Origin of the sequence: Pantoea sp. JK (genome assembly GCF_026130245.1) — a bacterium.
GTDB classification, from domain to species: domain Bacteria; phylum Pseudomonadota; class Gammaproteobacteria; order Enterobacterales; family Enterobacteriaceae; genus Pantoea; species Pantoea trifolii.
Genome location: NZ_JAINFN010000001.1, coordinates 1 through 461,373, shown reverse-complemented (window position 1 = coordinate 461,373; position 461,373 = coordinate 1). Strand labels below are relative to the sequence as shown.

Genomic DNA, 461,373 nt, shown 5'->3' with positions numbered 1-461,373 from the left:
CATGCCGGGCTGCAGCATGTCTTCATACAGCGACCAGTTCAGCGCGCCGCCACGCCGTCTGACGCGACGCATATCCTGCATGCACACCGCAAAGGCATGTGCCTCAGTGCGGTTGATCTGATAATGATAGCTGACCATCACCGGCCCGCGATCGTGACGAATCTCCAGCTCGGGCAAGGGATCGCTCACCGTACTGAGGTCGAGGTTCAGATCTGGATCCTGATCCAATCGCCAGCGCAGCACCGTCAGACTCGCCAGCAGCATGCCGACGGTGGCGACAGTCAGAGATAATGGGATGCTGAATTTTGATGCCAGCTGTCCCCAGATGGCGCTGCCTAACGTCATCGAGCCAAAAAACACCGTCAAATAGACCGCCAGCGCACGGGCTTTCACCCATTTGGCGGCGCTACGTTGCGCGCCAAGATTGAGGGTGGAAAGCACGGCGATCCATGCAAAGCCGGTAAAGAACTCGAAAGCATTCAGTAGCCAGACGTGACGAATAAACGCCAGCGCCAGCATAGTGATGGCAAATATCAGGCTCGCCAGCACCATCAGCTGATCGGGATTGAAGCGTTTGCGCATACGCGGCAACAGCAGCGCCCCGCAAATCGCACCTACGCCGATGCAACCCAGCATAATGCCGTAGCCGCCGGGTCCAAGACCCAGCTCGCGCCGTGCCACCAGCGGCAGCAATGCCCAGCCGGCGCTGCCAAACACAAAGAAGGCGACAGTGCGCACCAGCACATTACGCAGCACCGGCGCGGCGTGCACATAGCGCACGCCCGCGCGTACCGCCGGGAAGAAGTGTTCCGGCGGTAAACGCTGCACGCTGGGCTGCGCTTTCCAGAGATACAACACCAGAAACACGCCAAGTACCGAAAGCGTATTCAGCAGAAACACCATCCACGGACCGGCAAACGACAGAATCAGGCCGCCCAGCGCCGGGCCAATCGCGCGACTGATGTTGATGCCGAGTGAGTTGAGCGCGATCGCCGGGCCGAGCTCTTCCTTACTGACCAAATCGGGCACGATGGCCTGGAAGGGCGGAGAGCTCATGGCGGCGCCGGTACTCAGCAGGAAGGCGGCGATCAGCAGCACCATCGGCGTCACCAGCCCCGCCCACGACAGCAGTGTCAGGCTCGCAGCGGCAATAAATACCCAGATCTGCGAGAACAGCAGGTATTTACGCCGGTCGACGATATCCGCCATCACGCCGGACGGCAGCGCAAACAGGAACATCGGTAAGCTGCTGGCGGCCTGCACCAGCGCCACCGAGAGCGGATCGGCGCTCAGTGTCAGCATGGTCCAGTTAACGCCCACGTCGTTCATCCATGAACCGACATTGGATACCACGGTGGCGATCCACAGCATGCGGAACACGCGCTGGCGCAGCGGCTGCCACGGTGAAACCGTCTGCGGAACGGGCGGGAGATCCGCCTTCGGAATGTCATGAATGTCATTAACCTGCGCCATGTGCCACCTCCGCAACGCCGCCAAACACGCGCCAGCGACCGGGTCCGGTCAGCGCCAGCGTGGTGAAGATGATTAGCAGCAGCCAGCCAAACTGACCTTCCGCTATGCTCCAGTCGGGATGGACAAACAGCATCGCCACCAGCAGCATGCCGATAATCGGCAGACAGGCGAGACGGGTAAAGACGCCGAGCAGGATAAACAGCGGGCAGACCACTTCAGCCACGATCGCCGCCAGCAGGCTGAGGTAAGCACCAAGACCAAACGGATCCTCGATACGTGTCAGTTCTTCACTGAAGTGGAACACCTTCGGCAAGCCGTGCACGTGCAGCAACAGCAGGCAGCCGGTGAGGCGCAGGAAGAACAGCCCCGCATCAATGCGAGGCGGCTGAGAGAGTGAATGTTTCATGGTTAGAAAGCGAAGCAGCTGCAGCCGAGCGCGCCCCAGAAGGCGTTCTCTTCTGAAACCGGCAGGTTGGCGCCGCGCGCAATCTCATGGGAATGCGTATGCACGCCGCACGGGCCGCTGCAGTGATGCGCTTGCGGCATCATGCCAACGCGCGTGGTGGCGGTCGGCGGCGCACTGCGATAGTGGCCAGGAACCTTGACCACCGGCGACCATTCCGGCAGTACCGGAATCAGCGGCGGCGCTTCCGAACTAAAGGATCCTGCGGCATAGACGATGTTTCCGTCGACCAGGGTCAGCACCGACTCAATGCCTTTGATCTCTTCCTCCGGCACGCTGAAGTAATCTTTGCTCAGCACCACCAGGTCGGCCAGCTGACCGACTTTAATCTGGCCTTTTTTACCTTGCTCGCTGGAGAACCAGGCGCTGCCCTGCGTCCACAGCATCAGCGCCGTATCGCGATCGAGGCGCGCGTTAACGTCGTACATCTGCATGCCGCCCACGGTGCGTCCCGATACCAGCCAGTAGAGTGCGGTCCACGGGTTGTAACTCGCCACGCGGGTGGCATCGGTTCCCAAACCCACCGGCACGCCGGTCTCCAGCATGCGCGCCACTGGCGGCGTATGGCGAGTCGCCTCAATGCCATATCGCTCAGCAAAGTATTCGCCCTGGAAGGCCATGCGATGTTGTACGGCAATGCCGCCGCCCAGCTCTTTGATGCGATCAAGGTTACGCTGCGTCACGGTTTCGGCGTGATCGAAGAACCAGTGCAGCCCGTTGAACGGAATGTCGCGGTTCACTTTTTCAAACACATCCAGCATGCGGCTGATCGATTCGTCATAGGTGGCGTGCAGGCGGAACGGCCAGCGGTGTTCCACCAGATGGCGCACCACGCGCTCCAGCTCATCTTCCATGCCGGGCGCCAGATCCGGACGCGGTTCGAGGAAATCTTCAAAATCGGCGGCGGAGAACACCAGCATTTCACCGGCACCGTTATGGCGAAAATAGTCGCTGCCCTGGCCCGGCGTCAGCATATCGGTCCACTTTTCGAAATCTTCCAGCTCGTGGCCCGGACGCTGAGTAAACAGGTTGTAGGCGATACGCAGCGTCATCTGCTTCTTCTCATGCAGCTCGGCAATGACTTCGTAATCTTCGGGATAGTTCTGGAAACCGCCGCCCGCATCAATGGCGCTGGTCAGGCCGAGGCGGTTCAGTTCGCGCATAAACTGGCGGGTGGAATTGACCTGCTGCTCCAGCGGCAGTTTTGGCCCTTTCGCCAGCGTGGCGTAAAGGATCATGGCGTTCGGGCGCGCAATCAGCATGCCAGTTGGGTTGCCATTGCTGTCACGTTGGATCTCGCCGCCCGGCGGATTGGGCGTGTCTTTGGTGTAGCCCACCACCTTCAACGCGGCGCGATTGAGCAGGGCGCGGTCATACAGATGCAGGATGAAAACCGGCGTATCGGGTGCGGCTTCATTGATCTCATCCAGCGTCGGCATGCGACGCTCAGCAAATTGAAACTCGGTCCAGCCGCCCACCACGCGCACCCACTGTGGCGATGGCGTGCGCAGCGCCTGTTCACGCAGCATGCGCAGTGCATCGGCGATGGAGGGCACACCTTCCCAGCGCAATTCGAGATTGTAATTGAGGCCGCCGCGTATCAGGTGCAGGTGGGAATCATTCAGGCCGGGAATGGCAGTATGACCCTTGAGGTCAATGACTTTGGTGCCTTCGCAGTGATGCTGCATCACGTCGGCCAGACTGCCCACTTCGAGGAATTTGCCATCGCGCATCGCCACGGCCTCGGCAATCGGGTTGCCGCGATCGACGGTATGAAACCGCCCATTGGTCAAAATGATGTCTGCTTTGCCTAACGTAACCATAAAATCTCCTGAATAAGAGGTCCTGCCCATTTCGCAGGTGAAATGCGTGGAGGGATTATGTTCAGGCGGTCTGGAAAGCGTCTAGTTATACAAAAGGATAGGTATACCTTTGTATAGGTATACCAATAGATAATAGTTCGGTTGCTCAAAGGTTCCTACACTGCGTCCAGACATTCACCTCAATGGGCATACAAAAATGACAACCAGTAAATTAGAAGTACTGACGCCGCACAACTGCCAGATCATCTTCATCGACCAGCAGCCGCAGATGGCGTTTGGCGTGCAGTCCATCGACCGTCAGGTATTGAAAAATAACGTGGTGGCGCTGGCAAAAGCGGCGAAGGTCTTCAACATTCCTACTGTGCTGACCACGGTTGAGACCGAGAGCTTCTCAGGTAACACCTTCCCGGAGCTGCTGGATGTGTTCCCAGGCCAGGACATTCTCGAGCGTACCTCAATGAACTCGTGGGATGACCAGAAAGTGCGTGATGCGCTGGCGGCCAACGGTAAAAAGAAAATTGTGGTTTCCGGTCTGTGGACCGAAGTGTGTAACAACACCTTCGCGCTGTGCGCCATGTTGGAAGGCGACTATGAAATCTACATGGTGGCTGACGCATCCGGCGGCACCACCAAAGAAGCCCACGACTACGCCATGCAGCGCATGATTCAGGCGGGCGTGATCCCGGTCACCTGGCAGCAGGTGATGCTGGAGTGGCAGCGCGACTGGGCGCACAAAGAGACCTATAACGCGGTGATGGATATCGCCAAAGAACACTCCGGCGCTTACGGCATCGGCGTGGACTATGCGTACACCATGGTGCACAAAGCGCCTTCACGTCAGAAGAGCGAGCATCGCACGCTGGCGCCGGTGCCTGCCCCCGTTCGCTAAATCGTCACGCAGGCGAGCGCTACCGGGCTCGCCTTTCTTTTGCAAGGAGGACCGGTGAGTCCTTTACTGATCTCTCTGGCTGCGGGCGTGTTTATCGGCCTGATTTACGCCTTACTCAACGTGCGATCGCCGGCACCGCCCGCCGTGGCGCTGGTGGGATTGCTGGGCATGATCGTCGGCAGTTCGCTGGGCGGAAAATTGACGCATCCCGTGGCCGCCACTATGCCAGTTGATAAAGCGCAGCACGCGATTGCCGCTGATAAGCCGCTACACTCCGCCACGCTCACGCCAAAACAGGCGGGATGAACATGCTGAAAACCTATGCGATTTCGCTCTCCGTCGGCATTTTAGTCGGCATCATTTACGCCGTTATCGACGTCAATTCCCCGGCGCCGCCAGTGATTGCGCTACTTGGCCTGTTTGGTATGCTGGTCGGCGAACAGATTATCCCGCTGTGCAAGCGCCTGATTAACCGTCAACCGGTAACGCTGGCCTGGTTTCGTCATGAGTGCGTGCCTAAAATCAGCGGCACGCCGCCGCCCAGTGACAAAACCTCCTGAGGACGCGTCGCAGGCAGTGAATAATAATTAAGGAACACAGCATGCAGCTGTCGCAGCGCATTGTCGTTGTTGATGATGAACGATCTGTTCGCAGTGGTTTATGCAATCTGCTTCAGTCGGAAGGATACGCAACGCAGGCATTTGAGTCGGCTGAAGCGCTATTGGCGGACGAGACGGCGCTGTACGGCGCGGCGCTGTTCATTATTGATGTTGAGCTCAACGGCATGTCGGGCTTTGAGTTGTTCCGTGCGCTGGTAGATCGTCTCGAGAACCCACCCGGAATCATCATCTCCGGCAACGGCGATGAGAATATGCTCTGGTATGCCATCAATCTAGGCGCGATAACCTTTATGCGAAAGCCCATTGATATCGACCTGCTGTTTGAACATATACGCCTGGCTTTTTCCTCCCAGGCGGCGCGCCAATGAGCACGCTTTTCCTGTCGTTAAACATCGCGGATGACGCGGCGCTGGTGCTGGCGGATGACATCGTTTTCACCCCGCTGGCGCAGGAAGGACAGGTTGAGTGGATCGAATGCCGCCACCTTATTTCCGGTGAGTGCTTCGTGCTGGCCACGGCAGCGGCCGAAGAGGCGGTGTTTCCGGTGACGCAACTGCTGAAAAATGAGTATGCGCTGCGCACTTTATTAGCAGAAAGCTGGGCGCTAAAACCACTGCGCCACACCTTATATCACGGGCGTTACGCGCTGATTTATCCCGCGTTCCACTATCAAACCCTCACTGATTATCTGCGCTTGCCCGCCGGAAAAATCCAGAAATTCATCAGCTGCGCCGTATCGCTGTGTGATGCGCTCAGCAAGCTGCATCAGCAAGGTTTAGTGCACGGCGACATCAAACCGGCCAATTTCTTCTTCACTGACCAGGGCGACGTGGTGCTGGGCGGCTTTGGCCTGGCGTTTATGGAAGCGGACTCACAGCAGCCGCTGCGCGCTGCGGTGACCGGCGGAACGCTGGCCTACATGTCGCCCGAACATACCTCGCGCACCGCGCACGCGGTTAGTCGGGTCAGCGATCTCTATAGCCTTGGCATTGTGCTCTACGAATTGCTCACCGGCAGGCTTCCCTACGGCAGCGCCGAAGGGGGGGCGGCCGAATGGGTGCACCATCACATTGCCTCCGAAGCGTTGCCGCCGCACCGGCTGCGCAAAGATGTGCCGCTGGTGCTCTCGTCCATTATTTTACGGCTGCTGACCAAATCGCCGGAACAGCGTTATCAAACCGTCGAGGGCGTGCTGGCCGATCTGCGACGCTGCGAATCCAACTTAATGCCTGATGGCCTGGTCGAATCCTTTGCGCTGGGCTTACAGGATGTGCCGACCTCAACGCTATCCTCCGATGTGCTGTACAGCGATCACGCTCAGGCCAGTGAGATGCTGGCGGCGTTTGATGAGGTGAGCAGCAGCGGCAAACACTGCATGGTGGCGATTAGCGGTGCGCCCGGCTCAGGAAAATCGTCGCTAATTGCTTCGGCGCTTAAAATCCTGCGGGAAAAAAATGCGCTGCTGACGGTGACCAAAGCCGATCAGCACTCGCCGATTTTGCCCTATGCGGTCTTTACCTCAGCGTTTCGTTCGTTGACGCTGCATCTGCTCGGGTTGCGCGCCGCAGAGATGGCGCGCTGGAAAACACATATCACACGTCAGCTGGGGCATTATGTCGGGCTGGCGGTCAATCTGGTGCCCGAGCTGGGCATCTTACTCAACCACAAAGCCAGCGTGCAGGCGGATGCGCGCTCGCTGGATACGCGCAATCGCCTGAATCTGGTGGCCTGCAGCCTGGTGAAAGCCTTTACGGTGCCGGGGCGGCCGCTAATCCTGTTGATTGATGACGTGCACTGGGCCGACCAGGCGACCTTGCAGCTGTTGCAGAATCTGCTGCGTTCCAGCGACGATATCCCCTTGTTGCTGGTGATTTCTCACCGCGATCACGCGTCGTTGCCCTGTCCGACGGTGGTCGCCAGCCTTGATCGGATTCGTGCCGCCGCCACGCGCATTGTGGATGTCACGCCCGAGCCGCTGTCAGTGAAAAATATCGCCAGCTGGCTGGCTGGCATTTTTCACACCCGCAGCGCAGAGACCGCCGAGCTGGCGCAGATTATTCATGAAAAAACCGCCGGGAATCCGCTCGCCACGCGGGAGTTTTACCGTCAGGCGGTGCGCGATCATCACATCACGCACGTCGCGTCGCACAAGTGGACCTACAATCCGCACGCGCTGAAAAACAGCCATTACACCGCGAACGTTGCAGCTGGCGTGCTGCAACAGCTGCAATTACTCGCGCTGCCGGTGCGCCAGCTGCTGGGTCGATTGGCCTGCATCGGCAGTCGCGGCGATTTGCCGGTATTGGCTGCCATTCTCAATACGGCGGTTAGCGCGATTCATGCCACGCTGCGACCCGCGGCCGAGGCGCGATTGATCTCGCTGAGCGATCACAGCTACGCCTTTATGCATGACAGCATGCATGAGGCCGCGCTGAAGTTGCTGTCGTCGGCAGCAAAAGATGATGTTCACTTTGCCGCCGTCCGCTATTACATGCAGGCCGTGCGCGAGAATAATGCGCATGCGCTGTTGTTCAGTGCCGCGCATCACACCATCACGCTGCAAAACCGCGCCCTTTTAATGCCTGAAGCCGCTACGTTCGGTCTGCTGTTATTAAACGCCACCCGACGCGCGAAGATTATGGGCGATTACGCTTCCGCGCTGCGCTTCTTACACACCGCCCGCGCGCTCAACGCAGAATCAGGTGTGGAGGAGGGCGGCGTAATTTTGTTTGAGCAAGCGGAATGTGAGTTTCTCAGCGGCAACTTATCGGGCGCGCTGGCGTTGAGCTCCGAGATTCTCGCCACGCCCGGCGCGGTCACCGATAAAGCCGAGGCCGCGACGCTGATTGCGGAAATCCATATGCGTCAGTCCGACAGTCAGTTGGCGCTGGAAACCGCGCTGGCCTGGCTGGCGGTGTTTGGCATTCATCTAAACCGCTATCCGGATAAAGCCGAATGCGATGCCGCCCGGCAACGGCTGAAAAAGGCTGTCGGTAAAAATCCCTACACGCGTTTCCGCTCTCTGCCGCGATTAACCTGCCATAAAACCGAAGCCGTGATGAACCTGATGGCCAGCGCCAGCACCTTCGCTGCTTTTATCAGCCCACGGCTGCAATTCATCATCCTGTGCAAACTTCTGCACCTGACAATGGAGAAGGGCATCAGCGGTGCTTCTACACTGGCGCTTGCGTGGTACGGCGTGGTGTGTGGCGATCAGTTCAACGAATACAGCCGTGGTTTTGCCAGCGCGCTGCTGGCCCGTGAACTGGTGTATAAACACGATTTTGTCAGCTATAAAGCGCGCACGCTGATGCCGCTGGATCAGGTGAGCGTCTGGACCATGCCGCTCAGTTACGCCATTGAGTGCGCGAAAGCGACCTTTGATGTGGCGGTCGATATCGGCGATCGCACCTCGGCGTGTCTGGCGCTGCGTCATCTCACCATGAACTGCCTGGCGCGTGGTGACCATCTTGATGGCGTGCATACCTCGATCATGCGCGGCATGGTGTATGTGCGCAAAGCGCAATATCGCGATGTGGAAGTGATTCTCGGCATGCAGCTGGACTACGTGATGTTCCTGCGTAAGCCCGCCGGTGAGATCTTGACCGGCGATGATTTCAGGGCACCCACGCTAAACGGAGTGCTCCCGGAACATGCCATTGAACCGCTGTATCTGATGCAGTTTTGGGCGCGGCTGTATAAAGGCATGGCGCATTTCTTTGCCGGTGAGTATGCCGCCGCCCATCGCCAGTTCATTGATGCCGCGCCGCTCACTGACGTGATTCCCGGCCATGTGCATATGCTGGATTTTCATCTGTATAGCGCGCTTTCGCTCAGCATACCGCTGCAACCCAATGAGCTTGATGCCACGCAGCGGCTGCAACTGCAGCGCCATCTTGAAAGAATCATGACCTGGTCAGCGGAGAATCCAGGCACCTTTGCCGACAAGGAAGCGCTGCTGCGCGCTGAACTGCTCAGGCTGGAGGATAACAGCGGTGCGGCGCTGGAGCAGTTTGAAAAAGCCATCGAGCTGTCGCGCAAAGGTCAGTTCCATCCTATCAACGGTCTGGCCTGCGAACTGGCCGCACGCTGCGCCAATGCACGCGGCATGGCGTTCGCCGCCGAGGGCTATATTAAAGGCGCCCTTGCCGCATGGGATCGCTGGGGCGCGGGTGCCAAGGTACGTCAGCTTGAAATGCACTATCCGCATCTGGCGGCGCAACCGTTGCAGACCGCGTTAAACACCGTGACCTTTGAGCAGAGCGCGGCGATCAGCGACCTGCAAAGCATGGTGACGGCGATGCGTGCGTTAACCGAAGAGATCAATCTTGATCGGTTGATCCATATTTTGATGATGATGCTGGTAGAACGCGCCGGGGCGCAGCACTGTATTTTGATCCGTCTTATCGACGGCAATGTGCCGGAAATTCAGGCCCGCGCGTCTTCTACGGTGGAAGGCGTCAGAGTCAAAATCGTCAATCAACTGCCGGTGGCGACCGATCTGCCGCTGTCGATTCTCTCGGCGGTGATCCGCACCGGACAGGAAATCCGTACCGGCAGGCCGGAAGTGTTCAGTCCGTTTAGTCAGGATAACTATCTGGTCGCCTCCGGCGCGGCGGTGATGTGCGTACCGATGTTCCGCCAGGCGCAAATGGTGGGCGTGCTCTACCTGGAAAACCGGCTGATGCCGGACGTCTTCACCGCTGAGCACTCACGCATTGTCTCGATGTTGGGTGCGCAGGCCGCAGTTTCTCTGGAAACGGCGCGGCTGTATGCCGAGCTGGTGGAAGAGAACATCCAGCGGCGGAAAATTGAAAAACAGCTGCGCGCCAGCCAGACATCCCTGATGCTGGGTGAAAAAATCAGTCATACCGGCACCTGGCACTGGCATCTGGGGCCGGATATTCAGCTGATATCGGATGAATACAAACGCATCATGGGGCTGCCCGCCGGGCAGTTGAATACCTCGATGGCGGAGTTTCAGCGGCGGGTACATCCAGACGATATTCAGTGCCTGAAAGCGCTGATTGAATCCAGCGTGGCGCAGGGTGTGAGCATGCAGGCCGAATTCCGCATCATCCGTGATGACGGCGAATGCCGTTATATCAAAGGTATCGGTGAGCCGGTGGAGAACTGGCCGGAGGTCGCCGAATATTTCGGAACGCTGACGGACATCACCGCGCAGCGTCAGTCTGAGGATGCCGCCAGAATCGCCCAGGCAGAGCTGGCTCGCGTGGCGCGCGCCACCACGGTAGGACAGCTCACCTCGTCGATCGCCCATGAAATCAATCAGCCGCTGATGTCGATTGTGGCTAATGCCGGCGCCAGCCTGCGCTGGTTGAAACGCGAACCGGCTCAGCTCGACAAAGCCAGCGAAAGCATTGAGGAGATCATTAACGAAGGGCAGCGTGCCGGCGAAATTATTCGCGGCCTGCAGTCACTGACGCGCAATAATGTCGCGGAGTATGGATCAGCCAGGTTGCATCTGCTGGCGCGCGATATTTTGTCTTTGTCGCGTCTGGAACTTGAGCGCCGTTTTGTGGCGCTGGAACTGGATATCAAAGCGCAGTGGGATGAGGTGTTTTGCGAGCGCGTACAGATTCAGCAGGTGCTGTTGAATCTGGTGATTAATGCCATTGAGGCGATGGCCGATAATTCCGGGGCGCGTATCTTGCGGCTCTCGTCTTCGAATCCTGACGCTAATCGTATTCGTATTGAGGTTGCCGACAACGGCACCGGTTTATCGGCAGAGGTTATCGGCAAGATCTTCGACTCTTTCTATACCACCAAAGCAGAAGGGATGGGAATGGGGCTGACCATCAGTAACGAAATCATCAAACGTCATGGTGGTGTGTTGAGCGCAGAAAATCGCCCGCAAGGTGGCAGCCTATTCAGTTTTACCCTGCCGTTGAATGCGAATAAATAGTGTATCGTATCCTCCCGCACTATTTCGCGGGAGGAGAAGGATGCCGTTACCGCTATAACCTGTGATGTTATTCGTCTTGCAATAAATGCAGTTTCTCTGCGGCTCTGACTAATTCTGAAACCGAACGCACCGCCATTTTCTCCATCACGCGGCGCTTATGCACTTTTGCCGTAATTTCACTGATGCCCATTTCAGCGGCAATCTGCTTATTTAATAAACCGCGAATAACTAATTGCATCAATTCCATTTCGCGGGGCGTTAAAGAGTGATAACGCGCGGTGAGTGCAATTCTTTCCTGTGAGAGTGCCGCGCTTTTTTCGGCCAGCGCCATAGCAGCGGATACCACTTGCATCAGGTCATCCGGCATCACCGGTTTAGTGAGAAACTCAAAGGCGCCCGCCTTCATCGCGCGGACTGTCAGGGGAATGGTGCCAAAGCCGGTGAGGAATATAGTGGGAAGGGTGTAGCCGCGTGCGTTAAGATGGTGCGAGACATCAAAGCCGTCGAGGCCCGGCATATTCATGTCGACAATTAAACAGCTCGGAGTACGGTAATGCGGCTGATTTAAAAACTCAGCGGGGGAAGTAAAGGTCGAGATCAGGTAGCCTTCTGAGCTCAGAAGATTTTGCAGCGCGCTGATGACCGCGGGATCATCGTCAACAATATAAATCGTTCTATCCATAAAAACTCATTCAGACTCTTACGAGTTCTATTCACTACATGCGCGTTAATATACCCGCAAATTAGTGCCGGAGGAATGGCGAAAAACTTATATGTCAAAGAGATGATGCACTGCGCTATTTGAACTAAAAAGGGTGAGGATGAAAAGCCATGCACTCACCCGCCATTCTTAAGATAATAACTGCGTAACCTTAAGGTTCTTCAATCCGCGATACCTTTAAGGTGGTTTGATCGCCACGCCCATACACTTTTCCGCTGACGCGAACTTTATCACTCGCTGAATAGGTTTTCTCTTTGAATGCGGCTTGCTGGGCAGTAATGATAATCGTGCCGGTATCATCACGGAATTTATAGCTATCACCTTTCAGCTTTTCAATAATATGGCCTTCGAGCGTGACATAGCCGCCCTGACGGAAATCACGAATACGTGAAATCGGTGTTTGCGCAGTGTCTTCCGAACCCTTATAACCGGCATCCTGATTTTGCTGCGGCGGTGCTGTTTCGCCGGATTTATAGCCGCCTTCCGCTGCGCTTACGCCGACGCTGAACATCATGATTACCGAAGCTAAAACAACCTGTTTCATACGCTCTCCATGGATTTTCCTGCTCACACGGTGGTAAGTCTGGCACAAATAAGCGTGGCTGCACGACAAACGCAGCACTATTTATCAGGATTAATCTTATTAATAAAAATTAATTAAACGTTTCGCTTAAATAACCTCGCTGTAAATCAAGCTCATTAATCTCTTTAAACATCATTTAAAAGCGAAGCGGAAATTTAAATGTTTTTTTGCTCTACAGTTATAGGGTCTTAACTGGAGGAGCATGTGAAATGTCAAAAGATAAAAAAGAACAAAATTTAACCCACACCGCGCCGCACAAAGGGCCAGAAACCTCTGAGCCGGGTTTAGGTGACTTAGCACCGCATGATGGTGGGCATAAACCTGCCGCCGAACCTACACCGCCGGGCAAACAGCCCACGGCGCCTGGCAGCCTCAAAGCGCCCGCCACGCAAAACGACAAGCTTGAGCAGCTCGATGCGTACCGTAAAAATGGTGAAAACGCCGACCTGACCACCAATCAGGGCACGCGCATCGCTAACGATCAGAACTCGTTGCGTGCCGGTTCACGCGGTCCCACGCTGCTTGAAGACTTCATCATGCGCGAGAAAATCACGCATTTTGACCATGAACGCATTCCTGAACGTATCGTGCATGCGCGCGGTTCGGCGGCGCACGGCTATTTCCAGCCTTATCGCTCGTTGGAAAAACTGACCAAAGCAGGCTTCCTCAGCGATGCCGAAAAAATCACACCCGTCTTCGTGCGTTTTTCCACCGTACAAGGTGGCGCAGGATCGGCTGATACGGTGCGCGATATCCGTGGATTCGCCACCAAGTTCTATACCGATGAGGGCGTATTTGATTTAGTCGGCAACAACACGCCGGTGTTTTTCATTCAGGATGCGCATAAATTCCCGGACTTTGTGCATGCGGTGAAACCCGAGCCGCACAACGAAATTCCGCAAGGGCAGAGCGCCCATGACACCTTCTGGGATTATGTCTCGCTGCAACCGGAAACGCTGCATAACGTCATCTGGGCGATGTCGGATCGCGGTATTCCGCGCAGCTATCGCACCATGGAAGGCTTTGGCATCCATACGTTCCGCCTGATTAACGCCGAGGGTAAAGCCACCTTCGTGCGTTTCCACTGGAAACCGGTGGCGGGCAAAGCCTCGCTGCTGTGGGATGAAGCACAGAAGCTGACCGGCCGCGATCCTGACTTCCATCGCCGCGATCTGTGGGAAGCGATTGAAGCGGGCGATTTCCCGGAATATGAGTTGGGTTTGCAGCTGATCCCGGAAGAGGATGAGTTCAAGTTCGATTTCGACATTCTCGATGCCACCAAACTGATTCCGGAAGAGCTGGTGCCGGTTGAGCTGGTCGGCAAAATGGTGCTCAACCGCAATCCGGACAACTTCTTCGCCGAAACCGAACAGGTCGCGTTCCATCCGGGCCACATTGTGCCAGGGCTGGACTTCAGCAACGATCCGCTGCTGCAAGGCCGTTTGTTCTCCTACACCGATACGCAAATCAGCCGCTTGGGTGGGCCGAACTTCCATGAGATTCCGATCAATCGTCCGGTTTGCCCGTACCACAACTTCCAGCGTCAGGGCATGCATCGCACGGAAATTGACACCAATCCAGCCAACTACGAACCGAACTCCATCAACAACAACTGGCCGCGTGAAGTGCCGCCAGCAGCGAAACAGGGCGGATTTGAGAGTTATCAGGAACGCATTGAAGGCAGCAAGGTGCGCGAGCGCAGCCCATCGTTTGGCGAATATTATTCGCAGCCACGGCTGTTTTGGCTGAGCCAGACGGCGGAAGAGCAGCAGCACATTATTGGCGCTTATTCGTTTGAGCTCAGTAAGGTAGCGCGTCCTTATATCCGCGAACGCGTGGTCGATCATCTGCTGCAGATTGATGTCACGCTGGCGCAGGCTGTCGCCACCAATCTCGGTCTGAAGCTAAGTGATGAACAGCTCAACACCGCGCCGCCCAAGGATGTGAATGGCTTGACGAAGGATGAAAGTCTCAGTCTTTATGCGCAACCGAGCGGCGATATTAAGGGCCGTCAGGTGGCGTTACTGCTGAGTGACGGCGTGAAAGCTGCCGACGTGCTGGCGATTCTGCAGGCGCTAAAAGCGCAGGGCGTGCATGCTAAAATCCTGGCGGCGCATATGGGGCAAGTGCTGGCGGACGACGGCTCGGTGCTGCCGGTTGATGCCACCTTTACCGGTCTTCCTTCGCTGACCTTTGATGCGGTGATTGTGCCGGATGGCAATATTGATGCGTTGCTGCTGAGCGGCGATGCGCGCTATTTCCTGCTGGAAGCGTATAAGCATCTCAAAGCCATTGGTCTGAGCGGTGATGCGCGCCGATTCAAAGCGCAGTTCAACGTGCAGGATAATGAAACCGAAGAAGGGCTGGTGGAAGCGGTGAAAGCCGAAGGCAGCTTTATGGCGGATTTCCTCGCGTTGATGGCATCCCATCGCGTCTGGTCGCGCAGTAAAAAAGCGCTGACCGTCGCGGCATAAAACCTTCAGGGCGGCGCTTTCTGCTCCGTCCTGCTCTCTCTGCCTCTCAAATAAAAAAAGCCCGCATTTCGCGGGCTGGTCGATGTGACTACCGAATGATCTCGTTGTAAACGCGTGCCGTAGTGCAGCCACTGTGTGTGGTGGAGCTATACTACAGTAATATCTCGTTACTGGTCATATGAGTTATCGATGGTCCGAAATATATCCGCCTTATCACGTACTGCACCCATTACATGCTTAACTCTGTTGTAGCTTGAAAACAGAGGACAACATGCCGTTAAAAAGAAAAATGGATCCTAAGGCGACATCTGACGCGGGTTTGCAGCAAAGTATTGTGCTGTCCGGTCTCTTTTTGATTATCACCGTCGTGGGGATGAGCATCTGGACGCTGCGCGAAGACTGGCTCGGCACCGTGCGACAAACGCAGCAAACGGCGATGAACCTGGCGCTGTCGCAGTCGCGTCAGGCGGAAGATACCTTTTTGCAGACGGAGCTGTCGCTGCGGCAGATGCAGCGTGATCTCCAGCTGCAGCTGGCCACACATACTCAGGGCGCCGATCTGAGTAACACCATGCGCGAGCTGCAACGTCGTCTGCCACAACTGCATGGACTCTTCTATTACGATGCCGAGGGCAAGTGGATCGCGACCTCTGCTGAACGCGTGCCCAACAATATTAATAACTCCGATCGTGAATATTTCACCTTTCAGCGCAGCAACCATCGTAACAGCGTGCATATTAGCCCGGTGATCACCAGTCGTAGCACCGGCGATTTGGTGATCCCCGTTTCCCTGCGCGTCAGTGATGCCAGCGGGGGATTTAAGGGCGTGTTGCTGGCCACCATCAAGGTGGATTTTTTCCGCCGCTTCTACAGCTACTATGAGATCGGTGCACGCGATGTGCTGGTGCTAATGCTGGCCGATAGCACCGTGCTCTATGCGCGTCCGATGCCAGACAGTTACATCGGTATGAATCTCTCAGCCAGCCCGCTGTTTCAGGAGATGCTGGCTAAGATGGATCGCGGCAGCGGGCAGTGGCGATCGGTGCTGGATGGGCAACCGCGTATCTTTGGTTTTGCCCGTTCCGATCGTTATCCGATTATTGTTGCAGCAGGTTACAACAGCGACGATCTGTTTCACGTGTGGGTCAACGGTCGGGCGCAGGATATTCTGCTCAGCATTATTCTGCTGCTGACCATCATCTTACTCGGCACTTTCCAGCTGCGTCAGGCGCGTCGCGTGTTGCGCTACCAGCAGGAGCTGACGCTGCTGCGTGACGAACTGCACAACGCCAACCTGACGCTGAACAAACTCGCGCATGTTGATGGCTTAACCGGGCTGGCGAATCGCCGGGAATTTGATCGTTTCCTGCGTGAAGCGTTAACCCATGCGGCGGCCAGCGGCAAACCGCTCTCGCTTATCATGATGGATATTGATTTCTTCAAACACTACAACGACACCTATGGCCACATTGCCGGGGATAAATGCCTGAAAGTGGTTGGCGAGGTGCTGTCGTCTGTCACTGGAAGACGTTCAGACATGGCCGCGCGCTATGGCGGCGAGGAGTTTGCACTGATATTACCGGATACCTCATTTGGTGAAGGGATGACCATTGCCAATCGCGTGGTTGAAGCGGTGAGGGTGATGCAGCTTCCCCATGTTGCTTCGCCCGTTGGCCATGTCACGCTCAGTGCCGGCTGCGCCACCACCGTTACGGCGACGGCGGTGAGCGCCGTGAAACTGCTGGAATACGCCGATCATGCTTTATATCAGGCAAAGCGTGAAGGGCGTGATGGGGCGAAAGGCATAAATATCGCCTCGCTGCCAGAAGAGCAGAAATAACCGTGGGTTTATTCCACGGCAGGCAGCTGGTATTTGATATATTGACGCAGCGCTTCATGCATCTGGCTATTCCTTTCGTCCTCTAAGCCGCGCTCTTCATATTCTTTCGCCAGCTGAATAATCACCTCATCATATTTCCCTTTGAAGGTGATGTTATTTACTGCCACCTGCTTAATCATTAACTCGCGCAAGGCAGCGACTTCAATCTGCAGCTGGTTTACCGTTTCTTCCAGCTCGTTTACGCGTTCTTCATTCGACATAGGTTCTCCAGATGTTATTAAGCAGTGGCTGCGTCAGGGCCTGAATATCGCATTGGCATGCGTGTAATTCAAGCGTGAAGCGCTTACTTCGCCACCGGTAGATCCTCTCAGGGCTTGAGTCTGTGGTACGCTGGGAAAAAGAAAGATTTAGATCTATTTCCTGTCGGGAAACATGTGGTTTAGAAAAACCTGTTTTCATTAACGGTCAGGGCTGACTGGCGTATCACCTTCGAATTCACCGACGGCGATGCCTATATTCTCAACCTGGAGGACTACCACTGATGGCAATGTTCAATCCCCCGCATCCGGGCGGTCTGATCACCGAATACATCGAAGATAACAATGTTGGCTTGCGCGTACTGGCGAAAGAGCTTGGTGTTTCTGCTTCAGCGCTGAGCAAAGTCGCCAGCGGGAAAGCATCGGTCAGCCCTGAAATGGCGGTGCGGCTCGAGGCGGGGCTGGGTATTGCGGCGCGCCTGTGGCTATCAATGCAGGCTGCATGCGACCTGCATAAGGCACGAGAAACCACTGACGTTTCCGGTGTAAATCTGCACCCGGGTATGAATGCCGCTTCTGAGGTGAACAGGGCGGCAAAGTAACGCACCCACGCCAGATACCTGCAAAAAACCGCGCTGACTGCCGTAATGCCGCTCAGTTAAGCATTAATTTGCCTATGCATGCAGGTGCGCATGAATGCGCACCCTACGGAAAACACGCCAATGCTTTGTAGGGTCGCCATTTATGGTGACCGAAAGAAGCTTAACTGACGAGCATTACGCTGACTGGCGCGTTTTTTTGATCTGCTGAAACATCTTTTCGCCGAACCCGGTTCTCCAGATGCTATTAAGCTGTGGTTGTGTCAGGGCCTGAATATCGCATTGGCATAATTCAAGCGTGAAGCGGTTACTTCGCTACCGGCAGATCCGCCAGCCGGGTGGTGTACGCCGGTGACAGCATCTCGCGCTTCATCGACCAAGGTTTCTGAATCCCCTGGCCAGCAAACCATAGCGCGCCGCGCTGGTGGGCATTCATCTTATCGATCAGGGCCATCAGTTGGTCACTATTATGACGCGGCTGATATTCCGCAAACAGATCAAGCTGCGCCACGCCATCGCTAAAGAAATCGCCCAACATCACGCCGCCTTTCATATAACGCTTACCGGGAACCCAGATACGATCTAAACAATTAAGCGTGGCCTGAATAATATCGCGACTGTCAGCGGTGGGCGTAATCAAGGTTTGACTGGCCGCATTGGCGTAATAAGGATGATGCGCATCGTGCGGGCTGGTGCGAATAAACGTCCCGATATGACGGCAATATTGCCGCTCGCTGCGCAGCTTCTCTGCGGCGCGCGCGGCGTAATTGGCGATGGCTTCGCGCATATCCTGATATTCGGTAATACGATCGCCAAACGAGCGCGAGCAGAGAATATTTTGTCGGTTGGGAATCACCTCCTCAAACGCCAGACAAGACTCGCCACATAATTCACGTACCGTGCGCTCCAGCACCACGCCGAAGTGTTTCCGGATCAGCGCGGTTGGGGTTTCCGCTAATTCCAGCGCGGTGTTGATCCCCATCAGGTTGAGCTTTTTCGATAAGCGCCGGCCCACGCCCCACACCTCTTCAACCTTGACGAGTTTCATCAACTCGCGCTGACGGTGGGGCAAAGAGAGATCCATCACGTTCTCGGCTTTGGTCCAGCGTTTGGCCGCCCAGTTGGCGAGTTTGGCGAGGGTTTTGGTCGGTGCAATGCCGACACCCACGCGCAGATGGGTGTCCTGATAAATGCGGTCGCGGATATCGCAGCCTAACTGTTCAAACGTCATGCAGGCATTGATGCCGGTAACATCAACGAAGGCTTCGTCGATGGAATACTCATCCACACGCGTGGATATCAGCGCCAGCGTCTCCATCACGCGGCGCGACATATCGCCATATAACGCATAGTTAGACGAGAACACCACCACTTTGTGACGCATCAGCTCTTCGCGATGTTTGAAGTAGGGCGCGCCCATCTTGATGCCCAGCGCCTTGGCTTCTCTGCTCAGGGAAATAATGCAGCCGTCGTTATTCGACAGCACCACAATCGGTTTGCCACGCAGATCCGGGCGAAACACCGTTTCACAGCTGGCGTAAAACGAGTTCACATCCACCAGGGCAAACATCAGCGGCCTATGGTTTTAATCACGTGTTTAACGATGCCGAAGACTTCGAACTCATCGGCGTCAGGAATGGCGATAATCGCATGGGTTACGTTCATCGGTTTGAGATGCAGGTAAGGCTGCAGCATCAGCTGTTTCACGGTGAACTCGCCGGAAAGTGACGCCACCACAATGTCACCGTGTTTGGGTTTCAGCGAGCTGTCCACCACCAGCATGTCGCCCTCATTGATCCCGATGTCGATCATCGAGTCACCGCTGACTCTGATGAAGTAGGTTGAACTGGGGTGATCGACTAAAAAGTCGTTGAGGTCGATGCGTTGTTCAACGTAGTCCTGAGCTGGGGACGGAAAGCCGCAGGGCACGCGGCTGATGAACAAGGGTAAGGCGAGAATGGCGCGGATTTCCGCGGGCTGATAAAACTGCATGGCTGCGATCTCAAATCATTACTGTATGTGTATACAGTAATGTCGATTGGGCAGTTTGATCAAGCCAGAACCGGCAATGATTTGCAAAACAGTTGGCAACAAAGGATATTTATTTTGTGCCGAATGGCGTGCCGCTGCGCTTAAATCATCATTCCCATGATCTGCAGAGTGCTCTGCTGCGAGGCGGTAACAAACGGAATGTCTTTGATGTGCTGCATGCCAAAGGCTTCATAGAATTTACGTGCACGCACATTATCGCCTAACACTTCCAGCCACAGATAGCCTTCACGCTTGTCGCGCGCTTCATTGATGATGCTCTCGAACATCCAGCGGCCGTAATTTTTGCCGGTTTCTTCCGGATTGAGGTACAGCTTATTCAGCAGCGCGCCGCTCATGCCGGAATCCGGTACCGGCGTGTTCCAGGTGACTTTGGCAAAGCCAATCGGCTTGTCGGTCTCGGCGATCAGCCAGCTCTCGTTGGGGGCCGCGAGGCTGCTATTCAGCTCCGCCAGGCCATATTCCTTGTCGATAAAGGCATCCAGCTCTTCTGCGGAAACCCACATATGTTTAAAATGCGCGCTGTAGGTCATGCGCCCCAGCAGGTGCAGCAGCTCTGCATCCTCTGCCTTGGCTTTGCGTATGGTGAACTCCATGCCAGATTTCCTTGCTTCAATCTTGTTATTAATTCACATCGTCGGTGCGAGCAGAGGCCACCGAAGGGCAGTTACCATAACGTGTTAGTAACAAAAACCCAAGATAACCAGAGCTTTCTGTTAACAAGGTATCACGCTGATGATCTATAGTGAGTAGTGAGAACTAAGCGTAAGCCCATATTCTCAGGAGGTAGAAGATGTCAGATTCGCAACCTAAAATTATCGGCGAAGCCGCCTATGCGTTACTGCTACGTCGTGAGGATGTCAGCGTCTCATCGCTGCTGACAGAGCTCGCGCGCATGGTGAGAAAAGAGCAAAACACGCAACAGCAGCAGCGCATTGCCCAGGCTCAGCAATGGTTGCTCACGCACCGTCAACCGGCGGGCAGCGACAACCGCGTCCATTCCGCGTTGCGCGGGTTGAGTCGTCAGGAAGGCAGCGTCAGAATGCCTTCGGCCGATACCGACGACAGTTGACCAGCCCAATAAGCTCACGCGTCGATGACTTTCGGCGCTGAGCGCACGGATTTGGAAATAAAAGCTTTCCAATTATCCTAATTCACCTTTATTAGCACTTTTTGCAACAAATCCCGCCTGCTAACTTGAGTAAGCTCCTTGTACAGCTTTTTGCTACCTGTACAACTTTACTTAGGTCAAATGATCTAACTTTTTTAATTATTGGGGTCAATTATGCGTCAGAACGGATACACGCCGAGTTCAGTCGAGGCCATTGCCAACTACTTCAGCAAAGCGTCGCTGCCATCGCAGCAAGAAACATTGGGTCAGATCGTGGTTGAAATCTTACGCGAAGGCCGTAATCTCAACCGCAAATCGCTCTGTACCAAGCTGCTGCGCAGACTGGAACTGGCCGCCAACGCCGAAGAAGAGCATCACTATCATCAGCTGATTGGCTTATTATTTGAACGCGAAAGCTGAGAGCCTGTCAGATTTCAAACTTGTACAAGTATTAGAATTTTACTCTGAATACGCTCCCACACTGGTTTCGCCCCGCTCCGGGGCGAAACGGCGATCAGAGATTCGTTATGAATGATTCGTTATGAATAGAAGTGAACAGCAGAAAATAATCGATGAAATTATTGGCGAAGCCGCGCTGGCGTTGCTGCAGCGCCCGGGGCCCGTCAATACTCAGGCGCTGATGGATCAGCTGACGCTGATGAAACAGCAGAGCACCGATGACGAACAGCGTGCAGCGATCACTGCCGCCATCACCGATGTGCGCAACAGCATTTCGGCGGGGAAAAAATTGCGCGAAGAGCAGCCGCAACGAGACAACGTTCTTCAGCTGTTTGGTCATAACCAGCAGTCTGGCAACAATCGTAAACATTGACCGATTGGCTCGCATTGAGGACATAGCAATGCGGGAATATACGCAATCACGGGACTGGAATCATGTCGGAAAATCACAACCTCTATGCTGCACTGCCTGACACCGAGTTGGCAGAGCATTTTCGCAATGCAGACAGTACGCTAAAAAACGAAGCTGCCGTATTGGATAGGGTTATCCGCCACGTGCTGGCCACGGAAGGACGAGTCAGTAATAAATCGATTATTCTTTGTCTGATTATGGCGCTGGAAACCGCTGAAAGTGATGCTGAAGCCGATGTGCTGCGCAAAACGCTGGAAATTGTGGTGGGCTATACACCTGACGACGCCTGATATTCTTCTCTGTCCCCCATGCGGGGACAGTGTCATTACTCCTTTCGTGACAGAGCCAACCGGCGTTTTGCTTTACCAATGTTAATTCTGTGCAACCAAGTGCGAAACTGTTTTAACTGAATATGTGATGCAATCTCAGTAGAAAGCGTGCAAATATAAAGTTGACTCTGGGTATGGTTATTGGTGCCGATGGCGTAAATTTCGCTTTTATTATCACGCTGTTGTAATTCAATTCCTGTGAAGTGTAAATCTCCCCACAGCTGCAGAATGGCCTCGAACTTTTTAAAGTCCATCATGATTACCTTATTATTTTGACTTATTATGGAGAGTTGCTGGCTCGGTACAACATAAACAATTAAGCCAGCATCTTTGATTATTAAATTATGGATAGTCGCGTTTAGGCGCAGACCTCCTCATCCATTTGCGTTTATTACCGCTTTGCTTATCCATGGCTAATGCGCTGGCGCTAGCCGGATCAAACAGCGACAAACTTTCTATTTGATGCACCATAATTACTTTGCGAAACTCAAGGGCATTTTTCGGCGACGAAGAGAAATCAATGTCGTGATTGTGGTACCACAAACTGTAATTATGCTCGATCGCCAGGTTGAGCGTGCGTGAATCGCGATAGCCACTTAGCATCGGGATCAACACAATATTGGCGGTATTCGGATACTCAAACGTTGCTGCATGAATCATACCGATATAAATACGGCGCGATTTCAGCGTAACCCACGCCAGTTCGCCTTCTTCCATGCACTGCAGCAATAACTGTTCAATGCCGTTGGAACGTGAAAGCCGCTGATACAGCTCTTTGCGCCCGCCGGCGTTAAGCCGGGCGCTCACCGCCCAATTGGAGCGATACATGCAGAAGAGGATGGCAAAGGCCAGCATCAATACCACCGGCGCCTGAATGCCTAAAAAACTCCACGTCATGAAGTCGACATTCCAGTGGACATTTTCTGCCGAAGTCAGGGCAAAGGCATTGTTCACACCAGATGCGGCCAGCAGAATCAGCCAGATAATGGCGGTCGCCAACACGCCTTGCAGTACAAATATGCAGCCATACAGTGCAATAAGAAAATAGACATCCCAGCCAAAAGAGCGCTTAATTTTCAAACGGCTCGACATGTCGCGGCTAGTATACCAATAACCGCATACCATCATTACCATAAATATCGCCGTGCCCATCTAAATATCCTTTAATGTGCTGACATGATGGGCAAAATCGCGCTGTACTTCAGGACTCAATGGATTAACCGAAGCGTTGCCGTCTTCATCAATAATAATTCTGTCACCTTCCTCAATCGATTCCTGAATGTCCTGGCGCGTCATGACTTGCACTAATGATTCGGGACTACCAAAAAGAGAGGTTAAAAAGCCAAACATAGCAGGATCCTTTATATTTCATATCAACATGAACTATGGCACATCCTGCAAAGAGAACGCCTCATATCCGAATATTAAGCAAAATTCCAGATTAATCTGCCGATAGAGTTAGCGTAATTGGCGATAAACAGGGAATAACCGATGCGGCTAATAAATGGCAATGCTGTTCATTCAGCATTGCCTGATTGACATTAATCAGAACAGTTCACGATAAAGTGATCTAATCATCTCGACGCTGCACTCACGCGGATTTCCCGGCGTACACACATCAGCGAAGGCGGCGGCGGCGAGCGCATCCACATCCTGCTCCTGCATGCCGATATCACGCAGTCTGAGCGGAATACCGATATCGTGGTTCAGGGTGATCACCGCATCAATCGCCAGCGCACGTGCGTCGGCTAATGAACAGGCATAGGCACCTTCCATGCCGAGTGCATGCGCGATAGCGCGGTATTTCTCGCCGGTATGTTCGGCATTGAACGCCATGATGTGCGGCAGCAGTACCGCATTGGCGATGCCGTGCGGCGTGCCGTAAAACGCGCCCAGCGGGTGCGCCATACCGTGCACCAGACCGAGTCCGACATTCGAGAAGCCCATCCCGGCGATGTACTGACCCAGCGCCATATCGGCAACGCCCGCAGGCACGCCTTTGACCGAGTCACGCAGCGAGCGGCCAATAATTTCAATCGCCTTGAGATGGAACATATCGGTGAGCTCCCACGCACCGCGCGTGATGTTGCCTTCAATGGCGTGCGTCAGCGCATCCACGCCGGTGGCCGCTTTCAGGCTGGCGGGCATGCTGGCCATCATGTCGGGATCGATGATGGCAATCGCCGGAATATCGTGCGGGTCGTAGCAGACGAACTTGCGCTTCTTCTCTTCATCGGTGATGACGTAATTGATGGTGACTTCCGCTGCGGTGCCTGAGGTAGTCGGCACCGCAATGATCGGCACGGAAGGATTACGCGTGGCGGCACCGCCTTCCAGCATGCGCACATCGCTGAACTCGGGGTTGGCAATCATCATGCCGATGGCTTTGCAGGTATCCTGCGGCGAGCCGCCGCCCACCGCGATCAGATAATCGGCACCCGAACGGCGAAAAGCATCGACGCCCGCATGCACCACATCAACGGTGGGATTAGGAATCACGTCATCATAGATCTCGAAACTGAGGTCGTGCTGCGCCAGCAGATCGGTTATGCGGGTGGCGACCGAAAACTTGATCAAATCTTTGTCGGTGACCACCAACGCTTTAGTAAAACCGCGCTTGTGAATCTCATCGACAATCGAATTAATCGCGCCCGCACCGAAATAAGCGGTCTCATTGAGGATCATTCTGTTAATCATATTAATTACCTTCACGTAGATGCCAGATTTAATTTTTTTCGATTAAATTCATCAAGATAAGAAGATTTAACCGTATCCAGATTTACGGGGTAATTAAGAGGGAGATATTGCGTTACCTCAATAAAAACGCGGTTTCCACTTAATGAAAAACCCGACAGAAATTACGAGCCTAAACGCAAGGTCTCGGCACGCTTCGCGGTGTCGTAGACATATTGCAGCATCGGTTCCAGATCGGTGTCGGGCCCGGAGCTGATGATCTTGGCGCGCAGCCACTCAATCTCGCTGGTGATATCCGGCGGGAAAATGGTGTTGTTCTGCGCATTACGCAGCCATTTCAGCAGGAAGTTATTCTTGCCGCGTATACCGCCAGACTTCTTGGTTTTGGCGTTAATTTTCAGGGCGACCAGAATGCAGTAATAGAAGTGAACGCGTTGGCTATAGCTTTGCGGGATCATCGTCGATCACCTGCCGTGACAAGTGAAAAATGTGATGTCGATCGGTTTTCCATCATCCGGATTCCTGCCTGAATGGGTCTAACAGCCGTGATCAATGCCGATCAGGGCGCAATTTCCGCGCTGTAGCCGCACGGTAAACGCACCATATGATAATCCGCGCGGCGGATGCAAGTCGGCATAATCCGGGAATTGAGGCGGGAGAAGGGCGTAATACTGCCAGAAATAAGCGAAGCGGTTGAAAAATCCGTGAGGCGATTCTTTTGCGGCATAACCCTTAAAACTGCCACTTATCCTATAGCGAAGCCGCATGAATCTGGCAATATCGTGATCTGCGTCTATACTTAAAGTTGACGATGTTCGCAGTCAGACTGGCGAGTGAGTTCAAATGATGTTTGTTTGTGGAGAGTTATCTATCGAAATTCCGTGTTATCTGCAAAACCTCCTCGCGCACACTTCTGCGGTTGTAACCGCCTCGATCGCCCAGCCAGTCTCCGAACATCCTGTGATGGTAAATTCCACAAGACAGGAGAAGAGTCGTGACCCCCGCGGTTAATCAGAACAGCACCTTGCCGTCGTTAAGTGGCGGACTTTATGCCTTCTTTTTTGATGTCGACGGCACGCTGGCAGCGATTCAGTCGCAGCCCGAGTCGGTCTCCATTCCCGCCTCGGTACGCCAGCTCCTGCAACAAATTTCCAATCTCAGCCACGGCGCAGTCGCGTTGGTTTCCGGACGTCCAATTGCGCAACTTGATGCCTTAGTGGCGCCGCTCGAAACGCCAGCCGCTGGCGTGCACGGTGCAGAACGCCGCGATGCGGCGGGACGTGTACATCGCCACAGCTTGCCGGGCGATGTGGCGCAAACGCTGCAAACCGAACTGCAGCAGACGCTGGATCAATGGCCGAATACGCTATTAGAAGTGAAAGGCATGGCGTTTGCGCTGCACTATCGCAATGCGCCGCAGTATGAAAACGCCATCATGCAGCTGGCCGAAGACGCGGCCGCACGCTTTCCCGAGCTGACGCTGCAGCCAGGCAAATGCGTGGTGGAACTGAAGCCGCAAGGCATCGATAAAGGTGCCGCCGTGCGTGAATTTATGCAGGAAGCGCCCTTTGCCGGACGCATTCCGGTATTTGTGGGAGACGACCTGACAGACGAAAAAGGATTCCTCGCGGTCAACGCCATGCAGGGCATTTCTGTCAAAGTCGGTGAAGGGGCCAGCCATGCACGCTATCGCCTCGACAGCGTTGAGGCCGTATGGCACTGGCTTGAACAACTATTATTACAACTAGAACATGACAATGTGGGTAAGGAGTTTAGGTTATGAGTCGTTTAGTCGTCGTATCTAACCGTATCGCGATTCCCGATGGTAGCAAGGCCAGCGCAGGCGGGCTTGCTGTCGGTATTTTGGATGCTCTGCGAGATACCGGAGGATTATGGTTTGGCTGGAACGGAGAGATCAGCGAATTCTCGGGTGAAGAGGAAGATGAAGAACTTTCGCAGATCGAAAAAGACGGCATTACCTATGCCTCACTGCCGCTGAATCAAAACGATTACGATCAATATTATCTCCAGTTCTCCAATACCGTGATTTGGCCGGCTTTCCACTATCGTCTCGATCTGGTGCAGTATCAGCGCGAAGCCTGGGATGGTTATTGCCGCGTCAACACCTTGCTGGCACAGCGCCTTAAACCGCTGCTCAAGCCTGACGATATTCTGTGGATCCACGATTACCATCTGCTGCCGTTTGCCGCCGAGCTGCGCAAACAGGGCATTAATAATCGCATCGGATTCTTTCTGCATATCCCGTTCCCAACGCCTGAGATCTTCAACGCGTTGCCGCCGCATCAGGAACTGCTGGAGATGCTGTGCGACTACGACCTGCTGGGTTTCCAGACAGAATCCGACCGCGTTGCCTTCCTTGATAGCCTGAGCCAGCTAACGCAGCTGCAGAATAAAGGAGAGAAGAAGCATCGCGCCTTCGGTAACACCTTTATGACCGAGGTCTATCCGATTGGTATTGAGCCGGACACCATTAAAGAGATGGCGGAAGGGCCGTTGCCACCGAAAATGGCGGCGATGAAACGTGATTTGGGCGATCTGCAGAACATCATCGCCTGCGAGCGTCTGGATTACTCTAAAGGATTGCCGGAGCGTTTCCTCGCCTTTGAAGCCTTGCTGGCGAACTTCCCACAGCATCGCGGCAATGTTCGCTACTCGCAAATTGCGCCCACCTCGCGCGGCGACGTGCAGGCTTATCAGGACATCCGTCATCAACTGGAAACGGAAGCAGGGCGCATCAACGGTAAATACGGCACGTTAGGCTGGACGCCGCTCTATTACCTCAATCAGCACTTTGATCGCCGCCTGTTAATGAAGATCTTCCGTCTCACCAACGTCGGCTTGATTACACCGCTGCGTGACGGCATGAATCTGGTGGCGAAAGAGTATGTGGCGGCGCAGGACCCGGATAACCCTGGCGTGTTGGTATTGTCACGCTTTGCTGGTGCGGCCAATGAGCTGACCTCGGCGCTGATCGTCAATCCGTACGATCGTGATGAGGTGGCAGCAGCGCTGGACCGCGCGTTGACCATGCCGCGTACCGAACGTATTTCGCGTTATAACGACATGATGGCGGTGTTGCGCAAACAGGATATTTCGCACTGGCGCGAAAGCTTCCTGAAAGATTTAAATACGTTGCCGGTACGCAGTGACGATCACGGCACGGCAAATAAAGTCGCTACCTTTCCGAAATTAGCGTAACACGCACCCAACAAGTAGGGTCGCCATTAATGGCGACCTTGTTTCCAAGAACTCCCAGCCATCAATGACAACCTCCTCGCCAAAAAACGACCTGCCATTACGCCACCGATCACAACTTCATTTCTGCTTCACTGCACAGCGTTTTCACGCGCCACTCTAACTTCACGAAATCGATTTCATTTCTTTAAGCGCTAATGCGCTGACTCATCAGCAAAAAGCGCACATTTTGGTTAAAAAGAACGCAATCGAAAGGTAAAAAAAGCTTTTTTTCGTCTCAACCCTAAAGATCTCAGGTGGTACGCCGATAGTAAACGCGTAGCAAACCGAAAAAATGCCGATTCATTCATTTCTCTAATGTAACGCTCTGTTACATCCCCTGCCGCACGCTAAACACTCCCTACAATTCATTGACGGTTCCCAGGCGCTCTACGCCCAGTCTTCACGCTTCGCTAGCGTCTCGCTTTACGCCACAGGGGCAATATTCCCTGTAAGTGATTAATTTAGAAGCGAATAGTTTCGCGATAATTCAGAGTATTATGCTGCATATAATTCTTTATATGGCGCGTTATAGCACCCTAATTGCAACGAGGCAGATATCTGATCGCGTTGTAATGACAATCTTCCGCAGAGCCTAAAATCCGCCTTACTTCAGCAAATTATTAAAGAAATAATCAGAAATCGCGCAAAAAAAAGACAACAGAAAAGCGATGCTGAAGGGTTGGCGAAAAAATTTGCCTTAAAAGTGTGACGCAGATCACACTTTATCTAAAATTTCGCGCCACTCACGTTGTATGTCGAAATCAGACGATATAGATTTGCCTTGTTTTCAGATTAGTCTTAAAAAACTGTAAGCAGACGTCACGGAAGATGGTTACTACTCAAGCAAAGAATGGCCTGGAGTTTTGATTACTACTGATCAGTGTCCTGACGGGAAGTGAAACAGTTAGGTACGCGTTGGCTCAAGCCTGATTATTTTTTGCCATCTTTAGATTTACCAACCAGCAGCCCGAACCATAGAACAATTTAATTCTGTGGCCGTATATGTGTCGCGTCTATCAGGATGGAAAAAATGGGTACATCAGAATTACTAAAACATATATATGACATCAATTTGTCATATTTGCTTCTTGCTCAGCGTTTAATTAACCAGGAAAAAGCTTCAGCAATGTTTCGTTTAGGCATCGATGAATCGATGGCTGATGCATTGTCGCAATTAACCTTACCTGAAATGGTAAAATTAGCGGAAACCAATCAACTGGTTTGCCAGTTCCGTTTTACCGATCACAACCATATTAATCGTCTGACTCAAGAGTCACGCGTGGATGACTTGCAGCAAATCCACACCGGTATTTTATTATCCAGCCGCCTGCTGCGGAATGCGTCTAAAGATGACGTCTCCGCGAAGAAGAGGGCCGTTTAATGACCGAAAAAAGTATTGTTCAGGAAGCGCGCGATATTCAGCTGGCAATGGAGCTGATTACGTTGGGCGCACGACTGCAAATGCTGGAGAGTGAAACGCAGCTGAGCCGTGGTCGCCTGATTAAACTGTATAAAGAACTGCGTGGTGCTCCACCACCGAAAGGCATGCTGCCATTCTCTACTGATTGGTTCATGACCTGGGAACAAAACATCCACTCTTCTATGTTCTGTAACGCCTGGCAGTTCCTGCTGAAAACTGGGTTGAACAGCGGCGTTGAAGCGGTAATCAAAGCTTATCGCTTGTATCTTGAGCAGTGTCCGCAATCGGACGAGGGCCCGCTGTTGGCGCTAACGCGTGCATGGACCCTGGTGCGATTCGTTGAAAGCGGCATGCTGGAACTGTCTGACTGTAAGTGCTGTGGTGGAAGCTTTATTAACCACGCGCACCAGCCCGTCGGCAGCTTTGTCTGCAGCCTGTGCCAGCCGCCATCACGTGCCGTAAAAAGACGTAAACTTTCTGCAGATTCTGCCGATACCTTTCCACAACTGCTGGATGAACAGGTTAAACGCGCCGTTTAAGTTTGTTCGCATCGTGGAAAACATCCAGCAGCGGTTAATACCGCTGCTTTTTTTTTGCCTGCGATAAACGAATAACACCTGCGGCTCTCTGGCTTAACTTCCATCAACACGTTACGGACGTAAGGATTTTTTGTGCTGATAATTCTGGGTTATATCGTGGTCGTCGGCTCCGTGTTGGGCGGCTACGCGATGGTCGGCGGACATTTAGGCGCGCTCTATCAACCGGCGGAGCTGATCATTATCGGCGGTGCCGGTATTGGTGCTTTTTTAGTCGGCAATAATGGCAAATCGATTAAGAAAACATTAAAAGCGCTGCCATTGTTAATGCGCGGCTCGAAATATAACAAAGCCGTGTACATGGATTTAATGGCGCTGCTGTATCGCCTGATGGCGAAATCGCGTCAGCAAGGCATGTTGTCATTAGAACGCGACATTGAAGATCCCAGCCAGAGTGAAATTTTCGCTAACTATCCGCGTATTTTGTCCGATAAACAGTTAGTCGATTTTATTACCGATTATTTGCGTTTAATGGTCAGCGGAAATATGAACGCCTTCGAAATCGAAGCGTTGATGGATGAAGAGATCGAGACCTACGAACACGAGTGCGAAGTACCCGCGCAAAGTATATCGGCGGTGGGTGATGGCTTACCGGCTTTCGGTATTGTCGCGGCGGTAATGGGCGTGGTGCACGCACTGGCATCAGCCGACCGTCCGGCGGCCGAACTGGGTGCGTTAGTGGCCCACGCGATGGTCGGTACCTTCCTCGGCATTTTGCTGGCTTACGGCTTTATTTCTCCGCTGGCGTCGGTGCTGCGTCAGAAATGTGCCGAAACCACCAAGATGATGCAGTGCGTGAAGGTGACGTTGCTCTCTAGCCTCAATGGTTACGCGCCGCAAATCGCCGTGGAATTTGGTCGTAAAACGCTGTACTCCGCCGAGCGTCCCTCGTTCTCAGAGTTGGAAGAGCACGTGCGTAACGCCAAGAACCCGGCGAAACAAACTTCGGATGAGAATTCATGAAAGCAGGCAATCGCCCCATTGTGCTGGTTAAAAAGCGCAAACATAAAGGTCACCATGGGAGCCACGGTTCGTGGAAGATTGCCTATGCCGACTTTATGACGGCGATGATGGCGTTCTTTATGGTGATGTGGTTGCTCTCCATCTCCAGCCCCAAAGAGTTGGTCCAAATTGCGGAATACTTCAAAACGCCGTTGAAAGTGGCGTTAAGCGGCGGTCAGCGCAGCAGCGACAGCGAAAGCCCGATCCCCGGCGGCGGCGACGATCCGACGCAGCAGAAGGGTGAAGTGAAGAAGATTGTCGATATGGATGCGCAGAAGAAGAAGCTGGAGGAGATCCGCCTGAATCGCCTGCGGGAAAAGCTCGACCAGCTGATTGAAGCCGATCCGCGTCTGAAAGCGCTGCGTCCGCATCTGATCATCAACATGGTCGAAGAGGGACTGCGCATTCAGATTATCGATAGCCAGAACCGCCCGATGTTTAAAACCGGCAGCGCGGACGTGGAGCCTTACATGCGCGACATCCTGCGCACCATCGCGCCGGTACTGAATGATATCCCGAACAAAATCAGCCTCGCGGGTCACACCGATGATTTCCAGTATGCCAACGGCGACCGTGGCTACAGCAACTGGGAACTGTCGGCGGATCGTGCCAATGCCTCACGGCGCGAGCTGGTGCTTGGTGGCCTCGACGGCGCCAAAATGCTGCGTGTGGTCGGTATGGCCGACACCATGAAGCTGAAAAACCGTGGTGCTAATGATGCAGTCAACCGCCGCATTAGCCTACTGGTGTTGAATCACGACACCGAAGCGGCGATTGAAAAAGAGAATGCCGAGAGCGATGCCGTTCAGGTGAGCGACCCGGCGCAAATTATTCCCGACATTACCGCACCCGCTGTACCGGCTGCGTCGACTGCCCCAACAGGTTCTACTGCGACACCGGCTGCGCCGGTTGCTGCAACGGCCCCTGCGGCAGCGGCGACGCCCGCGGCGAGCGCGGTGACACCAGACCAACCCTCACAGCCGAGGTGATCCCGTGAGCATGGACATCAGCGATTTTTACCAGACGTTTTTCGATGAAGCCGATGAGCTGTTAGCGGATATGGAGCAACACCTGTTGGGACTTGATCCCCAGGAGCCCGATTCCGAGCAGTTGAATGCCATCTTCCGCGCCGCCCACTCCATCAAGGGCGGAGCCGGTACGTTTGGCTTTACGGTTTTACAGGAAACCACCCACATCCTGGAAAACATTCTGGATGGTGCGCGCCGCGGCGAGATGCAGCTCAGCACCGATATCATCAACCTGTTTTTGGAAACCAAAGATATTATGCAAGAACAGCTCGATGCCTATAAAACGGCGCAGGAGCCGAATGCAGAAAGCTTTAAATACATCTGCGAAGCGCTGCGTCAGCTGGCACTGGAAGCGAAAGGCATTGCGCCTGAAGCGCCCAAAGTCGCCGAAGTGGTTGAAATTGCTGCACCGGCAGCCGCCGCAGGTCTGCGCCTGCAACTGGTTGACCTGAAAGAGAAAGAGCCGGAGCTGATGCTGGAAGAGCTCGGCAATCTGGGTACCGTCAGCAACGTGGTGAAAGGCGCCAATTCGCTGGAAGTTACCATTGATGGCGTCGGCAAAGATGACATCGTCGCGGTGCTCTGTTTTGTGCTGGATGAAGCACAGATCCACTTCCCGACAGGCGCAGCGGCCGTTACTGAAGCGCCGGTAGCGGAAGTGGCTGCCGAAGCGGTGCAAACCGCCACCGTGACCGATATTACGCCAGCGGTGAAACGTGAACCTAAGCGTGCCGCCGCACCGGCCAAAGGCAGCGAATCCAGCAGTATCCGCGTGGCCGTGGAGAAAGTGGATCAGCTGATTAACCTGGTTGGCGAGCTGGTGATCACCCAATCGATGCTGGCGCAACGCTCAGGCGCGCTGGATCCGGTGGCGCACGGCGACCTGCTGAACAGCATGGGTCAGCTGGAGCGTAATGCCCGCGATCTGCAGGAATCGGTGATGTCGATTCGTATGATGCCGATGGAGTATGTCTTCAGCCGCTTCCCGCGCCTGGTGCGCGATCTGGCCAGCAAGCTGGGCAAAGAAGTGGAACTGACGCTGCTCGGCAGCTCGACCGAACTGGATAAGAGCCTGATTGAACGCATCATCGATCCGTTAACGCATCTGGTGCGTAACAGCCTCGATCACGGCATCGAAACCCCGGAAAAACGTCTGGCCGCGAATAAAACTGCCGTCGGCAACCTGACGCTCTCTGCGGAACATCAGGGCGGCAACATCTGCATCGAAGTGATCGATGACGGTGCCGGTCTGAACCGCGAACGTATTCTGGCCAAAGCGTTGTCGTCTGGTCTGCCGGTCAGCGACAGCATGAGCGACGAAGAAGTCGGCATGCTGATTTTCGCGCCGGGCTTCTCCACCGCTGAGCAGGTCACCGACGTGTCGGGCCGTGGCGTGGGCATGGACGTGGTGAAACGTAATATTCAGGAGATGGGCGGTCACGTTGAAATCTCCTCGAAGCAGGGCAAAGGCACCACCATTCGCATCCTGCTGCCGCTGACGCTGGCGATCCTTGACGGCATGTCAGTGCGCGTGGCTAACGAAGTGTTCATTCTGCCGCTCAACGCGGTGATGGAATCGCTGCAGCCAACCGCCGAAGAGCTGAAACCGCTGGCCGGTGGCGAGCGCGTGCTGGAAGTGCGTGGCGAATATCTGCCGCTGGTAGAGCTGTGGAATGTGTTTGAGGTGCAGAACGCCAAAACCGACGCCACGCAAGGCATTGTGGTGATTCTGCAAAGCGCAGGCCGTCGCTATGCGCTGCTGGTTGATCAGCTGATTGGTCAGCATCAGGTGGTAGTGAAAAACCTTGAAAGCAACTATCGCAAAGTGCCGGGCATCTCTGCCGCCACCATTTTGGGCGATGGCAGCGTGGCGCTGATTGTGGATGTCTCAGCACTGCAATCGTTGAACCGTGAAAAGCGTGTGGCCGGTGCCGCAGCGTAATAGATAACGAAAGGGTAAAAAAATGACTGACATGGCAACCGTGACCAAAATCGCTGGCGAAACCGTGGGCCAGGAATTCTTAGTTTTCACACTGGGTGACGAAGAGTACGGCATCGACATTCTGAAAGTGCAGGAGATTCGTGGTTACGATCAGGTAACCCGCATCGCAAACACGCCGGAATTCATTAAAGGCGTGACCAACCTGCGCGGCGTGATCGTGCCGATCATCGACCTGCGCGTGAAATTCTCGCAGCCGGATGTGGTGTACAACGAGAACACCGTAGTGATCGTGCTGAATCTTGAGCATCGCGTGGTGGGCATCGTGGTCGATGGTGTTTCTGACGTGCTGTCGCTGACGCAAGAGCAGATTCGCCCTTCACCAGAGTTTGCCGTCACCATGTCTACCGAGTACCTGACCGGTCTGGGTGCGTTGGGTGAACGTATGCTGATTCTGGTCGACATCGAAAAGCTGCTGAGCAGCGAAGAGATGGCGCTGGTGGATAACCTGCGTACCGCATAATCCCCGCAACGGGCCGCGCTGCTGCGGCCCGTTATCATCACGAGCGTGAATTAATTCCTTACAAATCAATAACAAAGCCGCGAAAAACCTCTGCAATATCCCTCAATATTCTCCGCCTTTGGTCGATAACCGATCTGTACCATTTTTTCTTCATTTTCCAGGGCAAACTATGTTTACGAGAATCCGCGTGGTCACCAGCTTATTGCTGGTGTTGTTGGTGTTTGGCTTTTTACAGCTGGCATCCGGCTCACTGTTTTTCAAAGCGTTAAGCGATGACAAAAACAGTTTTAACGTTTCACAACTGGCGAGCAAAAACACTGCCGCCATCAACGATGCCTACATGAGCCTCAATCAGAGCCGTGTGGTGTTAACCCGCATTCAGCTGCGTATCGCAACCAGCAAACTCACCGGCAGCGAAGCGGATATCGCTGGTTTATATGACGACAGCAAAGCCTTCCAGAAAGAGGCCGCCGATAACTATCAGCTATTTAAAGCCACGCCGGACACGCCGGGACAGGATGCCGCGCTGAATAAACGTGTGGATGAAACCTATACCGCCTATGCCAGTGCGCTGGGCCAGTTGCAGGATGCGCTGGTAGCAAAAGATCTCGATCAGGCAGCCAAAGCGCCGGTTGCGCCGAGCCAAAACGCCTTCCTGAAAGAGTATCGCCAGTGGCGTGCCGATCAGGATCGCCTGACCGCTGCGGGCGCCGAAGCGAACAGCTCTGCCTACGATCACATGATTTGGCTGTTAGGCGCGGTGCTGGCGATTGTGGTGGCGGTGATTGTGCTGTGCTGGTTCGGCATGCGCAAAATCCTCATCAAGCCGCTTAATGACAACATTCAGCATATTCAGCACATTGCGCAGGGCGATTTGACGCAGAGCATCGCGGTCGAAGGGCGTAACGAAATGAGCCAGCTGGCGGAAAGCCTGCATGAGATGCAACAGTCGCTGGTGCGCACGGTGAGTGATGTGCGTGACTGTTCGGATGCCATCTTTACCGGGGCGAGCGAAATCTCTGCGGGCAACAACGACCTCTCGGCACGTACCGAAGAGCAGGCGGCTTCACTGGAGCAGACCGCCGCCAGCATGGAACAGCTAACCGCCACCGTGAAGCAGAACGCCGAAAACGCGCGTCAGGCGTCGCAGCTGGCGCTGAGCGCCTCTGAAACCGCGCAGAAGGGCGGCGACGTGGTGCAAGGCGTGGTGCGCACCATGAGCGACATCGCTGGCAGCTCGAAGAAGATCGCCGACATCACCAGTGTGATCGATGGCATCGCTTTCCAGACCAATATCCTGGCGCTCAACGCGGCGGTAGAAGCGGCGCGTGCCGGTGAGCAGGGCCGAGGCTTTGCGGTGGTCGCCGGTGAAGTGCGTAACCTGGCGCAGCGCAGCGCGCAGGCGGCGAAAGAGATCAAAGGGCTGATTGAAGATTCCGTCCAACGTGTGAACAGCGGATCTGAACTGGTTGGCACCGCCGGTGAAACCATGAGTGATATCGTTAATGCGGTGACGCGCGTCACTGACATCATGGGCGAAATTGCCTCGGCATCGGATGAGCAGAGCCGTGGTATCGATCAGGTTGGTCAGGCGGTAACGGAGATGGATCGCGTGACGCAGCAGAACGCCTCGCTGGTGGAAGAGTCAGCGGCGGCAGCGGCCTCGCTGGAAGAGCAGGCCAGCCGCCTGAGCCAGTCAGTGGCGGTATTCCGCGTACCGCGCGCGGCGCAAGCGCAGCAGCAGGCCAGAGCCGGCATGCGTCATCCGCAGATCGCACCACCGACGCTGGGCACACCGCGTAAAGCGGTGACCGCTGCAGCGGGGGAGGGTAACTGGGAGACGTTTTAAGTTTCGGAGTGGTCGGTCCCTCACCCTAACCCTCTCCCACACGTGGGAGAGGGAACTGTCCGAGCCAGCATGTGGCAGCGTCTCCCTCTCCCGCCTGCGGGAGAGGGCCGGGGTGAGGGACAACCCGCACAATACCCAATGCGCCCTCATCGCTCACCCGATAAAAGGCGCATTTTTTTTACTGTTAATTTCTTTAGTTATAAAACACTGCAATCCTGCTCAAATGCAGAATTTTAATTCGTAAAGTAGCTTAAGCACCCTGAAATATTCAGATTACCGGTCGATAACTGGGGAAGCTGAAACGCATCCCTGGAGAACCCATGTTAAAACGAATCAATGTTGTGACCAGCCTCATCGCCGTATTGCTGGTGTTTGGCGCTTTACAATTACTGTCGGGTGGCCTGTTCTGGTCCGCCTTACAAAAAGATAAAGAGGCGTTTGCGGTAGCGCAGATCTCTTCCAACAACGTCGGCGCAATGTCCGATGCCTGGATTGAACTGAACCAAACCCGCACAGTGCTCAACCGCGCCATGTTGCGTATGCAGGGCACCATGGCCGCGCAGGCGAATGGCGGCCAGCTGGCGGCGTTAATTGCGCAAACGGAAAAGCAGCTCAATGTCGCTGCCGGCCACTATCAACGCTACTACGACTTACCGGCCACGCCGGGCTTGCCGGACGCGCTGCGCGATAAGCTGGAAGCAAACTACGCCGCTTTCAACGATGGGTTGAAAGCGATGCTGGAACGCCTGAAAGCCAACGATCTGCAAGGCATGTTTGCGCAGAACATCGAAGCAAAACAGGTGGCGATGAAAGCCACTTACGAAGAGTGGCGCACTGAGCAAAGCAAATTAGCGGCAGAAGGCGTGGCGCAAAACCAGCGCGCCTTCCACACCATGATGTGGTTGCTGGCGTCCGTAGCGCTGGTGGTGATTGCGGTGATCGTCGGCTGCTGGTTCGGCCTGCGTAGCGTGCTGATTCAGCCGCTGCATCAGCTGCTGGCGCATATTCGTCATATCGCCGCGGGCGATCTCACGCAACATATCGTGGTGGAAGGGCGCAATGAAATGAGCCAGCTGGCCGGTAGCCTGCACGAGATGCAGCAGTCACTGGTTAGCACCGTGGGCAATGTGCGTGACGGTTCTGATGCGATTTTCACCGGCGCCAGCGAAATCGCCGCCGGGAATAACGACCTTTCGGCGCGTACCGAAGAGCAGGCCGCCTCGCTGGAGCAGACGGCGGCCAGCATGGAGCAGCTCACCGCGACGGTGAAACAGAACGCCGAGAATGCGCGTCAGGCGTCGCAGCTGGCACTCAGCGCGTCCGATACCGCACGCAAAGGTGGCGAGGTGGTCGATGGCGTGGTGCGTACCATGCAGGATATCGCCGGCAGTTCGAAGAAGATCGCCGATATTATCAGCGTGATTGATGGCATCGCTTTCCAGACCAACATCCTGGCGCTGAACGCGGCGGTAGAAGCGGCGCGCGCCGGAGAACAGGGCCGTGGTTTTGCCGTGGTGGCAGGTGAAGTGCGTAACCTGGCACAGCGCAGTGCGCAGGCGGCGAAAGAGATCAAAGGCTTGATCGAAGACTCGGTGAACCGCGTCAACAACGGTTCGCAGCTGGTTGGCACTGCCGGAGAGACCATGAATGATATCGTCGGCGCCGTCACGCGCGTCACCGATATTATGGGCGAAATCGCCTCGGCATCGGATGAGCAGAGCCGGGGTATCGATCAGGTAGGACAAGCGGTAACCGAGATGGACCGCGTCACCCAGCAGAACGCTTCGCTGGTGGAAGAGTCCGCCGCCGCTGCTGCGTCACTGGAAGAGCAGGCGAGCCGCCTGAGTCAGGCGGTATCGGTGTTCCGCATTGCGCGCGCCGCCCAGGCAGTTAAAACAGCGCCTGTCCGACACACCATTAGCGCGCCGCGCAAAGCGGCTGCCGCGCCGGTGAGTGACGGTAATTGGGAGACGTTTTAAGTTTTGAGTCGTTTGTCCCTCACCCTAACCCTCTCCCACAAGTGGGAGAGGGAACTGTCCGAGCCTGCATATGGCAGCGTCTCCCTCTCCCGCCTGCGGGAGAGGGCCGGGGTGAGGGACAGCTAGCACTAGCCAAGCTGGTCCAACCCCTGCGAACACACATAAAGATCCCTCTTTAAGCGCCGATAACAGAGGCGTTCCGCCAACCAATGAGGTGTTTATGTTTAGTCGTATTCGTGTTGTATCCGGCCTACTGTGCGTGCTGGCGCTGTTTGCCTTACTGCAGCTGTTCTCCGGTGGAGTGTTCTACTCCACGGTCAAAGCCGATAAAGAAAATTTTGCCTATAACCAGCGTCTTAGCACGCTGCAGCGGGCAATGGGCACCTCATGGGTATCGCTGGTTCAGGCGCGTAACACGCTGAACCGTGCGGGGATCCGTTACCTGCTGGACAGTCAGCAGGCTGGCTCAGGCGCAACCGTGAAAGATCTGGTGGCGCTGGCGAGTGAGGAGTTGAAGAACGCCGATCAGGGTTTTGCCGAATTTAACGCCAACCTGTCTGAAAAGGGCAAAAAGGCCGAGAACGTGCTGACGCTGCAGGCCAACTACAACGCCTATCGGGGTGCATTGGGTGAGTTGATCGATTTCCTCGGTAGCGGAAATTTCAAAGGATTTGTTGATCAGCCGACGCAGGGATTCCAGGACAAATTTGCCAAAGATTATAACGCGTGGCTGAGCTACAACATTGTGCTCGCCAATCAGGGCATTGAAGCTAATGACGCGGCGTATACCCAATCCATCATGCTGGTGGTCGGCACGCTGCTGGTGACCTTGCTGGTGATTGCGCTGGTGTGGAGCGGCATGCGTGCGGTGCTGATCCGTCCGCTGAAGCAGAGCATCGAGCACATTCGTCACATTGCGCGTGGCGATTTGACGCAGCAGGTCGACATCACGGTGCGCAACGAGATGGGCGAGTTGCTCACCTCGGTGCAAGAGATGCAGCAAGAGTTGGCGCGGACGGTGCGTACCGTGCGTGACGGTTCCGATGCCATCTACACCGGTGCCAGCGAAATCGCCATGGGCAACAACGATCTCTCCTCGCGTACCGAGCAGCAAGCGGCTTCGCTGGAAGAGACCGCTGCCAGCATGGAGCAGTTGACCGCCACTGTGAAGCAGAACGCCGAAAACGCCCGTCAGGCTTCGCAGCTGGCGCTCACCGCCTCGGAAACCGCGCAGCAGGGCGGCAAAGTGGTGGATGGCGTGGTCACTACCATGAAAGAGATTACTGGCAGTTCGAAGAAAATCGCTGACATCATCAGCGTGATCGATGGCATCGCCTTCCAGACCAATATCCTCGCACTGAACGCCGCGGTAGAAGCGGCGCGCGCCGGTGAGCAAGGACGTGGATTTGCTGTGGTAGCGGGCGAGGTGCGCAGTCTGGCACAGCGCAGCGCACAAGCGGCGAAAGAGATTAAAGGATTGATCGAAGATTCGGTTAGCCGCGTCAACACCGGTTCTGTGCTGGTGGAGAGCGCCGGGGAAACCATGACCAACATCGTGAATGCGGTTACGCGCGTCACCGACATCATGGGCGAAATCGCCTCGGCGTCGGACGAGCAGAGCCGTGGTATCGATCAGGTCGGTCTGGCGGTGAACGAGATGGATCGCGTGACGCAGCAGAACGCCGCGCTGGTCGAAGAGTCTGCAACTGCGGCAGCGGCGCTGGAAGATCAGGCCAGCAGACTGAAACAGTCGGTTGCGGTGTTCAATATCGGTAAAGAATTTGTCGTTCAGGCCGTTAACGTATCTACAGCGGCAAAAAATTTGCGTTCCGGCACGCCAAAAGCACTGGCACCGGCAGGCGCACGTAGCACTGACGATAACTGGGAAACCTTTTAATCCTTGTGGCCGCCGCAAGGCGGCCCATAAGAATGGCGCGACTGGCAGCACAGTAGCAACCGCAGTATCACAATTTAAACAGTTTGTTGCCGGGTGACCTGAAATGAAGAAATCGACGTTATTGGATCAAAGTGAAGCGACCACGCTGCTCTCGCAAATGGTGCAGCGCTTACCGCTCTCAGATACGCATTTTCGTCGCATTAGCCAGCTGATCTATCAGCGCGCGGGCATTGTGCTGGCCGACCATAAACGCGAGATGGTTTATAACCGTTTGGTGCGTCGTCTGCGCATGCTGAATATTGATGACTTTGGCCGCTATCTGGCGCTGCTGGAGCAGGACCAAAACAGTGCGGAGTGGCAGGCGTTTATTAACGCGCTGACCACCAACCTGACCTCTTTCTTCCGCGAGGCGCATCACTTCCCGATCCTCGCGGATCACGCGCGTAAGCGCACGGGCAATTACAGCGTCTGGAGCACCGCCGCCTCAACCGGCGAAGAGCCGTACTCCATCGCCATGACGCTGGCGGAAACGCTGGGCACCGGGCCGGGGAAATTCCAGGTCCATGCCAGCGATATTGATACGCAGGTGTTAGAGAAAGCCGTGGCGGGCGTGTATCGCCACGAAGAGCTACGCACGCTATCGCAGTCACAGCTGCAGCGCTTTTTCCTGCGCGGCACCGGTCCACACGAAGGCATGGTGCGCGTGCGTTCTGACCTCGCCAACATGGTGAACTATACGCAACTGAATTTACTGGCACACGACTGGGCGTTGCCGGGTCCGTTCGACGCAATTTTCTGTCGCAACGTGATGATCTATTTCGATAAAGAGACGCAGGAACAGATTCTGCGCCGTTTCGTGCCCCTGCTGAAACCCGGCGGTCTGCTGTTTGCCGGGCATTCCGAGAACTTTAGTCAGATCAGCAAAGAGTTCTGGCTGCGTGGACAGACAGTCTATGGACTGAGCAAGGAAAGACGATGAGCAAAATCACCGTGATGTGCGTGGATGACTCTGCGCTAATGCGACAGTTGATGACCGAGATCATCAACAGCCATCCCGATATGGAGATGGTCGCGAGTGCGCCAGATCCGCTGGTGGCGCGGGATTTAATCAAACAGTACAACCCGCAGGTATTGACGCTGGATGTCGAGATGCCGCGCATGGATGGCCTCGATTTCCTCGAGAAGCTGATGCGCCTGCGCCCGATGCCGGTGGTGATGGTTTCTTCGCTGACCGGTAAAGGCTCCGAAGTAACGTTGCGCGCGCTGGAGTTGGGTGCGGTGGATTTCGTCACCAAGCCGCAGCTCGGCATCCGCGAAGGTATGTTGGCGTATAGCCAGATGATTGCCGATAAGATCCGCGCCGCCGCGCGCGCCAAGTTGCATGTGCGTGCCTCCACGCCGATGCCGGTGACGCTGAAAGCGGGCCCGCTGCTGAGCAGTGAAAAGCTGATCGCCATCGGCTCTTCCACCGGCGGCACCGAGGCGATTCGCCATGTGCTGCAGCCGCTGCCGGCGACCAGCCCGGCGCTGCTGATTACCCAGCATATGCCGCCTGGCTTTACCCGCTCGTTTGCCGAGCGTCTGAACAAGCTGTGCCAGATCACCGTGAAAGAGGCGGAAGACGGCGAGCGTATTTTGCCGGGCCACGCCTATATTGCGCCGGGCGCCATGCACATGGAGCTGGGACGTAGCGGGGCCAACTATGTGGTGAAACTGAATGACGGTCCGCCAGTGAACCGACACAAGCCATCGGTGGATGTGCTGTTCCGTTCGGTGGCGGTGCACGCAGGACGAAATGCGGTGGGTGTAATTCTGACCGGGATGGGTAACGACGGCGCGGCCGGGATGCTGGAAATGCATCGCGCGGGCGCCTGGACCATCGCGCAGGATGAAGCCAGCTGCGTGGTATTTGGTATGCCGCGCGAAGCAATTGCGATGGGCGGCACCAGTGAAGTGGTCGATTTAGGCCACATCAGTCAGCACATGCTGGCGAAAATTAGCGCCGGACAGGCATTGCGAATTTAACGAGCCCGTCCTGCTGGACGAGACAACACGGGAGTAGATATGGCTGATAAAAATATGCGCTTTTTGGTGGTGGATGACTTCAATACGATGCGTCGTATCGTCCGTAACCTGCTGAAAGAGCTTGGATTCAACAACGTCGAAGAAGCAGAAGACGGCGTCGATGCCCTGACCAAACTGCGTGCCGGTGGCTTTGATTTCGTGGTTTCCGACTGGAACATGCCGAACATGGACGGTCTGGAGCTGCTGCAAACCATTCGTGCTGACGCCACGCTGAACAAACTGCCGGTGCTGATGGTGACCGCGGAAGCGAAGAAAGAGAACATCATCGCGGCCGCGCAGGCGGGTGCTAGCGGCTACGTGGTGAAACCGTTCACGGCGGCCACGCTGGAAGAGAAGTTAGGCAAAATATTCGAAAAACTGGGTATGTAAGGAGATGTGATGAGCGACCTTCCGAAATCAACCGAAGAAGCCTCGGCACACGACATTATTACCCGCATCGGCTCACTGACGCGCATGTTGCGTGACAGTCTGCGTGAGCTGGGGTTAGACCAGGCGATTGCTGAAGCGGCGGAAGCCATTCCTGACGCGCGCGATCGTCTGGATTATGTTGTGCAAATGACGGCGCAAGCGGCAGAACGTGCGTTGAACTGCGTTGATGCAGCGCAGCCACACCAGGACCAAATGGAAGCCGGCGCTAACCAGCTGAAAGGCCGTTGGGATGCGTGGTTTGAAAATCCGATTGAACTGACTGATGCGCGCGAGTTGGTTTCGGATACGCGCCAGTTCCTGACTGACGTTCCGGGACACACGTCGTACACCAATAAGCAGTTGCTCGAAATCATGATGGCGCAGGATTTCCAGGACCTTACCGGTCAGGTGATCAAACGCATGATGGATGTGATCCAGGAGATCGAGCGTCAGCTGTTGATGGTGCTGCTGGAAAATATGCCAGAAGCCAACGCCGCGGCGCGTAAAGAGGGCAACAGCCTGCTGAACGGTCCGCAGATCCACTCCAATGCACCTGGCGTGGTGGCGAACCAGGATCAGGTTGATGACCTGCTGGATAGCTTAGGGTTTTAAAGACGTTTGCCCTCACCCTAACCCTCTCCCACACGTGGGAGAGGGAACCGATCGAGCCTGCATATGGCAGCGTCTCCCTCGCCCGCTTGCGGGAGAGGGCCGGGGTGAGGGACAGCGCGTACCGTACCTACACCGCGCGCTTCTGCGCCAACGCCAATTGCGCCACCAACACTTCCACGCCTAACGCCTCAAACGCCGCAACCTGCGCCGGAGAAATGCCGCTGTCGGTAATCAGATAGTGAATATGGCTCCAGTCGCACGGCAGCGCGAACATCGACACCTTATCGATCTTGCTGGAATCCGCCACCACATACACGGTGTTGGCTGAGTTGATCATCGCCATTTTCACCTTGATATCGGTCTCACTGGGAAAGCTCAAACCCAGACGCGGCGAGATACAGGCCGTGGCAAGAAACAACTTTTCCGCCAGCACGTTTTCGAAAAACGAAGCGGCTTTCTCGCCCGAAGTCGAAAGCGTCGGGAACTTGAACGTCCCGCCGGTCAGCAAAATATTAATGCCCGGCTCGCCGCCCAGCTTCAGCGCGATATTCACCGCCGTGGTAATCACCGATAACCGACGAATATGGCTAATCGCCTCGGCAATCGCCGTGGTGGTGGTACCGGAATCGAAAATCACCGTGTCGCCATTCTCTACATGCTGCGCGGCAAGACGGCCAATCGCCTGTTTTTCTTCAAGATGCGTCTGACGCTCCAGCAGCATCGCGCCGGTATTCTGCTTGCCGGTCATCAAGGTGGCACCGCCGTGATAACGCTGCACGTGGCCCTCTTGCTGCAACATGCGCAGGTCGGTGCGAATGGTGGCTTCGGTCAGGCCGAAGGTGTCGGTCAGCGCTTTAACCGTGACTGTGCCGTCTTCGCGGATCATCTCCAGAATCTTCTCACGGCGCTGCTGCATATCAGCCAGCTGCTCAGTTTTGCTTTTCAATCGAAATGCTCCCTCTTTCCAATCACGGTCTGGTTTCGCCAATAAGGAAACCCGAGCTGATTTTACTCTGCGTTTTGGGCATTTGCGAGGCAGCTTCCAGAATCATTGATTTTCGAATGAAAATCATCATCTGCTATGCGATTGATTTCGCACAAAGCCACTAGCAGCGCTCTCCATGTCATAAATTCAATCATTTACGTAAAGGCAATAAAATCATGGGGATAATTTTTCTTGCTGCGATTTGTATGAAATTTGATCTCCTCCACAAACCGTTATTAAACGATAGCTTATATTTTTGTTCGAAAATGATATTTACTAAAACGATAACCCGGCCAGCCGTAAGCAGAGCCGCCGTACACCATTATGGAGAGAGACGATGAGTGGGGAATATGACGTTAACCTGCGCTACGGCGTGAACATTGAGCAGGATTTAACCGGCAAAGTGGCAGTGGTCACCGGCGGGCTGGGCGGGATTGCGATGGCCAGTAACGCCATGCTGCTGGAGAAGGGCGCACGGCTGGCGCTGCTCTATCCGCCCTTCGAAAGCGACAAAGTGGCGGGCGTGCAGGATCAGTTTGCTGCCGATCGTGTGCTGCTGGTGTGCTGCGACGTGACCGATCCCGCTTCGGTTGAAGCGGCATTTGATAACGTCGAACAGCATTACGGCAAGATTGATATCCTGGTGAACTGCGCGGGCTACGTGATGTTGCAACCGGTGTTAGAAACCGATTTTGCCGAGTGGCAGAAGCAGATCGACGTCAATCTTACCGGACCTTTCCTCTGCTCACAGGCGGCCGGTAAACGCATGGTGCGCGCCGGTAACGGCGGCAAAATCATCAATATCGCCTCGCAGGCCGCTTCTATCGCGATCGATAACCACGTTGCCTATACCTCGGCCAAAGCCGGTCTGCTCGGCATGACCAAAGTGATGGCTAAAGAGTTCGCTCCCTATCGCATAAACGTTAATACCTTATCGCCCACCGTGGTGCTGACGCCGATGGGTGAAAAAGCCTGGCGCGGCGAGAAGGGCGAGCAGATGAAAAAGCTGATCCCACTCGGACGCTTTGCCTATACCGACGAAATCGCCGCCGCGGTGCTGTTCTTCGCCAGCAACGGCAGCGACATGATCACCGGCGCAGATTTAATGATCGACGGTGGCTTTACCATCTGGTAAGCCGCGCCAACACCAGAACGGCTGACCTGCGTGACCCAATATAACAATGAGAGAACCTCACCATGAAAAAACGTACCCTGCTGTTAACTGCCATTGCCAGTTGCCTGATCTCCCAAGCCAGTTTCGCTGCCGATAAAGGCACCATCATGATTCTGGTGAACTCGCTGGATAACCCGTATTACGCCTCCGAAGCCAAAGGTGCCAACCTCAAAGCGCAGCAGCTGGGCTATAAAACCAGCGTGCTGTCGCATGGCGAAGATGTGAAAAAACAAAGTGAACTGATTGATGCCGCCATCGGCAAAAAGGTGCAGGGCATTGTGCTGGATAACGCTGACTCCACCGCCAGCGTGGCCGCCATCAAAAAAGCCAAAGATGCCGGCATTCCGGTGGTGCTGATCAACCGTGAAATCCCGGTAGACGACGTGGCGCTGGCGCAAATCACCCACAACAACTTCCAGGCCGGATCTGACGTGGCCAACGTGTTTGTTGAGAAGATGGGGGAGAAGGGCAGCTACGCGGAACTCACCTGTAACCTCGCCGACAACAACTGCGTGACGCGTTCTAAATCCTTCCATCAGGTGCTCGACCAATATTCCGACATGAAAAGCGTGGCGCGTCAGGATGCCAAAGGCACGCTGATTGACGGCAAACGCATCATGGACAGCATTCTGCAGGCGCATCCGGATGTGAAAGGGGTGATCTGCGGTAACGGCCCCGTGGCGCTGGGTGCGATTGCGGCTCTGAAAGCGGCGGGCCGTAACGATGTCATCGTGGTTGGCATTGACGGCAGTAATGATGAACGTGACGCGGTGGAAAAAGGCGACCTAAAAGCCACGGTGATGCTGCAGGCGCAAGCCATCGCCGCGCAGGGCGTGACCGACCTCGACAACTTTATTCAGAAAGGCACCAAGCCTGAGAAGCAGCGCGTGATGTTCCGCGGCATTCTCATCACGCCAGACAACGCTAAAGGCGTGCAGGACTTTAACTTCAAGTCGTAATCAATGCGGTGCGCCCGTCTAACGGGCGCCCAGGAGAATGTGATGCACAGACGACTCTGGTTACTGCTTCCTGTCGTGATCCTTAGCGGTTGCCGCATTGTGTCGCAGCAGGAGCTGGCCGACCTGAAAAATCCTCCCAATGCCAAAATGGGCAATATTGCTCAAACATGGCAACAGAAGCTGGTGCCGCAGATTCAACATGATGCGAAGCCGGTGGCTGAGTTGTTGAATGCGCTGAAGTCCGCCAAAGATTTTGATAGCGCCTGCAAAACCTACGGCTATCGCAGTCAGGAAGAGAACCCGTGTGTCTTCAGTGTCAACGTGAGCGGCGAAGTCACCGCCGTCAACACCACGTCGCGCAATGGCCGGATGACGGTGAAGGATGTGTCCGGTGACAACATCACGGTGCAGATCGGCCCAATTTTTCCCGGTACGGTGTTACGCGATGCCTATAAAGGTGCCAGCTATCAGGACTTTAACGATCAGGTAGTGTTCGGCGATTACAGCCGCGCGATCAATCAGCAGGCGGCGAACATGATGAGTGCTTTCAAGCCCAAAGTGGGTGACAAAGTGCAGCTTGCTGGCGTGTTTAGCAGCTTCGATACGCCGGAGCAGGTGCCGAATGTGACACCTGCGGCGATTACACGTCAGTAAGGAGCGGATATGCAACAGCCTCAACATGACGTGATTATTGAAACCCGCAACGTGTCGCGCATCTATCCCGGCGTCACCGCGCTGGATCAGGTCAATTACCGCGTCTATCGCAACAAAGTGAACGTGCTGATTGGCGAAAACGGCGCGGGCAAATCCACCATGATGAAAATGCTGGCTGGCGTGGAGATCCCCTCATCGGGCGAGATTCTGCTGGACGGCGCAGCCGTGTCGCTGAGTTCCACACATCAGGCGGAAAAACTGGGCATCAGCATTATCTTTCAGGAGCTGAACCTGTTTCCCAACATGAACGTGATGGACAACATCTTCATGGCCAATGAGTTTTTCCAGCGCGGTGTGATTAACGAGAAGTACCAATATTCACTGGCCAAAGCGCTGCTGGAACGGCTGGAACTGGATGTCGATCCTTACGCGCCACTGGCTGAACTGGGTATCGGCCATCAGCAGCTGGTGGAAATCGCCCGCGCGCTGTCAAAGGACACGCGCGTGTTGATCATGGATGAACCGACCAGCGCGCTCAGCCAGTCAGAAGTGAAAGTGCTGTTCAACGTCATCGACCAGCTTAAACGGCGTGGCGTCACCATTATCTATATCTCACATCGACTGGAAGAGCTGATGGAAATTGGCGATCACATCACCATCTTCCGCGACGGACGCTTTATCAGCGAACGCGAAGTCCGCGACGCCTCGATTCCGTGGATCATCGAGCAGATGGTGGGCGACAAGAAGAAACACTTCGATTACCAACCGGCGACGCAGGGCGAAACGGTACTCAGCGTCAACGGGCTGACCGCGCTGCATCAAAACGGCGGCTACAAGCTCAATGATGTCTCTTTCACGCTGCGCAAAGGCGAAGTGATTGGTATCTACGGCCTGCTGGGCGCGGGACGCACCGAGTTGTTCAAGGGGCTGATTGGCATGATGCACTGTCAGTCGGGCAGTGTCAGTCTGAACGGCGAAGCGCTGGAGAAGCGCAGCTTCCAGCAGCGACTGAAAAAAGGTATCGCGCTGGTGCCGGAAGATCGTCAAACCGAAGGCGTGGTGCAGCTGATGTCGATCACCGCCAACATGACGCTCAGCGATCTCAGTCTGCGCGGCTTCCGCCGCTGCTGGCGCATGCTCAATCCGCACAAAGAAAAGCACCGCGTCGATGAAATGATTGGCCATCTTGCCATCAAAGTCAGCGATGCCGAATTGCCGATCACCTCCCTAAGCGGTGGCAATCAGCAAAAAGTGGTGCTGGGCAAAGCCCTGATGACCGGGCCGCAGGTGGTGCTGCTGGATGAGCCGACGCGCGGCATCGATGTGGGCGCCAAAACCGACGTCTATCACCTGATTGGCAACCTGGCGCAACAGGGATTGGCAGTGATGTTCTCCTCGTCCGAGCTGGATGAAGTGATGGCGCTGGCTGACCGCATTCTGGTGATGGCGGATGGTCGTATTACCGCCGATTTACCGCGCGCGGCGGCCACGCGCGAAGCCCTGATTAGCGCCTCAACGCCGCATGATTGAGCCTGCTGGAGAGTAAAACGATGAATCAAAAATACCTAATCTACATGTACCTGCTTAAGGCGCGCACCTTTATTGCCTTATTAATCGTAGTGAGTTTCTTCAGCTTTATGGTGCCTAACTTCCTGACCACCTCCAACCTGCTGATCATGACGCAGCATGTGGCGATCACCGGCTTGCTGGCGATCGGCATGACGCTGGTGATTTTGACCGGCGGCATCGATCTCTCCGTGGGCGCGGTGGCGGGCATATGCGGCATGGTGGCGGGTGCGCTGCTCACCAACGGCGTTCCGCTGTGGGGCGGTAACGTGCTGTTCTTCAACGTGCCCGAGGTGATTCTGGTGGTGGCGCTGTTCGGCGTGGCGCTGGGATTGATTAATGGTGCGGTGGTCACGCGACTCGGCGTCGCGCCCTTTATCTGTACGCTCGGCATGATGTATGTGGCACGCGGCGCGGCGCTGCTGTTCAACGATGGCAGCACCTACGCCAACCTCGTCGGCACGCCAGCGCTCGGCAATACCGGCTTCGCCTTGCTGGGTTCCGGTTCGGTGCTGGGCGTGTATATCCCTATATGGATGATGCTCGGCTTCCTGCTGCTGGGTTTGTATCTGACACGTAAAACGCCGCTCGGTCGATACATCTACGCCACCGGCGGCAACGAATCGGCGGCGCGCCTGGCGGGTGTGCCGATTATCAAAGTCAAAGTGTTTGTCTATGCCTTTTCCGGTTTGTGCGCCGCGCTGGTCGGTTTGATTGTGGCGTCGCAGCTGCAAACCGCGCACCCGATGACCGGCAACATGTTTGAGATGGACGCCATCGGTGCCACGGTGCTGGGCGGCACGGCGCTGGCGGGCGGACGCGGTCGCGTTTCAGGCTCGATTATCGGCGCTTTTGTCATCGTATTCCTCGCCGATGGCATGGTGATGATGGGCGTCAGCGATTTCTGGCAAATGGTGATTAAAGGCTTAGTGATTGTCACTGCGGTGGTGATCGACCAGTTCCAGCAAAAATTACAAAGTAAGGTGGTGCTGCTGCGCAGACATGAAAAAAAGCAGCAATCGGCCGCCCTGCATGAAGCGACACATGGATAACAGGAGGCAATATGACACGCGATTTTAGTGGCAAAACAGTGGTGATTACCGGCGCATGCCGCGGCATTGGCGCGGGCATTGCCGCGCGCTTTGCCGGCGACGGCGCGCGATTGGTGATGGTGTCGAACTCGGAACGGGTTTTCAGCACTGCGCAGGCCATCGAGCAGCAGTTTGGTAGTGAGATTCTGGCGCTGCAGGCTGATGTGACCGACGAAACAGAGGTTCAGCAACTCTATCAACAGGCGGCTGAACGCTTTGGCAGCATTGATGTGTCGATTCAAAATGCAGGCGTCATCACCATCGATCGCTTCGACTCGATGCCGAAAAGCGACTTCGAGAAGATCCTTGCGGTGAACACCACCGGCGTGTGGTTGTGCTGTCGCGAAGCGGCGAAATATATGGTCAAGCAGGGCAGCGGCAGCCTGATCAACACTTCGTCCGGCCAGGGACGTCAGGGCTTCATTTATACTCCGCACTATGCGGCCAGCAAGATGGGCGTGATCGGGATTACCCAGAGCCTGGCGCTGGAGCTGGCGCCGTGGCATATCACGGTGAATGCCTTCTGTCCTGGCATTATTGAGAGTGATATGTGGGACTACAACGATCGTGTGTGGGGCGAGATCCTCAGCAGCGATAAAAAGCAGTATGGTAAAGGCGAATTAATGGCGGAGTGGGTAGAAAATATCCCGCTTAAGCGCGCGGGACAGCCGGAAGATGTCGCCGGGTTGGTGGCTTTCCTCGCTTCTGACGATGCACGCTATATCACCGGGCAGACCATCAATGTGGATGGCGGTTTAATCTTCTCCTGATAGCTCTCCGTAGCGGCGCCATTTATGGCGACCTAACTTCCAGGTGCCCATTAATGGGCACCCTACAAAACAATTGCCGCATTCTTAGGGGCGCCATTTATGGCGACCTGGCTTCCAGGTGCCCATGAATGGGCACCCTACAAATCCGAAAGTACGTATCATTGTCTTAATCGAAACCAGACATTTCCGGCACTTGCATCAGAATATGCTAGGGTAGACTTATGCACTTTTGTGAGCCACCTCAAATTCTGAACTGGGTCGAACCCTATTTTTAGCTATGTTATCTACTTTGTTATCACTCAAAAGCGTGCGATATCTCTCTGGTTTTTCATTACTTGCTGCATCCGCGCCTGCGCTGGCGTTGATTTCTGACACTAAACTCGCCGATGCGCCGTTTAGCGATCCCACACGTTTCCAGAAAATGGCCGATCAATTGCCCGCGTTGGGCTATCAGGACGAAACCGAAGCGTTTAACAAAAAGCTGGCGACCATTGCCAAAAGCATTGGCGAAGCCAGCCAGAACAGCACCGACGACAATTCCTTAAGCCAACAGGCCGGTCTGTGGGCCTTTAATCATTTCCGCGATGAAGTGGGAAATCGACTGGTCAATGAAGGTCAATCATTGCTGTCGCCGTATGGCAACGCGCAGATCGACTTTAACGTGGACATCGATGGCAACTTTAACGGCAGCGGTGCTTCGCTGCTGACACCGTGGGCGGATAACTATCGCTACCTGACCTTCAGTCAGGTGGGTTTGCATCAAACCGATGATGGGCTGGTGGGCAATGTGGGTCTTGGTCAGCGCTGGATGGCGGGCAAATGGCAGCTGGGCTATAACGGCTTTGTTGACCGCATGTTCAGCAGCGGCCTACAGCGCGCTTCGCTGGGTACCGAAGCGTGGGGGGATTATCTGCGCTTCTCCGCCAACTACTACACGCCGCTCTCAGGCTGGCAGGATCGCAATCCCTTCCAGCAGCAGCGAATGGCACGCGGCTACGATTTCACCACCCAGGGCTATTTGCCGCAGTATCGCCAGCTCGGTGCATCGGTGAGCTGGCAGCAATATCTTGGCGATAACGTCGATCTGTTTAGCTCCGGCAATCGCTACCACAATCCGTCGGCATTGACCTTTGGTGTTACTTATACGCCAGTGCCGCTGGTGACCTTATCCGCCAGCCACAAAACCAGCGACAGCGGTGAGAGCCAGGATCAGCTCGGTTTGCGTCTCAACTACCGCTTTGGCGTGGCGCTCAGCCAGCAACTGAGTCCGGATAATGTCGCGGCGGCGCACTCGTTGCGCGGCAGTCGTTACGATAACGTGACGCGCAGCTATACGCCGGTGCTGGAATATCGCCAGCGTAAAACGCTGTCGGTATTTCTCGCCACGCCGCCGTGGCAGCTGAATGGCGGAGAAAGTTTGCCGCTGAAATTGCAGATCCGCAGCACCAACCCAATCACTAAAGTGATGTGGCAGGGCGATACGCAGGCGCTAAGCCTGACGCCGGGTGCTAATCCCAACGATCCGCAGGGCTGGAGCGTAATAATGCCCGCGTGGGATAGCTCGCCTGGCGCGCATAACAGTTATCGCTTGTCGGTGGTGTTAGAAGACAGCAAACAGAATCGCGTCACCTCGAATGAGATTGTCCTGCAATTGCAGCCGCCGTTCTCACTGGATCAGGGCGATGATAATCGCTTTGATTTGATGGCGCCGTAATTGCCACTCGCCAATAGAAAAAGGGCAGCTTTCGCTGCCCTTTGCGCATATTCAGCCGACACTAGCCGAATAGCAATGAGGGTAAAGCAACTTAGAACTGGTAAACCAGACCCACAGCGGTGACATCATCAGAAGCGATGCCCAACGCATTATCGTCTTTCAACAGGTTGATCTTGTATTCAGCATACACAGACATGTTTTTGTTGAAGTAGTAAGTACCACCCACAGCAACGTATTTGGTGAGATCGACATCACCAATATTTTCAATCTCTTTGCCTTTCGATGAAACGTAACCGATTGAAGGACGCAGGCCGTTCAGGAATTGATACTGCGCCACAGCTTCAAAGTTAATCGCTTTGTTAGCAAAGCCACCATTGATTGGGGTTGCGTTCAGCGTTTCGCCGTACATGGTTGCCAGATAAATCTGGTTCGCATCGTATTTCAGGCCAGTAGTCCAGTGCTGTGCTTTCTCGCCATCGCCACGTAAGGCCTGGTTCTGCGTATTGGTGCGATCCAGGCTGGCGTAAGCGCCAACCAGGCTCAGACCGAAATCGAAGTCATAGGAAGTGGAGAGTGCGAAGCCATCACCGTTTGAACGGCGAACCGCAATGTCTGCATTGTTACGATCGTTTTTACCTTCGTACTGAGCGGCAACGTTCCAGCCTTTCACCAGACCGAAGAAATCTTTGTTGCGCCAGGTCAGCACACCACCTGAGCGGCTGGACAGGAACCCATCAGAGTAACCTTGATCGCCACCGAAGAAGGGGAGCATATCGGTGTAACCCAGCACATCATAAATCAGACCGTAGTTACGACCGTAATCGATAGAGCCAAACTGACCAAACTTCAAACCAGCAAAGCCCAGACGGGTTCTGTTACCGTTGTTGGCATCGCTGCTGCCTTCAGAGTTGGTCAGGCTGTACTGATACTGCCATTGGCCATAGCCGGTCAGCTGGTCATTGATCTTGGTTTCGCCTTTAAAACCCAGACGGGTATAAGACGAGGTGTCGCCATTTGACGCATCGTTATCAGAGAACAGATGCGAGACGTTAATTTTGCCGGTCAGATCCAGTTTGTTGCCATCTTTGTTATAGATTTCGGCGGCCTGAGCCGAAGAAAGTCCCAGCAGTAAAGGCATCACTGCTGCCAGTAAGGAGCGCTTCATCATTTAATTTTTACCCTGTGATATTTTTTAATTTTGTCCCCTTGTTCGGGGTGAAAAGAAAATGACACAAAAGGTTCAAGATCGACAGTGCAATATCTGTAACTAAATATTTCTCGTTAACTTTTTGTGTGATTTTTACTCTTAAATTCCATTATGTGGAATTTTGTATTGGTTAAACTTATCCATAAGACAACAGGCAGGATGATGATTTAAATATTTATTTATATGATTTTATTAGTTAATTTTAAATTTAAAGATGCGTAAATAAAGTAAGTAGCTCGTTCATGAAATAGCACAAGCCTATGCATTATTGTTCAATAGCAAATATCTGAATCCAACTAATCATTAGCAGAGTAATTATCGGTTTCATGGCTTTGTGTCCTTTTATTTCTGTTCTGATAATAACCTTGGTCACAAATGTTATTTAGCCTTTCGCTTAACAATGAACTGGCGAAATAATATTCAATCCAGCGAGGCAAATGTTAAAACCTAATTAATTACCCAGATGCTAAATTTGCACCGCGCTAACACTTTCCTGCACCAATCAGGCACATTGCGCCCCAAAAAAGTGCGTTTATCGCATTAATTTGGCGAAATATTTCCTGCCCGATCACAAAAGCAATATTTCATTTTGCCAATGCATAAATCCGCTAAATAAATTGCTGCTATTCAGCCAACATCAGACTGATATTCACTTTTTATGCAATTAATGTGAATAGCATTACTTCCTAAGTTATTGATATTTCGTAGTGGCAAGACGTTTATGCATTTTTGTGGCTGGCTGGCACGCTATCTGCAAGATACAGTAGAGCTGCCACTTAACATTTTTAACAATTTCAAAACAAAGGCTTCACCGGGTGTGAAGCAGGAGAAAGGGCTATGTCACAGCAGGTTTCGCGTCAAAATTTTGATCAATGGATGATACCAGTTTATGCACCCGCGGCTTTTGTTCCGGTTCGTGCCGAAGGTTCTACGCTGTGGGATCAGCAAGGCAAAGAGTATATCGATTTCGCCGGTGGCATTGCCGTTAACGCCCTGGGTCATGCGCATCCCGCGTTGCAGCAGGCGCTGACCGAACAGGCGAGCAAACTGTGGCATACCGGTAACGGCTACACCAATGAACCGATCCTGCGTCTCGCCAAACAATTGATTGATGCCACCTTTGCTGACCGCGTGTTCTTCTGTAACTCCGGCGCCGAAGCGAATGAAGCCGCGTTGAAGCTGGCGCGTAAAACCGCGCACGACCGTTTCGGCGCTGAGAAGAATGGCATCGTTGCCTTTAATAACGCCTTCCACGGTCGCACGCTGTTTACCGTGACAGCGGGCGGACAACCGGCTTATTCCCGTGATTTTGCGCCGCTGCCGCCAGCGGTTGAGCATGCTAATTTCAACGATTTGGCCTCGGCGGCCGCGCTGATCAATGACCAAACCTGCGCGGTGATCGTCGAGCCGATTCAGGGGGAAGGCGGCGTGCTGCCAGCCGATCCGTCTTTCTTGCGCGGGCTGCGCGAACTCTGCGATAAGCATCATGCGGTGCTGATTTTTGATGAAGTACAGAGCGGCGTGGGGCGTACCGGTTCGCTGTACGCCTATATGCACTACGGCGTGACGCCGGATGTGTTAACCACCGCCAAAGCGCTCGGTGGCGGCTTCCCGATTGGTGCCATGCTGACGCGTGAAGATTTAGCGCAGGTAATGGGCGTCGGCACGCACGGCACCACGTACGGCGGCAACCCGCTGGCGGGCGCCGTCGCGGGCAAAGTGATGGAGTTGATCAACCAGCCAGCCTTTATGGCGGGCGTAACCGAGCGTCATCAATGGTTTGTTACTGCGTTGCAGGAACTTAACCAGCGTCTGCCGGTGTTTAAAGAAGTGCGCGGATTGGGACTGCTGATTGGCGCGGTGCTGAACGACGATTTCGCCGGTAAAGCCAAACAGTTCAACCTCACTGCGGCCGAAGAGGGCGTGATGGTGCTGATTGCCGGTGCCAACGTGGTGCGTTTTGCGCCAGCGCTGAACATCAGCGAGCGTGAAGTAAAAGAAGGCCTGGCGCGCTTCGAACGTGCCTGTGAACGCGTGCTCAAAGGAGCCACATCATGATGGTGATTCGCCCCGTCGAACGTGACGATCTTTCGCAGTTGTTGTCGCTGGCGGGCAAAACCGGGGGCGGCTTAACCTCGCTGCCTGCGGATAGCGATACGCTCAAAGCCCGTATTGAGCGTTCGCTGCTCACCTGGCAAGGTGCGCTGCCGCCTGCCGAACAAGGCTATGTGTTTGTGCTGGCCGACAGCGAAGACAATCGCGCCGTCGGCATTTGCGCCATCGAAGCGGCGGTAGGTTTGCAGGATCCCTGGTACAACTTCCGCGTCGGCACGCAGGTGCACGCCTCGAAAGAGCTGAATGTGTATGCCAGCCTGCCGACGCTGTCGCTGAGCAACGATCACACCGGCAGCAGCGAGCTGTGCACGCTGTTCCTCGATCCCGATTACCGCGATGGCAAAAACGGCCATCTGCTGTCGAAATCGCGTTTTCTGTTTATGGCTAACTTCCGCGACCGCTTTATGAAACACGTGGTGGCGGAGATGCGTGGCGTCAGCGATGAGAATGGCCACTCGCCCTTCTGGGACAGTGTCGGCAGCCGCTTCTTCTCGATGGAGTTCAGCAAAGCCGATTTCCTCAGCGGCACAGGCCAGAAAGCCTTTATCGCCGAGCTGATGCCCAAACATCCGCTCTACATTCATTATCTGTCTGAAGCGGCGCAAAAAGTAATTGGCGAAGTCCATCCGAAAACCGCGCCGGCGCGTGCGGTGCTGGAGGCGGAAGGCTTCCGCTATCTCAACTATGTCGACATCTTCGACGGCGGCCCGACGCTGGAGTGCGAAATCGATCGCATCCGTGCCATTCGCAAGAGTCGCCAGTTAACCGCAGAGAGCGGTGCCGCCGATGAAAGCTGGCCGCTGTGTCTGGTGGCAAACGCCGATTACCAGCATTTCCGCGTGGCGCTGCTGCCGGTGGATATGGCATCCGGCACGGTGAAACTAACTGAAAGCCAGCGCGCGGCGCTGCACTGCAACATTGGCGATCAACTGCGTGTGGTCACGCTGTGTCGCGAGGAGAAAAAAGCATGACGCATTTTATACAAGGTCAATGGGTGACCGGCGGCGCTGATGCCCTGAGCAAACAGAATCCGGTAACCGGCGAAACGCTGTGGCAGGGCAAAGCGGCATCGGCAGCACAAGCGGCTACGGCCTGCGAAGCGGCGCGCGCGGCGTTCCCGCAGTGGGCGAAAAAACCGTTTGCGGAACGTCAGGCGCTGGTGGAAGGTTTTGCCCGTCTGCTCGAAAGCCATAAAACTGCGCTGGCGGAAACCATCGCCCAGGAAACCGGCAAGCCGCGCTGGGAAACGCTGACCGAAGTGCAGGCGATGATCAACAAAATCGTCATTTCGATTAAGGCCTATCACAGCCGCACCGGCGAACAGGCCGACGGCGAGAGCTCGTTGCGCCATCGTCCGCACGGCGTGCTGGCGGTATTTGGTCCCTATAATTTTCCCGGTCATCTGCCGAACGGCCATATCGTGCCGGCTCTGCTGGCGGGGAACTGCGTGGTGTTTAAGCCAAGCGAGCTGACGCCGCTGACGGCAGAAAAAACCGTACAGCTGTGGGAACAAGCCGGTTTACCGGCGGGCGTGATGGCGCTGCTACAGGGCGGGCGTGAAACCGGCCAGGCGCTGGCCAATGCAGCGCAAATTGATGGCCTGCTGTTTACCGGTAGCGCCGCCACCGGCTATCACCTGCATCGTCAGTTCGCCGGGCAGCCAGAAAAAATGCTGGCGCTGGAGATGGGCGGCAACAATGCGCTGATTGTCGAAGATCCCTCTGATCTCGATGGTGCGGTACATATCGCTATTCAGTCGGCCTTTATTACCGCCGGACAGCGCTGCACCTGTGCGCGTCGTCTGCTGGTGAAGCGGGGCGCGGCGGGCGATGCCTTCCTGCAGCGTTTGGTTGAGGTCAGCGCGCGCTTGCAGCCTGGCGCGTGGAATGCCGAGCCGCAGCCGTTTATGGGCAGCGTGATTTCACCCGCCGCCGCCGGACATATTTTTGCCGCCTGGCAGCAGCAGGTGGAAAAGGGCGGAAAAGTGTTGCTCGGCATGCACTGGCCGGATCGCGACAGCGCCATCATCACGCCGGGCATCATTGATGTGACCGAAGTGAAAGAGTTAGCGGATGAAGAGGTGTTTGGTCCGCTGCTGCAGGTGATTCGCTACGACAGCTTCGAGCAGGCAATTGCCATCGCCAATAACACCCGCTACGGCTTGTCATGCGGCCTAATTTCGCCGCAGCGCGCGCAGTTTGATCAGCTGCTGCTGGAGGCGCGCGCCGGGATTGTTAACTGGAACAAACCGCTGACCGGTGCGGCCAGCACCGCACCCTTTGGTGGCATTGGCGCCTCGGGGAATCATCGTGCCAGCGCATGGTACGCCGCTGATTATTGCGCGTGGCCAATGGCGTCGCTGGAGAGCCCAAGCCTGGCGCTGCCGGGCAGCTTATCGCCGGGCCTCGATTTCTCCGCGCAGGGAGCGAAATAATGAAAGCGTTTGAAGCCAACTTTGATGGGCTGGTCGGCCTGACACATCACTACGCGGGATTGTCGTTTGGTAACGAAGCCTCGACGCGCAATCAGCTGCAACCTTCGAACCCGCGTCTGGCGGCGAAACAGGGCTTGCTGAAGATGAAAGCGCTGGCGGATATGGGCTACGTGCAGGGCGTGATCCCGCCGCACGAACGTCCTAATCTGCCGCTGCTGCGCCAACTTGGTTTTAACGGCAGCGATGAGCAAGTGCTGGCGCAGGCGGCGAAGCACGCGCCGCAGCTGCTGTCGGCGGCCAGCTCCGCTTCAGCCATGTGGGTGGCCAATGCCGCCACGGTGTCGCCGTCGGCGGATAGCGCCGATGGACGCGTGCATTTCACCGTCGCCAATCTGAATAACAAATTCCACCGCGCCATTGAGGCGCCGGAAACTGCCGATCTGCTGCGTGCAATTTTTCGTAACCCGCAGCACTTCAGCGTGCATGATGCGCTGCCGCAGGTGGCGCAATTTGGTGATGAGGGTGCAGCCAATCACAATCGCTTCGGCAGTGATTATGGCGATGCGGGCGTGCAGCTGTTTATTTATGGCCGCGATGGGCAGCAGCAGGGCGCAACACCGGCACGTTATCCGGCGCGCCAAACCCGTGAAGCCAGCGAAGCGGTGGCGCGTTTGCATCAGCTCGATGCGCAGCGCACGCTGTTTGCCCAGCAAAATCCGGCGGTGATCGATCAGGGCGTGTTTCATAACGATGTGATTGCGGTGAGCAATCAGCAGGTGCTGTTCTGCCATCAGGATGCCTTTGTTAATCAACCGCAATTGCTCAACGACCTCGCCGCGCGCGTTAGCGGTTTCCAGCCGATTGAAGTGCCGCGCGATAAAGTGTCGGTGACCGATGCGGTCAATACCTATCTGTTTAACAGCCAGCTATTGCAGCGTGCCGATGGCGGAATGCTGCTGGTGCTGCCCGAAGAGTCGCGCCAGCATGCGGGCGTGTGGCGTTATCTCAGCGAGCTGGTGGAGAGCGGCGGGCCAATTCGTGAACTGAAAGTGTTCGATCTGCGTGAAAGCATGTTTAACGGCGGCGGCCCGGCCTGTTTACGTCTGCGCGTAGTGTTAACCGAAACCGAGCGTCAGGCGCTGAATCCGGCGGTGCTGATGAACGATCGTCTGTTTGCCACGCTCAACGATTGGGTGGATCGCCACTACCGCGATCGCTTAACCCAGGCCGATTTAGCCGACCCGCAACTGCTGCGTGAAGGGCGCACCGCGCTGGATGAGCTGACGAAGCTGCTAGACTTAGGCAGTGTCTACGCGTTTCAGCGTTAACGCCGGGGTGAGAGGTTCGCCCCACGTCGTTAAAAAGGAGTGAACATGCAGGATTTTTTACAGCAGACCTTGTCTGGTGAGCCGCCACAGCAAAGAGAGGGCAGCAACGATCATCTGAGTTGGCAATGGCATAACGAGGGACTTCTGTCCCTCACGCCGCACACGCCCACGCAGCAGGCGCTGGTGCTCTCTGCGGGCATTCACGGCAATGAAACCGCGCCGGTTGAGATTCTCAATCTGTTGCTGACGCCATTATTAAAGGGCGAGAAACCGCTGGCGGTGCGTTTACTGGTGATTTTAGGTAATCCCGCCGCGTTGCGCAGCGGCAAACGCTACCAGCAATACGATATCAACCGCCTGTTTGGTGGCCGCTGGCAGCAGGTGGCCGATGTACCGGAAGCGCAGCGTGTGTTGCAGCTCGAGCAGGAGCTCGAGAGTTTCTGGCGTGCCTGTCTCGATCACGAAGTGCGCTGGCACCTTGATCTGCATACCGCGATTCGCGGCTCGTATCATGCGCGTTTTGGCGTGATGCCGCTGAATCCTAATCCGTGGCCCGAACAGTTTATGCACTGGCTGGCGGCGGCAGAAATGGAGGCGCTGGTGTTCCACCGTTCACCGGGCGGCACCTTCACCCATTACAGCTGTGAGCACCATAATGCGGCGAGCTGCACGCTGGAGCTCGGCAAGGCGTTGCCGTTTGGTGAGAACGATCTGAGTCAGTTTAGCGGCGTGCAGCGGGCGCTGGCGGCGTTGCTGTATGGCGAGACCTTGCCGGAGGTGCGCGAGCAGCCGCGCCATTATCGCGTGGCGCAGCAGCTGACCCGTCACGGTGATAAGTTTGTGTTGCACATGGGGCCAGAGACACTGAACTTCACCGCGTTCCCGCAGGGCACGCTGCTGGCGGAAGAGGGCGATCGGCGCTACTACGTACAGCAGGCGCGCGAATATGTGCTGTTCCCCAATCCGAATGTCGCGCCGGGATTGCGCGCCGGGCTGATGTTGGTGGAGGAGAATGAACAGACGCAGGCGCTGGCGTTGTAATTTTCCCTCACCCTAACCCTCTCCCGCAGGCGGGAGAGGGAATCGATCGAGCTAATATGTTGCAGCGTTTCCCTCTCCCTGTGGGAGAGGGCCAGGGTGAGGGCATCAAAGTGCAGAGGCGTTAAAACCGCCGACATTTCCCTTCCTGAAAACCGACAATACCGTTACACTCCTCCTTAATTCCTGCGTTTTTCCCTTGATTGTCATAAACTTTTTCAATTCCTCACGCATTTCTTCTCTTTCTCTCCATGATTGCCTGATCTCTGTCTTTTATGCTTTCAGGGCTTTACTCAGCCTCTGAGTAGTTGACGTTCAGCGTCGTATGCTTGTTTCCGAAGACGCGACACCGGCTGTCGTCATTAAACTGATAAGTAAGGACAATATTATGCGTAAATTAACTTCTGTGTTCCTGGCTACCGCAATGGCTCTTGGTGCTGCAAATATCGTCCATGCAGCGGCAGACAACCTGACTCCGCCGCCAGCAGGCAGCGAAAAACCGATGCACAAGCCGCCGATGCGACATCACGGTATGGAGATGATGTTTAAAGGTCTGAACCTGACCGATGCGCAGAAAGCGCAGATCAAAACTATCCTGCGTGATGGCCACAAAGAGATGAAGCGCCCGTCGCTGGAAGAGCGTCGTGCTGACCATGCCATCATCGCTTCCGATACCTTCGATCGTGCGAAAGCCGAAGCGCAGGCTGAGAAGATGACCGCGAACGCAAAAGATCGTGCGCTGCAGATGATGGAAACCCAGAACAAGATCTACAACGTGCTGACACCAGAGCAGAAGAAACAGTACAACGCGAACTTTGAGAAGCGCTTAACCGAGAAAGGCCCGCACGATGGCAAAATGACGCCACCGCCGGCTGATGCTGAATAAGTTCTTTCGCTAACTGAATAGAGACCGCCGGGGTTGTCCATCGCATCTGATGCTTTGGGCAACCTCGGCGGTTTTGTTTTTAAAGTTCGATCAGCGGGAACACGCCAGAAAGCAGCGGACGACAGAGGATTTTATAACCGTCATGATCGAAACCGTGCGAGGCGCGCTGCAGCTGGCGTGCTTCGGCTTCACTGTTTACCGATCCCAGCCAGAACCAGTGATCGATCACATGGATTTGGGTGAGGTCTGTGCCCGTTTCCACCATGCCAACCGGGCCTTGCCACGGCCAGCACTGAATGCGCATTTGCTCTAACGCCGCATGTAAGCGCTGCTGATGCTCAGCAACCGATTCGTTACCGCAGCAGGCACCGGCGCAGCGTTTCAGGGCGGAGCGAAAACAGCCGCGTCCCGGGCGCAACGATTCCAGCCCCAGCAAGCCGTGACACAAACGCTGCTCATCGGCGATGGCTTTTAGCTTCTCCAGCGCGGCAAAGCGACTGCGAAACAGGCCATAGAGATTGGGCGAGCGCGAGAAGTCGAGATCCTTTGCATATACCACCTGCGGCGCACCGTCACCCAGCTGCAGCGAACAGAGCTGGCGATTCTTACGCAGGCGCTTATTAAATAGCGGCTGTTGCGTTTTGATCATCTGCGCTTCCAGCAGTTGTGCGCCGACGTCGCCAGCCGTGGGAATCCAGGTGAGGCGTCGCGCCTGACGCAGCATTTTGGCTTCATCCGGCGTGCGGAAATGCGCCATCACCCGACTGCGCAGGTTGACGCTTTTGCCGATATACAACGGCAGATTTTCGCTTTCACCGTGAAAGGTATAGACGCCCGGCTGGTTGGGTAAACCTTCCAGCCACTGACGTAAATGTTCGGGGTATTGATAGATTGCTGCCGCATCGAAATCGAGGCGGTGGCTGGCTGCACGTCTGACCAAAGCACACTCCATTTACTGGTTGTCTATCCAGTGTATCAAACTGCGCTTTTTCTCGCCACTTTAGGTTCTGATTTGCATTGGTCGCCATGAATGGCGACCCTACGGTGATTTGGCGGGGGCGCATTTATGCGCACTTGCGTAACTTACGGTTTCCAGAAATCGTCGAACACGGTGATCGGCGGACGACGTTTGTGCTCGGTTTTCAGATACCAGCCTTCAATGGTTTTTGCCGCGGCGGCATCGATGGTTTTGCCTTCCAGGTAGGCATCGATTTGCTGATAAGTCACGCCGAGCGCCACTTCATCCTGCAAGCCGGGACGATCATCTTCCAAATCGGCGGTGGGATGTTTGAGATAAAGGTGCTCCGGGCAGCCCAGCGTTTTCAGCAGCTGTTTGCCCTGGCCTTTGTGCAGACGGAAGATCGGGTTGATGTCGCTGCCGCCGTCACCGTACTTGGTGAAGAAACCGGTGATCGCTTCTGCCGCATGGTCAGTACCGACCACCACGCCTTTGGTCATGCCGGCAATGCTGTACTGCGCTTTCATGCGCTCACGCGCTTTTTCATTGCCGCGCACGAAATCCGACACCGTGATACCTGCGTCTTTCAACGCACGTTCGCTGGCCAGAATCGCTTCTTTAATGTTCACCACCAGCGTGCGGTCCGGCTGGATAAACGCCAGCGCATCCTGACAATCCTGCTCATCGGCCTGCACGCCATACGGCAAACGCACGGCGATAAAGGTGTAATCGTTATCGCCGCTCTCTTCACGCAGTTCGCGAATCGCGGTTTGCGACAAGATGCCGGTTAGCGTCGAATCCTGGCCGCCGCTGATGCCGAGCACCAGCGTTTTCAAAAAGGGATGGGCTTTCAGGTAAGACTTCAGAAAATCAACGCTGACGCGGATCTCCTGCTGCGGGTCGATAACGGGCTTTACACCAAGGGCTTCAATGATTTCCTGTTGCAGTGACATGAACCTCTCCTCAAGTCAGTAGCCTGACGGCACAATGCGAATCATCTGCTAAAGCTAACGCCTCTCCCCACAAACAACAAGCCGCACGTCTTGTTGTCCAGGTTATTTGCTGGCAAATCAGGCGTTTTTTGCCTTCTGCACCAGCAGATTGAACGACACAATCGCCAGCATAAAGCAGCCAAAGATGGTGCCGGTCATGCTCGCCACCGATGTGCCGCCCAGGCCGGTGATCGGCACGCTGATGGCACCAAAGGTGAACATGCACACGCCAATCACCGCCGAGGCGCTGCCCGCACGCTGGCCCTGGCTTTGCATCGCCAGCGAAGAAGCGGTGGTAGCAATCACGCCGTTACTGGCAATGGTGAAGAACAGTGCGACCAGCAGAATCGGCAGCGCGGCGCCTGTCAGTCCCGCCAGCAGCAAACAGCTCGAGGCGACAAATGCCAGCGTCAGGCCGCCTTTTAACACGCGGTATTCACCCCACAGCGGGCAAAGCCGCGCACTGGTTTGTGATGCAATAATCAGGCCGAGGCCGTTAGCAGCGAAGCAGAAGCTGAAGGCTTGCGGTGTCAGGCCGTACAGCTGCTGTAGTACAAACGGCGACGCGCCGATGTAGGCAAACATGCCGGACATCATAAAACCTTGCGTCAGGCAGAAGCCCATAAACTGACGATGGGTGACGACCTGGCCGAGCGCCGCCCAGGTAGAAAAGATCGAGCCCTGACTGCGGTGCTCAGGCGGTAAGGTTTCGTGCAATTTCCAGCGGGCGAGAAAGATCAACACGATGGCGATGCAGCCGAGCACCACGAAAATGCCGCGCCAGTTGAGCACCGTCATCAAGGCTCCGCCCAGCACCGGCGCACCAATTGGCGCTAACCCGTTGACCAGCATCAGCAGGGCAAAGAAACGCGTCAGTTCATGACCGCTGTACATATCACGGGCAATCGCACGCGACAGCACCGCGCCGCCTGCGCCCGCCAATCCTTCAAACAAACGTGCCACCAACAGCGAGTTGATATCTTTTGCCAGCGCACAGCCAATCGAGGCAATAAACAGCAGCACCAGCGATAACAGCAGCGGACGCAGGCGACCAAATTTGTCGCTCATTGGCCCAAACAGCAACTGACCGGCACCCAAACCGAGCAAGCCGGCGGTAAGGCTCAGCTGCGCCGTGGCGGTTTCGGTGTGCAGATCGCGCGCCAGTTCCGGCAGCGCCGGCAGGTAAAGATCGATACAAAGTGGCCCGAGCGCCGCGAGCAGGCCCAGCGTGATGGCATAAACCAGCCGATGAGAAGGTGCAGGTGTCATTAATCCTCTGTCTTTATTCATTGCTATAGGTATTTTTTCGCGGGTGATTATACGAACCGTAGCGCATCAACACAGCATTTTTACCAAATCCTAACGCTTCGGAATTTAGCTAAATTTATCCCATAAAGTTGATAAATCTGGATTTATGTTCCAGGCTAATTTCACACGGACAAAAAAACGAGGAACAACAACATGAATAAAGTGATGGGATGTATCGCTGCCGCTATGACGCTGGCAGCCCTGTCTGGTTGTACGACTTATGACAAAGCTGAAAGCTACGTAACCAAGCCTGTGGTGAAGGATGTGAAGAAAGGGATGACGCGCGATCAGGTTCGCCAGATTGCCGGTCCAGCTTCTACTGAAATCACCATGGTTCACGCCCGCGGTACTTGCCAGACCTACGTGATTGGCGAGCGCGACGGCAAACCGCAGACCTATTTCGTTAGCTATAACGATACCGGTCGCGTCATGAACTACGGTTTCCAGAGCTGTAAAGACTACGATACCGATCCGCAAGCGGCTCAGTAATCGCAGCAGAATAAGAAACGGCCCGTCATTGACGGGCCGTTTTTCGTTGTGGCGCTTATAAACCGTAGGGACGCGGCACTTCGATATACTCACCACCGATCTCGCGCTGGTAGTAATGGCCTTCCTGTACGTAATAGCGCTTGCCGTTGAAATCCAGCACGCGCATTCCGCCGCCCGGCGGGGCTTCAGGGGGCTGCACCACGACATAGGTGTCGCCCTGGTGCTGATAGTAGTTGCCGTTCAGCATGTAATAGGTCAGGCCGCCCAGCAACACGGCGGTTGCCGCTTCCGGTAAGAAATGCAGCGGGCCGGGACCGCCCCAATGTGGACCTCTACCCCAATGCGGATCTGGACCAGGGCCCCAACCGCCGGGATGGGCAAAACTGATGGCTGGTGTTAATAAGGTTAACGCCAGCACCGAGGCGATAACTGTTTTCATCGGTGATTCTCCTGCTGTGATTAACTGCAGAATTGGCCTTCCTGAGCGAAAACTCAAGCGAAAAGCGGCTGATTTTTCCTCTGTTTACCATGCTTAACGTTTTCCTGACGCTAGCGCCATGATTGGGGGGGATTGGGGAGGAAAGAACATAAAAAAACGGCAGACCTTGCGGTCTGCCGTTGTTGGAACGCATCACATTTAGCGGTGTGCCAGTTCGGCGTGCTCGTCGCTCTCCAGCACTTTTTTGTCGGTCAATCCGAGCCAGCGGCTGGTGAGTGAACCGGCGGTCATTGAACCATTGACGTTGAGCGCGGTACGGCCCATATCGATCAGCGGTTCGATGGAGATCAGCAGCGCGACCAACGTCACCGGCAGGCCCATCGCAGGCAGCACAATCAGTGCGGCGAAGGTAGCACCGCCGCCGACGCCGGCCACACCGGCAGAACTCAGCGTTACGATACCTACCAGCGTCGCAATCCACATTGGGTCAAACGGGTTGATACCCACGGTTGGCGCAACCATCACTGCCAGCATGGTGGGATAGAGACCCGCACAACCGTTCTGACCGATGGTGGCACCGAACGACGCCGAGAAGCTGGCGATCGATTCCGGCACGCCAAGGCGACGCGTCTGCGTTTCCACGTTCAGGGGAATACTGGCGGCGCTGGAGCGGCTGGTGAAGGCAAAGGTGATCACCGGCCACACTTTACGGAAGAAGCGCATTGGGTTGATGCCGTTAATCGACAGCAGCAGCGCGTGCACGGCAAACATGATTGCCAGACCGAGATAAGAGGCCACCACGAAGCCACCCAGCTTGATGATGTCCTGCAGGTTGGAACCGGCCACCACTTTGGTCATCAGCGCCAGTACGCCGTACGGCGTCAGCTTCATGATCAAACGCACCAGCTTCATCACCCAGGATTGCAGGGTATCGATCGCCACCAGTACGCGCTCGCCTTTGACCTTGTCATCTTTCAGCAGTTGCAGCGCCGCTACACCGAGGAAGGCGGCGAAAATCACTACGCTGATGATCGAGGTTGGATTGGCGCCAGCCAGATCGGCAAACGGGTTTTTCGGAATGAAGGAGAGCAGCAATTGCGGCGTGCTGAGGTCAGCCACTTTGCCTACGTAGTTGCTCTGAATTGCGCTCAGACGCGCGGTTTCCTGCGCACCCTGCACCAGACCTTCCGCGCTCAGGCCAAACAGGCCAGTCACTAGCACGCCGACCAGCGCGGAGATTGCGGTGGTAAACAGCAGCACGCCAATGGTCAGCACGCTAATTTTACCCAGCGATGAGGCATTGTGCAGACGTGCGACCGCGCTCAGAATCGAGGCGAACACCAGCGGCATCACGATCATCTGCAACAATTGCACGTAGCCGTTACCGACGATATTGAACCAGCCAATCGACGCTTTCACGGTTGGGCTGTTTTCGCCATAGATGGTTTGCAGAGCCAGACCAAAGGCCACACCGAAAACCAAACCGGTCAGCACGCGTTTGGACAGGCTCCAGCTTTGGTTGCCAATCCGATTCAGCAGAATCAGTAGTGCGATAAACGCCACGATATTAATAATGAGGGGAAAATCCATGCTCAACTCCAGAGTGTGACGCGCCATCCTGGGATGGCACGAAAAACAGTAAGTCCCGGTTAGGGAATATTTGGAATGTTATCAGTTCAGCGTGGGGCGGGCTTATACCCAAAAAGAATTCTTTATAACTTTAACGCTTGATTCGACTGCTTATTGACCGTTTTGACCATTAACCAACCGACCTACGCCATTTTGTAGCGTATTGAACAGTTGCTCCGGCCAGCCGTTGGCACCAAAAGAGGGCATGCCGGGCGGGAACCACAACGCATAACCGACCAGCGCCAGGCAAAGTGCTCGCTCCAGCTGGTTACCTTTTTGACTATTCAGGATGGGCAAACGGAAGCGCCAGCGGCAAGGCCACAATAAAGGCACGCCAGCGGGCGTTAGCATATCGGCGACAATATGGCTGAGATAGCCGAGCGTCATACCTTGCAGCACATCGGCGGGCAGAAACCAGTCGGCGGGCACATTGAGCTGAAATAGCCACAAGCTCACCGCTACCGCCAGCAAACTGTGGGTAAAACCGCGATGACCAAAGGCGCGGGCGATGGGATGTGATAGCCACTTTAATCGCTGGCCTAACACGGATTTAGGGTGATCGATATCGGGCAGCAGGCAGGTTAACAGCGCAGCAGGCACTAAATGCCACCAATCGGCGCTGGCCAGGACTGGCGTCAGCTCCGCGCGCTTGGCAAAAATGGCGCTGGCAATGGCAAAAATGATATGGCCTTCGGCCGTCATGATGAAACCTGGCTGCATAAAACTGTCGATGCATCCAGTATAGGGATTTATCCAGTGAATGAGAATGGTGACGCTGTAACTAAGCGTTAATATTTATCACTTTCCCGCGTCACAATGACGCGGGAAAAGAACGGGTTAGCCTAGCGCGCTAACCATCCGCCGTCGACGGCCAACGTATAACCTTGCACATAGTCGGAGGCGCTGGAGGCGAGGAACACAATTGGGCCCATCATGTCGTCCGGGACGCCCCAACGACCCGATGGAATGCGGCCCAGAATTTCTTCGTTGCGAGACTCATCGCTGCGCAGCTGTTCAGTGTTATTGGTGGCCATGTAGCCTGGCGCAATGGCATTAACGTTGATGCCGTGCTTGGCCCATTCGTTGGCCATCAGACGGGTTAACCCCATCACCGCGCTTTTTGATGCGGTATAAGAAGGCACGCGAATGCCGCCCTGGAACGACAGCATCGAGGCGATATTGATGATTTTGCCACCGTTGCCTTGCGCGATAAACTGACGCGCGACCTGCTGCGACAGGAAGAACAGGCTTTTGCTGTTGATGTTCATTACATCATCCCAATCCTGTTCACTGAAGTTGAGTGCATCCTCGCGGCGAATGATGCCGGCGTTATTAACCAGAATGTCGATGTGACCGGCCTGCGCCACCGCCTGTTCAACAATGTGCGGCACAACGGACGGTTTGGTCAGATCGGCCTGAATCGACCAAAAACGGCGGCCTAACGCCTCAACTTTGGCCTGCGTGTCATCCGGCCCGGCGCGATTGACACCAATTATGTCACATCCTGCCTGCGCCAGACCCAGCGCCATACCTTGTCCCAAACCGGTATTGCAGCCGGTGACCAGTGCGACTTTGCCTGCAAGATTAAATGCGTTGAGTATCATGATCCGCTCCTTGTTAGCGCAGCGCGCTGATGGCGACGTGGTCCATGTCATCGAATACCTGGTTTTCGCCCACCATGCCCCAGATAAAGGTATAGCGTTGCGTTCCCACGCCCGCGTGAATCGACCAGCTCGGTGAAATTACCGCCTGCTCGTTATGAACTAAGAGATGACGCGTCTCCTGCGGCTGGCCCATCATGTGGAACACGGCGCTGTCGTCGGCCATATCGAAGTAGAAGTAGACCTCCATGCGACGCTCATGAGTGTGACACGGCATGGTGTTCCACAGGTTGCCGTCATCAAGGCGGGTTAATCCCATGGTTAACTGGCAGGTTGGCAACACGTCGGGCACGATGAATTTATTGATGGTGCGGCGATTCGAGGTGGCGGCATCGCCTAACGTGGCTTTCACTGCCTCGGCGAGGGTGATTTTTTTGTCCGGATAATGAGTGTGTGCCGGCGCGCTGTTGTAGTAAAACTTCGCCGGATGATTAGCATCGCTGCTGCGGAAAATCACGCTCTGCGCGCCTTGTCCGACATATAACGCTTCCTGATTCCCAATCTCCCAGGTATTGCCATCCACTTCAATCAGTCCCGGCCCACCGATGTTGATTACGCCGAGCTCGCGGCGCTCGAGGAAGTAACTAACGCCCAGCTGTTTACCCACTTCGTGGCCGATGGTCACGGATTTCTGCACCGGCATTACGCCGCCGATGATGATGCGATCGATATGGCTATAAGTGAGGGTGTAATTGTCGGCGTCGAAAATCTTGTCGATCAGAAACTCACGGCGCAGGCCGTCAGTGTCCAGTGTTTTGGCATGTTCGCTATGAATGCTTTGACGAATGTCCATCTCAGGCCTCTTAAGAGTCAAAGGAAGTGGTCCCGATGCGGGTCTTTGGGCATCTTAAGTAGGATGGGATGTGAATTCAATAAAAATGAAACGATGTTTTATTTATTTGTGTGTGCGATCAAATTGCACAAAAAAGCCCGCGATAAGCGGGCTGCGGTTAACCGTGCAGATGCTCGGATTTGAGCTGGGTTAAATCATTAATAATCACATTGGCTAACGCCCAACGCGCATCATCACGATGATTGGCCGCTGGCACCACAATCGAGCGCATGCGTGCGGCTTTGGTGGCAATCATGCCGTTGAAGGAATCTTCCAGCGTCACGCAGTTAAGCGGATCGATGCCCAGTTTGGCGGCAGCGTCGAGATAGACCTGCGGGTGCGGTTTGCTGTACGGCAGCGCTTCCGCAGACTCCAGCACATCAAAGTATTTGCGCAGGTCAAACATCTCCAGCACGCGCTCCAGCATATGCAGCGGCGAGGCGGAGGCGAGGCCGATTTTCAAACCTTGCTGCTGGCACAGCTGCAGCGCCTGCTCCACGCCAGGCAGCATTGGACGCGTCTCTTCAACCAGCGCCAGCGCGCGGGCAATGATGCGTTGGGTGACTTCCTGCTGATCAGGGCCGTTCCACGGCAGCGCTTCAAACCACATGCGCACGGTTTGATCGATACGCAGACCCAGCGTATCGGGTAACTCGTGACGCCGGGTGATATCAACGCCAAGGCTGGCGAAGATATCCAATTCCGCCTGATCCCACAGCGGTTCTGAGTCGATCAACAATCCGTCCATATCAAAGATGGCGGCCAATACAGGACGACGATATGACATACAACTGCTCCCCTTGAAATTTGGCTTACCTTAGCACGAGTACCGGAGAAAGCCGACTTGCGGCAGGCCACGCATTTTTCAGGAAAAATTGCAGTAGTGCAGGTAGACTTAGGCAAAACTATTATCGGTTCAGGGAGACACCATGACTTACCAACAGGCTGGCCGCATCGCCATCCTTAAGCGAGTGGCTGGCTGGGTGATTTTTATACCAGCATTGTTATCCACCCTTATTTCGCTGCTGGGCTTTATGTTTAAGCACAGTGAAAAGCAGCCAGGCATCGATGCCGTGATGCTCGATTTTGTCCATGTTATGGTCGACATGGTGAAGTTCAATACGCCATTCCTCAATGTATTTTGGCAGAACTCGCCGGTGCCGGAGTTTAATGGCGGCGCGAATATCGGCTTTTGGCTGATCTACATCCTGATTTTTGTTGGGATTGCGCTGCAGGCTTCGGGTGCACGGATGTGGCGTCAGTCGCGCCATATTAAAGAGGGCATTGAAGATCAGTTGATCATGGAACAGGCTAAAGGCAGTGAAGGGCGTACGCGAGCGCAGCTGGAAGAGAAAATCCATATGCCACGTCACACCATTTTCTTGCAGATTTTTCCGCTCTACATCCTGCCGATCATTATCGCTATCGCTGGCTACTTTGTACTGAAGCTGCTCGGCATGCTGTAACGCGTCAGGCCGGTCTGGCCTGACGTTCTCCCAACACGTCTTCATCTAACAACTGGCCGATGGCGAACTGCGCTTCGCCGGTCCAGTTGCCGCCGAACACATTGGCGCGATTGAGCAGGTAATAGAGCTGATAAACCGGCTGACGCTGCGAAAATCCGTCTTCCAGTGGCCAAACCGCGTGATAGCCATCATAAATCTGGCGCGGTAAATCGGCGTAGTAGCTCAGCATCGCCAGATCGCATTCGCGGTCGCCCCAATAGCAGGCGGGATCGAACAGCCACGGACCGGTTGCGCTGCCAGCGCAGTTGGCGGGCCACAAATCGCCGTGTAACAAAGAGGGTTGCGGATGGTGGTTGGCAAGTGTGTGTTGCACGCAATCGACAATCAGCTCGGTATCGCCATAGTGCACGCCTTTTTCCGCAGCCAGTTGCAGCTGCCAGCCGATGCGCTGCTCAGCAAAGAATACCGACCAGCGGCGTAACCAACTATTCGGCTGCGGTGAAGTGGTGATGTTGTTATCGAAATCGAGACCAAATTGCGTCTGCTCGCTCCATTGGTGCAGATGGGCTAACTGCTGGCCGAGTTGGAAGGCACTCTGATCGGTAAAAGGTTGAGGTGGAATATATTCCAGCAGCAGGAAGCTGGTATCACGATCGTTACCGACGCCATACACCTTCGGTACGCGAACGGTTTGCGTGCGCGCCAGCAGGTCGAGTTGATCGGCTTCCCAGCTAAACAAGGTGAGCATGTCGCGGGTGTTACATTTGACGAACACATCTAACTCGCCATAGCGGATACGCCAGGCGGGATGGACATCGCCACCGGGAAGTTCCTGACGGTCGGTGATTTCAGCCTCACCGGCGTGCTCGCTTAACAGACGACTAATGGCTGACCACATCGGGTAATCCTCTTTGTTCGCTGCGTGAATTCGATTGTAACGCGCAAAACCTGAGCAAACCTGGCGTCGATGCCGTTTTTTGCACTGCGTCAGGGGTGTTCTTTCAAAAATGCCTCTAGCGTGATGACGGTGACTTCAGGTTTTTGGCCGAGCGCGATTTGCGCGTATCCCGCGGCCTGCTCCGCCACTTCATGCTCCTCTAACGCGCTGACAATGCCAAAGCTATTGGTGCCCAACTCATGCGGATGACCTTCATCATCACTTAAGGTGGTGCTATATCCGCCATTGATCATGGCGCTATTCACTGACTGCAAGTCGCCAAGTCCATTTTCCTGATACTTTAACGTGACAATGTAACGTTTGACATCATGGTCACTCATTATTCACCTCATTGTTATCGAACAGATTTCAGCGTAGACCAGCGGGCAAGATAGAGCGAATTTTAGGCGATTTATCAGCAGAAATGGCGGGTAAAGCTCTGTCAAAAAAGTTCAGAAAATTCTTCTGGTTTTTGAGCTGCTATTTAAGTAATTGCCCCCTATAATGCGCAGCGAAAATGGGAAAAGTCCCATTAAAAGAGCGGTCCAGCGGCTTTCCAGGTTTTTTTTGCGGGTACATAATTTTTTACAAAACTTACGGTAAATTGCATTGATTGACCGGAGAAACGCTTCAGACTCTTCGTTTTTTAAACTGTCGTACGGGTTACTTTTAATGAAAGCCTTTAACAAGCTGTCCGCTGTTTTATTGCTCTCTGCTGGAGCATTTTGTCACCAGGCATTTGCAGATAACGCCGTTTTCACCTCCATGGATGACCCTTCAACGGCGAAACAACCGTTTGAAGGCAGTGCGTCAGCGGGTTACCTGGCTCAAACCGGTAACACCACCAGTTCTTCGCTGAGTGCGGCTACCAATATGACGTGGTACCAAACCAACACCGCACTGAGCCTGTGGGGTAACGCCTCTAACAACTCCTCTAACGATGAGCGTTCATCTGAGACCTACAACATCGGTGGCCGTAGCCGTTATAACCTCAACAGCGCCGATTACCTGTTTGGTCAGGCGAGCTGGTTGAGCGACCGCTTCAATGGTTATGACTCACGCGACGTACTGACCGCCGGTTACGGTCGTCAGATCCTTAATGGTCCGGTTCACTCGCTGCGTGCTGAATTCGGTCCGGGTGTGCGTTACGACGATTTCCATGAAGGCGGCCATGAAACCAAAGCATTAGGTTATGGTGCAGTGAGCTACCAATGGCAGCTGACAGATACCACCAAATTTATCCAGGGTGTTTCTGTGCTGAGCAGCTTCGGTGAAGACACCACGTTGAACTCAGAAACCGCGCTGCAGGTGGCCATCAATGCTCACTTCGCGTTGAAACTAGGCTACAACGTGACCTGGAACAACAATCCCCCAGAATCTGCACCGGATCGTACCGATACCAAAACCACGATCCAGCTCTCATACTCAATGTAAGCGAGACGGATGTGAATCACCGCTGCCAGGCCTGCGCCTCGCAGCGGTTTTTTTTATTTCTCTTTGGCTTAGCGAATCTCCGCACGGGTTTTGATCGGCGGCGAAAGCTGCTATCATCATCGCCGCTTTACATTCCTGGCGTCATTCCGACAACGTGGGTCTGACATCACGCCGGGTTACACACTACAAAACTCATTTTGCATGTAGGCTTTCGTGTGGCTTACCACTGCAATTAAGGATGTGAAATGCCAGTAATTACTCTTCCTGATGGCAGCCAGCGCAGCTTTGACCGTCCGGTCAGCGTGATGGATATTGCGTTGGATATTGGACCGGGTTTGGCGAAAGCCTGTATCGCGGGCCGCGTGAATGGCGAGTTGGTTGATGCGGTTGATCCGATCACCGAGGATGCTCAGGTCGCGATTATTACCGCTAAAGACGACGCTGGTTTAGAAATCATTCGTCACTCTTGCGCACACCTGTTAGGGCATGCGATCAAGCAGCTGTGGCCAAACACCAAAATGGCTATCGGCCCGGTGATTGATAACGGTTTCTACTATGACGTCGACCTGGAACATACCTTAACCCAGGAAGATCTTGAGCTGCTGGAAAAGCGTATGCACCAGCTGGCTGAAAGCAACTACGATGTGGTGAAGAAAAAGGTGAGCTGGCAGGAAGCACGTGACGTGTTTGCTGAGCGTGGCGAAAGCTACAAAACCACCATTCTTGACGAGAACATCAGCCACGACGATCGTCCTGGCCTGTATCACCATGAAGAATACATCGACATGTGCCGCGGTCCGCACGTGCCGAATATGCGTTTCTGCCATCACTTCAAACTGCAGAAAATCTCCGGGGCTTACTGGCGCGGCAACAGCGACAACAAAATGCTGCAGCGTATTTACGGTACGGCCTGGGCGGATAAAAAGCAGCTGGCTGCTTATTTGCAGCGTCTGGAAGAAGCGGCGAAGCGCGATCACCGTAAGATCGGTAAGCAGCTTGATCTCTACCACATGCAGGAAGAAGCTCCGGGCATGGTGTTCTGGCATAATGACGGCTGGACCATCTTCCGCGAGCTGGAAGTGTTTGTGCGTACCAAGCTAAAAGAGTACGACTACCAGGAAGTGAAAGGTCCGTTCATGATGGACCGCGTGCTGTGGGAAAAAACCGGGCACTGGGAGAACTATAAAGAAGCAATGTTCACCACCTCTTCAGAGAACCGTGAATATTGCATCAAGCCGATGAACTGCCCAGGGCACGTTCAGATCTTTAATCAGGGTCTGAAATCCTACCGCGACCTGCCGCTGCGTATGGCGGAGTTTGGTAGCTGCCATCGTAACGAGCCATCAGGTGCCTTGCACGGTCTGATGCGCGTACGCGGCTTTACCCAGGATGATGCTCACGTCTTCTGTACCGAAGATCAGGTACGTGATGAAGTGAACAGCTGTATCCGCATGGTCTACGACATGTACAGCACCTTCGGTTTTGAAAAAATCGTGGTGAAATTGTCGACCCGTCCGGAAAAACGTATCGGTACCGACGAAATGTGGGATCGTGCGGAAGTGGATTTGGCAGAAGCGCTGAAAGAGAATGACATTCCATTCGAATATCAGCCGGGAGAAGGTGCCTTTTACGGCCCTAAAATTGAGTTTACCCTGTACGATTGCCTCGACCGCGCCTGGCAGTGTGGTACCGTTCAGCTAGACTTCTCCCTGCCGAAACGTCTGGACGCGACTTTTGTCGGTGAAAACAACGATCGTCAGACACCGGTGATGATTCACCGCGCAATTCTCGGTTCAATGGAGCGCTTTATCGGCATCCTGACCGAAGAGTTCGCTGGATTCTTCCCGAGTTGGCTGGCACCAGTGCAAGCTGTGTTGATGAATATCACCGACAGTCAGTCAGAATACGTCAGCGAATTGACAAAGAAACTGCAGAATGCAGGTATTCGTGTCAAAGCGGACTTGAGAAACGAGAAGATAGGCTTTAAAATCCGCGAGCACACATTACGTCGCGTCCCTTATATGCTGGTTTGCGGTGACAAAGAGGTGGAAGCAGGCAAAGTTGCCGTGCGCACCCGCCGTGGTAAAGACCTTGGGAGCATGGACGTAGATGTGTTTGTTGAGAAGCTGCAACAAGAGATTCGCAGCCGACATCTTCACCAATTAGAGGAAACAGGTTATTAAAGGCGGAAAACGAGTACAACCAACACGTCCGAACCGTATCAACGGCGAAATCCGTGCTACCGAAGTGCGCTTATCTGGCGTAGACGGCGAGCAACTTGGCATTGTCACCCTGCGTGAAGCCATTGAGAAAGCTGAAGAAGCCGGCGTAGATTTAGTTGAAATCAGCCCGAACGCCGAACCGCCGGTTTGCCGTATCATGGATTACGGCAAGTTCCTTTATGAAAAAAGCAAGTCTTCTAAGGAACAGAAGAAGAAGCAGAAAGTTATCCAGGTTAAGGAAATCAAATTCCGTCCTGGTACCGATGATGGCGACTATCAGGTCAAACTACGCAACCTGATTCGCTTTCTGGAAGAGGGCGATAAAGCCAAAATCACGCTGCGTTTCCGCGGTCGTGAGATGGCGCACCAGCAGATCGGTATGGAAGTGCTTAACCGCGTCCGTAAAGATCTGTGTGAAGACATGGATCTGGCGATTGTCGAATCCTTTCCTTCGAAGATCGAAGGTCGTCAGATGATCATGGTGCTCGCTCCTAAGAAGAAACAGTAGGCCTTCAAGTAATGAAGCCGCGCATCGCTTGCGTTGTGCGGATTTTTATTCGCCTGTCTGATTCATTTTATTAACAATGCGAAGTGGATATTTGTAAAAATGCCAAAGATTAAAACTGTACGTGGCGCCGCTAAGCGCTTCAAGAAGACCGCTTCTGGCGGCTTCAAGCGTAAGCACGCGAACCTGCGTCATATTCTGACTAAAAAGTCTACTAAGCGTAAACGTCACCTGCGTCCGAAAGGCATGGTGTCTAAAGGCGATCTGGGTCTGGTTATTGCCTGCCTGCCGTACGCATAAGTAAGTTTTTTATAAATTTGCCCGAAAACTTTGCGTACTGGCCATTGGCTTGCAAGGAATAGGGCGTCACAGAATATGATATAGGAGAGCTCACATGGCTCGCGTTAAACGTGGTGTAATTGCTCGCGCACGTCACAAGAAAATCTTAAAACAAGCTAAAGGCTACTATGGTGCACGTTCACGTGTATACCGCGTTGCCTTCCAGGCTGTTATCAAAGCTGGTCAGTATGCTTACCGTGACCGTCGTCAACGTAAGCGTCAGTTCCGTCAACTGTGGATCGCGCGTATCAACGCTGCGGCTCGTCAGAACGGTATCTCTTACAGCCGTTTCATCAATGGCCTGAAAAAAGCCTCTATTGAAATCGACCGTAAGATTCTGGCTGACATCGCTGTATTCGACAAAGTGACATTTACTGCACTTGTTGAAAAAGCAAAATCAGCTCTGGCGTAAGTCAGTTGAAAAAGGGAGCTTGCTCCCTTTTTTATTACCCGCAACTCACGCAAAAGATTGACATTTTGGCCGCTGCGCATTTCAATAGTGCGGTTTCTAAATATGACAAGGTAACGCAAGCATGAATGCTGCTATTTTCCGTTTCTTTTTTTACTTTAGCGCCTGAACATCAGGGGCTTTTGCGCATAAGAAAAGAAACGAAAAATCGCGCTAAAAGCCTCCCTCGTGGAGGCTTTTTTGTTTCTGGCGACACTTAATCGGATCAGCTGATCCCAACGAGAACTGACCAGCCCGGCTGGAAGAAGAGGAAATCATGTCCCAACTCGCAGACCTGGTGGCTCGTGCCACGGCCGCCATCGACGAGGCGGCGGATATCGCTGCTCTGGACGCCGTGCGCGTCGAATTTCTGGGTAAGAAAGGGCATCTGACGCTGCAAATGACCACCCTGCGTGAACTGCCAGCAGAAGAGCGCCCGGCAGCGGGTGCGGTCATCAACGATGCTAAACAGCAAGTGCAGGATCGCCTTACCGCGCGCAAAGATACGCTGGAAAACGCCGAGCTGAATGCGCGTCTGGCTGCGGAAACCATCGACGTGTCGCTGCCTGGCCGCCGCGTTGAGAATGGCGGCTTGCATCCGGTGACCCGCACGATCGACCGTATCGAAACCTTCTTCGGCGAACTGGGTTTCGCGGTAGTGACAGGTCCGGAAATTGAAGACGATTACCACAACTTTGATGCGCTAAACATTCCGGGCCATCACCCGGCACGTGCCGATCACGATACCTTCTGGTTCGATGCCACGCGTCTGCTGCGCACCCAAACCTCAGGCGTGCAGATTCGCACTATGAAAAACCAGCAGCCGCCGATCCGCATCATCGCGCCAGGCCGTGTTTATCGTAACGACTACGATCAGACGCACACGCCGATGTTCCATCAGATGGAAGGTTTAATTGTCGATAAGGACATCAGCTTTACCAATCTGAAAGGCACGCTGCACGATTTCCTGAACAACTTCTTCGAAGAGAATCTGCAAATTCGCTTCCGTCCTTCTTACTTCCCGTTCACCGAACCGTCCGCAGAAGTGGATGTGATGGGTAAAAACGGCAAGTGGCTGGAAGTGCTGGGTTGCGGCATGGTGCACCCGAACGTGTTGCGCAATGTTGGCATCGATCCGGAAATTTATTCGGGCTTTGCGTTTGGCATGGGCATGGAGCGTCTCACCATGCTGCGCTACGGTGTGACCGATCTGCGCGCCTTCTTCGAAAATGATTTACGTTTCCTCAAACAATTTAAATAAGGGCAGGTTATCCAATGAAATTCAGTGAACTCTGGTTACGCGAATGGGTAAATCCAGCCCTTGACAGCGCTGCGCTGTCTGAGCAAATCACCATGGCCGGCCTTGAAGTGGACGGCGTAGATCCGGTTGCCGGCGCTTTCAACGGTGTTGTGGTGGGTGAAGTGGTTGAGTGCGGCCAGCATCCGAACGCCGACAAGCTGCGCGTCACCAAAATCAACGTCGGTGGCGATCGTCTGTTGGATATCGTCTGCGGCGCGCCAAACTGCCGTCAGGGCCTGAAAGTCGCAGTGGCGACCGTTGGCGCTGTGCTGCCGGGCGATTTCAAAATCAAAGCGGCAAAACTGCGTGGCGAACCCTCTGAAGGCATGCTGTGCTCCTTCTCTGAGCTGGGTATTTCCGACGATCACAGTGGCATTATCGAGCTGCCAGCCGATGCGCCCATTGGTACCAACATCCGCAGCTATCTGCAGCTGGATGACAACACCATTGAAATCAGCGTCACGCCAAACCGCGCCGATTGCCTGGGCATCATCGGGGTTGCGCGTGATGTAGCGGTACTGAACGGTTTGCCGCTGACGGCGCCTGCCATTGAGCCGGTAAAAGCCACCATCACCGACACTTTCCCGATTCGCGTCGATGCCACCGCCGCGTGCCCGCGCTATCTGGGCCGCGTGGTGAAAGGTATTAACGTCAAAGCCGCTACACCATTGTGGATGCGAGAAAAGCTGCGTCGCTGCGGTATTCGTTCAATCGATCCGGTGGTGGATATCACCAACTTTGTGCTGCTGGAGCTTGGCCAGCCGATGCACGCCTTTGATCTCGACCGCATCAACGGCGGCATCGTGGTGCGTATGGCAGAAGAGGGCGAAGCCCTGACGCTGCTGGATGGTACCGAAGCCAAACTCAGCAGCGACACGCTGGTGATTGCCGATCACCACAAAGCGCTGGCGATGGGCGGCATCTTTGGTGGCGAGCATTCAGGTGTGAATGAAGAGACGCAGAACGTGCTGTTCGAATGCGCCTACTTTGATCCGCTGGCGATTACCGGCCGCGCACGCCGTCAAGGCTTGCATACTGACGCATCACATCGTTATGAGCGTGGCGTCGATCCGGCGCTGCAGCACAAAGCGATTGAACGCGCGACGCAACTGCTGCTCGACATCTGTGGCGGCGAAGCGGGCCCGGTCATCGATCAAACTGACGCGAGCGCGCTGCCGCCACGCGCCACCATCACGCTGCGCCGTGAAAAGCTTGATCGCCTGATTGGTCACGTGATTGCTGACGATCAGGTTACTGACATCCTGACGCGTCTCGGTTGTGAAGTGACGGTCGGTGCAGGCGAGTGGCAAGCCGTGGCGCCAAGCTGGCGTTTCGATATGGCCATCGAAGAAGATCTGGTCGAAGAAGTGGCGCGCGTTTACGGCTACAACAACATTCCTGATGTGCCGGTGAAAGCCAGCCTGATCATGACGCAACATCGTGAAGCCGACCTGTCGCTGAAGCGTGCGAAAAATCTGCTGGTGGATAAGGGCTATCAGGAAGCGATTACGTACAGCTTCGTCGATCCAAAAATGCAGCAGTTGCTGCATCCGGGCGAAGAGGCGCTGATTTTGCCAAGCCCGATCTCCAGCGATATGTCGGCCATGCGCCTGTCGCTCTGGACCGGTTTACTGGGTGCGGTGGTGTACAACCAAAACCGTCAGCAGGGCCGCGTACGCCTGTTTGAGAGCGGTTTGCGCTTTGTTCCTGATACACAGGCCGATCTGGGTATCCGTCAGGATCTTATGCTGGCCGGCGTTTTAAGCGGTAATCGCTATGAAGAGCATTGGGATCTGGCGCGTCAGACGGTTGACTTCTATGATTTGAAAGGCGATTTAGAATCGCTGCTGGATTTGACCGGTAAACTTGATGAGATCTCCTTCCGTGCGGAAGCCAATCCGGCGCTGCATCCAGGACAAAGCGCCGCAATTTATTTACGCGGCGAACGAATCGGATTTATCGGGGTGGTTCATCCAGAGCTGGAACGTAAGCTGGATCTTAACGGGCGCACCTTAGTGTTTGAACTGCTTTGGAATAAGGTCGCAGACCGCGTCCTGCCTGATGCGCGCGAGATTTCCCGCTTCCCGGCAAACCGTCGTGATATCGCCGTTGTGGTGGCTGAAAACGTGCCTGCAGCAGATATCATTGCGGAGTGTAAGAAAGTTGGCGTAAATCAGGTAGTTGGCGTAAACTTGTTTGACGTGTACCGTGGTAAGGGCGTGAACGAGGGTGAAAAGAGCCTTGCGATTAGCCTGATTTTGCAGGATACCAGCCGGACACTCGAAGAAGAGGAGATTGCCGCGACCGTTGCCAAATGCGTTGCGGCATTAAAAGAGCGATTCCAGGCAACCTTGAGGGATTGAACCTATGGCGCTTACAAAAGCTGAAATGTCAGAGTACCTGTTTGAAAAACTCGGGTTGAGCAAACGCGATGCCAAAGAGTTGGTAGAACTTTTTTTTGAAGAGGTTCGCCGCGCGTTGGAAAACGGAGAACAGGTAAAACTGTCCGGATTTGGTAATTTTGATCTGCGTGACAAAAACCAGCGTCCGGGCCGTAACCCGAAGACGGGGGAAGATATTCCTATCACCGCGCGCCGAGTGGTGACATTCCGTCCGGGACAGAAGTTGAAAAGTCGCGTCGAGAACGCGACACCCAAGGATGCTGACTAATTTCAGTACGACAAAAAGGCCGCTTAGCGGCCTTTTTTTTGCCTTAAATTTGGTCGTTCTACACGATTTATCCACGCTGTAAGGATTTCGTAAGCATCCGGAAAATAAGGCGAAAATCGGTCCTCACCGATAGTGACGGCATCAACACTTTTGTTATAACAGCGCCATCACATAGCAAATGGTTTGAATAATGAAAAAGACAGCATTTTTATTAAGCATCCTGTTAGGCATGCCGCTGCTGGCTAGCGCCAATGTTTCCGTCAACATCAACACGCCGGGCGTTTCGGTGCATATCGGCGATCAGGATAAGCGTGGCTACTATTGGGATGGTTACGACTGGCGTGCGCCAACGTGGTGGAAACAGCACCATAACCAGCGCATTGGCACCAAAGGTCCGCACGGTTACTGGAACGGTAACGGCTGGCAGGCGCAGCATCCGGGCAATGGGCCGCATCGGGATGACAAACGTCAGCCACAGCGACAGCCGCAACCGCAGCATCACGACCAGCATGATAATCAGCAGAAGCGTGATAATCACGGTCAGCCGCTTCCCCCGCATCAGTAATGCTTCTCCAGCGGCGCCTCCACAGCGCCGCTTTCTTTTTGCTGTAATCCCACTACAATCAAATCTCTGTTTTCTCAGCCAATCTTATCTATGACTCTGCTGGATCAGCTTGCTTCTCAGGCAAACCGCCGCAGCCAGCGCTGGCTCATCACACTCAGTGCGCTGCTGTTGCTGCTCATTGGGCTTAGCCTGTCGGCCGGTGACAGCTGGATCTCCCCAACACAATGGTTTTCGGCGCAAGGCGATCTGTTCGTCTGGCAGCTGCGCATGCCGCGTACGCTGGCGGTGTTGCTGGTGGGTGCGGCGCTGGCAGTGTGCGGCGTGGTGATGCAGGCGCTGTTTAATAATCCGCTGGCGGAACCCGGCTTATTGGGTGTGTCGAATGGGGCAGGAATTGGTCTGGTATTGGGCGTGATGCTTGGCAACGGTTCGTTATGGAGCTTAGCGCTGGCGGCAATGGCCGGTGCGCTACTGATCACCCTGATTCTGCTGCACTTCGCCCACAAACAACTGTCGGTAAGCCGCTTACTGTTGACCGGCGTGGCGCTCGGCATTATCTGTAGCGCCATCATGACGTGGGCGGTGTACTTTAGCACCAGCCTCGATCTGCGCCAGCTGATGTACTGGATGATGGGCGGTTTTAGTGGCATCGACTGGCGCTATGGCTGGATGATGCTGGCGCTGCTGCCGGTTACGCTGCTGCTGATCGCCACCGCGCGCACGCTGAATTTGCTGGTGCTGGGCGAAACCTCGGCGCGTCAGCTCGGATTACCGCTGCTGCTGTGGCGCAACCTGCTGGTGCTGGCGATGGGCTGGCTGGTGGGCGTGAGCGTGGCGATGGCGGGGGCAATCGGCTTTGTCGGTCTGGTTATCCCGCATTTGTTGCGTCTCAGCGGTTTCAGCGATCATCGTTATTTGTTGCCTGCGGCGGCTTTAGCCGGTGCCGCAGTGCTGCTGGGCGCGGATATTATTGCGCGGCTGGTATTAACCTCCGCCGAACTGCCGATTGGCGTGGTAACCGCCACGCTCGGCGCGCCGCTGTTTATCGTGTTATTAGTGAAGTCTTCGCGCTAGCTTTGGCTGGCAACGTGTTATCAACAACAGGAATCGACTATGAGCATTTATCAAACAGAACTGGTGACGCTGGACGGTGAAAAAACCTCGCTGGCCGCCTTTGAAGGCAAGGTGCTGCTGGTGGTGAACGTGGCATCAAAATGCGGCCTGACGGCGCAGTACGAGCAGTTAGAATCGCTGCAGAAAGCCTGGCAGGATAAGAACTTCAGCGTGCTGGGCTTCCCGTGCAATCAGTTCCTCGAGCAAGAGCCGGGCAGCAACGAAGAGATCAAAACCTTCTGCAGCACCACCTACGGCGTGACTTTCCCGATGTTCGATAAAACTGACGTCAACGGCGAGCATCGTCATCCGCTCTATGCGCAGCTGACGGCGGCGCAGCCAGTGGCGCAACGCCCGGAAGGCAGCGGTTTCCTTGAGCGCATGGAGAGCAAAGGCCGCGCGCCGAAAGCGCCAGGCGATATCCTGTGGAACTTCGAGAAGTTCCTCATTAATAAGCAGGGCAAAGTGATTGCGCGCTTCTCACCGGATATGACGCCGGACGATCCCATCATCCTGAAAAGTGTAGAGCAGGCGCTGGCCGAGTAAATGCTATTGCAGTGTCAGGGAGTCAGCGTCGCAGGGCGGCTGGCTCCCGTTGAACTTAGCGTTAACGCCGGTGAGTTAGTACATCTGGTGGGGCCGAACGGTGCGGGCAAAAGTACCTTGCTCAACGTGCTGTCCGGTTTGTTGCCGAGTCAGGGCCGCATTGTGCTGGATGGCGCGCCGCTGTCCACGTTAAACGGTGCGGCATTGGCTCAGTTGCGCGGCTGGCTGCCGCAGCAGCAGATGGCGCCGGGACCAATGCCGGTGTGGCATTACTTACGCATGCATATCTCCGCCCAAACGGCAGAAACGGACCGCGTTTTACTGGATATGTTCGCGCAGTTAGCTCTGCAGGATAAGCTGACGCGCAGCCTGACGCAGCTTTCTGGCGGTGAATGGCAACGTGTGCGGCTGGCTGCCGTGGTGTTACAGGTACATCCGGCGATCAATCCTCGCGGCAAACTGCTGCTGCTGGATGAGCCGATGAGCGCTCTCGACGTGGCGCAACAGCGCGTAGTTGATAAGTTGCTGGCCGAACTGTGCCGTAGCGGCCAGGCAATTGTTGCCAGCGGGCACGACCTCAATCACAGCCTGCGTCACGCCGATCGCGTGTGGCTAATGCATCAAGGCTCGGTGGTACGTCAGGGCCGCGCCCGCGAGGTGCTGACCGCTGCGCAATTAGCGCCGCTTTACCAAACCCCGTTTGAACAAATCGATACTGCACAAGGCCCGCTACTGTTTATTCCCTGACAGAGGATTGCGTGCCGTGGCGCTTTGCCGCTAAAGTGTCAGCCGGACGAGGGAGAGAGGAAAAGGCTGATGCGGCTGACAATTTTGATTTTGGCACTGTTGCTGGCGGGCTGTAGCCACCATGCGCCGCCGCCTAATGGTCGCCTGTCTGATTCCATCACCGTGATTGCCCAACTTAACGATCAGCTGAGCCGCTGGCGCGGAACGCCGTATCGCTACGGCGGGTTAAGCCGCGGTGGCGTGGACTGTTCCGGCTTCGTCTACCTGACCTTCCGCGATAAATTTGAGATGCAATTGCCGCGCTCGACCATTGACCAAACCGACATTGGTACGCGCATCGACAAAGGCGATCTGCTGCCTGGCGATCTGGTGTTCTTCAAAACCGGCAGTGGAGAAAACGGTTTACACGTGGGTATTTACGATACCGACAACACCTTTATTCACGCCTCGACCAGCCAGGGTGTGATCCGCTCTTCGCTGGATAACGTTTACTGGCGCAAAGTATTTTGGCAGGCGCGTCGCATCTAAATAGTGCTTATATCGCTTAATAAAGACGCGGAAAAAGAAAGGTTATCTCACCCTGAATTAATTCCGAATCGTGCCGATATTTAACTATCATTTAGAATGGCACTTTACCCGCCATCGATTTAATACTATTAATAAAGCTAAATTTATTTAATTGGTATGGATATTAACCCCGGCTTATTTGGCTTAAGTATTATTTGCGGCTTAAATCGGCGTAATAAGACCTAAAACGGCACCTCTTCAAACGTTTGGTCCTATTGCCTGGTGGTATTCGTTGATATACGATGCGCCAATTGCCATTGCTTCTGGCTTGAAAAATGAAAGTCCATTTGTCTGCCGACTATCAGTCGGAAACCTGGTTTTATCCAGTTTACTCTCTGGCGGGCCAGCTGACTGCGGTCGAGCTGGTGACGCAATTTGTCCACGACAGCGCACCTATTACGCTGCCGCAGGATTTGCTATTGCCACAATTGGACGATGCGCAGCAATTACGTTTGCTGCAAAGCCAGCTTTCATTGCTGGAAAAGTACCGCGACTTTTTTGAGGTTAATCAAATTACCGCGTTGGTACGTATCGATGATTCCATGGCCAATACACTTTTGGCCAGCGAATTTCTGTTAAGGAAATTCCGACAAATTCCTTTTATTGCTTTGGATATCAGCGAAACGTTTCCGCAATTATCTTTGGGTAAATCCCATCCATTGCTCGCCGCATTGCAAAGTGAATTTCGTTTATCGCTTTCACAATTTGGTGCAGGAAAAGCACCGGCAACGGCGGTATACGATAATCTGTTTAGCGTGTTAAAACTGGATAAAGCCTTTATTCAGAACCTGGCAAAACGCGCCTCGTTTACGCCTTTTATTCAGACGGTTATCAATAATTTTTCTGATTTTGCGGAGCAGATCATTATTTGTGGTATTGACGATAACCAAATGATGGAAAAGATGAGCACGTTGAGTGGTGCGCAGCTGCAGGGCAGCCTGTTCCCGGTGGTTAAAGCTGAACGTCTTAGCGATCTCATCTATTCCGATCTGAATTTACACACGCCTTCGCAGCAGTAATCCTTTCGCCTGTCTTCCGCGCCGCGTCGGCGTTACAATCCTGGTTATCTTAAAACTCAATGCGGGTGCCTTCGTTAAGCGCACCTTCCGGAGTGTCGATGCAATTTACCAATAGCTGGCAGCAAGAATTAGCCGGATTCTACACCGCGCTGGACCCAAAGCCATTGGCAGGTGGACGGCTGTTTTATCACAATGCGCCGCTGGCACAAGAGATGGGTTTAGACGATGCACTGTTCGCCGGCAACGGGCATGGCGTGTGGTCAGGGCGCGAACTGTTGCCCGGCATGTCGCCGCTGGCGCAGGTGTATAGCGGCCACCAGTTTGGCGTCTGGGCGGGACAACTGGGCGATGGGCGCGGCATTCTGCTGGGTGAACAGCAGCTGACGAATGGGCGTAAGCTCGACTGGCACTTAAAAGGCGCCGGTTTGACCCCGTATTCGCGCATGGGCGACGGTCGCGCGGTGATCCGCTCCAGCGTACGCGAATTCCTCGCGTCCGAAGCGCTGCATCATCTTGGCATTCCCACCACGCGCGCGCTGGCGCTCGCCATCGGCGATGAACCGGTGCTGCGCGAAACCCAGGAACGCGGTGCGATGCTGATGCGCATTGCCGACAGCCATCTGCGTTTCGGCCATTTTGAGCATTTCTATTACGGCGGTGAACAAGACAAAGTGCGCCAGCTGGCGGATTACGCTATTCGCCATCACTGGCCGCAGCTAAAAGAGGAAGCGGACCGTTATCTGCTGTGGTTCACCGATATCGTCAAACGCACCGCCAGCCTGATCGCCCATTGGCAAAGCGTGGGCTTTGCGCACGGCGTGATGAACACCGATAACATGTCGATTCTGGGCTTAACGCTGGATTACGGTCCGTACGGTTTCCTCGACGACTATCAGCCGGATTACATCTGCAATCACAGTGATTATCAGGGCCGCTACGCCTTTGAAAATCAGCCGATGATTGGGCTGTGGAACCTTAATCGCCTGGCGCATGCCTTGTCAGGTCTGATGACCACCGAGCAGCTTAAACAGGCGCTCGGCCACTATGAAAACGAGCTGATGCGCGTCTGGGGCGAGAAAATGCGTGCCAAACTCGGCTTGCTGACGGCGGATGCCAATGACAACACGCTTCTGACCGGCTTGCTTGCGATGATGACGGCGGAACGCAGTGATTACACGCTGACCTTCCGCATGCTAAGCGACACGCAGCAAGATGAAAGCCGTTCGCCGTTGCGGGATGAGTTTATCGATCGTGACGCTTTTGATCGCTGGTACAGCGATTATCGCCAGCGGCTGTTGCAAGACCACGCCAGCGATGCGCAGCGTCAGGCGGTGATGAAGGCGGCCAATCCGGCGCTAGTATTGCGCAACTATCTGGCGCAGCAGGTGATTGAAGAGGTAGAAAACGGCGAGACCACGGCGTTAGCTAAACTGCATAGCGCGTTACAGCAGCCGTTTAGCGATGCGGCCGTCAGCGCCGAGTTGCGCCAACGGCCACCAGAGTGGGGCAAAACGCTGGAAGTGAGTTGTTCCAGCTAAGCGTCAGTTAAAAACGGCTGTCGACAGCGGCAGCCAGTTTTGCCAGCACCTCGGCGCTGTCTTCCCAGCCGAGGCAGGGATCGGTGATCGACTGGCCGTAGGTTAGCGCTTCACCGCTCACCACTTTCTGATTCCCTTCCTGCAGGAAACTCTCGATCATCACACCCGCGACCGCGCGCGATCCGGCACGAATTTGCGCCGTCACGTCATCGGCAACATCACGCTGACGACCGTGCTGCTTCAGGCAGTTGCCGTGGCTGAAGTCGATTACCAGCTGCTCCGGCAGATTGAAGTCGCGCAGATTGGCCGCCGCTGCCGCCACATCTTCGGCGTGATAGTTGGGCTGACGACCGCCGCGCAGGATCATGTGACCATGCGGATTGCCGCTGGTTTGATAAATGGTCATCTGACCGTTTTTATCCGGTGACAGGAACATGTGGCTGGCGCGCGCGGCGCGAATCGCATCAACCACAATCTGCACGTTGCCGTCGGTGCCGTTCTTGAAACCGACCGGGCAGGAGAGCGCCGATGCCATCTCACGGTGAATCTGGCTTTCGGTGGTACGCGCGCCAATCGCGCCCCAGCTGATCAGGTCGGCAATAAACTGGCCGATCACCATATCGAGAAATTCGGTGGCGGTTGGCATGCCGAGCGCGTTGATATCCAGCAGCAGTTTGCGCGCGATGGCGATGCCGCGATTGACATCGTAGCTGCCATCCAGATCCGGATCGGAGATCAGGCCTTTCCAGCCAATCACGGTGCGCGGTTTTTCAAAATAGGCGCGCATCACGATTTCCAGACGATCTTTATGGCGCTCACGTAGCACGTTCAGACGTTCAGCATACTCAATTGCCGCTTTAGGATCGTGCAGCGAACAAGGGCCAATAATCACTAAAAGTCGCGGATCTTCGCCGGTCAGGATGCGCGCGATGCGTTGACGGGAAGCGGTGACGTTGGCGGCAATCTCTGCCGAAATAGGGTGTTCATGCGCGAGCGCAGCCGGCGTTAACAGGCTACCGATGCACGCGGTGCGCAGTTCATCAGTCTTGTTCATTGGGGTTCTCAAAAATTTGTTCTTCGCAGCGGTGAAATACCGGGAAGTGATGGTGGTCACAATAAACTAATAGCCTGCGAATTCAACCTGCTAAAAACAAAGGTCTTCAAATTAGACGGAAGCGTGGCTTTACGATTCAAATACAGGTCAGGAATGTAGTAACGAGGTCGCCATAAATGGCGACCCTACGAATGTGTTGTGCGGTTTTTGTAGGGGCGCCATTTATGGCGACCGGCAGCAATACCTAATACATGTTGCGGTTCAGGCCCATGATGTCGAGGATTTTGGTGGCGATCTCCTCCACCGAATAATTGGTGCTGTTGAGATAACGAATCTGATTGGTGCGGAACAGCGCTTCCACTTCGCCCACCTCGAGACGGCATTGGCGCAGCGAGGCGTAACGGGTATTTTCCGCGCGTTCCTGGCGAATCGCCGCCAGACGTTCAGGATCGATGGTCAACCCAAACAGCTTATGCTGATGTGCACGCAGCGCCGGCGGCAGTTTCAGGTTATCCATATCATCGGCAATAAACGGATAGTTAGCGGCGCGCACGCCAAACTGCATCGCTAAATACAAGCTGGTGGGCGTTTTCCCGCAGCGAGACACGCCGAGCAGAATTACCTGCGCATCTTCTAAACCGCGCAAAGAAATGCCGTCATCATGCGCGAGGGTATAATCGATGGCCGCGATACGCGCGTCATATTTGCCGAGGTTACTGGCGGTTAAACCGTGTGTCCGGTGCGCAACCGGCATTGATGCCACGCCCAGCTCGCTTTGCAGCGGTGCCACCAGCGCCTGCACGATGTCCTGACAAAAGCCTTCACTCTCGAGAATAATTTCGCGTACATCGGGCGTAACAATAGAGAAGAACACCAGCGGGCGCACGCCGCTCTGCTGATAGAGCGCGTTAATTTGCGCTTTAACCGCTTGAGCGCGTTGCACATTCTCAACAAACGGCAGCGTCACGCTGTGGGCCATCACCGGGAACTGAGATAACACCGCATGGCCCAGTACTTCGGCGGTTATGGCGGTGCCATCAGAAATGTAAAATACGCTGCGTTCAGTGTTCATCGTGCAAATATCCTCTTGCGTATCAATGTCTAAATTATTGATGACAATATTTCATTTTAATTAATAGTAAAATGAAATATCCATATTGTCCGCTATTGTGCTCACAAAGATAAATCAGCGAATAATCAATATTAGATGAAATGCTGTTTTGAAAAGCGTTATTTTCGCGCATTTTCCTTTTCGCGCATGAAATAAAGTGTGAAGCCGTTGCGCAACGAAAATCAATCGCTAACCCTCTGAAAAAGGGAAAAATATCGTTGCAGCAATCAATTGGCGTGAAATAGCCCGGTTGCGCAACTCAATTAATTCTAAGTACTAATCCGATTTTGCCTTTCTTTTCCTGCTTTAACGATTCAACACTTAGTCTTTATTTATCGGTTGTGCCAGGCTGTTTTGGCGAATAGCAAAATGTTCCATGTGTATTCACATCATTTAAAAGGATAATCTCAATGTCCAATCAAGACCAACAGTCGCTAGTGCTCTGGTACAACCAGCTTGGCATGCATGATGTTGATCGGGTGGGAGGCAAGAATGCTTCCCTGGGAGAAATGATTACGAATTTGTCGTCGCTGGGTGTTTCCGTGCCAAACGGTTATGCGACCACATCTTATGCGTTTAATCTGTTCCTCGATCAAAGCGGACTGAACCAGCGTATTTATGATTTGCTGGATAAAACGGATGTTGATGATGTTGCTGAGCTCGCGCAAGCGGGTAAACAGATTCGTCAATGGGTGGTCGATACGCCATTCCAGCCTGAGCTGGAAGCGGCGATTCGTAGCGCCTACGAACAACTCTCTGCTGATGATGCCGACGCCTCCTTTGCGGTGCGATCGTCAGCCACCGCCGAGGATATGCCCGATGCCTCGTTTGCCGGCCAGCAGGAGACTTTCCTTAACGTGCAGGGCTATGACGCGGTGATCATCGCGGTGAAGCACGTGTATGCCTCTTTATTTAACGATCGCGCTATCTCTTACCGTGTGCATCAGGGCTACGACCATCGCGGCGTAGCGCTCTCGGCCGGTATTCAGCGCATGGTGCGATCGGATCTCGCCTCATCAGGCGTAATGTTTACCATTGATACCGAATCAGGCTTCGATCAGGTGGTGTTTATCACCTCAGCCTTTGGTTTGGGCGAAATGGTGGTGCAGGGCGCGGTTAACCCTGACGAGTTCTACGTGCACAAACCGACATTGGCAGCCAACCGTCCGGCAATTGTGCGCCGCACCATGGGCTCGAAAAAGTTGCGCATGGTATATGCCGATTCGCAGGAGCATGGCGAGCAGGTGCGCATTGAAGATGTCGAGCAGGAACAGCGCGATCGCTTCAGCTTAACTGATGATGAAGTGCAGGCGCTGGCGCGCCAGGCGGTGCTGATTGAGCAGCATTACAAACGCCCAATGGACATTGAGTGGGCGAAAGATGGGCACACCGGCAAACTGTTCATCGTGCAGGCGCGTCCGGAAACGGTGCGCTCCAACGGTCAGGTGATGGAACGTTACACGCTGCAGGGTAAAGGCAAAGTGGTGGTCGAGGGCCGCGCCATTGGTCATCGCATCGGTGCCGGTGAAGTTAAAGTGATTCACGACATCAGCGAGATGCACCGCATTGAAAAAGGCGATGTGCTGGTGACCGACATGACCGATCCCGATTGGGAACCGATCATGAAGAAAGCCTCGGCCATCGTCACCAATCGCGGCGGTCGCACTTGCCACGCGGCGATCATCGCGCGTGAACTGGGCATTCCGGCGGTGGTGGGCTGTGGCGATGCCACCGAACACCTGAAAGATGGCCACAAAGTCACGGTTTCCTGTGCCGAAGGCGATACCGGTTATGTCTATAACGAACTGCTGGACTTCGAAGTCACCAGCTCGCAGGTCGATACCATGCCGGAACTGCCGCTGAAGATTATGATGAACATCGGTAACCCGGATCGTGCCTTTGATTTCGCCTGCTTGCCGAATGAAGGTGTTGGCCTGGCGCGTCTGGAATTCATCATTAACCGCATGATTGGCGTGCATCCGAAAGCGCTGCTGGAGTTTGATCAGCAGACGCCAGAACTGCAGCAGCAGATTCGTCAGATGATGAAAGGCTTTGATGATCCGATTGAGTTTTACATCGGCCGTCTGACCGAAGGGATTGCGACCTTGGGTGCGGCGTTTGCGCCGAAACGCGTGATTGTTCGTCTCTCGGATTTCAAAACCAACGAATACGCCAACCTGGTCGGCGGCGAGCGTTACGAGCCGGAAGAAGAGAACCCGATGCTCGGTTTCCGTGGCGCCGGTCGTTACGTTGCTGACAACTTCCGCGATTGCTTCAAGCTGGAGTGCGAAGCGGTGAAGCGCGTGCGTAACGAAATGGGACTGACCAACGTTGAGATCATGATTCCGTTCGTGCGTACCGTCGATCAAGCTGAAGCGGTGGTCGCCGAGCTGGCGAAAAACGGTCTGAAGCGCGGCGAGAACGGCCTGAAAGTGATCATGATGTGTGAGATCCCGTCCAACGCCTTGCTGGCTGAACAGTTCCTCGAGCACTTCGATGGCTTCTCCATCGGCTCAAATGACATGACGCAGCTGGCGCTGGGCCTTGATCGCGACTCTGGCGTGGTGTCCGCGCTGTTTGATGAGCGTAACGATGCGGTGAAAGCACTGTTGTCGATGTCGATCAAAGCAGCGAAAAAGCAGGGCAAATACGTCGGGATTTGTGGTCAGGGCCCGTCGGATCATCAGGACTTTGCGGCATGGTTAATGGAGCAGGGCATTGATAGCCTGTCGCTGAATCCGGATACCGTGGTTGAAACCTGGTTAGGTTTGGCAGAGCTCAACGCTGCGAAACATTAACCAAGTGGCAATTTGATGCTTCAAATGAGAATTTGACGTGTCTTTAAGGTAATTATCAAGGCCAGCGCTGCTGGCCTTGTTGTTTTGCCTGAAAAAAAGCCAAAAAAAAGCCCATCACAGGGGATGGGCAAAGACTACACACAGCAATTCTTTACTTTACTCAGGGGAATAAGGTTGTTTAAAAATCAGTAGCTTGATTCCAAACATAGGAAACATGTTATTGATCAGGCCCGCTGGCGTCTTTAAGAATCCTCTTATTAGTTTAAAGCTGATAACCTTTCGTGGTGATTTTCTTAGTGATCGACCGCTGTTTCAGCTGCAAAAATAATCATTCCGTAAGCAAATCCCACCTAAAGCGCCTAAAACTGCGTTTTTTCTTAAAAATCGCTTATGAAAAAAAATAATTATCAGTAAGGAATGCAAGGTGACGACGTTGTGGCATTAGGCGGGTTAAAGTAAGGCCAGTGTAAAACGGAGAGTTTGGGTATCGTTTTTGGATGGGCATTAAGGTGTATCAGGTCGCCATAAATGGCGACCCTACGAATAACTTAATGTTCTTCTTCGTGATCGGCCAATGCTTCGATGGCGGTTTGCATATCGTCATCCGGTTCAGGTGCTTCATGCATCCACACCGAAACCAGACGATAAGAGACCGCCAATACCACCGGACCGATAAACAGTCCGATCATACCGAAGGCAATCAATCCGCCAATTACGCCAGAGAGGATCAGGATCATCGGTAAATCGGCGCCCATGCGAATCAATACCGGACGCAACACGCTGTCCAACGTACCGACCACGCAGCTCCATACCAGCAGCACCGTGCCCCATGTGGTATCGCCGCTCCAGTAGAGCCAGATAATCGCTGGCACTAACACCACCAGCGGTCCGAGCTGCACCAGACAAGTGAGGATCATCAGCACGGTTAACAGCGTGGCGTAAGGAATGCCGGAAATGGCTAAACCGATGCCGCCGAGTACGCCCTGCACCAGCGCGGTGACCACCACGCCCAGCGCCACGGCGCGAATCGCCTGACCAGCCAGCAGCACTGCGGCATCACCACGGCGTCCGCTCATGCGATAAGCAAAATGACGAATCCCGTGGCCCACCTGCTCACCGCGCCAGTAGAGCAACACGCTGAACAGCAGCATCACGATGAGGTGCATCATAAAGCGGCCAAAGTGTCCGGCCTGCGCCACGAAGAAACCCGTTGTACGACCAATATAAGGCTGCACCTGATTAAGCATCGCCGCGCCGCCGCCATCCACCAATTTGTGGTAGCTGGAATAGAGTTTTCTGCCGACATAGGGAATCTGTCGCAACCAATCAAAGTCAGGCATCACCAGATGGCGCTGCGTTGCCCAGGCAATCACCGGCGCGCTGTTATCAATCAGGCTGCTGACCAGCAGGGCGATAGGAATAATAAACAGCAGTAATAGCAAAATGGTCATGGCGATGACCGCCAGCGAGCGGCGTCCCCATAACATCTGTTGCAGACGAATCATCAACGGCCAGGTGGCGATCACCACCATGCTGGCCCAGGCGAAGCCGAGAATAAAGGGCTGCACCACCCACAGACTGGCGATGATCATGATCAGAATGAACATCAGTGAAAACAGCATTTGCGGTAAATCCATACCGCGTTGCAGGTCTTTCATCACAACGGTTAACCTCGATTGAATCCTTCAGAGTGGGGCTGAACAGCCCTGATTAATGATGATCTATTTCCTGAAAATTAAACAGGAAAAGCAGCGACGGCGGCGCGCTTTCCTGAAAAAACAGCAGCCAGCAGAAAAGTATGATAAAACCAATGGCTGAAAAAAAATTACGACGCAAACGTTTACAACATCTCGGTCACTCAATAATGATCCCACAGATTTCTCAGGCACCGGGCCTCGTTCAACTGGTGCTGACATTCCTGCAGTCCTTAAAAGAGCAAGGCTTTACCGGCGATACCGCCACCAGCTATGCCGATCGCCTCTCGCTTTCCACCGACAACAGTATTTATCAGCTGCTGCCTGATGCGGCGCTGTTTCCGCGCTCGACGGCGGATGTGGCCTTGATTGCGCGCCTCGCCGGTGAAACTCGCTTTACCAGCCTGGTGTTTACGCCACGCGGTGGCGGCACCGGCACCAACGGGCAGTCGCTCAATCAGGGCATCGTGGTGGATATGTCGCGCTACATGAACCGCATCCTGGAAATCAATACCGAGCAAGGTTGGGTGCGTGTCGAAGCGGGCGTGGTGAAAGATCAGCTCAATGCGTGGCTCAAGCCGTATGGCTTCTTCTTCTCGCCGGAGCTCTCCACCAGCAACCGCGCCACGCTTGGCGGCATGATCAACACTGATGCATCGGGCCAGGGATCGCTGGTGTATGGCAAAACCTCCGATCACGTTGAAGGACTGCGTGCGGTGCTGCTTGGCGGTGATATCCTCGATACGCGCGCCATGCCGACTGCCCTGGCGGAACAGCTGGCGAACACGCCAACGGCGGAAGGGCGCATTTATCAGCAGGTGTTAAGCCGCTGTCGTGAACAGCGCGATCTGATTCTGGAGAAATTTCCCAAACTCAATCGCTTCCTGACCGGCTACGACCTGCGTCATGTGTTCAGTGATGATTTACAGACCTTCGATCTGACGCGTTTGCTGTGCGGCGCGGAAGGCACATTGGCCTTTATTACTGAAGCGCGCCTCGACATCACGCCCATCCCGAAAGTGCGCCGTCTGGTGAACATCAAATACGACTCCTTCGACTCGGCCCTGCGTAATGCCCCTTTTATGGTGGAAGCCAAAGCGCTGTCGGTAGAAACCGTTGACTCGAAAGTATTGAACCTGGCGCGTGAAGATATCGTCTGGCATTCGGTGAATGAATTAATTACCGATGTGCCAGACAAAGAGATGCTCGGCCTCAACATCGTGGAGTTTGCCGGTGATGATGGCGAACTGATTGAGCAGCAAATCAGCACGCTGTGCCAGCGTTTAGATGAGCTGATGCAGCAGCAGATGGGCGGCGTGATCGGCTATCAATTGTGTGACGATTTAGGCGGCATTGAGCGCATCTATAATATGCGCAAAAAAGCGGTTGGCCTGTTGGGGAACGCCAAAGGGCGCGCCAAGCCGATTCCGTTTGTCGAAGATACCGCCGTGCCGCCAGAGCAGCTGGCGGATTACATCGTCGATTTTCGCGCATTGCTTGACAGCCACGGCCTGAGTTACGGCATGTTTGGTCACGTGGATGCCGGCGTGCTGCATGTGCGTCCGGCGCTGGATATGTGCGATCCGCAGCAGGAGCTGCTGATGAAGCAGATCTCCGATGAAGTGGTGGCGCTGACCGCACGCTACGGCGGGTTATTGTGGGGCGAACACGGCAAAGGTTTCCGCGCGCAATACAGCCCGGAATTCTTTGGTGAGACGCTGTTCAACGAATTGCGCCGTATCAAAGCCGCCTTCGATCCTGATAACCGCATGAATCCCGGCAAGATCTGTACGCCGCTGGGCAGTGATGAACCGATGATGCAGGTTGATGCGGTGAAACGCGGCACCTATGATCGACAGATTCCGGTCACGGTGCGCAACGAGTGGCGTGGCGCGATGGAGTGTAATGGTAACGGCTTGTGCTTCAACTTTGATGCGCGTAGCCCGATGTGCCCGTCGATGAAAATCACCCGCAACCGCATTCACTCACCGAAAGGGCGCGCCACACTCACGCGTGAATGGTTGCGCTTGCTCTCCGAGCAGGGCGTGGATCCCGTTCAGCTGGAGCAGGCGCTGCCCAAACAGGGCGCCAGCTTGCGTACGTTGATTCAGCGCACGCGCAATACCTGGCATGCGAATCAGGGCGAATATGACTTCTCGCACGAAGTGAAAGAGGCGATGTCGGGCTGTCTGGCGTGTAAAGCCTGTTCGACGCAGTGCCCGATCAAGATCGATGTGCCGAACTTCCGTTCACGCTTCCTGCAGCTTTATCACACGCGCTATCTGCGTCCGATGAGCGATCATCTGGTGGCTAGCGTGGAGAGTTACGCGCCGTTGATGGCCAAAGCGCCCAAGGTGTTCAACTTCTTCCTCAAACAGCCGTGGATGCGCGAACTGAGCAAAACGCATATCGGCATGGTGGATTTGCCACTGCTGTCATCGCCAAGCCTCAAGCAGCAGTTAGGCGGTCATCCAGCGATGAACCTGACGCTGGAGCAGTTAGAAGCACTGGATGCGGGGCAACGCGAAAACTGCGTGCTGGTGGTACAAGATCCTTTCACCAGCTATTACGAGGCGCAGCTGGTGACCGATTTCATCAAGCTGATTGAGAAACTCGGTTATCGTCCGGTGCTACTGCCATTCTCACCGAACGGCAAGGCGCAGCATGTGAAAGGCTTCCTGCAACGCTTTGCACGCACCGCCAGCAAAACCGCTGATTTTCTCAACCGCGTAGCGAAACTGGGCATGCCGATGGTTGGCGTCGATCCAGCGACCGTGCTCTGCTATCGCGACGAATACAATCAGGTGCTGGGCGAGCAGCGCGGCGAGTTTAGCGTGCAGCTGGTGCACGAGTGGCTGCAAACCGCCTTGTCTCCTCGTGCGGAACAAACCGCCAGCGGCGAAGCCTGGTATTTGTTTGCGCACTGCACCGAAGTGACCGCGCTGCCCTCCACGCCGAATCAGTGGCAGAGCATTTTTGCACGCTTTGGCGCGAAGCTGGAAAACGTCAACGTCGGTTGTTGCGGCATGGCGGGAACCTATGGCCACGAAAGCGCAAACCTGGAGAATTCACTGGGGATTTATGAGCTTTCCTGGCATCCGCAACTGCAAAAGCTGCCGCGTCAACGCTGTCTCGCAACCGGCTTTTCCTGTCGTAGTCAGGTAAAACGCGCAGAAGGCAATGGCATGCGTCATCCACTGCAAGCGTTACTGGAAATGATGTAAACAAATTGTAGGAGTCGTCACAAAGCTGGATTAGAATATCCAGCCTGCGTGGCGAACAAAATCACTCTGCAGGCGGGTAGCTTGATCCCACTCGCCGCTCAGCGCCAGTTGATGACACAAACGTGTTAATGACAGGCGCGCCAGTTGATAGGCCTGAATCCGAAACAAACGGTCACGATCGGCATTGCCCATCTCCTGCACTAAGCGGTGATGGAGCTTGCCCATGGCATGCAGAAAGCTGTGATCGTCGCCGTTGAGTTCGCAGATTTCTGCCATATCGAGGCAGGTGTCGTTGAAGCGACGCAGTTGGTCTAGAGTGCAATCGGTGCGGTTGAGCTTTGCCTGAGCCATGTAGAAGTCAACGGTGATATCGCGCACCGAAAACTTATATTCGTCGATTTTATGTTGTAACCAGGCTGAGACGGTAAGCGTCATATCGCCACCTTTTTAGGTTAATGATAATCATTATCATATTAAACCGCGTCAGGAATGCAATTCCCGCTGTGAAATTTTATTGATTTCTTCTGCCTGTTACTAAAATCGGCAATAACAATTTCTTTACATTGTAGAAAGGCGTAACCTATCAATCAGGATTAAATCGTAAAATTGATTTTAAAAAATTTGCGGCAATTTAACGGGTTACGCTGGTCAGGCACGCACAGGAATGCCGCCGTCAATCTGCTTTGAAGCGACTATGCTTAATAAAGCAGCAGTGAAAAATAGCACGAGATGATTATCCCTGCAAAACAAGAGGTTGAAGTGATATCTGATATCACTACCATAGGGGGATAGCCTGAAAAGGCCCAGACATACGAGGTAGCACAATGTCATCAGTAAATGCCGACTCCTTTTCACCCGAAGATTTCGTCTGGAAAGGGCTCACGCTGACCGAATCGGCAGCGAAACAGATTCTTAACCTGGTAGAACAAGACCCTGAAGTCAAGGGCTTGAAACTGGGTGTGAAAACGTCCGGCTGTGCCGGCTTTGGGTACGTCATGGATCTGGTAAAGGATCCTGCCGATGACGACCTGCAGTTTGAGCAATTCGGCGCAAAACTGTTTGTGCCACTTCAGGCGATGCCGTTTGTTGACGGTACCGAGCTGGATTATGTCCGCGAAGGTCTTAACCAGATTTTTAAATTCAACAACCCTAAAGCTCAACACGCCTGCGGGTGCGGTGAAAGCTTTGGCGTCGAGTAAGTAAAACATGTCACGACACACCGAAGCATCTGATGATGTACAAATGTGGGAAGGCAAGCTCAATTATAAAGAGGGCTTCTTTACCCAGTTACAAACCGAAGAATTTGCCCACGGCATCAATGAAGATGTGGTGCGTGCGATTTCGGCTAAACGTAACGAACCTGAATGGATGCTTGAATTCCGTCTCAAGGCGTTCCGCGCCTGGGAGCAAATGGAAGAGCCGCACTGGCTGAAAGCGCACTACGAAAAACTGGATTATCAGGATTACAGCTACTACTCTGCGCCGTCCTGCGGCAACTGCGATGACAGCTGTGCTTCTGAACCTGGCGCCACCCAAACCTCCGGCAGCGTCGCGTCCAGCGACTACCTGACGAAGGAAGTGGAAGACGCGTTCAACCAGTTAGGCGTTCCAGTGCGTGAAGGGCGTGAAGTGGCGGTGGATGCGATTTTCGACTCCGTCTCCGTTTCGACCACCTATCGCGGCAAGCTGGCGGAGCAGGGCATTATCTTCTGCTCGTTCGGCGAAGCGATTCACGATCACCCAGAGCTGGTGCAGAAGTATCTCGGGACTGTCGTGCCGCCAAACGATAACTTCTTTGCCGCGCTGAACTCGGCTGTGGCCTCTGACGGTACCTTCGTGTACATCCCGAAAGGCGTACGTTGCCCGATGGAGCTGTCGACCTATTTCCGCATCAACGCGGCAAAAACCGGTCAGTTTGAGCGCACCATCTTGATCGCCGATGAAGACAGCTACGTCAGCTACATCGAAGGTTGCTCTGCGCCGGTGCGTGACACCTATCAGCTGCACGCCGCAGTGGTAGAAGTGATCATCCATAAAAACGCTGAAGTGAAATACTCCACCGTGCAGAACTGGTTCCCAGGCGGTGAAGGCGAGGGCGGTATCCTCAACTTCGTCACCAAGCGTGCCCTGTGCGAAGGCGATCACAGCAAGATGTCCTGGACGCAGTCTGAGACCGGTTCAGCGATTACCTGGAAATATCCAAGTTGCATCCTGCGCGGTGATTACTCGATTGGTGAGTTCTACTCAGTCGCGCTGACTGCGGGACGCCAGCAGGCGGATACCGGTACCAAGATGATTCACATTGGTAAAAACACCAAGTCGACCATCATCTCGAAAGGTATCTCTGCCGGTAAGAGCCAGAACACCTATCGCGGCCTGGTGAAAATCATGCCAACCGCGACCAACGCGCGTAACTTCACCCAGTGTGACTCGATGCTGATTGGTGCCGAGTGCGGTGCGCACACCTTCCCGTATGTGGAAACGCGCAACAACACCGCCCATCTGGAGCACGAAGCCACTACCTCGCGCATCGGTGAAGATCAGATGTTCTACTGCCTGCAGCGTGGCATCAGCGAAGAAGATGCGATCTCAATGATCGTTAACGGCTTCTGCAAAGACGTTTTCTCCGAGCTGCCACTGGAATTCGCCGTGGAAGCGCAAAAATTGTTAGCTATCAGCCTTGAGCACAGTGTGGGCTGATGCCCGTTGCCGGAAGCAATGTGAAGGAAAGAGTATGTTAAGCATTAAAGATTTGCAGGTTAGCGTTGAAGACAAAGAGATTTTGCGCGGTCTGAACCTTGAAGTAAAACCGGGCGAAGTCCACGCCATCATGGGACCGAACGGTTCAGGTAAAAGTACCCTGTCTGCAACGCTGGCTGGTCGTGAAGATTACGAAGTCACTGGCGGTTCTGTCACCTTCAAGGGCAAAGACCTGCTGGAACTTGAGCCAGAAGAGCGTGCCGGTGAAGGCATCTTCATGGCGTTCCAGTATCCGGTTGAAATCCCGGGCGTCAGCAACCAGTTCTTCCTGCAGACCTCGGTCAACGCGGTACGTAAATACCGTGAGCAGGAGCCGCTGGACCGTTTCGACTTCCAAGACTTTATCGAAGATAAAATCCAGCTGCTGAAGATGCCAGAAGATTTGCTGACCCGTTCAGTAAACGTCGGCTTCTCCGGCGGTGAGAAGAAGCGTAACGACATCCTGCAGATGGCGGCCCTGGAACCTGAGCTGTGCATCCTTGATGAAACCGACTCCGGTCTGGATATCGATGCGCTGAAAATCGTAGCTGAAGGCGTTAACAGCCTGCGCGACGGTAAGCGTTCATTCATCATCGTGACGCACTACCAGCGCATCCTGGATTACATCAAGCCGGATCATGTACACGTGCTGTATCAGGGCAAGATCGTTAAATCTGGCGACTTCTCGCTGGTGAAACAGTTGGAGGAGCAAGGCTATGGCTGGCTTACCGACCAAGAGTGATAACGCCCTGCAGCAGTGGCATCACCTGTTTGAATCGCGCGGTGACGTACGTTCTTTACAGGCGCAGCAGCACTGGCAGCAACTGATGCGTGTCGGCTTGCCGACGCGTAAGCATGAAAACTGGAAATACACGCCGCTTGATGGCCTGCTGGCGCAGCAATTTGTGCTGCCACAGCCGCAGGACGTGAGCGCGGAGCAAGTTGAAGCACTTGCGCTGCCGGTTGATGCGGTGCGTCTGGTATTTGTTGATGGTCGCTTTCAGGCCGAATTGAGCAGCCGTGATACCGGCCTGTTTGAAATTCAGCATGCGCAGGCTTCTGAGCGTCGTCCGCTGCCGGCACCGATTCAGCCGGAAGTGTTCCTGCATCTGACCGAAAGTCTGGCGGAAGAAGCTACGACTATTCGTCTGGCGCGTGGCAAATCAGCGGCTAAACCGCTCTATCTGCTGCACATCACCAGCGGTCAGGACGCGGGCACCAACACTGTGCACCATCGCCACCATCTGCAGCTGGAAGCTAGCGCAGAAGCGGAAGTGATTGAGCACTACGTTACGCTGAATGACGTGGCGCACTTTACCGGCGCGCGTTTCACGTTCGACGTGGCCGACAATGCCAAACTGCAGCACATCAAACTGTCATTTGAGAGTGAGAAGGCTTACCACTTCGCGCACAATGACGTGGTGATGGGCCGTGATGCGAATGTGGCCACCACCAGCTTCCTGCTGGGTGCGGGCTTATCGCGTCACAACACCAGCGCGCAGCTGAATGGCGAAAATACCAATCTGGCGATCAACAGCTTGTCGTTGCCGGTGAATCAGGAAGTGTGCGATACCCGCAGCTATCTGGAGCACAACAAAGGCTACTGCACCAGCCGTCAGATGCACAAAGTCATCGCGCGCGATAAAGGTCGTGCGGTGTTCAATGGCATGATCAAAGTGGCACAGCACGCGCTGAAAACCGATGGACAGATGACCAACAACAACCTGTTGCTGGGCCGTCTGGCTGAAGTGGACACCAAGCCGCAGCTGGAAATCTATGCGGATGACGTGAAGTGCAGTCACGGTGCGACCATTGGTCGTATTGATGAAGAGCAGATGTTCTATCTGCGCTCGCGCGGCATCGATGAGACTGCCGCACAGCGTATGATCATCCATGCATTTGCCGCTGAACTCACCGAAACGCTGGAGAATCCGGTACTGCGCCAGGTGGTGCTGCAGCGCATTGCCGCGCGTATTCCGGGAGTTGAGTCATGAGTTTCGATCTCGAACGCATCAGAGCGGAATTTCCGATTCTGAAACGTGAGGTCAACGGACATCCGCTGGCCTACCTTGATAGCGCGGCCAGCGCACAGCGCCCGCTCGCGGTCATCAATGCGGAAAGTTATTTCTACCAGCACGGCTATGCGGCCGTGCACCGCGGTATCCATTCGTTGAGCGCGCAGGCGACCACCGATATGGAAAACGTGCGTCATCAGGCAGCGCGTTTTCTTAATGCCGCTTCGCCTGAAGAGATTATCTTCGTCAAAGGCACCACCGAAGCCATCAATCTGGTGGCTAACAGTTGGGGCGGCAGCCAGCTGCAGCCGGGCGACAACATCATCATCACCGAGATGGAGCATCACGCTAACATCGTACCGTGGCAGATGGTGGCGCAGCGTACCGGCGCAGAAATTCGCGTACTGCCGCTGAATGCGCAGGGCGAACTGGCGCTGGAGCAGCTGAGCGGCTTGATTGATAGTCGCACCCGTTTGCTGGCGGTGACCCACGTTTCAAACGTGCTCGGCACCGTCAATCCGGTGAAAGCCATCGTGGCGCAAGCGAAAGCCGCTGGCGTGATTACGCTGGTGGATGGCGCGCAAGCGGTGATGCATCACGCGGTGGATGTGCAGGATATCGGCTGCGACTTCTACGCCTTCTCCGGCCATAAAATTTATGGTCCGACCGGTATTGGTGTGCTTTACGCGCGTAAAGCGTTGCAGGAGATCATGCCACCGTGGGAAGGCGGCGGTTCGATGATTTCTGAAGTGGTGCTGCCAACTGGCACCACCTTTAACAGTACGCCATGGCGTTTCGAAGCGGGCACGCCGAATACCGGCGGCATCATTGGATTAGGTGCGGCGTTAACGTGGATCAGCGAATTGGGCCTGGATGTGATTCATCAGCGCGAATCGATGCTGATGCGTTATGCGCTGGATAAACTGGCTTCGGTGCCGGATCTGGTGATTTACGGTCCGGAAAGTCGCAGCGGCGTGGTGGCCTTTAATCTCGGCAAGCATCACGCGTTTGATGTCGGCAGTTTCCTTGATCAATACGGTATTGCGATCCGCACCGGCCATCACTGCGCAATGCCCTTGATGCGTCATTATGCGGTGCCGGCGATGTGTCGTGCCTCCTTCGCGCTGTATAACACCGAAGAAGAAGCCGATCGCCTGGCCGCAGGTTTGACCCGTATTCATCGTCTGCTGGGCGGTTGAGCAGATTTCAGGAGTGATTCATGGCGAATTTGCCAGATAAAGAGAGACTGGTTCGTAACTTTAATCGTTGCGCTAACTGGGAAGAGAAGTACCTCTACATCATTGAACTCGGTGGGAAATTACCAGAATCCTCCGAAAGCTTACAACAGCCAGAACACGTGATTTCAGGCTGCCAGAGCCAGGTGTGGATACGCATGACCCCGCAGGCCGATGGCACCATCGCCTTCGAAGGTGACAGTGATGCCGCCATCGTTAAAGGGTTGATTGCAGTGGTATTTAGCCTGTATCAGGGGCTTAAGGCGCCAGAGATTCTCGATCTCGATGTGCGCCACTGGTTCGGCGAATTAGCGCTGACCTCACATCTCACTCCCTCGCGTTCGCAGGGGCTGGAAGCCATGATCCGCGCGATCCGGCATAACGCTCAGACCCTCAGCTAAGTTACACTCTTCAGACCCCGGCTTGACCGGGGTCTGTTCTATCCGACAAAGAGAAAATTGCATGAAACCAGCCTTACGTTTAGCCGGTGCATTGCTGTTGTCCTGTTGCGGACTCTCTGCACCTGCATTTGCTACGGAATATCCCCTACCAGCCGATAACAGCCGTTTAATTGGCGAGAATACCCTGACCACTGTGCCAGATGACAAACGGCCGCTGGAGAGCATTGCCGCGCGTTATAAGATAGGTATGCTCGGCATGCTGGAAGCCAATCCCGGCGTTGACCCCTGGCTGCCAAAGGCTGGCACACAATTAACCGTGCCGCTGCAGATGCTGCTGCCTGATGCGCCACGCGAAGGTATCGTGATTAACCTCGCGGAGTTGCGGCTCTACTACTATCCGAAAGGTGAAGATCGTGTGGTGGTCTATCCGATTGGTATCGGTCAACTGGGCGCCATGACGCCAACCATGGTCACCAGCATCAGCCAGAAAATCCCTAATCCTACCTGGACGCCAACCACCAATATCCGCAAGCGCTATGCCAAAGAGGGCATCACCTTGCCGGGCGTGGTGCCCGCTGGGCCAGATAACCCGATGGGGCTGTTTGCGATGCGTCTGGCGCGCGGAACCGGTCAGTATCTGATTCACGGCACTAATGCTGACTTTGGTATTGGTATGCGTGTGAGTTCTGGCTGTATTCGCCTGCGACCGGATGATATTGAAGCGCTTTTCAACAGCGTGCCAAAAGGAACGCGCGTGCAGGTGATCAATCAGCCCATCAAATATGCGATTGAGCCCGACGGTAAGCGCTACGTTGAAGTGCATCAGCCGTTATCGCGCAACGATAAGGATGATCCACAAACCATGCCGATTGCGCAGTCTGCGCAGCTGAAAGCTTTCTCTAAGAATGAGAAGAGTGATACCGCGTTGATTAAGGAAGCGATAGCCCGACGTTCAGGCATGCCGGTGTTAGTGAGCAGTGGTGAGCCAGTAATGGATGAGAGCGCAGCACCGACGACGGAGCAGAGTGCTGAAGCAATAGCGCAGCCCTGAATTCGGACCAGAGAAACGCAGAATCAGGACAAAAAAAATGGTGCCACATGGGCACCATTTTTCAACCAGTACTCTTACTTACGGTAAGAGTGAGCCTGGTTGTCCAGACGCTGGTTAGCGCGAGCTGCGTCATCTTTAGCAGCCTGAACGTCAGAACGGATTGCGTTCACGTCGTTGCTCAGCTGATCAACTTTAGCGTTCAGAGTCTGAACGTCTGAAGACAGTTGGTCGATTTTAGCGTTGCTTGAGCAACCAGCCAGCATAGTTGAAGCCAGGATTACAGCGCCCAGTACCAGTTTAGTGCGATTCATTCTTTATACCCTCTAGATTGAGTTAATCTCCATGTAGCGTTACAAGTATTACACAAAGCTTTTTGAGTTGAGAATAAATTTTTGATGAGAACATGCTTAATTTTGATCGTTCGCTCAAAGAAACAGCATTTCACAGAAGAAGATGAAAATAATTAGCTAAAACAGAGAGATTTAATCGGACTAACCTTAATCATACGAGATTTTGAATAGTTAATTTCGATTGGAAATTTCTGGTTTTTGTATTACATCAGCAATAAAAAAAGCGCCTGTAAAAGGCGCTTTTTAATAAAAATTCAGTTGCTAATCAGATTACATGTACAGAAGCGGTGTTTGTCGTTCCGCTTGGTACTAATGCGCCTGAAACCATGACCACAACATCGCCTTTCTGCGCATATCCGCTTTCCAGTGCCATTTCTTTACCAATGCGATAGAAATCATCAGTTGAGGCAATTTCTGTCACCAGATGGGTTTCGATACCTTTGCTCAGAATCAGCTGACGCGCAGTGGTTTCGTTGGTGGTGAGCGCCAGAATGGTGGCATCCGGGAAATACTTACGGATGGCTTTGGCTGATTTACCGCCTTCGGTGGCTACAACAATCAGTGGTGCTTCCAGCTTCTCTGCAGTCTCAACCGCACCGCGGCATACCGCTTCGGTGATGCGCAGCTTGCGTGAGTCTTGCAGCGAATCGATGCGGGATTTCATCACGCGATCGGTACGCTCACAGATGGTCGCCATAATGGTGACCGATTCCAGCGGATAGCGACCTTTCGCGCTCTCACCAGATAACATTACTGCATCGGTACCATCGAGGATGGCGTTAGCCACGTCGCCGGCTTCTGCGCGGGTAGGGCGCGGGTTTTTGATCATTGAATCCAGCATCTGCGTCGCGGTGATCACCACTTTGCGTGCTTTATTACATTTCTTGATCATCATCTTCTGCGCGAAGATCACTTCTTCAACCGGGATTTCAACGCCGAGGTCGCCACGCGCAACCATGATGCCGTCTGACGCTTCAAGGATCTCGTCGAAGTTGTTCAGGCCTTCCTGGTTCTCGATTTTCGAGATGATCTGAATGTGTTCGCCGCCGTGTGCTTTCAGGTGCTCACGGATTTCCAGCACGTCAGAACGCTTACGGATAAACGACGCGGCGACGAAATCAACGTTCTGCTCGCAACCAAAGATCAGGTCGCGCTTATCTTTTTCCGCCAGTGCAGGCAGCTGAATGGAGACACCTGGCAGGTTGACGCCTTTGTTTTCACCCAGATCGCCGTTGTTCAGGACATGACAGATCACTGAGTTCTCAGTGACTTCAGTCACCTGCATACCGATCAAGCCATCGTCGACCAGTACGGTGTTACCAATTTTCAGGTCTTCAGTGAAACCGGCGTAGGTCACTGCAACACGTTCGCTGTTACCAATCACCGTCTGATCGGTAGTGAAGGTGAAGGTCTGGCCCGCTTTCAACGATACATCGTTACCGCCTTCCAGTTTCATGGTACGAATTTCCGGACCTTTGGTGTCCAGCAGAATAGCGGCCTGACGACCGGTTTTTTCCATAACGGCACGCATGTTGGTGATGCGTTGGCCGTGTTCAGCATAATCCCCGTGCGAGAAGTTCAGGCGCATCACGTTCATGCCCGCTTCCAGCAAATGGGTCAGCATCTCTTCAGATTCGGTTTTTGGACCGATAGTACAAACGATTTTGGTCTTTTTCATGTCAGGTTTTCTATAAGTTGTGATGGATGATAAAGGTCGGGATTCGATGCACATGGCACCGAAGTGAGAATATTTATGGTGTTGGAACGGATTTCACAGAAATAAGAATAGGAGACGAAAGCAAAGCGTGCAGAGAAGTTATGCAGTACGCGAGGGAACTGAGTGATCAGTGTTGCGCAAATCATTGGAGTTGTTTGCATAGGCACGTTAGCGCTGAAACCTTTCAGGTGGAACAACGCGGCATAGTATAGTCGCTAAGTATGCGAAAACCAATATAAAAGCGGCGTGATAAAGACGATGCAGATCAAGAAAAAGGTGTTGCGCAAGGAGATAAAACCAGAGTGGTGCGCTCTAATGGACTCGAACCATCGACCCCCACCATGTCAAGGTGGTGCTCTAACCAACTGAGCTAAGAGCGCATTCAGGAAATTCACTAATTGGTGCGTCCGAGTGGACTCGAACCACCGACCCCCACCATGTCAAGGTGGTGCTCTAACCAACTGAGCTACGGACGCACTTGGTGCGCTCTAATGGACTCGAACCATCGACCCCCACCATGTCAAGGTGGTGCTCTAACCAACTGAGCTAAGAGCGCAACACGCTGTCAGGGCGACAGCGGGGACGAATATTAACGGCAGGCTGTGATGCTGGCAAGGGGAAAAAGTGTTTTTCCCCTACGACTGACCAGCAACTGTGCTATGCGTCGTTTTTTTCGCCGTTACCAGCCACTTAGCGCGCGGCACGCGCCAAAATCACCTGCGCAGGCAGGCGCTGTAAACGACGGATGCGCCAAATCATCATCACTGCTGCGGAGGTCAGACCGATAATAAAGCCACACCAGAAACCGGCGGGGCCAAGTTTCGGCAAAACCCAATCCGTCATCGCCAATACATAACCCACCGGCAAACCCAGCACCCAATAGGCGATAAAAGTAATGAAGAAGATCGAGCGCGTGTCTTTATAACCGCGCAAGATACCGCTGCCGATCACCTGAATCGAATCTGAGAACTGATAGATCGCCGCCAGCAACATCAGCTGTGCCGCAAGGGTAATGACTTCTGGATTTGCCGTGTACAAGCCGGCGATATCGTGACGGAAAATCACGGTAAACAGCGCGGTGATGGCCGCCATGCTGATGCCGACCCCTTGCCCGGTCCACGCAGCAACGCGCGCCTGTTCGGCGGAACCTTGACCGAGTCGATAGCCAACGCGAATGGTAGTAGCGACGCCGAGCGACAGCGGCAACACGAACATCAGCGAACTGAAGTTGAGCGCAATCTGGTGCCCGGCCACTTTGACGATGCCGAGTGGTGATACTAAAAGCGCCACCACGGCAAACAGCGTCACCTCAAAGAACAGCGCCAATGCCACCGGCAAACCCAGCGTGAACAGGCGTGACAAAATCGCACGTGACGGTGCAGACCAGCGCGTTTTCATACGGATGTCGCGCATGCTTGCCATGCGTTTCACCCAGAAGCGCATCACCAGGAACATCACCCAATAGACCGATGCCGTTGCCACGCCGCAGCCGACGCCGCCTAAGGCCGGCATACCAAAATGGCCGTAAATGAACACATAGTTGAGCGGAATGTTCACCATCAGGCCGAGGAAGCCGAGCAGCATCGCCGGTTTGGTTTTCGACAAACCTTCGCATTGGTTGCGCATCACCTGGAACAGTAGGTAACCCGGTGCGCCCCACAGCAACGCATGCAGGTATCCTTCGGCTTTGGCGGCCAATTCAGGATCGATGTCATGCATGGTGTTAATCAGATAACCGGCATTCCACAGCACCACCATAATCAGTAGCGCAACACCGATTGCCATCCAATATCCCTGGCGCACTTGTTCCGCGATACGTTCGCGTCGTCCTGAACCGTTGAGTTGCGCAACGGTAGGCGTCAAAGCCAGTAGAAGACCATGACCAAACAGAATGGCGGGAAGCCAGATAGAGGTGCCGACAGCAACGGCGGCCATATCCGTGGCGCTTACCGCACCGGCCATAACAGTATCTACAAATCCCATCGCCGTCTGGGCCACCTGAGCAAGGATGACCGGGATCGCGAGGGCCAGCAATTGACGCGCTTCTGTAAAATACTTCTGCACGTTACACCTGCTTAATTAAAGAAGAGAGTGGGGCGAAATCCCCAAAGAATGCGCGGCATAGTGTAGCGGCAGCGCTGGCTTCCGCCAAACGTTGATCGCATTTTGTTTAGCAATTTGTGTAAAGTTTGGACTCCGCCAAATTAAGCTGCCGCCGACAAGCTGTGATAAACTGACGCAAACTTTGCAGAGGCTGAGATGATGTTTACTGGAATTGTGCAAGGCACGGCAGAAATTGTCGGCATTGAAGAGAAAGATCTGTTTCGTACCCATATTGTGCGCTTACCGGAGGATCTGTTACCGGGCCTGGCGCTGGGCGCATCGGTGGCACACAATGGCTGCTGCCTGACGGTGACCGAGATTAACGGCGATTTGGTCAGCTTCGATCTGATTAAAGAAACATTGCGCATTACCAACCTGGGTGAATTAAATGTGGGTGATGTGGTGAATATTGAGCGTGCCGCGAAGTTCAGTGATGAAATTGGCGGCCATTTAATGTCTGGCCATATTATGACCACGGCGGAAATCTGCAAAATCATCCAGTCTGAAAACAACCGCGAAATCTGGTTTAAATTACAGGACGCCACCCAGATCAAATATATTCTGCACAAAGGTTTCGTGGGTATCGATGGTATTAGTTTGACCGTTGGCGACGTAACCAAAAGCAAATTCTGTGTGCATTTGATCCCGGAAACGCTGGAGCGCACCACTTTAGGCGCGAAGAAGTTCGGTCAAAAAGTCAATATTGAGATTGATCCGCATACGCAGGCCATTGTGGAAACGGTTGAGCGCGTATTAGCGCAGCGTGAAGCCGCTGCACTGGCGCAGATTGCTAGCGCAGAATAATACCGTTGAAAAAGGCGCCATGCGGCGCCTTGATTCATTTGAAAGCTGATTAACGCGCTACGCGTAAACCGCCATCCTTGCCACGACTGAATACTACCTGCCACAGCTGAATATCACGGGCACGAAACGCACCGGCGCAGGCGTTGAGATAATAGTCGAACATCCGTTTAAAACGTTCGCCATATTTCTCAGCCAGCTGCGGCCACGCCGCCTGAAAACGTTCATACCACGCCATTAACGTCGTATCGTAATCTGCGCCAAAGTTGTGCCAATCTTCCATGACGAAATGCGGCTCACTGGCATCAGCGATTTGACGTACCGACGGCAAACAACCGTTCGGGAAGATATATTTATCAATCCACGGATCGACATTCATATCTGTAGTGAGGGCACCAATGGTGTGCAGCAAAAATATGCCGTCTGGTTTGAGGTTGCGGTCAGCAACATCAAAATAAGTGGCATAGTTTTTCGGCCCGACATGTTCAAACATACCCACAGAAACGATGCGATCATATTGATTATTCAGGTCGCGATAGTCCTGCAGTAATATAGTGACATCCAGTCCTTCACAGCGTTGTTGCGCGAGTTTTTGTTGCTCAGCCGAAATAGTCACGCCATGCACCGTGACGCCATAATGGCGTGCGGCATATTCTGCTAATCCGCCCCAGCCACAACCGATATCCAGCAGCGTCATGCCCGGTTCAAGTTGCAACTTGCGGCAAATCATATCCAGTTTGGCTTGCTGCGCGTTTTCCAGGGTATCAGCATCTTTCCAGTAGCCGCAGGAATATTGCATGTAAGGATCAAGCATCAGTGAGAAGAGATCATTACCAAGGTCGTAATGCTCTTTACCCACAATCCAGGCGCGTTTTTTTGATTGCAAATTAGTGAGACGCGCGGCGGCGATGCGCAACGTATCTTTAAAATGCCGAGGTAATTGTTTATCCAGATGGTGTTTTAAAACGCGATGGAAGAACATATCGAGCTGTTCGCACTCCCACCAACCATCCATGTAACTTTCACCTAATCCGAGCGATCCTTCCTCGAGAACGCGTTTAAAAAAATCTGGATGCTTTACCTGAATATCCCAGGGACGAGTGCCATTAACTGCAATATCAGCCCGCTCTAGCAGTTCATTGACGATCCGATACCAATGGTTTTCTTCAAGGCTCACTTCTTCTATAACAGATGAACTCATAGCTTCTCCATCACCTTCCGATCTGAACCTGAGAAAAAGAATAGCCAATTTCCCAAGACCTGTGAGAGAACTCACGGAAAATCCGTGCGCCAGAAATCCGACGTTGTACGACGTAGTACAGAGGTATGAATTTGAGCAGAAAAGTGGGTCGCCGCACCGGATAATGTGCAGACGCCATCCCGCGACAGGGTCGCTAAAGGTATTACATTTATATTATTGATTTAATACAGAATTACTGACCCACAGAGTATATGCTCACGTGGGTCAATATTCAACGGGTTATCGTTAGTTTGCTAACGAAAAGCGCTGGCTTAGAGATTATCTTCGCAGGGACGGGAAGTGTGGGCAATATCACTTTGTGCGTTTACCGTTCGCTGGCAGACAAAGCCCACCCACGCCAGTACCACAGTAGCGACCATCACTAACGTGGTGTTGAACAGCGCCTGTTCAAGGCCGGCGGAGACCAGCAGGCTGGCTACAAAGCACAATCCTAACTGGAATAAGTTCTGTAATCCTGCGGCTTTACCGGTGGCGTGCGGGAAGGGCGCTAATGCGCTGGCAACCACAATTGGATAGATCGCGCCATTGGCCAGCGCCATGCCGCAGAAAGGCATCAACAGCACAAACAGCGGCGCTGATGGCATCAGGGCGATGACAAACAAACTCAGGATGCTCAGGCTATACAGCACCAGCAACCACGGCAGCAGTTGCGCGCCCTGATAGCGATTTAACAGCGTGCGGCAGCCAAAGCCACCAATCAGAAACGCAATGGTCTGCGGAATATAGCTCAGGCCAATATCACCCGGCGTCAGGCCAGCAGCGGCGAGAATGAAAGGTGAGCCTGTCAGCCAGGCGAAAAAGCTCGCCGAACAGGCCGAGTAGATCAAGACGTTACCGCTGTAAACGCGAGTACCCAGCAAGGTCAACCAGCCGGGTTGTTTACCTGACGCCACTTTCTCGCGCTTAGGCGAGGTTAACTGCAGCGTACCGATCAGTAGCACCACGGCAACCAGCGTTAGTGTGATAAAGATGCTGCGCCAGTGGAAGTGGCCGATAAGCCAGGCGCCGAGCAGCGGTGCCAGCGCCGGAGACAGCGCAACCAGCGGCATAATCGTGGCAAACACTTTATTGGCTTTGGCTTTTGGATAGTGATCCACCACCAGCGCCTGCCAGCTCACGGCAGCCGCACAAACGCCAATCGCCTGCACAAAACGCAGCGCCAGCATCAGGCGCACATCGGTCACCCAAAGCATCCCCAGACAACCAAGGGCGAAGATGGCTAACCCCGCCAGCAAAATCGGTTTACGCCCGTAACGATCCGACAGCGGCCCCCAAAAAACCTGGGCACAGGCGAAACCGCCGAGAAACAGACTCAGGCTGGCGCTGATGGTGCCAGGTGCGCTAGCGAAATCACGCTGCATATCGCCAAAGGCGGGTAAATACATATCCGTGGCAAGAAAGCCGAGCATGCTGAGCACGGCGAGATAAGGCATAAATGCTTTAGACGACAACATGTTGATTCTCTTTTGGGCAGGTTGAACGCCGGGGAGTGTAAAAGGATGCAACACGCTTTGTGAAACGCTAATATTTGCATAGTGCTGTTAAATTTTTTGAAGGCAAAATTATGTGGTCAGAATATGCGCTTGAAGTGGTGGATGCGGTGGCGCGCACCGGCAGTTTTAGCGCGGCCGCGCAGGAGCTGCATCGCGTGCCTTCTGCCGTCAGCTATACCGTGCGCCAGCTGGAAACCTGGCTGGCGGTGCCGCTGTTTGAGCGTCAGCACCGCGAAGTGGTGATGACACCCGCGGGGGAGCATTTTGTACGTGAAGGACGATCTGTTATCAAAAAAATGCTGGCAACCCGTCGACAGTGTCAGCAACTGGCGAATGGCTGGCGCGGGGAGCTAAGTATCGCGGTTGACTGCATTGTTAAACCGCAGCGCACGCGGCAGTTAGTGAAGGATTTCTATCGCCATTTTCCCGATATGGAGCTGATTATCAGCTACGAAGTGTTCAACGGCGTATGGGATGCGTTGGCTGATGGCCGGGTTGATGTGGCGATTGGCGCGACCCAGGCGATCCCGGTGGGTGGACGTTTTGCCTTTCAGGATATGGGCGCGCTGAACTGGCGCTGTGTGGTGAGTCCCGACCATCCGCTGGTCAACAGCACGGAACTGGATGATGAAACATTGCGAGCGTGGCCATCGCTGGTGCTGGAAGATACCTCGCGTGCGTTGCCGCGCCGTATGACATGGACGCTGGATAATCAGCGACGTCTGGTGGTGCCGGAGTGGGAAACCGGGATAGATTGTTTGCTGGCAGGATTGTGCGTTGGAATGGTGCCGGGCCATCTGGCGCGTCCGCTGCTGGACAGCCATAAACTGGTGGAACTGGCACTGCCGCAGGCCTTTCCGGACAGTCCGTGCTGCGTCAGCTGGTCAGAACAGCGCGCGTCACCGGCGCTGGAGTGGTTACTGGCTTATCTCGGGGATGCTGAAACGCTGAACCATGAATGGCTCAGCGAAGTGTCGGCTTAGCGACGATAGTCGCGGAACGGACCGTACGCCACCGAACGGCGTTCAATCAGCGTTGGCTGGACTTCGATTGTTTGCGGATCTTCGCGCTTGCTGGTGATGCGATCCAGCAGCATTTCCAGCGCTTTTTCACCCAGTTCGGCTTTCGGCTGGTGCACGGTGGTCAGCGCTGGGGTGAAATAGCGCGCGTTGCGCACGTTATCGTAGCCAATGACTGAGATATCCTGCGGCACGCGCAAGCCCATCTCATCAGCGGCGCAAATCGCGCCCATCGCCATGATATCGCCACCGCAGAACACCGCGGTTGGACGCTGTTTCTGATTTAAAATCTGCTGCATCGCCTGATAGCCCGATTCAGGTTCAAAGTCGCCCTGAACCACCCATTCCGGACGCACCGTGATGCCCGCTTCGTTCATTGCCTGCAGGAAGCCAGCATGACGTCCGCCGCCGGTGTTGCGCTCCATCTGGCCTGGAATGGCACCGATATCGCGATGGCCGCGTTCGATCAGATAACGCCCGGCGAGATAACCGCCCTGAAACGCATTGTCCTGCACGGTATCGGTGAAATCACCGCGTGACGCGCCCCAATCCATCACCACCATGGGGATATTGCGGTTCTCTTCCAGCATCTGCAGCAAATCGTTTGGATATTCCGAACACATCACCAGCAATCCATCGACGCGCTTTTGCGCCATCATCGACAGGTAAGCGCGCTGCTTTTGCAGATCGTTGTGCGCATTGCCGAGAATCAGCGTATAGCCGCGTTCGAAACACCGGTTCTCCACCGCTTCGATAATTTCAGCGAAGTAGGGCGCTTCGCTGGAGGTCGCCAGCAGACCCAAGGTTTTGGTGTGATTGACTTTGAGACTACGCGCCACGGCACTCGGCGAGTAGTGTAATTCTTTGATCGCTTCCCATACGGCGTTACGCGTCTCTTCCGCAACGAAACGCGTTTTGTTGATGACATGCGAAACCGTGGTGGTTGAGACACCCGCGCGTTTTGCGACATCTTTAATTGTTGCCATGAAAATGGTACTCCTGGGCTTATCGCAACTTACTGATAAGTATATTGTTAAACGTTTGCGTCTGCTAATGCTTTTACAGCCCAAAAAAGCGGGCAAAACGGTGTGTTTTAGCAGGCGAAATCACTTCATCACGCTGTTGATACAGCATGCGCAAAATCTGTTGCGCAACGAAAGGCGGCGATTCTAGCAAGCTGATGCGTATAACACGAGATTTTTGCCCATTGCTGTGCGAAAATCGCTTTAACCCTAATAATTGTGTGACTAAGGAGTTGTGATGAATACCGACCTGAAACTGGCGCTAATGACCACTGTTGGCGCACTGTTGATGATTATCGCCTTCAGCTTTACCGCGATCATGCATTAACAAAAAAGCCGGAGCTGAGAACAGCATCCGGCTTTTTTATGATTGTTGCGCAACAACTAGCGAATAGTTTTTGGCGTCATCATGCGACGCGCGCCCACATAGTGTTTCTGCCAGTAATCCTCACCCAATGCGCTGATCTGAATATCTTTGCCGGTACGCGGCGACTGAATGAATTTCCCGTTGCCGAGATACACGCCCACATGATCGGCAGTGCCGCGATTATTGATGCGGAAGAACACCAAATCGCCTTTCTCGAGCATTTCACGTTTAATCGGTGCCGCATCGCGCAGGTGATACATCTCATTAGCGGTGCGTGGCAGTTTGAATTTCACCAGATCTTTATAGGCGTACCACACTAAGCCGCTGCAGTCGAAACCGGTATGTGGCGAAGCACCGCCCCATTGATAGGGTTTGCCGAGTTGGCCCATCAATTTGGTCATCGCCGTTTCACGCGCCTTTTGATAACGCTGGCGGTGCGCCTTACTCATTTTGATGCCGGTCAGCGCTAACGCTTCATCATCGACGGCGATCTCAGGTGTTTTCTTCGCTAAACGTTGATGACCGTATTTCTTAGCAGAAAGTTTCAGCGGGGATTTTTTGCTGGTGGTCTTGTGCAGCGCGGTTTCTGTTTTGGTCTGTTTTTTGAGTTTGAATTTTTGAACAGCAGTCAGGCGCGATTTTTTGGTGGTGGTTTTCACCGGGCGTCGTTTGCGGCGCTCGTCTTCACGTGCGCTCTTTTTATCTGCTTTAAGCGAACTGGCATTAACGGGCGCATGCGGAGATGCAGCAGCCACATTAAAAAACAGTTGGGCGAAAGCCAGTATGAAAAGCGTAATTAGTAGACGCATAATCCGGTTACAGGTTAAGCAGGCTGAATGAAAGCAGACTGCGGCAAAGTGAGAGAAATCTGATCAAGTGACCAGCGCCGAGGCAATTCTAATCCACTTTTTTTCCAAAAGGTAAGGCCTTTTTCCATTAATATGTTACCAGATTGATTCTGTAGCAAAAATGTGCGATTTCAGCTGGTTAACGCAGCGAAACTATTGCTAATTATTAATTTATTAATGCCAATTAATGATATGAAAATGTTATTTGTCATGCGTTAACTTAACAAACATGGCGATTCGCCAGTGCAAACGCAAAATCCCGTTTTCAGTCCGGGAGCGAAATCGCTACAATAAACAAACACGAAGTAGAAGATTAAGGAAGGCAATAATGAGTACTGTTGAAAAAATTCAGCGTCAGATCGCAGAAAACCCGATTCTGCTGTACATGAAAGGTTCTCCGAAGCTGCCAAGCTGCGGTTTCTCGGCGCAAGCCGTGCAGGCGCTTTCTGCCTGTGGCGAGCGTTTCGCATACGTGGACATTCTGCAGAACCCGGATATTCGCGCTGAAATGCCAAAATACGCTAACTGGCCAACTTTCCCGCAGCTGTGGGTCGATGGCGAACTGGTCGGCGGCTGCGACATCATCGTTGAGATGTTCCAGCGCGGCGAACTTCAGCCACTGCTGAAAGAGACCGCTGAGAAGTATAAAGAAGCGGAATAATGCAGAAGGCCGACAAATGTCGGCCTTTTCTTTGCTTACTCGGCAGACGCCTCGTCTGCAGATTCTTCACTGAAAGCCAGCGGCCAGCCGCCCAGGCGTTTCCAGCGGTTCACCAACTCACAAAATAGCGTCGCGGTTTGCTCGGTGTCATACAGCGCCGAATGCGCTTGTGTGCTATCAAACTCCATTCCCGCCGCTTTGCAGGCTTTCGCCAACACGGTTTGCCCCAGCACTAAACCACTTAACGCTGCGGTATCAAAGGTGGCAAAAGGGTGGAACGGATTGCGCTTCAGGCTGGCGCGCTCTGCGGCCGCCATCACGAAGTTGAGATCGAAAGTGGCATTGTGCGCCACGATAATCGCGCGATTGCAGCCGCTATCTTTGGTGCCTTTGCGCACCATTTTAAAAATCGCATGCAGAGCTTCGTATTCACTAACCGCACCGCGCAGCGGATTGGTGGGATCGATGCCGGTAAACGCCAGCGCAGCAGGATTCAGAATGGCGCCTTCAAACGGTTCCACATGGAAGTGCAGCGTTTCATCGCGGTGCAACCAGCCGTCTTCATCCATTTTCAGCGTTGTGGCTGCAATTTCCAGCAGTGCATCGGTTTGTGCATTGAAACCTGCGGTTTCAACGTCGATCACAACAGGATAAAAACCGCGGAAGCGTTGGTGGAGAGCGTTTAAAGCGTTCGATTCAGACATCAGGATCTCATGGCAATAAATAGGGCAGCGCGCATTATGGCAAAAATCGCAGGAGGGTGCAGCAGGAGAGGGAAATCAGCCTGCAATTAGCAGGCTGACCAGCAACCTTAGTTGCCTAAGCCGTGACCGGCATGTTTATTTTCAATCAGTTCGATCTTGTATCCGTCTGGATCTTCAACAAAGGCAATAATGGTAGAACCGCCTTTTACCGGGCCCGCTTCACGCGTTACGTTGCCGCCCGCGCTGCGAATGCGTTCGCAGGTGTCAGCCACGTTGTCCACGCCCAGCGCGATATGGCCGTAAGCGTTGCCGAGATCGTATTTATCCACGCCCCAGTTGTAAGTCAGCTCAATCACCGCGCCTTCGCTCTCTTCGGTGTAGCCAACGAATGCCAGCGTGTATTTGTACTCGGTGTTTTCGCTCTGACGCAGCACGCGCATGCCGAGCACGCGGGTGTAGAAATCGATAGAACGTTGCAAATCGCCAACGCGTAACATGGTGTGAAGTAAACGCATAACATCCTCTTTTTTAAAACGTCATCAGTGAATGACAAGACAACTAAGTATACACACTGATGAAACATCGCTGCCGCCTATCCGAGGCGGCAGCCATTTTCTTACAGGGTGGGATAATCGGTGTAACCTTCCGCGCCGCCGCCGTAGAAGCTTTCAGGGCGCTGCGGATTGAGTGGCGCATCTTGCTGCAAACGAGCAACCAGATCCGGGTTAGCGATAAAGTCGCGGCCAAACGCCACTGCGTCAATCAGGCCGCGCGCAATCAGATCATCCGCTTTCTCAACGGTGTAGGCACCGGCACCGATGATCACGCCTGGGAACAGCGCACGCACTTTCTCACGAAATGCATCGCTGTATGGCTGTCCGCCCGCCCAGTCCGGCTCAGAAAGGTGCAGATAGGCGATGCCGCGCTTGCCCAACTCGGCGATGTACCACAACGCTGCTTTCTCTTCTTCCGGGCCATTTTCCAGATTCTGGAAGGCACCGATTGGCGAAACGCGGATACCGATACGATCGGCAGACCAGTTAGCAATCGCCGCATCCACCACTTCCAGCGCGAAACGGCCACGTTTCTCAATCGAACCGCCGTACTCATCGCTACGCTGATTTGAGCCGGGTGCGAGGAACTGATGCATCAGATAACCGTGTGCTGAATGCAGTTCCAACAGGTCGAAGTCGGCTTCGCGCGCATTGGCAGCGGCCTGACCAAAATCTTTGACGATTTGCTGAATTTCAGCCACTGACAGCTCGCGCGGTACTGAAGTGTCTTCACGATAGACCGAACCATCCGCAGCACGCAGGGAAGTGCGCGTACCCGCCGCCAGCGCGGTCGGTGCGACCGGTGCTTTGCCTTCTGGCTGCACGCTGTTATGAGAGATGCGGCCGGTGTGCCACAGCTGCACGGCGCTGTGACCGTTAGCGGCATGAATGCCTTCGTTAATCAGTTTCCACGCGGCAATTTGCTGCTGCGTGTGCAGACCCGGCGCACCGGCATAGCCTTTCGCCTGGAAAGAGATCTGGGTGGCTTCGGTAATAATCAAACCGGCACTGGCGCGCTGCTGATAATATTCTGCCATCAGCGGCGTCGGGATATCGCCTGGCTCAATGCTGCGCAGGCGCGTCAACGGGGCCATAAAAATGCGGTTCGGTACGGTAATCGCGCCCACTTTGAGTGGGGAGAACAGCTGCTTACTCGCCATATTGATTGCTCCAGGAAGACCGGTCGTCTAGTAACGACGATTTTTAAAAATCAGTGACTTATCAGCCACTGTTCGATGGTGTCGAGCGCCAGACTAATCGGACCCGGCTCTCGGGAAATCTTGCTCTGCAAACTGGCTCCGAGCCACAACAAGTAGCAGCGCTGCGCCAGCTGCTGCGGCGTTTGACCAAATGGCAGCGGCTGCTCAGCGGCGACCTCAGTCAAACAGCGCGTGTAGGCAGCGATGATGGCATTGGCACCCTGTTGCAGGGCATCGCGCATGGGTTCGGAGAGATCGCACACTTCGGCTGACAATTTCACGCCAAGGCAGCCAACAATATGACCTTGCTCGATAAACAGCCTTTCGCCGTAGCGGAAATGCGCTAACAGGCGTTCGCTCGGCGGTAAACCGGGCAGATTCAGCTGCTGATCAATCTGTTGCTGGAAGTGGGCGAAGTAGCGCTCAATCAGCGCCACGCCAAAGGCCTCTTTCGAACCGAAATAGTGGTAGAACGAGCCTTTAGTGACTTCCGCCAGCGCCAGCATCTCGATCAAACCCATGCCGGTAAAGCCGCGCTGTAAACAAACCTGCTCGCCAATAGCAAGCAGGTGTTCACGGGTATCGTTGCGTTGCAGAGTCTTGTTCATGGGTCGCAGGTTATTAGACCAGTCAGTCTAGCGCAACCCTCAGGCGTTGGTTTGGCACGATCTGTTCATATCCAATTGCGATTGATACTGCTGCGTCTGGATGTTGAACATGCCTAAAAGCGTATGGAAAAGATTATCTTGCGACACCTGTGCGTCGGCGGCTTGCTGGCGCAAACAGGCCTCATTGATGTGATTCGCCGCCGCGTATTCCGGAGACATCCACATCAGCAGAGGAATGTGTGTTTGCTGTGAGGGCGCAAACATATAAGGCGCACCGTGCAGATACATCCCGCGCTCGCCAAGCGATTCGCCGTGATCGGAGAGATAAACCAGCGCCACATTGAAGCGATCGCTCAGGCCTTTGAGCTTATTGATGGTGCGGCTCAGCATGGCGTCGGTATATAGCAGCGAGTTATCGTAGGTATTTACCAGTGCCTGATGATCGCAATCCTGAATCTGTTTGCTATCGCAGGTGGGCGTAAAACGGCGGAACTCAGCCGGATAACGCTGATAATAGGCAGGACCGTGGCTGCCCATTTGATGCAGTACAATAATGCCATCGTTATGCAGGCTATCAACATAGTTATCAAGACGATGCAGCAACACATCATCCTGGCAAAACCCATCGTGACAATATTGCGGCAGTTTCCACTGCGTCATATCGGTGTGCGGCACGCGGTCACAGGCACCTTTGCAGCCACCATCGTTTTCGCGCCACAGCACGCTCACGCCGGCATGCGCCAGGATATCGAGCACGCCTTCCTGATGATGCGCCAGATTCGCGTCGTAATGCACGCGCGGCATATTGGAGAACATGCAGGGCACCGAAATGGCGGTTTCTGTGCCACAGGAACTGGCGTTGGGATAGTAAATCACCTGCTGTTTTTTCAGTTGCGGATTTGTGTCACGCGCGTAACCACCCAGCGAAAAATTCTCGGCGCGCGCCGTTTCACCCACCACTAACACCACCAGCGTTTTCTTGGTTGCTGCGGAGATTAATGGGCCTTTGTGGGCATCCTCGCCAATTTTTACCAGTTCCTGACTACCTTGCAGATAGCGTTGATCGACATAGTGGCCAGTACCGCTAACCACGTTGGCCGGAGTAATCATCTTGATCAGGTTTTTATTATTGCGAATCAGCGAGGCGTAATCTTTGTAAAACAGCGCCGCCATCAGCAAGATGAGTAATATTGCGCCCAGTGCGCCCGTCAGGCGTTGCAGCAGATTCCACCACCAGCGCGTGCCGTTATTGATGCGCACGCCGCAAATCAGCACCACCGGCACCATTCCCATCAACAGCATCCAGAGTAGATAGCGACTGCTGATCAGCGCACCGGCTTCCTGCGGGTCGGATTCAAAGACGTTTTGAATCATATTGGTGTCGATCACCGTGCCAAAACTGTGCATGAAGTAATTGGCGGCGGCGCTGACTAATACCAGCGCAATCAGCAACGGCTTGCGTAGATAAGGCCAGGCAGCTAGCGAGAAGAGAAAATAGAAAGCCGAGGCGAGCACCAGCGGAATACTGGCGGCGAACAGATAATCGTGGAAGTGATCGTAAGGGATCATTTCCCAGGCGCGCAGCAAGAACAGGGCATTCATGACTAATGCGAAAAACAGGGCGGCAATAAGGTTAAATCCGTTGGTGCCGCACTGAAAGGTGATCGGGAATCTCATGAAAACTCAACGGTAAGAGGTAATGTTACAATCGTATGAAGACAAGATGAGGAAAACCTTAACGAAGATTAAACGTAAGCAATCCAAATCCTTTAAATGCTGGCTTTTTGGTAAACAGGCGTAACGAAATGCCGCGATGGCTTGATTATGCGCAATGCCCGTATACTCTTTGCTCAATGTCATTAAGCTGTTATCAATGTGATTTGAGATGTTAATTGCGGAGTGCATGTGGCCGAGCAACTAGAGTTCTTCCCCGTTCCCAGCCCGTGTCGCGGCATTTGCCAGAGCGACGCGCGTGGCTATTGTCGTGGCTGTTTACGCAGCCGGGAAGAGCGCTTTAACTGGATGAAATTCAGCGATGCGCAAAAGCGCGATGTGCTGCGCTTGTGCCGGCAACGCTTTTTGCGCCTGCAGCGCCAGCAAAAAGTCGATGAAGATCATGATCCACAACAACCGGAACTGTTTTAAGAAAACGACGATCTGCCTTTTCGTTATACTCCCGTTTTCGTTATCTGGAATCGTGTTTAGGGAGTTTAACCATGTTACAACCGCAGGCTATTGCACCGCAGGGACCGTCCTTTTCACCGCTGATTGTCGGTTACTGGCGTTTAATGGAGTGGGGCATGACGCCGCAGCAAGTGGTGCAGTTTATTGAGCACCATTTAGCGCTGGGCATTACCACTGTCGATCACGCCGACATCTACGGCGATTACCAATGTGAAGCCGCCTTTGGTGCAGCACTGCGCCTGGCGCCAGGTTTGCGTGAGAAGCTGCAAATCGTCACTAAATGCGGCATTGCGACGCGCGCTAAACCTGAACACCGTATTGGTCATTACATCACTGAAGCCAGCCACATTCTGCACAGCGCCGAGAATTCGCTGCGCCATTTCAATACCGATTACCTCGATTTACTGCTGATTCATCGTCCGGATCCGTTGATGGACGCGGATGAAATTGCCGAAGCCTTTACGGCGTTGCATCAGAGCGGCAAAGTGCGCCATTTTGGCGTCTCCAACTTCACCGCGTCTCAGTTCACGCTGCTGCAATCGCGTTTGCCATTCAGTCTGGTCACTAATCAACTGGAAATCTCCCCGCTGGAGCAAACGTCGCTGCTGGATGGCTCGCTTGATCAGTGCCAGCAAAACCGCATCCGCCCAATGGCCTGGTCCTGCCTCGGCGGCGGTCGCGTGTTTAACGATCCGCACTATCAGCCGTTGCGCGATGAGCTGGAGCAGGTGAAGCAGGAGGCTGGTGCCAGCAATATTGAGCAAGTGGTGTATGCATGGGTGATGAAGCTGCCAAGCCGTCCGCTGCCAATTATTGGATCAGGCAAAATTGAACGGGTGAAAGAAGCGGTTGGCGCATGCCAGTTAACCCTCGATCGCCAGCAATGGTTCCGCATCCGCAAAGCCGCCATCGGTTACGATGTGCCCTAAAGCGTAAAGCTGCGTCAAATTACGGCAGCCTGGATGAAAGCAGTCCAGGCTTACAGAGAATCTAACCGTAAGGAGACGTTATGAAGAAAATCCTCATTGTTATGCTGGCTCTGGCCTGCGCCGCAGGCGCGCAGGCGGCGTCAGAAGAAGTCACGCTGCATGAAACCACCGCGCAAGGCATCGGGGCGGCAATTGGCAAAGTCACTATCAGCGAAACGCCGTACGGTGTGCAATTTACGCCAGCGTTAAGCGGCCTTAAACCGGGCATTCATGGTTTCCACGTGCATGCTAAAGGCAGCTGTGAACCGGGCGAATCGGACGGTAAAACGGTGGCGGCCGGTGCGGCGGGCGGACATCTCGATCCGCAAAAAACCGGCAAGCATCTTGGTCCGTACGCCGATGGTCACCTTGGCGACTTACCCGCGCTGTTTGTAACCGAAGATGGCAAGGCGAATTATCCGGTGGTTGCGCCACGCATCAAATCCCTGAGTGAAATCAAAGGTAAAGCCTTGATGGTGCATGTGGGCGGCGATAATCATGCCGACCATCCGCAACCGCTCGGCGGCGGGGGGGCGCGTTTTGCCTGCGGCGTAATTTAAACTCCTGGGCGGCAGCTGCTTGTCGCCCTGATTTCCTTCCTTTGAAAAAAATTGACCCATTTTCTGGCTACTCTCAGCGGTTTTTCCGTCCTATGATATTGATTCAGGTATAAAACCTTCAGGGGTGGGAATGAAAGCGCGTGGGATGATGTTGTTATGTTTATTGCTGGTGGGATGCGATCAACCCAACGATACACAATTAAGGTTGGATGCGAGTCGGCAGCTTCAGTGGACAATTGATACCAATCCTCTACGTGCAGATTGTGAAAATATCGCCCGTGGTCGTGAATGGTTAACGCAACGCACTCTTAAGCAGCTGGAAACCAGGGGATGCCAAAATGTGCTTCGCAGTGCAAGTGAAACAAATTTCATCACTACTGCGATCTATCGTCATTCCATGACGATCGTTTGCGGGAGCATTCGCGGTAAAAGTTTTACAGGTACCGAATTAAATCGCCGCTTTGTTTACTCTTCAGAAGAGAAGGCGCTGGTGATTGAACCGATGTCCGATCAAGACAAAACCCGCTTCGAAGGACAGAAATCGCTGCAGCAGTTGCAGGATGATTTTAATCGCCAGACCACGCAATATTGTCAGTAATCAATCTGGCACCGCCTGCGCCAACTGGGCGAGTGAGCAGCGCAGGCGCCACAAAATACCCGCCAGCGTATTGGCTTCGCTCTCCGCTTGCTGCTGCAGCTGGTTAATCATAGTTTCCAGCTCATCGAGCGTGGCCTGCAACGCGGTGTGATGCACGCCGCGCAGGCTCATAATCCGTTGTAGATCCTGCAGGCTGCTGTCGCGCATTTGCCCTAGCGTAGCCGACGTTGGCTGCCATTCGCGCAGCTGCCAGACAATGTGGGAACAGTTGAGTAGCACCACGCCCCAGCGCAGCAGCCACACGCGCGCCTGCTCGTCACGACTGTTACTGAGCTGACTAATATGATGATAAATCTGCGATTCAAAGTGGCTTTCGCTCAGGCGCGGATGACGGCGTAGCTGATCAAGAAACGCATGGCGCAGGGCGCGAATATGCCGACGACTGCGGCGCGCATCGGAACTGGGACGCAGCACCTGAAACGCCAGCCACGCCAGCAGTACGCCGCACACCTTGGCGATATTGTCATTGAGGAAGCTTTGATAATCCCAGTCCGGCGGATTGGTGACGGCGATAAAGGATCCCATGAATACAATGAATTGCCCCCACATTCCCGCGCGTTTCTTCTGCTGCAGTTTGAACAACTGCAAGGTGAGTAACAGCGGGAAAAGCACCAGCAAAAACTGCCACAGCGCACTGATTTGCACCATCAAGCCAAACTGCAGCACAAAACTAAACAGCGACAGCCACAGCAAGGTTTTGAGTAACAGCGAGACGCTGCCGCTGGGCGAAGGCGCGGAAGAGTACAACACGCACGCGATGGCGGTGAGCGTCAGGGCGGCGGCACCGGAATCCCATTGCGTGGTGATCCAAAAGGCGCAGCCCAGCATGATGACGCTAAAAGTACGCAGTGCGCTCCAGCCGGCTTCTGCACTGTCGCTTTCGCGCGCCAGCGATGGCGCATACGGCGGTTGAAAACGGGTATCGGCATCGGCGCGTTCAATCAGGCGAATCCAGCGATTGACGTTGAGATAGACCCAGCAAAAATAGCGCAGTCGCTGGACAAAGGCGCGTTGCCGGTAATCACCGGTTGCTGATGGCGTGATGCCGCGCAAAATCAGCGCCAGACGGTATTTGTCGCAGTGCGGCTGCGCCAATTCGTGCAGCAGTTTTGCCATGGCATCGTAAAGTTCAGGCGGCGCATCGGGCCAGTTCAGCAACATGCGGCGCAGACTGGAGAGCACGCTGGTCAGACGCAGCTGCTGGTGCAGCACATAGTTCAGCACGTTGTTCTGGCGGCGGAAGCGATAGTGGCTCCAAAACGCCTGAATGCGCAGCAGGTTCATGGTGAGAATCTGGCTAATGACATTTTCATGGGCGGTGCGCACGTTATCGGTGCTGCCTTGCTGCAGTAATAACACCGCATGATCCAGCAAACGCGCGTGCATCTGACGCAGTGAACTCATCAGCGCGTTGCCATCCGAGGTGCTGGGCAGAATCATCATCATCAATCCGGCGCAAAGAATGCCGGAGATCACTTCGCACACGCGCGCCTGGGCGATATCCCACAGCTGAGTGACATCGGTGATGTTGACGCTGCTAAAGGCAATGATGGCGGCGGTATATCCCGCCAGCGAAAACGCGTAGGCCACATTGTTTTGGTAGTGATTGGCGATCCAGGTGCAGAACGCCAGCCAACCGGCCATGAAAAAGGCAAACAGCCAGGGCTCGTTTAGCGTGTGTCCGGCAATCAGCAGCGCGGCGCTGGCACCGAGCAAACTGCCAACGATGCGCCCCAGACTTTTACTGATGGCACCGCCGACGGTGGGAAAACTCACTACCGCCGCCGAGGTCATGGCCCAGTAGGGTTCGTCGAGTTGCAGCGCATAAGCAATGGTCAAGGCGAGACACATCGCAATGCCATTACGCAGCGCGTAGCGCCATTCGCCCCAGCTTGCTTTTATCCACGGCAGATTTTGCCAGGCCAGCCACTGAAAATTCATCACAGCCTCAGTGCGCGATCGAGATGGTGCAGGTGGTGCCCGCCACTAGCGGCACGCCTTCCGGCAACGCATCCAAGCGAATGCGCACAGGCACGCGCTGCGCCAGACGCACCCAGGGCACGTTAGGCTTGATATCCGGCACCAAACCGCCATCGCTGGCGACGCTTTGATCGTAAATGGCGCGTCCGATACTCTCCACTTTGCCCTGCAAACGCGCACCGTTGCTGTACAACACAATCTGCGCCGCAGCGCCGGGTTGAATATGGCGCAGCTTGGTCTCTTCGAAATAGCCCATCACGTAGTAAGAGTGGCTGTCGACCAGCGCAAACAGCGGCGTACCGGCGCTGGCATAGTTGCCGGTGCGTAGCGTCAGGTTGCTGATCCAGCCATCGGTGGGCGCGGTAAGGGTGGTTTGATCGAGGTTCCAGCGCGCCTGATCGAGGCTGGCCTGCGCCGCTTTCGCCGTTGATGCAGCGGCATTGGCGGTTAAGCGCGCGGCGTCCATATCTTCCGCTGAAATGACGTTGCGCGGCAGGCTGGCGCGGCGATTGGCTTCATGCTGCGCTTTCGCCAGGTCGGCCTGCGCTTTGGCTAGCTGCGCTTCGGCGTTGGCCTGCGCAATTTGCCACGGCACCGGATCAAGCTTGAGCAGCACGTCACCTTTATGCACGAACTGATTGTCACGCACCTCCAGAGCGATGATGCGCCCGGACACCTCAGGCGTGATATCCACCAGCTCGGCGCGCACTTTGCCATCCCGCGTCCACGGCGATTGCATGTAGTAATTCCACATCCACCATCCGGCAAGCAGGGCCAGCGCAAAGATCACTACAGTTGAAAAATACTTAAAAGGGTTGAATTTCATAGTGATTTATCCGAGGCTCAGTAACCACAATGCGCCAGCGACGCACAATACAAACAGGGAAAGGTCCATTAAGGTGGGATGCCAGACATCGCCGGAGTAGATCCAGCCGCGTATCAGCGGGTGAATCAACAACCAGAAAAAGAATCCGAGTAACACCGCTTTAAACAGCGGCGGGAAAAACAGGGACGCACCGAACACCAGGTCGGTAAGCGGGGCGCTGGGGGAAAAAGCGGTAAGGGACACGTGTCATCATCCTTTTTGACCGGGAATCATCTTAATAGAGCGTAGACGGCAAGCGTGTATGCAGGCCTGGTATTTGTAATTTGCCAGGTAAACTCGCAGAATAGTGTAAAATCTGGCTTAATAGCTAGCAAGCTAATTATAAGGAGATGCAATGGATACGCCCTTGGGAACCGATCTGTCTCGCCTGGTGCGCATTTGGCGCGCGTTAATCGATCAGCGTTTAAAACCGCTTGAGTTGACACAAACACACTGGGTGACGCTGCACAATATTCATCAACTCCCGCCAGAGCAGTCTCAGATTCAGCTGGCAAAAGCCATTGGCATTGAGCAGCCTTCACTGGTGCGCACGCTGGATCAGCTGGAAGAGAAGGGATTAATCACCCGCGCGACCTGCGCCAACGATCGCCGTGCCAAGCGCATCAAGCTGACCAAACAGGCTGAGCCGATCATCGAGCAGGTTGAGAATGTGATTGATGCCACGCGCGATGACATTCTTTCCGGCATCAGCCTGGAAGAGATTAATCAGATGGTGACGCTGATTGCGCGGCTGGAAAGAAATATTCTCGAGTTTCACAACCGCGAGAAATAAAAAAACCGACGCCAGGCGTCGGTTTTTTTTATCTACTCGCTTAACGTGGCGAAACGGTAACCTGGCTGCCGTTTGACGCCATCACGACGCGCTGGCCAACCGAGTAACGGGTGGCAGCTTGTTTCTGCACCACCATGATGGTGTTGCCATCATCCTTGCGGATTTCCAGCTCGACACCGTCAGATTTGTTAACCGCACCCTGCACGCCCTGACCGGCTACGCCACCGAGTACCGCACCGCCTGCGGTTGCCAGACTGCGACCGCTGCCGCCGCCAATGGTGTTACCGAGGAAACCACCCAGCACTGCACCACCAATTGCGCCAATCACGTTGTTTTCATCGCCGCCCTGGATTTTCACCGGACGAACCGAAACCAGCGTGCCGTAGGAAACACTTTGTACTTGTTTAGCTTCACTGGCGCTGTAAACGTCACCGGAAAGGGTGCTGTCGTTGGCACAACCTGCCAGAGTTAAGCCGGTCAACGCCACGGCTACAAAACGCTTAATCATCAGAACGCTCCTTAATGCAAATAAACGCCATATTTCTCATCCTGTACTGCACAGAGTATAAGACAGAAAACTGGCAAATGACTCTAAGTCCGTATAATACGCTGCTGGGGCGAAGCATAGACCGTCTCCCATCAACAAAAATTCAATTACCTGCAGAAAATATTTCTGAGCTGGAACAGACTGCGCAGTGACGCTGAAAAGCGGAATTTTATCATAGAATTAGTCCCGGTAATTTGCCAGGCTTAAGCCAGATGATGTTAAGGGAGTGAACCGCTATGAAATCAGGACGCTATATTGGCGTGATGTCCGGCACCAGCCTTGATGGCGTGGACGTGGTACTGGCGGCCATTGATGGGCAAATGGTGGCGCAGCAGGCCAGCTATTGTCATCCCATTCCGCAGGAATTACGCCAGCAGGTGTTGGCCATTTGTCAGGGACAATCCTTGACGCTATCGCAGCTCGGGCAGCTGGACACGCGGCTTGGCAAACTGTTCGCCGAGGCGGTATTGACCTTGATGCACCAGCAGTCGCTGGAAGCCAGCGACATTATGGCGATTGGCTGCCACGGACAAACGGTGTGGCATGAACCGCAAAGTGATGCGCCCAATACGCTGCAAATTGGCGATAACAACCAGATCGCAGCGGCCACCGGCGTGACGGTGATCGGTGATTTTCGTCGCCGCGATATGGCGCTCGGCGGGCAGGGCGCACCGCTGGTGCCGGCCTTCCATCAGGCGCTGTTAATGGACAGCGTCGAGCGCCGCATGGTGCTGAATATCGGCGGCATCGCCAATCTGTCGCTACTAATTCCCGGCCAGCCGGTACGCGGTTTTGATACCGGGCCGGGCAATATGCTGATTGATGCGTGGATTTGGCGCAATAAAGGTTTGCCGTACGATAAAGATGCCGTCTGGGCGCGCAGCGGTCAGGTGGTTCCGGCGCTGCTGGAGTTAATGCTAGGCGATCCGTGGTTTGCGCTGCCGCCGCCAAAAAGCACCGGACGGGAATATTTCAATCTCAGCTGGATTGAGCAGCAGTTGCAGCGTTTCCCAGCGCTGGCGCCACAAGATGTGCAGGCCACGTTGAATGAGCTGACGGCGTTGACCATCGCCCAGCAGGTGCAGCTCAACGACGGTTGCGATCGTCTGTTGGTGTGCGGCGGAGGCAGCCGTAATCCGCTGCTGATGGCGCGTCTCGCCACGCATCTGTCGGGTACCGAAGTGGGTACCACCGACGAAGCGGGCATCAGCGGTGATGATATGGAAGCGCTGGCCTTTGCCTGGCTGGCGTTTCGCACATTAAATGGCTTACCGGGCAACCTGCCAGCGGTAACCGGCGCGCGGGAGATGAGTGTATTGGGCGCGATTTTTCCGGCCAATCCCCGACCTATTCGTTAAGAGGTGAAGATGAAAAAAACAATTATGGTGCTGAGTAGCGTGGCGATCTTGAGTGGCTGCGGCATGATGCATAAACAGCAAGAGACTCCACAACAGCTGCGCTATCAGTGCGGCACCTTGCCGCTGACGGTCACCCAGGATAATGCGAAGCAGCAGGTGAGTTTTATTCTGGATGGCAAGCCGCTAACGCTGACACAAACGGTCTCGGCCTCTGGCGCGCGCTACAGCGACGGTACTTACGTCTTCTGGTCAAAAGGCAATGGCGCTTTTGTTGAACGTAATAACAAAATCGTGATTAATGATTGTGAATTGCAGAACGCGGATACCTCCGCTCAGTAAACGTCAGAGAAAGAGAAACAGCATGAGCGACAGTGACAGCTTGCAAAATATTGCCCATCTGCGTCGTGAATACACCCGCGGCGGGCTGCGACGTAAAGATCTGCCCGATAATCCCCTGGCGCTGTTTGAGCAGTGGCTGCAGCAAGCCTGCACCGCGCAGTTGCCGGATCCAACGGCGATGACGGTGGCCACCGTTGACAGCAGCGGCCAGCCTTATCAGCGCATCGTGCTGCTCAAGCACTACGACGAGCAAGGCATGGTGTTCTATACCAACCTTGGCAGCCGCAAGGCGCTGCAGCTGGCAGAGAATCCGCGTATTTCGCTACACTTCCCGTGGCATTTCCTGGAGCGTCAGGTGATGGTGCTGGGCGAGGTGGAAAAACTGTCGCCCCTTGAGGTGCTGAAGTACTTCAGCAGTCGCCCGCGTGATAGCCAGATTGGTGCGTGGGTGTCGAAGCAGTCGAGCCGCATTTCTGCGCGCGGCGTGCTGGAAGGCAAGTTTCTCGAGCTTAAGCAGAAATTCCAGCAGGGTGACGTGCCGCTGCCGAGTTTCTGGGGCGGTTACCGCGTCAAATTCCACACCGTGGAGTTCTGGCAGGGCGGCGAACATCGCCTGCACGATCGCTTCCTCTACCAGCGTAATGATAATGGCTGGTCGATTGACCGTTTAGCCCCGTAAAACTGCGTTTTATCCCCTTTCAACGCTGGCGCAGTTGGCGTCAGCGCTTTATGCTATAGCCCTCTTTTTTTTCGTCTCCGCACGTCGGCGGAAAGCTGTGTACCAGCCTAGGTGCAGTCTGATCAATTTGGAGTCAGTGATGACCAGCAGTAACCTGATACAACAATTGCAAGAAAGGGGCTTAGTCGCCCAGGTAACGGATGAAGAAGCGTTAGCAGAGCGACTGGCGCAAGGGCCAATTGCACTCTATTGCGGCTTCGATCCTACCGCTGATAGCTTGCATTTGGGCCATCTGGTGCCGCTGCTCTGCCTGAAACGTTTTCAGGATGCCGGACACAAGCCGGTTGCGCTGGTGGGTGGTGCCACCGGTCTGATTGGCGATCCCAGCTTTAAAGCAGCAGAACGTAAACTTAACACCGCTGAAACCGTTGGCGAGTGGGTCGATAAGATCCGCAACCAGGTCGCACCTTTCCTTAGCTTCGATTGCGGCGACAACAGCGCAATTGCCGCGAACAACTACGACTGGTTTGGCGGCATGAATGTGCTGACCTTCCTGCGCGACATCGGTAAGCACTTCTCCGTCAATCAGATGATCAACCGCGAAGCGGTGAAGCAGCGTTTGAACCGCGAAGATCAGGGCATCTCCTACACCGAGTTCTCTTACAACCTGCTGCAGGGTTATGACTTTGCAGAGCTGAACAAGCGTCACGATGTGGTGCTGCAGATTGGCGGTTCCGATCAGTGGGGCAACATTACCTCCGGTATCGATCTGACGCGTCGCCTGCATCAGCAGCAGGCGTGGGGATTGACCGTACCGCTGATCACCAAATCTGACGGCACCAAATTCGGTAAAACCGAAGGTGGCGCGGTGTGGCTGGATGCGAAGAAAACCAGTCCGTACAAGTTCTACCAGTTCTGGATCAACACGGCGGATGCAGACGTATATCGTTTCCTGAAGTTCTTCACCTTCATGAGCATTGAAGAGATCAATGCGCTGGAAGAAGAAGACAAAAACAGCGGCAAAGCGCCACGCGCGCAGTACGTGCTGGCTGAGCAGGTGACACGTCTGGTGCACGGCGAAAGCGGCTTAACGGCGGCAAAACGCATCACCGAGAGCCTGTTCTCCGGCAGCCTCAGCGCGATGACCGAAGCCGACTTCGAGCAGCTGGCGCAGGACGGCATGCCCACCATCACGCTGACGGCAGAAGACGACTTGCAGCAGGCGCTGGTGGCGGCTGAGCTGGTGCCATCACGCGGCCAGGCGCGCACCATGATCGGTTCTAACGCGGTCTCGCTGAATGGCGAAAAACAGTCAGATGCGGAGTATCGTTTCAGCGACAGCGATAAACTGTTTGGACGTTTCACGTTGTTGCGTCGCGGTAAAAAACATTACTGCCTGATTAACTGGCAGTAAGCGTTCAGGGCCGGCTTCCGGCCCTTTTTTATGGCAAGACAGCAGTACAGGGCAAAATGAAAAATATTCTCGCAATTCAATCTCACGTTGTTTACGGACACGCCGGTAACAGCGCTGCCGAATTCCCGATGCGCCGCATGGGCGCAAACGTTTGGCCGCTGAATACCGTGCAATTTTCTAATCACACCCAATATGGTCACTGGACCGGCACCGTGATGCCCGCCACACATTTGACCGACATCGTTAAAGGCATTGCGGCGGTGGACCGCCTGAAGACCTGTGATGCGGTATTAAGTGGCTATTTGGGATCGGCGGAGCAGGGCGAACAGATTCTGGAGATCGTGCGCCTGGTGAAAGAAGCCAACCCGAACGCATGGTTCTTCTGCGATCCGGTGATGGGCCATCCGGAAAAAGGCTGCATCGTGGCGCCGGGCGTGGCGGAGTTTCACTGCAAAATGGCGTTGCCCGCCAGCGACATCATCGCGCCAAACCTGCTGGAGCTGGAGATGCTTAGCGGGCATGAAGTGGCCAACGTGGAGCAAGCGGTGGTGGCGGCACGAGAACTGATTAGCAAAGGCCCGAAAGTGGTGCTGGTAAAACATCTGGCGCGTGCCGGACGCCGCAGCGACCGCTTTGAGATGTTGCTGGTGACCGCCGATGAGTGCTGGCACATCAGCCGTCCGCTGGTGGACTTTGGCGTGCGTCAGCCGGTTGGCGTGGGCGATCTCACCAGCGGCCTGCTGCTGGTCGATCTGCTGCACGGTAAGTCGTTAAAGGATGCGCTGGAGCACATCACGGCGGCGGTGTATGAAGTGATGCTGAAAACTCACGAAATGGGCGAGTACGAATTGCAGTTGGTGGCCGCGCAGGATGCAATTGCCAAACCGACGCAGCATTTCGCGGCAGAAAAGCTGTAAATTCCTTTTTAGGTGCGCATGAATGCGCACCTGCAATCCAGGTCGCCATGAATGGCGACCCTACGACAGTATTAAACCAAACCCTCCGCCTTCAACGCCGCCTGCACCGCTGGACGTTCCGCAACCCGGCTAAACCATTCTTCCAGCGCATCCAGTCCCGCTAAATCCAGCTTGATGGCTTTAGCCCAGCGCGTCACTACGAACAGATACACATCGGCAACGGTAAAGCGTAATCCCAGCAGCCACTGCTTATCCTGCAACGCCTCATTCACCTGCTGATATTTCTTCTCCAGCTGCGCACGCGCAATGGCTTTGTACTCTTCTGGCGTATCAGGACGGAACAGCGGGCTAAAACCCTTGTGCAGTTCGCTGCTGACATAACTTAACCACTCCAGCGTGTGGTAGCGCGTCAGGCTACCGGTCGGGGCCAGCAGGTTGCGATCCGGCTTGAGATCCGCCAGATACTGCACAATCGCCACGCCTTCTGTCAGGATGCTGCCATCATCAAACTGCAGCGCCGGCACTTGTCCTTTCGGGTTAATCTGCCAGTAATCTTCTCCTTGCTCGGTCACTTTCTTCTGCAGGTCCACGTTCACCTGGGTAAAGTCCAGTCCGCATTCCAGCGCGACAATATGCGGTGATAGCGAACAGGCACCGGGCTTACAATAGAGTTTCATCATGGCTTCTCCTTGAGTGTTGTGGTGATCGAAGCAGCATAAGTCTGCCAGGGATTTTTGCCAGTGACAGCGATCAGGAATTGCGGTCACCGTTCAGGTTTATTCAGCAAAGCATGGCAGTAATGGCAGCTTTTCGAGCGCAAAATCCCAAAATTGCCGCACTTTAGGCGTCATATTCTTCACGCGCTGGGTGACTAACTGCACCGGCAACGGGGCCGGCTCCCATTCAGGCAGTAAACGCAGCAATTTTCCGCTGTGGATATCGTCAAGAACCTGATACGACAGCAGCCGTCCAATGCCGTGTGCGCTGCGCAACGCTTCCAGCTGGCTCTCCACATCATTAACCCGCAGACGCGGCGTGATGCGCACGCGCAGATCCTGGACGAAGCGCCACTCGCGCGTATGGCGCAGGCTCGTCACTAACGCATGTTGAGTCAGTTCAGTGGGATGAAGAGGCGTGCCAGCCTGTTGCAAATAGTCGGGGCTGGCAACCAGCGTTGAACGCACCGTGCCAACCTGACGCGCCACCATCGAAGAGTCCTGCAGTTCGCCAATGCGCAGCGCGATATCAAGACCGTTTTCGATCAGGTCCTGATAGGTGTCGCTGAGCACCACTTCAATCTGCATCTCCGCATGCTGTTGCAGAAAGGCATTCACTAAGGGCATGACGTGGCGACGACCAAACTGCACCGGTGCGGTTAAACGCAGCAAGCCATGCAGGCCGCTGTGGTGAGCGCTGTCGATGGCGCGCTGATAATCGCTCAACACCCGTTGCACCTGCTCAAACAGCTGCCAGCCGGCTTCGGTGGGTGCCAGCTGGCGGGTGGTGCGTTCAATCAGAGTGGTGGCGAGACGGGCTTCGAGGGTATTAAGAGTGCGAGTGATCACCGGTGGCGATCGCTGTAACAAACGCGCGGCGCCAGCCAAACTGCCTTGCTGGATAACCGCGACAAACACCTCAAGCTCATCAAACCTGTCCATGCTTCTTCCACGCTGATTAACAGTGAGCCGATATCATGAAGTTAAGTGAGCGAAAAGCGAAGTGTGAGCAGCAGAAATCGTTAAAGGAAATGTGAATAGCGGGCAGAAAAAAGCCGGGACAAGCCCGGCTATCTGATTACTGATTGGCGTTAGCGCGTTTCAGTTCAGTTTGACTGTCATCCTGCGTCATGCGGTTCAGCAGTGGCGCGGTAATCAACATCAGCAGGGCAATCACGCCGGTAGCAATACCAATCTGCTGGAACACATGGCTGTAAACTGCCAGCGAAGTATGCGGATCGGTCACATCACTCGGTACTGCCATCAGGTTGGCGACTTTACCCGCAATCATTGCTGCACCGGCGGTGGTCAGGAACCAGGAACCCATGATGAAGCCCATCAGGCGCTGTGGAACCAGCTGTGCCACCATCGCCAGGCCCAGGCCGGAAATCATCAGCTCACCGATGCTCTGCAGCGCATAGCTGAGGATCAGCCAGTTCACCGAGACGATACCGGCTTCGTTGGCAAATTTGGCACCAAACGGCAGCACCAGGAAGGCCGCTGAACACAGCACCATACCGAAGGCGAATTTGTGTGGCATCGGCATTTTATCGCCGAGCTTGTTATACACTGCCGCCAGAATCGGGCTTGCCAGCATAATCCAGAACGGATTCAGCGCCTGGAACTGCTCTGGCTCAAAGGTGATGCCGAGAATCGCATGCTCAACGTTGCGGATAGCGAAGAAGTTGAGTGAGGTTGGCATCTGCATATAGAGCACGAAGAACACAATCGCTTCTACCATCAGCAGGAAGGCCACGATCATCTTACGGCGTGCCGCACCTTTCAACGCGAAAGCTTCTTTGGCGAAGATCACCACGATACCCGCGGCGATGACGCCCAGCGTCATACGCGCGATGCTCTGGTGATGCAGCAGCCAGGCCGCCAGCGCAATCAGCGCTACCACGCCAACCAGCGTCATCAGCAGTTTACCCATCTGCAGCGGGGCAAAATCCGGCTTGGAGCCGTAGTTTTTCACCACGCGCTGGAAGAACAGGAAGTTCAGCAGCGTAATGACCAGACCGACAACCGACAGCGAGAACGCCGCGCCCCAGCCATATTTCGCAGCCAGCCACGGCGTCAGCATCATCGAGAACAGCGAACCGATGTTGATCGACATGTAGAACATGGTGAAGGCACCATCGAGGCGCGCGTCATCTTTCTCATAGCAGGTCGACAGCAGGGAAGACGGGTTGGCTTTAAACAAGCCGCTACCCACCGCGATGGTCGCCATACCGATGTACACCATTGAGGTGTCATGGCCAGAGAAGGCAATCAGTGCATAACCCAGCGCCAGCACCATCACGCCGAGCACGATAACGCGTTTGGTACCCAGCACTTTATCGCCGAGCCAGCCGCCGATGGCGACTAAACCATATACCAGCGCGCTAAACGAGGTGAACAGCGTAATGGAGTCCGCTTCGGACATGCCCAGCTGTTTAACCAGGTAAACCGCCATGATGGCTTGCAGACCGTAGTAACCAAAACGTTCCCACAGTTCGATGGAGAAGATCAGATAAAACGCTTTCGGTTGCTTGAAAGCGTTGAGGCTTGGCGCCCCGTCAGTGTGTTTGTTTGCAGTTGACACGTATACCTCAGTTTTAACATAGCCTGTTTTGCGACAGGAATTAAGTCTGCGTCGGGCTGGGTAATCCCGCGCAACATTGTTATTAGAAAGGAAAAACGGCGACTAATTTGGCTGAATCAGTCCATCAGGGCAAGCATTTTCTGCACGCTGAAATACTTGCAATAGGTAGGGTTAATGCCGTTATACAAAGTTGTAAATCAGTGTTAAATCTCGCTGTGTGGCATTATACCAGGATAAACAGGTGAAATGCAGATCTGGAAGATCATTTTCATGATATAAACTGCTCAGAGAGACATTATTAGAATATAACGCTGAAGTTCATAATTTATACAGAGATTATTATTCTTATTGGGCACTATATAAGCACAACAGCTTGATTGGTGAGCGTAATAAGCAGTCAAAAGATTCCAGATCGCTAATTAGTTGATCCTGCGCACAAAACCGTGAATTAATTAGCGTGGTAAAAGAAGAAATCTTTTGCGGAACTGACATCTGGCGAATATTAGCGCGATTGGGTGCATTATTTGCCAGATAAACAGGCCGCCATAAGCGCAATGCGTGGAAACGAAAGACGCAACAATCGGCATTTGAGGCGTTTAGACAGCGCATTAACTTTGCTGTAACCTCCTTTTTTCCCTCAAAGGACGTAGTCATGATGAAGTCGATTCGTGTTGCCCTGATTGGCGATTACCGTGCTGATGCCGTTGCGCATCAAGCCATTCCTCCCGCCGTACAACTCGCTGCAAAAACCCTTTCCCTTGATGTTAGCGCCGACTGGATTGCCACCTCCGAGCTCGATCAGCACAACCTCAATGATTACCAGGCGATTTGGCTGGTACCGGGCAGTCCTTATCTCAATGACGCGGGCGTGTTTGCCACGCTTCGCTGGGCGCGGGAAAGCGGTAAGCCATTATTGGGTTCGTGTGGCGGATTCCAGTACGCCATCGTGGAGTACGCGCGCAATGTGCTGGGCTGGGAAGATGCGGCGCATGCGGAAACCGATGCCAGCGGTCGTTGGGTGATTGCGCCGCTGGCCTGTTCACTGGTGGAACAGCGCGGAAGCGTCACCTTCCAGCCGGGTTCACGTATTGCAAAGGCTTACGGCGCATTGCAGAGCGATGAGGGTTACCACTGCAACTTTGGCGTCAACCCTGAGTTCAGCGAAGCGCTGGCGACACAGAATCTGCAGATCACTTCCTGGGATTTGGACGGCGACGTGCGCGGCATTGAATTGACCGATCACCCGTTCTTTGTCGCCACCTTGTTCCAGTCCGAACGTGCAGCGTTACAAAACCGGCTTTCGCCGCTGGTGGTCGCGTGGCTGCAAGCCGCCGCAGGTTAAATACATAGGGTCGCCATTCATGGCGACCTCTATCAGCTGATCTGCAACAACGGCTTGCGCTCCCGCCCCGATTGGTGATAGCACTGAATCGCCTCCCGCCAGTGCGCCAGCGGGAAAATTTCTACCTCGCCACATTCACTGGCACGTAACAGCGGCCAGAGCTCACTGAACAACCGTTGCCAATCCTGATGGGCTAAATCCTCCAGCGTATGCCGGACGTGAAACCAGTGCAGCGCCGGACGTGGCGCATTAACCCGCACCGGCTTGCCGCTCAGCACGCCATAAGCAATGAATTCAGCGTCGACAGACAAAGCTTGCCAAATCAACTGGCCGATTTCGCCGCCCACCGCATCAAACACCCGATCGCACTGCTGGGCGGCAGCAGCAATCTCGGCCCGCTGCGTTTCAGCCAGCGCAACGATTCCCAATTGCTGCAAGCGTGCGCCATGCTGCGGCGCTCGATGAATCACAGTGATGCTGCTTGCGCCCATCTGTCGCGCCCACTGCGCAAGTAACAGAGCACAAGCGGAACCGCCTGCGGTGATCAACACGCGCTTACCGGCTGGCGACCACTGCTTGAGCATCAGCAACGCCGCCAGTGGATTGATATAGGCGCGTGCCGCCAGCGTGGTGCTGATATCGGGCGGAACCGGCACCGCACTCAGCGGATCGCAATCGACATAACGCTGCCAGGTGCCGACGCCGCGCAGCGGCAGCACGCGCTGGCCAAGCAAATGGCGAAACGCCGGCGGAGCAGCCACCACCGTGCCGACGCCTTCATAGCCAGCGATGAGCGGCGGCGAGACGCGATGGCGATAAGCGCCGGTAATCGGAATCAGGTCGGAAGCATTGATGGGAGCAAACTGCATCGCCACGCGCAGCAGGCCAGCCGCGCAGGGCGCTAAAGCAGAGGATTCGAGCGTAAGTACGCTGGCAGGATCGCCAAACTGCCGATAAGCGAGGGCGAGATTGCTTATCAGCAGCGATTCAGAGTTCGGTTTTGGCGTCGAATTCACACAGATCTTCGATCAGACAGGATCCGCAACGCGGTTTGCGCGCCACGCAGGTATAACGACCGTGCAGAATCAGCCAGTGATGGCAGTCGACTTTAAACGCCGCCGGCACCACTTTCAGCAGTTTGTCTTCCACTTCTTCCACGTTCTTACCCGGCGCGAAGCGGGTGCGATTGCTAACACGAAAAATATGCGTATCGACAGCAATCGTCGGCCAGCCAAAAGCGGTATTAAGCACCACGTTGGCGGTTTTGCGCCCGACGCCCGGCAGCGCTTCCAGCGCGGCACGATCTTCCGGCACTTCGCCGCCGTGCTGTTCCAGCAGAATGCGGCAGGTCTTGATGACATTCTCCGCCTTGCTGTTAAACAGGCCGATGGTTTTGATGTACTCCTTCACGCCATCCACGCCGAGCGCCAGAATGGTTGCTGGCGTATTCGCCACCGGATAGAGCTTCGCGGTGGCTTTGTTGACGCTAACGTCGGTGGCTTGCGCGGAGAGTAACACCGCAATCAACAGCTCAAACGGCGAGCTGAAGTTCAGTTCTGTGGTGGGATGCGGATTCTCATCACGCAGGCGCGTCAGGATTTGCGCGCGTTTCTCTTTATTCACACCGCTTTCCCGGTTGCGCCTTGCGGCTCGGCTTCAGGCGCCGCAGCACGTGTGGCCGCACGCTGTTTCATCTTCTGATCGATCAGGTATTTCGCCGCCAGCAGCATGCCGAGGCCGATAAAGGCGCCCGGTGGCAGCATCGCCAGCAGCATTGGGGAATCAAAATGCACCACTTCAATACGCAGCGCTTTAGCCCACGGTCCCAGCAACTGATCCGCACCGTTGAACAGCGTACCGCTGCCAATCAGTTCACGAATCGAACCCAGCGTCACCATCGCGCAGGTTGCGCCCATGCCGATGGCAAAACCATCCAGCGCGGAGAGCGGAATGCTGCTCTTCGAGGCGACCGCTTCGGCGCGACCCACCACGATGCAATTGGTGACGATCAGCGGGATAAAGATGCCTAGCGACTGATACAAACCGTATGCGTAGGCGTTGATCAGCATCTGCACGCAGCTCACCACCGAGGCGATGATCATCACGTAAATCGGGATACGGATTTCAGCCGGCACCCAACGACGTGAAGCAGAAATTGCGCTGTTGGTGATGGTCAACACCAGCGTGGTCGCCAGGCCTAAGCCGAGGGCATTGGTGGCGGTTGAAGTGACCGCCAGCAGCGGACACAGGCCGAGCAGCTGCACCAGCGCGGAGTTATTTTTCCACAGGCCGCCGACCAGTAAATTCTTGGCTTCACTCATTTGCATCTCCACATTCAGGCAGCGAAGATAACTTCGCTGGCAGTGTTTCAATCAGCAGCGCGGTGCGCTTAGTGGCGTTGACCACCGCACGTGGCGTAATGGTAGCGCCGGTAAATTGGTCGAATTCACCGCCGTCTTTTTTCACCGCAAAATTTTTATCATCAGCGCCGTGGATCACTTTGCCATTAAAGCTGTTGATCCAGTCTGAAATACGCAGTTCGATTTTATCGCCAAGGCCCGGCGTTTCATGATGTTCAACCACGCGCACGCCCAGCACTTTTCCGTGGAAATCGGCCCCGACCAACATCTGAATCGCTCCAGAATAGCCGTCTGGCGCGGTGGTCTCAAGCGCTGCCGCCACGGGCTGATCGCCTTTACGCGCTAAATAGAGATGATGCGGTTTACCATTGCCCAGCGCCACCGCATCGGTCACCAGATAACACTCTTGCTGGATGTGATTGTCGTACAGATCGGTTGGCACCACCTGATCTAACAGATTTTTCTGTTGCAGCGCGGTCTGATGCTCCACCGTCGGTTTGGTGACATAGTTAACCACCGCCGTCACACCAGTGGTGATCACTGCAAACGCCGCCAGCGTCACCGCATTTTTACGAATAGCTTCGATCATCTTCAGTCCTTGCGATGGCCGTAAACGCGCGGCTGGGTGTAGTAATCAATCAGCGGCACACAAATATTGGCCAGCAATACCGCGAAGGCGACGCCGTCCGGATAGCCACCAAAGCTGCGAATCAGCCACACCAGCAAACCAATCAGCGCGCCATAAATCAGGCGTCCGCGGTTGGTGGTGGATGCCGTTACCGGATCGGTGGCAATAAAAAACGCGCCAAGCATGGTGGCACCCGAGAACAGGTGAATCAGCGGTGAGTTAAGCGACTCCGGCGAGAACAGCCAGCCCAGCGTGGCGCAGAACGCCAGCGAGACGAGGAAACTGACCGGAATGTGCCAGCGGATGGCATTTTTCGCCAGCAGCAGCGCGCCGCCCAGCAGATAACCGAGGTTAATCCACTGCCAGCCGAGACCGGCTAACACGCCGCTGTAAATCGGCTGCGCCAATAACTGATCGGCGCTGTGTCCGGCACGCAGACCGGTTTTAAAGGTATCGAGCGGCGTCGCCTGGCTGACGCCATCAACGCCGAGTTGCAGCTGTTGCATGGTTTCACCGGCCAGCGTGTGGTGGGTGAAGATCATGCTGAGCGAATCCAGCAGGCCAGGTTTGATCGCCTGCAAACTATCGGGCGGCAGCCAGCTGGTCATCTGCACCGGGAAGGAGATCAGCAGCACCACGTAACCCACCATCGCCGGGTTAAACGGGTTTTGCCCCAAACCGCCGTACAGCTGTTTGGCGATGACGATGGCAAAAATCGTACCCAATACCACCAACCACCACGGCGCGAGCGGCGGCAGGCTGATGCCGAGCAGCAACGCGGTGAGCAGGGCAGAATTATCGGATAAGGTCGGCACCACCGGCGTTTTGCGCAAGCGCAGAATCGCCCCTTCGGTGGCCCACGCGGTGGCGGTTGCCAGCAAAACCTGAATTAAAAAACCTACGCCAAAGAAATACCATTGTGCGGCCATGCCCGGCAGCGCGGCAAACACCACCAGCAGCATAATATTTCCGGTGCTGCGGCGGTTGTGGGTATAGGGAGAACTTGCAATACGAAAAGCCATTTAATCCTCAGTCGTCGAAGGCTGCTGCTGCGCTTTACGCGCTTTGGCACGGGCGACCGCAGCGGCAATTGCCGCTTTGCGTGGGTCGGCGGAGTCAGGAGAGGCAGCAGCCTCCACTTCAGGAGATGTGGCTTCAGCCTGCTGCGCAGCCGCCGCAGCGGCTTTTTTCGCTTTGGCGCGCGCTATTGCCGCTTCAACGGCGGCTTTGCGCGGATCGACTTCAGCAGCAGGTGCGTCAGCGGGCGGTTCGGCAGGTGCCGGTTCAGCAGGTTGTGCGGCAGCGGCGGCTTTTTTGGCTTTCGCGCGCGCAATCGCTGCTTCAACGGCGGCTTTGCGTGGATCGACTTCAGCAGCAGGTGCTTCAGCGGGCGGCTCGGCAGGTGCCGGTTCAGCGGCAGCGGCGGCTTTCTTCGCTTTCGCACGGGCAATCGCCGCTTCAACGGCAGCTTTGCGCGGATCGACTTCAGCCACCGGTTCAGCGGCAGGCGCTATCTCAGCCGCAGGTGCGCCCGCTTTCTTCGCCTTCGCACGCGCAATTGCCGCTTCCACCGCCGCTTTGCGCGGATCGCCAGACTGACGACTCAGCGCCTGCGTTTCAGCTTGCTTCTCGGCCTGCTGCGCTAAGGCTTGCGCGTGACGCGCTTCGCGTTCCGCAGCATCCTGCTCCGGCGTTTTTTCCTGACGCGCTTTCACACGTGCCACGGCAGCATCCCGTTCACCCTGATCGCTGCGCGCCACGCGCTGTTTGGCGTTTTCATGACGCGCTTCACGCGCCTGTTTTTCGCGCTCCAGGCGTGCCAGACGCGCTTCAAAACGCGCTTTCGCTTCGGCGGTGCGTTTCGCTTCGAGGTCGATGGCGCGCAGTTCCGCTTTCTCCTGACGATAATATTGCACCAGCGGAATGTTACTTGGGCAGACGTAAGCGCAGGCACCGCACTCAATGCAGTCATCAATATTGTGGGCGCGCGCTTTTTCGTGATCGCCGCCCTGGCTGTACCAGAACAACTGCTGCGGCAGCAGCTTGGCCGGACAGGCATCGGCGCAGGCGCTGCAGCGGATACAGGATTGTTCTTCCTGATCGTTGCCCATTTCGCTGGCGGACGGCGCCAGAATGCAGTTAGAGATTTTCACCAGCGGTACGTTCAGCGACGGCAGGGTAAAGCCCATCAGCGGACCGCCCATGATCACCATCTGGCGCGATCCCGGCGTAAAACCGGCATGCTGCAGCAGATGGCTCACCGGCGTACCGAGACGTCCCCAGACGTTGCGCGGACGCGCCAGCGCTTCGCCGGTCAGCGTGACCACGCGTTCGGTGATCGGTTCGCCGTCAACAATAGCGCGTTTTACCGCCCACGCGGTGCCGACGTTCTGCATCAGCACGCCGATATCGGTGGAGCGTCCGCCGTGTGGCACTTCGAGGCCGGTAAGAATCTGCGTCAGCTGCTTCGCGCCGCCAGAGGGATACTTGGTGGGGATGACGCGAATCTGCAATTCACGATCGCCACCCAATGCCTGTTTCAGCGCAGCAATGGCTTCCGGTTTGTTATCTTCAACGCCGATCAGCACGCGTTCCGCCTGCAACACCCACGCCAGAATACGGCAGCCTTCCAGCACTTCGGCGGCACAATCCTGCATTAAGCGGTCATCGGCGGTGATGTAAGGCTCGCACTCGGCGGCGTTGATGATCAGGGTTTTGACGCCGCGCAGGCCGCCGCGCAGTTTGGTGGCGGTCGGGAAGCCCGCGCCGCCTAAACCGGCAATACCCGCATTGTGAATGCGCTTGACGGCCTCTTCACGCGACAGGGCGCGGTAATCGGGCTGCGGATCGAGCGTGGTCCAGCGATCTTCGCCGTCGGCACGCAGGAAAATGCACAGCTCGGAGAGGCCAGAAGGGTGCGCCGTCATGTGTGGCGCAATCTCTTCGATGGTGCCGGAGGTCGGGGCGTGCACCGGCAGCATGCGTCCGCTGCCGAAGGTCAGAGGTTGACCGCGTAACACTTTGTCGCCAGGCGCGACGCAAATCTCGCCTTCATGGCCGATATGCTGTTTTAACGGAATGATAAAGCACTCAGGCAGCGGTAACTGACTCAGCGGCGTGCCGTTGGACTGTGTTTTCATTTCCGGCGGATGAATGCCGCCCTGAAAATCCCACAGCTTCTCTTTGCGGAACAGGTTAAACAAATTAAGCATGGGTTGTTTCTACCGGGATCACCCGTACAGGAATGGTGTCGAGATTCCACTTCCAGTTGGCCGTGGTGGTGGCAACCGGGCGCATCTCAATGCAGTCGGTCGGACAAGGCGCAACGCAGAGATCGCAGCCGGTGCAGACATCGCTCAGCACGGTGTGCATGGCGCGCGTGGCACCGACGATGGCGTCCACCGGGCAAGCCTGAATACATTTGGTGCAGCCGATGCAGTTCTCTTCATCGATCCACGCCACGGTACGTATCGGCTCCAGCACTTCTGCGCCGCCGTCGAGCGGTTGCGGTTCAACGTTGAGCAGCGCGGCCAATTTGAGCATGGTCTGCTCGCCGCCGGGCGCGCATTTATTGATGGCTTCGCCGTTATTACCTACCGCATCGGCATACGGGCGGCAGCCGGGATAGCCGCACTGCCCACACTGGCTCTGCGGTAAAATCTCATCGATCTGTTCAACAATCGGATCTTCTTCCACCTCGAAGCGACGCGAGGCGTAACCGAGCAGGGCACCGAACACCAGGCCCAATGCAGCAAGTGCGACAATCGCAATCCAAATCGCGGTCATTAGAATTTCACCAGCCCGGTGAAGCCCATAAAGGCCAGCGCCATCAAACCGGCGGTGATCAGCGCAATCGAGTTGCCTTTAAACGGTGCAGGAACATTCGCCAGCACCAGACGCTCGCGCATGCCCGCGAACAGCACCATCACCAGCGAGAAGCCGAGTGACGCGCTGAAGCCATATAGCGCCGCTTGCAGGAAGGTGTGATTCAAGTTAACGCTCAAGAGTGGCACGCCCAGTACCGCGCAGTTGGTGGTGATCAGCGGCAAAAAGATACCCAGCAGGCGATAAAGTGACGGGCTGGTTTTGCGCACCACCATTTCGGTGAACTGCACGACAACAGCAATCACCAGGATGTAGGCGAGGGTACGCAGATAAACCAGATCGAGCGGCACCAGAATCAGGTGGTTCACCAGCCAGGCGCAGATCGCCGCCAGCGTGATCACGAAAGTGGTGGCAAGTCCCATGCCGATGGCCGTTTCCAGTTTTTTTGACACGCCCATAAAGGGACAAAGGCCGAGGAATTTGACCAACACGAAGTTGTTCACCAGCACTGTGCCAATAAAGAGAAGTAAGTAATCGGTCATTTTTTAACCTGGGAAGCCGAAAGGCGTCTATTATCCGGAATTGAGAGGTGCATCTCAACCTTCACCGGGTTTATGTGGTCGTTGAGAGCACTCAGAATTAAATTGCTGACGAAACTCACATCATTATGGCTGGATAAACGTCTGTTTCACGCGTTGAGAGCGTTTGAAATAGGGCACAAACACCGCCGCAGCCAGCAGTGACAGCAGCAACGTCTGAATCGCCTTGCCGTCGGCAACCGGCGTGAAGGCAAAGGTTTTTAACGCCAGCAAAATCGTCATCAACAGCCACAGAATGTAGTGGCGAGGTAAGCGACGCGAACGTTTACAGAAAATCCAGCACACCCACAGGCTGTAAAGCCAAACCACCGCAGCGGTCAGCAGTGAAATCGACCATTGCGTGAGCAATATGCCACCATGTGAGAACAGCGTAGTACGCAATTCGGGATTGAACAGCGGGCTCAAATACATCGCCACCACCAGCGCGCTGGTCAGCATGGTCATGATCAGCCACGCCAGCGGCAGCAATAACCAGCCAGCGATACGTGGCGGGAACACCTGTTCGGTCATCGGGAAGATCCTGTTTGCAAAAAAGAGGGCGATGCAGAGCGTATCATGTCCAAACGGGGCACGCCCGACCTGGACAACGCAAGAGCGCAGATAAAGAGAGGGTAAATCAATTAGATCACGTAACGCCAGACGGTTTTAGGCACGCGGCCCATGTCGAACAGACGTCCGCCAGAGACCAGTTCAGCACGTCGATGGTCGGCAGCGCGATACATATTGATGATCTCATTATCATCAGTGAGCGAATAATTAAGATGGTCGTAGAGTTTTTCCAGACTATCGAGATTATTCACTTTGCGGAATTTCAGCAGGTAATCTAACGCAGTCATGATTGCCATTTAAATATAAAGTACTCGGAAGTGCCCAAGTATAGGGAGCACGCAGCGAGAGTCCATACGCGACTTGTAAAAAAAAACAAAATTCAGACAACATGCGCTAATTCGCTCATGAAACGACACTTTTTTTGCGTTTTAATGGTTTTAAACGCGTATTTGAAAAGCGATTTAAGGCAAATTCAGGCCGGTAATTAGCGGGTGTGTGAGAAAATCTCACACTAATTAATCCATACTGGTTAGCCATTATTTATCCGTCTCTATAATAGTTATTTCCGATCGTGCCGCTGACGAATCTGCTAATTATTCGCGACTGGCCAGCAAATTTGTGCACACGCCATGAAACCAGCACTCACAATCTGTGCGAGCAGTCACAAAACCAATAATTGATTGTCCGGACAGAGAATAACCATTCTTTACGTACCCGCTGTAATCGTTTTCAGTAGTGAGAAACATAACCGATTCTGTTTATTACATTTATTTAACCACCTGCGCAATAATTAGCAGGCATTTTGTCCATAACGGCACGCTCACTAAAGCCTTGCCCGTTCGCGTAACTCCTTTAATTCACTCTGATTTGTGAAGTAAGTCGCGCTTGTTTACGCGCTTTTCAGCCAGGCTTAATTCGCGTTTTGTACCCCTACAACACACTCCCTTCAGAGGAATGAAATTATGTGGAAACGTTTACTCTTGACCGCCATGGTGAGCTCGGCACTGAGTACGTCGGTATTGGCTGCTGATATGACGGTGGGCTTCTCACAGGTTGGCTCGGAATCTGGCTGGCGTTCAGCAGAAACCAATGTGGCAAAAAGTGAAGCGCAAAAGCGCGGCATCACACTGAAAATCGCCGATGGCCAGCAGAAACAAGAGAACCAAATCAAAGCGGTGCGCTCGTTCATTGCGCAGGGCGTTGATGCCATCTTCATTGCGCCAGTGGTGCAAACGGGATGGGAGCCGGTGCTGGAAGAAGCCAAAGACGCCAAGATTCCGGTGTTCTTACTCGATCGCGCCATCGTGGTGAAAGACAAATCGCTGTATATGGCGGTGGTCACCGCTGATAACGTGCTGGAAGGCAAGTTGATTGGTGACTGGCTGGTGAAAACCGTTGCGGACAAAAAATGTAACGTCGTCGAGCTGCAAGGCACCGTTGGCGCCAGCGTGGCAATTGACCGTAAGAAAGGCTTCGCCGAAGCCATCGCGGGACACGACAACATCAAAGTGATTCGCTCGCAGTCCGGCGACTTTACCCGCAGCAAAGGTAAAGAGGTGATGGAGAGCTTTATCAAGGCGGAAAACAACGGCAAGAACATCTGCATGGTTTACGCGCATAACGATGATATGGCGATCGGTGCCATTCAGGCGATCAAAGAAGCCGGTTTAAAACCAGGCAAAGATATCCTGACCGGTTCGATTGACGGCGTGCCCGATATCTACAAAGCGATGCTGGCCGGTGAAGCCAATGCCAACGTGGAGCTGACGCCAAACATGGCGGGTCCGGCATTCGACGCGCTGGAGAAATTCAAGAAAGACGGCACGATGCCGCCGAAAATCATCAAAACAGAATCGAAACTGTATCTGCCGGACTCCGCGCAGGCACAGCTCGATACCAAAAAAGGCATGGGTTACTGATCCCCGCAACCGCCCTTCGGGGCGGTTTTTGATGACGTAAGGCGAGGGAGAACCCGATGAGCACCTCCGATGAAACCGCACTGCTGACCATCAGCGGCGTCAGCAAAGGCTTTCCCGGCGTGAAGGCGCTGGATAATGTTTCGTTCAGCATCCGCAAGGGCGAGATCATGGCGCTGCTGGGTGAAAATGGCGCGGGCAAATCTACGCTGATTAAAGTCCTGACCGGCGTTTACACCCGCGATGCCGGTACGGTCACCCTGAATGGCAAGGCGATTACGCCGCACAATACCGCTGATGCACAGGAGATGGGCATTGGCACCGTTTATCAGGAAGTGAATCTGCTGCCGAATATGTCGGTAGCAGACAATTTGTACATTGGCCGCGAGCCGCGTCGCTTGGGCATGATCGATCGCAAGCGCATGGTGCGCGATGCCGATGCGCTGATGCGCAACTACGGCTTTGTGCTCGATGTGACGCGACCGCTGGGCCATTACTCGGTGGCGATGCAGCAGATCATTGCGATTTGCCGCGCGGTCGATCTCTCCGCGCAGGTGCTGATCCTCGATGAACCGACCGCCAGCCTCGATGCCAATGAAGTCGAAATGCTGTTTACCCTGATGGCGCAGCTGAAAGCCAAAGGGATGAGCCTGATTTTTGTGACCCACTTTCTCGACCAGGTTTACCGCATTACCGATCGCATCACTGTGCTGCGTAACGGCCAGTTTATTGCCACGCGCGATACCGCCACGCTGCCGCAGATTGAACTGATTAAGCTGATGTTGGGACGCGAGTTGCTGGAAACCGCTTTGCAGCGTCAGGGCAGCACGCTGCGCAGCAATCAGCCGGTGGTGTCGTTTGAAGATTACGGCAAGAAGGGCACCATTGAACCGTTCAACCTGCAGGTGCGACCGGGTGAAGTGGTGGGCCTGGCCGGATTGCTCGGTTCAGGCCGAACCGAAACCGCCGAAGTGCTGTTTGGCATTCGCCGCGCCGATCGCGGCACTGCGACCATCAAGGGCAAAGTGCAGAGCATTCGCACGCCCGCGAAGGCCTCGCGTCTCGGCATGGGCTTCTGTCCGGAAGATCGTAAAACCGACGGCATCATTGGTGGCGCATCGGTACGCGAAAATATCATTCTGGCGTTGCAGGCGCAGCGCGGCTGGCTGCGACCGATTAAGCGTCGTGAGCAGCAGGAGATCGCCGAGCGCTTTATCAAGAGCCTCGGCATTCGCACGCCGCATGCCGATCAACCGGTTGAGCTGTTGTCCGGCGGCAACCAGCAAAAAGTGCTGCTGTCGCGCTGGCTGGTCACTAAACCGCAATTCCTGATCCTCGACGAGCCAACGCGCGGCATCGATGTGGGCGCGCACGCCGAGATCATTCGCTTAATTGAAACCCTGTGCGCCGACGGATTGGCGCTGCTGGTTATCTCCTCTGAACTCGAAGAACTGGTGGGCTATGCCGATCGCGTGTTGATTATGCGCGATTTGAAGCAGGTGGCCGAAATCCCGCTGGAGCAGCTGTCGGTGGCCGCGATCGTCAACGCCATCGCTGACGGAGGAGCACAACATGCTTGAATCCCCTATGACACATGACAAACCCGAACGGCGTAAGCCGAAGCTGCCGCCTGGCATGCCGCAGATTGTGGCGTTGATTCTGGTGCTGCTGGTGGATAGCCTGGTGGCGAATAACTTTTTTGCCATCCACATTCAGGATGGCCGTTTGTTCGGCAGCCCAATTGATATCCTCAATCGCGCCGCGCCGGTGGCGCTGCTGGCGATTGGCATGACGCTGGTGATTGCTACCGGCGGCATCGATCTGTCGGTGGGCGCGGTGATGGCGATTGCCGGTGCGACGGCGGCGACGCTGACCGTGGCGGGGCACAGTTTGCCGTTCATCATTCTGGTGACGCTCGGTACCGGCCTGGCCTGCGGTTTGTGGAATGGCATTTTGGTGGCGTTGCTAAAAATCCAGCCATTTGTCGCCACCTTGATTTTGATGGTGGCGGGACGCGGCGTGGCGCAGCTGATTACGCAGGGGCAGATCGTCACCTTCAACAGCGATAGCCTGGCGTGGTTCGGCAGCGGTTCGTTGTGGCTGCTGCCGGTGCCGGTGTGGATCACGTTGCTGGTGGCGTTAGTGGTGTGGCTGTTGACGCGCAAAACCGCGCTCGGACTGTTTATCGAGGCGGTCGGTATTAACCTGCGTGCAGCGCGCAATGCCGGTGTGAATGGCTGGCTGGTGGTGATGTCGACCTATGTGATTAGCGGCATGTGTGCGGCGGTGGCGGGCATGATCGTTGCCGCGGATATCCGTGGGGCCGATGCCAATAACGCCGGATTGTGGCTGGAGCTGGATGCGATTTTGGCGGTGGTGATTGGCGGTGCCTCGCTGATGGGCGGGCGCTTTAATCTGGTGCTGTCGCTGATTGGCGCGTTAATTATTCAGTCGATGAATACCGGTATTTTGCTGTCCGGCTTCCAGCCTGAACTCAATCAGGTAGTGAAAGCGGTGGTGGTGATGTGCGTGCTGCTGCTGCAGTCGCCACGCTTTATTGCCATGTTGAAACGGAGACGCCCGAAATGATGAAACGTCATCTGCCCTTGATGATCACGCTGCTGGTATTTGTGGCGGGTTATCTGTTTTGCCTGAGCCAATTTCCCGGCTTCGCCTCAACGCGCGTGATCTGCAATATCCTCACCGACAATGCCTTCCTCGGCATTATTGCCGTGGGAATGACGTTCGTGATTTTGTCCGGCGGGATTGATCTGTCGGTGGGCGCGGTGATCGCCTTCAGCGGCGTGTTTCTGGCGCGAGTGATTGGCGATTATCATCTCGATCCCATTCTGGCGTTTACGCTGGTGCTGGCGATGGGCGCACTGTTTGGCGCGATGATGGGCTGGTTGATCGATGCGCTGAAAATTCCGGCATTTATCATTACGCTGGCGGGGATGTTTTTCCTGCGCGGCTGCAGCTATCTGGTGTCGGAGAATTCGATTCCCATCGATCATCCGCTTTACACCACGCTGTCGAGCCTCGCGTGGAAGATCCCCGGCGGCGGCCGCTTGAGTTTGCTGGCGCTAATTATGCTGGTGGTGGTGCTGGGCGGCATTATTCTGGCGCACCGCACGCGTTTTGGTAATCAGGTGTATGCGATTGGCGGCAGCCTGACTTCGGCGCAGCTGATGGGCGTGTCTACGCGTGCGACCACCATTAAGATTTATATGTTGTCGACCACGCTGGCGACGCTGGCGGGCATTGTGTTCTCGATTTATACCTCGGCGGGCTATGCGCTGGCGGGATTGGGCGTGGAACTGGACGCGATTGCCTCGGTGGTGATTGGCGGGACGTTATTGTCCGGCGGCGTCGGCACGGTGTTGGGCACGCTGTTCGGCGTGTTGATTCAGGGATTGATTCAAACCTGGATTAACTTCGACGGTACCTTGAGTTCATGGTGGACCAAGATCGCCATCGGCATTCTGCTGTTCGCCTTTATCGCGCTGCAACGCCTGTTAACGGTTATGTGGGATCGCCAGCAGAACGCCCCTGTCAAAAGATTAACCTCTTAAATTCTTCTTCGCTTTCGTAGGGTGGCCATTTATAGCCACCTGGTTTGCTTAATGGCTACTGGATCGGCGCCACGGCCTTTCCTGACTTGGTGAGGATTTCTTTGTTTGTCAAGCACCCACGTTTCCCTCACCCCAACCCTCTCCCGCAGGCGGGAGAGGGGGCAGATTGATGATTGATGTAGGATAGGAAATCACAGCGTTAACTGAACGGTTCCTTCTCCCGCTTGCGGGAGAAGGTTAGGATGAGGGGAATATCGCAAAGGACTAAATCAACGCGCTAAGCGGTAGTACGCCTCATTCCAGCGCAACGCATCTTTAAATGCCGGTAAGCGCGTCTCCTCATCAATCACCAGCACTTCAATGCCATTCAGCTCGCCGTAAAGATACATATCATCCAAATCCAGCGCCTGGCTGAACACCGTGTGGTGCGCGCCGCCGGCCAGAATCCAGGCTTCGGAGGCCGTTGCCAGCGACGGCTGGGCACGCCACAAAGCACGCGCCACCGGCAGTTTTGGCAACGGTTTAGGTTGCTCGATGGCATCCACCACGTTCACCAGTAAACGGAAACGATCGCCCATATCAATGACGCTGGCATTTACCGCGCGTCCGGCTGGCGTGGAGAAGATCATGCGTGCTGGATCGGCTTTGTCGCCAATGCCGAGGAACTGCACATCAATCAGCGGTTTCTCCTCTTTGGCGATGGACGGGCACACTTCCAGCATGTGCGAGCCCAGCACCAAATCGTTGCCCGGTGAGAAGTGATAGGTGTAATCCTCCATAAAGGAGGTGCCGCCTGCACGCGTGCCCGCTTGTACCTTGAGGATGTGTAGCAGCGCGGCGGTTTTCCAGTCGCCTTCACCGGCAAAGCCGTAGCCCTGGCCCATCAAGCGTTGCACCGCCAAACCGGGCAGTTGCGTCATGCCGTGCAAGGTCTGGAAGTTGGTGGTGAAGGCTTTGCAGCCCTCGGCTTCGAGGAAGCGCTTCAGACCGAGCTCAATGCGTGCCGCATCCAGTACGTTTTGACGCTTTTCACCGTTAACCGCTGCAACATCGGTAAAGCGATATTGGCTTTCGTATTCATCAATCAACGCGTTGACGTCGCCATCGCTGACGCTGTTCACCACTTCAACCAGATCGCCGACGCCCCAGCCATTTACGGAGTAACCAAACTGAATCTGCGCTGCGACTTTATCGCCTTCGGTTACCGCCACTTCGCGCATGTTGTCGCCGAAGCGCGCTACTTTCAGTTGCTGGCTAGCCTGTTTTGCCAGCGCGGCATTGATCCAGCGTCCGATGCGCTGCTGGCTGGCTTTATCCTGCCAGTGGCCGGTCACCACGCTGTGCTGCAAGCCCATACGTGCGCCAATAAAACCGAACTCGCGGCCGCCGTGCGCGGTTTGGTTGAGGTTCATAAAGTCCATATCCATGCTGTCCCACGGAATCTCCGCATTGAACTGGGTATGGAATTGCAGCAGCGGCTTATTGAGGATGCTGAGGCCACCAATCCACATCTTGGCCGGCGAGAAGGTGTGCAGCCAGGTAATGATGCCGACGCACTGATTGTCGTGGTTGGCAGCGCGGCACAGGGCCAGCGCTTCATCCGGCGATTTCACCAGCGGCTTGAGCACCAGCGACACCGGCAGCGTGCCGGCCTGATTCAATCCGTCCATCACCTGGCGAGCGTGCTGTTCCACCTGACGCAAGGTTTCCGCGCCGTAAAGGTGCTGCGTACCAATAACAAACCACACCTGTTGTGCGTTGTGCTGTTCCATTAAATCTCTCCTTTACTGAGCGGATGCGGTGCGCGCGGCATACTGCGGTTCAGCGGCCTGGCACCAGTTTTGATAACGTTGATAAAGTTGCTGATAAACCACCACGCGCTCGGCGTTGGGTTGCAGCGTGACATCAATCGGACTGGCCATCACGTGCTGGGCGGCAGGCACATCGGCATACACGCCCGCAGCGACGGCGGCAAAAATGGCGGCGCCGAGTGCGCAGCATTCGTCAGAGGCGACGATATCCAGCGGACGGTTCATCACGTCGCAGCACGCCTGCATGATGGCGGGGGATTTGCGGGCGATGCCGCCGAGCGTCAGGATGCTCTGCACCGGAATCTGCTGCTGTTCGAAGCACTCCATAATGGCGCGCGCACCAAACGCGGTGGCGGCGATCAGGCCACCAAACAGCGCGGGCGCATCGGTGCCAAGGTTGAGATCGGTGATGACGCCCTTTAAGCGCTGATTAGCATCCGGCGTGCGGCGGCCGTTGAACCAGTCGAGCACCACCGGCAGATGATCGAGCTGCGGATTGGCCGCCCAGGCTTCGGTGAGGTTGCGGATCAGATCTTTTTGCAGCGCGGCTAACTGCGGTTGCAGCTCGGGATGTTGCTGCGCCGCCTGCTGCAATGGCCAGCCGAGCAGGCGGCTGAACCAGGCATAAATATCGCCAAACGCTGACTGACCGGCTTCGCAGCCAATCGCGCCTGGCACCACGCTGCCATCCACCTGGCCGCAAATGCCTTTGATGGCGCGGTCGCCAACGGTGTCGCTGTCGGCAATCAGAATGTCGCAGGTTGAGGTGCCAATCACTTTCACCAGCGTATACGGCTGCGCACCAGCACCGACCGCGCCCATGTGGCAGTCAAACGCGCCGCCCGAAAGTATCACCTTCTCTGATAAGCCGAGGCGCTGTGCCCATTCGCTGCTGAGCGTGCCAACTGGCACATCGGCGGTCCAGGTTTCTTCGAACAGGGGAGAATCGAGCTGCTCGACCAGCAGCGGATCGAGCGCGCGGAAGAACTCAGCCGGCGGCAAGCCTTGCCACTCCGGATGCCACAGTGATTTGTGCCCGGCGGCACAGCGTCCACGACGCAGTTGCGCGGGTGCGGTGGTGCCGCTGAGTAACGCGGGCACCCAATCGCACAGTTCCACCCAAGACACTGCCGCGTCACGTACCGCAGCATCGGCGCGTGACACGTGCAGTATCTTGGCCCAGAACCACTCCGACGAATACACGCCGCCAATATAGCGGGTGTAATCGTTGAAACGACCGCTTCGACACAGCTGATTGATCTCTTCGGCTTCTTCAATCGCGGTGTGATCTTTCCACAGCACAAACATCGCGTTGGGATTGCTGGCGAATTCCGGGCGCAGCGCCAGCACGTTGCCATCACGATCGATGGGCGCGGGCGTTGAGCCGGTGGAATCCACGCCAATCCCGACCACGGCGGCGCGCTGCTCAGGCGTTAAGGCGTTAACCACGGTGACAATCGCCTGTTCTAACGCATCAATATAATCCTGCGGATGGTGACGAAAACGGTTGGCGTGCGCATCGCAAAATTCACCGTTGGCCCAGCGTGCATAGTTGACCACCGCTTTTTCCAGCTCTTTACCACTGTGACAGTCCACGGCCAGCGCACGCACCGAGTCACTGCCGAAATCCAGCCCAATTGTTATGGTGCCAGCACCCATTGGGATTCTCCTGTGTGAGTTATCTGGCTCTATCCTGGAATGGGGCGGCAGAAGCGGTTAGTCATCAGTCGCTGAGAATATGCACTTTTCTGCCATCGGCGAGGATGTGTGATCCATAGCAAAAGTTAACGACCGGTTAAATTTGCTGAATATATGGAGGATTTTGTCATCGTTTTGGGATGTGATACCGCTCTACATTTTTCCTTTCCATTCCCGCTACAACTAGCCCAGCGTTTGCGCAGCCTTTGTACAACCTTTGTGCTAACGCGCTGATTTTTAGCTGTACCCCACAGAATTATTTGATTGGTAGCGTTTACACCGATTGGTTAATAACAGCCTAAAACAACATTGTGCCGGAGAGCATCATGCATAAATTCACTAAAACGCTGGCGGCGGTAGGTCTCGCTGCGGTTATGTCACAATCCGCTATCGCCGAGACCATGAAACTCGGTTTCCTTGTCAAACAACCGGAAGAGCCCTGGTTCCAGACCGAATGGAAATTCGCGGATAAAGCTGGCAAGGATCTCGGTTTCGAAGTGATCAAAATTGCGGTGCCTGACGGCGAGAAAACCCTCAACGCTATCGATAGCCTCGCCGCCAGCGGCGCGAAAGGTTTTGTTATCTGTACGCCGGATCCCAAACTCGGCTCGGCGATTGTTGCTAAAGCGCGCGGTTACGGTCTGAAAGTGATCGCCGTCGATGACCAGTTCGTCACCGCCAAAGGCAAGCCGATGGATACCGTGCCATTAGTGATGATGGCCGCGACCAAGATCGGCGAGCGTCAGGGACAAGAACTGTATAAAGAGATGCAGAAACGCGGCTGGGATGTGAAAGAGACTGGCGTGATGGCCATCACCGCCAACGAGCTCGACACCGCACGCCGTCGCACCAGCGGTTCGATGGACGCGCTGAAAGCCGCCGGTTTCCCGGAGAAGCAGATTTATCAAGTCCCGACCAAATCCAACGATATCCCAGGCGCGTTTGATGCCGGTAACTCGCTGCTGGTGCAGCATCCGGAAGTGAAGCATTGGCTGATTCTCGGCATGAACGATAACACCGTGCTGGGCGGCGTGCGCGCCACCGAAGGTCAGGGCTTCAAGGCGCCAGACGTGATCGGTATCGGCATCAACGGTGTTGATGCGGTGAGTGAGCTGTCAAAAGGTTCCGCCACCGGCTTCTACGGTTCGCTGCTGCCAAGCCCGGACGTACACGGTTATAAGAGCAGCCAGATGCTCTACAACTGGGTAACCAAAGATCAGGAGCCGCCGAAGTTCACCGAAGTCACCGATGTGGTGCTGATTACCCGCGATAACTTCAAAGCCGAGCTGGATAAGAAAGGGCTGAAGTAAGGATCAGCGGTTTTGGAAGGTCGCCATAAATGGCGACCCTACGATGCGGTTTTGTAGGGTGCGCATTCATGCGCACCTCAGTCCATGACTTAGGAGTTTCCATGAACACTGATCAAGCCTTTCTGTCGTTTCATGGCATTAGCAAAACCTTTCCTGGCGTGAAAGCGCTGCAGGACATCTCATTCAGCTGCCGTGCCGGAGAAGTGCACGCGCTGATGGGGGAAAACGGTGCCGGTAAATCGACGCTGTTGAAGATCCTCAGCGGCAGCTATCAGCCGAGCGGCGGCGAGATTCGTATCAAAGGCCAGCCGAAGAGTTTTAACACCACCGTGGATGCGCTGGACGCGGGCGTGGCGATCATTTACCAGGAACTGCACTTGGTGCCGGAAATGAGCGTGGCGGAGAACATCTATCTCGGCCAGCTGCCACACAAGCGTGGTTTGGTGAATCGCAAACTGCTGCGCTATGAAGCCGGTTTGCAGCTGCAAAATCTCGGCATGGATATCGATCCGGATATGCCGCTGAAATACCTGTCGCTCGGCCAGTGGCAGATGGTGGAGATCGCCAAAGCGCTGGCGCGTAACGCGCGCATTATCGCCTTTGACGAACCTACCAGCTCGCTGTCGGCGCGTGAGATTGAACACTTGTTCCGCGTGATCCGTCAGCTGCGCCAGCAGGGCCGTACCGTGCTGTATGTCTCGCACCGCATGGAGGAGATTTTTGCGCTCAGCGACGCTATCACCGTGTTTAAAGATGGTCGCTACGTGCGCACCTTCACCGATATGAAAAACACCCATCACGACGATCTGGTGCAGGCGATGGTGGGACGTAATCTGGGGGATATTTATGGTTACGCGCCGCGTGAACTTGGTCCCGTGCGTCTGCAGCTGGACGCGGTAGAGGCGAAGGGGGTGCGCACGCCGATTTCGTTAACGGTGCGCGCCGGTGAAATCGTGGGCCTGTTTGGCTTAGTGGGCGCAGGACGCAGCGAACTGATGAAAGGGCTGTTTGGGGCTACCAAACTGCGCGGCGGCACCGTGACGCTGGATGGCAACAAGCTCAACATTCGCCAGCCGATCGACGCTATCCGTGCCGGCATCATGCTGTGCCCGGAAGATCGCAAATCGGAGGGCATTATTCCGGTGCATTCGGTACGCGATAACATCAACATCAGCGCGCGTCGCCACAATCTCACCGCTGGTTGCCTGATCAAACCGAGCTGGGAGGCGAAAAACGCCGATATCCACATTCGTTCACTCAACATCAAAACGCCGGGTCCGCAGCAGCTGATCATGAACCTGTCGGGCGGCAACCAGCAGAAGGCGATTTTGGGCCGCTGGTTGTCGGAAGAGATGAACGTGATTCTGCTCGATGAACCGACGCGCGGCATTGACGTCGGTGCCAAACACGAAATCTACAACCTGATTTATGCCCTGGCGAAAAAAGGCATTGCGGTGCTATTTGCCTCCAGCGACTTGCCGGAAGTGATGGGATTAGCCGATCGCATTCTGGTGATGCGTGAAGGTGAAATTGCCGGTGAACTGTCCCACGACACGGCCACAGAGCAGCTGACGCTGAGCCTGGCGATGCCGAAAACCACTCAAGCGGCCGCCGTGGCCTGATGTAAAGGAGAGCAATAATGGCTTCATCTACCACTTCCAACACGCCACCGGTGCAGCGCAACGGGCTGCAACTCGGGCGGATTTGGGACAACTTCGGCATGCTGGTGGTGTTCGCACTGCTGTTTATCGTTTGTGCCATTTTCGTGCCGAATTTTAGTTCCATCATCAATATGAAAGGGCTCGGTCTGGCGATGTCGATGTCCGGCATGGTGGCGTGCGGCATGCTGTTCTGCCTCGCCTCCGGCGACTTTGACCTTTCTGTGGCGTCGGTGATCGCCTGCGCCGGTGTGGTCACCGCTGTGGTGATCAACATGACCGAAAGCCTGTGGATTGGCGTCGCGGCCGGTTTATTGCTCGGCATGGCTACGGGCTTCATCAACGGCTTCGTCATCGCGCGGCTGAAAATCAACGCCCTGATCACCACGCTGGCCACCATGCAGATTGTGCGCGGCCTGGCTTATATCTTCTCCGACGGCAAAGCGGTGGGCATTGAAGACGAGCGCTTCTTTACCCTCGGTTACGCCAACTGGCTTGGCGTACCGGCACCCATCTGGCTCACCATCGCCACCATGGTGCTGTTCGGCTTCTTACTAAACAAAACCACCTTTGGCCGTAATACGCTGGCAATTGGCGGCAACGAAGAAGCGGCACGTCTGGCCGGTGTGCCGGTGGTGCGTACGCGCATCATCATCTTCATCTTGTCGGGTTTAGTGTCGGCGGCGGCGGGCATCATTCTGGCGTCGCGCATGACCAGCGGCCAGCCAATGACGTCGCTCGGTTATGAGCTGATTGTGATTTCGGCTTGCGTACTGGGCGGCGTTTCGCTGAAAGGCGGCATCGGCAAAATTTCGTATGTGGTAGCGGGCGTGCTGATCCTCGGCACGGTTGAGAATGCGATGAATTTATTGAATATCTCGCCATTCTCACAGTATGTGGTGCGCGGTTTGATACTGTTAGCGGCGGTGATTTTTGACCGCTACAAACAGAAAAGTAAAGCCGCCTGATAACCAAGGCTGAGCGCGCCGGTTAGCGGGCGCGCTCGCCGCATTTCACGCGATAAGTGAGGCCACTATGTACCATCGTGAACCCCCGAGTGAGCAGCAGAATCCCTTATTGCCGGGCTATGCGTTCAATGCCTGGCTGGTGGCAGGATTGACGCCGATTAACGCCAATGACGCGCTCGATTTCTTTATCGATCGTCCGCACGGCATGAAAGGCTACATCCTTAATCTGACCATTAAAGGTCAGGGCCGCGTGTTTGATGGTGAATCCGCCTTCGACTGCGAGCCGGGCGATCTGCTGCTGTTTCAACCGAAAACCCCGCACTATTATGGCCGCGCGCCCGATAGCCCGTGCTGGTTCCATCGCTGGGTCTATTTCCGTCCGCGCGCGTACTGGACCGATTGGTTGCAGTGGCAGGATGAAAGTCAGGGCGTAGGGCGTTTGCGTCTGTCAGAAGCGCAGCGTGCCGAATTTGACCGCCTGTTCGCCAGCATCGAACAAACTCACAATTCCGGACGTCGCTTCGCCGAAGAGCTGGCGATGAACCTGCTGGAGCGCCTGCTGCTGCGTGCGGTGGAAGAGGACCCGCGCAGCCATCAACAGATTCGCGATCCACGCGTGATTGAAGCTTGCCAGTACGTCACTAATCATCTGGCGGGCGAAGTGAAGATTGAAGAAGTGGCGCGCCATGTTTGCCTGTCGCCGTCACGGCTGGCGCATCTGTTCCGCGAGCAAATGGGCATTAATCTGCTGCGCTGGCGCGAAGATCAGCGCGTTATCCGCGCCAAACTGCTGCTGCAAACCACCCAGGAACCGATCGCTTCTGTTGGCCGCGAAGTGGGCTACGACGACCAGCTCTACTTCTCGCGCGTGTTCCGCAAACGCGTTGGCGTCAGCCCCAGCGACTTCCGCCGCCGCAGCCAGGATGCGCAGGATGCGTTGGTGGCTCACGAGAGCTGGCAATCCGCACGGAGTGCTATTTCCTGAGTTTTCAGGTGATTCCGCCTTGTTCTTATAGACCGATTCGTCTTAAATCAGTCTGGTAACGAACAAGAGGAATGAGAATGAGCGATAAATTACGTGTCGGCCTAATCGGCTACGGTTTTGCTAGCAAAACCTTTCATGCACCCTTGATCGCCGGTACGCCGGATGTTGAGTTGGCAGCGATCTCGAGCAGCGATGCCAGCAAAGTGCATGCTGACTGGCCGTCAGTGCAGGTGGTTTCCGATCCACAGGCGCTGCTGGACGACCCGACACTGCAACTGATTGTTATTCCGACCCCGAATGACACCCATTTCCCCTTAGCTAAAGCGGCACTCAACGCCGGTAAACACGTGGTGGTCGATAAGCCATTTACCGTGACGTTGTCACAGGCGCGTGAACTGGATGCGCTGGCGAAAGCCAAAGGTCTGCTGCTGTCGGTGTTCCATAACCGTCGCTGGGACAGCGATTTCCTGACGCTGAAATCGCTGCTGAACGACGGCACCTTGGGCGAAGTGCGTTACTTCGAATCCCACTTTGACCGTTTCCGCCCTGAAGTGCGTCAACGCTGGCGTGAAATGAAAGGTGCGGGCAGCGGCATTTGGTTCGATCTTGGACCGCACGTGCTGGACCAGGCGCTGCAGCTGTTTGGCACGCCGGTCGCCATCAATGTCGATATGGCAGAGCTGCGTCCAGGCGCTCAAACCACCGATTACTTCCATGCCGTATTGACCTATCCAACGCGCCGCGTGGTGCTGCACGCCAGCATGTTGGTGGCGGCGGAATCAGCACGCTTTGTGGTGCATGGCATGCGCGGCAGCTACGTGAAGTACGGACTCGATCCGCAGGAAGATCGTCTGAAAGCGGGTGAACGTCCGCCGCAGGAAGATTGGGGCTACGACATGCGCAACGGTACGCTGACGCTGGCGGAAGGCGATGTGATGGTGGAGAAAGAGCTGCTGACCTTGCCAGGAAACTATCCGGCGTACTACGCAGGCATTCGTGATGCGATTACGGGCACAGGTGCAAATCCGGTGCAGGCAGAAGAGGCGATTCAGGTAATGGAGTTGATCGAGCTGGGCTTGCAGTCCGCCGAGAAGCGCCAGACTATGTCGTTGCGTTAATTCGCTTTACTCCCTCTCCCTTTGGGAGAGGGCCGGGGTAAGGGGAAAACACTCCGTGCGCTTTATCCCTCACCCTAACCCTCTCCCGCACGCGGGAGAGGGAATATTTATCCCGCCACGCGTGCGCGCAGCGCGGCTTTCTCGGCATCACTCAGGAACGCGATGGTCACGCCATTATCCTGCGCCTGACGCATCTCTTCCGCCGTCAATCCCGCTTGCGGTGCCGCCACTTCATACTCATGTGCCAGCTCAACGCCCTGAACCGCCGGATCGTCAGTATTTATGGTGGCGAGAATGCCATGCTGCAGGAAGGTTTTCAGCGGATGGCTGCTCAGCGACGACACGGTGCTGGTCTGAATATTCGAGGTCAGGCACGATTCAATACCAATACGCTGCTCGGCAAGGAAATCCATCAGTGCGCGGTCTTCAATCGCCTTCACGCCGTGACCAATACGCTCCGCGCCCAGCTCGCGAATCGCTTGCCAGATGCTTTCCGGGCCTGCGGCTTCACCGGCGTGAACCGTAATGCGGAAACCGGCATCACGCGCACGATTAAAGTGGCTGAGGAATTCGCTGCCTGGGAAGCCTAATTCGTCACCGGCCAAATCGACGGCGGTGATGCCATCGCGATGCGCCAGCAAACCTTCCAGCTCGCGCAGGCAAGCTTCTTCACCAAAGGTACGGCTCATAATGCCGGTCAGGCGCACATCGACGCCGTATTGCTGAATACCGGCCCGCACGCCATCAATCACCGCTTCAACCACGCCGGCAATCGGCAGCTTGTGGGTCATCGCCATATAGCCCGGTGAGAAGCGCAGTTCCGCATAGTGAATGCCGGCGCGCGCCGCATCTTCGACGTTTTCCAGCGCGATACGACGGCAGGCATCAAGATCGCCCAGCACTTTCACGCCCCAGTCGAGTTTCTGCAGGAAGCTCACCAGATCCGGCTCATTCGCGGTGACCTGCACATGCGGACGCAATGCATCGAGCGTATCAGCGGGCAGCGCAAGATTATGCTGACGACCTAAATCGAGAATGGTTTGTGCGCGGATATTGCCATCAAGGTGGCGGTGAATGTCGGTGAGGGGGAGTTTTAGATCAATCATGGCGCACTCGCTTAAGTTTCATAAAGTGCAGAGGATTATAAAAACATCTTGCGCAACAGCGCCAGCGATTTGCGCAAACAGGAAAACGGATGCTGAATTAATCAGCATCCGTCGCATTTCAGAACGATTTTAACCCGGCGATCAGACGATCAAGCCCATCATCCAGCTTGCTGCGCGGGCAACCGGCGTTGAGACGCAGATAACCGCGACTGGCTGCGCCGTAAGTTGAACCGGGCATGATTGCCACTTTGTGTTGATGAATCAGACGCTGTTGCAGCGCCTGTTCGTCAATGCCAAGCGGATTGAGATCGATCCACGCCAGGTAAGTAGCGGCGGGCGGCTGCCAGTTAAGCTGCGGAAACGCCGTGTTCATCCGTCCTGCAATGTGCTGCATATTGCCACGTAAGTGGGTACGCAGCGCATCCAGCCACGGCGCGCCATCGCGATACGCGGCGATGGTAGCGGCAAGCGCCATGACTGCCGGCGAGGATAAACCATCCTGCTGCTTCAGCGCGTGGAACCATGCCTGACGATCGCGCTCATCTGGAATGATGCCCCACGCGCCGGTCAGCGCCGGAATGTTGAAGCTCTTGGAAGCCGAGGTGAACAGCGCCCAATCGGACTGCGCAACCTGGCTCCACGGCGTATGCCGCGCATCACTTAGCACCATATCCATATGGATTTCATCGCTGATCACCTTCACGCCATACTTTTCACACAGCGCGGCCATCTGGCGCAGCTCCTCTTCGCGCCACACTTTGCCGGAAGGATTGTGCGGACTGCACAGCAGCATCACTTTACAGCGCGGACGCGCCAGCAAAGTTTCCAGCTGCGCCATGTCGCACAGCCATTCACTTCCGTGGCGCTGCAGCGGCTGCTCCAGTATGCGACGCTGATTGCTGTTGATGGTGTGGTAAAACGCATCGTAAGCAGGCGTGTGGATCAGCACTTCATCGTCCGGCTGCGTCCAGTGGCGCAACAGCTGCGCCACCATGTAAATCACCGACGGACCATAAATCAGCGATTCTGCCGCGACGTCAGTAGCGAAACGGCTGCGCATCCAGTGTTGAATGGCAGACAGAAAATCATCATGCTGCCAGCGGCTGTAACCAAATACCCCGTGCGTGAGGCGCTGTTGCAGCGCCTCGATGATGCAAGGCGCGGTGGCGAAATCCATGTCGGAGATAGTGAAGGGCAGCAAGTCCGCCACGCCAAACCGATCGGCCACGAAATCCCACTGCGTACACCAGCTGCCGTGGCGATCCACCACCTGATTGAAATCAAAACCTTGCATCATTACACCGTCGCGCTCATCAGATGTGCCATCTCATCTTTGACCGACTGCACCTGCGGGCCCATTACCACTTGCAGATTGGTGGCATTAACATGCACCACGCCAATCGCGCCGTTGGCTTTCAGCGTTGCATCATCCACTTTGCTCATATCAACCACGGTAATGCGCAGACGCGTCAGGCAGTTATCCAGTGAAGTGATGTTTTCCACGCCGCCCAGCGCCGACAGAATCGCTGGCGTGTTGAAGCCGGATTTACCGACAGCCGCGCGATTAACCTGCTGCTCCACGCTGTTGCTTTCCACTTCGCGACCTGGCGTTTTGATATTGAAGTGGCTGATGGCAAAACGGAAGATGACGTAATAAGACACAAACCACACTGCAGCAATCACCGGCACCCAATACCATTTGGTGGAGAGACCGTGCAGCACGCCGAAGACGAAGAAGTCGATCACGTTGCCGTCGGTATTACCGATAGTTACGCCCAGCATCGCCATCACGGTGAAGCCCAAACCGGTCAGCAGTGCGTGGATCAGATACAGCACCGGCGCAACGAACAGGAACAGGAATTCCAGCGGTTCTGTGGTGCCGCCCACGACGCACGCCACCACGCCGGAAATCAGCAGGCCTTTAATTTTATGACGGTTTTCCGGACGGGCGCAGTGATACATCGCCAATGCTGCGCCTGGCAAACCACCGAGGAAGGCCGGCATTTTACCCTGCGACAGGAAGCGTGTGGCGCTCTCGGCAAAGCCGTGCGTATCCGCACATGCCAGCTGCGCCTGGAAGATGGTCAACGCACCGCTGACACTTTTACCGCACACATCCATGGTGCCGCCCGCATCGGTAAAGCGGATGATCGCCACCAGAATGTGCTGCAAACCAAACGGCAAAAGCAGACGTTCGCCGGTACCAAAAATCATCGGACCAAATTCACCGGCGCTGTTGATCACCCAGCCAAGACCGGTAATCGCACGGGCGAAGAATGGCCAGATATGGGGAACCACCAAGCCCAGCACGCCCATCGCCATCGCGGTGACGATCGGTACAAAGCGCGTGCCGCCAAAGAATGCCAGCGCATCTGGCAAGCGAATGTTGTGGAAACGCTCATGCAGCCAGAACACCACGATACCCACAATCACCGCGCCGAGAATACCGGTGTCGATAGACTGAATGCCGAGGATATTTTGTACGTTATTAGCTTTCAGCACCGCCGCATCGGTGGTTGGCAGAATGCCGTTGATGTTGAGCCAGAAGTTGATGCTCAGGTTCAGCACCGCATAGCCAACAAAACCGGCAAACGCTGCCACGCCTTTGTTCTCGCGCGCCATACCGAGCGGAATGGCAATGGCAAACATCACCGGCAGATAGCTAAAGGCAAAGGAACCGATCTTCGCCAGCCAGATAAACAGATATTGCAGGAAAGGCTGATCGAGCGCGGGGATGAGCGTGAGCACATCGCGGCTGCTGAGCGAACTGCCGATGCCGAGCAGGATACCGCAGAACGAAAGCAGCGCGACGGGCAACATAAAGGTTTTGCCCAGACTTTGGAAAAACTCCCAAAGTGACATTTTGGGACGACTGGCGGACATAGATTCTCCTGGCAATAAAAGTGAAAGGCTTCAATGTGGTCAAGGATGATAAAACGTTTTATCACTTATTTTTGTGGCTATAATCACAAAGAGTGACTAATTGCAGACTTTATTTTTGGTGCAATCAGTGTAACGTTTTACCTCTTTGAATTTGGACGTGGGTAACGGAAGGCTATGTCCCAGCAGAAAACCACTATTCATGATGTGGCGTTGGTCGCCGGGGTGTCGGTCTCTACCGTGTCGTTGGTGCTCTCCGGCAAAGGGCGTATCTCGCCCGCTACGGCCACACGTGTCAATCAGGCGATTGAGCAGCTTGGCTATGTGCGTAATCGTTCGGCCTCAATCTTGCGCGGCGGCGAAAGCGGCGTGGTCGGCTTGATCGTGCGCGATCTCAGCCAGCCATTTTATGCTGCGATGACGGCCGGGCTTAGCGAAGTGCTGGAGCAGCAGGGCAAAGTGCTGGTGCTGACACAAAGCGGTCAGCACGGCCAACATCTTAAACGCTGCTTTGACACGCTGGTGGCGCAGGGCGCGGAAGGGATTGTGCTCGGCGGCGCGGTGGCGCAGGCGGAAACGCTGGTGCCGCAGGCGCAGGAACAGAACATCGCCTTAGTCTGTGCCTCGCGCGCCAGCAGCCTGGATAACGTTGACTCATTGCGTCCCGATAATAGTCAGGCGGCGCGCATGGCGACGGAGTATCTGATTCGTCAGGGCCATCAGCGCATCGCCTGGATGGGCGGTTTGGGATCGTCTCTGACGCGCGCCGAGCGGATTGGCGGCTACTGCGCCACCTTATTGCAATACGGTTTTCCGTTTCGATCCGACTGGATTATTGAGTGCGACGATCGCCAACAAAGCGTGTCGGCATTAACGCTGCAATTGTTGCGTCAGCATCCGGGCATTACCGCGATTCTGGCGCATAACGGCAGCACCGCGCTCGGTTGCTATTTTGGTGCGTTACGCTGTGGGCGAACCTTTGGTGAAGGCGCAGTCGATAGCTACTACACGCAGCAACTGGCGCTGGTGGGCTTTAATGACGATCCGCAGCGGGAGTTGCACGATCCCACCATGACCTTTGTCAGCAGCGAAGCGCGTGATGTAGGAAGAAGGGCGGCGGAACGGATGTTGCAGCGACTGGCGCAGCCGGAAGCAGAGATTCAAAGTTTGATTGTGCCGCCGCAGCTGATGCGCGGGGAAGTTTAGGGCGGCCAGTTGGCCGCCCCACTAATTACTCTGGCATACCTTCGCTGGTTGGTGCGCCCAGCATATAGCGTGACAGGAACTGCTCCAGCGTCATCTTATCGCCGTTCATGGTGACCTGACCGTTGCCGTATTGCAGGCTGGTGACGATGTTGTCATCCTGCTGCTGCGTCAGGCGGAACATCTGGCCCATCGCTGCTAAACCTTTCACCTGCTGATCCGCCAGCTTCTGCGCATCATCACCCTGATAACCTTCCGCCAAACCGACATGACGCATGGTTTCTGTCGCCATCGGCATATTGATTGCCAGCTTGCCGTCGAGGGTTTTCAGCACGCGATCCACTGCGGCACCCAAACTCTGCGCTTCGCCGGTCACGGTAGCCGGATCGTTAAAGCCGACGTTCAGGTTAAAGGTGCTTTCACCTTTGTCATTTTTCCAGCTCAACGGTGCGATGCTCAGCGTTGGCGAGCCTTTCAGCAGCGTTGGCAGGTTATTACGCAGGATGGTTTGCACGCTGGCCTGATAGCGAATCGGATCCTCCGCCACGCCCGGCTGATTCAAGAGATCCTGCATCTGCGCATTGTAAGTATCCGAGAAAGCTTTCACCGCCTGTGCATCGAACTGGGCAAACTTCATCGCCAGCTTAGCTTCACCAAATGGCTGTTTCTGCAGGGTGATCTTGTCAACCTTGACGTCCAGCTGCCCGCCAATCTTGCCCTCTTTATTGTCGAAGGAAGAGGTGGTTTTCAGCTTCTCCAGTGACAAACCTTCCTGACCGTTGATGCTGGCATCGAATTTATCCAGGGAGATCGACTGATCGCCAACGCGCACGCCTTCCGGGCTGAGGTGGGTATCGCCGCTCAGCTTCAGGCCATTGAGCGTGAACAGCACTGGCTGTTCCACCTGATTTTTGCTGGTGACCGCGATGCTGGAGAAGTCGCCGTCGAGGCTGACTTTGTCGCCTTTATTGTCGGCGCTGATGTTCAGCGTGCCGCCGTTGGTGGCCAGACGATCGCCGGTCTGCGGATTGTTGTAATCCACCGCCAGCAGGTTTAGATCGGTATTGGTTGCACCGCTGTAACCAACGCGGGTATCAGCATTAACCAACGACTTGCCGTTGGTCAGTTCAAACAGTTTCTTCACCGCATCGGTGTTTTGCAGCTCGGTATGCACTGACGCCATGCTTGGGATCAGGCTGCCGCGCTTCAACTGGGCGAACGGGAAAGGACCGTGATCGATAGTCTCGTTCAGCACGATGCTTTGACCTGGCTTCAACAGCGGGTTGTCATTGGTTTGCGAGCTGGCTTGCACCACCAACTTGGTTTTGCTGCTGAACACACCGCGCTGATAATCCTGATAGCTCAGCGTCAGTCGGCTGTTCGGTGCGTAAGCATTCAGCTGCGCATTGGCATTCTGCAACATCTGATCCATGTGGCTTTCCAGTTGTTTACCGGTAAACCATGCAGCACCAGTCCAAATCACGCCGAGCGCCACAATTACACCTACGGCAACCTGGGTCTTTTTCATCGCTGTGTCGTCCTTATCCTTGCGTCCGCACGCCGCTGGTCGGTGCGCGACGGGTGAAGAAAAACGCCCGCAGGCATTTTAAATTAATAGTTTGAAAGAATAGCAGTTAATGCTGGCAGCGTCACCGGAACTCAGTTGAGCGTATTAAACACGCGCGCCAGACGACCGGTGCCCGCCACGTTGACTGGCGACTCATTGGCAGCGACAAAGCAGGATTCACCTGGCTTTAGCACCAGCTGTTGACCGGACTTCTCAATCACCGCCTGGCCTTCAATGCAGAACAGCAGGGCAGCGCTGTTTTGTGCCAGCGCTTGCGGTGCAGCGGAAAGCCCATGAATGGCAAAGGCAAAATCTTCTACCGGAATCGGGAAGTTCAGGGTTTCGCCGTCGCGCTGCGGCTGCGTCAGCAGCGTCGCGGCCGGTTTTGCCTGGAACTTCAGGTTAGCCAGCAGTTCCGGGATATCGATAAACTTCGGCGTCAAACCGGCGCGCAGCACGTTATCGGAGTTCGCCATCACTTCCAGCGCCACGCCTTTCAGGTAGGCGTGCGGCGTTTCGGCAAACAGGAACATCGCTTCGCCCGGCTGCAGGGTGATCACATTGAGCAGCAGCGGCGAAAATAGCCCGCTGTCGTCTGGATAATCGCTGGCGATGGATTTGATCGTCTGCCACGGTTCGCCTTCACGCGCGTTGAGCGCCGATTTCAGTACGCCGATGGCGCGCGATTTGGCCTCGTCTTGCAGCGACAGCAGCGTGGCGAACAGTTTTGCCAGGTTGGCTTCGTCAGCATTTTCCAGGAAGTGGGCGATTTGTGGATGCGCACCGGCCACCGGTTCCAGCAGCGAAACAATTTCATGCAGCTCGCGGAAACCGTTCATCGCCTGGAATGGCGTCAGCGCATACACTAATTCGGGTTTGTGATTGGCATCCTTATAGTTACGTTCAGCGGCGCTGAGTGGAATGCCAGCAGCATTTTCACGCGCAAAACCCTCTTCAGCAGCGGCTTTGCTCGGGTGTACCTGAATCGACAGCGGCTGATCGGCGCACAGCACTTTAAACAGGAACGGCAGCTCGCCGAAACGTTCCGCCACCGCATTGCCTAGCGTGGCGACCTTGTCGGCATCAATCACTTCGCGCAGCGAACGCGCTTCACCGTTGACCTCAACGGTCGAAGGGCTTTTCGGGTGTGCGCCCATCCACAGCTCCGCCATCGGCAAACCTTGAGGATTTTCGATGCCGTAGAGTTCTGTCAGCGCAGTTTTGCTGCCCCAGGCGTAATTTTGCAGCGAATTGTTCAATTTTTGCATCGTTTACCCTTAATAACCGTAAGTAAATAGGCTTATTAAAGCAGAAAGTGCCATAGAAAATACACGAACAAGTGCAATAAAGGCGATAGGCTCGCATAATGTTAAATTCTTGTATGTGACAATCTTGCTCGCTCAACGGCGTCGCGGGAAGGCGTTTAGAGCGGAAACCTCAAAATCTGAGCTAAGGAGACGTAGTCATGGCAGCCAATCGCATTGAAAAAGACTCAATGGGACCGATCGAAGTACCGGCAGATAAGTTGTGGGGCGCACAAACCCAGCGTTCGCTGGAACATTTCAAAATCTCAACCGAGAAAATGCCAGTGGCATTGGTGCATGCGCTGGCGCTGACCAAGCGTGCGGCGGCGCAGGTGAACCAGGATCTCGGCTTGCTTCCTGCCGATCGCGCTCAGGCGATTCTTAAAGCCGCCGACGAAGTGCTGGCAGATAAACACAGCGATGAGTTTCCGCTGGCGATCTGGCAGACCGGCTCCGGCACCCAGACCAACATGAACATGAACGAAGTGCTGGCCAACCGCGCCAGTGAAATTCTTGGCGGCGAGCGTGGCATGTCGCGTCTGGTACACCCGAATGACGACGTGAATAAAAGCCAAAGCTCCAACGATGTGTTCCCCACCGCCATGCACGTGGCCGCGGTCATCGCCGTGCGGGAGCAGCTGATTCCGCAGATTCACGTGTTGAAAAAGACGCTGAGTGAGAAGTCCGACGCCTTCAAAGATATCGTCAAGATTGGTCGTACCCACTTGCAGGATGCGACCCCGTTGACGCTCGGCCAGGAGATCTCCGGCTGGGTGGCGATGCTCGAGCACAATCTCAAGCACATCGAAAACAGTATTCCGCACGTGGCGGAGCTGGCGCTGGGCGGCACCGCCGTTGGTACTGGCCTAAATACCCATCCTGAATACGCGGTACGTGTGGCGAAAGCGCTGGCCGATTTGACCAAACAGCCGTTTGTTACCGCGCCGAACAAGTTTGAAGCGCTGGCGACCTGCGATGCGCTGGTCCACGCACACGGAGCGCTGAAAGGTTTGGCAGCTTCGCTGATGAAAATTGCCAACGACGTACGCTGGCTGGCTTCTGGTCCGCGTTGCGGCATCGGCGAACTGGCGATCCCGGAAAATGAGCCAGGCAGCTCAATTATGCCGGGCAAAGTGAACCCGACGCAGTGCGAAGCGCTGACCATGCTGTGTTGCCAGGTGATGGGCAATGACGTGGCGGTGAACATTGGCGGCGCGTCCGGCAACTTTGAGCTCAACGTGTTCCGTCCAATGGTGATCCACAACTTCCTGCAATCGGTGCGTCTGCTGGCCGACGGCATGGACAGCTTCAATCACCACTGCGCGATTGGCATTGAGCCGGTACGCGAGCGTATCGATCAGTTGCTGAACGAATCGCTGATGTTGGTCACCGCGCTGAATACCCATATCGGTTACGACAAAGCGGCCGAAATCGCCAAAAAAGCGCATAAAGAGGGCCTGACGCTGAAAGGCTCGGCGCTGAAGCTCGGCTATCTGACCGAAGAGCAGTTCGATGAGTGGGTACGTCCGGAAGAGATGGTTGGCAGCATGAAGCAATAGCGGTTGAAAAAGCTAAGGCCGTTCAAATGAACGGCCTTTTTCGTTTACAACTGCCCGCTATACAGCACTGGACCGGTTGGCTGGCCCGTTGGCGAGCCGCCGCGCGGTTCAAGACTGATAGCGATCACGCCTGAGCGAGAAATCGTGCTATTTAACGCAACATCGGTTGCCTTCTGGTTATCCAATAAACCCAGCGAAATCGGCGCTTTACCCGGCGGAATCAGCCACAGCTGCAAACTGGTGTTATCGGCGATGGCCACCGGATGTAACGGCGTCAGGCTCAGCTGCTCCAGTTTGCTGTCCGCGCTGACCACCCATTGCTGTTGATGCTGAGCATCGTTCAGTACCGTCAACGGCGTTAACGTTGGTGGCTGCATGAAAAGTGAGGCGAGCAGGGCGATTGCCGCGAAACTGGCGGCCGCCAGCCAGCCCGCATAATGACGTTTGGCTCGAATCGCGCGTTGCTCGGGCAAGCTCAACGTAATCTTCTTCCACACCTTTTCCGGCGGCGTGACCGGCGCAAGCTGATTATCAAGGCCCGCCAGCAGGGTTTGCCAGCGTGCGACGTTAGCCGCGAGTTCAGGCTCGTTACGCAGCCGGCGCTCGAAGCGTAAACGCGCCAGCTCGCTTAAAGTGCCCAGCGCATACTCGGCCGCTAAGGCATCATCGCGTTGTACGTTTTCGTTCATAGGCCCACACACTCCCGCAGATGCTCCAGCGCGCGGCGAATCCAGCTTTTAACCGAGCCAACCGGCTGTTGTAGCCAGGCGGCAATATCACTGTGGGACATCCCCTGATAATAGGCGAGCGTGATGCTTTGCTGCTGTTCGCTGCTCAGATGACCAATGCAGTGTCGCAGGCGATCGGCTTGCGCCGGATCGTGCCAGGTATTCTGTTCGTCTTCCGCCGTTATCTGCAGCAGATCGTCAAACTCTTCTGTATTGAGCGTCATGCGCGCTTGTCCGCTGCGTAACCCGTCAATGCAGCGATTGCGCACAATGTGCGTCATCCATGTCATCGGCGCGCTAAGGGCGGCATCGTAGGCGTTGGCGCGGTTCCAGATAGTGAGATAGCAATCGTGCAGCACCTCTTCCGCCCAGCCTTGCTGGCGTAACATACGCAGGGTGAGGGCGAAAAGATGTGGCGAAGTCAGTCGATAGAGTTGTTCAAACGCGCGGCGATCGCCCTGTGCGATCGCCGGCAATAACGTCACTAATTGTTCTGTTAGCCTATTATCCATCATCTTCCCGGTTGGCTAAAATGCCCAACCCGAGTATAGGCAATTACTTAGGCATTAAGACGGTATCAATCACATCAATCACACCATTTTTCTGATTGACGTCATAAGTACTGATATTCGCCACATTGCCTTGACCATCTTTCAGCTGAATATTGTGCGGGCCATTATTCATAATCCACAACGGTTGGCCATTGACGGTTTTCAGCTCGGCATGACCGCCACCTTGCTTGATTTTCATCTCCAGCGCTTTCATGTCGTATTTGCCCGCCACCACATGATAAGTCAGGATGCTGGTCAACTTCGCTTTGTTCTCCGGTTTCACCAGGCTTTCAACGGTGCCCGCTGGCAATTTGGCGAAGGCCGCATTGGTTGGCGCGAAGACGGTAAACGGACCTTTACCTTCGAGGGTTTCCACCAAGCCCGCCGCTTTGACGGCAGCAACCAGCGTGGTGTGATCTTTGGAGTTCAGCGCGTTTTCAACGATGTTTTTTTGTGGATACATCGCTGCTCCGCCTACCATCACGGAGCCATTATCCATCGCGGCGAATGCGCCTGCGGTGAACAGTAAAGTGCTGGATACGACTGCAATGCCCATTAGCTTTTTCATCATAAATCCTCGTAGTAGGGAGCGAAGAAGTTGCTCACACTCTGATATACGAGGACAGGTGATGAATTGGATGCAGTGATTTTGAAATTTATTTTTAAACCTGCCGATCGCTCCATAAATGCAGGCGCGGAATGATCAGATGCAGCGGCTCGGCCAGCGGTTTGTGGCGATAAGCCACGTTATCGGCATCGTAGTTCAGCAGCTCACCCAAAATCGGTACCTGGGTGCGATCGCGGCACAGCACCAGCAGCGGAGAAGGGCAGGCAAGTTGCACCTGCTTCTTTTCGCTGGCGCGCCACACGCGGGCAATAGGCTGCACTTTTACCGGACGCTTGATTTTAAGCTTCGCACCCGCCGGTAACGCGAGGATCGCTTCCAGCTCCAATTGCACTTTTTCCGCCCACTGCTCGCGCGTCCACGGCGCCTGAGCGCGATTGGCCTTCAGGCTGCGCTCCAGCTGTTCCACCACCTGATCACGGGTAACGTTCTTGATTATATTTTTATTCGCCCAGCCGAAGCGCAAACTATCCGGTGAGTTAAGCAGCGTCACGCTGCGGTAAGCGTTAAGGGTAATTAACCCGCGCAGATGCTGGTGGACAAACTCAAAACGCGCCTCGCTCGGCAAGCCCGATTCCACGGTTATCAGCTGTTCCAGCCGCTGCTTCAGGGTATTTATCTCCGCAACCTGCTGCGTAATCTGTTCATGCACATCGCCGTCGGCTTCGATGCAAATCGCGCCCGGCAAGCGCACGGCGGCTTTGGTGCTGAGTTTTTCCGATTGATGCTGCATAAACAGGCGGCAATAGTGCGCCAGCGCCATATCGCGTGCCGTTTTGCCAAGATGCTGCGTCACCGCGATGCGTTCAATTTCATCATGTTCGCGGCCTTTCTCGATTTCCGGCAGGCTAAACACGCGCGCAATCAGCAGCGGTTGCTGCTCAATCTGATGACGCAACGCGGCTAAACCTGCTTCCAGCGCGTTGACGCAGTCGTGCAGGTCGGCAACCAAATCATAACGAGCCATAAATGGCCTCCATAGTTACAACATACCTTTCAGTGTACTGGCTGAGGCGCTGGTCTGCCAGCGCCGCGCAAGGATTTTGTTAAGCAGCCAACGGCGGGATTTTTCCAGCGGGATGAACGTGTTATAACAATACTTTGCCTGCTAATGGATAATTGTTGTGAAGCCTCAGCCAAAGCCACCTGCCGCCGCCATCGTTACGCTTGGATTAGTGCAAATCCTGTCATGGGGCGGATCCTTCTATCTTATGGCGGTGATGGCCAATCCCATCGTGGCGGAAACCGGTTGGTCGCAACAATGGGTGTATGGCGCGCTATCGCTCGGCATGCTGATTTCCGGTTTGCTGGCACCGCTGAGCGGGCGACTGATTTCCCGCACTTATGGCCGAGCATTGCTGGCGGCGAGCGGGGCGGTGATGGCGCTTGGTCTGGTGATTATGGGATTGAGTCATAACCTGCCGCTGTTTCTGTTTGCCTGGCTGATTATCGGCATGGGTATGGCGATGGGCCTGTACGATGCGCTGTTTGCCACGCTCGGTACGCTGTACGGCGGCCAGGCGCGCGGTGCGATTACCGGCATCACGCTGATCTCCGGCTTCTGTACCACCTTAGTGTGGCCGGGCACTGCGCTGTTGATTCACTGGCTGGATTGGCGCGGTGCCTGTTTTGCTATCGCCGGATTGTTGTGTGTTTCAGTGTTGCCCGCGTATCTTTACGCGCTTCCCGCGCCAGAAGGGAAAATCGCCGCCGCGAAAGCAAAGCCCACCGCGCAGGGCGACGAACTGGCGCCAACGCTGTTTTGGCTGCTGTGCAGCATCTTCACTCTCGCATCGGTGATCATGACGGCCATTTCGGTGCAGCTGATCACCTTGCTGCAGGCCAGCGGGCACACGCTGGCGTCGGCGCTGGCCATCAGCGCGATTCTCGGCCCGTGTCAGGTCGGATCACGCATCGTGGATATCGCCTTTAAGCGCGGTCATCCAATCTGGACCACCTTTTTCTCGGTGGGATTAGTGGCGCTCGGCTTGCTGCTGCTGGCGTGTTATCCGCAGTTTGCGGTGCTCAGCATGGTGCTGTACGGTGCCGGAAATGGTTTGCGCGCCATTGTGCGGGGAACTTTACCGCTGGTGATGGTCAAACCAGAGGCTTACGCGATTGTGGTCGGGCGCATGGCGCGTCCCGCCTTGATCGGTCAGGCATTGACGCCGCTGGTTGGCGGCTATGTGTTTCAGCACCTCGGAGCCAGCGCCACGCTGTGGTTGTTATGCATTCTGGCGTTGATTAACGTGCTGTTGGTGGTGCTTTTGCAGCAGAAGTTGCCGCAGGCCAGCCCACCGTCGGATAGGGGAGTGATAAACTAAGCAGCCTGTGCGCTTCTGCCCGATTAAATGGGGAATACGTGCCTGGATCACGGACGTTGACTTCTAAAAAGCAACAGTGTTTGTTATATTTATTGCTCATTGATTACTCACTGTCGCGGCATAAAAACAACAAGATAACCGCAACTCAGGATACAGAAATGCTTGATTACCGCTTCCCGACAGCTTTGCAGATGGTTTTGAGCGTAGCGATGGCGGAGCAACTGGGTAAACGCTCGACCAGTGCCATTTTGGCGTATGGTCTTGAAGCGAACCCCAGTTTCATTCGGAAACTTATGGTTCCGCTCACGCGTGACGGCATCATCGTCTCAACGCTTGGCCGCACCGGCTCGATTCATTTGGGTCGCCCGGCCGCTGAGATCACGCTGCGCGACATTTATACGTCTGTGATTGAAGATAAAAAACTCTGGGCATCGCGCCCTGATGTGGCACCGCGCTGTTTGGTCAGCGCCAACCTGTGTTGGTATTTCAAATCGATTGCGGAAGAGGCTGAAGAAGCGTCGCTGAAAGTGCTGGAAACCCGCACCGTAGCGGACGCGCTGGCCGAGCTGAAGCATAACGACACCAGCAACTGCGAAGAGCTGCCCGACCTCGAACTCGCCGACCTGTGTAAGAAAGGCCGCTAAAACCACACCCCGTAAGGTCGCCATTCATGGCGACCTTTTTTATTGCCTCGAAATCCAGCCAGTATATTCCGGCCATATTGGCGTAATGAGCTAAATCGGTCGCCATGAATGGCGACCCTACGATTGTATGACGAGGATTCCGTAGGCTGCGCACCCATAAAAAATCCGGGCACTTGGCCCGGAGTGTTCATTTCACTTAAAACCTTTACACCGTTTGCACTTCACCCTGCGGCTGCTTGCGCGTCACCAGCTTACGCAGCGTCACATAAAACACCGGCGTCAGGAACAAACCAAACAGTGTCACGCCCAGCATGCCGGAGAACACGGTAATTCCGGTAACGCCGCGCACTTCCGCGCCTGCACCTTCGCCAAGAATCAGCGGAATGGTACCGGCGATAAAGGCAATCGAGGTCATAACGATCGGACGCAAACGCAGACGACAGGCTTCCAGCGCTGCATCGACAATGCTCTTGCCCTGCATCTCCAGCTCGCGCGCAAACTCAACGATAAGAATCGCGTTCTTACACGCCAGCCCCATCAGCACCACCAGCCCAACCTGCACAAACACGTTGTTATCGCCACCGGTCAGCCACACGCCGACCAGCGCAGAGAGCATGGTCACCGGCACAATCAGGATTACCGCCAGCGGTAGCGTCCAGCTTTCATACAGCGCCGCCAGCACCAGGAACGCCAGTAAAACGGCGACCGGGAAGACGATCAGCGCGGTATTACCCTGCGTTGATTGCTGATAACTCAGGTCAGTCCATTCAATGTTCATGCCGTTCGGCAGCACCTGCGTCGACATCTCTTCCAGTTTCTGCATTGCCTGCGCCGAAGAGAGCACGCGCGGATCGGCATCACCAATCAGGTCCGCTGCCGGATAACCGTTATAGCGAATCACCGGATCCGGGCCGTAAGTCGTAGTGATATTGACCATGCTGCCAATCGGCACCATTTCACCGCGATCGTTACGGGTACGCAGATTACCGATATCCTGCACGCTATCGCGGAAATCGCCGTCCGCCTGCGCCATCACGCGCCAGGTACGGCCAAACTTATTGAAATCGTTAACATACGACGATCCCAGATAGGTTTGCAGCGTACTGAACAGTTCGGTCAGCGACACGCCTTGCGCTTTGGCTTTATCACGATCCACCTGCACATCCAGCTGCGGCACGTTGGCCTGGTAGGATGAAATCGGGAACATCATACCCGGCGTCTGTAACACCGCACCCGTCATGGTATTGATGGCGGTTTGCAGCGCACCGTAACCGAGGCCCGCGCGATCCTGCACATACAGTGAATAACCCGAACCTTGTCCCAGACCCAAAATCGGCGGCGGCATAATCGAGAAGCCAAAGCCTTGCTGGATTTTGGCGATTTTGGCGTTGATCTCGGCATTGATCTCCGCCGCACTGCGCTTACGCTCGTTGAACGGTTTCAGGCCAAAGAACACCGTGCCGGTATTCGGCGTGTTGGTGAACTGCAACGCATTCAGACCGGGGAAGGCGACGGAATAGGCCACGCCTTCGGTGTTCATGCCGATTTCGCTCATCTTGCGAATCACTTCATCGGTACGCGCCAGCGACGAACCTTCCGGCATCTTCACGCCGCCAATCAGATAGAGCTTATCCTGCGTTGGAATAAAGCCGCCCGGCACGGTATGGAACATAAAGCCCGCACCAGCCAGCAGCAGCACGTACACGCCGAACACCGCGCCACGACGACGCAAGGTTTTACCTACCAGCGATTCATAGCCATCCGAACTGCGCTGGAAGAAGCGGTTAAACGGACGGAACAGCCAGCCGAGCAGGCGATCGATGATGCGCGTCGGCATATCCTTCGCGGCATCATGTGGCTTCAGCAGCAGCGCTGCCAGCGCCGGTGACAGCGTCAGCGAGTTGATGGCGGAGATCACCGTTGAAATGGCAATCGTCACTGCAAACTGCTTATAGAACTGACCGGTCACGCCCGACAGGAACGCCATCGGCACGAACACCGCACACAGCACCAGCGCGATGGCGATAATCGGCCCGGACACTTCACGCATCGCCTGATGCGCCGCCGCCGTTGGCGACAAGCCTTGCTCGATATTACGTTCGACGTTCTCCACCACCACGATGGCGTCATCCACCACGATACCGATCGCCAACACCAGCCCGAACAAACTCAGGGTATTGAGCGAGAAGCCGAGCAGATAGAGGATGCTGAAGGTACCGACCACCGAAACCGGCACCGCCAGCAGCGGGATGATCGACGCGCGCCAGGTTTGCAGGAACAGAATCACCACCAGCACCACCAGCACAATCGCTTCGAACAGCGTTTGCACCACGGCACGGATCGAATCACGCACGAATACCGTTGGGTCGTAAGGGGCGGCCCACTGCACATCGTCCGGGAAGCGGGTTGCCAGTTCGGCCATTTTGTCGCGCACCGCATTCGACAGATCGATGGCGTTGGCGCCCGGCGCCTGGAAGATACCGATGCCGACCGCATCTTTGTTGTTCAGCTGCGAACGCAACGCGTAGCTGCCGGAACCCATCTCGATGCGCGCCACGTCACGCAGGCGCACCAGCGTGCCGTCGTCGGCGGTTTTCAGGATGATATTGCCGAACTGCTCTTCGCTCTCCAGACGACCTTGAGTGTTGATCGACAGCAGGAAATCGCTCTGTTTCTTCAGCGGCTCTGCGCCAAGCTGACCGGCAGAAACCTGCACGTTCTGCTCCTGCATCGCGCTGACCACATCGGAGGCGGTCAAGCCACGCGCCGCCACCTTATTGGGATCGAGCCAAACGCGCATCGCGTATTCGCCGGCCCCGAAGATCTGAATCTGACCCACGCCCGGCAGGCGCGCCAGTTCATCTTTTACCTTCAAGGTGGCGTAGTTACGCAGATAGAGCGAATCATACTTGCCGTGCGGCGAGAACATGTGCACCACCAGCGTCAGCGTCGGTGACATCTTCTGCGTGGTGAGGCCGAGTTGTCGCACCTCTTCCGGCAGACGCGCTTCGGCCTGCGCCACGCGGTTCTGCACCTGAACCTGCGCCTGATCCGGATCGGTGCCGGGACGGAAGGTCACGGTGGTGACCAGCACGCCGTCGGAACCGGCCACGGATTTCATGTACATCATGTTTTCCACCCCGTTGATGGCTTCCTCCAGCGGCGTCGCCACGGAATCTGCAATTACTTTGGGGTTGGCGCCGGGATATTCTGCGCGCACCTGCACGCTCGGTGGCACCACGTTGGGATATTCACTGATCGGCAGCAGCGGAATGGCGATCAATCCGGTGGTAAAGATCAAAATCGACAGCACCGCGGCGAAAATCGGTCGGTCGATAAAAAAGCGGGAGAAATCCATAAAAGGCAGTCTCGAAGGTTATTGAGCGGAGCGCATCGCCACCGGTTGGGCGGTCACCGGCATGCCAGGCATAAAGACTTTCTGCAAGCCGTTAACGATCACCTTGTCGCCGGGCTTCAGGCCTTGCTGCACAATGCGCAAGCCATCGGCTAAATCACCGGCCTGAATATCGCGGCGCTGGGCTTTACCTTGGGCATCGACCACGTAAACATATTTACGATCCTGATCGGTGAGCACGGCTTTATCGTCGATGAGCAGCGCGGTGAAGTCGGCGCTGCCCGGCAGGCGCACGCGCGCAAACAGGCCCGGCGTGAACTGACGCTGCTGATTATCCAGCGAGGCGCGCATGCGAATGGTGCCGGTGCTGGCGGTCAGCTGGTTATCGAGGAAATCCACGGTGCCGCGATGCGGAAAACCCTCTTCGCCGGTCAACGCCACTTCCACCGGCAGCGATCCGCGATTTTCGCCTTTACGCGCCATCGCCTGATAATGCAGATAAGTGGCTTCATCGACATCGAAGTAGACGTACATACGATCCTGCGACACCAACGTGGTCAGCACGCTGGCGCTGTCACCGGCGGTCACTAAGTTGCCAGTGGTGATCATCGCGCGGCTGGCGCGACCTTCAATCGGCGCGGTAACGCGGGTGAAATCGAGGTTCAGCTGCGCCATATCCACCGCCGCTTGTGCGGAAAGTACGTTAGCCTGCGCCTGATTGGCCGCCGAACGACGCTGTTCCCACTCTTCACGTGACACCACATTGGTGCCGATCAGTTTATCGGTACGTGCCGATTCACTGCGGGCCAGCGTGGCCTGGCTGCGTGCGTTGGCGAGTTCGGCTTGCGCCTGCTCGAGCGTGGCGCGATAGGTGCGATCGTCAATGGTGAACAGCACCTGACCTTTTTTCACCTCGTCGCCTTCGCGATAATTGACCTGATCGATGTAGCCGGAAACGCGCGGCCGCAGCTGCACGCTCTGCACCGCTTCGAAACGGCCATTGAAGCTATCCCATTGGCTGACTTTCTGCTCTACCACCTGCGCGACACTTACTTCGGGCGGCGGCGGTGGGGCGTTTTGCGCCACCCCGCGATCACAACCGGCCAGCAGGCTTCCCAGCAACATCACTCCTGACAGGCTTACCGCCCATTGAACCCTATATGTTTGCAGATGCATTGTTGTTATTCCGCATTGGTGAAAATGAAAGGAGACGTACGAAAAATCTGCAACTTTTATGATTGCATTAAAACGCCACGAGTGTAGGCTTGCTCAAACTGCATCTGCAAGAATATCTGATACACTTTATGTGCGGTTTTGATCATTACGTTGCAGAAGGATCAAAGCCCCTACACGCAGTGCGGCATTTAATGCAATAATAAAACTTGCATTAACTGGCATAGTCGTTCAACCTTAAAGTGTAATTGCAACTGATACTGATACTGATACTGTTCGCAACGGCGACCGGAGAAAACGAGATGATGACCACCGCATTTATTCACGATTTGATCGACTGGATTGACAACAATATTGAAACGCGTCTGGATCTGGATACCGTAGCGGGGCGCGCCGGTTATTCGAAATGGCACCTGCAACGTATGTTCAAAGAGCACACGGGTTTGCCTCTGGGCGAATACATTCGTGAGAAGAAGCTGAAGAAGTCAGCGGATCGCTTGACGACCAGCAATGAACCGATTCTTAACGTGGCGATTTCACTCGGTTTCGACTCGCAGCAGTCGTTTAACCGCAGCTTCAAACGCCAGTATGGCGTCGCGCCGGGAGCATGGCGTCGTCACGCCGCGCCATCCGCCAGCGCAATGCAGTAAACCCCGCCAGGGCCAGCTTTGCTGGCCCGCGTTTTTCCCTGCCTTAAATCTGTTATTATCGTCGTCCTGTTTTTCAGGATGCCACCATGTCAAAAAAACTCTGGATTGCCTTAATTCTGGTCCTCGCCGCGCTGTGGCTCGGGCTAAAACCGCGTTTGTCCGATAAATGGTCCGCCAGCCATCCCGATATTTCACAGCTCACCGACGCCAACACCGTGGCGCGTTGGCTGCAGCAGCATCACACATTACCCGATCTCTATCTCACCAAAAATGAAGCGCGTCGTCAGGGCTGGAATCCCAGCAAGGGCAACTTGTGTGAAGTACTGCCGGGTCGCGCCATTGGTGGCGATCGCTTTAGCAATCGCGAAAGAAGGTTGCCGATGCAGGCGGGCAGGCAATGGTATGAAGCGGACGTCAACTACGATTGCGGCCACCGCGATGCCGATCGTCTGCTTTACTCATCCGATGGGCTGATTTTCCTCACCACCGATCACTATCGCAGCTTCAAACAGGTGCCTTAACCATGTTGACGCTACATTTTGACTTTGAAAGCTTGTCGGATCGCCAGGCGTTTTACCGCGCGCTGGTGCAGCAAAGTGCCTGCCCAGTGGATTTCGGTAACAATCTTGATGCGCTGTGGGATTGGCTGACCGGCGGCATGGCGCTGCCGGCGACCTTCTATTTAGCGCATGCCGATGACGCCAGCGAGAGTGCTGAATTCGCGCCGGTGCTGGCGTTACTTGAGGAGGCGCAGCAGCAGTTAGACGGCGAGCTGCGCCTGGTGCGTGGCGAGTAAATTACGCGTGCAGCGGTAGCAGTAAAATCGCCAGCATCTGGCGCGCATTGGCGGGCAAATCGCCGCCGCCGGTATAGCCATTGTTCTCAACGATCACCGAATTCAACCCCACCAGCCAGTCATAGATGTAGTAAGCGGTATGATTGGCGGGTGCGGCCGACAGACGCGTTAAGCGCTGTCCCGGCGAGAAGCTCACGCTTGGCGCGGGCGGACGGGCAAAAATTGTCTGACCGCGATTGACGCGACTTTCAGGACGCTCGCTCTCCGGGCGCTGTAAAAAGCCCAGCCACGCGACAAAATCACCCAGCACCGTCATGGCACGTGAAACCTGACGATCGGTACGCGCTTCGTGGGCGCTGGCCTGCGCATCCGGCTCATTCAGCGCGTTTTGCAGTTTGTTCAGCACCTTGAGACGGAAGCTGGCGGTAATCAACTCTTCCACCAGCATCTCCAGCGTCGGCTTATCGACGTTGAGCAGCGCCAGCAGGCTGCGGCTTTCCGGTAGCTGACGCAAATGCTCCAGCCACAGCGCAAACACCTGCTGCGGGAATTGCTGATCGCGCTGACCGCCCGAGCTGCGCGGCTCAGCGGCGGCCACCGGCTCATCTTTAAACAGATCAAACTCGAAGCCGATGCCAAAATAGCTCTGCTCAGCGGCTGCGGTTTTGGCGCTATGTTGAGTATGAGTGCTGCTGCTCTGGCTCAGCCACAGCTGACGTACCGCTTCACGCGACGGCTGCAAACGCTCCAGAAGTTCACCGTGCAAACCGGTGCGATGTTGCAAACATTTCAGCAGCGTATCGGAGATCGCCTGCTTGCGTGCCGCCTGTTCTGGCGTGGCGCTGGATTCGGTCCACGGCTGCAAACGTTCAACCAGCTTCTGCTGCAGCGCGCCGAGCTGCAATGCCAAACGGTCGCGGCGCGCTTCCGGCTGCATCTCATCCTGCAACCAGCTGCCCATGCGATCGACGCCTGCGCGATCCAGTGCCAGCATCGATCCCCAACTCTGACCCGGCTGACCAATCTGTCGCTGCACTGCTTCATCAACGTTAATCTGCTGCTGCTGATAGCGCGCATCATGCGGCGTGATCGCCCAAATCAGACGCGGTTTCTCACCGCTGGCGGCGATGGTTTGATGCATGTGCCACTCGCGCAGCGCGCTGGCGGCGACATCGGTATCCTGACGCTGACTGGCGGCGGTACAGATCAGCATCAAATCGATGCCCTGACGCGCGGCGTACAAACCCGGCAGCAGCGCGCGTTTCTGTTCCAGCAGCGTGGCGCGCAGCGGATCGCGTTTACGTAGCTGCGCCAGTTCATCCTGTTGGGCGCGATCGGCTGGCGTGCCCGGCGCGGGCATCTCAAGCATATCCGCATCATCGTACAGCGCCTGACGCGGCGTCGAGCTGAGCGGCAAGGTGATCTCCAGCGTCAGCAACGACAGTAATCCCAGCGGCACATGCTGCGCTTTCCCCACGCGATTGGCGACGATCGGACACACTTCGATCATCTCCTGCCAGTCGGCATCGTTGCCAATCAGTTTTTCTGCCGGCAGCGCAGCATCGTCCACCAGCACGCTAAGCGGTGCTAACACGCGCGGCGCGTGGCGCAACTGGTGACGCAAGTGCATCAGGCTACGCAGGCTTTCGTTCAGCGCGTTTTGCCCCGGCCACAGCAGGGCAAACAGCTGCACGCGGTCGTCGACGTTGAGCCACGGCGCCAGCGCAATCGCCTGCGGCCAGAAGTGGCGATCGAGAATCTCGGCATGACGATGATGACGACGGCTCCACGCCCACAGCGTGATCAGCGCATCGCTGTCGAGGCCCGGCTGCGGTTCATCCTGCCGATGGCGCTGCAAACGCTGCAAGGCGGCATCGATCTGCGCTGTGTCGGGCTGAAGCTCGGTTTTGGCGCAGGCCAGCATCAAACGAATCAGTTCCACTTCGCTCAGCAGCGTCATTTCCAGCGGCCAGGCGTTGGATTGGGTTTCGCGCTGGTGGCTGAAGCGGGTGGCGATGGCGAAATCGAGATTGCCGGGATTGATGTTCTGGAAATAATTCAGGGTCTTATCGCCGAGACGCGCGATCAGTTGGCCCTGCGCATCGCCGACCATCTCACTCAACAGCCAGGCTTTGCCCGCCTGCGACTGACCAAACAGCGCCAGCGTCACCGGACGCGCCAGCTGACGCGCCAGGGCATGGCTTTCCACGCGCGCGCGGCGCAGTTGCAGCGTCAGGGTTTCGGCTTCCAGCGCCAGACGCGGCGCGTGCGCCTGATGGGTTTCCACCCAGTTCAGCGCGCCATCCAGCGTTTCCTGCATCAGGCTCAGACGTTTCGCGGGCGTAACCGGCGAGGCTTTTTTGGCAGTTCTCATCGTTTGCAGACGCTCCCGCTGTCGATCCAATATTGCGCATTCGCGTTGCCGGTGGCGGAAAGCGTATTCAGTTTCAGACTCAGCTGCTCCAGCGGCACGCGCGTGCCGTCATCCATGCGTGCATCGCTTAACACTAAGCGTTCAGGGCCGAGATTATCCGGGCCCGGCTGCACCGCCAGTTTGATGCGCAGTACGCTTTCACCGGCAACCTGACGCGCCAGCGTCGGGTCGACAATGCTCAGGCTATACAGCGGCGATGCCGGCCAGCGATCGTTCTCCAGCTGGCGGAAACCCAGGCAGACGTTGCCGCGTATGCGGAAGCTGCTTTTGCGATCCAGCGCGAAACTGCTGCTGTCGAGGTCGATCTCGCTGTAGCACAAATTGTCGTCGCTGAGCGCCGAGGTCTCATCCAGCACGCCGAGATAACGAATGGTGGAGTATGGTTCGAAATCACCGGCGCGGAACCAGAAGCTGCTCAGGCGCAGATCGAGCGCCAGCAGGCACAGCATCGCGCCCACCGCGGCGGTGGATTTCGGATTATCAATACGGCCTTGCTTGTTGAACGGATACCAGTCGCTGGTGTGATAGCCTTCCAGCGACAAAATGCGGCTGCCCGGCAACGGTTGCAGATGGCGCACCAGCGCCTGAATGCCGGGGAAGCGTGACGGGCGACCGGTGAGCAGCAGCACATCGCACTGGTACAAAGACACCACTTCGCACATCGCGCGCAGCGCCGGAATAATCGCCATGCGGTGTTGCAGGAACTCGCCGTGCAGCTGCGCCATGCTGACCACCAGCGGCACCTCAAGCAGATCGAAACGGCTATCGCCGCCGAGCGTGCGCTGAATTTCACCGTTCACAAACGCCAGCACGCTGCTGGCCGGTTTTTGTGGCACCAGCTCGCCGAACAGCGCATTGATTTCGCTGTGGCTGTCGAGCGGATCCCAGTTTTCGTACTGCTCCAGCACCGCCTGCGCCAGCGGAATAAACAGCTGCAGCGTCACTTGCTGACGCAGCGTGGCCTGTCCGTCCATGCGGCTGTCGTGACCAAACAGCTTGTTCATCAGCGGTTCGGCCAGTTGCAAACCGGCTTTCTGCAAGCTCTGCTGCAATGCCGGCAGAATCCACAGCTGAATCACATCCAGCAGAATATCGTCCCCAGCAACTTTGAAGCCTTCGCGGAACAGCAAGCGCGGGGTGATTTTGACGTTGTTGCCCTGGCCATCATCGAGGCGATATTGGGTGATGGCTAAATCGGTGGTGCCGCCGCCGATATCAATCGAGGCGATGCGCAGGCTTTTACCCGGCAGCTCGTCGACTTCACGCGGACGATCCGGGCGCGCCATGCTGCTGAAGAAATCTTCTGCGCGACCGGCAAAGTTGACCTGAGTTTCGTTGAACAGCCACACCATTTGACCGCAGGTGGCTTCATCCCACTCCATCTGCACATCCGGCACCGGACGCAGGCTGTTTGCCTGGCTGGCGGCGGTGAACTCTTCTTCAGCTGGATGCCAGCCTTCGGCTTTCCACACCAGCGCGATGGCTTCCTGCATGCGGCGACGAAAAATCTCACGCTCCGGCTTCGGCATTGCCGACGGCAGCGTCAGAATCACATGACGCAGCTGACGCGGCGCCTGGCTTTGCGGCATGCGCTGGCGCTGCGCCACGCTGTTCATCTGCATCATCGCCTGCGCCAGCAGTTCGCACAGCATAAAGGTCATCAGCGAACTGCGGCTGTAGCTGGCGGAGAACACCGGCAGACGATCGTCTTCCGCCAGCGCGTGTAGCGGCTGGCCTTCGTCATTGATCAGTAAGGTGAACGGCAGCGCGGTGGCCTGCGGCTCATCGCTGCTGCCGTTGGCGTTGAAGCGCCAGCCTGGCTGATAGCGCGCTTCATCCCACAAATAGCGGCGCGGGCTGGACAAACCGGTGCTGCCTTCGGTGCCGGCACGCAGCAGCGCCAGACGGCTGGCTTCACGGCCCACGCGCGTCAGCGACGGCCACATAAAGGCATTTTCACGGCCGCTCTCCAGCGAGAAGTTGGCCTTGCCGAAACGGGTTTCTGCAAATTCCAGACGGCTGTCGAACAGCTCGTTATAAACCTGATGCGGCTCGGAGAGATCGCGCAGCTGCAGCTCGTAGGTTTGACGCAGGCCGCTGCTCTCTTCGGCGTGATCTTCCACCAGAATGCCGCAGGTGTGCGAGTTGCCGACGTCGAGAATGATATCGACGTTGACCGCCGGCGTTTGCAGCGACGTCGCCTGGATATAGATCTCCGCCAGATCGAGCTGTTCGCCCAGCAATTCCAACAGGTTGAGATAGTGCGCCTGATATTCGAACTCACGCAGCGCCTGGTTCAGCTCCTGCTCGCGACGTGACTCCAGCGCATGCACCTGCTGGCTAAAGGTTTCACGCAGCCAGCCATCGACCCACGTATGGTCGAGGAATTCGCCCAGCTCGTAGTTGTGCCAGGCAAGGGCGAAACTGACGCCGTTCTGCGCATCGGCTTTGCTCAAACCGTGCTGCTCGCCGCCATCTTGCTCTGACACAATGCGCGTATCAAAGGCGAGGGTGATGCGATGGGTGTTGCCTGCCGCATCGGGTTGCGCCAGCGGCGCCAGATGCAGACGCGCCCAGTTGTCCGGGCCGCCGATAAAACGACGTCCGCTGGTGCAACGCAGCACCGGCAGCGGCAGCCATTGATGAGCCAGCAGCTTCAGCGAGTCGGCCAGCGCGATATCCGTTTCCGGACGCACCACTTCCGCCGCGCCGCCATCTTCCGGATAGAGCAGGAACTTGCCGCTGTTGCCGTCGACGTTGAGGCGCAGCAGCGGGCCGTTGGCGGTTTGACGCACGAACTGGCGGCGAGCCTGCAACGCAGGTAAACGCAAACCGAAATCAAGAAACTGCACACCGCTATCTTCAATCAGCGTGATTTTCTGTTTGTCATCGATGAGGGGAGCCAACATGTTTACTTACTCTCACGCTTAATCGTCAACGGGAAGACCTGATCTGCGCCGTATTGCGCAGTACAGCTGGCGATGCCATCACCGGCTTTACACACCAATTCCGGCATGCGGTAACGCGATTTATCGCTGCAGGTCGCAGTATAGCGGCTGCGCACTTCCATGCTGCCGGCGCTGGTCATCGCGGCGGTGACATCGGCTTTACAGCGGATGTTGTCGCCCTGGGTAATGGTGGCGGTGCCTTTGCCGTTGCGCATCTGATAGCGCATGCTTGGCGGTTTGCCGGTCGGCAGATTGGTTTGACGCAAGGTCACGCGCCAGGTGCCATTGATAAATTTCACTGAGCCAACGCGCGCATCTTCTGTGGTCATCACCAAATCATCAGCTTTGGCCGGTTCGGTGTGTTCAGCAACCACCTCAGGCGGCGCGACAGGCGCAGCAACCGGTGCGGGGGCAGCAATGACGGTGGCGGCGGTTTGTGGCAGCGTGGCGGCAAGTTTTTCCGCTTTCACCATCACGGCCGGCGGCTTACTCACCGGCACAGGCACATCTGCAACGCTAATCGCAGCCGGTTGCGGTGCGCTGTGCAGCCAGAAGGCGACACCCGCAGCGACCACCGCCGCAACCGGCAACAGCAGCATCAGCGGACGCACGGTAAAGGCGCGACGTGGTGGCACGACAGGCTCCGGTTCAGGCGCGGGCTCAGGAATGACTTCGGCTGCTGGTTCTTCGACTTCAGGTTTCGGCTCGATCAGCGGTTCGGCAGCGGCAGGCGGCACGTCGATCAGCGGCGCAATTACTGGCGCGACCACCAGCGGAGCGGGTGCTGGCGGTTCCGGCAACAGCGGCGGCAGTTCATCTTCCAGTGAGTCACGCAGGCAGGCCAGCGCGTCATCACGCGAACGCGCCTGCGGATCGACAAAGCCCCAGAAGGTGATCACCGGTTTGCCATCCACCAGATAAACGTACTGCTGATCCGGGAACTGCAACGTCTTGCTCAGCAACGCACCAAACAAGCGCATCGCAGGATTCTCCGCGTCGCGCGCGCGCAGGCTCAGCGCCTGCAAATCCTGCTGGTTCAGCGTCAGCAGCTCCAGCGCTTGGCGGCGCTCGTGATCGCTGGCACCCAGCCAGGATTTTACTTTGCCATTAAACGGGGCGTACCAATCGAGGCGGTCACCGCGCTCGTTGACTTGCGGAATCGCGAGGCAATTGGCCAGCGTGGTTTGGCGGCGCAGGCGCAGGGTTTCACGGATTTGCAGCGCGGACGTCCAGACCGGCTGGCCGTTTTCACCCAGTGCCAGTACCGAATCCAGATTGCCGCTGCGCAGAAAAGTTTTTGCCACTCGTTGGGCCCTTATCGGTGGTTGTCTGAGGCAGAACAGTGTGTGTTTTTGGCGATGATAGTGATCTTAAGCCAAATGTTGCGAAATCAAACGGCTGATAAAGGGGGAAAAACAGGGCGTTTTTCCCGGGTGCGAGGGTGATCTGTTGAAATTTTAAGCGTGGCGTCGTGGGGAAAGAATCAAATAGGTCAGCATACCGCCGAGCAGTCCCCAAAAGGCGGAGCCGATGCCCAACAGTGAAATGCCGCTGGCGGTGATCAGGAATGCCACGATGGCGCTATCGCGCTGATCCGGCTCCGCTAAGGCGCGCTGCAAACTGCCGGACAGCGTAGCGAGTAGCGCCAAACCGGCCAGCGTGGCGATCAATACCGGCGGCAAGGCGCTCAGCATGATGGCGATCAATCCGCCGGTAAAGCCGGTCAGCAGATAGAACACGCCCGCCAATGCCGAGGCCATCCAGCGGCGCGCCGGATTGGGATCGACGTCGTCTCCCATGCAGATGGCGGCGGTAATCGCGGCGATACATACCGAAAATCCGCCAAACGGCGACAGCACTAAGGCGATAAATCCGGTCCAGCCGGTTAGCGCAGATACCGGCGGCTGATAACCGTGTGCCTGCAAGGTGGCGATGCCCGGCGCGTTTTGTGACGCCATGGTGACGAGAAAATAGGGCAAACCCACGCCAATCAGCGCTGCCAGATTAAACTGCGGCATGATGAATTCGGGTCGACTGATCGCCAGCGCATGCGGCGGAAAGTGGATTGATTGCTGGCCCAGCGCCACCAGCACGCCGGCGATCAACGCCAGAATAATCGCGTAGCGCGGCAGCCAGCGACGGCTCAACAGCCACACCAGACACATGCTGCCGCACAGCGCGAAATTGCTCTGCAAGCCGCTAAAGGTGCCGATGCCAAACTTCAGCAGAATCCCGGCCAACATCGCCGCCGCCAGCGACTGCGGAATGTGATTCATCAGACGAGCAAACAGGCCGGTGACGCCGCACAACACAATCAGCAGGTTAGTCGCGACAAATACGCCAATCACTTCATTCAGCGTCAAACCCTGCACGCTGGTGGCGAGCAGGGCCGCGCCAGGCGTTGACCAAGCGGCGAGGATTGGCATGCGCGTCCACAGTGATAAGCCGAACGAGGCCAATCCCATACCGACGCCGAGCATCGACAGCCAGCCGCCAATCTGCTCCGGCGAAGCGCCCGCCGCCTGCGCCGCCTGAAAGATCAGCGCCGCCGTGCTGCTGTAGCCCACCAGCACGGCGATAAAACCAGAAATCAGCATCGGGAAAGAGAAAGCACTGCGTGTGGTGGCGGTCGTCATCAGATCACATCCGGTTGTGCGTTATAGCGCACATAGTGGCATGGAGCGTTATAGCGCACAAGTGTTACACTGCGCGCGAGCTTTTCGGGAGAACACATGGAAAATTTGCATCAACATTTGAGTCTGGCGCTGAAACAGCTGCGTCAGGCCAACGGCTGGAGCCTGACGCTGGCAGCGGATCGCACCGGCGTGAGCAAAGCGATGCTCGGCCAGATCGAGCGCGGCGAATCGAGCCCCACGGTGGCGACGCTGTGGAAAATCGCCACCGGCTTTAACGTGCCGTTTTCCTTCTTTGTGCAGGGCAGCGATCAACCGCCGGGCAGCGTGGCGACCTTCAGCCAGCCCAATGCACAGATGCAGGTTAAGCCGCTGCTGCCGTACGATGCCAAACTGCGTTTTGATCTGCTGGAAGTGACGCTGGCGGGTGGCGCGCAGAGCGATTCATCGGCGCATGAAAGTGGAGTGATTGAGCAAGTGGTGGTGCTGGACGGCGAACTGCTGTTGGGTGTGGAAGGCACATGGCGGCGCTTGCTTGCGGGCGAAGCCAGTCAGTTTGCTGCCGATACGCCACACAGCTACCGCAATCCTCTCAGCACGCCGTTACGTTTTCACAGCTTGATCCATTATCTGCAGCGCCCGTAGGGTCGCCATTTATGGCGACCAACACCAGGTGCGCATGAATAGCGACCCTACAAACCCACGTAGGGTCGCCATTCATGGCGACCCCCTCATAACCCGGCACAATTACAAATTGATACGAAGGTAAACTACCCAGTTTGCCTTCGTATTTATATACTCGCGGCTCATCAGTAAGGAGAAGGTGCCATGAGCGACCTCAACAGCGCGGCGGCGTTATTGCGCAGCATCAATGGCAAACTGGCGCGTCGCCTGCGGGAATCGGCGACGCCGGGCGATCTCACCTGGCCGCAGGTATCGGTACTCGGCTATCTGGTGCGGGATGGTGCCATGACGGTAACGGAATTGGCTACGCTGGAAGGTGTGCGCACGCAGTCGATGGGCGCCACCGTGGCCAGCTTGCAAACGCTGGGTATGGTGCAGGGCACCGCCGATCCGCAAGATGGCCGCAAAACCCGCTATCAACCCACCGATGCTTGCCTGAAACTGATCGCCGCCAACCGCGCACAACGTGATGACTGGTTGCTAAACAGCATTGCGACGCAGTTGAACGCGCACGAACAGCAAACGCTGCTGGCCGCGATTCCCTTACTGCAACGACTTGCCGACCAATAATCCTGAGAGGACTCAACATGGCTTTAACTACCCTTGACGACAACACCGCGCTGATTGTAATTGACCTGCAGAACGGCATTGTCGCGCTGCCTGTCGCACCGTTAGAAGCTCACGAAGTGATTGAGCGCTCAGCGCGTTTGGCCGATGCCTTCCGTGGCCAAAAGCGCCCGGTGGTGCTGGTGAACGTTGCGGGCGGCGCGCCTGGCCGTAATGAGCAGCCGAAACATGGTGGCGAACTGCCTGCCGATTGGGCCACATTGGTGCCGGACCTGGCGCAGCAGCGCGGTGATATCGCCATCACCAAAAAAACCTGGGGCGCATTCCACAACACCGATCTGCATGAGCAGCTGCAGCAGCGCGGCATCACGCAAGTGGTTATTTGCGGTATCGCCACCAGCATCGGTGTGGAATCCACGGCGCGTCAGGCGTATGAGTTGGGTTACAACGTCACGTTGGCAATCGATGCTATGACCTGCCTGAATGCCGAAACGCATAAAAACAGCGTCGAGCGCATCTTCCCACGCCTGGGCGAAACTGGCACCACCGATGATGTGCTGGCGTTGTTGAAGTAATTTTTCGTAGGGTCGCCATTTATGGTGACCGATATATAAAAAAGCCCCGCAATTTCTAGCAGGGCTTTTTTATTTCATATGATAACCGGATTATTTACTGAAACGCGTAACTCACCGTCAGGCCCACGCTGTAATTGCGGCCCGGTGCCGGTTCGTAGTAGCGGCCGTTGCTTTCATTGACGATCACCGAACCGATGTAGTTGCGGTCGAACAGGTTATCGACGCGGCCAAACAGGTCCAGCGTCCAGTTCTGTACCAGCCACTTATAACCGCTGTTTACGCCGACCACGGTGTAAGACGGCGCTTTCACATCGTTTTCATCATCCGCCGCGATATCGCTCAGGTAGCGCACATCGGTTCCGGCATACCAGCCTTGATCGGGCGCGTAAGCCAATCCTGCGTAAGCCATGTTACGGGCAATGCCGGGAATGCGGTTGCCGTCGCAGCTTTCGGTGCCGCAGGCGTTTGAGCGATAGCGGGCATCCAGCAAGGTCCATGCGGCTTTGAAGCGCCAGCTTTCACCAAACTGCTGGTCGAGGCCGAGTTCCAATCCACGACGGCGGGTTTCACCGGCGTTTTTGTAACTGGTGCGGCCTTCAAAGCTGCTGTCGGAAACGATCTCGTTTTTGGTGTCGGTCTGGAAAATCGCCGCAGTTAACAGGCCATTGCCAATGCGTTTTTTACTGCCCAGTTCAACCGTTTCGCTGGTGGCGGGTTGCAGGTTGAGATTCAGTCCGGCTTGATCGGCGGCGCGATAGGACAACTCATTCAGCGTCGGCGTTTCGAAGCCGCGACCAGCAGAAACATAGGCATTCCAGCTGTTATCAATCGCGTAGTTCAGCGCAGCGGCAGGCAACCAGCGATGGTAGCGACGATTGCCGCTGTCATCCGGATCGGTTGAGGTGACGTAATAGTCATTCGAGTCGAAATTCACCGTACTGAAGCGCACGCCAGCATCCAGGGACAATTTATCGGTCAACTGCCATGCGGTTTGCAGATAAGGATCGAGGTTCCACATCAGGTTGCGTTCGTTACGACGCATCTCGCCCTGCACGCCCAGTTCATCGCCGCTAAAGTTCTGATAACCTTTGCGCTTCTCGGTCATGGTTTCATAGTCGAGGCCGCCAGTGAAAGTCACCGGAATGGTGAACAGCGCGTCGCGGTGCGTCCAGCGGGTATCGATGCCCTGATAATGACGAGACAAAGAGATCACGCCGCCGGGATAACCTGGGCGCAGCTGCGTAGCTTTGGGAATCGATTGATACTGCGTGGTTTCACGTTCACCGGCGTACATCATCACGCTCAGGTCGTCGTTTTCACTCATCTGGCGCTGATAATGCAGGCCCGCCTGGGTTTGATCGACGGTTTTACGCGCGTCGTACAAGGTGACGTTGCTAGCCACCTGACGCGGATTTTCTTTCCACTGTTCGGCGGTTAAACCGCCCGGATCCTGCGCATCAACGTGCACGCTGTTGAACAGCAGCGTCAGGGTGCTGACATCATCAATGCGCACGCCGAGTTTGGCGTTGCCGAGATTTTTCTGCGCCGAGCTGTGATCGCGGAAGCCGTGCGTGGTAAAGCGTGAGGCGGAAACCGTGTAATTAACGTCGCCGGCTTGCGTACCGTCACCGGTCGCGCCGCTGGCTTTAACGCTGTTGCGCCAGCTACCGTAACTGCCGTACCAGCTGCTGGCTTCCAGCGTGGTCGGTTGCTGCCCGGTTTCGGTTTCAACGTTAATCACGCCGCCCGACGAGTTGCCATACAGCGCCGAGAATGGGCCGCGCAGCACGTCGATGTGATCGATTGATCCGATATCGATGTTAGAGGTTTGTCCCTGGCCGTCGGGCATGGTGGCTGGAATGCCGTCGACATACATGCGAATACCGCGCAGGCCGAAGGTGGAACGCGAACCAAAACCGCGTACCGAAATCTGCAAATCCTGCGCATAGTTCTGCCTATTCTGAATCTGCAAACCCGGCACGCTGCTGAGGTTTTCTGACAAATTGACGCGCGGTGCTGCATGGCGCATATCGTCGCCGGAAACCACGCTAACGGCGGCTGGCGTATCAAGTTCAGAAAGTCCGGATGCGGACGGCGCCGCGCTCACCACCATGGTGTTATTGGCCGCGTTCGCCGCCAGCGCTGAGACCGGCAACATCGCAGGCAGCATCAGCAACGAAGCCTGTCGCAGTAAAGCTATTTTCATTATGAAAGACCGTAAAAAGGGCGTGGAATGTACCGAATGGAACATTAATGGCGCGTATGTTAATCGTTTTATCATTTGTTTGAAAAGCGTTAATAGTATGACGGATTATTAATAATTGCGGTGTTGAAAATGTTTTTCCATCGCATCTCTGGCCTGGCTGCGTCAGGGAAATTCTGTCAGTCTGGCGGTTTTGTCTGAAAGCACAAAAGAGAGGGAATGATGAGTCAACAACCTGTTGTCGCGGTACTGGGATTGGGCGCGATGGGCCATGCGTTTGCCGCTAACCTGTTGAAAAAAGGCTTCACGGTACGCGGCTGGAACCGTACGCGTGCCAAAGGCGAAGATCTGCTGGATGCTGGCATCACGCTGGCTGATAGCGCCGGGCAAGCGGTAGAAGGCGCGGATGTGGTGATCGCCATGCTGGCCGACGGCGATACTACGCGGCAGGCGCTGAACGATGCCCGCTCCGCGCTCAAGCAGGGCGCGACGATTTGTCAGATGGGCACCATCGGCGTGGAAGCCACCGATCAACTGATCGCTGAATTCAAAAGCGCGCGTCCGGATGTAGTGTTTATCGATGCACCGGTTTCCGGCACCAAAGCGCCGGCCGAAAATGCGCAAATTCTGGTGATGGCCAGCGGCGATCAGAGCAAAGCGCAGGCCGCCGAGCAGGTGTTTGCGGCAATCGGTAAAGGCACGCAGTGGCTGGGCGAGGCGGGCGCTAGCTCGCGTATGAAGCTGGTGGTGAATAGCTGGTTGATTGGCCTGATGCAGAGCCTGGCAGAAAGTACCCGTCTGGCGGAAGAGTTTGGTTTCAGCACCGACGATCTGTGGAAAGTACTGGATGGCGGTCCGCTGGCGGCACCGTACGCCAAAATGAAACTCGGTATGATCGCCAGCGGTGATTTCACGCCGCAGATGCATTTGGTGTGGGCGCTGAAAGACGCCAAACTGGCGCTGGATGCGGCAGGCGACAGCAAACTGCCGGCGCTGGAAAACATCGTAGATGTCTGGCAGCAAGCGGTGGACGCCGGTTACGGCGAGCAAGATCTGGCGGCGGTTTATCAATATCTGAAACGCTAACATGAGTGCGCGGCTCAACTTCGACTTCGCCTATCGTCCGCTGGTGCCTTATGCGCATGATTATGCGCATGGTGACGCGGAGCCGTGGCATCACCACGATTGCGCGCAGCTGATCCACACGCTGAGCGGCGTGGTGAAAGTGGAAACGCAGCACGGCAGCTGGATTGTGCCGCCGAGTCGGGGCGTCTGGCTGCCAGCGGGAACGCGTCACGCGCTGCACATCGTCGGCGCAGTCGCGGCGCGCACGCTGTTTGTTGATCCGCTGGCGCGCGCCGATTTGCCCGCCAGTTGTCAGGTGGTGCAGATTTCGCCGCTGCTGCGCGAGTTGATTGTCAGCGCGCTGCCGCTGCCGGATCAGTACGTTTCCGGCAGCCGCGCCGAGCGGATTTACGAGTTGATCCTCGATGAGATCCGCGTGATGGATGTGCTGCCGTTTGGCCTGCCGCTGCCGGAGAGCGAGCGGCTGCTGAGTTTGTGCCAGCACATCCAGCAAGCACCCGGCGAAAACTGGACGCTGGCCCGCGCGGCTACGCAACTTTGTGTGGCGGAACGCACGCTGGCGCGGCATTTCAGCCGCGAAACCGGTTTGCAGTTCAGCGATTGGGTGCGCCGCGCGCGATTGAGCGTGGCGTTAACCCGCTTAGCGCAAGGCGAAAGCGTGCTGACGGTGGCGCTCGATCTCGGTTACGACAGCCCAAGCGCCTTCAGTGCGATGTTTCGTCGCGTGCTCGGCGTTACGCCAGTGAACTACTTTCCTGCGGCAGAAAAGCGTGCGCTGCGTTGAGCAGCGCCTGCAATGAAGCGCGCGCCACATCGTTATCAATGCCCACCCCCCACGCGCGTTCACCGCGTGCGTTAATACAACTAATGTACGTCACCGAACGGCTGTCGCTGCGTTTGCCCAGCGTGTGTTCGTGATAATCCTCAATGGTGATGACGATGTCGTAGCGCTGACGCAGCGCGCTGACGGCGGCAGAGAGCAAGCCGTTGCCTTTGCCTTCCAGCGTCACCAGCTGCGCGCCCTGTTGCAGTCGCGCTTTGAAGCGCGTTTCGCCTTTATCGTCGCTGTGACTTTCCGCTTCCAGTAAACGACGCACGGGCTGGGTTAAGCCGTAATGCTGACAAAACAGCTGCCAGAGCGCATGGTGCGTCATCTCCTGACCGTGCTGGTCGGTTTGCTGCTGCACCAGGCGGCTGAAATCCTGCTGCAAGCCGCGCGGCAGTTGCAGGCCGTGATTCTGCTCCAGCAGCCACGCGGCGCCACCTTTGCCGGATTGACTGTTGACGCGGATTACCGCTTCGTAACTGCAACCGATATCCAAAGGATCGAGCGGCAGATAGGGCATCTGCCACAGGGTTTCTTCACGCTCAGCGCGTTCGGTAAAGCCTTTGCGAATCGCATCCTGATGCGAACCGGAGAAGGCGGTAAACACCAGCTCACCGGCATATGGATGGCGCGGATGCACCGGCAGCTGGTTGCAGCGCGTCACCACTTCCAGCACCTGCTGGATATCGCTGAAATCGAGTTGCGGCGCCACGCCTTGGGTATAGAGATTGAGCGCCAGCGTGACGATATCGACGTTGCCGGTGCGCTCGCCGTTGCCGAACAAACAGCCTTCGACGCGATCGGCACCCGCCAGCAGCGCCAGCTCGGCGCAGGCGATGCCGGTACCGCGATCGTTATGCGGATGCACGCTGATCGACACCTGCGATCGCTGGCTGAAGTGGCGACAGAAGTACTCAATCTGATCGGCATAGACGTTCGGCGTATTCACTTCGACGGTTGCGGGCAGGTTAATGATCATCGGACGCGCCGGGCCCGGCTGCCAAATCGCCGCCACCGCTTCGCAAATCTCCAGCGCAAACCCCGGTTCGGTAAAGCAGAAGGTTTCTGGCGAATATTCGAAAGTCCACGCGGTATCCTGTTGCGTTTCGCAGCGGGCGCGAATTTGCCGTGCACCGGCGCAGGCCAGTTCAATAATTTCGGCTTTGCTCTGGCGGAACACGCGCTCGCGGAACAGCGGCGCGGTGGCGTTGTACAGGTGAATAATGGCGTTCGGTGCGCCACGCAGCGCCTCAAAGGTACGTTCGATCAGGTCGCTGCGCGCCTGGGTCAGCACCTGAATCGCCACATCGTCTGGAATGTGGTTCTGCTCAATCAGCAAACGGACAAAATCAAAATCGGTCTGCGATGCCGCCGGGAACGCGACCTCAATCTCCCTGAAGCCACAGCGCAGCAGCAGTTGCCAGAACTCCAGCTTGCGCGCGCTGTCCATCGGCGTCGCCAGCGCCTGATTGCCATCGCGTAAATCGGTAGAGAGCCAGCGCGGTGCCTGCGTCAGCTGGCGCGATGGCCATTGACGCTCGGGTAAGTCGATGACCGGAAACGGGCGGTATTTTGCAGCGGGTTGCATGAGCATAACGATCTCCTTGTGATGTTGTATTCAGTCTCACCCAGCAGCACGCGGCGCGGCTCGCGCATTGCTGACAACCCTACGCGCAAAAGTGACAACCTTTATGCGCCACGCGGCATATCTCATGCGAAATCGGCATCGGTCATTTGGCGCGCACGGGTTAGGCTGGGGTTTTGCGCGATGGGATAAAACACAATGAAAAGAGCAGCTTTGGCACTATTGATCGTGGCAGCGGGCAGCGCGACAGCGGCAGAAACCGTGACGCTGCGCATTGCCGATCAGAAGGGAAATATGCACGCGGAAATGGCCGCGGCGCAGCAGTTGAACAACCTCAATTATAAAATCCAATGGGCCGAATTCCCGGCGGCGGCACCGCTGGCGGAAGCGCTGAATGCCGGTGCGGTAGATGCCGGTATTATCGGTGATGCGCCGCTGCTGTTCTCGCTAGCGGCCGGTTCGCAGGTGAAAGCGGTGGCGGTGAGCAAATCGGTACCCGAAGGTTTGGCGGTGCTGGTTAGCCCGGATTCGCCCATCAAAACCGTTGCCGAGCTGAAGGGCAAAAATATCGCCACCGGACGCGGATCGATTGGCCACTTTGAGGCGCTCAAAGCGCTGGAGCAGGCGGGCGTCAGCGATAAAGACGTCAAATGGCGCTTCTTAACGCCGGCGGATGCGCGCATTGCGCTGGCTAACGGTTCGGTGGATGCCTGGTCAACGTGGGATCCTTATACCGCGCTGGCGGAAGTGACAAATACCGGACGTGTGCTGGTGAACGGCGTTGGCTTGTCCAGCGGCAACAGCTTCCTCGCCGCTACCGACGCCGCGTTGCAAGATGAGGCGAAACGCGCGGCGCTGCAGGATTACGTCAATCGTTTAGCGGCTGCCGATCGTTGGGCCAACAGCCATGTCGATGAGTACTCCACCACACTGGCGAAAATCATCGGCTTCCCGAAAGAGGCGGCGGCGAAATCCTTCTCACGGCGCAAATCGCACTGGCAGAGCATTGATGATGCCACCATCGCTCAACAGCAGGAGACCGCCGATTTCTACCAGAAATACGGGTTAATTCAAAAACATCTGGATGTGAAACCAACCTTCTATCACGGCTTAAAGGTTGCGCAGAACTAACCCTTTGTGCGCCCGTATTTGGCGAAACAGCAGCGCGCGCGTAGCATGGCGGCATGTTGTTTCGTCAAGATCCCACTATGTTGCTAAAAACCTTCGACGGTCATAACGACCTGCTTCTCAATCTGTGGCTGCACCATCGCGATGATCCGGCGCAGGCATTTTTTCACGGCATCGAAAAGGGCCACCTTGATTTTCCGCGCATGCAGCAGGGCGGTTTTGCCGGTGGGCTGTTCGCGATGTTCGTGCCGCCACCGCGCTATGTCAAAGAGGTGGCGCCGCAGCGAGCGGAGGAAAATCTCGAACCACTGGCGATTCTCTGGCAGCAGCTCGACATCCTGAAAACGCTGGCGGCGCAATCTGATGGTCGCGCGCGTTTATGCCTCCGTGCCTCAGATATTGCCGCCTGTCGCGCTGACGGCGTGCTGGCGCTGGTGGCGCACATTGAAGGCGCAGACGGGTTTGATGGTGATGGCGTCGCGCTTGATGCGTTTTACAAAGCGGGCGTGCGCAGCATCGGGCCGTTCTGGAATCTGCCTAATCGCTTTGGCGAAGGCGTCAGTGGATCATTCCCCAGCTCGCCGGACACAGGACCGGGCTTGACCGAACAAGGCGAGCAATTGATCGCCGCAGCTAACCGCCATCGCATGTTGATCGATATGTCGCACATGAACGAGAAAGCCTTCTGGGACACCGCGCGCCTGTCAACAGCACCGCTGGTGGCAACGCACTCCAATGCGCATGCGCTCTGCGCGCAGCCGCGCAATCTTACTGACGATCAGCTGCGCGCCATTCGCGACAGCGGTGGCGTGGTGGGTGTGAATTTTGGCAATGCGTTCCTGCGCAGCGATGGAAAACGCGATAGCGACACCGCATTGATCGAAATTGTTAAACATGTTGAGCACCTGATCGCGATAATGGGCCGCGATCATGTGGCGCTGGGCTCCGATTTTGATGGCATCAGCGTGCCTGATGCGCTGAAAGATGTCAGCGGATTACCGCATCTTTATGCGTTGTTGCGTTCGTTCGACTACGATCAAACAGCACTTGAGCAGCTCGCATGGGGCAACTGGCAGCGCGTGTTGCAACAAATTTGGCAGGATTAACACAATTCCCTTACCGAATCAGGGTTGATCTGCTCGCTACATTGGCGCAACATCTGCGCGCGTACGGATTGCGATGTGATCCAAGTCACAACCGCAATTCACTTCAGCAGAGATTTCTCTGCGTTTTAGCTTTAAGAGGAAGACCGTTATGTGGAAAAAACCTGCGTTTATTGACCTGCGTCTGGGCCTGGAAGTGACTCTGTACATCTCCAACCGCTAAGACTTCTGCCCGCCGTTCGTGCGGGCATTTTGTTTTCTCTCTCTGGTCAACTTTCATGTTTATTAAAGTCCTCGGTTCAGCGGCGGGCGGCGGTTTCCCGCAGTGGAACTGCAACTGCGCCAATTGCAGCGGCCTGCGTAACGGTACCCTTCAGGCGCAGGCGCGCACGCAATCTTCGATCATTGTCAGCGACAACGGTGAAGATTGGGTGCTGTGTAACGCCTCGCCGGACATCAGCCAGCAAATTGCCCACACGCCAGAACTGATCAAAAAGGGTGTGCTGCGCGGCACGGCGATTGGCAGCATCATTCTGACCGACAGCCAAATCGATCACACCACCGGCTTGCTGAGCCTGCGCGAAGGTTGCCCGCATCAGGTGTGGTGCACGCCGGAAGTGCATGGCGATCTCACCAGCGGTTTCCCGATTTTCACCATGCTGCAACACTGGAATGGCGGCTTGCAGCATCATGCGTTAACGCCGCTGGAACCGTTTCGCGTCGATGTCTGCCACAGTTTGCAGTTCACCGCGATTCCGATTCTCAGCAACGCGCCACCGTATTCGCCGTATCGCGATCGCCCGCTGCCGGGCCACAATGTGGCGCTGTTTATTGAAAACACCGCCAACGGCCAAACGCTGCTGTACGCGCCGGGCCTTGGCGAGCCGGATGCGGTGATCATGCCGTGGCTGCAAAAAGCCGATTGCCTGTTGATTGATGGCACGGTGTGGCAGGACGACGAGCTGCTCGCTACCGGCGTCGGCAAAAATACCGGCAAAGCCATGGGCCACTTAGCGCTGGCCGAAGAACAAGGTTTGATGGCGCTGCTGGCCGCGCTGCCGGCTAAACGCAAGATATTGATTCACATTAACAACACCAATCCCATCCTTAATGAGCAATCGCCGCAGCGCGCCTATCTGACGCAGCAGGGCATTGAAGTGAGTTGGGATGGTATGGCGATTCATCTGCAGGAGTTTGCATCGTGATCATTACTGAAGCGTTATCGCCCGCCGCGTTTGAGCAGGCGCTGCGCGACAAAGGCGCGTTCTACCACATTCATCATCCGTACCACATTGCCATGCACAATGGCGATGCGACGCGCGAGCAGATTCAGGGCTGGGTGGCGAACCGCTTCTATTATCAGACCAATATTCCGCTGAAAGACGCAGCGATCATGGCGAACTGCCCGGATGCGGCAACGCGGCGTAAATGGGTGCAGCGCATCCTCGATCACGACGGCAGCAACGGACACGAAGGCGGCATTGAAGCCTGGCTGCAGTTGGGTGAAGCGGTGGGCCTGGATCGTGAGGTGTTGCTGTCGGAGAAGCTGGTGCTGCCGGGCGTGCGCTTTGCGGTGGATGCCTACGTTAACTTTGCGCGTCGTGCCAACTGGCAGGAAGCGGCCTGCAGCTCGCTCACCGAACTGTTCGCGCCGCAGATTCATCAGTCGCGCCTCGACAGCTGGCCGCAGCACTATCCGTGGATCAAAGAGGAAGGCTATTTCTACTTCCGCAGCCGTCTGAGCCAGGCGAACCGCGATGTAGAGCATGGACTGGCGCTGGCGCTTGAAGTGTTCACCCGCGCCGAACAGCAGAACCGCATGCTGGAAATCCTGCAGTTCAAGCTCGATATTCTCTGGACCATGTTGGATGCCATGACCATGGCGTATGCGCTGCAACGTCCGCCTTATCATACGGTCACCGATCAGGTATCCTGGCACAGCACAAGACTGGTATAACAATATGAAAGATAATGTGATTCCCGCTTTCCGTCGCGGCTACCGCATGCAGTGGGAAGCGGCGCAAGACAGCCATGTGGTGCTCTATCCTGAAGGCATGGCCAAGCTGAACGAAACTGCGGTGGCGATCCTCGAACTGGTGGATGGCAAACAAGATGTGGCGGCGATCGTTGCCACGCTGGATGCGCGTTTCCCGGATGCGGGCGGCGTCGGCGATGACGTTAAAGAGTTCCTGCAATCAGCCATCGAACAAAAATGGATACAGTGTCGTGAACCCGAGTAAAAGCGTGACGCCGCCGCTGTGGCTGCTGGCAGAACTGACCTATCGCTGCCCGCTGCAGTGTCCGTATTGCTCCAATCCGCTGGATTTTTCCCAGCAGGAGAAAGAGCTGACCACCGAACAGTGGATTGAGGTGTTTCGTCAGGCGCGCGCCATGGGCAGCGTGCAGCTCGGTTTTTCCGGCGGCGAACCGCTGACGCGTAAAGACCTGCCGGAACTGATTCGCGCCGCGCGCGATCTCGGTTTCTACACCAACCTGATCACCTCCGGCATTGGCCTGACGGCGAAAAAACTCGACGCCTTTGCTGACGCCGGGCTCGATCATATTCAGATCAGTTTCCAGGCCAGCGATGAAACGCTTAATGCCGCGCTGGCCGGGTCGAAAAAGGCTTTCCAGCAAAAGCTGGAGATGGCGAAAGCGGTGAAAGCACACGGCTATCCGATGGTGCTGAACTTTGTGCTGCATCGCCACAATATCGACCAGATCGACAAAATCATCGATCTCTGCATCGAACTGGAAGCCGACGATGTTGAGCTGGCAACTTGCCAGTTCTACGGCTGGGCGCAGCTCAATCGCGAAGGTTTGCTGCCGACGCGCGAGCAGATCGCCAACGCTGAAGCGGTGGTGGCCGATTATCGTCAGCGCATGAGCGCCACCGGTAATCTCACCAATTTGCTGTTCGTGACGCCGGATTACTACGAAGAGCGCCCGAAACCCTGCATGGGCGGTTGGGGATCGATCTTCCTCAGCGTCACGCCAGACGGCACCGCGTTGCCGTGCCACAGCGCGCGTCAGCTACCGGTCGAGTTCCCGTCGGTGCTGGAACGCACGCTGGACGATATCTGGTACAACTCGTTTGGTTTCAACCGCTATCGCGGCTTTGACTGGATGCCGGAACCCTGTCGCTCCTGCGAGGAGAAAGAGAAAGACTTTGGCGGCTGCCGTTGTCAGGCCTTTATGCTGACCGGCAATGCGGATAACACCGATCCGGTGTGCAGCAAATCGCCGCATCATGGCAAGATCCTCGAAGCACGGCGTGAAGCCAACTGCAGCGACATCAAAATCCAGCAGCTGCAGTTCCGCAATCGCAGCAACTCCGAACTGATCTTCAAGCAGCGCGTTACCTGATGAACACGCGCCAGCTAACGCTTGCCAACGGCCTGCGCTGCCATCTTTATCATCAGCCCGACGCGCGTGAGGCGGCTGCGTTGGTGCGCGTGCAGGCCGGCAGTCTGGATGAAGCCGATCGCTGGCCGGGTTTGGCGCATCTGCTGGAACATCTGCTGTTCTGTGGCAGCGAAAACTTTAACGGCGAGCATCGCCTGATGCCCTGGCTGCAGCAGCAGGGCGGCCAGGTGAATGCCACCACGCAGTTGAGCCGCAGCGCCTATTTCTTTCAGCTCCCAGCTTCAGCATTGTCTGCAGGCGTGCAGCGGCTGTGCGATATGTTGGCGTCCCCGTTGCTGACGACGCGGGCGATTCAGCAGGAAGCAGCGGTGATTGAGGCAGAGTATCAACTGCTGCAAAACCATATCGACACGCTGAGTGAAGCGGCCATCGTAGATAAGCTAAAGGGACGCTTTCAGCGCTTTCGCGTCGGCAGTCGGCGTGCGTTTGGTGACAATGTCACGGAGCTGCAATCCGCATTACATGATTTTCATCGCCGGTTCTATCGCGCTGAAAATATGGAGCTTTGGCTGCAAGGATCGCAATCACTTGATGAGTTAGCACAGCTGGCGACGCGCTATGGCGGCAGCTTGCTGGCGGGCGGAGAACGCGCTGCGGCTGTTAAACCTGCGCTGCTGCCCGGCGATCGTTTGCTGCAATTAGGCGGTGAAGAAAATTTCTGGCTGACGTTATTGATCGCGGGCGATGAACAGACGGTACGTGACAATGTCACCTTGCTTAAGGTGTTTTGGCAAGACGAAGCGCCGGGCAGTTTGCTGGCGCAATTGCGGGCTAAGGCGTTATGCGAGACCTTTGATGTGCAATGGTTATGGCAAGATGAACAACATGCCTTACTGGCGCTGCGTTTTAGTGCCGGGCGTATTTCATCGGCACAGGCGCAACAGCTTGAGCAACGCGTTTGGCAGCATCTGGCGGCGTTAACTGCATGCAATGCGATTCAGCTGCAGCACTATGCGCAACTCGCGCAGCAGAATTTCGCGGCTTTGTCGCCGCTGGAACAGTTGCGCGGCCGCGCGTTCGGCTTCGCGCCTGGCTCAGCGGTTACTGAAAACTTCACGGATTTTTCCGCCGCGTTGCCGCAATGGCCGTGTACGCGTCTGCTCACCCAGCAGCACGTCGACGGCGCACCGCATCAGACGCAGGGCTTTCCCCTGCAGCTGGCTGAATGGCTGCCGGCATTGCCGGATGCGGCACAATCCGCAGCGTTTCACTTTTATCCCACCTCAGCCGACTTTCAGCTCCCGCGTCTTCCGCCCGTGGCGCAGCCGTTGCCGCTGATTGCGCCGGTAAAACAGGTTGAGACATTGCTGCTGCGTCCGGCGTTTTATCAAACCTTGAGCGATGAAGACGCGCAGGCGCGGCAGCGCCAGTTGCGGCCAGTGCTGGCGGAACTTCGCCACGTGGGCGGCAACGGCAGTTGGCAACAAACGCAGGGAAGCTGGCAGCTGCTGCTCAATCTGCCCGCATCCGAAGAGCGCGCGTTGTTAAGCGTGCATCAGGCATTACGGGCGCTGAACAAGCCGGTGCAGGCACAATCCGCAGCGACAACGCACTCTATTGTGATTCGTCAGCTGCTCGCCGCTTTGCCAACTTGTTTGATTAAGCCATCGCCATCGCCGCAATGGCTGGCGGCATGGTGCGGCACCCATAGCGCGCTAAGCCAGCGCGTGGCGCATCTGCTCAGCGATTTTGCTCCGGATCTGGCGCGCGACACGCCGCCCGTACAACTGCAACGCGGCATTGTGCCCATCGACTGCGACGGACCCGATCAGGCGCTGTTGCTGTTTATGCCGCTACCGCAGGCCGACGATGCCGCCCTGGCTGCTTTACGCGTGCTGGCGCTGATGCTGGAAACGCGCTTCTTCCAGCGGCTGCGCGTGGATCAGCAAATTGGATATGTGGTGTCGGCGCGTTATCAGCGGGTGGCGGATGTGGATGGCTTAATGCTGGCACTGCAATCGCCGGATATCACCTGGCGCGCGTTGCTCGGGCACTGCAAACGCTTTATGCGTGAGATGGTTGCCGAGATCGCAGCAATTTCCCCGGAAAAGCTGGCGGCAATGCAGGCAAGCTTAATGACGCAATGCGCAAGCAAAGACAATGGCGATGCCGCACTCGACACCCTGCGCCAGCAGCACGGCCTGGCGACGCTCAATCGTGCTGCCATTCAGTCACTCACGCTGCCGCAGCTTCAGCAACTGCACCAGCGTCTGCTGCGCGAACGGCATCGTTGGTTGATTTTGGTGACCAGGTACGCATGAATGCGCACCCTACGAAACCCCGATGCTACATCTCCCGCCAAAACTTCTTCTTACTGGTTTTGCCAATCCCCGGGTTACAGCTGTTGGTCGGATCAAGTTGTTTCCAGTGCTCGACATGTTCACACGATGCCTGATAGAGGTGTCCGACATTGTGCTCGGCGGGATACTTCGCGCCGCGCTGCGCCAGATAGCGCTTCACCTCTTCCTTAAACACTTTCGCGTCGTAGCCCGGCTTCAGCACGTAATCCTGATGATTGACGAAGCAGAAGAAGTGCCCGCAGCACGAATCAACCTGCACCTGCGCTGCCAGATGATCCGGCAGCGTCAAACGCCACGCGTCATCATTGCGGCGCAGCGCCACGTCAAACGCCACCAGCCGTTCGTTGGGGTTGTAGCCCAGCGCATCGCAGTAGGAAATGGTGCAGCCGCCGACGCCGAAACGCACTAAAAATGCATCCGCCGCTTCACGCGCATTGCAGAGGAAAAAGCCGCCTTGCTGCTCAGCAAAGAACTGCTGTAACAAGCTTAGTAATTCAGCGGTTTGCGGCGACTCCACTTTGATCATCAGATGATGTTGATACTCGTTGCGGTAATCCATGATGCGCGGCGCGATAAAGCTCGGGGTTAGCTGGTTGAAAAATTGCAGCACCCGATCAACAAAATTGCGCGGCAGGAATTTCAGGTGGCTGACGCGCACATCCCATTTGGCTTTATTGGCCATCATCTGCGGAATGGCCTGCGGACCCAGTTTGCGTATCGCCAGATACATATGTTTGGCGTAGCGCACGGTTAAATCGAAGGCGTTGCGATGGATATATTCCGCCTGCAGCGGCAGCTCGCTCATCCTGGTTAACAGGAAACGGCGCAGCGCCACCAGCACGCTCTCATCGTTAGTGCCGATGTAGAAAGTATCGCTGCCGGTGCTGGCTTCAAAGGTCGGCAAGCGCACGGCGAACACCACCACTTTACCGGCGCTGCCTGAGCTGTCGTGCAGGTAACGCAAATCGCCATTGAAGCGTGCAGGGGAATCTGCGGCCACATCTCGCAGTCGGTCGGCATAATCATCCGCCCAGATTTTTCCCTGCCAGTCGGGTTGCTCACCGGTTTGATACCGTTGCTGCGTCAGGTTTTCCAGCATCACTTCAGGTGTGTCGCCCAACTCGATGCCGAGATGGTTGACCATCTCTAAACGCCCATCGTTGTGAATGCGGGCGAACAGGGATTTTTCGGTGAAAGCGGGGCCGCGCCGAATCAGCGAGCCACCGGAATTATTGCAGATGCCGCCGACCACCGACGCGCCGATGCAGGACGAGCCAATCACCGAGTGCGGCTCACGACCCAGCGGCTGCAAGGTGTGCTCCAGTTCGGTCAAGGTGGTGCCAGGGAAAGCAATCACCTGACGCGCCTGATCAATCACCTGCACGCCTTTGAGCTGGCGGGTACTGATGATCACAATATCGCGGTCATAATCATTGCCGTCGGGCGTTGAGCCGCCGGTAACGCCGGTATTCGACGCCTGCATCAGCACAATGGCATCATGCGCCACGCAAACCTGCAGCGTCTGCCACAGCTGCAACAGCGTTTGCGGTAACGCCACCGCCAGCGCTTCACCGCGTCCGACGCGGAATCCCTTTATGTACCAGGCTTTATCATCCGCATGGGTTAATACCTGCTTCTCGCCAACCACCTCTGCTAACTGACGCAACATATCCTTCTGCATGCTCACTTTTCTCTTCTTTATTTTTATCTGCCACGGTATTGGACAAGTGCATCGGCATTGAGTCAATCCTTCACTGGCCCTGATGCATAAATAACGCACGTAATCATTATCCCTTTATCTGATGCGGAATAAGCCTCATGAACCGATAAAAATGCGCGGGAAATCACAAAATAGATCGAAAGAAAAACAGCGAGTAAGGTGTTTATTTAAGTCACCGGTTTTACTACGCAAAATAAATATAAACCTATGATTTTATTTGTTATTAATGATTTAAGGTGAAAAGTGGCGTGTGATTTATATCACAGAATTTAGCCTGAATGGGATGCTGTCAATGATCTCACTCGGGGAATTCATCGCAAAACTGTGACATTCGTTGCAAATAACAATGTCGTTAATCGGAAGAATGAATTCCAGACGCACAGCATGAAGGATGATGACAATGAGAATTGGCATGGTGATCAGTGGTGGCGATGTCACCGGGATTAATAACTTTGTGTATCAAATATCGCGCTTAACCCAGGCGGAAATGGTGTTATTTAACGGTGGCATTCCGGGATTGCTGGAAAACAATCACCAGGAAATATCCCAGCGCGATTTAGTGGATTACGCCATCGCCGCTATTCCGGTAATGCAATCGGGACGAACCAGCAGAAAATTAATTCGTCCGGAATATGAAACCATCGCCAAACATCTTAAGTCGCTGCGCATCGATGTATTAATTATGGCGGGAGGCGATGGCTCATTACAATTCCTGCATACGTTAAGCGAATTTGGCGTTAACTGTTTTGGCGTCGGCATGACCATCGATAACGATGTGTTTGGCAGTGATTACAGCATCGGTTTCTCCACCGCCTGCGAGCAGGTTTTAAAAGAGGTGGCGAAATTACGCAATACCGGCCGCGCCTTAACCGGTCGTGTGTTTATGGTGGAACTGCTGGGCGGTTATTGCGGGGAATTAACCTTGCAGTCGGCGATCAAATCCAATGCGGATTTCGCGCTGATCCCGGAATGCCAGATTGCACCACAAGAGCTGGCCGAGCGCATCACGCAGCGGCTGGCGGCGCAGAACAGCGTCATTATTTTGTGCTCAGAAGGCTACACCCGAGAATATTCGCCGGGCTTTCAGGGCGCTATCGATACGTTAATTAAACAAATTGAACCGTTAATTGGTGTGCGTATTCGTAAAGCAATTATCGGTTATGGCCTGCGTAATGGCGATCCTACCTGTGAAGAGATTTATCAGGGCACCATTATGGCCAGTGAAGTCGCGCGTTGTATTCAGTCGGGAATGCGCAACAAAGCGGTGATTATTAATGGCAGTAATCGACCGATTCCGATTGATTTAATAAGCATGAAAAAACGCCTGGTCGATACGGAAGGGCATCATTATAAACTCGCTAAACAACTGCAAATTCTGTGAGGAAATAGCCATGCTGAAAATATTATGTGTCTGTGGATGTGGTTTGGGTTCAAGCTTTGCGATTGAGATGAGCGCCAAGTCAGTATTAAAGAAACTCGAAATTGATGCTGATATCGATCACACCACCATTTCTGAAGCCAACGCCTTTAAATCCGACATGATTTTAACTCAGAAAGCCTTTGCTGATGTGTTAAATGCCGATGCCAGCCCGGAACAGATCAAACGGGTGATTATTCTCAATAAGCTAACCGACAAAGCGGAAATTGAAGAGAAAATCGTGGCGTTTATGAAAGAACGTAACTTAAAGGTTGCTAATCATGAATAGTGTGATCGACTTCCTGGTAAAAGACTTATTGGGGCAGGCATCAATATTGATCGCCTTTATTGCCCTGATTGGTCTGCTACTGCAAAAAAAATCGGCGGGCAAGGTGGTGGAAGGCACCTTTAAAACCCTGCTTGGTTTCTTAATTATGATGGCCGGTATCAACATTATTGTCGGTACGCTGACCTTCCTGAACACCATTTTCACTCACGGTTTTGGCATGCAGGGTTATATCACCGACGTTGCCGCCATTGCCGGGTTAGCAAACCGCGAGCTGGGTTCTGAAGTGGCGCTGACGCTGTTGGTGATCTTTATCGTCAACATCATCATTGCGCGTCTGACACCGTTCAAATACATCTTCCTGACCGGTCAGGCGCTGCTGTGGATGGCGACCATCGGTGCGGTGATTGGCTATAAAGCGGGGCTGACAGGCTTACCTCTGATCCTTACCGGCGGCATCTTTGGCGGCATTATGGCGGTTGTGATGCCTGCGCTGGCACAACCGGTGGTGCGTCGTATCACCGATTCCGACGACGTGGCGCTCGGTCACTTCTGCACCATCGGCTACCTGCTGACGGCGGCGGTGGCGAAGGTGGTGGGCAAAGGTTCGCGCTCCACGGAAGACCTCAAACTGCCCGACAACTTTAAATTCCTGCAGGACACCTATCTGTCGATGGCGGTGGTAATGGTGCCGATGTACCTGATTCCTGCAGTCGCCGCCGGTCCGGAATTTATCGGCCAGTACAGCAACGGCATGAACTATCTGATGTACGCCTTTATGCAGTCGATTCAGTTCGTGTGCGGTGTGTTCGTGCTGTATAGCGGCGTGCGTCTGCTGCTGAACGAACTGGTGCCAGCTTTCCGCGGCATTGCCATGCGTCTGGTGCCGGATGCGAAACCGGCGCTCGACTGCCCGGTGATGTTCCCGTACGCCCCGAACGCGGTGATCGTCGGCTTCCTCGCCACCACGCTGGGTTCGGTGGTGGGCATGCTGGTGTTCCCGATGTTTGGTCTGGCGATGATTCTGCCAGGTCTGCTGACCAACTTCTTTGCCGGTGGCACCGCAGGCGTGTTTGGTAATGCGCTCGGCGGTCGTCGCGGGGCGATGATCGGCGGTTTCGTGCACGGTCTGTTCATCACCTTCCTGCCGGCGATTCTGGTGCCGATGCTGGAAAGCTACGGTTTTACCGGCGTCACCTTCAGTGATTCGGATGTCATCAGTACCGGTTTGGTGCTCGGCCATGCCTTCCAGAATAACTGGCTGTTCGTCGCGCTGTTTATTGCCTTTATTACTCTCATCGCCTGGTTTGTTAACGGAAAATCCACCAAGTCTAAATCCCATGAGGAAAAGCTCCATGAAACTTTATAACTTTACCGATCTGTTACAGGTGGCTAAAGAACGTGAATTTAAAGCGCTCGGTTCCTTTAATTTGCACTGTCTGGAAATGCTGCCCGCCTTTTTTAAAGCAGCGGAGAAAACTAACAGTCCATTAATGATTCAGATCTCAACCGGTACAGCGAAATATCTCGGACATAAATTATTGGTGGATGCCATTCGCTCACTGTCGGAAAGCCGTAATGTGCCGACCTGTTTGCACCTCGATCACTGTTCGGATTTAGACGCGATTCAAACTGCGCTGGATGCAGGCTTCAGTTCAATTATGTATGACGGCTCACATTTGCCGATTGAAGAGAACATCGCCAATACGCGTCGTGTTATTGATATGGCGCGCCCGCTGGCGGTATCAGTGGAAGCGGAACTGGGTGCGATTGGCGGCTCGGAAGATGGCAAAGAAGTGGAAATGAACGATGCGGCCTTTACCACCGTCGATGAAGCCAAACGCTTTGTCGATGAAACCGGCGTCGATATGCTGGCCATCTCCATCGGTACCGTGCACGGCTTGTATACCGGCAAAGCGCATATTCAGCATCAGCGCCTGGCGGATATCACCGATGCCACTAAAACGCCGCTGGTGCTGCACGGCGGAACCGGTGTTAGCGATGAGGATATGCGTCTTGCGGTGCGCAGCGGCATTGAGAAGGTCAACGTCGGCACCGAGATGAATGTGCAGTGGGTCGCAAACTGCAAGCAGACGTTTGAAAAGGGCAAGGTTAATGACAGCGTGCGTAATTTCCTTGTGCCGGCCAACGATGCCGTAACCAATGTGCTGGTAGAAAAGATTCAGCTGTTCCGCTAATTCCGACTCACTCATGACGTAATAACCTGAGGTGCCCGGCGCCATTCGGGGCAGGAGACGCTATGTTTGGATTCTTGAAAAAGGGCTCCGATAATAAGAGCCAGGATTCACAGGAAATAGATCTTCAGGCTGAAACCATCAGCGGAAAAATAAGCGAGCTGGAACAACAGTTAGCCAATAATCCGCAGGCGACAGAGACGCAAAAACAATTAATGCTGGAATATAATCGTGCATTAAATATCTTTGCGAAAAGCCGCCGCTTTCGTCAGGAAATTGATCCGCTGTTTGTCAAAATCGATGAACTGCGCAACACCATTCGCAAATCATTTTAAGGAGGCAGTATGAGTATTAAACAGCTGCTGCAGGAGGCAAGTGCGATTCAGGTGGGGATCAGCGCCAGGGATTGGCGCGAGGTGATCGCGCTGGCGGCGCTACCGCTGGTGAACGGCGGTTACATCAAAGCCAGTTATCCGGAAGCGGTGATCGCCAACACGCTGGAGCATGGCGCTTATTACGTGTTTGAGGAGGGCATCGCCATTCCTCATGCACGGCCGGAAAGCGGCGTGCTGAAAGATTGTTTCAGCATGATCGTACTGGATGAGCCGATTTCGTTCGACGGCAGCGACAAAGCCGACATCGTGATTATGTTCGGTGCGCGTGACAGCAACGCCCACATTGAAGAGGGCATCCGCGCGATTGTCACGCTGCTGGAAGATGAGGAGACGCTGGTGCGCTTGCGCAACGCCAGCAGTGCTGCGGAGGTGATAGAGATCCTATGACAACCGACACTGAAGAGAAGATGGTAGTGCTGGTGAACGGCATTCCGGCTTCCGGCAAAAGCACCCTGACGCGCGCGCTGGCTGAGCAATTCGGCTTTCCGGTGCTGACGTTGGATAGCCTGAAAGAGCCGTTTATGGCCAGCTTTGCGCCGGTGGATCGCCTGCGCAATCGCCAGTTAGGTTGTGCGGCGTATCAGGCGATCTGGCAAGTGGTGGCGCAAGCACCGACGCGCTGCATCTACGTCATTGATGCCTGGTTTGGCTTCCAGCCGAAAGCGGTATTGCAGCAAGGATTGCAACAGGCGGGCGTGACGCGGGTGCTGGAGCTGTGGCTGGCGATCACGCCAGATGACGCTGTGGCGCGTTATCAGGCACGCTTGACCGATCGTATGCCGGGACATCCGGGCGCAGAGTATCTGCCAGAACTGCGCAAGCTGGCGGAAACCGCCCAGCCGATGGCGCTGGGTCCGGTGTTGCAGCTTAACGCGCGCAACCCGGACCAGGCGGCGGCCTGCGCCTGGTTGCAGCGCCAACTGCGGCTGCCAATCAGCGCTCAACCGGCTTTATCGGCCTCGGGTTGAACCCTGTCGGCAGCAGGCTGAACGCGCATCAGCACTGCGGCCGACACCGCCATCGCATGATTCGTCAATGCATCTTCCTCTGCCTGAACCAGGCTTTGTGATTACGCTCACAGAGGAAAGCATGATGAATATCGATCTACACGGAAAAACAGCCTTAGTTACCGCATCAACCGGCGGCATCGGTTTTGCCGTTGCACAAGGTCTGGCGACCAGCGGGGCGGAAGTGGTGCTCAACGGGCGCAGTGAAGCCTCGGTGAGTCGTGCGCGCGAGAAGCTCAACGGCCTAGTCCAGGGGGCGAAAATTCATACCTTTATCGCCGATCTCGGCAGTGCGCAGGGCGTTAAGCAACTGCTCAACGGTTTGCCGCCGATCGATATTCTGGTGAATAACGCCGGGATTTACGGTCCGCAGGATTTTTATCAAGTGGATGACGACACCTGGGATGCCTATTGGCAAACCAACGTGATGTCCGGCGTGCGCCTGTCGCGGGCTTTGTTGCCGGAGATGGTGAAACGCGGTTGGGGCCGCGTGGTGTTTATCTCATCAGAGTCAGCACTGAATATTCCCGCTGATATGCTGCATTACGGCGTGAGTAAAACCGCGCAGCTGTCGCTGGCGCGCGGGCTGGCGAAAGTGGTGGCGGGCAGCGGCGTGACGGTGAACAGCGTGTTGCCGGGCCCAACGCTCTCTGATGGTTTTGCCGCCATGATGGAAGACGAAGTGAAGCGCACCGGTAAACCGCTGGAAGAGCTGGCGAAAGAGTTTGTGATGGCCCAGCGTCCGAGTTCGGTGATCCAGCGTGCCGCTACGGTGGAAGAGGTGGCGAACATGGTGGTGTACGTTTGTTCGAAACAGGCGTCGGCGACGTCCGGTGCCGCGCTGCGCGTGGATGGCGGCGTGGTGGATGATATTGTTTAGCCGGGTGCGGTGATTGACCAGGTCGCCATGAATGGCGACCCTACAATGCTCGCACCACAAAGACAAAAGTTTACACAGCAAAGCTTGGTGTTTCTGCTGCAGATGCTTAAAATGCCCGCACTTTTCTCTGAGGCTGCGGCATGACGATATCGCTATCACGCGCAAAATGGATTCTGGCACTGGTTTGTCTGGTGCTGGCGTTTTGTCTCGTCCAGCGCAGCTTCAATTTGCCTTCCGCACCTTTAGCGCAGGTCAGCGCGTCCGCGCAAACTCACAGCAGTGATGATGCCAGCGGCAGTGAAAAACCTTGTGCATTGAGCGCCAAATCGCTCAGTGCCGCCGCACCTATACTCGATACCGCATTGCCTTTCCTGCTGTTGTTGCTGGCGCTGATCGCTACCTTCACACAAACCACCACGTCCGTCGGCTATCGCCGCGCACCGCTGTTTCCGTCTCTGCGACGGCGGCATCTGACCTTCTGCGTCTTCCGGGAATAACACCTGCGCGTTACATCGCGTAAACCCTGTTATTCACTGGAGAATTCACATGACTGTATTGATCAGGAGCCTGCTGCTCCTGCTGGCGAGCTGCGCGATCACTGCGCAGGCGGCAGACACCGGCTGGCTGCGCAATGCGCAAAACAACCATGCCGAAGTGCGCCTGCGCAGCGCCAGCCACAACGATAATCAGCAATTGCTGCTGGATATTCGCCTGCAACCCGGCTGGAAAACCTACTGGCGTACGCCAGGCGAAGGCGGCGTTGCGCCGGAAATCCGCTGGCAAACGCCGGAGGTAAAGGCGCAATGGTTCTGGCCTGCGCCTGAGCGTTTTGACGTTAGCGGCTTGACCACCCAAGGCTACAAAGGCGATATCACGCTGCCGATTGAACTGGCGAAACTGTCCAGTCAGCAGCTCGCAGGAACGCTGACGCTCTCGACCTGTAGCGATGTCTGCATCCTCACTGACTTCCCATTCAGCCTCGATCTGACGCAGCCCGCTGACGCCGATTTTGCCCGCGATTTCGCCGAGGCGATGGGACGCATCCCGGCGGCCAGCGGCTTAACCGATCAACTCGACGCCAGCTTTGTTAATGGCGAATTGCAGATTCGCGCCCAGCGTCAGGGCGGCTGGCAACAACCTGAACTGTTCTTCGATTATCCGCAGGGCAGCATGCTGGCGGCACCGCAAATCAGTGTGAAAGGCGATACGCTCAGCGCGCGGGTGGCGGTCACCGATGAATGGGGTGAAGCGGCTCCGGATCTGCGCGGCAAAACGCTGTCGCTGGTGGTGGCCGATGGTGGGATTGCGCAGCAAAGCACGATTCATATTGGCGCAGAAGTGTTGGTATCCGGAGATGGCGCGCAAACCTTCTGGTCGGTGCTGCTGCTGGCGTTGCTCGGTGGCCTGATCCTTAATCTGATGCCGTGCGTGTTGCCGGTGCTGGCGATCAAGCTCAGCAGCCTGGTACAGCAGCAAGGGCAAACGCAGCGTCAGACACGGCAGCAGTTTCTCGCCTCCAGCGCCGGGATCATTTTCTCCTTCCTGCTGCTAGCGCTGCTGATGACCGGACTGCGGCTCAGTGGCCAGGCGCTTGGCTGGGGCATTCAGTTCCAGAGCAGCGGCTTCCTGCTGGTGATGGTGTTGGTGATGTTCCTGTTCAGCGCCAGCCTGTTTGATTTGCTGCATTTCCGCTTGCCGTCAGGTTTGAATACCAAACTGGCGACGCAGGGCGGCGACGGCTTGCTTGGGCATTTCGGCCAGGGCGCGTTTGCCACTTTGCTGGCTACGCCGTGCAGCGCGCCGTTTCTCGGTACAGCGGTGGCTTATGCGCTGACGGCACCGCTGCCGCAGCTGTGGCTGCTGTTTGTCGCGCTCGGCGTCGGCATGAGTTTGCCGTGGCTGCTGGTGGCGGCGTTGCCGGGCATGGCCCGCTGCCTGCCGCGTCCGGGGCGCTGGATGGTGCATCTGCGCAGCGTGCTCGGCCTGTTTATGCTGCTCGCCACCTTCTGGCTGGTGACATTGCTGGTACCGCATTGGGGCAGCACCTTCGCGCTGGTGCTGGCGGGCGTGTTACTCGCGGTGTTGTGTGGTTGGCTGGTGAAGCGACGCGCGTTGCAGCAGGCGGGCGTGGTGTTTATCACTCTGACGCTGGCTGGTGCGCTATTCCTAATGACGCGCATCACGCCGGAAGAGGAGACGCTGCACTGGCAGCCGCTGACCGAAGCGGCGATCCATCAGGCACTCGAGCAGGATAAACGGGTGTTTGTCGATGTCACCGCCGACTGGTGCATCACCTGCAAAGTGAACAAATCCCGCGTACTGAATCAACCCGATGTGCGTGCTGCGCTGAAAGCCGATGACGTGGTGCTGCTGCGCGGCGACTGGACGCAGCCCGATCCTGCCATCGGTGAATTCCTGCGCCGCCGCGACCGCGTGGCGATCCCTTTTAACCAAATTTATGGCCCGGCACTGCCGCAAGGCCAGATTTTGTCACCGCTGCTGAGTCGTGAAGCGGTGATCTCCACTCTCTCTGAGGCGAAAAAATAATGAAGAAATCCCTGTTACTGCCACTGATGTTCCTTGCCATGCCTGCACTGGCGGCCGCGCCTTTTACTCCTGAGCAGGAAGCGCGCATTAAAGAACTGATCCGTGAAACCCTGGTACAGAATCCGTCGATTCTGGCTGAAGCCGCTGATGCGTTTGATAAAGAAGCGGCGCAACAGCAGCAAAATGTGGTGGCGCAGATGGTGAAGAAAAACCACGATGCGCTGTTCAATGATGCCGGTTCACCGCGCATTGGCGCTGAAAAACCGGCGCTGACGCTGGTCTACTTTACCGATTACAACTGCGTGTTCTGTAAGAAGTTTGAAGCCGATATCGAAAAACTGCTGAAAGCGTATCCGCAGGTCGCGGTGGTGATTAAGCCGCTGCCGTATCGCTCTGAAACCTCACTCACCTCGGCGCGTCTGGCGCTCACCGTGTGGGAGCAGCAGCCAAAAAACTTTCTCAAGCTGCATGAGCGTTTGATGGCGAAAAAGGGCAATCACGATACCGCCAGCATTGACGCGGCGCTGGATAAAACCGGCATCAAGCTGAAAGAGCCAAGTAAAGATAGCCTCGACACCATTAACAGCAACCTGACGCTGGCGCAGCAGCTCGGCGTACAGGGCACGCCAGCCACACTGGTGGGCGACCAGATGATCAGCGGCGCGGTGCCGTATGAGCAGCTGGAAGCGGCAGTGAAAGGCGCGCTGAAGGCGAAACAATGAATCGATTAAAGCGCTGGCTACGTGAGGCGCTGCTATTAGTGCTGATTGTCGCAGCGGCGCTGTGGGGCATGGATTGGCTGCGTGCACCGCAGCTGCCTGCCGACCTGGCGCAACAGCCGCTCACCTCGCTGCAAGGCGAGGTCAATCTGGCGGAGCTCAGTCAGGATCGGCCATTGCTGGTTTACGTCTGGGCAAGCTGGTGCGGCGTATGCAAACTCACCACGCCAACCTTAGCGGCGATGAGCCAGCAAGGTTACAAGGTGGCGAGCGTGGCGCTGCGATCCGGTAACGATACGCGCGTAGCAACCTGGCTGGAGAAGAAAGGGCTGCAAGGCGTGGCAATCAATGATGAGAGCGGGGCGATCGGCCAGCGCTGGGATATTCAGGCCACGCCGACCTTTATCGTGCTGCATCAGGGCAAAGTCATCAGCACCAGCAGCGGCTGGACCAGCGCTTGGGGGCTGAAGCTGCGCCTCTGGTGGGCTTCCCGCTAGTCTCTCTGGCGGCACGTTACGGTGCCGCCAGAAAATCCTCGCGCTGCGGCGTAAAGGTATCCAGCAATACGCCCGCTTCCAGACACACGCAGCCGTGCACAATGTTCGGTGCTTTATAAAGCGTATCGCCGGCGCTGACTTCTTTGGTTACGCCATCAATGGTGAAGGCAAAACGTCCGGATAGCACGTAGGTGAGCTGCTCATGCGGATGGTGATGCAGCGGACCGACCGCGTTCTGCTCAAAAGTGACTTCCACCGCCATCATGGTGCCGCCGTGCGCCAGAATTCGGCGCGTTACGCCGTTACCTAGATCGTCCAGTTGGGTTGCGCTTTTATAGATAAACATGGTTTCTCCTTGCAGGTTGCATCGTCAATGTGTGACTTAACTCACAGTCAAAAAGGCATTTAAAGGCTGCATTTTAACGATCTTTGATTAAAATGAAACGGTGTTTCAATTTAATCTGAGGATGGATCATGAAAATCGCTTTGATGATGGAAAACAGCCAGGCTGCGAAGAACGCAACGGTGTTGAAAGAGCTTCAGTCTGTGGCGCAACCGCTCGGGCATCAGGTGTTTAACGTCGGTATGAGCGACGAACAGGATCACCATCTTACCTATATTCACCTCGGCATCATGGCCAACGTACTGCTTAACAGCAAAGCGGTGGACTTCGTGGTTGCCGGTTGCGGTACCGGCCAGGGTGCGCTGATGTCGCTGAACCTGCATCCCGGCGTGGTTTGCGGCTACTGCATCGACCCGGCAGATGCCTATCTGTTTGCGCAAATCAACAACGGTAATGCGCTGTCGCTGCCGTTCGCCAAAGGCTTTGGCTGGGGCGCGGAACTGAACCTGCGTTTTATCTTCGAAAAAGCTTTCACCGGCGAAAAAGGGCACGGTTATCCGCCAGAGCGCAAAGAACCGCAGGTGCGCAACGCGGGTATCCTGAACGAAGTGAAAGCGGCGCTGCTGAAAGAGAATTACCTCGATTCGCTGCGCACCATCGATCCTGAACTGGTCAAGACCGCAGTAAGCGGCCCGCGCTTGCAGCATTGCCTGTTTGAACATGGGCAGAATCAGGAAATCGTGGGTTTTGTGCGTGAACTGACGCAGTAATCAATACGGTTTGAGCGAAGCCAGGGAAACCTGGCTTTGTTGTTTTTTCACTTCCAGATTTGAAATCTCATTTTCCCCATCACACGATGACCAAAATTGTAATATCCTCGCAGGTCACGCTTAATTTCATCGTTGTAGCCGTCTGGTAAATATCAGCAATCATCAAGGGAGAGACGCATGGCAGGTTATCAGCCGCCTTACACCATCACGCCAACCATCCTGAATCAGGTGATTGAAGTAGGTGAATTACTAGGCCGCTGGGCTGCTCAGGCAGAACAATCTTCACCGCTTTTGCGTAAAGAGAATCGCATTCGTACCATTCAGGCTTCACTGGCGATTGAGCACAACAGTCTGTCAACCGAGCAGGTGACAGCGATCATGGAAGGCAAGCGTGTATTGGCTCCGGCTAAAGATATTCAGGAAGTGCGCAACGCCATTCTGGCTTATGAAAAGCTCAATGACTGGCAAAGCGCAAAACTAGCCGATTTACTGGCGGCGCATCAGTTGCTAATGATGGGACTGGTCGATGCGCCGGGTCAATTACGTAATGGCAATGTTGGGGTATATCGCGAACAGCAACTTATCCATATGGCACCACCGGCGAACCAGGTTTCACGCCTGGTGGGGGATTTGCTCAATTGGCTAAAAAACACAGATATTCACCCGTTAATTGCCAGCTCTATCTTCCATTATGAATTTGAATTTATTCATCCTTTCAGCGATGGCAATGGACGCATGGGAAGATTATGGCAAACATTAATTCTCAGTGAATGGCGTCCTGAGTTCGCCTGGCTTCCGGTTGAAACGCTGATCCATAATCAGCAACAGCATTATTATCGCGTTTTAGGCGAATGTGATCGGGCCAGTGATTGCACTCCGTTTATCGCTTTCATGCTGGAAAAGTTGATTGAAGCATTGGAGGAAGGTATTGGTTTGCACTCTTCTTCAACCGACATCTCGACATTAGAAATGTCGGAGAAAGTGTCGGAGAAAATGTCGGAGAAAAAAAATGCTAAACTTCCTGCCACCGCCGTAAAAATATTTGCTGCCCTAAGTAAATCACCTGATATGACCATTGCTGATCTGACTCAGTTGTTGGGCGTGAGTAGCAGAACCATTGAGCGTAATTTAAAACTCCTCCAATCACATCATCGGCTGGAAAGAGTGGGGGCGGCTAGGGGCGGCTATTGGCGAGTTATTTGATAGGGTGAGCTTTGCATAAACTCATTCTACTACTGCGTGCGTTTCGGTCACCATAAATGGCGACCCTACAAAGGACTGGCGCGTTTTTCGTAGGGTGCGCATTCATGCGCACCTGCATACATATGCAAATTAATGCTTAACTGAGCGTCATTACGCCATCAATGGCGACCCTACGCCAAAACCCCGTTATCCTGCCGGCTCGCATCCACCAGCATCTGCGTATAGGCCACCTGCGCGCGATTGTGCACCAGCGCATCGACATCCAGCGTCTCCAGCACTTTGCCGTGCTGCATCACCGCCACGCGATGGCACAGATGCGCCACCACGCCGAGATCGTGCGTCACCATCAAGTAGGTTAGTTTCTCCTGCTGCTGCAAGTCGCTGAGCAGATTGAGGATCTCCGCTTGTACCGAAACATCTAGCGCTGAGGTCGGTTCATCCAGCAGCAGTACGCGCGGTTCGAGGATCAGCGCGCGGGCAATCGCTACGCGCTGGCGCTGGCCGCCAGACAGCTGATGCGGATAACGGGTTTGCCATGCGCGATTGAGGCCGACCTTCTCCAGCATGGCGATGACTCGCTGCTGGCGCTGACCTATGCCGTGAATCTGCAGCGGCTCCTCAAGAATATCGCCGATGGTATGACGCGGATGCAGCGATCCATACGGATCCTGAAACACCATCTGCACGCTGCGGCAGCGCTCGCGCGCGATACGATGCTCGAGCGGCACGCCATCGATCGCCAGCTCGCCGTGCCAGTGGGTGAAAAGCCCGGCAAGGCATTTGAGTACCGTGGTTTTACCCGATCCCGACTCGCCGACCAGGCCAAAAATTTCACCCTCGCGAATCGACAAGTTGACGTCGAACAACACCTGATTACGCCGTTCTTCCTCACCAAAACTGAGGTTGAGATTACTGACGCGGATCATCTCGTTCATCATTGCTCCTTAGGGTTGCAGCCAGCTGGCCTGACGTTGCAGCACCGGCAGACGGGCGCGACGCTGATCCATATCCGGCAGCGCGGCGAGTAAGCCTTGTGTATAGGGATGTTGCGCCTGGTCGAGCTGGCTGGCAGCCAGCGATTCCACCACACGCCCGGCATACATCACCAATACGCGGTCGCAGAAGCGTCGCACCAGATTGATGTCGTGACTGATAAAGATCAGCCCCAGACCGCGTTGTTTCACCAAATCGTCCAAAAGCGCCAGCACTTGCAAACGCACCGAAACGTCCAGCGCCGAAGTGGGTTCATCAGCGATCAGCAGTTCAGGATCGGTAATCAGCATCATGGCGATCATCACGCGCTGGCCCTGACCGCCGGAAATTTCGTGCGGATAACATTGATAGATGCGGCCCGGATCGCGTACCTGTACCACTTCAAGCATCTCCATCGCTCGCTGCCGCGCAACCTCGCGCTGGCCGGGATGATGACTGCGCCAGGCTTCGGCAATCTGCTCGCCCACGCGTACCACCGGATTCAGCGAGTATTTCGGGTCCTGCATAATCATTGAGATACGCTTGCCGCGAATGGCGCGCATCTGGGCTGGCGTGGCGCGCAGCAGATCCACGTCACCAAACTGCATGCGCTGTGCCGTGACCTGCGCGCTGCGCGGATGCAGTTGCAACAGCGCGCGGCCCACGGTGGATTTGCCGGAACCGGATTCGCCGACAATCGCCAGTTTCTCCTTGCCCAACTGGAAGGAGATGCCGCGCACGGCGGGCGTCACCAGTCGGCCATTGACGAAATTGACCTGTAAATCCTGCACGTCAAGCAACGGTGCAGCGCTATTCGCTGCGGGGATCGAGGATGTCACGTAAGCCATCTCCTAAGAAGTTGAACGCTAAGCTATTGATCAGAATCGCCAGACCCGGCACCGTCACTACCCACCAGCACTCCAGCATGTAAGTGCGGCCGCTGGCGATCATCGCACCCCATTCCGGATCTGGTGGCTGCGCGCCCAAACCGAGAAAACCCAGTCCGGCAGCGGTCAGGATGATGCCCGCCATATTCATGGTGATGCGGATGATTACCGACGGCAGGCACAGCGGCACAATGTGCTTCCATAAAATGCGCAGCGAAGAGGCGCCCTGTAAGCGCACCGCGGAGACAAAATCAGCCTGGCGCAGCGACAGCGCTTCGGCGCGCGCCAGTCGCGCAATAGGCGGCCAGGCGGTGAGGGTAATAGCGATCACCACATGCTCCAGTCCCGGACCGAGCGCGGCGACAAACGCCAGCGCCAGCACCAGGCTCGGGAAGGAGATGAAGATGTCGGTGACGCGCATCAATACGCTATCGACTTTGCCGCCGAAGTAACCGGCGGTGACGCCGAGCAGCAAGCCCAGCGGGCCCACGGTAATCGACACCAGCAGCACGATATACAGGGTGATGCGCGCGCCCCACACCAGACGGCTGAAGATGTCGCGGCCAAACTCATCGGTGCCAAACCAGTGCTGCGCGTTGGGCGGCGTCAGCGCATTGTTGAGATCCTGAATCAGCGGATGGTAGGGCGCGATCCACGGTGCGAACAGCGCCACCACCAGCAGCAGCAAAATGATGCCGCCGCCAATCGCGGTTAACGGATTGCGCGCCATCTGCCAGAGAAAATGGCCGATGCGCGCGCCGGTGCGGCGACAGCGCGCCAGCCGTTCGCGCGTCTGGCTGGCTAACGGCGTATCGAGAGAAATCGTCATACTTTGGTCCTCGGATCGAACACCTGATAGAGCAGGTCAGAGAGAAGATTGAGCAGCACGAAAATCAGGCCGACCACCAGCACGCAGCCCATCACCGCATTCATATCGCCGAGCATCAAACTGCCGGTGAGATAGGAACCAAAACCGGGCCACGAGAACACGGTTTCAATCAGCACCGCGCCCTCCAGCAGCGAGCCGTACGCCAGCGCCACCACCGTCAGCAGCTGCACCAGAATATTGCGGAACGCGTGCTGCCAAATCACCTGCCATTCGCTGAGGCCTTTCACCCGTGCCGTCAAAATGAACTCCTGCGACAGCTGCGCCAGCATAAAGCTGCGCGTCATACGGCTGATGTAAGCCAGCGAGTGAAAGCCGAGCAGCGATGCGGGCAGAATCAGGTGATTGAGCGCATTGCTGAATACCGTGAAGTTGCCGACCAGCAAGGCATCAATGAGCAGAAAACCGGTGCGACGCGGCACAATGCCATCGAGACTGAAATCGACACGGCCCGCGCCGCCAACCCAGCCGAGATGGGCATAAAACAGCAACAGGCCGACCATACCCACCCAGAAGATCGGCGTGGAGTAACCCGCCAGGCTGATGATGCGCACCAGATAGTCAATCACGCTGTTGCGGCGCGCCGCGGCCCACACGCCCAGCGGGACGCCGAGGCCGGTACCAATCACAATCGCCAGCGTTGCCAGTTCCACCGTGGCCGGGAAGACGCGCAGGATATCGTTGATCACCGGTTGTCCGGTCAGCAGCGCCAGCCCGAGGTTGCCGTGCAGCAGGCCTTGCAGATAGATGCCAAACTGCACCCACAGCGGTTTATCGAAGCCGAGTTGGTGATAAACCTGCTGATAGGTGTTGTGATCGGCATCCGGCCCGACAATCGCCAGTACCGGATCGAGCGGCATCACGCGGCCAATAAAGAAGGTCAGCAGCAGCAGGCCAAACAGCGTGATCGCGACCTGCACGCTGCGGCTACGCAGGCGTCGCCAGTGGCTTTTTGTTAGCTTCATTGGGCACCTCCCGCCAGGCTATCTGGCGTTTTCCATACGTCACGCAGGAAAGTGGTGGCCGACGGATGCGGCACGTAATCCTGCACGCGATTGTTCACCACCACCGAATCGGTCATTTGCGAGATTGGCATCAGCGCCGGAATCAGCTGGTCGTAACGTTGCTGGATGGCGAAGTAATCCTGCTGCTGCTGTTTTACATCGCGCTCCAGCAGCGCTTTATCGATCATGCTGTTCAGCTGTGCGTCATAAAAACCGGTGCGCCAGCCCTGAAAGTTGGTGAGTCGCGCGCTGTCGGCATTATTCGGGTTATACACCAGCGCACGCAGGCTGGAGTGCGGATGCGGCTCCACGCCGCTGCCGCCGCGTCCTACCAGCAGGTTGAACTGGCGTTCGCGCATTGCACCGTAAATCTGGTTGCCGGTGCCGGTGATGATTTTGGCGCGAATCCCGCCCTGCATCAGCGTGGACTGAATCGCGATCGCGACATTGAGGAACGGCTGATCGGCCAGCACGCGCAGCGTGGTATCAAAACCGTTGGGATAACCGGCGGCGGCGAGCAGCGCTTTAGCGCGTGGCACATCCAGCTTGTAGCCCGGATCGGGCAACGTTGCCGGCATGCCGGATTGAATCGGTCGCTGATGCAGCGTGCCGTAACCGGCCATCAGCGTTTTGTTAATTCCCTGATAATCCACCAGATAGCGCAGTGCTTCACGCACCTGCGGATTGGCGAAGTGATTGTCCTTCATGCTCATCGCCAGGTAATAGATCGTGCCTTTTTGTACCGCGTCGATGGTGAGGTCGGGATCGTGGCGCAGCGCTTTCACATCGGGGATCGCCATGTTGCTGGCGATATCGAGATCACCTTTCTCCATCATCAGGCGCAAGGTTTGCGACTCCTGCAGATGACGGAACACTACGCGCGTCAGCTTCGGCGCACCGCGCCAGTAATGGGCATCGCGGCTGATGCGCAGCACATCTTTGGCCTGCCATACATCCAGGTGAAACGGTCCGGAACCCGCTTCGTGGGTGGTAAGCCAGCGATTGCCCCAATCGTTATTCACCGCCTGCGCCTGCACGGTTTTACTGTCGAGCACCACCATGCTGCCGAGCGCCGCCAGCGAGTAGAGCACCAGCTTGGGATCGTTAGGCTTGGGCAGGCGAATCACCACCGTGCGCGCGTCCGGCGCGGTGATCATCTGATCCACGTTCTCTTTACTGAAGCCGTATGATTTCCATACCGACGCCTGCGCCAGATTGAGGTGCAGCACGCGGCGCATCGACCAGATCACATCGGCGCTACTCAATGGATTACCGGAGTGGAAGGTGACATTGTCACGCAAATGGAAGGTGAGTTGACGGTTGTCGGGGCTAATTTCCCAGCGCTCCGCCAGCGCGGGGCGCACGTTGGTGAGCTGCTGGGGATCTAACTCAACTAAACCGTCATAGAGATTGACCACAATGCCGACCACTTCATTGCCGGTCATGGCTGCGGGATCGAGCGTGAGTAAGTTGTTCATGTTCATGCCCACAATTAGCTGGTCGTCTGGCGTGGACGCCAGTAGCGACGGGCTACAGGTGAGCAGCAGCAGCGCGGCGCACCACGCTCTGCAGGGGTTCATCAGGTTCATAAGCAAAGTCCAGCAGGTCAGAGGTTTATAGTTTTTTGCCGTACTGCTTGTGTTGGGCGCTTACCAGCGATTTAGCGTGTGAGTCTCAATCCACGCAAAATTGATGTCCTCCCCAAGTCCAGGGCGCGTTGGCAGATGCACAAAACCGTCGGCATCCATCGGATCAACCAGCGCGTTGAGATAGGCGGGTGGCTGTTCGTAATCAAGGAACGGATGCAGCAGACCGCGTTCGTACCAGCGGCAGTTGCGGATGGCGCCCACTACCGCGATGCTGGCGGCGCCGTTGCCGTGCACTTCGCAATCCATACCAAAGGCTTCGGCCAGGCTGGCGACTTTCATGGTGGCGGAGATGCCGCCAACGCCGTTCGCACCGGCACGCAGAATGTCGCAGGCACCGGCACGCACCCAATCGGCGCGGCTGTGGTGTTTGCCGCCGAGACTTTCCGGGCCGAGCACGTCAATGCTGAGGTTTTCCGCCAGCCAGGCGTACGACGCCATGCTCTCCTCTTCCATCGGCTCTTCGAACCAGGCGAAATTGAGTTTTTCCAGCGCTTTACCGATGGTGAGCGCATCGCTGCGGCTGTACCAGTGATAGCCGTCGAGCATCAGGGCGATGTCTGGACCAACCGCTTCGCGCACCGCAGCGCAAGCTTTGATGTCCATTTGTGGACTTGGCGCGAACGACACCGGCGGCATCCAGGTGTGCAGTTTGATGGCCTGATAACCGCGCGCCACCAGCTTTTCGGCAAACCGCGCATATTCATCGGGCGTGGATAATCCGCCTTCCAGCTCATCGCCACACATGGTGCTGCCGTAAGCAGGAATTTTCTCGCGATAGCCGCCTAGCAACTTATGCACTGGCTGCTTGAGTTTGCGGCCAATCAAATCCCACAGCGCCTGTTCCACCGCCGACAACGCGCGTTCGGTGAGTTGATGGGCGCTACCGCGCTGCCAATGCACCAGATCCTGCCACAGACGTTCGCGATCAAAGGCGTTTTGCCCAATCAGCACTTTGCGGAAGAAGGCGTTCACCACGTGCGGACGAATCACTTCGGCCGGGGCGAAGGCGTAGCCGCAATCGCCATCTTCGCTGGTGAGGGTCAACAGCGCCATTTGCGCATCGGTCTCTGCGCCGGGATGCGAATGTCCGGCGCTATCAGAAACGCGGCGCGTAGGGTAGCTAAACAGGGTGACATCAATGGCACTGATCTTCACGGTAACTCCTCCTTCAACTCGGTAACTTGCCCAGCAGGGCATTAACATAAAAAATAAAACGCCGTTTCATTTTGTAATTTAGCGTTCACATTTTGTTTACGCATTAGCCAAAGCGCGGGATAGCGCGGCGATTAATTGGGCATTTGCCCGGTGCGCTGTGAGGGTTTTCACGAATGAAGGGCATTTTGTGAGCGATTGCACAGTGGGAACAAGCGGAGGGAATGTAAAAAAATGTGTCCTCGGGGCTTTTCATTTGCTGTCAGCCAGGTAATAGTGACGCCGCGAAATTTTAATAATAATCATTATCATTCCGGGTAGATCAAATGAAAAAATGGCTGTTTGCACTGGGGTTACTGGCGGTGGCGAGTCACGCTTCTGCTAAAACGATTACCGATGTGGCTGGACGACAGGTTGAAGTCAAAGAAGAATCCAAACGCATCATTCTCGGCGAAGGGCGCCAAATGTATCTGCTGGCGGCGTTTGATACCGCTGCGCCGTTCCAGCGTGTGGTGGGCTGGCGCGACGATTTCCATAAAGCCGATTACGACGGTTATATGGCGTATGAGAAGAAATATCCGCAGATCAAGAAGCTGCCGACCTTTGGTGGCGCGAAAGATGGCACCTTTAACGTCGAGCAGGCGCTGACGCTGAAGCCGGATTTAGTGCTGATGAACCTCGAATCTAAAGCCGCGACCGATGAAGGCAAGCTGATCGAGAAGTTACAAGCGGTGGGCGTGCCGGTGGTGTTTATCGACTTCCGCGAGAAGCCGATGGAACATGCTGAACAAAGCATCCGCATCATGGGCGAGCTGGTCAACAATCCGCAGCGCGCCGAAGAGATCGTGGCGTTCCGTCGTGCGCAAATCGCCAGGGTGACCGATCGCCTGAAGAACTTTAACGGCACGCGCCCGAAAGTGATGATTGATCGCGCTGGCGGCTATACCGACGAGTGCTGCATGTCGTTTGGTAACGAAAACTTTGGTCAGATGGTGGAACTGGCGGGCGGCAGCAATATTGCCAAAGATCTGATTCCAGGCACCTTCGGCACCCTCAATCCAGAACAGATCATCGCCAGCCGTCCCGATGTGGTGGTGGTGACGGGCGCGAACTGGAAAAACTATAACACCGTTGGCAAATGGGTCGGCGTGGGTCCCGGTGCAGATGTAAAAGAGGCGACGGCGCGTTTACAGCTGCTGATGATGCGTGATGCCTTCAAAACGCTGCCGGTCGCGCACAACGGTAACGCGCATGCCATCTGGCATCAGTTCTACGACAGCCCATATCAGTTTGTCGCGATTCAGGCGCTGGCGAAGTGGCTGCATCCTGAACTGTTTGCCGATCTCGATCCGGACGCCACCTTCCGTGAGTTCCACGAAAAGTTCCTGCCATTGTCGTATCAGCCGGGTTATTGGGTAAGCCTGCCGGCAGATAAGTCTTAAGTTTGAATATGTTAGATAAGTGTTAAACGTTACTGTTTATCTTTACTAATATTTCACAGGTGGTGGCACGTTGTTTCACTAAAGCGAAACGCGTGCGCCATCTGATGTTAATACGGTAAAAGGGAGAGAGTAATGTTTCATACCTCAGGAAGATCGGTGTTCGGTGTGACGTTGTATACGCTGCTGGAACCGTTGCCGCTGGGCTTTTTTGTTGCCGCCTGGTTTTTCGATATCCTCTATTTGCAAACCTTCGTCATCATGTGGACCAAATCGGCCAGCTGGCTGATCACCATTGGTCTGGTGCTGGCCATCCTGCCACGTTTAATCAGTTTGGTTTATTTATTCCGTGGCGCGCGGCCGACCGAGAAAACCCACTTCTGGCTGTCGCTGCTGGCGATCGTGCTGGCGGTGGTGAATGCCTTTATTCACAGTCGTGATGCTTACGCGGTCGTGCCACTGGGCATCACGCTGTCGACGCTGGTGGTGGCGCTGCTGCTCATTGCCAACGTGCAACTGGTGTTGCGCGAACGCCGCACGCAAGGAGGTCGCGTATGAAACACTTACTCAGCGCGGTAGCCATCGCGATGCTGCTCAGCGCCTGTGACGACGGGGCGCTGATCGATCCTCAAAAGCAAATTGGTCCAAATCCTGAACTGCCGCAGGCGCAGAACTTCTTTATGCCGCCGATGCAGGTGCCGGAAGGCACGCCGTGGAAAGCCGGTGAAATGCCGAAAGTGGCGGATGGGTTGAAGATCGAAAAGATCGCCGACAATCTGCAGCACCCTCGTCAGGTGTTGGTGCTGCCGAACAATGACGTGCTGGTGGCGGAATCCAATGGCACACCGAAACCGACCACCGCGCCAAAACAGCTGATTATGGGCATTGTGCAGAAAGCGTCCGGCAAGGGCGGCGAGGGCGGCAATCGCATCACCTTGTTGCGGAACGTTAACGGCAAATGGGAGCAACATCGCTTTATCGACAACCTGACGGCGCCGTTTGGTATGCAGCTGGTGGGCGACACGCTATATGTGGCGAACGCCGATAGCCTGGTGAAATTCCCGTATCAAACCGGGCAAACCGAGATCCGCACGCCGCCGGTAGAAGTGACCGAACTGCCGGGCGGGCCGATTAACCATCACTGGACCAAATCGCTGCTCGCCAGCCCCGACGGCAGCAATCTGTATGTCGGCGTGGGATCGAACAGTAACGTGACGGAAAACGGTATTGGCGAAGAGTATCGCCGTGCGGCGGTGCTGGAAGTGGATGCGGCCAGCGGCGCCAGCCGGATTTATGCCAGCGGCCTGCGCAATCCAACTGGATTGCAGTGGGAACCGCAGAGCGGCAAGCTGTGGGCTGTCGTCAATGAACGTGATGAGATCGGTTCGGATTTAGTGCCGGATTACCTGACGTCGGTGCAGGACAAAGGCTTCTACGGCTGGCCGTACAGCTATTATGGTCAACATGTCGATGAACGCGCACAGCCGCAAAGGCCGGATCTGGTGGAGAAGGCGATCAAACCGGATTACGCCCTGAGCTCACACGTTGCACCACTCGGTCTGTTGTTCTACGGCGCGGATAATATGCCGCAGTATCGCGGCGGCGCGTTTATCAGCGAGCACGGCAGCTGGAACCGCACGCCGCTCAACGGCTATCAGGTGGTATGGGTGAAATTCGAGAACGGTAAACCGGTAGGGCAGCCACAGCCGGTGGTGACCGGTTTCCTGACCGACGATAAAAAGCAGGTGCGCGGTTTGCCGGTGGGTTTAGCCACCGATCAGCAGGGCGGCGTGTTGATTGCCGATGATGCGGGAAATACCATTTGGCGTATCAGTTCCGCCAGATAATCAATCGCGGGTAATAAAAAAGGATTTGGCGTTAAGCCAAATCCTTTTTTTTATGTTCGCTAACCGGCTGGTAACCGCGCCGCGAACGGGGTGCTCAGCACTCCTCACACAGGCGATAATAAAATGTGCGGCGATATATTTCAAGTTTTGCCATAATACTGTATGGTTATACAGGTGTTGAGTGACGAGCGAAGCCTCATTGTTTTTCTGATGACTCCAGGGGCGCGGATAGTCAAATCCCGGCAGGTTTCAGGTGGTGCTGGCCTGTGGCTTTTACAATGAGAGCCGCTCAGCACTCCTCACAATTGTGCTTAGGCGGTCGGCGGGTGGAGTCAAAGCCCCGGCCGCTGAAAGGCGCGCTCCTCTCAGAGGAGAAGGAAAGTGATGGAACTTGTTCGATTGCTGCTGGACATCGTCCGCATCATTCTTCAAATCATCGTTGCCCTTTTGCAACTGACCGGTCAGGCACACTGATCGGAACTTGAGACAAGGCGGAGCTCACCCCTCCGCCTTTTTCGCGTGGATCAAAGTCCGCTGCGCTAAAAACGCTACTATCCTCAACTCATTCTGTAGTGCGAGGAAGTGCATCATGGCAATTATGTTCGGGCCGATTAGCGCGCCGGTGACGTTCAGCGACGTTGAACCGGTTTTTCTCACCGATGACACGCTGCAGGCGCGTAAAAATGCGCTGCTGGTGGGCATGCAGCGCGAGGGTTTTGACTGGCTGGTGATTTATGCCGACAAGGAACACGGCGGCAATTTCGAATATCTCACCGGATTTATCCCGCGTTTCGAAGAAGGGCTGCTGCTGCTGAATCACTCCGGAGCTTGCACGCTGGTGCTGGGCAACGAAAACCTCAAAATGGCGCGCTTCTCACGGACACCGGCCGCGCTGCTGCACACGCCATACTTCTCGCTACCCAATCAGCCCATGGACAATGAAGCGCCGCTGGAAAGCCTGTTTAAAGACACTGGCTTAGCCGATAGCCATAAAGTCGGGCTGGTGGGCTGGAAGATGTTTACGCCCGCCGCAGGCAATGGGCGTGCGATGTTTGATTTGCCGTACTTTATTGTCGACGCCATCCAGCGCACGCTTAGCGATAACGCCATATTAGAAAATGCCATCCACTTATTTATTGGCGATCACGGCGCGCGCACCACCTGCAATGCCAATGAAATCGCGCATTACGAATATGGCGCAAACCTCGCATCAAATTGCATGCTGGACGCGCTGAATGCCATCGAAGTGGGCGTGCGTGAAACCGAGTTGGGCGCGTTACTGCACGCCGAAGGGCAATGCAACACGGTGGTGACCATCGCCGCGACCGGCAGTCGTTTCGACAAGGCGAACCTCTATCCAACTTACAAAAAAGTGCAGCGCGGCGATCCGCTCTCGCTGACCACCGCTTTCAAAGGCGGGCTCTCCAGCCGCAGCGGTTTTGTTATTGCCGAGCAAAGCGAACTGCCGTCAGCTCAGCAAGATTATCTGGATCGCATCGCCAAACCCTATTTCTCGGCGGTGGTAGCGTGGCTGGAAAATATTCGCTGCGGCATGAGCGGCGGGGCACTGTATGCGCTGGTTGAGCAGGTGTTACCAAAAGAGCGCTTCGGCTGGCATCTCAATCCAGGACATTTGGTGGCGGACGAAGAGTGGATGTCTTCGCCGATTTATCACTATTCCAGCGAATTGCTCAAGAGCGGCATGATGCTGCAAATTGATATCATCCCGTCGGTGCCAGGCTACAACGGTGCCAGCGCCGAAGAGTGCGTGCTGCTGGCTGATGCGGCGCTACAAAGCGATATCCGCACTCAATATCCGGCGCTGTGGCAGCGCACCGAAACCCGCCGCCGTTATTTACGAGAAACGATCGGCATTCAGCTCAGCGATGAAATCTTGCCGCTGTCGAATAGCGTGGCGTATTTAAGGCCGTTCTTTCTGGCGAAGGATTTGGCGTTGAGCGTGGTGAGTTAATGTAATTAGTTGAGGTCGCCATGAATGGCGACCCTACAAAATCGTGCTCAATGTAGGGTCGCCATTTATGGTGACCTAAAGGTTCAATTGACGATCTTTCAGCCCTTATATTTAATGGCTTCGATCAATTTCTCAAATGCAGCGGTGTGCTGTTTGCGGCTTGGATAATAGAGATAATATCCACTAAACGGTTCAGTCCAGTCTTCAAGCAGGCATTGCAGTTCGCCGTTGGCGATATGCTGTTTAACGGTATCCTCGGGGACATGGGCGATACCCATGCCGGCCAGCACCGCATCAATACGCGAAGCCAGATTATTAAATATCAGCTGCCCTTCAACTTTAACGCGAATATCTTTGCCATCTTTGCTGAACTCCCAGCTATATAATCCTCCCAGCGTAGGAAGCCGCATATTAATGCAGTTGTGATTCTGCAATTCGTAGGGCGTGGCGGGAATGCCGTGCTTTTGCAAATAGTCAGGCGATGCAACAGTTACCATTTTCCAGTCCGGGCCGATTCGCACCGCCACCATATCTTTCTCAATGCTTTCACCCAGTCGCACGCCAGCATCGAAACGTCCGCTGACAATATCCGTTAAGGTGTTATCGACAGAGAGCTCAACATTCACTTCCGGATAGGCTTGCAGAAACGGTTTCAGCAGCGGCCATAATGTGGAAGACAACGCATGTTCACCGGCGGTAATACGAATATTCCCCGACGGCTTGCCCTGATTATCGGCTAGTTGCAGCAGGGCTTTCTCGATATCGGCCATCATCGGTGCCACGCTCTGAATCAGGTTTTCCCCTGCTTCGGTCGGTGCGACACTGCGTGTGGTGCGCGTTAATAAACGCGTGTTTAATCGCTCTTCAAGACCGCGAATCGAGTGGCTTAATGCCGATTGCGACACGCCTAATTTAGCTGCGGCGCGCGTGAAGCTACATTCGCGCGCCACCATCACTAAATAGATCAGGTCGTTGAAGTTTTCCCGCAGCATGTGGTTGACCTTATTACTGTCGTGGTGTCAAAAGAGGACACGCAAATTAGTTAGGCGGATTGTTGGTGGCGTAAAGCGGCCAGGATTCAAACAGATAACCATCGAAATCGATATCATCAACGTCTGAGAACTCCAGCAGCCGTTGCTTGACGTTTTCCAGATGTTGCCACATCGCCAGTTTGGCGGCGCGCGCGTCTTTTTTGATCAGCGTCGCGAGGATCTTTTTGTGATCGTCGAGCCACTGTTTACGGTAATTGTTGTTGACCAGATGGCGATGCAGTTGGCTCCACATCACGTTATCTTCGCGCCATTGCCAGGATTGCTTGAACAGCTCAACCAGCATGCTGTTGTGCGTGGCTTCGGCAATCGCCAGATGGAAATCACGATCGCCGTTTTCACTTTGGTTGACCGCACCGGAGGCCAGCTCTTTCTCTTCCAGCTCCAGCGCCTGGCGCATCTTCATGATGTCTTCACGCGTGGCTTGCAGCGCGGCAAACTCAGCGATATTGCTCTCCAGCAGCTGGCGCGCCTGCAACATCTCAAAGGGGCCGGCATCGTTGCTGGCCTTGTGAAGCGAAACGGGCTGTTGCGGCGAGTCGTGAATCACGTAGATGCCCGCACCGCGACGCACCTCGATTAATCCTTCGAGCTCCAGCATGATCAGCGCTTCACGCACCAGCGTGCGCGTCACGTCCAGCAGCGCGGCGAGTTCGCGCTCCGGCGGCAGACGTTCGCCCACCGCATACTGCTTCTGGGTGATCATCTGGCGGAGCATTTCCCCGACTTCCTGATAAGGGCGCTGTGCTGAAGTTTGAGTTTTCATCGTGCTCTTTTCTGTGTGTTAAAGGATTCACAACCTCTGATACAGCCTCACTCAGAGACGCGCACTATAGCATAGCGAATAGGAATCGGCCTGGTCACGACGTGCAGTGTCAGGCCTTCATTACTAAGCGTTAAGTGCGAAATAGCGTTCGGCATTATTGAAGCAGATGTCGCGCAGCATGCTGCCAAGCATCGGCTCATCATGCGGCACAATGCCCTCTTGCACCCACTGCGCCAGCAGATTACACAGAATACGGCGGAAGTATTCGTGGCGCGTGTAGGAGAGGAAGCTGCGCGAATCGGTCAGCATGCCAACAAACTGGCTGAGTAAGCCGATTTGCGACAGCTGCTCCAGCTGACGCAGCATGCCGTCGCGCTGATCGTTGAACCACCAGCCGGAGCCAAACTGCACCTTGCCAGCGATACCCGCGCCCTGGAAGTTGCCTGCCATGGTGGCCAGTACTTCGTTATCGCGCGGATTAAGGCAATAGAGAATGGTTTTCGGCAGCTGATCGTTGAGGTCCATCGCATCCAGCAGGCGCGCCAGCGGCCAGGCGATATTGTTATCGCCAATCGAATCAAACCCGCTGTCTGGCCCAAGCTGGCGGAACATGCGCGTGCTGTTATTACGAATCGCGCCGATGTGCAGCTGCATCACCCAGCCGCGCCGCGCATATTCACTGCCGAGCCACACCAACACCGCGCTGCTGAACTGGGCGATTTCTAATTCATCCAGCACATCGGCACGGCGACGTTTCGCCAAAATTGTATCAAGCACGCTGTCGTCAGGTACCGGCGCAAAACGCAGGGTTTCGATGCCGTGATCCGATGCGCGACAACCGTGAGCGGAGAAGTGGTCAAGGCGACGTAACAGTGCGCGGCGTAACGCATCGAAGCTGTCGATGGCGACATCGGCGGCGGCTTCCAGACGCCCAAGATAGTCGACAAAACCCTCCAGCTCGATTTTAAAGACTTTGTCCGGACGCCAGCTCGGCGCAACGTCAATATCAAAGCTGCTGTCTTCGGCGATTTGGCGGTGATAGCGCAGCGAATCAACCGGATCGTCCGTGGTGCCGACCATGCGCACCTTCATCTGGCGCATGATGCCGCGCGCGGAAAATTCCGGCGTCGCCAGTTGTTCCGCGCAGCGCTGCCAGATAGCAGGCGCGGTGTCCGGGCCAAACAGTGTATCGGTGATGCCAAACGGACGACGCAGCTCAAGGTGCGTCCAGTGATAGAGCGGGTTACCCAGGGTTTTTGGCACCGTTTGCGCCCACGCGAGATACTTGTCGTAGTCGCTGGTGCTCTTGCCGGTAATTAACGATTCATCCACGCCGGCAGCACGCAGCGCGCGCCATTTGTAGTGATCGCCTTCCAGCCAGATTTGGCCGAGGTTGGCGAAGCGACGATCTTCAGCAATCTCCTGCGGATTGAGGTGACAGTGATAATCGTAGATCGGCATGTCCTCAGCGAAGTCGTGGTACAAGCGCCGCGCGATGTCGCTCTGCAGCAGAAAATCTTCATCCATAAAGCGCATTATTGGGCTTCCTGAGCAAAATAGGCGCGGTGGATCGCCAGTTCGACGCCGCGAATTTCAGCCAATCCTTTCAGTCGACCAATCGCCGAGTAGCCGGGATTGGTTTTCTTCTTCAGGTCATCCAGCATTTGGTGGCCGTGGTCGGGACGCATTGGAATCAAATCTTCCTCGCCCGCAGCTTTACGGCGCTGTTCCTCTTCGGCAATGGCCTTGATCACCGCAAACATATCCACATCGCCACCCAAATGTGCGGCCTCGTGGAAGCTGTTGGGGTTTTCTTCCCGTTTGGTGGAACGCAGATGCGCGAAGTAGATGCGCGGGCCGAAGCGTTTGACCATGCCGGCTAAATCATTCTCTGCCAGCACGCCGTACGAGCCGGTACACATGGTGAAACCGTTGGCGGGGCTGCTAACGGTATCGATCATCCACTGCAGATCGTCGGCGTTCGAAACAATGCGCGGCAAACCAAGAATCGGACGCGGCGGATCGTCCGGATGCACCGCCATGCGCACGCCCACTTCTTCGGCCACCGCAACAATGGCGCGCAGGAAGGTGGCAAAATTCTCACGCAGTTCGTTTTTACCGATGCCTTCATAACGCGCCAGCTGGGCGCGGAATTGATCCAGCGTGTAACCCTCCTCAGCGCCCGGCAAACCGGCGATGATGTTACGCATCAGGCGGTTACGGTGTTCTTCACTCATCGTCGCAAAGCGTTCAGCGGCCTGGGCGATCTCTTCGGCGCTGTAATCCTGCTCCGCACCGGGACGTTGCAGAATGTGCAGCTCGAACACCGCGAACTCAATCTGATCAAAGCGCAGGGCTTTCGCCCCATCCGGCAGCAGATATTCGAGATCGGTACGCGTCCAGTCGAGGATCGGCATGAAGTTGTAGCACACGGTTTTGATGCCGCACTGCGCCAGATTACGCAGCGACTGCTGATAGTTGCTGATCCAATGCTGACAGCGGCCGCTGCCGGTTTTGATCTCTTCATGAATCGGCACGCTTTCCACCACCGACCACACCAAACCTGCGGCTTCCACCAGCGCCTTACGCTGCATGATTTCGTCGACTGACCACACTTCGCCGTTGGGGATGTGATGCAGTGCGGTGACGATGCCGGTTGCGCCCGCCTGGCGCGCATCGGCCAGAGAGACAGGATCGTTGGGGCCGTACCAGCGCCAGGTCTGCTTCATGTTGTTACCTCACTCACGATTGGTTGACCAATATTCCTTGCTAGCGTGTTACTTCAAACATTAACCACGCGATTCGCGGTTAAAACTCTGCTCTTTGTCCGGTTAAGTCAACCTGGCGAGTGATTTTGGTTAACCAGATCACATTTGCGACATCAAGCTGGCGACCACTTTTCGCAACTGTGGTTCACTCCTGGCGGATGGTTAGAAATGACTCACTAACGGAGAATCAGATGAACCGCAGTTTAAATCCAGGGATAACCGCCGCTGGCACCAAACGCACCTTCCGCCATATGCGCTGGTGGGTGCTGGTGCTGTTCTTAGCCGGCGTGACGGTCAATTACATCACGCGTAACTCGTTAGGGCTGCTGGCCCCAGAGCTCAAAGACAGCCTTAACATCACCACCGAGCAATATTCCTACATCGTCGGTGCCTTCCAGCTGGCTTATACGTTCTTCCAACCGATTTGTGGCTGGTTGATTGATGTGATTGGCCTGAAAGTAGGCTTCCTGATCTGCGCCTCGGTGTGGGCCATTGCCTGTTTATTCCATGCTGGAGCGGGCAGTTGGCTGCATCTGGCGATTCTGCGTTTTGTTATGGGCAGCGCAGAAGCCGCTGCCACGCCAGCCAACGCCAAAGTGATTGGTGAATGGTTCCCGAAAAAAGAGCGTCCTATCGCCGCGGGTTGGGCGGGTGTCGGATTCTCCCTCGGCGCTATGCTGGCACCGCCGATTATCTACTTTGCCCATGCGGCGTTTGGCGGCTGGCAGGGCGCATTCCTGTTCACCGGCGCGCTGGCACTGGGTTGGGTGTTGCTGTGGTGGTGGCTGTATCGCGATCCCTATCAACATCCTAATTTGTCGAAATCCGAACTGGACTTTATCCGCCAGGACAATGAACCACCTGCGGTGAAACTGCCATTCTTTGCCGCTTTGAAAACCGTATCGAAGAACAAGCGTTTCTACGGCATCGCTATTCCGGCGTTCATGGCGGAACCGGCGTGGGGCGTTCTGAGTTTCTGGGTGCCGCTGTATCTGGCAAAAGAACTGGGTATGGATCTTAAACAGATCGTTATGTTCGCCTGGCTGCCATTCCTCGCCGCCGATCTCGGTAGCGCTGCCAGCGGCTATCTAACCCGCCTTTACACTAAGATCTTTGGCTTCACCCAAGTCAATTCAGTGGTCGCCAGTTCGGTAACCGGAGCCTTCCTGATGTTGTCACTGGCTGCGGTGGCGGTGACCAAAGACCCGTATGTGGCGATTGCACTGATTTCGATTGGTGGCTTCGGTCATCAGATCATCTCCTGCATGCTGAGTGCGCTGGTGGTAGAGAAGTTTGATAAAGGCCAGATGGCTACCGTCAACGGCATGCGCGGCTCGTTCGCGTGGATCTCCAGCTTCCTGTTCTCACTGCTGATCGGCGTTACCGCCGACACCATTGGATTTAATCCGCTGTTTGTCGCCATGGGCTTCTTCGACCTGATTGGCGCCGTGTTCCTGATTGCTTTTATTGCTGAACGTCGCGCACAGCGCGCCTGAAAAGAGTAGATAACGATGAAAACGTTAAAAAATTGGTCTTTAGCCGGATCCGATGCGCACCACGTGGCGTTAACCGTCGACGGCAAACACAGGCTGTGTCTGTATGTGCTGGAAACGGGCATGTTCCGCGTGGTGATTAAACGTCAGGGCGCGTATAGCCTTGACCGCACCTGGAGCATCGCGCCTGAAAGCGATGTGCCGTGGGAAGGGCGTCAGCGCGACAGCCTGGCCGGCTTCGCCTTGCCATCGTTCACGCTGGAAGAAGAGGGCGACACGCTGGTGGTCGCCACCGATAAGCTGCGGGTGATCGTCCATCAACCGCTGGCGCTGGAGTGGCAATATTGCGACAGCCACGGCGCATGGCAACTGCTGACCTGCGACCGTCCAACCAGTGCTTATCAAATCAACGCGCACGGCGACGGCGTGGCGCACTATCAGTGCCGCATGAACGACGATCGTTATTACGGCCTCGGCGAGAAAAGCGGTGATTTGCAGCGTAACGGCCAGCGCTATGAGATGCGTAACCTTGATGCGATGGGCTACAACGCGGCCGCGACCGATCCGCTGTATAAGCATGTGCCGTTTACCATCACGCGCCGCACCGACGTCAGCTTTGGTCTCTATTACGATAATCTCAGCAGCAGCTGGTTTGATTTGGGTAATGAGCTCGATAACTATCACAAGCCGTATCGCCGCTGGCAGGCCGAAAGCGGTGATATCGACTATTACCTGTTTGTGGGTGATAAGGTGCTGGATATCACCAAAGCCTTTGTGCGTCTGACCGGTAAAACGCTGTTCGGCCCGAAATGGAGCCTTGGCTACAGCGGTTCAACCATGCATTACACCGATGCGCCGGACGCGCAAAATCAGCTGATGAACTTTATCCGCCTGTGTGAAGAACACGATATTCCGTGCGATTCGTTCCAGCTTTCGTCCGGTTACACCTCGATTAACAACAAGCGCTACGTGTTCAACTGGAACCACGACAAAGTGCCGCAGCCGGAAGTGATGAGCCAGGCGTTTCACGACGCGGGCTTGCGCCTTGCCGCTAATATCAAACCGTGCCTTTTGCAGGATCATCCGCGTTACAACGAAGTGGCGGAACAAGGCCTGTTTATTCGTGACTCTGAAGAGGATGCACCTGAGCGTTCGGTGTTCTGGGATGATGAAGGTTCACACCTCGATTTTACCCAACCGCAAGCCGTTGCCTGGTGGCAGGAAAACGTCACCAAACAGCTGCTGGAAAAGGGCATCGATTCCACCTGGAACGATAACAACGAATATGAAGTGTGGGATGGCGAAGCGCGCTGCCACGGTTTCGGTACGCCAATTGCCATCAAACACATTCGCCCGGTGATGCCGCTGCTGATGATGCGCGCCTCCATGGAAGCGCAGCAGCGTTTCGCGCCGGATAAACGTCCGTTCCTGATTTCACGTTCGGGCTGCGCCGGGATGCAGCGCTATGTGCAAACCTGGAGCGGCGATAACCGCACCAACTGGACCACGCTGCGTTACAACATCCGCATGGGATTGGGCATGAGCCTGTCCGGGTTGTACAACGTGGGACATGATGTGGGTGGCTTCTCAGGTGATAAACCAGATGCAGAACTGTTTGTGCGCTGGGTGCAGAATGGCGTGATGCATCCGCGTTTCACCATCCACTCGTGGAATGACGATCACACCGTCAATGAACCCTGGATGTATCCGGCGGCTACGCCTGCGATCCGCGCCGCGATTGAACTGCGTTATCGTCTGCTGCCTTATCTCTATACGCTGCTGTGGCAGGCGCATGCTGACGATGAACCGATGCTGCGTCCGACTTTCCTCGATCATGAACAGGATGCGCAGACATTCGCCGAGTGCGATGAGTTTATGCTGGGCCGCGATCTGCTGGTGGCCAGCGTGGTCGAACCGGGCCAGCGCGAGCGTCGTCTGTGGCTGCCCGACAACCAAACTGGCTGGTATGACTTCGCTACCCAGCAATGGTTCAGCGGCGGTCAATGGATCACGCTGGCAGCACCGCTGGAAACCCAGCCGATGCTGGTGCGCGCCGGGGCGGGCTTACCACTCAGCGAGCGCCTGCGTCATGTTGATGCTAAAACCGACGATCGCCGCACTTTGCAGCTGTTCCCGCTGAAAGGCAAAGGCGTCAGCCACGGTGTGCTGTTTGAGGATGATGGCGAAAGCTGGGGTTATCAGCAGGGCAATGCGCTATGGCTCAACTGGGAAATGCGCAGCGATGCGGAGGCAATCCACCTCAACTTCCAGCGCAAAGGCAGCTTCCAGCCGGCCTGGCAAACGCTGAACGTGATGTTGCCGCCGGGTGAACAGCGCCAGCTGTTTATTGATGGCGTAGCGGTGGATAAGGCGCAGGCAGAAGCGGTGTTAGCGGATATTGCTGCGGCGTAATCTTTGTTATGGGTCGCCCTGAATGGCGGCCCTACATCAATATTGTATTCGTAGGATGCGCATCAATGCGCACCTGGAATAAAGCAGAGAGATCAGTCAATTAACCCTTTCGCCCGCGCCAGCAGAAACGCGGTAACCGTTGTCGCGTCGCTGATCTTTCTTGCCAGAATCAGTTCAAGAAACGCATCGATTTTAATTTTCTTCGCGGTTAGTCCCACCTCTTCCGCATCCAGATTTTGCCCCTGATTCGCCATTCACATTTTCTGAATTAACGTGCCATCGCCTGTTTTAGGGCGTTTAGAAAAACCGTGACGCGCGTTGGCAGATGCCGTGCGGTGGGAAACAGCGCCCAGACGCCGAGCAGCTGCGGTTGCGCATCTCGCAAGCCAATCTCAATCAGTTCACCGGCCGCCAATTCCTGCTGCACATCCCAGGCAGAGAGCTGGGCGATGCCGCTGCCCGCCACACACAAGGTACGTACGCCTTCCACATTGCTGCCGCTGAAACGGCCTTCAACGCTGACGCTGGAAATATGATCCTCGACCATAAAACTCCATTGCGGCACGCCGGATAAACGCAGGCAGTTATGCTGATGCAAATCGGCCAGCAGTTGTGGAGTGCCGAAGCGCGCTAAGTAGTCTGGAGAAGCACAGAGCACGCGCGGATTATCCGCCAGCCGCTGCGCCACTAACCGCGAATCCCGCAGCGGGGCGATGCGAATGGCGACATCGTAGCCGAGCCCAACAATATCGGTGACGTTATCGCTGAGTTGAAAATCGATCTTTAGTTCGGGATTCTCCGCCATCAGCGCGGGCAGCAACGGAATAATGGTGCGGCGGCCAAAGCCAGAAGGCGCGGTGATGCGCAGCTGGCCGGTTGCGCCTTGTTTATCCGGCGAGAACAGATTACGCGCGCTCTGTTCGGTTTCCATTAGGGTTTTGGCGTAGGGCAAAAACTCTTCACCTTCATCCGTCAGCGCGATGGCGCGGGTGGTGCGATGCAGCAGGCGCACGCCGAGATCTTCCTCCAGCGAGGCGAGTCGGCGCGATACTGTCATCGGCGTGGTGTTCAGTCGCCGCGCGGCCTGTGTCAGGCTGCGCGTCTGGGTGACCATCAGGAATACTTCAACATCCTTAGAGTTCATTGTAACGATTTCCGTTATACAGACGTATCATCATCGGCCATTTTTGTCCCTGTGGCGACCTAATATACTGCGCTCTGTAGATAATCCGCATTCAGAGAACAATATGAATGATAAACATCTTTTTCAGAGCGGGACACTGAACCGGCTGGCGCTGAAAAATCGCATCATGGTGGCGCCCATGACACGCATCTCCGCCAGCGTCGACGGCATACCGGGCGAGCGTATGCAGCACTATTATCAGCGCTTCGTGCGCGGCGGCTTTAGCGCCATCATCACCGAAGGCATCTATATCGATGAAGCCTGGTCACAAACCTATGCGTTTCAGGCCGGGCTGATTAACGCTAAACAGAGCGCCGGCTGGCGCGCAATCACCGATCGGGTGCATCAGCATGGCGGCAAAATCATTGCGCAGTTGATGCATGCCGGGGCGATATCGCAGGGCAACATCTATCGACCGGATACGCTCGCGCCCTCAGCCATCCAGCCGCGCGGAGAACAGCTCGGTTTCTATCACGGTCATGGCGCCTATCCGCTGCCGCGAGAAATGGATGAAGAGCAGATCCAGCAGGTGATCGACAGCTTTGCGCATACGGCGGCGCGGGCAATTGGCGAAGCGGGTTTTGATGGCATCGAAATTCATGGCGCAAACGGCTATCTGCTTGACCAGTTCTTCACCGATTACACCAATCAGCGCAGCGATCGCTGGGGCGGCGATATCGTGGCACGTTTATCTCTGACGCTGGCGGTGATCGCCGCAGTGCGCCAGCGCGTAGGGCATGATGTTACGCTGGGAATTCGCCTCTCGCAGGGCAAAGTGAATGATTTCCAGCACAAATGGCGTGAAGGCGAAGCGGGCGCGCGTCAGGTATTCGCCGCGATCGCTGAGGCCGGCGTGGATTATCTGCATCTGACAGAATATGACGCGCTGCAACCGGCGTTTGCCGATTCGCCGCTGTCGCTCGTACAAATTGCGCGTCAGGCGGCACCGAATTTGCCGATTATCGCCAATGGTGCGTTAAGTGATGCCAGCACGGCGGCGCAGGCGCTGGAGCAGGGCGCGGATTATGTGTCGATTGGCAAAAGCGCACTGGCGAATCCCGACTGGCCGATGCGGATTCGTGATGCTGTGGAGCTGCGCGTCTTTGATAAAAATCTGCTAGCGCCGTCTGCAGATGTAAAAAACTGCGAGTTGGTTTGAGCATAATCGCGTGAATCGGTCGCCATTTATGGCGACCATTCGGTTATTGTGCAAAGGCCCACGTCAATTTGCCGTCATCGGAGACCAGCTTTTCCAGCTTCTTCTCGTTCACTTTCTTGCGTGCGCCTAACCGATCCGCCGTCAGCGCGCCGCTATCACTGTGCGCAATTACCGTATCTTTCGGCACGCTGGTCATCTTCTCAGCGATGGTTTCGATCGCTTTGGCGTAACCACTGCGGTTATTCAGGTCAAAGTTCTTCAGCGGGAGCTGCGTTTCCAGCCATTTGCCCCAATAGAATTCGAGGAACGGCGGCGGGTTCTGCTCTTTATCAAAACCAATGTCGCGCACGAAATAGACCAGCGAGCGATATTCATCATTCTGCATGTGCTGGCGGCCCAGTTCTTTCGGCAGCGCATCCGGTTGGATTTTGCCTGATGGCGTGTCCAGCCACACCAGATGTGCCGCTTCCATTTTTTGCCAGAAGGCGGACATGGTTTTCAGGCTGCGGAAGTCATTAGTAATGCGTACCTGCACCGGTGTGTTAAGACCGGCGATATCAGCGAAATTACTGAAAGTATGATGACCATCGGTGAGGTAAAGCACGTTATCCGGTGCAATCACCGCCGTTTTCATCGGGCCAGGTTCGCTGCCGACCGGCGCTTTACAGCGGAAGCTGCTGGGCTGCGAGAGACGTGATTGACTATCAAATTTATCGACGCCTTTCTGCCCCATGCTTTCGCAATAATCATCAAACAGCTTTTTCGGTTCGGCTTCATAACGATGCTGTTTGTAATCCAGCTGACGATAACCAATCGCGGCCTGCGTCGGATGGAGCTGCGCTAACTGCACTTGCACAATATCACCGGCTTTGATGTCGGCGGGCAGCGCGGCGGATGCCTGTCCGGCTGACCACAACAGCGCCAGTATTGACCACGGTGTTCTCATTCCCTTTCCTCCAATCGCCCATAGCAGATGCGCACAATAGCATTTCTGTCATCTTGTCGCTGTAGCGTGATGGCTCGCGGTTGCCCAGTTGCAACCGGTTATCCAGACATCTGACCACACGGAGCTTTGATTATGGCACTCGCTGCTGTGCAACCGGCAAAACTGCAACACACCGTTATCGATCCCAGCGTGCGTATGCGCGAAACCCAGATTGGCGCGCAATGTGAAGTGCTGGCCGAAACCTATATCGAATACAGCGAACTCGGCGATTTCTCCTATCTCGGTGAGCACTGCTGTGTCGCCGATGCGCAGATTGGACGCTTTACCGCCATTGCCAATCATGTGCGGATTGGCGCGCCCAATCATCCGATGGATCGCGCTTCGCAGCACCGTTTCACCTACTGCCCGGAATACTACGATGGGCAGGCGGAGCGCGATAATGGCTTCTTTGCCGAGCGCCGCGCCGATCGCGTGATTATTGGTAATGACGTGTGGATTGGGCATGGCGTGATCGTGCTGCCGGGCGTCACGGTGGGGGATGGCGCGGTGCTTGCGGCGGGTGCGGTGGTGACGAAAGATGTACCGCCTTACACCATTGTCGGTGGCGTGCCAGCCAAAGTGATCCGTGCGCGTTTCGCTGCGAATATTGCCGCGCAACTGCAGGCAATTGCCTGGTGGAACTGGCCGCTGGAGAAATTGATGACGAATCTGGCGGATTTCCAATCATCCGATCTCCGCGCCTTCTGCCAGCGGCACGGCAGCTAAGCGCGTTGTAAGCACCCCTTGTTGACGCAGCTATCGCAAGCAGTCTCAAAACACCCTGTTTTTGCGATTGCTTGCGATGTGGATTAGACCGGCGGATGCACTACCATTGCCGACAGCACCGCTTCCTGTTGCAGTCCGACATGCAGCAAAATCTGCTGGCGATAATGCTCATCGGCGTCACGCGCATCGTCGCTGAGCAACACGCCCACTTCATTGACGTTCTTGCCAGCCACCTGCACCTTGTCACGCGCGGCACTGCGCATCCATTCGTACTCGATATCAATGTGGCCGGTATCAATACAGCGAATGCCATGCTGGCTGAGATCGTAAGCCAGCACCGTTGCGGTGGGGCCGAGCGACATCAGCACCATATCGTAATCGCGTGCGTGCGCCAGGACGGCGCTGTAGAGATCGTTGTAGACCGAGAAGGCATTGCGATTGAGCGTGGTGATGCGCTTAATCTCCCGCGCGCCATCAAGCAGATCGTTACCGATGCCGAGACGCGTGCCGCTGCCTTCGACAATTAATATCTTTTTGTCGCTGAACAGTTGCCGGAATTTATTAAAAACGCGAGCAGCCTGCTGCTTATCCTTATAGTCATGATAGGGACGCGTAACAGAGGTATTACCGTAGCGATAATCTTTCTTTAATAACGCTTCATAATGGCGGAAATAGAACGCTTTATGAAAAAACCAGAATAGGGCCGAACCAAAACGCATATTTGAGGTGCCGCGAAAGGCATCCGGCATACATAATAAGCAGGGATTCTTCGGCTGGCTTCCGCGACGTAATATCTCTTTAAGGCGAATAGAGAGACGTTCATCGAAAGATTGAAAACCGATATTCTTGAACAAGGTCATTTCCAGTTCGCCATCGCCATAGCGGCTTACGGAGAGCTTGTCGTTGTTGAGCAGCAGGTCAATGGTTTGCTCAGGCGACATCACCGGATATTGCCGGGCACGCGCATTGGCAACGGGAAATTTAAAAGCAGCGTGTGTGAGTTTAAAAGGAAAACGTAATTTACGATAAAAGAAATCTGCGCTAATCATCATAACCTTCTTTTTATGGCGGACTTGCCGCAGAGCAGTTATGTGATTTATATCACGCTCAATCGAGAATAACAGGCTGAGGAAACTCTCAAAAATATATTTAGGTATAATCGCTAATCAATTTAAAAATTCTCAAATAAAGACTGCGGAAATGAAAGTGTAATAAAAATGCGCTTATCCGCGCTGCTGCGAAAATCGTTGCCAGGAATAATCGCAGCGGTACTTTTATGATCTATTAAGTTATTTCAATTAATGTCTAACTGTGAAAGCGATTTTCCGGCTTTACTAAGCCTAAACGATCGCGCAGCGTGCCCGGCTGATAGTCGCTGCGGAAGACGCCTGTGTTCTTCTAACGTAGAAGTCACAAAAACGCGCAGCATGGCCAAATTCCGTTATCAAAAAATGCGAATTTTCCTCACTAATGATTAATTCTCTCAACGAAAATGAAACGTGATTTCAGTCACACATTGAACGAGGCGCTAGCTGGCAGCCATTAGCCAAACTACATTCATTAGCGGAGCTAACGACACACCTCGCAACGGGTTTTTACTAAACGGTAACGTACGTTAAAGTTCTGTTGATTTTATGTGGGGTTATTTTTGAGGTTTTTCGATGAAAATGGTTGAGGGATTAGCATGGTTAACAAACTAACCAGTATCGTGCTCGCGATTCTGGCGATTGCCTTGCTGTACATGGGCGGCAAGCTGTTAATGCTGGGCGGCAGCGCCTTCTATGCGCTGATGGCGGTGGGCTTACTCATTACCGCAATTTTACTGTTCCGCAACCAGCGCAGTGCGCTGGCGCTGTATGCGGTGCTGATGTGGATTACGCTCGCCTGGATTATCTGGGAAGTGGGCTTTGATAAATGGCAGTGGATCCCACGCGGTGACCTGTTCGGTGTGATCGGCCTGTGGCTGGCGATGCCGTGGGTGGTGAAACCGCTGTATCGCGGCGAACGCCGTTTCCACGGCTTCCTCGGCGGCACCGTGATTATCATGATTGTGGTGGTGATTGGTCTGTGCTTCTACGATCCGATTCCGCAGCAAGGCACCATCAGCAATGCCCGCGAACAGAACAGCGAGCAGGGCGCCGCTAACGACTGGACCGCGTACGGTGGTTCGTCTGACGGCCTGCGTTTCTCATCGCTGAATCAGATCAGCAAAGAGAACGTCAAAAACCTCGAAGTTGCCTGGACATATCACACTGGCGATCTGCGTCAGGATGCGGATGCCAGCGAATACACCTTCGAAGCCACGCCGCTGAAAGCCAACGGCATGCTGTACTTCTGTACGCCGCATAATGAAGTGCACGCGCTTGATCCGGAAACCGGCGCGGTGAAGTGGAAATTCACGCCGAACAAAGATCGCTCTTACCTGCAGCAGCATCAGACCTGTCGCGGCGTAAGCTACTACCAAGAAACCCCGATTGCCGCGCAGGATAGCGCAGCGAATCCGGCTATCTGCCGTAAGCGTATCTTTAACGCCACCACCGATGCGCAGCTGATTGCGCTGGATGCCGATACCGGTAAACCGTGTGCTGATTTCGGTCAGAACGGTGTGGTTGACCTGCACGCCAACATGGGTGAAGTGCGTCCCCATGCGCTGATGCAAACCGCAGCACCGCTGGTCGCGGGCAAGCTGGTGATCGTTGGCGGTTCCGTGATGGATAACGGCTTCAACAGCGGCAACCCGTCAGGCGTGATTCGTGCGTACGACGTGCAAAGCGGTCGTCTGGTGTGGAACTTTGATCCGGCCAACCCGCAAAACACCGCACCCATCGCTGCCGGTCAAAACTACCCGCAGGACACGCCAGTAGCGTGGGGCACGCTGAGTGCTGACCTGAAAAACGGTTTAGTCTATGTGCCGTTTGGTAACGCTTCACCGGATGAAGTGGGCATTGAGCGCGATCCGAACAGCAACACCGAGAAGTTCCGCGATGCGCTGGTGGCGCTGGATTTGCAAACAGGTGCGTTCAAATGGCGCTATCAGAGTTCCAACCACGATCTGTGGGACCGCGATAATCCGTCACAGCCTTCGCTGGTGGACATCGATTATCAGGGCCAGAAGCAGCCTGTGGTGATCCTGCCGACCAAAACCGGCAACCTGTTTGTGCTGAACCGTCTTACTGGCCAGCCGGTGTATCCGGTAAACCAGGTGAAGGTCTCCACTGAAGGTGGCGTCGCGGGTGAGAAATTTGCCGCGACCCAGCCGGTTTCAAGCCTGAACTTCATCCCGCAGCCGTTGACTGAGAAGGCAATGTGGGGCATCACGCCGTTTGACCAGATGTCATGCCGCATGGATTTCCGTAGCCTGCGCTATGATGGCAATCCGTGGACGCCAGCGACCGAAAGTGGTTCGCTGATCTTCCCGGGCAACATTGGTGTGTTCAACTGGGGTTCTGTTGCCGTCGATCCGCAGCGTCAAATGCTGATTGCCGCGCCAGTGCGTCTGGCCTACAAGTACAACCTGATCAAACGTAGCGAGCAGACCGCCACCGAGCGCCTGTTCACCAAAGATGGCACGCCATACTGGAACGAAAACTTCCACGGTGATTATGCGATTCATATCCAGCAGTTGGCCTCTGGCCTCGGCATTCCGTGCGTTGCGCCACCTTGGGGCCGCATGGTGGGCGTGGATCTGAAGACCGGTAAAACCGAATGGCTGCGTCGCGTGGGTGTGACCAAAAACCTGAAGACCAGCTTCCTGCCTGGCCGCTTCCCAATCGGTTTCCCGATGGGCATGGTGGCGCACGGTGGTCCATTGCTGACCGCAGGTGATTTGGTGTTCCACGGCGCAACTGCAGATAACTTCTTCCGCGCCTACGACAGCACCACCGGCGAACTGCTGTGGCAAACCGAGCTGAGTGCCGGTGCACAAGCCACGCCGTCGACCTTTATGGGCAAAGACGGTAAGCAGTACGTGGTGATTGCTGCAGGCGGTCACGGTTCACTCGGCACCCAGGCGGGTGATAGCGTGGTGGCATTCCGTTTGAAGTAATCGCAGTTAAATTGAACAAGGCGCCCAATGTGGCGCCTTTTTTGTTTTCATCGGGTTATATTGAGCCTCTGTGCGAGACGCCACTGATAAGGAATTGTATGACCATCGCCTGCCTGCATACCGCCGCCAGCAATATCGCTATTTTCGATGAGGCCGCACAATCATTGGGCATGAGCCACGGCTCACTGAGTCATATTGTGATGCCACATTTGCTGGCGGAAGCCGAGCTGACCGGTGGCATGACTCCGCCGCAGCAGCACAAGCTGGAACAGTTGTTACACAGCCTGACGCCGTGGTTCGACGCGGTTCTGATTACCTGCTCGACGCTGGGGCCGGTTGCTGATGGTTTTCATGCTGAAGGGCATGATTGTCCGGTGTATCGCACCGATCGCATGCTGGCTGATGAAGTGCACCGTTTGCCGGGAAAATCGCTGGTGTTGTGTGCGGCAGAATCCACGCTGGCGGCAACGCGCGCGCTGTTTTGCCCAGCGACGCTGCCAGTCGAACAGCATCCTGACGTGCAGCTGATTCCTGGCGCCTGGGCGGCGTTTAAAGCGGGCCAGCAGGAGGCTTATCTGCAGATGATTGCGCAAGCGGTGGCCGACGGGAAACGGCAGGGCGCGAATCACGTGGCGCTGGCCCAGGTTTCTATGGCGGCAGCGGCAAAGCTTTTTAGCGCCGATAGTCAGCCATTAACCAGCCCGCAACTTGCGTTGAAGGTGGTACGTAATATTTCGTAGGGTGCGCATTCATGCGCACCTGGATGGAGGTCGCAATGAATGACGACCCTACGACGCGCATGCAAGGTCGCGCATAGGTTAACGTTTATCTTCATGTAAATAATAATCATTTGCATTAATGCTTATTACTCATTATCTTTAGCAACACTTTGTAACCTATCGCGATTTAACCACTATGAATCCTCAATCAAAGAGGACGCTTTTCTGCTGCCGCTTTTCAGGATCGCTCTTTTCATTTTCCTGACATACGCCCACATCTGCGATTTGGTAGACTTAAATCTGAGAATGAACGTTCACTACAGGATTATTCATGAAGAATTTTCAGCGCACGGCCATCGCCGGGCTGGTGTTATTGCTCGCCGCCTGTGACCAGAACAGCGCCCCGCCAGCGGGCGAGATGACCACCGAAGTCGGCGTGAAAACGCTGCATACCGAGCCGGTGACGCTCGATAGCCAGCTCACCGGACGTGTGGTGGGCAGCATGGTGTCGGAAGTGCGTCCGCAGGTGGACGGCATCATCCAGAAGCGCCTGTTTACCGAAGGCGATGAAGTCAAAGCCGGTCAGGTGCTGTATCAAATCGATGCGGCTAGCTATCAGGCCAGTTACGATCAGGCCGTTGCGCAGTTGAAAAATGCGCAGGCGTTAGTCAAAAGCAGCCAGTTAAAATCTGCGCGTTACAGCGCGCTGGTGAAAGAGAATGGCGTGTCGCGTCAGGATGCCGACGATGCGCTGGCAACCTATCAACAGAACGTAGCGTCGGTCGATCAATATCGTGCCGCCGTCGAAAGCGCCCGCATCAACCTCAACTACACGCAAATCAAAGCGCCGATTTCTGGCCGCATCGGCATCTCGTCGGTAACGCCGGGCGCGCTGGTGACGTCCGCGCAAACCACCGCGCTGGCTACCATTCGCGCGCTTGATCCCATCTATGTCGATCTCACCCAATCCAGCGTGCAATTGCTGAAACTAAAGCGTCAGCAGGCTTCTCTCCAGCAGAGCAGCGATGTGGTGCCGGTGACGGTAAAACTGGAAGACGGCAGCAACTATGATCATCCTGGCAAGCTGGAGCTGACCGAAGTGGCAGTTGATGAAGCCACCGGAACCGTTACGCTGCGCGCGATTTTCCCCAATCCGCAGCATGAGTTGTTGCCGGGCATGTATGTGCGTGCCAACGTCACCAACGGGGTTAAAAACGATGCGATTCTGGCCCCGCAGCAGGGCATCACGCGCGATGCCAAAGGCAACGCCACGGCGCTGGTGGTGGATAAAGAGAACAAAGTGCAGAGCCGGGAAGTGGTGACCGATCGGGTTATCGGCAACACCTGGCTGGTGACCAGCGGTTTGAACAGCGGCGACAAGCTGATTGTTGAAGGCACCGCCAAAGTACAGGCCGGTATGACGGTGAAAGCGGTTGAAGTGACGCCGAACAGCGCCAGCAGCGGAGGCCAATAATTATGTTGGCTCAGTTCTTTATCCGCCGCCCGGTATTCGCCTGGGTGATCGCCATCTGCATCATGATGTTCGGCGTGCTCAGCATTAAAAGTCTGCCGATTGCGCAGTATCCCGACGTCGCGCCGCCGCAGATCAGTATTCAGGCCACTTACACCGGCGCGTCGGCGGAAACGCTGGAAAGCAGCGTCACGCAGGTGATCGAGCAGCAGCTCACCGGCCTCGACGGCTTGCTCTATTTCGATTCCACCAGCACCGCCTCAACCGGCCAGGTGAAAATCAACGTCACCTTCCAGCAGGGCACCGATCCGGACATTGCACAGGTGCAGGTGCAGAACAAAGTGCAGCAGGCCGAAAGCCGCTTGCCGACGTCCGTCACCACGCAAGGCGTGACGGTAGAGAAGGCGCAGAGCGACTTCCTGCTGATTCTGGCGCTGTACGATAAAACCAACAAAAGCACCTCAGCCGATGTGGCGGACTATATGGTCAGCAACATGGAAGACTCGCTGGCGCGCGTGCCGGGCGTCGGCAGCGTGCAGGTGTTTGGTGCCGAATACGCCATGCGCATCTGGCTCGATCCCGCCAAACTCGCCTCCTATTCGCTGATGCCATCCGATGTCACAAGCGCGCTGGAGAGCCAGAATACCCAGGTTTCATCGGGTCAGTTAGGCGCGCAACCGGCCAGCAAAGAGCAGCAACTGGTGGCGACCGTGCGCTCGCGTTCGCGCCTGCAAACTCCGGAACAGTTCCGCAATATCGTGCTGAAAAGCCAAAGCGATGGCTCGGTGGTGCATTTGAGCGATGTGGCACGCGTAGAAATGGGTGATGAGGATTACAGCGCTAACGTGCTGGCGAACGGTCTTCCGGCTTCAGGGATCGCGGTGCAGCTGGCGTCCGGCGCCAATGCGCTGTCAACCGCCGAACAGGTGAAAGCCACTATCGACGAGTTCCGCAGCAGCATGCCGCCGGGCTATGAAGTGGCGTATCCGCTCGACAGCACCGACTTCGTGAAAATCTCGATTGAAGAGGTGGTGAAAACCCTGATCGAGGCGGTGATTCTGGTGGTGATCGTGATGTTCGTGTTTCTGCAGAACATCCGCACCACGCTGATTCCGGCGATTGCCGTGCCGGTGGTGCTGCTGGGAACCTTTGGCGTGCTGTCACTGTTCGGGTACTCGATCAACACCTTAACTATGTTCGGCATGGTGCTCGCCATCGGGCTGTTAGTGGATGACGCAATCGTAGTGGTGGAGAACGTCGAGCGTGTGATGCGCGAAGAGGGTTTGCCGCCGCGTCAGGCCACCGAGAAATCGATGAAAGAGATCACCGGCGCGTTGATTGGTATCGCGCTGGTGCTGTCGGCGGTGTTCCTGCCGATGACCTTCTTCAGCGGCTCGACCGGCGTTATCTATCGTCAGTTCTCCATCACCATTGTGTCATCGATGGTGCTGTCGGTGATCGTGGCGCTCACGCTGACGCCAGCGCTGTGCGCCACGCTGCTCAAACCGCATAACGAAGAAGGCGGCAAAAAGGGCTTTTTCGGCTGGTTTAATCGCAGCTACGCGCGCGTGCAGGCACGTTATCACAACGGCGTGGGTCACGTGCTGCACAGTTCGGTGCGCTATCTGCTGCTCTATGCGGTGCTGCTGATTGGTTGCGCGGTGCTGTACATGCGTTTGCCGACCGGCTTCCTGCCGACTGAGGATCAGGGCTATATCATGGTGCAATACCAGCTGGCACCGGGCGCGACGGAAAACCGCACCAGCGCGGTTCGTCGTCAGGTGCAGGAATACTTCGCCACCAAAGAAAAAGACAACGTCAACGTCAGCATGCTGGTGAATGGCTTCAGTTTTGCCGGCAGCGGCCAGAACGCCGGAATTGGCTTTATCTCGCTGAAGAACTGGAGCGAGCGTAAAGGTGCTGAAAACAGTGCCGATGCGATTGCCGCGCGTGCCATGGCGAGCCTGGCCAGCATTCGTGATGCGCAGATCTTCGTGCTGTCGCCGCCGTCGGTGTCCGGTTTAGGGCAGTCAGACGGATTCACCTTCGAACTGCAGGCGCGCGGCACCACCGGGCGCGACCAGCTACTGAAGATGCGTAATCAGCTGATTGCTGAAGCTAATCAGGATCCGCTGCTCAGCGCGGTGCGTGCCAACACTTTGCCGGATTTACCGCAGCTGCAGGTCAATATCGACGATGAAAAAGCGCAGTCGCTGGGCCTCACCATCAGCGATATCAATGATACGCTTAGTGCGGCGATTGGCGGCAGCTACATCAACGACTTCACCGATCGTGGCCGAGTGAAAAAGGTCTACATGCAGGGCGATCAGCAGTTCCGCAGCAAGCCGGAAGATATCGATCACTGGTACGTGCGCGGCAGCGATAGCAACAGCAATACCACCATGGTGCCGTTTGCGTCGTTTGCCTCGTCAGAATGGGCGTACGGCCCGGATGTGCTGTCACGTTATAACGGCCTCGCGTCCTATGAAATCGAAGGTTCGGCGGCGGCAGGCAAGAGTTCCGGGGACGCGATCGGCGCGATGGAAAAACTGGCGGCGAAGCTGCCGGCGGGCACCACCTTTGCGTGGAGCGGTTTGTCCTATCAGGAAAAACTCTCCGGCAACCAGGCGATGTCGCTGTATGGCATCTCGCTGATTGTGGTGTTTCTGTGCCTGGCGGCGTTGTATGAAAGTTGGTCGGTGCCGTTCTCGGTGATGATGGTGGTGCCGCTCGGCGTGATCGGTTCGTTGCTGGCGATCAGCCTGCGCGGACTGGAAAACGACGTCTATTTCCAGGTGGCGCTGTTAACCATCATTGGTTTGTCGGCGAAGAACGCGATTCTGATCGTAGAGTTCGCCGAAGACAATTACCGCAAAGGGGAAAACCTGATGAAGGCGGCGACGCACGCGGCATCGATGCGTCTGCGTCCGATCATCATGACCTCGCTGGCGTTTACCGCTGGCGTGCTGCCGCTGGCGATTTCCACCGGCGCAGGCGCCAACAGCCGTATTGCAATTGGTACCGGCATTATAGGCGGCACGCTGACCGCTACCTTGTTGGCGATCTTCTTTGTTCCGCTGTTCTTTGTTCTGGTGCGTCGCGTCTTCCCGGCGATTCCGCATGACGATAATCATCAATCTGTGGCGAAAGCGGGGAAATAACATGTCGGCAAAACTCTTAATGGTGTTAATTCCCGCGCTGCTGTCGGGTTGTGTCTCGCTCGATCCGCACTATGACCGCCCGCAAGGCGCGGTCAGCAACCAGATGCCGAGCGGTGATGCCTATCGTTCACTGCAAGGCACTCAGGCCAGCAACTACCGCGACCTGAGCTGGCAGGATTATGTGCTCGACGCCAAACTGCGTCAGGTGGTGACGATGGCGCTGGATAGCAGTCGCGACTTGCGTGAAGCGGTAGCCAGCGTGAAGTCGGCGCATGCGCAGTATGGCGAAGAGCGCGCCAATCTGTTCCCGACCGTCAGCGCAGGCGTGAGCGGTACGCGTTCACGCGCGTTAACCGGCGAAGGCAATCAAACCGCCATCAGCAACAGCTATTCGGCAGAAGGCAGCGTCAGTGCGTTTGAACTCGATCTGTTCGGCAAAAACCAGAGCCTGACGCGCGAACAGTATGAAACCTACCTCGGCACGCTGCAGGGCGCTCGCAGTACGCGCTTGACGGTGTTGTACAACACGGTGGATTACTGGCTGCAACTCGCTGCCGATCGCAGCAATCTGGCGATTGCCAAAGAGACCGCCGAGAGCGCACGTCAATCGTGGCAGGTGACGCGTAAGCAGATGGAAAACGGCATCGCTTCGATGGTGGATGTCTCGTCTGCGGAAACTACCTACCAATCTGCGCAGGCCGATGTTGCCAGTTACACCACGCTGGTGGCGCAGGATAAAAATGCGCTGGATTTGGTGGTGGGCCGCAGCGTGCCGGATAATCTGCTGCCTGACAGCATTGAGTCGATCGGTAACGCACTGCGTGAGGTGCCGGCGGGTGTCTCATCGGATGCGTTGCTGAATCGCCCTGATGTGTTGCAAGCCGAGCACAATCTCAAGTCTGCCAACGCCAGTATTGGCGCGGCGCGTGCCAACTTCTTCCCGAGCATTACGCTGACGGGCAGCGGCGGCGTCGGCAGTGCCGATCTCTCGACGCTGTTTAAAAACGGGGCGGGCATTTGGTCGTTTGCGCCGAGCATTTCGCTGCCGATTTTTCAGGGCGGCTACAATGTTTCTTACCTGAAATACACCAAAGCACAGAAAGAATATTACGTGGCGGCGTATGAGAAAGCGGTGCAAACCGCCTTCCAGGAAGTGGCGGATGCGCTGGCGCGTCGCGGCACCATCAACGATCAGCTCAGCAGTCAGCGGAGTAATGTGGCGGCATCGCAAACCTATTACCATCTGGCGGATCTGCGCTATCGCAACGGCGTTGATACCTATCTCAATGCCTTGACGGCGCAGCGCACGCTGTACAGCGCCCGCACCAGTCTGGTGAGTACGCAGCAAGCTTATTACCTGAATTTAATCACTTTCTATAAAGTGATGGGCGGCGGCACGGCGTTGAAAGAATCTGAAATAATGAGCACGCAATAATTGCGTAATGCTCGTCAGTTAATCGTCTTTCGGTCGCCATAAATGGCGACCCTACAAAGGATTGGCGCGTTTTTCGTAGGGTGCGCATTTATGCGCACCAACCGCAAATATTGGCAACATTGTCATGGTTTCTCACCGGATACGCATCGCGTATGATGACGCGATTAAAACGATAATTTTCTTCGGAGCCAATGTGAGTCACTCTGAACATGACGAATTCTTTTTGCAGCGTCAGCAGCAGATTATTAATGCGGCAAAAGTCTGTTTCAGTCGCTCCGGATTTCATGGCGCCAGCATGGCGGATATTAGCCGTGAATCTGCGTTAGGGGCAGGGCAAATATATCGTTACTTCAGCAGTAAAGAGCTTATTGTCACGGAAACAATCAAAAGCATCGCGCACAACTGGCGCCTGTTTTTAGTACAGCATTTACCCGCGCAACAATCGACGCAGGATATTATCAACGCGGATTCGCCATTCTGGCAGCATTGGCCAAGTCAGGACCGGAAATTATTACTGGAAATGTATTCTGAGGCGTCGCGTAATGAATCGGTGCGTACCGTTCTGGCCCAGCAAGAGCAATTATTACTCGCCGAATTAGAGGTGCGTTTTGCCGCACAAACACCTGAAACCAACGCAACGCAACGTGCCAACCGCATTCAATTTTTATTGCTGCTGGTGGATGGCGTCGCCTGTCGCGCCTTTGGCGATAATGACCTGGATCACCATGAAATGCAGCGCGTGAACGGCATTCTCAGCCAGCATCTATTCGGTTGAGATTAGGCAGCACTGTGCGGGTAGACGTCATTGACTACCGCATTGAAAAACGGCATAAAGCCTGGTGCGATATCGCGCTGCTTCATGCAGCGGCGAATAATGATGCCGTCAATAATCAGCGACATCACATATAAGCGGGTGTGAATAGCATTGGCGTCTTGTCCAGGATGCAGCGCCTGCTCCTGCGCAATAAAGTTATTTTTAAGTTGATGCCAGGCATCGAACATAATTTGCTGGATGCGATTATTCCGCGTGGCTTCAGATGACACTTCCATCAGCAAAATAATACTGTTTTCCACTGCCGCCGGCACAATATCTTCCGCTTCATGATAATGTCCCTGCATATGCGCGATACGTTCAAAGTCGGCATTCAGTAAGGTGATCATCCGCTGCACCACACTGGTGACTAATGCCTCAATGATCGCCTCTTTGTTTTTATAATATTTATAAATTAAACCGATGCTGACATCGGCCTGAGTAGCAATATTCTGAATCGACGTCTGGTGAAAACCTTTTTGCCGCATGCACTGCTCGGCGGCTGCCAGGATCTGTTCGCTTCGGTTCATTTTTATTACACTCGCAGAATAAAGCGGCTATTTTACGCAATTAAACTTGCGCTGGCGATGAATAAAAAAATTAACCTGCTCTTATTATTTCGGCCCTTTATCGTCGTTCAGTTTTTTTGATTTAAGCGAGCAGTTTTGCCTGCTGTTCATGATTCTCCCGATCTCTATGATGGTGGACAGAGAAAAATCATAGAGGAGTTACACCATGAACATCCTGCGTGCCCAACGCGATCAGCTGTTTGAATACGGTCCGTTTAACATTCGCCGTCAGCGTCCCGGTGAAGCGTTTGGACCGCTGGAAATTATCGATCAAATGACGCTGCAGCTGGATGCCACCATTCCGCTGCATTCGCATCAGGACAGTGAGATTTTCAGCTACGTTTGGCGCGGTTCGCTGCTGCACAGCACCGAGTTGGGAGAAACCCATTCCCTCAATGCTAAACGCGCGCTGCTGCTGAGTGCCGGCAGCGGGATACGCTTTGCCGAGTCTGCGCCTTTTATCGAAACCGAAATGCTGCAGGCCACCATTCGCCCAGCGCAAACCGGCGGTGAACCGCAGGTGAATACCTTTACCCGTGTGGACGGTGCGGCAGCAAACGCATGGACGTTACTGGCAGGGCCGCACGGCAGCGAGGCGCCGCTGGCGCTCAATCAGGCGGTCTACATTTATGACCTGAAACTGGAACGCGACCAGCAGATTAATGTGCCACAGCGTGCAGGCTATTCCAGCTGGATTATTGTGCTGGACGGCATTGTGCGTATCGATAATGAACGGTTGCACAAGGGCGATTCCGTGAGCGATACCGCGCCATTACCCGCGTTGACGGGAGAACGGGATGCAACGCTGATCGCGTTTCTGGTGCAGGAAGGCGCACTTAACCCTTCCTCGCCATAACATCGTGTTATCATCTGCGGATACAACTCAGGAGCAGGCTAATCCCATGAAAAAGAAAGAGTTCGTTACCCAGGATTTGCTGAGCAAGATCTATCAGGAGGATACTTCCGCACCCCGCAAATTGCCGCCTGAACGTCAGTTGGCCGAAGAATATGGCGTATCGCGTTTCACCATCCGGCAAGCACTGGAGAAGCTGGTCAGTATCGGAGCGGTGCGTATCGTGCAGGGATCGGGCATCTGGATTAACGAAACGGTGCGTAATAACCCGCTGGTGTATAATTCGATCACCGAAAAGCGCTTTGACCAAATGCATTACCGCTCAATCGGCCTGCGTAAAAGACGCCCCGACAGTGACGAGCAACAGATATTCGCCATTAACGACGATGCCTTTATCTGGGAGTTTTCCCGCCTGCGCTATGTCGATAATGTGGCGGTACAGATTGAAATATCGCGTATGCCAGCAACCTTATTTAGCGATCTCAATGGTGACATTATTGAGCGATCGATACAGCAATATGTGTTGTCCAAAGGCTATCAAATCTCACATTTACTCACCAGCTACCGCGCGATTAGCGTTAATCGCGAACAGGCGACGCTACTGGGTTGTAAAAAAGGGAGTCCGGCTATGCACATTATTAACCGTGGTATTTTACAAGGCGGGCAGGTGTATGAAATCAGCGACATCGTTGATATTAATTACACCTGCACCTATCTGATTCCGCATAACCCGGATAATCTGCGTTTCCGTCAGCAACAGCGCTAAATTATGGCGTGTGAATGGTGCCGTCAGGCAGGCGACTCTGCGTCCATTCATGCGGACGGTAAACCACCGGATGTTTTTCTGCTAACGCTTGATCAAAGCCGACGCCAATACCCGATGCTTGTGGTGGATAAATATAGCCATTCTTAATCTCCGGCGCGCCAGGGAAAACCGCATCGGTCAGCGTTGAGCGCGGAATAAATTCCTGAATGGCAGCATTGTGCAGATGAATATTCAGATGTGTATTGACTGCTACGCCAATCGGCGTCATATCGCCCGGTCCGTGCCATGCCAGTCGCACGCCAAATGCCTGACACAGCGCCGCCAGTTTCAACGCCGGTGTAATGCCACCAATCTGCGAGACGTGACAACGAATAAAATCGATGCGACGATTCACAATTAACTCGTGCCATTCCGCTGGATTATTAAATAATTCACCTAGCGCTAACGGCACCGCGCTTTGCTGACGCAGTTGCTCTAACCAGCCGGTTTGTGCGGGAGGAAGCACATCTTCAAGAAAATAGGGCATATACGGCTCAAGCTGTTTCACCAGTTGAATTGCCTGCTGCGGGAATAAGCGCTCATGCACGTCATGCAGAATTTCGAATCGATGTCCGTATTTCTCTCTTAACGCACGGAACATCTCTACCGTATTTGCCATGTACTCTTGCTGCGAGTAATAAGCGCCTGAGGTGCTATTTTCCGGTGCGTTGAGTTCTTTGGGCGTTCCGCCGTAAAAACCCAGCTGACAGCGGATATGGCGATAGCCTTTCTTTAAGGCGTTATCGACCGAGGTATAAAGTTCGTCCAGTGTTTCACCGCTGGCATGGGTGTAAGCCGCAATCGCATCGCGTGCCTTGCCGCCCCACAGTTGATAAAGAGGCATATCAGCTAACTGCGCCTTAATATCCCACAACGCCATATCCACGCCCGAAATGGCATTGTTAGTCACCGGCCCGTTACGCCAATAGGCATTAACGTTCATCATCTGCCACAGGTCTTCAATATTGTTGGCATCGCGTCCAGTTAATAGCGGCACCAGATACTCATCCACCATGGTTTTTACCGCTAAAGGACGCTGTTGAAAGGTGGCGCAGCCGTGACCGGTAATCCCTTTATTGGTGGTGACACGTACGGTAATAAGATTATGACGATCGGGGCGGGTAATAAAACACGCAATATTTTCAATAATGGTTGGGGTCACGAGAAATACTCCTGTGGTGCAGTGACTGCACGCAATATCAAGGCATGTTGCTAAGCTATTATTGCCGTATCATTACCGGGTTTTTATTAAGACGCAAACCCTTTTTTGGGCAATAAATATTGGTCAGTAAATCAGAGCGTTTATCGTCATAAAAACAGACCAATTTGTCATTTTAGAGATTAATAGGACTGATACAGCGGGTTTTGTGATCGCAGTCATGATTTATTGGTTTGTTTTGTTCGGTGTCATTTATTACCATCCAGTGCAGATTTCATCAGGCTGTTTTTCTTCCCTCAGGAGCACGTATGGGAACGCAGGAAGTAATAAAAAATATAATCCACTTAGTGGGTGGGAAGAATAATATCAATAAAGTCTGGCATTGCATGACGCGTTTGCGCTTTGACCTTATTGATGACAATAAAGTTAACCAGAGCGAAATTAAAACCTTGCCCGGTGTGCTGGGCGCGCAAATGCAGAGCGAACAATTCCAGATTATTATTGGGCCCAAAGTTAATAGCTGGTATGAGCAAATCGTTCCGGTATTAAATAACGATGGCGTCCAGCCGGCGCAAAACGAGAAAACGCGTAAAAGCTTGGTATCGCTGTTTATGGATACCGTCTCGGGGGTATTTGGACCGATTGTTCCCGCCATTGCTGGCGCAGGGATGATCAAAGGTTTGCTGGCTGGATTAGTGGCGTTAAAGCTGGTCTCGGCCAAAAGCGATACGGTAATGGTGATTGATTTAATTGCCAGCGGCGTGTTCTATTTCCTGCCGTTCTTTTTAGCGGTCTCCGCCGCCAAAATATTTAAAACCAACGAGTATTTAGCCGCTGCCGTGGCGGCTTGTTTAATGTATCCCTCTTTAATTGATGCGGCAAAAGCGCTGGCGGCGCATCAGGAGGGCGCAGTGAGCGCGTTTTGGCTGATGGGCGTGCTGCCGGTTTCGGTATTTAATTATGCTTCCAGCGTTATTCCGGTCATCTTCTCTATCCTGGCGCTCAGCTATATCCATCGCTGGGTGGATCGCATTATGCCGGAAGTATTAAAAACTGTATTTACGCCTACCTTAACGCTGTTCCTTGCGGCTTTGACCGCGCTGGTGGTGATTGGTCCGATGGGGATTTGGCTTGGCAAAGGTCTGGCGCTGTTTATTGAGGGCTTATTCAGCATTTCGGCAAGCTTTGCTGGCTTAATTGTCGGTGCGATTCGCCCGGTGGCGGTGCTGACCGGCATGCATCACGCGATGACACCAATTGCGCTACAGAACTTTAGCGATCGCGGTTATGACATGTTGATGCCGATGATGTTTATGGCAAATATGTCGATTGCCGGAGCGACGTTCGCTATCTGGAAATTAAGTAAAAATCGTCAGGACAAAGTGGTGACACTTTCAGCCGCGATTTCAGCGTTATTAGGCATCACTGAACCGGCGCTGTTTGGCGTATTAACGCGCTACAAAAAAGCCTTTATCGCGGCAACGGTTTCCAGTGCACTGGCTTCAGCCTTTATCGGTTTCTTTGGCGTGCGTTTATACGGCTACATTCTTTCCAGTATATTCAGTTTGCCGGCCTATATTGGCCCGTACTTTATCTGGGCCGTTTCCGGCGTCGCCATTGCGCTGGTTTTGTCGTTTAGTCTGACGTTGATATTGGTGGGCAAGGAACCTGATTTAATTATTCAGGCAGAGAATAAGTAATGTAGGGTCGCCATTTATGGCGACCGTTTTATACCTAACTCACACTCGCCACCAGCCAGCTTTCCAGCTGGCTCAATTCATTAAGCTGATTCGGAAATTCCGTTTTCAACAGTGTTAATTGCGCCAACATGGTTTCAGGACGATATACCGCGCCCTGCAGACGTAACGCCAGCGTTTCTAATGGCGAAGGGTTCAGGCTGTCGGTGAAAATCTGGCAGCGAGAAATTACGCCGCGCTCCACATCAAAGTGAATCTCTACGCCGCCCCAGACAAAGCGCTCATTCAACTGATGCGAGAAATCCGGCGCATTACCAAAATTCCATTCCCAGCTGCTTAGCCGCGCAAATTGCTCTTCGAAGCCGGGCAAATCAGGCAGTGCAGCGGGGGAGATATGTTCTGGTTCGCACTCTTCCTGATAGTAAGCAAAATAGGCGGCAATCACCTCACGGCAGATTGCGTCAAAGCTGATGCCCGGTACCAAATCGGCAATGTTGGCTACACGTGAACGCACCGAGGTAATGCCTTTCGCCTGTAATTTTTTAATGTCTGGATTGAGGTAATCGGCGAGACGCGAAAGGTCGGCATCCATCAAAAATGTGCCGTGATGAAAACCGCGATCGGGCGTTTCACGATAGGCAGATCCGGAAATCTTGCGCACTTCGCCATCCACGTTCACCACGATATCGTTGCGACCTGAGGCCTCAGCTGGAATGCCAAGCTGTTCCAGCGCGCGCAGGATAATCGCCGTGGAGACCGACTTATCGTATTCCGGTTTGCCGGCCATAAAGGTGAAGCAGCAGTTTCCCAAATCGTGAAACACCGCGCCGCCGCCGCTGCTGCGTCGTGCCAGCTTGATACCGTCTTCCGCCATCCGCCGCGTATTGCACTCTTTCCACGGATTCTGTGCGCGGCCGATCACCACGGTAATACAAAACATTTCAAACATGATAATGATAATCATCAGCATGTTTGATGTTCATAGCTTTTGTGAGAAAGGCATAGGATGACCATTAACTTAAATTTACTTTTTGGCCTCCAATAAGTGATTTTGTGGGGCTTTATTGTGTGTGGTGATGCGTTTGCATGGCTTCGCGTTAGGGTGGCACAAACTGCGGCTGGTGAAGGATTTGCGTTAAAGTAATGATTGACATTACGGAAGGCGATGAAGATTAAGGTCTTTACTTGCTATTTTTTTGGCTTTCCTGTAATATGCCCTTAGCAAAAAGAATTACCAAGCCTTTTAAAAACCATTATCGACAGTCACATAGGAGAAATGACCATGAGATGACTATTAATTAAACCAAGGAGACATCGCATGTCTAATCGTAAAAACGCACCTTTAAAGACTATCAATAAAATCAAATCGTTAATCAGTGATTTAACTCAGTTTAACGTTAAAGTAAGCACTCTAAAATCAAGCAGCAACCCTTTCATTCAGTTCTTTGAACATGATGACTTTGTACATACGCTATATATGAAAGACGAAACCCTTTGCTACAAGGGGTTAAATTTAAATTCCGGCAAGGTTGTAGAAGCCGAGCTTGACTTACAAAATGAAGTGAACTTTTTGATGTACGCAAGTTTGGTGATGAAATTACCAGTATCGTTCTCTGGTATCTCACAGACTCTATCTCTTATTGCTGAATATGGACTACAGGTTCAAGCTGTAAGGTAATTTCCATGTAACCCCTCATCAGTACTCACATAGTTAATACCCAGATAGGAAATAAGCCAGGGTATTCACTATGAAGTATATTCTACTAGAATTGCTAATCCGTAACGGCGATGATGCAACACAAGCTCTGTGCTTGTGGCGGTCATATTTTCACTTATTCAAATTAAGAAGAGGATTCTCCATTAAATACTAAATATAGTAAAGGGAGAATATATGTTCACAATAGTATTAATATCATCAATCATAACAATAACATTAAAAGTAGTCAGTGCTGTCATTCTTCACTACTGGCACTAATGCACATAACAGTACCTGAAAGATTATTGCAAGTTTTTGGAACAAAAAAATATATTGCGGTATAATCTATGTATCAAGCCCGTCACCGGCTCAGCGTGACAAATCTATAACCTCCATGAAAAATTACTCCATGTCATGTGGAGTGTTTTTTCGCCTGGCGAAAATACGGAAATGTATAGCTAATGAAGAATAAGCAAATAAATGTGCGACTAACTGAAGAACAGATAGCTATTCTTCAATCGTTGGTAGCAAATGGCACGGTGAAAACACAAAGTGCCGCACTTGTTTACCTAATCAACCAGTACGGGATCTTAGGTAAAAAGTAAAAGCGTTTGGTGGTAGCAAAACACCGGGAAGGTAACAGGAAGTTGCCTAATGTATATGGAAATACAATATGGAATGGAAACAAATCAATGAAAAGTACTCAATAAACAGTAACGGTCAAATCTGGTCACATAAGACCGGGAAGTACCTTAAACTACATACTAACCCTAATGGTTATGTTGTGTATAAGAATCGCTATGTTCATCAAATCATGATGGATCTATTCGATATATCCAAACCTGATGACGGGCAAGATTACACTGTTGACCATATCAATCGTATCAGTACTGATAATCGCCTTTGTAACCTACGCTGGTTAACTCGAAAGGAACAACAGGCGAATCGTAAAGAAGCCAAACAGCGTTTACCAGAGCTTGAATTGTGTGAATGGATGGATCTCATGATCACGTTTCTCACTGGCGACTACTCGCATTATCAAATCACTGAGTACATGAACATCAAGTACAATCGTGACTCGGATCGTGTTGTGTACCTTCGCATCATCAATGGGCAATGCTACAGAAATTGGTATGAGGGGTATCTGACCTATCAACAACACGAACGAATCAAACAGCTAAACGCGGATAGGAAGACCTATTAATAAGAAAGCCCCGGTAAATGTCACGATACCGGGGCTTTAGAACTAAGGAAATTTAAGATGAAAACTATCAACAATAATCATCAACAGTATTTATCGGGGAACAATCATGGCGGGTAAAGAGGTCGTAACCAGTAATGACGAGCTACGCAGTATCATCGCTACGTTTACCAGCTACAGGCACGATCTAACTAACGAGGCGAAGGGGATAATTCGTAATGCGATTGATGATGCTATGCCAGGAAGCAGGAACACATACAGTGGGGAAAAAATCTTTTTCTTGCTGTGTCGCATTCCAGAGTTCAGCCGTGCATCGGTGAAGTACTGGTGTGATAACTGGTGCGGTACACATCCGGGTGAACCTATCATGGGTGATGAAAGTGTACGCAAGTACAAGAAGGTTTGTGTAGCTGTTGCCGATGCACTACTTGAAGCGGATAAACAGGGGGTGAAGCTAATCAGGCATAAAGAAGAAGGAAAAACCTATATGTTGGACTTTCAGCAACACCAGTTAATTGAACTAGCGAAGGATGGAACCGCGATAGAGGACATGATTCAGTACCTTCAATCGCTGTTGCCCGACAATCATTCTGGTAACTAATGCGTTACCAGAATGCCCCTTCCTGTTACCAGAATGATTTTTACCATGCTCAATTTTTGGTTGAAATATGTACTAAAAAGGGCGTTTTAGGGTGTTTTTTACTCGTTTTTAGTGCTTTTTATGACCCAAAAATCATTCTGGTAACATATTATAATGAAAGCAAATGATTCGCTACGCTCACTATGATCATTCGTCGTTCCTCCTCATGATCATACAAATCGGTTTACTTGTGTTTCTCGCAGTCGATGACTTCTCGAAATCACAAGCCGCATTGGTTCGCTTTGCGAATTGAAAATACAAAAGACTCATAGTGATTTGGCAAGTACTGCGTGAGTAACTACGCGTCACTTCGTTCCTTGTCGGGCTATCGGGCTGTCTAAGCCCTTACTATCTGAAAGTACTGGATCTGAATTGTCCTTTGAATGTAAAAATGAAGTACTTTCAAAGGGAGATGGAAATGAACAGAAAACAATTTATTGAGTCCGAAGGTGGAACGTGTAGCAATTGGACTTGGAGTTGGTCATTTGTAAATCACGAAAAGAAGATGGTTGTATTTGGTGCATGGGATGCAGAAAGGGAGCAAGAGAGATCAGTCATCTTGAAAGAGGACTGGGAAACCAAGGAAGTGAACGGAATAGAAAAAAAGAATCTGGGCTACGTGCAAGCTATTAAACACCTCAATTTGATCGCCGAAGGCTATGATCTCTTCACCTTTGAAATGAAGCAGGGACGAACCGCCGAAGATCCTGATGTCGCAGTTATTAAAGGATTCACACCTAAACTTGAGAAACGTTATCTAAGGAAGGAAGGCTCAACTTGGTATGCGGACTATCAGCCCAATCAATTCCCCGATGAAATCCCCGCACCAGAAAACTATGTCGAAGGTGCCAAGAAGCAAGTTACTGTGAACTCATACGAGCGTGACCCAAAGGCAAGAAAAGCCTGTATTGACCATCACGGAACAGCATGTAAGTGTTGTGGGTTCGACTTTGAGAAAGTCTATGGCAAGCATGGTAAGGGTTTCATCCATGTACATCATATTAAACCACTGCATACCGTTGGCGAAGGTTACAAAGTAGACCCAATAAATGAAATGGTTCCCCTGTGTCCTAATTGTCACGCAATGGTGCATAGAGGGAGTGAAGTACTGTCGATTGAGTGTCTTAAAAAAATGTTCTAACGAATATGTTATAATTACAGCTTACTGATCCTCAATGAATTTTTAAGCTCGGACCATGCCTCACTTACTTCCTCTACAAAGGATTCTAGTGGGCTTGGTTTTATACCCAAACATTTTCTCAGATACAAGTGCCTCAACACGTAATCACTCTCCATATATTCTGAATGTCCAAAATTAGTTTCGATGTTAATAACTTTATCACTTGAAATAGATGTTGTTCCTATAGCAGATGTAGAATAAAAAGATATTTCGCTAAGTAATCGCTCCAAAATAAAATCATTAGTTGAGTATAAGTTAAAAGCACCAATGACATTTTCATATGAATCAAGCATGGCATATTCCATTTCAGAGGAAATGCCGCCCATAAGTAGCAAGAATATCTTATTTTCTTTATCTATCATGTCAAGACTCTCAAGTACCACCTGAGTGCCCATTGAATGAGCTACAATTAATATTATCTCTGAGGGTGTTGAACGGAGATTCACATTATAGGCTAGTTTTTGTGCTGCTTTACTTATGTTGTTTTGTGCCTCATCCCAAGCATTGATTGTTTTTTCTCCGTAGATTCTAGGCGAGCTTAGAAAAGATAGAACCCTTTCCATTTTTCCGCTTGGTACACCTGATTCCCAGTCGAGTTGGTACACTTTAATATCTCGCACTGCTTTGTCATGAGGCAAAGCATTTTCTAAGACGTCTACAAACTTATACATTGCCGAAGAGTTACTTTGGAAGCCATGAACAGTAAATACTTTCTTCATAAAATGTTCCAAGTGGTTTTTAATTTGCGGTTATAGCCAGATGATTAATTGTCTTCCAAATCTTGCCAATCATACTCTCTTCCATTGACCTAATTCATGATAAATACCATAAACTACAGAGGATTAACACTATGAAAATTGATAAGTTCACTATAGGCCGATTTGCACTAACCAACACAGAGGGGGTGATTAGGTACTTCATCGATAGTGAAGAAGTGACATATGCTGAACTTGAGTATGGCAGTCCAGAGAAGATAACCCTTGAAGTACTCAAGGAAAAGTATGATCACGAATCGCGTGATTTGGGTTTGAAGTGGGAGTAACGCAAAGTTATTTCTAAAGTTTTATTGCTCTCTGCCGATAATAAAGATATTTAAGGTGGGAGTGATTAAAAGTGAAATTCATGCATGTGGCATTTTTAGCATCAATCTGTTTTCTGGCAGGGTGCGGTGAAGATCATAATATTACGGTGGTGAAAAACCAGAAAGATAATTTCTTCAAGGGTAATACCTATGGGGATGTACTTTCAAATTGGAGTATGTGTGAATCAACAAATTGGGAAGCACTTAGTGGAAATGACAAAGATATCGTTAAGTTCACTTGTGTGAATAAGAACCTGAATGATTACATATCTAAAATACAGACGGATATGGAAGTTGGTTTTGAAAACAAAGAAAAACGGAAGCCATCCGACATAGAACTGAAGGAAATAAATGAATTTCTTAATTTAAGTAAAGTTCAAGAGGCTTTTTATTTCAAAGTGAAGGATGACAGAGCATTACCATACAAAACAGGGACTGAGTACTTCTGGTCTGACGGTCAATCTGGTTATGATGATGAATATCCAATAACAATGTTTACAAATGTAGCAGCTAATTCGAATGATTTTTATTTAATGAAGACACGAAACTATCTTGGTGACCAATACATCCCATTAAGATATAACTATATTATGCATCTTTTTAAAAGAATTAAAAATTAATTGCTTTCATTTTCAGCATTGATTACACAATCAATTTTTTATATATTGTAGAGTCCCTGAACCGTAACAGCGGGTTGTTCTGCACAAACTTTCCGTGGTTCAGGGCTATCCTTTCAAAATGGCAACTCACCCTGCATATCACAAAACTCATCAAGATTACCGTTGTGTGCATCGATCATTTCTTGCTGGTGTCTATACCAGCTATCAACATCGTATATTGATACTGGCTCGTCCAGTACAAACCAATAGGCCGTTTGTGTAACCCTTCCAAACCAAAACATGCGTTGTCCATCAACGGGTTTTGTCTCCACTAACAGCATTTCACCCGGTTCAATGTGCGGTAAGTAAGCCCCGGTTTGATGAAGTACCGTTATTCGTTCATTTGTCCAAAAGTACTGAACACCTGAAGTTTGTGCAGGGTTAAACATGTTCTTGTTACCCATGTAATTAACTCCTCCAATATCGTATAACTGTAATTATATACAGTGATTTTGTGAGTTAACAAGATCAAGGCCAAAAAAACAAATAAAAATGATCATTTTCAATGCGTTACATTGATCATTGCGTGCTATCGCTACTTCAAATGATATCGAAAATGATCAATTATTGATCATATATTCAAATTGGATATCAAACATGGAAACTTTTTTGAAGGTGCTACACACAGCAGACGGCAAGATCATAGGCCTACAACTCGAAAAACAGATTGAGAGTACAGACCAGTTCATCACTCTATTGCATTCCATAGAGGGGAAGGCTGCATACCTCGAACAGCACGATCTCATGCTGGTAACACCAATTGGATTTTCCATTGCCTCATTGCTCAGCTACGAAACAAACCTGAGTAAGTTACTCGATACATATCCCTTTATACGTTTGATGCTCACTGAGGACTTCCCAAATCTGATCGATGGGCGTAGGAACCGCCTTCTGAATGAGCTATGCGACCGTTACAAGCTTTGGCTAGGCAATCTCGGCAGCGGTGTACGCACAAACCTGATTGCAGTGATGGAAGGGGGCTTTGAAGGATTAATTTTCGATACTGCCTTTACTGAGGGAAACCAAGACAAAGCTATCTTTCCAGCAGTACTTAACGAAATGAACAAATACACAAACAACCTGATCGTGCCTGGTATCAATACTGGCAGGTACAGACCTATACGTCTTAAGCACATAGAACAATTAATGTAGGGATAATTAAAATGAAAAAACTACTTATAGCAGCAATCATTGCTTTAACCACGGCATGTACCTCGCATCACTCATGGATGGATAAAGCCTATGTTGGTTATGTTGATAACCAAGCTGTAGTGCTCTTTGATGCTGGTACACGCAATGGCACCAAGTATTACAGGCCTCAGTTCCAATCAGACTGTCATTACAACAAGGCATTCTTTGACGAACAGAGCAGTACTGGCTGTGTAATCAATGAGGCCCGCATAGTTGACTTGCATATATATAACTAGTGGTGCTTTAAAGTTAAAGGATTGATTAGTGCCTAGATTTATCTTTTACTCATTACATTAACTTCCGGATAGCATGTTCTCAGATAAGTTAGTAAGAATTTTACAGAGTTACTGTAATTACTAAGTAAACTTTTCCTAACAGAGAAGGCATGATATTTTAATTGTGCTGTCTGTAGATGTTCACTAGGTATAAATCTAAACATGATTCGAGGGTTATCAACTTCTTCAGTATCAAAGTTTTCCATTGTAAATTCAAGTAACTCATGTTTCTTTAGAATAAGCGTATTGATGAAGTCATTTAAGTTTTCATCAAAAAAGACGACCTCATACTCTACGCCTTCTCTTTTTATTTGTATTTTTGGGGCTTCGTATACTAAATGATCAATCGCTAAGTTAAACTCCTCTAAAGCGGGGGTGTAATTATGCAATGAATTTTCAATGATACTTGTGATGTTTGATAGGGGGATCCTAAACCAACTGCATACGTCATTAAGTAAACGAATATCACTTTGTCTTAAAATATTGCTATCTATAAAGGTTGGTTTATTTTTCATTTTATGAAAGTAGGTTTCAACTAGATCTGGATAATTTATGATTTTTTCAAAAATATCATCATAATATACAAGATCGAAGGTGAAGTTATTTTGGATGAACTCACTTTCAAGTACCTTCCTTATTAATTTCGAATCAGGCTTGCTTGATGTGACATATGAAACCGTTCCGTAAGACAACCCAGATCTTAAAAGTTTATTCAAATCATCATTTATTTGTCTTATTGTTAGTTTTGTATCTATATAGTTTTTGCATTGAATAACGTTACAATTACCATTGAGATTCTTTCTTTTTTGAATAAGATCAATTCCGTCTTGGTTTTGTCCCTTTCTGCCATATTTAACATACTCAATGTTTGTTGTTTTATTATAATAATCCCTGATGAGGCTCTCAAATGATTCTGAATCAGATAAATATATGGCTTTGATGCTCATCACAATTTCCTTATATAAAAGATGCAATTTACTAAATGGTGATATTTAAGTCAATACAGCAGGTTCTCTTCAACCATAAAATGTGCGGGAGTTTTCGCAGCCCTTTATTATCTTTATATATTAATAAAAAAAGCTATCCCGCCCCTCATAAATACTCATAGCTAACCTAAAAAGGAACAACTATGAGTAACACAATCTCAATACGCTCTCTAGGCCGTGTCTACGGATACGACGAGTCAACTATTAGGCAGGCATGGATACCTAAAGGGCTTGATATGTCATGGCCTGAAGAACAGATCCGTGCATGGGTAGTTGAAAACATCCTAAAGCCCCTTAGAGATACCGATCTAAACGAACAGATTCAACGTGAACGCCTTCGCCGTATGGCCGCAGAAGCAAGTCAGGCAGAGTTAGAACTTGAAAAGCAGTTATCGCTGGTGGTTGATACCGCCTATCTAGAATCCAGCCTAAGTGAGTACTTCAGCCAACTAAAGAACTATCTACGCACAATCCCACAGAAGCATTACTTAGAACTTTTTGAATCACAGGATGCACTACAACTTAAAACGAAACTAGCAGGCTTCATAGATGAAGTACTGAATGAAATTGGCAATCAGGAATATGAGATGCCAGAGGAAGAAAATGAACAAGGACAAGTTAACGAAGATCCTGAATCGGGCAGTGAAGAAGATACTTCCACCGAAGAGGATGAAACCAAGTGAATGGTGCGAAGAAAATCTAACCTTTCCTGATGGCCCTATGGGTGGACAACGCCTTACATTATTTGAATTTCAAAAAGAGCCACTAAACATTATCACTGATCCCAAAATTCGCAAGGTTTGCATGATGAGTTCGGCTCAACTTCTCAAGACGACAATAATGCTAAATGCTGCTATGTACTTTATGGCTAATGACAATTCCAATATGGCATTTGCTTCCAGTACTGGAAAAGAAGTAAAGCTAATGAAGACAGGGAAGTTTGATAATGTAATTTCCCGTTCAGATATTCTCTCCGAGATAGTTACTGATAAGAACAATAAGAACTTTGCGAACAACGCAGATCAGACACAGATGATTGATGGAACATTCCTGTACTGGCTAAACCTTAATGCAGCTTCAACACTTCGTGGGAAGACAATCAAGAGACTATTCCTTGATGAAGTATCAAACGTTGAAGCAGATGGTGAAGAAGGTAATCCCCTAAGACTTGCTGAACAACGTGCCAGTACTTTCACAGATGGCCTTGTCATGGTGGCAAGTACACCAAAGCTTAAAGACGATTTGATCTGTAACGAGTACGTGCTCAGTGATCAACGCCGCTTCTTTGTTCCATGTCCCCATTGCCAGCACGAACATACTCTTGAATGGGAGAATGTACGCTTTCAATGGCGTCAGATTAATGGAGGTCGCCGTGCATTACCTGATGAGGATACGGCAGCACTACATTGCCCAAAGTGCGATAAGGAAATCAGTGAAGCACAACGTATACGCATGGTTAAACAGGGTAGGTGGATTGCAACAAACCCTGATGTGAAAGATATAGCCGGATTCCAGATTTCAAGGCTCTATTCACCGATTACGACAATTCGAAAATTAGTATCAGAGTTCGCACAGGCACACTTTGAATTCGATCTCATGAGTTTCTACAACAACGCCTTGGGTTTGCCCTGGGATGATGAGATGAATTCGGATATTGATCTGATTGTTCTGGAGAACCTACGTAACAGTACTTTCAACATCCGTTCAATCCCCGATGATGTACTTGCCGTGACACATGGCATTGACCAACAGTTAGACCGTCTTGAAGTAACCACGATTGGATTTAGTGAAAAGAAAGTATACGTACTTGACCATAGATCATTCTTCGCACCAGATTGTACGAAGCCTGGAGCAAAGGCATACACGGAACTTGATCAGTTCATCAATGCACCATTGCGTACTGTCACTGGAAGAACGGTAAAAGTACTTGGATCGTTCATCGATAGTTCAAACGGTAACGCATCAAGCACGATTTACCGTTACGCATCAACCCGCAAGTATGTATTCGCCATTAAAGGAAGTTCATCCGCATCAAGTGACCTATTCAAAGCAAGTCGAGTAGGCGGTCATGATTTACTCATGCTCAACGTCAATGAAGGTAAGAACACCATACGGCGTCTACTTAATGGAGCCGTAAGTGAAGAATGGGAAGAAATGCCTACTCAATTACACTTCACTAGTGATCTTCCAGATGACTATTTTGAACAATTGACCAGTGAAGAACTTAAACGCAAGGGTGATAACCTCTATTGGGTACTGAAAAAGGGCTATAAGCGTAATGAAACACTGGACTGTCTGAATTATGCCTTAATAGCCAAAGAGTACTTTCTTCATAGAATAGGTTCAAATCCCTATAAACAATTACGTGAACATGTCTATAAACACAAAGTAGAGAATGATAAATACACGGAAGAACAACCAAAAGTAACTAAACCCGTAAAGACTCAACCGACGAGGAAGCGTAATAACTGGTTTAACTAAGGAATGAAATGAAAGAATTAATCTATATTGGTGAGAAGTTCACTCTAACTATTCCCGCAAATACAAAGATTGTCATTGGTAACAAAACAACAACGGTATATGAAGTTGAAAACGTACTTTCAGTAGCTACTGAAGTGATTGTTGATACAGCTACTTTCACTGAAGGTAATTACGCAGTTGTGAATAATACCAATGGCACTCTTAATATCTCACAGGTTGAAATTATCGATCCACTGGCTTCAAGTGATGCTCTTAATGATGCATTGACCATGATTAAGGAAATTGATCAGGTACTTGAAGACCGTGCAAAGAACGCAGTTAGCCAAATCACTATTAACAACAAGACAATAATAAATTCATCCTTGGATTCATTACTGTCTTTACGTGCAATGTACATCAAGAAAGTGAACAGAATACGCGGTCAATCGGGAATTTTTAAATCAGTAACCGTATTCAGAGGGAAGTAGTATGTGGTTTTCAAGGAAGAAAACGGAAGTACAGCCGCAAAATGTACCAAAACAGAAACGCCATACTGAATCAAAACAGATTGGTAACAAGGAACTAAAACGCTCAATCACTAACGGAAGTAAACCAGTTATCGATTTTGGCGTTGCTGGTGTAGCAAGTACAAATATTAATTCAGTACTTAAATTTACTCTAACTCACATCCGTAACAAATCGCGTGAACTATCACTAAACAACCCTATCGCAAAGAACTACATCCAGAAATGTGCAGACGGCGTTGTTGGGGCCGATGGGATTACTATCAAACCTAACGTTGAAATCGGCGTTGCTGGTACTGACAACAGTGAAACTAATCTACTTATCGAAAAGCTGTTTTATCGCTTTGCTGATAATCCAGATCAGTTCAGCTATGACGGACAACTAAGCCTTGATTTGTTCCAACAGGTAGTTGAAAAGACACGTGCTCGCGATGGTGAATGTTTCATTCGCATTCGTGGTAATCAGTACGAAATCATTGATGCGGCTCGCCTCGTTAATACTCGTTTTGGACTAACTAATACTGGTTATTTAAGTAACAGTATTGAGTTCGATGGCAGTACACGTAAGCCAATCGCATATTACGTACATAACTACAATCCGATTACATACCAGATTGATACTGGTTCATATGAACGTGTTGATGCAAGTGAAATAATTCACTACTTCATCCCCGAATTCCCTAATCAGGAACGCGGAATACCTGATTTGTTTGCAGGTCAGAAAGTACTTCAGGAACTACAGGAATACATTCAGGCTACATTGATCAGTAAGAAGGTGGCAGCAAGTACAACTGCTTTCATTACAAACAGCCAGACAAGTGATTATGAACTTGAAGAAGGTGAGGAAACCCGTCTTAACGTTGAATATCTTGAGGCCGGAAGTATATATGAACTAAACGCAGGTCAGGACATTAAAGCCGTTAACCCTAATGCTGGTGTTGATGGTATCAATGATTTTGTCAATAACTTAATGAACCAAATCAGTATGTCATTAGGTATTACCAAAATGAACCTTATGGGTGATACGAGTAATGCATCATTCAGTGCTGCAAAGTTAGCAGACAGATTACAACAAACTACTTTCAAGACACGTTCAAACGTGATGATTAGTCGTGTACTTAAACCTATCTATGCAAACTGGCTTGCTAATGAATTGCTAAATAATAATAAGTTAGGTCGCTTTAGTGATTTTGATGAAATCGTAATTGCCCACTATATTCCCGTTAAAACTATCTCAATAGATCCGGTGAAAGATGCCCAATATGAAATCATATTACTTGATGCAGGACTTAAATCAAAACAACAAATTATTCACGAAATGGGGTATTCGCCAGATGTAGTGTTTAAACAAATTGAGGAAGAAAATTCAAATGGATTTGAAGAAAACCCAGAAGAGGGAAATGAAGGTACAGGAAGTACCGACGAATAATGATAGTCGTGAAGTACTGATAGCATTCTCAAGTGAAAATCCCGTTGTACGTTGCATTAATGGTAAGGATTACAATGAAATCCTACTTCATACTCAAGATGCAGTAGATCTTTCCCGTCTTAAAAATGGTGCAGCACTTCTTTTCAACCACGATCTTAATCAGCACATTGGCATTGTTGAAGATGCGAATATTGATTCTGACAAAGTAGGACGTGCATTAGTGCGTTTCTCTACTGTTGGTATGGGGGATGAAAAGTACTCACAAGTAAAAGAGGGAGTGCTACGTAAAGTTTCTGTTGGTTATGAAATCAATGATTATCAAATTGACGGGGATAATCTAATTGTTACCAATTGGGCACCTTATGAAATCTCTATGGTTTCAGTACCTGCTGACGATTTCGTTGGTGTAGGACGTTCAATTCATGGTGAACAACCTGAATTAGATAAAACCAGTACTGAAGAAGTACAAGGAACAGTAACTGATGCAGTTGAAGATGATAAATCAATTGTTGAAAAAGTAATTGAGGAAGTCGAAGACGTAATTTCTGAAGTAGTGGACACTGTTGAAGAAGTTATTGAAGAAGTCAAATCTGAAATTTCAGAGTTGATAAATAAAGATGAAGAACAACGCATAGCCGAACTAAATGGAATGGCTCGCGTTTTAAAATTAGACGTATCTGATGCAATCGCTAAAGGAATTAGCGTTGAAGATTTCAAACGTCAACTAAAAGAACCTATCAAGGACGAACATAATATTATGGAAAATAAATTTTCTCTTTCTAACAGCATTCGAGCTATGTCTAATCTTGACGCTGAAGTTGAAGGCTTAGATATGGGTACTCGCGGCGTTAAAGTACCAGTTACTTCAATCCGTGCTGTGAATACCACGACAGGTGCAAACCTAAATCAAGAAACAATCGCGTATGATTCATACATCGATATTCTTCGTGCTAATTCTGTACTTGCTAAATTCCCTCTAACCGTAATTTCAGGTTTGGAAGGTGACGGTAAGCTATCTCTACCAGCTCTAAACAGCGATTTCACCGATTCATTTGGTTTCGTTGCTGAAGATGGTACTTCACCAGAAGCAACTCCAGCTTTCGGCAAAGTGACCTTAGAACCTTCTGATTTCACTGGTTCAGTTTACCTAACACGTATCATGATGAAGTCTGCAAGTGCTGCTGAACGCTACACTACAGACGCGATGATCAAGGGTGCAGCAACTCAACTTGAAAAAGCTGTATTGGCTGGTGTTGTTACTGAAGCAACTACTGCTGGCAACGTAACTGTTGGAGCAACTTCTGGTGTAATGGATTTTGACGCAGTAGTTGATGCAATGGGTGCATTGGGTTCACGTAACGTAGCATCAAGTTCTGTTGTTGCTGTGATGAGTCCTGCTACCCGTGCTGCTTGCCGTAAACAAATTGTTAAAGGTAACACCGCTGCTAAATTCTTAGTTGAAGGCCAGGGTGACGCACAACTATTAGCGGGTGAAATCCCTGTAATCGAATCAACCCTTGTTGCTGATGGTCAAATCATCCTTGGTGATTTCTCTCAAATCGTTATCGCACAGTGGGGAAGTGATGTTGAACTTGATCGCGATCTAACAACTTCCCGTAACCGTGGTGGTTTGTACCTACGTGTTTGGGCAACTATGGATCACAAAGTTGCACGTCCAGAAAGTTTCCAAATCATCCATCCGGGTGCTTAATCATGAGGGCGTTTGATAATTCACAGTTGAACGTCCTGATTGATGCTTTCGGTGAATCATTAGTACTTACTGATGGTTCACAACTTAACGTTATATTCGAATCCATAACAGTAGCTATTGATACTGCTGAAGGGTTTGTTGAAACACAAGAAACCTATCTAACAACAAAAAAAGGCTTGATGGATTATTCCAGTACTTTCACGTATCAGGGAAATCTTCAGGTTGTCTATAACATTGTTGATGACCTGTCAGGGATCATCAATGTCTACTTTCGGGAGTCAATTTAATGAATCTTATCAAAATTAAGAATCATGTAAGTGATTCCCTTTTTTCGTTGGGGCTTGAGGTAAGAAAAGCAACCTCAATCAATCAGGACGCGGCAGAGTACATCCTCGTATTCAGCAATCTATTAGAACAAAATGAAAATATCCCTTTGGGCACTAAGAATTACAGTACCCTAACAATGGATATCGCATGTACTTCAAAGGATGAAAGTACTGTACAGGACGTTATGACACAGATTTATGATCTTGTCCGTAATGTAGATTTCCAGAAGTCTTTCAGTACTGAACTAGATATATCAGTCAGTACAATTACAGTCATTTCCATCACGGAAGATACAGATACAACATCCGGCATAAATACCATGATGTTAACAATTCAGTTAAATTATATTTCGAGGTAAATTAATGTCGTCAGTATTCCACGGAGGGAATACCTACATTTTCTATAATGAAGCAGCCGATAACACGCAACCGAATAACATTGCGTATAAGAATATCGACCAGTTAGGTACATTCCCACAAGTAAAAATCAACTCAAGTAATACAACACTTGAAACCTATAATGATGAATGGACTTCAGTACTTTCAGGCAACATGACAATTGATTCAGTCTCAATTGTAGTTCATTACATCGCAGATAACGAATCGCATCAGTACCTTGATACGGCATATACAAATGGTACAAATTTCCAAATTAAAGTTGCTCTATATGAATCTCAGGACTCATTGAGTCAGCACTATGTAATACTTAGCGGTTACATCAGCGGCTATCAGGATAGTGCAGACCAGAACGCAGTGTATGATCGTACCTATACCTTCACGGCAGAAGAATTGCTTGGCAGAGGTACGGCTACCGATCCGGCACAATTGCGTGTTGGGGATTATGGCGTTGGCTCTGACGGAGAGACTACCCCGCAATATGAAGCATTATACCCCACAGGTAACAGTTTCATCAAAGTACCGGCATTACGTGATGATAACCCGATCAGTACAGATATGGGTGGCATCGCATTTGTAGATAATGGAGGTGATCAAACCGCACAACTGGCAATGCCTGAAACGGGAAACCTTGCCCTCTATATCAAGAACACCGATCACGGCTGGACTGAGATCCCTAGCAAAGAAAGTAGTGATGCTGCCTATGTGCCATTGTCACGTACCGTTAACGGGAAGGCACTTAGTTCTAATATCACACTTTCCAGCACTGACATTGGGGCAGTACCAACAACCCGTACTGTAAACGGGAAACCTCTATCTGATGATGTGTCACTGACATATGCCGATACAGGAGCAGTACCAACAACCCGTACAGTAAACGGGAAACCTCTATCTAATGATGTATCACTCACATATGCCGATACGGGTTCTGTACCTGTTGAGCGTACTGTAAATGGTAAACCTCTATCTGATAATGTTGTACTTGATAAGTCTGATGTAGGGCTTGATGCCGTTTTGAATGCTGTACAGTTAGTGACCAGTAATAATCTGTCTGATCTAACTGATACCGCAATTGCCCGCACCAATTTGGATGTTTATTCAAAAGATGAAGCAGTACCTATCGAGCGTACAGTAAACGGCAAGCCTTTATCTGATGACGTCACACTGACCAGTACTGATACTGGATCATTCGCAATAGCTAATAACTTGAGCGAAGGAACACCAGTAACTATCCGGGCTAATATCAGTGCAGCTAAATCGGGTGATAACAGTGATATTACTTCGTTAACTGCCTTATCTGGCCCACTTCGCTTAGGTGCCGATGCGGCAGCGGCATATGACGCAGTAACATTACGCCAACTACAGGCAAGTTCTGGTTCAGGCACCGCTACCATTAACGGGGTTATGAATAATTTCCTTGGTGCTGTTGAATGGTTTGTTGGTACACGTGCTGCTATGCCTGGGGGCCACTTACCCGCAGATGGACAGTTACTTAGCCGTGCTACTTATCCTGATTTATGGGCAGCTATTTCAAGTGGTATTTTAAATAGTGTAACAGAGGCACTTTGGCAGAACAGCGGTGTAAGTGGGGCAACATTTAGTAACCGTGGTATGTATTCAACGGGTGATGGTTCAACAACTTTCCGTATGCCAGATCTAAATGGTTCTCAGAGTGGTTCCCTTGCTAACATATACTTGCGTGGTCTAAGTACTTCATCAAGTCTAACAGCGGGTTCAATTCGCGACAGTGCATTACCTAACATTGTGGGATCGTTCTCTGCAACAACCGGGGCGGGACTAAATGGGTTCTTCTCTGGCGGTACTGGGGCTTTTTCTGGTTTGAGTGGAGCAATAAACCTTTTGGCAGGTACTTCTGGTGGCACAGATAGAGCACGCATGGCTAATGCTAATTTCAATGCATCAGATTCAAACCCAATTTATGGTCGTGATGGTGGCGGTGAAGTACGTCCACCTTCTGCATTTGGTATCTGGTTAATTCGTGTTAATGGCCTTTTCAGTGCTGCTAATACCACATTCAATGTAATTAACTCGGATACAACTTTACCAGCAACAGGTACAACCGTTTATGGTGGTAGTCTACGTTCTGATTATCGTGTTGCAGGTGCTAATTATGTTTCAACAACATTAGTTTCCGGTTCTACAATTGGTGGATCATCTATTTCCCGAATGGATATCATAGATAACACAACTGGTGTTGAAGCTCGTACCGCATTTACCTTTAGGCACGGTGCATCCGGCTCCAGTGGTTTAGGGGGAGACATTACCTGTATAAGCGGTGAACTAGGTTTGTATAGCTCTGGATCGGCATCAATGCGTTTGCGTGCTGACGGTACTGCTAGAATTCAAAACTCGGATAGCACTTCAGCAATTGATTTAAATGCTTCAGGTGTTAACCTCACTGGACACTTAAGAGGAACCTTAAGTCAACTCTTTGTTGGTCAATACATTTCAGTGAACTCCGCTAAAGTTGGCACAAATGGTGAAATTGCTATTTTCAATTCTAATGCTGATACAACAGTTGGTGTTCGTTTTGGTATGGTCAATCTTGCATCAGGCAACTCAAGGCGGTTCTATGCAGGTGATATCAATGGTAGCAGTCAACTAGTACAAACATTGCCTAACAGTACTGGAACAATCACAGTTTCAACTTCAGATAAGAATCTAAAAAATTATACTGGTGATGTTTCCCCAGAAGATGCGGCGATAAGAATTAGCAAGCTTAAACCAGTTGAATTTTATTGGAATGAGAAGTTCACCAACGATCAAAATATACTGGATAAACCTCGACGTGGATTCTTCGCCCAGGATGCATACGTAATTGATGAGCGTTACGCAGTAAAACCAACTGATGAACAATTGGAAATTGATATAGTTTGGGGTCTAGAAGATCGTGCAATCATGGCTGATATGGTGGCAACTATACAGTTAATGAGCCTACAGATAGCTAATCTACAATCTCAAATTGACTCACTAAACAATAAATAATATGAAACCCCTACACAGGATTTGTAGGGTGTAATAAATTAAGGATAATCCATAATGGCATTTAATATTCAAAACGGAGCCACCATTACTGCATCTATTGGTACAGCAGGTAATGTTTCTTCAACTACTTTCACCGAAATTCCTGAATTGGCATCATTTACCACTTCTGGCGGTACTTCAACAGTAATTGACGTAGTCACTTTTAATAGCCCATATAACCGTAAGCTTTTAGGAACCAAAAGTATTGCGGATATTGCTATCACTGTTAACTATCTTGCAGATGATGAAGTTCACCAGCAATTAGTTGATGCTAATGAAAACCAAACTCGTATTCAATTGAAACTCGAATACTTCCAGAATCCAACCAAAACCGAAGGGTTTTATGTGATTTATAATGGTTATATTAGTGGTGATCAGTTGGCTGGCGATAAGGACTCGGTAATTACTCGCGAATTCACATTTGCAGTGGACCAGGGGCCGGTCGCAAGTGGTTTGCTTCCAATCGCATAATCAATAGCCCCTAATTACATTCATAATAAAAGGAACTTAAAATGAATATCGAACAACTAAAATCGGCATTGAAGCCAGAACTACATAAGATTACTTTACAAAGTGGTGTTGAATTATACGCACATCGCCCAACACTTAGTGACTACGAAAAGTGCAGTACTGCAAAGGCTACACTCATTCTATGTGTAACTGATGAAACGGGTTATCACGTATTCGCCGATGGTGAAGAATCTGGAAAAATTGACATTAATGAACTTGACGCTGTAGTTGCGAATGAGATTTTCATGGCAGTTCTAAAACTCTATGAATCTGCTTCACCACAGGATGAAGTAGAAAAAAAATAAGATCCGGTGATCCCCGTATTAACTTCTGCCTAAAGATGATACACAAACGGGGGCTTTCACCGGATGAACTCGATCAACTCGATCCAGAACTGTTCCAGGCATTAATGCTATATGACGCAGTTATTGAGCCTAATGGTGCTCGGATTGAGCAAATCCGATTTGCTAACCTTTGTCACTTAATTCTTATGTCGTCAGGTAATCTCACTGAACAGGGTATGAAATCTGCAAAAGTATCTGATTGGGATCTATTCGGATTACTCAGTAATAAGACAGTTAAAGAACTTGATGAAGAAGCGAAGAAGGCAAAAGAAGACGAACACAGACGCAGCTTTAATGCACTTGCAGAAAGTATTAAGGAAGCCGCATTAAAGGGTAAGAATAATGGCAAATAATAATCGACAGATGATTTTTGAAGTTGATGGTGATATCTCTGGACTAAGACGAGCACTTGCACAGGGTGGCAATGCACTTGGTCAGTTTGGAGATGAAGCCGGGGGGATCTTTGGTGATTTATCAAATGGCCTGAACCGTGTAGCGGGTGGTGTAGGTGGTATGAGTACTGGCCTTCTCGGTCTTGCAGCCGGGGCGGGTATCGCCGCCGCTGGTATTGCCGTTGCATTTAATAAAGTAGCTGAGGCATCAGAACGTTCATTTGAAATTTTCCAGGCTGCGTCATTAAGCCAGATGGGACTATCTCAGATCCAACAAATGGCAAATATGTATGCCAGTGTTGGTTTAAATATGGAAAACATTGCAGACCAACAGAAGGATATTAAGGACAGGATTGGTGATGCACTGACTAACCTAGCGGGCAGTATGTATACTGATGTTATTCAACCATTGAAATTGAATATTCTTGAACTTCAAAGAATGGCTGATAGTGGTGAAGACGTGTATGCAAAAATATACTTTGCAGCAAAGGCACAGGGGCTTTCTGCATCACAGATGGTCAATATGTTTGAAACAATGGGTAGTGATGCAACCAAAAGATTAACCGTCCTGCGAGAATACAATTCAGAACAAGACTATAATAATTTACTCAGTCAACAACAAATCACACTAACTGAAGAACAATCAAAACAATTCGCAGAATACCGGGCAGCGACATTACAATTAAGTAATGCATGGGAATCATGGAATCATTCAGTACTTGCACCTGTTGCAAGTCGCCTTGCCGAAATTCTGAGTTTAATTACTTCTATTCTAAACAGTAAACCCGTCGCAGCAGCCGCCGCAGCGGTAAGTGAGAAGGGTATTAATGATGTTAAGGAATACAATAAAGGTTACGTTCAGCAAGTAGTGGGTAACTCCAGTATATATGGATCACAGATGGTCAGTGATCAAGTACAAAAACAACAAGAACAACAGAAGAACTTAAAAGCTCAGATTGATCAGGCAATGGTTCTTCAAGGTGATTTGAACAAGCTCAAGAAAGAATACGATGCTGGGTTTCAGAAAAGTACAATTGATGCAGCAATGAAACCTTTCCAGACTGACAAAGAAGCAGCACAGCAGAAGATTGACCTACTTGAGACACAGTACAAGCAGACTAAAGAAGCAATTCAGAAATCGTTAATCAGTGCATATGGAAGTGACGTTAAGGCACAGAATGCAGCATTGGACAAATTGACCAAGGATTACACCGAAAAGCGTCAATCCCTCGTAGACAAGATGAATGCGAGTGATGCGGCAGAAGCGAAGAAGAAAGACACGGCAGCAGCGGCAGCAGCAAAGAAAGCTGATGCAGATTCAAAGGCACGTCTTGCGAAAGAAACTCAAGCCCAGAAATCACTACAGGCAATTCTTGCCAGTACTGGTGAAAATACCGCAGCAACAAAGCTAAGTCAGTTTAGCTATCAACAGGACGTACTTGTACAGAAGATTAAAGACAACGCGAAGATCTTAAAGCTCAATGAAGCCGAAACTAATAAGTACCTCGCAGCGGCATACAAAACCCGCGTAGAACAGTACAAAGCAATGGTTGATCAGATGATTGGTTATACAGACCCCAATCAGGGACTCAAAGACCAAGCAGAAGCGTTAAAGGCTATAGGCGGTAATCTCAGTACAGATCAAGCTAACCAATTACAGATGCAACAAGATCAGCGTATTGGCCTCTCAGGCTCTGGTAATGATGCAAGTAACCCATATGACAACAGTAATGTACTGGATCAGAAGCGTAAGGAACTGGAGGAACAGCAGCAGTTGGAACTTCAACAGTCGGATATTCTTCATCAGAAACTTGGGACAAGTGAGGAGGAATATCAAAAGAGACGTTCCGCTATTCAGGCCAAGTACAATCAAAAGATCCTCAATGTAGCCAGTGAAAATACACAGTCACAAATGCAACTTTTATCAGGTGCAGCCGGTGATATAGGTACGATTATGGCTGGTGCGTTTGGCGAAGGTTCAAAGGCCGCAGAAGCCGCTTTTGCTATCCAACGCGGATTGAGTATTGCCAGTACTGTAATGAAGATTCAGGAAGCTTTAGCGGGGGCACTTGCTACGCCATTCCCGGCGAACATTGCTAATTACGCACAAATCCTATCAATGGGTGCTTCAATTATCACTACTGCAAAGGGGGCGGCACAAGGTCAGGCACACAGCGGTATTGATAAAGTACCAACAATGGGCGGCAAAGATGAAAGTACCTGGATATTACAGGCTGGTGAGCGTGTTTTATCCAGGAGTAACAACCGTGATCTTACTCAATACCTATCAAATGCTAATTCGAATGGTAATACAGGCAATACACCGATTAACGTCAATGCTCCACTCATCGTGCAAGGAAGTACCAACATGAGTGACGCTCAGATGAATTCGATGCTGAAAAAACATTCTAACAGCGTATTGCAGTCAGTACGTTCGGCACAGAAACGGAATTCCTAACTTCGATTAAGCTTACGAGACACTATGCCTTGAAATGAAAGTTGATGCATACATTCTACGGTTAAGTTCAAGAAAGAGAATGATAAAAAAATAAACTATGCCAAAGCCGAAGATTGAAAATATACTTTCAATTCTTTTTAAACTCACAACGATTCTTTTAAAAGCCTCATCATTAAATGCTTCGCATATATCGTCTATGTCATTAGGAGATAATTTGGTAAAGGTTGATAATCTATCCTTCTCGATTTTTTTAAAACTACAATCATCCTTGTGGATTGCAAAATGCTCACCGAGCACTATGGCTTTTTCAGCATTTATAACCATCAAGGTGTCGCTATCAGATGTTTTAGTTATTGCACCAAAACTCACTAGTGGGACAAAACATAAAAAACCAACAGGTATCATTGCAATCAGTAAAAGAAAAATCCCAAAAGAGCCTAATTTCTTGGGCTTTTTAATCTTCAACTCACCTATGTCAAAGAATGAACCTAATTTTGAAAGATCTCTAATATCATAGTTGTTCTCCTTAAGCCAATGTTTCATCTTGGTTATTTCTTCCGTGTTTTTGGCTTTCATATTATAGATTAGGTTAAATCTATCGATATCCTGCATTTCCTCATGAAACTCTAAAATCGAATTGTTTTTGAAGCTTTTGCCACCTATCAATAGTCCCCATAGTTTATCAAGTAATCCGTAAGAGGAGTTTGTCTTGTTTCGAATGTATTGAAATACGAATAGCAACACAATTACAGCAGCAATGAAACCAAAAGGTGCAGGTAGAAGGCTAAATATAGAAGAGTAGTTTTCCATAGGATAAATACATGTATTAATTAAATGAGGTATTCAATAGTGGCACTCTTCACAAAAAACATCAAGATTGGTGACTTTACTTTGTCATCACAAGAACCACGCTACAGCAACCGTAGTTGGACGGGTTCACAGCTCCAGAGAAGTACTGGCATCCAATACTACGAGATCCAATTCACTCTGAATTTCAATAAAAAGGACATTCAGGAATATCAAAGTTTCATTGCGAAGTACGGGCAAGGTGCAGCTTTCAGTATGGACTTAGGACATTTGAGTACCTATTACGGTTCACAAACTGCTTCAGTACGTGCTACCGCAGCAGCCGCTAAGGGCGTATCAGCTATATCATGTAGTGCCAATACCCTTGAGGTTGGAACTCTGATTCAATTCCAAAACCATAAGAAGATTTATCGCGTAATCAATAACGCAAGTAATGTACTGACAGTATTCCCACCATTACGTGCATCAGTAGCTATTAATGAAACTGTCACATATAACAATTTACAGGGTTCATTTGTGCTCGATGTTGATAATGATCTAAAGTTCAATGTTGAGAACATAATGAAGATTACTTTGAAAGCAACTGAGGATATCTAATTATGAATTCAGCTATATTCACTAATGCAGCATTACTCAGTTATTACAATATGACGCATGGAACAACACTAACAGTACTCAATCTTGCTCAGTTAATGTCTATGGGCGTTCATGTTAAATGTGTTGATGTTTACCCACAGCAGGGAACTGGTGTTAATGCAATTCACCTTACTGATGGGTATATAGACATTGTTGCGAGTGGAATCAACTACACAAGTTTCCCCGATTTTATCAACGATAGTTTCCCAACATTCACTGAGCAGAAGGACATTAGCAACGATTCAATCGCCTTCAAGGTAAGCAACGTAAACAGTTCATTTAGAGTGCTTGCTCTTGGTGGTGCTTTCAAATCAGCACAGGTAAACGTCTATCTTACAATTCTTAGCCCCGCTGATAATTCAGTACTTGTACATGATTTAATCTATGCGGGATACATTGATTACTTTGAATCAGTAAGTAATAACACCGCAGATAACATCACTAATGAATTGACAGTTAACCTTAACAGCGTTTGGAAGAAACTTGACGTACAGACTAAGACCAGTGCGGCAAACTCAGTGCATCAATCAACGCATCCGGGCGATGCATACTTTAGTCTATTAGGTATTGTTAATGCCAATCAGGTTTGGAAATACAAATAATAATGAATAAAAGAGAAAGAATTAAACACTTACTTGCTCTTGCTGAGGAAGTATTAAGTACCCCATACGAATTAGGTATAAATGACTGTAACATTATCGTTGTAAGAGTAATTGATATTCTATGTGATACAGAATATGCACCTATCGCATTTGGGAAGTACTCAACCGTTAAAGACGGACTAAAGATTTTCACAGATAACGGATTTGATGATCTCGAAGCATTAGTTGCTACTCATGGTGTCATTACTGAATATCCAGTTATAGGGGATATCATGATTGATAACCTCAACGCAAGTATTGTACTCAATGATGTAATTCTTGCAGTAAATCACACCACTAAAAAATTTGAAGTTAAACGCCTTTCTGAATTCAGGGATAAAGTGTTTTATGCAATAAAAGGATAATAATAATGGGATCGGGTGGAAATGGAATTCTAGGTGCGATTATAACCGCAGTTGCAGTATTTGCGGCGGCATACACTGGAGGTGCATCCATGTATGCAGCAGCGGCATATGGTGCAGCAGCGGGCGTTGCTTCATACGTCGCAACAAGTATGTTAAGCCAATTAGGGCTTGCGGCAACAAGTGATACAGCAACTACTTTAAGCAGGTCAACAGCCCCAACTTCAGGTATGCCTATTCTGTATGGTGGTGATAAGCCTAATTTAAACAATGGATGTTATATCAAAACGGGAAGCATTGTTAACTGGTATAACGTACAGAATAATGAATCACAATACCTATTCACATCTCACGCTATTGCAATGGGTGAAATCACAAACATCATTGAACAAATCTATTTCGATGATGAACCAGTACTTGCACAACCTATCACTACTGAAGGTGTTGTTAGTGCTGAAAAGATCGCGAGTAAGTATCGTGATTATCTTCAACTTGAAGTGTACTTTGGTAAGTCAAATTATACAAATCCAAAGGTGTTGGCAGGAGAATACGCAGGTGCTAATTGGAATAATGACACATTCCACGGCAACGGCGTTGTACAAATTTATTCAGTCATAAAGAAAACTCAAAAGAGCCTTGAAAATAGCCTATTAGTTAATGATAACTATGTACTTACCTGTACTGCGAAAGGCCGTATCATCCGTGATTTAGTCGATATGCAAATGCGTTGTGCAAGTAATGGCCCTAGTCAGATTTATGACCTGGTGACTAACACTGAGTTTGGTATGGGATTAGATCCGAACATTATCGATTTAGATAGTTTCCGTTCTTGTGCTCAGTACTGCGAAAACTTTGAATATTACAGCAATGGTGCTATTGATTACTCACAAACCTATAAGAGTAATATTGAGCTAATCCTACAGACATTCGGCGGTATTCTATATATTCACGCTGGTAAGATGTATATGACTGTTGATGTTCAGGGTACTTCAGTTGCTACTTTCAATGAATCAAACATATATGGTGATTTCAAAGTAACAACAACTGGTATGTCAGATTATGCAAACACAGTCGATGCAACTTGGAAAAACGTTAACAATAGCTATTCAGATGATGTATTACGTATTCCTTCAGATATTACTGAAGATGAAGTTATCCTATCAGATGGTCAGATCATTACCGTAGCACGTGATTATACGTGGTCATATGATAAAACCGCAGTGGCAGCTATGGTCAACATTGATTTGCTCAAGTTGAAGTACTCACAATCGCAGATTAGCTTTTCAACAATGGATGGTTGGGATCTCAAGGTATGGGATATTATCAATGTTTCATTTACTGAAGTGGGTTATACCAACAAGCTATTCCGTATCATCAGTAAGGATATTGCTACAACTCAAGATTCAATCGGCTTAGTTCAGCTAACGGCGGTTGAGTACCACAACGAGATTTATCAGGGTGATGATCCGGGTGTCTTCCCCGTTGATGGTCAAATCAGTGAAGTAGTGAATGTTGTTCCACCAACTAACTTACAGGTTACGAAAGTAGGCGGTACGGTTGCCAATGGGCAGGTTGTACTGATGGATTGGGATGCATCTATTGATCCGTACCTACGCGGCTATTATGTGTATTACAGAATCACAGGTACAGATACCTGGTCATTTGCGGGGCAGGTTAGCCAGTACGTTACAAGCTTTGAATTATACTCACTACAGGCTGACCAGCAGTATGACTTTGCTGTTGCCGCATTTAACAACCTTGGCTTTATCTCAAGCAAATTAACTATCAGCGGTGTTACTCCAGACTATGAATTTACGTTGCCGGGTATCACTGGCCTACGTCTTGTGAATGCCGAAGGCTCACTTACTCAGACAAACAGTAGTGACTTCATTTTCTCATGGGATTCTCAGGCATCACTTACCGTCAATGGTAAGCCGTGGTCTACCTACTTCACCAAGTATGAAGTAATCATCTATAACACCAGCGGTGTTAAGGTGAAGTCCTATTACACACAGGACAACAACTTTACGTACACGTTGGCAATGAACAAGTCAGACAACATTGGACGTAACGTTAAGATCGGTGTCGTGGCATGGGGTGCAACAAGCGGTACATACTCACCGGAAGTACAGTTATCGGTCAATAACCCACAGGCACCACAATTACAAAACTTCGTGGCTCGATCTGCTATTGGTCAAATTGTGTTCACTTGGGATGATGCGAACAGACCAGATGACTATGCCGGGATCTTGTTCCTTGTGTCCTCAAGTGAAGACTTCTCAACAGGTGTGCAGTACTTCACAACTGACAAATGGTACACCGAATGGGTAACAGTACCTGATGGTCAATATTACATCAAAGCAGGTCAATATGATGTGTTTGGGATGGATGGCATTATCTATACTGATATGATTCCATTCAATCAACAAACCTCGATTCCGTTTAGTCAGTTAAATGATGATGTAATTGATGGAATACTTGAAAGTTCAGAATTTAATTCAGTGGTTGAATCAATCATTGAAGAAGTGGGAAGTACTGGTTATTACCTATCTGTTAACTCTAATGGCTATGTTGCTGGTATTGGTATTAAAGTTGATGGTGAAGAACAAACCTCAGTGTTTACCATCATTGCAGATAGATTCAGTTTGATTAGTTCTGCAACGGCAGGGGATGAAACTAAAGTATATCCCTTTGTGGTACAGAACGGTGTCACTTGGTTGAATTCCGCAGTTATTCAAAACGCGGCAATCGGTACGGCACAAATTGCAGATTTGGCAGTATCTAACGCGAAGATCGCTAATGCTTCAATCAACGCCGCGAAGATACAGGACGCATCAATAGGTTCAGCCCAGATAGCTAACACTATTCAGAGTAACAACTATGTAGCTAACCAATCAGGCTGGCAAATCAATAAGGCTGGTACTTTCTATATCAATGGTAATGGAAATGGTCGATTGGTAATAAATAACACACAAATATTGGTATATGACGCTAACAACGTGTTACGCGTAAGAATGGGATTATTTTAATATGGCTCAAGGTTTACAGTGCTGGAACGCATCCGGCACTTTAATTGTAGATTTGCAAGATTACAACTTGCGTTATGTGGGGTCACAGACTCAAACATTGAACACTGGTGTTAGCCAATGGAATTTTGCCTATTCAGGTATGACTGCCGACGGTTGGATCGTCTATCCACAAGTTGGCAATTTATGGCAAGTGTTCGCGGTTCGTTGCTATGACGGTGGTTACAGAGTTTCACATTTACCATCTGGTACTTTACTCACAACAAGAAGTATTACCTTCGATATTTGGAGGTATGAATGAGTGGTTTTCAAGCTTTCAACAGTGCGGGTGCTCTCACCGTTGATGGAACAAACAAACCAGCAATGATCAGTCAATACAAACAAATTACGTCAGTTACTGATTATGGCTATTATCAGATTGAAAGCCCGTTTACCACTAATGGTGGTTATGACCTTGGTTTTCTTCCAGAGAATTTTTACCCTAATGTAAGTACAAGATGGGTAAGGATGAATTCGGGTAAATACTGCTTTCCCGGTGCTGATCAGTTCCAGCCCAACTCAGGTCAAATGATGATCAGTACTCAATCGCTTGCGGTCAGTAGTGGCTATCTCGATGTATATAATGCTTCAGGTTCCCTAATCTGGTCAGCAGTAAGTGCTGCGAGTGTGCCACGCATATTAGATTTCATCGATATTCCACCTGGCTATGATCTTCAAAATAACACCTATGTGAAGTCGCTTAGTTATAATCCTTGGTTCTTACAGAATGCATGTCCAGGAAACATCAGTGATGATGGTACTGTTACTGGCTATTCGGGTATATGTATAAGATGGACAGGTTCACAAATCCAAGTGAGATATGTAAGTAAACTACAGAACACATATAATACTGCACTTGGTTCAGTTGGCCTACGTATTCCTTTGGCATATATTACTGGTTATTAATAAATACAATATATAAATTAATAACCTTTAAGGGACGATCAATTATGGAATGGCTATTAGCCTCAGTACTGATACCTATCGTTATCTGGTTGTACACAGTCTATAGAGATCGCTTAGATGATTCTAATAGAAATGAAGAACGGTTTTATGAACTTGAATCACGTGTCACAATCGCAGAGACAAAACTTGAAACACTTGAACGTGATGTAACGGAAATACAAAAGCTAAGTGAGAAGATCGAGCAAATCCAGATGGATTTAGTTCGAGTACTGACACTGCTCGAAGAGAGAACTTCAAAAGGCCAATAATCTGGCCTTTTTTTATGTTCTTAATAAATACTTCAGAAGTTAACCATTTTATAAAAGGAATTAAAAAATGGATATTATTGCAAAACTAAAAGAATATGAGGGTACAAAAGCCTATCAAATGTACAAGGGATATTACAAAAATGGAAAGTTCCGGGTTTATAAAGACTCATTAGGTTATGACACTATCGGCTATGGTCACTTAGTTAAATCTGATGAAAATTTCGAGAATGGATTAACTGATAAAGAAGCTGATGCTTTGCTTCTTGTTGATATTGGCAATGCTCGTGTTGAAGTAGATAGATTACGTTTAAACCTACCTATTGGAAGTATCTGGAACGATTTCATGGTGCTTATGGTGTTCCAACTAGGGATCACTAAAACACTACAATTCAAGAAATTCATCACGGCATTACGTGCTGGCAACTATGCAACAGCTATTGCAGAGGTGAAGAATTCGAACTGGTATCGCCAAACACCCAATCGCGTTAACAAAATGATTGATGACGTGTTGAAGGGATGAGCTATGAATCCGTGGAAGTATGCGGATGGTGTTACTGAAGAAGAATTAATTAGCGGCGGGTATGTTGGCTTTGTCTACGCATTTCATTTTGAAGATGGATCGTGGTATGTGGGTTCTAAACACCTTTACAAGCGTGTTAAGGACGCGAGCAAACTGAAGGATACAAGTACGGAAAACGGCTGGCGTGAGTATTCATCAAGTTCAAAGATCGTTAACGCTAAGATTGAAGAAGGCATTGGCTACACACGCATAATCCTTTGGCCTTTCAAAAGTATGAAGGAAACACTACTTGTTGAGGCAGCTTTGATTCTATCAGTGGGTTTACATCCATCGTGTATCAATCTCGCGTTGATGCATAAAGCAAGATTACCTAATGCGAAAGATCGCCGCCGTCTATTTGGCGTAATACAAGAAATACAAGGATGGTTAACATGAGTGGATGGAAGTCCGGCAGAAGCCCAAACGAAGCAATTAAACATTTGCGATCTACTGGTACAGACTTTGGTAATAAGACGCAATCTGAAATCACATTGAGAATGCGTCTACTCGCTAAAGATCTACAGAAGCAATTAAATAATGATATAGCAGGTGGTCCAGTAGCATTTACCAACAGAGCAATATTCTTTAACTTCAAGCGTAACGCTAATGGCAGCAGAACTAATCAAATCATTGTCCGTGGTGCTCAGGCAGCATATCTAAGAACAGTTATTAATAGTTCAGATGCTGATGAACTGTATGAAAAGCTTATCCCTACAAGTAATGCCAGATTAAGTAAACAGGGGAACATTAGTGGATTGCAGAAAGGGCTTGCTAACAAACGGTTAATTGTAGTTGAAGAGAAGGGTAAGAAGTACTTAATCGATACGACCAAGAAATCGAAGAAACAACATAAGAAACGTGTCATTGGTGTTAAGGAAAAGAAAAAACGTAAAATGGTATTCGACTTCTTCAAAAATGCAGAAGACGGGGCAACGTTAATAATTTCAGATATCAAAGGGAACTATAAAATCACAAAAAGGATCGAGTAATGGAAAAACATTATACAAAAGAAGAAAACGAAGATTTGGCACTTGGTGATGTTCAACCACTTATGAACAGCTATATGTTTCACTATTCTGATATGGCACCTGAATTTCATACGGGGGAACACTCAGTAAATCCCAATGCGGGAATGTGTATGAATATAGCATTCATGGATGGTGCTGAACCATCACTTAAACCTGGTCAGTTTTCAGTATGGAAACGATACGATGAAGAATGGCCTTGCAGAATCCTACGTAAACGTAAGGTATTCATCAAGGGCGTATGGGTACAACTATTCGTCGTACAACTAAAGGAATTAGTAAAATGTTCGGATTAGGGACAATCATTGATTTGGTGAAGGCAGCAGTAGGCTACTTCACTACAAGGCAGGAAAGTAAGGAAGAGTTAGCTGCTAAGAACTCAGAACAACAAAATGAGATCACGTTAGAAGAAACACGCAAAGGGTTCACATGGCGTCAGGCATTGGGCTATGTGCTTACGTTTATCATCGCATGGAACTATGTAGCGATCCCTGTACTGGCATTGTTTGGGGTTTTACTTCCCATAATCCCTCTTGCTGATGTGTGGAAAGTACTGATAATCTTGATTGGTGGTAGTTAATTTTATATAACAATAATTCTTTCATAAACAGTTTCTCATGAGGGTTAATCTTGAAGCATTTTTATTTGTTAATATCCATCACGTTAGTTTTTTTCTTGATGATTATAGGATTCCATCATTTTTCACCTGAGTTATTCAAAGATGTAAAAATCACTGATTACATAAGCTCAGTTTCTTCAATGTTATCACTTGTAATTGCCATTTATGCTTTTTATTATGCCAAGGACTTCTTAGGGCAAGAAAGAAAAAGGAATGCTAGTAACTTTGCTATAGAAATTCTTCATAAGGACGTGATGAGCCTTTCAAAGACACAGGATGTATTTTACATTCTTTACGGCATAGAGCAGGCAATAAGACAATTCTATAAGGCAACAACTAATGAAGAGGAAAGAAGAGTAATTGCCAATTTGAAAGCATGCAATGAAAAGCTACCAAAATTATTAGAAAATATGTCTGATAAAGTAGGCTTGATGAGAGAAGATATATTTAAGGCATCAATTGTTGGTTGCAAGATTAGAAGTGATGTAACTATATTTGATGATGTTATGCGTGATTACAATTATCTAACTATTAAAATGATGCAATTACAAGAAGACCTCAGCTATGTTTTAGCTCCTAAAATAGATGATGTTTTGGGGGAGTTTATCAATCAGGGAGAGGTAGAGAAGAAACTTCCAAAACTTGATGAAACTATAACATCAGTTACTTTTTATTTCAAAAAAGTACAATCTAAAATTCAAGAAGTACAAGGGATGAAGTTGGATTTGAACGATGTATTCATTTTCAATTAAATGAGTGGATTGAAAATTTATACGTTTATTCTAATTTAACCCCAAAAACCTGCTTAAAAAGTTATGCAGGTTTTTGAGCGAATGATTTAATCCCAATATTCTTTGGAATCTAATCCTCGAACATTTGTATGTTCAGTATATGTAGCTTTGCGTACTAGCTCACCTGTAATCTTATCTTTAATGTCATAGTATTCGATTTCAGTTTGCCCCAAATGTCCTTTAGTTCTTGTACCAGTGCGAACATAATCGAATTGAGTCGTCGGGTACTGTTTTTTGAATTCTTCATCAGTCATTTTATTTTCCTATATGAACGTAGTTTCACTTTTTTATTTGTTCTCAAACTTGTTTTTTACTTCTCAATGTACTCAAAAAAGTCATCGAAAGGAATTGTCATTTTGTCGTGACATTTTTTCATATCTTGATATTTTTGATGGATGAGGTTGTTGTATTCATTCCACAATTTATTTCGGCTGGCTATATCCATGTTGCTAAAGTCTTTGATCAGGATGTTGGTAATATCCAATAATTCTTTTATGTTCTTAAGGTACGATTTGAAATTTTCTTCTTGGTTTCTTTTTATGGATAAACTCCATTGCCTTAATGCATCAAATTCAATTGTAATGCTAAAAAATGAGTTCATATTATGTATGAATCTATTTGTAAGTTCTTCGGATAATTTGTTTAAAAGGTTTTTGTCCGTGACATTACTTGTGTATGCTGCTGCTGTGTAAGAAACTAGCATATTTAGGCTGTTTTTAATTTCTGCTGTTTTTCTCAAGCATAATGTGGCGTGGTCAACAGCTTTTGATTTTACTTTATCACTTAACCAGTCTTTGACGCTAATTGCTGCCATTACAGCAACAACGGCAGTTACAGTATCCATTATTGCGGATATTAAGCTGCTATCAATCTTCAATAAAAAAATAGTATCTGCATATATTGGGATCATTACTCCAATCGCCAGGCACATAAGATGAGATAATTCAAAATTTCCAATTATTTTTTTTATTATTTTTGCTTTTTTCATATGTTTTTCCTGATTTAGTATTACTCACACTTCCAGATAGTATTCTGTACACCTTGCCCGGCGGGTAAGTGCGGATTCATGTTTGCACTATGTTGGTAATTCGCCTTACTCTTACCGTACTGAGCACAGGCTGCATTAGCTGTCTTTTGTAGGCTATCTAACCCATACCACGCATCGGATTGAATACTCACTTTTTCACCATCGTTATATTGCACTTGAGCACATCCAACTAAAGCCAGAGGGAAAAGAATCATAATTAAATTTTTCATTCTTAATTCCTAAATACCTGTACGAAATCAGTACATGGGTATTTTATGGCACGCATTACAAAACAACAATCAAAACTACATCAACAGGTAATGGACTTAGTTCATTCAGACAAGCCACTCTCATTTGAAGAAAAGGAATTCATTCTTTGGAACTATCAGGGTGATGGTATTGGTTCAACAGGGGCATTCTTCACTCCTGAAATGTTCGCTTGGGATTTCACCATTGATAGCTATTCATCGGGGCGTTGCCTTGAACTATGTGCGGGGATAGGGGCGTTAAGTTTTTGTCAGTACACCAGATGTAAACCTCAACATATTACATGCGTTGAACTCAATCCCGATTACGTTCAAGTGGGGATGCGAGTACTGCCAGAGGCTGAATGGATCGTTGGGGATGCTCTTACATGCGTCTCAGAACAACCATACGACATTGTTTATGGCAATCCACCATTCGGTAAGATCAAAACCTCAGAAGCTGCTACAGGCTCTTACAGAGGTTCTGAGTTTGAATACAAGGTTATCACTCACGGTGCATCGTTGGCACCTTATGGCGTATGGATTGTTCCACAGGGCAGTGCTGGTTTTGTCTATAGTGGGGTAAGGTGCTATGAACGCCGTGAATCGACGAAGTACAGCAAGTTTGCCGAACAGACAGGTTTTCACTTTGAAGCAGGGTGTGGGATTGATACGTCAATCTATCGGGATCAGTGGCATGGGACTAACGTGGTGTGCGAGGTGGTTACTCTTGAGTACATTTAAGACACATCAAGCCCCCGTTTGGGGGTTTGATGTTAAGTATTTGAAGTCACAAGACTCATGTTATTATTTTCGTACATCAGGTCTACAATCCATTGCTTTCCTTCCATACCACTAAGATAGTTTGCAAGTAGGAAATAGTCTTTCAAGTTTGCTTTTAGAACATCAGAAAATGTACATGTTTCATAAACCATGTTTTCAGTTATTGAAAAGCTTGCAGTTCTATAATCTATAGTTTCGGCGATTTTTTGAATGGTAATCTCATGTTCTACTTGAGTTAGCTTTTCATTAGTTATTAAAACATGTCTATAAACATCTTGATTGTACTTAATCTCGATTAAATTATACTTCTCAATGCTCTGAAAAGAGATCTTTTCGATAACTTGTGTTAAAAATTTCCGAAGGCTCATTCTTAGTTCGACATTATTGTAATCCATTAACATTTCAAGATCGAAGTCCTCTATGCTCACAAGAGGATCAGTCAAATTCAATCCTTGGAGTTGCTTATGAATCTCAACAATTCTATCCTCAATGTCAGTCAAGGTTTCTGCAAGAGAAAAAGAAAGAGTTTTTTTTGCTTTTTTTCGTTCATTTATTTTTACTTTGCAGCTTTCAGCTTCTATTTCTAATGTTAATAACTCACTTTTTAAAGTTGCATCTATCGATGTGTCAACCTCTTGATATGAAAAAACTTTATTCATGTCTATCTTTTTTATATGATTGATGATGACTTTCTCAAGGAGATCTAGGCGTTTACTACCTTGTCCACAAATTCTGAAGTTCAACCTATTTCGGCACACGACATATCTTACATCACGCATGTTTTTAGATGTCGTCACTCTTGAACCGCATTTACCACATCTGATCATGCCTGTAAGTATATTGTGAACCTCTCTGTTTACATTATTTTCTCTCGGACGTCCTTTCGTACCTGCCGCGTTTACTTCGAGAATACGATTGGCGATTTCAAATAGCTCATTGTCAATTATAACGGGAAATATATTTGCTATAAGACTTTTATCGCCATTACGTCTAAGGTTACCTCTAAGGCGTTCATCTTTTATTAATTTGGTGACTGTATTAGGCCGCCACAATGAAGTACCTGTGGATTTGATTCCTTCCTCATTGAGTCTGCGAGCAATCATTGGACTTGTAAGTCCATTTGTATATTCAGAAAAAATTCGCTTAATGATCAGTGCTTGTTCAGGGATAACTACATAACCGTTGTCATCTGTGGTCAACCATCGGGGTAACTTTTTAGTGAAAACTTTGCCTTGCTCTGTTGTCTCTCTTAGACGCTTTTCCCAACCAGCTATTGATCTCTCAGATTTAATCTTACTTTCGTTATTACCACGTGAAATTATAAGCTCCATGATAATTTTCGAAAATTGGTCATCTTTTCTAAGTACAACAGGGGTAGAAACATCGTGGATGATTACACCACTTTTCACTACTTTCTGTATTGTATCTTCGTCCCAAGAAGAGCGGCGGGATAAGCGGTCTAAACTATAAATGACGAGATGGTGACCTTCACAGATTTCACCCGATTCAACACGTTTAAGAAACTCAGCAAGCTCACCATCTAAGATGTTTTTATTGCGGTATGCACTCAAACCAATGTCTTGCCAGTATGTAATTTCGCAATTTTTGAGTTCTGGTTTGGACTCTATATAAGTGTTGATGCGACTTAATTGCTCATCAATACCGCTACCTTCCTGCTGGTAAGTCTTTGAAACCCTTGTGTAAACATGAACAGTGAGTGATGACATACAATAATCCAAATGATAATAATTCCTATGTGTGAATTATATCACATGACCACTGTTTCGGCGTTTTGCCAGAGAAACAGCACGCGCTGCGTTGTCGGCATCTGGCGAAAAATACACTCTTCTACCGCCAGGTTGAACCAGGGATCGTGTGAGTCAGAAATGAGTAAACGTAGGGTGGACATGATTTTTTCGGTTCCGTGAGAAAGGGCAAATCGGGATAGAGTACGCTTAAGCTAGTGGAAAGATAAGAAACAGCGGCGCATTTCATTTCAGTAAAAAAATGATTTAGCCACTAGACGACTGGTCTATTAGCTGTTACTTTGAATTCAAGCGCTAGACGACTGGTCTAGTTTAGATGTTTAAATTCAAATGGCAGGAGATTGATGATGAAGATTCTTATGGTTTTAACCTCACACGACCAATTGGGTGACACCGGACGTAAAACCGGTTTCTGGCTGGAAGAGCTGGCCGCGCCTTACTACGCATTCAAAGATGCTGGCGCAGAAATCACGCTGGCGTCGCCAAAAGGGGGCAACCCGCCGTTAGATCCTAAAAGCAATGAGCCGGATTTCCAGACTGAGCAAACGCATCGTTTTGAAGCGGATGCCGCAGCAACCGCGCAACTCGCCGCCACCGTGCGTCTGGACAGCGTATCACCAGCCGATTTCGATGCGGTGTTTTACCCAGGCGGCCACGGCCCACTGTGGGATTTAGCAGAAGATCAGCACTCCATCGCGCTGATTGAAGGCTTCCTGGCCGCGAATAAGCACGTTGCGCTGGTGTGTCATGCGCCGGGCGTGCTACGTCACGTCAAAACGCCGGAAGGCAAACCGCTGGTAGCAGGCCGTAACGTCACCGGCTTTACCAACAGCGAAGAGGAAGCGGTCGGCCTGACTCAGGTGGTGCCATTCCTGGTGGAAGACGAGCTGATTGCGAAGGGCGGTCTGTATTCGAAAGGCGCGGACTGGAGCTCTTATGTGGTTAGCGATGGCCTGCTGATTACCGGACAAAACCCAACGTCTTCAGCAGAGACGGCGCAACAATTGATCAAGCAACTGGCGCAATAAACGCATCGGGAGGCGAGCCGCGGTTCGCCTCCTTTGTTTTGCATCGTGAAAAGTGTGGAGAGCAAAATCATGTTTAAAAAATCATTAACCACGTTAGCGTTAGGTGCAGTGCTGTCGGTATATGCGCAGTCGTCACTGGCTGAGCCGGTGAAAAACATCGTGCTGGTTCACGGTGCGTTTGTGGATGGCTCGGGCTGGAATCCAGTGGCGCGCATTCTCGATAAAGACGGTTATAAAGTGTCGATTGTGCAGGAGCCGCAAACATCGCTGGCCGATGACGCGGCGGCCACCCGACGCGTTCTGGCGCTGCAGCAGGGTAAATCGCTGCTGGTCGGACACAGTTATGGCGGCATGATTATCAGCGATGCGGGTAACGATCCGTCGGTTGCTGGCCTGGTGTACATCGCCGCGTTCCAGCCAGAACAAGGGGATTCGCTGTTGAGTCTGGCGAAAAAATATCCGCCCGCCGCGCAATCCATCGCCGAAACGCCTGACCATTATCTCTATTTGAAACCGGAAAAATTCCACGCTGATTTCGCTGCCGATCTGCCCGTTAAAGAGACCGATTTGCTTGTGCGTTCTCAGGTGATGCCTGCTGTCGCGGCCTTTGCTGCACCGGCCGGTGCGCCAGCCTGGAAAACCAAACCCAGCTGGGCGGTGGTGGCAACCGAAGACCGCGCGATCAATCCGCAGCTAGAACGCTTTATGGCGCAACGTGCGCATAGCAGCGTGACGGAGCTAAAGGGAAATCATGCGATTTATGCTTCACAGCCAAAAGAGATTGCGGCGGTGATCGAGAAAGCAGCACGCAGCTTATCGCAGTAGTAAACGCATGTTGAGTGCATAGACGACTGGTCTAGTATTTGGTAATCTACCACTATGACTACTTCATCCCAATTGCATAGCAATGAAATCCGCGATCACATCCTTGCCACTGGCCAACGCATTATGGCCGGCAAGGGTTTTTCGGCTGTCGGATTAAATGAAATCCTCACCGATGCCGGTGTGCCCAAAGGCTCGTTCTATCACTACTTCAGCTCGAAAGAGGCTTTTGGGGTGGATATGCTGGCGCGCTATTTCGATGATTATCTGGCTGAGCTTGATGCGACATTAAGCCAGCCGGGCCTGACGATGGCGCAGCGGCTGATGAACTATTGGCAGCTGTGGCGGGAATCGCAATCCTTCTCCGATTGTCAGGGCAAGTGTTTGGCGGTGAAGCTGGGCGCGGAAGTTGCCGATTTGTCGGACAGCATGCGCGGCACGCTACAAACCGGAACGGCAGGCATCATTGCGCGACTGGCGGACGCATTAGAAGTGGGTGTTGAGGAAGGTTCGTTAGTTATTGATGACCAACCGAGCCGTGTGGCGGAAAGCCTGTATCAGCTGTGGGTGGGCGCCAGCGTGATGGTGAAAATCGTGCGCAATACCAGCCCGTTTGATTCTGCCATGAGCATGACGCAAAAAATTATTCGTATCACCGCATAGTAAAATGGGCGACGCAACAGAGCCGCCCTTAATTTTGTCGGGTCACCATTGATGGCGACCTCAAATCACAAAACCGATTTCGCCGTGTTAACCACGTTCTCAACGGTGAAACCAAACTCTTTGAACAGCTGATCCGCAGGCGCTGACTCACCGAAGGTGGTCATGCCGACGATCGCCCCGTTCAGGCCGGTGTATTTGAACCAGTAATCTGCGATACCCGCTTCAATCGCCACGCGTGCGGCAACTGCTTTCGGCAGCACGGATTCACGGTACGCCGCGTCCTGCTTGTCGAAGGCGTCGGTGGATGGCATAGAAACCACGCGCACCATGCGTCCTTCCGCCGTCAGCTGCTCATAAGCAGCCACCGCCAGCTCCACTTCTGAACCGGTCGCGATCAGGATCAGCTCTGGTGTGCCTTCACTGTCCTTCAGCACGTAACCACCACGCGCCACGTTCGCCAGCTGCTCAGCGCTGCGATCCTGCTGCGCCAGGTTCTGACGCGAGAAGATCAGCGCCGACGGGCCGTCAACACGTTCAATGGCATATTTCCACGCCACCGCTGACTCAACCTGGTCGCACGGGCGCCACAGGCTCATGTTTGGCGTCACGCGCAGGCTGGCCATCTGCTCAACCGGCTGATGCGTCGGGCCATCTTCGCCCAGACCAATCGAGTCGTGGGTGTAGACCATGATCTGACGGATTTTCATCAGCGCGGCCATACGTGCGGCGTTGCGCGCGTACTCGACGAACATCAGGAAGGTGGCAGTGTACGGCAGGAAACCGCCGTGCAGCGCGAGGCCGTTGGCGATGGCGGTCATACCGAACTCGCGCACGCCGTAATGGATGTAGTTGCCCGCCGCGTCTTCATTGATTGGCTTAGAACCGGACCACATGGTGAGGTTGCTTGGCGCCAGGTCAGCGGAGCCGCCCAGATATTCCGGCAGGATTTTACCGAAGGCTTCGATGGCGTTCTGCGAGGCTTTACGACTGGCGATTTTCGCCGGATTGGCCTGCAGCTGCTCGATAAACTTCTGCGACTCAGTGGCCCAGTTAGCTGGCAGCTCGTTGTTGACGCGGCGTTTGAACTCCGCAGCCAGCTCAGGATGTGCAGCGGCGTAGGCAGCAAACTTCTGGTCCCACGCGGACTCTTTCGCCTGGCCGGCTTCTTTGGCATCCCACTGCGCGTAGATGTCGGTAGGGATTTCAAACGGACCGTGATTCCAGCCCAGCTGCTTACGGGTCAGCGCGATTTCATCGGCACCCAGCGGCGCGCCGTGCGAGTCGTGCGTACCGGCTTTGTTCGGTGAACCGAAGCCAATCACGGTTTTGCACATCAGCAGCGAAGGCTTATCGGAAACCGCTTTGGCCTCTTCAACCGCTTTCTTAATCGCGTCGGCATCGTGGCCGTCCACGCCGCGCACCACGTGCCAGCCGTAGGCTTCAAAGCGTTTAGCGGTGTCGTCGGTGAACCAGCCGTCAACGTGACCGTCGATGGAGATGCCGTTGTCATCATAGAAGGCAACCAGTTTGCCCAGCTTCAGGGTGCCGGCGATAGAGCAGACTTCGTGTGAGATGCCTTCCATCATGCAGCCGTCGCCCATAAACACGTAGGTGTTATGGTCTACGATGTCATGGCCCGGACGGTTGAACTGCGCCGCCAGCGTGCGCTCGGCAATCGCAAACCCCACTGCGTTGGCAATGCCCTGACCGAGCGGGCCGGTAGTGGTTTCAACGCCCGGCGTGTAGCCATATTCCGGATGCCCCGGCGTTTTAGAGTGCAGCTGGCGGAAATTTTTTAATTCGCTGAGCGGCAAATCGTAACCACTCAGGTGCAACAGGCTATAGATCAGCATGGAGCCGTGGCCGTTCGACAAAACGAAGCGGTCGCGGTTAGCCCAGTTGGGATTACGTGGATTGTGCTGTAAAAAGTCGAGCCACAACACTTCAGCGATATCCGCCATGCCCATCGGGGCGCCCGGATGTCCCGAATTGGCTTGTTGTACGCCATCCATACTCAAAGCGCGGATGGCGTTGGCTCTTTCCCGGCGTGTAGACATAAGGTTCTCCAGAGGTGCGACGTCGGCGCTTATTTAGCGTGAGAGACTTGTTCGTAGTAACCGATCTTCTCCACTTTGGCGGTTGAGCCGCCCCCTTCAAACTCTGATGCCAGCCAGGCATTCACGATGTTCTTCGCCAGCTCCGGCCCGATGACGCGCGCGCCCATGGTCATGATCTGCGCATTGTTGCTCTTGCGAGCACGCTCGGCAGAGAAGGTGTCGTGACACTGGGCCGCGCGCACGCCTTCCACCTTGTTGGCGACAATCGCCACACCGATACCGGTGCCGCACAGCAGAATGCCGCGCTCAAATTCGTTCTTCTGGATGGCGGTGGCGAGCGCAAAGGCCACATCCGGGTACATCGGACGGTCGTTTTGCGCGTCATTGGTGTAATCCGTCACCACATACTCTTTCTCTTCCAGCAGATTTTTAATCACATTTTTCAATTCGATAGCCGCATCATCGGCGCCAATTGCGATAGTTTTCATCGTCGTTCTCCAGCAGGGTGTGCAATGACGCCTGCACGTTTGTTCAGCAGGCGAGAAGATGTTCATGGTTAGCCTGCCACAAATTCAATCATATGTTCAATGGTTGTTCATATGAATTGCCTTCAGGATCGCGCCTGAATTCCTCAAAAAACCCTGTTAAACCGCCTGTGCCGCGCCTTATGGGCGCAGTTATCCGATAAATTGACCAAAATCAAATCTCATGAAGCCGCTCACACTTTCGCGTGTTGCAGTTGAGAGATGCACAATTATCCGTGTAGTGTTCATATGTTCGCATGACTATACCAATGTACAAGAAGACCCATCGAGGACTCGAACATGTGTCATTTACACCGTACCTCTCAGTACTCCTGTAGCCAGCGCCTCTTTGGCGATTGGTCAACACCACATAAAGAAATGATCACTCACGCACGTCGTGGAGGTGCGTTATGAACCAACAAACAATGACGGCGGTGGAACAATCCACCATCAGAAAAATCTCCTGGCGCTTAGTGCCGTTCGTGGCGCTGATGTTCTTTATCAACTTCCTCGATCGCACCGCGATTTCGTTTGCCGGCCCCAACGGCATGACGCAAGACCTCGGCCTCACCGCGCTGCAGTTTGGCCTGGCGTCGGGCATCTTCTTTATTGGTTACATTCTGCTGGAAGTGCCAAGCAACCTCGCGCTGCATAAGTTCGGCGCGCGTCGCTGGCTGGCGCGCATCATGATCAGCTGGGGCATTGTCTCGTTGCTGTTCACCTGGGTGAGCAGTGTGGAAGGCTTGTATACGCTGCGTCTGCTGCTGGGTATCGCCGAAGCCGGCTTCTTCCCAGGCGCGATTCTCTATCTCAGCATGTGGGTGCCGGGACGTCATCGCAGCAAAATCCTGTCGCTGTTCTATCTTGCGCAGCCGCTGACGGTGGTGTTCGGCGCGCCTTTAGCCGCGTCACTGATTCAGCAGCATGGTCTGTTTGGCATGGAAGGCTGGCGCGTGATGTTTATGGGTGTCTCCATTCCCGCGATTCTGATTGGTATCGTCGCGCTGTTCTGGTTGGTGGATTCGCCGCGTCAGGCCAAGTGGCTGACCGCTGAAGAGAAAACCTGGCTGACCACCGAACTGGAAGCCGAGCATCAGCAGAAGCAGGGCCATCAAAAACACAGCCTGCGTTCGGTGATGGGTAATGGCCGCGTCTGGATGCTGTGCCTGATTTATTTCGGCTTTATTTATGGTCTGTATGCGCTGGCGTTCTTCCTGCCGACCATCATCGCCGGCTTCCAGCAGCAGTTCGGCACCACCTTTAACGTGATGCAGAAAGGGCTAATTACCGGCGTGCCGTACCTGATCGCGGCGGTGGTGATGTTCTTCTGGTCGAAAGATGCCACACGTCGCGGCTGCAAAACCTGGCACATCGCCATTCCGGCATTGGCAGGCGGTATCAGCGTCCCGCTGGCGCTGTATATGGATTCGCCGTTCACCACCATCATGGTGATCGCGATTACCGCCAGCTCCATCTTCGCCGCACTGCCGAACTTCTGGACCTTACCGACGCAATTCCTGACCGGCGCATCTGCCGCCGCAGCCATTGCCTTGATCAACACCTTAGGAAACGTAGCGGGCTTCTCTGCGGGCTACATCACCGGCGCACTGCATGACGCCACCAACAGCTACGCCTTGCCGATGTTTGTGGTGGGTGGATTCATGCTGCTGTCAGCGTTCCTCATGCTGTTACTTAATCGCCGTCGCTCGCCGTCTCAGCCGACCTCTTTAGCTCAGGAGCATTAATATGACGTACCTGTTTAACCAACCATCAGCCTTTGCCGCTGAGCTTATCGAAGGCTTTGTCGCCGCCAATGCCGATAAAGTCCGTCAGGTCGCCGGAGGCGTGGTGCGCAGCACCCGCAGCCAGCCGAATACGGTGGCGGTGATTGTGGGCGGCGGGTCCGGCCACTATCCGGCATTCGCCGGGTTGGTTGGACAAGGTCTGGCGCACGGCGCGGCGATGGGCAACTTATTCGCGTCGCCGTCGGCGCAGCAGATCTACAACGTGGCACGTGCGGCCCATAACGGCGCGGGCGTATTGCTGATGTTCGGTAACTACGCTGGCGATGTGCTGCACTTCGGCCAGGCCTGCGAGCGTCTGCGCGCGGAAGGCATCGCTTGTGACGTGCTGGCGGTGACTGACGATATCTCCAGCGCGGGTAAAGATGAGCTGGAGAAGCGTCGCGGTGTGGCAGGCGATCTCTGCGTGTTCAAAGCCGCCTGCGCCGCAGCTGAAGCGGGTCACGATTTATCACAGGTGTTACAGCTGGCACAGCACGCGAATAACCGCACGCGTACATTTGGCGTGGCGTTTTCCGGTTGCAGCTTGCCGGGTGCTTCGCATCCGCTGTTTGAAGTGGAAAAAGGGCGCATGGCGCTGGGACTCGGCATTCACGGCGAGCCGGGGATTAAAGAGACCGACATGCCGAGCGCGGATGAGCTGGCCGAAATCTTCGTGGAGCGTTTGCTCAATGAATTGCCAGCCGATATCCCGCAGCCCGAAGGTCAGCGCGTGGCGGTGATCCTCAACGGGCTGGGCTCGGTGAAATATGAAGAGCTGTTTGTCGTCTATCGTCGCGTCGCGCAACTGCTGGCGGCGGCTAAGCTGCAGGTGGTTGAGCCGGACGTCGGTGAGTTTGTCACCAGCTTCAATATGGCCGGTGCATCACTGACGCTGATGTGGCTGGACGATCAGCTGGAAACTTTGTGGCGTGCGCCGACCAATACGCCCGCTTACCGTAAAGGCAGCGTGTTGGTGGCCGAGCCGTTAAGCGCTGCTGAACGGGTTGAAAACACCGAAGAAGCCTTGCCATCAGCTACAGCCGAATCGCAAGAGAGCGCGAAACGCGTGCTGCAGCTGCTCGAGGCCGTGGCAGAAATGTTACAGCGTAACGCTGAGCGTCTTGGTGATATCGATGCGGTGGCCGGCGACGGCGATCACGGTATCGGCATGGAGCGCGGCGTGCTGGGCGCGGTTGAGAAAGCGCGTGAAGTCGCGGCGCGTGGTGCCGGTGCGGGCAGTTTGCTGTGCCGCGCGGCGGATGCCTGGGCCGATAAAGCCGGTGGCACGTCGGGCGCATTGTGGGGCGTGGCGCTTACCGCGTTGGGTACCGCGCTGGGCGATCGTCAGACGCCAGATGCGCAGCGCGTGGCCACCGGCGTACGTGAAGCGAAAGAAGGCATCATGCACTTTGGTAAAGCGCGCGTCGGCGATAAAACCATGGTTGATGTACTGGTGCCGTTTAGCGACAGCCTCAACGAAGCGGTTACCGCTGGCGCGTCGTTAACCGACGCCTGGCTGAAGGCGGCGCAGGTGGCCGATAAAGCCGCGCAGGACACTGCGCAGCTGGTACCAAAAATGGGGCGCGCGCGTCCGCTGGCAGAAAAAAGTGTTGGCACGCCGGATGCCGGAGCGATTTCGCTGGCATTGATCGTCAATACCGTCGGCGATCTGCTAAAAGAACACAGTGCCTCTGAACAAGGAGCTTGAAGCATGTCTCAGCCAAAAATCTGGCTCGGCGTCAGTTTGAAAATGTACTTCGGCTATCAGCAAACCTTGCAATGGTGTCGCGATGTGGCGGCATTAGCCGACCATGCTGCGGTGAAAAACGGCGACGTGGGCTTGTTTGTGTTACCGGCTTATCCGGCGATTCCGGCGGTTGCAGAGATCTTCGCTAATACACCGGTGCGCTTCGGCGGCCAGGATGTTTGCCAGGCGGAGAACGGTGCCTGGACCGGCGAAGTCAGCGCCAGCATGTTGCAGGAGTTAGGCTGCTCGCTGGCTGAAATTGGTCACGCTGAGCGCCGTCGTCATTTCCACGAAGATAAAGTGCAAATCGCCGCCAAAGTGGCGATGTCGCTGCGTCACGGCATCACGCCGGTGCTGTGCATTGGCGAAGAAGTGCAGGCAGAACCGCAGCAGGCGATCGCACTGTGCCAGCAGCAGCTGGCCGAAGCGCTGGCCGACTCGGCGCAGCAGGGCTTAAAGGGCGAAGTGTTCTTTGCCTACGAACCGCAGTGGGCGATTGGTGCGCCGCAACCGGCACCGGACAGCTACATCCGCGCAGTGTGCGCCGGGTTGCAGCAGCTCGCCACTCCGCCCGGCATTACGCTGAAAATCATCTACGGCGGCAGCGCGGGGCCGGGACTGATTCAGCGCCTTGGCGCGGACGTAAATGGCCTGTTCCTGGGGCGCTTTGCTCACGATCCCAACGCGTTGGCAAAAATTATTGATGAAGCCAGTGAGCTGGCTCAGGAGCTCGATTCATGAGCCGTATCGGACTCAGCACCTACGCCTTTTTCTGGCGCATGTCGTCGAAAGTAGCCAACCCGCTGACGCTGGAGCAGATGCTGCAACAAACCGCCGATCTCGATGTGTCGGTGTTTCAAATCTGCGACTATCCGGCGATTGAAAGCTGGTCTGACGCACAGCTGTTGACGCTACGTCAGCAGGCCGATGCGCTCGGTATCACGCTGGAACTCGGCACGCGCGGACTTGGCACAGAGCATCTGCGTCGTTATCTGCATATGGCGGAAATCCTTGATGCGCGCGTAATACGTTCGATGTTCTACACCGCCGATCATCGTCCTTCCCTCGACGAAGCCGCCGCGCTGATTGGCGCAGTGTTGCCGGATTTTGCCCGCCAACAGGTGCGTCTCTGTCTGGAGACGTACGAGCAGGTGAACAGCGGCGCGATGATGTCGGTGATCAACAAGTTCCTGTCGCCGTGGCTCGGCGTGTGTCTCGATCCCGCCAACTGTGTCGCTGGACTCGAATTGCCAGAGCAGGTAATTGCCAACACCGCCGCGCGCGTCGGCAATCTGCACATCAAAGACTTTGCCTTCACGCGTCGTGATGGCTGGGTCGGCTTTACCTTTGCTGGCTGCCCGATGGGCGAAGGCTTGCTGGATTACGACCGGATGATCGCCAGCGTGCGCCCGGTGGATAAAGGCATTAACCAAATCGTCGAACATTGGTTGCCGTGGCAGGACGATGCCGCGCTGACCTGCGAGCGAGAAGCCGAATGGACTCGCCGCACCGTTGAATTCTTACGTAGTAAACAAGATCAGGAGTAACAACATGAGCGTGCAACTGAAAACCATCACCGTGATTGGCGCGGGCGGCAAAATGGGTATGCGTATTTCTGCCAACTTCCAGAAAAGCGATTACCAGGTGTTTTACTGTGAGAACTCACCCAAGGCACAAGAGCAGGTGAGCGCGCAGGGGCGCGAACTCTCTGATGCGGCCTCCGTGGTGCCATTGAGCGACGTGGTGATTTTGGCGGTGCCGGATATCGTACTGGGCAAAGTCTCTGAAGGCGTGGTGCCACAGATGAAACCGGGCGCGATTCTGCTGACGCTGGATCCGGCGGCGGCCTACGCCAATCTGATCGCCCATCGCGATGGCATTGAATACGCGGTGGCGCATCCTTGCCATCCATCGGTATTCCTGGAGCGTTACACCAAGGAAGAACATGCTGATGCCTTCGGCGGTATCGCGGCGGTTCAGCACGTGGCGGCGTCATATGAAACCGGCTCTGATGAGCAGAAAGCCGAGCTGAGCAAGGTGATCAGCGTGATGTACGGGCCGGTGGAGCAAGTGCATTGGGTAACCGTGACGCAGCTGGCGTATCTGGAACCCACGCTGGTGGAAACCGTGGCCTGCATGGTCGGCGCGTTTATGAAAGAAGCGCTGGACGAAACCGTGAAACACAGCGGCGTGCCGGAAGAAGCGGCCAAAGCGATGTTGTACGGCCATATTCAAATCGCGCTTGCCGTGGCGTTCCGCGCCACCAACCCGTTCTCGGATGCCTGCATGATCGCCATGGAATACGGCCGTGAGAAGATTGTGAAACCGGACTGGAAGCAGATCTTCGATCAGAAAGAGCTGGATATCGTGATTGCCCGTATGCTGAAAATCGACGCCATCAAGCGCTAAGCGTGATGCTCGATCGACTCGCGGCGCTGTGGTCTGGCGAAGCGAGTCGTATCAATGATATAACTCCTTCCCAAAGTCAGATCTTGCCCCATTTTGTAGGGTCGCCATTTATGGTGACCAGGTGCGCATGAATGCGCACCCTACATGGAGTGGTCACAACTTCTTCAAATAACACCAAAAAGACAGGTTACGGATGGAAAAAAACACGCTTTCTCAGGACTCCGAGCTGCTGACGGAAATAGCTGTCGCCTATTATCAGGACGAAATCACCCAGGAGGAGATTGCGCGTAAGTTTGGTATTTCCCGTATTAAAGTCGGCCGACTGCTCAAACGCGCACGCGAAGAGGGCATCGTCGAAATCAACGTGCGTTACCATCCCGTCTTCAGCACCCGCCTCGAGCAACAGCTGCAAAATCGCTTCCCACAACTGCAACGTGCGCTGATAGCGCTCGATCAGCCCGATCAGGAAGAGCAGCGTCGTCAGGTTGCCGCGCTGGTGTCATCACATTTAGCGCAGTCGCTGAAAGACGACGCCATTGTCGCCGTTGGGCAAGGGCGTAACGTGGCCGCTGTCGCCGATTATCCCGGCCAGGTACCGACGCGTAACTGCCTGTTCATTAGCGGCATTGGCGGCACGCATCGTCCAGGCGATGCCATCAATGCTGACCATATCAGCCGTCGTTTGGCCAAGAAGTTTGGCGGCATCAGCGAAACGTTGTATGCGCCTGCCTATGTTGAGAACCGCGCGCTGCGCGACGCTTTTATGCAAAACGGCACCATCAAAGAGACGCTGGACCGCGCGCGCAAAGCGGATGTGGCGCTGGTGGGCATCGGTGACATGAATGAAAACAGCTATATGGTGAAGCTCGGCTGGTTCACACCGCACGAAATCATCGACGCCAGTGTTAATCAGGGCGTGACGGGCGATGTCGCCGGCTATGACTTCTTCAATTCGCAGGGCCAACACGTAGATACCGTGATGAACGATCGCGTGATTGGGCTGAGCATCGATGAGCTGCGCAAAATCCCCTGTGTGATCGCCATTGCCGCAGAAAATACCAAAGCGATGGCGATCCTCGGCGCACTGCGTACTGGCGCGATCGATATCATTGCCACCACCGCGCAGAACATTCGCACCATATTAAGTTTGTCGCAGGAAAAGGTGTAGTTAAACGGCCAACCCTTTGTAGGGTCGCCATTTATGGTGACCGAAAGACGCTTAACTAACGAGCATTCCGCGAAAAAGTTTACCGTTTTACGATTCAACGGCGTTCATCGCCGTTAATACGGAATATTTTAAACTCAATGAACAGCCTTATTCCGCAACGCGCAGTGCCATAACCGAACGGTCTTGTTCGTGCTATGTTCAGGATATATCCTGTATTTTTCCTTGTTGAGAATCCCTGCCAGATGACTAATGCGCGCTTGCTCTCGGTTGAAAATCTCTCGCTGCACACTCACGATCAGCGCTTGCTGGTGGATAACGTCTCTTTTGATCTCGATCGCAAGGAAATCCTGGCGTTAGTCGGCGAGTCGGGCTCGGGTAAAACCTTGACGTCGCTGGCGCTGATGAGCTTGCTGCCCACGGGCGTGCAGCAGAGTGGCGGCCGCGTGGTGTTTAATGGCGAGCCGCTGGATGCGCGTAAGACCCAACAATTGCGCGGTTGCCGCATCGCCACGGTGTTTCAGGAGCCGATGACCAGCATGAATCCCACGCTGCGTATTGGTGAGCAGATTGCCGAAGTGCTGGTGCGGCATCGTCAGTTCAGCTGGAAACAGGCGCAGCAGGAAGCGATTGCGCTGCTGGATCGCGTTGGCATCGTCAATCCTGCACAGCGCGCGCGTCAGTATATTCATCAGCTGTCGGGCGGCATGCGGCAACGTGTGATGATCGCCAGCGCCATTAGCGGTCAGCCGGAATTATTGATTGCCGATGAGCCAACTACCGCGCTGGACGTCACCATTCAGGCGCAGATTCTGGCGCTGCTGCAGGAACTGCAACAAGAGATGGGCATGGGGATCTTATTGATCACCCACGATCTCTCGGTGGTGGCGCGCTACGCTGATCGCGTCTGCGTGATGCAGCAAGGGCAATTGGTTGAACAGGGCGCGGTGCTGAGCACGCTCGGCGTGCCAACGCATCCTTACACACGCAAATTGATTGCCGCTTCAGCGACGCAAATCCCGGAGGCAATTGCGCCGGTTGAACAGCCGCCGCTGCTGGTGCTGCGTGACATCAGTAAAAGCTATCCGCTGCCGCGCCGCATCCCGCTGTGGCCTGCCAAACGGCAAACCGTTTTGCATCCGGCCAATCTGTCGATTGCGCAGGGCGAAATCGTCGGGCTGATTGGCGAATCTGGCTCTGGCAAAACCACACTGGGCAGCGCGGCGATTGGCCTGATTACAGCGGATGGCGGCGAGGTGCATTTTCAGGGTCAGCATCTGCAAGGGCGTCAGCTTAATACGTTACGTCGTCACGCGCAGATCATTTTTCAGGACCCTTACGCCAGTTTGAATCCCAAAATTCCAGTCGGTGAGCAGATCGCTGAACCACTTCGCGTCTGGCAGCTGCGCAAAGGCGCGGCGGTGGGTGAACGCGTCAAAGAGTTGCTGGCGTTGGTGGGATTGAAGGCCGAACATGCCGGGCGTCTGCCGGGCGCGTTTTCCGGCGGTCAGCGTCAGCGTATCGCCATTGCGCGCGCGCTGGCGATGGAGCCGAAGTTGCTGGTGGCGGATGAAGCGGTGGCGGCGCTGGATTTATCGGTGCGCGGGCAGATTCTGGCGCTGTTTAATGATTTACGCCACAAGCTGGGATTATCGGTGCTGTTTATCAGCCACGATCTCAGCGCGGTGCGTCAGTTGTGCGATCGCGTGGTGGTGATGTATCACGGCAAGATTGTGGAGTCCGGCACGACCACCAGTGTGATTAATCATCCGCAGGACAATTACACCCGTCAACTGCTCGCCGCTGCGCCGGACGTTCAGCAGGCGCTGGCGCTGCGATCAGCTGCCGTGTAACAGCGGCAGTTCGTGATGTTCAGCCCATTCGTGCCAGGAACCGACATACACCGAAACATGGGGATAGCCCGCCAGCTTCAACGCCGCCAACACCGTGGCGGCGCGGGCACCGCGATGGCAATAAACCTGCAACTTCGCATCTTTACTCAATCCTGCCGCCTCGGCGCGTGCGGCAATCTGCTGCGCTGCTAAGAAATGGCCGTTGGCAATGACATCCTCCCAAAATAGCAGCTGAGAATGCGGAATGCGTCCGGCGCGCTGGCAGCAGGCATGCGCAAAGCTGCCGTCAAACTCGCTCGGGCGGCGTGCATCCACGTTGACCACATTCACGCCATCTGCTGCTAATACCTGTTCCCGGCTGCACACCAGCTCGCGATTCCACGCTGGAGCGTGGGCTGCGGGTGGATGCGCCACCGTGCGGCTTAATCCCAATCCCGGACTGAGTTCATAGCCTGCTGCAATCCACGCCTCCACGCCGCCATCCAGAATCAGCGCATCATCACGCTTGAGCAACCACGCAAACCAGGCCCCACGCGGCGAACGCATGCCAACCTGCTGTTCGAAAAACACCGGCGTGGCGTTGGGATAGGCGGTAAACATCGGTTGCAGCGCGGTGGCGGCTTCTGCAGCCATCACCGCTAAACCCGCCTCGCTGCAATCCTCAATAAAATAATCGTAGACGTTACAGTGCTGCGCGCCGGGCAAGGTGGCGCGTTGCCAGTCGGCGAACTCGCGCACGTCGATCAGCAGAAATGCTTCGCCTTTTGCCTGGCGCTGATGCAGTGAAAGCACATCAATGATCATGCAGAACTCCTGAAAACAGCGACTGCAACGAACCGAGTTCGTCGTGCTCGGCGGCCTGCAACACGCGGGCGGCTAGGGCGATATCAAACACGTTGAGGCCAAACGAGGAGAAATAAACGCTGTCATCGGGCTGTGGACACCAGTTATCCAGCAGCAGCGCGGCGAGATCGGCCGCCACATCCTGCTCAAGAAACTCACCGGCGCGGAACATCTGGAACAGGCTTTTGGCGCTGCGCTGGGCAAAATCGCCCCACGCATCAACCACCACCTTGCTGCTGGCTTTGATGGCGGCGAAACTGACTTCGTGATAGCCCACCTGCACAATGATCCTGCCAGGCTGGACCGCTGCGGCATCAATAATCGGCTTGTCGGCGCTGGTGCAGGTCAGCACCGCGTCATAAGGCTGCGCCAGAGCGAGCTGCAAATCAGTTTCGATCTGTACTTCGCGCAACGCATTGAGTTTAAAAGGCGAGCGATTCCACACGCCAATCTGTTCCAACTGCGGAAACAGCTGCTGCAACATGCGCAGATGCGCCTGAGCATGCAAACCGGCACCAAGTAGCAGCACGCGTTTCACCGGACGCGGCGCGGCCAGTTGAAGCGCCAGCGCGCTCACCGCCGCGGTGCGCGCAACGGTTAATGCGCCGCTGGCCAGCAAACCACGCGGAATACCGCTTTGCGCATCGTTAATCAGGGTTAAGGCTAAGGCGGCGGGCAGCGCATCCGGTCGCTGTGGACGATGTGCCGTCCACTTTACGCCCGCCGCGTTGTAGGTGCCGCCAACGCGCGCTGGCAAGGCATAAGCTTTACCGAGCGGCGTACCGAGATCGATGTGATTTTCAGCGGGCATTTGCGCCTCGCCGAGACGCATCAGGCGAATCACCGCTTTGACGTCTTCCAGCGCCAGAGCGACATCGCCGCCGCCTAATTGCGCGACGGTGGCTTCATCCAGTACACGCAATAACGCTTCCATTACTGCTCCAGCAGGCGATCGGCGAAGGGATAGAGCGCCGGAGAACCGCCACAATGCACAAAGGTAACGCGCGATCCTTGCGGAATGCGCCCTTGTTCGACCAGCGAGAACAGGCCGTGCATCGCTTTGCCGGTGTAAACCGGATCCAGCAGCACGCCTTCCAGCTGGGCGAGTTGGTAGATGGCGGCAATGCCGCCGTCCGATGGCACGCCGTATGCCTGACCGACATAACCATCTTCAATCCAGATATCCTCCGGCTGCCACTGCTGCGGCCATTGCAGCAGATCGGCACAATCCTGCGCCATGCCGGCAATGCGTGGCTGGAACCAGTCGGCTTTGGCGCTAACGCTCACGCCAATCACCCTGGTATCGGGCCAATAGCGGCGCGTACCCACATGCAATCCCGCCAGCGTGCCGCCGGAACCGGTGGGCGCGACGATGAAATCGGGCGCGGGCGTCTGGCTGGGTGCCAGCTGCGCCGCCATCTCTTCCACGGCCCGCACATAGCCCAATGCGCCGAGTGGCGTTGCGCCACCCAGCGGAATAATCATTGGGGTTTCACCTTGCGCGACAGCCGCATCAGCGTGCGCCTGCATCGCCCCTTCAATCTGCGTGAAATAGCCGTCGGGATCGAGGAACTGCACCTCGGCCCCGAACAGCTTGTCCAGCAACAGATTACCCTGCCAGCTTGCGGGCGGATTGCCCCGCAGCACCAGCACCGGACGCATACCAAACTTGCGTGCGGCGGCGGCCACCATGCGGGCGTGGTTCGACTGATGCCCGCCGGTGGTGATCACCACATTCACGCCTGTTTTGCAGGCCTCCGCCATCAGATACTCCAGCTTGCGGACTTTGTTACCGCCGCCGCCGAAGCCACTGTAGTCATCACGTTTGATCGTCAGCGTAATCCCAAGTGCCTCACTGAGCCGCGGCAGCGGCTCGTGAGGCGTGGGGAAGAAGCCGAGCGGAACGCGTTCAAACTCTTCAACTGATTTCATTGTGTGTTACCTATATTTTTATGTACTGCGGTGTTTCCCTGGTGTGGCGCGACCCGGCCAATGGCCGAATCATTGAATGCGTTGAGCCATAAGCTCATGGATTGCTGGAAGCGTTCGAGTCCCGCCAGCGTGACAAACTCATTGACGGCGTGGGCGTTGCCGCCGTGGCCTAATCCGCCAATCAGAAAGGCGGGCGCGACGGCCGCGAAAGCGTAAGCGGGCGCACAGCCCGGTGCCCACGGCCAGATTTGCGGTGTCGCGCCCAGCGTTTGATAGCTGGCGATTAAGGCATCGACGCCGCTGGCGCTGCGGCTAAAGCGCACGCCGGGATAACGATCAAACAGTTGCAGTTCGCTGCCAGCTAAATCGGGTTGCGCCAGGCGCTGCTGCGCGGCTTCAATCATCGCGTCCTGATCGAAACCCGGCGGAATGCGAAACGCCAGTTCCGCGCTGGCACGGAACGGGATGACGCCGCGTCCGCCCGGCGGATCGCTGTGCAGTTCAGCCAGCGTCAAGACCGCGCTGCAGAGCAGCGTTTGCAAGCAGCTCAGCGTGTCGCCTTCAATCATCAGGCGCTGGCTGCGACGGAACTGCAGTTCGTCATCAATACTGAATTCGGCGGCTAAGGTCGCCAATAACTGATTCGCCTCATCGTCCGTGGCGTTACAGGCCAGCACGCCGCTGTGTGCGGCCGGTGCGATGGCATCTAATGCCTGTACTAAGCGCCACGCCGGATTGGCGATCCAACCGGCATTGCTGGCATGAATCGCTGAGGAAGGTCCGCCCCATGCGCCACCGCTGACGCTCAGGCGTCCGCTGGCCAATCCGGTAAAGCCGAGATAGACGCGCGGTGCGCCGCCTCCGTATTCACACAGTGAGGGGAACAGCACCGCTTCAGCGGGCGCGATCGGGCAAGGCTGCTGCGCCAGATAACGTCGCAGTGCGCCGCTGCCGATTTCCTCTTCGCCTTCGAGCAGGATTTCAATATTGAAATCGAGCTGCTGGTTCTGCTGCAGTTCGCGCAGCAGGACCAGCAGGGCGGCGACTGGGCCTTTATTGTTCTCTGCGCCGCGTCCGACAAAGACCGCGCCGAGATCGTCCCAGTGACACACGCCACCGACAAACGGCGGCACATCCCAACCGGCATCATCCGCAGGCATCACGTCATACATGTTGTACAGCACCACGGTTTTGGCGCTGCCGTTATCAATGCGCACATGCACCAGCGGCGGAGAATTGTCGGTTTGCGCCGCCACCGGATAAATCACGCTGGCGTCGAGTTGCTCCACCATCCACTGTTCCAGCCAGGCAGCCAAACCGCGCTGCGAGGATAACTGACCGGCCACGCTCGGCCAGCGCGTCAGTTCACTCAGCAGTTCAAGCGTGGCATCAAGGCGACTCATAAACGAATCCTCGGGTTCAGCACCAGATAGAGCAGGTCGATCAGCAAATTGATCGCCACAAACACCACCGCAGCGAGCAACACAATCGCCTGCACCAGCGGGAAGTCGCGGTTTTGAATCGCCTGAATCGCCAGACGACCAATGCCCGGCCAGGCAAAAATAATCTCTGTTACCAATGCGCCGCCGAGCAGCGAGGCGAAATACATGCCCTGCACGGTGATCACCGGAATCAGTGCGTTACGCAAACCGTGGCGTACCACGATGCGCCAGGCGCTGAGCCCTTTGGCGCGCGCGGTACGGATATAATCCTGTTGCAGCACATCCAGCAGGCTGGCGCGCGTCAAGCGTGCTACGGCGCTCATGTAAAACGCACCAAGGCTGAGTGCGGGCATCACCAACGCGGCGAAAGTGCCGTAACCGCTGGAAGGCAGCCACTGTAACTTCAGGCTAAACAGCAAAATCAGCAGCAGCCCCAGCCAGAACACCGGAATCGCCTGGCCGGAGAAGGCCAGCAGGCGGCACAGCAAATCCCACATGCTGTGCGGTCGCAGGGCGCTGATAATGCCCAGCAGCAGACCAAGCAGCGAACTCCACGCCAGCGCACTCACCGCCAGCAGCGCCGTGGCGGGCAAGCGCTCGGCAATCAGCGCCAACACCGGCTGGCTGTAGCGCAATGATTCACCAAAATCGCCGTGCAGCACACCGCCAAGATAGTGGCTGTATTGCCACAGCAGCGGACGATCAAAGCCCATGCTGTGACGGAACGTATCAATCTCCTGCTGGCTGGAGCCGGGCGGCATCATCAGCGCCGCCGGATCGCCCGTCATGTGCAGGCTAAAGAAAATCAGCAGCGACACGCCAAGCAGCACTAATATCGACTGGCCAAGGCGATTGAGCAGAATGTTCAGCATCTCAATCCAGCCTTGTATGCGTGCGACGTAACAGCGCATCGCCGAGCAGGTTGCAGCCAATCACCAGCGCCGCAATCACTAAACCGGGATAGAGCACCAGCCATTGCGACAGCAGCATGTAAGAGCGGCCTTCGCCAATTAAGTTGCCCAGCGTCGGCGTGGGCGGCTGAATGCCCATGCCGAGAAAACCCACTGAGGCTTCGAGCACGATCAAGCGTGGGATATCCAGCGTCAGCAGCACCACCAGTGGCGTCAGCAGATTGGGCAGGATATGCCGCAGCAGCACGCGCAGCGGCGAAAAGCCCATGGCGCGCACCGCCTGAATGTATTCCAGTTCACGAATTTCTAAGGTTTTGGCACGCGCCACGCGGGCATAAATCGCCCAACTGGTGCAGCCCATAATCACAATAATGTTGGTGAGTGAGGCGCCCATCAGCGCAATCACCAACAAAATCAACAGAATAAACGGCACCGCCAGCTGGATGTCGATCAGGCGCATGATCAGCGCATCAACCCAACCGCCGGCATAACCGGCAATCATGCCGAGCGCGACGCCAATCACCGCGCCAATCGCCGCCGCCACTAATACCACCAGCAGCGACAAGCGCGTGCCGGAGAGAATACGCGCCAGCAGATCGCGGCCCAGTTGATCGGTACCAAGCCAATGCGTGGTTTGCGCGCCGGGTGAACCCGGCGGCAGAAACATCTCGCTGAGGTTGTTACTTAAGGCATCGGGCAACGGCAGCCATGGAGAGAGCAGCGCTGCGGCAATCACCACGATCAGCAAAAGGCTGCCGATCACCGCATCGCCGTAAATCAGGCGGCGCGGACGGCGCTGCAGCACGGTGCCCGGTGAAATCATTTCAGCCTCAAATCAAACAGCGGGATGCGGGCATCGACGCGGCCTTTAAAGTTGAGTGAGGTGCTGTGCGCATACAAGGTGTCTTCACGATACAGCGGCAGCAGCGGCTGTTGTTCAGCGACGCGTTGCTGAATCTGCTCTAACACCTTTTTGCGCGCAGCGGGATCAACAATCTGACGGCTTTGGTCGAGCAGCTTATCCAGCTCCGCATCATGCACGGTGGAATAGGGCTCGCCGCTGCGCAGGATGGGGAACAGCGCGGCATCGGCATCCAGCGTTTGGGTTGAGCCCCACGCCAGCATATACATCGGCGCCTGTTTCTGTGATGCGACCTGCTGGGTATACACCGACCATTCCGGCACTTCCAGCTCGGCTTTTACGCCAATTGCGGCTAAATCCTGCACGATGGCTTGTGCCACATCGGCGCTGGCAATATAGCGGCGCGGCGCCTGGAAGCGCAGGGTAAAGCCGTTAGCGTAACCGGCTTCAGCCAGCAGCGATTTGGCTTTCGCCACATCCTGCGCGGTAGCCGGAACCGCCAGATAACCAAAGTCATTGGCTCCGGCCATGGTGCCGGTTGGCGTGCCGAAACCGTGCAGCAGCTGTTGGGTATACGCCTGGCGATTCAACGCCAGCGAAAGCGCCTGACGTACCCGCACATCACTCAGCGGTTTCTCATCATCTTTAAGGCCGAGGTAAATCGTCAATCCGCCGCCTTTCACCTGTTCCAGCTCGACGTTGGGGCGATTTTTCAACGCGGGGACTAAATCGGCGGGCACGCTTTCAATCAGCTGCACTTCGCCGGTCAGCAGCGCGGTAAGGCGCGCGGTGGCTTCGGGGATGGGCCGCCAGGTGACGCGATCAATCGCCGGTTTGCCGCGCCAGTAAGTTTCATTGGCGACCATCACCACTTTTTCGTCCGGGATAAAGCTATCCAGCTTGTAAGCGCCGCTGCCCACTGGCTTGCGTGCAAACTCGCTGGCACCGACTTTCTTCACGTACGCCGGTGGCACAATGTAAGCCGGGTAGCGGCTCATGCGCGTTGGCAGCAGAGGATCCGGGCCGTTGGTATGGATCTGCACCTGATAATCGTTGATCACCTCCACCGATTTGATGGTGCGGATATAGGAAATCGTCGGCGCGTGATTGGCGGGGTCTAAAATACGATCGATGGAGAATTTCACCGCTTCGGCGTTCACCGGCTCGCCATCGGTAAATTTCACGCCCTGGCGCAGGGTAAATTGCCAGGTGGTTTCGTTAATCGCTTTCCACTCAGTGGCTAAGCCCGGCTGCAATGACATGTCATCGGCACGGCGCACTAAGGTATCGAAGATGTTATCTACCAGCGTGGCAGATTCTTTAAGAAAGCCGGGATCCATCGCCGTGGCAGACGTGGGTTGGCCAATGGTCAGTTCTGCCGCCTGGACGGTTGGCATCAGAGCAAATAGCAACGCGGTAGTGACAAACTTCACTGCAGGTAGTCTCATAACGTTTTCCAAAAATTGCCAGGGCAAGGTAGTGAAAAGAGTGGCTGCGGCCAGAATCAAGACTGTGCTTATTTGTAATACATGATATATCCTATAATCTGGCCAGTTGGCAATAAAACATTAAAAATAACTTACCATTTGCGGATTTCGGTAAAGGGCTCACAAAAAATGATCGAAATGGATAAAGCGCAGCGCATGAGTTTGACCGCGCAGGTGGAATCGTCACTGCGCAGCGCGCTGATTGTCGGCAAGTTAAAACCTGGCGCACGGCTGGTGACGCGCGATCTGGCGGCTCAATTGGGTACCAGCATCACGCCGGTGCGTGAAGCCTTATTGCGTCTGGTTTCTGCCGGCGCGCTGGATGCCACACCCGCCGCCGCCTTTTTAGTGCCGGAAATGTCACTGCAGCGCTTCGAGGAAATCACACTAATTCGTAAGCAGCTTGAAGGTTTAGCGGTGAGAACGGCAACGCCCTTTGTGAAGAAAAAACAGCTTTCTGAACTGAAAAAACTCTGCGTCAGCTTTATGCAGGCCAAGTTAAGCGGTGATGCAGCCTTGGCGCTCGAAGCCAATCGCGCGTTTCGTTTTACGCTGTATGGCTATGCGCAAATGCCTACGCTTGAAGCGCTGATTGAACAGCTTTGGGTGCAGATCGGTCCGTGCTTTAACTATCTCTATCCGCAGCCGGCCGAGGTGGTGAATGGGCATCATAATTATGATCATCTGCTGGAAGCGTTGCAGGCGGGTGATGGCGTTACCAGTGAGAGGATTTTGATGAAAGCGATTGATGATGGGGCCGCGATTCTGAAGCAGCATTATTTTGATCAGTGATGCGCGTAGGGTCGCCATTTATGGTGACCGCCAATGTCTCCCTTTAACCGCCCGGTCACCGCAGTGACATAAATCCTTCATTTCCTTCCGCTAGCTTACCGCCATTCTGATTTCTGGATTGCGGATGCATGAGCCACCTTTCGCTTCATCACATCACTAAAGCCTGGGGCGAGAAAATCGCCCTGGACGACATCAGCTTCGACGCGGCAGAAGGCGCGTTTGTCGCGCTGCTCGGTCCATCGGGCTGCGGTAAATCGACGCTGCTACGCACTATCGCCGGACTGGAAACGGCCAATCGCGGGGCGATCCACTTTAAACACGCCGACATCACTCATCTGCCGCCGTCGCAGCGCAAGCTGTCGATGGTGTTTCAGTCCTACGCGCTGTTTCCCCATCTCAACGTGCGTGAAAACCTGCTGTTTGGTTTGAAAGCGCGCGGTGAGGATAAACAGTCGTTTGCTGCACGCCTCGATAACGTCAGTAAGCTGATGGAGCTGGATAAGCTGCTGGATCGTCTGCCGTCGCAGCTCTCCGGCGGACAGCAGCAACGCGTGGCGCTGGGCCGTGCGGTAATCGCCAATAATACGCTTTGCCTGATGGATGAACCGCTGTCGAACCTCGATGCCAAGCTGCGCCAAAGCATGCGCCGTGAAATCCGCGCGCTACAGAAAAAACTCGGTCTGACCATGCTGTACGTCACGCACGATCAGACCGAAGCGATGAGCATGGCCGACAGCATTATCCTGCTTAACGAGGGCCACATCGAACAGCACGGCACGCCAGACGATCTCTATAACAATCCCGCCAGCGTCTTTGCCGCGCAGTTCATTGGCGCACCGCCGATGAATATCCTGCCGCTGCAGCGCAACGGCGCACATCACACACTGATGCACCTCACCGCGCCGGTGGTGGAATACCACGATGCAGCGCTGAGTCTTGGATTGCGTGCCGAAGATATCCAGCTGATTGCCGCAGAACAGGCAGCGCTGACCGCGCGGGTGATCAGTTCCGAATATATGGGTTCTGATACCTTGCTGGTGTGCCAGCTTGCCGGCATCAGCGAGCCGCTGACGGTCAAAGTGCCAGGCATGCAGCGCTTCACCGATGGCAGCGAAGTGGGATTGCAGTGGTCCGCCGCGCGGCAATATCTGTTTCATCGCGAGAGCGGCAAACGCTGCGCGCCAGCCGAACAACAAATGTTTGCCTCACAGAAAAAATACGCCGTTTAACCGTTGTCATTTGCCCAAGGGAAAATCATGTCTGCGATTCGTTATTCACGTCTTTCTGCCTTAGTCCTCGCCGTTACCACCTCAGCTTTTGCGGCTGAACCGGTCAAGCTGCAAATGTATTACCCGATCGCGGTGGGCGGCAAAGTGAGCCACACCGTGGATACGCTGGTGGCGGATTTCCAGAAAGTACATCCGGACGTGAGCATTCAGCCGGTGTATACCGGTGACTACGCCACCACCGTGACCAAAGCGCTGACCGCATTTCGCGGTGGCAACGCGCCGCAGTTGGCGGTGATCGGCGATATCGAAGCCTATTCTCTGATCGATGCCGGTGCGATTGTGGCGGCCAGCGATTTAGCACAGGGCGATGAAGGCAAAAAATGGATCGACGGTTTCTATCCGGCGTTTCTGCGCCACATTGACGGCAAAGTGTGGGGCGTACCGTTCCAGCGCTCAACCGTAGTGATGTACTGGAACAAACAGGCATTTGAGAAAGCCGGTTTGAACGCCGATACGCCACCGGCCAACTGGCAGCAAGTGGTCGAGTTCAGTAAGAAACTCACGATAAAAGATGCCAACGGCGTCAGCCAATGGGGCATCGAGATTCCGTCCACGCCAAACGGCTACTGGAACTTCCAGGGCTTGTCCGCCACCAACGGCGGTCGTCTGGATAACGGCAAAGGCACCGCGGTGCACTTCAACACGCCGGGCAATGTGGAAACGCTGCAGTGGCTGACCGATCTCGGCCAGAAAGAGGAGGTGTCGCCGAAGGGTGCGATTGCATGGGGTACCACGCCGCAGGACTTTATCAGCGGCAAAACCGCCATGATGGTGACCACCACCGGCAACCTGACCAACGTGCGTGATAACGCGAAATTCCCGTTCGGCGTAGCAATGCTGCCGGAGAAAACCCAGCGCGGCAGCCCAACCGGCGGCGGCAACCTGTATGTCTTCAAAAATGCCTCGCCAGAACAGCAGAAAGCGGCGATGGAGTTTATCCGTTGGGTAACCTCACCCGAGCAGGCGGCGCGCTGGAGTATCGCCACCGGTTATGTAGCGACCTCTCCGGCGGCATGGGATACCACGGTGATGAAGGATTACGTTAAAGAGGTTCCTCAGGCATTGGTGGCGCGTGAACAGCTGAAGTATGCGCAGCCAGAACTCTCGACTTACAACAGCGTGCAGATTCAGGATGCGCTCAATCACGCGGTAGAAGCGGCGGTAACGCAGGCGAAAACCCCAGCCGAAGCCCTGGAAGGTGCGCAGAAGCAAGCCGATCGTCTGCTGAAGTCATACCAATAATCATGAGCACGATTCTCGTCGTCGCGCCGGTTCGTCGTCCCCGGTTATGGTCGATGCAGCTGTATGGCTATCTGCTGATTTTGCCAGCACTGAGCTTTTTACTGCTGTTCACCCATTATCCGGCGGTGGCGACAGTGTGGGAAAGCCTGTTCAGCGCGGCGCGTAATGGTCGTCCAGCCCACTTTGTTGGGCTGGATAACTATTTCGCGCTGCTGGATGACGACATCTTCATCCAGTCGCTGTGGAATAATCTGTTGTATGCGCTGATCACCATTCCGCTGGCGGTCACGCTGGCGCTGCTGATGGCACTGGCGGTCAATCGCCATATGCGCGCCAATGCGCTGGTGCGCACCGCGTTCTTTATTCCTTCGCTGCTGCCGATGATCGCCATCGCCAATCTGTGGCTGTTCTTCTACACGCCGCAGTTGGGCTTGCTGAATAAGCTGCTGGCGCTGTTCTCCCTGCCGGCGATTAACTGGCTCGGCGAACCGGGTAGCGCCTTGTACTGCTTGATGGCGGTTTCGGTGTGGCGCGAAGCGGGCTTCTTTATGATCTTTTATCTCGCCGCTTTGCAGCAGATCGATCCGCGCCTCAGTGAAGCCGCGCAGATAGAAGGGGCCTCACGCCGCTATTTTTTCCGTCGCGTGCAGTGGCCGCTGCTGATGCCCACCACGCTGTTTGTGCTGATCAATGCGTCGATGAATGCGTTTCGCATCGTCGATCAGGTGATCGCCATGACCAACGGCGGACCAAATAACAGCAGTAGCTTGCTGCTGTTCTACATCTATCGCACCGCTTTCAGCTTCTGGGATATGCCCGCCGCAGCGGCCATGACGGTGGTGCTGTTGGTGATCCTCGCCGCAATTGCGCTGCTTAAATTCAACCTGCTGGACAAGCGAGCCCATTACCAATGAAGCCGACAATCACGTTTGGTCGCCTGTGCCTGAATACGGCCATTGGGCTTGCCGCGTTGCTGTGGTTTTTACCGATTCTTGTGGCGTTTTGGGTGGCGATTCATCCGGCATCCGATCAGGCGAGCTTTTCGCTGTTTTCGCCGCTGACCTTGCAGAACTTCGTTAATGCCTGGCATGCCGCGCCCTTTGGTCGCTACTTCCTCAATACCAGCTTGCTGGTGCTGATGATTGTGGTGGTGCAGCTGATTCTGGCGACCATGGCCGCTTACGCGCTAGTGCGCTTCCGCCTGAAATTCTCGGGCGCGATCTTCGCGCTGATTCTGCTGCAGCTGATGATCAGTCCCGACGTGCTGATTCTGAATAACTATAAAACCATCGGTGCGCTGGGTTTTCGCGATACGCTGACCGGCATCGCGCTGCCGTATTTCTCCTCGGCCTTCGCCATCTTTCTGCTGCGCCAGACCTTTAAAAGCATTCCGCTGGTATTAGAAGAGGCGGCGATTGTCGAAGGTGCCAGCCGCTTTTACATTCTGCGCAAGATCTACATCCCGCTGGCGAAGCCGATTTATGTGGCGTTTGCGCTGGTGTCGATCAGCTTCCACTGGAATGATTTCCTCTGGCCGCTGGTAATTACCGATTCCGTCAATGTGCGGCCGCTTACCGTTGGTTTGCAACTGTTTTCGGCGCCAGAGCAGGGCGTGCAATGGGCGCTGATTGGCGCTGCTACGTTGATGACCACCTTGCCGCTACTGGTGCTGTTCCTTATTTTCCAGCGTCAGTTTATTCAATCGTTTATGCGTGCCGGTATTCGCTAAGGAGTGCTTTTCGTGTCTAATCCGCATCCGCTGACAAAATTACAGCGTGAGTTGTTGGGCGATGTCGCCGAGCTCTATGCCTTACCTGATGTGCGTTCCACGCCGCGGAGTAGTACGCTGCGTTTTGGTTTGATTGCCGATCCACAATATGCCGACATCGACGCCGATATGGCGAAAAATCTTTACTATCGTCATGCATTGCGCAAGTTACCGCAGGCGATAGAAGCGTTGAATCAGCAGCCGCTGGATTTTGTCGTCACGCTGGGGGATTTAGTTGATCGCGACTGGCGCAGCTACGCGGCGATATTGCCGATATACGATCGCCTCGAACATCCGCATGCGGTGGTGCTGGGCAATCACGATGCGCAGACCATCGCGCAGCATCTCAACGAAGCCGCTGCGCTGCCGAAAAGCTATTACGCCTTTGGGCTGCAGGGCTGGCGTTTTATTGTTTATGACGGCAACGATATTAGCCTCTATTGCAACATGCAGAACGGTGACGATCGCGCGTTGGCCGAGGCGATGCTGGTGGATCTGACCGAGCGCCAACAGCCGCAAGCGAAACCGTGGAACGGCGCGGTAGGCACGCAGCAGCTGGCATGGATTGAGCAGCAGCTGCAACAGGCCCAGCAGCAAGGGGAGAAAGTGGTGGTGTTTGGCCATTATCCGCTGGCGCCGCACAACAGCCACAACTTGCTCAACGGCAGCGTGCTGGCAGATCTGCTTTCTAGTTACAACATACAATGCTGTTTCTCTGGACACGATCACCGCGGCGGCTTTGCGCGCATCGGTCAAACAGGCTTTTATACGCTGAAAGGCATGCTGGATGGGGCAGAGGTGGTGCCGTTTGCGGTGGTTGAGATTGAGAGTGATGAAGTACGCGTCAAAGAATACGGTGTAGGGTCGCCATTCATGGCGACCACTCATGATGATGCCCGCATTTGCCCGCGCTGACGGAGAATCGCAATCTCTTCGGCGCGTTGCAGCAATTGCTGCAAATCATCTTCATCAATATCCAGCACTTCACCGCTTTCCAGCGCCTGATGCAGGTCTTCACGCGTAATCGGTACGTCGATAACCACAGGCGATGCTTTGGTTTCGGTTGCCGCCAGCGGATGCGGATAACGACGTCCGGCGAGATTATTAAACACCAACGCCAGTAGCGCCAAACAAACCGAGTTCAATAACACTGGCGTCAGAATAAAGTGATAACCCAGCTGCTGGACGCCGCTACCGCCTAAAATCGCGGTCAGCGCCACCGCGCCGCTCGGTGGATGCAGACAGCGCAGTTGAAACATCAACGCAATCGTCAAACAGGCCGCGATGCCGCACGCCAATGCAGGATGGGGAACAAACAGTGCGGTGGTAACACCGATAACGCCCGCCACCAGATTGCCGCCGACAATTGACCACGGCTGCGCCAGCGGACTGTTCGGCAGACCAAACAGCAACACCGCCGAAGCGCCCATCGGCGCGACAAACCACAGATTTACTTCGCCCAGCAGCCAGTGACTGATCAGGCTGGTCATCATTAAACCCAATCCCGCGCCAATGCTGGCGATGACCATCTGCTTTTTGCCGCCCGGTAACGGATGGGGCCAAAGGCGGGCCAGAAAGGTGCGCACGAAGGCTATCCACGTCACCGATGGCTGATTTGTCATGAGGGAATCACTCTGTCATAAGAAAAAACGATGGGTGCGAATTGTCGCTGATCGATCCGCTGACAACAACCACATTGTTAGTGTGCTGTTATATCGTGGTAAGAGAAATGCTGATGATTGTCGCGATGCTTAACCAACGCCTAAGGTTGCTGTATAGTCCGTTTTTTTTCGGAGGAACCATGCTGCCTAACTCATCCACACGCCTGAACAAATACATCAGCGAGAGCGGTATCTGCTCACGCCGCGATGCCGATCGTTACATCGAGCAAGGCAACGTTTTCATTAACGGTAAACGCGCTGCTGTCGGTGCGCAGGTGTTTGCGGGGGATGAAGTCAAAGTGAACGGGCAGCTGATTGAGCCGCGTGACGAAGAAGATTTAGTGCTGATTGCGCTGAACAAACCGGTTGGCATCATCACCACTATGGAAGAGGGTGAGCGTGACAACATTGGTGATTTCGTCAATCACAGCAAACGCGTGTTCCCGATTGGTCGTCTGGATAAAGATTCTCAGGGACTGATTTTTCTCACCAACCACGGCGATCTGGTGAATAAAATCCTGCGTGCCGGTAATAACCACGAAAAAGAGTATGTGGTCACCGTCGATAAGCCGATCACCGATGAATTTATTGCTGGAATGGGCGCGGGCGTGCCGATGCTCGGCACCGTCACCAAGAAGTGCAAAGTTAAAAAAGAGTCGACCTTTGTCTTCCGCATCATTCTGGTTCAGGGGCTGAATCGTCAGATTCGTCGCATGACCAAGCACTTCGGCTTTGAAGTCACCAAGCTTGAGCGTACGCGCATCATGAACGTCAGTCTGAAAGGGATCCCACTCGGCGAATGGCGTGATTTAACCGATGATGAGCTGATCGACCTGTTCAAACTGATTGAAGACTCGTCGTCCGAAGATCAAAAAACGCAGAAGACGCAGGCGAAGAAGAAACCGGCCAGCGCCGCGAAAAAACCCGTTGCCGTCGCTAAGCTAGGTGAGAAAGTCGGCGCAAAACCGGCTAATCGCCAGCGTTTCGCGCAGCCGGGTCGTAAGAAGAAAGGGCGTTAATTTTTCATTCCCCGCGCAGAGCGCGCGGGGAAACGTAGTTACTTGTCGTTGCCAAATCCTTGCTTCTTCAGCGCGTCCAGCACGTGCGGGAAGTAAATCTTATGATAATAACCGCTGACGCTTTCGCTCCAGCTCTCGCCATCATCACGTCCAGTATTTTTCCAGTGCTGCACCATCTCCTGATTGTAGGCGGCGATGTGCTGCTCCAGTCCATCACGCTGATAGCGCTCTTCATGACGGAAGGTTGCCAGCGGCAGACGCGGCTTCTGATGCGCAGGCTGGTCGACATGGCCGATCACCACGCCCGCCACCGGGAAGGTGTATTCCGGCAAATCCAGTAAGCTGATTAATGCCTGCGGATCGCGACGAATACCGCCAATCGGCACAATGCCCAAACCTTCCGCACGCGCCGCCGCCATGATCGAACCCAACGCAATACCGACGTCAGTTGAGCCCGACACAATGCTTTCGATGCTCTGCTGGGCGATCTGCTCGCGTTCGATCGCGTTCATCGCCAGACGCGATTTATGCATATCCAGCACCAGGGTAATAAACACCGGCGCTTTGGCAATCCACGGTTGGCCGCCGGCAATTTGTGAGATTTGTGCGCGTTTCTCAGCATCGCGCGTCACCACCAAAGAGACCTGCTGCGAGTTCACCGAGGTTGGCGCGCGATAGGCGGCCGAAATGATGCGATCCAGCACCCCATCCTCAACGGGAAGGTCGGTAAAACTGCGATCGCTTTTATGACTGGTGAAAATATCGATAAATGAACTCATGGATCCTCCTGATTGGGAGGCGAGAGCGTAACAGAAAAGGGATAGATCGAACTTAACCGTTGTTGCCGTGGCTAACTACTTCTTTTGAATAAGCAAAGTGCGGAATGCGATAAGCGGTGAGACCGGTGCATAAAGCACCGGTTAAGCGACTTTGGCTGCAACGACCGCCGGATGAACGCTGCGATCTGGCCCGCTGAGCATCACCGGTTTACCGGATCGTAATCCGCGCTGGAATTGGGTCATGCGTTCATGGCTGATGCCGGCACCGCACCACAACAGGTGATGATCGTGACGGCTTTCTGAACCGTACAGCATCGGTTGTGAGGTTTGATCGACATCGACGCAGAATCCTTGTCCGGTTAGGCGAATGGCTTCCAGCCACACTTCAGTTTCATCGCCGGCGCTGACCACTTCCAACAACAACGGCATCTGCTGCTGACGGGCTGATGCGCGTTTTACGCAGTCGCTGTGATGAACGATCGCCTCATGAAAGCGCGTTAAGCGCCGCGATGCGCCACGACGGGTATCATCACGCAGCCAGCGATTAAGCGGTTTCAACAGCACATTGACGAAATCGTCGCTGCTGTAATCGCCCGCCAGATTACGTACGGTACGGGTCAGTTCACGGTCAGAACCCAGCTCTAGTTGACGTAACAGATCGCCACGGCGTGCCATCCAACCAGACGACGAGTAATCAAGCCCGCAGTGTCTGCCCTGATAGATTTGCCACAACGTGGCGCCACCTGCGGTTAATGCCATCATGGCGAGCACTTCATCAACCTGATGTCGGCTCCAATCCTTATTGACGTGATTCTCAGAAATTAATCCACCGCGCAACCAGCGACGTAGATTGGCGCGGTTGGCACCGGTAATGGCGCAAACGGTTTCAGTTGAATAAAAGTTCATTACGAGCCCTCAGACAGAGGGTGAATGGCCGTGGGTGCTAATCCAGGATGAGCGTCCATCCTGAACCTTATCTGTATGGATTACCAGTATCTTTACTTAACTCGGCATAAACAGGCGAAGATCCCTTTCGCCCTGAAAAGCGTTAACTGACTTTAACCACGGTTTTACCGAAGTTTTTACCTTTTAGCATATCGAAAAACGCCTGCGGCGCGTTTTCCAGCCCGTCGATCATGTGCTCGCGGTAGTGGATTTTCTGCTGTTCCACCAGCGGCGTCATCGCTTTGAGGAATTCAGGGTAACGATCGCCATAATCCTGGAAGATGATAAAGCCCTGCATGCGAATACGACGCTTAAGAATGCCGCCCATGATTTGTGGGGTGCGATCCGGGCCCGGCGGTAATTCGCGGCTGCTGTAGCCAGAAACCAGACCACATACCGGCACGCGCGCCGCAGTATTCAACAATGGAAACACCGCATCGAATACCTTGCCGCCGACGTTCTCGAAGTAGATATCGATGCCGTCCGGGCAGGCCACCGCCAGCTGTTCTGCAAAGTCTTCACGATGGTGATCGATACAGGCAGAAAATCCGAGTTTCTCAATCGCATAGCGGCACTTCTCTTCGCCGCCCGCAACACCTACCACATGACAACCTTTGAGTTTGCCAAGCTGGCCCACCGTGGCACCGACCGGGCCGGTAGCGGCGGCAACCACTAAGGTTTCCCCCTGTTTTGGCTGACCAATATCCATCAAGCCCATATAGGCGGTGAAGCCCGGCATACCGAGAATGCCCAGCGCCCAGGAAGGATGGGGCAGATCGCCCAGTTTCGCCACGCCATTTCCATCTGAAACCGCATAGCTTTGCCAGCCGCTTTGCGCGAGGACCACATCGCCTTGTTTGAAATCCGCGTGTTGAGATTCCACGACTTCGCTCACTGTGCCGCCGACCATCGGTTGGTCGAGTTCTGCTGGCGCAGCGTAAGATTTGCTGTCATCCATGCGCCCGCGCATATACGGGTCGAGCGATAAATAGAGCGTGCGCAGCAGGATTTGACCGTCCTTTACCTCTGGAATGGGCTGCTCCACCAGGCGGAAGTTCTCTTTTACCGGTTCGCCATGCGGGCGTGAGGCTAATAGCCAAGCTTGATTACGTTGAGTAGATTGCGACATTTTTACCTCTATTAGCATTTTCACGTGAGGCAAGTGTAGACGAGGAAAAGATAATGGATCGCTAATGCAGAAGTTGAAGTGTTGCTATATAATAACATTTTAGTAAAGATATAGAGATTGTTATTATATAACAACACCGGAGGTTTTATGTTGCCTGGTTTGCAAGCAATAGGAGCCAAATGCCAGGAAAGGCGTAGGGCTAACCGTTGGACTCAAGCCGACGCCGCGACACGTGCAGGTATACATCGCACGGTTATTTCACAGATTGAAAACGGCGTCTATTCAGGTTCTCTAAAAGCGCTCACTTTGTATCTTAATGCTCTTCAGTTGGTGTTGTCCGTGCAGTCAGCTGGCTTACCACAGATGGATGAATTGGAGACGTTGTTTGATGATGACTGATTTTAATCAACTTGCCAGGCCAATTCGCCATATTGATGTCTACAGCGGTGGGGAATTAAGCGGAAGATTACTGCACGAACACGGCAGCTATAATTTCAGCTATGCGAGTTCTGATGTCCACGCTGCTTCAATGACCATGCAACCCGCAAACCGCCTGAGCTATAATTCCAGCCGCTTATTTAATATTTTTGAGATGAATATTCCGGAAGGCTATGTTCGTTATCATATTGCCGAGCGATTACGTCGTTATGTAGGTAATGTTAGCGACATGCTGTTCTTAGCATTACAACAGGATACCGGTATTGGTGCGTTATCTTACAAGAGTGATATTGACCTACCGTGTCCAGCGCCGGAAAAATTAGATGATTTACTTCATTGGGATCATAAAGAGAGTGCATTTCAATATCTGTTAAATAAATATTTATTGCAGACTTCGATTTCTGGTGTTCAACCGAAAGTTATGATCAGCACAGAAAATCGCGGAACCGTTCTTTATCCAAATCTAATAGCTAAAACAGGTGATGAGGAGTTTCCGCGTCTGGCAGAAAATGAGTTTATCTGTATGTCGTTAGCCAGATCGTGTGGGTTACCCGTTGCTGATTTTTGGCTCTCGGATAACAAAGAGCTGTTTATCATGGAACGTTTTGATATTCAGAATGATAAACGATTAGCGATGGAAGATTTTTGCGTGCTTTCGGGTAAGTCAGCAGATCACAAATATAATGGCTCATATGAAACCGGTGGTAAGATCGTCAGTCTCTTTACTCGCGATCAGTCTCAGGTAGAACTTTACTGGCGTTATGTATTGTTTAGTTGCATGGTGGGAAATGGCGATGCACATTTAAAAAATTTCTCATTATTATATTCTGCAACGGACAGTAGCACCGCAAGATTATCGCCATTATATGATGTGGTGAATACACATATTTATCCAACTACCGATGGTGAGTTGGCCCTAAAGTTGAATAAAAGCAAAAAGTTTCCGGATAGAGACAGTCTGATTAAACTTGCAAGGGAATTGAAAATTATCAAACCAGCCATGGTGATGGAACAGTTTGCCGATGTCATCAATGATGATTTAAATCGAAATGAAATATACGCCGACTTCCCTGAGATGCGAGAGTCCATTGCCCGTTCTTTGACACGCAGTGTGGCGACGAATAATCTTTTTTTGAAAACCGATGTTAAACGTACAAAGAAACGAAAAACGGATTCCTTACTCTGATGTCTAGAGCTAAGAGTTCCCCCGTAGTGAGCCAGCGCACAAACCAAGCGTAAACTTTTCGACGCGAATTAATATAACACCATGAATTTTAACAATCATAGGGCATTTGCCTAAGCGGTCTCGGGCAATGCCACATACACCAGAGCCAACTCTGCTGCGTATACCTATAGCGATGCTTTTCTCCCTACAGGTGACGCATGACACAACAACAATACGCACTCTCGCCCGATCATGACGCGCATATCGCCTCAGCCATCGGCAAGTTCTTCCGCCGCATCATTCCGATGCTGGCGCTGATGTTAATTGTGAACCAGATTGACCGGGCAAACATTGGCTTCGTCAAAGCCGAACTGCAAACGGATGCGGGCATCAGCGCCGCCGCCTTCGGCTTAGGCGCGGGACTGTTCTTTATCGGCTATGCGCTGTTTGAAGTGCCGAGCAACATGATGCTGAAGAAACTCGGCGCACGCGTGTGGCTGACGCGCATCATGATTACGTGGGGCATGGTGGTGGTACTTACCGGTTTTGTCAGCACGCCGCTGCATTTCTATCTGCTGCGTTTCTTACTTGGCGTGGCGGAAGCCGGCTTTTTTCCTGGCGTGCTGTTCTATTTCCGTCAATGGGTGCCGAATGCCTGGCGAGGACGCGCCACCGCGATGGTGTTGAGCGCCACCGCCAGCGCCTTTCTGTTTTCCGGTCCGCTCACCGGCGCCATTCTGATGATGCACGATGTTGGCGGCATCGCGGGCTGGAAATGGGTGATGTTTATGGAAGGCGGCGGATCGATGGTGATCGGTTTGCTGGCCGCCTTTGTGCTGGTATCCAAACCGGAAGGCGCGAAGTGGCTCAGCGACGCGGAGAAGCAGGCGCTGGCTCAGCAGCTAGCGCTGGAAGATGCTGCGCGTGAAGAGCACGCGGTGACACACGGCCGCTGGGGCCTGATCACCGATCGCAGCCTTTTGTCTTACTGCCTGATCTTCTTCACCATGACCATGACCGGCTACACGTTAGTGTTCTGGCTTCCGCAGATCATTCAGCGTATTCAGGGCTTCAACAGTTTTGAAACCGGATTGCTGACCGCCGTTCCGTGGCTGTTCGCCATTGTCGCGCTGTTTTTACTGGGCAAAGCCACCGACCGCTATCGCGATAAGCTGGATAGAGGGCTCGGCATCGCCATGCTGATCGCCGCGTGCGGCACCTTTATGGCCACGCTGGGCACGCCGTGGTTTGGTTTTGTGGCGATGATTGTGGCCTGTATTGGCTCCAAAGTGAGCGCGGCGTTCTTCTGGCCGATGCCACAAAGTGAATTACCCGCCTCGATTGCCGCACCCGGCATCGCGCTGATCAACTCGATTGGCAACCTGGGCGGCTTCTTCGCGCCCACGGTATTCGGCTACCTCGAAATGCACACCGGCAGCACCACCGGCGGACTTTATGCGCTGACCAGCGTATCCGTGGTTACCGGACTCTATTTGCTGCTGCGTCGCAAACCTGTTCCACCCGCATTCGGTCACACGGAGAGAAACCATGTCAGACAGTCCAGTCATTAAATCGATGCGCATCGTGCCGGTTGCCGGTTACGACAGCATGCTATTAAACATCGGTGGCGCCCATAACTGCTATTTCACGCGCATCATCGTGATATTGACCGATTCCGCCGGGCAAACCGGCGTGGGCGAAACGCCGTGTCATGCATCCACCTTGCAGCTGCTGGAACAGTTTCGTCCGTTGATCGAAGGCAGTTCGCTGCTGCGCCTCAACGCGACGCTGAGCCAGTTATTTCGCAGCGAGGCGCGTCAGCAACAAACCTCGCACACCAATGACATTCATATCCCGCAGATGAATCCGGAGAAGTTCTATAACGCCGCCGCCGCGATTGAAGCGGCGTTGCTGGATTTGCAGGGCAAGCTGTTCAATCTGCCGGTAGCGGATCTACTCGCCAGCGGCAAACAGCGCGACCGCATTCCAGTGCTGGGCTATTTGTTCTACATCGCCGATCGCCAGCGCACCAATATGAACTATCAATCGGGAGAGCATGAGCAAGATGGCTGGTTCCGTCTGCGTCATGAAGCGGCGATGGACAGCGATGCCGTGGTGCGACTCGCCGAAGCGGCGGTTGAGCAATACGGCTTCCGCGATTTTAAGCTGAAAGGTGGCGTGCAGGCAGGCGAAGTGGAAGTGGCAACGGTTGAAGCGCTGCTGGCACGCTTCCCTGACGCGCGCGTCACCGTCGATCCCAACGCCAGCTGGTCGCTGGATGAGGCGATTCGCTTTGGTAAGCAGCTAGCCGGGAAGGTACCGTATCTGGAAGATCCTTGCGGCGCTGAACAGGGCTATTCCGGCCGGGAAACGCTGGCCGAATTTCGCCGCGCCACTGGCGTGCCGGTCGCGACGAACATGATCGCCAACGACTGGCGCCAGCTGCATCATGCGCTGCAGCTAAATGCCATCGATATCCCGCTCGCCGATCCGCACTTCTGGACGATGCGTAACGCCAACGTGGTGGCGCAGTTGTGCAACGAATGGGGGCTGACAACCGGCTGCCACTCCAATAATCATTTTGATATTTCGCTGGCGATGGTCGCGCACCTTGGCGCCGCAGCACCGGGCGATCGTCAAACCGCCTTTGATACGCACTGGATTTGGCAGGATGGCCAGCAGCTTACGCGTCAACCGCCGCAAATTCGCGATGGTTATCTGGAGTTGCCGTCAGGACCGGGATTGGGCATCGAGCTGGATAGGGATCGCGTTGAGCAAGCGCATGCGCTCTACAACGCGCTGCCGGATAAAAATCGCAACGATGCGCTGGGGATGCAGTTTTTGATCGATAACTGGCGCTATGACGCCAAACGTCCGTCATTGGTACGCTAAGGAAGCAGCATGAAGAAGATATTACGCACGGCGACGCTGTTAGCGTCGTTGGCTGCCAGTGCGCCGTTACTGGCGCAAACTTTTGTCTACGTCTCAGAAGCCGATGATGGCACCCTCGCGCGCTACGCGCTGAACGAGCAAACCGGTGCATTACAACTGTTGGGACGCACGCAAGCCGGTGGCAAAGTGATGCCGATGGCGTTGAGCGCCGATCATAAGCATCTGTACGCCGCGATTCGCAGCAAACCGCTGCAACTGGTGAGCTGGAACATCGACAGCAAATCGGGCGATCTCAGCCCATTGAATACCGTCTCCGCTGCGGCCAGTTATCCCTACATCAGCACGGATCCGCAAGGGCGTTTTCTGCTGGGCGCGTCCTACGACGGCGATGTGGTGCACGTTTACCAACTCAATAACGATGGCAAGCTGATGGCACCGCCGGTCGGTAGTTACAAAACCGGACATGCCGCGCACTCGGTGATTGTCGATGCGAGCGGAAAACACGCTTATGTCGGCAATCTCGGTACCGATCGCGTGCTGCAATTGAAGCTAAACGCCGTAGGCGAACTGTCGGGCTTGGGCAACGGTTATGTTAAAACGGCGACAGAGAACGGACCGCGTCATTCGGTGTTGTCGCCAGATAATCGCTATCTCTACAACATCGGTGAAATGGGCGGCATCATTACGCAGTTTCGTCGTGAAGCCAGCGGTGAGCTGGTGAAAGTGGCGGAGACGCCGAATGCCGTCGCTGAGAAATATAAGCTGCAACACGGTAAAGAGCGACCGCCGGGCTACAGCGACACTACGCCGCGCATCTGGGCAGCCGATATTCGTCTCACGCCAGACGGCCGTTTTCTGTATGTCAGCGAACGCACCAGCAGCACCATCAGTGGATACCGGATCAATAAAGATGATGGCAAACTGACGCTGATTGATAGCTGGCAAGTCGAGAAGCAGCCGCGCGGTATCGCGATTACCGCTGACGGACGTTGGCTGATTGCCAGCGGCGAAAAGAGTGCGCTTACCGGCAGCTATGCCATTGATCAGGAAAGCGGGGCGCTGAAACGCGTTGGCGAGGCGCCAGCCGGCGGAGATGCCAATTGGGTGACGGTAGTAAGTTACAAATAATCCCGTAGGGTCGCCATTCATGGCGACCGCTATCAAAAGGCGCACCTTACAGTTGCTGATATTCCTCGTCAGAAACCGGCTCCAGCCACTCGTTAGAAGCGCCTTCAGCCGGTACTGCGATGGCAATATGTGCGAACCAGCTATCCGCCGACGCGCCATGCCAATGCTTCAATCCCGCCGGAATGTTTACCACATCGCCCGCCACTAACTGACGCGCCGGCTGATTCCACTCCTGATACCAGCCGGTTCCGCCAGTCACCAGCAAAATCTGCCCGCCGCCATGATGGATATGCCAGTTATTACGGCAGCCGGGTTCAAACACCACGTTGCCGATGTTGACGCCTTCTGTCGTCAGCATGCTCAGATAGCTGGTACCGGTGAAGTATTGCGCAAACGCGTCGTTTTTAGGCCCTTTCGGGAAGATACCATTGCCGTCAAATTGGTCGTTCATCTTTATCTCCATGTCAGTGCAGCATGGTTAAAGTGTAGCGGCGCGATGGCTGAATGATAATGCGCTCAAAGCTGCAAACACTTGTGAGCGCAATTCATTAATGCAGGGTGCGTGACATTGTCACTGATTGGGGTAAACAGAGTGCGCTAACATTCCGCGACGATCGAACTTTCTGGCGGCTAACCACAGCAGCGCGGTGACAAACCAGCCAATAATCCACGATACATCGTTACCGGCAAAAATCCAGGTTAACGATCCGTGATGCAGTGGATTATCAATGAACGGCAACTGCACCAGCACGCCGCAGAAGTAGACAATTATGCCCGCCCAGTTCCAGCGACCGTAGCGTCCGTTGGGCTGAGAAAGCGCCGGTACATCGACCTTGCCTTTGGTGATCAGGTAGAAATCTGTCAGGCTAATGGCGCTCCACGGTACAAAAAAGGCCAGTAAAAACAGCAGGAAATGAGTGAAAGACTTCAGGAATGCGGGTTCGCTGATCAGTGCAATCACACATGAAATCGTCACCATCAGCACCACAAACAGAATGCGGCCGCCACGACTCAGTGAAGTTTTCTGCCGAAAGCCTGAAACGATGGTGGTGAGCGACATAAAGCTGCCGTAAGCATTCAGCGTGGTGAAGGTGATTTTGCCGAAGCAGATCGCAAAGTAAATCACCATCGCCATCGTGGCGCTGCTGCCTAAACTGACGATATAGCCAACCTCGTTGCCAGAAAAAGCCTTACCGGCAATCGCCGCGACAATTACGCCCAACGTCATGGAGGCCTGGGTGCCTAAAACGGTACCGAAGAAAACGCAGCTAAAGAGTTTTTTCGCTGAGACGTTGGCCGGTAAATAGCGCGAATAGTCAGAAACATAGGGGCAAAAAGCAATCTGCCAGGATGACGACAACGAAACCGCCAGCAGGAAGTTAGCGACGGTGAAATGCTGGTTTTGCCATACTGCAGAAAGATCATGCGTTGAGAGCAGCGTGATAAACAGGTAAACAAAGGCGAGCACGCCAATCACGCTGGCCACTTTACCGAGCTTGTGAATCACGCGATATCCCAGCACCGCGATGACCACGATAATCGCGCTGAACAGGATCATGCCTGAAGCATTGCTGCTATTGATCAATTTGGCCAGCGCCTGTCCGGCCAACACCGTGCCGCTGGCTGAAAATCCGACATACATGATGCACACCAACACTAACGGAATTACCGCACCATAAACGCCAAACTGCATGCGGCTGGTGATCATCTGCGGCAATCCGAGGCGCGGCCCCTGAATGGCATGCAGCGACATGATCGTCGCACCGACAACTTGCCCAACCAGCAAGCCGATGATCGACCACACTACATCGCCACCCAATACCACCGCCAGCGCACCGGTCACGATGGCGGTAATCTGCAAATTACCGCCAAACCATAAGGTGAACTGGCTAAAAGGATGTCCGTGGCGTTCGCTCGGAGGAATGTAATCAATGGATCGCGTTTCTGACAGGCGCTGTTTCTCTGCGCCGGCGTAATCTGCTGCAGGTGATTCGGCTGACATAGTTTCCTCGCTGAAGCGTCTAAAGAGGGCGAATAATTGTTAGTATGATGTGGCTTCTCTTGGTGGTACATGTATATACATGTAGCGATATTGTCATGCAGAATGGAAACTTACAATACGATCGGTCATTGGAAAATGTGATGACGCGGGCAAGGTTGGGAAGTTATGAAGTGACAGAACGGAGGAAAAATCGGGAAGTTGATATGACGTCGCTACGTGAATTCTGTGAAAGGAGCAGGGCAGAAACTTCCAAGAATTGACGTAGCGCTGCCTGTTTTATCATCAATAACTACTTATCTTTGCCCATCGTCCAGGGATTTGGTGCTGAAACATCCGCTTTATCCGCAGTAAAATCATCCAGTGAATCGAGATAAAGTGCTTCAACTTCGGCGCGTGCCCACGGTGTGCGGCGCAAAAACTTCAGGCTCGATTTGACGCTCGGATCGCTTTTGAAGCAGTTGATATTGATGAGCTTACCCAGTTCGGCCCAGCCATAATGGGCGACCAGCGCATTAATTTGCATCTCAAGCGTGACGCCGTGCAAGGGATCTTTGGAGCGATGATCGTTCATAGGAAATCCTTAAAATGTTGACGGCAAAGGTTACAAGAAAGCCTCGCCAGCGGCAATGGTGCGATCTTCATTGCCGGTAAATGCGGTACACTTGTTGCCAGAAAATCACTATTGGACGGTACGCTATGAACGACAAGAAAATGATTTCCATCGATCAATTCAATCTCAATGAACGCGTTGCAGTAGAAGAAGCGTTTAAAGGATTGATGGAAAAGTATCGCCAGCGCACCGGCAAAGAGCCGGATGCGAAGAAAGAGAAAGAGTTCACGGCGGAAGCCCGTCAGCAAATCATGACGATGAAACTGGCCAAAGAGAAAGCGCTGGCTGATAAAGCAAAGAAAACACCAACGCGCAGGAAGAAACCGGAATCGCTGAAAGAGAGTGAAGTCAGTGACTTCAACTGGAAGGCATCAGTGATTAAAGGACGCAGATAACGACATCGTTAGTTCAACAGTCCGTTGCCAGAATTATCGCTAGTGACGGATTGTTGTTGATTGAGGTGATTAAAGGCAGGTGATGGGCTGATGGTGATTTGAATGCGCGCGTAGAGAGTTCATTTAACATAATCATGATTATGCGCACCTAATTGAGAATCCAATTTGATAATGTCACCTGATAGCTAGTTAACCCCGCATTAAGCAGATATCGGGAATATTTGAGGGGTAAACCACATCGTCATTATTCCGCAGTTCATTTAGATCCCACCAGTGATAATCATCAATGACTGTTTTTTCATTTTCAGTCCATCCGCTGGTACTGATTTCTTCATCAGCGACTTTAATTAAATAAAATCGCTCATTTGCCAGAACCACCTCACCGCTGGGTAGAGTCATTTCAAAAGTTCTCTCCGTTAACGGCTGCCCCACATCATTAACATAGATACCTGTTTCTTCTCTAAGCTCCCTGATGGCTGCCTGCTCAAAAGTCTCTCCTGATTTCACGCCTCCACCGGGGGTGGCCCAGTATGCTTTACCGGCCAGCTCATCATTTTCATGCCTGAACCTGAACAATAAAACCTGATTGAGAGAATTGATAATAAGCAAACGGGCCGAATCACGGGTACGCACTGGATAACTCCTTGATCATTTTAAATACAAAATAAAGCTTAATCGAGATGCATCGATGTTTCATGTAGATGCCGCCAGATCACCGTTCCATCCTGATTTAGTTCAAACACAACTGTTGAAAAACGAAGTGTGGCTGCCTGTGCGAAAATTTCCTGCCTTTCTTTATAGGTTACAATTGCCCCCCCTTCACTCTCAGCAACAATCTGCAAATCAGTGATTTCAATATTAAGGCCCGGTCGTGCGCCACGCTGAGTGCGAAAGAAACTATTCAATTGGTTGAAGTTGAGTAATACACCCCCCGTCGTCATCATCGAATACGCTGGACTAAAGCGAGCGAGTAATTTCTCGCAAACCTCATCATCCGCTGCTGAATTTCCCAGCCAATTGCGGATGAGTTCATGCGCATCCATTACTTCCTTGAAATAACGATTCATTTTTGCTCCTGTTTTAAAGTAAATATAATGTCCTGATTAGCTATGCGGAAACAACATGCTATGGGTATAACGGCGCTGCATGCCGCTATGGCAAAACACAGATGATAGGCTTGGTATGTTGGAACCCCGGTGTCGGCTATAACGTTAAATAACAGACTGATGAGGGTAACGCCCAGACAGAAGCTGAGCTGACGATTGATATTCCAAATGGCGCTGGCATCAGCAAGTTCATTCTCTGCTATTTGAATGAAAGCAGAACTTTGTGCCGTGCTACTGCATAAGCTCCCACCGAATCCCATCAGTGTGAAGGCCGATATACATATCACAACATCAGCATCATGACCTGACATGGCCAGTAGCCCAATGCCTGTCGCCTGAATCAGACAACCCGAAATAAATAACGGGCTTGGCCCAAATGTATTGAATTTTTTGCCGGTCAACGTGATCGCCGCAAACGATGCTAGTGACCATGGTAGCATCATGGCTCCGACTAATGAGGCATGCATGCCAAGCTGGTTTTGCAGGTAGAGCATAGCGATCATACTCACTCCCATGAATAAACCTGGTATGAACTGGTAAATCAGCATCGCGGTCTGTAAGAGAGGATCTTTTACCAGGCGCAAGTTTAGGAGAGGATGCGTTTTATGCATGGCATTCCATACGTATCCGGCCATGATGAATGAGCCCAACAGTAGCAGTAGACCACCTTGCTGGAAATGCTGAGAGTCACCCAGATACGTCAGTCCAAAAAGTATCAAGGTCAATCCTGTACAACCGCCGATCAAACCTCCTACATCCAGGCTCTCATGATTTTCGCGACGTTGGTCTGATTTAAGCCAGCATGCGGCTAATGCAAGGGCGATAACTGACAGCGGTACACTTGCAAAAAATACCCAGCGCCAGCTGAGGCTTTCAACCAATATCCCTCCGATAACTGGCGAGAGTGCTGGCGCAAGTAACGCTACTAACATCACAGCAGAAGATAATCGTGCGCGTTCATGACTTTTAAACAACGCATAGGTCATTGTTTGCCCCAGAGGAATCAACATGCCACCGCCCATTCCCTGTATCCCTCGCCAGGTAATCAACTGTACTAGCGATGAAGACGACCCCACACCACAACTCCCAATAATGAAAATCATCAGGGAAACCATAAACAGGCGCTTAGTGCCAAAACGTTTAGCCAGGTAATTGCTAAGCGGTATTACCAGCGTAAGCGCCAGAATATAGCTGTTACTTATCCACGCCAGTTGATTCACCGGCGAGTCAAACTCACGAGCAATTTCAGGATAAGCAACATTGGCAATAAACATGTTTACCAGGTCGATAAAAAATCCTAGCAAATATACACAGCCCACACGCACACGATAAGTCATCTTTTTCTCATCAAAACAGCATAATGCGTGAACTATAGGAACATTAGTTACCATGATAAATGCGCATTCGGTTGTTACACTGTCAAAGATATTTTGACAGTCGGATTCTTTAATGGGAGTAACTGATGATTAATCTGCAGCGTCTTGAGATGTTTGTTGCAGTGGTAGAAGCCGGTAGTTTCACTAAAGCAGCCGATACGCTGGGGCTGACTAAAGCGGTAGTCAGCTTCAATATTAAACAGCTTGAAGGTGAGCTGGGTGTCTCATTGCTGACTCGTAGCACGCGACGTGTGTCTGCTACGGACAGTGGAGAAAGGTTTTATCAGCGTTGCCGGCAACTTCTGCAGGATGCTGAACGCGTCCTTGATGAAGTACGACGCGATCATACCGGATTGATTGGATTATTACGCATTACCACTACACCCGAGTATGGATCGCGAGTGGTTGTGCCGGCTCTGGCAGAATTTTCATCCAGACATCCACAACTGCGTATTCAACACGTTTCATCATCAAAGAATGACGACCTTATTTCTGGACGTTTTGATGTGGCAATCCGGCTTGGCCAACTTGCCGATTCAAGTCACCATGCACGGCTCATCGATCGCTTCGATATTTATCCCGTAGCTTCCCCAGACTATCTCAACACTGTGAAAGACCATCCCATTACCACTCTGGAGCAACTTGCTGATGCGAGATGGATTGCACATAGCCGTCTGTCAGCACCATTGAGCTGGCAAGTTACAACACCATCCTGTGAAAGCGTGATTTTCAACGTGCATAGTCCCGCCACAATCATGGCCGACAATGCGGCATCACTCCTGGCTTTTGCTCTAGGAGGGGCTGGCATTGCCCTCTTACCTGCGTGGCTTGTAAAGGAAGAGTTGCGCCTGGGGAAGTTAATCCAACTACTGCCAGATCATCATTTTCCCCGCCAGGGAATTTATGCGCTCTACCCCAACACTCGCCATGTACCTGAAAAAGTACGAGCGTTCATCGACTTTTTGCAAAACAGAGTTGTATGCGCTCAATGAGAACTGACACGAGCGAGTTGCAAACCCTTCAATGACCATGCACCGTCAACCCGACTAACCGGACCACAATCGGGCGTACCACGAGTATGCAAACGAAAGCTGCTGGCATCGCAACTTGATATGCATTCATCACATTTTCCATATAATGCGGGCCGATACCAAACTCGGCGAAGGTGATGACCAGGCTCATCAGAAACGCCATGATGGTCGCCATGTAAAGCGCAAAGATGTAAGGTGAAACATGTTTTGGCAGGCGTCTGCGTGCGGTATTTTTCTCAATGGCTGCTGTCATAACGCTATCCTGTTTAGTCAGTTTAAGCAAAACAGCCGGTAACCTATCAAGCGAATCATGATGCGGGTAGAACACTGCTGCTTTAATCATTATTAAGTAAAAGCAACGAATCGCATATTGAGGGATGTATGGACTTACTGGGATTGATTAACACGTTTATCCGCGTAGTGGAAAACGGCAGCATTGCCGCCGCCGCGCGCGCGAAAGGAATGAGTCCAGCGGCGGTCAGTCAGAGCGTTGCACGTCTGGAGACACATTTAGGCGTACGGTTGCTTTCACGCACCACCCGCAGTATGACGTTAACCGAAAGCGGTAAACGCTATTTTGAAAAAGTCCGACATATTCCCCAAGACATTGACCTTGCCTCGCAGGCTGCGGCGATTGAAACCAAACCGCAGGGCTCACTTTGCATCGCCACTACGGCCGCTTTTGGCAGACACGTTCTTGCCCCGCTGATGCCCGCTTTTAAACAAACTTACCCCGATATTGATATCGAACTGATCAGTACCGACCGCAATGTCGATCACCGTTTAGAAGGCGTCGACGTCAGTATTCGTATTGAGGCGCAACTAAACGATCAACTCATCGCCCGTAAAATTGCCTCATTACCCTTTATTTTCTGCGCTGCACCCGCTTATCTGGCGCGCGCGGGCATTCCTAAAATGCCTGAAGAGCTGAGCCAGCACGCCTGTTTGGTTTTCCGCTATCCGACAGATGGACGCTTTCTTCCGTGGACGTTTATGGTCAACGGCCAGCCGGTGAACGCAAAGCTCAATCCAGAGTTCATCAGTGACGATATTGATATCATTGCGAAAATCGCCGAAAACGGCGGTGGCATTGCCCGGCTGGCGAGTTTTATCGCTCAACCGTTGATTGAGCGGGGCCAACTCATAGCTTTGTTCCACTCAGATCAAGGAGATAAAAGCGATGTTGCGGCTTTGCCAATGAATATTTATGCCTGTGTTAACGAGCGTTCGGCGCTAAATTCCAAGGTAAGAGCGTTCATCGCCTTTTTGGAACAACAGCTCGTCTAAGACAAACTTAAATCCAACATATTGGGTGTAAAAGCCACTTGAGGCCGATAAAACACACTATGTTGGATTTATATCGATGTCATCGTGACCCCATTTTGTCATAGGCTTTTCACTCCCATTTAACCGCCCCTTCCTGCTTTTATTACTCTCGCTCATAAACCCATTCAGTGATTGCCGATAGTGCTTTTGCAGATGCCGACTATGCTTACCCTTCTAAAACCATACAAAAATAAGTTGTACCTCAACATTTCACCCTTTTACTGGAGGTTTGGCATGAGCAGCCAACACTTAACAACACCCGCGCCTGCAATGTTGCCAATCAGCTTCAAAGTCAACGGCATACAGCAGCAATTAGATGTGGATACCCGCACCACGCTGCTGGATGCGTTGCGTGAGCACCTGCATCTGACCGGCACCAAAAAAGGCTGCGATCACGGTCAATGCGGCGCCTGTACGGTAATGGTCAACGGTCGTCGCATCAATTCGTGCCTGACGCTCGCCGTGATGCAGCAGGATGCGGAAATCACCACCATTGAAGGCTTAGGAAATCCTGACGAGCTGCATCCCTTGCAGGCGGCGTTCATTAAGCATGATGGTTACCAGTGCGGCTACTGCACACCGGGGCAAATCTGTTCCTCGATGGCGGTGCTGGAAGAGATCAAAGCGGGCATTCCCAGCCACGTCACCCACGATTTAGTCTCCGCACCGCAACTCACCGCGGCTGAAATCCGCGAGCGTATGAGTGGCAATATCTGTCGTTGCGGGGCCTATTCCAACATTCTTGCGGCGATAGAAGAGTACGCGGAGGGCCTGGAATCATGAAAGCCTTCACCTATCAGCGGGTAAAAACCCCGGCCGAAGCCGCTACCAGCGCCCTGCAACATACCAATGCCAAATTCATCGCGGGCGGCACCAATTTGCTCGACCTGATGAAGCTGGAGATTGAAACACCCGCACATCTTATTGATGTGAATGGCCTTGAGCTGGACAAAATCGAAGCCACGGCGGATGGCGGATTACGCATCGGCGCACTGGTGCGTAACACCGATCTGGCGGCCGATGCGCGCGTTCGCCGCGATTATGGCGTGCTGTCGCGCGCGTTAGTGGCTGGCGCTTCCGGTCAGTTGCGTAATCAGGCGACCACCGCAGGAAATTTGCTGCAGCGTACGCGTTGTCCCTACTTCTATGATACCAACCAACCGTGCAACAAGCGTTTGCCCGGCAGCGGCTGCGCGGCGCTGGACGGCTTTAGTCGCCAGCATGCGGTGGTCGGTACCAGTCAAGACTGTATCGCCACCCACCCGAGCGATATGGCAGTGGCGATGCGTTTGCTGGATGCGGTGGTAGAAACGGTCAGCCCGGATGGCAGTGAGCGCAACATCCCGATTGCTGAATTCTATCGCGCGCCTGGCAACACGCCGCATCTGGAAACCGTGCTCAATCCTGGCGAGCTGATTGTTGCGGTTTCACTGCCGGCACCGCTGGGCGGCACACACATTTACCGTAAGGTGCGCGATCGCGCCTCCTACGCTTTTGCGCTGGTCTCGGTCGCCGCCATCATTCAGCCGGATAACTCCGGTCGCGTGGCGCTCGGTGGCGTGGCACATCAGCCGTGGCGGCTGGAAGAGGCGGATAACGCAGTGATTCAGGGCGCTAAGGCGGTGAGCGATCGGCTGTTTGCCACGGCACAACCCACCGCTGAAAACGAGTTCAAAATCATTCTGGCGCAGCGCACGCTCGCTTCCGTATTGGCAGAAGCGAGGGGATAACTGATGAAATTCGAAAAACCCGCAGGCAATAATCCGATTGATCAGCTCAAAGTGGTCGGTCAACCACTTAATCGTATCGACGGACCGCTGAAAACCTCCGGCCAGGCGCATTACGCTTACGAATGGCATAACGAAGCGCCCGATGCGGCGTACGGCTATGTGGTCGGCGCGCCGATCGCCAAAGGGAAAATCACCGCCATTGATGTGCAAGCCGCGCAAAATGCGCCGGGCATCTTAGCGGTGGTGACAGCTAACAACGCAGGAAAACTGGGTAAAGGCGATAAAAATACGGCCCGTTTGTTGGCTGAAGATACCATCGAACACTATCATCAGGCGGTCGCATTGGTGATTGCCGAGACGTTTGAGCAGGCGCGTGCCGCGGCGAGTTTAGTCAAGGTGGATTATCAGCGAGAGCACGGTGTTTATAATCTCGCGCAGCAAAAGCCGGAGGTCACTTCCTCTCCCGAAGACACGCCTGACAAGGCCGTGGGTGATTTCGCCGCTGCGTTTGCTGCGTCTGGCGTCAAGTTGGATGCGCACTACACCACGCCGGACCAGAGTCATACCGCGATGGAACCGCACGCCTCGATGGCAACATGGCAAGGTGACAAACTCACCGTCTGGACCTCGAATCAGATGATCGACTGGTGCCGCACCGATCTGGCCGCCACGCTCAACATGCCGATGGAAAAGATCCGCATCGTGTCGCCTTATATCGGCGGCGGCTTTGGCGGCAAGCTGTTCCTGCGCAGCGATGCGGTGTTAGCTGCGTTGGGCGCGCGCGCCGTTCAGCGTCCGGTCAAAGTGATGCTGCCTCGGCCACTCATCGCCAATAACACCACGCATCGACCGGCCACCATTCAGCACATCCGCATCGGCACCGATCAATCCGGTAAGATTCAGGCCATCGCGCATGAAAGCTGGTCCGGTAATTTGCCGGATGGCACACCGGAAACTGCCGTGCAGCAGACGGAACTGCTTTACGCCGGTGCTAACCGCTTTACAGGATTACGACTGGCCACGCTGGATCTACCTGAAGGTAACGCCATGCGCGCACCGGGCGAAGCGCCGGGATTGATGGCGCTGGAGATTGCCATCGATGAAATGGCGGAAAAAGTCGGGATCGATCCCATCGCTTTCCGCATTCTCAATGATACGCAGGTCGATCCGGCCAAACCCGAGCGCCCTTTCTCCCGACGTCAGTTGGTTGAGTGTTTGAACACCGGCGCCGAGCGGTTTGGCTGGTCAGGTCGCAACGCTAAACCGGCGATGGTTAAGGATGGGCGCTGGTTGGTCGGCATGGGCGTTGCAGCGGGCTTTCGTAACAACATGGTGACGTCTTCCGGTGCGCGCGTGCATCTGGACGGTAAAGGTATCATCACCGTTGAAACCGACATGACCGACATCGGCACCGGCAGCTACACCATCCTCGCACAAACCGCGGCGGAGATGATGGGCGTGCCGATTGAGCGCGTGGTGGTTCGCTTAGGCGATTCTGACTTCCCGGTTTCTGCCGGTTCCGGCGGCCAATGGGGCGCGAACACCTCAACCTCCGGCGTTTACGCCGCCTGCGTGAAATTGCGTGAAGCGGTCGCCAGCAAACTGGGCTTTGACGCGCAACGCGCCACCTTCAGCGAGGGTCAGGTGCATGACGGCAACCAGAGCGCGACGCTCGCCCAGGCCGCCGCCGAAGCCATCATCACCGTGGAAGACACCATCGAGTTTGGCGATCTTGACGAGCAATATCAGCAATCCACTTTCGCCGGACACTTCATCGAAGTCGGCGTGGATGTCGCCACTGGCGAAGTGCGTGTGCGGCGCATGCTGGCGGTTTGTGCCGCCGGACGCATTCTCAATCCCAAAACCGCGCGCAGTCAGGTGATTGGCGCTATGACGATGGGCCTAGGTGGCGCGTTGATGGAGGAACTGTTCGTCGATGAGCGCCTCGGGTATTTCGTCAACCACGATATGGCGGGCTACGAAGTGCCGGTTCACGCCGATATCCCGCAGCAGGAGGTGATTTTCCTTGATGACACCGATCCCATCTCATCACCGATGAAAGCCAAAGGCGTCGGTGAACTGGGCTTGTGCGGCGTCAGCGCGGCAATCGCCAATGCCATTTACAACGCCACCGGGGTGCGCGTGCGTGACTATCCGGTCACGCTGGATAAGTTACTTAAAGGCTTGCCCGCCCTTGTCTAACGCTGAGGAGAAGCGCAGTGCATCAGCTACTGATTGATGACGATCTGCAACCGCAGATTAAGCCGCAGCAGGCTTTGCAGACCGATGACAGCGAAACCATTCTGCGCTTTGCATTAGAAGCAATGGAGGCGGATTTCGCCGTCGTGTTGATCACCCTGGTTGAAATCCGCGGCGGCGCGGCGCGCGCCTTGGGTGCGCAAATGGTGGTGCGGGAAGATGGCCGCTATTGCGGCTATGTTTCCGGCGGCTGCGTAGAAGCAGCGGCTGCTTACGAAGCGTTGCAGGTTATCGCCAGCGGAAAAGATCGCGTTGTACGCTATGGCGAAGGATCGCCTTATCTGGATATTGTGCTGCCCTGTGGTGGTGGGATCACGCTGGCTTTCCATCGGCTACGAGATGCGCAGCCGTTGAGAAACGTGCTGGATCTGCTGGCAAAGCGGCAACCCGCTGCGCTGTGCTATTTGCCGAAATTTCAGCGGCTGGCTAACGTGGATTACGCTGAGATATCCGGCTGGCAGGATGATGCCTTTATCACCCGCTATCTGCCAAAAACGCGTGTCACGGTATATGGACGTTCAGTCGAAGCGCTAGCGACCGCATCGATTGCGCATGCCGCCGGCTACGAAGTGCTATCCGGCGAGGATGTGCAGACGCAGAATCTCGATCCCTTCACGGCGGTGATTTTGCTCTATCACGATCTGGATCGTGAACTGCCGGTGCTGCTGGCGGCACTGCGTTCTGCGCCCTTCTATATCGGTGCATTAGGCAGCCTACGCACGCATGCAACGCGCGTTGAGAAACTGCTGTCGCTGGGATTTAGTGAAGATGAGATTGCGCGCATCAAAGCGCCGATTGGCATCTTTGCGCAGGCGAGAGATGCTCGCACGCTGGCATTGTCAATTGTTGCCGATGTCGCGGCGGCCCGGCTCAACGTGATTTAGCTATCACATCAATATCACGGTGCACATCGGCATCCGCTTCAAGGGTGACCAGTAAGCGCGCATCCAGCAGCGCTCTGGCGCCCTCATCGCCGCGCAAATGGCGTAACGCCTCAGCGTAGCGCCGATCAAACCCGACCGGATGGCCGGGTTTTCCTTTGTAAGTAAAACGAACCTGCGCCGCGCCCTGCTCCAGCGCCTGATTGACTCGCCGATGATGCGCCGCCGTTAGCCACGGCATATCTCCCAGCGTAATGATCCATCCATTCCAGCGATCGGTCATCGCTACGCCCGCCGCAATCGATTCACCGCTGCCGCCGCTTTCACACAGCACAAGCTGCACGCCCGCGCGTTCAGCATGTTCTCGCACCGCCAGATAATCTGGACGCGTCACCAGCGCTACCGGCAATTCGCTCAGCTTCGCCTGTTCGATGACGGTTTCAATCACCGACTTCGCCTCATCGCCCATGCTGGCAAGCAATTTATTACCGCTGCCGCCGCTGGCGATATAGCGCGAACCTTGACCTGCCGCGAGGATTAAAATGCCTGCTGATGATGTGATCATTTTTGTTAAAACCTTTATGGCATAAAAATATTTTTGCTTACAGTTTAATACGTTAAGTTCACCGAGGATAACAACAATCAGCATGTCGATAATGAATAAGGAAGTAAACCAATGCGTAAATTTTCTCTGATTGTATTGACTGCGGGCGTGTTGCTGTCGGTCACTTCTCAGGTTGAAGCCAAGGGCTGTATTAAAGGTGCGGTAGTCGGCGGTGTTGCGGGCCACATGGCGCATCACGGCGTGGCTGGCGCGGCCGCCGGTTGTGCCGTTGGTCATCATATGGCGAATAAAAAGCAGAAAGAAGAAGACAGTAAACAGCAGCAATCTAAGTAATAACCTGAGCTGCCTGCGCCAGCAGGCAGCTCAACTCACGCATTACAACCGCTTTGGCGATCAGCGATTGATGGTTGCCTGCATCTGCGCTAAGTAGCGGTGGCCGATCACCGGCATTTTTGCCAGTAATGTTTCAATCTCTGTAATATCCGCCGCACTAAGCGTTAACGCCGCGCCGCCAATATTTTCATCGAAATCCAATGCTGCGCCATATCCAAATTTTAGTCCTATGCAACCAAACTCCAGGATAGAGACTTCCAGACCGCCCGTTCCTAAGTTCCTGATTTACGTTTTTGCATTTGTACTCTTGAGTGCTGAAATCAGCATCGACAAGTAGAGAAGGCGCATGTATATGCCGGTAGAGCGGTTTGAGCAGCGTTCATTACCGGGGCAACGCGCAGCACGGGCTGCGCGTGAATATCCTTTATTACTTATTTAATATTTGCCAACGTTTATACACATCTAATGCCTGAGGTCGTGGATCATATTTCATCGGCAAACGACGTTGTTCAATCGGTTTACTGTATTCGTCGTAGAAAGTGTCAAGTTCAAAGTATTTGCGGTCGTCGCGATAATAGGTTGAATACTCCTCGCGTTTAGTGATGTAAATAACTTGCTTTGGACTGCAATAATAAAGCGCGCCTAAGCACATTGGACATGGGCTGGCGAGAATATAAATGTCGCAGTCGGTGAGATTTTCGCTGCCTGTTTCGCGGCAGGCTTCGCGAATGGCCAGAATTTCAGCATGAGCGGTGGGATCGTTGGTCTGAGCTACGCTGTTTGCGCTTTCAGCGATCACCTTGCCATCACGGACAATGACCGTTGCAAACGGGCGACCGCCCTCTTCAACATTTTTCATGGCTAACTCGATGGTGCGTTGTACAAAATCCATTCCTTCCTCACTTATATCCAATAAACTGGCCCATTAATAACGATGGATTATTTAGCCTGGTTCAGTTTTTTAGAATGCGAAAGCAATGGTCTGGTTGAACGTATACGATTTAACCGTTGAGTGAGTAAGATTTTATTTCAGAGGACGGCGTTGCTGGATATCCTTACGTAATTCGGGCTGCCTGGATATTTCAGTGCGCCAGCCATTGGCCGGTGCGGTCTTCGCGCTTGGTGAGTAGATTGATTTGCTGACAAGGCACCGACATTTCCGGCTGCAAAGCCAAAATCAGAACCGGCTTGTTAAGGCTTTGCACCAGCGGAAGCACGGTAGAACTGAGCGCATAGGTTGTGATGTATAACACCACAACGTCAACATTCTCCTTAAAGAACAATTGCGTCGCCTGCTCGGTTTTCTCACTGTTATCGATCAGGCCGGCATCCACAGTCTCAGCGTTGTAAGTTCGTAGCCGCCGGGATACCACAGCAAGATAGTGCTCAAGTTGCTCCTTGAGCCCAGCAAACTGTGGCCAGTAGGTTTCAAGTCCGATACCAAAAAGTCCGACTTTAATGTTGTCCACAACCATTCCTCGCACTGGAAAGAGAAGCTTTCCATTGTGCGAATTTATCGTTGGGAAACCTGTGTCATGCTGACAAGCAAAAGCCATTCATGGCAGGAGACCAATAATCAGCCTGTAATGGCTCGCAGATTTTTACATCCCACGTTGGTTGTGCAAATAGCCCGGCAGAATTTCAAGTTCTGTTTGGTGGTTTATCCGCGAGGAAGCTGTGTTTCTGGCTAAAGGCGTAATTTCTCGCAGCTTCATTTCACGGTTTACTTTTGGCAGCCATTCTTCGAACTGTTTGGCGTAGGAATCTGCCAGATGTTGATCATGGGTACGCCCCACGAAAAGCTTACTTTTAGCGAGACGGGAAATATCCGTGGCATATATCTCATAGAGATCGCCGCACTGCTGAATTTCTATTGCGGTGAAATGCATATTTGGCCAGAAACTCACTTTTGCAGAAAAATTGCTGTAATTCATAAAATATCACTTGTTGATGGATTTATCTGTATGCCAGATTATTCTGGTCGGTCCAGTCATTATAACGCTTTTCTCAAGGTTTAATACTGTCAGATAATTCCTGAACTTTTGAAATTGAAAACCAGTTTAATACTGATAATCCTATTAATGGGAGAATATCTTAGCCTGAAAATCCATCATCGTCTGGCGTCTTTCCGAGCACGATTTGCAGGGTATTACGCAAGCAATCCTGGAAAATCACATCATTGGTGCTCTCAAGTTCTGCCAGCAGATAGGCGATAATGCTTTTATTAGTAACAGTTTTTTTGTCTTTTATGATCGCCGTAATGACTGAACCCAATATTTCGGCTTCAGATTTTAGCTGTGCAGAACCGCAATTAAAATAGGCGATAAAATCGGTACTGATATTCATTTTTTGCATGCATTTCCCCTGGCGACATTAGTGCCAGCATTTTATTTAGTGGTGTTAAGATTAATGGAATGTTCTGAAAAGAAAGACCAATAGTGATCTAACTAAACTGATTGAGTTTGATAAAAAGAGGTTGTTATTAATTTTGGAAAAAAAATCTATCAAGAGAGCCTGCTGAGGTTAATGATTGAATGCGTAAATTTCAGTGGGATAGTTGTCTCATCACTGCTTGCCGACAAAAATATACAAAGGTTTAATAAGAGTACAGAATTTTCTTTTAGGAAAAACGTTTTAAATTTAATCATTTGAAATAAAATCAGCAATAACAGTCAGTTGCGTGATAGTTAGACCTCAAAGAGAATTGTAAATTAGTCCTTTCCCGTGATTAATTTGCATTTCGGGCAACCACTTTCTGAGAGGCAGAAGCACACATTCATGCGCTTCTGCCTATTAATTCAAGGTGTTACCGCTTCGCTTACCACTTTCGCTTGCTGCAGGCTCGCTTCTTCCTCGCGGAACTTCAGTCGATCCCAGACGCGGAAGAACGGATAGTAAATCACTAGAGAAATCGTCAGATTGACCACCTGCAATACGGTGCCAGAAATGTGCCCGCCGGTTGCCAGATAACCGCTAACGAAAATTGGTGTGGTAAATGGCAGCGCAATGCCCGCTGGCGGTGCTACTAAACCGGTGCTCATCGCCGCCCATGACACAATCACCAACACCACCGGCGTCAGGATGAAAGGCAGAAACAAATACGGGTTCATCACCAGCGGGATGCCGAACACCAATGGTTCGCTGATGTTGAACAGCGCCGCTGGAGCGGCAATTTTACCGAGCTGCTTCATCTGACGACTGCGTGAGCGGATCAGCATAAAGATCACCAATCCCAGCAGCGCGCCGGTGCCGCCCGGCGCAATCCATAAATCGTAAAACTGCTGGGTAAAGATGTGCGGGATCGGTTGGTTATGCTGAAACGCCTCAAGGTTTTCACTCATATTCGATAGCCAAACCGGCTGAATAAACACCAGCACTATTGCATCGCCGTGCAGCCCAAGCGTCCAGAGAATGCCAATCAGCAGCACTGAGAAAATCATGCCGGGGAGCGTGCCACCGACGTGATGCATCGGCAGACCAATCACAGTCGCAATCAGGTTATTGATATCGCCGAACGGTGAGGCTTCCACCGCCAGACGAAGCATCAACACCACTGCCAGCACACAGAAACCCGGCACCAGCGCGAGGAAGGATTTCGCCACCGCTGGCGGCACGCCTTCTGGCATCTTGATCACCAGATTACGGTTATGCACAAAGCGATAAATCTCAGTGGAAAGCAGTGCAATAACGATAGCCACGAACAAGCCCTGGCTGCCAATCAGCGAAATCGGCAACACGCCGGTGACCAACTGCGTCGGCGCGCCTTCCACCGGAGCAAACAGCGTCTGCTGTGGAATGGTCATCACAAATGCCACTAACGCCATCGCACCGCTGGTGAGCGGATCGAGCGTGCGATACTTCTCTGCCAAACGGTAGGCAATACCGAAGCTGGAGATCAGTGCCATGATGTCGTAGGTGGCGCGCACCGGATAAAGCAATTTGTTGCGCCACGTGTCGCCAAACAGATCCGCCATCAAATGGCCCCACGCTGGAATCGGCAGATAGGCGAAGATCAGGAAGAAGCTGCCAATCAGCATAAAAGGCATGTTGAGAATGATGCCGTCACGCACGGAGAGCACATGCTTCTGACTGGCAATTTTCAGTGCGACGGGCAAGACATAACGGTCTATAAAAGTACGATTAGACATAAGTGTTCCTCTGGCTCGGTGGCGCAACGGATTATGGCGTGGCGAACTGCGGTAGCCACGGCTTATTAAGGGTCAGCACTTCTTCCAGCAACGCTTCGGCGGTTGCGACATCACCGACTAACGGATTGCCGAGCAGCGCCAGCAGCGCTTGCTGACGATCGCCGTGCACGGCGGCTTCGATGGTCAAACGTTCAAACGCTTTGATCTGCTGCGTCAGGCCATTCATCAGCGGCGGCAACTCGCCAAATACCAGCGGATGCGCGCCTTGCGCATCTACCAGGCAGTTCACTTCCACCACCGCATCATCCGGCAGACCATGAATCGCGCCGTTGTTGCGGCAGTTCACCACCAGATTGTTGCCGCTGTCGTTATGAATCGCGCTGATCAGCTCAACCGCCACTTCGGAGTAATACGCGCCGCCACGAAAACTCAGTTGTTCAGGTTTGTGCGCCAGATGCGGATCGGCGTACAGCTCGAACAGCTCGGCTTCCACTTTCATTACCTGCTCCGCGCGCGTGCCTTCGTGACCGTTTTGCGCTTTCTCCTGCTCTTCAGCCAGCATCTGCGGCGTTTGCCAGTAATAGCGATGATACGGGCACGGAATCGCCTTGAGCGCGCGCAGGAACTGCGGCGACCATGGCATATCTTTGATGTTATTCATGGTGAGCGATTGGCCATCGCACAGTTGTTCAATCACCTGTGAAGTGACATCTTCGCCGCGACAGGTCACCTGATGCACCCATACCAGATGATTGAGCCCGGCGAAGCGCAGTTGCACCTCATCCCAGGACGCGTCGAGCATGCCGGCAATCATGTGGTGCATATTCACCGGCACATTACACAGGCCGATAATTTTCGCCTTGCTGTAGCGCGACACCGCTTCCGTCACCATCCCCGCCGGATTGGTGAAGTTGATGATAAAGGCATCTGGCGCCAACTCTTCCACTTTGCGCGCCACCTTAAGCATCACCGGAATGGTGCGCAGCGCTTTGGCAAAACCGCCCACGCCGGTGGTTTCCTGGCCGAGTCGTCCATATTTCAGCCCGAGGCGCTCGTCTGCGGCACGCGCGGCGAGTTGACCCACACGCAGCTGCGTCAGCACAAATCGGGAGCCGCGAATCGCTTCATCGAGTTCAAAATGCACGCTGACTTTCACCTGCTCCAGCCCATTTTGCTGCAACATACGGCGAGTGAGATCGGCGATGACATGTACCTTTTCACGCCCCTGCTCGACATCCACCAGCGCCAGTTCCGTCACCGGCAGCTGCGCATAACGATTGATGATCCCTTCTACCAACTCCGGAGAATAGCTGCTGCCACCACCAATAATGGCCATCTTAAGCATTCGTGCCTCCTGCCGCAGTGCGGCGGTAAAGTTCAATGATTTCGCCTGCCAGATCCTGAATCAGCATGGCGTTCATCAGATGATCCTGGGCATGGACCAGAATCAGCGTGACGGGCAACTTGCCGCTGCCTTCGTCCAGACCAATCAGCGCGGTTTGCTGCTGGTGCGCCGCACTAATGCTTTCACTCGCCGCCGCCAACTGCTGTTGCGCCTCGCTGAAGCGCCCTTCTCGTGCCAGCCGCAGCGCGCTGATTGCCGCGCTGCGCGCTGCGCCGGCTTGCACCAGCAGCAGCATAATTCCCTCTTCAAACTCGATAGCCACGATTTCAGACATGCAAAATCCCCCACAGCACAAGCCGTGTAATGTCGGTTAGATGGGTTAAAACGGACAGTTAGGCGGTGTGTAACGCCAGCGCTTTATCAAGCACCTGTTCGCCACGCATCATGCCGTAATCCATCATGTCGATGACGGCGACAGATTTGCCCTGCGGCGCGGCAATGGCGGTAAGACGGGCAGCTTCGAACTGCACCTGCGGGCCGAGCAGAACGACATCGGCATCCGGCAGAATACGTTCGAATTCCGCCACCGGCACAGCTTTGATATCGATCTCCAGACCGCGACCTAAAGCAGCGTGCTGCATTTTGCTCACCAGCATGCTGGTGGACATGCCTGCAGCACAGCAAAGTACGATGCGCATAATTTCTTCTCCTGTGATTTGTCCCGGCCATTTAAGACCCGTCTCAGAGAAGCTGTAAAGTGGCTGCGGGCAGATGATTTTCTGATGGTTTGATAATTTACTAATATAAATCATAGACATATAACAAAATACATCATGAAAATATTTTTCACGAGTGTGATCTTAACCGTAATTTAACAGTAACAACCCTGACAATCGGCGATGAAAAATGGTATTTCGATGAAAAAAAACTCAACATGAAAAATTATTTCATGCATGATGGACGCTCGCTAATGAGGATATGATGAGCTGATGGATATTGTCTGGCAATTACGGCAGCAATCGGAGCGCGCGGATGCGCAGGAATCGAGGCTGGCGCGTTTTTTTCTGGCTAAATTGGGTGCGACTGAGCAGGCCACCATGGAAAGTCTCGCCACGCAGGCTGGCGTGAGTCCGGATGTGCTGCGACGCTTTGCCACGTCGGCAGGCTGTCAGGATCTCGATGATTTTCTACATCAGGTGCGTAAAGCCGGTCAGCAGAAGGATGTCGAATTTATTGATGTCATCCGTCAGCGTCAATCGTCGCTGAGCCAGCAGGAGAAACGTGTGGCCGAAGCGATTCTCAGCGATACCGCTTTTGCCGCATCCGCCACCATCGAACAACTTGCCGGACGTGCCGAAGTCAGTGCCGCCACTATTACCCGCTTTGCCCGTTCGCTGGGTTGCGAAGATATCCGCGATTTGCGCATGCGGCTGGCGCGTGCGCCACAGGTGCGAACCCGTAACGCGATTGCGCCTATAGAGGCGATTATTCAAGCGCTAACCCAGCAATACGCGCAAGCGGAAACCGCAATCTGGCAACGTGCCGCAGAGATGTTACGTAAGGCCAGAAGCGTACTGCTGATTGGCGCGTCGGGCCTACAAACTGCGCTGTCTGCGGAAGTCCATCAACGCCTGCAAGGCGCTGGATTGCCCATCGCATGGATTCAGGATGACAACCTGCTGAGCATGACGCTGAGTCGTTTACAGCCGGATGATCTGTTGCTGATTCTCGCGCCTGACGCGGTTAACAGCCACGTGCTCAGCACGGTACACCATGCCCATATTCAAAAAACGCCGGTGATCGCGCTCTGTGCGCAGACCTTAGACCTGGCGAATCAGGCCGATATCTGGCTGCCGCTGCCAGAGGCAAAAAACGCACGGCGTTACGGCATTTTGTTTGCGCTGGACCGGTTGGAGTCAGCAATAACTATTCCTTAAGTAAAACTACAGCATCCTGAAATTTGCAAAAGTAAAACGATCCGCGGGCTGTTCAACAGGCGCTCGGCAAGCATCATCTGGCGTTAGCCGATGCCATTTGGCTGATGTTTGAAGGTGTTCTCACTTCAGCGTTAATTATTGGTGCTTCGCAGGCGTGCGAAGCCGGTAAAAACGCCGCTCTGCAGCTTTGCCGCTTACTGCGTGGCAGTGCTGCCTCGCCGTTCCCTTGCTGCTTCTGGCGTTCAGCCATCACTACTCAGTTTGGCTATTTCCCGCCGTGGCACTGGGTGGCGCCGCGTACGTCACGCTCTCGGGCGTATTGCTGGTGTGGGGCGCAGCATCAACGGAAAATGTCCCCGCCATCGGCGTAGGCATGCTGTTCTTCATGTTGGCGACGGGCCAGGTCATTGGATCGCTACTGTTCGGACAACTCTATGCGCAGGCAGGCGCGTCAACCGTATTAACACTGTTTGCCGCCCTGCCGTTACTGGTGATGTTGATTATTCGTCGTTAAACGGATCTTTTTTGTCATCTTCGCTGTCATCGCGCGTTCTGGGAATCTCACCGTGTTCACTGGGATTGTCCTTAGCGGGATGTTTTTCATCATTCACGTCACGTTTATCTTTTGGGTGATGGCTCATTTGCAGCTCCTTGGTTAATCACCCATTAAGTGTAGTTGATCTAAATGGGGCGAAAAGTTCGCCCCACCCGCTTACTGCACCGCTTTCAGGATCTGCATCGCCGCTTTAACCCGCTCGGTATTGGGATAATTTTTGTTCGCCAGGATCACAATGCCGACCTGCTTCTCTGGAATAAAGGCGACATAAGCCCCAAATCCGCCCGTTGCGCCGGTTTTATGCACCCACGACGCGGTGACACGCGGATGTGCTTTCGCATCCCTTACCGGCTGCGGACCGAGCGCTACCTTGTTATCCGCGCCCTTCACTGCCATGTCTGCCTGAGCGGGCCAATTCAGCATTTCCCACCCCAATCCCTGATATAACGCATCGGTACGATAGAAACGCGTTTGCGCGAAATTCAGCGCCTGCTGCAGCGTTTGGTCTTTTACCTGCTGCGGATCCATGTTGGCCTGCATCCAGCGCGCCATATCTTTAATTGACGACTTCACGCCATAGGCTTCGGCATCCAACATGCCCGGCGACACGCGCACCGGCTTGCCTTCGCGGTAACCCCATGCGTAAGCATCCTTCTCACTGTCCGGCACGGTGATAAAGGTGTGCTTAAGCTGCAGCGGCGTAAACACGCGTTGCTGCATTGCTTGCTCAAATGTCAGCCCGCTGGGTTTCGTCGCCAGCCAGCCAAACAAGCCGATGCTGCTGTTCGCATACTGACGCGTGTTGCCCGGCGCCCATTGCGGTTGCCATTGTTGATAGAAGTTCGCCAGCGCCTTTTCATCGGTCACGACATCAGGAACCTGCAACGGCAAGCCGCCGGCGGTGTACGTCGCCAATTGCAGCAGCGTGATGTCACGCCACTGCGGCGTATTCAGCGCTGGCCAGTATTGGCTGGCGCGATCGCTCAGTGCGATCTCGCCTTTGTTCACCGCGACGCTACTCAGCACGCCGGTGAAGGTTTTACTCACCGAACCCAGTTCAAACAGCGTATCTTGCGTGACCGGACGCTGCTGTTTTTCATCCGCCATGCCCCAGGTGAAATAGTGCGGCTGGCCTTTAACCACCACCGCCACCGCCATGCCGGGAATGGCTTGCTGCTGCATCAGCGGTGTGATGGCCTGATCAACGATGGCGTCCACATCAGGCGTCGCAGCGAACGCCATTGAGCACGCCGATGTCAGTGCTGTTGCTATCAAAGTTTGAGAAATCAATTTCACTGTTATTAACCTTCCGGGTTGTTGTTCCGCGGGCAGTTTGCCCACTTTGACAGGCAGCAACAAACTGTTAATTTTAGCGTCAGACAATAGAAATTCTTACAGGTCACCGCATGACTCGCCCTTATATTCCACTTAACGCGCTCAGAGCCTTTGAAGCCGCCGCACGTCATCTAAGTTTTACTAACGCTGCTATTGAGCTGCATGTAACCCATGCAGCCGTAAGTCAGCAGGTGAAATCGCTGGAGCAGCAGCTCGGCTGCCAGCTGTTTGTGCGGGTATCGCGCGGATTGATGTTGACCACCGAAGGCGAAAGCCTGTTGCCGGTATTAAACGATTCATTCGATCGCATTGCCGATACGCTGGATCGCTTCTCATCGGGTCAGATGCGCGAGAAATTAAAGGTCGGCGCGGTGGGAAGCTTTGCCACCGGTTTGCTGTTGCCGCTTTTAGAAGATTTTAACCGCCGCTATCCGCACATAGAGCTGCAACTCTCCACCCACAACAATCGCGTCGATCCAGCCGCCGAGGGCCATGATTACACCATTCGCTTTGGCAGCGGCGCCTGGCACGGCACCGAAGCGCAGTTTATTTGTTCAGCCCCGTTATCGCCGCTGTGTAATCCCGCCATTGCCCGGCAGTTGCAGCAGCCTGCAGACGTGCACAAATTCACCCTATTGCGATCGTTCCGCCGTGATGAGTGGAGCCAATGGCTGCACAGCATTAATGAACATGCGCCATCACCTGCGCATCCGGTGATGATTTTTGACTCATCCCTGACGATGATCGAAGCGGCATTACTGGGCGCGGGGATTGCGCTGGCACCGGTGAAAATTTTCAATCACCTGCTGCAAAGCGAGAGGCTGGTGCGCCCTTTCGCCGCAGAAATCGATCTCGGCGGCTACTGGTTAACGCGTTTGCAGTCGCGACCTGAAAGCACCGCAATGACGGCGTTTTCAGATTGGTTGATGAATGCGCATCAGACGTCGTAGGGTCGCCATTCATGGCGACCGATTCACCTACTGCACATTTATCTGTTTCGCTTTCGCCAGCGTGCGCGCAAGAATTGAGGAGTACAGCGGTTTGCCGCCGAAGAATTGCGCGGCCAGCGTCGCGCCGAGACAGGTAATGATCATCGGCAAAATCAGCTGATAATTGTTGGTCATCTCCAGCACCAGCACAATGCCGGTCAGCGGCGCACGCACCGAGGCCGCAAACAGCGCGCCCATACCAGCCACGGCAAAGGTTGCTGGCTCCAGATACAAACCCGGCAACCACTGCATGCAGAGTTGGCCGAAGCAGGTACCTAACAGCGTGCCCAACGTCAGCATCGGGGCAAAAATACCGCCCGGCGCGCCGGAGGAAAAACAGCAAATAGTTATCAACGTGCGCAGTGCGAAAATGGCAAAGAGCGCCAGCGCGCTGTAAGCTCCGCTGGAGAAATCAGGAATCAGCGCAATCCCGCCGTTAATCGCTTGTGGCAGAAACAGACCAATCACGCCACACATCCCCGCCAGCAAACTTCCCCACAGCACCCAGGGTGCAACGCGGCCTTTATGCAAACGCTGAAACTGATCCTGCGCGAGGAAAATGAAGCGGTTAAACGCCACGCCGCAGCCACCAAATAACACGCCCAACACTAAATAAAGCCACAGCGTATTGGTTGGCGCATCCTGCAGCTGACCAATATTAATGATTGCTTCGTTGCCATTACACACGCGGAAAACAATGCTGGAAACGATAACGCCAACAAACACCGCTTTGATGGAAATCAGGCTGTAGCGAAACTGCGGACGCATCTCTTCGATAATAAACAGGATGCCGGCCAGCGGCGCGTTGAAAGCGGCCGACAAACCAGCTGCAGCGCCGGTTGCCAGCAACGTGTGGCGAGACTCAGAAGATTTTACGCGGAACAGATCAACACACATGCCGCCGATATTGCCGCCCAGTTGCACGGTCGGTCCTTCGCGACCCAGCACCATGCCTGATCCTAACGCACCCATGCCGCCGATAAATTTCACCGGCAGCACGCGCCACCAGCGCACCGGACGAAGTTCCTCCAGCGCGCCTTCAATTTCGGGAATGCCCGATCCGCCCGCTTCCGGCGCGAAACGTCGCACCAGCAAGTAGCCGACAGCGCCTAATAGCGCAGAGAGCATAAACGCGCCGGCGATTTTCACCAGCAGATTGTCACCCGCACCCTCAAGCCAGCTTAAGCGCGTATGCACCACAAAATTGACGGCTTTATCAAAGGCCACGCCAACCAGGCCGGTTAACACACCGACCAGCGCGGCCAGCAGCAACAGCGCGACGGGCGTTTTGTCGCGGCGTAGTAGTTTCTGCATCAATAAGAAGCGCCCAGCACGTAAGGTCGTGTTGGGCTCTGCGGAGTGACCGTTGGCAGGCATGCAAATCCTCTGTTTTCATAACCGTGTTCAAACGTGAGTTTGAGAAAAGAGGCATTAGCATACTGAGAATGAAGTGATTTTTAACCCAGGAATTCGCAAGCGGATTTTTCAGGTTGGAAGAGGCTGGCTGCATTAGCCTCCTCCACGGTGGATTAGTCCTGCTCTTCAGCAATCAGCGTCAGTTTTTCGTCGGTGGCTTTTTCTTCTTCCAGCGTTTCACCCAACAACTTCGCGGCATCCTGATAATCCAGTTTTAAGGCTAACGCGCGCAAAGTACCGTAGGTGGCGATCTCATAGTGTTCAACCTTCTGCGCAGCACCGATCAGTCCGGCATCGCAAACCGGCCCTTTCTCCACTTCATCGATGATCTCCTGCGCTTCTTCAGCCAATCCTTCCAGCGCATGACACTTCATCCGTTTGATCTGCACACCTTCAGTGAGTTCAACCAGTTGATCGATACGTTCAATTTGTCCGCGTGTCTCTTCCAGATGCTGTTTAAAGGCTGCGACCAGATTAGGATCGGTGGCTGCACGAATCATTTTTGGTAACGCTTTAGTGATCTGTTTTTCTGCGCTGTAAATATCAGAGAGATCATGCACAAACAGATCGTGCAGTGTTTTAATCGTCATAATATTGCCTTTTGATAAAGTAGGATGTCAGGTAGGTAAAACGTGGGCGAGAAGGAATAATAAATTGCGCCGACACATAAGACTGACTTAATCCTGGCGGACATTACACAATTCACAAGCGAAGCCTTAAAAATAAACACCACGCATTGTTTAATTCATTGCCAGAATTAAAGCAGGTTAATCGGAGACATAATCATGAAAAAACCAAGACAACCCGAACTCAGCGGTGAAATTATTCACGAACGTACTTTACTCCCGCTCGGTTTAATTTCTCTTTACGAAGTCGTCTTCAATAACGGCAAATATGCCGTTATGCGCCTGGATAAAGATCAACCCTTTCATCAGGGTGACATTTTTAAACGCATAAATGATCGCTGGTATTGTGATGAAAAATTAATACATCCACTGGGGTTTCAGTTTGTCGATCGGGCTGAAGCGCAGCGGTCATTTATCGAATATGAGCGGTAATATTTATTTTTCGTTTTCATATTATAGAGTGAACAGTGGCAAGATGGTTCGGTTGCGCGGGTGGCAATGACATCCAGAAATCAACCCCCATGCTGGTTTCATATTCTGCGTGTGACTCAAGAAAAATATGCTCACCGCTGCGCGACTGCCCGCCGTAAAGCCAGCCCCCCTGCACTTCGCCATTATCAAATTGCACGATGCACTCCTGCTTGTAGCCCGGCGCTTGTTCATTTAAATCAATCCATTCAAGAATATGGCGCATGTGTCTATACCTCAGCAATAAACAGTGATTTACAGTGCGGGCACAACATAGCCTGCCCGCGCGCTTGTTTTAAGGAAGATTGCGGGCAGAATTTTTTACACACTGGACACTGCGTTTTTATTTCCCGGCGCGATAAACCTTCTAAAAATTGATTTAACCAGCTCATGATTTTTTCCTTTTTCAGTTAACTTATTCTAACACACCTCACTTTTTTCACTGCAACTAACACTTGACAACATTGTTAATGATCTTCAACCCCATCATTACACTCATTTAAATATTTTAAATTTACTTTAATTATATAAAGCCAACCGTCAAATAAATTCAACGCTATACTCAATAAAGACAGAACAGTTTCCTCGCCCACTCTTATACCGTCAATCTTCCTGTTGATAGTGCTGACTTTTATAATCCATTGGATTTTTTGCGACGCCATTATGAAAAATAAAATTCCCACCGGATCAATCATCGGCAGTAGTGCGCTTCCAGCAACCGCACGCGCCAGTCTTGAATTATTGCCTGACAGCGGCATCTATCAGGCGAACCGGCCAGACGTTTTTTCCGAACAGCAAATGGCAAAATATGGCGAGCGACTGGCAAAAACGCATCATCTTTCTGACGCCAAAAAAAACTATAAGTTATTGCAGCGACTAAGTGAAAACGAACAGGCGCTGATAAAAAGTGCAGAAATATTAAGTACCGGTGATAAGCGTAATCTGACGCCGGCTGGCGAGTGGCTGTTAGATAATTTTTATATCATCGAAGAACAAATTCGCATGGTACGCCATCTGTTGCCGACCAAATTTGGTCAGGGTTTACCCGCGCTTGAAGAGCCCACCCACGCGTTACGTATTCAGGCGATTGCTGATGAGTTGATCAGTCACAGCGACGGCCGCTTAGAATCGACGGTGCTGGCGACTTTTATTCATGCTTATCAGAGGATTACGCCGCTGCTGATGGGAGAACTTTGGGCGCTTCCCGCCATGCTGCGTTTTGCGCTGCTCGATAACCTCGCGCGCATTGCGCAAGGCGTTGCCGAGATCCATCAGGAGCGCAGCCAGGCCGAAGCGTGGATTAATGAGATCGTTCATCACTCCGCCAAAGACGCCACGCGGGTGATTCAGGTGATTGCCGATATGGCACACAAAAACAGCCAGCTTTCTGGCGCGTTTGTCGCCGAACTGGCGCGCAAGCTGAATGGTCAGAATCACTCGCTGGCGCTGACGTGGGTGGAGCAACATCTGCTGAATACCGGGCGCAATACCGCGGATGTGATTGAACAATTCAACCGCCAGCTGGCATTGAGCCAGCTTTCGGTTAGCAACAGCATTGCCGGATTACGCCAGCTCGGCGAAATCAACTGGCAGGATTTAGTCGAATCACTCAGTCTGGTTGAGCAACTACTGCTCAAGGATCCTGCTGGCATTTATCCGCAGATGCATTTTGACAGCCGCGATCAGTACCGACACGTGGTGGAAGAGCTGGCGCGTCAGAGCGAATTCGACGAGCTTAGCGTGGCCAATCAGGTGCTGGCGCTGAGTCGTCAGCCCAAATTGCCGTCGCGCCAGCAGCATATTGGTTACTTTCTGCTGGATAAAGGACGCGCGCAGCTTGAGCAACAGTTAAAGCCGCGCCGTTCCTGGCTCAATCAGGCGCGTCATCATCTCAGCCAAACGCCGCTGCTCTCCTGGCTTGGCAGCCTCACCTTATTGACCACCGCCTTTAGCGCCGAAGCGCTGTTTTTCACCCATCAGGCCGGTATGTCGGTGGTGTTGTGGCTGTTGCTGGTACCGGCGGTGATCATTATCAGCAGCCAGCTCGCCTTACAACTGCTCAGCGAAGTGACAACCCGCACCCGCCATCCGGTTCCCCTTCCGCGACTTGATTACGAGCTGGCGGTGCCGGATAGCGATCGCACCTTGGTGGTGATCCCTTGCTTAATCAGCAGCAAACACGGCACCGATACGCTGCTGCGCTCGCTGGAAACCAGCTATCTCGGCAACGCGCTCGACAACATCACTTTTGCGCTGCTGGCCGACTTCACCGACAGCGTGGATGAACATCAGGTTGATGATGATGAAATCATCGGTTACGCAGTACTGAAAATTCAGGCGCTCAACCGCCATTACAGCAGCAAGTCGCACCACGATGTGCTGTTTTCGCTGCTGCATCGCAACCGGGTTCACAATCCTTCACAGGGCGTTTGGATGGGTTATGAGCGCAAGCGCGGCAAACTGCATGCGCTCAATCGCTGGCTGCAAGGTGAAGCGGAGATGTTTAACGTGATCGTAGGTGCCAGCCAGGCGCAGATGCGCACGGTGAAATACGTCATCACCCTTGATGCCGACACCATTCTGCCGCGCGAAACCGCACACAAGCTGATTGGTATCATGGCGCATCCCCTCAATGCGCCGGTATTTGATGATCGCCTCAACCGCGTGGTGGAAGGTTACGCCATTCTGCAGCCGCGTCTGGCCGAAGAGATCCCGCCCTGTGGACAAGGCCGCTACGCGCGGCTCTCCAGCAGCGTGCCGGGCAACGATGCCTATTCATCGATGTCTTCCGATATCTATCAGGATCTATTTGGCGAAGGTTCGTTTGTCGGCAAAGGCATTTACGATGTGGCGGCTTTCACCCGCGCGACGCGCAATACCTGCCCGGAAAATCTGGTGCTGAGTCACGATCTGCTGGAGGGCTGTTACGCGCGTTCCGGCGTGGTCAGCAATGTGGTGCTGTATGAACACTATCCGGATAACTATCTCAGCGATGTCGCGCGGCGTTTCCGCTGGGTGCGCGGTGACTGGCAGCTGCTGAACTGGTTAAAACTGCGTGTACGTCTGGAGGATGGCGGCTATCAGGCCAATCCGCTGAGCGCGCTTTCGCGCTGGAAATTGTTCGATAACCTGCGTCGCAGTCTGGTGGCTCCTGCCTTGCTACTGCTGATGTTTCTGGCTTTCACTTGGGTAGCGAATCCGCCGTTTTGGCTCGGCTGCATTGCCTTGTTCCTGCTGCTGCCGAGCGTGCTCGCACTGAGCATGGAAGGTATGCGCAAAAGCAAGAAGCGCGCCTGGCAACATCATTTCACTATCTTGTCTTCTGACGCGTTAATGCGCCTGAGCCGCGCGGGACTGACGCTGGCTGCGCTGCCGCATGAAAGTTACTGGTCGCTGAAAGCGATTATCGTCACGCTGTGGCGATTGAACGTCAGCGGGCTGTTTCTCCACGAATGGAAAAGCGCGTCGGCGGGCAGTTCATCGCCCACGCCGTCACTGCGGAACTTTTATCAGGCAATGTGGTTTAATCCGGCGGCGGGCGTTGCACTGTCACTTTTAACCGTGCTGATCAATCCACAACTGATCGCGTTAGCGCTGCCGCTTTCCTTGCTGTGGCTGCTCACGCCGTGGCTGTTATGGCAGTTGAGTAAACCGGCGCAATCGCGGCAGAAAAAACTCTCCGCAGAGCAGCAGCAGTTTTTGCGCCAGACCGCGCGCCATACCTGGGCATGGTTTGAAGATTTTGTCATCGCCGAACATAACCACTTGCCGCCGGATAACTTCCAGGAAGTGTTGCAGCCGGTGGTGGCGCACCGCACTTCGCCGACCAATATCGGCCTGTCGCTGCTGGCTAATTTAACCGCGTGGGATTTTGGCTACATCACGCAGAAGCAGGTAATTAGCCGTTCGCTCGCCACGCTGGATAGCCTTGATCGCATGGAACATTTTCGTGGTCATCTCTATAACTGGTACGACACTTACACGCTAAAACCTTTAAATCCACGCTACGTTTCTACTGTCGATAGCGGCAACCTCGCTGCGCACCTCGCCACTTTGCAAGCGGGCCTTGTGCAGTGGAAGCATCTGCCAGTAATCGCTTTACCGGTGATCATGGCTGGTCTGAATGACGCCTTGATGCTGGCCAAAGCGCAAATGGGCACAGAGCGTCACGATCGCTGGGATGAGCTAGCCGAGCAGTTTGTTGCGCTGCAACAAGTCGCACCCGCCGCGATTGCCAATCATCTTTCATCCTTGATCGCGCTGAGTGAAATTCTGCTGGCGCAGCTCAAACTGCCGCCGTCGCAGGTGAAATGGTTTGAACGCTTTATCCATCAGCTCAGCGATTTCCAGCAAGAGTGGATGCGTTATTTCAGCTGGATCGGGCCGGATGATGTGCTGCCGGACGCTTTGCCCTCGTTGCTGTGGCTGAGTGAATTAAAGCTCCATCGCCCCGGTCTTAATGCTCAGCTCGCCGCTTCCGTGATGTGGTCCGCGCGAGAACGCATGGCGACCTTGCTGGAGCTGGAAGGACGTCTGGAAGATCACGCTAAAATGGACTTCCGTTTTCTCTATGTTGAAAAAAACGCGCTGCTCAGCGTCGGTTTCAACCTCGATAGCGGCCTACTCGACAAAGGCCATTACGATCTCTTCCCCTCCGAAGTGCGCCTGACGCACTATTACGCCATCTCCGCCAATCAGCTGCCGGTAAAAAGCTGGTTCGTGCTGGGCCGCTTGTTCACCCAACTGGATAACAAACCTGCGGTGATGTCGTGGAGCGGCTCGATGTTTGAGTATCTGATGCCGCATCTGGTGATGCCGGTCTACCCGGATACGCTGCTGGAGAAAATGGCGCTCTCGGCGGTGAAGCAGCAGATCGCTTCCGGCGACGCCGCGCAGATTCCGTGGGGCGTTTCCGAATCGGCGTATGCCGCTTTCGATGATAGCCAAAACTATCAATACAAAGCCTTCGGTACGCCCGAGTTAGGGCTGAAGCGTGGCCTCAACGATGATCATGTGGTCGCGCCCTACGCCTCGCTGCTCGCGTTGATGGTGCTGCCGCATCAGGCTACCGATAACCTGATGAAGCTGAAGAAAATGGGTGCCTGCGGGAAATACGGTTTCTACGAAGCGCTTGATTTCACCGCGCATCGGCTGGCGCGCGGTCAGCAATTTGTCGCAGTGAAAACTTACATGGCGCATCACCAGGGAATGGGTTTTCTGGCGATTTCGCATCTGCTGCATGAAGCGCCGATGGTGGCGCGGTTTATGTCCAGCGCACGCTTCCAGTCTTCTTATTTACTGCTGCAGGAGCGCATGCCGGACGACATTGAGCTGTATACGCCGCGTCGTCAGTTCATTGATACCCGCGAGATCAAGCCACGTTCGGACACGCCTGAACTGCGCGAATACAGCGGTTCGGCGGCTCATCTGCCACAGATCCAACTGCTGTCGAATGCCCATTATCATGTGATGGTGACGCAATCCGGCACCGGTTACAGCCAGTGGAAAGGATTGACGTTAACCCGCTGGCGCGCCGATGGCACCAGCAATCAGCACGGCATCTTCTGCTATATCCGCGATCGTCAATCCGGCGAATTGATCAGCCCGACGTTCCAGCCGAGCGGCGATACGCGGCCACAACACATTGCGCGCTTCACCGATGCTGGCGCGGAGTTTGAGTCGCGCGCTGAAACCCTCAGCACCCACATGCAGGTGGTGGTGTCGCCAGAAGATGATGTGGAGATTCGCCGCATCGTCCTCACCAACCATTCACGCCAGCTGCGTGAGATGGATATCACCAGCTATGCGGAAGTGGTGCTCGCCTCCGCTGCCAGCGATATGGCGCATCCGGCGTTCAGCAATCTGTTTGTGCAAACCGAAATTGTTACCGAGCTGGAAGCCATTCTGGCGCATCGCCGCCCGCGTGATGAGAAAACCGAACCGGTGTGGATGTTCCACGCGCTGCTGATTCACGGCACCAGCGAGCGCGATACGCATTATGAAACCGACCGCGCGCAGTTTATTGGTCGCGGCAGGACCCGCGCCGATCCACAAGCTATTACAGCGGAAGGCATACTCAGCGGCAGCGCCGGTGCGGTGCTCGATCCGCTGATGTCGATCCGCCAGAAAATCGCGCTCAACCCGGGTAAATCCATCACCCTCGATCTGGTGTACGGCGTCACTACGCAGCGTGACGCCTGCCTTGGATTGATTGAGAAGTATCGCAACAATGTCTATGCCAATCGGGTATTTGAAATGACGGCGTCGCATAGTCAGGTGGCGCTGCGACAGCTGAATATCCTCGCCGAAGATGCCAGTCTGTATAACCAACTCGCCAGCGCGGTGATTTTTGCCAGCCCTGAAATGCGCGGCGACAGCCAGCGTATGCAGCAGAATCGTCTCGGGCAAACCTCGCTATGGCGCTACTCCATTTCAGGCGATCTGCCTATCGTGCTGGTACGCATCGAAAACGGTACGCAGCTTAGTCTGGTGAGCAATCTGATCAAGGCGCATCAATACTGGCGTCAGAAAGGATTGACGGCGGATTTGGTGATCCTTAACGGCGAGCAAGGCGGTTATCAGCAGCTATTGCAGAATCAACTGCTCAAGATGATTTCATCCGGCGAAACTCAGCTGCTGGCCGACAAGCCGGGCGGCATCTTCCTGCGCCAAAGCGATCACCTTGCCGCCGAGGACGTCACGCTGTTACTCAGCGTGGCAGCCGTGGTACTGGAAGGACGCAATGGCAGCCTGGCCGATCAGCTGACGGTGCTGTTAAAACCGCAGCCGGTTGCGCCGCCTTCCCGCTTCCTGCCGCATAAACAGGCCTTTCCTACGCCCGCTCGCCTCGCCGCAGCGGAAACCTTGCAGCTGTTCAATGGCACCGGCGGCTACAGCGTCGATGGCACTGAATATCACATTCTGCTGTCCCAACATCTTCAGACGCCCGCGCCCTGGTGCAACGTGCTGGCGAATAAACAGTTTGGCAGCGTGATCTCGGAAAGTGGTCAGGCCTACACATGGTTTGAAAATGCGCACGAATACCGCCTGACGCCGTGGCACAACGATCCGGTTAGCGATACGTCGGGCGAAGCCTTTTATCTGCGCGATGAGGAGAGCGGCGATGTCTGGTCGCCGATGCCGCTGCCAATGCGTGGCAACGGTGATTATCTGACGCAGCACGGTATGGGCTACAGCCGCTTTGTGCATCAGGAGCAAGGCATTCGCAGCACGCTCACCACCTTTGTCGCAGCCGAGCAGGCGGCGAAAATCACGCTAATCCAACTCAGCAATCTGTCGGGCAAAACGCGACATCTGTCGATCACCGGCTACGTCGAATGGGTGCTGGGTGAGCTGATGAGCCAATCTGCCCGCCACGTGCAAACTTCATCGGCGATCGTGGCCGATGGCAGCGCCATTCTGGCGATGAATCCGTACACCAGCGCCGGATCGGCGCGCACCGCGTTCTTCGCCGCATCAGGTAATCAGATTGCTTTCAGCGGTAATCGCCTTGAGTGTCTGGGCCGCAATGGTTCAACGCGTAAGCCCGCGATGATGCAAGCGCGTGGCTTATCGGGCAACACCGGCGCGGGGCTCGATCCCTGCGCCACCTTACAAACGCTGACCAGCTTAATTGATGGCGACACGCGCACGCTGGTGTTCGTATTAGGCGCGGCGGAAGATACCACATCTGCGCTGGCGCTGATGCAGCAATTTCTCCCCTCCGAACAGGCGGAAGCCGAGCTGGCAAAAGTGCAGCAGCAATGGCGCGGTCTGTTAAACAAAGTCGAGGTGCAAACGCCCGATGCAGCGGTGAACCTGCTGGCGAACAACTGGCTGCTGTACCAAACGCTGGCCAGCCGTTTGCTGGCACGCAGCGGTTATTATCAGTCGGGCGGTGCGTTTGGCTTCCGCGATCAATTGCAGGACACGTTATCGCTGACCCACGCCGCGCCACACCTGCTGCGCGATCAGCTGGTGCTGTGCGCGTCCCGTCAGTTCCTCGAAGGCGATGTGCAGCATTGGTGGCATCCACCCGCCGGACGCGGCGTGCGCACCCGCTGCTCGGATGATTATCTCTGGCTGCCCTTTGCCCTTTGCCATTACATCACCGCCACCGAGGATGTCGCGCTGTTAGAACAGCCAGTTAGCTATCTTGAAGCGCCGCTGCTTGCGGCCGAAGAAGAGTCGGTTTACAGCCTGCCCAACGTCAGTCAGCTGCAGGAAAACCTGTGGCAGCATGGCTTGCGCGCCATCCAGCATGGCCTGAGATTTGGCGAGCATGGTTTGCCGCTGATGGGTTCTGGCGACTGGAATGACGGCATGAGCGAAGTCGGCATTGCCGGTAAAGGCGAGAGCGTCTGGCTGGGCTTTTTCCTCTACAGCGTGCTCACGCGCTTTTCCGCGCTCTCCACACGTATCGGGCAAGCGGAAGCCGCTACGTTGTGCCAACAGCAGGCTGCAAAGCTGAAAACGGCACTGAATCAGCGCGCCTGGGATGGTGAATGGTTCCTGCGCGGCTACTTCGATAACGGTGAAACTCTCGGTTCACAGCGCAACGCCGAATGCCGCATTGATGCTATCGCGCAGAGCTGGTCGGTGCTTTCTGCTGCAGGCGATCACGATAAATGCGTCTCGGCAATGCAGGCGCTCGATCAGCAGTTAGTTGACAGCGATAACGGCCTGATCAAGCTGCTGACGCCGCCGTTTAATGGCATCGGTCCCAATCCGGGATACATTCGTGGTTATCTGCCCGGCATTCGCGAAAACGGCGGGCAATACACGCACGGCGCGCTGTGGGCAATTATGGCGTTCGCGGAAATGGACCAGGTTGATCGCGCCTGGGAATTGCTGGCGCTGATTAATCCGATCAATCACAGCCTTGATGCGCATGCTGTTGCAACCTACAAAGTCGAACCTTATGTGATGGCGGCGGATGTCTACAGCGCCGATAATCAGCAAGGTCGTGGCGGCTGGACGTGGTACACCGGCTCGGCGGGCTGGACCTATCAGCTGATTATCGAAACCCTGCTCGGCATCACGCGTCACGGCGATAAATTGCAACTGCGTCCACGTCTGCCTCAGGCGTGGCCGGGCGCGAAGGTGATTTATCATGAAGGTGACGCGCGCTATGAAATTGAGATGCTACGTACGTCCGAAGGTTATCAGCTGTGGCTGGATGATGAGCTAAGTGCGGATGATGCCATCACGCTCAGCGGTGAAGCTGGGATTCATCAGGTACGAATTCATCTCCCTGAGTAGCAATCACTGCGGTCATTAGTTTTCACCATAGCCGGCAGTGGGAAATATCACAGCGCCCTGCCAGAGTCTATTTTAGGGTAATTCTCCCCTACAAGGAGAATGACTCATGAGCCTCTTATCACCCGGCAATCGCCGGGATTTTCTTTCCGCCGGCATGAAACTCACCGCCGCAGGCACCTTACTCAGCGCGGGCATGAGCCGCAGCGCTCAGGCGGCGGCAACCTGCCAACCCGCCAATGCCAGCCGTGTGGATGCCACGCACTATCTGCTGCGTAATGTGCGACTGGAAGAAGCTTTTATCCGCAAACAGGACGTGATTACCGCCACGCGCACCGGTTTGTATGATGTCGAGGTGAATGCCGGCAACATCGCCGCCGTGCATCCTGCAGGCGTTAAACTTAATCTGCCCGCATGGGACGCCGCCGGTTATCTGCTGCTGCCCGCCACGCGCGATATGCACATCCATCTCGATAAAACCTTCTACGGCGAAGGCTGGCGTGCCCCGCTGCCGCGTCATAGCGTGATCGATATGATTCACCAGGAAGAGCAGATCCTGCCCGAACTGGTGCCGACTTCTGAAATCCGTGCCGAGAAACTGATTGGCTTGCTGCAATCCAAAGGCAGCAGTTCCGCACGCAGCCATTGCAACATCGATCCGGTCAGCAAGTTACAAGGTCTGGAACATCTTCAGCAGGCGATTGCCAACCATCGCGACGATTTTCACGCGGAGATTGTCGCCTTCCCGCAGCACGGATTACTGCGCTCAAACGTCGAAGGCATGATGCGCGAAGCGATGAAAATGGGCGCGAACTATGTTGGCGGGCTGGACCCGACCAACGTCGACGGCGCGATGGAGAAGTCGCTGGATACCATGTTCAGCATCGCGCTCGATTTCGCCGCACCGATCGATATTCACTTACATGAAACCGAGCCGCACGGCGTAGCAGCGATTCGCTACATGCTGAAAACGGTGCGCGATAATCCGCAGCTGAAAGGCAAAGTGACCATCAGCCACGCATTTGCGCTGGGTACGTTACAGGGTAACGAATTGGCGGCAATGACTGAGGAACTGAAAGAGCAGCAGTTCAGCATCGCTACTACCGTGCCGATTGGCCGGGTGATCATGCCGTTGCCGCAGCTGCGCGCCGCGGGCGTGCCGGTGTGGTCGGGCACTGACACCATAGCCGATCACTGGCAGCCGTTTGGTAGCGGCAGCATGCTGGAAAAAGCCAACGTCTATTCGCAACTCTATCGTGGGCCGGATGAGTATTCGCTCAGTCGCGCGCTAGGTATCGCTACTAACGAAGTGTTGCCGCTGAATAGCCACGGCGAACAGCAATGGCCGAAAGCACAGGATCACGCCACCATGATGCTGGTTAAAGCAAGTTGCTCTGCGGAAGCCGTTGCGCACATCGCGCCGGTAATGGCGACGTTCTATAACGGTAAGCAGACGTTTGGTGGATTGGCGAAGATGTAGACGCCTTGCAAATACCGATGATGGTCGCCATGAATGGCACTCCTACAACGTGTGCGCATTCATGCGCACCAGGTAAACATAGTCAGTTTAGGCATTTGCCTGCGGCTGTCCTTTTCCTTAGCTTGAAATCATCAACAGGAGAGGAACCTATGACAGCATCAGCATTACCGGTGGCGATTGTCACCGGCGGCAACAGCGGCATTGGCCTGGAAACCGTGAAGTTATTGGCGGCCGATCATCAGGTTTACGCCATTGGTCGCAATCAGCAAACTTTGCAGGCGTTGGAACAGGTCACCAATGTCATTCCGGTTGCGCTGGATATCACAGATTTTGCCGCCGTGGCCGCGTTCATCGCCACGCTGGAACGGATTGACGCGCTGGTGCATTCAGCGGCGATCTCGATACTCAGCACCACCTTCTCCGCCACGCCAGAACTGTGGCAACAGCACCTGAATATTAACGTCATCGCGCCGGCTGAACTCACGCGTTTAGCCTTGCCAGCCCTGCGCGCCTCGCAGGGTAAAGTGGTATTTATCAATTCCGGTTCGGGAACGCTGGCGTTAGCAGGACACGTCATTTACTCCGCCTCGAAATTTGCTCTCACCGCGCTGGCGCATGCGCTGCGTAGCGAAGAGAGCGAACATGGCGTGCGGGTCGCGACAGTCGCGCCTGGCCCAACCGATACGCCGATGAACCAAGCCTCGCGTGCCCGCGCGGGCAACCATGCGCCGATCAATCCGCAGGAGTATCTCGACGCGACTTCAGTGGCACGCGCCGTACGCTTTATCGTTGACAGCCCGGAAGACACGCAAATCGCCGATATTGTAATCAGACCACGGAGGGATAAAGCAAAACGTTGATTCCTTAGCAAATAGCCCGCAATTCGAGGCTGCCATCCGGCGGCCTATTTCGCTTTTCAAATTTTTTAGCAATATTCTCACCTCTCATTCGTCTACCTCATCACCCGCACTTATCCGTTAATCTAATGAGGAAAAAACAATGAGAGATTTTGATATGCACAGACACGGTCATCGGGATCATTTTGGTGGGCATCGCCTGGCGAAACCGCTGCTGATGGGCGCGGTGATTATCGCCGCACTGGGCTTGTTGGTGATGTCGCTGTGGAATGCGTTGCTGCCGGGCATCATCGGCGTGAAAAGCATCGGTTTCTGGCAGGCGCTGGGCTTGCTGGCGTTGTGCCGCATCTTGTTTGGCGGTTTGGGATTCCGTCCGGGCATGTTCGGCATGGCGCGCCGCCGCATGCACGAGCGCTGGATGCAAATGACGCCGGAACAGCGCGAAGAATTTATGCAGCATCGCCGCAATCGCTTTGGTCATCGTGGCCACCGCGATCGTTGCGACTGGCATGGTCGTCGTGATGAGCGAGGCGAAGCGCGCCCACAGCCGGAGAATAACCCGCCTAAATCCAGCGACGCCGAGTAATCGAGATGCCGCAGAATTCCCTGCTGATGTCGGCAATCACCGCCTGTCGCACCAAGCTAAATGCATTTATTCGCGGACGAACCGCAGTGCGTGAAGATGCCGACGATATCTTGCAGGAAGTCACTTATAAGCTGATGCAGGTGGAGCAGCCGGTGGAGAATGTCGCCGCCTGGCTGTTCCGGGCGGCACGCAATGAGATGACCGATCGGGCACGAAAAAAGCGTGAGCGGCCGCTGGCCGATTTTTTCGGCGGCAGTGAAGAGAATGATTTCCCGGAAGATGAGCTGGCTGAAACCTTATTTGGCGTGCCGCAAACGCCGGAAGATGAATATCTCAAAACGTTATTGTGGGAAGAACTGGAGGAGGCGTTAGCCGAATTACCGGACGCACAGCGTGAGGTGTTCGAGAAAACCGAACTGCTCGGCTACAGCTATAACGAGCTGGCTGAAGAGAGCGGCAGCAGCGTGCAGACGTTATTATCGCGCAAGCACAAAGCGGTTTTATTTCTGCGTACGCGACTGCGCAACCTGTATGACGAAATAACCGGATAACCCAATTGCCTGGCAATCGGGCCTCTTTTTACCACCACTGTTTCTCTTGCTGCGGCTTTAAAAACTGCACGCCCTGCCCGATCTGCGGCATCGACAGGTTAATTTGCTGTTCCTGCGCCAGCGCCATGATTTGATTAAGCGGATCGTTCCATTGATGGAATGCTAAATCGAAAGCGGCATTGTGAATCGGGAACAGCCATTTCGCGTTGAGATCGATAAAGGCTTTGATGGTGTCTTGCGGCAACATATGAATATCCGCCCAGCGACGGTCATACGCACCGTTTTCCAGAAAGGCCATATCGAATGGGCCGAATTTATTGCCGATCTGTTTGAAACCGTCGAAATAACCGGAATCACCGCCAAAAAACAGGCGGAAATCATCGCTGATAAGGCTCCATGAGCACCACAAACGTTTATTGCTATCGAAAATTCCACGGCCAGAGAAGTGCTGCGATGGCGTCGCAACAAAATGAATCCCGCCGATACTCTTTGATTCCCACCAATCCAGCTGGGTAATTTTTTCCTGCGCAACACCCCAGGATACTAGCAAATCGCCCACGCCAAGCGGTGTGAGGAAATAGCGCACACGATCTTTGAGCTGCAAAATGGTGTGATAATCCAGATGATCGTAATGATCATGCGAAAGGATGATCCCTTCGATCGGCGGTAAATCTTCAAGCGCAATTGGTGCAGGCTGGAAGCGTTTGGGACCAAACCATTTAAACGGCGAGGCGCGCTGGGTAAATACCGGATCGGTTAGCCAATATTTGCCCTGCATTTTAAACAGCAATGACGAATGACCCAGACGAAATACGCTGTTATCCGCCGCCGCGGCAAGCTGCTGTGCGTCGAGTTTTTTTAACGGCAGTGCAGCTTCAGGTGCGGTATTTTTCGGTTTATTAAAGGCAAAATCCCAGAATAGTTTGGCGAATTCAGTCAATCCTAACTGCTGGCGTGGGATCTTATTGTTAAACCTTTTGCCATCGAACTGAGCGGATTGCGGGTAGCTTTTTATATTGCAGCGAGAAATGCTCGAACTATTCAACATTGATCTTTTACCTCTCATCGCGGGTCCTTCAGAATAGCCACTTTTAAGGCATCGCACATCGCATATTGGGCGATTGATGACATCGTCATCGCCAATAGGTAAAGTCACCCTTTTGCTTGATTTTATGAGGGAAAATGAAACGTTTATTTGTTTACGGCACGCTGCAGCCAGGCCAATCAAATGCGCATATTCTGGAAAATATCGGCGGAGAATGGCTGGCGGGATCGGTTCGCGGCACCTTCTATGCACGCGGCTGGGGCGCAGCGGCGGATTTCCCCGGCATTGTGTTGCAGGACAATGGCCCGCGCGTACCGGGTTATCTGTTTGTGTCTGACAAGCTCGAGCCACATTGGCCGATGCTGGATGAGTTCGAAGATGGCTACGATCGGGTGAAAGTGGATGTTACCACCAGCAATGGCGAGCTGATCACGGCGTGGATTTATCAGTTGCAGCCGCAACTATAACTTCACAGCTCGATTTCGTAGGGTGCGCATTCATGCGCACCTGGTCACCATAAATGGCAACCCTACGGGAAATTTCACCCTTTCCTCTTCCACCCCAAATGAGGTGCAACGCCCTTAATACAATCGATGGTGATCTGCGCATGTTCTGATTTCGGCTTCTAGAATGAATCTCAAATAGACGAGAGGAATTCATGATGATCAAAATCTGCACGGCATGCGGCACATCGTACGATGAACAGCAGAGTAAAATCGAACACTGCAAAATCTGTGAAGACGAACGGCAATTTGTGCCGGCCAGCGGGCAAAAATGGATTTCACTGAATAGCTTGCAATCCACGCACTGCAATAAATGGCAGCAACATGCTGCCAACTTATTTAGCCTGCAAACCGTGCCCAGCTTCGCCATTAATCAACGCGCGTTTCTGCTGCAAACGCCGCACGGCAATATTCTGTGGGATTGCATCGCTAATTTCGATGAAGCCACTAAGGCGATTGTCTCCGCGCTCGGCGGTGTTCACGCCATTGCTATTTCGCATCCGCACTACTACAGCACCATGCAGGATTGGGCGGCAGCGTTCGATGCGCCAATTTATCTGCACGCCAACGACAGTGAATGGATTGTGCGCGAAAGCCCGCATATTAGGCTTTGGCAACATGATGAGCTGGAAATTGTGCCGAATGTGAAGCTGATTCGTCTTGGTGGACATTTTGCCGGCGGCTGCGTGTTGTATTGGGCGCAGGAGGGTGGCGTGTTGCTGAGCGGCGATATTGTGCAAGTTACGCCGGGCGCTAATGCGGTGTCATTTATGTGGAGCTATCCGAATATGCTCCCGTTATCAGTCACTTCGGTAAGAGATATTACACGTCGTCTGGCGGCGCTGAAATTTGCGCGGCTTTATGGCGCATTCGAGCAACGTGAAATTCTCGCTGATGCGCAGCAAATCGTAATGCAGTCGGGTGAGAAATATGTTGCCTGCTTGAACGCCTGAACGAATAGTGAGCAAACGCGCCGCATATGGATGTACAGACGTCTAAACATCCATTATAGTCCGTTCCCTACGTTAAGAGGGGATCTGCGCAATGAAGAAAATTTTACTCACGACTCTGCTGGCTGCTTCCGTGGCGCTGCTGAGTGGCTGTAATAAAGACGATGAAAATCACATCAAAGTGGCCATTAACACCGGACCTGATCAGGTGCTATGGGATACCGTGAAGCAGGTTGCGCACGACAAATATCAGCTGGATGTCGATGTGGTAGCCTTTAATGATTACGTGCAGCCGAATGAAGCGCTGTTCAACAAAGATGTCGATGCCAACGCCTTCCAGAGCCTGCCTTATCTGGAGATGCAATCCAAAGAGCGCGGCTACCACTTTGCCGTGGTCACCAACACCTTTGTGTTCCCGATTGCCGGTTACTCGCGCAAGATTAAATCGCTGAAAGAGTTGCCGGATGGCGCGACCGTGACCATCTCCAACGAAGCCACCACCCTTGGCCGCAGCCTGCTTTTATTGCAGGCGCAGGGTTTAATTAAAGTGAAACCGGAAGCGGGCCTGCTGCCAACCACGCTGGATATCACCGATAATCCGAAGAAGCTGAAAATTGTTGAAGTCGATACGCCGCAGCTGGCGCGTACGCTGGACGATCCGCAGGTGTATATTTCGATCATCAACAACAACTTCGCCGCGCTGGTTAATCTCTCCGCCTCGCGTGACGGCATGTTTATGGAAGGCAAAGCTTCGCCTTACGTGAATGCGATTGTGGCGCGTGAAGACAATAAAGACAGCGCTAACGTGCAGAAGTTGAAACAAGCTTTCCAGTCGCAGGAAGTGCTGGATAAAGCTAACGAGATTTACAAAGGCGATATTATTAAAGGCTGGTAATTTACGGTTTAATTAAGCCTATGTATGCCGGTGCGCATCAATGCACACCCGCCAAACCACCGTAGGGTCGCCATTCATGGCGACCGATTTTCCGCTTAACTGACAACATCCATCCTTCCGCGACTTCCCACGTTAATCAGCTAGGCTCAGTTCATAAAATAAGCGCCATATAAAAATGGTGTAAAAATATCGGTCATTGGCGTAAAAATGCTGTACGTAAATTCGCCTGCCACTGTTCGCATCGGTCGCAAACAGGTATGTTCGCCCTCATTAGCTTCAACCCTGATAAACCACAGGAAATCTATGAGTCAGAGTGAAAAACAATCCTTGCCTGCTGGCATGCTGGCGGCCGCAGGGATCGTGTTTGGGGATATCGGTACTAGCCCGCTGTATACCCTCAAAGAGTGTCTCTCCATTTTGCCTAACGGCGCGATCTCCACCACCGCAGTGATGGGATTTTTGTCGCTGATTTTCTGGGCGCTGACGCTGATTGTGACGCTGAAATATGTCTGCTTCGTGATGCGCGCCGATCATGATGGCGAAGGCGGCGTGTTAACGCTAATGTCGCTGGCGCGCCAGCATGTCGGACCCAAAGCGTCACATATTATTGTGTTAGCAGGCTTAATTGGTGGCGCGTTCTTTTACGGCGATGGCGTAATCACCCCGGCGATTTCGGTGCTTTCGGCAATTGAAGGTATCGAAGTGGTGTCGCCTGAGCTGGATAAATATGTGGTGCCGCTAGCGGTGGCGATCCTCACGCTGCTGTTCATCATTCAAAAACACGGTACCGAAAAGGTCAGTAAAGTGTTTGGGCCGGTGATGTTTGTCTGGTTCGTGTCGATTGCCCTGTTAGGTATTCGCGGCATCCTGCTCAATCCTGAGGTGCTGTATGCACTGAATCCTTCCTATGCGCTGACGTTCCTGCTTAGCCATAAAGCGTTGTCGTTTGCCGCGCTTGGCATGGTGGTGCTGGCGGTGACCGGTGCGGAAGCGCTGTACGCCGATATGGGACATCTGGGCAAAGCACCGATTCGCATGGCCTGGCTGGTTATCGCCATGCCCGCGCTAGTGCTCAACTACTTTGGTCAGGGCGCGCTGGTGATTGCCGATGCGCAAGCCATCAATAACCCGTTCTTTAATCTCGCGCCGGGCTGGGGACAAATTCCGCTGATTGTGCTGTCTACACTGGCGACGGTGATTGCGGCGCAGTCGGTGATTAGCGGCGTCTATACGCTGACGCATCAGGCGATTCGTCAGGGATTCCTGCCGCCGATGCGCGTCATATTCACCTCGCATACTGAGTCCGGTCAGATCTATATTCCGGTGGTGAACTGGCTGCTGTTTGTGGCAGTAACGGTGATTGTGCTGGCATTCCGTCAATCTTCGGCGCTCTCTTCCGCGTACGGCATTGTGGTGACCGGTACCATGGTGATTACCGCTTGTCTGGCGGGTGTGGTAGCGCTGCGTAACTGGAAGTGGCCGCTGCCGGTGGCGCTGGTTTTCCTGCTGTGTATGTTAAGCATTGATGTGCCGCTGTTCAGCGCCAACCTGATGAAGCTGCTCTCCGGCGGTTGGGTGCCGGTACTGCTGGCGCTGAGCATGATGGGATTGATGCTGATTTGGAGCAGCGAGCGTAATCGCCTGATCCGCAAACTGAATAACGATCCTGAAAGCTTGCAGGCGCTGGTGCGATCGCTGGAAACCAACCCGCCAAGCCGTGTGCCTGGCACCGCCATCTTCCTCTCACGTAAAGAGCATGAGATTCCGCAGGCACTGCTGCACAACCTCAAACACAACCGCGTGCTGCATAAGCGCGTGGTGCTGCTGCATATCCGCACCACCGATATCCCGCGCGTCTACAACCAGAAGCGCCTGAGCATCACCCAGTTGTCGCCGTCGTTCTGGCAAGTAACTGCCGCTTACGGCTGGCGCGAGACGCCTTCGATGGCGGAGATCCTGCATCTGTGCGGGCTGGAAGGATTGGGTTGTACCGTCAATGAAGCCTCGTTCTTCACCTCGCACGACACGCTGGTGATGAAGAAGAGAAAAGGTTTGATGCGGGTTAAAGGCGGTATTTTTCATTTCTGCCAGCGCAATGCACAGCGCGCACATGAGCAATTTAATATCCCGCCGAATCGGGTCATCGAGCTGGGCGGGCAGCGCGAGTTTTAGTCGGTCGCCATGAATGGCGCACCTACAAAATCCCGTGAAATAACCGTAGGGTCGCCATTCATGGCGACCTTATTTTTTCCGCCAAATGTAACCAGATGCAAAAATAGTCGCGTAAGTTTGAATGAGTTGTGGCTGAATCTTTCTTAACATCTAATTAGCAATTAAAGCTAAAACGCTTAACCTGAAAAGGTGTTTATTAACTTCACCGGCAATGATCACCTGTCGTGAACATTTAGGGTTTAAGCGCATTATCAACAATTGAAAGATTCGTAGCTGCGGCCATGGGTTCAGCGACTATTTGCGAGGAGTATCGCCATGAAACAATTAATTAATGACGTAATATCTATTTTCACACCGCAATCTGTTAAACCCGTTTTAATTCGCGCTGATTTAACTCATCGCGAACTTTCATCAATTCATCCGGTAGGATTTACTTCGGTAAGCTGGGCGACCTCAATGGAAGAGCTGAATGACGCCTTTGTGCAGAAAGCCGTTGCCGCCGGTGCGGTGGGTTATCACATCACCGAAGTGGAATCCCACGAGCCGGCGCACGATGGTCAGCACGTCATGGCCGCTACCGCCACCCTTTACCACATCAACAGTAAAGTGGCCTATGGCTAATGTTTAATTTATTGGAATTTACAGCCTGCCCTTCATCATCGGCAGGCTTTTTTCTGCAAAATAGTCAGCGAGAAAATCAATAAACACTTTAATGCGCGGCGATTCAGAAGCGCGTTGCGTGTAAACCGCCCAAACATTCGCTTCCTGGTACCATTGCGGTAAAACCTGCACCAATTTATTTTCGCTTAAATAGGGTGCGACATCCCAGGCCGAGCGCAATGCAATGCCGTGTGATTTTAAAGCCCAGTTCAAAATCACTTTTCCACTATTCGATGAGTAATGGCTATTCAGACGACAGACGATTTTATTTTCGCCATCGGTTAACGTCCAATGGCCAAACGTGTTGTTATTTTCATTAATAATAAGGCAGCTGTGATCGATTAAATCATCCAGCGTCTCCAGCGAACACGATCGGGCTAAATAATCTGCTGAAGCGCAAAGAATACGCCGATTGGCGGCTAATTTTCGCGCAATGTAGGAATGATTAACATCATTGCCAACGCGAATATCCACATCGGTTCCTGATTGCAATAAATCAATATCGCGATCGCTGAGCATCAGTTTGATTTTGAGTGACGGATGGCGCGTCATAAATTCTGCAATCGCATCGGACAAATAATCCTGACCAAAACCAAATGAACAAGCCACGGTAAGATCGCCAGTCAGTTCGCCGCGCCACTGCTGGAAGTTATTGAGGAAGGAATCCATCTCATGCACCACTTGCAGCGCGCCTTCCAGCGCCTTTTCACCTTCTGGCGTCAGACGCATCACGCGGTTGGTGCGGAAAAACAGCCGGGTTTCCAATTGCTTTTCAAGGATGGCAATACGCTTGCTGATATACGATGGCGACTGGCCGAGTTCAATGGCGGCGCGGCCAAAACCTTCATAGCGCGCCACATTGATAAATACATACAGATCTTCAACCGACGGCCACCCCTCAAGCGGCTTCTGATAACTTTTCCCGGCAAGCAGCATCTTCATAACCATCACAGCGTTAGAGAAATTTAGCCGGTTATAACACAGAATCCAGGAAGGGCTGAAGCTGGCTTAAAAACAGGTCGGGCACTTCCTCATGCGGTGAATGACCGCAAGGTAATGCGTGGCCTTGAATATCGCGCGCTTTATCCTGCCAGGTTTCCACCACGTTATATAATTGGCCAACCGTGCCCTTTTCTCCCCATAACAGCAGCAGCGGCGCTTCAATGCGTTTATCGCTGTCCTGCGCATCATCGTCTAAATCAATTGTCGCCGCAGCGCGATAATCTTCGCACACCGCGTGAATCATCTCTTTCGTTTGATAACAGCGCAGGTAATCGTTAAATATTGCCGCTTCGGTGGCGCCCGGCGTTTTTAATTGCCCATCAATGTGTTTACGCAGGAATAATGCCGGATCGTGACCGATCATGGTTTCCGGTAAGGGATAAGGTTGAATCAGGAAGAACCACCAGAAATAGCGCGTGGCGAACTCTTTATTGGTTAACGCATACATGGTGGCGGTCGGCGCAATATCGACGAACACGCAGCAGGAGAGTTTTTCCGGATGATCGAGCGCCAGCCGATGGCCCACGCGTGCGCCGCGATCGTGACCGACAAACGCCACACGCTCCAGGCCTAACGCGTCGATCAACAGGCCGATATCGTCTGCCATCACGCGTTTCGAGTAAGCACGATGCGCCTCATCACTCGACGGCTTGTCGCTGTCGCCGTATCCGCGCAGATCCGGCAGGATCACGCGATATTTTTGCGTCAGTTGGGGCGCAATTTTGCGCCACGCCAGATGATTTTGTGGATGCCCGTGCAGCATTAGCAATGGCGGGCCTTCGCCGCCGATGGCGACGCGCAACGTCACGCCATTCGCCAAACGCACATCACTCAGCCTAAAGCCGTTAATAAAGGGGGAATCACCACGTGGCATTATCTCACTCATGCTTGGGCATCCTGTACGATTTGATCGCGTTTCAGCCACGGACGCTGGGCAAAATGCTGCGCTTCAAACTGGGTGATATCGGATTCGTATTGCAACGTCCAGTCCACCGCGCTGCCGCCGCCCAATAACATCTCGCGCTTCAGGGCACTGACCGAAAAGGCAATGCGTTGATTATTGAAAAGGATCGCCTGTTGTTCCAGCGACACGGTAATGCGGTTGTTAGCGGCATCATTCGCCACTGCACACAGGCGCTGATAATCCTCTTCGCTTAACGTCAGCGTCAGCACACCATTGCGCTGGCAGTTATCGTCAAAGATGCCGGCAAAGCTGGTGCCGATAATGGCGCGGATGCCGAGCTGATTGAGTCCCCAAACTGCATGTTCGCGGCTGGAGCCACAGCCGAAATTGGCGCCGACCAGCAAGAAAACGGCGTTTTCCCAGCCCGGCTGATTCAGAATGAAATCGGGATTCGGGCTGCCGTCGGGCAAAAAGCGCAGGTCGAAGAACACGCCGCGATCCAAATCCCGGCGATCGATGCCTTTGAGAAACTGCTTGGGCATGATCACATCAGTATCCATATTGGCAGCCGGTAACGGCGCGAGCGTGCCAGTCAGGTTGTTAAATGCTTCCATATTAAACCTCTGCAATCATGAATTTGCGGACATCAACCAGATGACCGGCAATCGCGGCGGCGGCGACCATCGCCGGGCTCATTAAGTGCGTGCGCGCACCGGCGCCCTGGCGGCCAGGGAAGTTGCGGTTGGTGCCAGATGCACAGCGATCGCCGGGCGCTAACACATCTTCGTTCATCGCCAGGCACATCGAGCAGCCCGATTGACGCCATTCGAAACCGGCGTCAACGAAAATCGCGGCTAAACCTTCCACTTCTGCCTGCTGACGCACCTGCGTCGATCCCGGCACGATAATGCCGCGTACGTGCGGCGCGATTTTGTGTCCATCGATAATCGCGGCGGCGGCGCGCAGATCCTCAATGCGGCCGTTGGTGCAGGAACCAATAAAGGCATGCGTGATGGCGATTTCCGCTAACGGCGTGCCGGGCTCAAGCCCCATATATTTCAGCGCGCTGCGCAGCGTCTGCTGTTTTACCGCATCTTTTTCCTGCGCCGGATCGGGCACGCGACCGGTAATGGCGCTGGCTTGATCCGGGCTGATGCCCCAGGTCACTTTCGGTTCAAGATCGCTGCAATCGATGGCGATGCGGCTGTCAAAGCGCGCGTCCGCATCGCTACGCAAATCGCGCCACTCCGCAATGGCCTGCTGCCACAGCTCGCCGGTCGGCATTTGCGGTTTGCCGGCAATATAGGCAAACACTTTTTCATCCGGCGCGATAATCGCACCGCGCGCACCGGCTTCCACCGCCATGTTGCACAGCGTCATGCGCCCTTCCATGCTCAGCGCTTCGATGGCTTCACCGGCAAATTCAATGGCAAAACCGGTCGCGCCCGATGCGCCAATCTGTTCGATCAGCGCCATGATGATGTCCTTCGCCGAGCACCCAAACGGCAGCTCGCCGCTCACCGTCACCAGCATGGTTTTCAGCGTGCGATAAATCAGGGTTTGCGTCGCCAGCAGATGCTCGATTTCCGAGGTGCCGATGCCAAAACCGAGTGCGCCAAACGCGCCATAAGTGGTGGTATGACTGTCGCCAGCGGCAATTACCATGCCGGGCATTACCAAACCTTGCTCGTGCGCCACCACGTGTTCAATGCCCTGGCGCGGATCAAGCACGTCAAACAGTTCGATGCCAAAATGCGCGGCGTTCTGGCGGAAGTAATCGACTTGTAGCTGCCCGCCCGCGTCGGTCATCGCCTCATCGCGCTCGGGTCGCGTCGGGTTGACGTGATCGACATTCAGCAGAATGGTGCCCGGATTGCGCACTGGACGCTGGTGATCGCGCAGGCCGCTAAACGCCTGCGGGCTGGTGTATTCATTCAGAATCGAGCGATCGATGTAGAGCAGCACATGCCCTTCATCGTCTAACTTACGAACCACATGCTGATCGATCAGTTTTTCATACAGTGTTTTGTTAGTCATGCCGTTGCCCACGCGAAAGTAAAACAAGTCATTAGAGACGTTAGGGTAAACCAGTTTGTGTGCGGGCAATGAACACGCTTCGTGAAGTGATGTTTTATGGAATGTGCAGCGAAGGATACGTGAGTTTCATTTGACCTAAGTCGCGTCTCCCGATATAAAGAATAACCGCGCTGCCTAAGCGGTTTATCCCCGATTTATTTCCTCTTCTGCTTATATTTCACGCTATTTTCTGTTTCGTAAGTTAATTAATTAACACCAATACTTTATTAACTAAAAACAAGTTAATCATTTAGTAACAATCTCTTAATGTGCAATCCGAATTTTTAACGTTCACCTGCATTGCATAATAAGTAGGACTGGAATGACTCACACCAAAAAGATTGTGTCTGCCCTCTCGCTGGCAGCGCTGCTTGTCTCTTCAGCGGTACGCGCTGATGACGCACCGGAAAAAACTGACGTGCTGCTGATTGGCGGCGGCATCATGAGCGCCTCGCTCGGCACCTGGCTGCAAGAGCTGCAACCGGGCTGGAAACAGCTGATGGTTGAGAAGCTGGACGGCGTCGCGCTGGAATCGTCCAACGGCTGGAACAACGCCGGTACCGGTCACTCTGCTAACATGGAGCTGAACTACACGCCCGAGCGTGCAGACGGTTCAATCGACGTTAGCAAAGCGCTGGAAATCAACGAATCCTTCATGATTTCTCGTCAGTTCTGGACTGCTCAAGTGCAGCGCGGTGTGTTGCACGATCCGCACTCCTTCATTAACTCGACGCCGCACATGAGCTTCGTCTGGGGCGACAAAAACGTCGAGTACCTGACCAAGCGTTACGATGCGCTGCAGAAAACCACCCTGTTCCAGGGCATGAAGTTCTCCACCGATCATCAGCAGATCCAGCAATGGGCACCGCTGGTGATGGAAGGTCGCGACCCGAACCAGAAAGTCGCGGCAACCTGGACGCCAGTCGGCACCGATGTTAACTACGGTGAAATTACCCGTCAGTTGATCGGTAGCCTGAAAAAAGATCAGAACTTCAAGCTGGAAACTTCATCTGAAGTCACTGATTTCAAACGTAACGGCGATAATTCCTGGCACGTCACCATCAAAGATGTGAAGAGCGGCGATAAGCGTTCGGTTGATGCGAAATACGTGTTCATCGGTGCTGGCGGCGGCGCGATTAAGCTGCTGCAGAAAACCGGTATTCCGGAAGCAGACAACTACGGCGGCTTCCCGGTCGGCGGTTCGTTCCTGATGACCGAGAACCCAGAAATCGCTAACCGTCACCTGGAAAAAGTGTACGGTCAGGCTTCTGTGGGTGCGCCACCGATGTCGGTTCCACACATCGATTCACGTACCCTTGACGGTAAGAAAGTGGTGCTGTTTGGGCCGTTCGCCACCTTCTCTACCAAGTACCTGAAAAATGGTTCGCTGTTTGACCTGCTGAGCGCGACCACCACCAGCAACATCATGCCGATGACGCATGTGGGCATCGACAACTTCGATCTGGTGAAATACCTGATTGGGCAGGTGATGCTGAATGACGACGACCGCTTTGCTGCGCTGAAAGAGTACTATCCGAACGCGCGTAAAGAGGACTGGAAACTGATTCAGGCTGGTCAACGCGTACAGATCATCAAGAGAGATGCGGAAAAAGGTGGCTTGCTGAAACTGGGTACCGAAATCGTGACCGATCAGCAGAAAACCCTGGCTGCCCTGCTGGGCGCATCTCCGGGTGCTTCTACTGCTGCGCCAATCACACTCGACGTGATGAAGAAGCTGTTCCCAGAGCAGTTCGCTTCGCCAGAGTGGCAGCAGAAGATCCGCGCAATCGTGCCTAGCTTCGGCCAGAAGCTGAACGGCAACACCGCGCTGACCCAGCAAGTTTGGGATAACACTGCAGCGACGCTGCTGTTGACCAAGCCGCCGGTTATCAACATGGGTGATCAAGCGGTTGCACCGATGCAGGCTAAGCCGCGTGCGGAATCAGGCAAACAGGATATGGCGCTGTAATCCACGCCAGAAGTGAATCAAGCCGGACAATGTCCGGCTTTTTTTATTATCTTTTGTAGGCCGCCATTATGGGCGTAATACTCTTCAGTTAAGCGTCTTTCGGTCACCATAAATGGCGACCCTACAAAGGATTGGCGCGTTTTTGTAGGGTCGCCATTTATGGCGACCGACTCACAAACGAAGAATATCTGCGCCAATCGACTCCACATTCGTTTTGCCACAAAACGCCATAGAAAGATCAAACTCATTACGGATGATATTCAACGCGGTCGTTACACCCTGTTCGCCTAGCGCGCCCAAACCATAAAGCATACTGCGGCCGATATAGGTTCCCTGAGCGCCAAGCGCGATGGCTTTCAGTACATCCTGCCCGGAACGAATACCGCCATCGAAATGCACTTCAACCTCTTTGTTCACCGCTGCCACAATCTCCGGCAGCAGTGAGATCGACGAAGAGACGCCATCCAGCTGGCGGCCTCCGTGATTCGAGACAATGATCGCATCGGCGCCCGCTTCCACCGCCAGACGCGCATCCTCAACATCCATAATGCCTTTGACGATCAACTTGCCGCCCCAGCGCTGCTTAATCCACTCAACATCGCGCCAGGAAAGGCAGGGATCAAACTGCTGCTGTGTCCACGCCATCATTGCATCAATGCTGTCTACGCCGCTGGCGTGTCCGATGATGTTGCCAAAGTTACGATGCGTTGTAGCAAGCATCCCTCTGCACCAGCGTGGTTTACCGGCGATATTGAGCAGATTACGCAGCGTCAATTTGGGCGGCGTCGATAAGCCATTTTTGATGTCTTTATGCCGCTGACCAAACACCTGCAAATCCATCGTTAGCACCAAAGCGCTGCAGTTGGCGGCTTTGGCACGTTCAATCAGGTTGGCGACGAATTGCCGATCGCGCATCACATAAAGCTGAAACCAGAATGGATGATGGTCTGTGGCCTGCGCCACCGCTTCCAATGAGCAAATGCTCATGGTGGAAAGCGTAAACGGGATGCCGAAGGTTTTCGCCGCGCGGGCAGCAAGGATTTCGCCGTTGGGATGAATCATGCCGGTTAAGCCGGTGGGCGCAATCGCCATTGGCATCGCCACGGATTGCCCAACCATGCTGCTGGCAGTGCTGCGCTGTGAAATATCCACTGCTACACGCTGGCGAAATTCGATGCGCTGAAAATCGGCTTCATTGGCGCGATAGCTGCTTTCCGTCCATGAACCAGCATCGACATAGTCATAAAACATTTTTGGTACGCGTTTACGGGCTAAATGGCGTAACTCTTCGATGCAGGTAATGACCATTGAGGATTTTCCAATAATATTTGGAAGAGGTCGCCATGAATGGCGACCCTACGACCGTGCTGCACATATTGTAAGGTGCGCATTTATGCGCACCGTGCAGAAGCAGATATTTTTACGACTTTTTATAATCAGTGTAGGCGTTTTGTAATACCACATGGTCGGCAATATATTTGGCATCGTGCCATACGCCGTAAATAAACGATGATGCCCGATTTACCAAATTAGGTAAGCCAAGGAAGTAAATACCACGCTCCGCTGAAATACCGCGCTTGTGGAACGGTATACCATTAGCGTCGAAGGCATCCACTTTCAGCCAGCTGAAATCAAATTTAAAACCGGTGGCCCAGATAATGCTGGTGATACCTGCAGCCTGCAGATCCAATTCTGATAATGGATTAATTAAACATTCTGGATCCGGCAGTAATTCCCATGCTTGCGGTTCGGGCGGTAAATCCAGGCCATTGCGTTCAATATAAGCATCGGCATCACGCAGCACGTCAAAATAGGCTTTGTCGCCCTCAGCAATATTCTCCACTAAACCATCGGCAAAGCTTAGCACGCCGTTATTCCAGGTTTTGGTGATACCAACCAGCGTAATTCCCATATGTGCCAGTCGGCGAAAATCGACCGTTTTTCCCCCTTCATAACCACTTACGGCAAAAGCAACGTGCTGTTTCTTTGGCTTGATTTTGACTTCATCCCACAAGCCCAGCGCGCCCAGCCACCAGCAATAATCGCGGTCGCGATACGAACGTGGCGGACGGTAATGTTCACCGATGGAAAGTGTCACTTCACGGCCAGATTTACGTAATTCCTCCGCAATTTGTGAGCCTGAAGCGCCTGCCCCCACCACCAGCACGCCGCCCTGCGGCAGCTGCTGCGGATTTTTATAGGCCGATGAGTGAATTTGATGCAGTGCAGCGGCTTCCGGCACGATCTGCGGGAAAGCGGGTTTCTGGAAAGGACCGGTTGCCGCCACCACATTGTCAGCTTCAAATTCACCGACCGAGGTCAGTACTTTAAAACCGCTACGTTCCGGCAGGCGCTCAACCGAATACACTTCCACGCCAGTACGCACCGGCGCATTGAGCATTTTTACGTAGTCTTCGAAATATTGCGCCATGCGCTCTTTCGGAGGAAAGGCTTCCTGGGAAATATTATCGAATTTCATTGAAGGAAAACGATCGTGCCAGGCTGGGCCATTGGCAACCAATGAATCCCAACGTTCTGAACGCCAACGTTCAGCAATACGGCTACGCTCGAAAACCACATGTGGCACGCCCATTAATGACAGATGTTCACTCATCGCAATACCTGCCTGACCCGCTCCGACCACCACGGTATTAATTTTTTCTACTGACATGTGAGATCCCTAAAGATGATCGCCCCCGCTCTTTTCATGGAAAAGAGTAATCAGGTGCCGTATGACTGATATTCAGGTTAATAAATGCTGCGCCATTAAATAAGCACAGCATTCAGTGTTAATACATCAATGCCCTGCTTCGACGTTTAATATTTTCCCTAAACCTAAAAACTTATTCGCGATAATTAACATCGTTGCCGTCACCGCAATATAAATAACCGACAGTGCAGCCAGCGTTGGGTCGGCAAACTCACGCACATAGTTGTACATCGCCACCGGCAAGGTTTGCGTGGCTTGCGTGGTAATAAACAGCGAAGCGGTAAATTCGTTGAAGGACAGGATGGCAGCAAATAACCAACCACCAAACAAGCCCGGCAAAATCAGCGGCACGGTAATGGTCCACACCACGCGCAGCGGCGAAGCACCGAGGCTTGCAGCAGCTAATTCAATACGCTGTTCGAGGTTTTTCAGCGACACATACACGCTGCGCAGCACAAACGGCAGCACCAGCACGATGTGGCAGAAGATCACCAGCGGATAACCGCGTCCAATGCCCAGTTGAGAGACCAGCATCAGTAAGCCGAGACCAATGGTGAAGTGCGGAATAAACAGCGGTGACAACAGCACACCTTCCAGCACCTGTTTACAAGGGAAACTGTAACGTTCAATGGCGATCGCCAGCGTGGCACCGATAATCACCGCCAGCGTTGACGCCCACGCCGTCACAATCAATCCCGAATAGAAACCGTGGCGGAAGTCATCGTAATTCACCGCACGTTCGAACCAGCGCAGCGACCAGCCTTTTGGCGGGAAGAACAACACTGAGGTATTGCTGAACGAGGAGATGAACACCACAATCGTTGGCAGTAATACGAACAGCAAAATCGCGATAACCAGCGCGCGTCCCGCCAGTGTGATCAATTTATCGTTGAGGGAGCGGGTCATATCAGTGCTCTCCCATCGCATGGATGAAGCGGCTCATACGTTTCAGCGCCATCAACAGCAGAATGGTCAGAATCAAACCGGCAATGCTGAGCGCAGCGGCAAACGGAAAATTCATTGAAGAGAAGCCCAGCTGATAAACCATGGTTGCCACGGTGCTAACGCGTCCGCCGCCAATCAGCTGCGGGGTTGCGAAAGCGCTGAACGTCCAGGCAAACGCCGTGGTCAGGCTGGAAACGATACCGGGAATCGACAGCGGAATGGTCACCGTCAGCAAGGTCCGAATCGGCCCTGCGCCCAGGCTGGTGGCGGCTTTCTCATAATCGGGATTGATGTGCGACAGCGCAGTCGCCAGCATCATCACCATGATTGGCATGGTTACATGCACCAGCGCGACCACCACGCCGGTTTGAGTAAACATGAACTGGATCGGCTTGTTAATCAGCCCCATTGCCAGCAGCAGGCTATTGAGGAAGCCGCTATTGCCCAGCACGATGATCCACGAATAAGTGCGTACCACTTCGCCAAGAAACAGCGGCGTAATGGCGATAATCAAAATGGTGGATTTGATCCAGGTGGTGCGCGTTCTCACCAGCGCATACGCCAGCGGATAACTCATCAGCAGGCCAAAAATCGCGGTTTTTGCGCTGAGCATCACCGTGTTGATAAAAGCATCGGCATAAATTTTCTTAAATAGCCCGTTAAAGTTCGCCAGCGTGAATCCACCCACATCAAGCGATCCGGGAATATAGGCCCGCACGCTAAACTGCATCACGGCAAACATGGCCACCACCAGCCCAAGCGCCGTAAACGTGGCGGGGATAATGAACCAGGGTAAGAATGTCGGTTTTTTCGTCATAGACGTTGCTGCCTGAATAAAGTGTTGCGACTAACCGGGCGACCAAACGGCCGCCCCTATTTATTAATGCGACATGATGTTTTCAGAGAACCACTGACGCCACTCGGCGGTTTTTTCCGCGCGCAGTTGTGGATCGGTGTTGATGGTGGCATTCCACTGTTCTGGCGTGGTCAGCATGCCAGGCAGTTTCGCCAGTTCCGGATCGATATGCGCATTGGTCACCGTTGGGCTGCCGCGATAGATCTTCGCCACTTCCTGCTGGATTTCCGGTTTCAGCGCGATATTCATGAACTTGTAGGCCAGTTCCGCGTGTTTGGTGCCTTTGTTGATACCGACGGTATCAACGCCCAAAATTGCACCCTCTTTTGGAATGGCCAGCTTAATGTTGACGCCTTCTGCAATCATGCTGTAGGCGTTCATCGACAGCATCACCTGCACCGGCGTTTCACCCGTGGAGATCAGCTGCTGGCTGTTGGCATCATCGGTATAGAAGGATTTGATGTTCGGGATCAGCGCTTTCAGTTTGGCCTGACCTTGTTCCCAGTGCGCGGCATCAGTGCCAGAGAGTTTGGCGGAGACCGCAATGATATGGCTCGGATCCCAGTCTGGCAGCGCAATCGAGCTTTTCAGTTCTGGACGCCACAGATCGTTCCAGCTGGTAAATTCTTCGCCCTTCGGTACTAAATCTGGACGATAGCCGATGGTGTAAACGTAGCCCCACACGCCAAGGTGATACGGGCTGACTTTGGCCTGCTGGACCAGATTCACCGCGTTAGGGATTTTGCTCATGTCGAGCTTTTCAAACAGGCCGCTGTTGGCATACAGATAACCGACATGCGCGGTGGTAAAGGTGACGTCGGTTTCCGGCGAGCCGCCCGCCAGCTTGGCTTTATTTAGGCGATCAATGGTGCCGCCAGTGACAAACTGCACTTCTACGCCGGTTTCTTTGGTGAACTCTTTGGCGATGGTTTGATCAATCAGATCTTTAAAGCTGCCGCCCCAGGTGCTGACAATCAGCTTATCTGCGGCCATCGCATTCCCTGCGCTCAATACACACGTGGTCAATAACGTTAAGGCACCAATCTTACGCAACATATTTTCGTCCCCAATGAATGAAATGGCTGTTATAGCTGCTTTGCACCACCGTCTGGTCCATCGCGTCGCAATGCACTAAAACAGTGCGAAGGCGGTTCTCGGGTGTTGAAGCGATAATGCCGTTGCGTTGAGATTGGGTAAAACAGCATTTCCCTCGCTGTTGCATCAGAATTTCTGAGGCTAAAAAAGCGGCCTGCTTAGCAAGGATTTTCTTAAGCAGTAGTGAGGTAGAAGCGAATGGGCGCTGGCGCATGAACAGGTGATTATGCTGTGAGTCGGAATTTGGCATGAGAAATGCTTGAGCTAAATCGACACTATTAGAATGACTGACGCGACATGAGCGTGTCAGCGATCTCAGGAGAACCTGCATGCTCAGTCGCATCACCCAGCGTCAGCTGGAATATTTTGTCGCTTCCGGTGAAGCGGGCAGCATTATTGGCGCCTCGGAGCGTATTCACGTCTCCTCACCGTCGATTTCCGCAGCCATCACCCATATTGAGTCTGAGCTTGGCGTGCAGCTGTTTGTGCGTCACCACGCCCAAGGCGTTTCACTCACCGCAATCGGCCATCAGGTATTGAAAGAGGCCAAACTGATCCTCGAACAGATGTCGAATCTCTACACCATCGCGTCGGAATCGATGAACAACGTGCGCGGCCCGCTGCGCGTTGGTTGCCTTGATACGCTAGCGCCGATGTTGACGCCGGAACTGGTGTTTGGTTTTGGCCGCGCCTTTCCCGGCGTGCGCATCTCGCTGGTGGAGGGCAATCATGAGTTGCTGTTAAAACAGCTGCGCTCAGCCGATATCGATATCGCCCTTACCTATGATTTGGTGCCCGCCAGCGATGTCACTTTCCAGTCGCTGGCGCAGCTGCCGCCCTATGTGATGGTGGGTGAGCATCATCCGTTCGCCACGCAATCTGCGGTATCGATCCAGGATCTGGCTGAAGTGCCTATGGTGCTGCTGGATATGCCGTGGAGTCGGGAATATTTTCTTGGCTTGTTCAGCGAAGCCGGTGTGACGCCAAATGTGGTGATGCGATCCAGCAGTATGGAAACGGTGCGCGCGATGGTGGCGAACGGTGTTGGCTTTGGTATCGCCAACGTGAGACCCAAAGCGCACTTGTCGCAGGATGGTAAACGCCTGATTCGCGTGCGGTTGGCGGGCGTTAACAAGGCGATGCAGTTGGGTTATGCCACCATGGCGCACGTACAGCAATCCATGGTGGTGAGCGCGTTTGCCGAGCGTTGCCGCATGTTTATTTCCGACCAATATATTCCCGGCATGGCGGCACCGAGTTATTTCGATCCACAAGTGGTGCGGGTGGCGTGATGATGTTGGTCGCCGTAAATGGCGACCACCGATTAATATCCCTGCTGCGGGAATACCTGATGCAACACCGGTTCACCACGCGCGGCGCGCTGGATATTTTCGGCAACCTGCGGTGCGGCGCTGGCGGGAATGGCGACCGACGCCAGATGCGGCGTAATCAACACATTATCCATCGCCCACAGCGCATCTTCCGGCGGCAACGGTTCGCGGTCGAATACATCCAGCGTGGCTTGACCAATATCCCCACGCTGCAGCGCTTGTGTTAACGCCACCTGATCGACAATCGCCCCGCGCGACACATTAATAAACGCGCTACCGGGCGGTAAGAGTGCTAACCGTTCAGCACTCAGCAATCCCTGAGTTTGCGGCGTGAGCGGCAGCATCACCACCAAAATATCGCTGCTGGCGAGGAAATCATCCAGCGCCTCTATTCCGCTGCTACAGGAAATGCCGTCGATGGTTTTTTGCGATCGCGACCAGCCACGCACATCCAATCCCTGACGCACCAACTCCTGCGCGGCGTGCGCGCCCAACTCACCCAATCCCAGCACGCCAACGCGCACGGTTTCCGGTGAACGCGGATGCACGTAATGCCAGCGCCGTTCACGTTGTGCCCGCTCAAACGCCGGAATATCGCGCACATAACGCAGCACGGCAAACAGCACGAAGCTGGCCATCATGCGCGCCATGTGCGGGTCAGACAAACGAACAATCGGGATATCCGGCAAATCATCGCGTCCGACCAGCGAATCAACGCCCGCACCCAGATTCACCAACAGTTTCAGGTTGCGGTATGCAGCGAAAAAGCCGTGCGGCGGTTTCCACACCAACGCGAAATGTACTTCCTCGACGTTTTGCACCTCTTCTGCGCGACAGATATTCACGCCCGGCAGATGCGGCGCGAGCAACGCTGACCACTGTTCAAAGCTGTCGAACTCGCTGTAAAACACCAAGGCACTCATGCCGCATGCGCCTTAATCAACTCGACCACCGCATCAATCGCAAGTTCGTAACCGATCACGCCCAAGCCGGCAATCACGCCGGTGGCGGCTTTTGATACCATTGAATGATGGCGGAACGGCTCGCGTTTCCAGATGTTGCTCATGTGCGCTTCGATGATCGGGCCATCAAACATCAGTAACGCATCAAGGATTGGCACCGAACTGTAGGTTAAACCAGCGGCGTTGATGATCAATCCGGCGGCCTGCTGTCGTGCTTCCTGAATCCAGTCAACCAACACGCCTTCGTGATTGCTCTGGCGAAATTGCAGCGTGATATTGTGCGAAGCCGCCCGGCGCTGGCAGCGTTCACCGATGCTGGCAAAGCTTTCTGTGCCGTAGGTGCCGCTTTTGTCCATGCCGTACAGGTTAGCGTTCGGGCCGTTGAGGAAATAGATTTGCTGATTCATGTGAGTTCCTAAGTCGCTATGCGGTGGTCACCATAAATGGCGACCCTACGGTTAAAGGGCCTGTTATTCGTAGGGTCGCCATTTATGGTGACCGAATGACGATTTACAGGGATCAATGTGGGCGCGTGCTGGCCATCGCTGGATGGGCATCGAACAGGGCAAACCAGGCGGCAGTCAGCGGATGGTTTGTTCGCCAGTTAAGGTCGGCAAAGCGGAAATCGAGATAACCGAGCGCGCAGCCGATAGCAATCACACCAAGATTGTCAGGCTGAGTGCTAAAACCACTAACATGGCGTTCAATTTCCGCCAACGCGGCACTGACTTTCTTCAATTGTCCATCGGCCCAACCTTGCCACTGCTTTTCCGCTGGACGCGCGCTGAATTCATAACGCGCCAGCAAAGCGGCATCGACCAAACCATCGCCTAACGCCTGCCGCGATAAGGTGATCCAACGCGTGTCACCGTGCGATGGCAACAAATCGCCCTGCGCGCGAGTAATTAGGTATTCACAAATCACACGGCTGTCGTACAGGCACAACCCTTCTTCCGTGCGCAGCGCCGGCACTTTAGCTAACGGATTAAAGGTGGCAATGCGCTCGTCACGTTCAATCGGATGTGCCGCGGAATCTAACAGCTCAATCTCATGAGTCAGCCCAAGACAATGTGCAGTGACCATCACTTTGCGCACATAAGCGGATGTAGTGGCGTAAAACAGTCGCATCATGTCAGCGCTCCCGGCTGATCCACGCTGAGCAGCACTTTGCCAATGTTGGCGTTGGCTTCAAGGATGCGATGCGCATCGGCCGCCTGCGCCAGCGGCAAAACTTGATGCAGCGTGGGGACGATTTTGCCTGCGGCGATGAGCGGCAGCAGATGCTTGCGGATGCACTCAGCCAGGCGCGCCTTTTCAGCCGCGCTTTTGGGGCGCAGCGTGGAAGAAGTCAAACTCAATCCTTTTCGCATCACCAATTGCAGATCGAGTTCGATCTTCGCGCCCTGCATAAATGACAAACTCACATGACGTCCGCCCTGCGCTAATACGCTAAGATTACGCGCCACGTAATCACCGCCGACGTTATCCAGCACCACATCCACGCCACGACCTGCGGTTTCCGCTGCAATCGCCGCGACAAAATCCTCTTTATGACGATCAATGGCGCGCCAGACGCCAATCTGTTGCAGTGCTGCGATTTTGTCAGCACCGCCTGCGGTGGCAATCACACGCGCGCCACAGGCCTGCGCACATTGAATGGCAAAAGTGCCGACGCCGCTAGCAGCACCGTGAATCAGCACGGTTTCGCCGGGTGCTAAGCGCCCCAACTCAAACAGGTTGTGCCACACGGTAAACGCCGCTTCGGGTACGCCTGCGGCATGCGACAACGGCAGATTATCGGGCAGCGGCAAACACAACTCAGCGCGCGCCACGCAATATTCGGCATAACCGCCACCGTTGAGCAGCGCCATCACCGCGTCACCGATGGCGAAGCCAATAACGTCTGCACCCAACGCCACCACGTCACCTGCCACTTCCAGACCTAACACATCTGTCGATCCCGGCGGAATGGGCATACCGTTGCGCTGCATAATATCCGGACGATTAACACCCGCGCTGGCGACACGAATCAGCACTTCGCCCGCCGCAGGTTGTGGCACAGCACGCTCCACAACCGTTAAAACCTCTGCGCCACCCGGCTGGCTGGCTATTACTGCTTTCATCATTTCAGGCAACATCGGAGCTTATCCCTGCTTAGCGGTGGTAAAAGCGCACACGCCTTCATCATCAAAGGTGATTCCCAGCACGCTGCCAACCGGCCAGCGCGTCAGGGAATCGAGCCCAGACTGACGCGCAAACAGCGATGCGCTGCCGAGCGCCGGCACATCAAGATGCACGTCAACGTGATCGCCCTGAAACACATGGGTGATCACCGTGGCGCTCAGGAAGGAGTGCGAAGACAGCGACCCCAACTGAATGTTTTCCGGGCGCACATACACATCCAGACGCTCGCCAACATTCGCCTGAACACGCTCTGGTGGCAGACGCAGCGCGTTGCCCCCCAGCTCAAGCACCGCCGCGTGATCGCGTCCAGCATAACGTCCCGGCAGAATATTGACGTCACCGACAAAGCCCGCCACAAAAGGATCGCGCGGCTGGCGATAGATCTCATCTGGCGTACCGATTTGGCGCACGTGCCCCGCTGACATCACCACCACGCGATCGCTCATGCTCAGCGCTTCGGCCTGATCGTGAGTGACAAACACCGTGGTGACGCCCAATTTGCGCTGGATCGCTTTCAGTTCGACCTGCATTGATAAACGCAGATTTTTATCCAGCGCGGAAAACGGCTCATCCAGCAACAAGACTTTGGGCCGGATCACCAGCGCACGCGCCAGCGCCACGCGCTGCTGTTGTCCGCCGGAGAGTTCACGTGGCTTGCGATGGCCGTAACCTGCCAGCTTGACCAAGGCTAATGCTTGCTCAACCCGCTCGGCGATTTCGGCCTTAGGCACGCCGCGCATACGCAGGCCGTACCCGACGTTTTTCTCTACCGTCATATGCGGGAACAGCGCGTAGTTTTGGAATACGATGCCGATTTCACGCTGGTAAGGTGGAATTTCGGTCACCAACTCACCATCAATAAAAATCTCGCCGCCGTCGGCTTCCGCAAAACCAGCCATCAGGTTTAGCAGCGTGGTTTTGCCACAGCCCGACGGGCCGAGCAGCGTTATAAATTCCCCTTCTTCAATGGTCAGGGAAATTTTGTGCAGCGCGATAGCGTCGCCAAATCTTTTCAGCACGCCATCTAACTGCACGGCGACGTTACTGGCTTTCGCTGATAGATGCGGCATATCGGGCTGCGGGAATCGGGTAATTTCTGCACTGACCATGAACTCTCCAAAACTGTCTTGCGTGACAACGTCACGGAAATTATTGACTCATCCATGCGGCTAAGCGTTGCAACATGGCGTCACAGGCATCTAACTGCGCGATGCTGATGAATTCGTCGGGTTTATGACCTTGCGCCATGCTGCCTGGCCCACAAATCACGCTGGGAATACCGGCCTGATGGAATAAGCCGCCTTCGGTGCCAAATGCGACGGTACTGAAGTCGCTGGATTGAGTTAAATAGGCGATCAGTCGCGCGGCCTCACTTTGGGCATCAGTCAATAATCCTGGATAGCCGCTGATCGGATATAAACGGATCGCGCTGTCCGCTGCGATGGCCTGCATGCGTGGCACCAACTCTGTTTGCGCAAACGCATCCAGCTCATCGGCGATGGCTTGCGCATCATCCTGCGGCAAGGTGCGCACTTCGAAATCAAAGGCGCATTCGGCGGGCACTATATTCAATGCGCGGCCGCCGCTGATGATGCCGGTTTGTACGGTGGTAAATGGCGGATCAAAACGAGAATCCTGATGTTGTGCCTTCCGCTCGCCAATCGCCGTTAACTGCTGGATCAATCTCGCGGCATATTCGATGGCATTGACGCCCTGCGGCGCATAGGCCGAATGGCAAGCCGCACCCTTCACTTCACAGCGCACGCCCAATTTGCCCTTATGACCCAGCACCGGTTGCAGTTCAGTAGGTTCACCGATCAGGCAGATGGCCGGTTTTTCCGGGCGCTGCGCCAGCGCATCCAGCAAAGTGCGCACGCCAAGGCAGCCGACCTCTTCGTCGTAGGAGATCGCCAGATGCAGCGGCTGTGTAAGGGGTTGTGCCAGAAAATGGGGCACTGCCGCCAGCATGCAGGCGATGTAGCCTTTCATATCGGTGGTGCCGCGGCCGTATAACTTGCCATCACGTTCGGTCAGTACAAACGGCGGCACGCTCCAGTTTTGCCCATCCACCGGCACCACATCGCTGTGGCCGGACAGCATCACGCCGCCATCGCCAGCGGGCCCAAGGCGCGCATACAAATTGGCTTTACTGCGTTCTGCGTTGTGGATCAGCTCACAGCTCACACCCAGATCACTCAGGTATCGCCAGACGAAATCGATCAATGCCAGGTTGGATTCACGGCTGGTGGTGTCAAACGCCACCAGCTTTTCAAGCAGTTGTCGGCTGGTAAACATGGGAACTCCTACTCGTCGCCCGGCACGCCGTAACGGGGTGCCTTCGTTGGATCGATGGCGCGCGTCACGTAATCGTTCATTTGCGGTTGATAGGCCAGCCACAGCTGGTTGAGTTCGCCAATCGCATCGCCTTCCGTCCAGTCAACGCGCAGATCGACAATTGGCCACACCTGATCATCAACGATCGACAATGCCGAGGAGTGCACCGGCCCCGCTTCACCGCCGGCCTGCATGCCCGCCTGCATCGCCGCGATTAAGCGCTCAGCTAAATGGCCGGAATGCTGCTCGAAGGCGCCTACCATTGCCGGAATCACCTCAGGGTTAGCCAGCAAATTACCCGCCGCCACGCAGTGATGACCGGTTTGCGTGTTATTAATGCCAAGGGTTTTATCGCCGCTAAAGCAGGCGGTCTGGCCATTCGCGGCTAACACCGTCACCTGGCGATAATGGTGATATTCATCGCTGGCCAAACCGGCTTTAAGCGCGGCTTCTGCGCTATCGCCTTGTTGCAGGCGATCAAGAATGCGCGGACCTAACGCCGGTAAGGTGATGTTTTGAGTTGATACCGCGCCTACCGCTGAGCGTAGCCATGGGCAACGTGCACCCACCGCAATGCTGGATGAGCTAATGGCAATGCCGATTTGGCCGGTTTCGTCACAGCGTCCCACAATGGATAACGTCATCGTCTCCCGCCTCTTATTCCGCTTGCCAGTCGTCTGGGATTACCGCGATCACATCGATTTCCATCAACCATTGCGGCTGACCTAAACCGGAAATCACCAAGCCGGTGGAGATTGGGAACACACCTTTCAGCCATTTACCCACCACCTGATACACCGGCTCGCGATAACGTGGGTCGATGATGTAGGTGGTGGTTTTAACGATGTGCGACAAGTCGCTACCCGCTTCTTCCAGTAGCTGTTTAACGTTCTTCATCGCCTGATCGGCTTGCGCGGCGGGATCGCCTAATCCCACCAGATTGCCCGCAAAGTCAGTGCCAATCTGTCCACGGACATACACGGTGTTGCCCGCGCGCACCGCCTGACAGAGATCGTTATCCAGCGCCTGATTGGGATAGGTTTCTTTGGTGTTGAATTTACGGATGCGAGTATGTGTGGTCATGCTTGCCTGCTATGCGAAAAGGGTTTGCGCAAGGTATACCTTCCCACGCGTGGCAGCGAAAACAGCATTAACCGAGGTGTTGCTTTAAAAAATCCGAAGGAGCTCACGGTGATGATTTTTAGCATTAAATTGTGATCATCATCACCAGCCGCTTAACCGGCGTTTACCGGGCGCGCGTTCTGCGGTATACCACCCTCCTTCTTCAGCTAACTCTCAGATAAGGATATAAAAATGTTTACAAAGCAGTATGAGGTTGATGAAAAACACATTGATTTTCAGGGCGTGGTCGATGGCCTCTACTATCCGTTTTATATGGAGTGGACGCGCCATGCTTACATGCGTGAAGCCCTGGGTATCGATATGGAAGAAGAGTTTAAGCAGGGCAAAATTTACATGGTGCTGGAGTATTCCTTGCGCTTTCGTAAGAGCCTGGTGAAAGGTGACCAGGTTGAAGTGACCTGTGTGCTGGCGAAGAATGAGAAACGCAATCGCGTTAATTTTGTACAGCAGATTCTAGTCAATGGCGTGGTGTATGCCGATGCGACTTTTGTTGCCACCTGCCTGCAGAATGGACGCCCTTCCATGCCTGATGCAGTGATGAACGCGTTAGCGGATGCTTGATGCGGTTTTGGTAAGGGTCGCCATGAATGGCGACCCTACGTACATTTAGCCATAGAGTTCGGCTTTACCCACTGAAGAGAACAACCGCATCTTATGCGCGACTACCTCTTTTGCAGCGGCAATCGGTTTCAGGAACAATTCACTCGGTTCATGCCCACCGCGTTTAATCTCATCTTCCAGCATGACAAAAAAGGCTTTCTTCATATCGCTGGAAATATTGATTTTACTGACGCCATGTTCAATAGCTTCAGCAACTTCGCTGTCTTTATTGCCGGAACCACCGTGCAATACCAGCGGAATATCCACGCGTGCGGCAATCTCTTTCAAGCGGGGAATATCCAGCTTTGGTTGTTTACCGGCTGGATAAAGCCCGTGCGATGTACCAATAGCAACCGCTAAGGTATCCACGCCGGTCTCTTTGACAAAGCGTTCTGCCTGATCGGGATCGGTAAAGAGGATTTCGCTGTGGCCGCCTTCCGCACTCCCCTCCGCTACGCCGATGGTGCCCAATTCCGCTTCCACTGACACATCCGCAGCGTGAGCGATTTCCGTCATTTTACGCGTCAGCGCAATATTCTCTTCAAATGGCAGCAAAGAAGCATCAATCATCACCGAGGTGTAGCCGGTTTGAATGGCTTTAATATTGTGCTCAAGCGATTGACCGTGATCCTGATGAATCACCACCGGCACGCTGGCTTTAGCGCCTAACTCACGTAGATAAACAATAAAAGCATCACCCACGAAATCATGTTCTACCGGGTGTACTTCCAGAATAACCGGTGATTTAAGTTCTTCCGCCACTTCAATTACCAGACGAGCAAACTCAGCGGAGGCGATATTAAAAGCGCCGACACCAAACTTATTATTCTTAGCCACGCTCAAAAGATTCTTCATGTTGATTAACATCATTCACTCCTTCGGTAAGGGTTTCATTTACGTCTTTCTTAATAAATCGCAGGATTACCGCGGTGAAAACCGCACCCGCAGCAATCGCAAACATATAGGCCAATACATGTGTAATCACATTAGGGATAAACAGGACGAACACGCCGCCGTGCGGTGCGCGTGAAGCGCAACCTAACGCCATGGAGAGCGCACCCGCTAAACCTGAACCGGCACAAATTGCGGGAATCACGCGCAGCGGATCGGAAACCGCATAGGGAATTGCGCCTTCAGTGATAAATGACAGTCCTAATACATAGGTGACTTTGCCGGTTTCGCGCTCTTGAGCAGTGAATTTGCGGCCAAACAGCGTGGTAGCCAGCGCAATGCCTAATGGCGGAACCATGCCAGCCGCCATACAGGCGGCGATAGGTTCATAAATGCCGGTGGACATTAACCCGATGGCAAACATGCACACGGTTTTGTTTAACGGGCCGCCCATATCAAATGCGACCATTACGCCAATCATTAACCCCATAATGGCGGCATTCATGTTGCCCATGCTTTGCAGGAAAGCGGTCAGCGCTTCCAGCAACATTCTGATGGGCTGACCGATAACTAAAATCATTAATGCGCCGGTTAATAACACCGTAAGCAGTGGCACAATCAGAATCGGTTTTAAACCCGCAATCGCCTTAGGCAGATGAATATATTTCACTACCAGCAACGTGATATATCCGGCGAGGAAGCCGGCAAATAGCGCCCCAAGAAAGCCCGCACCGGTGTGCACTGCGAGCATGCCGCCGACCGCGCCAGACACAATACCCAGATTGCCACTGATTGATTTACTGATGCCGAGCGACAGAATCGGCAACATCAGCGCGAAAGCCGCACCGCCACCGATATCAGACAACATTTTTGCAATCGGACTGAAATTCGCATCGCCTGGCGTTGCTGCAGTAATACCAAAGGAAAAGCTGAGGGCAATTAATATGCCTCCGGCTATCACAAACGGAATCATCAGATTCACGCCGGTAATGAGATGAATATAGAGCTGCGACAAGGTGGATTTTCCGCTCTGCGTCTCGCTATCATCGCTGTTTAACGCTTCGCTATTGCTGTTCATCTCCGGCTTTAGCGCGCCGCTCATAATATTGCTTAATAATCCGCTGGCATCTTTCGCCGCGCGCGCCACCGGTACTTTAAATATGCGCTTTCCCTTAAATCGGCGTAAATCGATGACTTTATCGGCAGCGATCAATACTGCATCCGCCTGGCTAATATCATCCTGAGTGAAGTGATATTCACTCTCCACCGCGCCGTGGGTTTCAACTACAATGTCGATGCCCATCTTCGCTGCACTTTTTTTCAGATTGGCTTCTGCAATGTAAGTGTGGGCGACGCCTGTCGGACAGGCGGTAATAGCGATCAGTTTCATTATAAACTCCAGGTAAAAAGTTTATACTCCGGTATTATTGACGATTAGCCGATACAACTCTTCGTTGGTTTTGGCATTAATTAATCGTTCAACAATCTCATCATCACCCAATGCCACAGACACACGGGCTAATACTTTAATATGACCAATGCCGCTATCGGCATTGCGTACCGCAAATAAAATCACCAGTTTTACCGCTACGTCCTCTTCAGTTTCCCAGTCAACCGGCGTGCGTAAATTAGCCACCGCCATGCGGGTTTCATTTACTGCCACCGATTTACCGTGAGGTATCGCCACCTGATTATCAAATCCGGTTGGCCCCAGCGCTTCTCGCGCCATCACATCCTGAATAAATAAGGCTTTATCATTAATAATATTCTCAGCATAAAGCAGCGACGATAGTGCCTCAATCACCTCAATTTTATTACTCGCCACTAAATCAGTAACCACACATGAGCGGGTTAAAATATCTGACACGATCACTTTATCCAGCATGATGTTTCTCCTTCATATTTTCATCAGAAAAAAGTTTTTCTGAAACTCGCGCAATATCTTTCTTAGAGAAAATTGCCGAGACATAGGCAACCGGTAACTCAACATCCTCTAATTTGATGGTTGAGATAATTAAATCGCACGCCTTCATTTCCAGTGTGCTCGAGAGCTGACTGCCGGGAACGATGGCAATAATTTCCCATTCGGGAAACGCACGATTGATACGACTGGATAACAACTGCGATGTTCCTACACCACTGGAGCAAACGATAATGATCTTCTTAGCAGCACGGAATTTATCCAGCGCGGTTTGTAGGTAAATCGTCAGATAAGCCACTTCATCATCCGAGATATCCGCATAGCCATATTTTTGATTAATACGGTCAGCTGCCTTTTTTACCGCATTAAAGGCGCTACCCAGCTCACTTTTAATTTCATCCAGCAATGGATTATGGATAGCGATGCCATAGGCAAGTCGATTGAGCATCGGCTTAATATGCTGAGCTAAATCGTGACGCAGTTTCTTATCCAGGCTAAGGTCAAGGCCCAGATCCTCGGATGATTCACGAATCAGTCTCTCAGCGTAGCGATCGGCTTCGCTGTTGAGTGGTAACGGAAGGCTATCGCCTGACGTCAGCGTATGGCGGCCCGATGAAATCAGATATTGATAGATATAACTCACTTCAATCGCCGGTAAGATCATTCGGTACTCATCCTGCAACCAGCTCACGGCTTTCTCGGCAATCGTCCACTCCTTGCCCTTGTGTCGCGTATAGGTTTGTACGTCCGATTGCGCCGTAAGGCCCGCCGCACGTCGAATCGTCACCAGCAGATGTGAAAAGAGATTGGTGTAATAAGGCTCACTGATGGCACAGGTTAATTCATCTTCAATTAAACCAATGAGCGAGATGCAATTATCCACGTTCACCTTGCCAAACTGATCGACTAATTTGGTTCTGGAAAAACGGTCAATTCGGCTATCCGCTGTTTGATACTGACTTAATACACCTACGGTGATGATATCTTTTAACGCCATACGTATATTCAGATCGTTACCGTGGATATAGGTGCCTGAATGGTCGCGAATCAACGTCAAAGCGAATGTAGCCAGCCAGGCCTCGACCTTTTTCAAATCTTCCACAATTGAAGATCGGCTGACAAAAAATTTCTCCGACAGCGCGCTGAGTGATAATGGCGCGGGTGATTGCGTCAATAAATCAGTAGAAATGCCGACCAGGCGTTTAGTGCCCAATATTTCATGATGCTGTTCAGAGATAACTGATGTGCCGCGCGAGAAAACCGATCCGCCATCAAAGCGCAAACCTAATCCTGGCTTACTAATGATGCGACGTTGATTTTCAGAACAAAATTCATTGATAACTTCAATATCTCTTCGCAGCGTACTGACAGAAATATCGAGAGATTCAGCAACCCGATTCGCCGGAACCCAATCATTCTCTGCGATCAGAAAATCAATAATTCCGTTTTGTCGTTGGTTCAGTGCTGTCATTCTTGACGCCCTTGGTTGTTTTTCACCGTTACCCACCATGGATACGTTTATACGAGAGATAAGCAACGAGGAAAATACTAAATGATGGGCAGAAGATGGACATATCGTTGAACACTTCATCACAACTGATAAGGCGAAAACAGATTTGAACTATGCGCGAGCTTAATTCGCGATAATATCTGTGGGATTATTTTGACGAGGTTATCATTTTTCAAAATAACTTATAAAAACGATCTGGGAAATGCAGGAAGTGTGATGGGCATCGTCATGCTAATCGCAGACAGCGACTACTTTCTCCAGCAATTGATGTCTGGGTTTAATGAATTTAATGCTTTGCGCGAAAATTATTTAGGTCGCCATAAATGGCGACCCTACGATTTGATATGTATGGAAAGTAGTGAGATTACGCTCCTGCGCCGGATTGCGGCGCTGCGGGGATGCGTTTTCCCTTTAGCATATTTCGCAGTGCCGGTTCGGCATATTTTGTTATCAGGAAAGCAATGTAGTACAGCACGCAGGCCACCACGATAGGCATCAGCAGCATGACAACTTCACTCTTGATATAGACGTTAAGTTTAATCAGCGTGGCGATCATCAGGTTTTCATGAATCAGATAAAATGCGTAACTGGCAAATCCAACAGCCGTCAGGAAGCGTATCGAAAGCCAGCGCTCCATCTGCTTTGAGTAGAAACTGGCAACAAAGAACACCAGCACCATCAGCAACGGAATGACTGTCATTATGCCAGCATTTTTGACGAAATAGCCGAAGTTAATCAGCATCGCCACGGCGACAATCGCGTAATGGAACAGTTTATCGCGACCGTGCATACGTTCATAAACCAGGCAACCCACCATAAACCAGGAATAATGTATAAAACCAAACTTGGAAATTATATCGATAAGCATCGGATGCCCAAGCGATTTTAATACCGACGAAGCGGATAATAGCAACATTGGCACCAGTAAAGCAGGCAAGCAATATTTCCGGCCCAGAGTAAAGTAAACGGCACCAATAATCAGATAGAAAACCGCTTCGACATACAGTGACCAGAACGATCCCGCCATTGATTTAAATTCAATGCCGGTTAATTGTGTCAGGGTTTCCGGATTGGTAAATATCAATCCAGGCAGCAGATTCCTGACGTACGGCGTCATGGCTGACCATTCCGGGAAGAAACCGCCTAGCGCGAAAAGCAGCATGCTGGCAATAAACATCGCGGGAAACAGCCGCAGCCAGCGCTTTTTCAAGAAACTGATATAGCTGTTGGATTTATCCAGCGTCATAAAAATGACAAATCCTGAAATCATGAAAAACAGTTCTACGCCGAGCCAGCCAAAGCTGAAAAGTGGGATATGTTGTGTTTGCGCGACATAAGGCAATAATTCCGGCCATCGTGCGTAAGCGTGGTAACCGATAACTAACAGGATCGCCAGGCCGCGCATACCATCAAGGTGCGTTATACGTGCGTGCATAATTCCCTCAGGAAAGATGACTGGATGAGTAAAGTCAAATTAGCATTGACAGAGTTTTACAATCAATCAGGCTAATTCTGATTAACGCAGATTGAAATAAGAGTCTCTTTAAAAAAGAAAGCCATTTATTAATGGAGAAACAACGCTATTTCCATCAAGTATCAATGACTAAATTAATGGAATTAGAAACTCAAATTTTCCATTACAGATTGTGATGCGGTCCCGGCCCAACAGATTCACGCAAAATTAATTCGCCAGAGAAGGTTTTGTCATTGCGCATTTCGCCGCCGTCCAGCATAGAAATCAAACGTTCGATGGTTTCCTTAATCATCTCAGTGACCGGCATTTTCACACTGGATAACGCCGGAATAGTAAACGGCGCCAGCGGGATATCATCGAACCCGATCACCGCCACTTGTGCAGGAACGGCAATCTGCGCTGCCGCCAGCGCTTTGAGCGCGCCCACCGCCATATCATCGTTGCTGGCCACCAGCGCTGAGAAATTCCTGCCCTGCTTCAGCAACTGTTCCACCGCTGCCATGCCGTTTTGCGCCTGCCATTTTCCTTCGACCACCAGCGCATCATTAATTGGAATACCATGTTTGGTCAGCGCTGCCTGGTAGCCCGCCAAACGTTCACGCCCGGTCGGCGAATCCAGCGAACCGGTGATAAAGGCAATATCTCGATGACCCAGCGCAATCAGCTGCTCCACCGCAGCGCTGCTGCTGCGCTGTTGATCGGAATAGATGCAGTAACTGTCGTGCTGTCGTAGACGACGGTTAATCACCAATATCGGGTGTTTATGCTGCGCGATGATGTTGTCCATTTCATCGGTGGTGAGAAAACGCGGATAGATAATCACACCATCGCAACGCAAATCGAGCAGGAACTGAATGGCTGCGCGCTCCTCTTCGGCGCTGTGTTTACCATCCACTAACAGCAGCTGACGTCCCTGCTGTTCCATCAGGCGCGCGGAGTGCTGCATCAACTCGGTGAAGTAGCTGCCGGTATACAAAGTGTTGGTAATCACCAGCCCAATCGTCTGGCTGGATTTGGTTGCCAGATTGCGCGCCAGCAAGTTAGGGCGGAAATCGGTGGCAGCAATCGCCTGATACACCTTCTCGCGTTTTTCCTGGCTGACATAACCATTGCCAGACAACACGCGCGAAACGGTTGCTTTTGATACGCCGGCTACTTTTGCCACCTCGATTATGGTCGCCATGTTTCACTCTTTTTCGATGCTCATCGCATCAGTGTACCTAAGCGACGAAATGTACGGCAATTTTTCTGCCATCGCCTTATCAGCGCCCTTTCACTGACAGCGATCAACTTCACACTTTCAATCATTGAATTTTAAATTTCTTGCCTGGCTTGCATCACATCTTCATGATTTTGTGAAACCGGTTTCTTATGATTAAAAATCACCCAGAAAACCGCTGTACCTCTACCAAATAATCAGAGATCAAAAATCCATGGCTAAAAATTATGCGGACGTCTCGCGCGCCATCGTGGCTGCGCTCGGCGGCCTGAACAATATCGAAGCGGTGACGCACTGCATGACGCGCCTGCGCTTCGTGGTGAAAGACAGCGCGCACATTGATAACGCCGTGCTGAAAGCCATTCCCGGCGTGATGGGCGTCGTGCATACCGATACGCAATGTCAGGTGATCATTGGTAACAACGTGAACCTCGCCTATCAGGAAGTCCTGAAGCTCGGCACACCGAACAGCGACGGCGCGGCGCCTGTGAAACGCAAAATCACCCTGCGTAGCATCGGTGCCGGGATTCTGGATGCGCTGGTGGGCACCATGTCGCCGCTGATTCCGGCGATCATTGGTGGCTCGATGGTGAAGCTGCTGGCGATGGTGCTGGAGATGAGCGGCGTGCTGGAGAAAGGCTCCTCGACGTTGATCATCCTCAACGTGATTGGTGACGGCGCGTTCTTCTTCCTGCCGATTATGGTGGCCGCTTCAGCTGCGCTGAAATTCAAAACCAACATGTCGCTGGCGATTGCCATCGCGGGCGTGCTGGTGCATCCCAACTTTGTCGATTTGATGGCCAAAGCGGCGCAAGGTCAGGCGGTGGAATTCGCCTATATCCCGGTGACGGCGGTGAAATACACCTACACGGTGATTCCGGCGTTGGTGATGACGTGGATTCTGTCGCACATCGAATACTGGATCGACCGCATTACGCCGGCGGTTACCAAGAACTTCCTGAAGCCGATGCTGATTGTGCTGGTGGCTGCGCCGATCGCTATTGTGCTGATCGGACCACTCGGCATCTGGATTGGTAGCGGTATTTCGGCGCTGGTTTACACCATTCACGGCTATCTTGGCTGGTTGTCGGTGGCGATCATGGGCGCGCTGTGGCCGCTGCTGGTGATGACCGGTATGCATCGCGTGTTTACGCCAACCATCATTCAAACCATTGCTGAAACCGGCAAAGAAGGCATGGTGATGCCGTCGGAAATTGGCGCCAATCTGTCGCTGGGTGGTTCTTCGCTGGCGGTGGCGTTCAAAACCAAAAACCCAGAACTGCGTCAAACCGCGTTTGCGGCGGCGGCATCGGCGATTGTCGCGGGCATTTCTGAACCGGCGTTGTATGGTGTGGCGGTCAGGTTGAAACGACCGCTGATCGCCAGCCTGATCAGTGGCTTTATCTGCGGCGCGGTAGCCGGTATTGGTGGACTCGCCAGCCATTCGATGGCTTCGCCCGGCTTGTTCACCAGCGTGCAGTTTTTCGATCCCACCAATCCGATGAGCATCGTGTGGGTCGGCGGCGTGATGGTGCTGTCGGTGGTGCTCTCCTTCATTCTGACGTTGATTCTCGGCTTTGAAGATATTCCGGTTACCGAGCCCGCACAGCCAAAGCCGGTGACGGATGATGTCAAACCCGCCAACGTTAATTTATCCAAGGTGTAAAAGAGGTTTTTATGTCTGAAGTGACATTTCCAGAGGGATTTTTGTGGGGCGGCGCGTTAGCTGCCAATCAGTCAGAGGGGAGCTATCTGGCGGGCGGTAAAGGCTTAACCACGGTGGACATGATCCCGCACGGCGCGCATCGCATGCCGGTAAAGCTGGGTCAGGAGAAGCGCTTCGCACTGCGCAGCGATGAATATTACCCAAGCCATGACGCCATCGACTTTTACCGCCGCTACAAAGACGATATCGCGCTGATGGCGGAAATGGGCTTCACCGTGTTCCGCACCTCAATTGCCTGGAGCCGTATTTACCCGCAAGGTGATGAGCTGACGCCCAACGCGGAAGGCATCGCCTTCTACCGCAGCCTGTTTGAAGAGTGCCAGAAATATGGCATTACGCCGCTGGTGACGCTGTGCCACTTCGATGTGCCGATGCATCTGGTGAACGAATACGGTTCGTGGCGCAATCGTAAAATGATCGAATTTTTCAGCCGCTACGCGCGTACCTGCTTTGAAGAATTTAACGGTCTGGTGAAGTATTGGCTAACCTTTAACGAGATCAATATCCTGCTGCACAGCCCGTTTTCTGGCGCAGGTTTGGTGTTCGAACCGGGCGAAAATCCGGAGCAGGTGAAGTATCAGGCGGCACATCATGAATTGGTGGCAAGCGCGCTGGTGACCAAAATCGCCCATGAAATTAACCCGGAAAACCAGGTTGGCTGCATGCTGGCGGGCGGCAACTTCTATCCGTGGTCGTGCAAGCCGGAAGACGTGTGGGCCGCGCTGGAGAAGGATCGCGAAAACCTGTTCTTTATCGATGTGCAGGCGCGCGGCGCTTACCCTTCCTATGCCGCGCGGGTGTTCCGCGAGAAAGGCGTGGAGATTGCGATGGAACCGGAAGATGCCGCCACGCTGCGTCACACCGTCGATTTCGTCTCCTTCAGCTATTACGCCTCACGCTGCGCCTCGGCAGAGATGAACGAGCAAAACAGCAGCGCCGCCAACGTGGTGAAATCGCTGACCAATCCGCATGTCAAACGCAGCGATTGGGGCTGGGGCATCGATCCGCTCGGCCTGCGCATCACCATGAACATGATGTATGACCGCTACCAGAAGCCGCTGTTCCTGGTGGAAAACGGCCTCGGCGCGCGCGATGAAATCAACGCCGACGGCGAGATTCACGACGATTACCGCATCAGCTACCTGAAGGAACACATTCAGGCGATGGGCGAAGCGATTGCCGATGGCATTCCGCTGATGGGTTATACCACCTGGGGCTGCATCGATTTGGTGGCGGCATCGACCGGCGAGATGAGTAAGCGCTACGGATTTGTTTATGTCGATCGTGATGATAAAGGCAACGGCAGCCTTGAACGCATCCGCAAAAAATCGTTCTGGTGGTACAAGCAAGTGATCGCCAGCAACGGGCGGAATCTGGACGCGATTTAAATAGATGGTCGCCATGAATGGCGTAATGCTTTTCAGTTAAGAACGCATTTTGCTTTGAATAGGTAGCGGGCTCTGACACATCTGCTGCGTCACGGGCCGTCCTCGCGCCGCTAGCGCGGTGCCTTCGGCTTCCATGTCGTGCCAACGGACCGTTCGCGGATCGGCCGTCCTGGCCGCCCCCGAACTGCCTCATGCATCCATGCATGAGGCTCCTGGCCCGACGTAAAGGCCTCAGCGCTGCGATTGGCCCTTTTGCCGCAGCAGACGCGCCAGCGCCTCTGGCAAATGTGCCCTTTTCAATAACGCGCACTGAAGCTTATGAGCAGGCCGGGGACACGTTTGGGCAGGCAATCCGCAGCGCTGAACGAAGCGAGGAAGCCAGGAGAGCCCGCAGGACGCGGGCGAAAGGCGGAGCCGGGACAAGGAAGTCCCGTCTCCGCCGGTCCGTCAGGCAGACGAGCGAAGTGAAGGGACCGCGTAAGCGGCGCGAGGACCGCCGGACCAAAAGTGCCCCCGGCCTGCGCACTCATGCCATGAATGGTGACCCTACTTAATGATCGGCCATGCTTGTTGCGGGAACAGATAGAGCCGAATACTGAACAGATGGAACAGCGGCGTCAGCACCTTTTCATCGTGTTTCGCCAGTTGTTCCAGCTTCAATAGCAGTAAATCCAGCTCCTCCTGCAAATCCGCATGCGGCGGCGTTTGCAGCGATTTCAGGCGACGCTTAAGAAACAGCGCCAGCTCATGAAACATCTGTCCGCTATCCAGCTGATATTGCTGCAGCAACTCTTTGTGGCGCGCGTAATAGTCAAAGCTGTTAACGCCTAGCCACACTTCCTTGAGCAACATGCCAGCCGAGCGCATATCGGGATGCGGATCGAGGCGTAAACGCGGCAGCACCACGTTCACTTTATCCAGCATCAGGCTGATAAAACGTTGACGTCCCAGCAGTGACGAACCATTGCGCTCGGTCTCTTTAATAAAGCGCAACAGCTCGCGCAGACCTTGTCGCACGGCGCGGCGCGCAGTCCATGAGGGACGTTTGTTGCGCATGATGGCGGTGATGATCACTGCAAACATTACGCCCGCCATGGTGGCAATCGCGTTGTTGATCAGCAGCACCAGATCGGGTTTTAAATGGTGGCCGAGGCCAATAAAGCCCGGAATCTGAATCGCCACGCTCAGGCCAATCATGTTGGTGGTGGGACGCGCGATCATCAGTGCCAGCAGCAGCAGGCCGGGCGCAAGGCAAATCATCAGGGCTTCGAATGAGGTCGCTTGCGGGATCAAAAGCGCCACGTAAATCACGCTGATAATGATTGCCACGATCACGCCACGCACAAACAGCTTCATCGAGGTCAGCGGCGTATCCTGACTGGCGAGCAGTGAGCAGAGAATCGCTGCCATCACCGGTGCCGATGCGCCATCACGCCAGCCCGTTCCCATCCACAGTAAGCAGGAACCGAAGGTGGCACAAAAAGCGGTTAACGCTGACAGCCGGATTAACCCTTTATCGAAAAAGCGGTGCGTGCGTTTACCGCGCGCCAGTGTGGTGTCGCCCGACAGATCGCTCACCAATCCGCCGACGCTTTGATAAGCACCCGCAATACGCACAAAATCCGCCAGACGTTCCATTAACCCGGTAAACAGCAGCCAGTTTTCAGTGGGTAATTCGCCGTTTTGCCAGGCGAGGTTGAGTTCAGCCTGACACGCGCTCAACGTCTGTTGAATGCCGCCGGTCTCCCCCACCGCTTCACCGTCGTTGAGCCACAGCAGAAACAGCTGAAAGGTCTGCGCCACGTTTTCCGGGAAGGCGACTTGCAGTGTTGAAAGCCGCTGCAGGCGCATCTCAATGGCCGTTAACGTCGGGATCAGATAGGAGAGATGTTGATACTGCACGCTCACCAGCCGAATCAGTCGCCGCGCGGCATCACCTTCATAGACGCAATGGGTGATCAGCACTTCCACCTGCTGCGGATGGGTCGCCATGCGAATCAGAATGTCGTCACGCTCGGGCGAGCTGTCGCTGGGAATACCCGAAAGCAAATCGCCGCACAGTTTACGCGCGTTGAGATACCAGTGGCTGACGCTCTGCTCCAGCAGGCTGCGCATTGATACCGGAAACAGCAGCGCATGCACCAGACTGCTACAGACGATGCCGAGTGTGATCTCTTCTATACGTGAAATCACCGTGCTGGTGATTGACAGCGGCGTGGTGACTTCCGGAAAACCCATGATCGCCGCGCTGTAACCGGCCAGCATAAACACGTAACTTTTCGGCGTGCGGTCGTGCAGCGACAGATAAAGGCAAACGCTGACCCACAGCGAAATGCAGAAACAGAACAGCAGCGGATGCTGCACGGTTGGCGGAAAAATAAAGAAAACGAATACGCCACCTAATAAGGTGCCCAGCAGGCGGAACACCGATTTTGAAATGGTTGAGGCGGAATAGAGCTGCGACGCAAGCAAAACCGTGGTCACCGCCCAGGCCGGTTTATCCAGGTTCAATTCGAGTGCGAAATAGAGTGCCAGAAAGGCGGCCAGACAGGTTTTTACAGCAAAAAAAACGGCGTTTTTTGACAACCACTGCATGACACGGTGACCAGGATGTACTGAATGTTGCGTATCCTGCCAGAATGTGAAAAAGCCTCACCTCGATAAATATGTCGAATTGTTTCGCAATCGAAAATCATGTTCATGGCGCGATTTGCCTGCGATGGGAATGTGTAAGCTCTGCTAATGGAAGCACAAGGGAAAGATGCGGTTTTGTCGCTAATTTACCCATCATCAGCGTTTTGAGCCGCTTTAACGCACATCAGTTATCAGGACAATAAATGTGTGTTGGATCACACTTTGGCCAAATACGTCCTTTTTGGCTTCTTATCCATAAAATAATTTCGCGCAGAGACAGGTACAAATATCGCGGGGATTTTCTCAGGGTGTGCATTTATGCATGCAAGGTCGCCATGAATGGCGACCTTACCGGGGAGATGTGTACTTTTTTAACCGCAGCGATGGTAATATTTGCGCGCTGAACAATGCGAAGAACTTTCGGGAACGCAGTATGTTACGTAAACATCACATTCTTCGGGAAGCCGACGTGCTGCTTTCCCTGCTCCACATCTGCAAAATCGTCATTACTGCCCTTTTTCTGCTGCTGTTTATTTCTCGCTCAGCTATTGCTGAAATAAAAGACGATAAAGCCAATCGCATTGTCAGCGGCATTATTAGTTTTACCCATTGGCCGGGATTAACCGGAGCGCCGCAGCTTTGCATATTTTCTTCTGCACAGCATCTTTCGCTGCCACAAAACAAAGTGCCTTCATCTGTACCGTTTAGCGTGGTTTATCTCTCCAGCGAGAGCGAACTGGCGACGCAGCATTGCGATGCGGTCTATTTTGGCGATCAGACTCCGCAACAACAGGTTGAACTGTTTGAACGTTTCAAGGGTAAAGCGGTATTGACCCTGGCTGAGAACAATGCGGAATGTACCATCGGCGCCGCCTTCTGCCTGATCTTTAAATCAGATCACACGCTGTTCTCAGTCAACCTTGATTCGCTTGCCAGGAGCGGCGTCAAGGTAAGTCCGGACGTGTTGTTGCTGTCCCGCAATGGAAGCAAATAAGATGAAATTAGAAAATTCAATTAATGATAAATCATCGATTCGCAACAAGTTGCGTAAGATCAGCACCATTAACTCGGCGGTAATTTTACTGCTGTGCTGGCTGTTGCTCTCCTCGACTTCCCTGCTGTTTATTAAAAGCTACGAGAAAAGAAACCTCGAATTAATTGCCGCCACGCTCAGCACCACGCTGACCGCCGCCACGGTTTTTGAAGACAGTTACGACGCGCATAATAAAATCGCGCGACTCGGCAATGAAGGCATGTTCGATTCGGCGAAATTAGTGACTGACGATCAAACCGTTTTAGTGGACTGGCATGATCAACAGGAACAAACCGGCTGGTATCCGCGTTTATTACGTGAGTGGATTTATCTCAAACCGTTTAGCGTCAATATTATCCACTCTGAAACCAACGTCGGTACGCTGACGTTGGAAGGTACGGTGACCGGCGCGGCGGATTTTATTCGTTATTCGCTGATGATTCTGACTAGCGGCATGCTGTGCGTATTAATCATCTCCTTCATGCTGAGTGAATTCCTCCATCGCGGCATTCTCGCCTCGCTGCGCAACATCACCAGCTCGATTCACTATGTCATCCATTCCGGTGATTTTTCCTTACGTATTCCAGAAAGTCCGACGCGCGAGTTTCAGCTGTTTTCGAATGACCTCAACTCGTTGCTGACAGAGATGCAGACGCTGCAGGCTTCTCTGATGCGTGATAACCGCACGCTGGCGGCTAAAGCGCTGGAAGATCCTTTGACCGGCCTCGCCAACCGCGCCGCCTTTGTGGCGCGCTTAACACAGTTGCTCGATCAGCAATTGGCGAAAGAGCGCTTCGTTTTACTGTTTCTTGATGGCGATCGCTTTAAAAGCATCAACGATAATTGGGGCCATGCGGCCGGTGATGAGGTGCTGAAAGCCATTGGTTCACGCCTTTCAACATTGGCTTATAAGCAGGATTTGGTCGCCCGTCTAGGTGGCGATGAGTTTGCCATGTTGGTAAGCAGCCGCGCCAGCGACGCGCAACTGCAGTTGCTGATGCAGGATATTAGCGAGTCGATCAGCCAGAAAATCATTATTGCGGAAGGCACATCGATTTCTACCTCGGTGACCATTGGTTACGCCTGGTCGCAGCACGGTGATACCGTTGAGTCGATTCTGGAACGCGCAGATATGAACATGTACAAAAACAAGGGAATGAGTAAGGTGCGGATATGAAGATGAAAATTTTCCTGATGGTGTGTGTGTTAGCGCTGGTCGGTTGCCAGACAAAGGGACGTTTCAGTGACGAGCAGATTGCGGCGATGCGTAATGCCGGATTCAGCCAAAATAGCGAAGGCTGGGGATTAGGCTTATCGGACAAAATCCTGTTTGGCGTCAATGAAGCGCAACTTACTCCCGCCAGTAAAGAGAATATTCAGTCGATGGCGAAAAATCTGGCGGCGACCGGTATTCACCATGTGCGTATCGACGGACATACCGATAATTACGGCAAAGCGGATTACAACCAGCAGCTGTCATTGAAAAGAGCCAACGCCGTCGCAACACAATGGGCAACAGGCGCCGCGATTCCGCGCGAAAATATTATTACGCGCGGATTAGGCATGAGCGCACCGATTGCCAGCAACAACAATGCGCAGGACCGCGCGCAAAATCGCCGCGTTGCGATTGTGATTACGGCGCCGTAATTATCTGGCGCGCAATCGCATAATCATAAAGGCGGTCGCGCGCTAAATTCTTCATCTTTACTTCGCACATAATATCGAAGGCGTTAAACGACAGCGCCCAATCATTTAAGCTTTGATTGAAGTAATAATCGGCATGGGCGCGAAGTTTGCTTTTCGACACCGCCAAATCCTGCTGATCCGGGAAACCGTGATCGGGAATCAGACCTTCCTGCGCAATTGAATAGTGCAAAACGGGCCGCACACCACGCCACGACTCTTTAATCAGCGCGATGCGCGCATCGTCAGCCTGAATATAGTTATTCTCTTTCACCCAATGATGGTGAATATCCAGTACCACTGGACACAGCTCACGCGCCTGCAACACATCGTCCAGCGAACAGGATATTTCATCATTCTCCACCGTCAGCATATTGCGCGCTTCAGGACTCAGCCGCAGAAACGCGGCGCGAAATCCCTCATAGCCCTTTTTACCGTTCATATGGATGTTGATTTTGAAATCCTGAAACTGGCGGCCATAACCCATTAACACCGCGCAGGTGGTGTGATACTCCACGTCTTCAATTGCGCGATCGACCACGCCATCATTATCGGAGGCCAGCACCGTATATTGGCCGGGATGGAATGACAGGCGGATATTATTGGCACGCGCCAGCTCACCACAGCGACGTAATAACGGTGTGAGATCGGGCAATAATTCGCCGTATAGCTGCATCGCTTCAGGCACGGTATACAGCGGCAACAGATCGCTGCCGATGCGCATCATGCGCAGCGCGTCCGGCTGAGTGGCAAGCTGTTCGAGCGTGAGAAGGATATTATGCAGATTGTTTTGCGCCAGCTGGTTCAACAGTGTGATGCGTGAATCATCGTCAAGGCCGAGAAAGCGCGTGCGGGTGGTACTTTTGAAGGGATACGGCTGTTTAGCCTGTTGATCCAGATACTTACAAGCAAAGCCTAATTTCATTTCATCCCCCCGTTTAATCAGCCTGAAAGCTTAGCTGTTATTTGGAAATGTGCACGGTTGGTCGTCATAAAGGGCGATCAACCGTGCAGGGTTTTGAAGGGTCGCCATTTATGGCGCGCAACAAATCACACGTCCGGGAACGTCATATTGCTGCCCGGCGCTTCACGATGCAGATGGATAAAGTTCAGGTGACGCTCGTACTGATCGAGAATATCGATAATCACCTGCTCTTTGTTGTAATCCATCAAATCGTTGCCCTGGCTGCCTTCCAGCAGGAAGGTTTCCAGACGGTAATAAGTCGACTTACCGCTGCGTGCGCGATAGGTAAAGCCCGGAACCGAATATTGCTGCGGCCAGATTTGATAAACGAAATCCTGCTCATCACCCAGCAACACGCGCAGATCGAGGTGGCCCAGCGGCTGCCCCTCTTCTGGCTCGGCACGCTCCAGCGAGATACGTCCACCGCGCAGCTCCAGCTCTTTCGCCACATCCTGCATCGCCGGGAACAGCACCTCTTCCATCATCTTCTGCGTATAGCGCGTGCCCGGATAGTTCATCAGGCGCGACAGGCGTTTCTTCCAGCTCAGGCGATCGTTACTGGCCGGAATGTACGGCGCGGTGTCGCGGCTGGCGCTGGCACGGCGATGATCCTCGACCTTCAGCGATTTATACAGCCCGGCCATTACAAAGAAGATCACAAAGCTAAACGGTAAGCCCATGATCACCGTAGCGTTCTGCAGGGCAGAAATACCGTTGGTCATCAGCATACCCATCGTCAGCACACCAATCGCAATCGACCAGAAGATACGCAGCCAGTTCGGTGCATCGCTGTTGATGTCTTTCAGCTTCGAGGTGAAGTTACCCAACACCAGCGAACCGGAATCCGCCGACGTCACGTAGAACAGCATACCGGTGATGGTGGCCACCGAAGCACTGAACTTGAACGCCGGATACTGCGCCAGCAAGCTGTAGAAGCCGCGTTCAGCATGCGCCATCACTTCCTGGGCAAAGCCGGCGTCGCCATGAATAATTTCATACAGCGCCGCGTTACCAAACACCGACAACCACAGCAGCGTAAAGGTGAACGGGATAATCAGCGTACCCAGCACGAACTCACGAATAGTACGACCGCGCGAGATACGGGCAAGGAACAAGCCAACGAATGGCGACCAGGCAACCCACCACGCCCAGAAGAACAGCGTCCAGCTATTCATCCACTCGCGTGGCTGATCAAAGGCAAAGGTATTCAGCGTCATACCCATAAAGCGATTGACGTAGTCACCGACGTTCAACACCAGCGCGTTGAGCAGGAAATCGGTTTTGCCCATAAACAGCACGAACAGAATCAAGCCCAGCGCCAGCGCGACATTCAATTCAGAGAGAATACGGATGCCTTTATCTACGCCGGAGGTCACTGAGATGGTGGCGATGATCACCGAAAGCACGATCAGCGCGGCCTGTGCCGTGAAACCTTCCGGCACATCGAACAGCACGTTGAGGCCGTAGTTCAGCTGCACCACCCCAATTCCCAGGGTAGTGGCGATACCAAAAATGGTGCCGATCACCGCAGCGATATCCACCGTGTGACCAATCGGGCCATTAATGCGTTTGCCAAAAATTGGATAAAGCGCTGAACGGATAGTGAGCGGCAGGTTGTAGCGATAGCTGAAATAGCCGAGCGCGATGCCCATCAAGGCGTACATCGACCAGCCGGTGACGCCATAGTGGAACAGCGTCCACACCATCGCCTGACGCGCGGCTTCCATGGTCTGCCCTGCACCTTCTGGCGGCTGCATATATTGCGTTACCGGTTCGGCAACCGAGAAGAACATCAGGTCAATACCGATACCGGCGGCAAACAGCATCGCCGACCAGCTCAGTAAACTGAACTCGGGTTTAGATTGCTCCGGCCCAAGCTTGATAGCGCCATAGCGCGAACACGCCATATAGATGACGAACACGATGTACAGCGTGGCAGCGAGCATGTAGTACCAGCCAAACGTGGACGTGACCCAATTAACGGCGGTCAGAAGCCAGCTGGCAGCGAGTTCGCTGTAAAAAATCGTGACAAGTGAAAATGTCAGAATCAGTCCGGCGGAGGTGTAAAACACCACAGGATTGATTCTGTCTTTTTCACTGGCAGGTGGATTAATCATCGATTACCTCTGGTTAATTTCCTGTAGTACGTGCCAATGAACCCTGATTCGGCCGCCATAAATGACGAGCCGACGAGGGAAGTGCGGTTTTCGTGGGGTGCGCGTGAGTACACACCTGATGAGATCCCTTCAACCCACCGCTTCGTTTTTGTAACAATCCAAGCACAGCATCCTAACAAATTTCTTTTTTATATTGAACGTGCAATCAAAAAAAGTTTTAATAGTGTTCTAAGATTGAAGTGGAGCTGGAGTGTTATGCCAAAGGTGGGAATGCAGCCGATACGTCGTCGGCAACTGATTGATGCGACCCTGAGCACCATTAACGAAGTCGGGATCAACGACGCCACCATTGCGCAGATTGCGCGACGTGCTGGCGTATCGACAGGCATCATCAGCCACTACTTCAAAGACAAGAACGGTCTGCTGGAAGCCACGATGCGTGACGTAACCCGTCAACTGCGTGATGCGGTAGCTGCAAGGTTAAAACCGCTGGCCGGCGCCAGCACCGAAGCGCGCCTGCTGGCGATTGTGGAAGGCAACTTTGATGATTCGCAGGTGCACAGCGCCGCGATGAAAGCCTGGCTGGATTTCTGGGCCAGCAGCATGCATCAGCCACAGTTGGGCCGTTTAGAACGCGTAAGCAGCCGTCGATTGTTTTCCACACTGGCAGCCGAATTTCGTCGCGTTATTCCGCGCGAAAAGGCGCGTCTGGCGGCACATGGCCTTGCTTCATTGATTGATGGCCTGTGGCTGCGCGCGGCGCTCAGCGGCAAACCGTTCGATTTGGCTATCGCCAGACAGCTCACCACCCAATTCATTCGTCAGCAATTGGCTGACCAGAATCACTGAGGAAGGAGAAATCATGTCCCGATTCACCGAGCAACACCTTTATATTGATGGCGCAGGGGTTCCCGCTGCGGCAGGCAACACATTCCAGACCATCAACCCGGCAAACGGCGAAGTGCTGGCCGACGTGCATGAAGCCGCTCGCGCAGACGTTGATCGCGCCGTTGCCGCAGCGAAAAAAGGCCAGAAAGTTTGGGCGGCGATGACCGCCATGGAACGTTCGCGCATTCTGCGTCGTGCGGTCGATATCCTGCGTGAACGCAACGACGAGCTGGCCGTGCTGGAAACCCTCGATACCGGCAAACCGCTGAGCGAAACCCAATACGTGGATATTGTGACCGGTGCCGACGTGCTGGAGTACTACGCGGGCTTGATTCCTTCTCTGGAAGGCCAGCAAATCCCGCTGCGCGACACCTCTTTCGTGTATACCCGCCGCGAACCGCTGGGCGTGGTGGCCGGTATCGGCGCGTGGAACTATCCGATTCAGATCGCTTTGTGGAAATCCGCGCCTGCGCTGGCCGCCGGTAACGCGATGATCTTCAAACCGAGCGAAGTTACGCCGCTCACCGCGCTGAAGCTGGCAGAAATTTACACCGAAGCGGGCGTACCAAACGGCGTGTTCAACGTGTTGAACGGTCGCGGTGCGGTCACCGGCCAGCTGCTCACCGATCATCCGGGCATCGATAAAGTCTCCTTCACCGGCGGCGTCGCCAGCGGTAAGAAAGTGATGGCGAATGCGGCAGGCTCAACGCTGAAAGACGTCACCATGGAGTTGGGCGGTAAATCCCCGCTGATCATCTTCGATGACGCCGATCTCGACCTCGCCGCTGATATCGCCATGATGGCGAACTTCTACAGCTCGGGCCAGGTTTGCACCAACGGCACGCGCGTGTTTATCCCGGCTACGTTGCAAGCGGCGTTTGAAGCGAAAATCGCCGAGCGCGTGGCGCGCATCAAGGCGGGCGATCTTAACCATCCCGATACCAACTTCGGTCCGCTGGTGAGCTTCGCACATCGCGACAACGTGATGCGCTTTATCGAATCCGGTATCAGCGAAGGTGCGCGTCTGCTGTGCGGCGGTAAACGCCTGAGCGGCGCGGACTTCGATAACGGCGCGTGGGTTGAACCGACCGTGTTCACCGACTGCCGCGATGAGATGACCATTGTGCGCGAAGAGATCTTCGGGCCGGTGATGTCGATTCTGACTTACGAAAGCGAAGAAGAAGTGGTTCGCCGCGCCAACGCCACCGAATTTGGCCTCGCGGCGGGTGTGGTAACTCAGGATCTTAACCGCGCTCACCGCGTGATTCACCAGATTGAAGCGGGTATCTGCTGGATCAATACCTGGGGCGAATCTGACGCCGCGATGCCTGTCGGCGGTTACAAGCATTCGGGTGTCGGCCGCGAAAATGGCCTGATGACGCTGCAAAACTACACGCAGGTGAAATCGGTGCAACTCGAAATGACCCGTTTTCAGTCCGTATTTTAATTTTGGCTTTTAACCTGAGGAACGACTAATGGAATTTGATTACATCATTATCGGAGCCGGATCCGCAGGGAACGTTTTGGCAACAAGACTGACCGAAGATAGCAGCGTCAATGTGCTGCTTTTAGAAGCGGGCGGCCCAGATTACCGCTTCGACTTCCGCACGCAGATGCCTGCGGCGCTGGCTTTCCCGCTGCAGGGAAAACGCTATAACTGGGCGTACGAAACCGAACCTGAACCGTACATGAATAACCGCCGCATGGAGTGCGGACGCGGTAAAGGTTTGGGCGGATCGTCGCTGATCAACGGCATGTGCTACATCCGTGGTAACGCGATGGATCTCGATAACTGGGCCAATGAGCCTGGTCTGGAAAACTGGAGCTACCTGAACTGCCTGCCCTACTATCGCAAATCTGAAACGCGCGATATCGGTGCCAATGATTATCACGGCGGCGAAGGTCCGGTGAGTATCACCACCTGTAAACCAGGTAACAATCCGCTGTTCGCGGCAATGATTGAAGCCGGCGTGCAGGCGGGTTATCCGCGCACGGACGATCTGAACGGCTATCAGCAGGAAGGTTTTGGGCCAATGGATCGCTTTGTGACGCCGAAAGGTCGCCGCTCCAGCACCGCGCGCGGTTATCTCGATACCGCTAAGACGCGTCCGAACCTGAAAATCGTCACCCATGCGACCACTGACCGCATTCTGTTTGAAGGTAAACGCGCGGTTGGCGTGCAGTATCTGCTAGGTTCCAGCAATACGTCGCATCAGGCGCACGCGCGTCGTGAAGTATTGCTGTGCGCCGGTGCCATCGCCTCGCCGCAGATTCTGCAGCGTTCCGGTGTTGGTTCCGCTGAACTGCTGAAACAGTTTGATATCCCGCTGGTGCATGATTTGCCGGGCGTGGGCGAGAACTTGCAGGATCACCTCGAAATGTACCTGCAATATGAGTGCAAAGAGCCGGTATCACTCTATCCGGCACTGAAGTGGTGGAACCAGCCGAAAATCGGTGCGGAGTGGCTGTTTAACGGCACCGGCGTCGGCGCCAGCAACCACTTTGAAGGCGGCGGCTTTATCCGCAGCCGCGAAGAGTTCAGCTGGCCGAATATTCAGTATCATTTCTTGCCGGTAGCGATTAACTACAACGGCTCGAACGCGGTGGAAGCGCACGGTTTCCAGTGTCACGTTGGTTCGATGCGCTCACCGAGCCGCGGCCATGTGCGCCTGAAATCACGCGATCCACGCCGTCATCCGGCGATTCTGTTCAACTACATGTCACATGAACAGGATTGGCAGGAGTTCCGCGATGCGATTCGTATCACGCGCCAGATCATCAACCAGCCGGCGCTGGATAAATATCGCGGTAAAGAGATCAGCCCAGGCCTGGATTGCCAGACCGATGAGCAGCTGGATGAGTTTGTGCGTAATCATGGCGAAACGGCTTATCACCCGTGCGGCACCTGTAAAATGGGTACTGACGAGATGTCGGTCGTTGATGGCGAAGGCCGCGTGCATGGCGTCGAAGCGCTGCGCGTGGTGGATGCGTCAATCATGCCGTTAATCATCACCGGTAACCTGAATGCCACTACCATCATGATCGGCGAGAAAATCGCGGATAACATTCGTGGCCGCCAGCCGCTGCCGCGCAGCGAAGCGGATTACTTTGTTGCCGGTGATAAACCGGTGCGCGCTGAACCGATGCGTGGATGAGATTGATTTAAGGGCGACGTTAGTCGCCCTTTTCTTTTGTCGCAAATTCAAGCTGCAACTCGCGTCTTAATCATTGGACAAATTGAACACCGCACAATGGTTACATGTTACTATTAATAATCAATTAAAAGTATGTTGTAACTACAACCCTTAATTCTCGCCCCCGTCGCATTTGGTAATACAAAGCAACGCCCTCTTCATCTTCTCTGCTGATTTATCTGCTTCAATAAGCCTCTAATTTCATGAGGATTCGCCATGAACCGCCGCCACTTTTTATCGTATCTGACACTTTCCACGCTGGCCGTACGTAGCGGGCTAACCTTTGCTGCTTCAGCGAACGTAACAACCCAAGTTTTACCGCTGTGGCCTGATTTACCGCCGGGCGGCGGCGGTCCTGCTGGCGATTTGGTTATTTCAGCCAAAGGTGCGCAGCGTAATATCGTGCAGCCCACACTCACCGTATTAACGCCGCCCTCGCCCAACGGCCGCGCAGTATTGATCGCCGCAGGTGGCGGCTATACGCGCATTGAAATGGGCAAAGAAGCCTGGCCAGCCGCAGCCTGGTTGACGGCACGCGGATATACCGCTTATGTGCTGAGCTATCGTTTGCCGCATGAAGACTGGAACGATGGCGCGATGGTTTCACTGCAGGACGCACAACGCGCGCTGCGCCTGGTGCGGCAGCGTGAAAAGCATGTCAGCGTGCTGGGATTTTCCGCCGGTGGGCACCTGCTTGGAATGGCGGTCACGCGCGCGGATTTCCGCTCGTATAGGGCCACCGATGCACTGGATAACCTGCCCGCCACCGCCGATCGCGCCGCGCTGATCTATCCCATCATCACGCTGGAGCCGCCTTACACGCACACCTCAACCCACAAAATTCTGGTGGGCAAAAACGCGCCTGCCAGTGAAGACGCCGCATGGTCGGTGCAGGAGTTTGTTAATCCGCAATCGCCGCCTTTCTTTCTGGTGCAGGCGGAGGACGATCCGATTTCCGATCCAAATAACACGCTGATTATGGCTGACGCCTGCAAGCGCCAGCACGTGCCCGTGGAGATGCATCGCTACAGCAACGGCGGACATGGATTTGGTATGGGCAGGCCCGGCACGCCGACAATGGCGTGGCCTGAGCACTATCAAAGGTGGCTAGAGCGTTAACCGACTTCAGACATTTGTTTGCTAGCCAATCCCGCCAGCAAAGTCTGCGAACTGGCCACCGCACCAAAAATCCCGCCCTGCATATGGATCATGCTGAGCGCCGCTTCGTGGTGTTTCAGCTCGGTCGCCGCACAGCAATCAGATAAGACTAAACACTCGAAGCCGCGATCGTTGGCTTCGCGCAGCGTGGTATGCACGCAGACATCGGTGGTGATGCCGCTGATGATCACATTGCGAATGCCCCGGCTGCGCAGGATCAGTTCGAGATCGGTGGCATAAAACGAGCCTTTACCCGGTTTATCGATGATGACTTCACCCGGCAGCGGCGCCAGTTCCGGGATAATCTCCCAACCCGGTTCACCGCGCACCAGAATGCGCCCGCACGGACCGGGCGCGCCGATTTCTGCCTGCATGCGCTTCGAACGCCAGCGCTTGTTCGCAGGCAAATCACTTAAGTCGGGCCGATGCCCTTCGCGTGTATGGATGATCGGGAAGCCCAACTTGCGCATCGTTGCCAGCACCTGCTGCAGCGGCTTAATCGGCGCGCGCGTTAAAGCAATGTCGTAGCCCATGCTATCAACGTAACCGCCCTTGCCGCAGAAATCGGTTTGCATATCGATGACGATCAGCGCGGTATCCTGTTGGCTGCAGCGGCCGTCATACGGCCACGAGTAAGGGGTTGAATCAATGGCGTAATCAGGCATTTTTTTCCTCCATCACATTTACCGTACTTTCACGTTTCAGTTTCACAATCAGCGTGTAGCTAGCGGCGGCAGTGACCAGACCAATCACTGCTTCACCAAACTGTGGGAAAGCGATATGCGCAATCACCGCACACAAGCTGCCGATCGCCCAGGCGGCAAAGGCGCTGCCGCGCAGACGGCGCAATTTGCGCTGTTCGCTGATTTTGGCCATGAAGATCAAATCGACAATCATCACCGCGCCAAACGGCGGCACCACGATACCGAGCAAACTCAGCCATTCAAGGAAATAGGACCACACGCCAGCCAGCGCCAGCGCGCCGCCGATCACGCCGAGGATCACCGTCCATAAGCGCATTTTGCTGCTAAAAAGATGGCTAAAACCAACCGCGCCGTTATACAAGCAGTGCGTACACACTGAACCGAGGTTGATAAACACAAACAGGAAGGCAATCACCGAGAGCAGCATGCCGTGACCCATTAGCATTGGCAGGAAGTTGCCGCCGTTGCTCGCGGGATCGACTGCCGCGCCTACCGCCACAATCACCACGCCAAACAGATAAGAGATGACGTTCGCCACCGGGAACGCAGAGAACGCGGCAATCACCGCCGATTTACCGTCTTTTGACCAGCGGGTGAAATCTGCCGTCATGGTGCCGGAATCGGCAAAACCGGCCACCACCATGGTTACGGCGGTGCCCATGCTCATCGCGCCCACCGCGCTGCTGCTGCCGGTAAACTGCGTGATGGTGCTGAAATCATGATCCTTCCCAATCAGCCACAGCGCCACCAATCCCAACACCACGAACAGCGGTGCCGCGATCATGCCGAGCACTGACAAGGCGCGCACGCCGAGGAAGGTGATGGCGGTATACAGCACCATGGCAAACGCCGTCACCGCCAGCGCGTTCCAGCCAAAGGTCTGGTTGATCACCGTCCCGGTTAAGCCGGTCTGGAAGGCGTACCAGCCGATCACCACGATTGAGAGAAAGCCCGAAACAAAAATGTAGCCTTTGGTGCCGAAGGTGCGTTTCGCCTGCAGCGCAAAGTTCATGCCGGTGTTACCCGCGAACCAACTGAGCGCGCCAACATAGGCAAACAGCACCAGATTACCCAGCAGAATGGCAATCAGCGCCGGCCAGAAGCCAAGATGCCAGGTAATGATGCCGCCAAACAGCGCATTGGTGAGGATCATCGGGAAACCAAACCACACCGCCGACACCGAACCGGTCGAGTGGCGATGGCTGAGCGGAACCGGTTCGTGCTCGAACTCCTGCTCTAACGCCGGTGAATTTTTGTTAGTCATGGGCAACTCCGATTGAAACAGGTGTGATGTGATTCCAGGGTTGTATGCGCTCGAATGCGGCACTTGCCGCCAGCACCAGGCCATCGTCCAGATGACGACCCACGATTTGCATGCCAATCGGCAATCCGCTGGCGGTAAAGCCCGCGGGAACAGATGCCGCCGGTTGGCCGGTAAAATTGAACGGGAAGCAGAATGAGAGCCAGTGATCGCTACGCACCATGCGGCCATTGATAATCTCCGGTCCCTGCATGTTGAGCGGGAATGGCGGCACCGCCAGCGTCGGCGACAGCAGCAGATCGTAATGCTGCATAAAGCGCCACATCTGATTGCACAGCTTTTTACGCGTGGTGTTGGCGTCGGTAAAGGTTTCAGCCCGCCAGTCGTGTTGCAGCATGGCGCTGAGATGCGGTGACATACGTGAACCGAGTTCAGCTTGCATGTTACGCATGCCGGAAAGATCGCTCTCAAAGGCCACTAGCGCGGCAAAAGTGGCACCTTCATCGGCGATGCCGGGATCGACTTCATCCAATTCGGCGCCAAGTTCACGGGCAAAACGACGCGCAGCATGAGTGACAATGTCACGCACTTCAGGGTCGACGGCGATGTAGCCGAAATCCGCGCTGAAGGCGATGCGCATACCACCGAGTGGCTTATTCAGCGCGGCTAGCCAATCGACGTCATTGCAGGGAATCGAGTGGCGATCGCGCATATCGGGCCCCGCCATCACCGACATCATCAATGCGCTGTCGCGCACCGAACGCGTCATTGGGCCGATATGTTCCAGCGATTCCCAGCTGGAAACGCCGGGATACCGCTCGTCGCGACAACCCGGCCACAAAGGTACGCGCCCCATTGACGCTTTCAGGCCAAACACGCCGCAGTGCGCAGCAGGAATGCGCACCGAACCGCCGCCGTCGCTGCCTAAGGCAATCGGACACAGGCGCGCTGCCAGTGCCGCACCGGAACCGGCGCTGGATCCGCCCGGCGTTTTGCTGAGATCCCACGGATTGCGCGGTGATGGAAACAGCGGATTATGCCCGACACCGCTGTAACCAAATTCCGGCGCGGTGGTTTTCCCCAGCAGCACCGCATCAGCGGCCAGCAGGCGTTCAACGGTGATGTCATCCTCATCCGGAACGAAATCGGCGTAGGCATACGATCCCGAGGTGGTTTTCACGCCGGCGGTGCATATCAGGTCTTTCACCGCCAGCGGCACGCCCGCCAGCGTACCCAGCGATTCGCCGCGCGCGCGCTTTGCATCCACGGCAGCCGCCTGTTGCAGTGCCAACTGCGGTGTGGCGGTACAAAACGCCTGAATCTGCGGGTCACGCTGCTCCATACGATCGATTGCGGCTTGCGTCACTTCCTGCGCCGAGACGTCGCCGCTCCGGATTAACGCCGCCAGCGTGGTGGCATCCTCATCCAACAGTGCATCAAACATGCGAATACTCCCGATTTATGACTTATCGGGAACGTTGCAGTTTGCGTGCCAAAAAACGCCAGAAATGAGGGTGCAGGCCGCCAGGCCAGATGGGATACGCTCTTGGATACAAGATCGAATACTTATGTTTCTTTACAATACAGATGTGGATACAAGAAGCACGAAAATGGCGCAGCCATGCGCCACGATGGAGAACGGCTTAATCAGCCGCAGGGATTAAATCCACCAGAACCTGTTCGAGCACCTCAACCACGCGTCTTACGCGCAGCGGGATGAAGCGCGCATCGGGAAACACCGCGTAGAGAAAACGGTCTGGCAGGCGATATTGCGGCAAGATGCGCACCAGCGATCCTGATTGCAACGCTTCGTGCACCAGCGGTAATTGCATGCCGCCGACGCCGATATTCGCCTGCAGCGCCTGCAATAACCCTTCGCTGCTGTTGGCACGAAACACGGTATTCACCGCCAGCGCCACGCTGTCCTGATGGGATATCAGGCGCAGCGGCGCCTCTTTATCGATGCCGCTGAAGCGGACATGCGGATGCTCCGCCAACTCTGCCAGCGTGGTGATCGGTGTTGCGCGTACCCGCTCAGGCGCAGCAAACAGCGGTGTTTCAATACGCGCCAGTAAGCGCGCCGGAAACATCTCAGGCGGCGTTTCACTCAGGCGCAACGCGATATCCACGCCTTCACTCACCAGTTCAGCCACACGATCGTCGAGCGCGATGGTCAGATGCAGTTCAGGGTTCGCGCGTTGCAGCGCCAGCAAATGCGGCAGAAACCGCTGGCCTAATCCGCTGGGTAACTGGATATGCACCCTACCTTGCAGCGCTTGCTGCGCCGGACGCAACTGGCTCTCTACTTCCTGCATCGCGGCAACCAGCGGCTGCATCTGCTGTAAATAACGCTCGCCCTGCTCGGTTAATTTCATGGCGCGCGTGGTGCGGTGCAGCAACACGATGCCGAGTTCCTCCTCCAGCGCGGCGATTTGCTGGCTCACGGCGGATTGTTTCATGCCGCACAGGCGTGCCGCCGCCGAAAAGGATCCGGCTTCCGCCACGCGCATGAAGGTGTTGATAGCATTGAGTTTGTTATTCATTTAATGATTTTTCTGATAAGTGACATCTGAATTATGGGATATCAGCAATAAAAATAATAGATAACACTACCGCTGTATTGTTCACAGGAGAATCATGATGTCGCAAACACATAACGTTGCATTGGTGGCAGGCGCAACTGGGATTGTGGGCAGTCAGCTGGTCACCGTACTGCGTCAGCAGGATTGGCAGGTGATCGGCCTGACGCGCCAGCCCGGAGCCTCAACGCACGATATCCCTTTCATCCATGTTGATCTGCTGGATGCGCAACAGAGCGCACAGGCACTGGCCCCGCTCAATCAAGTGACGCATATCTTCTACAGCGCGTGGCAGAATGCCGAAAGCTGGCGCGAGATGGTCGAGCCTAACGTGACGATGCTGCGCAATCTGGTGGTTAACATCGATAAGGTCGCGCCGCTGCGCAGCGTCAGTTTAATGCAGGGATACAAAGTGTATGGGGCACATTTGGGGCCGTTCAAAACGCCCGCGCGTGAGAGCGATGCTGGCGTGGCAGGAGCCGAATTCAATGCGGAACAGCTGCGCTGGCTCAGTGACTTTCAGCGCGGTAAAAGCTGGCACTGGCATGCCTTGCGTCCCGGCGTGGTCGGCAGCGCGCTGCCCGGCAATGCCATGAACCTGGCGCTGAGCATCGCGATCTATGCCTCGCTGTGTAAATCTCAGGGTTTGCCGCTGCGTTTTCCCGGCTCTTCACTCGCCTGGCACAGTATGGTCGATCACACCGATAGCGGATTGCTCGCGCAGGCCACGCTGTGGGCGGCCAATGCGCCTGGCGTCCACAATCAGGCATTCAACGTTAACAATGGCGACTTGTGGCGCTGGAGCGAACTGTGGCCGGCGATTGCCCGCTGGTTTGAACTGGAATGCGCGCCAGCGGTAAATCTGTCGTTTCATCAGCTTTTCCAGGATTACCGCGACCGATGGCAAAACATCGCTGAACAAAATCAGCTGATCGAGCCGGATATCTTGCAGCTGAATGATGGGCAATTTGCCGATTTTGTCTTTGGCTGGGATTACGACATGTTTGGAGACGGCAGCCAATTACGGCGCGCGGGTTTTAGCGGTTATCAGGCAACGGATGAGATGTTCTTTACGCTGTTTACGCAATTACGCGCAGCTCGCATTATCCCTTGACGCCAGCAGGGAAGCCTGCGCTTCCCTGTTGTTACTCGATTAATGCAGAATGGTTTTGGAGAAAAACTGAATCACCACAATGCCAAGACCGATTAACATCAGCCCGATAATCGCTGGCCAATCCAGCTTCTGGCCATAGAAGAAGTACGACATTACGGAGACAAGGAAGATGCCCATTCCGGCCCAGATAGAATAAGCGATGCCGACATTCATCTGCTTAACCACCTGCGAAAGGCCATAAAATGAGATTGCATAGCCCACCACCACCACGACGCTCGGAACCCACCGCGTAAATCCCTGCGAGGCTTTCATCATGGTTGTTGCAAGTGTTTCCGCCACGATTGAAATAGCGAGAATCAGGTAAACATTATTCATTTCAGCATCCTTTATCTGATGTGGGTGCCACATTAAACAATCATATCCCGTTCCACACAATCGCTATATACTCCGGTGCATATCGTATTCAGGAGCCTTTATGCCCATCTCATTTAAGCGGATTATTCTCGCGGGGTTTCTCACGTTTACCTCCCTGCACAGCTATGCCAGCCGCGTCGTCACCGATCAAATTGGCCGTCAGGTGGAGATTCCAGACAAGATTGATCGCGTTGTGGTGCTGCAGCATCAGACCCTGAACCTGCTGGTGCAGCTCAACGCCACCGATAAAATCGTCGGGATTTTGGCGAACTGGAAACAACAATTAGGTGAGGGTTATGCGCAATTGGTGCCAGAACTGACGCACAAAGCGATGCTCGGCGATTTGACGCATGTCGATTTGGAAAAGCTGGTGGCGCTGCATCCGCAGGTGGTGTTTGTCACCAACTATGCGCCGAAAGAGATGATCGACCAGATTTCTGCCTTAGGCATTCCGGTGCTGGCGATTTCACTGCGTCACGATGACGCCGGTCAGCAAGGCAAAATTAATCCCAGCATGCAGAATGAAGATCAGGCTTACGATCTCGGCATTAAGGAAGGCATCACGCTGATTGGCAATGTGGTTAACAAGCCAACACAGGCGCAGGAATTGATTGATGCCGCCTTTGCCGGACGCAAAATCGTCAGCGATCGTTTGAAGAATCTGCCAGAACAGCAACGCGTGCGCGCTTATATGGCGAATCCCGACCTCACAACTTACGGCTCTGGAAAGTACACCGGCTTGATGATGGCGCATGCGGGCGCATTCAATGTGGCGGCTGCGACGGTGCAAGGTTTCAAACAGGTCAGCATGGAACAGGTTGTGGCGTGGAATCCGCAGGTGATATTCGTGCAGGATCGCTATCCCAACGTGGTGCAGGCGATCCAGCAGGATGCGCGCTGGCAAACCATTGACGCGGTGAAAAATCATCGGGTGTGGCTGATGCCGGAATACGCCAAAGCCTGGGGCTATCCGATGCCAGAAGCGATTGGCCTCGGCGAACTGTGGATGGCGAAAAAGCTCTACCCGGAAAAATTCCGCGACATCGATATGCAACAACAAGCCGACCGCTGGTATCAGCGCTTCTACCGGACACACTATCATGACCATGCTGAAGATTCTGGCCGCCGGTAGTTTACGCGCGGTGTGGCCGGATTTGGTGGCGGCATTTAGCGTGCTTTCCGGCCTCAAAGTCAACACCGATTTCGCTCCAGCGGGCCTGCTGCGCCAGCGCATTGAGGCCGGTGAACCGTGCGACTTGTTTGCTTCCGCCAATCGACAGCATCCTGAAGCGCTATTGCAGTCGGGACGCGCAGCAGAAGCAGGATTGTTTGCCGCTAATACGCTTTGCCTGACCATAAAGCGTGACATTGTCACGCAAGCGGATGATTGGCTATCGTTGCTGTGCCGGAATGATTTGCGCTTAGCGACCTCAATGCCGCGCAGCCTTTCGCGGCATTTCTCTCATCCGCTGCGGCGCAAACGCTTCTGCAGCAGCACGGTTTTATGGCGTTTACGGATCGGTAGCCGAATGCTTATAACCAAGCTGCTGCTGTAGCCAACTCGCCGCTCTTTTATAGCGACTCAAGCGCTGTGCCGGTGCCAAAACCTGGCGCAACAGCAGGCAATAATCCATCACCAATCCCGGCGTCCAGGTCATGCCTTCGGCGCGGCTGCGCACCAGGCTCAACAGCCAGAAGTCAGGATTGAACAGCACCCATAGACCCTGTAAACCGCGCTCGCCAAGCAAACCTTCGGTGGCGACATCCAGCGCCTGAATCACGCTGGTGGAGCAGTTACGCGAGGTCAGATTATAGCGCGTGTCGCTGGCGTTGCTGAGCCAGAAATTTCGCAGCGCCTGCTGATTGTAGTGTGGCAACGTCAGGCGTTTGTCGGGCCGGCACCACGCCTTGATCTCTTTCTCCAGTGAAGGCAGGAAACACCCTTCCACATCAAACTCCTCTTTCGCCCGCAGCGTTTTCAGAAAGCCACGAAAATCGCGGGAAACGTCATCCGCAGGATAGAGGCTGATGTAAATCTCTTCGCCCATCTCCAGCGAGGTATGGCCGGTAGAGACTTCGCCGCGATGGTCAATCGCCGCCACCCAGCGATCAAACCATGGACGACGCCCCGCCACATCGCCGGAACCCACCGGCGTCCAGATGTAGACGTTAAGAGGCGTACTCGGCGCATGCTGCCCCATAGGTGGATGCACATAACCTAATCCGTGCGGCGCACGCAGACCGGCACGCGTAAACATTGGCAATGCAGTGACACTCGTGTTGGCGGGCAAGGCGTGGATTTGTGCCGTCATCACCAGCAGATTGATGCCCCAACCCAACAGCAACAGCGCAAAACAGAGCGGCACAATCACATGCGGTGATAGCGGCCAGTGGGTGGCAATCAGCACGCTGAACGCCAGTTCGCTACAGCCGAGCGTTAACTTGCGCGTCCAGCGCCGACAGCGCATCAGACAACATGAGATGACGCGAAAACCGCCATCGAGTAAAAACACCGTAGCGAATGCCAGTGAAAGGCACACGCCGCTGTCGTGGGGAGCGAGAAACACCAGCGCGCCAAAGATCAGCAATACCGTCGATTTCATCAATGACGGCCAGGCGATACCGGCAGGTGCGTAAAACGCATTTAACGCTTCCGCTCCGCCCTCTAATGCCAAAAACATGCCTAAGAGCTGCAAGGGAAAGGAGACCGTTCCATGTTGCAGCAGATCCATCACGATCCCGGCACCGGCCCCCAGACAAATCACACCTAATGCGGCGAGATACGGCCAGCCGGATCTGAGTGCCGGCCCACCCATCAGCAGAAACAGTAATCGCAACAAATGAACACTCCAGCGCTTAACTCAAAGCTCAGTACGTTCTGTAGACGCGGGCAATCTGCAGGAGTTCGGCGATCGCCCTCTAATTCTGACTTCGTTTACTGATGGTTGTAACAATGAGGGCACTGTACGTGGCGAAGCTTAAAATTGGCTTAACGATTAGCCGGTTTACACAGCGATAGCCAACAATACCAGGCACAACAGCAGAACATAGGTACGCGCATGCCAGACATCGGGCACCGCCGGAATACAGCGGCGGGCAAACACCATCCCGATAAAACCGGCGACCACCAGCAGCAGTAAAATTTTCAGGCTGATAAAGCCGAGATAACCGCTGGCAGGAATCTGCTGCCAGCCGCTGATGGCGTAAGTTATCGCGCCAAAAATGGCGACCGGCAGCGACAGCGGATTAGCCGCGCTGACGCAATCGCGCATGGCATAACCATGACGACGCAGCAGCGGCACGGTCATTACGCTGCCGCCAACGCCGAGCATGGCGGCGATCACACCAATTACTGTGCCGCCTGCGCTGACGGTCAGCCGCGTCAACATTCGCGGTGCAGTGCGGCTAAAGAAGCCTTTCCGCAGCAGGCAATCAGCGATAGTCACCACCATGTAAAGCATAAACAGCCTGCGCACCCACATGTCGCTCATCACACCCGCCAGCCACGATCCGATCACCGCACCGAGCGCGATAAACCAGATTAGCGGCAACAAAGGGACATCATGCAATTTGCCCGCTCGCCAGTTTTGATAGCTGGCCCAACCGGCGTTGAAAATCATCACGGCGGTCGAGGTTGCCACCGCGATATGCATCGCCTGCGACGCCAGTAGCAGCTGCTGCAACAGCAATTGATAGACAAACGGCACCACCACAAAACCGCCGCCAAAACCAAACAACACCGTGGTGATGCCGGTCGCAAATCCCGCCAACCCAATAATTAACAGCTCGTTCATCGCCTTTCTCTGCATCATGAAAAGAGTGATGCAGCTTACGCAGCAAGCAGCCCGCTTCCCATTTGCGCAGCGCTGATTTACCCTTGCAAATCAGTCAATTTGCGGTGGATGTCGGGGATGCGAAATAGTCACATTGATGAATACGACTATATTGATCGTGACGTGGTGGCGCTGGGCAATGACTACGCGCAGGGATTTGTACTGCCAGAGCATCGCCATCGCCGCGCGCAGCTGCTGTATGGTGCGACGGGTTTAATGCACGTCGCAACGCAGGCGGGCGAATGGGTGGTACCACCACAGCATGCGGTGTGGATTCCGCCGAACACTGTGCACAGCGTGAAGTTTGTCGGCGTCTCGACGCGCAGCCTGTATATCGAGCCCATTTGCGCGGCAGCATTGCGCGATCGCTGTAGCGTCATCAGCGTCTCACCGCTGCTGCGACAACTGTTGATTGAAGCCGTTGATTTACCGCTGTTATATGCATCCGATCGCGATCGATTGCTGGTGCAGTTGCTGCTATTGGAGCTTGCGGCGATGCCTGCACGGGAATTCGATATTCCGCTGCCGCAGCATCCGGCGTTGTTGGCGCAATGCCAGAACTTCTTACTGGCGCCAACCATTCATGATGCGGCAGATGACTGGGCCAGCGCGATGTTTATGAGCCCCAGCACCTTCCGCCGCCATTTCCTGCAGCAAACCGGTTTGTCCTTCTCTGCCTGGCGACAGCGCGCCTGCGTGGTGACGGCGCTGGCGTGGCTGGTGGCGGGCAAATCGGTTAACGAGGTGGCGCTCTCGCTCGGCTATGACAGCAGCTCCGCCTTCACCACTATGTTTCGTCGCGTCACCGGTCAGGTGCCATCATTTTATATCGGCCACAATTGAACAAAGTTTCGCCACAACTTTGGCGATTTCAGGCTGAAAACCGGCTTTTCGTAGCCAGAATTATTTGCCTAACTCACTGATTATTGATTAATTCCTTCCAGCCCAGATGCATGTCGAACATTCAGGCGCTTAGCTGCTGCTGCACCGCATCTAAAAACGCCCGCAGCGCCGCCGGTTGCCGTTCACGCGACATGTAAAGACCATAGATCGCCAGCGTTTTTGGCTGATAAGCCGGCAGTACGGTTTGCAATTGTCCGTTGTTGATGGCGTTGCGCGCTTCCATCTCCGGTACCATCGCCACTCCACAACCGGCAATCGCCGCATCACATAGAACCGACGAGATGCCGGCGCTGAAATTGCCGTGCACCGCCGCACTGATCGTTTCGCCCTGCGCATCTGAAAATTGCCAGCTCTGCCCGGCGAAACGGCTGTAATGCAGGCAGTTATGCTGCGCAAGATCGGCTGGCGATTGCGGCGAACCATGCACCTGCAGATAGTCCGGCGATGCACACACCACCGAAACACATTCACCTAAACGTCGGGCGATGGCGCCAGGTTCGGGATCGTCAGTGATGCGCACCGCGACATCAATGCGCTCGCCGATCAAACTCACCGGCTGATTGTTAATCTCCAGCTCGATGCGCACCGCCGGGAAACGCGCCAGGAATGCCGGGATCATCGGCCCCAAAATATGCGTGGCGGTGGAGTGCGCACAGGCGACGCGCAACGTGCCGTGCGGCTCGCTATCCGCGCCCTGATCGGCAATCTCTTCAGCCAATCTGGCTAGCGCGCGCGATTTTTCGAGGATCTTCTCGCCAGCGGGCGTGATGGTTAGCTTGCGCGATGATCGGTGCAGTAAACGCGCGCCAGCCCACTTCTCCATTTCATCCAGATAGCGGCTGACCATTGGCCGCGAAATATCCAGTGCACGCGCCGCAGCACTTAAGCTGCCCAGTTCGCAAATGCGGTTAAACACTGTTGCCGCCGTGACTCTGTCCATGTTGGCTCCATCTGATCGTTTTATGAAACTGATCATATCCAGTTTCGGGAATTCTACCAGCCAGCGATTTCCCTACAATAGAGCCACAAATACGGCGAAGTGCCGGATAAAGGAAAATTCGATGAAAATGAAAACGCTGACACTGGCATTGGCCTTTGCCACCTTGCCTGCCTTCGCTGCACCACTCAATCTAGAAGTGTATAACCCGCAGGAGAATGGCATTTTCCCGGTCTCTTCCACGCTGGTTTCCGGTCCGCATGAAGCGATACTGTTTGATGCGCAATTCAGCACCAAAGACGGTGAAAAGCTGGTGCAGATGATTAAAGCCAGCGGTAAAAAGCTGACGCAGATTGTTATCACCTCCGGCGATCCTGACTTCTATTTTGGTCTGGAACCGATTGTAAAAGCGTTCCCGCAGGTGAAGATTGTGGCGACGTCGGACGTGGTGAAACACATCGAAGCGACCAAAGCCGCCAAGCTGGCGTATTGGGGCCCGCAGATGAAGGACGGCGCACCAAAACAGCTGTATGTTCCGCAGGTTACGCATGCCACCAGCTTTAAAGTCGACGGTGAAACGCTGGAACTGCGTCACGCCAATGATTACGCCGCCTACGTGTGGATCCCGGCCAACAAAGCGATTCTTGGCGGCACCGGCGTGGCTTCCGGCATTCACGTCTGGACCGCCGATACGCAAACGCCAGCTGTTCGTCAGCAGTGGCGTAATGTGCTAAGCGAGATGCAAAAACTGCAACCTAAGCAAGTAATTCCGGGCCATTATCTTGGCGAGCGCACGGCGGGTGATGCGGCGATTACCTTTACCTTGAACTACCTGCAAACCTTTGAGAAAGCGTTACAGCAGCATAAAGGTTCGGCCCAGGTGATCGAGACCATGAAAGCCGCTTATCCGCATCTGCCGGAGGAGAGTTCGTTGGACCTGAGCGCCAAAGTGAATACCGGCGAGATGAAGTGGTAATGGATGTTTCCGTGAGTGAGGTCGCCATGAATGGCGACCTTCGAAAACCGCAGAGAATCCAGCAAATACAAAGCGCATTTGATTTGATAGGATTTTGGCCCGAATTTGCGAAATAAGGTTGCGGGTCATGCCCCAAAAAAGAGCGACGCTGATTGGTTTAATGGCCATTCTGCTGTGGAGCGCGATTGTAGGACTGATTAAAACTGTCAGCGAAGGATTCGGCCCGGTGGGCGGTGCGGCACTGATATACAGCGCCAGCGCGGTTTTGCTGATTTTCACCGTTGGCTTGCCAAAACTGCGCTCTTTTCCGCGCCGCTATTTGATTATCGGCAGCGTACTGTTCGTCTGTTATGAACTCTGCCTGTCGCTTTCACTAGGCTTTACCCACAGCGGACGCCAGGCGATTGAAGTTGGCATGGTCAATTATCTGTGGCCAAGTTTGACCATCCTTTTAGCGGTGATAGTGAATCGGCAACAAGCGCATCCGCTGATTATTCCGGGCATGTTGCTGGCGGTTGCAGGCATTTGTCGCGTTTTGGGCGGCGATCAGGGTTTTTCATTCAGCGAGATCGCCAATAACGTGATGGATAATCCGTTGAGTTATGGCCTGGCATTAAGCGGCGCGGTGATCTGGGCGGTATATTGTGTGGTAACAAAAAAAATGGCTAACGGCAGCAATGGCATAACCCTGTTCTTTATCCTGACCGCGCTGACGCTGTGGCTGAAGTTTTTGCTCTCGCCACAACCGCCGTTTGTGTTATCCGTTGGGGTTTGCATCAGTCTGGCGCTGGCTGCGATGGCGATGGGCTTTGGCTATGCTGCATGGAATGTTGGCATTCTGCATGGCAACGTCACCATTTTGGCCGCCGCGTCCTACTTCATTCCGATCATCTCATCGCTTCTCGCCGTCTTTATATTGCGCTCGCATCTGACCATCGCTTTCTGGCAAGGCACCGCGATGGTTAGCGTCGGATCGCTAATGTGCTGGTGGTCAACGCGCGTGCAGCAAGCGTAATGCTTATCCTTAGCACAAAATTTTCTCGCTGATCATTTCCTGCACAACCTGCGTTATGTTGCTATTATAGCGACGCAACACACAGCAATGCGTTGCTACGAGAATTTCAGATTGGTAACGTTTACCTGGCCCGCGCTTAGCGGGCTTTTTTTTTGCCGGTTATATATAACGCGGCTTTTCAGTACGGAATCCGAGGCCAATTAAGCGACCAAACAGGTGGCGCAGGAACGGAAAGCGGCTGATCATCTGTGGCACTTTGCTCGGTGTGGTGCGTTTGCGTTTGTTGCTGCTCATTTTGATTTGCAGGAACTGGGTGGCGACCGTTGGAAACTGGCGGCGCCGCTGCACTTTTTGCAGATCCTGTAAGGTAACATTCCCCTGCTGCAGCGGTTTGGTCAGCATATTGGCTGCGGCCACCGCATCCTGAATCGCCAGGTTAACCCCAACCCCGCCAATCGGCGACATCGCATGCGCAGCATCGCCGATACAGAGCACGCCGGGTTTCATCCAGTGATCAAGGCGGTCGATGCGAATTGACAATAGCTTGAGTTTGTCCCACTCATCGACTTCCGCCATGCGCTCTGCGCTGAAGGGTGCCACCTGCGCCATGGTGCTTTTCAGTGCATCCAATCCCGCCAGTTTTAACTCGTCGAACTGATTTTTCTGGATGGTGTAACCGCACTGCCAGTAATCACCGCGATCGATGACAATGAAGTTCTGCTTAGGCCCTTTATGTCCCATACCCAGCTGCGGATCGTCAGGATGTTTCTCCAGCCTAAACCACAATACATCGCGTGGCGCACCAAAGCTTTGACCGGTTAATCCGGCTTTAGCTTTGACCTGCGAATTGCGGCCATCTGCGCCTATCACTAATGAAGTACGAATAATGTGATGCTCGTTACCCTGTAACGTTTTAACGCCACTGATTGCGCCACCCTCATAAATAAAGTCATCAAATGCGGTGGATTGCAGCAGAGTAAACCCCGGAAATTCAGCAGCTTTTTTCGCAAGAAAGTTGAGAAAATCCCACTGCGGCATAAAGGCGATAAAGCGGCACTGAACCGGTAAACGCGAGAAATCGGCCATGGTGATCTCTTCGCCAGCCACTTCCGCTTGCAGCTTCTCCGCGCGTTGATGCGGTAAGGTCAGCAGCTCATCCAGCAAGCCAAGCTGACGCATGATCTCCAGCGTTGAGGGATGAATGGTGTCGCCGCGAAAATCGCGCAGAAAGTCGGGATGTTTTTCGATTACCACCGCACGCAAGCCCGCGCGCGCCAGTAAATAGCCCAGCATCAATCCCGCCGGACCGCCGCCAACGATACAACAATCCGCGCTAAGCGCGTTTACCTCTGCTGCCTGCATCCTGTGCCTCACGCCAAAAATGATAATGGTTATCATTTATAGCACAGACTGGCATTAATGTGAGGAAACGAACCGCGATGGCTCGTGCGCCGGCGGCACAGCAAAGTTACGCTGCATGCGTTTGATCTCTTCAGCAGGCGGTAACCCAAACAGACGTTTGAACTCGCGATTAAATTGCGAAGCACTTTCATAGCCCACCGCGTGGCTGGCCGATGACGCCGTCATCTCCCTACGCACCATCAGCATGCGCGCCTGATGCAATCGTACCGACTTCACATACTGCATCGGCGGCTGATGGGTGATGCTTTTGAAATGGGTGTGAAGCGTTGGCACGCTCATGCCCGCCAACGCTGCCAGTTGTCCGAGCGTTAGCGGCTGCGCATAGTGCGCGTGAATGTGGCTCAGCGCTTTGCCCACTTTGCCAAATTGACCTTGCAAGGTGAGCGCCGCTCGCATCGCGCTGCCCTGCGCACCGGTCAGCACGCGATAATAGAGTTCACGTACCAACGCGGGGCCAAGCATCTTTGCGTCCAGCGGATGATTTAGCGTGGTGAGGAAGCGCAACACCGTTTCGCGCAGCGTCTGATCCATCGGACTCGACATCATGCTCTGCGCTGCCTGGCTCTCAAACGTCACGTCCTGCTGCTCCAGCTGCAACAGCAATTCAGTCGCCACAGTGAAGTCGAGATGCAGATAAATCGCCAGCAGCGGATATTCCGCTGACGCCGCCGTTTCCATGGTAAAAGGCACTGGCACCGAAACCGCCAAATAATGTTGCTCATCGTACAGATAGACTTGATCGCCAAAGAAACCGCGCTTCGATCCCTGACACACAATCACGATGCCCGGATCGTACAGCACCGGCGTGCGCGCCAGCGGCCGATCGGAACGCAGGATGCGCACGTCCGGCAGCGCAGTCAGGTTGTAACCTTCCTGCGAAGCTAGCGTTTTAAGCAGTTCTACCGTTTTCTGCTGGAGCGTTTCTTTCATCAGCAACATCACTTCCATAAGATTAGGCAAAGAATATATAAGATAAGGTCTTATAACCGTTCAATCGACAGAATATTATGCATCCTCTACTTTTTGAGGAGAACCCGCAAATGTCTAAGGCTAAAACATTATTCATTACTGGCGTCAGCAGCGGATTTGGGCGCTCACTGGCACAGGTTGCGCTTAGTCGTGGCTATCGCGTGATCGGTACGGTGCGCAATGCTGCGGCAAAGGCTGAGTTTGAAGGTTTGCATGCGGAAAATGCTTTCGCCTATGAGTTGGATGTCACCCATTACGCCGCCATTGATGCGGTGATTGCCGATGTTGAATCCCACGTTGGCCCGATTGATGTGTTGGTGAACAACGCCGGGTACGGTCATGAAGGGGTGATGGAAGAGTCATCACTTGAAGAAATGCGCCGTCAGTTTGACGTCAACGTGTTTGGTGCGGTGGCGATAATTAAAGCGCTGCTGCCCTTTATGCGCCAGCGCCGTCAGGGCCACATTATCAACATCACCTCAATGGGCGGGTTCATCACCATGCCCGGCATCAGCTATTACTGCGGCAGCAAGTTTGCGCTGGAAGGGATTTCGGAAACTCTGAACAAAGAGCTGGCGCCCTTCAACATCCACGTAACCGCCGTTGCTCCGGGATCGTTTCGCACCGATTGGGCCGGTCGTTCCATGGTGCGCAGTGAACGCAGCATCGCCGATTACGATGCGCTGTTTGACCCGATTCGCCAGGCACGAGAGGAGAAGAGCGGCAAGCAGTTGGGCGATCCGCTCAAAGCCGCCAGCGCGATACTGGAGGTGATCGAAAGCAGCAATCCCCCGGCGCATATGTTGCTGGGCAGTGATGCTTTGGGGTTGGTACGGCAGAAGATTGAATCATTAAGCGCAGAGATAGATTGCTGGGAAACGCTGACGCGATCGACGGATGGCTGATGGAATCAAAACGTTGGTATGCAGGTGCGCATGAATGTGCACCCTACAAAAAACGCGCCAAGCCTTTGTAGGGTCGCCATTCATGGCGACCTAAAGACGCTTAAGTGACGAGTATTGCGCGGAATACACTCAGCATTGCCTACCCTTTCCTTAAGTTATTGTTAACAATAAATTAGCACTTTTGGCCAAATCGCTGCGTAGTTGATTCGCCATATTCCTGTACATATTAATTAAACTTGTATAAGTTTGATGGCGAAAGTCATACGTTAACTTAAGGATGGAACCATGCGTCAGGATCGCAATCTTTCAACAGCGTCGGAAGCTATTGCGCGCTACTTCAAAGAAGCCTCTTTGCCTTCGCAGCAGGAAACGCTGGGACTAATTGTGGTTGAGATCTTACGTTCAGGACGGACGCTAAGCCGTAAAACGCTGTGTACTAAGTTGCTGTGCCGTATGGAACAAGCGCGCGGTACTGAAGCAGAAATTCACTATCAGCAGTTAATTGGACTGATGTTTTCTGTAGAACGAGAATCCTAAACCAGGCGCTGCTGTCCTGAGAATTAACCAAGTGGTTTCCGCCTCATTCGCGCCCGGTTAAGACTGAATCCACTTTGTTATTTGCCGCAGGTCTGCCGCGGTAACCAGAGAGAATCTATGTACAGAAGTGATGAAGAACGGCTCACCGACATCATCATGGGCGATGCAATTTTACAGTTGCTGAAAAAATCCGGCCCGCTTTCACCTCGCGCGTTGCTGGATAAATTGCGTGGGATGGCGTCGATTGAGCGCGATCCACCGCGCCAGCAAGCACTAAGTCGCGCGATGTCGGAAGTGATGAATCATATTGAAACACCGCAGTCGAACGGAGTGGCGATCAAGAATACCGACAACGTGACGCATATTTTCCGCAATCGTGACGGTTCAGGTAATGGCACCAAGCATTAAACATTGGGCGAACGCCGGTTAATCCGCGTTCGCCTTTTGGTTTCATAGCTGTTAACACTTCACCCTTGTTTTCTTCTGGCACTCTGTTAGATTCAACGCTCACACCACATTCTGGCGAGCTTTTATGTCTATCTTCAACGCGTTAATCACAGAAACCACCACCACCACCGCATATGGCGGCGGCGTGTGTGCATCTGTAGCGAAGAGATAAGCTCCAGCATCCTCAGCCCCGTCAATCACTGGACGGGGAATGGTCTCCGTTCATAGCATGCAGAAAGGAGACACACCATGCAGCCACAACCTAAAGCCTTGTTAGTCATTGATATGCAGAATGGGTTATTTCACGCTACGCCAGCGCCCTATGCGGCGGAATCTGTTTTAGCCAATATCAATCAGCTGATCGCGTTAGCCCATCAAGCGCATGCGCCGGTTTTCTTCGCTCGCCACACCGGACCGGATGGATCGCCCTTCGCCGAAAGCGGTCCGCTGACTCAATTGATTCCTGAACTGCAGATGGATGCATCGCACGATCGGGTATTTGTGAAGCGCTATCCCAACTGTTTCCGCGACACTGAATTACTGTCAGCCCTGAAAAGTGCCGATATTCAAGAGTTAGTGATTGTTGGAATGAAGAGCGAATACTGCGTGGATACCACTTGTCGTGCTGCCGCAGATTTAGGTTTTCGCGTTGTGCTGATTGAGGATGGACATACTTCGGTGGATAACGGCGTGCTGAGCGCTGAGCAGATTATTGCGCACCATAATCAAACCTTGGCTGGGCCCTTCGTACAGCGGGTATCAAGCGCAGCATATGCGTTCTAAGTCACGATAAAAATTGGGCTTATGTCCTATTTGCTAATAATGTTTATTAAATTCTTTCATTGCATTACAGTGAACAAAATCACATAGCTGATTCGCATAAAAATTTGCATTAATTGTATGCGCATGATTAGCAAGAAAAAAATATTAAAACTATGCTTGTTCAGACTCACATCATTGATTACAATCCAATCAATGATTGTGAGACTAATAATTGGAAACATTACGTTAATGCATCCAATTATATAAATGTATTTTTTTACATCGTCTTTGTTCATTCTCTGGAGAAGAAAAATGGAAAGGATTTTAACTACTGACCGTGATAGAAAATCAACGGCATCTCATAACAATTTACTTTCAGCTACTCAGAGTGATAGGGCTAGGTTGATTTATTCTGCTGCTTTCAGACGGCTTCAGCAAAAAGCTCAAGTTTTTTCATTAGAAAGTAATTCTGCTGTCAGATCTCGACTAAGTCATTCCATAGAAGTATCTCACATTGGACGTTATTTAGTCGCTAGCATTTGTTCAAAAATAAATACCAATTCTAAACTTGAAAGTGAAATAAAAAAATACTGGCTCGACAATAACTTAGCCATTGCCAACGTTGTTGAAATATCATGTTTAGCCCATGATATTGGCAATCCGCCCTTTGGTCATTTTGGTGAAGCCGCAATTGTAGAATGGGCTTCATCTGATGAAATTAAGAAGTCATTAAAAAAATCCTTGAAAAACAAATCACTAGATCAAAAGAGATTAGACTTTCTTCTCGAAGATTTCACTAATTTTGATGGTAACCCACAAGGGCTTAGAATATTAACTAAGCTCCAAGGAGAAGATGGCTTTTATGGGCTAAATTTAACTTATAGCCAATTAGCAGCATTCATGAAGTATACCTATGGTTCAAAAGATAAAACTAGTGGACATTCCGATGGTAAACCTTTTAGTAAAAAAATCGGATTCTTTGAAACAGAAAGAGATGTATTAGAACGAGCCTGGAAAAAATTAGGCATGAATTTAAACAAAAGACATCCTCTAGGTTTTTTGATGGAAGCCTCAGACGACATTTCATATTGTGTAAGTGATATTGAGGATGGGATTGAAAAAAACATTATTTCTTTGGATCATTTTAAAAATGAAGTCTCCAAAGGATTATCGATTGTAAAGGATGAACATTACGAGTATAGCGATTTTTGCAATGCTCTAATTATTAAACTAAATGAAGACCAATCAGAATTTCCAATCGGTAGTTTTCTTGGTTTCAAGACTATGCTATCCAATTTCCTTGTTGATAAAGTTTCATCAAGATTTGTAGAATCTTATAATGATTTTATTTCCTTAAGCATTGACAAACAAATAATCTCAAAAGGGACGATTGAGTATGCTATTTTAGATGTTTTACGTAACTATACTTCTACTTATCTGTTTACTTCCTATGAAGCAGAAAAAATGGAATTATCTGGATTTGCAATAATAAAAGGCATTTTAGATGAATATTTGAAGTTAATTTCTCTAACTAAGAAAGAATTTTCCCATTTAATACTTCAAGATTTTGACAAAATGAGAGAGTGTAAACTGAGCATTGAAAGAAGATTATATAATAGATTACCAAAAAAACACGTTAGCGCTTATAAAACTGCAATTGCAAACAAACCATTAAACGAAATTAATGATGAGACTAATTGTTTGATAAACTCTTTTGAAAAAATTGATGATGACACGGAGCTACGTTTACGCCTGCACTTGATTGTTGATTTCGTTTCAGGAATGACGGACCAATTTTCAATGGAAATTTACCAATTAATCAAAGGGATAAGTGTTAGGTGAGCACTATGAATCATAATTTCAAACAGATGAAAATAAATAGGCACCCGCTAATTTGGGTGTCTCACATTATATCGAGTTATTTATCGGACGGCATACTATCTAATAATACCATACTTTCTTTCAGCAAGTACAAATACCTTCCACGTTCATATTTTGATATAAGAACGAACTTCAGCATTCCACAATCTCAACTTGACAACTCTTTTCTGCTGAGTGCATTGATGGATTTGGAGGAAGGTGAGGAACTTGCCTTCCAATCTGACATTTATGATCGAGGGAACAAATATCATATTCCTTTGATAGATTTTGGAGTTAAGGATGGCAGGGCGTTAGAAAACTCAATAATGGAATTCTCTAAATATTGGAATATGAGTTTTTCGCTCTTTAATAGCGGTAGATCTTTTCACGCTTATGGGAATCGACTTCTAAATAATCAAGAATGGATACAGTTCATGGGGAGTCTATTATTAATTAATGTTCCCGGCGGACCAAAAATCATTGATGACCGTTGGATTGGCCATAGAATTATGGCCGGTTATGCTGCTTTAAGGTGGAGTAAAAACAGCAATCAATATAAAAAATTCCCAACCCATAGTGGATACATGAGTCAAAACGGATTTTTGAATTATATTGAAGAAAGTTAAAATGATTAATTAATATAAAATTAAGAGAATTAGCGCCCCTTTTAATTTAACGTCTTGGCCTGAACTCACATCAGCTCAATGCCAAAGCGCTTGAGTAGCGTGGCCCACAGCAGAAACAGCAGGATGGTGAGCACGCAGCTCGCAATCAGCGTCGGCCAGAATCCGAGGCGTTGATAGAGAAACGGAAAGGCGACAAACATCGGTAAGGTCGGCACCACATACCAGAAGGTGTACCACGCGTGGCTGGCAATTTTGGCCTGACTTTGTCCTTCCAGCTTCATCCAGATCAGCACCAGCACGGTCACCAATGGGAGCGCGGCAATCAGTCCACCGAGGCGATCGCTACGCTTAGCCACTTCAGATATCAGCACCACCATGCCGGCAGTAATGGCATATTTGGCGATAAGCCACAGCATCCACATCTCCTTCCGTTTCTTCTTCAGCTATCAATGCCGAATCGCACATCCGCACTGCGACATTTCGCCCGGCACATGTTTGCCGTGATGCGAATGGCGCACCTGTAATTCGCCCTGCTGCCAGGCGTTACTGGTATCGGCACGGTTCTCCAATAAACGATTCAACGCTTCAGCCACCAGCAAATCACGACGCTGCGCCCAACTGGTGAGATGCCAGGTTGACGCGCGCGCTTCATCGACATCATCAAAACCCACCACCGCAACATGAGCACCTTGTGCGAAGTCACGCACCGCTTGTAACGCACCAAACGCCAACACATCGCTTTCGCAGAACAGCGCATTGATGCGCTCGGCAGCACGCGTTTTCTTCAAATACGCCATCATCGCCTGATAAGCCAGCTCGCGATCGTTGCCACCGGCAGAGAGCTCGATTTTCAGTTCTTTCTGTTCTGCTTGCAGGCTGGCGACAAAACCATCCAGCTGGCGCGCAGTCGCGCTGTTTTGCTGGCTGTGCATAAAGCCGAACCGTTGATGACCTTGCGACAGCAGCAACAATCCCATCTCTGCACCTGCGTCATAACCATCGGCAATCACGACGTTGGCATCCGCGCTGGCGCTGTGGCTTAGATGGACGGTTTTGGCCTGCGGCAGGATATCGGCTGCCACACTCAACTCATCGCTGAACAGCGAGGTCAGAAACACTAAAGCGCTGACAGGAAGTTGCGCGGCGTTATGAAGCGCGCTTTGATAACTTTCACGGGAATTGGCATTGAGCAGCAGCGTAATCAAGCCGCGTGCATTCAGCTGGCGCGTAACTTCATTGAGCAGTTTTACGGTATTGGGATTGGTGAACTCATCGCTGACAATGCCGACGATGTTTGAATTTACGGCCATGGACTGACTCTCCTGCAACTTAGCGTGCGGTAATTATTTGTAGGTAACAAAGTTAAGCATTCCACGTTACCCGAATAATCTGCGAGCGCCAATCGCTTAGAGGTCAGTTCAGATTTTGAAGATCATAAATGATATCGGACGGAGATAGAGCGCCAAGTCGTAGGGTCGCCATTCATGGCGACCATCTCAACGCCTTAGCGCTCAACTACTCCTCCAGCAAAATCGCGAATCCGCCATAAATCATGCGTTTACCGTCGAACGGCATATTCTCGCCCATCTCTTTCATGCGCGGATCGGACATCATTTTGGCATTGGCGGCGTCACGCGCTTCTCGCGAGGGATATTCGATCCAGCTGAAAACCACCGTTTCGCCCTCTTCGGCTTTTACAGCGCGATAGAAATCGGTCTGCGTGCCTTCAGGCACATCGTCTGCCCAGCACTCGACGATACGCGTGGCGCCAAACTCTTTGAACAGCGGCGCGGCTTTGGCCGCCATGGCACGATAATCCTCCTTATTGGCTTCCGGCACCGCTACGACAAAACCATCAACATACGACATAGCTCATTACTCCGTCGTGATTTGCGCGGTCAGTAATAACCGCCCATCAATTGTACAAATAATGTGCGATGCGAACCGAAACATAGATGGAAAATTGCGCGCTTACTCGCAGATTCTGCGCGAGCCAGGCGATTTACGTTACACTGACGCCTTTGATCGTTACGTTACCGAGAAATCTATGCGCATCACCATTGAACCGGCCGATCAGCCGTTTATTCACCGCTTATTGGCTGAAGAGATTGAAAGTATTGACACCGCATCCACCAATGCCACGTTATTACAGCAGGCGCTGCACAGCGCGCGCCAGCAGAAGAATCACGAAGCCGATCTCGACTGGCGGCGCAACGCGCTGTTTCTGCTGCTGTTTGTGTTTTTATATGCCGCGCTGGGTGCGTCATTAACTTTGGATCTCACGCCGCAGGCATCCAGCCATAAAAGCCTCGCTTATGCGCTGGAAGCGGTGCCGGTACTGATCGCCTTCTCCGGTTTATTTGTCTCGCTGCTCTACGTATTTCTCACCCGCAGCGGCGCACGTCGTTTGCGTAATTGGGAACAGGGAATTTTTGTGCTGGAGAAATACAGCGGCGCGAATTTCAGTCGGCAAATTAATGAAATGGGATCACGCACCACCGATTATTCGCAGTCGGCAATTAACGTTGCGCTGGCGCTGTTTATTTGTGTGACCTGGGTGGTGATGTATAACTATTTCACCTTCACCACCAGCGGCGTGATTGGCAGCGTGATTTCGTTATTCATTACCACTATGACCTACGTGATTCTGGATATTCAGCTGCTGAAATCTAATTCATCCATCGCCATTGATGAACCGCTGATTCCGGCTGAAGAAGAGAAAGAGAAGCCTTAAAAATTTTGTAGGTGCGACATCCTTGTCGCACCTAATTTTGTTAGAGTTCTTCGCCGTTGCTGGCGATGACCCGGCGATACCAGTCAAAACTCTTCTTCTTCGAGCGGGCAAAATCTCCGCTACCATCATCGTTTTTATTTACGTAGATAAAGCCATAACGCTTGCTGTATTGGCCAGTGGTAAAGGATACACAGTCAATACATCCCCAAGGAGTATATCCCATAAGATCGACACCATCTTCGGTGACGGCTTTTTTCATCTGTTCAATATGCGCGCGCAGATAGTCGATGCGGTAGTCGTCATTGACCTCGCCCTTTTCATCCAATTTGTCGATGGCACCAAAACCGTTTTCAACCACGAAAAGCGGCTTTTCATAACGCTCATAGAGAATATTCAGCACATAACGCAGGCCTACCGGATCGATCTGCCAGCCCCAATCGGAGGCTTTAACGTGTGGATTCGGAACACTTCCTTCGAATCCTGATAGTGCGGTCCCGCTGCCGGCATTTTCTTTACTGACTGCATTACTCATGTAATAGCTCAGCCCGATATAATCGGCACATCCTTCGCGCAGGATCTGCGCATCATCGGGCTCCATCGCAATGTGGTATCCCTTGCGCTGCCATTCATTGAGGATATAAGCCGGATAATGACCGCGCATGTGAACATCACTAAAAAAGAATCGTTCCCTCATCGCTTCCTGGGCATACATCACGTCATCTGGGTGACAGGAAAACGGATACAGCGGCACCATGGCGATCATGCAGCCAATTTTCAGTTCAGGATTAATGTCGTGTCCTAACTTCACCACTTGAGCACTGGCAACAAATTGATGATGCAGAACCTGATACATGCACTCTTCAGGATTAGGCTCGTGGGTGAAAATAACACCGGAACAGCAATAACCGAAAAGCGGGGTTTTCCAGTTGCGCTGATTATTAATTTCATTGAAGGTCATCCAGTATTTTACTTTGTGCTGGAAGCGTTCAATAACCACTGCGCTGAAGTGGACAAAGAAGTCCAAAACCTTTCTATTTTTCCAGCCGCCATATTCGGTGACCAGGAAATTGGGCATTTCAAAATGGGACAGCGTAATAACGGGTTCAATCCCGTATTTCAACAGCTCATCAAATAATGCATCGTAAAAACGCAGCCCCTCTTGGTTCGGTAAAGCTTCATCGCCGCGCGGAAAAATACGCGACCATGCAATTGAGGTGCGGAAGCAGCGGAAGCCCATTTCGGCCAGCAGCGCGATGTCTTCAGGATAACGATGGTAAAAGTCGGATGCCTCGTGATTGGCATAAAAGCAGTCATCCTGAATGCCCGAGGTGATAACGCGATCAACGCCGTGCGCCCCGCTGGTCAGCACATCGACAATGCTCGGGCCTTTTCCGCCTTTATCCCACGCACCTTCGACCTGGTGAGCCGCAACCGCGCCGCCCCACATGAAATTTTTTGGGAATTGATTATTCATAATAAGTATCTCTTGATCAGATGGTGCCAGGCTGCGGCACAGGGCGAACGTCTGGCTGGCTGTCTTCTTTGAATCCCGCTACCCAGGAGAAGACCATGCCCAAAACGAATGCAACGAAAATGGATATCAGGAAGCCGAGGAATTGCGTCATGTGCCCTTCTTTAAAGAACACCGGCAGGACGGCAATACCTGGAATGCAGTAACTCCATGAAACCGCGTTGAATGCACCGGCAATCATGCCGCCTGCAGCACCCGCGAGGCAGCCACAGATCATTGGCCGTTTTAGGCGTAATGCCACACCGTAGATGGCGGGTTCAGTGATACCAAACAACGCCGTCACACCTGCAGAGAGCGCCATACGCTTGAGCTCAGCATCTTTCGCCTTCAGGTAGACGCCAAGCACCGCACCCGCCATGCCAAATACCGCAGAAGCTTGTAAGCCGGTAAAGGTGTCGTAGCCCAAGGTTGCATAGTTGCCGACGGTCACGGGCGTGATGCCCCAATGCACGCCTAATGTAACCAGCGGCATCCACAACGCACCGACCACAAATCCGGCAACGGAAGGACTGAGGTGATAGAGCGTGTTGTAAACGCCACCGATGGCGCCACCAATCATGTTACCGACCGGACCAAATGCCAGCAGCGTGAGTGGAACCATGATGGCGAGACAGAACATCGGCGTGAACAGGTTGCGTATCACCATCGGTAGCAGGCGCTCAAAGAACCGCTGAACATACGACATGCCCCAAACCATCAAAATAATCGGGATCACCGACGAGGTGTAACTCAGATACTGAACCGGCAAGCCCATAAAGGTCAGCGGCGCGGCATCCAGCGGAATGCCAGCAATCTCCACCAGCACTTTTGAAATAGCCGGGTTTTCAACCGCGCTCTGCATCAAAGCATGCACAGCTGGATCGGCTGAGTTGGCGGTGAGTATTTTGTTGGCCGTCAGCATATTCAGGTAATCCGGCGACACCAGCGCACAGGCGGCGATTACCGCTGTAAACGGATTTACGTTGAATTTTTTCGCGGCGGTAAAAGCCACCATGACGGGCAGGAAGGTAAAGCCGGTCCACGAAACAAAATTAAGAATGCGATAGGTGCCGCTTGCCGGATCCATCCAGCCGATGGCGGTCAGCAGCGAAATGATGCCCTGCAGCACACCGCAGGCTGCCAGCGGATAGAGGAAAGGCGCAAAGATGCTGGAGATGATATCCATAACGCGGCTAACAATACCGACATTAGGCGGTGTTACCGCAACACTTTCATCGATATTGAGTAGATTTTGCACTTCGCGGTAAGCATCACCGACGTGATTGCCGATAACCACCTGCATCTGGCCGCTGGCCTGCATCGCGGTAATCACCCCTTTCACCCGCTTGAGTGATTCAACCTCGACCAGAGCATAATCTTTAAGCACAAACCTCAGACGTGTGGCGCAATGCGTGACACTTATCACGTTATTATCGCTACCTATCAGCTTTACGATCTCTTTCGCAGAATCCGTATAATTTATTGCCATGGTTTTCTTCCATTGCCAGAGGGAATTCAGTCCGTCAGAGGCGAACTCATCGCGGCAATGTTAGAAAATCGCTTCGGCAATGTCACGAAGTCACAATATGTTATAACCGGTCGACAATTACAAAAATGTCACACCACGTGACATCTCACTGACATTATTCACCACCAGTTTTCTGCCTATTGATTCAAGAATAAAAATAACCGGAACCTGCGTGGTAATATCGTATTCGTTATCAATTAAAATGCGGGACACATGATAGGGAACAATAAAGTCAGCGAGTTTTGCCAGGGTTGAATCAGGATTACAGGTTATCGCAATCATTTTGCAATGGTGAATAACAAATTGTCTGGCAAGCTTCACTATTTCAGGTGTTTCGCCAGAGACAGAAAGCACGATAGCCACTGAACTCTGCACCATGTCCGAGCTCACCGGATAATAGGGATCGTCAATGTGATTGCTGAACTTGCCCATGTTAGAGAAGAAACGGGCGCCATACCTGCCAAGCGTGCCAGAGCTGCCAGCGCCGGCAAAGAACACCCGTTCTGCATCACGAATATACTCTGCTGCCTGCTTAATCATCTCATCAAACTCATCGTTTCTGATGCTTTTAAAAAAGGTTAATATTTCCTCAGCGCCATGAGGAATAAGTAATGTGCTATTTCTGTTCAGGTGTAACTTCATACTGGCTTTAAGTTCTGAGTAACCTTTGAAATCCATTTTTTTACAGAATCGCAGAACCGTTGCGGTAGACACACCCGAATTATCGGCAAGCTCCCTTATCGTCATATAAATAACGGCATTAATGTTTTTGATAATATAATTGTGCACGCAGCTTTCGAGGGCGTTTAGAGTGGATAACTTTCTTGCGTCAAACATATATTTAAACATCCTGGCATGTCATTTATGACGTTTATCATGTCACAAACCGTGACATGCAGGGGATGTTTAAGGTAGAAACAGGCTCAGTGCTTAAAAAGAAATGTTGTTAATTGTGATAGCTCGCACATTTCGGACGTCGAGAGACGGAATCACTATTAGCTTTCTAGTGCAGCAAGGATTGCGGCTTCCATTTTCTCCGGAGTGGTGATTGGCGCAAAACGCTTGAGCGGTTTGCCATCACGTCCGATGAGAAACTTAGTGAAGTTCCACTTGATGCGCCCTCCCAACACGCCGGGCAATTCGTCTTTTAGATAGCGAAATAGCGGATGCGCTGCGGCGCCGTTGACCTCCACTTTCTTAAACATCGGAAAGCTCACACCGTAGTTAATTTGGCAGGTCTGCGCGATATCATCGGCGCTGCCGGGTTCCTGCTTACCGAACTGGTTACAGGGGAACCCCAGGATCACCAGCCCCTGAGCGGCGTGCTTTTTGTAAAGTGCTTCTAGACCGGCATATTGTGGCGTGAATCCACAATGGCTGGCGGTGTTAACCACCAGAACCAGCTTGCCGGTGAAATCGGCCATTGAGATAGGCTGGCCACGCAGGCTGATGGCATTGAGTTGGTGAAAGGTGGTCATATCAAAATCCTCAGAGCAATAGCGGTTTGGCGTCGATATTGCCACTTAGCCATCGCTAGTGCCTCAAATATTGAACGGCGTGACGACAATAACGCGTGATGATGCCGTTTCATCTTCGGCTTCGGGCAAAAAGCCGTGAAAACGCAGGATTGCTTTAAACGCCGATCGCGCATCTTCATGAAGATCATGGTCAATCACCGCATCCATCTCTTCAGCAGCGAGTAGCCGGCGATTTTCTTCATCCAGATCATGGCCAATGAAAACGTTTACCTCGCGGTGCATCGCTGAAAAAGCCTGCAAAATGGCACCATTTCCGCCCCCCACGCTGTAAATAGATTGGATCGAGGGATCCTGTTCCAGCGCTGTGCACATCTGGGTAAAAGTGAGTGAATCGATACCGTAACCTTCACTGACAGCTTTAATCTTCAAATACGGCGCTCGCTGACTTAACGCCTGAATGAAGCCCGCCATTCGCTGCTCTTCTCCACGAAAACCCGTGCTGCTGATCACTACGGCGACCGTTTGCACTGCAGCAGGCAGCCACCGCGACATCAGCCAGGCCGCCGTTCGACCGGCACCTTCATTATCCATGCCGACATAGCTGATGCGCTCGCTTGACGGTAAATCAGTAACGAGCGTTACCACCGGCACGTTGAGGGCCGCCAGCTCCGCAATCGTATTCTTGAGCAAAGGGTGATCGCTTGCTTTGAGCAACACGCCATAACTGTCATTGCCACAGCGGCGCAGCTCACGCTGCAGATCTTCAGGCGAGATCTCTTCAAAAATGTGGCAACGCAACGTTAGTCGGAAAGGCGCGAAGCTGTTGATTTGACTAAGCAGCGCCGCTAGCACTAACGAACTGAATCGCTCTGGCGCGTGCATCACCAGATCGATCGGTAGCGTGCGACCGCTTGCCAGGCTGGCGCGCTGCTGTAATTCCAGGTCGCGGATCGCCTGAGCAATGCGTCGGGCAGTGCGTGGACTGACACTGCCGCGTTGATGCAATGCTCTGTCGACCGTGGCTTTGCTGACGCCAGACTGTGCCGCGATTTGCTTAATGGAGAATGACCTTGCCATAAGTTGAGGTCTTTTTGAGGTTATGTCGCCGTATTGTTAATCGAATGTAATTGCTAAGGTCACTGTGAGCAAGTGGACAGACCTTACCTCACCCAAAATAACAAAGGACATGAAATGAGCCTGAGTGACAGCAGCAGATTTAAAAACAAAGTGTTCGTCGTGACCGGCGGAACACAGGGATTAGGCGCAGCCGTTGCCAGTCTTCTGGCAATTCGCGGAGCCCGGGGCATTGTGATTTGCGGTCGTAATGTTAAAGCCGGACACGAACAGGTGGATATTCTCAGTCAAACCGGTTGTGAAGTGATATTTGTTGAAGCAGATATCAGCTCGCCAGAAGCCTGCGAAAAAGTAGTGGCGACCGCAGAAAAGGCGTTTGGAACCCTGCACGGGCTGGTGAATTGCGCAGGCATGTCCGATCGCGGCACCATCCTCAACACTTCCCCGGAATTATTTGATGCGATTATGGCCGTCAACGTTCGCGCGCCTTTTTTCCTGATGCAGGCAGCGATCAAACTGATGATTGCCAAAGGCATTGAAGGCAGCATCGTCAATATCATCACCATGACTTCTCATGGCGGTCAGAGCTTCTTAACGGCATACGCCGCATCCAAAGGTGCGCTGGTCACACTGACTAAAAACGTGGCCTTCAGCGCCATGCGCAATCGCATCCGGGTAAACGGTCTGAATATTGGCTGGATGGATACGCCACACGAGCACGACATCCAGCGGCAATATCATGACGCTGATGAAAACTGGCTTCGCAACGCTGAGCAGGCGCAGCCTTTTGGTCGTCTGCTCAAGCCAGCCGAAGTCGCGCGTGGCGTCGCATTTCTCCTTTCTGAGGAGTCAGGAATGATGACGGGTGCGGTGATCGATTTCGATCAAAGTGTGGTTGGTTGTGGTGATAACGGTGGCTTCCAGCCATCACAAGCTCTGACTCTGTGAGGCAAAAAAATGAAGAATATCTACATTAACGACAGTCATATTTCGCTCGACGATTTCGCCACGATTTGCGCGCAAACCCTGCGTAAAGACGATTTCCAGCTGGCACGTTCGGCTGATAAAAATGTGCTGATCTATCATCGTGACGACCTGCTGGCGGCTGCAACAGCAGACCGTCAAAACATGCTGGCTGAACTGCATCGTGCATTGTCCAGCGGCCCCGGTGTTCTGGTGGTTCAGGGGTTATATGGCAATGTCTCAGCCGTTGATCGCAGCAGTAACGTCTTTGAGGATATCCTCGCCAGTGAAGCGGCAAACGGCGGCGGCGGCGATCACTTTGCCAAAGCGGGCAGTAACGGGCGTATCTGGAATGCACTGCAAAAAGTGGCAGAGCGGGATGCTGATGCCTTCATCGATTACTACAGCAATCCTTTGCTGGCGCTGATTTGTGAAGCCTGGGTCGGGCCGGGATATGAAATTACGGCGCAGGTCAATCAGGTGCGTCCGGGCGGTAAAGCGCAACAGCCGCATCGGGATTACCATCTCGGTTTCCAGGTAAATGACGTGGTTGCTCGCTTCCCTCTGCCGTTGCAGATTCTGTCGCAATATCTGACGCTTCAGGGCGCGGTGGCTCACAGTGATATGCCGATTGAATCAGGTCCAACGCAACTTTTGCCTTGGTCGCAGCAGTATGCCGAGGGATATCTGGCATGGCGCGATCCGCGCTTTATTGAATTCTTCCAGCAGCATGCCATTCAGTTGCCGCTGCAAAAAGGTGATGGGCTGTTCTTCAATCCGGCCCTGTTTCATGCCGCCGGCAATAATATCACGCAGGATCACGTGCGTACGGCCAATTTGCTGCAGGTCTCTTCCGCATTTGGCAAAACTATGGAGAAGGTGAATCACGTTAAAGTGATGGAAGCGATTTATTCAACCCTGCTGAGTAAAGATCTGAGCGATGAAGAATTACAGGCAATTGTGGCGGCGAGCGGTGAAGGCTACTCTTTCCCGACCAATCTGGATACCGATCCACCACTGGGAGGCCTGGTCCCCAAAACACAACAGCAGTTGTTACTGGAAGCTTTACAGCAACGCTGTTCAGCGGAAGAGTTCAGCCAGCAATTAGACAACCACGAGAGTAAGAGAAAAGCCTAGGCGTGTTTTGCAAATGATATGGCGTAATGCCCTGACGTTAGATGTTACGCCATATCGATGAGTATGTATCTGGTCTGATGAACCGGATTAGCAATACATCTGAGCCGCTAATCCGGTAATAAGCGTTGTGCAATTGTGCCTGACTCGCTGCTGTTCTCTCAGTCGCGTACGGCGGCTTTCTTCAGTGACTTATAATCTTGACGAAATATCACAAACGTCATTGCGACCGCACCAAGCAGTAATAAACCACTCAAGCCGAAAGCACTTTGCCATCCCAGTCTGTCGAATATCAGACCTCCTGCTGTTGAACCCAGCGCAATGGAGAGTTGGATGACAGCAACCATTAAGCCACCACCCGCCTCTGCATCTTCGGGCAGCGTCCGTGCGATCCATGTCCACCATCCGGTTGGCGCGGCGGTCGCAAGCATTCCCCACAGGCTTAGCAAAACGGCAACAACCCACATGCTGTGACCGAACAAGAGTAACGTTCCCGCAATCGCTGCCATAACCAGAGGTATCATGATTAATGTCGGATAAAACCTTGCGTTCAGGAAGATCGAAACAATCATGGTGCCGATAAAACCTGCTGCACCTATAGCAAGCAAAATCAACGACAAGCCAGAAGCAATCACTCTGGTCACGTTTTCCAAAAACGGCCGCACGTAGGTAAACAAGGCAAACTGCCCCATGAAGAACAGTCCGCAGGCCAGCAGCCCCGTTGCTACGGTTGAGACTCTAAATAGACGAAGCACCGATCCCTGTGGTTTGCGTTGATTATCGCTTTCCATTGAAGGCATGCTGATGCATTGCCAGATGAACGCCACTATCGCCAGCGGTACGAGAGATAAAAAGGCACCCCGCCATCCAACGGTCGCCCCGAGATAGCTACCCAACGGTGCCGCGACAACCGTGGCCAATGCGTTACCGCCGTTAAAAATCGCCAGCGCGCGGGGAACCTGATGCTGCGGCACCAGCCGAATGGCCGTCGCCGCCGACATTGACCAGAATCCACCAATCACGATACCAATCAGCGCCCGCCCCAACATATAAATCGGATAGCTGGCCGCCAGCGCGACAATCATTCCTGATACCGCCATCAGAATTGTCAGCCCCAGCAGAAGATATTTACGATTCAGATCCCCGGCAATGCGGGAAATTGTCAGGCTGGTTAGCACCGCCAGCGCGCCTGAAATGGCGATGCCCTGTCCTGCCAGCCCCTCCGTGACGTGCAAATCGCTGGCAATGGGCGTCAGTAGACTTACAGGCATAAACTCAGAAGCGATCAGCACAAAAACGCAGAGCGTCATGGCAAATACGCCGCCCCAATACGCATGGATTTTATTGTGTGGAGGTTGAAGACTTACGGTAGACATTATCAATTCCCTGCGTTACATCAGACAGGTCAACGCCACCCGAGGATTACAGGTGGCATGGTAAATATGTATTATTTCAGTAAGTTAGTTTAAATTTGATTTAAAAAATTGTTCAAATTTAGCAAACGGGATCTTTCCAGCAACGTTGTCATATAAGTCCACATGGTTTGCCCCTGGAATAATTACCAGCTCTTTCTCTTTGCTCCCGATCGCTTTAAAGGCATCTTCAGCAAAATAACGTGAATGGGCTTTTTCACCGGTCACAACAAGCGCGGGGATAGTGATTTCATTTGCATAGCTCAGCAGCGGCATATTCATAAACGACAGCGGCATGGTTGCATTCCATGCGCCGGTTGAGTTAACCGAGCGCGCATGGAAACCACGCGGCATTCGGTAATAATCAAAAAACTCCATCAAAACTGGATTTGGATTAGCGGGTAACGTTTCCGGCAGAATACGCTCAGAGGCGCTGGCTTTACCGTTTTCGTCGACATAGATGTCGTGACTGCCAGCCGTGAAAGTGCCGCTCTCCGCATCCTTCCAGCGCTGCGCGTTCAGATACTGCAACACAGCACGACGATCGGAGGTGGTGTAGCGGTCTTTGCCATCGCCCACACCATGACCCATCGCGCGGCTCATGTCATACATCACGCTGGTTGCCACGGCTTTAACGCGGGTATCCATAGCGGCGTCGTTTAACGCCATGCCGCCCAGGCCACAAATACCGAGCAGCCCGATTCGGTTGCGATCCACCTCTTTTTGCAGACCCAAGAAATCAACCGCTGCACTGAAATCCTCGGTATTGATATCTGGAGACGCCACATTACGCGGTTAGCCGCCACTTTCGCCCGTGTATGAAGGATCAAACGCGAGGGTAACAAATCCCTGTTCAGCCAGCGTCTGCGCGTGCAGGCCGCTGGACTGTTCTTTGACCGCACCGAAAGGCCCGCTGACGGCCACGGCTGCCAGCTTTCGCTCACCGCGATCCTTAGGAAGATAGAGATCCCCGACTAAAGTGATGCCGTAGCGGTTCTGAAAGGTCACTTTACGGTGATCAACGTTGGTACTTTCAGGAAAGGTTTTGTCCCACTTTTTGACCAGCGAAACGGGTGCGTTCGGGTTGTTTGTATCAGCATAACTCATGGTTGTGACTCCACTAAATGATGCGCATAGCAGCAATGCAGGCATCGCGGCTGTCAGTTTTTTGGTGAAAACATTCATCAAGATCCTTCTAAAAAAAACCTAAAAGAGGCAGGTTTCATACCGACAACGCTGCTGTGCTTTATTGCAATGCGCACATTTTAGTCAGCAGTATGCGTTCTGATTAGAGGGCAATATTTGCTAAGATTGATATCAAATTGTTCTAAATGGCGATGCGGATACGAGGGCGGGATAATGGCAAAACGGGAAAACTACAACGATCTCTATTTGTTCATGCTGGTGGTGCGCGAGGGAAGTTTTACCGCCGCAGCGCAACGCCTTGGCCTGGCGCAATCAGGAATCAGTCGTTCAGTACGTGAGCTTGAAGAAAGACTGGGCGTTCAACTCATTGTTCGTACCACGCGCAGATTATCGCTCACCCATGCCGGTGAGCAGCTCTATCAAACCGTTGAGTCAGGATTCGATGCTTTAGATACGGGACTCGCTACGCTGGCCCACTATCGCCAGACGCCATCTGGTACGGTACGCATTAATGCCAGCCAGCACGCGATTGATAAAGTGCTGCTGCCGAAGCTTGCGGTGTTCAAGCAACACTACCCGGATATCAGACTGGAACTCATCAGCGAAAGTCGGTTTGTCGATATTATTGCGAAAAGATTCGATGCGGGTGTACGTCTGGGGCCAGAAGTGGGCAAGGGTATGATTGCTGTGCGCATTTCGCCCGACATGGAGATGGTCGTTGTCGGTACGCCCGAACACTTTCGTCGCTACGGCTTTCCGCAAGTTCCGGCAGATTTAGCCGTTCATCCCTGCATCGCTTACCAGTTTGGTGATGGCACCCTGTACGCATGGGAACTCAATCAGGATGGAAAAAAAATCACCCATCGGCCGCAAGGCCAATGGGTTTTTGCTGACAGCTATATGGAAGCAAAAGCCGCCGCTCTGGGTCTGGGACTGGCTTATGTCCCGAAAGAGTTGGTATCTGAGGATCTGGAACAAGGGAAACTGATCAGAGTACTGCAACGTTACAGCCAACGTCTGGAAGGTTCATTTCTCTATTATCCACATCGCAATGTGTCGCCCGCTTTGCGCGCGGTGATTGATACGCTGAGAATTTAGGGGATAAGAGCCCTAAACATCCGCAGACTCTTTTTTTTGTGTAGATCAAAAGGATTGGACAATATTTAATTAGAGGCTTTGCCAGATTTCAGGCTTATTGCACTCTTCATATAATATTTTGCTATTACCTGATAAAACAGATTGGATTCTTGCTTATTGTAAGGCAGATATCCTGTTTCATCGGTTATCAGCCACATAACTTTTTAATTAGCATTGGTACTCTCTCTACCGAAGTATTCTGGAAAGCCAGTAAAAAGATGCAAATACACGTCTTTTGTCTGCATATCCGTGCATAATTAAGCGTGTCTGAAAGCAGCAGCATAGGGCGGATTTTTATTTGGTATCAACAACCTTTGTAATCAGGACGCATACGGACCTTTTCTTAAACATCATAACTACATATAGATCGCAAATACCTATTTACCATTTTTAATTGCAAGCATATTTCAATTAATCCTGTTAATTTTTTGCACTCGCCAGCAGGGGGAAAAATGAAGATTATCGTGGGGGGTAATGGCTACCCGGAAAAGAGAAATATCATTACAGACCCTTCACATCGCTACCTGGATTACCGTCCCAGAAACATCTGGACCTGGATCAACGTTATAAGGCAGCGCTTATTGCATAAAAACAAGCTCTTTATTTTCCGCCCACTGCCCCTGATGTCTTCCGTTGATGCGGACATTATCCACCTTTTCAATGAAGTCTCTTCGGGGCCGGGCGACTGGGTGGCGACCTTTGAAACCGAACTGCCTCGTGTTCTGCCCGTTGGCGGAATACAGAAATTTGCCAACCCCGAGCTGGCGCGGGAACTCAGGTACGTCTGCTCTCCGCGCTGTAAGGGCATCATCGCTATCTCAGAAGCCACACGGCAGATTCAGCTGCGGCTGCTGGAACATTTTCCTGAAGAGCAGGCCATCATTGGGCCCAAACTGCACGTACTCCATCCTCCGCAGCCGATACTGCATAAAAAAAGCGTGGTTGTTCAGGAAGGACCGGTGACATTCACCTTCGTGGGTAATGAGTTCTATCGCAAGGGAGGTGCAGAAGTAGTGCTGGCCTTTACCCAGCTTTTAAGGGAAAACCTGATAAGTGTGAACGACGTGCGCGTAAATCTGGTTGGTGATCCTGGCAAAACGCATAATGTGGCTCACCATGCGTTCCAGGATGACGACGTTTTTAGAAAATGTGTGGAAGATAAGCTGCGTGATTGCCCGATATTCCGTCACCATACGTCGCTGACCAACGACGCGGTGCTGGCGTTAATTAAGACCTCTGATGTCGGGCTGCTACCAACCTGGCAGGAGACGTACGGCTTTTCCGTTCTGGAGATGCAGGCATGCGGCTGCCCGGTTATAACGACGAATGTCAGGGCTCTGCCAGAAATCAACCCAGAAAATGCCGGCTGGCTGATCCGCTGCCCCCTGAATCCGATGTTAGAGCTGACGGTAGCCTCATTGAAGGACAAAACCGTTCTGAGAAATGCCATCATATCTCAGTTGAAAACCTATATATTGCAAATCATCAGCGACAGAAAAATCGTATCAGAGCGCGCCAAAAACTCACTCGCGCGCATTTGCCTGGAACACGATCCCGTGTTGTTCAGAAAGCGACTCAATGCGATATATATGGGTTTTGAGACCGACAAAGATAAAACGTTTATTTAATCGGGTGCAGTCCATATTGCTTATGGCGGGTGAATTGTTCCCTTTTATTCAACTCAGAATACTGCAGTTACCCACATTTTTGGCACGAAACTGTAAGCGGAAAATTAAAATCCTTTGTATCCATCCCTTAATAATTTTACCTTATATGATATACTCTTATGTCAGCCAAACCCGGTTTATCAGGGATAAAATATAAAGGACTACATTCATGCCTGGCGCAAATATACGTGCCACGTTCGGAGGGGCGCTTCTATTGATGTCCGTCTTAGTTTCAGCGTCAGAAACTCAGCCGATACCTGCAGTGCATTCGAACTCGCAACGCATCTCTGTAGAGACGCAAGGCGCAGGACCGGATGTCATATTGATTCCGGGGCTGGCGTCGTCTCGCGAAGTTTGGACTGATTTAGCAGCAACTTTGCGTAAAAGCCACCGAGTTCATCTTGTTGAACTTGCCGGTTTTGCAAGCACACCTGCCCTCTCCAATCCAGATGGCAAGGTCATCGCTCCGGCAGTTGACGCCATCGCTGATTACATTCAAATCCAGCACATTGAAGCACCCGCGATCATTGGCCATTCGCTTGGGGGGGAGATTGCCCTGATGATCGGGGCCCGTCATCCTGACCAGGTCAGTCGTTTGATGATCGTCGACGCCTTGCCATTCTATACGTTGATGATTGATCCCGCGGCGACCACCGAGACTGCTGCACGGCATGCCACAGCGACGCGGGATTGGCTACTGGGACAGTCGCCGGAGCAATTCAAAGAGTTTCAGAAAACATCCCTCATCCGTTTAGTGAAGACTGAGGCGATGAGACCAGCTTTGGTGACTGCGGGACTCAATTCTGATCGTAAAACAGTTGCGGATGCCGTGTATGAATTGATGATTACCGATCTGCGCCCCGAACTCGCCCGTATCAAAGCGCCGATGGAGATCGTGTACGCGTATGACGCTTTATTCGGCGTTCCTCCAGCCAGCGTGGATGCCATGTATCGTCAAGCCTATGCATCTGCATCCGATATCCATTTCACGCGCATCGATAATAGCTTTCACTTTGTCATGCTTGATCAGCCAAAACGGTTTTCCCAAGAGGTAACGTCATTCTTAAACCAATAAAGGATGTAGCTGGCCTTCATTTAAATCGTTGTTGTAGGAAATGGTCAGGTCAGCGTATCCCTCACCTTTAGTCCAATAACCAGCGCGGCAAAAAACATTATGCAACCAGCGGCGATGAAAACACCGGTTACGCCGCTGAGACCAAAAAGTAATCCTCCCAACGCAGCACCCGCAGCAATTGAGGACTGAACGGCTGCGACAACCATGCCGCCAGCGGTTTCAGCCTGATCGGGAACGGAACGCGCTACCCAGTTTGACCACGCAACGGGAACGCCACCAAATGCCATTCCCCACAACGCAACGAACAACATCAATCCTGTTTCCTTGAGTGGCAGCAAAATCATGCTTAATGCCGCCACACCAACAAGCGCTGGCATCAGTATCAGGGTAAGACGCAGGCTTTTCTCCATCAGCCACCCGGCAAGCAGCGTTCCGATAAAATTAGCGACGCCAAATCCAAGCAATATCAAAGACAAACGATCCACATCAAGTTGAATAATATTTTCAAGAGCCGGCCGAATATAGGTAAACAGCGCATACTGACCCGTATGGGCAATTACACACCCCGTCATTCCCACCGCAATGCCTGGGCGGCGGAGTAAATCCATGACAGATGCCGTTACCATCATTCGACGCGGAGCCATTGCGGGAAGGGTAAACAGCTGAAAGAGCAGAGTCAGTACGCCTACTGCGGTTGCAGCGATAAAAGCGCTACGCCAGCCATAAAGCCCACCTAAATAGCTTCCCAGCGGGATCGAAACTACGGTTCCGACAGCGATACCGCTAAAAATAACGGAGAGAGCACGCGGGACGCTTTGAGCAGGAACCAGCCGCATAGCTACAGCAGCTGCCATGCTCCAGAAGCCTCCCAGCGCGATGCCCAGCAAGATGCGCATGATTAACAAAACAGCCAGACTGGATGAAAGTGCGACAAGCAGGTTAGAGGCAATCATCAGCGCGGTAAAACCCAGCAAAACAGTACGGCGATCATAATTACGCGTCAGGCGGGGAACCATCAGGCCCGCAAACAGGGCCACCACAGCCGTGACGGTCACAGCCTGACCAGCGAGCGCTTCGGTCACACCGAGATCGGCGGTCATGGGTGTCAGCAGGCTGGCAGGAAGATATTCTGCTGTCAGTAAGCCAAACACCCCCATAGTCAGTGAAATCACGGCCATCCATGCGGATTCTTTGGGTTCAGAACAGGTTAAACTTGCGGA

General features: G+C 53.4%; 438 protein-coding genes, 3 tRNA genes, 1 other RNA gene, 5 pseudogenes and 1 other annotated feature (1 of these 448 only partly in view). Of the genes and pseudogenes, 250 read left to right on the top strand and 197 right to left on the bottom strand.

Features of this window, described 5'->3' with window-relative positions; genetic code table 11:
* The 3 genes in view from PanJK_RS02235 to PanJK_RS02225 are tightly spaced (at most 2 nt apart) and all read right to left on the bottom strand, a layout consistent with a single transcriptional unit that may run on beyond the window.
* A protein-coding gene (locus PanJK_RS02235; protein ID WP_256696260.1) for an MFS transporter crosses the window boundary here: on the bottom strand, positions 1–1,473 show its 5' portion. The gene continues 153 nt to the left of window position 1, outside the view; 1,473 of the gene's 1,626 nt are visible here — the first part of the coding sequence; the start codon lies at positions 1,471–1,473; the stop codon falls past the left edge of the window.
* Entirely contained in the window at positions 1,460–1,879 is a 420-nt protein-coding gene (locus PanJK_RS02230; protein WP_265297006.1) for a DoxX family protein, read from the bottom strand. Before PanJK_RS02230 ends, PanJK_RS02235 begins: the two co-directional genes overlap by 14 nt.
* Before the next feature lie 2 nt (positions 1,880–1,881).
* A complete protein-coding gene (locus tag PanJK_RS02225; protein ID WP_265297005.1) occupies positions 1,882–3,759 on the bottom strand; it encodes an amidohydrolase in 1,878 nt (625 codons plus the stop codon).
* Between the two features lie 196 nt (positions 3,760–3,955).
* On the opposite strand from PanJK_RS02225, the gene PanJK_RS02220 reads away from it, so the two are divergent.
* From PanJK_RS02220 to PanJK_RS02200, 5 genes are read left to right on the top strand one after another with little or no spacing between them, the layout of a single operon-like run.
* The gene (locus PanJK_RS02220) at positions 3,956–4,648 is read left to right on the top strand and encodes a hydrolase (protein WP_256696263.1); all 693 of its coding nucleotides are present in this window, start codon (positions 3,956–3,958) and stop codon (positions 4,646–4,648) included.
* A gap of 54 nt (positions 4,649–4,702) precedes the next feature.
* On the top strand, positions 4,703–4,954 hold the full coding sequence (locus PanJK_RS02215) for a DUF1427 family protein (RefSeq protein ID WP_256696264.1): 252 nt from the start codon (positions 4,703–4,705) through the stop codon (positions 4,952–4,954).
* Positions 4,955–4,956: 2 nt separating this feature from the next.
* The gene (locus tag PanJK_RS02210; protein ID WP_008102799.1) at positions 4,957–5,208 is read left to right on the top strand and encodes a XapX domain-containing protein; all 252 of its coding nucleotides are present in this window, start codon (positions 4,957–4,959) and stop codon (positions 5,206–5,208) included.
* A gap of 41 nt (positions 5,209–5,249) precedes the next feature.
* Positions 5,250–5,636: a response regulator gene (locus tag PanJK_RS02205; RefSeq protein WP_265297004.1), complete on the top strand. Its 387-nt coding sequence runs from the start codon at positions 5,250–5,252 to the stop codon at positions 5,634–5,636.
* Positions 5,633–11,194, top strand: coding sequence for an ATP-binding sensor histidine kinase (locus tag PanJK_RS02200; protein WP_265297003.1), 5,562 nt, complete (start codon positions 5,633–5,635; stop codon positions 11,192–11,194). The genes PanJK_RS02205 and PanJK_RS02200 overlap by 4 nt, the downstream gene beginning before the upstream one ends.
* 67 nt (positions 11,195–11,261) lie before the next feature.
* On the opposite strand, the gene PanJK_RS02195 is transcribed toward PanJK_RS02200, so the two are convergent.
* Both PanJK_RS02195 and PanJK_RS02190 read right to left on the bottom strand, forming a co-directional pair.
* Entirely contained in the window at positions 11,262–11,876 is a 615-nt protein-coding gene (locus tag PanJK_RS02195) for a response regulator transcription factor (RefSeq protein ID WP_265297002.1), read from the bottom strand.
* A 190-nt stretch (positions 11,877–12,066) separates the two neighbouring features.
* A complete protein-coding gene (locus PanJK_RS02190; protein ID WP_265297001.1) occupies positions 12,067–12,459 on the bottom strand; it encodes a YgiW/YdeI family stress tolerance OB fold protein in 393 nt (130 codons plus the stop codon).
* A gap of 248 nt (positions 12,460–12,707) precedes the next feature.
* Between PanJK_RS02190 and katE the strand changes: the two genes are divergently transcribed.
* Positions 12,708–14,972, top strand: a complete 2,265-nt coding sequence (gene katE / locus PanJK_RS02185) for a catalase HPII (protein ID WP_265297000.1) — start codon at positions 12,708–12,710, stop codon at positions 14,970–14,972.
* A gap of 271 nt (positions 14,973–15,243) precedes the next feature.
* Complete coding sequence (locus tag PanJK_RS02180; protein WP_265296999.1) at positions 15,244–16,812, top strand: sensor domain-containing diguanylate cyclase; 1,569 nt, start codon at positions 15,244–15,246, stop codon at positions 16,810–16,812.
* An 8-nt stretch (positions 16,813–16,820) separates the two neighbouring features.
* On the opposite strand, the gene PanJK_RS02175 is transcribed toward PanJK_RS02180, so the two are convergent.
* Positions 16,821–17,072 carry a hypothetical protein gene (locus PanJK_RS02175; protein WP_008102814.1) on the bottom strand — a complete coding sequence of 84 codons (252 nt, stop codon included), beginning with the start codon at positions 17,070–17,072 and terminating at the stop codon, positions 16,821–16,823.
* Between the two features lie 183 nt (positions 17,073–17,255).
* Between PanJK_RS02175 and PanJK_RS02170 the strand changes: the two are divergent.
* Positions 17,256–17,354 (top strand): annotated as a pseudogene (locus tag PanJK_RS02170) (Killer protein); the annotation flags it as partial.
* A complete protein-coding gene (locus tag PanJK_RS02165; protein ID WP_256696271.1) occupies positions 17,354–17,671 on the top strand; it encodes a HigA family addiction module antitoxin in 318 nt (105 codons plus the stop codon). The pseudogene PanJK_RS02170 and the gene PanJK_RS02165, both read left to right, overlap by 1 nt.
* Positions 17,672–17,975: 304 nt before the next feature.
* Here PanJK_RS02165 and umuC read toward each other — a convergent pair whose 3' ends face one another.
* From umuC to PanJK_RS02150, 3 genes are all read right to left on the bottom strand, one after another.
* Positions 17,976–19,238 carry a translesion error-prone DNA polymerase V subunit UmuC gene (umuC, locus tag PanJK_RS02160; RefSeq protein ID WP_265296998.1) on the bottom strand — a complete coding sequence of 421 codons (1,263 nt, stop codon included), beginning with the start codon at positions 19,236–19,238 and terminating at the stop codon, positions 17,976–17,978.
* Positions 19,238–19,660 carry a translesion error-prone DNA polymerase V autoproteolytic subunit gene (gene umuD / locus PanJK_RS02155; RefSeq protein ID WP_265296997.1) on the bottom strand — a complete coding sequence of 141 codons (423 nt, stop codon included), beginning with the start codon at positions 19,658–19,660 and terminating at the stop codon, positions 19,238–19,240. The genes umuC and umuD overlap by 1 nt, the downstream gene beginning before the upstream one ends.
* A 140-nt stretch (positions 19,661–19,800) precedes the next feature.
* Complete coding sequence (locus PanJK_RS02150) at positions 19,801–20,313, bottom strand: GNAT family N-acetyltransferase (RefSeq protein WP_008102825.1); 513 nt, start codon at positions 20,311–20,313, stop codon at positions 19,801–19,803.
* A gap of 197 nt (positions 20,314–20,510) precedes the next feature.
* On the opposite strand from PanJK_RS02150, the gene PanJK_RS02145 reads away from it, so the two are divergent.
* The 4 genes from PanJK_RS02145 to PanJK_RS02130 all read left to right on the top strand — a co-directional run bounded on the left by PanJK_RS02145 (position 20,511) and on the right by PanJK_RS02130 (position 21,989).
* Positions 20,511–20,789 (top strand): hypothetical protein, encoded by a 279-nt coding sequence (locus PanJK_RS02145; RefSeq protein WP_265296995.1) that lies wholly within the window; start codon positions 20,511–20,513, stop codon positions 20,787–20,789.
* Between the two features lie 213 nt (positions 20,790–21,002).
* Positions 21,003–21,248 (top strand): regulatory protein YcgZ, encoded by a 246-nt coding sequence (ycgZ, locus tag PanJK_RS02140; protein WP_007891089.1) that lies wholly within the window; start codon positions 21,003–21,005, stop codon positions 21,246–21,248.
* Between the two features lie 121 nt (positions 21,249–21,369).
* Positions 21,370–21,660 carry a hypothetical protein gene (locus tag PanJK_RS02135; RefSeq protein ID WP_256696278.1) on the top strand — a complete coding sequence of 97 codons (291 nt, stop codon included), beginning with the start codon at positions 21,370–21,372 and terminating at the stop codon, positions 21,658–21,660.
* Positions 21,661–21,722: 62 nt separating this feature from the next.
* Positions 21,723–21,989, top strand: coding sequence for a biofilm development regulator YmgB/AriR family protein (locus tag PanJK_RS02130; protein ID WP_256696279.1), 267 nt, complete (start codon positions 21,723–21,725; stop codon positions 21,987–21,989).
* 35 nt (positions 21,990–22,024) lie between these two features.
* Here the strand turns inward: PanJK_RS02130 and PanJK_RS02125 are convergent, their stop codons facing one another.
* The 5 genes from PanJK_RS02125 to PanJK_RS02105 form a co-directional block, all read right to left on the bottom strand.
* Positions 22,025–22,285, bottom strand: coding sequence for a hypothetical protein (locus PanJK_RS02125; protein WP_265296992.1), 261 nt, complete (start codon positions 22,283–22,285; stop codon positions 22,025–22,027).
* A gap of 85 nt (positions 22,286–22,370) precedes the next feature.
* Positions 22,371–23,180, bottom strand: a complete 810-nt coding sequence (locus tag PanJK_RS02120; protein WP_256696281.1) for a hypothetical protein — start codon at positions 23,178–23,180, stop codon at positions 22,371–22,373.
* The gene (locus PanJK_RS02115) at positions 23,181–23,378 is read right to left on the bottom strand and encodes a hypothetical protein (protein ID WP_008102837.1); all 198 of its coding nucleotides are present in this window, start codon (positions 23,376–23,378) and stop codon (positions 23,181–23,183) included.
* Positions 23,379–23,573: 195 nt separating this feature from the next.
* Positions 23,574–24,725, bottom strand: coding sequence for a lactaldehyde reductase (fucO, locus tag PanJK_RS02110; RefSeq protein ID WP_265296990.1), 1,152 nt, complete (start codon positions 24,723–24,725; stop codon positions 23,574–23,576).
* A 161-nt stretch (positions 24,726–24,886) separates the two neighbouring features.
* Positions 24,887–25,180: a hypothetical protein gene (locus PanJK_RS02105; RefSeq protein ID WP_305961176.1), complete on the bottom strand. Its 294-nt coding sequence runs from the start codon at positions 25,178–25,180 to the stop codon at positions 24,887–24,889.
* Between the two features lie 536 nt (positions 25,181–25,716).
* Here PanJK_RS02105 and otsB point away from each other — a divergent pair.
* The 15 genes from otsB (at position 25,717) to cheZ (ending at position 43,318) form a co-directional block, all read left to right on the top strand.
* Complete coding sequence (otsB, locus tag PanJK_RS02100; RefSeq protein ID WP_256696284.1) at positions 25,717–26,505, top strand: trehalose-phosphatase; 789 nt, start codon at positions 25,717–25,719, stop codon at positions 26,503–26,505.
* Positions 26,502–27,941, top strand: coding sequence for an alpha,alpha-trehalose-phosphate synthase (gene otsA / locus PanJK_RS02095; protein WP_008102848.1), 1,440 nt, complete (start codon positions 26,502–26,504; stop codon positions 27,939–27,941). Before otsB ends, otsA begins: the two co-directional genes overlap by 4 nt.
* A gap of 1,069 nt (positions 27,942–29,010) precedes the next feature.
* Positions 29,011–29,361, top strand: a complete 351-nt coding sequence (gene flhD / locus PanJK_RS02090; protein ID WP_008102850.1) for a flagellar transcriptional regulator FlhD — start codon at positions 29,011–29,013, stop codon at positions 29,359–29,361.
* Positions 29,361–29,939: a flagellar transcriptional regulator FlhC gene (flhC, locus tag PanJK_RS02085; RefSeq protein WP_008102852.1), complete on the top strand. Its 579-nt coding sequence runs from the start codon at positions 29,361–29,363 to the stop codon at positions 29,937–29,939. The genes flhD and flhC overlap by 1 nt, the downstream gene beginning before the upstream one ends.
* 132 nt (positions 29,940–30,071) lie before the next feature.
* The gene (gene motA, locus PanJK_RS02080) at positions 30,072–30,959 is read left to right on the top strand and encodes a flagellar motor stator protein MotA (RefSeq protein WP_007891047.1); all 888 of its coding nucleotides are present in this window, start codon (positions 30,072–30,074) and stop codon (positions 30,957–30,959) included.
* Entirely contained in the window at positions 30,956–31,987 is a 1,032-nt protein-coding gene (motB, locus tag PanJK_RS02075; protein ID WP_265296985.1) for a flagellar motor protein MotB, read from the top strand. The genes motA and motB overlap by 4 nt, the downstream gene beginning before the upstream one ends.
* 10 nt (positions 31,988–31,997) lie before the next feature.
* A complete protein-coding gene (gene cheA / locus PanJK_RS02070; protein ID WP_265297419.1) occupies positions 31,998–33,968 on the top strand; it encodes a chemotaxis protein CheA in 1,971 nt (656 codons plus the stop codon).
* Between the two features lie 22 nt (positions 33,969–33,990).
* Positions 33,991–34,488 carry a chemotaxis protein CheW gene (gene cheW, locus PanJK_RS02065; protein WP_008102858.1) on the top strand — a complete coding sequence of 166 codons (498 nt, stop codon included), beginning with the start codon at positions 33,991–33,993 and terminating at the stop codon, positions 34,486–34,488.
* Between the two features lie 169 nt (positions 34,489–34,657).
* Positions 34,658–36,337 (top strand): methyl-accepting chemotaxis protein, encoded by a 1,680-nt coding sequence (locus PanJK_RS02060; RefSeq protein WP_265296982.1) that lies wholly within the window; start codon positions 34,658–34,660, stop codon positions 36,335–36,337.
* Positions 36,338–36,657: 320 nt separating this feature from the next.
* Positions 36,658–38,316 (top strand): methyl-accepting chemotaxis protein, encoded by a 1,659-nt coding sequence (locus PanJK_RS02055; protein ID WP_265296980.1) that lies wholly within the window; start codon positions 36,658–36,660, stop codon positions 38,314–38,316.
* 220 nt (positions 38,317–38,536) lie between these two features.
* On the top strand, positions 38,537–40,213 hold the full coding sequence (locus PanJK_RS02050; protein ID WP_265296978.1) for a methyl-accepting chemotaxis protein: 1,677 nt from the start codon (positions 38,537–38,539) through the stop codon (positions 40,211–40,213).
* A gap of 103 nt (positions 40,214–40,316) precedes the next feature.
* On the top strand, positions 40,317–41,192 hold the full coding sequence (gene cheR, locus PanJK_RS02045) for a protein-glutamate O-methyltransferase CheR (RefSeq protein ID WP_265296977.1): 876 nt from the start codon (positions 40,317–40,319) through the stop codon (positions 41,190–41,192).
* A complete protein-coding gene (locus PanJK_RS02040; protein ID WP_008102868.1) occupies positions 41,189–42,238 on the top strand; it encodes a protein-glutamate methylesterase/protein-glutamine glutaminase in 1,050 nt (349 codons plus the stop codon). Before cheR ends, PanJK_RS02040 begins: the two co-directional genes overlap by 4 nt.
* Positions 42,239–42,277: 39 nt before the next feature.
* Positions 42,278–42,667 (top strand): chemotaxis response regulator CheY, encoded by a 390-nt coding sequence (gene cheY / locus PanJK_RS02035; protein ID WP_008102871.1) that lies wholly within the window; start codon positions 42,278–42,280, stop codon positions 42,665–42,667.
* 9 nt (positions 42,668–42,676) lie between these two features.
* On the top strand, positions 42,677–43,318 hold the full coding sequence (gene cheZ / locus PanJK_RS02030; protein ID WP_265296974.1) for a protein phosphatase CheZ: 642 nt from the start codon (positions 42,677–42,679) through the stop codon (positions 43,316–43,318).
* 127 nt (positions 43,319–43,445) lie between these two features.
* Here cheZ and PanJK_RS02025 read toward each other — a convergent pair whose 3' ends face one another.
* Positions 43,446–44,264, bottom strand: a complete 819-nt coding sequence (locus PanJK_RS02025) for a DeoR/GlpR family DNA-binding transcription regulator (protein WP_256696291.1) — start codon at positions 44,262–44,264, stop codon at positions 43,446–43,448.
* A 376-nt stretch (positions 44,265–44,640) separates the two neighbouring features.
* Here PanJK_RS02025 and PanJK_RS02020 point away from each other — a divergent pair, with 376 nt between their 5' ends.
* From PanJK_RS02020 to PanJK_RS01990, 7 genes are all read left to right on the top strand, one after another.
* Positions 44,641–45,438: a GolD/DthD family dehydrogenase gene (locus PanJK_RS02020; RefSeq protein ID WP_061716728.1), complete on the top strand. Its 798-nt coding sequence runs from the start codon at positions 44,641–44,643 to the stop codon at positions 45,436–45,438.
* A gap of 62 nt (positions 45,439–45,500) precedes the next feature.
* Positions 45,501–46,436 carry a D-ribose ABC transporter substrate-binding protein gene (locus tag PanJK_RS02015; protein ID WP_265296970.1) on the top strand — a complete coding sequence of 312 codons (936 nt, stop codon included), beginning with the start codon at positions 45,501–45,503 and terminating at the stop codon, positions 46,434–46,436.
* Between the two features lie 42 nt (positions 46,437–46,478).
* Positions 46,479–47,090: a DUF2291 family protein gene (locus PanJK_RS02010; protein WP_265296969.1), complete on the top strand. Its 612-nt coding sequence runs from the start codon at positions 46,479–46,481 to the stop codon at positions 47,088–47,090.
* Positions 47,091–47,099: 9 nt separating this feature from the next.
* Complete coding sequence (locus PanJK_RS02005) at positions 47,100–48,620, top strand: sugar ABC transporter ATP-binding protein (RefSeq protein WP_256696295.1); 1,521 nt, start codon at positions 47,100–47,102, stop codon at positions 48,618–48,620.
* Between the two features lie 20 nt (positions 48,621–48,640).
* On the top strand, positions 48,641–49,708 hold the full coding sequence (locus tag PanJK_RS02000) for an ABC transporter permease (protein ID WP_265296967.1): 1,068 nt from the start codon (positions 48,641–48,643) through the stop codon (positions 49,706–49,708).
* An 11-nt stretch (positions 49,709–49,719) separates the two neighbouring features.
* On the top strand, positions 49,720–50,517 hold the full coding sequence (locus PanJK_RS01995) for a glucose 1-dehydrogenase (RefSeq protein WP_265296966.1): 798 nt from the start codon (positions 49,720–49,722) through the stop codon (positions 50,515–50,517).
* A 277-nt stretch (positions 50,518–50,794) separates the two neighbouring features.
* Positions 50,795–52,231 carry a YchO/YchP family invasin gene (locus PanJK_RS01990; RefSeq protein ID WP_256696297.1) on the top strand — a complete coding sequence of 479 codons (1,437 nt, stop codon included), beginning with the start codon at positions 50,795–50,797 and terminating at the stop codon, positions 52,229–52,231.
* Positions 52,232–52,322: 91 nt separating this feature from the next.
* Here PanJK_RS01990 and PanJK_RS01985 read toward each other — a convergent pair whose 3' ends face one another.
* Positions 52,323–53,399, bottom strand: a complete 1,077-nt coding sequence (locus PanJK_RS01985) for a porin (RefSeq protein ID WP_293798097.1) — start codon at positions 53,397–53,399, stop codon at positions 52,323–52,325.
* Between the two features lie 876 nt (positions 53,400–54,275).
* Between PanJK_RS01985 and PanJK_RS01980 the strand changes: the two genes are divergently transcribed.
* The 6 genes from PanJK_RS01980 (at position 54,276) to spy (ending at position 61,239) form a co-directional block, all read left to right on the top strand.
* On the top strand, positions 54,276–55,496 hold the full coding sequence (locus PanJK_RS01980; RefSeq protein ID WP_265296965.1) for an aspartate aminotransferase family protein: 1,221 nt from the start codon (positions 54,276–54,278) through the stop codon (positions 55,494–55,496).
* Positions 55,493–56,524, top strand: a complete 1,032-nt coding sequence (astA, locus tag PanJK_RS01975) for an arginine N-succinyltransferase (protein WP_256696298.1) — start codon at positions 55,493–55,495, stop codon at positions 56,522–56,524. The genes PanJK_RS01980 and astA overlap by 4 nt, the downstream gene beginning before the upstream one ends.
* Positions 56,521–57,987 (top strand): succinylglutamate-semialdehyde dehydrogenase, encoded by a 1,467-nt coding sequence (astD, locus tag PanJK_RS01970; protein WP_256696299.1) that lies wholly within the window; start codon positions 56,521–56,523, stop codon positions 57,985–57,987. Before astA ends, astD begins: the two co-directional genes overlap by 4 nt.
* Positions 57,987–59,315 (top strand): N-succinylarginine dihydrolase, encoded by a 1,329-nt coding sequence (gene astB / locus PanJK_RS01965; RefSeq protein WP_265296963.1) that lies wholly within the window; start codon positions 57,987–57,989, stop codon positions 59,313–59,315. Before astD ends, astB begins: the two co-directional genes overlap by 1 nt.
* Positions 59,316–59,360: 45 nt before the next feature.
* Positions 59,361–60,356 (top strand): succinylglutamate desuccinylase, encoded by a 996-nt coding sequence (gene astE, locus PanJK_RS01960; protein ID WP_154152517.1) that lies wholly within the window; start codon positions 59,361–59,363, stop codon positions 60,354–60,356.
* 385 nt (positions 60,357–60,741) lie between these two features.
* On the top strand, positions 60,742–61,239 hold the full coding sequence (spy, locus tag PanJK_RS01955) for an ATP-independent periplasmic protein-refolding chaperone Spy (RefSeq protein ID WP_265296961.1): 498 nt from the start codon (positions 60,742–60,744) through the stop codon (positions 61,237–61,239).
* A gap of 79 nt (positions 61,240–61,318) precedes the next feature.
* Here the strand turns inward: spy and cho are convergent, their stop codons facing one another.
* From cho to PanJK_RS01940, 3 genes are all read right to left on the bottom strand, one after another.
* Positions 61,319–62,179 (bottom strand): excinuclease Cho, encoded by an 861-nt coding sequence (gene cho / locus PanJK_RS01950; protein ID WP_265296959.1) that lies wholly within the window; start codon positions 62,177–62,179, stop codon positions 61,319–61,321.
* A 143-nt stretch (positions 62,180–62,322) separates the two neighbouring features.
* Entirely contained in the window at positions 62,323–63,150 is an 828-nt protein-coding gene (nadE, locus tag PanJK_RS01945; protein WP_008102906.1) for an ammonia-dependent NAD(+) synthetase, read from the bottom strand.
* Between the two features lie 117 nt (positions 63,151–63,267).
* A complete protein-coding gene (locus PanJK_RS01940) occupies positions 63,268–64,458 on the bottom strand; it encodes a multidrug effflux MFS transporter (RefSeq protein ID WP_265296956.1) in 1,191 nt (396 codons plus the stop codon).
* A gap of 192 nt (positions 64,459–64,650) precedes the next feature.
* Between PanJK_RS01940 and osmE the strand changes: the two genes are divergently transcribed.
* Positions 64,651–64,986 (top strand): osmotically-inducible lipoprotein OsmE, encoded by a 336-nt coding sequence (gene osmE, locus PanJK_RS01935; RefSeq protein WP_007892614.1) that lies wholly within the window; start codon positions 64,651–64,653, stop codon positions 64,984–64,986.
* 55 nt (positions 64,987–65,041) lie between these two features.
* On the opposite strand, the gene PanJK_RS01930 is transcribed toward osmE, so the two are convergent.
* The 6 genes from PanJK_RS01930 to hxpB form a co-directional block, all read right to left on the bottom strand.
* Positions 65,042–65,425: a DUF6515 family protein gene (locus tag PanJK_RS01930; protein ID WP_265296953.1), complete on the bottom strand. Its 384-nt coding sequence runs from the start codon at positions 65,423–65,425 to the stop codon at positions 65,042–65,044.
* 198 nt (positions 65,426–65,623) lie between these two features.
* Positions 65,624–67,015: an L-cystine transporter gene (locus PanJK_RS01925; RefSeq protein ID WP_265296952.1), complete on the bottom strand. Its 1,392-nt coding sequence runs from the start codon at positions 67,013–67,015 to the stop codon at positions 65,624–65,626.
* Positions 67,016–67,165: 150 nt separating this feature from the next.
* Positions 67,166–67,756 (bottom strand): metal-dependent hydrolase, encoded by a 591-nt coding sequence (locus tag PanJK_RS01920; RefSeq protein WP_265296951.1) that lies wholly within the window; start codon positions 67,754–67,756, stop codon positions 67,166–67,168.
* Between the two features lie 140 nt (positions 67,757–67,896).
* On the bottom strand, positions 67,897–68,658 hold the full coding sequence (kduD, locus tag PanJK_RS01915; protein ID WP_265296949.1) for a 2-dehydro-3-deoxy-D-gluconate 5-dehydrogenase KduD: 762 nt from the start codon (positions 68,656–68,658) through the stop codon (positions 67,897–67,899).
* 13 nt (positions 68,659–68,671) lie between these two features.
* Entirely contained in the window at positions 68,672–69,508 is an 837-nt protein-coding gene (gene kduI / locus PanJK_RS01910) for a 5-dehydro-4-deoxy-D-glucuronate isomerase (protein ID WP_154152503.1), read from the bottom strand.
* A gap of 157 nt (positions 69,509–69,665) precedes the next feature.
* Positions 69,666–70,334 (bottom strand): hexitol phosphatase HxpB, encoded by a 669-nt coding sequence (gene hxpB, locus PanJK_RS01905; protein WP_265296946.1) that lies wholly within the window; start codon positions 70,332–70,334, stop codon positions 69,666–69,668.
* A gap of 142 nt (positions 70,335–70,476) precedes the next feature.
* On the opposite strand from hxpB, the gene PanJK_RS01900 reads away from it, so the two are divergent.
* On the top strand, positions 70,477–71,013 hold the full coding sequence (locus PanJK_RS01900; protein WP_008102926.1) for a YniB family protein: 537 nt from the start codon (positions 70,477–70,479) through the stop codon (positions 71,011–71,013).
* Positions 71,014–71,017: 4 nt separating this feature from the next.
* Here the strand turns inward: PanJK_RS01900 and PanJK_RS01895 are convergent, their stop codons facing one another.
* Positions 71,018–71,911, bottom strand: a complete 894-nt coding sequence (locus PanJK_RS01895) for a fructosamine kinase family protein (protein ID WP_265296944.1) — start codon at positions 71,909–71,911, stop codon at positions 71,018–71,020.
* 89 nt (positions 71,912–72,000) lie between these two features.
* The gene (gene ghoS / locus PanJK_RS01890) at positions 72,001–72,291 is read right to left on the bottom strand and encodes a type V toxin-antitoxin system endoribonuclease antitoxin GhoS (RefSeq protein WP_265296943.1); all 291 of its coding nucleotides are present in this window, start codon (positions 72,289–72,291) and stop codon (positions 72,001–72,003) included.
* Positions 72,292–72,622: 331 nt separating this feature from the next.
* Between ghoS and PanJK_RS01885 the strand changes: the two genes are divergently transcribed.
* The 16 genes from PanJK_RS01885 to PanJK_RS01810 all read left to right on the top strand — a co-directional run bounded on the left by PanJK_RS01885 (position 72,623) and on the right by PanJK_RS01810 (position 86,963).
* Positions 72,623–73,384, top strand: a complete 762-nt coding sequence (locus PanJK_RS01885) for a YdiY family protein (RefSeq protein ID WP_256696313.1) — start codon at positions 72,623–72,625, stop codon at positions 73,382–73,384.
* A gap of 245 nt (positions 73,385–73,629) precedes the next feature.
* A complete protein-coding gene (thrS, locus tag PanJK_RS01880) occupies positions 73,630–75,567 on the top strand; it encodes a threonine--tRNA ligase (protein WP_265296941.1) in 1,938 nt (645 codons plus the stop codon).
* The gene (infC, locus tag PanJK_RS01875) at positions 75,563–76,114 is read left to right on the top strand and encodes a translation initiation factor IF-3 (RefSeq protein ID WP_036647992.1); all 552 of its coding nucleotides are present in this window, start codon (positions 75,563–75,565) and stop codon (positions 76,112–76,114) included. The genes thrS and infC overlap by 5 nt, the downstream gene beginning before the upstream one ends.
* 99 nt (positions 76,115–76,213) lie before the next feature.
* Positions 76,214–76,411 (top strand): 50S ribosomal protein L35, encoded by a 198-nt coding sequence (rpmI, locus tag PanJK_RS01870; RefSeq protein WP_004157374.1) that lies wholly within the window; start codon positions 76,214–76,216, stop codon positions 76,409–76,411.
* 94 nt (positions 76,412–76,505) lie between these two features.
* Positions 76,506–76,862, top strand: coding sequence for a 50S ribosomal protein L20 (rplT, locus tag PanJK_RS01865; RefSeq protein ID WP_007892678.1), 357 nt, complete (start codon positions 76,506–76,508; stop codon positions 76,860–76,862).
* Positions 76,863–76,978: 116 nt separating this feature from the next.
* Positions 76,979–77,104: a sequence feature (Phe leader region), on the top strand.
* Entirely contained in the window at positions 76,984–77,028 is a 45-nt protein-coding gene (gene pheM, locus PanJK_RS01860; RefSeq protein WP_106120997.1) for a pheST operon leader peptide PheM, read from the top strand. Its footprint overlaps the feature before it by 45 nt.
* A gap of 71 nt (positions 77,105–77,175) precedes the next feature.
* Positions 77,176–78,159, top strand: coding sequence for a phenylalanine--tRNA ligase subunit alpha (gene pheS, locus PanJK_RS01855; protein WP_256696314.1), 984 nt, complete (start codon positions 77,176–77,178; stop codon positions 78,157–78,159).
* Positions 78,160–78,173: 14 nt separating this feature from the next.
* Positions 78,174–80,561 (top strand): phenylalanine--tRNA ligase subunit beta, encoded by a 2,388-nt coding sequence (gene pheT / locus PanJK_RS01850; RefSeq protein WP_265296939.1) that lies wholly within the window; start codon positions 78,174–78,176, stop codon positions 80,559–80,561.
* A 4-nt stretch (positions 80,562–80,565) separates the two neighbouring features.
* Positions 80,566–80,868: an integration host factor subunit alpha gene (gene ihfA, locus PanJK_RS01845; RefSeq protein ID WP_007892687.1), complete on the top strand. Its 303-nt coding sequence runs from the start codon at positions 80,566–80,568 to the stop codon at positions 80,866–80,868.
* A gap of 190 nt (positions 80,869–81,058) precedes the next feature.
* Positions 81,059–81,433, top strand: a complete 375-nt coding sequence (locus PanJK_RS01840; RefSeq protein WP_265296935.1) for a DUF2502 domain-containing protein — start codon at positions 81,059–81,061, stop codon at positions 81,431–81,433.
* Between the two features lie 90 nt (positions 81,434–81,523).
* On the top strand, positions 81,524–82,507 hold the full coding sequence (gene btuC / locus PanJK_RS01835) for a vitamin B12 ABC transporter permease BtuC (RefSeq protein WP_265296933.1): 984 nt from the start codon (positions 81,524–81,526) through the stop codon (positions 82,505–82,507).
* A 39-nt stretch (positions 82,508–82,546) separates the two neighbouring features.
* A complete protein-coding gene (locus PanJK_RS01830) occupies positions 82,547–83,092 on the top strand; it encodes a glutathione peroxidase (protein ID WP_256696318.1) in 546 nt (181 codons plus the stop codon).
* Positions 83,093–83,839 (top strand): vitamin B12 ABC transporter ATP-binding protein BtuD, encoded by a 747-nt coding sequence (gene btuD / locus PanJK_RS01825; protein WP_265296931.1) that lies wholly within the window; start codon positions 83,093–83,095, stop codon positions 83,837–83,839. It abuts the gene before it with no gap.
* A 69-nt stretch (positions 83,840–83,908) separates the two neighbouring features.
* On the top strand, positions 83,909–84,367 hold the full coding sequence (locus PanJK_RS01820) for an NlpC/P60 family protein (protein ID WP_008102952.1): 459 nt from the start codon (positions 83,909–83,911) through the stop codon (positions 84,365–84,367).
* Positions 84,368–84,681: 314 nt separating this feature from the next.
* The gene (locus tag PanJK_RS01815; RefSeq protein WP_265296930.1) at positions 84,682–85,425 is read left to right on the top strand and encodes an EAL domain-containing protein; all 744 of its coding nucleotides are present in this window, start codon (positions 84,682–84,684) and stop codon (positions 85,423–85,425) included.
* Positions 85,426–85,523: 98 nt separating this feature from the next.
* Positions 85,524–86,963: a protein adenylyltransferase SelO gene (locus PanJK_RS01810; protein WP_265296927.1), complete on the top strand. Its 1,440-nt coding sequence runs from the start codon at positions 85,524–85,526 to the stop codon at positions 86,961–86,963.
* A 7-nt stretch (positions 86,964–86,970) separates the two neighbouring features.
* On the opposite strand, the gene PanJK_RS01805 is transcribed toward PanJK_RS01810, so the two are convergent.
* Together PanJK_RS01805 and PanJK_RS01800 are read right to left on the bottom strand one after the other, a co-directional pair.
* Positions 86,971–88,017 carry a 3-deoxy-7-phosphoheptulonate synthase gene (locus PanJK_RS01805; protein ID WP_265296926.1) on the bottom strand — a complete coding sequence of 349 codons (1,047 nt, stop codon included), beginning with the start codon at positions 88,015–88,017 and terminating at the stop codon, positions 86,971–86,973.
* A gap of 244 nt (positions 88,018–88,261) precedes the next feature.
* Positions 88,262–89,089: a pyruvate, water dikinase regulatory protein gene (locus PanJK_RS01800; RefSeq protein ID WP_008102960.1), complete on the bottom strand. Its 828-nt coding sequence runs from the start codon at positions 89,087–89,089 to the stop codon at positions 88,262–88,264.
* Positions 89,090–89,538: 449 nt separating this feature from the next.
* On the opposite strand from PanJK_RS01800, the gene ppsA reads away from it, so the two are divergent.
* Positions 89,539–91,926: a phosphoenolpyruvate synthase gene (ppsA, locus tag PanJK_RS01795; protein ID WP_256696323.1), complete on the top strand. Its 2,388-nt coding sequence runs from the start codon at positions 89,539–89,541 to the stop codon at positions 91,924–91,926.
* Positions 91,927–92,025: 99 nt separating this feature from the next.
* Here ppsA and rprA read toward each other — a convergent pair.
* Together rprA and ydiK are read right to left on the bottom strand one after the other, a co-directional pair.
* Positions 92,026–92,133, bottom strand: an RNA gene (gene rprA, locus PanJK_RS01790) — antisense sRNA RprA.
* Positions 92,134–92,474: 341 nt separating this feature from the next.
* Positions 92,475–93,584, bottom strand: a complete 1,110-nt coding sequence (ydiK, locus tag PanJK_RS01785) for an AI-2E family transporter YdiK (protein ID WP_265296922.1) — start codon at positions 93,582–93,584, stop codon at positions 92,475–92,477.
* Positions 93,585–93,790: 206 nt separating this feature from the next.
* Here ydiK and PanJK_RS01780 point away from each other — a divergent pair, with 206 nt between their 5' ends.
* On the top strand, positions 93,791–96,844 hold the full coding sequence (locus tag PanJK_RS01780; protein ID WP_265297411.1) for an FAD-binding and (Fe-S)-binding domain-containing protein: 3,054 nt from the start codon (positions 93,791–93,793) through the stop codon (positions 96,842–96,844).
* A gap of 30 nt (positions 96,845–96,874) precedes the next feature.
* Here PanJK_RS01780 and PanJK_RS01775 read toward each other — a convergent pair whose 3' ends face one another.
* A complete protein-coding gene (locus tag PanJK_RS01775) occupies positions 96,875–97,279 on the bottom strand; it encodes a hypothetical protein (RefSeq protein WP_008102969.1) in 405 nt (134 codons plus the stop codon).
* Positions 97,280–97,668: 389 nt separating this feature from the next.
* Here PanJK_RS01775 and sufA point away from each other — a divergent pair, with 389 nt between their 5' ends.
* The 7 genes from sufA (at position 97,669) to PanJK_RS01740 (ending at position 104,285) form a co-directional block, all read left to right on the top strand.
* Entirely contained in the window at positions 97,669–98,043 is a 375-nt protein-coding gene (sufA, locus tag PanJK_RS01770) for a Fe-S cluster assembly scaffold SufA (RefSeq protein WP_007892717.1), read from the top strand.
* A 7-nt stretch (positions 98,044–98,050) separates the two neighbouring features.
* Complete coding sequence (gene sufB, locus PanJK_RS01765; RefSeq protein WP_008102971.1) at positions 98,051–99,544, top strand: Fe-S cluster assembly protein SufB; 1,494 nt, start codon at positions 98,051–98,053, stop codon at positions 99,542–99,544.
* Between the two features lie 34 nt (positions 99,545–99,578).
* Positions 99,579–100,325: a Fe-S cluster assembly ATPase SufC gene (gene sufC, locus PanJK_RS01760; RefSeq protein WP_008102973.1), complete on the top strand. Its 747-nt coding sequence runs from the start codon at positions 99,579–99,581 to the stop codon at positions 100,323–100,325.
* On the top strand, positions 100,300–101,577 hold the full coding sequence (sufD, locus tag PanJK_RS01755; protein ID WP_256696326.1) for a Fe-S cluster assembly protein SufD: 1,278 nt from the start codon (positions 100,300–100,302) through the stop codon (positions 101,575–101,577). Before sufC ends, sufD begins: the two co-directional genes overlap by 26 nt.
* Positions 101,574–102,797 (top strand): cysteine desulfurase SufS, encoded by a 1,224-nt coding sequence (gene sufS, locus PanJK_RS01750; protein WP_265296919.1) that lies wholly within the window; start codon positions 101,574–101,576, stop codon positions 102,795–102,797. The genes sufD and sufS overlap by 4 nt, the downstream gene beginning before the upstream one ends.
* 20 nt (positions 102,798–102,817) lie before the next feature.
* Positions 102,818–103,234 carry a cysteine desulfuration protein SufE gene (sufE, locus tag PanJK_RS01745; protein WP_008102979.1) on the top strand — a complete coding sequence of 139 codons (417 nt, stop codon included), beginning with the start codon at positions 102,818–102,820 and terminating at the stop codon, positions 103,232–103,234.
* Between the two features lie 61 nt (positions 103,235–103,295).
* Entirely contained in the window at positions 103,296–104,285 is a 990-nt protein-coding gene (locus PanJK_RS01740; RefSeq protein ID WP_265296914.1) for a L,D-transpeptidase family protein, read from the top strand.
* A gap of 74 nt (positions 104,286–104,359) precedes the next feature.
* On the opposite strand, the gene PanJK_RS01735 is transcribed toward PanJK_RS01740, so the two are convergent.
* The 6 genes from PanJK_RS01735 to PanJK_RS01710 all read right to left on the bottom strand — a co-directional run bounded on the left by PanJK_RS01735 (position 104,360) and on the right by PanJK_RS01710 (position 108,416).
* Positions 104,360–104,596, bottom strand: coding sequence for a major outer membrane lipoprotein (locus tag PanJK_RS01735; protein ID WP_007892735.1), 237 nt, complete (start codon positions 104,594–104,596; stop codon positions 104,360–104,362).
* A gap of 304 nt (positions 104,597–104,900) precedes the next feature.
* On the bottom strand, positions 104,901–106,313 hold the full coding sequence (gene pykF / locus PanJK_RS01730) for a pyruvate kinase PykF (protein ID WP_265296912.1): 1,413 nt from the start codon (positions 106,311–106,313) through the stop codon (positions 104,901–104,903).
* A 342-nt stretch (positions 106,314–106,655) separates the two neighbouring features.
* Positions 106,656–106,732, bottom strand: a tRNA-Val gene (locus PanJK_RS01725).
* Between the two features lie 19 nt (positions 106,733–106,751).
* Positions 106,752–106,828: transfer RNA gene (locus PanJK_RS01720), tRNA-Val, on the bottom strand.
* Between the two features lie 3 nt (positions 106,829–106,831).
* Positions 106,832–106,908 (bottom strand) — tRNA-Val (locus PanJK_RS01715).
* 134 nt (positions 106,909–107,042) lie between these two features.
* Positions 107,043–108,416 carry an MATE family efflux transporter gene (locus PanJK_RS01710; RefSeq protein WP_222233545.1) on the bottom strand — a complete coding sequence of 458 codons (1,374 nt, stop codon included), beginning with the start codon at positions 108,414–108,416 and terminating at the stop codon, positions 107,043–107,045.
* 198 nt (positions 108,417–108,614) lie between these two features.
* Here PanJK_RS01710 and PanJK_RS01705 point away from each other — a divergent pair, with 198 nt between their 5' ends.
* Positions 108,615–109,259, top strand: coding sequence for a riboflavin synthase subunit alpha (locus tag PanJK_RS01705; RefSeq protein ID WP_265297409.1), 645 nt, complete (start codon positions 108,615–108,617; stop codon positions 109,257–109,259).
* Positions 109,260–109,308: 49 nt separating this feature from the next.
* Here the strand turns inward: PanJK_RS01705 and cfa are convergent, their stop codons facing one another.
* Both cfa and punC read right to left on the bottom strand, forming a co-directional pair.
* Positions 109,309–110,457 (bottom strand): cyclopropane fatty acyl phospholipid synthase, encoded by a 1,149-nt coding sequence (cfa, locus tag PanJK_RS01700; protein ID WP_008110314.1) that lies wholly within the window; start codon positions 110,455–110,457, stop codon positions 109,309–109,311.
* A gap of 311 nt (positions 110,458–110,768) precedes the next feature.
* On the bottom strand, positions 110,769–111,971 hold the full coding sequence (gene punC / locus PanJK_RS01695; protein WP_265296909.1) for a purine nucleoside transporter PunC: 1,203 nt from the start codon (positions 111,969–111,971) through the stop codon (positions 110,769–110,771).
* Between the two features lie 110 nt (positions 111,972–112,081).
* On the opposite strand from punC, the gene punR reads away from it, so the two are divergent.
* Positions 112,082–112,993, top strand: coding sequence for a DNA-binding transcriptional activator PunR (punR, locus tag PanJK_RS01690; protein WP_265296907.1), 912 nt, complete (start codon positions 112,082–112,084; stop codon positions 112,991–112,993).
* Here the strand turns inward: punR and purR are convergent.
* Positions 112,990–114,015 carry an HTH-type transcriptional repressor PurR gene (gene purR / locus PanJK_RS01685; protein WP_265296905.1) on the bottom strand — a complete coding sequence of 342 codons (1,026 nt, stop codon included), beginning with the start codon at positions 114,013–114,015 and terminating at the stop codon, positions 112,990–112,992. The two genes, punR and purR, sit on opposite strands and share 4 nt — an antisense overlap.
* Positions 114,016–114,289: 274 nt before the next feature.
* On the opposite strand from purR, the gene PanJK_RS01680 reads away from it, so the two are divergent.
* Positions 114,290–114,379, top strand: a complete 90-nt coding sequence (locus tag PanJK_RS01680) for a YnhF family membrane protein (protein WP_007892756.1) — start codon at positions 114,290–114,292, stop codon at positions 114,377–114,379.
* Between the two features lie 56 nt (positions 114,380–114,435).
* Here PanJK_RS01680 and PanJK_RS01675 read toward each other — a convergent pair whose 3' ends face one another.
* A complete protein-coding gene (locus PanJK_RS01675) occupies positions 114,436–115,227 on the bottom strand; it encodes a C40 family peptidase (protein ID WP_265296903.1) in 792 nt (263 codons plus the stop codon).
* Between the two features lie 364 nt (positions 115,228–115,591).
* Between PanJK_RS01675 and PanJK_RS01670 the strand changes: the two genes are divergently transcribed.
* On the top strand, positions 115,592–115,927 hold the full coding sequence (locus PanJK_RS01670; protein ID WP_175501675.1) for a Grx4 family monothiol glutaredoxin: 336 nt from the start codon (positions 115,592–115,594) through the stop codon (positions 115,925–115,927).
* A gap of 35 nt (positions 115,928–115,962) precedes the next feature.
* Here PanJK_RS01670 and rnt read toward each other — a convergent pair whose 3' ends face one another.
* From rnt to eptA, 5 genes are all read right to left on the bottom strand, one after another.
* On the bottom strand, positions 115,963–116,631 hold the full coding sequence (rnt, locus tag PanJK_RS01665) for a ribonuclease T (RefSeq protein ID WP_101764547.1): 669 nt from the start codon (positions 116,629–116,631) through the stop codon (positions 115,963–115,965).
* A gap of 107 nt (positions 116,632–116,738) precedes the next feature.
* Positions 116,739–117,146: a lactoylglutathione lyase gene (gloA, locus tag PanJK_RS01660; RefSeq protein WP_007892766.1), complete on the bottom strand. Its 408-nt coding sequence runs from the start codon at positions 117,144–117,146 to the stop codon at positions 116,739–116,741.
* 101 nt (positions 117,147–117,247) lie between these two features.
* Positions 117,248–118,345 carry an alkene reductase gene (locus tag PanJK_RS01655; RefSeq protein ID WP_265296900.1) on the bottom strand — a complete coding sequence of 366 codons (1,098 nt, stop codon included), beginning with the start codon at positions 118,343–118,345 and terminating at the stop codon, positions 117,248–117,250.
* 50 nt (positions 118,346–118,395) lie between these two features.
* Complete coding sequence (locus PanJK_RS01650) at positions 118,396–118,992, bottom strand: TetR/AcrR family transcriptional regulator (RefSeq protein WP_258144996.1); 597 nt, start codon at positions 118,990–118,992, stop codon at positions 118,396–118,398.
* 39 nt (positions 118,993–119,031) lie between these two features.
* Entirely contained in the window at positions 119,032–120,669 is a 1,638-nt protein-coding gene (gene eptA, locus PanJK_RS01645) for a phosphoethanolamine transferase EptA (RefSeq protein WP_265296898.1), read from the bottom strand.
* A gap of 228 nt (positions 120,670–120,897) precedes the next feature.
* On the opposite strand from eptA, the gene PanJK_RS01640 reads away from it, so the two are divergent.
* From PanJK_RS01640 to PanJK_RS01625, 4 genes are all read left to right on the top strand, one after another.
* On the top strand, positions 120,898–121,137 hold the full coding sequence (locus PanJK_RS01640) for a DUF1289 domain-containing protein (RefSeq protein WP_008110296.1): 240 nt from the start codon (positions 120,898–120,900) through the stop codon (positions 121,135–121,137).
* A gap of 71 nt (positions 121,138–121,208) precedes the next feature.
* Positions 121,209–122,105, top strand: a complete 897-nt coding sequence (locus PanJK_RS01635; protein WP_265296896.1) for an aldo/keto reductase — start codon at positions 121,209–121,211, stop codon at positions 122,103–122,105.
* Between the two features lie 80 nt (positions 122,106–122,185).
* On the top strand, positions 122,186–122,704 hold the full coding sequence (sodC, locus tag PanJK_RS01630) for a superoxide dismutase [Cu-Zn] SodC (RefSeq protein ID WP_256696338.1): 519 nt from the start codon (positions 122,186–122,188) through the stop codon (positions 122,702–122,704).
* A gap of 130 nt (positions 122,705–122,834) precedes the next feature.
* Positions 122,835–123,302, top strand: coding sequence for a hypothetical protein (locus PanJK_RS01625; protein ID WP_256696339.1), 468 nt, complete (start codon positions 122,835–122,837; stop codon positions 123,300–123,302).
* Here the strand turns inward: PanJK_RS01625 and PanJK_RS01620 are convergent, their stop codons facing one another.
* From PanJK_RS01620 to PanJK_RS01610, 3 genes are read right to left on the bottom strand one after another with little or no spacing between them, the layout of a single operon-like run.
* A complete protein-coding gene (locus tag PanJK_RS01620; protein WP_265296895.1) occupies positions 123,303–125,303 on the bottom strand; it encodes an FUSC family protein in 2,001 nt (666 codons plus the stop codon).
* Positions 125,304–125,310: 7 nt separating this feature from the next.
* On the bottom strand, positions 125,311–126,168 hold the full coding sequence (locus PanJK_RS01615) for an HlyD family secretion protein (RefSeq protein WP_265296894.1): 858 nt from the start codon (positions 126,166–126,168) through the stop codon (positions 125,311–125,313).
* Between the two features lie 6 nt (positions 126,169–126,174).
* Positions 126,175–126,411 carry a DUF1656 domain-containing protein gene (locus tag PanJK_RS01610; protein WP_008110284.1) on the bottom strand — a complete coding sequence of 79 codons (237 nt, stop codon included), beginning with the start codon at positions 126,409–126,411 and terminating at the stop codon, positions 126,175–126,177.
* A 151-nt stretch (positions 126,412–126,562) separates the two neighbouring features.
* Here PanJK_RS01610 and slyA point away from each other — a divergent pair, with 151 nt between their 5' ends.
* Entirely contained in the window at positions 126,563–127,000 is a 438-nt protein-coding gene (gene slyA / locus PanJK_RS01605; RefSeq protein ID WP_265296892.1) for a transcriptional regulator SlyA, read from the top strand.
* 40 nt (positions 127,001–127,040) lie between these two features.
* Here slyA and slyB read toward each other — a convergent pair whose 3' ends face one another.
* Positions 127,041–127,508: an outer membrane lipoprotein SlyB gene (gene slyB, locus PanJK_RS01600; RefSeq protein WP_008110282.1), complete on the bottom strand. Its 468-nt coding sequence runs from the start codon at positions 127,506–127,508 to the stop codon at positions 127,041–127,043.
* Positions 127,509–127,783: 275 nt separating this feature from the next.
* Between slyB and anmK the strand changes: the two genes are divergently transcribed.
* The 5 genes from anmK (at position 127,784) to pdxY (ending at position 132,254) form a co-directional block, all read left to right on the top strand.
* Positions 127,784–128,905, top strand: a complete 1,122-nt coding sequence (anmK, locus tag PanJK_RS01595; RefSeq protein WP_265296890.1) for an anhydro-N-acetylmuramic acid kinase — start codon at positions 127,784–127,786, stop codon at positions 128,903–128,905.
* A gap of 9 nt (positions 128,906–128,914) precedes the next feature.
* Positions 128,915–129,244: an MliC family protein gene (locus tag PanJK_RS01590; RefSeq protein WP_256696344.1), complete on the top strand. Its 330-nt coding sequence runs from the start codon at positions 128,915–128,917 to the stop codon at positions 129,242–129,244.
* A gap of 22 nt (positions 129,245–129,266) precedes the next feature.
* A complete protein-coding gene (pdxH, locus tag PanJK_RS01585) occupies positions 129,267–129,923 on the top strand; it encodes a pyridoxamine 5'-phosphate oxidase (RefSeq protein WP_176971533.1) in 657 nt (218 codons plus the stop codon).
* Positions 129,924–130,062: 139 nt separating this feature from the next.
* Positions 130,063–131,337 (top strand): tyrosine--tRNA ligase, encoded by a 1,275-nt coding sequence (gene tyrS, locus PanJK_RS01580; RefSeq protein ID WP_154194163.1) that lies wholly within the window; start codon positions 130,063–130,065, stop codon positions 131,335–131,337.
* A gap of 56 nt (positions 131,338–131,393) precedes the next feature.
* Complete coding sequence (gene pdxY / locus PanJK_RS01575) at positions 131,394–132,254, top strand: pyridoxal kinase PdxY (protein WP_256696345.1); 861 nt, start codon at positions 131,394–131,396, stop codon at positions 132,252–132,254.
* 71 nt (positions 132,255–132,325) lie between these two features.
* Here the strand turns inward: pdxY and gstA are convergent, their stop codons facing one another.
* The 3 genes from gstA to dtpA all read right to left on the bottom strand — a co-directional run bounded on the left by gstA (position 132,326) and on the right by dtpA (position 135,554).
* On the bottom strand, positions 132,326–132,931 hold the full coding sequence (gene gstA, locus PanJK_RS01570) for a glutathione transferase GstA (RefSeq protein WP_265297405.1): 606 nt from the start codon (positions 132,929–132,931) through the stop codon (positions 132,326–132,328).
* A 99-nt stretch (positions 132,932–133,030) separates the two neighbouring features.
* Positions 133,031–133,912 (bottom strand): LysR family transcriptional regulator, encoded by an 882-nt coding sequence (locus tag PanJK_RS01565; protein WP_265296885.1) that lies wholly within the window; start codon positions 133,910–133,912, stop codon positions 133,031–133,033.
* Between the two features lie 136 nt (positions 133,913–134,048).
* On the bottom strand, positions 134,049–135,554 hold the full coding sequence (gene dtpA, locus PanJK_RS01560) for a dipeptide/tripeptide permease DtpA (RefSeq protein WP_256696347.1): 1,506 nt from the start codon (positions 135,552–135,554) through the stop codon (positions 134,049–134,051).
* Between the two features lie 652 nt (positions 135,555–136,206).
* On the opposite strand from dtpA, the gene PanJK_RS01555 reads away from it, so the two are divergent.
* Positions 136,207–136,896: a CTP synthase gene (locus PanJK_RS01555; protein WP_265296883.1), complete on the top strand. Its 690-nt coding sequence runs from the start codon at positions 136,207–136,209 to the stop codon at positions 136,894–136,896.
* Positions 136,897–136,928: 32 nt separating this feature from the next.
* Here the strand turns inward: PanJK_RS01555 and PanJK_RS01550 are convergent, their stop codons facing one another.
* From PanJK_RS01550 to ydgT, 10 genes are all read right to left on the bottom strand, one after another.
* On the bottom strand, positions 136,929–137,873 hold the full coding sequence (locus PanJK_RS01550; protein WP_414858925.1) for a zinc-dependent alcohol dehydrogenase family protein: 945 nt from the start codon (positions 137,871–137,873) through the stop codon (positions 136,929–136,931).
* Positions 137,874–137,883: 10 nt separating this feature from the next.
* Positions 137,884–138,519 carry an endonuclease III gene (nth, locus tag PanJK_RS01545; protein WP_008110262.1) on the bottom strand — a complete coding sequence of 212 codons (636 nt, stop codon included), beginning with the start codon at positions 138,517–138,519 and terminating at the stop codon, positions 137,884–137,886.
* Positions 138,516–139,217 (bottom strand): electron transport complex subunit E, encoded by a 702-nt coding sequence (locus PanJK_RS01540; RefSeq protein ID WP_008110261.1) that lies wholly within the window; start codon positions 139,215–139,217, stop codon positions 138,516–138,518. Before PanJK_RS01540 ends, nth begins: the two co-directional genes overlap by 4 nt.
* Positions 139,210–139,845 carry an electron transport complex subunit RsxG gene (gene rsxG, locus PanJK_RS01535; protein WP_008110260.1) on the bottom strand — a complete coding sequence of 212 codons (636 nt, stop codon included), beginning with the start codon at positions 139,843–139,845 and terminating at the stop codon, positions 139,210–139,212. The genes PanJK_RS01540 and rsxG overlap by 8 nt, the downstream gene beginning before the upstream one ends.
* 2 nt (positions 139,846–139,847) lie before the next feature.
* Entirely contained in the window at positions 139,848–140,906 is a 1,059-nt protein-coding gene (gene rsxD / locus PanJK_RS01530) for an electron transport complex subunit RsxD (RefSeq protein WP_256696350.1), read from the bottom strand.
* Positions 140,907–143,096 (bottom strand): electron transport complex subunit RsxC, encoded by a 2,190-nt coding sequence (gene rsxC, locus PanJK_RS01525; protein WP_265296880.1) that lies wholly within the window; start codon positions 143,094–143,096, stop codon positions 140,907–140,909.
* A complete protein-coding gene (gene rsxB, locus PanJK_RS01520; protein WP_008110257.1) occupies positions 143,089–143,670 on the bottom strand; it encodes an electron transport complex subunit RsxB in 582 nt (193 codons plus the stop codon). The genes rsxC and rsxB overlap by 8 nt, the downstream gene beginning before the upstream one ends.
* Positions 143,670–144,251, bottom strand: coding sequence for an electron transport complex subunit RsxA (gene rsxA / locus PanJK_RS01515; protein WP_008110256.1), 582 nt, complete (start codon positions 144,249–144,251; stop codon positions 143,670–143,672). The genes rsxB and rsxA overlap by 1 nt, the downstream gene beginning before the upstream one ends.
* A 123-nt stretch (positions 144,252–144,374) precedes the next feature.
* The gene (locus tag PanJK_RS01510) at positions 144,375–144,818 is read right to left on the bottom strand and encodes a DUF2569 domain-containing protein (protein ID WP_256696352.1); all 444 of its coding nucleotides are present in this window, start codon (positions 144,816–144,818) and stop codon (positions 144,375–144,377) included.
* A gap of 110 nt (positions 144,819–144,928) precedes the next feature.
* Positions 144,929–145,144 carry a transcription modulator YdgT gene (gene ydgT / locus PanJK_RS01505; protein ID WP_036650139.1) on the bottom strand — a complete coding sequence of 72 codons (216 nt, stop codon included), beginning with the start codon at positions 145,142–145,144 and terminating at the stop codon, positions 144,929–144,931.
* Between the two features lie 675 nt (positions 145,145–145,819).
* On the opposite strand from ydgT, the gene ytfQ reads away from it, so the two are divergent.
* The 4 genes from ytfQ to yjfF are packed head-to-tail and all read left to right on the top strand — an operon-like array spanning position 145,820 to position 150,345.
* Entirely contained in the window at positions 145,820–146,776 is a 957-nt protein-coding gene (ytfQ, locus tag PanJK_RS01500) for a galactofuranose ABC transporter, galactofuranose-binding protein YtfQ (protein ID WP_008110249.1), read from the top strand.
* Between the two features lie 56 nt (positions 146,777–146,832).
* Positions 146,833–148,353, top strand: a complete 1,521-nt coding sequence (locus PanJK_RS01495) for a sugar ABC transporter ATP-binding protein (RefSeq protein WP_256696353.1) — start codon at positions 146,833–146,835, stop codon at positions 148,351–148,353.
* The gene (gene ytfT / locus PanJK_RS01490; protein ID WP_008110246.1) at positions 148,346–149,362 is read left to right on the top strand and encodes a galactofuranose ABC transporter, ATP-binding protein YtfT; all 1,017 of its coding nucleotides are present in this window, start codon (positions 148,346–148,348) and stop codon (positions 149,360–149,362) included. Before PanJK_RS01495 ends, ytfT begins: the two co-directional genes overlap by 8 nt.
* The gene (gene yjfF / locus PanJK_RS01485) at positions 149,359–150,345 is read left to right on the top strand and encodes a galactofuranose ABC transporter, permease protein YjfF (protein WP_256696354.1); all 987 of its coding nucleotides are present in this window, start codon (positions 149,359–149,361) and stop codon (positions 150,343–150,345) included. The genes ytfT and yjfF overlap by 4 nt, the downstream gene beginning before the upstream one ends.
* Positions 150,346–150,614: 269 nt before the next feature.
* Here yjfF and araA read toward each other — a convergent pair whose 3' ends face one another.
* Positions 150,615–152,117 (bottom strand): L-arabinose isomerase, encoded by a 1,503-nt coding sequence (araA, locus tag PanJK_RS01480; protein ID WP_256696355.1) that lies wholly within the window; start codon positions 152,115–152,117, stop codon positions 150,615–150,617.
* Positions 152,118–152,129: 12 nt separating this feature from the next.
* On the bottom strand, positions 152,130–153,815 hold the full coding sequence (locus tag PanJK_RS01475) for a ribulokinase (RefSeq protein ID WP_265296877.1): 1,686 nt from the start codon (positions 153,813–153,815) through the stop codon (positions 152,130–152,132).
* Between the two features lie 365 nt (positions 153,816–154,180).
* Here PanJK_RS01475 and PanJK_RS01470 point away from each other — a divergent pair, with 365 nt between their 5' ends.
* The 5 genes from PanJK_RS01470 (at position 154,181) to PanJK_RS01450 (ending at position 159,893) form a co-directional block, all read left to right on the top strand.
* On the top strand, positions 154,181–155,164 hold the full coding sequence (locus PanJK_RS01470) for an arabinose ABC transporter substrate-binding protein (RefSeq protein ID WP_061720153.1): 984 nt from the start codon (positions 154,181–154,183) through the stop codon (positions 155,162–155,164).
* A gap of 101 nt (positions 155,165–155,265) precedes the next feature.
* Positions 155,266–156,786: an L-arabinose ABC transporter ATP-binding protein AraG gene (araG, locus tag PanJK_RS01465; RefSeq protein ID WP_265296876.1), complete on the top strand. Its 1,521-nt coding sequence runs from the start codon at positions 155,266–155,268 to the stop codon at positions 156,784–156,786.
* Positions 156,787–156,803: 17 nt separating this feature from the next.
* Positions 156,804–157,790: an L-arabinose ABC transporter permease AraH gene (gene araH / locus PanJK_RS01460; RefSeq protein ID WP_265296874.1), complete on the top strand. Its 987-nt coding sequence runs from the start codon at positions 156,804–156,806 to the stop codon at positions 157,788–157,790.
* A gap of 67 nt (positions 157,791–157,857) precedes the next feature.
* The gene (gene araC / locus PanJK_RS01455; protein ID WP_008110234.1) at positions 157,858–158,775 is read left to right on the top strand and encodes an arabinose operon transcriptional regulator AraC; all 918 of its coding nucleotides are present in this window, start codon (positions 157,858–157,860) and stop codon (positions 158,773–158,775) included.
* A 77-nt stretch (positions 158,776–158,852) separates the two neighbouring features.
* Complete coding sequence (locus PanJK_RS01450) at positions 158,853–159,893, top strand: oxidoreductase (protein ID WP_265296872.1); 1,041 nt, start codon at positions 158,853–158,855, stop codon at positions 159,891–159,893.
* 107 nt (positions 159,894–160,000) lie between these two features.
* Here PanJK_RS01450 and add read toward each other — a convergent pair whose 3' ends face one another.
* The 3 genes from add to malX form a co-directional block, all read right to left on the bottom strand.
* Entirely contained in the window at positions 160,001–160,999 is a 999-nt protein-coding gene (gene add / locus PanJK_RS01445; RefSeq protein WP_176971865.1) for an adenosine deaminase, read from the bottom strand.
* Positions 161,000–161,117: 118 nt separating this feature from the next.
* The gene (locus PanJK_RS01440) at positions 161,118–162,296 is read right to left on the bottom strand and encodes a MalY/PatB family protein (RefSeq protein ID WP_265296870.1); all 1,179 of its coding nucleotides are present in this window, start codon (positions 162,294–162,296) and stop codon (positions 161,118–161,120) included.
* Entirely contained in the window at positions 162,296–163,882 is a 1,587-nt protein-coding gene (gene malX / locus PanJK_RS01435) for a maltose/glucose-specific PTS transporter subunit IIBC (protein ID WP_265296869.1), read from the bottom strand. The genes PanJK_RS01440 and malX overlap by 1 nt, the downstream gene beginning before the upstream one ends.
* Positions 163,883–164,056: 174 nt before the next feature.
* Here malX and malI point away from each other — a divergent pair, with 174 nt between their 5' ends.
* Positions 164,057–165,085, top strand: coding sequence for a Mal regulon transcriptional regulator MalI (gene malI / locus PanJK_RS01430; RefSeq protein WP_265296867.1), 1,029 nt, complete (start codon positions 164,057–164,059; stop codon positions 165,083–165,085).
* A 25-nt stretch (positions 165,086–165,110) separates the two neighbouring features.
* Here malI and PanJK_RS01425 read toward each other — a convergent pair whose 3' ends face one another.
* Positions 165,111–166,610 carry a YdgA family protein gene (locus tag PanJK_RS01425; RefSeq protein WP_265296865.1) on the bottom strand — a complete coding sequence of 500 codons (1,500 nt, stop codon included), beginning with the start codon at positions 166,608–166,610 and terminating at the stop codon, positions 165,111–165,113.
* 131 nt (positions 166,611–166,741) lie between these two features.
* A complete protein-coding gene (gene manA, locus PanJK_RS01420; RefSeq protein ID WP_265296863.1) occupies positions 166,742–167,917 on the bottom strand; it encodes a mannose-6-phosphate isomerase in 1,176 nt (391 codons plus the stop codon).
* Positions 167,918–168,114: 197 nt separating this feature from the next.
* Here manA and fumC point away from each other — a divergent pair, with 197 nt between their 5' ends.
* Positions 168,115–169,512, top strand: coding sequence for a class II fumarate hydratase (gene fumC, locus PanJK_RS01415; protein ID WP_154152367.1), 1,398 nt, complete (start codon positions 168,115–168,117; stop codon positions 169,510–169,512).
* Positions 169,513–169,556: 44 nt separating this feature from the next.
* Here fumC and PanJK_RS01410 read toward each other — a convergent pair whose 3' ends face one another.
* The 4 genes from PanJK_RS01410 to tus all read right to left on the bottom strand — a co-directional run bounded on the left by PanJK_RS01410 (position 169,557) and on the right by tus (position 172,383).
* Complete coding sequence (locus PanJK_RS01410) at positions 169,557–170,201, bottom strand: anti-sigma factor domain-containing protein (RefSeq protein WP_256696365.1); 645 nt, start codon at positions 170,199–170,201, stop codon at positions 169,557–169,559.
* Positions 170,198–170,752 carry a sigma-70 family RNA polymerase sigma factor gene (locus tag PanJK_RS01405; protein WP_008110146.1) on the bottom strand — a complete coding sequence of 185 codons (555 nt, stop codon included), beginning with the start codon at positions 170,750–170,752 and terminating at the stop codon, positions 170,198–170,200. The genes PanJK_RS01410 and PanJK_RS01405 overlap by 4 nt, the downstream gene beginning before the upstream one ends.
* A gap of 43 nt (positions 170,753–170,795) precedes the next feature.
* Positions 170,796–171,359, bottom strand: a complete 564-nt coding sequence (locus PanJK_RS01400; RefSeq protein WP_222210489.1) for a fasciclin domain-containing protein — start codon at positions 171,357–171,359, stop codon at positions 170,796–170,798.
* 94 nt (positions 171,360–171,453) lie between these two features.
* The gene (gene tus, locus PanJK_RS01395; protein ID WP_265296862.1) at positions 171,454–172,383 is read right to left on the bottom strand and encodes a DNA replication terminus site-binding protein; all 930 of its coding nucleotides are present in this window, start codon (positions 172,381–172,383) and stop codon (positions 171,454–171,456) included.
* Positions 172,384–172,540: 157 nt separating this feature from the next.
* On the opposite strand from tus, the gene PanJK_RS01390 reads away from it, so the two are divergent.
* Positions 172,541–173,740, top strand: coding sequence for an MFS transporter (locus PanJK_RS01390; RefSeq protein WP_414858920.1), 1,200 nt, complete (start codon positions 172,541–172,543; stop codon positions 173,738–173,740).
* 158 nt (positions 173,741–173,898) lie between these two features.
* Positions 173,899–174,384, top strand: coding sequence for an RrF2 family transcriptional regulator (locus PanJK_RS01385; RefSeq protein ID WP_008110154.1), 486 nt, complete (start codon positions 173,899–173,901; stop codon positions 174,382–174,384).
* A 205-nt stretch (positions 174,385–174,589) separates the two neighbouring features.
* Here PanJK_RS01385 and oqxB read toward each other — a convergent pair whose 3' ends face one another.
* Both oqxB and PanJK_RS01375 read right to left on the bottom strand, forming a co-directional pair.
* Positions 174,590–177,742: a multidrug efflux RND transporter permease subunit OqxB gene (oqxB, locus tag PanJK_RS01380; protein WP_256696367.1), complete on the bottom strand. Its 3,153-nt coding sequence runs from the start codon at positions 177,740–177,742 to the stop codon at positions 174,590–174,592.
* An 18-nt stretch (positions 177,743–177,760) separates the two neighbouring features.
* Positions 177,761–178,915, bottom strand: coding sequence for an efflux RND transporter periplasmic adaptor subunit (locus tag PanJK_RS01375; RefSeq protein ID WP_265296860.1), 1,155 nt, complete (start codon positions 178,913–178,915; stop codon positions 177,761–177,763).
* A gap of 299 nt (positions 178,916–179,214) precedes the next feature.
* On the opposite strand from PanJK_RS01375, the gene PanJK_RS01370 reads away from it, so the two are divergent.
* From PanJK_RS01370 to PanJK_RS01360, 3 genes are all read left to right on the top strand, one after another.
* Positions 179,215–179,562 carry a helix-turn-helix domain-containing protein gene (locus tag PanJK_RS01370; protein ID WP_008110158.1) on the top strand — a complete coding sequence of 116 codons (348 nt, stop codon included), beginning with the start codon at positions 179,215–179,217 and terminating at the stop codon, positions 179,560–179,562.
* An 86-nt stretch (positions 179,563–179,648) separates the two neighbouring features.
* Positions 179,649–180,083, top strand: a complete 435-nt coding sequence (locus PanJK_RS01365) for a ribonuclease domain-containing protein (RefSeq protein ID WP_256696369.1) — start codon at positions 179,649–179,651, stop codon at positions 180,081–180,083.
* A gap of 2 nt (positions 180,084–180,085) precedes the next feature.
* Positions 180,086–180,358: a barstar family protein gene (locus PanJK_RS01360; protein WP_265296859.1), complete on the top strand. Its 273-nt coding sequence runs from the start codon at positions 180,086–180,088 to the stop codon at positions 180,356–180,358.
* A gap of 1 nt (position 180,359) precedes the next feature.
* Here PanJK_RS01360 and PanJK_RS01355 read toward each other — a convergent pair whose 3' ends face one another.
* From PanJK_RS01355 to PanJK_RS01340, 4 genes are all read right to left on the bottom strand, one after another.
* Positions 180,360–182,732 (bottom strand): virulence factor SrfC family protein, encoded by a 2,373-nt coding sequence (locus PanJK_RS01355; RefSeq protein ID WP_265296858.1) that lies wholly within the window; start codon positions 182,730–182,732, stop codon positions 180,360–180,362.
* Positions 182,729–185,701: a virulence factor SrfB gene (locus PanJK_RS01350; RefSeq protein WP_061720134.1), complete on the bottom strand. Its 2,973-nt coding sequence runs from the start codon at positions 185,699–185,701 to the stop codon at positions 182,729–182,731. Before PanJK_RS01350 ends, PanJK_RS01355 begins: the two co-directional genes overlap by 4 nt.
* A gap of 2 nt (positions 185,702–185,703) precedes the next feature.
* Positions 185,704–187,044 carry an SrfA family protein gene (locus PanJK_RS01345; RefSeq protein WP_265296856.1) on the bottom strand — a complete coding sequence of 447 codons (1,341 nt, stop codon included), beginning with the start codon at positions 187,042–187,044 and terminating at the stop codon, positions 185,704–185,706.
* 153 nt (positions 187,045–187,197) lie between these two features.
* Entirely contained in the window at positions 187,198–188,376 is a 1,179-nt protein-coding gene (locus PanJK_RS01340) for a benzoate/H(+) symporter BenE family transporter (RefSeq protein WP_265296855.1), read from the bottom strand.
* A gap of 96 nt (positions 188,377–188,472) precedes the next feature.
* On the opposite strand from PanJK_RS01340, the gene PanJK_RS01335 reads away from it, so the two are divergent.
* The 3 genes from PanJK_RS01335 to PanJK_RS01325 all read left to right on the top strand — a co-directional run bounded on the left by PanJK_RS01335 (position 188,473) and on the right by PanJK_RS01325 (position 190,199).
* Entirely contained in the window at positions 188,473–189,018 is a 546-nt protein-coding gene (locus PanJK_RS01335; protein WP_256696374.1) for a helix-turn-helix domain-containing protein, read from the top strand.
* 183 nt (positions 189,019–189,201) lie between these two features.
* The gene (locus tag PanJK_RS01330) at positions 189,202–189,627 is read left to right on the top strand and encodes a MarR family winged helix-turn-helix transcriptional regulator (RefSeq protein ID WP_265296854.1); all 426 of its coding nucleotides are present in this window, start codon (positions 189,202–189,204) and stop codon (positions 189,625–189,627) included.
* A gap of 17 nt (positions 189,628–189,644) precedes the next feature.
* Positions 189,645–190,199, top strand: coding sequence for an isochorismatase family protein (locus PanJK_RS01325; RefSeq protein WP_256696376.1), 555 nt, complete (start codon positions 189,645–189,647; stop codon positions 190,197–190,199).
* 94 nt (positions 190,200–190,293) lie between these two features.
* Here PanJK_RS01325 and pqqU read toward each other — a convergent pair whose 3' ends face one another.
* Positions 190,294–192,405 carry a TonB-dependent receptor PqqU gene (pqqU, locus tag PanJK_RS01320; protein ID WP_256696377.1) on the bottom strand — a complete coding sequence of 704 codons (2,112 nt, stop codon included), beginning with the start codon at positions 192,403–192,405 and terminating at the stop codon, positions 190,294–190,296.
* 219 nt (positions 192,406–192,624) lie between these two features.
* Here pqqU and PanJK_RS01315 point away from each other — a divergent pair, with 219 nt between their 5' ends.
* Entirely contained in the window at positions 192,625–193,488 is an 864-nt protein-coding gene (locus tag PanJK_RS01315) for an NAD(P)-dependent oxidoreductase (protein WP_256698404.1), read from the top strand.
* A 1-nt stretch (position 193,489) separates the two neighbouring features.
* Entirely contained in the window at positions 193,490–194,272 is a 783-nt protein-coding gene (locus tag PanJK_RS01310) for an AraC family transcriptional regulator (RefSeq protein WP_265296853.1), read from the top strand.
* Here PanJK_RS01310 and leuA read toward each other — a convergent pair.
* Positions 194,223–195,908, bottom strand: coding sequence for a 2-isopropylmalate synthase (gene leuA / locus PanJK_RS01305; RefSeq protein ID WP_265296852.1), 1,686 nt, complete (start codon positions 195,906–195,908; stop codon positions 194,223–194,225). The two genes, PanJK_RS01310 and leuA, sit on opposite strands and share 50 nt — an antisense overlap.
* Before the next feature lie 189 nt (positions 195,909–196,097).
* On the opposite strand from leuA, the gene PanJK_RS01300 reads away from it, so the two are divergent.
* The 8 genes from PanJK_RS01300 (at position 196,098) to pqqF (ending at position 203,817) form a co-directional block, all read left to right on the top strand.
* Positions 196,098–197,030 (top strand): ABC transporter substrate-binding protein, encoded by a 933-nt coding sequence (locus PanJK_RS01300; RefSeq protein WP_256696380.1) that lies wholly within the window; start codon positions 196,098–196,100, stop codon positions 197,028–197,030.
* 77 nt (positions 197,031–197,107) lie between these two features.
* The gene (locus PanJK_RS01295; RefSeq protein WP_265297398.1) at positions 197,108–198,133 is read left to right on the top strand and encodes a dipeptidase; all 1,026 of its coding nucleotides are present in this window, start codon (positions 197,108–197,110) and stop codon (positions 198,131–198,133) included.
* 148 nt (positions 198,134–198,281) lie between these two features.
* Positions 198,282–198,353, top strand: coding sequence for a pyrroloquinoline quinone precursor peptide PqqA (gene pqqA / locus PanJK_RS01290; RefSeq protein ID WP_002905689.1), 72 nt, complete (start codon positions 198,282–198,284; stop codon positions 198,351–198,353).
* 55 nt (positions 198,354–198,408) lie between these two features.
* Positions 198,409–199,335: a pyrroloquinoline quinone biosynthesis protein PqqB gene (pqqB, locus tag PanJK_RS01285; protein ID WP_222181949.1), complete on the top strand. Its 927-nt coding sequence runs from the start codon at positions 198,409–198,411 to the stop codon at positions 199,333–199,335.
* Positions 199,332–200,087, top strand: a complete 756-nt coding sequence (gene pqqC / locus PanJK_RS01280) for a pyrroloquinoline-quinone synthase PqqC (RefSeq protein ID WP_061720122.1) — start codon at positions 199,332–199,334, stop codon at positions 200,085–200,087. Before pqqB ends, pqqC begins: the two co-directional genes overlap by 4 nt.
* A gap of 4 nt (positions 200,088–200,091) precedes the next feature.
* Positions 200,092–200,370: a pyrroloquinoline quinone biosynthesis peptide chaperone PqqD gene (pqqD, locus tag PanJK_RS01275; protein WP_061720121.1), complete on the top strand. Its 279-nt coding sequence runs from the start codon at positions 200,092–200,094 to the stop codon at positions 200,368–200,370.
* The gene (pqqE, locus tag PanJK_RS01270) at positions 200,357–201,496 is read left to right on the top strand and encodes a pyrroloquinoline quinone biosynthesis protein PqqE (RefSeq protein ID WP_265296851.1); all 1,140 of its coding nucleotides are present in this window, start codon (positions 200,357–200,359) and stop codon (positions 201,494–201,496) included. Before pqqD ends, pqqE begins: the two co-directional genes overlap by 14 nt.
* Positions 201,496–203,817 (top strand): pyrroloquinoline quinone biosynthesis protein PqqF, encoded by a 2,322-nt coding sequence (gene pqqF / locus PanJK_RS01265; RefSeq protein WP_265296850.1) that lies wholly within the window; start codon positions 201,496–201,498, stop codon positions 203,815–203,817. The genes pqqE and pqqF overlap by 1 nt, the downstream gene beginning before the upstream one ends.
* Before the next feature lie 25 nt (positions 203,818–203,842).
* On the opposite strand, the gene dld is transcribed toward pqqF, so the two are convergent.
* Positions 203,843–205,537 (bottom strand): D-lactate dehydrogenase, encoded by a 1,695-nt coding sequence (gene dld / locus PanJK_RS01260; protein WP_256698405.1) that lies wholly within the window; start codon positions 205,535–205,537, stop codon positions 203,843–203,845.
* A gap of 439 nt (positions 205,538–205,976) precedes the next feature.
* Here dld and PanJK_RS01255 point away from each other — a divergent pair, with 439 nt between their 5' ends.
* The 12 genes from PanJK_RS01255 to PanJK_RS01200 all read left to right on the top strand — a co-directional run bounded on the left by PanJK_RS01255 (position 205,977) and on the right by PanJK_RS01200 (position 215,519).
* Complete coding sequence (locus tag PanJK_RS01255; protein WP_265297392.1) at positions 205,977–206,957, top strand: 6-phosphofructokinase; 981 nt, start codon at positions 205,977–205,979, stop codon at positions 206,955–206,957.
* A gap of 10 nt (positions 206,958–206,967) precedes the next feature.
* A complete protein-coding gene (locus PanJK_RS01250; RefSeq protein ID WP_008110086.1) occupies positions 206,968–207,282 on the top strand; it encodes a PTS sugar transporter subunit IIB in 315 nt (104 codons plus the stop codon).
* Positions 207,275–208,648 (top strand): PTS sugar transporter subunit IIC, encoded by a 1,374-nt coding sequence (locus PanJK_RS01245; protein WP_008110085.1) that lies wholly within the window; start codon positions 207,275–207,277, stop codon positions 208,646–208,648. The genes PanJK_RS01250 and PanJK_RS01245 overlap by 8 nt, the downstream gene beginning before the upstream one ends.
* Positions 208,635–209,477 carry a class II fructose-bisphosphate aldolase gene (locus PanJK_RS01240; protein ID WP_008110083.1) on the top strand — a complete coding sequence of 281 codons (843 nt, stop codon included), beginning with the start codon at positions 208,635–208,637 and terminating at the stop codon, positions 209,475–209,477. The genes PanJK_RS01245 and PanJK_RS01240 overlap by 14 nt, the downstream gene beginning before the upstream one ends.
* 62 nt (positions 209,478–209,539) lie before the next feature.
* Positions 209,540–209,809: a hypothetical protein gene (locus PanJK_RS01235; protein ID WP_008110081.1), complete on the top strand. Its 270-nt coding sequence runs from the start codon at positions 209,540–209,542 to the stop codon at positions 209,807–209,809.
* Between the two features lie 9 nt (positions 209,810–209,818).
* Positions 209,819–210,256 carry a PTS sugar transporter subunit IIA gene (locus PanJK_RS01230; RefSeq protein ID WP_265296848.1) on the top strand — a complete coding sequence of 146 codons (438 nt, stop codon included), beginning with the start codon at positions 209,819–209,821 and terminating at the stop codon, positions 210,254–210,256.
* Positions 210,253–210,837 (top strand): AAA family ATPase, encoded by a 585-nt coding sequence (locus PanJK_RS01225; protein WP_265296847.1) that lies wholly within the window; start codon positions 210,253–210,255, stop codon positions 210,835–210,837. The genes PanJK_RS01230 and PanJK_RS01225 overlap by 4 nt, the downstream gene beginning before the upstream one ends.
* A gap of 124 nt (positions 210,838–210,961) precedes the next feature.
* Complete coding sequence (locus PanJK_RS01220; protein WP_265297390.1) at positions 210,962–211,756, top strand: SDR family NAD(P)-dependent oxidoreductase; 795 nt, start codon at positions 210,962–210,964, stop codon at positions 211,754–211,756.
* Between the two features lie 140 nt (positions 211,757–211,896).
* A complete protein-coding gene (locus PanJK_RS01215; protein ID WP_265296846.1) occupies positions 211,897–212,253 on the top strand; it encodes a hypothetical protein in 357 nt (118 codons plus the stop codon).
* A gap of 49 nt (positions 212,254–212,302) precedes the next feature.
* Positions 212,303–214,303 (top strand): protein-disulfide reductase DsbD family protein, encoded by a 2,001-nt coding sequence (locus tag PanJK_RS01210; RefSeq protein WP_265296845.1) that lies wholly within the window; start codon positions 212,303–212,305, stop codon positions 214,301–214,303.
* Positions 214,303–215,025, top strand: coding sequence for a DsbA family protein (locus PanJK_RS01205; RefSeq protein ID WP_265296844.1), 723 nt, complete (start codon positions 214,303–214,305; stop codon positions 215,023–215,025). The genes PanJK_RS01210 and PanJK_RS01205 overlap by 1 nt, the downstream gene beginning before the upstream one ends.
* Positions 215,022–215,519, top strand: coding sequence for a protein disulfide oxidoreductase (locus PanJK_RS01200; RefSeq protein WP_265296843.1), 498 nt, complete (start codon positions 215,022–215,024; stop codon positions 215,517–215,519). The genes PanJK_RS01205 and PanJK_RS01200 overlap by 4 nt, the downstream gene beginning before the upstream one ends.
* 16 nt (positions 215,520–215,535) lie before the next feature.
* Here PanJK_RS01200 and PanJK_RS01195 read toward each other — a convergent pair whose 3' ends face one another.
* Entirely contained in the window at positions 215,536–215,865 is a 330-nt protein-coding gene (locus PanJK_RS01195) for a cupin domain-containing protein (RefSeq protein ID WP_265296841.1), read from the bottom strand.
* Positions 215,866–215,993: 128 nt separating this feature from the next.
* On the opposite strand from PanJK_RS01195, the gene PanJK_RS01190 reads away from it, so the two are divergent.
* Positions 215,994–216,632, top strand: coding sequence for an RpiB/LacA/LacB family sugar-phosphate isomerase (locus PanJK_RS01190; RefSeq protein WP_265296840.1), 639 nt, complete (start codon positions 215,994–215,996; stop codon positions 216,630–216,632).
* A gap of 177 nt (positions 216,633–216,809) precedes the next feature.
* Positions 216,810–217,835, top strand: coding sequence for a Fic family protein (locus tag PanJK_RS01185; RefSeq protein ID WP_265296838.1), 1,026 nt, complete (start codon positions 216,810–216,812; stop codon positions 217,833–217,835).
* 170 nt (positions 217,836–218,005) lie between these two features.
* Here PanJK_RS01185 and PanJK_RS01180 read toward each other — a convergent pair whose 3' ends face one another.
* From PanJK_RS01180 to PanJK_RS01155, 6 genes are read right to left on the bottom strand one after another with little or no spacing between them, the layout of a single operon-like run.
* Complete coding sequence (locus PanJK_RS01180) at positions 218,006–218,761, bottom strand: ABC transporter ATP-binding protein (RefSeq protein WP_061720157.1); 756 nt, start codon at positions 218,759–218,761, stop codon at positions 218,006–218,008.
* Between the two features lie 18 nt (positions 218,762–218,779).
* Complete coding sequence (locus PanJK_RS01175) at positions 218,780–219,646, bottom strand: ABC transporter ATP-binding protein (protein ID WP_265296837.1); 867 nt, start codon at positions 219,644–219,646, stop codon at positions 218,780–218,782.
* The gene (locus tag PanJK_RS01170) at positions 219,618–220,523 is read right to left on the bottom strand and encodes an ABC transporter permease (RefSeq protein WP_176972282.1); all 906 of its coding nucleotides are present in this window, start codon (positions 220,521–220,523) and stop codon (positions 219,618–219,620) included. The genes PanJK_RS01175 and PanJK_RS01170 overlap by 29 nt, the downstream gene beginning before the upstream one ends.
* On the bottom strand, positions 220,520–221,545 hold the full coding sequence (locus PanJK_RS01165; RefSeq protein WP_008110051.1) for an ABC transporter permease: 1,026 nt from the start codon (positions 221,543–221,545) through the stop codon (positions 220,520–220,522). The genes PanJK_RS01170 and PanJK_RS01165 overlap by 4 nt, the downstream gene beginning before the upstream one ends.
* Positions 221,542–223,173: an ABC transporter substrate-binding protein gene (locus tag PanJK_RS01160; RefSeq protein WP_265296835.1), complete on the bottom strand. Its 1,632-nt coding sequence runs from the start codon at positions 223,171–223,173 to the stop codon at positions 221,542–221,544. The genes PanJK_RS01165 and PanJK_RS01160 overlap by 4 nt, the downstream gene beginning before the upstream one ends.
* Positions 223,174–223,233: 60 nt before the next feature.
* The gene (locus PanJK_RS01155; RefSeq protein ID WP_256696395.1) at positions 223,234–224,388 is read right to left on the bottom strand and encodes a mandelate racemase family protein; all 1,155 of its coding nucleotides are present in this window, start codon (positions 224,386–224,388) and stop codon (positions 223,234–223,236) included.
* A 323-nt stretch (positions 224,389–224,711) separates the two neighbouring features.
* Between PanJK_RS01155 and PanJK_RS01150 the strand changes: the two genes are divergently transcribed.
* From PanJK_RS01150 to PanJK_RS01135, 4 genes are all read left to right on the top strand, one after another.
* Positions 224,712–225,827: an ABC transporter substrate-binding protein gene (locus tag PanJK_RS01150; RefSeq protein WP_256696396.1), complete on the top strand. Its 1,116-nt coding sequence runs from the start codon at positions 224,712–224,714 to the stop codon at positions 225,825–225,827.
* A gap of 132 nt (positions 225,828–225,959) precedes the next feature.
* Positions 225,960–226,382, top strand: a complete 423-nt coding sequence (locus PanJK_RS01145; protein WP_101764462.1) for a DUF2231 domain-containing protein — start codon at positions 225,960–225,962, stop codon at positions 226,380–226,382.
* A complete protein-coding gene (locus tag PanJK_RS01140) occupies positions 226,379–227,671 on the top strand; it encodes a PQQ-dependent sugar dehydrogenase (protein ID WP_265296834.1) in 1,293 nt (430 codons plus the stop codon). The genes PanJK_RS01145 and PanJK_RS01140 overlap by 4 nt, the downstream gene beginning before the upstream one ends.
* Before the next feature lie 589 nt (positions 227,672–228,260).
* Positions 228,261–229,643, top strand: coding sequence for a M24 family metallopeptidase (locus tag PanJK_RS01135; protein ID WP_265296833.1), 1,383 nt, complete (start codon positions 228,261–228,263; stop codon positions 229,641–229,643).
* Between the two features lie 98 nt (positions 229,644–229,741).
* Here PanJK_RS01135 and PanJK_RS01130 read toward each other — a convergent pair whose 3' ends face one another.
* The 4 genes from PanJK_RS01130 to uxuA form a co-directional block, all read right to left on the bottom strand.
* On the bottom strand, positions 229,742–230,635 hold the full coding sequence (locus tag PanJK_RS01130; RefSeq protein ID WP_256696400.1) for a LysR family transcriptional regulator: 894 nt from the start codon (positions 230,633–230,635) through the stop codon (positions 229,742–229,744).
* A 46-nt stretch (positions 230,636–230,681) separates the two neighbouring features.
* Entirely contained in the window at positions 230,682–231,458 is a 777-nt protein-coding gene (gene uxuR, locus PanJK_RS01125; RefSeq protein ID WP_256696401.1) for a Uxu operon transcriptional regulator, read from the bottom strand.
* 123 nt (positions 231,459–231,581) lie between these two features.
* Positions 231,582–232,997 carry a glucuronate isomerase gene (gene uxaC / locus PanJK_RS01120; RefSeq protein ID WP_265297387.1) on the bottom strand — a complete coding sequence of 472 codons (1,416 nt, stop codon included), beginning with the start codon at positions 232,995–232,997 and terminating at the stop codon, positions 231,582–231,584.
* Complete coding sequence (gene uxuA / locus PanJK_RS01115) at positions 232,994–234,187, bottom strand: mannonate dehydratase (RefSeq protein WP_256696402.1); 1,194 nt, start codon at positions 234,185–234,187, stop codon at positions 232,994–232,996. Before uxuA ends, uxaC begins: the two co-directional genes overlap by 4 nt.
* Before the next feature lie 230 nt (positions 234,188–234,417).
* On the opposite strand from uxuA, the gene PanJK_RS01110 reads away from it, so the two are divergent.
* Both PanJK_RS01110 and PanJK_RS01105 read left to right on the top strand, forming a co-directional pair.
* Positions 234,418–235,722, top strand: a complete 1,305-nt coding sequence (locus PanJK_RS01110; protein WP_265296832.1) for an MFS transporter — start codon at positions 234,418–234,420, stop codon at positions 235,720–235,722.
* 15 nt (positions 235,723–235,737) lie between these two features.
* Positions 235,738–238,131, top strand: coding sequence for a glycoside hydrolase family 31 protein (locus PanJK_RS01105; RefSeq protein WP_265296831.1), 2,394 nt, complete (start codon positions 235,738–235,740; stop codon positions 238,129–238,131).
* A gap of 92 nt (positions 238,132–238,223) precedes the next feature.
* On the opposite strand, the gene PanJK_RS01100 is transcribed toward PanJK_RS01105, so the two are convergent.
* Entirely contained in the window at positions 238,224–238,385 is a 162-nt protein-coding gene (locus PanJK_RS01100) for a hypothetical protein (RefSeq protein ID WP_265296830.1), read from the bottom strand.
* 14 nt (positions 238,386–238,399) lie between these two features.
* Complete coding sequence (locus tag PanJK_RS01095; protein ID WP_265296829.1) at positions 238,400–239,275, bottom strand: LysR family transcriptional regulator; 876 nt, start codon at positions 239,273–239,275, stop codon at positions 238,400–238,402.
* 103 nt (positions 239,276–239,378) lie between these two features.
* Between PanJK_RS01095 and PanJK_RS01090 the strand changes: the two genes are divergently transcribed.
* Complete coding sequence (locus PanJK_RS01090; RefSeq protein WP_265296827.1) at positions 239,379–240,473, top strand: NADH:flavin oxidoreductase; 1,095 nt, start codon at positions 239,379–239,381, stop codon at positions 240,471–240,473.
* Positions 240,474–240,516: 43 nt separating this feature from the next.
* On the opposite strand, the gene PanJK_RS01085 is transcribed toward PanJK_RS01090, so the two are convergent.
* Positions 240,517–241,419: a ParB/Srx family N-terminal domain-containing protein gene (locus tag PanJK_RS01085; protein ID WP_265296826.1), complete on the bottom strand. Its 903-nt coding sequence runs from the start codon at positions 241,417–241,419 to the stop codon at positions 240,517–240,519.
* A 132-nt stretch (positions 241,420–241,551) separates the two neighbouring features.
* On the opposite strand from PanJK_RS01085, the gene PanJK_RS01080 reads away from it, so the two are divergent.
* Positions 241,552–242,184 carry a DapH/DapD/GlmU-related protein gene (locus tag PanJK_RS01080; protein ID WP_265296825.1) on the top strand — a complete coding sequence of 211 codons (633 nt, stop codon included), beginning with the start codon at positions 241,552–241,554 and terminating at the stop codon, positions 242,182–242,184.
* Positions 242,185–242,267: 83 nt separating this feature from the next.
* On the opposite strand, the gene PanJK_RS01075 is transcribed toward PanJK_RS01080, so the two are convergent.
* Entirely contained in the window at positions 242,268–243,233 is a 966-nt protein-coding gene (locus PanJK_RS01075) for a GT-D fold domain-containing glycosyltransferase (RefSeq protein ID WP_265297385.1), read from the bottom strand.
* A 635-nt stretch (positions 243,234–243,868) separates the two neighbouring features.
* Here PanJK_RS01075 and PanJK_RS01070 point away from each other — a divergent pair.
* The 6 genes from PanJK_RS01070 (at position 243,869) to PanJK_RS01045 (ending at position 253,790) form a co-directional block, all read left to right on the top strand.
* The gene (locus PanJK_RS01070; protein ID WP_265296824.1) at positions 243,869–246,229 is read left to right on the top strand and encodes a membrane-bound PQQ-dependent dehydrogenase, glucose/quinate/shikimate family; all 2,361 of its coding nucleotides are present in this window, start codon (positions 243,869–243,871) and stop codon (positions 246,227–246,229) included.
* Positions 246,230–246,327: 98 nt separating this feature from the next.
* The gene (locus tag PanJK_RS01065; RefSeq protein ID WP_265296823.1) at positions 246,328–246,969 is read left to right on the top strand and encodes a glutamate racemase; all 642 of its coding nucleotides are present in this window, start codon (positions 246,328–246,330) and stop codon (positions 246,967–246,969) included.
* 310 nt (positions 246,970–247,279) lie between these two features.
* Positions 247,280–248,422: an efflux RND transporter periplasmic adaptor subunit gene (locus PanJK_RS01060; protein WP_265296822.1), complete on the top strand. Its 1,143-nt coding sequence runs from the start codon at positions 247,280–247,282 to the stop codon at positions 248,420–248,422.
* Positions 248,423–248,424: 2 nt separating this feature from the next.
* Positions 248,425–251,580 (top strand): efflux RND transporter permease subunit, encoded by a 3,156-nt coding sequence (locus PanJK_RS01055; RefSeq protein ID WP_265296821.1) that lies wholly within the window; start codon positions 248,425–248,427, stop codon positions 251,578–251,580.
* A gap of 1 nt (position 251,581) precedes the next feature.
* Positions 251,582–253,015, top strand: coding sequence for an efflux transporter outer membrane subunit (locus tag PanJK_RS01050; protein WP_265296820.1), 1,434 nt, complete (start codon positions 251,582–251,584; stop codon positions 253,013–253,015).
* Positions 253,016–253,139: 124 nt separating this feature from the next.
* Positions 253,140–253,790, top strand: a complete 651-nt coding sequence (locus tag PanJK_RS01045) for a TetR/AcrR family transcriptional regulator (RefSeq protein ID WP_265296819.1) — start codon at positions 253,140–253,142, stop codon at positions 253,788–253,790.
* 2 nt (positions 253,791–253,792) lie between these two features.
* On the opposite strand, the gene PanJK_RS01040 is transcribed toward PanJK_RS01045, so the two are convergent.
* Complete coding sequence (locus tag PanJK_RS01040; RefSeq protein WP_256696416.1) at positions 253,793–254,356, bottom strand: TetR/AcrR family transcriptional regulator; 564 nt, start codon at positions 254,354–254,356, stop codon at positions 253,793–253,795.
* 205 nt (positions 254,357–254,561) lie between these two features.
* On the opposite strand from PanJK_RS01040, the gene PanJK_RS01035 reads away from it, so the two are divergent.
* Positions 254,562–255,251, top strand: a complete 690-nt coding sequence (locus PanJK_RS01035; RefSeq protein WP_265296818.1) for a pirin family protein — start codon at positions 254,562–254,564, stop codon at positions 255,249–255,251.
* Positions 255,252–255,297: 46 nt separating this feature from the next.
* A complete protein-coding gene (locus PanJK_RS01030) occupies positions 255,298–256,014 on the top strand; it encodes a GntR family transcriptional regulator (protein WP_265296817.1) in 717 nt (238 codons plus the stop codon).
* 1 nt (position 256,015) lies between these two features.
* Here the strand turns inward: PanJK_RS01030 and PanJK_RS01025 are convergent, their stop codons facing one another.
* On the bottom strand, positions 256,016–257,215 hold the full coding sequence (locus tag PanJK_RS01025) for an enolase C-terminal domain-like protein (RefSeq protein ID WP_265296816.1): 1,200 nt from the start codon (positions 257,213–257,215) through the stop codon (positions 256,016–256,018).
* A 305-nt stretch (positions 257,216–257,520) separates the two neighbouring features.
* Here PanJK_RS01025 and PanJK_RS01020 point away from each other — a divergent pair, with 305 nt between their 5' ends.
* Complete coding sequence (locus PanJK_RS01020; protein WP_265296814.1) at positions 257,521–258,912, top strand: PTS transporter subunit EIIC; 1,392 nt, start codon at positions 257,521–257,523, stop codon at positions 258,910–258,912.
* 34 nt (positions 258,913–258,946) lie between these two features.
* On the opposite strand, the pseudogene PanJK_RS01015 reads toward PanJK_RS01020, so the two are convergent.
* Positions 258,947–259,837 (bottom strand): annotated as a pseudogene (locus PanJK_RS01015) (lipoate--protein ligase); the annotation flags it as partial.
* A 390-nt stretch (positions 259,838–260,227) separates the two neighbouring features.
* Here PanJK_RS01015 and PanJK_RS01010 point away from each other — a divergent pair.
* The 4 genes from PanJK_RS01010 (at position 260,228) to PanJK_RS00995 (ending at position 263,587) form a co-directional block, all read left to right on the top strand.
* Positions 260,228–260,587 carry a hypothetical protein gene (locus tag PanJK_RS01010; RefSeq protein WP_265296813.1) on the top strand — a complete coding sequence of 120 codons (360 nt, stop codon included), beginning with the start codon at positions 260,228–260,230 and terminating at the stop codon, positions 260,585–260,587.
* A 691-nt stretch (positions 260,588–261,278) separates the two neighbouring features.
* Positions 261,279–261,809 carry an HNH endonuclease gene (locus PanJK_RS01005; RefSeq protein ID WP_265296812.1) on the top strand — a complete coding sequence of 177 codons (531 nt, stop codon included), beginning with the start codon at positions 261,279–261,281 and terminating at the stop codon, positions 261,807–261,809.
* A gap of 106 nt (positions 261,810–261,915) precedes the next feature.
* Positions 261,916–262,407 (top strand): hypothetical protein, encoded by a 492-nt coding sequence (locus PanJK_RS01000; protein ID WP_265296810.1) that lies wholly within the window; start codon positions 261,916–261,918, stop codon positions 262,405–262,407.
* 457 nt (positions 262,408–262,864) lie between these two features.
* Positions 262,865–263,587, top strand: a complete 723-nt coding sequence (locus tag PanJK_RS00995) for an HNH endonuclease (protein WP_265296809.1) — start codon at positions 262,865–262,867, stop codon at positions 263,585–263,587.
* 14 nt (positions 263,588–263,601) lie between these two features.
* Here PanJK_RS00995 and PanJK_RS00990 read toward each other — a convergent pair whose 3' ends face one another.
* Positions 263,602–264,345: a DUF726 domain-containing protein gene (locus tag PanJK_RS00990; protein ID WP_265296808.1), complete on the bottom strand. Its 744-nt coding sequence runs from the start codon at positions 264,343–264,345 to the stop codon at positions 263,602–263,604.
* 131 nt (positions 264,346–264,476) lie between these two features.
* On the opposite strand from PanJK_RS00990, the gene PanJK_RS00985 reads away from it, so the two are divergent.
* Both PanJK_RS00985 and PanJK_RS00980 read left to right on the top strand, forming a co-directional pair.
* A complete protein-coding gene (locus PanJK_RS00985; protein ID WP_265296807.1) occupies positions 264,477–264,668 on the top strand; it encodes a hypothetical protein in 192 nt (63 codons plus the stop codon).
* 71 nt (positions 264,669–264,739) lie between these two features.
* Positions 264,740–265,327 (top strand): hypothetical protein, encoded by a 588-nt coding sequence (locus tag PanJK_RS00980; protein ID WP_265296806.1) that lies wholly within the window; start codon positions 264,740–264,742, stop codon positions 265,325–265,327.
* A 113-nt stretch (positions 265,328–265,440) separates the two neighbouring features.
* On the opposite strand, the gene PanJK_RS00975 is transcribed toward PanJK_RS00980, so the two are convergent.
* Positions 265,441–265,770 (bottom strand): hypothetical protein, encoded by a 330-nt coding sequence (locus PanJK_RS00975; RefSeq protein WP_265296805.1) that lies wholly within the window; start codon positions 265,768–265,770, stop codon positions 265,441–265,443.
* Positions 265,771–265,963: 193 nt separating this feature from the next.
* Here PanJK_RS00975 and PanJK_RS00970 point away from each other — a divergent pair, with 193 nt between their 5' ends.
* Both PanJK_RS00970 and PanJK_RS00965 read left to right on the top strand, forming a co-directional pair.
* Positions 265,964–266,518, top strand: coding sequence for a hypothetical protein (locus PanJK_RS00970; protein ID WP_265296804.1), 555 nt, complete (start codon positions 265,964–265,966; stop codon positions 266,516–266,518).
* Between the two features lie 11 nt (positions 266,519–266,529).
* Positions 266,530–266,793, top strand: a complete 264-nt coding sequence (locus tag PanJK_RS00965; protein WP_265296803.1) for a hypothetical protein — start codon at positions 266,530–266,532, stop codon at positions 266,791–266,793.
* Between the two features lie 38 nt (positions 266,794–266,831).
* Here PanJK_RS00965 and PanJK_RS00960 read toward each other — a convergent pair whose 3' ends face one another.
* Positions 266,832–267,779: a hypothetical protein gene (locus PanJK_RS00960; protein WP_265296802.1), complete on the bottom strand. Its 948-nt coding sequence runs from the start codon at positions 267,777–267,779 to the stop codon at positions 266,832–266,834.
* Positions 267,780–267,961: 182 nt separating this feature from the next.
* Here PanJK_RS00960 and PanJK_RS00955 point away from each other — a divergent pair, with 182 nt between their 5' ends.
* The 12 genes from PanJK_RS00955 to PanJK_RS00900 are packed head-to-tail and all read left to right on the top strand — an operon-like array spanning position 267,962 to position 281,413.
* Positions 267,962–268,501: a terminase small subunit gene (locus PanJK_RS00955; RefSeq protein WP_265296801.1), complete on the top strand. Its 540-nt coding sequence runs from the start codon at positions 267,962–267,964 to the stop codon at positions 268,499–268,501.
* Positions 268,488–270,299 carry a phage terminase large subunit family protein gene (locus PanJK_RS00950; protein ID WP_265296800.1) on the top strand — a complete coding sequence of 604 codons (1,812 nt, stop codon included), beginning with the start codon at positions 268,488–268,490 and terminating at the stop codon, positions 270,297–270,299. Before PanJK_RS00955 ends, PanJK_RS00950 begins: the two co-directional genes overlap by 14 nt.
* An 8-nt stretch (positions 270,300–270,307) precedes the next feature.
* Entirely contained in the window at positions 270,308–270,766 is a 459-nt protein-coding gene (locus PanJK_RS00945; protein WP_265296799.1) for a hypothetical protein, read from the top strand.
* A 1-nt stretch (position 270,767) separates the two neighbouring features.
* On the top strand, positions 270,768–272,231 hold the full coding sequence (locus PanJK_RS00940) for a phage portal protein (RefSeq protein ID WP_265296798.1): 1,464 nt from the start codon (positions 270,768–270,770) through the stop codon (positions 272,229–272,231).
* Entirely contained in the window at positions 272,173–273,942 is a 1,770-nt protein-coding gene (locus PanJK_RS00935; protein ID WP_265296797.1) for a phage major capsid protein, read from the top strand. Before PanJK_RS00940 ends, PanJK_RS00935 begins: the two co-directional genes overlap by 59 nt.
* A gap of 2 nt (positions 273,943–273,944) precedes the next feature.
* Positions 273,945–274,229: a hypothetical protein gene (locus PanJK_RS00930; protein ID WP_265296796.1), complete on the top strand. Its 285-nt coding sequence runs from the start codon at positions 273,945–273,947 to the stop codon at positions 274,227–274,229.
* Entirely contained in the window at positions 274,229–274,627 is a 399-nt protein-coding gene (locus PanJK_RS00925) for a hypothetical protein (protein WP_265296795.1), read from the top strand. The genes PanJK_RS00930 and PanJK_RS00925 overlap by 1 nt, the downstream gene beginning before the upstream one ends.
* A gap of 4 nt (positions 274,628–274,631) precedes the next feature.
* Positions 274,632–277,670, top strand: coding sequence for a phage tail protein (locus PanJK_RS00920; protein ID WP_265296794.1), 3,039 nt, complete (start codon positions 274,632–274,634; stop codon positions 277,668–277,670).
* Between the two features lie 54 nt (positions 277,671–277,724).
* Entirely contained in the window at positions 277,725–278,180 is a 456-nt protein-coding gene (locus PanJK_RS00915) for a hypothetical protein (RefSeq protein ID WP_265296793.1), read from the top strand.
* A gap of 41 nt (positions 278,181–278,221) precedes the next feature.
* Positions 278,222–278,524, top strand: a complete 303-nt coding sequence (locus PanJK_RS00910) for a hypothetical protein (RefSeq protein ID WP_261243776.1) — start codon at positions 278,222–278,224, stop codon at positions 278,522–278,524.
* A gap of 35 nt (positions 278,525–278,559) precedes the next feature.
* Positions 278,560–278,916, top strand: a complete 357-nt coding sequence (locus tag PanJK_RS00905; protein ID WP_265296792.1) for a hypothetical protein — start codon at positions 278,560–278,562, stop codon at positions 278,914–278,916.
* Positions 278,906–281,413, top strand: coding sequence for a hypothetical protein (locus tag PanJK_RS00900; RefSeq protein WP_265296791.1), 2,508 nt, complete (start codon positions 278,906–278,908; stop codon positions 281,411–281,413). The genes PanJK_RS00905 and PanJK_RS00900 overlap by 11 nt, the downstream gene beginning before the upstream one ends.
* A 12-nt stretch (positions 281,414–281,425) precedes the next feature.
* Here the strand turns inward: PanJK_RS00900 and PanJK_RS00895 are convergent, their stop codons facing one another.
* Entirely contained in the window at positions 281,426–282,223 is a 798-nt protein-coding gene (locus PanJK_RS00895) for a DUF6216 family protein (RefSeq protein WP_265296790.1), read from the bottom strand.
* Between the two features lie 39 nt (positions 282,224–282,262).
* Here PanJK_RS00895 and PanJK_RS00890 point away from each other — a divergent pair, with 39 nt between their 5' ends.
* From PanJK_RS00890 to PanJK_RS00835, 12 genes are all read left to right on the top strand, one after another.
* Positions 282,263–282,817 (top strand): hypothetical protein, encoded by a 555-nt coding sequence (locus tag PanJK_RS00890; protein WP_265296789.1) that lies wholly within the window; start codon positions 282,263–282,265, stop codon positions 282,815–282,817.
* 2 nt (positions 282,818–282,819) lie between these two features.
* A complete protein-coding gene (locus PanJK_RS00885) occupies positions 282,820–283,458 on the top strand; it encodes a DUF2163 domain-containing protein (protein WP_265296787.1) in 639 nt (212 codons plus the stop codon).
* Positions 283,459–283,460: 2 nt separating this feature from the next.
* Positions 283,461–283,862, top strand: coding sequence for a DUF6950 family protein (locus tag PanJK_RS00880; RefSeq protein ID WP_265296786.1), 402 nt, complete (start codon positions 283,461–283,463; stop codon positions 283,860–283,862).
* 5 nt (positions 283,863–283,867) lie between these two features.
* On the top strand, positions 283,868–286,888 hold the full coding sequence (locus PanJK_RS00875; RefSeq protein ID WP_265296785.1) for a phage tail tip fiber protein: 3,021 nt from the start codon (positions 283,868–283,870) through the stop codon (positions 286,886–286,888).
* Between the two features lie 294 nt (positions 286,889–287,182).
* Positions 287,183–287,830 (top strand): hypothetical protein, encoded by a 648-nt coding sequence (locus PanJK_RS00870; protein WP_265296784.1) that lies wholly within the window; start codon positions 287,183–287,185, stop codon positions 287,828–287,830.
* 44 nt (positions 287,831–287,874) lie between these two features.
* Positions 287,875–288,138 (top strand): hypothetical protein, encoded by a 264-nt coding sequence (locus PanJK_RS00865; protein ID WP_265296782.1) that lies wholly within the window; start codon positions 287,875–287,877, stop codon positions 288,136–288,138.
* 67 nt (positions 288,139–288,205) lie between these two features.
* A complete protein-coding gene (locus tag PanJK_RS00860) occupies positions 288,206–288,658 on the top strand; it encodes a glycoside hydrolase family protein (RefSeq protein WP_265296781.1) in 453 nt (150 codons plus the stop codon).
* Positions 288,659–288,661: 3 nt separating this feature from the next.
* Positions 288,662–289,093 carry a hypothetical protein gene (locus tag PanJK_RS00855; RefSeq protein ID WP_265296780.1) on the top strand — a complete coding sequence of 144 codons (432 nt, stop codon included), beginning with the start codon at positions 288,662–288,664 and terminating at the stop codon, positions 289,091–289,093.
* A complete protein-coding gene (locus PanJK_RS00850) occupies positions 289,090–289,686 on the top strand; it encodes a hypothetical protein (protein ID WP_265296779.1) in 597 nt (198 codons plus the stop codon). The genes PanJK_RS00855 and PanJK_RS00850 overlap by 4 nt, the downstream gene beginning before the upstream one ends.
* Positions 289,686–290,018 carry a hypothetical protein gene (locus PanJK_RS00845; protein WP_265296778.1) on the top strand — a complete coding sequence of 111 codons (333 nt, stop codon included), beginning with the start codon at positions 289,686–289,688 and terminating at the stop codon, positions 290,016–290,018. Before PanJK_RS00850 ends, PanJK_RS00845 begins: the two co-directional genes overlap by 1 nt.
* On the top strand, positions 290,006–290,302 hold the full coding sequence (locus PanJK_RS00840; protein ID WP_265296777.1) for a hypothetical protein: 297 nt from the start codon (positions 290,006–290,008) through the stop codon (positions 290,300–290,302). The genes PanJK_RS00845 and PanJK_RS00840 overlap by 13 nt, the downstream gene beginning before the upstream one ends.
* A gap of 50 nt (positions 290,303–290,352) precedes the next feature.
* Positions 290,353–291,093 (top strand): hypothetical protein, encoded by a 741-nt coding sequence (locus PanJK_RS00835; RefSeq protein ID WP_265296776.1) that lies wholly within the window; start codon positions 290,353–290,355, stop codon positions 291,091–291,093.
* A gap of 86 nt (positions 291,094–291,179) precedes the next feature.
* On the opposite strand, the gene PanJK_RS00830 is transcribed toward PanJK_RS00835, so the two are convergent.
* The 3 genes from PanJK_RS00830 to PanJK_RS00820 are packed head-to-tail and all read right to left on the bottom strand — an operon-like array spanning position 291,180 to position 292,389.
* Complete coding sequence (locus PanJK_RS00830) at positions 291,180–291,386, bottom strand: hypothetical protein (RefSeq protein WP_265296775.1); 207 nt, start codon at positions 291,384–291,386, stop codon at positions 291,180–291,182.
* A gap of 56 nt (positions 291,387–291,442) precedes the next feature.
* Complete coding sequence (locus PanJK_RS00825) at positions 291,443–292,120, bottom strand: hypothetical protein (RefSeq protein WP_265296774.1); 678 nt, start codon at positions 292,118–292,120, stop codon at positions 291,443–291,445.
* 20 nt (positions 292,121–292,140) lie between these two features.
* Positions 292,141–292,389 carry a hypothetical protein gene (locus PanJK_RS00820; protein ID WP_265296773.1) on the bottom strand — a complete coding sequence of 83 codons (249 nt, stop codon included), beginning with the start codon at positions 292,387–292,389 and terminating at the stop codon, positions 292,141–292,143.
* A gap of 45 nt (positions 292,390–292,434) precedes the next feature.
* Here PanJK_RS00820 and PanJK_RS00815 point away from each other — a divergent pair, with 45 nt between their 5' ends.
* The gene (locus tag PanJK_RS00815; protein ID WP_265296771.1) at positions 292,435–293,148 is read left to right on the top strand and encodes a methyltransferase; all 714 of its coding nucleotides are present in this window, start codon (positions 292,435–292,437) and stop codon (positions 293,146–293,148) included.
* 32 nt (positions 293,149–293,180) lie between these two features.
* Here the strand turns inward: PanJK_RS00815 and PanJK_RS00810 are convergent, their stop codons facing one another.
* Complete coding sequence (locus tag PanJK_RS00810) at positions 293,181–294,914, bottom strand: recombinase family protein (protein ID WP_265296770.1); 1,734 nt, start codon at positions 294,912–294,914, stop codon at positions 293,181–293,183.
* 44 nt (positions 294,915–294,958) lie between these two features.
* Positions 294,959–295,096 (bottom strand): annotated as a pseudogene (gene lplA, locus PanJK_RS00805) (lipoate--protein ligase LplA); the annotation flags it as partial.
* Between the two features lie 204 nt (positions 295,097–295,300).
* On the opposite strand from lplA, the gene PanJK_RS00800 reads away from it, so the two are divergent.
* The 3 genes from PanJK_RS00800 to PanJK_RS00790 all read left to right on the top strand — a co-directional run bounded on the left by PanJK_RS00800 (position 295,301) and on the right by PanJK_RS00790 (position 297,466).
* Positions 295,301–295,981, top strand: coding sequence for a type 1 glutamine amidotransferase domain-containing protein (locus PanJK_RS00800; RefSeq protein WP_265297383.1), 681 nt, complete (start codon positions 295,301–295,303; stop codon positions 295,979–295,981).
* 69 nt (positions 295,982–296,050) lie between these two features.
* Complete coding sequence (locus PanJK_RS00795) at positions 296,051–296,806, top strand: alpha/beta fold hydrolase (protein WP_265296769.1); 756 nt, start codon at positions 296,051–296,053, stop codon at positions 296,804–296,806.
* Between the two features lie 54 nt (positions 296,807–296,860).
* On the top strand, positions 296,861–297,466 hold the full coding sequence (locus PanJK_RS00790; RefSeq protein ID WP_265296768.1) for a TetR/AcrR family transcriptional regulator: 606 nt from the start codon (positions 296,861–296,863) through the stop codon (positions 297,464–297,466).
* 65 nt (positions 297,467–297,531) lie between these two features.
* Here PanJK_RS00790 and tkt read toward each other — a convergent pair whose 3' ends face one another.
* Positions 297,532–299,523 (bottom strand): transketolase, encoded by a 1,992-nt coding sequence (gene tkt, locus PanJK_RS00785; protein WP_265296767.1) that lies wholly within the window; start codon positions 299,521–299,523, stop codon positions 297,532–297,534.
* 29 nt (positions 299,524–299,552) lie between these two features.
* A complete protein-coding gene (locus tag PanJK_RS00780; RefSeq protein ID WP_256696426.1) occupies positions 299,553–300,011 on the bottom strand; it encodes an RpiB/LacA/LacB family sugar-phosphate isomerase in 459 nt (152 codons plus the stop codon).
* A 446-nt stretch (positions 300,012–300,457) separates the two neighbouring features.
* On the opposite strand from PanJK_RS00780, the gene PanJK_RS00775 reads away from it, so the two are divergent.
* The 7 genes from PanJK_RS00775 to PanJK_RS00745 all read left to right on the top strand — a co-directional run bounded on the left by PanJK_RS00775 (position 300,458) and on the right by PanJK_RS00745 (position 309,005).
* A complete protein-coding gene (locus PanJK_RS00775; RefSeq protein ID WP_008104032.1) occupies positions 300,458–301,792 on the top strand; it encodes an MFS transporter in 1,335 nt (444 codons plus the stop codon).
* Position 301,793: 1 nt separating this feature from the next.
* Positions 301,794–303,539 (top strand): dihydroxyacetone kinase family protein, encoded by a 1,746-nt coding sequence (locus tag PanJK_RS00770; RefSeq protein WP_265296765.1) that lies wholly within the window; start codon positions 301,794–301,796, stop codon positions 303,537–303,539.
* Between the two features lie 3 nt (positions 303,540–303,542).
* The gene (locus PanJK_RS00765) at positions 303,543–304,319 is read left to right on the top strand and encodes a triose-phosphate isomerase family protein (protein WP_265296764.1); all 777 of its coding nucleotides are present in this window, start codon (positions 303,543–303,545) and stop codon (positions 304,317–304,319) included.
* On the top strand, positions 304,316–305,125 hold the full coding sequence (locus tag PanJK_RS00760) for a sugar phosphate isomerase/epimerase family protein (protein WP_265296763.1): 810 nt from the start codon (positions 304,316–304,318) through the stop codon (positions 305,123–305,125). The genes PanJK_RS00765 and PanJK_RS00760 overlap by 4 nt, the downstream gene beginning before the upstream one ends.
* Before the next feature lie 4 nt (positions 305,126–305,129).
* The gene (locus tag PanJK_RS00755; RefSeq protein WP_265296762.1) at positions 305,130–305,987 is read left to right on the top strand and encodes a phosphogluconate dehydrogenase C-terminal domain-containing protein; all 858 of its coding nucleotides are present in this window, start codon (positions 305,130–305,132) and stop codon (positions 305,985–305,987) included.
* A gap of 193 nt (positions 305,988–306,180) precedes the next feature.
* Complete coding sequence (locus PanJK_RS00750) at positions 306,181–307,155, top strand: sugar-binding transcriptional regulator (RefSeq protein ID WP_008104043.1); 975 nt, start codon at positions 306,181–306,183, stop codon at positions 307,153–307,155.
* 242 nt (positions 307,156–307,397) lie between these two features.
* Positions 307,398–309,005 carry a dipeptide ABC transporter ATP-binding protein gene (locus PanJK_RS00745; protein ID WP_265296761.1) on the top strand — a complete coding sequence of 536 codons (1,608 nt, stop codon included), beginning with the start codon at positions 307,398–307,400 and terminating at the stop codon, positions 309,003–309,005.
* Here the strand turns inward: PanJK_RS00745 and PanJK_RS00740 are convergent.
* From PanJK_RS00740 to PanJK_RS00710, 7 genes are read right to left on the bottom strand one after another with little or no spacing between them, the layout of a single operon-like run.
* Positions 308,991–309,809, bottom strand: a complete 819-nt coding sequence (locus PanJK_RS00740; RefSeq protein WP_265296760.1) for a sulfurtransferase — start codon at positions 309,807–309,809, stop codon at positions 308,991–308,993. The two genes, PanJK_RS00745 and PanJK_RS00740, sit on opposite strands and share 15 nt — an antisense overlap.
* A complete protein-coding gene (locus PanJK_RS00735; protein ID WP_265296759.1) occupies positions 309,799–310,782 on the bottom strand; it encodes an ornithine cyclodeaminase in 984 nt (327 codons plus the stop codon). Before PanJK_RS00735 ends, PanJK_RS00740 begins: the two co-directional genes overlap by 11 nt.
* The gene (locus tag PanJK_RS00730) at positions 310,782–311,780 is read right to left on the bottom strand and encodes a 1-aminocyclopropane-1-carboxylate deaminase/D-cysteine desulfhydrase (protein WP_258145093.1); all 999 of its coding nucleotides are present in this window, start codon (positions 311,778–311,780) and stop codon (positions 310,782–310,784) included. The genes PanJK_RS00735 and PanJK_RS00730 overlap by 1 nt, the downstream gene beginning before the upstream one ends.
* Positions 311,777–313,183 carry a M20 family metallopeptidase gene (locus PanJK_RS00725; protein ID WP_265296758.1) on the bottom strand — a complete coding sequence of 469 codons (1,407 nt, stop codon included), beginning with the start codon at positions 313,181–313,183 and terminating at the stop codon, positions 311,777–311,779. Before PanJK_RS00725 ends, PanJK_RS00730 begins: the two co-directional genes overlap by 4 nt.
* Positions 313,180–314,094, bottom strand: coding sequence for an ABC transporter permease (locus PanJK_RS00720; RefSeq protein ID WP_256696437.1), 915 nt, complete (start codon positions 314,092–314,094; stop codon positions 313,180–313,182). Before PanJK_RS00720 ends, PanJK_RS00725 begins: the two co-directional genes overlap by 4 nt.
* Before the next feature lies 1 nt (position 314,095).
* Positions 314,096–314,956 carry an ABC transporter permease gene (locus PanJK_RS00715; RefSeq protein WP_265296757.1) on the bottom strand — a complete coding sequence of 287 codons (861 nt, stop codon included), beginning with the start codon at positions 314,954–314,956 and terminating at the stop codon, positions 314,096–314,098.
* Entirely contained in the window at positions 314,953–316,443 is a 1,491-nt protein-coding gene (locus tag PanJK_RS00710) for an ABC transporter substrate-binding protein (protein ID WP_265296756.1), read from the bottom strand. Before PanJK_RS00710 ends, PanJK_RS00715 begins: the two co-directional genes overlap by 4 nt.
* A gap of 168 nt (positions 316,444–316,611) precedes the next feature.
* Between PanJK_RS00710 and PanJK_RS00705 the strand changes: the two genes are divergently transcribed.
* The 6 genes from PanJK_RS00705 to PanJK_RS00680 all read left to right on the top strand — a co-directional run bounded on the left by PanJK_RS00705 (position 316,612) and on the right by PanJK_RS00680 (position 322,488).
* The gene (locus tag PanJK_RS00705) at positions 316,612–317,274 is read left to right on the top strand and encodes a GntR family transcriptional regulator (protein WP_265296754.1); all 663 of its coding nucleotides are present in this window, start codon (positions 316,612–316,614) and stop codon (positions 317,272–317,274) included.
* Positions 317,275–317,402: 128 nt separating this feature from the next.
* Positions 317,403–318,503 carry an ABC transporter ATP-binding protein gene (locus PanJK_RS00700; RefSeq protein WP_265296753.1) on the top strand — a complete coding sequence of 367 codons (1,101 nt, stop codon included), beginning with the start codon at positions 317,403–317,405 and terminating at the stop codon, positions 318,501–318,503.
* Positions 318,504–318,530: 27 nt separating this feature from the next.
* The gene (locus PanJK_RS00695) at positions 318,531–319,805 is read left to right on the top strand and encodes an ABC transporter substrate-binding protein (RefSeq protein WP_265296752.1); all 1,275 of its coding nucleotides are present in this window, start codon (positions 318,531–318,533) and stop codon (positions 319,803–319,805) included.
* Positions 319,806–319,807: 2 nt separating this feature from the next.
* On the top strand, positions 319,808–320,719 hold the full coding sequence (locus tag PanJK_RS00690; protein ID WP_265296751.1) for a carbohydrate ABC transporter permease: 912 nt from the start codon (positions 319,808–319,810) through the stop codon (positions 320,717–320,719).
* Positions 320,716–321,534, top strand: coding sequence for a carbohydrate ABC transporter permease (locus PanJK_RS00685; RefSeq protein WP_154193388.1), 819 nt, complete (start codon positions 320,716–320,718; stop codon positions 321,532–321,534). Before PanJK_RS00690 ends, PanJK_RS00685 begins: the two co-directional genes overlap by 4 nt.
* A gap of 12 nt (positions 321,535–321,546) precedes the next feature.
* Positions 321,547–322,488 carry a metallophosphoesterase gene (locus PanJK_RS00680; protein WP_265296750.1) on the top strand — a complete coding sequence of 314 codons (942 nt, stop codon included), beginning with the start codon at positions 321,547–321,549 and terminating at the stop codon, positions 322,486–322,488.
* Here the strand turns inward: PanJK_RS00680 and PanJK_RS00675 are convergent.
* Positions 322,458–323,195 (bottom strand): HPP family protein, encoded by a 738-nt coding sequence (locus PanJK_RS00675; protein WP_265296749.1) that lies wholly within the window; start codon positions 323,193–323,195, stop codon positions 322,458–322,460. The genes PanJK_RS00680 and PanJK_RS00675 overlap by 31 nt on opposite strands.
* Before the next feature lie 179 nt (positions 323,196–323,374).
* On the opposite strand from PanJK_RS00675, the gene rluF reads away from it, so the two are divergent.
* Positions 323,375–324,253 carry a 23S rRNA pseudouridine(2604) synthase RluF gene (rluF, locus tag PanJK_RS00670; protein ID WP_265296748.1) on the top strand — a complete coding sequence of 293 codons (879 nt, stop codon included), beginning with the start codon at positions 323,375–323,377 and terminating at the stop codon, positions 324,251–324,253.
* A 38-nt stretch (positions 324,254–324,291) separates the two neighbouring features.
* Here rluF and PanJK_RS00665 read toward each other — a convergent pair whose 3' ends face one another.
* The 3 genes from PanJK_RS00665 to PanJK_RS00655 all read right to left on the bottom strand — a co-directional run bounded on the left by PanJK_RS00665 (position 324,292) and on the right by PanJK_RS00655 (position 327,106).
* Entirely contained in the window at positions 324,292–325,032 is a 741-nt protein-coding gene (locus tag PanJK_RS00665) for a nitroreductase family protein (RefSeq protein WP_265296747.1), read from the bottom strand.
* A gap of 141 nt (positions 325,033–325,173) precedes the next feature.
* Complete coding sequence (locus PanJK_RS00660) at positions 325,174–325,938, bottom strand: hypothetical protein (RefSeq protein ID WP_265296746.1); 765 nt, start codon at positions 325,936–325,938, stop codon at positions 325,174–325,176.
* A 142-nt stretch (positions 325,939–326,080) separates the two neighbouring features.
* Positions 326,081–327,106 (bottom strand): NADP-dependent oxidoreductase, encoded by a 1,026-nt coding sequence (locus PanJK_RS00655; protein ID WP_265296744.1) that lies wholly within the window; start codon positions 327,104–327,106, stop codon positions 326,081–326,083.
* 147 nt (positions 327,107–327,253) lie between these two features.
* Here PanJK_RS00655 and PanJK_RS00650 point away from each other — a divergent pair, with 147 nt between their 5' ends.
* The 5 genes from PanJK_RS00650 to PanJK_RS00630 all read left to right on the top strand — a co-directional run bounded on the left by PanJK_RS00650 (position 327,254) and on the right by PanJK_RS00630 (position 332,729).
* The gene (locus PanJK_RS00650; RefSeq protein ID WP_256696451.1) at positions 327,254–327,505 is read left to right on the top strand and encodes a helix-turn-helix domain-containing protein; all 252 of its coding nucleotides are present in this window, start codon (positions 327,254–327,256) and stop codon (positions 327,503–327,505) included.
* Positions 327,495–328,730 (top strand): type II toxin-antitoxin system HipA family toxin, encoded by a 1,236-nt coding sequence (locus tag PanJK_RS00645; RefSeq protein WP_265296742.1) that lies wholly within the window; start codon positions 327,495–327,497, stop codon positions 328,728–328,730. Before PanJK_RS00650 ends, PanJK_RS00645 begins: the two co-directional genes overlap by 11 nt.
* Before the next feature lie 197 nt (positions 328,731–328,927).
* Positions 328,928–330,280 (top strand): MFS transporter, encoded by a 1,353-nt coding sequence (locus tag PanJK_RS00640; RefSeq protein ID WP_256696453.1) that lies wholly within the window; start codon positions 328,928–328,930, stop codon positions 330,278–330,280.
* Complete coding sequence (locus tag PanJK_RS00635; protein ID WP_256696454.1) at positions 330,258–331,601, top strand: enolase C-terminal domain-like protein; 1,344 nt, start codon at positions 330,258–330,260, stop codon at positions 331,599–331,601. Before PanJK_RS00640 ends, PanJK_RS00635 begins: the two co-directional genes overlap by 23 nt.
* 9 nt (positions 331,602–331,610) lie before the next feature.
* Positions 331,611–332,729 carry a lactonase family protein gene (locus PanJK_RS00630; protein WP_256696455.1) on the top strand — a complete coding sequence of 373 codons (1,119 nt, stop codon included), beginning with the start codon at positions 331,611–331,613 and terminating at the stop codon, positions 332,727–332,729.
* Positions 332,730–332,775: 46 nt separating this feature from the next.
* Here the strand turns inward: PanJK_RS00630 and PanJK_RS00625 are convergent, their stop codons facing one another.
* The 3 genes from PanJK_RS00625 to PanJK_RS00615 all read right to left on the bottom strand — a co-directional run bounded on the left by PanJK_RS00625 (position 332,776) and on the right by PanJK_RS00615 (position 335,302).
* Positions 332,776–333,180, bottom strand: a complete 405-nt coding sequence (locus tag PanJK_RS00625; RefSeq protein ID WP_154156110.1) for a cupin domain-containing protein — start codon at positions 333,178–333,180, stop codon at positions 332,776–332,778.
* 120 nt (positions 333,181–333,300) lie between these two features.
* Entirely contained in the window at positions 333,301–334,731 is a 1,431-nt protein-coding gene (locus PanJK_RS00620; protein WP_265296741.1) for a purine-cytosine permease family protein, read from the bottom strand.
* A 289-nt stretch (positions 334,732–335,020) separates the two neighbouring features.
* Positions 335,021–335,302, bottom strand: a complete 282-nt coding sequence (locus PanJK_RS00615) for a VF530 family protein (protein WP_265296740.1) — start codon at positions 335,300–335,302, stop codon at positions 335,021–335,023.
* 125 nt (positions 335,303–335,427) lie between these two features.
* On the opposite strand from PanJK_RS00615, the gene PanJK_RS00610 reads away from it, so the two are divergent.
* A complete protein-coding gene (locus tag PanJK_RS00610) occupies positions 335,428–335,736 on the top strand; it encodes a hypothetical protein (RefSeq protein ID WP_256696458.1) in 309 nt (102 codons plus the stop codon).
* Between the two features lie 189 nt (positions 335,737–335,925).
* On the opposite strand, the gene PanJK_RS00605 is transcribed toward PanJK_RS00610, so the two are convergent.
* The 3 genes from PanJK_RS00605 to PanJK_RS00595 are packed head-to-tail and all read right to left on the bottom strand — an operon-like array spanning position 335,926 to position 338,179.
* Entirely contained in the window at positions 335,926–336,369 is a 444-nt protein-coding gene (locus PanJK_RS00605) for an NUDIX hydrolase (protein ID WP_265296739.1), read from the bottom strand.
* A 38-nt stretch (positions 336,370–336,407) separates the two neighbouring features.
* Entirely contained in the window at positions 336,408–336,803 is a 396-nt protein-coding gene (locus PanJK_RS00600) for a DUF4440 domain-containing protein (protein ID WP_265296738.1), read from the bottom strand.
* Complete coding sequence (locus PanJK_RS00595; RefSeq protein WP_256698709.1) at positions 336,800–338,179, bottom strand: MFS transporter; 1,380 nt, start codon at positions 338,177–338,179, stop codon at positions 336,800–336,802. Before PanJK_RS00595 ends, PanJK_RS00600 begins: the two co-directional genes overlap by 4 nt.
* Positions 338,180–338,304: 125 nt before the next feature.
* Here PanJK_RS00595 and PanJK_RS00590 point away from each other — a divergent pair, with 125 nt between their 5' ends.
* Positions 338,305–339,210 carry a LysR family transcriptional regulator gene (locus tag PanJK_RS00590; RefSeq protein ID WP_265296737.1) on the top strand — a complete coding sequence of 302 codons (906 nt, stop codon included), beginning with the start codon at positions 338,305–338,307 and terminating at the stop codon, positions 339,208–339,210.
* Between the two features lie 28 nt (positions 339,211–339,238).
* Here PanJK_RS00590 and PanJK_RS00585 read toward each other — a convergent pair whose 3' ends face one another.
* Positions 339,239–339,502 (bottom strand): DUF2798 domain-containing protein, encoded by a 264-nt coding sequence (locus PanJK_RS00585; RefSeq protein ID WP_256698707.1) that lies wholly within the window; start codon positions 339,500–339,502, stop codon positions 339,239–339,241.
* A 128-nt stretch (positions 339,503–339,630) separates the two neighbouring features.
* On the opposite strand from PanJK_RS00585, the gene PanJK_RS00580 reads away from it, so the two are divergent.
* The 5 genes from PanJK_RS00580 to PanJK_RS00560 all read left to right on the top strand — a co-directional run bounded on the left by PanJK_RS00580 (position 339,631) and on the right by PanJK_RS00560 (position 345,448).
* A complete protein-coding gene (locus tag PanJK_RS00580; RefSeq protein ID WP_256698706.1) occupies positions 339,631–340,536 on the top strand; it encodes a LysR family transcriptional regulator in 906 nt (301 codons plus the stop codon).
* 273 nt (positions 340,537–340,809) lie between these two features.
* On the top strand, positions 340,810–341,358 hold the full coding sequence (paoA, locus tag PanJK_RS00575) for an aldehyde dehydrogenase iron-sulfur subunit PaoA (protein WP_265296736.1): 549 nt from the start codon (positions 340,810–340,812) through the stop codon (positions 341,356–341,358).
* Entirely contained in the window at positions 341,355–342,305 is a 951-nt protein-coding gene (locus PanJK_RS00570; protein ID WP_265296734.1) for an FAD binding domain-containing protein, read from the top strand. The genes paoA and PanJK_RS00570 overlap by 4 nt, the downstream gene beginning before the upstream one ends.
* Before the next feature lie 3 nt (positions 342,306–342,308).
* Positions 342,309–344,507 carry an aldehyde oxidoreductase molybdenum-binding subunit PaoC gene (gene paoC, locus PanJK_RS00565; protein WP_265296733.1) on the top strand — a complete coding sequence of 733 codons (2,199 nt, stop codon included), beginning with the start codon at positions 342,309–342,311 and terminating at the stop codon, positions 344,505–344,507.
* A gap of 17 nt (positions 344,508–344,524) precedes the next feature.
* Positions 344,525–345,448: an XdhC family protein gene (locus tag PanJK_RS00560; RefSeq protein WP_265296732.1), complete on the top strand. Its 924-nt coding sequence runs from the start codon at positions 344,525–344,527 to the stop codon at positions 345,446–345,448.
* Here PanJK_RS00560 and PanJK_RS00555 read toward each other — a convergent pair.
* Positions 345,435–346,010 carry an NTP transferase domain-containing protein gene (locus PanJK_RS00555; protein ID WP_265296731.1) on the bottom strand — a complete coding sequence of 192 codons (576 nt, stop codon included), beginning with the start codon at positions 346,008–346,010 and terminating at the stop codon, positions 345,435–345,437. The genes PanJK_RS00560 and PanJK_RS00555 overlap by 14 nt on opposite strands.
* Before the next feature lie 111 nt (positions 346,011–346,121).
* Between PanJK_RS00555 and PanJK_RS00550 the strand changes: the two genes are divergently transcribed.
* Entirely contained in the window at positions 346,122–346,343 is a 222-nt protein-coding gene (locus tag PanJK_RS00550; protein WP_008106155.1) for a hypothetical protein, read from the top strand.
* A 60-nt stretch (positions 346,344–346,403) separates the two neighbouring features.
* Here PanJK_RS00550 and PanJK_RS00545 read toward each other — a convergent pair whose 3' ends face one another.
* The 9 genes from PanJK_RS00545 to PanJK_RS00505 all read right to left on the bottom strand — a co-directional run bounded on the left by PanJK_RS00545 (position 346,404) and on the right by PanJK_RS00505 (position 352,537).
* Positions 346,404–346,544: a hypothetical protein gene (locus PanJK_RS00545; RefSeq protein ID WP_265296730.1), complete on the bottom strand. Its 141-nt coding sequence runs from the start codon at positions 346,542–346,544 to the stop codon at positions 346,404–346,406.
* Positions 346,545–346,770: 226 nt separating this feature from the next.
* Positions 346,771–347,235 (bottom strand): nucleoside deaminase, encoded by a 465-nt coding sequence (locus PanJK_RS00540; protein ID WP_265296729.1) that lies wholly within the window; start codon positions 347,233–347,235, stop codon positions 346,771–346,773.
* Between the two features lie 190 nt (positions 347,236–347,425).
* Positions 347,426–347,812, bottom strand: a complete 387-nt coding sequence (locus PanJK_RS00535) for a hypothetical protein (RefSeq protein ID WP_265296727.1) — start codon at positions 347,810–347,812, stop codon at positions 347,426–347,428.
* A gap of 132 nt (positions 347,813–347,944) precedes the next feature.
* A complete protein-coding gene (locus PanJK_RS00530; RefSeq protein WP_256698697.1) occupies positions 347,945–348,277 on the bottom strand; it encodes a hypothetical protein in 333 nt (110 codons plus the stop codon).
* Between the two features lie 160 nt (positions 348,278–348,437).
* Entirely contained in the window at positions 348,438–348,698 is a 261-nt protein-coding gene (locus tag PanJK_RS00525) for a biofilm/acid-resistance regulator YmgB/AriR (protein ID WP_256698696.1), read from the bottom strand.
* A gap of 443 nt (positions 348,699–349,141) precedes the next feature.
* Positions 349,142–350,491: a PTS cellobiose transporter subunit IIC gene (gene celB, locus PanJK_RS00520; protein WP_265296726.1), complete on the bottom strand. Its 1,350-nt coding sequence runs from the start codon at positions 350,489–350,491 to the stop codon at positions 349,142–349,144.
* A 31-nt stretch (positions 350,492–350,522) separates the two neighbouring features.
* The gene (locus tag PanJK_RS00515; protein WP_265296725.1) at positions 350,523–351,836 is read right to left on the bottom strand and encodes a 6-phospho-beta-glucosidase; all 1,314 of its coding nucleotides are present in this window, start codon (positions 351,834–351,836) and stop codon (positions 350,523–350,525) included.
* Positions 351,829–352,170, bottom strand: coding sequence for a PTS lactose/cellobiose transporter subunit IIA (locus tag PanJK_RS00510; protein ID WP_256698694.1), 342 nt, complete (start codon positions 352,168–352,170; stop codon positions 351,829–351,831). The genes PanJK_RS00515 and PanJK_RS00510 overlap by 8 nt, the downstream gene beginning before the upstream one ends.
* 58 nt (positions 352,171–352,228) lie before the next feature.
* Positions 352,229–352,537 (bottom strand): PTS sugar transporter subunit IIB, encoded by a 309-nt coding sequence (locus PanJK_RS00505; protein ID WP_061719412.1) that lies wholly within the window; start codon positions 352,535–352,537, stop codon positions 352,229–352,231.
* Between the two features lie 288 nt (positions 352,538–352,825).
* On the opposite strand from PanJK_RS00505, the gene PanJK_RS00500 reads away from it, so the two are divergent.
* Both PanJK_RS00500 and PanJK_RS00495 read left to right on the top strand, forming a co-directional pair.
* The gene (locus PanJK_RS00500) at positions 352,826–353,773 is read left to right on the top strand and encodes a MurR/RpiR family transcriptional regulator (protein WP_265296723.1); all 948 of its coding nucleotides are present in this window, start codon (positions 352,826–352,828) and stop codon (positions 353,771–353,773) included.
* Positions 353,774–354,050: 277 nt separating this feature from the next.
* Positions 354,051–354,287: a hypothetical protein gene (locus PanJK_RS00495; RefSeq protein WP_414858917.1), complete on the top strand. Its 237-nt coding sequence runs from the start codon at positions 354,051–354,053 to the stop codon at positions 354,285–354,287.
* Here PanJK_RS00495 and PanJK_RS00490 read toward each other — a convergent pair.
* Positions 354,274–354,414 carry a hypothetical protein gene (locus PanJK_RS00490; protein WP_008106109.1) on the bottom strand — a complete coding sequence of 47 codons (141 nt, stop codon included), beginning with the start codon at positions 354,412–354,414 and terminating at the stop codon, positions 354,274–354,276. The two genes, PanJK_RS00495 and PanJK_RS00490, sit on opposite strands and share 14 nt — an antisense overlap.
* Before the next feature lie 71 nt (positions 354,415–354,485).
* Positions 354,486–355,619 (bottom strand): PSZ family class C beta-lactamase, encoded by a 1,134-nt coding sequence (blaPSZ, locus tag PanJK_RS00485; RefSeq protein WP_265297380.1) that lies wholly within the window; start codon positions 355,617–355,619, stop codon positions 354,486–354,488.
* Positions 355,620–355,735: 116 nt separating this feature from the next.
* On the opposite strand from blaPSZ, the gene ampR reads away from it, so the two are divergent.
* Positions 355,736–356,614, top strand: a complete 879-nt coding sequence (gene ampR, locus PanJK_RS00480; RefSeq protein WP_256698691.1) for a LysR family transcriptional regulator AmpR — start codon at positions 355,736–355,738, stop codon at positions 356,612–356,614.
* Positions 356,615–356,641: 27 nt separating this feature from the next.
* Here ampR and clcA read toward each other — a convergent pair whose 3' ends face one another.
* Both clcA and PanJK_RS00470 read right to left on the bottom strand, forming a co-directional pair.
* Positions 356,642–358,030, bottom strand: coding sequence for a H(+)/Cl(-) exchange transporter ClcA (gene clcA, locus PanJK_RS00475; RefSeq protein WP_265296722.1), 1,389 nt, complete (start codon positions 358,028–358,030; stop codon positions 356,642–356,644).
* 152 nt (positions 358,031–358,182) lie between these two features.
* Positions 358,183–358,659: a ferritin-like domain-containing protein gene (locus tag PanJK_RS00470; RefSeq protein WP_061719259.1), complete on the bottom strand. Its 477-nt coding sequence runs from the start codon at positions 358,657–358,659 to the stop codon at positions 358,183–358,185.
* 195 nt (positions 358,660–358,854) lie between these two features.
* On the opposite strand from PanJK_RS00470, the gene PanJK_RS00465 reads away from it, so the two are divergent.
* Positions 358,855–359,127 (top strand): hypothetical protein, encoded by a 273-nt coding sequence (locus tag PanJK_RS00465; RefSeq protein ID WP_256698689.1) that lies wholly within the window; start codon positions 358,855–358,857, stop codon positions 359,125–359,127.
* A gap of 16 nt (positions 359,128–359,143) precedes the next feature.
* On the opposite strand, the gene PanJK_RS00460 is transcribed toward PanJK_RS00465, so the two are convergent.
* Both PanJK_RS00460 and PanJK_RS00455 read right to left on the bottom strand, forming a co-directional pair.
* On the bottom strand, positions 359,144–359,389 hold the full coding sequence (locus PanJK_RS00460; RefSeq protein ID WP_256698688.1) for a hypothetical protein: 246 nt from the start codon (positions 359,387–359,389) through the stop codon (positions 359,144–359,146).
* A gap of 4 nt (positions 359,390–359,393) precedes the next feature.
* Entirely contained in the window at positions 359,394–359,555 is a 162-nt protein-coding gene (locus PanJK_RS00455; protein ID WP_008102026.1) for a YnfU family zinc-binding protein, read from the bottom strand.
* A gap of 271 nt (positions 359,556–359,826) precedes the next feature.
* Here PanJK_RS00455 and PanJK_RS00450 point away from each other — a divergent pair, with 271 nt between their 5' ends.
* The 5 genes from PanJK_RS00450 (at position 359,827) to PanJK_RS00430 (ending at position 371,895) form a co-directional block, all read left to right on the top strand.
* On the top strand, positions 359,827–368,424 hold the full coding sequence (locus PanJK_RS00450) for a GH36-type glycosyl hydrolase domain-containing protein (RefSeq protein ID WP_265296720.1): 8,598 nt from the start codon (positions 359,827–359,829) through the stop codon (positions 368,422–368,424).
* 106 nt (positions 368,425–368,530) lie between these two features.
* Positions 368,531–369,901: an amidohydrolase gene (locus PanJK_RS00445; RefSeq protein WP_265296719.1), complete on the top strand. Its 1,371-nt coding sequence runs from the start codon at positions 368,531–368,533 to the stop codon at positions 369,899–369,901.
* Between the two features lie 149 nt (positions 369,902–370,050).
* Positions 370,051–370,761 carry an SDR family oxidoreductase gene (locus tag PanJK_RS00440; protein ID WP_265296718.1) on the top strand — a complete coding sequence of 237 codons (711 nt, stop codon included), beginning with the start codon at positions 370,051–370,053 and terminating at the stop codon, positions 370,759–370,761.
* Between the two features lie 139 nt (positions 370,762–370,900).
* Positions 370,901–371,344, top strand: a complete 444-nt coding sequence (locus PanJK_RS00435; protein ID WP_256698684.1) for a hypothetical protein — start codon at positions 370,901–370,903, stop codon at positions 371,342–371,344.
* 5 nt (positions 371,345–371,349) lie between these two features.
* The gene (locus tag PanJK_RS00430; protein ID WP_265296717.1) at positions 371,350–371,895 is read left to right on the top strand and encodes an RNA polymerase sigma factor; all 546 of its coding nucleotides are present in this window, start codon (positions 371,350–371,352) and stop codon (positions 371,893–371,895) included.
* Between the two features lie 28 nt (positions 371,896–371,923).
* Here PanJK_RS00430 and PanJK_RS00425 read toward each other — a convergent pair whose 3' ends face one another.
* A complete protein-coding gene (locus PanJK_RS00425; RefSeq protein WP_265296716.1) occupies positions 371,924–372,835 on the bottom strand; it encodes an MBL fold metallo-hydrolase in 912 nt (303 codons plus the stop codon).
* A 242-nt stretch (positions 372,836–373,077) separates the two neighbouring features.
* On the opposite strand from PanJK_RS00425, the gene PanJK_RS00420 reads away from it, so the two are divergent.
* The 5 genes from PanJK_RS00420 (at position 373,078) to PanJK_RS00400 (ending at position 378,081) form a co-directional block, all read left to right on the top strand.
* Positions 373,078–373,407 (top strand): gamma-glutamylcyclotransferase family protein, encoded by a 330-nt coding sequence (locus PanJK_RS00420; protein WP_265296715.1) that lies wholly within the window; start codon positions 373,078–373,080, stop codon positions 373,405–373,407.
* Positions 373,408–373,601: 194 nt separating this feature from the next.
* Positions 373,602–374,396, top strand: a complete 795-nt coding sequence (locus PanJK_RS00415) for an MBL fold metallo-hydrolase (RefSeq protein WP_265297377.1) — start codon at positions 373,602–373,604, stop codon at positions 374,394–374,396.
* A 91-nt stretch (positions 374,397–374,487) separates the two neighbouring features.
* Positions 374,488–375,288: a MetQ/NlpA family ABC transporter substrate-binding protein gene (locus tag PanJK_RS00410; protein ID WP_256698680.1), complete on the top strand. Its 801-nt coding sequence runs from the start codon at positions 374,488–374,490 to the stop codon at positions 375,286–375,288.
* Positions 375,289–375,591: 303 nt separating this feature from the next.
* A complete protein-coding gene (gene kup, locus PanJK_RS00405) occupies positions 375,592–377,460 on the top strand; it encodes a low affinity potassium transporter Kup (protein ID WP_256699420.1) in 1,869 nt (622 codons plus the stop codon).
* A 315-nt stretch (positions 377,461–377,775) separates the two neighbouring features.
* Positions 377,776–378,081 carry a DUF1471 domain-containing protein gene (locus PanJK_RS00400; protein WP_256698678.1) on the top strand — a complete coding sequence of 102 codons (306 nt, stop codon included), beginning with the start codon at positions 377,776–377,778 and terminating at the stop codon, positions 378,079–378,081.
* An 18-nt stretch (positions 378,082–378,099) separates the two neighbouring features.
* Here the strand turns inward: PanJK_RS00400 and PanJK_RS00395 are convergent, their stop codons facing one another.
* Genes PanJK_RS00395 through leuC form a run of 4 tightly spaced genes read right to left on the bottom strand, consistent with a single transcriptional unit; the run spans position 378,100 to position 382,063 of the window.
* The gene (locus tag PanJK_RS00395; RefSeq protein WP_265296713.1) at positions 378,100–379,062 is read right to left on the bottom strand and encodes a LysR substrate-binding domain-containing protein; all 963 of its coding nucleotides are present in this window, start codon (positions 379,060–379,062) and stop codon (positions 378,100–378,102) included.
* Between the two features lie 31 nt (positions 379,063–379,093).
* The gene (locus PanJK_RS00390) at positions 379,094–380,008 is read right to left on the bottom strand and encodes an alpha/beta fold hydrolase (RefSeq protein ID WP_265296712.1); all 915 of its coding nucleotides are present in this window, start codon (positions 380,006–380,008) and stop codon (positions 379,094–379,096) included.
* Positions 380,005–380,640 carry a 3-isopropylmalate dehydratase small subunit gene (gene leuD, locus PanJK_RS00385; protein WP_265296711.1) on the bottom strand — a complete coding sequence of 212 codons (636 nt, stop codon included), beginning with the start codon at positions 380,638–380,640 and terminating at the stop codon, positions 380,005–380,007. The genes PanJK_RS00390 and leuD overlap by 4 nt, the downstream gene beginning before the upstream one ends.
* 1 nt (position 380,641) lies before the next feature.
* Entirely contained in the window at positions 380,642–382,063 is a 1,422-nt protein-coding gene (gene leuC / locus PanJK_RS00380) for a 3-isopropylmalate dehydratase large subunit (RefSeq protein WP_265296710.1), read from the bottom strand.
* A 361-nt stretch (positions 382,064–382,424) separates the two neighbouring features.
* Here leuC and mqo point away from each other — a divergent pair, with 361 nt between their 5' ends.
* Entirely contained in the window at positions 382,425–384,071 is a 1,647-nt protein-coding gene (mqo, locus tag PanJK_RS00375) for a malate dehydrogenase (quinone) (RefSeq protein WP_265296709.1), read from the top strand.
* Positions 384,072–384,242: 171 nt separating this feature from the next.
* Here the strand turns inward: mqo and PanJK_RS00370 are convergent, their stop codons facing one another.
* The 6 genes from PanJK_RS00370 to PanJK_RS00345 form a co-directional block, all read right to left on the bottom strand.
* A complete protein-coding gene (locus PanJK_RS00370; RefSeq protein ID WP_265296708.1) occupies positions 384,243–385,379 on the bottom strand; it encodes an alpha-hydroxy acid oxidase in 1,137 nt (378 codons plus the stop codon).
* Positions 385,380–385,491: 112 nt separating this feature from the next.
* Entirely contained in the window at positions 385,492–386,742 is a 1,251-nt protein-coding gene (locus PanJK_RS00365; protein ID WP_256698671.1) for a flavin-containing monooxygenase, read from the bottom strand.
* Positions 386,743–386,868: 126 nt separating this feature from the next.
* On the bottom strand, positions 386,869–387,687 hold the full coding sequence (locus tag PanJK_RS00360; RefSeq protein ID WP_265296707.1) for an ABC transporter permease: 819 nt from the start codon (positions 387,685–387,687) through the stop codon (positions 386,869–386,871).
* Position 387,688: 1 nt separating this feature from the next.
* The gene (locus PanJK_RS00355) at positions 387,689–388,543 is read right to left on the bottom strand and encodes an ABC transporter permease (protein ID WP_256698669.1); all 855 of its coding nucleotides are present in this window, start codon (positions 388,541–388,543) and stop codon (positions 387,689–387,691) included.
* A 63-nt stretch (positions 388,544–388,606) separates the two neighbouring features.
* A complete protein-coding gene (locus PanJK_RS00350; protein ID WP_008106832.1) occupies positions 388,607–389,638 on the bottom strand; it encodes a polyamine ABC transporter substrate-binding protein in 1,032 nt (343 codons plus the stop codon).
* Positions 389,628–389,927: a hypothetical protein gene (locus PanJK_RS00345; protein WP_265296706.1), complete on the bottom strand. Its 300-nt coding sequence runs from the start codon at positions 389,925–389,927 to the stop codon at positions 389,628–389,630. Before PanJK_RS00345 ends, PanJK_RS00350 begins: the two co-directional genes overlap by 11 nt.
* A 79-nt stretch (positions 389,928–390,006) precedes the next feature.
* Between PanJK_RS00345 and PanJK_RS00340 the strand changes: the two genes are divergently transcribed.
* Positions 390,007–390,969 carry a LysR family transcriptional regulator gene (locus PanJK_RS00340; RefSeq protein ID WP_008106834.1) on the top strand — a complete coding sequence of 321 codons (963 nt, stop codon included), beginning with the start codon at positions 390,007–390,009 and terminating at the stop codon, positions 390,967–390,969.
* Between the two features lie 32 nt (positions 390,970–391,001).
* Here PanJK_RS00340 and PanJK_RS00335 read toward each other — a convergent pair whose 3' ends face one another.
* The 8 genes from PanJK_RS00335 to PanJK_RS00300 all read right to left on the bottom strand — a co-directional run bounded on the left by PanJK_RS00335 (position 391,002) and on the right by PanJK_RS00300 (position 397,571).
* Positions 391,002–391,931, bottom strand: a complete 930-nt coding sequence (locus PanJK_RS00335; RefSeq protein WP_265296704.1) for a 2-hydroxyacid dehydrogenase — start codon at positions 391,929–391,931, stop codon at positions 391,002–391,004.
* Positions 391,928–392,377 carry a type II 3-dehydroquinate dehydratase gene (locus tag PanJK_RS00330; RefSeq protein ID WP_154157044.1) on the bottom strand — a complete coding sequence of 150 codons (450 nt, stop codon included), beginning with the start codon at positions 392,375–392,377 and terminating at the stop codon, positions 391,928–391,930. The genes PanJK_RS00335 and PanJK_RS00330 overlap by 4 nt, the downstream gene beginning before the upstream one ends.
* A gap of 112 nt (positions 392,378–392,489) precedes the next feature.
* Positions 392,490–393,101, bottom strand: coding sequence for a glutathione S-transferase N-terminal domain-containing protein (locus tag PanJK_RS00325; protein WP_256698666.1), 612 nt, complete (start codon positions 393,099–393,101; stop codon positions 392,490–392,492).
* On the bottom strand, positions 393,098–394,108 hold the full coding sequence (locus PanJK_RS00320) for an NAD(P)H-quinone oxidoreductase (protein WP_265296703.1): 1,011 nt from the start codon (positions 394,106–394,108) through the stop codon (positions 393,098–393,100). Before PanJK_RS00320 ends, PanJK_RS00325 begins: the two co-directional genes overlap by 4 nt.
* Before the next feature lie 6 nt (positions 394,109–394,114).
* Positions 394,115–395,263 carry an ABC transporter ATP-binding protein gene (locus PanJK_RS00315; RefSeq protein ID WP_265296702.1) on the bottom strand — a complete coding sequence of 383 codons (1,149 nt, stop codon included), beginning with the start codon at positions 395,261–395,263 and terminating at the stop codon, positions 394,115–394,117.
* A gap of 40 nt (positions 395,264–395,303) precedes the next feature.
* Complete coding sequence (gene argE / locus PanJK_RS00310) at positions 395,304–396,449, bottom strand: acetylornithine deacetylase (RefSeq protein ID WP_265296701.1); 1,146 nt, start codon at positions 396,447–396,449, stop codon at positions 395,304–395,306.
* Positions 396,450–396,457: 8 nt separating this feature from the next.
* Positions 396,458–397,132: a DUF1028 domain-containing protein gene (locus tag PanJK_RS00305; RefSeq protein WP_265296700.1), complete on the bottom strand. Its 675-nt coding sequence runs from the start codon at positions 397,130–397,132 to the stop codon at positions 396,458–396,460.
* Between the two features lie 13 nt (positions 397,133–397,145).
* A complete protein-coding gene (locus tag PanJK_RS00300) occupies positions 397,146–397,571 on the bottom strand; it encodes a RidA family protein (protein ID WP_256698661.1) in 426 nt (141 codons plus the stop codon).
* Positions 397,572–397,802: 231 nt separating this feature from the next.
* Between PanJK_RS00300 and PanJK_RS00295 the strand changes: the two genes are divergently transcribed.
* Positions 397,803–398,192: an acyl-CoA thioesterase gene (locus PanJK_RS00295; RefSeq protein WP_061719234.1), complete on the top strand. Its 390-nt coding sequence runs from the start codon at positions 397,803–397,805 to the stop codon at positions 398,190–398,192.
* Between the two features lie 45 nt (positions 398,193–398,237).
* On the opposite strand, the gene PanJK_RS00290 is transcribed toward PanJK_RS00295, so the two are convergent.
* The 6 genes from PanJK_RS00290 to PanJK_RS00265 all read right to left on the bottom strand — a co-directional run bounded on the left by PanJK_RS00290 (position 398,238) and on the right by PanJK_RS00265 (position 405,210).
* The gene (locus PanJK_RS00290) at positions 398,238–399,098 is read right to left on the bottom strand and encodes a ketose-bisphosphate aldolase (protein ID WP_265297375.1); all 861 of its coding nucleotides are present in this window, start codon (positions 399,096–399,098) and stop codon (positions 398,238–398,240) included.
* The gene (locus PanJK_RS00285) at positions 399,061–400,512 is read right to left on the bottom strand and encodes a PTS fructose transporter subunit IIC (RefSeq protein WP_265296699.1); all 1,452 of its coding nucleotides are present in this window, start codon (positions 400,510–400,512) and stop codon (positions 399,061–399,063) included. The genes PanJK_RS00290 and PanJK_RS00285 overlap by 38 nt, the downstream gene beginning before the upstream one ends.
* Before the next feature lie 21 nt (positions 400,513–400,533).
* Complete coding sequence (locus PanJK_RS00280; RefSeq protein ID WP_265296698.1) at positions 400,534–401,007, bottom strand: PTS sugar transporter subunit IIA; 474 nt, start codon at positions 401,005–401,007, stop codon at positions 400,534–400,536.
* Positions 400,997–402,514 (bottom strand): BglG family transcription antiterminator, encoded by a 1,518-nt coding sequence (locus PanJK_RS00275; protein WP_265296697.1) that lies wholly within the window; start codon positions 402,512–402,514, stop codon positions 400,997–400,999. The genes PanJK_RS00280 and PanJK_RS00275 overlap by 11 nt, the downstream gene beginning before the upstream one ends.
* A gap of 403 nt (positions 402,515–402,917) precedes the next feature.
* Positions 402,918–403,988, bottom strand: coding sequence for an acyltransferase family protein (locus tag PanJK_RS00270; protein WP_265296696.1), 1,071 nt, complete (start codon positions 403,986–403,988; stop codon positions 402,918–402,920).
* A gap of 202 nt (positions 403,989–404,190) precedes the next feature.
* Positions 404,191–405,210: a LacI family DNA-binding transcriptional regulator gene (locus PanJK_RS00265; RefSeq protein ID WP_256698656.1), complete on the bottom strand. Its 1,020-nt coding sequence runs from the start codon at positions 405,208–405,210 to the stop codon at positions 404,191–404,193.
* A 250-nt stretch (positions 405,211–405,460) separates the two neighbouring features.
* Here PanJK_RS00265 and ascF point away from each other — a divergent pair, with 250 nt between their 5' ends.
* Both ascF and PanJK_RS00255 read left to right on the top strand, forming a co-directional pair.
* Positions 405,461–406,912, top strand: a complete 1,452-nt coding sequence (gene ascF / locus PanJK_RS00260) for a PTS cellobiose/arbutin/salicin transporter subunit IIBC (RefSeq protein ID WP_265296695.1) — start codon at positions 405,461–405,463, stop codon at positions 406,910–406,912.
* A gap of 11 nt (positions 406,913–406,923) precedes the next feature.
* Positions 406,924–408,360 carry a 6-phospho-beta-glucosidase gene (locus PanJK_RS00255; RefSeq protein WP_265296694.1) on the top strand — a complete coding sequence of 479 codons (1,437 nt, stop codon included), beginning with the start codon at positions 406,924–406,926 and terminating at the stop codon, positions 408,358–408,360.
* Positions 408,361–408,906: 546 nt separating this feature from the next.
* On the opposite strand, the gene PanJK_RS00250 is transcribed toward PanJK_RS00255, so the two are convergent.
* Positions 408,907–410,955 (bottom strand): FUSC family protein, encoded by a 2,049-nt coding sequence (locus PanJK_RS00250; protein ID WP_265296692.1) that lies wholly within the window; start codon positions 410,953–410,955, stop codon positions 408,907–408,909.
* A gap of 472 nt (positions 410,956–411,427) precedes the next feature.
* Here PanJK_RS00250 and PanJK_RS00245 point away from each other — a divergent pair, with 472 nt between their 5' ends.
* From PanJK_RS00245 to PanJK_RS00235, 3 genes are read left to right on the top strand one after another with little or no spacing between them, the layout of a single operon-like run.
* Positions 411,428–411,988, top strand: a complete 561-nt coding sequence (locus tag PanJK_RS00245; RefSeq protein ID WP_265296690.1) for a YfiR family protein — start codon at positions 411,428–411,430, stop codon at positions 411,986–411,988.
* 1 nt (position 411,989) lies between these two features.
* Positions 411,990–413,204 carry a diguanylate cyclase domain-containing protein gene (locus PanJK_RS00240; protein WP_256698651.1) on the top strand — a complete coding sequence of 405 codons (1,215 nt, stop codon included), beginning with the start codon at positions 411,990–411,992 and terminating at the stop codon, positions 413,202–413,204.
* Entirely contained in the window at positions 413,201–413,674 is a 474-nt protein-coding gene (locus PanJK_RS00235) for an OmpA family protein (protein WP_256698650.1), read from the top strand. Before PanJK_RS00240 ends, PanJK_RS00235 begins: the two co-directional genes overlap by 4 nt.
* Here the strand turns inward: PanJK_RS00235 and uvsE are convergent.
* Positions 413,661–414,635, bottom strand: a complete 975-nt coding sequence (gene uvsE / locus PanJK_RS00230) for a UV DNA damage repair endonuclease UvsE (protein WP_265296688.1) — start codon at positions 414,633–414,635, stop codon at positions 413,661–413,663. The genes PanJK_RS00235 and uvsE overlap by 14 nt on opposite strands.
* A 125-nt stretch (positions 414,636–414,760) precedes the next feature.
* On the bottom strand, positions 414,761–416,791 hold the full coding sequence (locus PanJK_RS00225; RefSeq protein ID WP_256698648.1) for a choline transporter: 2,031 nt from the start codon (positions 416,789–416,791) through the stop codon (positions 414,761–414,763).
* Between the two features lie 255 nt (positions 416,792–417,046).
* Between PanJK_RS00225 and betI the strand changes: the two genes are divergently transcribed.
* The 4 genes from betI (at position 417,047) to PanJK_RS00205 (ending at position 421,992) form a co-directional block, all read left to right on the top strand.
* Entirely contained in the window at positions 417,047–417,640 is a 594-nt protein-coding gene (gene betI / locus PanJK_RS00220; RefSeq protein ID WP_256698647.1) for a transcriptional regulator BetI, read from the top strand.
* Between the two features lie 13 nt (positions 417,641–417,653).
* Entirely contained in the window at positions 417,654–419,126 is a 1,473-nt protein-coding gene (betB, locus tag PanJK_RS00215) for a betaine-aldehyde dehydrogenase (protein ID WP_265296686.1), read from the top strand.
* 28 nt (positions 419,127–419,154) lie between these two features.
* Positions 419,155–420,834: a choline dehydrogenase gene (betA, locus tag PanJK_RS00210; protein ID WP_256698645.1), complete on the top strand. Its 1,680-nt coding sequence runs from the start codon at positions 419,155–419,157 to the stop codon at positions 420,832–420,834.
* 255 nt (positions 420,835–421,089) lie between these two features.
* Positions 421,090–421,992 carry an alpha/beta hydrolase gene (locus PanJK_RS00205; RefSeq protein ID WP_256698644.1) on the top strand — a complete coding sequence of 301 codons (903 nt, stop codon included), beginning with the start codon at positions 421,090–421,092 and terminating at the stop codon, positions 421,990–421,992.
* Here the strand turns inward: PanJK_RS00205 and PanJK_RS00200 are convergent.
* The 4 genes from PanJK_RS00200 to PanJK_RS00185 form a co-directional block, all read right to left on the bottom strand.
* Positions 421,989–422,696: a cysteine hydrolase family protein gene (locus PanJK_RS00200; RefSeq protein ID WP_256698643.1), complete on the bottom strand. Its 708-nt coding sequence runs from the start codon at positions 422,694–422,696 to the stop codon at positions 421,989–421,991. The two genes, PanJK_RS00205 and PanJK_RS00200, sit on opposite strands and share 4 nt — an antisense overlap.
* Complete coding sequence (locus tag PanJK_RS00195; RefSeq protein WP_256698642.1) at positions 422,689–423,999, bottom strand: purine-cytosine permease family protein; 1,311 nt, start codon at positions 423,997–423,999, stop codon at positions 422,689–422,691. Before PanJK_RS00195 ends, PanJK_RS00200 begins: the two co-directional genes overlap by 8 nt.
* A complete protein-coding gene (locus PanJK_RS00190) occupies positions 423,992–425,440 on the bottom strand; it encodes an amidase (RefSeq protein ID WP_265296685.1) in 1,449 nt (482 codons plus the stop codon). Before PanJK_RS00190 ends, PanJK_RS00195 begins: the two co-directional genes overlap by 8 nt.
* Positions 425,441–425,639: 199 nt before the next feature.
* Positions 425,640–426,539 carry a LysR family transcriptional regulator gene (locus PanJK_RS00185; RefSeq protein ID WP_256698640.1) on the bottom strand — a complete coding sequence of 300 codons (900 nt, stop codon included), beginning with the start codon at positions 426,537–426,539 and terminating at the stop codon, positions 425,640–425,642.
* A gap of 97 nt (positions 426,540–426,636) precedes the next feature.
* Between PanJK_RS00185 and PanJK_RS00180 the strand changes: the two genes are divergently transcribed.
* Positions 426,637–427,689, top strand: coding sequence for an SDR family oxidoreductase (locus tag PanJK_RS00180; RefSeq protein WP_265296684.1), 1,053 nt, complete (start codon positions 426,637–426,639; stop codon positions 427,687–427,689).
* 39 nt (positions 427,690–427,728) lie between these two features.
* Here the strand turns inward: PanJK_RS00180 and PanJK_RS00175 are convergent, their stop codons facing one another.
* Positions 427,729–428,064 (bottom strand): DMT family transporter, encoded by a 336-nt coding sequence (locus PanJK_RS00175; RefSeq protein WP_256698639.1) that lies wholly within the window; start codon positions 428,062–428,064, stop codon positions 427,729–427,731.
* 100 nt (positions 428,065–428,164) lie between these two features.
* Here PanJK_RS00175 and PanJK_RS00170 point away from each other — a divergent pair, with 100 nt between their 5' ends.
* A complete protein-coding gene (locus tag PanJK_RS00170; protein ID WP_293793634.1) occupies positions 428,165–429,235 on the top strand; it encodes an ABC transporter substrate-binding protein in 1,071 nt (356 codons plus the stop codon).
* Positions 429,204–429,542 (top strand): annotated as a pseudogene (locus PanJK_RS00165) (substrate-binding domain-containing protein); the annotation flags it as partial. The gene PanJK_RS00170 and the pseudogene PanJK_RS00165, both read left to right, overlap by 32 nt.
* A 72-nt stretch (positions 429,543–429,614) precedes the next feature.
* On the opposite strand, the gene PanJK_RS00160 reads toward PanJK_RS00165, so the two are convergent.
* Complete coding sequence (locus PanJK_RS00160; protein WP_265296683.1) at positions 429,615–430,940, bottom strand: HdeD family acid-resistance protein; 1,326 nt, start codon at positions 430,938–430,940, stop codon at positions 429,615–429,617.
* 168 nt (positions 430,941–431,108) lie between these two features.
* Positions 431,109–431,897 (bottom strand): sulfite exporter TauE/SafE family protein, encoded by a 789-nt coding sequence (locus PanJK_RS00155; RefSeq protein WP_265296681.1) that lies wholly within the window; start codon positions 431,895–431,897, stop codon positions 431,109–431,111.
* 117 nt (positions 431,898–432,014) lie between these two features.
* Between PanJK_RS00155 and PanJK_RS00150 the strand changes: the two genes are divergently transcribed.
* Positions 432,015–432,779, top strand: a complete 765-nt coding sequence (locus PanJK_RS00150; protein WP_265296680.1) for an AraC family transcriptional regulator — start codon at positions 432,015–432,017, stop codon at positions 432,777–432,779.
* Positions 432,780–432,900: 121 nt separating this feature from the next.
* Here the strand turns inward: PanJK_RS00150 and PanJK_RS00145 are convergent, their stop codons facing one another.
* The gene (locus tag PanJK_RS00145) at positions 432,901–433,779 is read right to left on the bottom strand and encodes a LysR family transcriptional regulator (RefSeq protein WP_265296678.1); all 879 of its coding nucleotides are present in this window, start codon (positions 433,777–433,779) and stop codon (positions 432,901–432,903) included.
* A 121-nt stretch (positions 433,780–433,900) separates the two neighbouring features.
* On the opposite strand from PanJK_RS00145, the gene PanJK_RS00140 reads away from it, so the two are divergent.
* Both PanJK_RS00140 and yddG read left to right on the top strand, forming a co-directional pair.
* The gene (locus PanJK_RS00140; RefSeq protein ID WP_265296677.1) at positions 433,901–434,752 is read left to right on the top strand and encodes a Vmh family MBL fold metallo-hydrolase; all 852 of its coding nucleotides are present in this window, start codon (positions 433,901–433,903) and stop codon (positions 434,750–434,752) included.
* 127 nt (positions 434,753–434,879) lie between these two features.
* On the top strand, positions 434,880–435,767 hold the full coding sequence (yddG, locus tag PanJK_RS00135) for an aromatic amino acid DMT transporter YddG (protein WP_265296676.1): 888 nt from the start codon (positions 434,880–434,882) through the stop codon (positions 435,765–435,767).
* A gap of 159 nt (positions 435,768–435,926) precedes the next feature.
* Here yddG and PanJK_RS00130 read toward each other — a convergent pair whose 3' ends face one another.
* Both PanJK_RS00130 and PanJK_RS00125 read right to left on the bottom strand, forming a co-directional pair.
* On the bottom strand, positions 435,927–437,129 hold the full coding sequence (locus tag PanJK_RS00130; protein WP_265296675.1) for an FAD-dependent oxidoreductase: 1,203 nt from the start codon (positions 437,127–437,129) through the stop codon (positions 435,927–435,929).
* A 54-nt stretch (positions 437,130–437,183) separates the two neighbouring features.
* Entirely contained in the window at positions 437,184–438,119 is a 936-nt protein-coding gene (locus tag PanJK_RS00125) for an AraC family transcriptional regulator (RefSeq protein WP_265296674.1), read from the bottom strand.
* Between the two features lie 110 nt (positions 438,120–438,229).
* On the opposite strand from PanJK_RS00125, the gene PanJK_RS00120 reads away from it, so the two are divergent.
* The 6 genes from PanJK_RS00120 (at position 438,230) to PanJK_RS00095 (ending at position 443,295) form a co-directional block, all read left to right on the top strand.
* Complete coding sequence (locus PanJK_RS00120) at positions 438,230–439,063, top strand: oxidoreductase (RefSeq protein WP_265296673.1); 834 nt, start codon at positions 438,230–438,232, stop codon at positions 439,061–439,063.
* Between the two features lie 285 nt (positions 439,064–439,348).
* Entirely contained in the window at positions 439,349–439,600 is a 252-nt protein-coding gene (ycgZ, locus tag PanJK_RS00115; protein ID WP_256698629.1) for a regulatory protein YcgZ, read from the top strand.
* A gap of 117 nt (positions 439,601–439,717) precedes the next feature.
* Positions 439,718–440,008, top strand: a complete 291-nt coding sequence (locus tag PanJK_RS00110; protein WP_256698628.1) for a hypothetical protein — start codon at positions 439,718–439,720, stop codon at positions 440,006–440,008.
* 288 nt (positions 440,009–440,296) lie between these two features.
* Entirely contained in the window at positions 440,297–440,830 is a 534-nt protein-coding gene (locus PanJK_RS00105; RefSeq protein WP_265296671.1) for a cysteine hydrolase family protein, read from the top strand.
* A gap of 291 nt (positions 440,831–441,121) precedes the next feature.
* Entirely contained in the window at positions 441,122–442,651 is a 1,530-nt protein-coding gene (gene dgt, locus PanJK_RS00100) for a dGTPase (RefSeq protein WP_265296670.1), read from the top strand.
* Between the two features lie 221 nt (positions 442,652–442,872).
* Positions 442,873–443,295 (top strand): hypothetical protein, encoded by a 423-nt coding sequence (locus tag PanJK_RS00095; protein WP_265296669.1) that lies wholly within the window; start codon positions 442,873–442,875, stop codon positions 443,293–443,295.
* A 65-nt stretch (positions 443,296–443,360) separates the two neighbouring features.
* On the opposite strand, the gene PanJK_RS00090 is transcribed toward PanJK_RS00095, so the two are convergent.
* The 3 genes from PanJK_RS00090 to PanJK_RS00080 form a co-directional block, all read right to left on the bottom strand.
* On the bottom strand, positions 443,361–443,711 hold the full coding sequence (locus PanJK_RS00090) for a DUF3147 family protein (protein ID WP_008102074.1): 351 nt from the start codon (positions 443,709–443,711) through the stop codon (positions 443,361–443,363).
* A 30-nt stretch (positions 443,712–443,741) separates the two neighbouring features.
* Positions 443,742–444,605, bottom strand: a complete 864-nt coding sequence (locus tag PanJK_RS00085) for a substrate-binding domain-containing protein (RefSeq protein WP_265296666.1) — start codon at positions 444,603–444,605, stop codon at positions 443,742–443,744.
* A gap of 205 nt (positions 444,606–444,810) precedes the next feature.
* Positions 444,811–445,164: a DUF1428 domain-containing protein gene (locus PanJK_RS00080; protein ID WP_256698625.1), complete on the bottom strand. Its 354-nt coding sequence runs from the start codon at positions 445,162–445,164 to the stop codon at positions 444,811–444,813.
* 178 nt (positions 445,165–445,342) lie between these two features.
* Between PanJK_RS00080 and PanJK_RS00075 the strand changes: the two genes are divergently transcribed.
* A complete protein-coding gene (locus PanJK_RS00075; RefSeq protein ID WP_256699129.1) occupies positions 445,343–446,029 on the top strand; it encodes a hypothetical protein in 687 nt (228 codons plus the stop codon).
* A gap of 40 nt (positions 446,030–446,069) precedes the next feature.
* Here PanJK_RS00075 and PanJK_RS00070 read toward each other — a convergent pair whose 3' ends face one another.
* The 5 genes from PanJK_RS00070 to PanJK_RS00050 form a co-directional block, all read right to left on the bottom strand.
* The gene (locus PanJK_RS00070; RefSeq protein ID WP_256698624.1) at positions 446,070–447,503 is read right to left on the bottom strand and encodes a 6-phospho-beta-glucosidase; all 1,434 of its coding nucleotides are present in this window, start codon (positions 447,501–447,503) and stop codon (positions 446,070–446,072) included.
* Positions 447,504–447,519: 16 nt separating this feature from the next.
* Positions 447,520–449,028, bottom strand: a complete 1,509-nt coding sequence (locus tag PanJK_RS00065; protein WP_256698623.1) for a PTS transporter subunit EIIC — start codon at positions 449,026–449,028, stop codon at positions 447,520–447,522.
* A 117-nt stretch (positions 449,029–449,145) separates the two neighbouring features.
* Positions 449,146–449,904 carry a MurR/RpiR family transcriptional regulator gene (locus tag PanJK_RS00060; protein ID WP_265296665.1) on the bottom strand — a complete coding sequence of 253 codons (759 nt, stop codon included), beginning with the start codon at positions 449,902–449,904 and terminating at the stop codon, positions 449,146–449,148.
* A gap of 158 nt (positions 449,905–450,062) precedes the next feature.
* Positions 450,063–450,545, bottom strand: coding sequence for a glutathione peroxidase (locus PanJK_RS00055; protein ID WP_265296664.1), 483 nt, complete (start codon positions 450,543–450,545; stop codon positions 450,063–450,065).
* Positions 450,546–450,608: 63 nt separating this feature from the next.
* Positions 450,609–451,622 carry a LacI family DNA-binding transcriptional regulator gene (locus PanJK_RS00050; protein WP_265296663.1) on the bottom strand — a complete coding sequence of 338 codons (1,014 nt, stop codon included), beginning with the start codon at positions 451,620–451,622 and terminating at the stop codon, positions 450,609–450,611.
* A gap of 114 nt (positions 451,623–451,736) precedes the next feature.
* Between PanJK_RS00050 and PanJK_RS00045 the strand changes: the two genes are divergently transcribed.
* Both PanJK_RS00045 and PanJK_RS00040 read left to right on the top strand, forming a co-directional pair.
* Entirely contained in the window at positions 451,737–452,567 is an 831-nt protein-coding gene (locus PanJK_RS00045) for an SDR family oxidoreductase (protein ID WP_256698619.1), read from the top strand.
* Positions 452,568–452,576: 9 nt separating this feature from the next.
* Positions 452,577–453,719: a phytanoyl-CoA dioxygenase family protein gene (locus tag PanJK_RS00040; RefSeq protein WP_265296662.1), complete on the top strand. Its 1,143-nt coding sequence runs from the start codon at positions 452,577–452,579 to the stop codon at positions 453,717–453,719.
* A gap of 158 nt (positions 453,720–453,877) precedes the next feature.
* On the opposite strand, the gene PanJK_RS00035 is transcribed toward PanJK_RS00040, so the two are convergent.
* Positions 453,878–455,092 (bottom strand): MFS transporter, encoded by a 1,215-nt coding sequence (locus PanJK_RS00035; protein WP_265296661.1) that lies wholly within the window; start codon positions 455,090–455,092, stop codon positions 453,878–453,880.
* An 84-nt stretch (positions 455,093–455,176) separates the two neighbouring features.
* Positions 455,177–456,313 (bottom strand): annotated as a pseudogene (locus PanJK_RS00030) (alpha/beta hydrolase).
* Between the two features lie 174 nt (positions 456,314–456,487).
* Here PanJK_RS00030 and PanJK_RS00025 point away from each other — a divergent pair.
* Positions 456,488–457,372, top strand: a complete 885-nt coding sequence (locus tag PanJK_RS00025) for a LysR family transcriptional regulator (RefSeq protein WP_265296660.1) — start codon at positions 456,488–456,490, stop codon at positions 457,370–457,372.
* A 65-nt stretch (positions 457,373–457,437) separates the two neighbouring features.
* On the opposite strand, the gene PanJK_RS00020 is transcribed toward PanJK_RS00025, so the two are convergent.
* Positions 457,438–457,569: an ATP-binding protein gene (locus PanJK_RS00020; protein WP_414858916.1), complete on the bottom strand. Its 132-nt coding sequence runs from the start codon at positions 457,567–457,569 to the stop codon at positions 457,438–457,440.
* Positions 457,570–457,863: 294 nt separating this feature from the next.
* On the opposite strand from PanJK_RS00020, the gene PanJK_RS00015 reads away from it, so the two are divergent.
* Positions 457,864–459,039 carry a glycosyltransferase family 4 protein gene (locus PanJK_RS00015; protein ID WP_265296659.1) on the top strand — a complete coding sequence of 392 codons (1,176 nt, stop codon included), beginning with the start codon at positions 457,864–457,866 and terminating at the stop codon, positions 459,037–459,039.
* 208 nt (positions 459,040–459,247) lie between these two features.
* Positions 459,248–460,153 (top strand): alpha/beta fold hydrolase, encoded by a 906-nt coding sequence (locus PanJK_RS00010; protein ID WP_265296658.1) that lies wholly within the window; start codon positions 459,248–459,250, stop codon positions 460,151–460,153.
* A gap of 44 nt (positions 460,154–460,197) precedes the next feature.
* Here PanJK_RS00010 and PanJK_RS00005 read toward each other — a convergent pair.
* On the bottom strand, positions 460,198–461,373 hold a 1,176-nt coding region (locus PanJK_RS00005; RefSeq protein ID WP_265296657.1), incomplete at its 5' end, for an MFS transporter.

Coding starts and splice junctions, on each gene's coding strand:
- PanJK_RS02230 (WP_265297006.1), bottom strand. CDS start 1,879: ATGAAACATTCACTCTCTCAGCCGCCTCGCATTGATGCGGGGCTGTTC.
- PanJK_RS02225 (WP_265297005.1), bottom strand. CDS start 3,759: ATGGTTACGTTAGGCAAAGCAGACATCATTTTGACCAATGGGCGGTTT.
- PanJK_RS02220 (WP_256696263.1), top strand. CDS start 3,956: ATGACAACCAGTAAATTAGAAGTACTGACGCCGCACAACTGCCAGATC.
- PanJK_RS02210 (WP_008102799.1), top strand. CDS start 4,957: ATGCTGAAAACCTATGCGATTTCGCTCTCCGTCGGCATTTTAGTCGGC.
- PanJK_RS02205 (WP_265297004.1), top strand. CDS start 5,250: ATGCAGCTGTCGCAGCGCATTGTCGTTGTTGATGATGAACGATCTGTT.
- PanJK_RS02200 (WP_265297003.1), top strand. CDS start 5,633: ATGAGCACGCTTTTCCTGTCGTTAAACATCGCGGATGACGCGGCGCTG.
- PanJK_RS02195 (WP_265297002.1), bottom strand. CDS start 11,876: ATGGATAGAACGATTTATATTGTTGACGATGATCCCGCGGTCATCAGC.
- PanJK_RS02190 (WP_265297001.1), bottom strand. CDS start 12,459: ATGAAACAGGTTGTTTTAGCTTCGGTAATCATGATGTTCAGCGTCGGC.
- katE (WP_265297000.1), top strand. CDS start 12,708: ATGTCAAAAGATAAAAAAGAACAAAATTTAACCCACACCGCGCCGCAC.
- PanJK_RS02180 (WP_265296999.1), top strand. CDS start 15,244: ATGCCGTTAAAAAGAAAAATGGATCCTAAGGCGACATCTGACGCGGGT.
- PanJK_RS02175 (WP_008102814.1), bottom strand. CDS start 17,072: ATGTCGAATGAAGAACGCGTAAACGAGCTGGAAGAAACGGTAAACCAG.
- PanJK_RS02165 (WP_256696271.1), top strand. CDS start 17,354: ATGGCAATGTTCAATCCCCCGCATCCGGGCGGTCTGATCACCGAATAC.
- umuC (WP_265296998.1), bottom strand. CDS start 19,238: ATGTTTGCCCTGGTGGATGTGAACTCGTTTTACGCCAGCTGTGAAACG.
- umuD (WP_265296997.1), bottom strand. CDS start 19,660: ATGCAGTTTTATCAGCCCGCGGAAATCCGCGCCATTCTCGCCTTACCC.
- PanJK_RS02150 (WP_008102825.1), bottom strand. CDS start 20,313: ATGGAGTTCACCATACGCAAAGCCAAGGCAGAGGATGCAGAGCTGCTG.
- PanJK_RS02145 (WP_265296995.1), top strand. CDS start 20,511: ATGTCAGATTCGCAACCTAAAATTATCGGCGAAGCCGCCTATGCGTTA.
- ycgZ (WP_007891089.1), top strand. CDS start 21,003: ATGCGTCAGAACGGATACACGCCGAGTTCAGTCGAGGCCATTGCCAAC.
- PanJK_RS02135 (WP_256696278.1), top strand. CDS start 21,370: ATGAATAGAAGTGAACAGCAGAAAATAATCGATGAAATTATTGGCGAA.
- PanJK_RS02130 (WP_256696279.1), top strand. CDS start 21,723: ATGTCGGAAAATCACAACCTCTATGCTGCACTGCCTGACACCGAGTTG.
- PanJK_RS02125 (WP_265296992.1), bottom strand. CDS start 22,285: ATGATGGACTTTAAAAAGTTCGAGGCCATTCTGCAGCTGTGGGGAGAT.
- PanJK_RS02120 (WP_256696281.1), bottom strand. CDS start 23,180: ATGGGCACGGCGATATTTATGGTAATGATGGTATGCGGTTATTGGTAT.
- PanJK_RS02115 (WP_008102837.1), bottom strand. CDS start 23,378: ATGTTTGGCTTTTTAACCTCTCTTTTTGGTAGTCCCGAATCATTAGTG.
- fucO (WP_265296990.1), bottom strand. CDS start 24,725: ATGATTAACAGAATGATCCTCAATGAGACCGCTTATTTCGGTGCGGGC.
- PanJK_RS02105 (WP_305961176.1), bottom strand. CDS start 25,180: ATGATCCCGCAAAGCTATAGCCAACGCGTTCACTTCTATTACTGCATT.
- otsA (WP_008102848.1), top strand. CDS start 26,502: ATGAGTCGTTTAGTCGTCGTATCTAACCGTATCGCGATTCCCGATGGT.
- flhD (WP_008102850.1), top strand. CDS start 29,011: ATGGGTACATCAGAATTACTAAAACATATATATGACATCAATTTGTCA.
- flhC (WP_008102852.1), top strand. CDS start 29,361: ATGACCGAAAAAAGTATTGTTCAGGAAGCGCGCGATATTCAGCTGGCA.
- motB (WP_265296985.1), top strand. CDS start 30,956: ATGAAAGCAGGCAATCGCCCCATTGTGCTGGTTAAAAAGCGCAAACAT.
- cheA (WP_265297419.1), top strand. CDS start 31,998: ATGGACATCAGCGATTTTTACCAGACGTTTTTCGATGAAGCCGATGAG.
- cheW (WP_008102858.1), top strand. CDS start 33,991: ATGACTGACATGGCAACCGTGACCAAAATCGCTGGCGAAACCGTGGGC.
- PanJK_RS02060 (WP_265296982.1), top strand. CDS start 34,658: ATGTTTACGAGAATCCGCGTGGTCACCAGCTTATTGCTGGTGTTGTTG.
- PanJK_RS02055 (WP_265296980.1), top strand. CDS start 36,658: ATGTTAAAACGAATCAATGTTGTGACCAGCCTCATCGCCGTATTGCTG.
- PanJK_RS02050 (WP_265296978.1), top strand. CDS start 38,537: ATGTTTAGTCGTATTCGTGTTGTATCCGGCCTACTGTGCGTGCTGGCG.
- cheR (WP_265296977.1), top strand. CDS start 40,317: ATGAAGAAATCGACGTTATTGGATCAAAGTGAAGCGACCACGCTGCTC.
- PanJK_RS02040 (WP_008102868.1), top strand. CDS start 41,189: ATGAGCAAAATCACCGTGATGTGCGTGGATGACTCTGCGCTAATGCGA.
- cheY (WP_008102871.1), top strand. CDS start 42,278: ATGGCTGATAAAAATATGCGCTTTTTGGTGGTGGATGACTTCAATACG.
- cheZ (WP_265296974.1), top strand. CDS start 42,677: ATGAGCGACCTTCCGAAATCAACCGAAGAAGCCTCGGCACACGACATT.
- PanJK_RS02020 (WP_061716728.1), top strand. CDS start 44,641: ATGAGTGGGGAATATGACGTTAACCTGCGCTACGGCGTGAACATTGAG.
- PanJK_RS02015 (WP_265296970.1), top strand. CDS start 45,501: ATGAAAAAACGTACCCTGCTGTTAACTGCCATTGCCAGTTGCCTGATC.
- PanJK_RS02010 (WP_265296969.1), top strand. CDS start 46,479: ATGCACAGACGACTCTGGTTACTGCTTCCTGTCGTGATCCTTAGCGGT.
- PanJK_RS02005 (WP_256696295.1), top strand. CDS start 47,100: ATGCAACAGCCTCAACATGACGTGATTATTGAAACCCGCAACGTGTCG.
- PanJK_RS02000 (WP_265296967.1), top strand. CDS start 48,641: ATGAATCAAAAATACCTAATCTACATGTACCTGCTTAAGGCGCGCACC.
- PanJK_RS01995 (WP_265296966.1), top strand. CDS start 49,720: ATGACACGCGATTTTAGTGGCAAAACAGTGGTGATTACCGGCGCATGC.
- PanJK_RS01990 (WP_256696297.1), top strand. CDS start 50,795: ATGTTATCTACTTTGTTATCACTCAAAAGCGTGCGATATCTCTCTGGT.
- PanJK_RS01985 (WP_293798097.1), bottom strand. CDS start 53,399: ATGATGAAGCGCTCCTTACTGGCAGCAGTGATGCCTTTACTGCTGGGA.
- PanJK_RS01980 (WP_265296965.1), top strand. CDS start 54,276: ATGTCACAGCAGGTTTCGCGTCAAAATTTTGATCAATGGATGATACCA.
- astA (WP_256696298.1), top strand. CDS start 55,493: ATGATGGTGATTCGCCCCGTCGAACGTGACGATCTTTCGCAGTTGTTG.
- astD (WP_256696299.1), top strand. CDS start 56,521: ATGACGCATTTTATACAAGGTCAATGGGTGACCGGCGGCGCTGATGCC.
- astB (WP_265296963.1), top strand. CDS start 57,987: ATGAAAGCGTTTGAAGCCAACTTTGATGGGCTGGTCGGCCTGACACAT.
- astE (WP_154152517.1), top strand. CDS start 59,361: ATGCAGGATTTTTTACAGCAGACCTTGTCTGGTGAGCCGCCACAGCAA.
- spy (WP_265296961.1), top strand. CDS start 60,742: ATGCGTAAATTAACTTCTGTGTTCCTGGCTACCGCAATGGCTCTTGGT.
- nadE (WP_008102906.1), bottom strand. CDS start 63,150: ATGTCACTGCAACAGGAAATCATTGAAGCCCTTGGTGTAAAGCCCGTT.
- PanJK_RS01940 (WP_265296956.1), bottom strand. CDS start 64,458: ATGACACCTGCACCTTCTCATCGGCTGGTTTATGCCATCACGCTGGGC.
- osmE (WP_007892614.1), top strand. CDS start 64,651: ATGAATAAAGTGATGGGATGTATCGCTGCCGCTATGACGCTGGCAGCC.
- PanJK_RS01930 (WP_265296953.1), bottom strand. CDS start 65,425: ATGAAAACAGTTATCGCCTCGGTGCTGGCGTTAACCTTATTAACACCA.
- PanJK_RS01925 (WP_265296952.1), bottom strand. CDS start 67,015: ATGGATTTTCCCCTCATTATTAATATCGTGGCGTTTATCGCACTACTG.
- PanJK_RS01920 (WP_265296951.1), bottom strand. CDS start 67,756: ATGACGGCCGAAGGCCATATCATTTTTGCCATTGCCAGCGCCATTTTT.
- kduD (WP_265296949.1), bottom strand. CDS start 68,658: ATGATACTCAACGCATTTAATCTTGCAGGCAAAGTCGCACTGGTCACC.
- kduI (WP_154152503.1), bottom strand. CDS start 69,508: ATGGACATTCGTCAAAGCATTCATAGCGAACATGCCAAAACACTGGAC.
- hxpB (WP_265296946.1), bottom strand. CDS start 70,334: ATGTCATATCGTCGTCCTGTATTGGCCGCCATCTTTGATATGGACGGA.
- PanJK_RS01900 (WP_008102926.1), top strand. CDS start 70,477: ATGACTTACCAACAGGCTGGCCGCATCGCCATCCTTAAGCGAGTGGCT.
- PanJK_RS01895 (WP_265296944.1), bottom strand. CDS start 71,911: ATGTGGTCAGCCATTAGTCGTCTGTTAAGCGAGCACGCCGGTGAGGCT.
- ghoS (WP_265296943.1), bottom strand. CDS start 72,291: ATGAGTGACCATGATGTCAAACGTTACATTGTCACGTTAAAGTATCAG.
- PanJK_RS01885 (WP_256696313.1), top strand. CDS start 72,623: ATGAAAGCCTTTAACAAGCTGTCCGCTGTTTTATTGCTCTCTGCTGGA.
- thrS (WP_265296941.1), top strand. CDS start 73,630: ATGCCAGTAATTACTCTTCCTGATGGCAGCCAGCGCAGCTTTGACCGT.
- rpmI (WP_004157374.1), top strand. CDS start 76,214: ATGCCAAAGATTAAAACTGTACGTGGCGCCGCTAAGCGCTTCAAGAAG.
- rplT (WP_007892678.1), top strand. CDS start 76,506: ATGGCTCGCGTTAAACGTGGTGTAATTGCTCGCGCACGTCACAAGAAA.
- pheS (WP_256696314.1), top strand. CDS start 77,176: ATGTCCCAACTCGCAGACCTGGTGGCTCGTGCCACGGCCGCCATCGAC.
- pheT (WP_265296939.1), top strand. CDS start 78,174: ATGAAATTCAGTGAACTCTGGTTACGCGAATGGGTAAATCCAGCCCTT.
- ihfA (WP_007892687.1), top strand. CDS start 80,566: ATGGCGCTTACAAAAGCTGAAATGTCAGAGTACCTGTTTGAAAAACTC.
- PanJK_RS01840 (WP_265296935.1), top strand. CDS start 81,059: ATGAAAAAGACAGCATTTTTATTAAGCATCCTGTTAGGCATGCCGCTG.
- btuC (WP_265296933.1), top strand. CDS start 81,524: ATGACTCTGCTGGATCAGCTTGCTTCTCAGGCAAACCGCCGCAGCCAG.
- PanJK_RS01830 (WP_256696318.1), top strand. CDS start 82,547: ATGAGCATTTATCAAACAGAACTGGTGACGCTGGACGGTGAAAAAACC.
- btuD (WP_265296931.1), top strand. CDS start 83,093: ATGCTATTGCAGTGTCAGGGAGTCAGCGTCGCAGGGCGGCTGGCTCCC.
- PanJK_RS01820 (WP_008102952.1), top strand. CDS start 83,909: ATGCGGCTGACAATTTTGATTTTGGCACTGTTGCTGGCGGGCTGTAGC.
- PanJK_RS01815 (WP_265296930.1), top strand. CDS start 84,682: ATGAAAGTCCATTTGTCTGCCGACTATCAGTCGGAAACCTGGTTTTAT.
- PanJK_RS01810 (WP_265296927.1), top strand. CDS start 85,524: ATGCAATTTACCAATAGCTGGCAGCAAGAATTAGCCGGATTCTACACC.
- PanJK_RS01805 (WP_265296926.1), bottom strand. CDS start 88,017: ATGAACAAGACTGATGAACTGCGCACCGCGTGCATCGGTAGCCTGTTA.
- PanJK_RS01800 (WP_008102960.1), bottom strand. CDS start 89,089: ATGAACACTGAACGCAGCGTATTTTACATTTCTGATGGCACCGCCATA.
- ppsA (WP_256696323.1), top strand. CDS start 89,539: ATGTCCAATCAAGACCAACAGTCGCTAGTGCTCTGGTACAACCAGCTT.
- ydiK (WP_265296922.1), bottom strand. CDS start 93,584: ATGAAAGACCTGCAACGCGGTATGGATTTACCGCAAATGCTGTTTTCA.
- PanJK_RS01780 (WP_265297411.1), top strand. CDS start 93,791: ATGATCCCACAGATTTCTCAGGCACCGGGCCTCGTTCAACTGGTGCTG.
- PanJK_RS01775 (WP_008102969.1), bottom strand. CDS start 97,279: ATGACGCTTACCGTCTCAGCCTGGTTACAACATAAAATCGACGAATAT.
- sufA (WP_007892717.1), top strand. CDS start 97,669: ATGTCATCAGTAAATGCCGACTCCTTTTCACCCGAAGATTTCGTCTGG.
- sufB (WP_008102971.1), top strand. CDS start 98,051: ATGTCACGACACACCGAAGCATCTGATGATGTACAAATGTGGGAAGGC.
- sufC (WP_008102973.1), top strand. CDS start 99,579: ATGTTAAGCATTAAAGATTTGCAGGTTAGCGTTGAAGACAAAGAGATT.
- sufD (WP_256696326.1), top strand. CDS start 100,300: ATGGCTGGCTTACCGACCAAGAGTGATAACGCCCTGCAGCAGTGGCAT.
- sufS (WP_265296919.1), top strand. CDS start 101,574: ATGAGTTTCGATCTCGAACGCATCAGAGCGGAATTTCCGATTCTGAAA.
- sufE (WP_008102979.1), top strand. CDS start 102,818: ATGGCGAATTTGCCAGATAAAGAGAGACTGGTTCGTAACTTTAATCGT.
- PanJK_RS01740 (WP_265296914.1), top strand. CDS start 103,296: ATGAAACCAGCCTTACGTTTAGCCGGTGCATTGCTGTTGTCCTGTTGC.
- PanJK_RS01735 (WP_007892735.1), bottom strand. CDS start 104,596: ATGAATCGCACTAAACTGGTACTGGGCGCTGTAATCCTGGCTTCAACT.
- pykF (WP_265296912.1), bottom strand. CDS start 106,313: ATGAAAAAGACCAAAATCGTTTGTACTATCGGTCCAAAAACCGAATCT.
- PanJK_RS01705 (WP_265297409.1), top strand. CDS start 108,615: ATGTTTACTGGAATTGTGCAAGGCACGGCAGAAATTGTCGGCATTGAA.
- cfa (WP_008110314.1), bottom strand. CDS start 110,457: ATGAGTTCATCTGTTATAGAAGAAGTGAGCCTTGAAGAAAACCATTGG.
- punC (WP_265296909.1), bottom strand. CDS start 111,971: ATGTTGTCGTCTAAAGCATTTATGCCTTATCTCGCCGTGCTCAGCATG.
- punR (WP_265296907.1), top strand. CDS start 112,082: ATGTGGTCAGAATATGCGCTTGAAGTGGTGGATGCGGTGGCGCGCACC.
- purR (WP_265296905.1), bottom strand. CDS start 114,015: ATGGCAACAATTAAAGATGTCGCAAAACGCGCGGGTGTCTCAACCACC.
- PanJK_RS01680 (WP_007892756.1), top strand. CDS start 114,290: ATGAATACCGACCTGAAACTGGCGCTAATGACCACTGTTGGCGCACTG.
- PanJK_RS01675 (WP_265296903.1), bottom strand. CDS start 115,227: ATGCGTCTACTAATTACGCTTTTCATACTGGCTTTCGCCCAACTGTTT.
- rnt (WP_101764547.1), bottom strand. CDS start 116,631: ATGTCTGAATCGAACGCTTTAAACGCTCTCCACCAACGCTTCCGCGGT.
- gloA (WP_007892766.1), bottom strand. CDS start 117,146: ATGCGTTTACTTCACACCATGTTACGCGTTGGCGATTTGCAACGTTCT.
- PanJK_RS01655 (WP_265296900.1), bottom strand. CDS start 118,345: ATGGCGAGTAAGCAGCTGTTCTCCCCACTCAAAGTGGGCGCGATTACC.
- PanJK_RS01650 (WP_258144996.1), bottom strand. CDS start 118,992: ATGAACAAGACTCTGCAACGCAACGATACCCGTGAACACCTGCTTGCT.
- eptA (WP_265296898.1), bottom strand. CDS start 120,669: ATGAGATTCCCGATCACCTTTCAGTGCGGCACCAACGGATTTAACCTT.
- PanJK_RS01635 (WP_265296896.1), top strand. CDS start 121,209: ATGTTACAACCGCAGGCTATTGCACCGCAGGGACCGTCCTTTTCACCG.
- sodC (WP_256696338.1), top strand. CDS start 122,186: ATGAAGAAAATCCTCATTGTTATGCTGGCTCTGGCCTGCGCCGCAGGC.
- PanJK_RS01625 (WP_256696339.1), top strand. CDS start 122,835: ATGAAAGCGCGTGGGATGATGTTGTTATGTTTATTGCTGGTGGGATGC.
- PanJK_RS01620 (WP_265296895.1), bottom strand. CDS start 125,303: ATGAATTTTCAGTGGCTGGCCTGGCAAAATCTGCCGTGGATAAAAGCA.
- PanJK_RS01615 (WP_265296894.1), bottom strand. CDS start 126,168: ATGAAATTCAACCCTTTTAAGTATTTTTCAACTGTAGTGATCTTTGCG.
- slyA (WP_265296892.1), top strand. CDS start 126,563: ATGGATACGCCCTTGGGAACCGATCTGTCTCGCCTGGTGCGCATTTGG.
- slyB (WP_008110282.1), bottom strand. CDS start 127,508: ATGATTAAGCGTTTTGTAGCCGTGGCGTTGACCGGCTTAACTCTGGCA.
- anmK (WP_265296890.1), top strand. CDS start 127,784: ATGAAATCAGGACGCTATATTGGCGTGATGTCCGGCACCAGCCTTGAT.
- PanJK_RS01590 (WP_256696344.1), top strand. CDS start 128,915: ATGAAAAAAACAATTATGGTGCTGAGTAGCGTGGCGATCTTGAGTGGC.
- pdxH (WP_176971533.1), top strand. CDS start 129,267: ATGAGCGACAGTGACAGCTTGCAAAATATTGCCCATCTGCGTCGTGAA.
- tyrS (WP_154194163.1), top strand. CDS start 130,063: ATGACCAGCAGTAACCTGATACAACAATTGCAAGAAAGGGGCTTAGTC.
- pdxY (WP_256696345.1), top strand. CDS start 131,394: ATGAAAAATATTCTCGCAATTCAATCTCACGTTGTTTACGGACACGCC.
- gstA (WP_265297405.1), bottom strand. CDS start 132,931: ATGAAACTCTATTGTAAGCCCGGTGCCTGTTCGCTATCACCGCATATT.
- PanJK_RS01565 (WP_265296885.1), bottom strand. CDS start 133,912: ATGGACAGGTTTGATGAGCTTGAGGTGTTTGTCGCGGTTATCCAGCAA.
- PanJK_RS01555 (WP_265296883.1), top strand. CDS start 136,207: ATGATGAAGTCGATTCGTGTTGCCCTGATTGGCGATTACCGTGCTGAT.
- PanJK_RS01540 (WP_008110261.1), bottom strand. CDS start 139,217: ATGAGTGAAGCCAAGAATTTACTGGTCGGCGGCCTGTGGAAAAATAAC.
- rsxG (WP_008110260.1), bottom strand. CDS start 139,845: ATGATCGAAGCTATTCGTAAAAATGCGGTGACGCTGGCGGCGTTTGCA.
- rsxD (WP_256696350.1), bottom strand. CDS start 140,906: ATGGCTTTTCGTATTGCAAGTTCTCCCTATACCCACAACCGCCGCAGC.
- rsxC (WP_265296880.1), bottom strand. CDS start 143,096: ATGCTTAATTTGTTTAACCTGTTCCGCAAAGAGAAGCTGTGGGATTTT.
- rsxB (WP_008110257.1), bottom strand. CDS start 143,670: ATGACCGCGATTTGGATTGCGATTGTCGCACTTGCTGCATTGGGCCTG.
- rsxA (WP_008110256.1), bottom strand. CDS start 144,251: ATGACCGATTACTTACTTCTCTTTATTGGCACAGTGCTGGTGAACAAC.
- PanJK_RS01510 (WP_256696352.1), bottom strand. CDS start 144,818: ATGACCGAACAGGTGTTCCCGCCACGTATCGCTGGCTGGTTATTGCTG.
- ydgT (WP_036650139.1), bottom strand. CDS start 145,144: ATGACTGCGTTAGATTACCTGCTGAAATTCCGCAAAGTGAATAATCTC.
- ytfQ (WP_008110249.1), top strand. CDS start 145,820: ATGTGGAAACGTTTACTCTTGACCGCCATGGTGAGCTCGGCACTGAGT.
- PanJK_RS01495 (WP_256696353.1), top strand. CDS start 146,833: ATGAGCACCTCCGATGAAACCGCACTGCTGACCATCAGCGGCGTCAGC.
- ytfT (WP_008110246.1), top strand. CDS start 148,346: ATGCTTGAATCCCCTATGACACATGACAAACCCGAACGGCGTAAGCCG.
- yjfF (WP_256696354.1), top strand. CDS start 149,359: ATGATGAAACGTCATCTGCCCTTGATGATCACGCTGCTGGTATTTGTG.
- araA (WP_256696355.1), bottom strand. CDS start 152,117: ATGGAACAGCACAACGCACAACAGGTGTGGTTTGTTATTGGTACGCAG.
- PanJK_RS01475 (WP_265296877.1), bottom strand. CDS start 153,815: ATGGGTGCTGGCACCATAACAATTGGGCTGGATTTCGGCAGTGACTCG.
- PanJK_RS01470 (WP_061720153.1), top strand. CDS start 154,181: ATGCATAAATTCACTAAAACGCTGGCGGCGGTAGGTCTCGCTGCGGTT.
- araG (WP_265296876.1), top strand. CDS start 155,266: ATGAACACTGATCAAGCCTTTCTGTCGTTTCATGGCATTAGCAAAACC.
- araH (WP_265296874.1), top strand. CDS start 156,804: ATGGCTTCATCTACCACTTCCAACACGCCACCGGTGCAGCGCAACGGG.
- araC (WP_008110234.1), top strand. CDS start 157,858: ATGTACCATCGTGAACCCCCGAGTGAGCAGCAGAATCCCTTATTGCCG.
- PanJK_RS01450 (WP_265296872.1), top strand. CDS start 158,853: ATGAGCGATAAATTACGTGTCGGCCTAATCGGCTACGGTTTTGCTAGC.
- add (WP_176971865.1), bottom strand. CDS start 160,999: ATGATTGATCTAAAACTCCCCCTCACCGACATTCACCGCCACCTTGAT.
- PanJK_RS01440 (WP_265296870.1), bottom strand. CDS start 162,296: ATGATGCAAGGTTTTGATTTCAATCAGGTGGTGGATCGCCACGGCAGC.
- malX (WP_265296869.1), bottom strand. CDS start 163,882: ATGTCCGCCAGTCGTCCCAAAATGTCACTTTGGGAGTTTTTCCAAAGT.
- malI (WP_265296867.1), top strand. CDS start 164,057: ATGTCCCAGCAGAAAACCACTATTCATGATGTGGCGTTGGTCGCCGGG.
- PanJK_RS01425 (WP_265296865.1), bottom strand. CDS start 166,610: ATGAAAAAGACCCAGGTTGCCGTAGGTGTAATTGTGGCGCTCGGCGTG.
- manA (WP_265296863.1), bottom strand. CDS start 167,917: ATGCAAAAATTGAACAATTCGCTGCAAAATTACGCCTGGGGCAGCAAA.
- fumC (WP_154152367.1), top strand. CDS start 168,115: ATGGCAGCCAATCGCATTGAAAAAGACTCAATGGGACCGATCGAAGTA.
- PanJK_RS01410 (WP_256696365.1), bottom strand. CDS start 170,201: ATGAACGAAAACGTACAACGCGATGATGCCTTAGCGGCCGAGTATGCG.
- PanJK_RS01405 (WP_008110146.1), bottom strand. CDS start 170,752: ATGGATAATAGGCTAACAGAACAATTAGTGACGTTATTGCCGGCGATC.
- PanJK_RS01400 (WP_222210489.1), bottom strand. CDS start 171,359: ATGAAAAAGCTAATGGGCATTGCAGTCGTATCCAGCACTTTACTGTTC.
- tus (WP_265296862.1), bottom strand. CDS start 172,383: ATGGCTCGTTATGATTTGGTTGCCGACCTGCACGACTGCGTCAACGCG.
- PanJK_RS01385 (WP_008110154.1), top strand. CDS start 173,899: ATGCTTGATTACCGCTTCCCGACAGCTTTGCAGATGGTTTTGAGCGTA.
- oqxB (WP_256696367.1), bottom strand. CDS start 177,742: ATGGATTTCTCCCGCTTTTTTATCGACCGACCGATTTTCGCCGCGGTG.
- PanJK_RS01375 (WP_265296860.1), bottom strand. CDS start 178,915: ATGCATCTGCAAACATATAGGGTTCAATGGGCGGTAAGCCTGTCAGGA.
- PanJK_RS01370 (WP_008110158.1), top strand. CDS start 179,215: ATGATGACCACCGCATTTATTCACGATTTGATCGACTGGATTGACAAC.
- PanJK_RS01365 (WP_256696369.1), top strand. CDS start 179,649: ATGTCAAAAAAACTCTGGATTGCCTTAATTCTGGTCCTCGCCGCGCTG.
- PanJK_RS01360 (WP_265296859.1), top strand. CDS start 180,086: ATGTTGACGCTACATTTTGACTTTGAAAGCTTGTCGGATCGCCAGGCG.
- PanJK_RS01355 (WP_265296858.1), bottom strand. CDS start 182,732: ATGAGAACTGCCAAAAAAGCCTCGCCGGTTACGCCCGCGAAACGTCTG.
- PanJK_RS01350 (WP_061720134.1), bottom strand. CDS start 185,701: ATGTTGGCTCCCCTCATCGATGACAAACAGAAAATCACGCTGATTGAA.
- PanJK_RS01340 (WP_265296855.1), bottom strand. CDS start 188,376: ATGACGACCGCCACCACACGCAGTGCTTTCTCTTTCCCGATGCTGATT.
- PanJK_RS01335 (WP_256696374.1), top strand. CDS start 188,473: ATGGAAAATTTGCATCAACATTTGAGTCTGGCGCTGAAACAGCTGCGT.
- PanJK_RS01330 (WP_265296854.1), top strand. CDS start 189,202: ATGAGCGACCTCAACAGCGCGGCGGCGTTATTGCGCAGCATCAATGGC.
- PanJK_RS01325 (WP_256696376.1), top strand. CDS start 189,645: ATGGCTTTAACTACCCTTGACGACAACACCGCGCTGATTGTAATTGAC.
- pqqU (WP_256696377.1), bottom strand. CDS start 192,405: ATGAAAATAGCTTTACTGCGACAGGCTTCGTTGCTGATGCTGCCTGCG.
- PanJK_RS01315 (WP_256698404.1), top strand. CDS start 192,625: ATGAGTCAACAACCTGTTGTCGCGGTACTGGGATTGGGCGCGATGGGC.
- PanJK_RS01310 (WP_265296853.1), top strand. CDS start 193,490: ATGAGTGCGCGGCTCAACTTCGACTTCGCCTATCGTCCGCTGGTGCCT.
- leuA (WP_265296852.1), bottom strand. CDS start 195,908: ATGCTCATGCAACCCGCTGCAAAATACCGCCCGTTTCCGGTCATCGAC.
- PanJK_RS01300 (WP_256696380.1), top strand. CDS start 196,098: ATGAAAAGAGCAGCTTTGGCACTATTGATCGTGGCAGCGGGCAGCGCG.
- PanJK_RS01295 (WP_265297398.1), top strand. CDS start 197,108: ATGTTGCTAAAAACCTTCGACGGTCATAACGACCTGCTTCTCAATCTG.
- pqqB (WP_222181949.1), top strand. CDS start 198,409: ATGTTTATTAAAGTCCTCGGTTCAGCGGCGGGCGGCGGTTTCCCGCAG.
- pqqD (WP_061720121.1), top strand. CDS start 200,092: ATGAAAGATAATGTGATTCCCGCTTTCCGTCGCGGCTACCGCATGCAG.
- pqqF (WP_265296850.1), top strand. CDS start 201,496: ATGAACACGCGCCAGCTAACGCTTGCCAACGGCCTGCGCTGCCATCTT.
- dld (WP_256698405.1), bottom strand. CDS start 205,537: ATGCAGAAGGATATGTTGCGTCAGTTAGCAGAGGTGGTTGGCGAGAAG.
- PanJK_RS01255 (WP_265297392.1), top strand. CDS start 205,977: ATGAGAATTGGCATGGTGATCAGTGGTGGCGATGTCACCGGGATTAAT.
- PanJK_RS01250 (WP_008110086.1), top strand. CDS start 206,968: ATGCTGAAAATATTATGTGTCTGTGGATGTGGTTTGGGTTCAAGCTTT.
- PanJK_RS01245 (WP_008110085.1), top strand. CDS start 207,275: ATGAATAGTGTGATCGACTTCCTGGTAAAAGACTTATTGGGGCAGGCA.
- PanJK_RS01240 (WP_008110083.1), top strand. CDS start 208,635: ATGAAACTTTATAACTTTACCGATCTGTTACAGGTGGCTAAAGAACGT.
- PanJK_RS01235 (WP_008110081.1), top strand. CDS start 209,540: ATGTTTGGATTCTTGAAAAAGGGCTCCGATAATAAGAGCCAGGATTCA.
- PanJK_RS01230 (WP_265296848.1), top strand. CDS start 209,819: ATGAGTATTAAACAGCTGCTGCAGGAGGCAAGTGCGATTCAGGTGGGG.
- PanJK_RS01225 (WP_265296847.1), top strand. CDS start 210,253: ATGACAACCGACACTGAAGAGAAGATGGTAGTGCTGGTGAACGGCATT.
- PanJK_RS01220 (WP_265297390.1), top strand. CDS start 210,962: ATGAATATCGATCTACACGGAAAAACAGCCTTAGTTACCGCATCAACC.
- PanJK_RS01215 (WP_265296846.1), top strand. CDS start 211,897: ATGACGATATCGCTATCACGCGCAAAATGGATTCTGGCACTGGTTTGT.
- PanJK_RS01210 (WP_265296845.1), top strand. CDS start 212,303: ATGACTGTATTGATCAGGAGCCTGCTGCTCCTGCTGGCGAGCTGCGCG.
- PanJK_RS01205 (WP_265296844.1), top strand. CDS start 214,303: ATGAAGAAATCCCTGTTACTGCCACTGATGTTCCTTGCCATGCCTGCA.
- PanJK_RS01200 (WP_265296843.1), top strand. CDS start 215,022: ATGAATCGATTAAAGCGCTGGCTACGTGAGGCGCTGCTATTAGTGCTG.
- PanJK_RS01195 (WP_265296841.1), bottom strand. CDS start 215,865: ATGTTTATCTATAAAAGCGCAACCCAACTGGACGATCTAGGTAACGGC.
- PanJK_RS01190 (WP_265296840.1), top strand. CDS start 215,994: ATGAAAATCGCTTTGATGATGGAAAACAGCCAGGCTGCGAAGAACGCA.
- PanJK_RS01185 (WP_265296838.1), top strand. CDS start 216,810: ATGGCAGGTTATCAGCCGCCTTACACCATCACGCCAACCATCCTGAAT.
- PanJK_RS01180 (WP_061720157.1), bottom strand. CDS start 218,761: ATGATCCGCGTCAGTAATCTCAACCTCAGTTTTGGTGAGGAAGAACGG.
- PanJK_RS01170 (WP_176972282.1), bottom strand. CDS start 220,523: ATGACGATTTCTCTCGATACGCCGTTAGCCAGCCAGACGCGCGAACGG.
- PanJK_RS01165 (WP_008110051.1), bottom strand. CDS start 221,545: ATGAAGCTAACAAAAAGCCACTGGCGACGCCTGCGTAGCCGCAGCGTG.
- PanJK_RS01160 (WP_265296835.1), bottom strand. CDS start 223,173: ATGAACCTGATGAACCCCTGCAGAGCGTGGTGCGCCGCGCTGCTGCTG.
- PanJK_RS01150 (WP_256696396.1), top strand. CDS start 224,712: ATGAAAAAATGGCTGTTTGCACTGGGGTTACTGGCGGTGGCGAGTCAC.
- PanJK_RS01145 (WP_101764462.1), top strand. CDS start 225,960: ATGTTTCATACCTCAGGAAGATCGGTGTTCGGTGTGACGTTGTATACG.
- PanJK_RS01140 (WP_265296834.1), top strand. CDS start 226,379: ATGAAACACTTACTCAGCGCGGTAGCCATCGCGATGCTGCTCAGCGCC.
- PanJK_RS01135 (WP_265296833.1), top strand. CDS start 228,261: ATGGCAATTATGTTCGGGCCGATTAGCGCGCCGGTGACGTTCAGCGAC.
- PanJK_RS01130 (WP_256696400.1), bottom strand. CDS start 230,635: ATGCTGCGGGAAAACTTCAACGACCTGATCTATTTAGTGATGGTGGCG.
- uxuR (WP_256696401.1), bottom strand. CDS start 231,458: ATGAAAACTCAAACTTCAGCACAGCGCCCTTATCAGGAAGTCGGGGAA.
- uxuA (WP_256696402.1), bottom strand. CDS start 234,187: ATGAAGCAGACCTGGCGCTGGTACGGCCCCAACGATCCTGTCTCTCTG.
- PanJK_RS01110 (WP_265296832.1), top strand. CDS start 234,418: ATGAACCGCAGTTTAAATCCAGGGATAACCGCCGCTGGCACCAAACGC.
- PanJK_RS01105 (WP_265296831.1), top strand. CDS start 235,738: ATGAAAACGTTAAAAAATTGGTCTTTAGCCGGATCCGATGCGCACCAC.
- PanJK_RS01100 (WP_265296830.1), bottom strand. CDS start 238,385: ATGGCGAATCAGGGGCAAAATCTGGATGCGGAAGAGGTGGGACTAACC.
- PanJK_RS01095 (WP_265296829.1), bottom strand. CDS start 239,275: ATGAACTCTAAGGATGTTGAAGTATTCCTGATGGTCACCCAGACGCGC.
- PanJK_RS01090 (WP_265296827.1), top strand. CDS start 239,379: ATGAATGATAAACATCTTTTTCAGAGCGGGACACTGAACCGGCTGGCG.
- PanJK_RS01085 (WP_265296826.1), bottom strand. CDS start 241,419: ATGAGAACACCGTGGTCAATACTGGCGCTGTTGTGGTCAGCCGGACAG.
- PanJK_RS01080 (WP_265296825.1), top strand. CDS start 241,552: ATGGCACTCGCTGCTGTGCAACCGGCAAAACTGCAACACACCGTTATC.
- PanJK_RS01075 (WP_265297385.1), bottom strand. CDS start 243,233: ATGATTAGCGCAGATTTCTTTTATCGTAAATTACGTTTTCCTTTTAAA.
- PanJK_RS01070 (WP_265296824.1), top strand. CDS start 243,869: ATGGTTAACAAACTAACCAGTATCGTGCTCGCGATTCTGGCGATTGCC.
- PanJK_RS01065 (WP_265296823.1), top strand. CDS start 246,328: ATGACCATCGCCTGCCTGCATACCGCCGCCAGCAATATCGCTATTTTC.
- PanJK_RS01060 (WP_265296822.1), top strand. CDS start 247,280: ATGAAGAATTTTCAGCGCACGGCCATCGCCGGGCTGGTGTTATTGCTC.
- PanJK_RS01055 (WP_265296821.1), top strand. CDS start 248,425: ATGTTGGCTCAGTTCTTTATCCGCCGCCCGGTATTCGCCTGGGTGATC.
- PanJK_RS01050 (WP_265296820.1), top strand. CDS start 251,582: ATGTCGGCAAAACTCTTAATGGTGTTAATTCCCGCGCTGCTGTCGGGT.
- PanJK_RS01045 (WP_265296819.1), top strand. CDS start 253,140: ATGGTTTCTCACCGGATACGCATCGCGTATGATGACGCGATTAAAACG.
- PanJK_RS01040 (WP_256696416.1), bottom strand. CDS start 254,356: ATGAACCGAAGCGAACAGATCCTGGCAGCCGCCGAGCAGTGCATGCGG.
- PanJK_RS01035 (WP_265296818.1), top strand. CDS start 254,562: ATGAACATCCTGCGTGCCCAACGCGATCAGCTGTTTGAATACGGTCCG.
- PanJK_RS01030 (WP_265296817.1), top strand. CDS start 255,298: ATGAAAAAGAAAGAGTTCGTTACCCAGGATTTGCTGAGCAAGATCTAT.
- PanJK_RS01020 (WP_265296814.1), top strand. CDS start 257,521: ATGGGAACGCAGGAAGTAATAAAAAATATAATCCACTTAGTGGGTGGG.
- PanJK_RS01010 (WP_265296813.1), top strand. CDS start 260,228: ATGTCTAATCGTAAAAACGCACCTTTAAAGACTATCAATAAAATCAAA.
- PanJK_RS01005 (WP_265296812.1), top strand. CDS start 261,279: ATGGAATGGAAACAAATCAATGAAAAGTACTCAATAAACAGTAACGGT.
- PanJK_RS01000 (WP_265296810.1), top strand. CDS start 261,916: ATGGCGGGTAAAGAGGTCGTAACCAGTAATGACGAGCTACGCAGTATC.
- PanJK_RS00995 (WP_265296809.1), top strand. CDS start 262,865: ATGAACAGAAAACAATTTATTGAGTCCGAAGGTGGAACGTGTAGCAAT.
- PanJK_RS00990 (WP_265296808.1), bottom strand. CDS start 264,345: ATGAAGAAAGTATTTACTGTTCATGGCTTCCAAAGTAACTCTTCGGCA.
- PanJK_RS00985 (WP_265296807.1), top strand. CDS start 264,477: ATGAAAATTGATAAGTTCACTATAGGCCGATTTGCACTAACCAACACA.
- PanJK_RS00975 (WP_265296805.1), bottom strand. CDS start 265,770: ATGGGTAACAAGAACATGTTTAACCCTGCACAAACTTCAGGTGTTCAG.
- PanJK_RS00970 (WP_265296804.1), top strand. CDS start 265,964: ATGGAAACTTTTTTGAAGGTGCTACACACAGCAGACGGCAAGATCATA.
- PanJK_RS00965 (WP_265296803.1), top strand. CDS start 266,530: ATGAAAAAACTACTTATAGCAGCAATCATTGCTTTAACCACGGCATGT.
- PanJK_RS00960 (WP_265296802.1), bottom strand. CDS start 267,779: ATGAGCATCAAAGCCATATATTTATCTGATTCAGAATCATTTGAGAGC.
- PanJK_RS00955 (WP_265296801.1), top strand. CDS start 267,962: ATGAGTAACACAATCTCAATACGCTCTCTAGGCCGTGTCTACGGATAC.
- PanJK_RS00950 (WP_265296800.1), top strand. CDS start 268,488: ATGAAACCAAGTGAATGGTGCGAAGAAAATCTAACCTTTCCTGATGGC.
- PanJK_RS00945 (WP_265296799.1), top strand. CDS start 270,308: ATGAAAGAATTAATCTATATTGGTGAGAAGTTCACTCTAACTATTCCC.
- PanJK_RS00940 (WP_265296798.1), top strand. CDS start 270,768: ATGTGGTTTTCAAGGAAGAAAACGGAAGTACAGCCGCAAAATGTACCA.
- PanJK_RS00935 (WP_265296797.1), top strand. CDS start 272,173: ATGGATTTGAAGAAAACCCAGAAGAGGGAAATGAAGGTACAGGAAGTA.
- PanJK_RS00930 (WP_265296796.1), top strand. CDS start 273,945: ATGAGGGCGTTTGATAATTCACAGTTGAACGTCCTGATTGATGCTTTC.
- PanJK_RS00925 (WP_265296795.1), top strand. CDS start 274,229: ATGAATCTTATCAAAATTAAGAATCATGTAAGTGATTCCCTTTTTTCG.
- PanJK_RS00920 (WP_265296794.1), top strand. CDS start 274,632: ATGTCGTCAGTATTCCACGGAGGGAATACCTACATTTTCTATAATGAA.
- PanJK_RS00915 (WP_265296793.1), top strand. CDS start 277,725: ATGGCATTTAATATTCAAAACGGAGCCACCATTACTGCATCTATTGGT.
- PanJK_RS00910 (WP_261243776.1), top strand. CDS start 278,222: ATGAATATCGAACAACTAAAATCGGCATTGAAGCCAGAACTACATAAG.
- PanJK_RS00905 (WP_265296792.1), top strand. CDS start 278,560: ATGATACACAAACGGGGGCTTTCACCGGATGAACTCGATCAACTCGAT.
- PanJK_RS00900 (WP_265296791.1), top strand. CDS start 278,906: ATGGCAAATAATAATCGACAGATGATTTTTGAAGTTGATGGTGATATC.
- PanJK_RS00895 (WP_265296790.1), bottom strand. CDS start 282,223: ATGGAAAACTACTCTTCTATATTTAGCCTTCTACCTGCACCTTTTGGT.
- PanJK_RS00885 (WP_265296787.1), top strand. CDS start 282,820: ATGAATTCAGCTATATTCACTAATGCAGCATTACTCAGTTATTACAAT.
- PanJK_RS00880 (WP_265296786.1), top strand. CDS start 283,461: ATGAATAAAAGAGAAAGAATTAAACACTTACTTGCTCTTGCTGAGGAA.
- PanJK_RS00875 (WP_265296785.1), top strand. CDS start 283,868: ATGGGATCGGGTGGAAATGGAATTCTAGGTGCGATTATAACCGCAGTT.
- PanJK_RS00870 (WP_265296784.1), top strand. CDS start 287,183: ATGAGTGGTTTTCAAGCTTTCAACAGTGCGGGTGCTCTCACCGTTGAT.
- PanJK_RS00865 (WP_265296782.1), top strand. CDS start 287,875: ATGGAATGGCTATTAGCCTCAGTACTGATACCTATCGTTATCTGGTTG.
- PanJK_RS00860 (WP_265296781.1), top strand. CDS start 288,206: ATGGATATTATTGCAAAACTAAAAGAATATGAGGGTACAAAAGCCTAT.
- PanJK_RS00855 (WP_265296780.1), top strand. CDS start 288,662: ATGAATCCGTGGAAGTATGCGGATGGTGTTACTGAAGAAGAATTAATT.
- PanJK_RS00850 (WP_265296779.1), top strand. CDS start 289,090: ATGAGTGGATGGAAGTCCGGCAGAAGCCCAAACGAAGCAATTAAACAT.
- PanJK_RS00845 (WP_265296778.1), top strand. CDS start 289,686: ATGGAAAAACATTATACAAAAGAAGAAAACGAAGATTTGGCACTTGGT.
- PanJK_RS00840 (WP_265296777.1), top strand. CDS start 290,006: ATGTTCGGATTAGGGACAATCATTGATTTGGTGAAGGCAGCAGTAGGC.
- PanJK_RS00830 (WP_265296775.1), bottom strand. CDS start 291,386: ATGACTGATGAAGAATTCAAAAAACAGTACCCGACGACTCAATTCGAT.
- PanJK_RS00825 (WP_265296774.1), bottom strand. CDS start 292,120: ATGAAAAAAGCAAAAATAATAAAAAAAATAATTGGAAATTTTGAATTA.
- PanJK_RS00820 (WP_265296773.1), bottom strand. CDS start 292,389: ATGAAAAATTTAATTATGATTCTTTTCCCTCTGGCTTTAGTTGGATGT.
- PanJK_RS00815 (WP_265296771.1), top strand. CDS start 292,435: ATGGCACGCATTACAAAACAACAATCAAAACTACATCAACAGGTAATG.
- PanJK_RS00810 (WP_265296770.1), bottom strand. CDS start 294,914: ATGTCATCACTCACTGTTCATGTTTACACAAGGGTTTCAAAGACTTAC.
- PanJK_RS00800 (WP_265297383.1), top strand. CDS start 295,301: ATGAAGATTCTTATGGTTTTAACCTCACACGACCAATTGGGTGACACC.
- PanJK_RS00795 (WP_265296769.1), top strand. CDS start 296,051: ATGTTTAAAAAATCATTAACCACGTTAGCGTTAGGTGCAGTGCTGTCG.
- PanJK_RS00790 (WP_265296768.1), top strand. CDS start 296,861: ATGACTACTTCATCCCAATTGCATAGCAATGAAATCCGCGATCACATC.
- tkt (WP_265296767.1), bottom strand. CDS start 299,523: ATGTCTACACGCCGGGAAAGAGCCAACGCCATCCGCGCTTTGAGTATG.
- PanJK_RS00780 (WP_256696426.1), bottom strand. CDS start 300,011: ATGAAAACTATCGCAATTGGCGCCGATGATGCGGCTATCGAATTGAAA.
- PanJK_RS00775 (WP_008104032.1), top strand. CDS start 300,458: ATGAACCAACAAACAATGACGGCGGTGGAACAATCCACCATCAGAAAA.
- PanJK_RS00770 (WP_265296765.1), top strand. CDS start 301,794: ATGACGTACCTGTTTAACCAACCATCAGCCTTTGCCGCTGAGCTTATC.
- PanJK_RS00765 (WP_265296764.1), top strand. CDS start 303,543: ATGTCTCAGCCAAAAATCTGGCTCGGCGTCAGTTTGAAAATGTACTTC.
- PanJK_RS00760 (WP_265296763.1), top strand. CDS start 304,316: ATGAGCCGTATCGGACTCAGCACCTACGCCTTTTTCTGGCGCATGTCG.
- PanJK_RS00755 (WP_265296762.1), top strand. CDS start 305,130: ATGAGCGTGCAACTGAAAACCATCACCGTGATTGGCGCGGGCGGCAAA.
- PanJK_RS00750 (WP_008104043.1), top strand. CDS start 306,181: ATGGAAAAAAACACGCTTTCTCAGGACTCCGAGCTGCTGACGGAAATA.
- PanJK_RS00745 (WP_265296761.1), top strand. CDS start 307,398: ATGACTAATGCGCGCTTGCTCTCGGTTGAAAATCTCTCGCTGCACACT.
- PanJK_RS00740 (WP_265296760.1), bottom strand. CDS start 309,809: ATGATCATTGATGTGCTTTCACTGCATCAGCGCCAGGCAAAAGGCGAA.
- PanJK_RS00735 (WP_265296759.1), bottom strand. CDS start 310,782: ATGGAAGCGTTATTGCGTGTACTGGATGAAGCCACCGTCGCGCAATTA.
- PanJK_RS00730 (WP_258145093.1), bottom strand. CDS start 311,780: ATGAAATCAGTTGAAGAGTTTGAACGCGTTCCGCTCGGCTTCTTCCCC.
- PanJK_RS00725 (WP_265296758.1), bottom strand. CDS start 313,183: ATGAGTCGCCTTGATGCCACGCTTGAACTGCTGAGTGAACTGACGCGC.
- PanJK_RS00720 (WP_256696437.1), bottom strand. CDS start 314,094: ATGCTGAACATTCTGCTCAATCGCCTTGGCCAGTCGATATTAGTGCTG.
- PanJK_RS00715 (WP_265296757.1), bottom strand. CDS start 314,956: ATGATTTCACCGGGCACCGTGCTGCAGCGCCGTCCGCGCCGCCTGATT.
- PanJK_RS00710 (WP_265296756.1), bottom strand. CDS start 316,443: ATGAGACTACCTGCAGTGAAGTTTGTCACTACCGCGTTGCTATTTGCT.
- PanJK_RS00705 (WP_265296754.1), top strand. CDS start 316,612: ATGATCGAAATGGATAAAGCGCAGCGCATGAGTTTGACCGCGCAGGTG.
- PanJK_RS00700 (WP_265296753.1), top strand. CDS start 317,403: ATGAGCCACCTTTCGCTTCATCACATCACTAAAGCCTGGGGCGAGAAA.
- PanJK_RS00695 (WP_265296752.1), top strand. CDS start 318,531: ATGTCTGCGATTCGTTATTCACGTCTTTCTGCCTTAGTCCTCGCCGTT.
- PanJK_RS00690 (WP_265296751.1), top strand. CDS start 319,808: ATGAGCACGATTCTCGTCGTCGCGCCGGTTCGTCGTCCCCGGTTATGG.
- PanJK_RS00685 (WP_154193388.1), top strand. CDS start 320,716: ATGAAGCCGACAATCACGTTTGGTCGCCTGTGCCTGAATACGGCCATT.
- PanJK_RS00675 (WP_265296749.1), bottom strand. CDS start 323,195: ATGACAAATCAGCCATCGGTGACGTGGATAGCCTTCGTGCGCACCTTT.
- rluF (WP_265296748.1), top strand. CDS start 323,375: ATGCTGCCTAACTCATCCACACGCCTGAACAAATACATCAGCGAGAGC.
- PanJK_RS00665 (WP_265296747.1), bottom strand. CDS start 325,032: ATGAGTTCATTTATCGATATTTTCACCAGTCATAAAAGCGATCGCAGT.
- PanJK_RS00660 (WP_265296746.1), bottom strand. CDS start 325,938: ATGAACTTTTATTCAACTGAAACCGTTTGCGCCATTACCGGTGCCAAC.
- PanJK_RS00655 (WP_265296744.1), bottom strand. CDS start 327,106: ATGTCGCAATCTACTCAACGTAATCAAGCTTGGCTATTAGCCTCACGC.
- PanJK_RS00650 (WP_256696451.1), top strand. CDS start 327,254: ATGTTGCCTGGTTTGCAAGCAATAGGAGCCAAATGCCAGGAAAGGCGT.
- PanJK_RS00645 (WP_265296742.1), top strand. CDS start 327,495: ATGATGACTGATTTTAATCAACTTGCCAGGCCAATTCGCCATATTGAT.
- PanJK_RS00640 (WP_256696453.1), top strand. CDS start 328,928: ATGACACAACAACAATACGCACTCTCGCCCGATCATGACGCGCATATC.
- PanJK_RS00635 (WP_256696454.1), top strand. CDS start 330,258: ATGTCAGACAGTCCAGTCATTAAATCGATGCGCATCGTGCCGGTTGCC.
- PanJK_RS00630 (WP_256696455.1), top strand. CDS start 331,611: ATGAAGAAGATATTACGCACGGCGACGCTGTTAGCGTCGTTGGCTGCC.
- PanJK_RS00625 (WP_154156110.1), bottom strand. CDS start 333,180: ATGAACGACCAATTTGACGGCAATGGTATCTTCCCGAAAGGGCCTAAA.
- PanJK_RS00620 (WP_265296741.1), bottom strand. CDS start 334,731: ATGTCAGCCGAATCACCTGCAGCAGATTACGCCGGCGCAGAGAAACAG.
- PanJK_RS00615 (WP_265296740.1), bottom strand. CDS start 335,302: ATGAACGATCATCGCTCCAAAGATCCCTTGCACGGCGTCACGCTTGAG.
- PanJK_RS00610 (WP_256696458.1), top strand. CDS start 335,428: ATGAACGACAAGAAAATGATTTCCATCGATCAATTCAATCTCAATGAA.
- PanJK_RS00600 (WP_265296738.1), bottom strand. CDS start 336,803: ATGAATCGTTATTTCAAGGAAGTAATGGATGCGCATGAACTCATCCGC.
- PanJK_RS00595 (WP_256698709.1), bottom strand. CDS start 338,179: ATGACTTATCGTGTGCGTGTGGGCTGTGTATATTTGCTAGGATTTTTT.
- PanJK_RS00590 (WP_265296737.1), top strand. CDS start 338,305: ATGATTAATCTGCAGCGTCTTGAGATGTTTGTTGCAGTGGTAGAAGCC.
- PanJK_RS00585 (WP_256698707.1), bottom strand. CDS start 339,502: ATGACAGCAGCCATTGAGAAAAATACCGCACGCAGACGCCTGCCAAAA.
- PanJK_RS00580 (WP_256698706.1), top strand. CDS start 339,631: ATGGACTTACTGGGATTGATTAACACGTTTATCCGCGTAGTGGAAAAC.
- paoA (WP_265296736.1), top strand. CDS start 340,810: ATGAGCAGCCAACACTTAACAACACCCGCGCCTGCAATGTTGCCAATC.
- PanJK_RS00570 (WP_265296734.1), top strand. CDS start 341,355: ATGAAAGCCTTCACCTATCAGCGGGTAAAAACCCCGGCCGAAGCCGCT.
- paoC (WP_265296733.1), top strand. CDS start 342,309: ATGAAATTCGAAAAACCCGCAGGCAATAATCCGATTGATCAGCTCAAA.
- PanJK_RS00555 (WP_265296731.1), bottom strand. CDS start 346,010: ATGATCACATCATCAGCAGGCATTTTAATCCTCGCGGCAGGTCAAGGT.
- PanJK_RS00550 (WP_008106155.1), top strand. CDS start 346,122: ATGCGTAAATTTTCTCTGATTGTATTGACTGCGGGCGTGTTGCTGTCG.
- PanJK_RS00540 (WP_265296729.1), bottom strand. CDS start 347,235: ATGGATTTTGTACAACGCACCATCGAGTTAGCCATGAAAAATGTTGAA.
- PanJK_RS00530 (WP_256698697.1), bottom strand. CDS start 348,277: ATGAATTACAGCAATTTTTCTGCAAAAGTGAGTTTCTGGCCAAATATG.
- PanJK_RS00525 (WP_256698696.1), bottom strand. CDS start 348,698: ATGCAAAAAATGAATATCAGTACCGATTTTATCGCCTATTTTAATTGC.
- celB (WP_265296726.1), bottom strand. CDS start 350,491: ATGTCTAATCGTACTTTTATAGACCGTTATGTCTTGCCCGTCGCACTG.
- PanJK_RS00515 (WP_265296725.1), bottom strand. CDS start 351,836: ATGCTTAAGATGGCCATTATTGGTGGTGGCAGCAGCTATTCTCCGGAG.
- PanJK_RS00510 (WP_256698694.1), bottom strand. CDS start 352,170: ATGTCTGAAATCGTGGCTATCGAGTTTGAAGAGGGAATTATGCTGCTG.
- PanJK_RS00500 (WP_265296723.1), top strand. CDS start 352,826: ATGGATATTGTCTGGCAATTACGGCAGCAATCGGAGCGCGCGGATGCG.
- PanJK_RS00490 (WP_008106109.1), bottom strand. CDS start 354,414: ATGAGCCATCACCCAAAAGATAAACGTGACGTGAATGATGAAAAACAT.
- ampR (WP_256698691.1), top strand. CDS start 355,736: ATGACTCGCCCTTATATTCCACTTAACGCGCTCAGAGCCTTTGAAGCC.
- clcA (WP_265296722.1), bottom strand. CDS start 358,030: ATGCCTGCCAACGGTCACTCCGCAGAGCCCAACACGACCTTACGTGCT.
- PanJK_RS00470 (WP_061719259.1), bottom strand. CDS start 358,659: ATGACGATTAAAACACTGCACGATCTGTTTGTGCATGATCTCTCTGAT.
- PanJK_RS00465 (WP_256698689.1), top strand. CDS start 358,855: ATGAAAAAACCAAGACAACCCGAACTCAGCGGTGAAATTATTCACGAA.
- PanJK_RS00460 (WP_256698688.1), bottom strand. CDS start 359,389: ATGCGCCATATTCTTGAATGGATTGATTTAAATGAACAAGCGCCGGGC.
- PanJK_RS00455 (WP_008102026.1), bottom strand. CDS start 359,555: ATGAGCTGGTTAAATCAATTTTTAGAAGGTTTATCGCGCCGGGAAATA.
- PanJK_RS00450 (WP_265296720.1), top strand. CDS start 359,827: ATGAAAAATAAAATTCCCACCGGATCAATCATCGGCAGTAGTGCGCTT.
- PanJK_RS00445 (WP_265296719.1), top strand. CDS start 368,531: ATGAGCCTCTTATCACCCGGCAATCGCCGGGATTTTCTTTCCGCCGGC.
- PanJK_RS00440 (WP_265296718.1), top strand. CDS start 370,051: ATGACAGCATCAGCATTACCGGTGGCGATTGTCACCGGCGGCAACAGC.
- PanJK_RS00435 (WP_256698684.1), top strand. CDS start 370,901: ATGAGAGATTTTGATATGCACAGACACGGTCATCGGGATCATTTTGGT.
- PanJK_RS00430 (WP_265296717.1), top strand. CDS start 371,350: ATGCCGCAGAATTCCCTGCTGATGTCGGCAATCACCGCCTGTCGCACC.
- PanJK_RS00420 (WP_265296715.1), top strand. CDS start 373,078: ATGAAACGTTTATTTGTTTACGGCACGCTGCAGCCAGGCCAATCAAAT.
- PanJK_RS00415 (WP_265297377.1), top strand. CDS start 373,602: ATGATCAAAATCTGCACGGCATGCGGCACATCGTACGATGAACAGCAG.
- PanJK_RS00410 (WP_256698680.1), top strand. CDS start 374,488: ATGAAGAAAATTTTACTCACGACTCTGCTGGCTGCTTCCGTGGCGCTG.
- kup (WP_256699420.1), top strand. CDS start 375,592: ATGAGTCAGAGTGAAAAACAATCCTTGCCTGCTGGCATGCTGGCGGCC.
- PanJK_RS00400 (WP_256698678.1), top strand. CDS start 377,776: ATGAAACAATTAATTAATGACGTAATATCTATTTTCACACCGCAATCT.
- PanJK_RS00395 (WP_265296713.1), bottom strand. CDS start 379,062: ATGAAGATGCTGCTTGCCGGGAAAAGTTATCAGAAGCCGCTTGAGGGG.
- PanJK_RS00390 (WP_265296712.1), bottom strand. CDS start 380,008: ATGAGTGAGATAATGCCACGTGGTGATTCCCCCTTTATTAACGGCTTT.
- leuD (WP_265296711.1), bottom strand. CDS start 380,640: ATGGAAGCATTTAACAACCTGACTGGCACGCTCGCGCCGTTACCGGCT.
- leuC (WP_265296710.1), bottom strand. CDS start 382,063: ATGACTAACAAAACACTGTATGAAAAACTGATCGATCAGCATGTGGTT.
- mqo (WP_265296709.1), top strand. CDS start 382,425: ATGACTCACACCAAAAAGATTGTGTCTGCCCTCTCGCTGGCAGCGCTG.
- PanJK_RS00370 (WP_265296708.1), bottom strand. CDS start 385,379: ATGGTCATTACCTGCATCGAAGAGTTACGCCATTTAGCCCGTAAACGC.
- PanJK_RS00365 (WP_256698671.1), bottom strand. CDS start 386,742: ATGTCAGTAGAAAAAATTAATACCGTGGTGGTCGGAGCGGGTCAGGCA.
- PanJK_RS00360 (WP_265296707.1), bottom strand. CDS start 387,687: ATGACCCGCTCCCTCAACGATAAATTGATCACACTGGCGGGACGCGCG.
- PanJK_RS00355 (WP_256698669.1), bottom strand. CDS start 388,543: ATGACGAAAAAACCGACATTCTTACCCTGGTTCATTATCCCCGCCACG.
- PanJK_RS00350 (WP_008106832.1), bottom strand. CDS start 389,638: ATGTTGCGTAAGATTGGTGCCTTAACGTTATTGACCACGTGTGTATTG.
- PanJK_RS00345 (WP_265296706.1), bottom strand. CDS start 389,927: ATGCCAAATTCCGACTCACAGCATAATCACCTGTTCATGCGCCAGCGC.
- PanJK_RS00340 (WP_008106834.1), top strand. CDS start 390,007: ATGCTCAGTCGCATCACCCAGCGTCAGCTGGAATATTTTGTCGCTTCC.
- PanJK_RS00335 (WP_265296704.1), bottom strand. CDS start 391,931: ATGAGTGCCTTGGTGTTTTACAGCGAGTTCGACAGCTTTGAACAGTGG.
- PanJK_RS00330 (WP_154157044.1), bottom strand. CDS start 392,377: ATGAATCAGCAAATCTATTTCCTCAACGGCCCGAACGCTAACCTGTAC.
- PanJK_RS00325 (WP_256698666.1), bottom strand. CDS start 393,101: ATGATGCGACTGTTTTACGCCACTACATCCGCTTATGTGCGCAAAGTG.
- PanJK_RS00320 (WP_265296703.1), bottom strand. CDS start 394,108: ATGTTGCCTGAAATGATGAAAGCAGTAATAGCCAGCCAGCCGGGTGGC.
- PanJK_RS00315 (WP_265296702.1), bottom strand. CDS start 395,263: ATGGTCAGTGCAGAAATTACCCGATTCCCGCAGCCCGATATGCCGCAT.
- argE (WP_265296701.1), bottom strand. CDS start 396,449: ATGTTTACCAGCCGACAACTGCTTGAAAAGCTGGTGGCGTTTGACACC.
- PanJK_RS00305 (WP_265296700.1), bottom strand. CDS start 397,132: ATGACGTTATCCATTGTGGGACGCTGTGACGAAACCGGCCAAATCGGC.
- PanJK_RS00300 (WP_256698661.1), bottom strand. CDS start 397,571: ATGACCACACATACTCGCATCCGTAAATTCAACACCAAAGAAACCTAT.
- PanJK_RS00295 (WP_061719234.1), top strand. CDS start 397,803: ATGTTTACAAAGCAGTATGAGGTTGATGAAAAACACATTGATTTTCAG.
- PanJK_RS00290 (WP_265297375.1), bottom strand. CDS start 399,098: ATGTTAATCAACATGAAGAATCTTTTGAGCGTGGCTAAGAATAATAAG.
- PanJK_RS00285 (WP_265296699.1), bottom strand. CDS start 400,512: ATGAAACTGATCGCTATTACCGCCTGTCCGACAGGCGTCGCCCACACT.
- PanJK_RS00280 (WP_265296698.1), bottom strand. CDS start 401,007: ATGCTGGATAAAGTGATCGTGTCAGATATTTTAACCCGCTCATGTGTG.
- PanJK_RS00275 (WP_265296697.1), bottom strand. CDS start 402,514: ATGACAGCACTGAACCAACGACAAAACGGAATTATTGATTTTCTGATC.
- PanJK_RS00270 (WP_265296696.1), bottom strand. CDS start 403,988: ATGCACGCACGTATAACGCACCTTGATGGTATGCGCGGCCTGGCGATC.
- PanJK_RS00265 (WP_256698656.1), bottom strand. CDS start 405,210: ATGGCGACCATAATCGAGGTGGCAAAAGTAGCCGGCGTATCAAAAGCA.
- ascF (WP_265296695.1), top strand. CDS start 405,461: ATGGCTAAAAATTATGCGGACGTCTCGCGCGCCATCGTGGCTGCGCTC.
- PanJK_RS00255 (WP_265296694.1), top strand. CDS start 406,924: ATGTCTGAAGTGACATTTCCAGAGGGATTTTTGTGGGGCGGCGCGTTA.
- PanJK_RS00250 (WP_265296692.1), bottom strand. CDS start 410,955: ATGCAGTGGTTGTCAAAAAACGCCGTTTTTTTTGCTGTAAAAACCTGT.
- PanJK_RS00245 (WP_265296690.1), top strand. CDS start 411,428: ATGTTACGTAAACATCACATTCTTCGGGAAGCCGACGTGCTGCTTTCC.
- PanJK_RS00240 (WP_256698651.1), top strand. CDS start 411,990: ATGAAATTAGAAAATTCAATTAATGATAAATCATCGATTCGCAACAAG.
- PanJK_RS00235 (WP_256698650.1), top strand. CDS start 413,201: ATGAAGATGAAAATTTTCCTGATGGTGTGTGTGTTAGCGCTGGTCGGT.
- uvsE (WP_265296688.1), bottom strand. CDS start 414,635: ATGAAATTAGGCTTTGCTTGTAAGTATCTGGATCAACAGGCTAAACAG.
- PanJK_RS00225 (WP_256698648.1), bottom strand. CDS start 416,791: ATGATTAATCCACCTGCCAGTGAAAAAGACAGAATCAATCCTGTGGTG.
- betI (WP_256698647.1), top strand. CDS start 417,047: ATGCCAAAGGTGGGAATGCAGCCGATACGTCGTCGGCAACTGATTGAT.
- betB (WP_265296686.1), top strand. CDS start 417,654: ATGTCCCGATTCACCGAGCAACACCTTTATATTGATGGCGCAGGGGTT.
- betA (WP_256698645.1), top strand. CDS start 419,155: ATGGAATTTGATTACATCATTATCGGAGCCGGATCCGCAGGGAACGTT.
- PanJK_RS00205 (WP_256698644.1), top strand. CDS start 421,090: ATGAACCGCCGCCACTTTTTATCGTATCTGACACTTTCCACGCTGGCC.
- PanJK_RS00200 (WP_256698643.1), bottom strand. CDS start 422,696: ATGCCTGATTACGCCATTGATTCAACCCCTTACTCGTGGCCGTATGAC.
- PanJK_RS00195 (WP_256698642.1), bottom strand. CDS start 423,999: ATGACTAACAAAAATTCACCGGCGTTAGAGCAGGAGTTCGAGCACGAA.
- PanJK_RS00190 (WP_265296685.1), bottom strand. CDS start 425,440: ATGTTTGATGCACTGTTGGATGAGGATGCCACCACGCTGGCGGCGTTA.
- PanJK_RS00185 (WP_256698640.1), bottom strand. CDS start 426,539: ATGAATAACAAACTCAATGCTATCAACACCTTCATGCGCGTGGCGGAA.
- PanJK_RS00180 (WP_265296684.1), top strand. CDS start 426,637: ATGTCGCAAACACATAACGTTGCATTGGTGGCAGGCGCAACTGGGATT.
- PanJK_RS00175 (WP_256698639.1), bottom strand. CDS start 428,064: ATGAATAATGTTTACCTGATTCTCGCTATTTCAATCGTGGCGGAAACA.
- PanJK_RS00170 (WP_293793634.1), top strand. CDS start 428,165: ATGCCCATCTCATTTAAGCGGATTATTCTCGCGGGGTTTCTCACGTTT.
- PanJK_RS00155 (WP_265296681.1), bottom strand. CDS start 431,897: ATGAACGAGCTGTTAATTATTGGGTTGGCGGGATTTGCGACCGGCATC.
- PanJK_RS00150 (WP_265296680.1), top strand. CDS start 432,015: ATGCGAAATAGTCACATTGATGAATACGACTATATTGATCGTGACGTG.
- PanJK_RS00145 (WP_265296678.1), bottom strand. CDS start 433,779: ATGGACAGAGTCACGGCGGCAACAGTGTTTAACCGCATTTGCGAACTG.
- PanJK_RS00140 (WP_265296677.1), top strand. CDS start 433,901: ATGAAAATGAAAACGCTGACACTGGCATTGGCCTTTGCCACCTTGCCT.
- yddG (WP_265296676.1), top strand. CDS start 434,880: ATGCCCCAAAAAAGAGCGACGCTGATTGGTTTAATGGCCATTCTGCTG.
- PanJK_RS00130 (WP_265296675.1), bottom strand. CDS start 437,129: ATGCAGGCAGCAGAGGTAAACGCGCTTAGCGCGGATTGTTGTATCGTT.
- PanJK_RS00125 (WP_265296674.1), bottom strand. CDS start 438,119: ATGAAAGAAACGCTCCAGCAGAAAACGGTAGAACTGCTTAAAACGCTA.
- PanJK_RS00120 (WP_265296673.1), top strand. CDS start 438,230: ATGTCTAAGGCTAAAACATTATTCATTACTGGCGTCAGCAGCGGATTT.
- ycgZ (WP_256698629.1), top strand. CDS start 439,349: ATGCGTCAGGATCGCAATCTTTCAACAGCGTCGGAAGCTATTGCGCGC.
- PanJK_RS00110 (WP_256698628.1), top strand. CDS start 439,718: ATGTACAGAAGTGATGAAGAACGGCTCACCGACATCATCATGGGCGAT.
- PanJK_RS00105 (WP_265296671.1), top strand. CDS start 440,297: ATGCAGCCACAACCTAAAGCCTTGTTAGTCATTGATATGCAGAATGGG.
- dgt (WP_265296670.1), top strand. CDS start 441,122: ATGGAAAGGATTTTAACTACTGACCGTGATAGAAAATCAACGGCATCT.
- PanJK_RS00095 (WP_265296669.1), top strand. CDS start 442,873: ATGGATTTGGAGGAAGGTGAGGAACTTGCCTTCCAATCTGACATTTAT.
- PanJK_RS00090 (WP_008102074.1), bottom strand. CDS start 443,711: ATGCTGTGGCTTATCGCCAAATATGCCATTACTGCCGGCATGGTGGTG.
- PanJK_RS00085 (WP_265296666.1), bottom strand. CDS start 444,605: ATGGCCGTAAATTCAAACATCGTCGGCATTGTCAGCGATGAGTTCACC.
- PanJK_RS00080 (WP_256698625.1), bottom strand. CDS start 445,164: ATGTCGTATGTTGATGGTTTTGTCGTAGCGGTGCCGGAAGCCAATAAG.
- PanJK_RS00075 (WP_256699129.1), top strand. CDS start 445,343: ATGCGCATCACCATTGAACCGGCCGATCAGCCGTTTATTCACCGCTTA.
- PanJK_RS00070 (WP_256698624.1), bottom strand. CDS start 447,503: ATGAATAATCAATTCCCAAAAAATTTCATGTGGGGCGGCGCGGTTGCG.
- PanJK_RS00065 (WP_256698623.1), bottom strand. CDS start 449,028: ATGGCAATAAATTATACGGATTCTGCGAAAGAGATCGTAAAGCTGATA.
- PanJK_RS00060 (WP_265296665.1), bottom strand. CDS start 449,904: ATGTTTGACGCAAGAAAGTTATCCACTCTAAACGCCCTCGAAAGCTGC.
- PanJK_RS00055 (WP_265296664.1), bottom strand. CDS start 450,545: ATGACCACCTTTCACCAACTCAATGCCATCAGCCTGCGTGGCCAGCCT.
- PanJK_RS00050 (WP_265296663.1), bottom strand. CDS start 451,622: ATGGCAAGGTCATTCTCCATTAAGCAAATCGCGGCACAGTCTGGCGTC.
- PanJK_RS00045 (WP_256698619.1), top strand. CDS start 451,737: ATGAGCCTGAGTGACAGCAGCAGATTTAAAAACAAAGTGTTCGTCGTG.
- PanJK_RS00040 (WP_265296662.1), top strand. CDS start 452,577: ATGAAGAATATCTACATTAACGACAGTCATATTTCGCTCGACGATTTC.
- PanJK_RS00035 (WP_265296661.1), bottom strand. CDS start 455,092: ATGTCTACCGTAAGTCTTCAACCTCCACACAATAAAATCCATGCGTAT.
- PanJK_RS00025 (WP_265296660.1), top strand. CDS start 456,488: ATGGCAAAACGGGAAAACTACAACGATCTCTATTTGTTCATGCTGGTG.
- PanJK_RS00020 (WP_414858916.1), bottom strand. CDS start 457,569: ATGTGGCTGATAACCGATGAAACAGGATATCTGCCTTACAATAAGCAA.
- PanJK_RS00015 (WP_265296659.1), top strand. CDS start 457,864: ATGAAGATTATCGTGGGGGGTAATGGCTACCCGGAAAAGAGAAATATC.
- PanJK_RS00010 (WP_265296658.1), top strand. CDS start 459,248: ATGCCTGGCGCAAATATACGTGCCACGTTCGGAGGGGCGCTTCTATTG.